General features: G+C 47.5%; 424 protein-coding genes, 7 tRNA genes and 4 pseudogenes (1 of these 435 only partly in view). 207 read left to right on the plus strand and 228 right to left on the minus strand.

Annotation, left to right across the window (positions count from 1 at the left end; genetic code table 11):
- Positions 1 to 187 (minus strand): annotated as a pseudogene (locus tag ACQ661_RS00005) (DMT family transporter); the annotation flags it as partial.
- Positions 188 to 331: 144 nt separating this feature from the next.
- Between ACQ661_RS00005 and thrS the strand changes: the two are divergent.
- The 7 genes from thrS to ACQ661_RS00040 all read left to right on the plus strand — a co-directional run bounded on the left by thrS (position 332) and on the right by ACQ661_RS00040 (position 7268).
- Positions 332 to 2248: a threonine--tRNA ligase gene (gene thrS, locus ACQ661_RS00010; protein ID WP_431667256.1), complete on the plus strand. Its 1917-nt coding sequence runs from the start codon at positions 332 to 334 to the stop codon at positions 2246 to 2248.
- A 19-nt stretch (positions 2249 to 2267) separates the two neighbouring features.
- On the plus strand, positions 2268 to 2810 hold the full coding sequence (gene infC / locus ACQ661_RS00015; protein ID WP_110074957.1) for a translation initiation factor IF-3: 543 nt from the start codon (positions 2268 to 2270) through the stop codon (positions 2808 to 2810).
- A gap of 90 nt (positions 2811 to 2900) precedes the next feature.
- Positions 2901 to 3098, plus strand: a complete 198-nt coding sequence (rpmI, locus tag ACQ661_RS00020) for a 50S ribosomal protein L35 (RefSeq protein WP_110074958.1) — start codon at positions 2901 to 2903, stop codon at positions 3096 to 3098.
- Between the two features lie 18 nt (positions 3099 to 3116).
- Positions 3117 to 3470 carry a 50S ribosomal protein L20 gene (gene rplT, locus ACQ661_RS00025; RefSeq protein ID WP_110074959.1) on the plus strand — a complete coding sequence of 118 codons (354 nt, stop codon included), beginning with the start codon at positions 3117 to 3119 and terminating at the stop codon, positions 3468 to 3470.
- 115 nt (positions 3471 to 3585) lie between these two features.
- Positions 3586 to 4566, plus strand: coding sequence for a phenylalanine--tRNA ligase subunit alpha (pheS, locus tag ACQ661_RS00030; protein WP_110074960.1), 981 nt, complete (start codon positions 3586 to 3588; stop codon positions 4564 to 4566).
- Between the two features lie 13 nt (positions 4567 to 4579).
- The gene (gene pheT, locus ACQ661_RS00035; protein WP_431667257.1) at positions 4580 to 6967 is read left to right on the plus strand and encodes a phenylalanine--tRNA ligase subunit beta; all 2388 of its coding nucleotides are present in this window, start codon (positions 4580 to 4582) and stop codon (positions 6965 to 6967) included.
- A 4-nt stretch (positions 6968 to 6971) separates the two neighbouring features.
- Positions 6972 to 7268 carry an integration host factor subunit alpha gene (locus tag ACQ661_RS00040; protein ID WP_431667258.1) on the plus strand — a complete coding sequence of 99 codons (297 nt, stop codon included), beginning with the start codon at positions 6972 to 6974 and terminating at the stop codon, positions 7266 to 7268.
- Positions 7269 to 7326: 58 nt separating this feature from the next.
- Here the strand turns inward: ACQ661_RS00040 and ACQ661_RS00045 are convergent, their stop codons facing one another.
- The 3 genes from ACQ661_RS00045 to ACQ661_RS00055 form a co-directional block, all read right to left on the minus strand.
- A complete protein-coding gene (locus ACQ661_RS00045) occupies positions 7327 to 8016 on the minus strand; it encodes a ChrR family anti-sigma-E factor (RefSeq protein WP_431667259.1) in 690 nt (229 codons plus the stop codon).
- Entirely contained in the window at positions 8009 to 8587 is a 579-nt protein-coding gene (locus ACQ661_RS00050; protein ID WP_238387588.1) for a sigma-70 family RNA polymerase sigma factor, read from the minus strand. The genes ACQ661_RS00045 and ACQ661_RS00050 overlap by 8 nt, the downstream gene beginning before the upstream one ends.
- 134 nt (positions 8588 to 8721) lie before the next feature.
- Positions 8722 to 9330 carry an LON peptidase substrate-binding domain-containing protein gene (locus ACQ661_RS00055; protein ID WP_431667260.1) on the minus strand — a complete coding sequence of 203 codons (609 nt, stop codon included), beginning with the start codon at positions 9328 to 9330 and terminating at the stop codon, positions 8722 to 8724.
- Positions 9331 to 9470: 140 nt separating this feature from the next.
- On the opposite strand from ACQ661_RS00055, the gene ACQ661_RS00060 reads away from it, so the two are divergent.
- Genes ACQ661_RS00060 through ACQ661_RS00105 form a run of 10 tightly spaced genes read left to right on the plus strand, consistent with a single transcriptional unit; the run spans position 9471 to position 18257 of the window.
- Positions 9471 to 10451, plus strand: a complete 981-nt coding sequence (locus tag ACQ661_RS00060; RefSeq protein ID WP_431667262.1) for a YbgA family protein — start codon at positions 9471 to 9473, stop codon at positions 10449 to 10451.
- Positions 10448 to 11893, plus strand: a complete 1446-nt coding sequence (locus tag ACQ661_RS00065; protein WP_153825507.1) for a cryptochrome/photolyase family protein — start codon at positions 10448 to 10450, stop codon at positions 11891 to 11893. Before ACQ661_RS00060 ends, ACQ661_RS00065 begins: the two co-directional genes overlap by 4 nt.
- A gap of 58 nt (positions 11894 to 11951) precedes the next feature.
- Positions 11952 to 12404: a nuclear transport factor 2 family protein gene (locus ACQ661_RS00070; RefSeq protein WP_431667263.1), complete on the plus strand. Its 453-nt coding sequence runs from the start codon at positions 11952 to 11954 to the stop codon at positions 12402 to 12404.
- Complete coding sequence (locus tag ACQ661_RS00075) at positions 12401 to 13117, plus strand: SDR family NAD(P)-dependent oxidoreductase (RefSeq protein WP_431667264.1); 717 nt, start codon at positions 12401 to 12403, stop codon at positions 13115 to 13117. The genes ACQ661_RS00070 and ACQ661_RS00075 overlap by 4 nt, the downstream gene beginning before the upstream one ends.
- Before the next feature lie 16 nt (positions 13118 to 13133).
- Positions 13134 to 14414 carry an NAD(P)/FAD-dependent oxidoreductase gene (locus ACQ661_RS00080; protein WP_431667265.1) on the plus strand — a complete coding sequence of 427 codons (1281 nt, stop codon included), beginning with the start codon at positions 13134 to 13136 and terminating at the stop codon, positions 14412 to 14414.
- Positions 14401 to 15264, plus strand: coding sequence for a DUF1365 domain-containing protein (locus ACQ661_RS00085; RefSeq protein WP_369744089.1), 864 nt, complete (start codon positions 14401 to 14403; stop codon positions 15262 to 15264). The genes ACQ661_RS00080 and ACQ661_RS00085 overlap by 14 nt, the downstream gene beginning before the upstream one ends.
- A gap of 35 nt (positions 15265 to 15299) precedes the next feature.
- Positions 15300 to 16538 carry a class I SAM-dependent methyltransferase gene (locus ACQ661_RS00090; protein ID WP_431667267.1) on the plus strand — a complete coding sequence of 413 codons (1239 nt, stop codon included), beginning with the start codon at positions 15300 to 15302 and terminating at the stop codon, positions 16536 to 16538.
- A gap of 6 nt (positions 16539 to 16544) precedes the next feature.
- Positions 16545 to 17108: a DUF2878 domain-containing protein gene (locus tag ACQ661_RS00095; protein ID WP_431667268.1), complete on the plus strand. Its 564-nt coding sequence runs from the start codon at positions 16545 to 16547 to the stop codon at positions 17106 to 17108.
- Positions 17074 to 17724, plus strand: coding sequence for a chalcone isomerase family protein (locus ACQ661_RS00100; RefSeq protein WP_431667269.1), 651 nt, complete (start codon positions 17074 to 17076; stop codon positions 17722 to 17724). The genes ACQ661_RS00095 and ACQ661_RS00100 overlap by 35 nt, the downstream gene beginning before the upstream one ends.
- On the plus strand, positions 17724 to 18257 hold the full coding sequence (locus tag ACQ661_RS00105) for a DUF3833 domain-containing protein (protein WP_431667270.1): 534 nt from the start codon (positions 17724 to 17726) through the stop codon (positions 18255 to 18257). The genes ACQ661_RS00100 and ACQ661_RS00105 overlap by 1 nt, the downstream gene beginning before the upstream one ends.
- A gap of 104 nt (positions 18258 to 18361) precedes the next feature.
- Here ACQ661_RS00105 and ACQ661_RS00110 read toward each other — a convergent pair whose 3' ends face one another.
- Positions 18362 to 18724: a hypothetical protein gene (locus tag ACQ661_RS00110; RefSeq protein WP_153825515.1), complete on the minus strand. Its 363-nt coding sequence runs from the start codon at positions 18722 to 18724 to the stop codon at positions 18362 to 18364.
- A gap of 136 nt (positions 18725 to 18860) precedes the next feature.
- On the opposite strand from ACQ661_RS00110, the gene ACQ661_RS00115 reads away from it, so the two are divergent.
- Genes ACQ661_RS00115 through ACQ661_RS00130 form a run of 4 tightly spaced genes read left to right on the plus strand, consistent with a single transcriptional unit; the run spans position 18861 to position 22305 of the window.
- Entirely contained in the window at positions 18861 to 19616 is a 756-nt protein-coding gene (locus ACQ661_RS00115; protein WP_431667272.1) for a Nif3-like dinuclear metal center hexameric protein, read from the plus strand.
- 14 nt (positions 19617 to 19630) lie between these two features.
- The gene (locus ACQ661_RS00120) at positions 19631 to 20437 is read left to right on the plus strand and encodes a methyltransferase domain-containing protein (RefSeq protein ID WP_431667273.1); all 807 of its coding nucleotides are present in this window, start codon (positions 19631 to 19633) and stop codon (positions 20435 to 20437) included.
- 15 nt (positions 20438 to 20452) lie between these two features.
- Positions 20453 to 21439 carry a diacylglycerol/lipid kinase family protein gene (locus ACQ661_RS00125; protein ID WP_431667274.1) on the plus strand — a complete coding sequence of 329 codons (987 nt, stop codon included), beginning with the start codon at positions 20453 to 20455 and terminating at the stop codon, positions 21437 to 21439.
- Positions 21436 to 22305, plus strand: a complete 870-nt coding sequence (locus ACQ661_RS00130) for an NAD(P)-dependent oxidoreductase (RefSeq protein ID WP_431667275.1) — start codon at positions 21436 to 21438, stop codon at positions 22303 to 22305. Before ACQ661_RS00125 ends, ACQ661_RS00130 begins: the two co-directional genes overlap by 4 nt.
- Before the next feature lie 75 nt (positions 22306 to 22380).
- Here the strand turns inward: ACQ661_RS00130 and ACQ661_RS00135 are convergent, their stop codons facing one another.
- Positions 22381 to 23736 carry a DUF1329 domain-containing protein gene (locus ACQ661_RS00135; protein WP_110074981.1) on the minus strand — a complete coding sequence of 452 codons (1356 nt, stop codon included), beginning with the start codon at positions 23734 to 23736 and terminating at the stop codon, positions 22381 to 22383.
- A gap of 212 nt (positions 23737 to 23948) precedes the next feature.
- Between ACQ661_RS00135 and ACQ661_RS00140 the strand changes: the two genes are divergently transcribed.
- Both ACQ661_RS00140 and ACQ661_RS00145 read left to right on the plus strand, forming a co-directional pair.
- Positions 23949 to 25103, plus strand: coding sequence for a sialidase family protein (locus tag ACQ661_RS00140; protein WP_313932362.1), 1155 nt, complete (start codon positions 23949 to 23951; stop codon positions 25101 to 25103).
- 14 nt (positions 25104 to 25117) lie between these two features.
- Positions 25118 to 27463, plus strand: coding sequence for an efflux RND transporter permease subunit (locus ACQ661_RS00145; RefSeq protein ID WP_431667276.1), 2346 nt, complete (start codon positions 25118 to 25120; stop codon positions 27461 to 27463).
- A 38-nt stretch (positions 27464 to 27501) separates the two neighbouring features.
- Here ACQ661_RS00145 and ACQ661_RS00150 read toward each other — a convergent pair whose 3' ends face one another.
- Both ACQ661_RS00150 and sbcB read right to left on the minus strand, forming a co-directional pair.
- Entirely contained in the window at positions 27502 to 29118 is a 1617-nt protein-coding gene (locus ACQ661_RS00150) for a GMC family oxidoreductase (RefSeq protein ID WP_431667277.1), read from the minus strand.
- A gap of 41 nt (positions 29119 to 29159) precedes the next feature.
- Entirely contained in the window at positions 29160 to 30593 is a 1434-nt protein-coding gene (sbcB, locus tag ACQ661_RS00155) for an exodeoxyribonuclease I (RefSeq protein WP_431667278.1), read from the minus strand.
- Between the two features lie 145 nt (positions 30594 to 30738).
- On the opposite strand from sbcB, the gene ACQ661_RS00160 reads away from it, so the two are divergent.
- A complete protein-coding gene (locus ACQ661_RS00160) occupies positions 30739 to 31830 on the plus strand; it encodes an isoaspartyl peptidase/L-asparaginase family protein (RefSeq protein ID WP_431667279.1) in 1092 nt (363 codons plus the stop codon).
- A 94-nt stretch (positions 31831 to 31924) separates the two neighbouring features.
- Entirely contained in the window at positions 31925 to 35662 is a 3738-nt protein-coding gene (gene hrpA, locus ACQ661_RS00165; protein WP_431667280.1) for an ATP-dependent RNA helicase HrpA, read from the plus strand.
- Positions 35663 to 35689: 27 nt separating this feature from the next.
- Here hrpA and ACQ661_RS00170 read toward each other — a convergent pair whose 3' ends face one another.
- From ACQ661_RS00170 to ubiG, 6 genes are all read right to left on the minus strand, one after another.
- Positions 35690 to 35953 carry a GrxA family glutaredoxin gene (locus ACQ661_RS00170; RefSeq protein ID WP_110074988.1) on the minus strand — a complete coding sequence of 88 codons (264 nt, stop codon included), beginning with the start codon at positions 35951 to 35953 and terminating at the stop codon, positions 35690 to 35692.
- Positions 35954 to 36051: 98 nt separating this feature from the next.
- Positions 36052 to 36312 carry a class I ribonucleotide reductase maintenance protein YfaE gene (yfaE, locus tag ACQ661_RS00175; RefSeq protein ID WP_110074989.1) on the minus strand — a complete coding sequence of 87 codons (261 nt, stop codon included), beginning with the start codon at positions 36310 to 36312 and terminating at the stop codon, positions 36052 to 36054.
- Positions 36313 to 36318: 6 nt separating this feature from the next.
- Positions 36319 to 37449, minus strand: coding sequence for a class Ia ribonucleoside-diphosphate reductase subunit beta (gene nrdB / locus ACQ661_RS00180; RefSeq protein WP_110074990.1), 1131 nt, complete (start codon positions 37447 to 37449; stop codon positions 36319 to 36321).
- Between the two features lie 83 nt (positions 37450 to 37532).
- Positions 37533 to 39872: a class 1a ribonucleoside-diphosphate reductase subunit alpha gene (nrdA, locus tag ACQ661_RS00185; protein ID WP_431667281.1), complete on the minus strand. Its 2340-nt coding sequence runs from the start codon at positions 39870 to 39872 to the stop codon at positions 37533 to 37535.
- Positions 39873 to 40361: 489 nt separating this feature from the next.
- Positions 40362 to 41018, minus strand: a complete 657-nt coding sequence (locus ACQ661_RS00190) for an HAD family hydrolase (RefSeq protein ID WP_431667282.1) — start codon at positions 41016 to 41018, stop codon at positions 40362 to 40364.
- Between the two features lie 2 nt (positions 41019 to 41020).
- Positions 41021 to 41737 (minus strand): bifunctional 2-polyprenyl-6-hydroxyphenol methylase/3-demethylubiquinol 3-O-methyltransferase UbiG, encoded by a 717-nt coding sequence (ubiG, locus tag ACQ661_RS00195; RefSeq protein WP_431667283.1) that lies wholly within the window; start codon positions 41735 to 41737, stop codon positions 41021 to 41023.
- 143 nt (positions 41738 to 41880) lie between these two features.
- Here ubiG and gyrA point away from each other — a divergent pair, with 143 nt between their 5' ends.
- The 11 genes from gyrA (at position 41881) to ACQ661_RS00250 (ending at position 53775) form a co-directional block, all read left to right on the plus strand.
- Positions 41881 to 44556, plus strand: coding sequence for a DNA gyrase subunit A (gene gyrA / locus ACQ661_RS00200; RefSeq protein WP_153825528.1), 2676 nt, complete (start codon positions 41881 to 41883; stop codon positions 44554 to 44556).
- A gap of 3 nt (positions 44557 to 44559) precedes the next feature.
- Positions 44560 to 45642, plus strand: a complete 1083-nt coding sequence (gene serC / locus ACQ661_RS00205) for a 3-phosphoserine/phosphohydroxythreonine transaminase (RefSeq protein ID WP_431667284.1) — start codon at positions 44560 to 44562, stop codon at positions 45640 to 45642.
- 129 nt (positions 45643 to 45771) lie between these two features.
- Positions 45772 to 46875: a histidinol-phosphate transaminase gene (gene hisC / locus ACQ661_RS00210; RefSeq protein ID WP_431667285.1), complete on the plus strand. Its 1104-nt coding sequence runs from the start codon at positions 45772 to 45774 to the stop codon at positions 46873 to 46875.
- A 24-nt stretch (positions 46876 to 46899) separates the two neighbouring features.
- Positions 46900 to 48291 (plus strand): 3-phosphoshikimate 1-carboxyvinyltransferase, encoded by a 1392-nt coding sequence (gene aroA / locus ACQ661_RS00215; protein ID WP_431667286.1) that lies wholly within the window; start codon positions 46900 to 46902, stop codon positions 48289 to 48291.
- Positions 48292 to 48350: 59 nt separating this feature from the next.
- Positions 48351 to 49043, plus strand: a complete 693-nt coding sequence (gene cmk / locus ACQ661_RS00220; RefSeq protein WP_110074998.1) for a (d)CMP kinase — start codon at positions 48351 to 48353, stop codon at positions 49041 to 49043.
- 120 nt (positions 49044 to 49163) lie between these two features.
- Positions 49164 to 50837 carry a 30S ribosomal protein S1 gene (gene rpsA, locus ACQ661_RS00225; protein WP_110074999.1) on the plus strand — a complete coding sequence of 558 codons (1674 nt, stop codon included), beginning with the start codon at positions 49164 to 49166 and terminating at the stop codon, positions 50835 to 50837.
- Positions 50838 to 50893: 56 nt separating this feature from the next.
- Positions 50894 to 51178: an integration host factor subunit beta gene (gene ihfB / locus ACQ661_RS00230; RefSeq protein ID WP_431667287.1), complete on the plus strand. Its 285-nt coding sequence runs from the start codon at positions 50894 to 50896 to the stop codon at positions 51176 to 51178.
- A 56-nt stretch (positions 51179 to 51234) separates the two neighbouring features.
- Positions 51235 to 51513, plus strand: a complete 279-nt coding sequence (locus tag ACQ661_RS00235) for a lipopolysaccharide assembly protein LapA domain-containing protein (RefSeq protein ID WP_110075001.1) — start codon at positions 51235 to 51237, stop codon at positions 51511 to 51513.
- Positions 51513 to 52670, plus strand: coding sequence for a lipopolysaccharide assembly protein LapB (gene lapB, locus ACQ661_RS00240; protein WP_431667288.1), 1158 nt, complete (start codon positions 51513 to 51515; stop codon positions 52668 to 52670). The genes ACQ661_RS00235 and lapB overlap by 1 nt, the downstream gene beginning before the upstream one ends.
- Entirely contained in the window at positions 52671 to 53366 is a 696-nt protein-coding gene (pyrF, locus tag ACQ661_RS00245) for an orotidine-5'-phosphate decarboxylase (protein ID WP_153825533.1), read from the plus strand.
- A gap of 91 nt (positions 53367 to 53457) precedes the next feature.
- A complete protein-coding gene (locus tag ACQ661_RS00250; RefSeq protein ID WP_110075004.1) occupies positions 53458 to 53775 on the plus strand; it encodes a ComEA family DNA-binding protein in 318 nt (105 codons plus the stop codon).
- Between the two features lie 69 nt (positions 53776 to 53844).
- Here ACQ661_RS00250 and ACQ661_RS00255 read toward each other — a convergent pair whose 3' ends face one another.
- A complete protein-coding gene (locus ACQ661_RS00255) occupies positions 53845 to 54513 on the minus strand; it encodes a rhomboid family intramembrane serine protease (RefSeq protein WP_431667289.1) in 669 nt (222 codons plus the stop codon).
- 160 nt (positions 54514 to 54673) lie between these two features.
- Here ACQ661_RS00255 and ggt point away from each other — a divergent pair, with 160 nt between their 5' ends.
- Positions 54674 to 56416 (plus strand): gamma-glutamyltransferase, encoded by a 1743-nt coding sequence (ggt, locus tag ACQ661_RS00260; protein ID WP_431667290.1) that lies wholly within the window; start codon positions 54674 to 54676, stop codon positions 56414 to 56416.
- A 63-nt stretch (positions 56417 to 56479) separates the two neighbouring features.
- Here ggt and ACQ661_RS00265 read toward each other — a convergent pair whose 3' ends face one another.
- Genes ACQ661_RS00265 through metG form a run of 3 tightly spaced genes read right to left on the minus strand, consistent with a single transcriptional unit; the run spans position 56480 to position 60120 of the window.
- A complete protein-coding gene (locus ACQ661_RS00265; RefSeq protein ID WP_431667291.1) occupies positions 56480 to 56845 on the minus strand; it encodes a histidine triad nucleotide-binding protein in 366 nt (121 codons plus the stop codon).
- 54 nt (positions 56846 to 56899) lie between these two features.
- Positions 56900 to 58090, minus strand: coding sequence for a class I SAM-dependent rRNA methyltransferase (locus ACQ661_RS00270; RefSeq protein ID WP_431667292.1), 1191 nt, complete (start codon positions 58088 to 58090; stop codon positions 56900 to 56902).
- Positions 58090 to 60120: a methionine--tRNA ligase gene (gene metG, locus ACQ661_RS00275; protein ID WP_313932344.1), complete on the minus strand. Its 2031-nt coding sequence runs from the start codon at positions 60118 to 60120 to the stop codon at positions 58090 to 58092. Before metG ends, ACQ661_RS00270 begins: the two co-directional genes overlap by 1 nt.
- A 116-nt stretch (positions 60121 to 60236) precedes the next feature.
- On the opposite strand from metG, the gene apbC reads away from it, so the two are divergent.
- Both apbC and dcd read left to right on the plus strand, forming a co-directional pair.
- Positions 60237 to 61307: an iron-sulfur cluster carrier protein ApbC gene (apbC, locus tag ACQ661_RS00280; RefSeq protein WP_431667293.1), complete on the plus strand. Its 1071-nt coding sequence runs from the start codon at positions 60237 to 60239 to the stop codon at positions 61305 to 61307.
- A 21-nt stretch (positions 61308 to 61328) separates the two neighbouring features.
- Complete coding sequence (gene dcd, locus ACQ661_RS00285; RefSeq protein ID WP_431667294.1) at positions 61329 to 61919, plus strand: dCTP deaminase; 591 nt, start codon at positions 61329 to 61331, stop codon at positions 61917 to 61919.
- 45 nt (positions 61920 to 61964) lie between these two features.
- Here dcd and ACQ661_RS00290 read toward each other — a convergent pair whose 3' ends face one another.
- Positions 61965 to 64640 carry a M14 family zinc carboxypeptidase gene (locus ACQ661_RS00290; RefSeq protein WP_431667295.1) on the minus strand — a complete coding sequence of 892 codons (2676 nt, stop codon included), beginning with the start codon at positions 64638 to 64640 and terminating at the stop codon, positions 61965 to 61967.
- Positions 64641 to 64680: 40 nt separating this feature from the next.
- Positions 64681 to 65601 carry a gluconeogenesis factor YvcK family protein gene (locus ACQ661_RS00295; protein WP_431667296.1) on the minus strand — a complete coding sequence of 307 codons (921 nt, stop codon included), beginning with the start codon at positions 65599 to 65601 and terminating at the stop codon, positions 64681 to 64683.
- Between the two features lie 311 nt (positions 65602 to 65912).
- Here ACQ661_RS00295 and ACQ661_RS00300 point away from each other — a divergent pair.
- The 5 genes and pseudogenes from ACQ661_RS00300 to ACQ661_RS00320 all read left to right on the plus strand — a co-directional run.
- A pseudogene (locus ACQ661_RS00300) lies at positions 65913 to 66764 on the plus strand (DUF4382 domain-containing protein); the annotation flags it as partial.
- 111 nt (positions 66765 to 66875) lie between these two features.
- Positions 66876 to 67376, plus strand: coding sequence for a DUF192 domain-containing protein (locus tag ACQ661_RS00305; RefSeq protein WP_431667297.1), 501 nt, complete (start codon positions 66876 to 66878; stop codon positions 67374 to 67376).
- 4 nt (positions 67377 to 67380) lie between these two features.
- Positions 67381 to 69051, plus strand: a complete 1671-nt coding sequence (locus ACQ661_RS00310) for a M28 family metallopeptidase (protein ID WP_431667298.1) — start codon at positions 67381 to 67383, stop codon at positions 69049 to 69051.
- Between the two features lie 93 nt (positions 69052 to 69144).
- Positions 69145 to 69693: a YgjV family protein gene (locus tag ACQ661_RS00315; RefSeq protein WP_431667299.1), complete on the plus strand. Its 549-nt coding sequence runs from the start codon at positions 69145 to 69147 to the stop codon at positions 69691 to 69693.
- A gap of 55 nt (positions 69694 to 69748) precedes the next feature.
- On the plus strand, positions 69749 to 70087 hold the full coding sequence (locus ACQ661_RS00320) for a hypothetical protein (protein ID WP_431667300.1): 339 nt from the start codon (positions 69749 to 69751) through the stop codon (positions 70085 to 70087).
- 27 nt (positions 70088 to 70114) lie between these two features.
- On the opposite strand, the gene ACQ661_RS00325 is transcribed toward ACQ661_RS00320, so the two are convergent.
- The 3 genes from ACQ661_RS00325 to ACQ661_RS00335 all read right to left on the minus strand — a co-directional run bounded on the left by ACQ661_RS00325 (position 70115) and on the right by ACQ661_RS00335 (position 74956).
- Positions 70115 to 70639, minus strand: coding sequence for a DUF2937 family protein (locus ACQ661_RS00325; protein ID WP_431667301.1), 525 nt, complete (start codon positions 70637 to 70639; stop codon positions 70115 to 70117).
- Positions 70640 to 70702: 63 nt separating this feature from the next.
- Positions 70703 to 73810 (minus strand): efflux RND transporter permease subunit, encoded by a 3108-nt coding sequence (locus ACQ661_RS00330; RefSeq protein WP_431667302.1) that lies wholly within the window; start codon positions 73808 to 73810, stop codon positions 70703 to 70705.
- A 3-nt stretch (positions 73811 to 73813) separates the two neighbouring features.
- On the minus strand, positions 73814 to 74956 hold the full coding sequence (locus tag ACQ661_RS00335) for an efflux RND transporter periplasmic adaptor subunit (protein ID WP_431667303.1): 1143 nt from the start codon (positions 74954 to 74956) through the stop codon (positions 73814 to 73816).
- Between the two features lie 189 nt (positions 74957 to 75145).
- On the opposite strand from ACQ661_RS00335, the gene ACQ661_RS00340 reads away from it, so the two are divergent.
- The gene (locus ACQ661_RS00340) at positions 75146 to 75586 is read left to right on the plus strand and encodes a hypothetical protein (protein WP_431667304.1); all 441 of its coding nucleotides are present in this window, start codon (positions 75146 to 75148) and stop codon (positions 75584 to 75586) included.
- 23 nt (positions 75587 to 75609) lie between these two features.
- Here ACQ661_RS00340 and ACQ661_RS00345 read toward each other — a convergent pair whose 3' ends face one another.
- Positions 75610 to 76629 carry a zinc-binding alcohol dehydrogenase family protein gene (locus ACQ661_RS00345; RefSeq protein ID WP_431667305.1) on the minus strand — a complete coding sequence of 340 codons (1020 nt, stop codon included), beginning with the start codon at positions 76627 to 76629 and terminating at the stop codon, positions 75610 to 75612.
- 244 nt (positions 76630 to 76873) lie between these two features.
- On the opposite strand from ACQ661_RS00345, the gene ACQ661_RS00350 reads away from it, so the two are divergent.
- Complete coding sequence (locus ACQ661_RS00350) at positions 76874 to 77491, plus strand: YqaA family protein (protein WP_431667306.1); 618 nt, start codon at positions 76874 to 76876, stop codon at positions 77489 to 77491.
- A 5-nt stretch (positions 77492 to 77496) separates the two neighbouring features.
- Here ACQ661_RS00350 and ACQ661_RS00355 read toward each other — a convergent pair whose 3' ends face one another.
- The 3 genes from ACQ661_RS00355 to ACQ661_RS00365 are packed head-to-tail and all read right to left on the minus strand — an operon-like array spanning position 77497 to position 80519.
- Positions 77497 to 78522, minus strand: coding sequence for an ArsA family ATPase (locus ACQ661_RS00355; RefSeq protein WP_431667307.1), 1026 nt, complete (start codon positions 78520 to 78522; stop codon positions 77497 to 77499).
- A 24-nt stretch (positions 78523 to 78546) separates the two neighbouring features.
- Positions 78547 to 78819: a cory-CC-star protein gene (locus ACQ661_RS00360; RefSeq protein WP_110075022.1), complete on the minus strand. Its 273-nt coding sequence runs from the start codon at positions 78817 to 78819 to the stop codon at positions 78547 to 78549.
- A 26-nt stretch (positions 78820 to 78845) separates the two neighbouring features.
- Positions 78846 to 80519 carry a carbon starvation CstA family protein gene (locus tag ACQ661_RS00365; protein WP_110075023.1) on the minus strand — a complete coding sequence of 558 codons (1674 nt, stop codon included), beginning with the start codon at positions 80517 to 80519 and terminating at the stop codon, positions 78846 to 78848.
- A gap of 117 nt (positions 80520 to 80636) precedes the next feature.
- On the opposite strand from ACQ661_RS00365, the gene ACQ661_RS00370 reads away from it, so the two are divergent.
- The 5 genes from ACQ661_RS00370 to ACQ661_RS00390 all read left to right on the plus strand — a co-directional run bounded on the left by ACQ661_RS00370 (position 80637) and on the right by ACQ661_RS00390 (position 87298).
- On the plus strand, positions 80637 to 82466 hold the full coding sequence (locus ACQ661_RS00370) for an ABC transporter ATP-binding protein (protein ID WP_431667308.1): 1830 nt from the start codon (positions 80637 to 80639) through the stop codon (positions 82464 to 82466).
- Positions 82467 to 82474: 8 nt separating this feature from the next.
- Complete coding sequence (locus ACQ661_RS00375) at positions 82475 to 83872, plus strand: DUF2868 domain-containing protein (protein WP_431667309.1); 1398 nt, start codon at positions 82475 to 82477, stop codon at positions 83870 to 83872.
- Positions 83857 to 85242: a GTPase/DUF3482 domain-containing protein gene (locus ACQ661_RS00380; protein WP_431667311.1), complete on the plus strand. Its 1386-nt coding sequence runs from the start codon at positions 83857 to 83859 to the stop codon at positions 85240 to 85242. The genes ACQ661_RS00375 and ACQ661_RS00380 overlap by 16 nt, the downstream gene beginning before the upstream one ends.
- Positions 85243 to 85433: 191 nt before the next feature.
- Positions 85434 to 86348, plus strand: coding sequence for a hypothetical protein (locus tag ACQ661_RS00385; protein ID WP_431667312.1), 915 nt, complete (start codon positions 85434 to 85436; stop codon positions 86346 to 86348).
- Positions 86349 to 86371: 23 nt separating this feature from the next.
- The gene (locus ACQ661_RS00390) at positions 86372 to 87298 is read left to right on the plus strand and encodes a diguanylate cyclase domain-containing protein (protein ID WP_431667313.1); all 927 of its coding nucleotides are present in this window, start codon (positions 86372 to 86374) and stop codon (positions 87296 to 87298) included.
- A 112-nt stretch (positions 87299 to 87410) separates the two neighbouring features.
- On the opposite strand, the gene ACQ661_RS00395 is transcribed toward ACQ661_RS00390, so the two are convergent.
- The 3 genes from ACQ661_RS00395 to ACQ661_RS00405 all read right to left on the minus strand — a co-directional run bounded on the left by ACQ661_RS00395 (position 87411) and on the right by ACQ661_RS00405 (position 89420).
- Positions 87411 to 87487: transfer RNA gene (locus tag ACQ661_RS00395), tRNA-Pro, on the minus strand.
- Between the two features lie 67 nt (positions 87488 to 87554).
- Complete coding sequence (locus ACQ661_RS00400) at positions 87555 to 89180, minus strand: DUF3413 domain-containing protein (RefSeq protein ID WP_431667314.1); 1626 nt, start codon at positions 89178 to 89180, stop codon at positions 87555 to 87557.
- 15 nt (positions 89181 to 89195) lie between these two features.
- Entirely contained in the window at positions 89196 to 89420 is a 225-nt protein-coding gene (locus ACQ661_RS00405) for a DUF1414 domain-containing protein (RefSeq protein WP_110075029.1), read from the minus strand.
- 71 nt (positions 89421 to 89491) lie between these two features.
- On the opposite strand from ACQ661_RS00405, the gene yejK reads away from it, so the two are divergent.
- The gene (gene yejK, locus ACQ661_RS00410; RefSeq protein ID WP_431667315.1) at positions 89492 to 90535 is read left to right on the plus strand and encodes a nucleoid-associated protein YejK; all 1044 of its coding nucleotides are present in this window, start codon (positions 89492 to 89494) and stop codon (positions 90533 to 90535) included.
- Positions 90536 to 90592: 57 nt separating this feature from the next.
- Here yejK and cspD read toward each other — a convergent pair whose 3' ends face one another.
- Positions 90593 to 90805, minus strand: a complete 213-nt coding sequence (cspD, locus tag ACQ661_RS00415; protein WP_110075031.1) for a cold shock domain-containing protein CspD — start codon at positions 90803 to 90805, stop codon at positions 90593 to 90595.
- Between the two features lie 243 nt (positions 90806 to 91048).
- Here cspD and clpS point away from each other — a divergent pair, with 243 nt between their 5' ends.
- Positions 91049 to 91363, plus strand: a complete 315-nt coding sequence (clpS, locus tag ACQ661_RS00420) for an ATP-dependent Clp protease adapter ClpS (protein ID WP_110075032.1) — start codon at positions 91049 to 91051, stop codon at positions 91361 to 91363.
- A 39-nt stretch (positions 91364 to 91402) separates the two neighbouring features.
- Entirely contained in the window at positions 91403 to 93682 is a 2280-nt protein-coding gene (gene clpA / locus ACQ661_RS00425) for an ATP-dependent Clp protease ATP-binding subunit ClpA (protein ID WP_431667316.1), read from the plus strand.
- A gap of 18 nt (positions 93683 to 93700) precedes the next feature.
- Here clpA and infA read toward each other — a convergent pair whose 3' ends face one another.
- From infA to ald, 4 genes are all read right to left on the minus strand, one after another.
- Entirely contained in the window at positions 93701 to 93919 is a 219-nt protein-coding gene (gene infA / locus ACQ661_RS00430; protein ID WP_008489926.1) for a translation initiation factor IF-1, read from the minus strand.
- A 162-nt stretch (positions 93920 to 94081) separates the two neighbouring features.
- Complete coding sequence (aat, locus tag ACQ661_RS00435) at positions 94082 to 94774, minus strand: leucyl/phenylalanyl-tRNA--protein transferase (protein WP_110075034.1); 693 nt, start codon at positions 94772 to 94774, stop codon at positions 94082 to 94084.
- Between the two features lie 28 nt (positions 94775 to 94802).
- Positions 94803 to 95762, minus strand: coding sequence for a thioredoxin-disulfide reductase (trxB, locus tag ACQ661_RS00440; RefSeq protein WP_110075035.1), 960 nt, complete (start codon positions 95760 to 95762; stop codon positions 94803 to 94805).
- Between the two features lie 140 nt (positions 95763 to 95902).
- Positions 95903 to 97030 (minus strand): alanine dehydrogenase, encoded by a 1128-nt coding sequence (gene ald, locus ACQ661_RS00445; RefSeq protein WP_110075036.1) that lies wholly within the window; start codon positions 97028 to 97030, stop codon positions 95903 to 95905.
- 142 nt (positions 97031 to 97172) lie between these two features.
- Between ald and lrp the strand changes: the two genes are divergently transcribed.
- The 6 genes from lrp (at position 97173) to serS (ending at position 104014) form a co-directional block, all read left to right on the plus strand.
- Positions 97173 to 97664: a leucine-responsive transcriptional regulator Lrp gene (gene lrp, locus ACQ661_RS00450; protein WP_431667317.1), complete on the plus strand. Its 492-nt coding sequence runs from the start codon at positions 97173 to 97175 to the stop codon at positions 97662 to 97664.
- A 127-nt stretch (positions 97665 to 97791) separates the two neighbouring features.
- A complete protein-coding gene (locus ACQ661_RS00455; protein WP_431667318.1) occupies positions 97792 to 100314 on the plus strand; it encodes a DNA translocase FtsK 4TM domain-containing protein in 2523 nt (840 codons plus the stop codon).
- Positions 100315 to 100372: 58 nt separating this feature from the next.
- Positions 100373 to 101014 (plus strand): outer membrane lipoprotein chaperone LolA, encoded by a 642-nt coding sequence (gene lolA, locus ACQ661_RS00460; protein WP_431667319.1) that lies wholly within the window; start codon positions 100373 to 100375, stop codon positions 101012 to 101014.
- Positions 101001 to 102341 (plus strand): replication-associated recombination protein A, encoded by a 1341-nt coding sequence (locus ACQ661_RS00465; protein WP_431667320.1) that lies wholly within the window; start codon positions 101001 to 101003, stop codon positions 102339 to 102341. Before lolA ends, ACQ661_RS00465 begins: the two co-directional genes overlap by 14 nt.
- Positions 102331 to 102720 (plus strand): fluoride efflux transporter CrcB, encoded by a 390-nt coding sequence (crcB, locus tag ACQ661_RS00470; RefSeq protein ID WP_110075041.1) that lies wholly within the window; start codon positions 102331 to 102333, stop codon positions 102718 to 102720. Before ACQ661_RS00465 ends, crcB begins: the two co-directional genes overlap by 11 nt.
- Position 102721: 1 nt before the next feature.
- Positions 102722 to 104014: a serine--tRNA ligase gene (gene serS, locus ACQ661_RS00475; RefSeq protein ID WP_110075042.1), complete on the plus strand. Its 1293-nt coding sequence runs from the start codon at positions 102722 to 102724 to the stop codon at positions 104012 to 104014.
- 76 nt (positions 104015 to 104090) lie between these two features.
- Here serS and ACQ661_RS00480 read toward each other — a convergent pair whose 3' ends face one another.
- The 5 genes from ACQ661_RS00480 to ACQ661_RS00500 are packed head-to-tail and all read right to left on the minus strand — an operon-like array spanning position 104091 to position 106200.
- A complete protein-coding gene (locus ACQ661_RS00480) occupies positions 104091 to 104420 on the minus strand; it encodes a TusE/DsrC/DsvC family sulfur relay protein (protein WP_110075043.1) in 330 nt (109 codons plus the stop codon).
- A complete protein-coding gene (locus ACQ661_RS00485) occupies positions 104408 to 104770 on the minus strand; it encodes a hypothetical protein (RefSeq protein WP_431667322.1) in 363 nt (120 codons plus the stop codon). Before ACQ661_RS00485 ends, ACQ661_RS00480 begins: the two co-directional genes overlap by 13 nt.
- The gene (locus ACQ661_RS00490) at positions 104754 to 105101 is read right to left on the minus strand and encodes a hypothetical protein (protein WP_431667323.1); all 348 of its coding nucleotides are present in this window, start codon (positions 105099 to 105101) and stop codon (positions 104754 to 104756) included. Before ACQ661_RS00490 ends, ACQ661_RS00485 begins: the two co-directional genes overlap by 17 nt.
- Positions 105102 to 105114: 13 nt before the next feature.
- Complete coding sequence (locus ACQ661_RS00495) at positions 105115 to 105465, minus strand: DsrE family protein (RefSeq protein ID WP_110075046.1); 351 nt, start codon at positions 105463 to 105465, stop codon at positions 105115 to 105117.
- 57 nt (positions 105466 to 105522) lie between these two features.
- Entirely contained in the window at positions 105523 to 106200 is a 678-nt protein-coding gene (locus ACQ661_RS00500) for a Bax inhibitor-1/YccA family protein (protein ID WP_110075047.1), read from the minus strand.
- Positions 106201 to 106407: 207 nt separating this feature from the next.
- Between ACQ661_RS00500 and ACQ661_RS00505 the strand changes: the two genes are divergently transcribed.
- From ACQ661_RS00505 to ACQ661_RS00555, 11 genes are all read left to right on the plus strand, one after another.
- Positions 106408 to 106499: transfer RNA gene (locus tag ACQ661_RS00505), tRNA-Ser, on the plus strand.
- A gap of 219 nt (positions 106500 to 106718) precedes the next feature.
- On the plus strand, positions 106719 to 107510 hold the full coding sequence (locus tag ACQ661_RS00510) for a thioesterase family protein (RefSeq protein WP_110075048.1): 792 nt from the start codon (positions 106719 to 106721) through the stop codon (positions 107508 to 107510).
- A gap of 209 nt (positions 107511 to 107719) precedes the next feature.
- Positions 107720 to 108364 carry a LuxR C-terminal-related transcriptional regulator gene (locus ACQ661_RS00515; protein WP_110075049.1) on the plus strand — a complete coding sequence of 215 codons (645 nt, stop codon included), beginning with the start codon at positions 107720 to 107722 and terminating at the stop codon, positions 108362 to 108364.
- A gap of 6 nt (positions 108365 to 108370) precedes the next feature.
- Positions 108371 to 110239 carry an excinuclease ABC subunit UvrC gene (uvrC, locus tag ACQ661_RS00520; protein WP_110075050.1) on the plus strand — a complete coding sequence of 623 codons (1869 nt, stop codon included), beginning with the start codon at positions 108371 to 108373 and terminating at the stop codon, positions 110237 to 110239.
- Positions 110240 to 110255: 16 nt separating this feature from the next.
- Positions 110256 to 110804, plus strand: a complete 549-nt coding sequence (gene pgsA / locus ACQ661_RS00525) for a CDP-diacylglycerol--glycerol-3-phosphate 3-phosphatidyltransferase (RefSeq protein WP_110075051.1) — start codon at positions 110256 to 110258, stop codon at positions 110802 to 110804.
- 80 nt (positions 110805 to 110884) lie between these two features.
- Positions 110885 to 110959, plus strand: a tRNA-Gly gene (locus tag ACQ661_RS00530).
- 9 nt (positions 110960 to 110968) lie between these two features.
- A tRNA-Cys gene (locus tag ACQ661_RS00535) sits at positions 110969 to 111042 on the plus strand.
- A 40-nt stretch (positions 111043 to 111082) separates the two neighbouring features.
- A tRNA-Leu gene (locus ACQ661_RS00540) sits at positions 111083 to 111169 on the plus strand.
- 85 nt (positions 111170 to 111254) lie between these two features.
- Positions 111255 to 111557 (plus strand): hypothetical protein, encoded by a 303-nt coding sequence (locus ACQ661_RS00545; protein WP_431667324.1) that lies wholly within the window; start codon positions 111255 to 111257, stop codon positions 111555 to 111557.
- Between the two features lie 64 nt (positions 111558 to 111621).
- Entirely contained in the window at positions 111622 to 112224 is a 603-nt protein-coding gene (locus ACQ661_RS00550; protein ID WP_153825621.1) for a hypothetical protein, read from the plus strand.
- Positions 112225 to 112373: 149 nt separating this feature from the next.
- Positions 112374 to 113840 (plus strand): FMN-binding glutamate synthase family protein, encoded by a 1467-nt coding sequence (locus ACQ661_RS00555; RefSeq protein WP_431667568.1) that lies wholly within the window; start codon positions 112374 to 112376, stop codon positions 113838 to 113840.
- Between the two features lie 2 nt (positions 113841 to 113842).
- Here the strand turns inward: ACQ661_RS00555 and ACQ661_RS00560 are convergent, their stop codons facing one another.
- On the minus strand, positions 113843 to 114736 hold the full coding sequence (locus tag ACQ661_RS00560; protein WP_431667325.1) for a LysR family transcriptional regulator: 894 nt from the start codon (positions 114734 to 114736) through the stop codon (positions 113843 to 113845).
- Positions 114737 to 114780: 44 nt separating this feature from the next.
- On the opposite strand from ACQ661_RS00560, the gene ACQ661_RS00565 reads away from it, so the two are divergent.
- From ACQ661_RS00565 to ACQ661_RS00575, 3 genes are all read left to right on the plus strand, one after another.
- Entirely contained in the window at positions 114781 to 115434 is a 654-nt protein-coding gene (locus ACQ661_RS00565) for a LysE family translocator (RefSeq protein ID WP_153825623.1), read from the plus strand.
- A 134-nt stretch (positions 115435 to 115568) separates the two neighbouring features.
- Positions 115569 to 116450 (plus strand): 6-carboxytetrahydropterin synthase, encoded by an 882-nt coding sequence (locus tag ACQ661_RS00570; protein WP_313932319.1) that lies wholly within the window; start codon positions 115569 to 115571, stop codon positions 116448 to 116450.
- Positions 116443 to 117372 (plus strand): M23 family metallopeptidase, encoded by a 930-nt coding sequence (locus tag ACQ661_RS00575; RefSeq protein WP_431667326.1) that lies wholly within the window; start codon positions 116443 to 116445, stop codon positions 117370 to 117372. Before ACQ661_RS00570 ends, ACQ661_RS00575 begins: the two co-directional genes overlap by 8 nt.
- 18 nt (positions 117373 to 117390) lie before the next feature.
- On the opposite strand, the gene ACQ661_RS00580 is transcribed toward ACQ661_RS00575, so the two are convergent.
- A complete protein-coding gene (locus ACQ661_RS00580; protein ID WP_431667327.1) occupies positions 117391 to 119151 on the minus strand; it encodes a M61 family metallopeptidase in 1761 nt (586 codons plus the stop codon).
- A 173-nt stretch (positions 119152 to 119324) separates the two neighbouring features.
- Between ACQ661_RS00580 and ACQ661_RS00585 the strand changes: the two genes are divergently transcribed.
- From ACQ661_RS00585 to ACQ661_RS00595, 3 genes are read left to right on the plus strand one after another with little or no spacing between them, the layout of a single operon-like run.
- A complete protein-coding gene (locus ACQ661_RS00585) occupies positions 119325 to 120401 on the plus strand; it encodes a sensor histidine kinase (RefSeq protein ID WP_110075058.1) in 1077 nt (358 codons plus the stop codon).
- Positions 120398 to 121225 (plus strand): LytR/AlgR family response regulator transcription factor, encoded by an 828-nt coding sequence (locus ACQ661_RS00590; protein WP_110075059.1) that lies wholly within the window; start codon positions 120398 to 120400, stop codon positions 121223 to 121225. The genes ACQ661_RS00585 and ACQ661_RS00590 overlap by 4 nt, the downstream gene beginning before the upstream one ends.
- A gap of 12 nt (positions 121226 to 121237) precedes the next feature.
- Positions 121238 to 122080 carry a DUF6279 family lipoprotein gene (locus ACQ661_RS00595; protein ID WP_431667328.1) on the plus strand — a complete coding sequence of 281 codons (843 nt, stop codon included), beginning with the start codon at positions 121238 to 121240 and terminating at the stop codon, positions 122078 to 122080.
- Positions 122081 to 122130: 50 nt separating this feature from the next.
- On the opposite strand, the gene pyk is transcribed toward ACQ661_RS00595, so the two are convergent.
- Complete coding sequence (gene pyk / locus ACQ661_RS00600; protein WP_110075061.1) at positions 122131 to 123567, minus strand: pyruvate kinase; 1437 nt, start codon at positions 123565 to 123567, stop codon at positions 122131 to 122133.
- Between the two features lie 146 nt (positions 123568 to 123713).
- Here pyk and ACQ661_RS00605 point away from each other — a divergent pair, with 146 nt between their 5' ends.
- The 15 genes from ACQ661_RS00605 (at position 123714) to ACQ661_RS00675 (ending at position 145406) form a co-directional block, all read left to right on the plus strand.
- The gene (locus ACQ661_RS00605; protein WP_313932314.1) at positions 123714 to 125159 is read left to right on the plus strand and encodes a glyceraldehyde-3-phosphate dehydrogenase; all 1446 of its coding nucleotides are present in this window, start codon (positions 123714 to 123716) and stop codon (positions 125157 to 125159) included.
- A gap of 107 nt (positions 125160 to 125266) precedes the next feature.
- Positions 125267 to 126397, plus strand: a complete 1131-nt coding sequence (locus ACQ661_RS00610; protein WP_431667329.1) for a M14 family metallopeptidase — start codon at positions 125267 to 125269, stop codon at positions 126395 to 126397.
- 56 nt (positions 126398 to 126453) lie between these two features.
- Positions 126454 to 128139 (plus strand): alanine/glycine:cation symporter family protein, encoded by a 1686-nt coding sequence (locus ACQ661_RS00615; protein ID WP_431667330.1) that lies wholly within the window; start codon positions 126454 to 126456, stop codon positions 128137 to 128139.
- A gap of 159 nt (positions 128140 to 128298) precedes the next feature.
- The gene (locus ACQ661_RS00620) at positions 128299 to 128589 is read left to right on the plus strand and encodes a hypothetical protein (protein ID WP_228759429.1); all 291 of its coding nucleotides are present in this window, start codon (positions 128299 to 128301) and stop codon (positions 128587 to 128589) included.
- Between the two features lie 2 nt (positions 128590 to 128591).
- A complete protein-coding gene (locus ACQ661_RS00625; RefSeq protein WP_110075066.1) occupies positions 128592 to 128873 on the plus strand; it encodes a YeaC family protein in 282 nt (93 codons plus the stop codon).
- Between the two features lie 15 nt (positions 128874 to 128888).
- Positions 128889 to 129374 carry a GAF domain-containing protein gene (locus tag ACQ661_RS00630; protein ID WP_110075067.1) on the plus strand — a complete coding sequence of 162 codons (486 nt, stop codon included), beginning with the start codon at positions 128889 to 128891 and terminating at the stop codon, positions 129372 to 129374.
- Between the two features lie 23 nt (positions 129375 to 129397).
- On the plus strand, positions 129398 to 129694 hold the full coding sequence (locus tag ACQ661_RS00635; RefSeq protein ID WP_110075068.1) for a hypothetical protein: 297 nt from the start codon (positions 129398 to 129400) through the stop codon (positions 129692 to 129694).
- Positions 129681 to 130391, plus strand: a complete 711-nt coding sequence (gene proQ, locus ACQ661_RS00640) for an RNA chaperone ProQ (RefSeq protein WP_431667331.1) — start codon at positions 129681 to 129683, stop codon at positions 130389 to 130391. Before ACQ661_RS00635 ends, proQ begins: the two co-directional genes overlap by 14 nt.
- Positions 130392 to 130396: 5 nt before the next feature.
- A complete protein-coding gene (prc, locus tag ACQ661_RS00645; protein ID WP_431667332.1) occupies positions 130397 to 132460 on the plus strand; it encodes a carboxy terminal-processing peptidase in 2064 nt (687 codons plus the stop codon).
- 220 nt (positions 132461 to 132680) lie between these two features.
- Complete coding sequence (gene nhaC / locus ACQ661_RS00650; protein WP_431667333.1) at positions 132681 to 134150, plus strand: Na+/H+ antiporter NhaC; 1470 nt, start codon at positions 132681 to 132683, stop codon at positions 134148 to 134150.
- Positions 134151 to 134167: 17 nt separating this feature from the next.
- Positions 134168 to 136810: an aminopeptidase N gene (pepN, locus tag ACQ661_RS00655; protein ID WP_431667334.1), complete on the plus strand. Its 2643-nt coding sequence runs from the start codon at positions 134168 to 134170 to the stop codon at positions 136808 to 136810.
- A gap of 219 nt (positions 136811 to 137029) precedes the next feature.
- Positions 137030 to 141871, plus strand: coding sequence for an NAD-glutamate dehydrogenase (locus tag ACQ661_RS00660; protein ID WP_313932307.1), 4842 nt, complete (start codon positions 137030 to 137032; stop codon positions 141869 to 141871).
- A gap of 4 nt (positions 141872 to 141875) precedes the next feature.
- Complete coding sequence (locus tag ACQ661_RS00665; RefSeq protein ID WP_431667335.1) at positions 141876 to 142883, plus strand: quinone-dependent dihydroorotate dehydrogenase; 1008 nt, start codon at positions 141876 to 141878, stop codon at positions 142881 to 142883.
- Between the two features lie 74 nt (positions 142884 to 142957).
- Positions 142958 to 143542 (plus strand): cell division protein ZapC domain-containing protein, encoded by a 585-nt coding sequence (locus ACQ661_RS00670; RefSeq protein WP_162014470.1) that lies wholly within the window; start codon positions 142958 to 142960, stop codon positions 143540 to 143542.
- A 46-nt stretch (positions 143543 to 143588) separates the two neighbouring features.
- Positions 143589 to 145406: a 5'-nucleotidase C-terminal domain-containing protein gene (locus ACQ661_RS00675; protein ID WP_431667336.1), complete on the plus strand. Its 1818-nt coding sequence runs from the start codon at positions 143589 to 143591 to the stop codon at positions 145404 to 145406.
- A 22-nt stretch (positions 145407 to 145428) separates the two neighbouring features.
- On the opposite strand, the gene ACQ661_RS00680 is transcribed toward ACQ661_RS00675, so the two are convergent.
- Positions 145429 to 145505: transfer RNA gene (locus ACQ661_RS00680), tRNA-Met, on the minus strand.
- Between the two features lie 177 nt (positions 145506 to 145682).
- On the opposite strand from ACQ661_RS00680, the gene rlmKL reads away from it, so the two are divergent.
- The 5 genes from rlmKL (at position 145683) to rmf (ending at position 152124) form a co-directional block, all read left to right on the plus strand.
- Positions 145683 to 147815, plus strand: a complete 2133-nt coding sequence (gene rlmKL / locus ACQ661_RS00685) for a bifunctional 23S rRNA (guanine(2069)-N(7))-methyltransferase RlmK/23S rRNA (guanine(2445)-N(2))-methyltransferase RlmL (RefSeq protein ID WP_431667337.1) — start codon at positions 145683 to 145685, stop codon at positions 147813 to 147815.
- Positions 147808 to 148062: a glutaredoxin family protein gene (locus ACQ661_RS00690; protein WP_110075078.1), complete on the plus strand. Its 255-nt coding sequence runs from the start codon at positions 147808 to 147810 to the stop codon at positions 148060 to 148062. The genes rlmKL and ACQ661_RS00690 overlap by 8 nt, the downstream gene beginning before the upstream one ends.
- Positions 148059 to 149999 (plus strand): ATP-binding cassette ATPase Uup, encoded by a 1941-nt coding sequence (gene uup, locus ACQ661_RS00695; protein WP_431667338.1) that lies wholly within the window; start codon positions 148059 to 148061, stop codon positions 149997 to 149999. Before ACQ661_RS00690 ends, uup begins: the two co-directional genes overlap by 4 nt.
- A gap of 7 nt (positions 150000 to 150006) precedes the next feature.
- Positions 150007 to 151755, plus strand: coding sequence for a DUF3466 family protein (locus ACQ661_RS00700; RefSeq protein ID WP_431667340.1), 1749 nt, complete (start codon positions 150007 to 150009; stop codon positions 151753 to 151755).
- A gap of 195 nt (positions 151756 to 151950) precedes the next feature.
- A complete protein-coding gene (gene rmf, locus ACQ661_RS00705) occupies positions 151951 to 152124 on the plus strand; it encodes a ribosome modulation factor (protein WP_153825644.1) in 174 nt (57 codons plus the stop codon).
- 92 nt (positions 152125 to 152216) lie between these two features.
- Here rmf and fabA read toward each other — a convergent pair whose 3' ends face one another.
- The 9 genes from fabA to ACQ661_RS00750 all read right to left on the minus strand — a co-directional run bounded on the left by fabA (position 152217) and on the right by ACQ661_RS00750 (position 162589).
- Entirely contained in the window at positions 152217 to 152729 is a 513-nt protein-coding gene (gene fabA / locus ACQ661_RS00710; protein ID WP_431667341.1) for a 3-hydroxyacyl-[acyl-carrier-protein] dehydratase FabA, read from the minus strand.
- A gap of 95 nt (positions 152730 to 152824) precedes the next feature.
- Positions 152825 to 154741, minus strand: coding sequence for an AAA family ATPase (locus tag ACQ661_RS00715; RefSeq protein ID WP_153825646.1), 1917 nt, complete (start codon positions 154739 to 154741; stop codon positions 152825 to 152827).
- A gap of 101 nt (positions 154742 to 154842) precedes the next feature.
- Positions 154843 to 155736, minus strand: coding sequence for a TraB/GumN family protein (locus ACQ661_RS00720; RefSeq protein ID WP_153825647.1), 894 nt, complete (start codon positions 155734 to 155736; stop codon positions 154843 to 154845).
- A gap of 33 nt (positions 155737 to 155769) precedes the next feature.
- On the minus strand, positions 155770 to 155922 hold the full coding sequence (locus ACQ661_RS00725) for a hypothetical protein (RefSeq protein ID WP_431667342.1): 153 nt from the start codon (positions 155920 to 155922) through the stop codon (positions 155770 to 155772).
- Between the two features lie 398 nt (positions 155923 to 156320).
- The gene (locus tag ACQ661_RS00730; protein WP_153825648.1) at positions 156321 to 159410 is read right to left on the minus strand and encodes an efflux RND transporter permease subunit; all 3090 of its coding nucleotides are present in this window, start codon (positions 159408 to 159410) and stop codon (positions 156321 to 156323) included.
- Positions 159407 to 160456 (minus strand): efflux RND transporter periplasmic adaptor subunit, encoded by a 1050-nt coding sequence (locus ACQ661_RS00735; protein ID WP_110075099.1) that lies wholly within the window; start codon positions 160454 to 160456, stop codon positions 159407 to 159409. Before ACQ661_RS00735 ends, ACQ661_RS00730 begins: the two co-directional genes overlap by 4 nt.
- Before the next feature lie 129 nt (positions 160457 to 160585).
- On the minus strand, positions 160586 to 161515 hold the full coding sequence (locus ACQ661_RS00740; protein WP_110075100.1) for an SPFH domain-containing protein: 930 nt from the start codon (positions 161513 to 161515) through the stop codon (positions 160586 to 160588).
- A gap of 85 nt (positions 161516 to 161600) precedes the next feature.
- A complete protein-coding gene (locus ACQ661_RS00745; RefSeq protein ID WP_153825649.1) occupies positions 161601 to 162080 on the minus strand; it encodes an NfeD family protein in 480 nt (159 codons plus the stop codon).
- Between the two features lie 119 nt (positions 162081 to 162199).
- Positions 162200 to 162589, minus strand: a complete 390-nt coding sequence (locus ACQ661_RS00750) for a hypothetical protein (protein ID WP_153825650.1) — start codon at positions 162587 to 162589, stop codon at positions 162200 to 162202.
- A gap of 222 nt (positions 162590 to 162811) precedes the next feature.
- Here ACQ661_RS00750 and ccoN point away from each other — a divergent pair, with 222 nt between their 5' ends.
- The 10 genes from ccoN (at position 162812) to ttcA (ending at position 171920) form a co-directional block, all read left to right on the plus strand.
- A complete protein-coding gene (ccoN, locus tag ACQ661_RS00755) occupies positions 162812 to 164272 on the plus strand; it encodes a cytochrome-c oxidase, cbb3-type subunit I (RefSeq protein WP_110075103.1) in 1461 nt (486 codons plus the stop codon).
- Positions 164273 to 164283: 11 nt separating this feature from the next.
- Positions 164284 to 164904 (plus strand): cytochrome-c oxidase, cbb3-type subunit II, encoded by a 621-nt coding sequence (ccoO, locus tag ACQ661_RS00760; protein WP_153825651.1) that lies wholly within the window; start codon positions 164284 to 164286, stop codon positions 164902 to 164904.
- 1 nt (position 164905) lies between these two features.
- Positions 164906 to 165094, plus strand: a complete 189-nt coding sequence (locus ACQ661_RS00765) for a cbb3-type cytochrome oxidase subunit 3 (protein ID WP_110075105.1) — start codon at positions 164906 to 164908, stop codon at positions 165092 to 165094.
- On the plus strand, positions 165087 to 166037 hold the full coding sequence (ccoP, locus tag ACQ661_RS00770) for a cytochrome-c oxidase, cbb3-type subunit III (RefSeq protein ID WP_431667343.1): 951 nt from the start codon (positions 165087 to 165089) through the stop codon (positions 166035 to 166037). The genes ACQ661_RS00765 and ccoP overlap by 8 nt, the downstream gene beginning before the upstream one ends.
- Before the next feature lie 61 nt (positions 166038 to 166098).
- Complete coding sequence (locus ACQ661_RS00775) at positions 166099 to 166596, plus strand: FixH family protein (protein WP_110075107.1); 498 nt, start codon at positions 166099 to 166101, stop codon at positions 166594 to 166596.
- A 4-nt stretch (positions 166597 to 166600) separates the two neighbouring features.
- Positions 166601 to 169021: a heavy metal translocating P-type ATPase gene (locus tag ACQ661_RS00780; protein WP_153825653.1), complete on the plus strand. Its 2421-nt coding sequence runs from the start codon at positions 166601 to 166603 to the stop codon at positions 169019 to 169021.
- A gap of 2 nt (positions 169022 to 169023) precedes the next feature.
- Positions 169024 to 169224, plus strand: a complete 201-nt coding sequence (gene ccoS, locus ACQ661_RS00785; protein ID WP_110075109.1) for a cbb3-type cytochrome oxidase assembly protein CcoS — start codon at positions 169024 to 169026, stop codon at positions 169222 to 169224.
- Positions 169214 to 169873 carry a sulfite exporter TauE/SafE family protein gene (locus ACQ661_RS00790; protein ID WP_228759430.1) on the plus strand — a complete coding sequence of 220 codons (660 nt, stop codon included), beginning with the start codon at positions 169214 to 169216 and terminating at the stop codon, positions 169871 to 169873. Before ccoS ends, ACQ661_RS00790 begins: the two co-directional genes overlap by 11 nt.
- Positions 169874 to 169973: 100 nt before the next feature.
- Positions 169974 to 170903: a universal stress protein UspE gene (gene uspE, locus ACQ661_RS00795; protein ID WP_153825654.1), complete on the plus strand. Its 930-nt coding sequence runs from the start codon at positions 169974 to 169976 to the stop codon at positions 170901 to 170903.
- Between the two features lie 42 nt (positions 170904 to 170945).
- A complete protein-coding gene (ttcA, locus tag ACQ661_RS00800; RefSeq protein WP_110075111.1) occupies positions 170946 to 171920 on the plus strand; it encodes a tRNA 2-thiocytidine(32) synthetase TtcA in 975 nt (324 codons plus the stop codon).
- Here ttcA and ACQ661_RS00805 read toward each other — a convergent pair.
- Together ACQ661_RS00805 and ACQ661_RS00810 are read right to left on the minus strand one after the other, a co-directional pair.
- A complete protein-coding gene (locus tag ACQ661_RS00805; RefSeq protein WP_110075112.1) occupies positions 171895 to 172770 on the minus strand; it encodes a glucosaminidase domain-containing protein in 876 nt (291 codons plus the stop codon). The genes ttcA and ACQ661_RS00805 overlap by 26 nt on opposite strands.
- 99 nt (positions 172771 to 172869) lie before the next feature.
- Entirely contained in the window at positions 172870 to 173691 is an 822-nt protein-coding gene (locus tag ACQ661_RS00810) for a hypothetical protein (RefSeq protein ID WP_110075113.1), read from the minus strand.
- Between the two features lie 168 nt (positions 173692 to 173859).
- On the opposite strand from ACQ661_RS00810, the gene ACQ661_RS00815 reads away from it, so the two are divergent.
- Genes ACQ661_RS00815 through ACQ661_RS00835 form a run of 5 tightly spaced genes read left to right on the plus strand, consistent with a single transcriptional unit; the run spans position 173860 to position 178904 of the window.
- A complete protein-coding gene (locus tag ACQ661_RS00815; protein WP_153825655.1) occupies positions 173860 to 174501 on the plus strand; it encodes a pseudouridine synthase in 642 nt (213 codons plus the stop codon).
- A gap of 47 nt (positions 174502 to 174548) precedes the next feature.
- The gene (gene mnmA, locus ACQ661_RS00820; RefSeq protein ID WP_313932291.1) at positions 174549 to 175700 is read left to right on the plus strand and encodes a tRNA 2-thiouridine(34) synthase MnmA; all 1152 of its coding nucleotides are present in this window, start codon (positions 174549 to 174551) and stop codon (positions 175698 to 175700) included.
- A complete protein-coding gene (hflD, locus tag ACQ661_RS00825; RefSeq protein WP_153825657.1) occupies positions 175697 to 176341 on the plus strand; it encodes a high frequency lysogenization protein HflD in 645 nt (214 codons plus the stop codon). Before mnmA ends, hflD begins: the two co-directional genes overlap by 4 nt.
- Entirely contained in the window at positions 176341 to 177714 is a 1374-nt protein-coding gene (gene purB / locus ACQ661_RS00830; RefSeq protein WP_431667569.1) for an adenylosuccinate lyase, read from the plus strand. The genes hflD and purB overlap by 1 nt, the downstream gene beginning before the upstream one ends.
- On the plus strand, positions 177711 to 178904 hold the full coding sequence (locus tag ACQ661_RS00835) for a cupin domain-containing protein (protein ID WP_431667345.1): 1194 nt from the start codon (positions 177711 to 177713) through the stop codon (positions 178902 to 178904). Before purB ends, ACQ661_RS00835 begins: the two co-directional genes overlap by 4 nt.
- Here the strand turns inward: ACQ661_RS00835 and ACQ661_RS00840 are convergent.
- The gene (locus tag ACQ661_RS00840) at positions 178901 to 179335 is read right to left on the minus strand and encodes a DUF4826 family protein (protein ID WP_110075117.1); all 435 of its coding nucleotides are present in this window, start codon (positions 179333 to 179335) and stop codon (positions 178901 to 178903) included. The two genes, ACQ661_RS00835 and ACQ661_RS00840, sit on opposite strands and share 4 nt — an antisense overlap.
- A 274-nt stretch (positions 179336 to 179609) precedes the next feature.
- Between ACQ661_RS00840 and ACQ661_RS00845 the strand changes: the two genes are divergently transcribed.
- Positions 179610 to 180662 carry a Glu/Leu/Phe/Val dehydrogenase dimerization domain-containing protein gene (locus tag ACQ661_RS00845; RefSeq protein WP_110075118.1) on the plus strand — a complete coding sequence of 351 codons (1053 nt, stop codon included), beginning with the start codon at positions 179610 to 179612 and terminating at the stop codon, positions 180660 to 180662.
- Here ACQ661_RS00845 and ydiJ read toward each other — a convergent pair whose 3' ends face one another.
- Together ydiJ and ppsA are read right to left on the minus strand one after the other, a co-directional pair.
- Positions 180663 to 183731 carry a D-2-hydroxyglutarate dehydrogenase YdiJ gene (gene ydiJ / locus ACQ661_RS00850; protein ID WP_431667346.1) on the minus strand — a complete coding sequence of 1023 codons (3069 nt, stop codon included), beginning with the start codon at positions 183729 to 183731 and terminating at the stop codon, positions 180663 to 180665. It lies immediately after the preceding gene.
- Between the two features lie 39 nt (positions 183732 to 183770).
- Positions 183771 to 186152: a phosphoenolpyruvate synthase gene (gene ppsA / locus ACQ661_RS00855; protein WP_431667347.1), complete on the minus strand. Its 2382-nt coding sequence runs from the start codon at positions 186150 to 186152 to the stop codon at positions 183771 to 183773.
- 134 nt (positions 186153 to 186286) lie between these two features.
- On the opposite strand from ppsA, the gene ppsR reads away from it, so the two are divergent.
- On the plus strand, positions 186287 to 187114 hold the full coding sequence (ppsR, locus tag ACQ661_RS00860; protein ID WP_153825660.1) for a posphoenolpyruvate synthetase regulatory kinase/phosphorylase PpsR: 828 nt from the start codon (positions 186287 to 186289) through the stop codon (positions 187112 to 187114).
- Between the two features lie 26 nt (positions 187115 to 187140).
- Here ppsR and ACQ661_RS00865 read toward each other — a convergent pair whose 3' ends face one another.
- From ACQ661_RS00865 to htpX, 3 genes are read right to left on the minus strand one after another with little or no spacing between them, the layout of a single operon-like run.
- The gene (locus ACQ661_RS00865; RefSeq protein ID WP_313932286.1) at positions 187141 to 187974 is read right to left on the minus strand and encodes a DUF1338 domain-containing protein; all 834 of its coding nucleotides are present in this window, start codon (positions 187972 to 187974) and stop codon (positions 187141 to 187143) included.
- Between the two features lie 32 nt (positions 187975 to 188006).
- On the minus strand, positions 188007 to 189365 hold the full coding sequence (locus ACQ661_RS00870) for a class II 3-deoxy-7-phosphoheptulonate synthase (protein ID WP_153825662.1): 1359 nt from the start codon (positions 189363 to 189365) through the stop codon (positions 188007 to 188009).
- 18 nt (positions 189366 to 189383) lie between these two features.
- Positions 189384 to 190259: a protease HtpX gene (htpX, locus tag ACQ661_RS00875; RefSeq protein ID WP_153825663.1), complete on the minus strand. Its 876-nt coding sequence runs from the start codon at positions 190257 to 190259 to the stop codon at positions 189384 to 189386.
- A gap of 164 nt (positions 190260 to 190423) precedes the next feature.
- Between htpX and pepE the strand changes: the two genes are divergently transcribed.
- Positions 190424 to 191143, plus strand: a complete 720-nt coding sequence (gene pepE / locus ACQ661_RS00880) for a dipeptidase PepE (RefSeq protein ID WP_153825664.1) — start codon at positions 190424 to 190426, stop codon at positions 191141 to 191143.
- Here the strand turns inward: pepE and bioD are convergent.
- Genes bioD through bioB form a run of 4 tightly spaced genes read right to left on the minus strand, consistent with a single transcriptional unit; the run spans position 191068 to position 194857 of the window.
- Entirely contained in the window at positions 191068 to 191817 is a 750-nt protein-coding gene (gene bioD / locus ACQ661_RS00885; protein WP_153825665.1) for a dethiobiotin synthase, read from the minus strand. The two genes, pepE and bioD, sit on opposite strands and share 76 nt — an antisense overlap.
- Positions 191818 to 191829: 12 nt before the next feature.
- Positions 191830 to 192684: a methyltransferase domain-containing protein gene (locus ACQ661_RS00890; protein ID WP_431667348.1), complete on the minus strand. Its 855-nt coding sequence runs from the start codon at positions 192682 to 192684 to the stop codon at positions 191830 to 191832.
- Entirely contained in the window at positions 192669 to 193796 is a 1128-nt protein-coding gene (locus ACQ661_RS00895; protein ID WP_431667350.1) for an aminotransferase class I/II-fold pyridoxal phosphate-dependent enzyme, read from the minus strand. Before ACQ661_RS00895 ends, ACQ661_RS00890 begins: the two co-directional genes overlap by 16 nt.
- 14 nt (positions 193797 to 193810) lie before the next feature.
- A complete protein-coding gene (bioB, locus tag ACQ661_RS00900) occupies positions 193811 to 194857 on the minus strand; it encodes a biotin synthase BioB (protein WP_431667351.1) in 1047 nt (348 codons plus the stop codon).
- 107 nt (positions 194858 to 194964) lie between these two features.
- Here bioB and bioA point away from each other — a divergent pair, with 107 nt between their 5' ends.
- Positions 194965 to 196263: an adenosylmethionine--8-amino-7-oxononanoate transaminase gene (gene bioA, locus ACQ661_RS00905; RefSeq protein ID WP_313932279.1), complete on the plus strand. Its 1299-nt coding sequence runs from the start codon at positions 194965 to 194967 to the stop codon at positions 196261 to 196263.
- A gap of 103 nt (positions 196264 to 196366) precedes the next feature.
- Complete coding sequence (gene asnS / locus ACQ661_RS00910) at positions 196367 to 197767, plus strand: asparagine--tRNA ligase (protein WP_313932278.1); 1401 nt, start codon at positions 196367 to 196369, stop codon at positions 197765 to 197767.
- Between the two features lie 86 nt (positions 197768 to 197853).
- Here asnS and ACQ661_RS00915 read toward each other — a convergent pair whose 3' ends face one another.
- Positions 197854 to 198405 carry a nitroreductase family protein gene (locus tag ACQ661_RS00915; protein ID WP_431667352.1) on the minus strand — a complete coding sequence of 184 codons (552 nt, stop codon included), beginning with the start codon at positions 198403 to 198405 and terminating at the stop codon, positions 197854 to 197856.
- Positions 198406 to 198569: 164 nt separating this feature from the next.
- On the opposite strand from ACQ661_RS00915, the gene sppA reads away from it, so the two are divergent.
- On the plus strand, positions 198570 to 200435 hold the full coding sequence (gene sppA / locus ACQ661_RS00920; RefSeq protein WP_431667353.1) for a signal peptide peptidase SppA: 1866 nt from the start codon (positions 198570 to 198572) through the stop codon (positions 200433 to 200435).
- On the plus strand, positions 200436 to 201446 hold the full coding sequence (gene ansA, locus ACQ661_RS00925; protein WP_431667354.1) for an asparaginase: 1011 nt from the start codon (positions 200436 to 200438) through the stop codon (positions 201444 to 201446).
- Between the two features lie 180 nt (positions 201447 to 201626).
- On the opposite strand, the gene ACQ661_RS00930 is transcribed toward ansA, so the two are convergent.
- The 16 genes from ACQ661_RS00930 to rluC form a co-directional block, all read right to left on the minus strand.
- Positions 201627 to 202406 (minus strand): TatD family hydrolase, encoded by a 780-nt coding sequence (locus ACQ661_RS00930; RefSeq protein WP_162014471.1) that lies wholly within the window; start codon positions 202404 to 202406, stop codon positions 201627 to 201629.
- 57 nt (positions 202407 to 202463) lie between these two features.
- Positions 202464 to 202823 (minus strand): PilZ domain-containing protein, encoded by a 360-nt coding sequence (locus ACQ661_RS00935; protein ID WP_162014472.1) that lies wholly within the window; start codon positions 202821 to 202823, stop codon positions 202464 to 202466.
- Positions 202814 to 203773, minus strand: a complete 960-nt coding sequence (locus ACQ661_RS00940; RefSeq protein WP_431667355.1) for a hypothetical protein — start codon at positions 203771 to 203773, stop codon at positions 202814 to 202816. The genes ACQ661_RS00935 and ACQ661_RS00940 overlap by 10 nt, the downstream gene beginning before the upstream one ends.
- Positions 203774 to 204406 carry a dTMP kinase gene (gene tmk / locus ACQ661_RS00945; RefSeq protein WP_313932275.1) on the minus strand — a complete coding sequence of 211 codons (633 nt, stop codon included), beginning with the start codon at positions 204404 to 204406 and terminating at the stop codon, positions 203774 to 203776. It abuts the gene before it with no gap.
- Positions 204407 to 204422: 16 nt separating this feature from the next.
- Positions 204423 to 205478 carry an endolytic transglycosylase MltG gene (mltG, locus tag ACQ661_RS00950; protein WP_313932274.1) on the minus strand — a complete coding sequence of 352 codons (1056 nt, stop codon included), beginning with the start codon at positions 205476 to 205478 and terminating at the stop codon, positions 204423 to 204425.
- Entirely contained in the window at positions 205445 to 206266 is an 822-nt protein-coding gene (gene pabC / locus ACQ661_RS00955; RefSeq protein WP_313932273.1) for an aminodeoxychorismate lyase, read from the minus strand. Before pabC ends, mltG begins: the two co-directional genes overlap by 34 nt.
- A 24-nt stretch (positions 206267 to 206290) precedes the next feature.
- Positions 206291 to 206530, minus strand: coding sequence for an acyl carrier protein (gene acpP, locus ACQ661_RS00960; protein ID WP_110075137.1), 240 nt, complete (start codon positions 206528 to 206530; stop codon positions 206291 to 206293).
- Between the two features lie 141 nt (positions 206531 to 206671).
- Entirely contained in the window at positions 206672 to 207418 is a 747-nt protein-coding gene (gene fabG / locus ACQ661_RS00965; RefSeq protein ID WP_110075138.1) for a 3-oxoacyl-ACP reductase FabG, read from the minus strand.
- Positions 207411 to 208349: an ACP S-malonyltransferase gene (gene fabD, locus ACQ661_RS00970; RefSeq protein ID WP_431667356.1), complete on the minus strand. Its 939-nt coding sequence runs from the start codon at positions 208347 to 208349 to the stop codon at positions 207411 to 207413. The genes fabG and fabD overlap by 8 nt, the downstream gene beginning before the upstream one ends.
- 29 nt (positions 208350 to 208378) lie before the next feature.
- On the minus strand, positions 208379 to 209338 hold the full coding sequence (locus ACQ661_RS00975; RefSeq protein ID WP_110075140.1) for a beta-ketoacyl-ACP synthase III: 960 nt from the start codon (positions 209336 to 209338) through the stop codon (positions 208379 to 208381).
- 7 nt (positions 209339 to 209345) lie between these two features.
- The gene (plsX, locus tag ACQ661_RS00980; RefSeq protein WP_431667357.1) at positions 209346 to 210371 is read right to left on the minus strand and encodes a phosphate acyltransferase PlsX; all 1026 of its coding nucleotides are present in this window, start codon (positions 210369 to 210371) and stop codon (positions 209346 to 209348) included.
- Positions 210372 to 210390: 19 nt separating this feature from the next.
- Positions 210391 to 210561: a 50S ribosomal protein L32 gene (rpmF, locus tag ACQ661_RS00985; RefSeq protein ID WP_026862145.1), complete on the minus strand. Its 171-nt coding sequence runs from the start codon at positions 210559 to 210561 to the stop codon at positions 210391 to 210393.
- An 18-nt stretch (positions 210562 to 210579) separates the two neighbouring features.
- Positions 210580 to 211104, minus strand: a complete 525-nt coding sequence (yceD, locus tag ACQ661_RS00990; protein WP_153825679.1) for a 23S rRNA accumulation protein YceD — start codon at positions 211102 to 211104, stop codon at positions 210580 to 210582.
- 53 nt (positions 211105 to 211157) lie between these two features.
- Positions 211158 to 211745, minus strand: a complete 588-nt coding sequence (locus ACQ661_RS00995; protein ID WP_153825680.1) for a Maf family protein — start codon at positions 211743 to 211745, stop codon at positions 211158 to 211160.
- Positions 211746 to 211792: 47 nt separating this feature from the next.
- Positions 211793 to 212434, minus strand: a complete 642-nt coding sequence (locus ACQ661_RS01000; protein ID WP_313932271.1) for an HAD-IA family hydrolase — start codon at positions 212432 to 212434, stop codon at positions 211793 to 211795.
- The gene (rluC, locus tag ACQ661_RS01005) at positions 212431 to 213420 is read right to left on the minus strand and encodes a 23S rRNA pseudouridine(955/2504/2580) synthase RluC (protein WP_153825682.1); all 990 of its coding nucleotides are present in this window, start codon (positions 213418 to 213420) and stop codon (positions 212431 to 212433) included. The genes ACQ661_RS01000 and rluC overlap by 4 nt, the downstream gene beginning before the upstream one ends.
- Before the next feature lie 575 nt (positions 213421 to 213995).
- Here rluC and rne point away from each other — a divergent pair.
- Positions 213996 to 217217: a ribonuclease E gene (gene rne / locus ACQ661_RS01010; RefSeq protein WP_431667358.1), complete on the plus strand. Its 3222-nt coding sequence runs from the start codon at positions 213996 to 213998 to the stop codon at positions 217215 to 217217.
- 143 nt (positions 217218 to 217360) lie between these two features.
- On the opposite strand, the gene ACQ661_RS01015 is transcribed toward rne, so the two are convergent.
- From ACQ661_RS01015 to pspA, 12 genes are all read right to left on the minus strand, one after another.
- Complete coding sequence (locus ACQ661_RS01015; RefSeq protein ID WP_431667359.1) at positions 217361 to 219838, minus strand: prolyl oligopeptidase family serine peptidase; 2478 nt, start codon at positions 219836 to 219838, stop codon at positions 217361 to 217363.
- A 124-nt stretch (positions 219839 to 219962) separates the two neighbouring features.
- Positions 219963 to 220604 carry a maleylacetoacetate isomerase gene (gene maiA, locus ACQ661_RS01020; protein WP_313932268.1) on the minus strand — a complete coding sequence of 214 codons (642 nt, stop codon included), beginning with the start codon at positions 220602 to 220604 and terminating at the stop codon, positions 219963 to 219965.
- Between the two features lie 14 nt (positions 220605 to 220618).
- Positions 220619 to 221644: a fumarylacetoacetate hydrolase family protein gene (locus ACQ661_RS01025; protein WP_153825686.1), complete on the minus strand. Its 1026-nt coding sequence runs from the start codon at positions 221642 to 221644 to the stop codon at positions 220619 to 220621.
- Positions 221645 to 221647: 3 nt separating this feature from the next.
- The gene (locus ACQ661_RS01030) at positions 221648 to 222796 is read right to left on the minus strand and encodes a homogentisate 1,2-dioxygenase (RefSeq protein WP_431667361.1); all 1149 of its coding nucleotides are present in this window, start codon (positions 222794 to 222796) and stop codon (positions 221648 to 221650) included.
- Positions 222789 to 223865, minus strand: a complete 1077-nt coding sequence (gene hppD / locus ACQ661_RS01035; RefSeq protein ID WP_110075151.1) for a 4-hydroxyphenylpyruvate dioxygenase — start codon at positions 223863 to 223865, stop codon at positions 222789 to 222791. The genes ACQ661_RS01030 and hppD overlap by 8 nt, the downstream gene beginning before the upstream one ends.
- A 249-nt stretch (positions 223866 to 224114) precedes the next feature.
- Positions 224115 to 225674, minus strand: a complete 1560-nt coding sequence (gene tyrR / locus ACQ661_RS01040; protein ID WP_431667571.1) for a transcriptional regulator TyrR — start codon at positions 225672 to 225674, stop codon at positions 224115 to 224117.
- Between the two features lie 217 nt (positions 225675 to 225891).
- On the minus strand, positions 225892 to 226233 hold the full coding sequence (locus tag ACQ661_RS01045) for a 4a-hydroxytetrahydrobiopterin dehydratase (RefSeq protein WP_369742288.1): 342 nt from the start codon (positions 226231 to 226233) through the stop codon (positions 225892 to 225894).
- Between the two features lie 45 nt (positions 226234 to 226278).
- Complete coding sequence (gene phhA, locus ACQ661_RS01050) at positions 226279 to 227082, minus strand: phenylalanine 4-monooxygenase (RefSeq protein WP_431667362.1); 804 nt, start codon at positions 227080 to 227082, stop codon at positions 226279 to 226281.
- Positions 227075 to 228292, minus strand: a complete 1218-nt coding sequence (gene megL, locus ACQ661_RS01055; RefSeq protein ID WP_431667363.1) for a methionine gamma-lyase — start codon at positions 228290 to 228292, stop codon at positions 227075 to 227077. The genes phhA and megL overlap by 8 nt, the downstream gene beginning before the upstream one ends.
- Positions 228293 to 228395: 103 nt before the next feature.
- Positions 228396 to 228782 (minus strand): envelope stress response membrane protein PspC, encoded by a 387-nt coding sequence (pspC, locus tag ACQ661_RS01060; RefSeq protein WP_313932265.1) that lies wholly within the window; start codon positions 228780 to 228782, stop codon positions 228396 to 228398.
- Entirely contained in the window at positions 228779 to 229015 is a 237-nt protein-coding gene (gene pspB / locus ACQ661_RS01065; RefSeq protein ID WP_110075156.1) for an envelope stress response membrane protein PspB, read from the minus strand. The genes pspC and pspB overlap by 4 nt, the downstream gene beginning before the upstream one ends.
- A gap of 96 nt (positions 229016 to 229111) precedes the next feature.
- Positions 229112 to 229783, minus strand: coding sequence for a phage shock protein PspA (pspA, locus tag ACQ661_RS01070; RefSeq protein WP_431667364.1), 672 nt, complete (start codon positions 229781 to 229783; stop codon positions 229112 to 229114).
- 242 nt (positions 229784 to 230025) lie between these two features.
- Here pspA and pspF point away from each other — a divergent pair, with 242 nt between their 5' ends.
- The 7 genes from pspF to putP are packed head-to-tail and all read left to right on the plus strand — an operon-like array spanning position 230026 to position 237991.
- Entirely contained in the window at positions 230026 to 231129 is a 1104-nt protein-coding gene (pspF, locus tag ACQ661_RS01075) for a phage shock protein operon transcriptional activator (RefSeq protein ID WP_431667365.1), read from the plus strand.
- Between the two features lie 7 nt (positions 231130 to 231136).
- Positions 231137 to 232771, plus strand: a complete 1635-nt coding sequence (locus ACQ661_RS01080) for an ABC transporter substrate-binding protein (RefSeq protein ID WP_431667366.1) — start codon at positions 231137 to 231139, stop codon at positions 232769 to 232771.
- Positions 232758 to 233789, plus strand: coding sequence for an ABC transporter permease subunit (locus ACQ661_RS01085; RefSeq protein ID WP_431667367.1), 1032 nt, complete (start codon positions 232758 to 232760; stop codon positions 233787 to 233789). Before ACQ661_RS01080 ends, ACQ661_RS01085 begins: the two co-directional genes overlap by 14 nt.
- Entirely contained in the window at positions 233776 to 234672 is an 897-nt protein-coding gene (locus ACQ661_RS01090; RefSeq protein ID WP_431667368.1) for an ABC transporter permease subunit, read from the plus strand. Before ACQ661_RS01085 ends, ACQ661_RS01090 begins: the two co-directional genes overlap by 14 nt.
- Positions 234669 to 235667, plus strand: coding sequence for an oligopeptide/dipeptide ABC transporter ATP-binding protein (locus ACQ661_RS01095; RefSeq protein WP_431667369.1), 999 nt, complete (start codon positions 234669 to 234671; stop codon positions 235665 to 235667). The genes ACQ661_RS01090 and ACQ661_RS01095 overlap by 4 nt, the downstream gene beginning before the upstream one ends.
- Positions 235660 to 236460, plus strand: coding sequence for an ATP-binding cassette domain-containing protein (locus tag ACQ661_RS01100; protein ID WP_110075162.1), 801 nt, complete (start codon positions 235660 to 235662; stop codon positions 236458 to 236460). Before ACQ661_RS01095 ends, ACQ661_RS01100 begins: the two co-directional genes overlap by 8 nt.
- A gap of 4 nt (positions 236461 to 236464) precedes the next feature.
- Positions 236465 to 237991, plus strand: coding sequence for a sodium/proline symporter PutP (gene putP / locus ACQ661_RS01105; RefSeq protein ID WP_313932258.1), 1527 nt, complete (start codon positions 236465 to 236467; stop codon positions 237989 to 237991).
- Positions 237992 to 238068: 77 nt separating this feature from the next.
- On the opposite strand, the gene ACQ661_RS01110 is transcribed toward putP, so the two are convergent.
- Genes ACQ661_RS01110 through ACQ661_RS01120 form a run of 3 tightly spaced genes read right to left on the minus strand, consistent with a single transcriptional unit; the run spans position 238069 to position 240713 of the window.
- Positions 238069 to 239085, minus strand: coding sequence for a patatin-like phospholipase family protein (locus ACQ661_RS01110; protein WP_313932257.1), 1017 nt, complete (start codon positions 239083 to 239085; stop codon positions 238069 to 238071).
- Between the two features lie 30 nt (positions 239086 to 239115).
- Positions 239116 to 240174 carry a recombinase RecA gene (gene recA, locus ACQ661_RS01115; RefSeq protein WP_110075165.1) on the minus strand — a complete coding sequence of 353 codons (1059 nt, stop codon included), beginning with the start codon at positions 240172 to 240174 and terminating at the stop codon, positions 239116 to 239118.
- Positions 240175 to 240230: 56 nt separating this feature from the next.
- Positions 240231 to 240713 carry a CinA family protein gene (locus ACQ661_RS01120; protein ID WP_431667370.1) on the minus strand — a complete coding sequence of 161 codons (483 nt, stop codon included), beginning with the start codon at positions 240711 to 240713 and terminating at the stop codon, positions 240231 to 240233.
- An 87-nt stretch (positions 240714 to 240800) separates the two neighbouring features.
- Between ACQ661_RS01120 and mutS the strand changes: the two genes are divergently transcribed.
- Positions 240801 to 243419 carry a DNA mismatch repair protein MutS gene (mutS, locus tag ACQ661_RS01125; protein WP_431667371.1) on the plus strand — a complete coding sequence of 873 codons (2619 nt, stop codon included), beginning with the start codon at positions 240801 to 240803 and terminating at the stop codon, positions 243417 to 243419.
- On the opposite strand, the gene rpoS is transcribed toward mutS, so the two are convergent.
- Genes rpoS through ftsB form a run of 9 tightly spaced genes read right to left on the minus strand, consistent with a single transcriptional unit; the run spans position 243402 to position 249707 of the window.
- The gene (gene rpoS / locus ACQ661_RS01130; protein ID WP_431667373.1) at positions 243402 to 244373 is read right to left on the minus strand and encodes an RNA polymerase sigma factor RpoS; all 972 of its coding nucleotides are present in this window, start codon (positions 244371 to 244373) and stop codon (positions 243402 to 243404) included. The two genes, mutS and rpoS, sit on opposite strands and share 18 nt — an antisense overlap.
- 2 nt (positions 244374 to 244375) lie before the next feature.
- Entirely contained in the window at positions 244376 to 245218 is an 843-nt protein-coding gene (locus tag ACQ661_RS01135; RefSeq protein WP_431667374.1) for a peptidoglycan DD-metalloendopeptidase family protein, read from the minus strand.
- Positions 245187 to 245765, minus strand: a complete 579-nt coding sequence (locus ACQ661_RS01140) for a YqaA family protein (RefSeq protein ID WP_153825699.1) — start codon at positions 245763 to 245765, stop codon at positions 245187 to 245189. Before ACQ661_RS01140 ends, ACQ661_RS01135 begins: the two co-directional genes overlap by 32 nt.
- Positions 245762 to 246397: a protein-L-isoaspartate(D-aspartate) O-methyltransferase gene (locus ACQ661_RS01145; RefSeq protein WP_369742298.1), complete on the minus strand. Its 636-nt coding sequence runs from the start codon at positions 246395 to 246397 to the stop codon at positions 245762 to 245764. Before ACQ661_RS01145 ends, ACQ661_RS01140 begins: the two co-directional genes overlap by 4 nt.
- The gene (gene surE, locus ACQ661_RS01150) at positions 246394 to 247149 is read right to left on the minus strand and encodes a 5'/3'-nucleotidase SurE (RefSeq protein ID WP_431667376.1); all 756 of its coding nucleotides are present in this window, start codon (positions 247147 to 247149) and stop codon (positions 246394 to 246396) included. The genes ACQ661_RS01145 and surE overlap by 4 nt, the downstream gene beginning before the upstream one ends.
- An 18-nt stretch (positions 247150 to 247167) precedes the next feature.
- Positions 247168 to 248220, minus strand: a complete 1053-nt coding sequence (gene truD / locus ACQ661_RS01155) for a tRNA pseudouridine(13) synthase TruD (RefSeq protein WP_431667377.1) — start codon at positions 248218 to 248220, stop codon at positions 247168 to 247170.
- A complete protein-coding gene (gene ispF, locus ACQ661_RS01160) occupies positions 248213 to 248710 on the minus strand; it encodes a 2-C-methyl-D-erythritol 2,4-cyclodiphosphate synthase (RefSeq protein ID WP_431667379.1) in 498 nt (165 codons plus the stop codon). Before ispF ends, truD begins: the two co-directional genes overlap by 8 nt.
- Positions 248711 to 248712: 2 nt before the next feature.
- A complete protein-coding gene (gene ispD, locus ACQ661_RS01165) occupies positions 248713 to 249426 on the minus strand; it encodes a 2-C-methyl-D-erythritol 4-phosphate cytidylyltransferase (protein WP_110075175.1) in 714 nt (237 codons plus the stop codon).
- Positions 249423 to 249707 carry a cell division protein FtsB gene (gene ftsB, locus ACQ661_RS01170; RefSeq protein ID WP_110075176.1) on the minus strand — a complete coding sequence of 95 codons (285 nt, stop codon included), beginning with the start codon at positions 249705 to 249707 and terminating at the stop codon, positions 249423 to 249425. Before ftsB ends, ispD begins: the two co-directional genes overlap by 4 nt.
- 103 nt (positions 249708 to 249810) lie before the next feature.
- Between ftsB and ACQ661_RS01175 the strand changes: the two genes are divergently transcribed.
- A complete protein-coding gene (locus ACQ661_RS01175; RefSeq protein ID WP_431667380.1) occupies positions 249811 to 250530 on the plus strand; it encodes a sulfite exporter TauE/SafE family protein in 720 nt (239 codons plus the stop codon).
- 6 nt (positions 250531 to 250536) lie between these two features.
- Here the strand turns inward: ACQ661_RS01175 and ACQ661_RS01180 are convergent, their stop codons facing one another.
- The 16 genes from ACQ661_RS01180 to rpoE all read right to left on the minus strand — a co-directional run bounded on the left by ACQ661_RS01180 (position 250537) and on the right by rpoE (position 267408).
- Positions 250537 to 251217: a hypothetical protein gene (locus ACQ661_RS01180; RefSeq protein WP_431667381.1), complete on the minus strand. Its 681-nt coding sequence runs from the start codon at positions 251215 to 251217 to the stop codon at positions 250537 to 250539.
- A gap of 60 nt (positions 251218 to 251277) precedes the next feature.
- Positions 251278 to 252570, minus strand: coding sequence for a phosphopyruvate hydratase (gene eno / locus ACQ661_RS01185; protein WP_431667382.1), 1293 nt, complete (start codon positions 252568 to 252570; stop codon positions 251278 to 251280).
- Positions 252571 to 252605: 35 nt separating this feature from the next.
- Positions 252606 to 254243, minus strand: coding sequence for a CTP synthase (locus ACQ661_RS01190; protein ID WP_110075180.1), 1638 nt, complete (start codon positions 254241 to 254243; stop codon positions 252606 to 252608).
- Positions 254244 to 254324: 81 nt separating this feature from the next.
- Positions 254325 to 255134 (minus strand): nucleoside triphosphate pyrophosphohydrolase, encoded by an 810-nt coding sequence (gene mazG, locus ACQ661_RS01195; RefSeq protein WP_110075181.1) that lies wholly within the window; start codon positions 255132 to 255134, stop codon positions 254325 to 254327.
- A gap of 15 nt (positions 255135 to 255149) precedes the next feature.
- A complete protein-coding gene (relA, locus tag ACQ661_RS01200) occupies positions 255150 to 257342 on the minus strand; it encodes a GTP diphosphokinase (protein ID WP_431667384.1) in 2193 nt (730 codons plus the stop codon).
- A gap of 4 nt (positions 257343 to 257346) precedes the next feature.
- A complete protein-coding gene (locus ACQ661_RS01205) occupies positions 257347 to 258699 on the minus strand; it encodes a 23S rRNA (uracil(1939)-C(5))-methyltransferase RlmD (RefSeq protein ID WP_431667385.1) in 1353 nt (450 codons plus the stop codon).
- A 3-nt stretch (positions 258700 to 258702) separates the two neighbouring features.
- Positions 258703 to 259467 (minus strand): pyridoxine 5'-phosphate synthase, encoded by a 765-nt coding sequence (pdxJ, locus tag ACQ661_RS01210; RefSeq protein WP_110075184.1) that lies wholly within the window; start codon positions 259465 to 259467, stop codon positions 258703 to 258705.
- Entirely contained in the window at positions 259464 to 260216 is a 753-nt protein-coding gene (recO, locus tag ACQ661_RS01215; protein WP_153825710.1) for a DNA repair protein RecO, read from the minus strand. Before recO ends, pdxJ begins: the two co-directional genes overlap by 4 nt.
- 3 nt (positions 260217 to 260219) lie before the next feature.
- On the minus strand, positions 260220 to 261128 hold the full coding sequence (gene era, locus ACQ661_RS01220) for a GTPase Era (protein ID WP_431667386.1): 909 nt from the start codon (positions 261126 to 261128) through the stop codon (positions 260220 to 260222).
- Positions 261128 to 261826 (minus strand): ribonuclease III, encoded by a 699-nt coding sequence (rnc, locus tag ACQ661_RS01225; protein WP_110075187.1) that lies wholly within the window; start codon positions 261824 to 261826, stop codon positions 261128 to 261130. The genes era and rnc overlap by 1 nt, the downstream gene beginning before the upstream one ends.
- A gap of 3 nt (positions 261827 to 261829) precedes the next feature.
- Positions 261830 to 262753 (minus strand): signal peptidase I, encoded by a 924-nt coding sequence (lepB, locus tag ACQ661_RS01230; protein ID WP_431667388.1) that lies wholly within the window; start codon positions 262751 to 262753, stop codon positions 261830 to 261832.
- A 35-nt stretch (positions 262754 to 262788) separates the two neighbouring features.
- Positions 262789 to 264600 carry a translation elongation factor 4 gene (lepA, locus tag ACQ661_RS01235; protein WP_369742310.1) on the minus strand — a complete coding sequence of 604 codons (1812 nt, stop codon included), beginning with the start codon at positions 264598 to 264600 and terminating at the stop codon, positions 262789 to 262791.
- Between the two features lie 88 nt (positions 264601 to 264688).
- Positions 264689 to 265123, minus strand: a complete 435-nt coding sequence (locus tag ACQ661_RS01240) for a SoxR reducing system RseC family protein (RefSeq protein WP_431667389.1) — start codon at positions 265121 to 265123, stop codon at positions 264689 to 264691.
- 14 nt (positions 265124 to 265137) lie between these two features.
- A complete protein-coding gene (locus ACQ661_RS01245; RefSeq protein WP_313932242.1) occupies positions 265138 to 266148 on the minus strand; it encodes a MucB/RseB C-terminal domain-containing protein in 1011 nt (336 codons plus the stop codon).
- The gene (locus ACQ661_RS01250) at positions 266141 to 266797 is read right to left on the minus strand and encodes an RseA family anti-sigma factor (RefSeq protein ID WP_110075191.1); all 657 of its coding nucleotides are present in this window, start codon (positions 266795 to 266797) and stop codon (positions 266141 to 266143) included. The genes ACQ661_RS01245 and ACQ661_RS01250 overlap by 8 nt, the downstream gene beginning before the upstream one ends.
- Before the next feature lie 32 nt (positions 266798 to 266829).
- The gene (gene rpoE / locus ACQ661_RS01255; protein ID WP_110075192.1) at positions 266830 to 267408 is read right to left on the minus strand and encodes an RNA polymerase sigma factor RpoE; all 579 of its coding nucleotides are present in this window, start codon (positions 267406 to 267408) and stop codon (positions 266830 to 266832) included.
- A gap of 173 nt (positions 267409 to 267581) precedes the next feature.
- Between rpoE and nadB the strand changes: the two genes are divergently transcribed.
- Positions 267582 to 269198 carry an L-aspartate oxidase gene (nadB, locus tag ACQ661_RS01260; protein ID WP_313932241.1) on the plus strand — a complete coding sequence of 539 codons (1617 nt, stop codon included), beginning with the start codon at positions 267582 to 267584 and terminating at the stop codon, positions 269196 to 269198.
- On the opposite strand, the gene ACQ661_RS01265 is transcribed toward nadB, so the two are convergent.
- Together ACQ661_RS01265 and ACQ661_RS01270 are read right to left on the minus strand one after the other, a co-directional pair.
- Positions 269142 to 269405, minus strand: a complete 264-nt coding sequence (locus ACQ661_RS01265; RefSeq protein WP_153825716.1) for a hypothetical protein — start codon at positions 269403 to 269405, stop codon at positions 269142 to 269144. The genes nadB and ACQ661_RS01265 overlap by 57 nt on opposite strands.
- A gap of 44 nt (positions 269406 to 269449) precedes the next feature.
- A complete protein-coding gene (locus tag ACQ661_RS01270) occupies positions 269450 to 269722 on the minus strand; it encodes a succinate dehydrogenase assembly factor 2 (protein ID WP_110075194.1) in 273 nt (90 codons plus the stop codon).
- An 89-nt stretch (positions 269723 to 269811) separates the two neighbouring features.
- On the opposite strand from ACQ661_RS01270, the gene ygfZ reads away from it, so the two are divergent.
- The 3 genes from ygfZ (at position 269812) to ACQ661_RS01285 (ending at position 271758) form a co-directional block, all read left to right on the plus strand.
- Entirely contained in the window at positions 269812 to 270756 is a 945-nt protein-coding gene (gene ygfZ / locus ACQ661_RS01275; protein ID WP_257119964.1) for a tRNA-modifying protein YgfZ, read from the plus strand.
- Positions 270753 to 271241, plus strand: coding sequence for an FKBP-type peptidyl-prolyl cis-trans isomerase (locus ACQ661_RS01280; RefSeq protein ID WP_110075195.1), 489 nt, complete (start codon positions 270753 to 270755; stop codon positions 271239 to 271241). Before ygfZ ends, ACQ661_RS01280 begins: the two co-directional genes overlap by 4 nt.
- A gap of 268 nt (positions 271242 to 271509) precedes the next feature.
- Positions 271510 to 271758 (plus strand): hypothetical protein, encoded by a 249-nt coding sequence (locus tag ACQ661_RS01285; RefSeq protein ID WP_313932240.1) that lies wholly within the window; start codon positions 271510 to 271512, stop codon positions 271756 to 271758.
- On the opposite strand, the gene ACQ661_RS01290 is transcribed toward ACQ661_RS01285, so the two are convergent.
- The 5 genes from ACQ661_RS01290 to ACQ661_RS01310 form a co-directional block, all read right to left on the minus strand.
- A complete protein-coding gene (locus tag ACQ661_RS01290; RefSeq protein WP_146204116.1) occupies positions 271738 to 272169 on the minus strand; it encodes a hypothetical protein in 432 nt (143 codons plus the stop codon). The two genes, ACQ661_RS01285 and ACQ661_RS01290, sit on opposite strands and share 21 nt — an antisense overlap.
- Positions 272170 to 272231: 62 nt before the next feature.
- Positions 272232 to 272714, minus strand: coding sequence for a hypothetical protein (locus ACQ661_RS01295; RefSeq protein ID WP_431667390.1), 483 nt, complete (start codon positions 272712 to 272714; stop codon positions 272232 to 272234).
- A complete protein-coding gene (locus tag ACQ661_RS01300) occupies positions 272653 to 273447 on the minus strand; it encodes an RHS repeat domain-containing protein (RefSeq protein WP_431667391.1) in 795 nt (264 codons plus the stop codon). The genes ACQ661_RS01295 and ACQ661_RS01300 overlap by 62 nt, the downstream gene beginning before the upstream one ends.
- 218 nt (positions 273448 to 273665) lie before the next feature.
- Positions 273666 to 273887: a hypothetical protein gene (locus ACQ661_RS01305; RefSeq protein ID WP_146204074.1), complete on the minus strand. Its 222-nt coding sequence runs from the start codon at positions 273885 to 273887 to the stop codon at positions 273666 to 273668.
- Positions 273793 to 274278: an RHS repeat-associated core domain-containing protein gene (locus tag ACQ661_RS01310; protein ID WP_431667392.1), complete on the minus strand. Its 486-nt coding sequence runs from the start codon at positions 274276 to 274278 to the stop codon at positions 273793 to 273795. The genes ACQ661_RS01305 and ACQ661_RS01310 overlap by 95 nt, the downstream gene beginning before the upstream one ends.
- Before the next feature lie 157 nt (positions 274279 to 274435).
- On the opposite strand from ACQ661_RS01310, the gene ACQ661_RS01315 reads away from it, so the two are divergent.
- Entirely contained in the window at positions 274436 to 275599 is a 1164-nt protein-coding gene (locus tag ACQ661_RS01315; RefSeq protein WP_431667393.1) for a trans-sulfuration enzyme family protein, read from the plus strand.
- A 65-nt stretch (positions 275600 to 275664) separates the two neighbouring features.
- On the opposite strand, the gene lysS is transcribed toward ACQ661_RS01315, so the two are convergent.
- The 5 genes from lysS to xerD all read right to left on the minus strand — a co-directional run bounded on the left by lysS (position 275665) and on the right by xerD (position 281742).
- Positions 275665 to 277179, minus strand: a complete 1515-nt coding sequence (gene lysS / locus ACQ661_RS01320; RefSeq protein ID WP_369742329.1) for a lysine--tRNA ligase — start codon at positions 277177 to 277179, stop codon at positions 275665 to 275667.
- A gap of 57 nt (positions 277180 to 277236) precedes the next feature.
- A protein-coding gene (gene prfB, locus ACQ661_RS01325) for a peptide chain release factor 2 (RefSeq protein WP_431667394.1) occupies positions 277237 to 278335 on the minus strand; the annotation gives its coding sequence in 2 pieces (ribosomal slippage) (positions 277237 to 278259 and positions 278261 to 278335; 1098 coding nt in all).
- 44 nt (positions 278336 to 278379) lie between these two features.
- Entirely contained in the window at positions 278380 to 280092 is a 1713-nt protein-coding gene (recJ, locus tag ACQ661_RS01330) for a single-stranded-DNA-specific exonuclease RecJ (protein WP_431667395.1), read from the minus strand.
- A 1-nt stretch (position 280093) separates the two neighbouring features.
- Positions 280094 to 280837, minus strand: a complete 744-nt coding sequence (locus tag ACQ661_RS01335) for a thioredoxin fold domain-containing protein (protein WP_431667396.1) — start codon at positions 280835 to 280837, stop codon at positions 280094 to 280096.
- A 5-nt stretch (positions 280838 to 280842) separates the two neighbouring features.
- Positions 280843 to 281742, minus strand: coding sequence for a site-specific tyrosine recombinase XerD (xerD, locus tag ACQ661_RS01340; RefSeq protein ID WP_110075220.1), 900 nt, complete (start codon positions 281740 to 281742; stop codon positions 280843 to 280845).
- A 93-nt stretch (positions 281743 to 281835) separates the two neighbouring features.
- On the opposite strand from xerD, the gene ACQ661_RS01345 reads away from it, so the two are divergent.
- Positions 281836 to 281920 (plus strand) — tRNA-Tyr (locus tag ACQ661_RS01345).
- Between the two features lie 33 nt (positions 281921 to 281953).
- Here ACQ661_RS01345 and ACQ661_RS01350 read toward each other — a convergent pair.
- From ACQ661_RS01350 to rpsB, 17 genes are all read right to left on the minus strand, one after another.
- Entirely contained in the window at positions 281954 to 282916 is a 963-nt protein-coding gene (locus tag ACQ661_RS01350) for an NAD(P)H-quinone oxidoreductase (protein WP_431667397.1), read from the minus strand.
- Positions 282917 to 282956: 40 nt separating this feature from the next.
- Positions 282957 to 283784: a pirin family protein gene (locus tag ACQ661_RS01355; protein ID WP_313932233.1), complete on the minus strand. Its 828-nt coding sequence runs from the start codon at positions 283782 to 283784 to the stop codon at positions 282957 to 282959.
- 2 nt (positions 283785 to 283786) lie between these two features.
- Positions 283787 to 284773, minus strand: coding sequence for a glutathione S-transferase family protein (locus ACQ661_RS01360; protein ID WP_153826126.1), 987 nt, complete (start codon positions 284771 to 284773; stop codon positions 283787 to 283789).
- Positions 284774 to 284863: 90 nt separating this feature from the next.
- Positions 284864 to 286051 carry a lipid-A-disaccharide synthase gene (gene lpxB, locus ACQ661_RS01365; protein WP_313932232.1) on the minus strand — a complete coding sequence of 396 codons (1188 nt, stop codon included), beginning with the start codon at positions 286049 to 286051 and terminating at the stop codon, positions 284864 to 284866.
- An 18-nt stretch (positions 286052 to 286069) separates the two neighbouring features.
- The gene (gene lpxA, locus ACQ661_RS01370) at positions 286070 to 286834 is read right to left on the minus strand and encodes an acyl-ACP--UDP-N-acetylglucosamine O-acyltransferase (protein WP_313932231.1); all 765 of its coding nucleotides are present in this window, start codon (positions 286832 to 286834) and stop codon (positions 286070 to 286072) included.
- Positions 286835 to 287287: a 3-hydroxyacyl-ACP dehydratase FabZ gene (fabZ, locus tag ACQ661_RS01375; protein ID WP_110075224.1), complete on the minus strand. Its 453-nt coding sequence runs from the start codon at positions 287285 to 287287 to the stop codon at positions 286835 to 286837. It lies immediately after the preceding gene.
- A gap of 12 nt (positions 287288 to 287299) precedes the next feature.
- Complete coding sequence (gene lpxD, locus ACQ661_RS01380; RefSeq protein ID WP_110075225.1) at positions 287300 to 288334, minus strand: UDP-3-O-(3-hydroxymyristoyl)glucosamine N-acyltransferase; 1035 nt, start codon at positions 288332 to 288334, stop codon at positions 287300 to 287302.
- A 4-nt stretch (positions 288335 to 288338) separates the two neighbouring features.
- A complete protein-coding gene (locus tag ACQ661_RS01385; protein ID WP_153826124.1) occupies positions 288339 to 288854 on the minus strand; it encodes an OmpH family outer membrane protein in 516 nt (171 codons plus the stop codon).
- 36 nt (positions 288855 to 288890) lie between these two features.
- A complete protein-coding gene (bamA, locus tag ACQ661_RS01390) occupies positions 288891 to 291440 on the minus strand; it encodes an outer membrane protein assembly factor BamA (protein ID WP_110075227.1) in 2550 nt (849 codons plus the stop codon).
- Between the two features lie 36 nt (positions 291441 to 291476).
- Positions 291477 to 292832 carry a sigma E protease regulator RseP gene (gene rseP, locus ACQ661_RS01395; RefSeq protein ID WP_313932230.1) on the minus strand — a complete coding sequence of 452 codons (1356 nt, stop codon included), beginning with the start codon at positions 292830 to 292832 and terminating at the stop codon, positions 291477 to 291479.
- Positions 292826 to 294025 (minus strand): 1-deoxy-D-xylulose-5-phosphate reductoisomerase, encoded by a 1200-nt coding sequence (ispC, locus tag ACQ661_RS01400; RefSeq protein WP_431667398.1) that lies wholly within the window; start codon positions 294023 to 294025, stop codon positions 292826 to 292828. Before ispC ends, rseP begins: the two co-directional genes overlap by 7 nt.
- Position 294026: 1 nt before the next feature.
- Positions 294027 to 294890 (minus strand): phosphatidate cytidylyltransferase, encoded by an 864-nt coding sequence (locus ACQ661_RS01405; protein ID WP_153826121.1) that lies wholly within the window; start codon positions 294888 to 294890, stop codon positions 294027 to 294029.
- Positions 294883 to 295665, minus strand: a complete 783-nt coding sequence (gene uppS / locus ACQ661_RS01410; RefSeq protein WP_202912495.1) for a polyprenyl diphosphate synthase — start codon at positions 295663 to 295665, stop codon at positions 294883 to 294885. The genes ACQ661_RS01405 and uppS overlap by 8 nt, the downstream gene beginning before the upstream one ends.
- Positions 295666 to 295746: 81 nt before the next feature.
- Complete coding sequence (gene frr, locus ACQ661_RS01415) at positions 295747 to 296268, minus strand: ribosome recycling factor (protein WP_153826139.1); 522 nt, start codon at positions 296266 to 296268, stop codon at positions 295747 to 295749.
- A gap of 71 nt (positions 296269 to 296339) precedes the next feature.
- Complete coding sequence (gene pyrH, locus ACQ661_RS01420) at positions 296340 to 297086, minus strand: UMP kinase (protein WP_153826120.1); 747 nt, start codon at positions 297084 to 297086, stop codon at positions 296340 to 296342.
- Between the two features lie 263 nt (positions 297087 to 297349).
- Positions 297350 to 298231, minus strand: a complete 882-nt coding sequence (tsf, locus tag ACQ661_RS01425; protein WP_110075234.1) for a translation elongation factor Ts — start codon at positions 298229 to 298231, stop codon at positions 297350 to 297352.
- Positions 298232 to 298261: 30 nt separating this feature from the next.
- Positions 298262 to 298990: a 30S ribosomal protein S2 gene (rpsB, locus tag ACQ661_RS01430; protein ID WP_110075235.1), complete on the minus strand. Its 729-nt coding sequence runs from the start codon at positions 298988 to 298990 to the stop codon at positions 298262 to 298264.
- Between the two features lie 266 nt (positions 298991 to 299256).
- Between rpsB and map the strand changes: the two genes are divergently transcribed.
- Genes map through dapD form a run of 3 tightly spaced genes read left to right on the plus strand, consistent with a single transcriptional unit; the run spans position 299257 to position 303587 of the window.
- Positions 299257 to 300045 (plus strand): type I methionyl aminopeptidase, encoded by a 789-nt coding sequence (gene map / locus ACQ661_RS01435; protein WP_431667399.1) that lies wholly within the window; start codon positions 299257 to 299259, stop codon positions 300043 to 300045.
- Between the two features lie 35 nt (positions 300046 to 300080).
- The gene (gene glnD, locus ACQ661_RS01440; protein WP_431667400.1) at positions 300081 to 302744 is read left to right on the plus strand and encodes a [protein-PII] uridylyltransferase; all 2664 of its coding nucleotides are present in this window, start codon (positions 300081 to 300083) and stop codon (positions 302742 to 302744) included.
- Positions 302745 to 302762: 18 nt separating this feature from the next.
- Positions 302763 to 303587 (plus strand): 2,3,4,5-tetrahydropyridine-2,6-dicarboxylate N-succinyltransferase, encoded by an 825-nt coding sequence (gene dapD / locus ACQ661_RS01445; protein ID WP_110075238.1) that lies wholly within the window; start codon positions 302763 to 302765, stop codon positions 303585 to 303587.
- Here the strand turns inward: dapD and truC are convergent.
- A complete protein-coding gene (gene truC / locus ACQ661_RS01450; RefSeq protein ID WP_431667402.1) occupies positions 303559 to 304296 on the minus strand; it encodes a tRNA pseudouridine(65) synthase TruC in 738 nt (245 codons plus the stop codon). The genes dapD and truC overlap by 29 nt on opposite strands.
- Entirely contained in the window at positions 304296 to 304640 is a 345-nt protein-coding gene (locus ACQ661_RS01455; protein ID WP_110075240.1) for a YqcC family protein, read from the minus strand. Before ACQ661_RS01455 ends, truC begins: the two co-directional genes overlap by 1 nt.
- 73 nt (positions 304641 to 304713) lie before the next feature.
- Between ACQ661_RS01455 and ACQ661_RS01460 the strand changes: the two genes are divergently transcribed.
- On the plus strand, positions 304714 to 305763 hold the full coding sequence (locus ACQ661_RS01460) for a DUF3549 family protein (RefSeq protein WP_431667403.1): 1050 nt from the start codon (positions 304714 to 304716) through the stop codon (positions 305761 to 305763).
- 25 nt (positions 305764 to 305788) lie between these two features.
- Positions 305789 to 306097, plus strand: coding sequence for a DUF3301 domain-containing protein (locus ACQ661_RS01465; protein ID WP_110075242.1), 309 nt, complete (start codon positions 305789 to 305791; stop codon positions 306095 to 306097).
- Here ACQ661_RS01465 and ACQ661_RS01470 read toward each other — a convergent pair.
- From ACQ661_RS01470 to syd, 3 genes are read right to left on the minus strand one after another with little or no spacing between them, the layout of a single operon-like run.
- Positions 306094 to 306474, minus strand: a complete 381-nt coding sequence (locus tag ACQ661_RS01470; protein ID WP_369742351.1) for an Mpo1-like protein — start codon at positions 306472 to 306474, stop codon at positions 306094 to 306096. The genes ACQ661_RS01465 and ACQ661_RS01470 overlap by 4 nt on opposite strands.
- Positions 306398 to 307090, minus strand: coding sequence for a GNAT family N-acetyltransferase (locus ACQ661_RS01475; protein ID WP_153826113.1), 693 nt, complete (start codon positions 307088 to 307090; stop codon positions 306398 to 306400). The genes ACQ661_RS01470 and ACQ661_RS01475 overlap by 77 nt, the downstream gene beginning before the upstream one ends.
- A gap of 52 nt (positions 307091 to 307142) precedes the next feature.
- A complete protein-coding gene (gene syd, locus ACQ661_RS01480) occupies positions 307143 to 307700 on the minus strand; it encodes a SecY-interacting protein (RefSeq protein ID WP_110075245.1) in 558 nt (185 codons plus the stop codon).
- 117 nt (positions 307701 to 307817) lie between these two features.
- On the opposite strand from syd, the gene queF reads away from it, so the two are divergent.
- The 4 genes from queF (at position 307818) to ACQ661_RS01500 (ending at position 311564) form a co-directional block, all read left to right on the plus strand.
- Entirely contained in the window at positions 307818 to 308651 is an 834-nt protein-coding gene (gene queF, locus ACQ661_RS01485; RefSeq protein ID WP_110075246.1) for an NADPH-dependent 7-cyano-7-deazaguanine reductase QueF, read from the plus strand.
- A gap of 31 nt (positions 308652 to 308682) precedes the next feature.
- On the plus strand, positions 308683 to 310038 hold the full coding sequence (ppnN, locus tag ACQ661_RS01490) for a nucleotide 5'-monophosphate nucleosidase PpnN (RefSeq protein WP_153826112.1): 1356 nt from the start codon (positions 308683 to 308685) through the stop codon (positions 310036 to 310038).
- Positions 310039 to 310088: 50 nt separating this feature from the next.
- Positions 310089 to 310451, plus strand: coding sequence for a DUF3192 domain-containing protein (locus tag ACQ661_RS01495; protein WP_110075248.1), 363 nt, complete (start codon positions 310089 to 310091; stop codon positions 310449 to 310451).
- A 108-nt stretch (positions 310452 to 310559) separates the two neighbouring features.
- The gene (locus ACQ661_RS01500; protein WP_431667404.1) at positions 310560 to 311564 is read left to right on the plus strand and encodes an isocitrate dehydrogenase; all 1005 of its coding nucleotides are present in this window, start codon (positions 310560 to 310562) and stop codon (positions 311562 to 311564) included.
- A 74-nt stretch (positions 311565 to 311638) separates the two neighbouring features.
- Here ACQ661_RS01500 and rlmM read toward each other — a convergent pair whose 3' ends face one another.
- From rlmM to ACQ661_RS01540, 8 genes are read right to left on the minus strand one after another with little or no spacing between them, the layout of a single operon-like run.
- Positions 311639 to 312730: a 23S rRNA (cytidine(2498)-2'-O)-methyltransferase RlmM gene (gene rlmM, locus ACQ661_RS01505; protein ID WP_110075250.1), complete on the minus strand. Its 1092-nt coding sequence runs from the start codon at positions 312728 to 312730 to the stop codon at positions 311639 to 311641.
- Between the two features lie 8 nt (positions 312731 to 312738).
- Positions 312739 to 313359 carry an alpha/beta fold hydrolase gene (locus ACQ661_RS01510; RefSeq protein WP_313932221.1) on the minus strand — a complete coding sequence of 207 codons (621 nt, stop codon included), beginning with the start codon at positions 313357 to 313359 and terminating at the stop codon, positions 312739 to 312741.
- Entirely contained in the window at positions 313352 to 314251 is a 900-nt protein-coding gene (locus ACQ661_RS01515; RefSeq protein WP_110075252.1) for a transcriptional regulator GcvA, read from the minus strand. The genes ACQ661_RS01510 and ACQ661_RS01515 overlap by 8 nt, the downstream gene beginning before the upstream one ends.
- Before the next feature lie 10 nt (positions 314252 to 314261).
- Entirely contained in the window at positions 314262 to 315026 is a 765-nt protein-coding gene (locus ACQ661_RS01520) for an SDR family oxidoreductase (protein ID WP_110075253.1), read from the minus strand.
- Positions 315027 to 315036: 10 nt separating this feature from the next.
- On the minus strand, positions 315037 to 315930 hold the full coding sequence (gene mmsB / locus ACQ661_RS01525) for a 3-hydroxyisobutyrate dehydrogenase (protein ID WP_431667406.1): 894 nt from the start codon (positions 315928 to 315930) through the stop codon (positions 315037 to 315039).
- Positions 315931 to 315961: 31 nt separating this feature from the next.
- Positions 315962 to 317083: an enoyl-CoA hydratase/isomerase family protein gene (locus ACQ661_RS01530; protein ID WP_110075255.1), complete on the minus strand. Its 1122-nt coding sequence runs from the start codon at positions 317081 to 317083 to the stop codon at positions 315962 to 315964.
- A 31-nt stretch (positions 317084 to 317114) separates the two neighbouring features.
- Positions 317115 to 318272 carry an acyl-CoA dehydrogenase family protein gene (locus ACQ661_RS01535; RefSeq protein ID WP_110075256.1) on the minus strand — a complete coding sequence of 386 codons (1158 nt, stop codon included), beginning with the start codon at positions 318270 to 318272 and terminating at the stop codon, positions 317115 to 317117.
- A 12-nt stretch (positions 318273 to 318284) separates the two neighbouring features.
- Positions 318285 to 319784: a CoA-acylating methylmalonate-semialdehyde dehydrogenase gene (locus ACQ661_RS01540; protein WP_153826106.1), complete on the minus strand. Its 1500-nt coding sequence runs from the start codon at positions 319782 to 319784 to the stop codon at positions 318285 to 318287.
- A 128-nt stretch (positions 319785 to 319912) separates the two neighbouring features.
- Here ACQ661_RS01540 and ACQ661_RS01545 point away from each other — a divergent pair, with 128 nt between their 5' ends.
- Positions 319913 to 320830 (plus strand): AraC family transcriptional regulator, encoded by a 918-nt coding sequence (locus tag ACQ661_RS01545; RefSeq protein WP_153826105.1) that lies wholly within the window; start codon positions 319913 to 319915, stop codon positions 320828 to 320830.
- A 2-nt stretch (positions 320831 to 320832) separates the two neighbouring features.
- Positions 320833 to 321693 carry an EamA family transporter gene (locus ACQ661_RS01550; protein WP_431667407.1) on the plus strand — a complete coding sequence of 287 codons (861 nt, stop codon included), beginning with the start codon at positions 320833 to 320835 and terminating at the stop codon, positions 321691 to 321693.
- 13 nt (positions 321694 to 321706) lie between these two features.
- Here ACQ661_RS01550 and ACQ661_RS01555 read toward each other — a convergent pair whose 3' ends face one another.
- The gene (locus ACQ661_RS01555) at positions 321707 to 322885 is read right to left on the minus strand and encodes a thiolase family protein (protein ID WP_153826103.1); all 1179 of its coding nucleotides are present in this window, start codon (positions 322883 to 322885) and stop codon (positions 321707 to 321709) included.
- Between the two features lie 131 nt (positions 322886 to 323016).
- Between ACQ661_RS01555 and ACQ661_RS01560 the strand changes: the two genes are divergently transcribed.
- The 13 genes from ACQ661_RS01560 (at position 323017) to ACQ661_RS01620 (ending at position 340915) form a co-directional block, all read left to right on the plus strand.
- Complete coding sequence (locus ACQ661_RS01560; protein WP_153826102.1) at positions 323017 to 323448, plus strand: MerR family transcriptional regulator; 432 nt, start codon at positions 323017 to 323019, stop codon at positions 323446 to 323448.
- Positions 323445 to 324614: an isovaleryl-CoA dehydrogenase gene (locus tag ACQ661_RS01565; protein ID WP_110075262.1), complete on the plus strand. Its 1170-nt coding sequence runs from the start codon at positions 323445 to 323447 to the stop codon at positions 324612 to 324614. The genes ACQ661_RS01560 and ACQ661_RS01565 overlap by 4 nt, the downstream gene beginning before the upstream one ends.
- A 20-nt stretch (positions 324615 to 324634) precedes the next feature.
- Positions 324635 to 326242 (plus strand): carboxyl transferase domain-containing protein, encoded by a 1608-nt coding sequence (locus ACQ661_RS01570; protein WP_110075263.1) that lies wholly within the window; start codon positions 324635 to 324637, stop codon positions 326240 to 326242.
- A gap of 9 nt (positions 326243 to 326251) precedes the next feature.
- Entirely contained in the window at positions 326252 to 327040 is a 789-nt protein-coding gene (locus ACQ661_RS01575) for an enoyl-CoA hydratase-related protein (RefSeq protein WP_153826101.1), read from the plus strand.
- Between the two features lie 9 nt (positions 327041 to 327049).
- Entirely contained in the window at positions 327050 to 329014 is a 1965-nt protein-coding gene (locus tag ACQ661_RS01580; protein ID WP_431667408.1) for an acetyl/propionyl/methylcrotonyl-CoA carboxylase subunit alpha, read from the plus strand.
- A gap of 33 nt (positions 329015 to 329047) precedes the next feature.
- Positions 329048 to 329956, plus strand: coding sequence for a hydroxymethylglutaryl-CoA lyase (locus ACQ661_RS01585; RefSeq protein WP_153826099.1), 909 nt, complete (start codon positions 329048 to 329050; stop codon positions 329954 to 329956).
- A complete protein-coding gene (locus tag ACQ661_RS01590; RefSeq protein ID WP_431667409.1) occupies positions 329956 to 331899 on the plus strand; it encodes an acetoacetate--CoA ligase in 1944 nt (647 codons plus the stop codon). Before ACQ661_RS01585 ends, ACQ661_RS01590 begins: the two co-directional genes overlap by 1 nt.
- 60 nt (positions 331900 to 331959) lie before the next feature.
- Positions 331960 to 334104, plus strand: a complete 2145-nt coding sequence (locus tag ACQ661_RS01595) for a putative bifunctional diguanylate cyclase/phosphodiesterase (RefSeq protein WP_431667410.1) — start codon at positions 331960 to 331962, stop codon at positions 334102 to 334104.
- Between the two features lie 28 nt (positions 334105 to 334132).
- Positions 334133 to 335776 carry an electron transfer flavoprotein-ubiquinone oxidoreductase gene (locus ACQ661_RS01600; protein WP_153826096.1) on the plus strand — a complete coding sequence of 548 codons (1644 nt, stop codon included), beginning with the start codon at positions 334133 to 334135 and terminating at the stop codon, positions 335774 to 335776.
- A 107-nt stretch (positions 335777 to 335883) separates the two neighbouring features.
- On the plus strand, positions 335884 to 336294 hold the full coding sequence (locus ACQ661_RS01605) for an H-NS family nucleoid-associated regulatory protein (RefSeq protein WP_153826095.1): 411 nt from the start codon (positions 335884 to 335886) through the stop codon (positions 336292 to 336294).
- A gap of 100 nt (positions 336295 to 336394) precedes the next feature.
- Positions 336395 to 337105 (plus strand): tRNA (N6-threonylcarbamoyladenosine(37)-N6)-methyltransferase TrmO, encoded by a 711-nt coding sequence (gene tsaA, locus ACQ661_RS01610; RefSeq protein ID WP_153826094.1) that lies wholly within the window; start codon positions 336395 to 336397, stop codon positions 337103 to 337105.
- An 87-nt stretch (positions 337106 to 337192) separates the two neighbouring features.
- Positions 337193 to 338896 (plus strand): proline--tRNA ligase, encoded by a 1704-nt coding sequence (locus ACQ661_RS01615; protein WP_431667411.1) that lies wholly within the window; start codon positions 337193 to 337195, stop codon positions 338894 to 338896.
- Between the two features lie 192 nt (positions 338897 to 339088).
- Positions 339089 to 340915 (plus strand): long-chain-acyl-CoA synthetase, encoded by a 1827-nt coding sequence (locus ACQ661_RS01620; RefSeq protein WP_431667412.1) that lies wholly within the window; start codon positions 339089 to 339091, stop codon positions 340913 to 340915.
- 28 nt (positions 340916 to 340943) lie between these two features.
- Here the strand turns inward: ACQ661_RS01620 and ACQ661_RS01625 are convergent, their stop codons facing one another.
- Both ACQ661_RS01625 and ACQ661_RS01630 read right to left on the minus strand, forming a co-directional pair.
- Positions 340944 to 341216: a TIGR03643 family protein gene (locus ACQ661_RS01625; protein WP_431667413.1), complete on the minus strand. Its 273-nt coding sequence runs from the start codon at positions 341214 to 341216 to the stop codon at positions 340944 to 340946.
- Positions 341217 to 341303: 87 nt separating this feature from the next.
- Positions 341304 to 342149, minus strand: a complete 846-nt coding sequence (locus ACQ661_RS01630; RefSeq protein WP_162014497.1) for a DMT family transporter — start codon at positions 342147 to 342149, stop codon at positions 341304 to 341306.
- Positions 342150 to 342257: 108 nt separating this feature from the next.
- Between ACQ661_RS01630 and ACQ661_RS01635 the strand changes: the two genes are divergently transcribed.
- The 5 genes from ACQ661_RS01635 (at position 342258) to ACQ661_RS01655 (ending at position 348739) form a co-directional block, all read left to right on the plus strand.
- The gene (locus tag ACQ661_RS01635) at positions 342258 to 343157 is read left to right on the plus strand and encodes a LysR substrate-binding domain-containing protein (RefSeq protein WP_431667414.1); all 900 of its coding nucleotides are present in this window, start codon (positions 342258 to 342260) and stop codon (positions 343155 to 343157) included.
- Positions 343158 to 343257: 100 nt separating this feature from the next.
- Entirely contained in the window at positions 343258 to 344313 is a 1056-nt protein-coding gene (locus ACQ661_RS01640) for a cytochrome P450 (protein WP_431667415.1), read from the plus strand.
- A 187-nt stretch (positions 344314 to 344500) separates the two neighbouring features.
- Complete coding sequence (gene katG / locus ACQ661_RS01645) at positions 344501 to 346687, plus strand: catalase/peroxidase HPI (protein ID WP_431667416.1); 2187 nt, start codon at positions 344501 to 344503, stop codon at positions 346685 to 346687.
- A gap of 72 nt (positions 346688 to 346759) precedes the next feature.
- Positions 346760 to 348253, plus strand: a complete 1494-nt coding sequence (locus tag ACQ661_RS01650) for a protein adenylyltransferase SelO (RefSeq protein WP_431667417.1) — start codon at positions 346760 to 346762, stop codon at positions 348251 to 348253.
- A gap of 78 nt (positions 348254 to 348331) precedes the next feature.
- On the plus strand, positions 348332 to 348739 hold the full coding sequence (locus tag ACQ661_RS01655; RefSeq protein ID WP_431667418.1) for a DUF4870 family protein: 408 nt from the start codon (positions 348332 to 348334) through the stop codon (positions 348737 to 348739).
- 103 nt (positions 348740 to 348842) lie between these two features.
- Here ACQ661_RS01655 and ACQ661_RS01660 read toward each other — a convergent pair whose 3' ends face one another.
- From ACQ661_RS01660 to ACQ661_RS01690, 7 genes are all read right to left on the minus strand, one after another.
- A complete protein-coding gene (locus tag ACQ661_RS01660) occupies positions 348843 to 349241 on the minus strand; it encodes a YchJ family protein (RefSeq protein WP_228759458.1) in 399 nt (132 codons plus the stop codon).
- On the minus strand, positions 349234 to 350103 hold the full coding sequence (rluF, locus tag ACQ661_RS01665) for a 23S rRNA pseudouridine(2604) synthase RluF (protein WP_431667419.1): 870 nt from the start codon (positions 350101 to 350103) through the stop codon (positions 349234 to 349236). Before rluF ends, ACQ661_RS01660 begins: the two co-directional genes overlap by 8 nt.
- 149 nt (positions 350104 to 350252) lie before the next feature.
- Positions 350253 to 351437, minus strand: coding sequence for a 2-methylaconitate cis-trans isomerase PrpF (prpF, locus tag ACQ661_RS01670; RefSeq protein ID WP_431667420.1), 1185 nt, complete (start codon positions 351435 to 351437; stop codon positions 350253 to 350255).
- 4 nt (positions 351438 to 351441) lie between these two features.
- On the minus strand, positions 351442 to 354036 hold the full coding sequence (acnD, locus tag ACQ661_RS01675) for a Fe/S-dependent 2-methylisocitrate dehydratase AcnD (RefSeq protein ID WP_431667421.1): 2595 nt from the start codon (positions 354034 to 354036) through the stop codon (positions 351442 to 351444).
- A gap of 84 nt (positions 354037 to 354120) precedes the next feature.
- On the minus strand, positions 354121 to 355245 hold the full coding sequence (gene prpC, locus ACQ661_RS01680) for a bifunctional 2-methylcitrate synthase/citrate synthase (RefSeq protein WP_110075282.1): 1125 nt from the start codon (positions 355243 to 355245) through the stop codon (positions 354121 to 354123).
- 100 nt (positions 355246 to 355345) lie between these two features.
- On the minus strand, positions 355346 to 356224 hold the full coding sequence (prpB, locus tag ACQ661_RS01685) for a methylisocitrate lyase (protein WP_153826082.1): 879 nt from the start codon (positions 356222 to 356224) through the stop codon (positions 355346 to 355348).
- A gap of 1 nt (position 356225) precedes the next feature.
- Positions 356226 to 356924: a GntR family transcriptional regulator gene (locus tag ACQ661_RS01690; RefSeq protein WP_153826081.1), complete on the minus strand. Its 699-nt coding sequence runs from the start codon at positions 356922 to 356924 to the stop codon at positions 356226 to 356228.
- A 163-nt stretch (positions 356925 to 357087) separates the two neighbouring features.
- On the opposite strand from ACQ661_RS01690, the gene ACQ661_RS01695 reads away from it, so the two are divergent.
- Positions 357088 to 359256 carry a putative bifunctional diguanylate cyclase/phosphodiesterase gene (locus ACQ661_RS01695; RefSeq protein ID WP_431667422.1) on the plus strand — a complete coding sequence of 723 codons (2169 nt, stop codon included), beginning with the start codon at positions 357088 to 357090 and terminating at the stop codon, positions 359254 to 359256.
- Here the strand turns inward: ACQ661_RS01695 and ACQ661_RS01700 are convergent.
- Complete coding sequence (locus ACQ661_RS01700; RefSeq protein ID WP_110075286.1) at positions 359253 to 360191, minus strand: mechanosensitive ion channel domain-containing protein; 939 nt, start codon at positions 360189 to 360191, stop codon at positions 359253 to 359255. The two genes, ACQ661_RS01695 and ACQ661_RS01700, sit on opposite strands and share 4 nt — an antisense overlap.
- 109 nt (positions 360192 to 360300) lie before the next feature.
- Between ACQ661_RS01700 and ACQ661_RS01705 the strand changes: the two genes are divergently transcribed.
- The 3 genes from ACQ661_RS01705 to ACQ661_RS01715 all read left to right on the plus strand — a co-directional run bounded on the left by ACQ661_RS01705 (position 360301) and on the right by ACQ661_RS01715 (position 364963).
- A complete protein-coding gene (locus tag ACQ661_RS01705) occupies positions 360301 to 360918 on the plus strand; it encodes a YceI family protein (RefSeq protein WP_431667423.1) in 618 nt (205 codons plus the stop codon).
- On the plus strand, positions 360918 to 361388 hold the full coding sequence (locus ACQ661_RS01710) for a GNAT family N-acetyltransferase (RefSeq protein WP_431667424.1): 471 nt from the start codon (positions 360918 to 360920) through the stop codon (positions 361386 to 361388). Before ACQ661_RS01705 ends, ACQ661_RS01710 begins: the two co-directional genes overlap by 1 nt.
- Before the next feature lie 101 nt (positions 361389 to 361489).
- Entirely contained in the window at positions 361490 to 364963 is a 3474-nt protein-coding gene (locus ACQ661_RS01715) for an EAL domain-containing protein (protein ID WP_431667426.1), read from the plus strand.
- Between the two features lie 88 nt (positions 364964 to 365051).
- Here ACQ661_RS01715 and ACQ661_RS01720 read toward each other — a convergent pair whose 3' ends face one another.
- On the minus strand, positions 365052 to 367082 hold the full coding sequence (locus ACQ661_RS01720; protein WP_431667427.1) for a BCCT family transporter: 2031 nt from the start codon (positions 367080 to 367082) through the stop codon (positions 365052 to 365054).
- A 136-nt stretch (positions 367083 to 367218) separates the two neighbouring features.
- Between ACQ661_RS01720 and ACQ661_RS01725 the strand changes: the two genes are divergently transcribed.
- Positions 367219 to 368604 carry an SLC13 family permease gene (locus ACQ661_RS01725; protein WP_313932196.1) on the plus strand — a complete coding sequence of 462 codons (1386 nt, stop codon included), beginning with the start codon at positions 367219 to 367221 and terminating at the stop codon, positions 368602 to 368604.
- 23 nt (positions 368605 to 368627) lie between these two features.
- On the opposite strand, the gene ACQ661_RS01730 is transcribed toward ACQ661_RS01725, so the two are convergent.
- The 5 genes from ACQ661_RS01730 to ACQ661_RS01750 are packed head-to-tail and all read right to left on the minus strand — an operon-like array spanning position 368628 to position 374003.
- Positions 368628 to 369989, minus strand: coding sequence for an MBL fold metallo-hydrolase (locus ACQ661_RS01730; protein ID WP_313932195.1), 1362 nt, complete (start codon positions 369987 to 369989; stop codon positions 368628 to 368630).
- Positions 369990 to 370035: 46 nt separating this feature from the next.
- Complete coding sequence (locus ACQ661_RS01735; RefSeq protein ID WP_431667428.1) at positions 370036 to 371529, minus strand: phospholipase D family protein; 1494 nt, start codon at positions 371527 to 371529, stop codon at positions 370036 to 370038.
- A complete protein-coding gene (locus ACQ661_RS01740) occupies positions 371526 to 371801 on the minus strand; it encodes a hypothetical protein (protein WP_153826071.1) in 276 nt (91 codons plus the stop codon). The genes ACQ661_RS01735 and ACQ661_RS01740 overlap by 4 nt, the downstream gene beginning before the upstream one ends.
- 22 nt (positions 371802 to 371823) lie before the next feature.
- On the minus strand, positions 371824 to 372924 hold the full coding sequence (gene hemH, locus ACQ661_RS01745) for a ferrochelatase (RefSeq protein ID WP_153826070.1): 1101 nt from the start codon (positions 372922 to 372924) through the stop codon (positions 371824 to 371826).
- Between the two features lie 11 nt (positions 372925 to 372935).
- Entirely contained in the window at positions 372936 to 374003 is a 1068-nt protein-coding gene (locus ACQ661_RS01750; RefSeq protein WP_153826069.1) for an alpha/beta hydrolase, read from the minus strand.
- Positions 374004 to 374159: 156 nt separating this feature from the next.
- On the opposite strand from ACQ661_RS01750, the gene xthA reads away from it, so the two are divergent.
- A complete protein-coding gene (gene xthA, locus ACQ661_RS01755) occupies positions 374160 to 374966 on the plus strand; it encodes an exodeoxyribonuclease III (protein WP_153826068.1) in 807 nt (268 codons plus the stop codon).
- 5 nt (positions 374967 to 374971) lie between these two features.
- On the opposite strand, the gene yfbV is transcribed toward xthA, so the two are convergent.
- Entirely contained in the window at positions 374972 to 375385 is a 414-nt protein-coding gene (gene yfbV / locus ACQ661_RS01760; RefSeq protein ID WP_153826067.1) for a terminus macrodomain insulation protein YfbV, read from the minus strand.
- 311 nt (positions 375386 to 375696) lie between these two features.
- Between yfbV and ACQ661_RS01765 the strand changes: the two genes are divergently transcribed.
- Genes ACQ661_RS01765 through ACQ661_RS01780 form a run of 4 tightly spaced genes read left to right on the plus strand, consistent with a single transcriptional unit; the run spans position 375697 to position 378024 of the window.
- On the plus strand, positions 375697 to 376062 hold the full coding sequence (locus ACQ661_RS01765) for an ArsC family reductase (protein ID WP_153826066.1): 366 nt from the start codon (positions 375697 to 375699) through the stop codon (positions 376060 to 376062).
- Positions 376059 to 377183, plus strand: coding sequence for a succinyl-diaminopimelate desuccinylase (gene dapE / locus ACQ661_RS01770; RefSeq protein ID WP_431667429.1), 1125 nt, complete (start codon positions 376059 to 376061; stop codon positions 377181 to 377183). Before ACQ661_RS01765 ends, dapE begins: the two co-directional genes overlap by 4 nt.
- The gene (locus ACQ661_RS01775) at positions 377177 to 377890 is read left to right on the plus strand and encodes a M15 family metallopeptidase (RefSeq protein WP_431667430.1); all 714 of its coding nucleotides are present in this window, start codon (positions 377177 to 377179) and stop codon (positions 377888 to 377890) included. The genes dapE and ACQ661_RS01775 overlap by 7 nt, the downstream gene beginning before the upstream one ends.
- Positions 377878 to 378024, plus strand: coding sequence for a DUF2897 family protein (locus ACQ661_RS01780; protein ID WP_110075301.1), 147 nt, complete (start codon positions 377878 to 377880; stop codon positions 378022 to 378024). Before ACQ661_RS01775 ends, ACQ661_RS01780 begins: the two co-directional genes overlap by 13 nt.
- Here ACQ661_RS01780 and purC read toward each other — a convergent pair whose 3' ends face one another.
- The 3 genes from purC to dapA are packed head-to-tail and all read right to left on the minus strand — an operon-like array spanning position 378025 to position 380731.
- The gene (gene purC / locus ACQ661_RS01785; protein WP_431667431.1) at positions 378025 to 378738 is read right to left on the minus strand and encodes a phosphoribosylaminoimidazolesuccinocarboxamide synthase; all 714 of its coding nucleotides are present in this window, start codon (positions 378736 to 378738) and stop codon (positions 378025 to 378027) included.
- A 38-nt stretch (positions 378739 to 378776) separates the two neighbouring features.
- Complete coding sequence (bamC, locus tag ACQ661_RS01790) at positions 378777 to 379844, minus strand: outer membrane protein assembly factor BamC (protein ID WP_431667432.1); 1068 nt, start codon at positions 379842 to 379844, stop codon at positions 378777 to 378779.
- Between the two features lie 2 nt (positions 379845 to 379846).
- Positions 379847 to 380731, minus strand: coding sequence for a 4-hydroxy-tetrahydrodipicolinate synthase (dapA, locus tag ACQ661_RS01795; protein ID WP_153826061.1), 885 nt, complete (start codon positions 380729 to 380731; stop codon positions 379847 to 379849).
- Between the two features lie 156 nt (positions 380732 to 380887).
- On the opposite strand from dapA, the gene bcp reads away from it, so the two are divergent.
- Positions 380888 to 381358 (plus strand): thioredoxin-dependent thiol peroxidase, encoded by a 471-nt coding sequence (gene bcp / locus ACQ661_RS01800; protein WP_369742386.1) that lies wholly within the window; start codon positions 380888 to 380890, stop codon positions 381356 to 381358.
- Here the strand turns inward: bcp and ACQ661_RS01805 are convergent.
- A complete protein-coding gene (locus tag ACQ661_RS01805) occupies positions 381355 to 382449 on the minus strand; it encodes an AI-2E family transporter (RefSeq protein WP_313932189.1) in 1095 nt (364 codons plus the stop codon). The two genes, bcp and ACQ661_RS01805, sit on opposite strands and share 4 nt — an antisense overlap.
- Before the next feature lie 160 nt (positions 382450 to 382609).
- Here ACQ661_RS01805 and ACQ661_RS01810 point away from each other — a divergent pair, with 160 nt between their 5' ends.
- Positions 382610 to 384124, plus strand: a complete 1515-nt coding sequence (locus ACQ661_RS01810) for a beta-barrel assembly-enhancing protease (RefSeq protein WP_431667433.1) — start codon at positions 382610 to 382612, stop codon at positions 384122 to 384124.
- On the opposite strand, the gene ACQ661_RS01815 is transcribed toward ACQ661_RS01810, so the two are convergent.
- Complete coding sequence (locus ACQ661_RS01815; RefSeq protein WP_431667434.1) at positions 384121 to 384597, minus strand: TlpA family protein disulfide reductase; 477 nt, start codon at positions 384595 to 384597, stop codon at positions 384121 to 384123. The two genes, ACQ661_RS01810 and ACQ661_RS01815, sit on opposite strands and share 4 nt — an antisense overlap.
- A 77-nt stretch (positions 384598 to 384674) precedes the next feature.
- Between ACQ661_RS01815 and arsC the strand changes: the two genes are divergently transcribed.
- Genes arsC through ACQ661_RS01830 form a run of 3 tightly spaced genes read left to right on the plus strand, consistent with a single transcriptional unit; the run spans position 384675 to position 386081 of the window.
- Positions 384675 to 385028: an arsenate reductase (glutaredoxin) gene (gene arsC, locus ACQ661_RS01820; protein ID WP_110075309.1), complete on the plus strand. Its 354-nt coding sequence runs from the start codon at positions 384675 to 384677 to the stop codon at positions 385026 to 385028.
- A gap of 11 nt (positions 385029 to 385039) precedes the next feature.
- Positions 385040 to 385621: a flavodoxin family protein gene (locus tag ACQ661_RS01825; protein ID WP_153826058.1), complete on the plus strand. Its 582-nt coding sequence runs from the start codon at positions 385040 to 385042 to the stop codon at positions 385619 to 385621.
- A 37-nt stretch (positions 385622 to 385658) separates the two neighbouring features.
- The gene (locus ACQ661_RS01830; protein ID WP_228759457.1) at positions 385659 to 386081 is read left to right on the plus strand and encodes a DUF2069 domain-containing protein; all 423 of its coding nucleotides are present in this window, start codon (positions 385659 to 385661) and stop codon (positions 386079 to 386081) included.
- Here ACQ661_RS01830 and hda read toward each other — a convergent pair.
- Positions 386078 to 386776 carry a DnaA regulatory inactivator Hda gene (gene hda, locus ACQ661_RS01835; protein WP_110075311.1) on the minus strand — a complete coding sequence of 233 codons (699 nt, stop codon included), beginning with the start codon at positions 386774 to 386776 and terminating at the stop codon, positions 386078 to 386080. The two genes, ACQ661_RS01830 and hda, sit on opposite strands and share 4 nt — an antisense overlap.
- Complete coding sequence (locus ACQ661_RS01840; protein WP_431667435.1) at positions 386773 to 388068, minus strand: DUF2066 domain-containing protein; 1296 nt, start codon at positions 388066 to 388068, stop codon at positions 386773 to 386775. Before ACQ661_RS01840 ends, hda begins: the two co-directional genes overlap by 4 nt.
- Before the next feature lie 131 nt (positions 388069 to 388199).
- Between ACQ661_RS01840 and ACQ661_RS01845 the strand changes: the two genes are divergently transcribed.
- Positions 388200 to 389465 (plus strand): MFS transporter, encoded by a 1266-nt coding sequence (locus tag ACQ661_RS01845; RefSeq protein WP_153826056.1) that lies wholly within the window; start codon positions 388200 to 388202, stop codon positions 389463 to 389465.
- On the opposite strand, the gene pgm is transcribed toward ACQ661_RS01845, so the two are convergent.
- Positions 389462 to 391102 (minus strand): phosphoglucomutase (alpha-D-glucose-1,6-bisphosphate-dependent), encoded by a 1641-nt coding sequence (gene pgm / locus ACQ661_RS01850; protein ID WP_431667437.1) that lies wholly within the window; start codon positions 391100 to 391102, stop codon positions 389462 to 389464. The genes ACQ661_RS01845 and pgm overlap by 4 nt on opposite strands.
- Positions 391102 to 391689 (minus strand): replication initiation negative regulator SeqA, encoded by a 588-nt coding sequence (gene seqA / locus ACQ661_RS01855; RefSeq protein ID WP_431667438.1) that lies wholly within the window; start codon positions 391687 to 391689, stop codon positions 391102 to 391104. The genes pgm and seqA overlap by 1 nt, the downstream gene beginning before the upstream one ends.
- 93 nt (positions 391690 to 391782) lie before the next feature.
- Between seqA and ACQ661_RS01860 the strand changes: the two genes are divergently transcribed.
- From ACQ661_RS01860 to ACQ661_RS01880, 5 genes are all read left to right on the plus strand, one after another.
- Complete coding sequence (locus ACQ661_RS01860) at positions 391783 to 392586, plus strand: alpha/beta fold hydrolase (protein WP_153826053.1); 804 nt, start codon at positions 391783 to 391785, stop codon at positions 392584 to 392586.
- Positions 392587 to 392646: 60 nt separating this feature from the next.
- On the plus strand, positions 392647 to 392862 hold the full coding sequence (locus ACQ661_RS01865; protein ID WP_110075317.1) for a DUF2788 domain-containing protein: 216 nt from the start codon (positions 392647 to 392649) through the stop codon (positions 392860 to 392862).
- Positions 392863 to 392891: 29 nt separating this feature from the next.
- Positions 392892 to 393416 carry a flavodoxin FldA gene (fldA, locus tag ACQ661_RS01870; protein WP_110075318.1) on the plus strand — a complete coding sequence of 175 codons (525 nt, stop codon included), beginning with the start codon at positions 392892 to 392894 and terminating at the stop codon, positions 393414 to 393416.
- Positions 393417 to 393433: 17 nt separating this feature from the next.
- Positions 393434 to 393877 carry a ferric iron uptake transcriptional regulator gene (gene fur, locus ACQ661_RS01875; RefSeq protein WP_110075319.1) on the plus strand — a complete coding sequence of 148 codons (444 nt, stop codon included), beginning with the start codon at positions 393434 to 393436 and terminating at the stop codon, positions 393875 to 393877.
- A gap of 72 nt (positions 393878 to 393949) precedes the next feature.
- Entirely contained in the window at positions 393950 to 395167 is a 1218-nt protein-coding gene (locus ACQ661_RS01880) for a DEAD/DEAH box helicase (RefSeq protein ID WP_431667439.1), read from the plus strand.
- Here ACQ661_RS01880 and ACQ661_RS01885 read toward each other — a convergent pair.
- The 8 genes from ACQ661_RS01885 to ACQ661_RS01920 form a co-directional block, all read right to left on the minus strand.
- Positions 395127 to 396839, minus strand: a complete 1713-nt coding sequence (locus ACQ661_RS01885; RefSeq protein WP_431667440.1) for a diguanylate cyclase domain-containing protein — start codon at positions 396837 to 396839, stop codon at positions 395127 to 395129. The genes ACQ661_RS01880 and ACQ661_RS01885 overlap by 41 nt on opposite strands.
- 90 nt (positions 396840 to 396929) lie before the next feature.
- On the minus strand, positions 396930 to 398594 hold the full coding sequence (gene glnS, locus ACQ661_RS01890; RefSeq protein ID WP_313932182.1) for a glutamine--tRNA ligase: 1665 nt from the start codon (positions 398592 to 398594) through the stop codon (positions 396930 to 396932).
- 75 nt (positions 398595 to 398669) lie between these two features.
- Positions 398670 to 399632, minus strand: coding sequence for a biotin-dependent carboxyltransferase family protein (locus ACQ661_RS01895; RefSeq protein ID WP_313932181.1), 963 nt, complete (start codon positions 399630 to 399632; stop codon positions 398670 to 398672).
- The gene (locus ACQ661_RS01900; RefSeq protein ID WP_431667442.1) at positions 399629 to 400372 is read right to left on the minus strand and encodes a 5-oxoprolinase subunit B family protein; all 744 of its coding nucleotides are present in this window, start codon (positions 400370 to 400372) and stop codon (positions 399629 to 399631) included. Before ACQ661_RS01900 ends, ACQ661_RS01895 begins: the two co-directional genes overlap by 4 nt.
- A complete protein-coding gene (locus ACQ661_RS01905) occupies positions 400369 to 401172 on the minus strand; it encodes a 5-oxoprolinase subunit PxpA (RefSeq protein ID WP_431667443.1) in 804 nt (267 codons plus the stop codon). Before ACQ661_RS01905 ends, ACQ661_RS01900 begins: the two co-directional genes overlap by 4 nt.
- Complete coding sequence (locus tag ACQ661_RS01910) at positions 401172 to 401579, minus strand: hypothetical protein (protein ID WP_153826045.1); 408 nt, start codon at positions 401577 to 401579, stop codon at positions 401172 to 401174. Before ACQ661_RS01910 ends, ACQ661_RS01905 begins: the two co-directional genes overlap by 1 nt.
- An 89-nt stretch (positions 401580 to 401668) precedes the next feature.
- Positions 401669 to 401953 (minus strand): hypothetical protein, encoded by a 285-nt coding sequence (locus ACQ661_RS01915; RefSeq protein WP_153826044.1) that lies wholly within the window; start codon positions 401951 to 401953, stop codon positions 401669 to 401671.
- Entirely contained in the window at positions 401943 to 402122 is a 180-nt protein-coding gene (locus ACQ661_RS01920) for a hypothetical protein (RefSeq protein ID WP_153826043.1), read from the minus strand. Before ACQ661_RS01920 ends, ACQ661_RS01915 begins: the two co-directional genes overlap by 11 nt.
- Positions 402123 to 402262: 140 nt before the next feature.
- Here ACQ661_RS01920 and ACQ661_RS01925 point away from each other — a divergent pair, with 140 nt between their 5' ends.
- Together ACQ661_RS01925 and ACQ661_RS01930 are read left to right on the plus strand one after the other, a co-directional pair.
- Positions 402263 to 403186: a pirin family protein gene (locus ACQ661_RS01925; RefSeq protein WP_162014493.1), complete on the plus strand. Its 924-nt coding sequence runs from the start codon at positions 402263 to 402265 to the stop codon at positions 403184 to 403186.
- A gap of 17 nt (positions 403187 to 403203) precedes the next feature.
- Entirely contained in the window at positions 403204 to 403689 is a 486-nt protein-coding gene (locus ACQ661_RS01930) for a hypothetical protein (RefSeq protein ID WP_431667444.1), read from the plus strand.
- Positions 403690 to 403701: 12 nt separating this feature from the next.
- Here ACQ661_RS01930 and ACQ661_RS01935 read toward each other — a convergent pair whose 3' ends face one another.
- From ACQ661_RS01935 to ACQ661_RS01950, 4 genes are all read right to left on the minus strand, one after another.
- The gene (locus tag ACQ661_RS01935; protein WP_110075332.1) at positions 403702 to 404454 is read right to left on the minus strand and encodes an SDR family oxidoreductase; all 753 of its coding nucleotides are present in this window, start codon (positions 404452 to 404454) and stop codon (positions 403702 to 403704) included.
- Positions 404455 to 404457: 3 nt separating this feature from the next.
- A complete protein-coding gene (locus tag ACQ661_RS01940; protein ID WP_431667445.1) occupies positions 404458 to 405546 on the minus strand; it encodes a phosphotransferase family protein in 1089 nt (362 codons plus the stop codon).
- Positions 405547 to 406773, minus strand: coding sequence for an acyl-CoA dehydrogenase family protein (locus tag ACQ661_RS01945; RefSeq protein ID WP_153826041.1), 1227 nt, complete (start codon positions 406771 to 406773; stop codon positions 405547 to 405549). It lies immediately after the preceding gene.
- A 99-nt stretch (positions 406774 to 406872) separates the two neighbouring features.
- Positions 406873 to 407808: a LysR family transcriptional regulator gene (locus tag ACQ661_RS01950; protein ID WP_153826040.1), complete on the minus strand. Its 936-nt coding sequence runs from the start codon at positions 407806 to 407808 to the stop codon at positions 406873 to 406875.
- Positions 407809 to 407950: 142 nt separating this feature from the next.
- Between ACQ661_RS01950 and ACQ661_RS01955 the strand changes: the two genes are divergently transcribed.
- Complete coding sequence (locus ACQ661_RS01955) at positions 407951 to 408514, plus strand: FMN-dependent NADH-azoreductase (protein ID WP_153826039.1); 564 nt, start codon at positions 407951 to 407953, stop codon at positions 408512 to 408514.
- An 87-nt stretch (positions 408515 to 408601) separates the two neighbouring features.
- Here ACQ661_RS01955 and ACQ661_RS01960 read toward each other — a convergent pair whose 3' ends face one another.
- The 9 genes from ACQ661_RS01960 to sdhC form a co-directional block, all read right to left on the minus strand.
- Complete coding sequence (locus ACQ661_RS01960; RefSeq protein ID WP_431667446.1) at positions 408602 to 409462, minus strand: DMT family transporter; 861 nt, start codon at positions 409460 to 409462, stop codon at positions 408602 to 408604.
- 177 nt (positions 409463 to 409639) lie between these two features.
- Positions 409640 to 410512, minus strand: a complete 873-nt coding sequence (sucD, locus tag ACQ661_RS01965; protein WP_110075336.1) for a succinate--CoA ligase subunit alpha — start codon at positions 410510 to 410512, stop codon at positions 409640 to 409642.
- Positions 410512 to 411678, minus strand: a complete 1167-nt coding sequence (gene sucC, locus ACQ661_RS01970) for an ADP-forming succinate--CoA ligase subunit beta (protein WP_110075446.1) — start codon at positions 411676 to 411678, stop codon at positions 410512 to 410514. Before sucC ends, sucD begins: the two co-directional genes overlap by 1 nt.
- Before the next feature lie 146 nt (positions 411679 to 411824).
- On the minus strand, positions 411825 to 413354 hold the full coding sequence (gene odhB, locus ACQ661_RS01975; protein ID WP_431667447.1) for a 2-oxoglutarate dehydrogenase complex dihydrolipoyllysine-residue succinyltransferase: 1530 nt from the start codon (positions 413352 to 413354) through the stop codon (positions 411825 to 411827).
- Between the two features lie 13 nt (positions 413355 to 413367).
- Entirely contained in the window at positions 413368 to 416175 is a 2808-nt protein-coding gene (gene sucA, locus ACQ661_RS01980) for a 2-oxoglutarate dehydrogenase E1 component (RefSeq protein WP_153826036.1), read from the minus strand.
- Positions 416176 to 416276: 101 nt separating this feature from the next.
- Positions 416277 to 416996, minus strand: coding sequence for a succinate dehydrogenase iron-sulfur subunit (locus ACQ661_RS01985; protein ID WP_431667448.1), 720 nt, complete (start codon positions 416994 to 416996; stop codon positions 416277 to 416279).
- Positions 416997 to 417010: 14 nt separating this feature from the next.
- Positions 417011 to 418777, minus strand: coding sequence for a succinate dehydrogenase flavoprotein subunit (sdhA, locus tag ACQ661_RS01990; RefSeq protein WP_162014491.1), 1767 nt, complete (start codon positions 418775 to 418777; stop codon positions 417011 to 417013).
- Positions 418778 to 419134, minus strand: a complete 357-nt coding sequence (gene sdhD, locus ACQ661_RS01995; RefSeq protein ID WP_110075341.1) for a succinate dehydrogenase, hydrophobic membrane anchor protein — start codon at positions 419132 to 419134, stop codon at positions 418778 to 418780.
- A complete protein-coding gene (gene sdhC / locus ACQ661_RS02000; RefSeq protein ID WP_162014490.1) occupies positions 419128 to 419502 on the minus strand; it encodes a succinate dehydrogenase, cytochrome b556 subunit in 375 nt (124 codons plus the stop codon). Before sdhC ends, sdhD begins: the two co-directional genes overlap by 7 nt.
- Positions 419503 to 420065: 563 nt before the next feature.
- Here sdhC and ACQ661_RS02005 point away from each other — a divergent pair.
- From ACQ661_RS02005 to ACQ661_RS02015, 3 genes and pseudogenes are all read left to right on the plus strand, one after another.
- Positions 420066 to 421346: a citrate synthase gene (locus ACQ661_RS02005; protein ID WP_110075343.1), complete on the plus strand. Its 1281-nt coding sequence runs from the start codon at positions 420066 to 420068 to the stop codon at positions 421344 to 421346.
- Between the two features lie 446 nt (positions 421347 to 421792).
- The gene (locus ACQ661_RS02010; protein WP_431667573.1) at positions 421793 to 422209 is read left to right on the plus strand and encodes an efflux RND transporter periplasmic adaptor subunit; all 417 of its coding nucleotides are present in this window, start codon (positions 421793 to 421795) and stop codon (positions 422207 to 422209) included.
- Positions 422200 to 422904 (plus strand): annotated as a pseudogene (locus ACQ661_RS02015) (efflux RND transporter permease subunit); the annotation flags it as partial. The gene ACQ661_RS02010 and the pseudogene ACQ661_RS02015, both read left to right, overlap by 10 nt.
- On the opposite strand, the gene kdsB reads toward ACQ661_RS02015, so the two are convergent.
- The 5 genes from kdsB to ACQ661_RS02040 form a co-directional block, all read right to left on the minus strand.
- Positions 422882 to 423634 (minus strand): 3-deoxy-manno-octulosonate cytidylyltransferase, encoded by a 753-nt coding sequence (kdsB, locus tag ACQ661_RS02020; protein WP_153826034.1) that lies wholly within the window; start codon positions 423632 to 423634, stop codon positions 422882 to 422884. The pseudogene ACQ661_RS02015 and the gene kdsB sit on opposite strands and share 23 nt — an antisense overlap.
- On the minus strand, positions 423631 to 423828 hold the full coding sequence (locus ACQ661_RS02025) for a Trm112 family protein (RefSeq protein WP_153826033.1): 198 nt from the start codon (positions 423826 to 423828) through the stop codon (positions 423631 to 423633). Before ACQ661_RS02025 ends, kdsB begins: the two co-directional genes overlap by 4 nt.
- Positions 423829 to 423853: 25 nt before the next feature.
- On the minus strand, positions 423854 to 424882 hold the full coding sequence (lpxK, locus tag ACQ661_RS02030; RefSeq protein ID WP_153826032.1) for a tetraacyldisaccharide 4'-kinase: 1029 nt from the start codon (positions 424880 to 424882) through the stop codon (positions 423854 to 423856).
- Positions 424882 to 426645: a lipid A export permease/ATP-binding protein MsbA gene (msbA, locus tag ACQ661_RS02035; protein WP_110075357.1), complete on the minus strand. Its 1764-nt coding sequence runs from the start codon at positions 426643 to 426645 to the stop codon at positions 424882 to 424884. Before msbA ends, lpxK begins: the two co-directional genes overlap by 1 nt.
- A 69-nt stretch (positions 426646 to 426714) precedes the next feature.
- Positions 426715 to 428997 carry a DNA internalization-related competence protein ComEC/Rec2 gene (locus ACQ661_RS02040; protein WP_431667449.1) on the minus strand — a complete coding sequence of 761 codons (2283 nt, stop codon included), beginning with the start codon at positions 428995 to 428997 and terminating at the stop codon, positions 426715 to 426717.
- Between the two features lie 47 nt (positions 428998 to 429044).
- Here ACQ661_RS02040 and ACQ661_RS02045 point away from each other — a divergent pair.
- A pseudogene (locus ACQ661_RS02045) lies at positions 429045 to 429542 on the plus strand (DUF2062 domain-containing protein); the annotation flags it as partial.
- Between the two features lie 142 nt (positions 429543 to 429684).
- Here ACQ661_RS02045 and ACQ661_RS02050 read toward each other — a convergent pair.
- The 3 genes from ACQ661_RS02050 to ACQ661_RS02060 are packed head-to-tail and all read right to left on the minus strand — an operon-like array spanning position 429685 to position 432903.
- Positions 429685 to 430914, minus strand: coding sequence for a lipoprotein-releasing ABC transporter permease subunit (locus tag ACQ661_RS02050; RefSeq protein ID WP_431667450.1), 1230 nt, complete (start codon positions 430912 to 430914; stop codon positions 429685 to 429687).
- The gene (lolD, locus tag ACQ661_RS02055) at positions 430914 to 431669 is read right to left on the minus strand and encodes a lipoprotein-releasing ABC transporter ATP-binding protein LolD (RefSeq protein WP_313932164.1); all 756 of its coding nucleotides are present in this window, start codon (positions 431667 to 431669) and stop codon (positions 430914 to 430916) included. The genes ACQ661_RS02050 and lolD overlap by 1 nt, the downstream gene beginning before the upstream one ends.
- Positions 431662 to 432903: a lipoprotein-releasing ABC transporter permease subunit gene (locus ACQ661_RS02060; protein WP_431667451.1), complete on the minus strand. Its 1242-nt coding sequence runs from the start codon at positions 432901 to 432903 to the stop codon at positions 431662 to 431664. The genes lolD and ACQ661_RS02060 overlap by 8 nt, the downstream gene beginning before the upstream one ends.
- A gap of 120 nt (positions 432904 to 433023) precedes the next feature.
- On the opposite strand from ACQ661_RS02060, the gene mfd reads away from it, so the two are divergent.
- The 8 genes from mfd to ACQ661_RS02100 all read left to right on the plus strand — a co-directional run bounded on the left by mfd (position 433024) and on the right by ACQ661_RS02100 (position 443307).
- Positions 433024 to 436497 (plus strand): transcription-repair coupling factor, encoded by a 3474-nt coding sequence (gene mfd / locus ACQ661_RS02065; RefSeq protein ID WP_431667452.1) that lies wholly within the window; start codon positions 433024 to 433026, stop codon positions 436495 to 436497.
- Positions 436494 to 437720: a CsiV family protein gene (locus ACQ661_RS02070; RefSeq protein WP_431667453.1), complete on the plus strand. Its 1227-nt coding sequence runs from the start codon at positions 436494 to 436496 to the stop codon at positions 437718 to 437720. The genes mfd and ACQ661_RS02070 overlap by 4 nt, the downstream gene beginning before the upstream one ends.
- A 16-nt stretch (positions 437721 to 437736) precedes the next feature.
- Positions 437737 to 438228 (plus strand): MarR family winged helix-turn-helix transcriptional regulator, encoded by a 492-nt coding sequence (locus tag ACQ661_RS02075; protein ID WP_110075364.1) that lies wholly within the window; start codon positions 437737 to 437739, stop codon positions 438226 to 438228.
- Positions 438200 to 440023, plus strand: a complete 1824-nt coding sequence (locus ACQ661_RS02080) for an ExeM/NucH family extracellular endonuclease (protein WP_431667454.1) — start codon at positions 438200 to 438202, stop codon at positions 440021 to 440023. The genes ACQ661_RS02075 and ACQ661_RS02080 overlap by 29 nt, the downstream gene beginning before the upstream one ends.
- Positions 440024 to 440032: 9 nt before the next feature.
- Positions 440033 to 440614 (plus strand): RNA polymerase sigma factor, encoded by a 582-nt coding sequence (locus tag ACQ661_RS02085; protein ID WP_153826024.1) that lies wholly within the window; start codon positions 440033 to 440035, stop codon positions 440612 to 440614.
- The gene (locus tag ACQ661_RS02090) at positions 440601 to 440969 is read left to right on the plus strand and encodes a hypothetical protein (RefSeq protein WP_110075367.1); all 369 of its coding nucleotides are present in this window, start codon (positions 440601 to 440603) and stop codon (positions 440967 to 440969) included. The genes ACQ661_RS02085 and ACQ661_RS02090 overlap by 14 nt, the downstream gene beginning before the upstream one ends.
- A gap of 1 nt (position 440970) precedes the next feature.
- Positions 440971 to 441828 carry a hypothetical protein gene (locus tag ACQ661_RS02095; protein ID WP_431667455.1) on the plus strand — a complete coding sequence of 286 codons (858 nt, stop codon included), beginning with the start codon at positions 440971 to 440973 and terminating at the stop codon, positions 441826 to 441828.
- A gap of 81 nt (positions 441829 to 441909) precedes the next feature.
- Positions 441910 to 443307, plus strand: a complete 1398-nt coding sequence (locus ACQ661_RS02100; protein WP_153826023.1) for an alkaline phosphatase — start codon at positions 441910 to 441912, stop codon at positions 443305 to 443307.
- Positions 443308 to 443316: 9 nt separating this feature from the next.
- Here the strand turns inward: ACQ661_RS02100 and asnB are convergent, their stop codons facing one another.
- From asnB to ACQ661_RS02125, 5 genes are read right to left on the minus strand one after another with little or no spacing between them, the layout of a single operon-like run.
- Positions 443317 to 445329: an asparagine synthase (glutamine-hydrolyzing) gene (gene asnB, locus ACQ661_RS02105; RefSeq protein ID WP_431667456.1), complete on the minus strand. Its 2013-nt coding sequence runs from the start codon at positions 445327 to 445329 to the stop codon at positions 443317 to 443319.
- A 15-nt stretch (positions 445330 to 445344) separates the two neighbouring features.
- Positions 445345 to 446409: an aspartate/ornithine carbamoyltransferase family protein gene (locus ACQ661_RS02110; protein WP_431667457.1), complete on the minus strand. Its 1065-nt coding sequence runs from the start codon at positions 446407 to 446409 to the stop codon at positions 445345 to 445347.
- A gap of 33 nt (positions 446410 to 446442) precedes the next feature.
- Positions 446443 to 446565 (minus strand): hypothetical protein, encoded by a 123-nt coding sequence (locus tag ACQ661_RS02115; RefSeq protein ID WP_257119960.1) that lies wholly within the window; start codon positions 446563 to 446565, stop codon positions 446443 to 446445.
- A 6-nt stretch (positions 446566 to 446571) separates the two neighbouring features.
- The gene (locus ACQ661_RS02120) at positions 446572 to 447996 is read right to left on the minus strand and encodes a sodium:solute symporter family transporter (RefSeq protein WP_431667459.1); all 1425 of its coding nucleotides are present in this window, start codon (positions 447994 to 447996) and stop codon (positions 446572 to 446574) included.
- Positions 447996 to 448520, minus strand: a complete 525-nt coding sequence (locus tag ACQ661_RS02125) for a hypothetical protein (protein ID WP_431667460.1) — start codon at positions 448518 to 448520, stop codon at positions 447996 to 447998. The genes ACQ661_RS02120 and ACQ661_RS02125 overlap by 1 nt, the downstream gene beginning before the upstream one ends.
- A 95-nt stretch (positions 448521 to 448615) precedes the next feature.
- On the opposite strand from ACQ661_RS02125, the gene ACQ661_RS02130 reads away from it, so the two are divergent.
- Positions 448616 to 449047: a 2-amino-4-hydroxy-6-hydroxymethyldihydropteridine diphosphokinase gene (locus ACQ661_RS02130; protein WP_110075374.1), complete on the plus strand. Its 432-nt coding sequence runs from the start codon at positions 448616 to 448618 to the stop codon at positions 449045 to 449047.
- Entirely contained in the window at positions 449037 to 449771 is a 735-nt protein-coding gene (locus ACQ661_RS02135) for an SDR family oxidoreductase (protein ID WP_313932151.1), read from the plus strand. The genes ACQ661_RS02130 and ACQ661_RS02135 overlap by 11 nt, the downstream gene beginning before the upstream one ends.
- A 40-nt stretch (positions 449772 to 449811) precedes the next feature.
- On the opposite strand, the gene acnA is transcribed toward ACQ661_RS02135, so the two are convergent.
- Complete coding sequence (gene acnA / locus ACQ661_RS02140; RefSeq protein ID WP_431667461.1) at positions 449812 to 452493, minus strand: aconitate hydratase AcnA; 2682 nt, start codon at positions 452491 to 452493, stop codon at positions 449812 to 449814.
- Positions 452494 to 452769: 276 nt separating this feature from the next.
- Here acnA and ACQ661_RS02145 point away from each other — a divergent pair, with 276 nt between their 5' ends.
- Together ACQ661_RS02145 and tesB are read left to right on the plus strand one after the other, a co-directional pair.
- Complete coding sequence (locus ACQ661_RS02145) at positions 452770 to 453657, plus strand: diguanylate cyclase domain-containing protein (protein WP_431667462.1); 888 nt, start codon at positions 452770 to 452772, stop codon at positions 453655 to 453657.
- Between the two features lie 125 nt (positions 453658 to 453782).
- Positions 453783 to 454649 (plus strand): acyl-CoA thioesterase II, encoded by an 867-nt coding sequence (gene tesB, locus ACQ661_RS02150; RefSeq protein WP_369742439.1) that lies wholly within the window; start codon positions 453783 to 453785, stop codon positions 454647 to 454649.
- Positions 454650 to 454735: 86 nt separating this feature from the next.
- Here the strand turns inward: tesB and ACQ661_RS02155 are convergent, their stop codons facing one another.
- Entirely contained in the window at positions 454736 to 455983 is a 1248-nt protein-coding gene (locus ACQ661_RS02155) for a NupC/NupG family nucleoside CNT transporter (RefSeq protein WP_153826015.1), read from the minus strand.
- 21 nt (positions 455984 to 456004) lie between these two features.
- Positions 456005 to 456637, minus strand: coding sequence for a uridine kinase (gene udk / locus ACQ661_RS02160; RefSeq protein WP_162014488.1), 633 nt, complete (start codon positions 456635 to 456637; stop codon positions 456005 to 456007).
- 208 nt (positions 456638 to 456845) lie between these two features.
- Between udk and ACQ661_RS02165 the strand changes: the two genes are divergently transcribed.
- The 3 genes from ACQ661_RS02165 to fghA all read left to right on the plus strand — a co-directional run.
- Positions 456846 to 459635 (plus strand): M16 family metallopeptidase, encoded by a 2790-nt coding sequence (locus ACQ661_RS02165; protein WP_313932148.1) that lies wholly within the window; start codon positions 456846 to 456848, stop codon positions 459633 to 459635.
- A 141-nt stretch (positions 459636 to 459776) separates the two neighbouring features.
- Positions 459777 to 460901, plus strand: a complete 1125-nt coding sequence (locus tag ACQ661_RS02170; RefSeq protein WP_110075382.1) for an S-(hydroxymethyl)glutathione dehydrogenase/class III alcohol dehydrogenase — start codon at positions 459777 to 459779, stop codon at positions 460899 to 460901.
- Positions 460891 to 461373: the 5' portion of an S-formylglutathione hydrolase gene (fghA, locus tag ACQ661_RS02175; protein WP_110075383.1), read on the plus strand. Its footprint extends 363 nt past the window's final position; only the first 483 of its 846 coding nucleotides appear in the window; its start codon is at positions 460891 to 460893; its stop codon lies beyond the right edge, outside the window. The genes ACQ661_RS02170 and fghA overlap by 11 nt, the downstream gene beginning before the upstream one ends.

Here is a 461373-nt window from a genome sequence, read left to right on the forward strand (position 1 = left end):
CTTCTAAGGTGAGTAGTTGCCCGGTGAACCAGCCGGCGATGAGTAGCAGCGGACAGGCTACAATGCCTTTGACCAAATTTAATTGGGTGGCCGACAAATAACTGCCAGCTTGACTATAAAGTAAGGTGGCAAGGGTCCAAAATAAGGCTGCGGTTAAAGCTGCTAGTGGGCCAATGAGGTTTTCCATGATTACTGTCTCTGGTAACGGCTAAGTTTTAGGTGCGATTGCGGTGCAGGCCTTTCCTTGAGGGGCATCATACGCTATAGTGCTGCTTTCTAAAATCACAAGTGACACTTGGTAGGTGCCACCACTGTAAAAAAGGATTCAGTCATGCCTGTAGTAACCCTTCCTGATGGTAGTCAACGCGCCTTTGATGGCCCCGTTTCCATTCTTGATGTTGCCCAAGATATTGGCCCTGGTTTAGCCAAAGCGACGGTAGCTGGACGAATTAACGGTGATTTGCACGACGCGTGTGACCTCATTACTGAAGACGCCCATGTACAGATCATCACGCCAAAAGACGATGATGGTGTGCATATTATTCGTCACTCTTGTGCACATTTGCTCGGCCATGCCTTAAAGCAGATGTTCCCTGATGTGAAGATGGCCATTGGTCCGGTCATTGAAAATGGCTTTTACTACGATGTGGATATGGAGCATACGCTCACTGCAGACGATTTGCAGGCGTTAGAAAAACGCATGCTAGAGTTGGCAAAAACTGAATATTCAGTGGTGAAGAAAAAGGTAAGCTGGCAACAAGCTCGCGAGACTTTTGTCAGCCGTCATGAACCTTATAAGGTTGAGATTTTAGATGATGATATCAGCCAAGATGATCAGCCTGGCTTGTATCACCATGAAGAATACATCGACATGTGCCGTGGTCCGCACGTGCCGAACATGCGTTTTTGCCAACACTTCAAGATCATGAAGGTAGCCGGTGCATACTGGCGTGGCAATTCAGATAACAAGATGCTACAGCGTATTTATGGTACGGCCTGGGCGGATAAAAAAGCGTTGAAAGCTTATCTGCAACGATTAGAAGAAGCAGAAAAGCGTGACCACCGTAAAATTGGTAAAACCCAAGATTTGTTTCACTGGCAAGAAGAAGCGCCAGGTATGGTGTTTTGGCACCACAATGGCTGGACCATTTTCTTAGAACTTGAACGTTTTATTCGCGAAAAATTACGCGAGTACAAATACCAAGAAGTAAAAGGCCCATTGATGATGGACCGAGTGCTGTGGGAACGTTCAGGGCACTGGGAAAAGTTTTCTGAGCTGATGTTTACTACGGCTTCAGAAAACCGTGAATATGCTATTAAACCCATGAACTGTCCGGGGCATGTGCAGATTTTTAATCAAGGTTTAAAATCTTACCGTGATTTGCCGTTGCGGATGGCTGAATTTGGCTCGTGCCATCGTAACGAACCGTCAGGTGCCTTGCATGGCCTGATGCGCGTTCGTGGCTTTACCCAAGACGATGCGCATATTTTCTGTACGGATGCACAGGTGCAGCAAGAAGTTAGTGGCTGCATTAAGATGGTTTACGAAACCTACAAAACTTTTGGTTTTGAAGATATCGTAGTGAAACTGTCAACCCGTCCAGAACATCGTCTAGGCGATGACGCAACTTGGGACCATGCTGAACAAGCCTTGGCCGATGCGTTAAAGAATCACGGCATTGAGTTTGAATACTTGCCGGGTGAGGGCGCTTTCTACGGTCCGAAAATTGAATTTACCCTGCACGACTGTTTAGGTCGGGCATGGCAATGTGGTACGGTACAGTTAGATTTCGCGTTACCGGGCCGCTTAGGTGCTACTTATGTGGGCGAAGATAATGAACGCCATACGCCCGTGATGATTCACCGTGCCATTTTGGGCTCGTTAGAGCGCTTTATGGGAATTATCATTGAAGAATATGCGGGTTACTTCCCATTATGGTTGGCACCAAATCAAGTTGTGGTGATGAATATCACCGATAATCAGGCTGATTATGCAAAAGAAATCGTAAAAGAGTTGAATAAACTCGGATTTAGGGCGACAGCCGACTTGAGAAATGAGAAAATAGGCTTTAAAATTCGCGAGCACACTTTAAAACGTGTTCCATATTTGTTGGTTGTTGGCGATAAAGAAGTCGAGAACCAAGCGGTTGCGGTACGTACTCGACGTGGTGAAGACCACGGTATTAAAGGGCTACAGCAGTTTATTGCTGAGCTCAACGAAGAAGTACGTAGTCGCAAGATTAGTTAATTGATTGGAGGAATGACCCATTAAAGGCGGAAAAAAAACTCAGAAAGCTGGTGATAAGAATCGGATTAACGAAGAAATTCGTGTCAAAGAAGTACGATTAATCGGTGTTGAAGGTGAACAAATCGGTGTTGTCGCTATTCAGGATGCAATTAATGCAGCTGAAGAAGCGGGCGTTGATCTGGTTGAAATCAGCCCTAACGCTGAGCCGCCAGTCTGTCGTTTGATGGATTACGGGAAGTTTGTCTACGAGAAAGCTAAGAACGCTAAAGAGCAAAAGAAAAACCAGAAGCAGATTCAGGTGAAGGAAGTTAAATTCCGTCCTGGAACTGATGAAGGCGATTATCAGGTAAAACTACGCAACCTGACTCGTTTTCTGGAGGGAGGTGACAAAACTAAAGTCACCGTTCGTTTCCGTGGCCGAGAAATGGCGCACCAAGAGTTGGGTATTGACCTACTAAACCGGATCAAAACCGATTTAGAAGAGATCTCAACTTGCGAGTCGTTCCCAAGACGGGCTGAAGGTCGTCAGATGATTATGGTTCTGGCACCTACTAAGAAGTAGCTGTGGTTTTCAAGTAGGGCGGCGGGCTTCAATTGAAGTTCACCAAACTCACCCTGTTACACTGTTAACTAACAATGCGGAGTAATTTTCATGCCGAAAATGAAATCCAAAAAAGGCGCCTCAAAGCGCTTTAAGAAAACCGCTTCAGGCGGCTTTAAATGCAAGCAATCACATTTGCGTCACATTCTGACTAAGAAAAGCTCAAAGCGGAAACGTCACTTACGTGCGAAAAGCATGGTGCACGAGTCTGATGTAGCGTTAGTCGCGCGCATGTTACCGTTCGCGTAAAAGGAAAGGAGATAGCAAATGGCACGAGTAAAACGTGGTGTGATCGCGCGAGCGCGTCACAAGAAAGTCCTGAAGCAGGCGAAAGGTTATTATGGTGCTCGTTCACGCGTTTATCGCGTAGCGAAGCAAGCCGTTATCAAAGCGGGTCAATACGCATACCGTGACCGCAAAGCTAAGAAACGTACGTTCCGTCAATTATGGATCGTTCGTATCAATGCTGCAGCGCGTCAAAGTGGTTTGTCGTACAGCCGTTTTATCAATGGCTTGAAAAAAGCATCGGTAGAAATCGATCGTAAAATCCTGGCCGACATCGCAGTTCATGACCAAGCTGGTTTTGCTGCGCTGGTAGAGAAAGCTAAAAGCGCTCTGTAAGCTAGTTGAAATACATAAAAAGGGGGCTTTCTAGCTCCCTTTTTTTATGCTTTTTCGTTATCATAGGCGCAATTAACTATTCACTTTTATGTTTTAGTCATAACCGAGGAAACTCATGGCGTTATCTGACATTGTAGCTGCAGCTGAAGCGGCGGTTGCGGCGGCCACTACCGCGCAACAATTGGACCAAGTACGAGTTGATTACTTGGGTAAGAAAGGGGCTCTTACCGAGCAGCTGAAAAGCCTCGGCAAACTAAGTGCTGAAGAGCGTCCAGCTGCCGGCCAAGCGATTAACGAAGCCAAGCAGCAAGTGCAAGCTGTGATTAACGCGCGTAACGATGAACTAAAACAAGCAGAATTAGCGGCTAAGTTAGCGGCTGAACGGATTGATGTTAGTTTACCGGGTCGGCGTGCTGAGCGTGGCGGCATGCATCCGGTCAGTCAGACCATTGCACGAATTGAAGCGTTTTTTGGTGATTTAGGTTTTCGTACGGTTGAAGGCCCGGAAGTGGAAGATGACTTTCATAACTTTGATGCGCTTAATATTCCTGCGAATCACCCAGCTCGAGCCGACCACGATACCTTTTATTTTACCCCAAAGACCATGTTGCGCACCCAAACTTCAGGGGTGCAGATCCGCACCATGGAACAGGAACAGCCACCGTTGCGGATTATTTCGCCAGGGCGCGTGTATCGTAATGACTACGATCAGACCCATACGCCGATGTTCCATCAGGTTGAAGGCTTGATGGTAGATACGGATGTGAGTTTTACCCAGCTTAAAGGCATTCTAGAAGACTTTTTGGTGAACTTCTTTGAAGAAGAGCTAGAAGTACGTTTCCGTCCTTCTTACTTCCCATTTACCGAGCCGTCCGCAGAAGTGGACGTGCGTCGTAAAAATGGTCAATGGTTAGAAGTACTAGGTTGCGGCATGGTGCATCCAAGTGTGTTGCAAGCGGTTGGCATTGATAGCGAAAAATACACCGGGTTTGCGTTTGGTATGGGCGTTGAGCGTTTAACTATGCTCCGCTACGGCGTGAACGATTTACGTGCGTTCTTCGAAAATGACGTACGCTTCTTAAAACAATTTAACTAAGCCGGGTACGCAGATGAAATTTAGTGAAAAGTGGTTACGTAGCTGGGTTAACCCGGCCTTAGATAGTGTGGCATTGTCAGAGCAATTAAGCATGGCAGGCCTAGAAGTCGATAGCATTGATGCGGTAGCGGAAGATTTTAGTGCCGTCGTGGTGGGCGAAGTTATTGCCTGTGGACCGCATCCCGATGCCGATAAATTACAAGTCACTAAGGTTGATATCGGTGCCGACGAGCCGGTTGACATTGTCTGTGGTGCGCCGAACTGTCGATTGGGTTTAAAAGTAGCGGTAGCGACTGTGGGTGCTGTGCTACCAGGTGATTTTAAAATCAAGAAAGCCAAATTACGCGGTCAGCCTTCGCACGGCATGTTATGTTCGAACGCTGAGCTTGGTTTAAGTGATGATCACGATGGCATTATTGAACTGCCAGCCGATGCGCCGGTAGGCATGGATTATCGCGATTATCTTGAACTTAATGATGTAACTTTAGATGTGGATTTAACCCCAAACCGCGCTGATTGCTTAGGCATTCGTGGTATTGCGCGCGAAGTGGGCGTGTTGAATCGATTAACAGTAACTGAACCAGCTATGGCTCCAGTTACGGTAACCCATGACCAAGAGCGCGCGGTAATCTTAGCAGCACCGGCAGCTTGTCCTCGTTATTTGGGTCGAATTGTACGTGATCTTAACGTGCAAGCCGAGTCACCATTGTGGTTGCGTGAACGTCTGCGCCGCAGTGGTGTACGTAGTATTGATCCTGTGGTGGACGTGACCAACTACGTGTTGTTAGAGCTGGGTCACCCTATGCACGCCTTTGATAACGCTAAGTTAGAAGGTGCCGTGCAGGTACGAATGGCAACCGCTGGCGAGCAACTGACCTTGCTAGATGGCAACCAAGTGACCTTAACTGATGACGTGTTGGTTATTGCTGATGAAGCAAAAGCACTGGCCATGGCAGGTATTTTTGGTGGTGCCGATAGCGGTGTGACCAGTACCACCACGGATGTCTTCTTAGAGAGTGCGTTTTTTGCACCAGCGGCGATCGCTGGTCGGGCACGTCGGTTTGGCTTACATACAGATGCATCGCATCGTTATGAGCGTGGGGTTGATCCTGAACTCCAACGCACGGCGATGGAGCGAGCCACTGCGTTGTTGATAGAGATTTGCGGTGGCGAAGCAGGTCCGATTGTTGAGGCAGTAAGCCCTGAACATCTGCCGCAAGCAGCACAGATTGTGTTACGTAAAGCTCGCTTAGCCAAAGTGTTGGGGATTAGCATTGCTGCAGCAGAAGTAACTGACATCTTAACCCGCTTAGGTTTTGCTGTTGAAGAAGATGCAGATGCTTGGCAGGTGACTGTACCAACCTTCCGCTTTGATATGGCCATTGAAGAAGATCTAATTGAAGAAGTAGCCCGCATCTATGGCTATCATCGCATTCAAGCTGCTGCTCCAGCAGCACAATTGCGCATGATTGCCCGCCAAGAAGGCAAGCTTAGTGCTGTTTCATTAAAGCGCACTTTGATTGACCGTGGCTATCAAGAAGCTATCACTTACAGCTTTGTTGATCCTAAACATCAAGCGATGCTATTTGATGACGTGGCTGCGTTGACGCTGCCGCACCCGATTTCGGTAGAGATGTCATCGATGCGTGTGAGTTTGTGGCCAGGCTTAGTAGGTGCCGTGGCGCACAACCAGAAACGCCAGCAACAATCGTTAGCTTTCTGTGAAACTGGGTTACGTTTTATTCCTGCAGAGGATGCTGAAAATGGCGTTCGCCAACAGCCGATGATTGCCGGTATTCGAGCTGGTAAAGCCCATCCAGAGCATTGGAGTGATGGTGAGCGTGCGGTTGATTTTTATGACCTTAAAGGTGATGTAGAGGCATTGTTAGCCATGACTGGCGCGGCGGGCGAGTTCCGCTTTGTGGCAGATCAGCATCCAGCCTTGCACCCAGGGCAAACCGCAGCTGTGTTCCGCGGTGCTGAGCGCATCGGTTACTTGGGCGCGATTCATCCGCAGTTTGAGAAAAAACTGGGCTTGAACGGTCGCACCTACGTATTTGAGCTAGAGCTAGACGGCTTGGTAAACCGTGCGGTACCAGAAGCTCAAGCAGTTTCTAAATACCCATCTATTCGTCGTGATTTGGCGATTGTGGTGAAACAGAGCATTGCCGCCGGTGAGATTTTGGCTGCAATTGAAAATATTGGCGTAAATCATTTAGTTGGCCTAAACTTGTTTGACGTGTACCAAGGTGCTGGTGTTGCCGAAGGTCATCGCAGTTTAGCTTTATCGATGACGTTACAGCACGCTGAGCGCACGCTCGAAGAACAAGAAATCAACGCTGCCGTGGCGGCAGTGGTTGATATGCTGACATCTGAATTTGGGGCAACCTTAAGGGAGTGATGCTATGGCGCTGACCAAGGCTGAATTAGCTGAACAATTAAATGAAAAGTTTGGCATGCACAAACGTGATGCAAAAGAATTGGTTGAATGTTTTTTTGAAGAAATTCGGCGTGCATTAGAAGCTGGTGAAGAAGTAAAACTATCTGGTTTTGGTAACTTTGAGTTGCGTACTAAAAACCAACGGCCGGGTAGAAACCCAAAAACGGGTGAAGATATTCCAATCTCAGCTCGCCGGGTAGTAACCTTCCGGCCTGGACAAAAATTAAAGCAGCGCGTTATTAACGCCAACCCGCAAGACTAAAAAAAAAGCCGTTGTGATGCTCACAACGGCTTTTTTAATGGCTTTAGTCCAGCTTGAACTATTTAAAGAACAAACTGCTAAAAGGATTTAACAAGCGACTTAGGCCCGTAGTGAAGTGCAACGGAGCGTCTAGTGCCGCTATGGTTAAACAATCTTCGTGAGTGGTGTGCGGGCTGTGTTTGTGCGCGCCATCCAGTAACACAAAGTCACCGTCTTTATAGTCACCTTGCTCGTCACTGAACACACCGTTTATCACTAAGGTTGCTTCGTTACCTTTATGAGTGTGCTCTGGTACGGTACTTTGCTCGCCCATATAGATAAAGTTGAGCGACTGCTCAGCTCCGATATCTACGGAGGCACGCCACAATTTACCTGGTAAGCGGCTCCAGTCACCAATGCGGTGGCTGTTGCGTGCTAAGGTCGCAGGCAACGTAAAACGCTTGCCTTCTAAGTACAATAGGTTGTCATGGGGCTGTGGTGGGCTGGGTTCAGCAACCGGCGCCGTTGACGCAAATATTGCAGCTAGCATGGCATCATGAGTCTTACTGTCTAGGCTGTTAGCTTGATAATCGGCAAAATTGTTTTCGCCAAATAGTTTGCGTGCCATCTGCTCTTCGATGTCTTGTACCTGTGCTTGGCATTGCTTACACATGTCCACATGGGTACCCACCATCATCAGCATGGCAGGGCTGAGTTCACCAGCAGCATAAAGCACAAGTTGCTGTTCTGAAGGGTGGAATTTAATCATGCTGTATTAACTCTTTCAATTTCTGTAGTGCCAAGCGAGTACGTGATTTAACGGTACCCAACGGAATATCCAAGGCGTCAGCAACTTCTTGTTGCGACTTGCCCTCTATGTAAATCAACTCAATCACGGTCTTTTGAGCAGGCGGTAATTGTTCACAATAAACCGCCAACTGCTGCATCAGTAAATCGTCATCTAATGCATAGTCGTCATCAAGAGATTCATTTTGCTCGGCCAGTACTGGCCACAAATCATCCGCACTTAAATCATTCTGGCGATATTTATTCTTCCGCAAGAAATCAAAGCGAATGTTTCTAGCAATAGTGAATATCCAAGTGGCTGCAGAGCCGCGGTCGGGCTTAAATAAATGAGCCTTATGCCAAACGTTGGTCATGGTTTCTTGAACCAAATCCATCGCGGTCTGTTCATTGCCGAATTGTCGCGTTGCATAAGCTTGTAAGCGCGGTGCAAAGTGTTTGAATAACTCACTAAAAGCAGCACGCGATTGCTCAGTAGCAATTTGGGCGAGAAGCTCGGCAGCGTGTTCGGGATTATCCGGCTGCGCAGGAGGCATAGTTTTCCGTTGTGTTATTTGCTCAGTTGCTATCTGCATAGTAGTGATACCCGCTTGGATATTCAAGGATTACCTAAGATTACGCTAAGGTTTTACACAAGGATCACTACCGCCTAAAAAATCTGCAAAAATAATTAGCTGTCGTACTCTTGGCTAGCATCCATCAGATCGCGTAAAAACTCTAAAGCTGCATCAGCCGTTGGAGCCTGTAACAATTCTTGCTTGGCAGTCGCGGCTATGGGTAATAACTCTAGCCAGCGTAGCGCTACCCAATCAGCTCGTTGCCACAATTCAGGGGCAGCTTCGATGGCGAGTTCTGGATAAGCTTGATAGACAGCGTTTAACTGGTCAGCAATATACTTATCGTTCGCGCTTAATGGCAACGCTGACCAAGCTCCAATCGGCTCAATTTCGCCTACTCGTAGGCCATCGTCTTGCACTTGAATGTCGACGATACGAAACAGCTCATTGCCGGCTACCGTGATCCCAAGTAAGCCATCAGGTAATTGCTCAAAATCAACAATGGTGACCTTGGTGCCAATGGGATGGATATGAGTATTGGAAGCTACGTCGCCATCCTCATTGAGCATGCATAAGCCAATCGGTGAACAACTGTTACCATTGCAGGCTTCTTTCACCATCCGCACGTAGCGAGGCTCAAAGATGCGCAAACGCATGGTTCCCCCAGGAAGCACGTGTCCAGAGAGAGGAAACAAGGGAATTGTGGGTTGCGCATGTGTCATGCTTAAATCCTTCATAGTTAAACTTATGCTTTAGTACGCTAGCCTCTGGTCTTTGGATTAGTACTTAGTGAACTTTTCCTCGCGACTAGCGTAATTTGTCAGTATGTTGTCAGCATGAGTTCAAGAACAAGGAGTAGCTTGTGACCATCAAAGTTGGGATAAGTGCCTGTTTATTAGGCGATCAGGTGCGTTATGACGGCGGCCATAAAAGGTCTTCTTTTTGTGCCGATGAGTTAATTCGTCATGTGGAGTTTGTCAAGTTGTGTCCCGAAGTCGGGATTGGTATGCCGGTGCCGCGTCCAACCATCCGCTTAGAGTGGCATGAACAAGCACCTACCGCTTCGGAACCTGCATCTTCGGTACGTGCAATTGTACCAAAGACAGGTGAAGACGTGACTGCACGCTTAATCGAATTTGCCGACCGGGCGCAGCCGCATTTGCGCCAATTAAGTGGCTACGTACTTTGTGCAAAATCGCCCAGTTGCGGGATGGAACGGGTTAAGTTGTACGATCCTGTTACTGGCTATTCAAAAAAAGCTGCTGAGGGCATTTTTGTACAGCGGTTAAGGCAGCTACATCCCGCTTTGCCGCTAGAAGAAGATGGCCGGTTAAACGATGCACCACTACGCGAGAACTTTATCATGCGGGTGTATGTATATCATGCCTGGCAGCAACTGTTGAGCGAAGCAACGCCGGCGGTGGCGGTGAAGAAAGCTGATTTATTAGCCTTTCATACCAGCCTAAAACTACTCCTTATGGCGCATAACCAGCAGCAATATCGTGAGCTTGGCCGCTGGGTTGCAGCGCAACAAGATTTAACCCCAGCAGATGCACAAGAGTACATTGAGCAGGTGATGCAGGCGTTAGGTAAACCAGCGACACGAGCCAACCATACTAACGTCTTGCAACATTTGCAGGGCTATTTTGGTCGTCATTTAAACGCTGAGCAAAAGCAAGAACTAAGTCAGCTGATTCTGGATTACCACGATGGTATCCAGCCGTTGTTGGCGCCATTAACCTTGCTACGACATTATTTACGGGAATATCCAGATAGCTACTTGGCCGGACAGCGTTACTTGAATCCTTACCCAGCTGATTTGAAATTGAGGTACGCGTTATGAGTTCAGAGGCACCAGCAACGGGAAGCGCACGGGCAGGGTTGTGGTTGCGCCACGACCTGCGGCTACGCAGTAATCCGGCACTGGCAGCAGCGGCTAAGCTGAATGGCGCTGAGCAGCCCATCCCGGCGTTGATTTTGCTTTGCCCACAGCAAATGCATGAGCACGATTGGGCTCCAATCAAGTGGGACTTGTATTATCGACATTTACACGAGTTTGTAAAAAGTGCGGCGGCGGCTGGGATAGCGCTATCCATTCAGGTGATTGAGAGTTGGCAAGTAGCGCCTAAAGCCGTGAAGCGATTTGCCGAACAACAGCAGCTCTCAGAGGTTCATGTCAATGTAGAGTATCCGTTGCACGAAGTGCGCCGAGATCGTGCAGTAAAGGCGCTGTTGGAGCAGCAAGGTGTGGCGTGGCATGGGCATCATGGCAACCTCGTCGTCCCCCCTGTGTTGACCACTCAAACCGGCACTATTTACCAGAAGTTCACTCCATTTGCGAAAGCGTGGCGGCAGCATTTGCGAGAGCAGCTTGGTCATAATGGGCTGCCATTCATGCAACCCGTGGAACGCCGCTGCAAGGTGGCAGCAGCCGTGGTACCCGAGGTTGATTACCCGCGACAGGATTCCAGCGCCTGGGTGGTGGGTGAAGATGCAGTGTATCAGCAATTACAAGGGTACATCGAGGAGCGGGTGACCGCTTATGCGGCGGAACGTGATTTGCCAGGTCTAGATACGACTTCGCGTTTATCACCCTACTGGGAACTAGGCATGCTATCGCCATGGCAAGCCGTGCAGCAGCTAGCGCAGTTAAGTCCGGACTTTCCTGATGCGTTAGATCAAGGTCCTGATGTGTGGCTAACGGAATTGATTTGGCGAGAGTTTTACCAACATCTGATGTTCCACGTGCCGCGCTTAAATTATGGCAAAGCCTTTTTAAAACATACCGATGCTATGCAATGGCGTGAGGATGCCGACAGCTTTCAACGCTGGTGTGAAGGCCGTACCGGCTTTCCTATCGTGGATGCTGGCATGCGGCAATTAGCTGCAGAAGGTTGGATGCACAACCGAGTACGGATGATAGTAGCTCACTTTTTAGTTAAAGATTTACTGCTGGATTGGCGCTTAGGTGAACAGTTTTTTATGCGTCACTTAATTGATGGCAGCTTTCCGGCCAACAACGGCGGCTGGCAGTGGAGTGCCTCGACGGGTACTGATGCAGCACCCTATTTCAGGGTGTTTAATCCTACTTTACAGAGCGAAAAAGTTGATCCCGACGGCAGTTATATTCGTAGATGGGTGAAAGAATTAGCCGATTGTCCGAAACAGCATATCCATGCTCCAGGAAAATGGCTGAAAGACCGTAAACGCAGTGATTATCCGCAACCTATCGTGGACCATAAAGTAGCTCGAGAGCGTTTTTTAGCTGCGTTTAAAGCATTATAAAACCGCTGAGTTTACTAGGTTAGAGGGTAGATGGTAGGCATAACACCGGAGAGCAGGCATGACTGATACAAGCGCAACCGATAACAGTGACATTGTGGCACGCCTAGAACAGGTCTATGCCGAGCTAAACCAAGAAAGTATTGCCGCGCTAGATGCACTCTATGCTGACCAGGTGAGTTTTGTCGATCCTATTCACCAAGTGCATGGGTTGAGCGACCTCAAAGCTTATTTTCAAAACACCATTAAAAATGTGCAGAGCTGCTACTTTAAGTTTACCGACCATGCGTTGCAGGGTGATAACTTGTTTGTAGCCTGGCAGATGTTGTTACGGCACCCTAAGTTGGCTAAAGGCGAGCAGGTGACATTGCCAGGTACCAGCCATTTTAAGTTAGCTGAGGGCAAGATTATTGCTCAAGTGGATTACTACGATGCTGGTGCTATGGTCTATGAACATATTCCGGTGCTTGGTTGGGCCATTCGCACCGTCAAAGATAAGGTGAAGTCAGCATGAAAATTTTGATTACTGGCGCGACTTCCGGCATCGGCAAGCAGCTCGCCCTCGATTATGCGGCAGCCGGCCACACAGTGATAGCTTGTGGCCGTAATACGGATGCGCTAGCTGAACTTGAACAAGTTCATCCCCAGCACATTACCGGGCAGCGTTTAGATGTAAGTGATGCGGCCAGCACCAAGCAAGCTTTAGCTGTGTATCAAGATATCGATGTAGTGATTTTGTCGGCAGGCGTATGTGAGTACTTGGACGTCGAGCAGTTTGAAGCGACCATGTTCGAGCGCGTGTTTGAAGTGAACGTGTTTGGCATGATGCGTTGTGTCGAGGCTTTATTGCCGAACCTGCAAGCTGGTTCGCAGTTAGTCTTTGTTGGCAGTACTGCACGGCTGCTGCCGTTTACCAAAGCTCAAGCTTACGGTGGCTCTAAAGCAGCTATCCAGTATATCGCGCGTAGCTTACAGGTGGATTTAGCGAAACGGGGTATCCATGTACAAACCGTATCTCCGGGCTTTGTAAAAACCCCGATGACCGACGCCAATACCTTTGAGATGCCGATGCAGGTAACGGTTGAATTCGCTTCACAGCGGATCCGTAAGGGTATTGCTAATAAAACCACCGACATTACCTTTCCGACGCTGTTTGGCTGGGTGCTTAAATTCTTATCGCGGTTGCCACAGAGTTGGCAAGTTGCACTATCTAAACGCTTAAGTTAACGGAGTACATGCGTTCATGAAGATCGCCATTATTGGTTCTGGGATTGCTGGCATGACGTCGGCCTATTTGTTGCAGCAACAGCACGAGATCACCCTGTTTGAAAAGAATAGTTATATCGGTGGCCATACCCGTACTGTTACCGTTGAGGTGCAAGGCAAGGAATACGCCATTGATACCGGTTTTATCGTATTTAACGATAGAACCTATCCGTTATTTCGTAAGCTGATGCGCGAGATCGGCGTATCTTGGCAAGATACCGAAATGAGTTTTAGTGTGCGCGACCCTGAGTCTGGTTTGGAATACAATGGGCACAATCTGAACACCTTGTTTGCACAGCGCAAAAACCTAGTATCCCCCAGTTTCTGGCGATTGATTCGCGGTATCTTAAAGTTCAACAAGGCTGCAAAAGAGGCTTACAACAGCGGAGCGGATCTTGATCAGTTGACCCTAGGTGAGTTTTTACGTCAGCGGCACATCCATCCGTCAGTGAGTGAGTTTTACTTGTTGCCCATGGTGGCAGCTATTTGGAGTGCCTCGTTACAAGAAGCAGAAGCCTTTCCGTTAGGCTTTTTCTTACGCTTCTTTAATAATCATGGGTTACTGAATGTTGCAGACCGGCCACAATGGGCGACCATAGATGGCGGCTCAAGTGCATACGTAGCGCCATTAACCGCTAGTTATCGCGAGCGTATTGAGTTAAACGCCAATATTGTTGCGGTACATCGTCAGCTGCCAGAACGCCAAGCTGCGGTCACATTAGAGTTTGCTGATGGCGAGTTACGCGATTTTGACGAAGTGGTGTTTGCCTGTCACAGCGATGAAGCTTTGGCTTTGTTAGCTCAACCGAGCGCGGCAGAGCAGCAGGTTTTAGGTGCTATCCCGTATCAAATGAACGAAGTAGTGTTACATACTGACGTGCGCTTACTACCACGCGAACAGCGGGCATGGGCCAGCTGGAATTATCTATTGCATAGCGACGATCAGGCACGGACACGGCCGAGTTCAGTCAGCTATAACATGAATATCTTACAGCGCATTCAGGCTCCAGAGGTGTTTTGCGTTACGCTAAATAACACGGCAGCGATTCATCCTGAAAAGATTCTAGGCACCTACCATTATGCGCACCCAGTTTATAGTGTAGAGTCGATGCAGGCCCGCGCCCAGCGTGAGCTGATTTGTGGCCAGCAACATACCCATTATTGCGGGGCTTATTGGTATAACGGTTTCCATGAAGACGGGGTACGTAGTGCCGTTGATGTGGCTAAACGGTTAGGAGTAGAATTTGTCGCTAGCTAGTGCTATCTATCGAGGGCGAGTGCACCACGCTCGCTACTTACCGCATCCCCACGCCTTTAGCTACAGTATCGCGCAGTGGTGGTTAGCATTGGACGAGTTAGAGCAAGTGGCGGCGCAAAGTCGGTGGTTTTCGTTAACCAACCGCTGGGCGCCATTACGCTTTAAACGCAGCGATTATTTACCTGATACCGACGGTGATTTAGCCGCAGCTGTGCGCCAAAAACTCAGTGAACAGTTGCAGCAGCCAATCAGCGGACGAGTATTTTTTCTTGGTGCGCTGCGAACCTGTGGGCTTTACTTCAACCCATTAAATTGTTACTTCGTGCAGAGCGATGGGGCGCAAGAGTTCAGTTATATGTTGGCTGAAGTAAGTAACACGCCCTGGAACGAACGCCATTACTATGCCGTAGATTTACAACAACCACTGCGGCATCCCAAAACTTTTTTTGTATCGCCTTTTAATCCACTTAACATGCATTATCGTTGGCAGCTCAAACCACCAGCTGGGTATGCAGCAGAGGCGGGTGACAAGGCTCTCATTCATTTAGATGTGCTTAAACAACAAGCAACGGCGGGCACAGACGCCGCCAGTTGGGTGCGTCATTTTAGTGCCACGATGAAATTATCACGGGTGGCATTGAACCGACGTAGCATTCGTAACGTATTATTGCGGTATCCAATAAACACGGTAGGTACGGTGGCGGCTATTTACTGGCAAGCATTGCGATTATGGTTAAAACGTAATCCAGTGTATATCAGTGAGCGTACTTGTTCAGAGACAACAAGTTCAGAGACAACAAGTTCAGCGGCAACCAGTACTGAGTCCAAACAGAATGAACTCAACAAATAATGGTCTAAATTAGGCCAATATAACAGGTAAGTTCCATGTATAAAGAAGATGCCTTAACAGTGATGCAGAACGATTTAACTACGCTCGATAAAACCTTTCGTACCATTGTCTTACGCCTACTGAATCATCTGCAGTTGGGTCACCTTAAGATGTTTGAGCAAGGTCAGCTGATTGCCGAGTTTGGTGATAAAGCCAGTGAGTTAAAGGCTGAGATAGATATACAGAAAGGGGATTTTTATCGCCGCTTTTTGTTTGGTGGTAGTATTGGCGCCGCTGAATTATTTATGGATGAAAGTTGGACGACACCCAACCTGACCCATGTCATTCAATTGTTTGCCCGGAACTTACCCGCGTTAGATGCAGCCGAAGCTAAGTTTAGCTGGTTGTTATTACCGCTCCAAAAGTTTCAGCACTGGCGCCGCAACAATAGCAAGCGCCAGGCCAAAGAGAATATTTCAGCGCACTACGATTTAGGTAACGACCTGTATCAAGCCTTTTTAGACCCAGCGCTACAGTATTCAAGTGCAGTATATCCGCATGCTGATGCAAGTCTTGCCGAAGCGCAACAACATAAGCTCAAACGCTTGTGTGACAGCTTAGAGCTATCTGCGGAAGATCACCTGCTCGAAATTGGTACGGGCTGGGGCGGTATGGCGGTATTTGCCGCCAAACATTACGGCTGTAAAGTAACTACAACGACCATCTCAGAAGAGCAATACAGCTATACCAAAGAGTTGATTGAACGAGAAGGGCTGACACAGCAGATCACTTTGCTGAAAAAAGACTACCGCGATTTAGAAGGTACCTACGATAAGTTGGTATCGGTGGAGATGATTGAAGCCGTAGGCTTAAAGTACATGCCGACCTTCTTTAAAACCTGCAGTCGGTTACTTAAGCCAAATGGCAAAATGGCGTTACAAGCCATTACCATTGCGGACCAGCGCATGAAAAGCTATGCCAACTCGGTGGATTTTATTCAAAAATATATCTTCCCAGGTGGTTTTTTGCCGTCGTTAACCATGATGGCTGAAATGTTTACTAAGCATACAGATATGGTAATGCGTGAAGTACATGACATTGGTTATGACTACGCCAAAACCTTAGCTGATTGGCGCGATAATTTTAATCAGGCGCACCCGCAACTGATCGACAAAGGCTACGATGAGCGCTTTGGCAGGATGTGGAATTACTACCTTTGCTATTGCGAAGGCGGCTTTTGGGAGCGGACCGTATCTGCGGTGCAGTTGGTTGCAACTAAGCCGCAGAGTCGTTAAGAAGTTATGGCTAATCCTAAGGCGTTGATAAAAACCTACCTGCCTAAGCTGGTAGGTTTGTTTTTATTTGATGCAGTGTGGTTCGCAGCAGTTGCGGGGCGTGGTGAATGGCTGGCGCTGACGTTGGTTTTAGTGGCTGCTCAGGTGGTGTTAGCACTGCGTACTGGGCCTTTCAGCTGGCGCTTGTACGTCGCTTTGTTGGTGCTGGGGTTAGCATTAGAAGCCAGTGTGGTTAGCATGGGCATTCTACGCTTTAGTGAAGGTTGGCTACCCATTTGGCTGGTACTCCTGTGGGTGGGCTTTGTCGGCATGCTGATGAACACCCTCAGTGGCTTAGCCGGGCGCCCTTGGTGGGCAGCATTGCTGGGCATTGCCGCGGGTCCGTTAACTTATGCGATAGGTGCCCGCTTGGGTGCTGCAGAAATTTTGGTTGAAGAATGGCTCTTGTGGTTGGTGTATGGTTTGTTGTGGGCTGCTTATATGGTGATCTTTGCGCTAGTGTCACAACGTATAAAGCAGACACAGGAGGGCAGTCATGATGTCATTAGCAACAGTTCGCAGTCGTCTTAATCTTAGTTTGCTTAACATGTTTTCGCCGCAGTCGGCAGCTCGGTCGTTATCTAGCAGCGTAGCCGCGGCGATGCTCTTGACAGTGGCCGTTGACATGCCTAGTGCAGCCGCTAACGAGGCCGCTGCAGCTAGTGCCGTGACGACAGCTGTCGCGGCGGCAGACAGTTGTACAGTACCGGCATTTCAGCAACTACAAGCCGTAGGCAAAACACGCTTAAAGGTGTGGTTTTGGGATGTGTATGATGCGCAACTAAGAACCGATACAGGTGCCTTTAGCGATGCCAACCAGCGAGCACTACAGCTTACCTACTTACGTGATATCGATGCGGACGATTTGGTTGATACCACGGCTGATGAATGGCAGCGTTTAGGTATTGAGCAAACCCCAGAGCACCAGCAATGGTTACAACAGTTGCGTGAGATGTGGCCTAACGTGAGCAAAGGTGATTGTATTACCTTGGTTGAGACCAATGCGGGCGATGCACAGTTTTATGCCAATCAGGAATTACTTGGTGAGATTGCATCGGCGCAGTTTACCGATGACTTTCTAGCTATCTGGCTTGATGCCAAATCACGCTTTAAAGATGAGCGTGATGAATTAATAGGAGCTAAATAATGAAACATGCATGGCAAGGTATGATCGCGCTGTTGCTGTTGGTGCTGCTGGTGGGCTGTTCGGCAAAGTTAGAGGACTACCAAGGTGAGCAACCGCAGCTAAAGTTAGAAACCTTTTTTAACGGCGATTTGGTGGCTCATGGCATTGTCCAAGATTACAGTGGCAAAGTTATTCAGCGCTTCACCGCTGATCTCAAGGGTACTTGGGATGGTAACGAAGGGGTGCTAGATGAGCAGTTTTACTATGCGGACGGTACCCGCCAAGAGCGTATTTGGTATTTAACCAAAACCGCAGATAATACCTACGAGGGCCGTGCCAGCGATGTTGAAGGCACTGCGATAGGCACTACGAGTGGTAACGCCTTACATTGGCGCTATACCCTAATTATTGAGCTTGATGGTGAACCCTTTGCTGTGGACCTTGATGATTGGATGTACTTGGTGGATGAAAATAACATGATTAATCGCACCCAAATGTACAAATTTGGCTTGCCGGTAGGTGAAATCACCCTGTATATAGGTAAGCGTTCATAGGTCTTGGTACGTAGCTATTTGCGCGTAGGTATTCGTACGTAGGTATTCGTACAAAAGTTAGACAGGCAATAACAAACGAGCCGCACATTGCGGCTCGTTATAACTTACTCATCGTAACCACGGGGTAGCCGCGACAAGGTTTGATCTTGTTCTAAGCGCTGCTTCCACAATTCTTTGGCACTCAAGCCACCACCACTTTTACTGACTTTAACAGCCTTTTTAGGCGCAACTGCCGGTTTCGCTGCTGCTTTTTTCGCTGAAGCTTTGGCTTTGGCGGGCGCTGCTGAGCTACCAGTTGCACCGCCAAGTTCGGCTGTTGCTTCAGCTAACTGGGCCAGACGCATATTTTTGCCGCCATCCACGCTATACCAGCCGCCTTTGGCTTCGATGTTAGGTTGTTTGCCGTGAGCTTTTAGGTAAGCTGCTGAATAATCAGCTAATACTTGGTCCTTATCAAGTTTGCTCATGTGTTGTTCCTATCGTTGTTGCATGAGAGTGATTCTTTTTTATACCGTCTTTTCTAGTTATTGTCTAATCAACAAGGCAAAAGATTGTAATTTATGGTAAAAAAGAGCCTATTTAGCGACGACATTGAGGCCTATTGTGCAACGATATCAACTACAACAGTATCTGGCCGAATTACTGCAGGTGGACACCATCAAGGATTATTGTCCCAATGGTCTGCAAGTAGAAGGGCGAGCGGAGATCAAGACCCTAGTGACTGGTGTAACAGCTAACCAAGCTCTGTTAGACCAAGCCCTTGCGCTCAATGCCGATGCCGTGTTGGTGCATCACGGATATTTCTGGAAAAACGAACCGGAAGTGATTACGGGCATGAAAAAACGTCGGCTACAAAGCTTGCTTCAAGCAGATGTTAATTTGTTTGCTTACCATCTGCCGCTCGATGTTCATGCCACGCTTGGTAACAATGCCCAATTAGCACAGGTGCTAGGTTGGCAGGATAGTTATCAGGTGGCTGGCATCAGTCCCGCTGGGGTGGTGATGGGCTGTGACCTAACCGCGCCCTTAAGCAGCGTCGCCTTAGCCGAACACCTCAGTGAGGCGCTACAGCGTCCAGTCACCGCGTGTATTGAGCGGGCTGCACCCATTCAACGAGTGGCTTGGTGTACCGGCGGCGGACAAGGCTTCATCGATGCTGTAGCTGCGGCTGGTTTTGATGCCTTCATTAGTGGTGAAATCAGCGAACAGACCACTCACAGTGCGCGCGAGCAAGGTCTTGCTTATATCGCAGCTGGACACCATGCGACCGAGCGCTATGGTGTGCAGGCTTTGGGTAAGCACTTGGCCGCGCAGTTTGGCCTGCGGCATCACTTTATTGATATTGACAACCCAGCGTAGGCCAAACTTTCTTCATGAACACCAACAACAAGCAGAACAACCAAGCATCGAAAGCCACAGGCGATCAATCCTTTGATGGCATCACGCATAAGTTTTCGCACAACATCTATGCCACCACTAAAGGTCGTTTGCGCTTGGCTGTATTAAAGCGTGATTTGCAGCCTTGGTTAACACGAGCAAAGCAGCGCCCCTTAAAAATTTTGGATATTGGTGGTGGGTTAGGGCAAGTTAGCCAATGGTTTGCGGAGTTAGGCTGCAACATCATGCACACGGACATATCCGCTGAGATAGTGGCGGCAGCGCAACAACAGCATGCGCAAGCGGGGTTAGCACAGCGCTATCAGTATTTAGTAGCGCCGTTGCAGCAACTACCTGAACAAGTAGCTGATGATTATGACCTGATTTTATGCCACGCGGTGTTAGAGTGGCTAGCAGATCCCGCTGCGGCGATTGCTTTGTTACCCCAGCTACTAGCACCGCAGGGCGGCATTTCCTTGATGTTCTACAACAAAGACGCCAAGGTGTTGGCTAACGTTATCTTTGGTAATTTTGACTACGTAGAAGCCGGCTTAACAGTTAAGAAAAAAGTGCGATTAAGCCCACAGCAGCCGTTAGATCCCGCTCACGTAGCCCAGTGGTTAGAACAAGCAGGGCTACAGATAGAATACAAAACTGGCGTGCGTTGTTTTCATGATTATCTTAAAAATGCCGCCGACAAAGAGCGCTTCGAGCAATTATTAGCACTTGAACTGCGCTACAACCAACAAGCTCCGTTTTGTGATATTGGCCGTTATTTACATTGGCAACTCAAGCGAGCATAGGGTTGGGTCACTAATATGCTGCAGGTGATTTATTTTCATAGCCTAAGTAGGCGTGCGCGGCGTTATGCTAAAGCTTATGCGAGTTATTTTGGCGAGGCTCAGTTAGTTGCTAGCAGTGGTGATAGAGACACCGACGTAGCAGCGCTTCGGGCAGCCATGGCGCCGGCATTCGAGACGCCAGTAACTAAGGCGCCAACAACCAAGGCGCCAACAACCAAGGCTGAATGCTTGGTGATTGGTGGCGATGGCAGCCTCAATATTGCAGTCAATGCGTTTGCCTACAGCGCTGTGAGTATTAGTTTGATAGCGGTTGGAACGGGTAATGATTTTGCGCGGCATTATTTGAACCATACAAAACACAGATGCACTGCGCTTAAGGACTGGCGTTGGCGGATGCGAGCGCCTTACCAACAGCGGCAACTAACGCTAGGTAAAGTCGCCACAGCCACGGCCAGTTATTATTTTATCAATCATGCTGGTTGTGGCCTCAGTGTTGATCTTATGCACTTACAACCGCCATGGATGAAACGCTGGCTAGGTTCATTAAGCTACACGGTCGCCTTATTGCGATACCTGTTCGGGCCGCTAAGCAAACGCACTCAATGGTACTCGCACGCCTCATCAGGGCAGGCACTAAATGGCCAACTGGTGGTATTAGGGCGCTTTATTGGCGGTGGCTTAGAGGTTTACCCACAAGCCAACCGTCAGCGCGGCGACTTGCGTCGTATCGAGATCCCCTTGTTGGGACGCTGGCAGCAGTTAGCTGCGTTAATACAAGTTAAATGGGGTGGTATTGATACCTCAGCAGTGATTGATTGTCGGCCGGTAACTGTGACTGAAGAGCAACCGTTCATACTAGCAGCGGCGGCAATAACTTTTGAAGTAGATGGTGATATTGTTGGTGAGGGGCCGGTGGCCGTAAGTGTCTGCCTGCAGGCAATTAAACTTAATTTACCAATAGATGAAGCCTTGTGTATGACTGAGTTGGAGAGACAAACATGACTGCATGTGCATTTATTGGCTTAGGTGTGATGGGATATCCCATGGCCGGCCATTTACAAACCGGGGGTTTTACCACCACTGTTTACAACCGTACTGCAAGCAAAGCACAGCAGTGGCAACAGCGTTACCAAGGTAATGCAGCTGCAACTCCGGCAGCTGCTGCGCAAGGCGCTGATTTAGTGATGCTGTGTGTGGGCAATGACGATGATGTACGCAGCGTGGTGTACGGTGAGCATGGGGTGTTGGCCAGCATGCAGCCGGGCAGCATTTTAATTGACCACACTACCGCGTCAGCAGAACTTGCGAAGGAACTCGCTACGGCTTGTGCCGAACGTGGTATTGGTTGGCTCGATGCGCCGGTATCTGGCGGTCAACAGGGTGCAGAGAACGGTGTTTTAACGGCTATGATTGGCGGTGATAAAGAGGCTTTAACTCAAGCCGACAAGGCCTTAGCTTGTTATGCGAAAACCCGTGAGTACATGGGGCCCGCAGGCCATGGGCAATTAGCCAAAATGGTGAACCAAATTTGTATTGCTGGAGTGGTGCAGGGTTTAGCTGAAGGACTACAACTGGCACGCAAGGTAGGGCTGGATGCAGACACCTTGATCAACGCTATTAGCCAAGGAGCTGCCGGTTCTTGGCAAATGAAGAATCGCTATCAAACCATGTGGAACCATCATTATGAGCATGGTTTTGCCGTGGATTGGATGCGCAAGGATTTAAAAATTGCGTTGCAGGAAGCAGAACGCCAAGGCTTGAGTATGCCGATGACAGCTTTGGTGGATCAGTTCTATGCTGAAGTTCAAAAAATGGGTGGTTCACGTTGGGATACGTCTAGTTTGTTAGCTCGTCTAGAACGAGATTAATCGCTAATAAAAAAGGCCTTATCAATTGATAAGGCCTTTTATTATCTGTTGCTTATAAGCTCAGCGGGTTAAGTCTTAACGAATACCCATCCGGCGTAAGCTACCGGTGCTGAAGTCTGAGCGGCTCATCTTAATACCAAAGTTCATGAACTCGCTTTCTTCGTTAGATAGGCCCAGTAGGATGTATCGACCTGAGTTAAGGTCATACAAAGCTTCTGCTGCCATCCACGGGGTGTCGTGGTAGTAGAATTGGGTGTTGTAAGCTTCTGCTACACGCCACAATTCGCCGCGACCATCGTAATGGTCGATGACTGAGGCTGTCCAGGTATCTTCATCGATAAACATATGGCGGGTTGCATAAATATGACGCTCGCCATCTTTCAAGGTGCCTTTCACTTCCCATACACGGTGTTTTTCGTACCGTACATAGTCTTGGTTCATGTGCCCAGGGCCGATGATATCGTCATACGACAAGCTCGTATCCATCAGCTTGTAGTTGTTGTATGGGATATACATCTCGCGCTTGCCCACAAGTTCCCAGTTGTATTTATCTGGTGCACCGTTGAACATATCTAAGCCATCAGAAGTACGTAAGCCATCTGATGCGGTACCTGGACCGTCATAGGCTACTGATGGAGCTTTACGAACACGACGTTGGCCTGCGTTATACAGCCATGCACGACGTGCTTCTTTCACCTGGTCAATCGTTTCGTGAACCAATAGCACGGTACCCGTCATACGTGCCGGTGCTAGAACTTCTTGTAAGAAGTAGAACAGCACGTTGTCGTCTGCTGACTCACGGCCGCTGGCTAAGTATTCTGGGAATACCAACGACTCACGCAATAACACAGGTACAAAACTACCGTTTTCTAGTACTGGGAACTGGTTCACTAAACGTTGGACTGAACCACCACGATACCGAGTAATGTGGTTCCAAACCGCTTCAACACCTGATGATGGAATTGGGAACGGAATGTGCTTGTCGAAGTTAGCTAAACCATTGCCACCACTGATAAGCTCAGCGTTGAGGGCATTTTTCTTGATCACGTCATACACGGCCTGCGGGTACGCAGCGGTACGGTGGGTAGGGTAGACATGGATCTTAAAGTCTGGGTATTTCTTGAACATGGCGACCTGGCCTGGCGACAACATGTTGGCATGCTGGTCGACGTTGGCAGGCGTGATCGTAAGAATAGGCTGTTCATCGGCAAATGGGTCGGCTGGACGGTCTGGCACTTCTCCGTCTGCTTTCACACTATAGCCACCAGTCCAAGCTGGGATAGAACCATCAGCATTGGCGGCCATTTCGGCACCTACCGGAGTTAAATCTTGACCTAAGCGGTTGGCTTCGTCAGGGCTAACTTTAGCCATGACACTTGCTGATACCACTGATAGCGCAAAAATACCGGCTTTTAGCATCATTTTATTCATTGTGCTTTTCCTTGTTGTTCTTAGTTCGCGTTAAAGCTACATCAAAACTAATGTAATATAAATGCCCAACTGCTACTAGCGTTACATTCATTCTCGATGTAAGGTATCAGCTGGTTTGACCTCTAGCGATTTCACATAGCATGTATCGCGAAACAAAAATTTGCAACAGTTTACATGACAATTCTAAGACCAAGAACAATCAAGAGGGTTCCATGATTAAAGCAACAGCGTCTGCTGGTGCAGCATTAACGCTGCTAGCAAGTGCAGTGGCAACGGCCTTAGCAGCGCCTATAGCTAGCGCTGAAGAAAGTTCTGCCTACGAAGTGATTACCGCACCTGCGGTGATGGCAAAAGAAGCGCAGCGGGCGGTATTAAGTGATATCGCTGAAGCAGGCGAGGCTGACATCGCCGTTGGCGATTATGGCATTATTTTGCGCCGCACCGAGCAGCAGTGGCAACAAATGCCCGTTCCTACCAGTGTTTTTCTAAGCTCAGTGAGTTTTGCCGATGCGCAACAGGGCTGGGCTGTCGGTCACCATGGGGTGATTGTTGGCAGCAGCGATGGCGGCCAAACTTGGCAGCGGCAATTGGATGGTTTTGCATTTATTCAGCTACAACAAGATTACTTCGCAACTCGTATTGAACAGTTAACAGATGAGATCGCAGCAGCTGAAGCAAAGGGTGCTGACGAGCTTATTGGCGATCTTGAATTCGCACTAGAAACTGCCGAGTTTAATTTAGAAAATGCGCAGTTTGCCGAAGAAGAAGGCCCCACCAAACCGTTTTTAGATGTATTAGCGCTAACCCCTGAGGTCGTCTTAGTAGCTGGTGCTTATGGCTCCTTGTTGCGCAGTACCGATGCTGGTCGTAGCTGGCAGGTGCTAGACGGAGCACTCGAAAATCCAGATGGTTATCATTTGAATAGTTTAACGGCAGATTCGGATTACACCTACTTAGCGGGTGAATCGGGATTACTCTTTCGAAGTGCTGATCAGGGCTCGACCTGGGAAACCCTAGATAGCCCTTATTACGGCTCGTTTTTTGGTTTGCATGTGGATGCAGAGCAGCGGCTATGGGCGTTTGGTCTACGTGGTAATATCTTTGTAAGCGAGGATCACGGCGAATCTTTTAGTCAGATTAGCTTGCAAGATCCGGTCAATATTAATGCTGCAATAGATGCCCCCGATGGTGGCGTTTATTTGGTGGGTAATGCTGGTGTGATAGCGTGGGCGAATGCCGCTGGCGAGGTGCTTGAAAGCACTCACAGTAGTGGTGCCGCACTAACCGACGTGGTGCTTAACGATGACGGTACTCTGACTATGGTGGGGCAGCGAGGCCTGCTCACTCAACCCGCTTTGCGTAACTAAGGATTGACGTTTTTATGTCTCAACAATCTTCAACATCAACTCCGCCGGGCAAAAGTGTTTTGTTAGAGCGGGTGTTGTTTTCGATGCGACCTTTATGGTTGGCTCTGTTTGCTATTTTGACGGTTTATTTGGGCTGGCATGCAAGTCAGGTTCGTCCTGAAGCTAGCTTAACCAAAATGATTCCTACTAATCACGAGTTCATTCAGAACTATTTTAAGCACCAAGAAGATTTGGCGAGCTTGGGTAACGTGATTCGGGTGGCGGTAGAAACCACCGAAGGGGATATTTTCACCCCAGAGTTTCAGGCAACCTTGCAGCAAATTACCGACGAGGTTTTCTATGTACCTGGTGTTGACCGTAGTGGTTTAAAAAGTATTTGGACGCCGAATGTGCGCTGGAGCGAAGTTACCGAAGAGGGCTTTGTCGGCGGACCTGTAATTCCAGACACATGGGATGCATCTGAGCGTTCTCTGGACCAATTGCGTACCAATATTCTGCGCTCTGGTGAAGTAGGTAACTTAGTTGCCAATAACTTCAAATCGGCACTGATTTACGTGCCTTTATATGAAGTGCATCCAGATACCGGCGAAAAACTTGATTACAAGGTGTTATCTGAAGCCTTAGAGCAGAATATTCGCGATAAATATCAAACGGATACCGTAAGAATTCACATTACCGGCTTTGCTAAAGTCATTGGTGACCTGATTGAAGGTGCGTATCAGGTAGGGCTGTTCTTTGTTATCGCCATTGTGATCACTCTCGTGATGCTGTACTGGTACAGCCGTTGTTGGCGTAGTGCGTTTGCGGTGCTGAGTTGTTCCATCATTGCGGTGGTATGGCAGTTAGGCATCATTGAACTGATTGGAAGTGGGATTAACCCTTACTCGATGTTGGTGCCGTTCTTAGTGTTTGCCATTGGCGTGAGCCATGGGGTGCAAATCATCAACGCCATCAGTAATAACCGAGTGGATGCCTTAGATAAGGTGGGCGCTACTCGTTTGGCATTCCGTGGTTTGTATATCGCTGGCTTAACTGCTTTGGTTTCAGATGCCATCGGTTTTACGACCTTGATGGTCATTGATATTGAGGTGATTCAAGAGTTAGCGATTGCCGCAAGTATTGGTGTGGCGGTAGTGGTGTTAACCAATTTAGGGATGTTGCCTATTTTGATGTCCTACACCGGAGTCTCTAAAGCCGGCGTTGAATACGCTGCTAAAGCGCGCCAAAAAGAACATCCGGTGCTCAATATTTTCAGCCGTTTTTCGCGCCCTAAGTGGGCCTATAGTGCCTTAGTTGTGGCTCTGATGGGGTTAGCCTGGGGTTTGTACTACGGCCAGCAAATGAAGATTGGTGATTTAGACGCAGGGGCACCAGAACTGCGCCCAGATAGTCGTTATAACTTAGATAACCAATTTATTGTTGATAACTACAGCTCGAGTACCGATGTGTTTGTGGTGATGGCAGAAACGGCGCCAAGCCAATGTATTGCCTACGATAACCTGGAGCTGTTAGACCGTTTTACGTGGCACATGCAAAATACCCCTGGGGTGCAAGACGTTAAGTCTGTCGCTTATGTGGCTAAAATGGGTTCGTATGGCCTCAACGAGGGTAATTTAAAGTGGTATAGCCTAACCCGTAATCAATATTCATTGAATGGTTACACGGGGCGTACGCCGCCGGGGTTGATTAACCCTGATTGTTCGATGGCACCGGTGATTATCTTCTTGAATGATCACAAAGCCGAAACCTTGCAAACCGTGGTCGCCTCGGTCAATAGTTTTAATCAAGAATATCAACAAGATGGTCTTGAACTATTGATGGCAGCAGGTAATTCAGGGATTGAAGCTGCGACAAACTCAGTGATTGAGTCAGCTCAGAACAAAATGATGTTGTGGGTGTATGGCGTGGTTATTTTCTTATGCTTACTAACGTTCCGGAGCTTACGTACAGTAACCTGTATCATTTTACCGTTGGCACTAACCACGGTGATGAGCCAAGGCTTGATGGCAGTTCTAGGCATTGGCGTGAAAGTTGCCACCTTGCCGGTGATTGCCTTAGGTGTGGGGATTGGGGTGGATTATGGTATTTATATCTACACCAAGATTCGTGAAGGTTTAGCGCAAGGCATGCATCTTGATGACAGCTACAAGTACGCGCTAGACAGCACTGGTAAAGCGGTTGGATTTACTGGGCTCACTTTGGCTATTGGCGTAGCTACTTGGATCTTCTCGCCGATTAAGTTTCAAGCGGATATGGGGATCCTGTTAACCTTTATGTTCATCTGGAACATGCTAGGTGCCTTGATCCTGATCCCAGCGTTAGCACGCTTCTTTGCTAACTTTACCCGCAAAGCCCACTAACTGTAGGCTTGCGTTACCGTTAGAACCAGCAGACGCCGCTACTTGTTAGCGGCGTCTTGCAATATAAAATCAGCACCTTGGTCAGCGATCACCATGGTGGGTGCATTGGTATTGCCACTCACTACGGTCGGCATGATGGAAGCGTCAATGACGCGTAAACCAGCAACGCCATTTACTCGCAACTGCGCATCAACCACAGCATCTTGGTCGTTGCCCATGCGGCACGTGCTGGTTGGATGGTAAATCAGCCCGACATTACTCATCAGCTTAGCTAACAACTCCGCATCATTAGCACAAGGCCCTGGCCATACTTCGCCGCCATTATGCTCAGCAAGGGGCGCTTGGTTCATAATCTCGCGTACCTGTCGCACCCCAGCCAACAACGCCTGTTGATCACTAGGATGCTGCAAAAAGTCATAGCTAAAAAGCGGTTTATCTGTGGCTTTGTTACTCCGCAAACGTAACTGGCCTCGGGCTTGTGGTCGTAACAGGCAAACATGGCAGGCATAGCCATGGGTGAAAGCCGGTTTAAGGTCATACCCGCTGTCGTTAAAGCGAGTCGAGACAAAGTGAAGTTGTAGATCAGGTGTCTCTATTTGTTCACTGCTGCGCAAGAATCCACCCACCTCGGCCGGAGGATGTGCGAGTGGGCCGGTTTTATCACGCCGATATTGCCACCAAGCTTTCGCCATCCTAGCTAATCCTATGGGATTAAGACTGATGCCGTCTTTGCGCTTGTTGCGGTAATGAATCATCACATCCACGTGCTCTTGCAGATTAGCGCCCACCTCAGCACGATCGGCAATGATACTGATGCCATGTTGTTGCAACTGGGCGGCTGGGCCAATACCAGATAACATCAACAATTGCGGGGAGTTGATTGCGCCACCGCTTATAATCACTTCGCGTTGCGCGAACCATTGCTCGCCACTGACTAATTCAATCCCTACGGCTTGGGGCTGGGCTTGGCTTTGGTCAAAGAGCACCCGTTGTACCAAGCTATCAGTTAACACCTTGAGGTTAGGGCGTTGCATTGCTGGCAGCAAGAAAGCACGGCGCACACTCCAGCGCTGCGCTTGGTGAATCGTAAATTGGAACGGGCCAATACCGTAGAGCTCGGCACCGTTAAAATCTGGGTTAAAGGGAATACCGGCAGCAACTCCTGCCTCAACAAAGCGTTGGGCAGCGAGAAAATAGGTGGGCACATCACTGACTTTAAGCGGCCCATCAGCGCCATGATAAGCGTCGGCACCGCGGCTATTGGCTTCAAGTTTCTTGAACCTTGCCAACATGGCGGGCCAATCCCAGTTACTGTTGGTTAAGCTGGCCCAATGTTGATAATCACTAGGGGCACCGCGGGTATAAATCATGGCATTAATTAAGCTGCTGCCACCTAAACCTTTGCCGCGCGGGGTAAACAAGCCTTTGCCTTGGCGAAGTGGGGCTTTATCACTGCTGCGGTAGCCCCAATTAAAGCCACGGTGGTGCATAAAGCGTACTACGCCACCGGGCATATCACTGAATTCGTGTTGGCCGTTGCCGCCAGCTTCGACCAGGAGCACTTGGTAGTTACCGCAGGCACTCAAACGGTCCGCCAGCACGCATCCAGCGGAACCCCCACCGACAATGATAAAATCGTACTTTGTTGTGCTCATGGTTGTTGTTCTGTATTCGTTATTGTTAGTGATTGTTCGTTTTATAAACTTTGAGCGTAGCGTAAAAGATCATTCAATAAACGCATGTTACGAGAGTTATCGCTATGCTGCTGCGCAGCTAACTCCAGCTCTTGCATAAATCGCTCGGCAGACAAGCCACCCGGAGGGGGGGAGAGCAGACGGCCTTGGCAAAATTCACGCCATTTTAGTAGTTCGGAATCAGTTAACGTACTTGGGTAATTACGGGCACGGTAGCGAAACAACATCTCAGGTAAGCGCGAATCGCTAAAGTTTAAGGTCAAACCTGGTAGTTGTTCAGGTGCGGTACTACGGATAATGTCCATGTTAGAGCGGTCTTGTTCACTAAAGAAAGGGCCGCTGTAGAGCATAAAATCAGGATCCGTAACCGCGTCATAGGTTTTGCTGGTCAGTAAGGCTTGGCACAAGCGGTCGCGTAATTCGCTTTGTGCTAGTAGCGTCTGCCGGTGGCGTTCAAGTTGCTCGAGATCTAAGTTCCAACGCTGCTGCGCGGTGCTGTCGAGCACATTGAGTTTAGCGATAAAGGGGCAGCGATTGAGTTGCAGGGTTCCCCCAGCGAAGGCTGATAAACCGTTCTCAGCTAGCTGTTTACGCGGGGTAAAGCGGCGTTCGACCAAATCATCTAGCGAACTCTCTAAAAACTCCAGCGGGTTGTGGCGCAAATCCCAGTAGAGCAGGGTGTTGGGCTGCTCCGGATGATAGCCTAGCGGCATGATCACACTCACGTAACCGTTCAGTGCGCCGTAAAAACCACTGATGTGCACGCGTGGTTCAAAATTCACCAAATCAATCAGTTGTTGCACGGCTTGTTTGCGGCGTAATCCATAAGCGTAGGCAAACAACCTTGGTTGTGCTTGTTTAACTTTACGAGCCATGCCGATGGTGGCATGAACGTCAGCCATAGCATCATGGGCGTTGGCGTGTTCAATACCATTGGCTTTAGATAAGTCTTCTAAGCGCATGCTGACCCGCCCATCGTCGTGGTAGGGCCATTCGATTCCTTCGGGGCGCAGGGCATAGCAAGCGCGCATCAAGTCGATTAGATCCCAGCGTGAATTTTGCTGCTGCCAAGTATGAGCGTAGGGATCATGAAAGTTACGGTAGAACAGGTGTCGGGTTACTTCATCGTCAAAGGCGATGTTGTTGTAGCCAATGATAGTGGTGTTCGGTACGCTCATTTGTGCTGCGATGGCTGCGGCAAAGCTCGCTTCGTTGGTACCTTGCGCAAGCGCAAACTGCGGCGTAATACCTGTCACTAGCACCGCCTGAGGATGAGGCAAAAAATCTGGCGTGGGCTGACTAAATAGGGTCAGTGGACGACCGCAGGGCTCTAATTCTAAATTGGTTCTTAAACCGGCAAATTGGGAGGGCCGATCGTAATGAGGGTTAGCCCCCCAAGTTTCGTAGTCATGAAAGTAAAAACTGGCGTCAGACATGGCGCATACTAATCCTTGCTAATGTATGCAGGTCAGACTACCTGATTGCTGACTTAGCCGCAATCAAGAGGTGACGGGCAACCCTAATTACCGCTAAGATAGCTAACTAATGATAATAAAATGATTCAACAGCACCGAGGCGATTATGGGTCTATTCAGTTCTTTTTCTTTTGCCACCAACAAGCACGTAGGCTTAAGTCTGCTCGCCACCGCTTGCTTTACTGCCGCCGCTTGCAGCAGTGCACCTGAGCCAAGTTCTAGTGTAGCTGCCAAGGCGACTGTGACCGAGGCCGCACCTTTTGCGATTGCCATTCATGGGGGCGCCGGCACCATTACCCGCGCAAGCATGACGCCAGCACGGGAACGCGCCTATCGCGAAAAACTAGCCGAAGCTATCGCCGCCGGACAGCAGATCTTAGCCGCCGGTGGCACCAGTATGGATGCGGTTATTGCGGCGGTACAAGTGTTGGAAGACTCACCGCTGTTTAATGCTGGCCGTGGTGCCGTTTATACCTGGGATGAACAGCATGAACTTGATGCCGCTATTATGGACGGTTCCAATCGTGCAGCGGGAGCGGTGACTGGGGTGACAACGATTAAAAGCCCTATTGCCTTGGCCCGTAAAGTGATGGAAGAATCGGTGCATGTGATGCTCAGCGGCGCTGGTGCTGAGGAGTTTGCTGATCTGCATCAACTAGAACGGGTGGATAACAGCTACTTCAATACCGAAGCTCGCTTCGATGCGCTGCAACGCATGAAACAGCAGCTTGGTAGCCAAGATAAAACCGCATGGCAGCAGCTAGACGCACGCTTCAAGTATGGCACCGTTGGGGCGGTAGCGTTGGATACTCATGGTAATTTAGCTGCCGCCACCTCAACCGGAGGAATGACGGGCAAGCGCTACGGTCGTATTGGTGATTCGCCAGTGATTGGCGCTGGTACTTGGGCGGATAATGGCAGTTGTGCGGTTTCGGCCACAGGTCATGGTGAATATTTTATTAAGTATCAGGTAGCAGCAGATATTTGCGCACGAGTGACCTATCAAGGCAAAGATATCGTAAGTGCTGGTGATACCGTAATTCATGAGGTGCTGATGCCCGTTGGTGGTACTGGCGGCGTGATCATTGTTGATGGCCAAGGCAAGGTGCATATGCCGTTTAATACCGAAGGCATGTACCGCGCTAGTCAACAAGGTGATGGTCCGGTTCATATTGCAATTTATGCAGACGAAAACTAACTCGCAATAAGGGCTGTTGGTGCGGGTTAACAAGCTTACAGAGGGCTGCTAAACTAGCAGCCCTTTTAAATCTAAGTGCTAATGCAGGATTTTTGTGCAAACCATTCAATTTCCAGCTGAACTCCCTGTGGTGCAGGCCAAGGCCGAGATTCAAACGGCCATTGCCAAACACCAAGTGGTGATTGTCGCGGGCGAGACCGGTTCAGGTAAAACCACACAGTTACCTAAAATGCTGCTAGAAATGGGCTACGGTAAAATGATTGCCCACACTCAGCCGCGGCGTTTAGCTGCCCGCAGTGTTGCCCAACGTATCGCACAAGAATTAGAAACTGAGTTGGGTAACCGGGTTGGTTATAAGGTACGTTTTCATGATCAAACGGCACCCACTACCGAAATAAAATTGCTCACGGATGGGATGTTGCTGGCTGAACTGCAGAATGATCGCATGTTGCGGCAATACGATGCCATCATCATCGATGAAGCCCATGAACGCAGTCTGAATATCGACTTTCTGTTAGGCGCCTTAGCGACCATTTTGCCTAAGCGACCAGAGTTAAAACTGGTGATTACCTCAGCTACCATTGAGACGGAACGCTTTGCCAAACATTTTAATCAGGCCCCGATCATTACCGTTACCGGGCGTACTTATCCGGTTGAGGTGCGTTATCGGCCGTTAAGCAATGCCGATGATGATAACCAAGACAGCGCTGATGTAGTGCAAGGCGTGTGTGATGGGGTATTAGAGCTAAGCCGTGAAGCCCCCGGTGATATTTTGATTTTTGCCAGTGGTGAGCGTGAAATACGTGATTTTGCTGAAGCTATTGGTGATTTGCAGTTACCTAATACTGAGCTTTTACCGCTGTTTGCACGGCTATCTGCTGCTGAGCAACAACGGATTTTTCAGCCGCATAGCCAACGTCGTATTGTGATCGCTACCAACGTCGCTGAAACCTCACTGACGGTGCCCGGCATTCGTTATGTGATAGACCCAGGTACGGCTCGTATCAGTCGTTACAGTTACCGCAGCAAAGTGCAACGCTTGCCGATTGAGAAAATTTCACAAGCTTCAGCGAATCAACGGATGGGGCGTTGTGGCCGGGTCGCACCGGGGATTTGTATCCGGCTCTATGATGAAGCTGATTTTTTAGCTCGGCCTGAATACACAGATCCGGAAATCTTACGCACCAATCTAGCTGCGGTTATTCTGCAAATGACGGCGGCAAAACTTGGCGATATTCGTCGTTTTCCATTCGTAGAAAGGCCCGATGAGCGGTTTATTAAAGATGGCCTGAATTTATTAGAAGAGCTGCATGCTTTAGAAAGCACGGGTGGGCGATCCGGCAAAAGCAACAAGCGGCGCGGGTATCAAGGCCCAAGATTAACCGAGATTGGGCGACAAATCGCCCAGTTGCCGATTGATCCGCGGTTGGGGCGGATGGTGATAGCTGCAAATGAATTTGGCTGTATGCAGGAAGTGTTAATTATTGCCGCCGCACTGAGTATTCAAGATCCGCGTGAGCGTCCACAACAGGGGGCGCAAAAAGCAGACCAACTGCATCAAAGGTTTCACCATAAAGACTCTGATTTTGTGAGCTTCTTGCTGTTGTGGCAATACCTTGAGGGTCTACAACAAGAGCTTTCTAGAGGCCAACTACGCAAGCGTCTGAAAGAAGAGTTTATTCATTTTCTGCGGGTACGTGAATGGCAAGATGTCTACACTCAGCTGCGCCAAAGTGTGCGAGGTATGGGCTTTCGGATTAATCAAGAACCCGCCAGCTATGAGGCCATCCACCAAGCGCTCTTAACCGGCATGCTGTCGCATCTAGGAAACAAGCAAGAAGGCCATGAATACATGGGTGCGCGGCAACGCAAGTTTTTTGTGTTCCCGGGCTCTGGCTTGTTTAAAAAGTCGCCTAAGTGGCTGATGGCCGCCGAGCTTGTAGAAACTAGCCGTTTGTTTGCCCGCATCAATGCTCGGATTGAACCCGAATGGGTTGAGCCACTGGCGAAACACCTGGTTAAATACAGCTATTTTGAACCCCATTTTTCGAAAAAACAGGGCTCGGTGTTAGCAGACGAGCAAGTGACGCTCTATGGCTTGATTATCGTGCCACGGCGTAAAGTGCAGTATGGCCCGGTAAAACCTATTGAAGCGCGCGAGATCTTTATTCGTGAGGCACTGGTGCAAGGGCAGCTTAAACGGCAACTGCCTTTCATTAAGCACAATCTTGCACTTATCGAGAGTGTTAAAGGGCTCGAAGACAAATCGCGTCGGCGCGATATCCTGGTGGATGATGAAGCTCTGTTTCAGGCCTATGATGAGCATATTCCCGCGGGTATTTACAACGAGCAGTTATTAGCCGGGTGGTGGCATAAAGCTGTTAAGCAGAATCCCCAACTTCTGTATTTTGTACGCGCTGATCTGATGGCCCAAGATGCGGAACATGTCACCCCTGATGATTATCCAGATGTTTGGCAGCAGGGCCAACTGACCTTACCCTTGCATTATCATTTTGCTCCAGGCAGTGAAGATGATGGGGTGACGGTGCAGATCCCGCTAGCACTGCTAAACCAAGTGACGCCGCAAGGGTTTGATTGGCAAATACCAGCTCTGCGGCATGATCTAGTGGTAGCCTTGATCAAGAGCCTGCCCAAACAACTCCGTCGAAACTTTGTGCCGGCACCTAACTACGCCCAAGCGTTTTTAGCTGATACCCCAGCGGCAACGATAGCGAAAGAGCCTTTGCTTACGGCCTTATCTGCCAAATTACGGCGTATGACGGGTGTCACTATCCCTGATGATGCTTGGTATCATGGTGGCGCAGATGCTATTCCACCACATTTACAGATGAACTTTGCGGTAGTGGATGAGCAGGGCAAGGTACTGCAACAAGGGCGAGATTTACACCAGTTGCAACAGCGGCTACAAGGTGACGTGAAAGAGGCCCTCGCTCAGGCAGTAGCCAGTAAGCAGGCACCGCAAGCGGCAACCAGTTGGCAGTTTGGTACGCTCCCCGACATGCTCGAGCAGCAACAACAAGGTTATGCGATTAAAGCCTTTCCGGCGTTAGTGGCTGAGGCCGAAGGAGTGCGTGAAGAACTCTTCGATAGCCTAGCGAAAGCCGAACATGCGCATTGGCAAGGATTGCGGCAGCTGTTGTTGCTGCAACTACCGTCACCTATTCGGCATTTGCAGCAAACGCTTTCTAATAAAGCGAAATTAGCGCTTTATTACAATCCATGGGGCAATGTTGAAGAACTTATCGCTGATTGTATTAGGGCGGCGCTGGATGAGTTTATTGAGGCAAATCCAGCCCGTGACCCAGCGGCTTTTCAAGCCTTGTATGATACTGCTAGAGCACATTTAAACGAGCGGGTGAGTGAGATAGCGAAACAATTGGAGCCTTGTCTGCTGCTTAGCCACAGCATTCGTAAACGGATGAAAGGCAAGGTTAGCTTAGAGCAAATTCAAGCCCACGGCGATATAGCTCAACAGTTGGATGCCTTGGTGGGCCCAGGTTTTGTCAGTAACGCTGGAGCGCAGCGTTTGGATGATATTCAACGCTATTTGAAAGCAATCGAGCGACGCTTAGATAAGCTGCCGGTGGATCCGAACAAAGATCGTTTACACACCTTGGTCCTCACGGACTTGTCGCAAGCCTATCAAAGCTTGTTGGCGAAACAAAACAAACAGCAGTTGATACCGTCAGATGTGCTTGAAATCAGATGGATGATAGAAGAGCTGCGGGTAAGTTTTTTTGCGCAGACGTTGGGTACCCAATACCCGATCTCAGAAAAGAGAATTCGCCAAGCGCTTGCTGCAGCAGCTTAAATGCTGCTGCAGTAGTGCTTAACTAAGTTAGGCGTATAAACCTAAATTGGCGCGGGCATAAGCTTCAAATTCAGTGCATCCACCGATGTGTTTTTCGTCCACAAAAATCTGCGGTACGGTTAAGACGGGTGCGCCGACGGTTTTCTCTAAATCTGCTTTTGAGATACCTTCAGCGTGCATGTCGACGTAGCGAAATTCAAAATCATCGCGGTCAGCGGTCAGTTTTTCAGCGATTTGTACTGCACGAACGCAGAATGGGCAGCCAGGGCGACCAAAAATAACAGTAAACATCTCAGACTCCTTAAAAAATGTGATATTGCCCGTATTTTCCTACAAATAGCGGCGGCTTGCCAATGAGTTTTGTGGATAGTGGCTATCGAACCCAGCGATTATTGATTAATTTCAAGATCCGAGGCTGCAACGCAGCAACAAGGCAAGCAATCGCCGGGTCGCACGAAAGCCAGTGGCTCGTTGATGTAGGTGATATCGCCTTGTACTAGTTGCACTCGACAGGCGCCGCAAAAACCATTGCGACAGTGATAGTGGGGCTCTAATCCAGCCGCTTCCATAGCTTCTAAGAGGGTACCCTGTGAGCTGTCAACGGTCAGCTGCTGCTGACCATTGACGATGACTTTATACGCGGTGCTCATGATGATTTAGAGTTCAAAGTCTCCAAGGTCAGAAGCACTTACGTTACTGTCAATTTGCCCAACCAAATAAGAAGTGATTTCAGCTTCTTGAGGGGCTACTTGAACGTTATCTGATACCAGATATTTATTCATCCAAGGTAGTGGGTTACTACGCTGTTTAAAGGGCGCATCAAAACCAATGGCTTCCATCCGCATGTTGGCGATGTACTCCACATACTGGCAGAGCATTTCTTCGTTTAGGCCAATCATAGAGCCATGTCTGAACAAATAGTGGGCCCATTGCTTTTCTTGTTCAACGGCCTTCATAAAGATGTTCAGTGCTTCGTCGCGTAACTCTTCGGCAATTTCTTTCATTTCCGGGTCATCTTGACCGTATTGCCATAGATTAAGAATTTGCTGAGTAGAGACCAAATGCAAGTTCTCATCACGGGCGATAAGACGGATGATTTTTGAGTTACCTTCCATCAGATCACGTTCAGCAAAGGCGAAGGTACAAGCGAAGCTCACATAAAAACGAACTGCCTCTAGCGCATTCACTGAGTTGATGCACAAGAATAGCTTTTTCTTGAGCTCACGCATGCTAACCAGATGCTTCTCACCGTCAACTTCCCATTCGCCTTCGCCATGGGTTTGCCAAAGCTGCGTATAGAAGATCAAATCGTCGTAATAGCGAGAAATATCGGTGGCGCGTTTCTGAATTTCTTCATTAATCACGATATCTTCAAAAACTTCACTCGGGTCAGTAAATAAATTCCGTAAAATATGCGTGTACGAACGTGAGTGAATGGTTTCAAAAAACGACCAAGTTTCAATCCAAGTTTCTAATTCAGGAATCGATACAATCGGCAGCAATGCAATGTTAGGGCTGCGTCCTTGTACTGAATCTAACAAGGTTTGATACTTTAAGTTAGAGATAAAAATATGCTTTTCGCTATCAGTTAACGCTTGAAAATCAACGCGGTCGCGGCTGACATCAACTTCTTCTGGGCGCCAAAAAAAGCTAATTTGTTTCTCAATCAGTTTTTCAAAAATGCTGTGTTTTTGTTGGTCATAGCGCGCAACGTTGACTGAATTACCAAAAAACATTGGCTCTAACAGAGGGTTAACTTGGTTCTGATTAAATGTTGAATAACTCATACCTTAGCACACCTTTTTTAGCATCATCAGCTGAGCAGCGGTACTGCTCAGCGAGTGCAACTTGTTGTTATTAAGCCGCAGAACTAGATCTTACAGGCACCACCGGCACAATCATCGTCTTCTTCAATAATGGCGACAGTTGCTTGTTGGTTCTCTTCTTCACGAGTTTTGGCTTCTACTTTGTCACGCAAATCTACTTGGTTATCTGAAGCACCGTCACGCGTGTTGTGATAATAAAGCGTTTTTACGCCTAACTTATAGGCATACAGCAAGTCTTGTAGCAGTTGCTTCATCGGCACTTTGCCTGCTTCAAACTTGGCTGGGTCGTAGTTGGTGTTAGCGGAAATGGTTTGGTCGACGAATTTCTGCATAATGCCAACTAATTCTAAGTAACCCTTGTTACTAGGGATGCTCCACAACAGCTCATACGCGTCTTTCAACGTTTCGTATTCAGGCACGACTTGTTTCGTAATACCGTCTTTTGATGCTTTAATACTGATATGTCCGCGCGGTGGTTCAATACCGTTGGTTGCATTAGAAATCTGCGACGAGGTTTCTGATGGCATTAAGGCAGACAGGGTAGAGTTACGCATACCGTATTGTTGTACATCACGACGTAGCTGGTCCCAATCAAGATGCAATGGCTCTTGGCAAACGCTATCCAGATCTTTCTTGTAAGTATCGATTGGCATCACACCTTTGGCATAGGTGGTTTCATTAAACTTAGGACAAGCACCAAGCTCTTTCGCTAAGTTCATGGATGCCTTCATCAAGTAGTATTGAATAGCCTCAAAAGTGCGATGAGTTAACGCGTTCGCTGAACCATCCGAATAACGAACACCGTTTTTAGCTAAATAATAAGCGTAGTTAATTACCCCAATGCCCAACGTACGACGGCCCATGGTTGCGTTGTGAGCAGCTGGTACAGGGTATTCTTGATAATCGAGTAAGCTATCAAGCGCACGCACGGCTAAATCAGCCATTTCATCAAGTTCATCTAATGATTTAATCGCACCTAAGTTAAAGGCCGACAGCGTACATAAAGCGATTTCACCTTCTTCATCATTCACGTGGCGCAAAGGCTTGGTTGGCAGCGCGATTTCTAAACACAGGTTACTTTGTCGAATAGGTGCAACCGCCGGGTCAAACGGACTGTGAGTGTTGCAATGGTCCACGTTTTGCAGGTAAATGCGACCTGTACTAGCACGTTCTTGCATGAATAAACTAAAGAGTTCAATGGCTTTGATACGCTTTTTGCGAATGCTATCGTCGGCTTCGTATTGCAGATAGAGGCGTTCAAATTCTTCTTGATTAGCAAAGAAAGCATCGTACAAACCAGGGACATCAGACGGGCTAAACAAAGTGATGTAGTCGTCTTTGATTAAGCGCTGATACATAACACGGTTGAATTGCACGCCATAATCTAAGTGGCGCACACGGTTCTCTTCAACGCCGCGGTTGTTTTTAAGAACCAGCAAGCTTTCTACTTCTAGGTGCCAAAGCGGATAGAACAGGGTAGCGGCACCGCCACGAACACCGCCCTGAGAACAGCTTTTAACTGCGGTCTGGAAGTACTTATAAAATGGAATACAGCCGGTGTGGAAAGCTTCGCCACCACGAATGGCACTACCAAGCGCACGGATACGGCCAGCGTTGATGCCAATCCCAGCGCGTTGAGAAACGTACTTAACAATCGCACTTGCAGTGGCGTTAATTGAATCTAAGCTGTCGCCTGTTTCAATCAATACGCACGAGCTAAACTGGCGCGTAGGTGTACGAACGCCTGACATGATAGGGGTTGGCAAGGAGATCTTAAACAATGACGTGGCATCGTAAAAACGCTGCACATAGCTCATCCGAGTTTCTTTCGGATAGTTAGCAAACAAACAGGCAGCAACTAAGACATACAAAAATTGCGCACTTTCATAGAGCTCACCGGTAACCCGGTTTTGCACCAAGTATTTGCCTTCTAATTGCTTCACCGCTGCGTAGGAAAAGTTCAAGTCGCGGGCGTGATCGATAAAATCGTTCATTTGCTCGAATTCTTCGCGCGTGTAGTCAGTCAACAAATGTTTATCGTAACGACCCGCAGCAACCATTTTAGTGACTTGATCATACAAATGGGGCGGCTCAAATTGGTTATAAGCTAATTTACGCAGATGGAAAACTGCTAAGCGCGCTGCTAAATACTGATAATCAGGTGCTTCTTCAGAGATAAGGTCAGCGGCAGCTTTGATGATGGTCTCGTGAATATCTTCAGTCTTAATACCGTCATAAAATTGGATATGCGATTTAATTTCAACTTGTGATACCGAAACGTTGTTCAAGCCTTCGGCTGCCCAACTAATCACACGGTGAATTTTGTCTAGGTTTAAAGGTTCGCGTTCACCGCTACGTTTAGTTACGAAAAGCTTTTGGTTCATGAGGCGCATCCATCGTTGTTATGGTTGTTTTGTCTAGCCACAAGATATAGTGCGTGTTGCGACCGCACGACGGTTTTTTACACAATATCTTGGGATGAATGAATGGGGTTATCCTAGCACTTATCGCACACTGATCAAGTGTGTTTACGTTACAAAAACCGGAAGGTTTGACTAACCGAAGTGTAGGCTTTCGCTAAAACCTGCGGTGCAATAGAGGTTTAGTAAAATCAAGCACCCTGAAAAAAAATATTGGAAATTTTTTTACCGTCATTAGCTGACGTTTTGTTGCTCAATGAAAACCGATTAGAAAGCGGAGGTTTGGTTAGATAAATCTACATATGGGCGTTTCAGTGGTGTGACTGTCTATATGTTGTGTTGGTTTTTTTGGTGAAAACTGCGAAGCAGCGCTGCTGGCACTTTTTGTTGGTGCCGAATCAAGGCCAAAATCCAGACCAGCGCAAGCCCCGTAGTTAGGCCAAGAGATCATAATTAAGTTAATAAATCGAGTAACTCTAAGGGGGTTTCGATGAAACTGTCGGCGCCCCAAGCGGTTGGCGTTTCGATGGCACTGATGTAGCCATAATTCGCCACAATAGTGCGCATGCCAGCAGCGCGACCGGCTTGAATATCCCGCTCGGCATCGCCCACGTACCAACAATCGTCCGCCACTACTTGTAGTACTTGGGTAGCGTGCAGTAGGGGTTGTGGTGATGGTTTCGCTACCGCTAAGGTATCGCCGCAGACAACCACCTCGATTGCAGCTAATTCAGGAAAGCTAGGCAGCAGTTGCACGGTTAAGGCCGTTGGTTTATTGGTGACAATCGCAACCGGTATCTGTTGCTGTTGTAGTTGTGCTAGCAGTTCGCTAACCCCAGCAAAAAGCTGGGTTTGTTCAGCAATAGCTTCGCTATAAAAACTTAAGAACTTGTGTCTGAGTTCGTCTTTGCGTTGTTCAAATTCAGCTTCACCGTAGGCAAAGCGTAAAAGCCCAGCGGAGCCATGAGAGGCAATCGGAGTGTAATCACTAGCACTCACTAAGGGGCGTTGCTCAGCCCTAAGGACGCGGTTTAAAGCTGCGCCTAAGTCAGGGGCGGTATCTAACAGGGTGCCATCTAAATCAAACAGGATTGCAGCTGGACGTGACATGCTTAGTCCTTCAACGGTTTGGTTAAACAGACGATGTAATTTACATCAACATTGTTCTGGTCTAAGTAAAAGCCGCGCCACGGCAGGTAATGGAGCCCAGTCATGCTTTGCGCAACCAATCCAGCAGCATCGGTCATGCGCAATAATTCAGCCGGTTGAATGAACTTTTGGTGCTGATGCGTGCCTTTCGGTACCCACTGCAGCACATATTCTGCCGCAACGATCCCAAGCAGCCAAGATTTTAGATTACGGTTCAAGGTTGAGAAAAATACCTTACCACCTGGCTTAACCAAGTCTGCTGCCGCTTGGACTATCGCCGCCGGGTTGGGCACGTGTTCGAGCATTTCTAAACAGGTGACCACGTCAAACTGCGCTGGCTCACTTGCGGCCAGTTGTTCGGCTGGGATAAATTGATAGTCAATTTGTAGCTGGCTTTCTAAGGCATGTAATCTGGCTACTTGCAACGATTGTTCAGCCAAATCAATGCCGGTCACCTGAGCACCAGCACGGGCTAGGCCTTCTGCCAACAAGCCGCCACCGCAACCAATATCGACAATACGGCTACCAAACACACCATCACAGGCAGCTTGGATAAAGTCTAAGCGCAACGGATTAATTTGATGCAGCGGTTTAAACTCTCCGGCGGGGTCCCACCAACGTGAGGCGATGGCACTGAATTTTTCAATTTCTGCAGGATCAACATTAGAACTTGTGGTCATAGGGCTTCTGCTACGGCTTAAAAGTAGGTACAGTGTACCCAACCTACAGGGATAAAAAAAGATGCGATAGTAAGCCCGTACGGGTACAATGGCGTTATCTTGTAAAACTATAAAAAGACAGATCGTTTAGGGATATAACTACTATGAGTGATCTCGCCAGAGAAGTCGTTCCGGTTAACATTGAAGATGAGTTGAAGAGTTCGTATTTAGATTACGCCATGAGTGTAATTGTCGGTCGAGCTTTACCGGACGTTCGTGACGGCCTCAAGCCAGTTCACCGTCGTGTACTGTTTGCGATGAATGAACTGCGTAATGACTACAACAAGCCTTACAAAAAATCAGCGCGTATTGTTGGTGACGTGATCGGTAAATATCACCCTCATGGTGATAGTGCTGTGTATGACACCATCGTGCGGATGGCTCAGCCATTCTCGTTGCGTTACATGTTGGTTGATGGTCAAGGTAACTTTGGTTCAGTAGACGGTGACTCGGCGGCAGCCATGCGTTACACCGAAATTCGGATGGCAAAAATTGCCAGCGAGTTGCTCTCTGACCTAGATAAAGAAACCGTTAACTTTGTGCCAAACTATGACGGCACAGAGCAAATTCCTGATGTTTTACCTACCCGAGTACCTAACTTATTAGTGAATGGTTCGTCGGGTATTGCGGTTGGTATGGCTACCAATATTCCGCCGCACAACCTCACAGAAGTGGTGAATGGCTGCTTGGCCATGATTGAAAACCCAGACATCACCATTGATGAATTGATGGATTACATTCCGGGCCCAGATTTTCCAACTGCAGCATCCATTTCAGGTCGCTCAGGCATTGTTGAAGCCTATCGTACCGGCCGTGGTCGTATTCATTTACGCGCCAAAGCTGAGATTGAAACGGAAGATAATGGCCGTGAAACCATCATTGTTTCTGAAATCCCGTATCAAGTTAACAAAGCTAAACTGATTGAGAAGATCGCTGAATTAGTTAAAGAAAAACGTCTGGAAGGGATTAGCGCTTTACGCGACGAATCTGACAAAGACGGGATGCGGATTGTCATCGAATTAAAACGCGGTGAAGTGGGTGAGGTGGTCTTAAACCACCTGTACGCCAATACGCAAATGCAAGTGGTGTTTGGTATTAACATGGTGGCGTTGGATAAAAACCAACCGCGCCTGTTTAACTTACGCGATATGCTGCATTGCTTTATTTTGCACCGGCGTGAAGTAGTTACCCGCCGCTCTGTGTATGAGCTGCGTAAAGCTCGTGAGCGCGCCCACATCTTAGAAGGCTTAGCCATTGCGCTAGCTAACATCGATGAGATCATTGAGCTGATTCGTCGGTCACAAACAGCGGCCGATGCGAAGGCTGGTTTAACCAGTCGCGCTTGGCGTTTAGGCGATGTTGCCGCGATGCTAGAACGGGCTGGGGTTGATGCAGCGCGGCCTGATCATCTGGATGAAAAATACGGTATTCGTGACGGTGAGTACCATTTAACTGACGAGCAAGCACAAGCTATCTTGGATTTACGTTTGCACAAGTTAACGGGTCTTGAGCATGAAAAAATCCTAGATGAATACAAAGGCTTGTTGCAGGTTATTGAAGAATTACTGTTGATTTTGAATAGCCCAGAGCGGCTCATGGAAGTGATTCGTGAAGAGCTAGAGAAAATCAAAGCTGATTATGGTGATGCGCGACGTACGGAAATTACGGCGGCAGCACACGATATCAGCATGGAAGACTTGATTAATGAAGAAGACGTGGTGGTGACTTTGTCGCACCATGGCTACGTGAAGTACCAGCCACTTACCGAATATGAAGCACAGCGCCGCGGCGGCAAAGGTAAAGCCGCAACTAAGATGAAAGATGAAGATTTCATTGAGCGCTTGTGGGTGGCGAATACGCACGACACCATTCTATGCTTCTCAACCCGCGGTAAAATCTATTGGATGAAAGTGTACCAATTACCGCTGGCCAACCGCACTTCGCGTGGCCGTCCTATCGTCAACTTGTTGCCGTTAGAAGCGGATGAAAGGATCACTGCGATTCTGCCAACGCGCGATTATCCGGAAGATAAATTCATCATCATGGCCACCCGTAACGGTACCGTGAAGAAGACCCCAATGGTGGAATATTCGCGGCAACGCAAAGGCGGTATTATTGCGCTTAACTTGGTTGAAGGCGATGAGTTGATTGGGGTTGATGTGACTACCGCTGGTGATGAGATCATGCTGTTCTCGAACGCTGGTAAAGTAGTTCGCTTTAGCGAAGATCAAGTTCGTTCGGTAAGCCGCACTGCTACAGGTGTGCGCGGTATTCGTCTAGAAGCTGGGCAGCATGTGGTTAGCTTGATTGTGCCGCGCACTGGCGACGAACTCGAAGTTGGAGACGACGGTGAAGCAGAAATGCCATCGGTGCTTACCGTGACGGAGAATGGCTACGGTAAGCGTACGCCAATCACCGAATACCCAGCTAAGAGCCGTGCTACCAAAGGTGTGGTTTCGATTAAGGTGAGTGAGCGTAACGGCCAAGTCGTCGGTGCGATGGAAGTGATTGATAGTAATCAAATCATGCTCATTAGTAACAAAGGCACCTTGGTACGGACTCGCGTCAGTGAAGTTTCAGTGGTTGGCCGTAACACCCAAGGCGTGCGCTTGATTCGTACCGGTGATGATGAAAAAGTAGTTGGGTTACAACGGGTTGATGATATCGACGAGGACGAAGAACTGGATCCATTGTTGAATGAACCTGTTGAAGGCGACATAGACGAGCCGCTAGATGACGAAGCGGATGACGAAACCGATGTTGTAGAAGGTGAGGAATAAGCCATGAGCGCCCCGTTTAATTTTTCTGCGGGGCCGGCAATGTTGCCGGCAGAAGTAATGCAACAAGCGCGCGATGAGTTTTTAAACTGGAATGATTTAGGCATTTCGGTGATGGAAATAAGTCACCGCGACCCAGCGTTTATCTGCTTGGCGGAACAGGCTGAGCAAGATTTACGCGATTTGATGGCTATTCCAGACCAGTATAAAGTGCTGTTTATGCATGGTGGTGGACGCGGTCAATTCAGTGCTGTCCCACAAAATATTGCGGCTACTGATGCGACCGTGGATTATCTAAACTGCGGGATTTGGTCTGACTTTGCGATTCGTGAAGCGCAAAAGTACGTACGCCATGTCAATGTTGTCGGCGCGGCTGTGCAAACCGATCAAGGTAAAGCAATAAGTCATCCAGACTCATGGCAGTTATCTGAACATGCAGCGTACTTTCATTATTGCCCGAATGAGACAGTGGACGGTATTGCGGTGCATGAGATACCGCAAGTGAATGCTCCCATTGTGGCTGATATGTCGTCGAATGTTCTCTCTGAGCCGCTGGACGTGAGTAAGTTTGGCGTTATCTATGCCGGTGCACAAAAGAATATAGGTCCTTCTGGTTTCGCGATTAGTATTGTGCGTGAAGATTTGTTAGGTCACGCGCAAACCAATACCTCCACCATTATGGATTATACCGTGCAGGCCAAAGAAGGCTCGATGTACAACACTCCTAACACCTTTGCATGGTATTTATCAGCCTTGGTGTTCCAATGGTTAAAACGCCAAGGTGGGGTGGCGGCGATAGGTGAATTGAACCGAGCTAAAGCGGCTAAGCTTTACCACTACATTGATCAATCAGACTTTTATTCAAATCCGGTGCATCCAGATTATCGTTCACGCATGAATATTCCGTTTTTGCTGGCTGATAACTCGCTTGATAGTGCCTTTTTAGAACAGGCTGCAGCGGCTGGTTTAGTTGGTCTAAAAGGGCATAGGTTTGTGGGTGGTATGCGCGCCAGTATTTATAATGCGATGCCAATGGCCGGCGTGGATGCGTTGGTGGAATTTATGGCTGAGTTTGAACGTAAGGTGTGATGTCGCGCAAGCAAGAGCGCTGTTAGCTATTGGATATTAGCTATTGGTGCGGGCAACCTTTACTGACAACGAACAACGAACAACGAATAACGAATAACGAAGAATCAATAACGAACAACCAGGAAACTCATGACAAACTTTGATGCAAAATCTCTCGCTAATGTTGGCGTACGTAACTTAAGCCCATACCAGGCAGGTAAACCCATTGAAGAGCTTGAGCGCGAACTAGGGCTAACAGATATCGTGAAACTCGCTTCGAACGAAAACCCACTGGGCTTAAGCAAGCAGGTTACCGCAGCTTTGCAAGATACCTTAGCCGGATTAGCTCGCTATCCTGACGCCAACGGTTTTTATCTAAAGAGCAAACTGGCCGAGAAACTGGGTGTAAATATTAATCAAATCACCTTGGGTAACGGCTCCAACGATGTCTTAGAACTGTTGGCGCGTACCTTTGTTAACGAACATCATGAAGTGCTGTTTTCGCAGCATGCGTTTGTGGTGTATCCATTGGTAACTCAAGCTATTGGTGCCAAGGGTATTGCGGTACCAGCGAAAAACTATGGTCACGATTTGGATGCTATGGCCGCAGCTATTACCGATAAAACACGAATGATTTTTATCGCTAATCCAAATAACCCAACCGGTACTTTCTTAACCACGGCTGATCTGGAAAGTTTCTTAGCTAAAGTTCCTGCGCAGGTGTTGGTGGTGTTAGACGAAGCTTACTACGAATACGTGCCTGCAGCTGAACGAGCGCCTTCGGTTGAATGGGTTCAGCGCTATCCTAATTTGATTGTAAGCCGTACTTTTTCTAAAGCTTATGGCTTAGCCGGCTTACGTGCGGGTTATGCGGTGACTCATGCGGATATCGCAGATTTAATGAATCGGGTGCGTCAGCCATTTAACATGAACAGCTTGAGCCTAAAGGCTGCTGAAGTTGTCTTAGATGATGCTGATTATTTAGCCCAATCTATTGCTGTCAACCAGGCGGGAATGGCACAACTGATTGAATTTTGTGAACAATTTAACTTTGTTTACATTCCATCCTACGGAAACTTTTTGACCATTGAAGTTGGAGCTGATGCGGCCGATATTTATCAGCAGTTACTGCATAAAGGCGTGATTGTGCGGCCGGTAGCTGGATACGAATTACCGAACCACTTACGCGTAAGTATTGGCCTTGAACACGAAAACCAAGTGTTTATTGATGCACTAAAAAGCATGCTACTGTAATAAGTTGGTGGGGTTATTGGTGCTATGAGCGGTAGGATAGCGTTACGTGGATTAAGCTCTTGTACGGGCGAGGTTACTTTGCCCGGTTCAAAAAGTATCGCGAATCGTGCCTTACTAATGGCGGCCTTGTGTAGTAACTCAGATTCGAATTCTGGTTCTCATTCTGGGGCTGCCCCGGCAGTAACTCAGGTAACGAATTTACTGCGCAGCGACGACACTGAACGCATGCTCGAAGCTTTGACTGCGTTAGGCGTGCGGATCGAGCTAAACGCCAACGACCCCAGCCAGGTTACCGTGCATGGTTGCGGTGGTGATTGGCCTTATTGGCAAGCTAACCCGACGGCAACCCTTGAGTTGTTCCTAGGTAATGCAGGTACTGCGGTACGGCCGTTGACCGCAGTCTTGGCTGCCACCTTACCCGCAACTGCCGCTGTGGTGGTAGCCGGCGATGCACGCATGCATGAACGTCCGCTCGCGGCGTTGACCGATACCTTGCAAGCCGGCCATGCTTCAATCAAGTTTCTACAACAGCCAGGCTATCCGCCGTTACGACTCGGTGCTGGTTTGTGTGGGGGCTCGCTGCAAGTAGACGGGAGTGCCTCAAGCCAATACATTTCGGCGCTACTGATGGCGCTGCCGTTGTTGGCGGATGACACCCTGTTAGAGCTGACCGGCGAGGTGGTATCTTGGCCCTACATTGAATTAACTCTGGCTATGTTACGACGTTTTGGTATCACCATTGCCCAAGTGAGTGCCCATGAGTTTTTCATTGCCGGCGGACAACGCTATCAAAGCCCTCAGCAGTATTGGGTAGAAGGGGATGCCAGTGCGGCCTCGTACTGGTTAGCGGCGGCGGCGATTAGCGGTGGTCCGTTAACGGTTAAAGGGGTGGGTGCAGATAGCATTCAAGGCGATATAGCCTTTGCCGATTACCTTGCGCAAATGGGCGCTGAGGTTGATATCCAGCCGCAACAAATCAGGGTGAGCCGCCAGTTATCCGAGCCGTTACAGGCTTTAGATGCTGATTTAAATGCCATCCCTGATGCCGCCATGACTTTTGCCACTTTGGCGTTGTTTGCCGAGGGCACCACAAACATCCGCAATATCGCCAATTGGCGAATTAAAGAAACCGATCGCCTGCACGCTATGGCGACCGAGCTTCGCAAAGTGGGGGCACAGGTGGTTGAGCATGCTGATGGCATTGAAATCACCGCGCCGGCCCAATTGCAGCATGCTGAGATTGCCACCTACGATGACCATCGGATGGCGATGTGCTTTTCGTTGTTAGGTTTCAGTGCCAGTGGCGTGACTATTCTTGACCCTGATTGCTGTCGCAAAACCTACCCGCGTTATTTCGAAGATTTTTGTGCGGTAACGCAAACGTCGAGTAAGGTTCATCGTAAGTTCACCGAATAAAGGTGCAATTTTCTGCCAATTCCGTATAATTGCGGCGCTTTTATTGGGTAGGGGATAGCATGACCAAACAGATTCCGGTAATCACCATCGATGGACCAAGCGGTGCCGGCAAAGGTACGGTAAGCCGTATTCTCGCTGATAAGTTAGGTTGGCATTTACTTGACAGTGGCGCCATCTATCGCGTTTTAGCTCTCGCTGCGTTGCATCATGGGTTCGCCGCCGATGATGAAGCAAGCTTAGTGGCTCTAGCAGGTGCGCTAGACGTTAAGTTTGACGTAGAAGAAGACCCAGACTTAACCCATATCATCTTAGAAGGTGAAGACGTTACCATGACCATTCGTAATGAAGAGGTCGGTAATATGGCTTCCAAAATTGCTGCGTTGCCACGGGTACGTGAAGCTTTATTGCGCCGTCAACGGGCGTTTAAAGAGCTGCCAGGCCTCGTTGCTGATGGTCGAGATATGGGAACTGTGGTGTTTACCGACGCTGCCGCAAAGGTGTTTTTAACAGCCAGCCCAGAAGAACGTGCACAACGGCGTTACCAACAATTGCTAGATAAAGGTTTTACTGCTAAAATCGACCAATTAATCACCGAAATTCGCGAGCGTGATGCACGCGACACCAATCGCTCGGTTGCACCTTTACGTGCCGCTGAAGGATCGTTGCAGATAGATTCAACGGATCTGAGCATTGACGAGGTGGTGGACAACATTCTTGAGTTTGCATACAGCAAGCTCTCGCATTCTGAGTAGGTCAGCATGTAGCTGGCTAACTTAGCGGTCTGTAGCAAGGATAAGCGAACAGATTATTTTTAATAACCCCGCCGAACAGGATGTCTGGTGGACGTACTTAACTGAAGTAAGCTAACTCATATGTCAGAAAATTTTGCACAGCTGTTTGAAGAAAGCCTCAAAGAGGTCGAAACTCGCCCAGGTTCTATCGTAAAAGGCACCATCGTAGCTATCAACCGTGACGTTGTTTTGGTAGACGCCGGTCTGAAATCTGAAAGTGCTATTCCGGTTGAGCAATTCCGCAACGCAGAAGGCGTTGTAGAAGTTCAAGTTGGCGATCAAATTGACGTAGCACTAGATGCGGTTGAAGATGGTTTCGGTGAAACTATCCTGTCACGCGAAAAAGCAAAACGTTATGAAGCTTGGTTACAGCTGGAAAAAGCTTATGAAGACCAAGAAACTGTTACCGGTTTCATCAGCGGTAAAGTTAAAGGTGGCTTCACTGTAGATTTAGGTGGCGTTCGTGCATTCTTACCAGGTTCATTGGTAGATGTTCGCCCAGTTCGTGAAACGACGCACCTAGAAAACAAAGATTTAGAGTTCAAAGTTATCAAGCTAGACCAGAAGCGCAACAACGTTGTTGTTTCTCGTCGTGCTGTTATTGAAACTGAGAACAGTGCAGAGCGTGATGAGCTGCTAGAGAACTTGCAAGAAGGTCAAGAAGTTAAAGGTATCGTTAAGAACCTGACTGACTACGGCGCGTTCGTTGATCTAGGCGGCGTTGACGGCTTGTTGCACATTACCGATATGGCTTGGAAGCGCGTTAAGCACCCAAGCGAAGTGGTTAACGTAGGCGACGAAATCAATGTGAAAGTATTGAAATTCGATCGTGAGCGTACTCGCGTATCATTAGGTCTGAAGCAATTAGGCGCAGATCCATGGGCGGATATCGCTGCTCGTTACCCAGAAGGTCATCGTTTGACTGGTCGTGTAACCAACTTAACTGATTACGGCTGCTTCGTTGAAATCGAAGAAGGCGTAGAAGGTTTGGTACACGTTTCTGAAATGGATTGGACCAACAAAAACGTTCACCCATCTAAAGTTGTTAACTTGGATGACGTGGTTGAAGTTATGGTTCTTGAAATTGACGAAGAACGTCGTCGTATTTCACTTGGCCTGAAACAGTGTAAAGCTAACCCTTGGGAAGAGTTCGCGAAGAACTTCAACAAAGGTGACAAAGTGTCAGGTAAGATCAAGTCAATCACTGACTTCGGTATCTTCATCGGTTTAGATGGCGGCATCGACGGTTTGGTTCACTTGTCTGACATCAGCTGGAACGCTACTGGCGAAGAAGCTGTACGCGAATTCAAGAAAGGTGAAGAAGTTACCGCTGTGGTGTTACAAGTTGACGCAGAGCGCGAGCGCATCTCTCTTGGTATCAAGCAATTAGAAGAAGATCCGTTCAACAATTATCTGGCAGCTAACAAAAAAGGTGCTATTGTTACTGGTAAGGTCATCGAAGTTGATGCCAAAGGTGCAAAAGTTGAACTGGCTGACAGCGTTGAAGGTTACGTTCGTGCCGCTGATATCTCACGTGATCGCGTTGAAGACGCTACCACTGAGTTGAAAGTTGGTGACGAAATCGAAGCTCGTTTCATGGGCGTTGATCGTAAGAACCGTACTTTGAGCTTGTCTATTCGTGCTAAAGACGAAGTTGAAGAGAAAGAAGCTATTGAGTCAGTGAACAAGCAGCAAGACGAAGCTGACTTCTCTAACGCAATGGCTGAAGCCTTCAAAGCGGCGAAAAACGACTAATAAGTCAGGTTTACTGAAAACCCGAGCGCATTGACGCACACATAGAGGAGCTTAAGATGACAAAATCGGAACTGATTAACCAGTTAACGGCGTTGTACCCAGAGCATTCTTCGTGTCAGATTGAAGATGCGGTGAAAGAAATTATCGAGCAGATGGCGCAGCAAATGGCGTCAGGCGGACGGATTGAGATTCGTGGCTTTGGTAGTTTCTCATTGCATTATCGAGCGCCGCGGGTTGGACGTAATCCTAAAACCGGTGAATCGGTTGAACTTGAGGGCAAATATGTCCCTCATTTTAAACCGGGTAAAGAACTGCGTGAGCGGGTCGACAACATCGGTTGATTTTTAACGTCGAGTTAAACAAAACGGCATGCTACTATAAAGCATGCCGTTTTTTTATGAAGACGAGACCTGTAACTATGATCCGATTCTTGTTTGTTAGCTTACCCTTATTGATTCTATTTTTAATTGCCATCGCTTTTGGTGCTATGAATAATACGCCAGTCACCGTTGATTTTCTGGCTGTACAACAACAAGTTTCGTTAGCCCTGGTTGCAGCACTATTTTTGGCTCTTGGCTTTATCATTGGTGTGATAGCCATGTTAGCTCGGCAATTTCTGTTAGGCCGAGAAATAAAGAAATTACGTAAACAGCTGGTGAAAACGAGCACCCCTTAATGCTTGAACTGTTATTCTTATTGTTACCTGTTGCTGCTGCCTATGGCTGGTTCATGGGGCGTAACAGTGTGCGTAATGAAGACCGCAAAGAACAAGAACAATTCTCCAAGCAATATGTCACCGGCTTAAATTTATTACTTTCTGATCAACCGGATAAAGCAGTCGATCTGTTTATTGAACTGCTTGATGTAGATTCAGACACCTTAGAAACCCACTGGGCGCTGGGTAAACTATTTCGCCGTCGTGGTGAAATAGATCGCGCGATTAAAATTCATCAGAACCTCACCTCCAGACCCTCGATAACCGAACAGCAACGGCGCATGGCCATGTTTGAGTTAGGTCTAGATTATCTGGCTGCGGGTATTTACGATCGGGCCGAAGACATGTTACTGGCCCTGCAAACCGACAAACAGTTTCATGAAGCCTGCCAACGCCATTTATTAGAACTTTATGAATCGACCCATGAGTGGGATAAAGCGATTCGTGTCGCCTTGAAAATCACTCGCTTTGACAGCTCTGCTGAGGTATTGGTAGGACAACTTTATTGCGAATTGGCAGAGCAACAAACGCAACCGGAAGCGGGCGAAAAGTATTATTTAAAAGCACGCCAGCACGATCCTGAATGTGTCCGTGCAGCGCTCGCGCTAGGGCGGATGTGGTATGCCCAGGGGCAGCTAGTCAAAGCGCGTAATATGTTGGTGGGCATCTTGCATGAAGATAGCGATTTCGTCAGCGAAGCCTTACCACTTATCAAGGCATGTTTTGATGATTTACACGATGAAACAGGCTTGGTGCAGTTTTTACATGAATGCGTGAAGGTGGCACATTCAACCTCAGCTGCCGTGTTATTGTCGGAGCTTATTGCCCGTGAGAATAGTATTGAGGCAGCCGAGCAATTTATTCAGTCTACCTTGATTCAAAATCCGACCATGCGCGGGTTTCATAAATTAATGGATTTTCATATTCGTGCGGCTGATGTTGGTAAAGCTCGCGATAGTCTGCGCATGCTGCAGAAGTTGGTGCAACAGCAGATGCAACAGCGGCCGAAGTATCGCTGTCGCCACTGTGGCTTTTCGGGCAGTACCCTTTATTGGCATTGCCCTAGCTGTCGGAGTTGGGGCGAAATAAAACCCATAATTGGTTTAGATGGAGAATAAATGAAACAGTCAGAAATCTTTGTAGCCTTAGATTATGCCACGCCTGCACAAGCTTGGCCGTTGATTAAGTTACTTTCACCTAGTGCGTGCGGTTTAAAGGTTGGCAAAGAACTCTTTACTGCGGCAGGCCCTGAATTTGTGAAAGAGTTGGTTGCACTGGGCTTTAAAGTATTTCTTGATCTGAAATTTCATGATATTCCAAACACCGTAGGTAAAGCGGTACGAGCTGCTGCCGACCTTGGGGTTTGGATGGTTAACGTGCATGCAAGCGGCGGTAGTCGGATGATGCAAGCGGCGCGGGAGGCTCTGGCAGACTTACCCCAGCCACCTTTCTTAATCGCGGTCACGGTGTTAACCAGTATGACAGCCGAAGATTTAGCCGAGCAAGGCATTAACGTAAGCCCGCAAGAGCAGGTGTTACGGTTAGCCAAATTAACCCAGCAAGCGGGCTTAGATGGGGTGGTTTGTTCGGCCCAAGAAGCCGAGCTGATTGCCGAACACTGTGGCCCGAACTTTATGCGAGTCACGCCAGGTATTCGTCCGGCTGGTAGTGCTGCAGATGATCAACGCCGTACTATGACGCCAGCAGCGGCTAATCAATTGGGGATTGAAGTGTTAGTCATCGGTCGACCTATTACTCAAGCGTCTGACCCCGCCGCAGCCTTAACTGCAATTAAGCAATCGCTCACGGCCTAATACGAGCTATTTAATGGCTTAAACGCCAGCCCCTTCGTACACTCTTCAGGTCTGCATGGTGCAGTCATCAAACTGACTTGGAGAGTGCCTTATGTTACGGAAAACCTTGATTTTCGCCTCGATGTTATCGCCGCTGGTGTTGTTACAGCCGGCTGTAGCCCAACCTTTATTATTTGCTCCTGCTGCAGTGGCGATGCAAGAAGCAGCAAGTACCCCTACGGTTAATATCAATACTGCCAGCGCCGAACAGTTAGCCATGGCACTCACCGGCGTCGGCTTAAAGCGAGCTGAAGCTATCATCAAGTTACGCGAGCAGTTAGGCACTTTTAGTGATGCTAACCAACTGATGCAGGTGAAGGGAATCGGCCCACGTATGCTTGAACTCAACAAAGATCGGATTGTCCTGTAAGGGTGTTAACGCAGCTGTTATACGACGGATCTGATTAAGTTATAGGGCCCACGGATTGGGCCCTTTATTTTATTTGTCCTGGTTTGATTCTGCCATGGTAGCCAAAGCTTTAAGGCTGCGGCAGTGCAGATGCCAAGCAAGTAAACCACCCACTAAACCACAGGCATGAAGAATACCTATCGCTTGCGGATCGCCGATACTCAACAGAATTTTACTTTGCAGCAAACCATAATACTCGAGTAGCACTTTAAGCCCTAACAGCCCAAGAACTATGGGGTTCAGCCAGTCAGACCACTGATATTCTTGTTGCCGCCAGTCTAGTAATACACCAAGTAGCAATAACCCGTGTAATATCGCTGAAAAGCCAACAAAACGGCTCGGGTAGCCAATCAACCAAACCAGAGCGGCAATGACAACAGCAATAATCAGAAGTGCATTGAACCAGCTACGTAGAGTAAAGTTGCCAGCAAAAAATAGGGTGAGCAGAAGCAGTCCAATCGCATTGTAGATGGCGTGCTGAGCATCAAGGTGCAGGATATGGGCGGTAAGCAGGCGCCAAGGCTCTTGCCACACCAAAGGTTGAGTAAAATCAAAGGTCTCAAGCAACGAGCCTTGTTGTTGCTGATAAAAATGCAGCCATACCATAATCACAGCAAGCAACAAGCTACTGATGGTAATTTGTCCTCGTTCAGATAAGACTAAGGCAGATAATGTTGTTTTGGGCGGTGATTTTGACACGTTGTCATCCTTACATGGCGGCCTATGAATGACGAGGATAAGCCGCAATGGCGTTGTTATCAATGGCACAAGATCTTATGATAGCAGCGATAGTATGAAAAGACTGAATGACTAGGTAAATCCGCATCTTGCGAGTAATAGCACGAATAAGGTGATAATTATGCAGAAGTATTGGGCGTTACTAGCGCTAGCATTAGTTGGTTGTGGTAGCCAAACTACCCCTACGGAACGGGTTGCAGCTGATCCTGAAGCAGCTACTGGCTTTATTGCGAAAAGCGGGCAAGCAGCCCAGCAATATATGGTGGCAGCAGCTACCCCGGCGGCGGCAGAGGCTGGGCGGAAGGTGTTAGCGGCAGGTGGAAGTGCAATTGATGCCGCAGTGGCGGTACAAGCCATGCTGACTTTAACTGAGCCACAGTCTTCAGGTATTGGTGGCGGTGGTTTTTTACTTTATTGGGATGCCAGCGAACAACAACTTTACACCGTTGATGCGCGTGAAACTGCACCCGCAGCTGCCACGCCTGAGTTGTTCCTCGACGCCCAAGGGCAGCCACCGGCTAGCTTTTTAGACGCTGTGGTAGGTGGGCGTTCGGTAGGGACCCCGGGTATTTTGCGTGGTTTAGAGCGAGCTCATCAGCAATGGGGCAAGTTACCATGGCAGCAGCTATTCACCGATACCATTACTACCGCCGAGCAGGGTTTTACTGTCTCGGCGCGGCTTCAAGGCTTACTTGATTTGGAATTTCATCCTGGCTTAAAAACTTTAAGCCCAGCCAAAGACTATTTTTATCCAAACGGTCAAGCCCTCAAGCAAGGGCAAGTATTAAAAAACCCTGAGCTAGCTGCCAGCTTAAGAATGATTGCCGAACAGGGTGCAGATGCTTTTTATCAAGGGCCGTTGGCGACACAAATAGCGCAAGCGGTGCAACAAGCAGAACGTAGCCCAGGCACCTTAAGTGTCGAAGATTTAGCAAGTTATCAAGCAGTTATTCGTGAACCTGTTTGTAGTAACTATCGTGTCTATGAGGTGTGTGGCATGGCACCGCCAAGTTCTGGTGGGATTACCGTGCTGCAAATATTAAGTATGTTAGAGAGTAAAAATTTAGCCGAGTTAGTGCCTAACAGTGAACAGGCTGTCCATTATTTTACCCAAGCATCGAAGTTAGCTTTCGCCGATCGTAATCGTTACATTGCTGATAGCGATTTTGTGGATGTTCCTGTCACCGCCATGCTTGATAAGGGCTATTTAACCGAGCGCGCGCAATTGATTGGCGAGCGTGATTTAGGTAAGGCCACGCCCGGTGAACTAACGACTCTGGTTTATGCAGATGATCAATCGCCGGAGCTCCCTAATACCTCCCACATCTCTATTGTTGATGCTGAAGGTAATGCGGTGTCTTTAACCACCAGTATTGAAACAGGATTTGGTTCAGGGGTGATGGTAGGAGGCTTCTTGCTAAATAACCAACTGACGGACTTTTCAATCGTACCTGAAGTGAACGGCAATCCGGTCGCTAACCGGGTTGAGCCGGGTAAGCGCCCGCGTAGCTCGATGTCACCGATGATGGTGTTTGATGAGCAAGGAGAGTTACTGCATGTGGTGGGTTCACCTGGCGGTGCTCGGATTATTAACTATGTTGCACAAACCTTGGTAGGCTTGCTTGATTGGAATTTAGATATGCAAGCAGCGATGGATTTGCCGCACGTGACTAACTTAAATGGTGAGACTGCACTAGAGCGGGGAACCACGATTGAAGCTCTAGCAGAGGGCCTCAAAGCCCGAGGCCATCAGGTACGGGTGCAAGACCTTAACAGCGGTTTGCATGGTATCAGCCGCTTAGAAGATGGTAGCTTGTACGGTTGTGCAGATCCTCGTCGTGAGGGTATTGCGACCGGTCAGTAGTTGCTCTTAAAAAGGAAGGCCGCTGGTGACTTTATGCTACCAACGGCCTTTTTTATGTTTCGCCTAAACTTGTTTCGGCCGGTTATTTGCAAACGGCGGCCAGCCCATGGTGATCCCCGCTAACAAGTGCAAGTGAATGTGGTACACCGATTGGCCACCATCTTCATTGCAGTTCATCACGACCCGATAGCCGTCTTTAGCAAAATCATACTGAGCGGCAATTTTTGCTGCCACCCAATACAAATGCCCAACAATTTCACGATCTTCTTCCGTAATATCATTGATGGTGGCTATGTGTTGTTTCGGGATAATCAACAGATGAACGGGCGCTTGCGGATTAATATCTTTGAACGCCAAACTCAGATCATCTTCGTAGACTATCTCAGCTGGAATTTCGCGGCTGATAATTTTGTCAAAAATAGTACTCATGCTTACCTCGTCTATGCTGCTATTGCGCTGCTTATGCTAGTAACTCTAGCTAAGTTAACCGCGCAGAACAAATCCTTTTAAATACAACGACTCTGGAAAGTTAGTGCGAACTGGGTGATCCGCGCCCTGAAATAACCGCTCAATGATGTGTAACGGACGCTTGGCATCTAGGGCTGCATCGGCGACTACTTTTTGAAACAAATCTACAGGCAATAGGCCAGAACATGAAAACGTGATCAGGGTACCACCGGGCTTGAGGATCATAGTTGCGAGGCGATTGATATCTTTATAACCCCGACAAGCACTATTGAGGTTCGCCTTATTATCGACAAACTTGGGTGGGTCGAGCACGATCACATCAAACCGCTCACCGCTTTGATGAAACTTGCGTAAGGCTTCAAACACATCAAGTTGCAGGTTTTGTAGCTGTTCGGGGGGCAATTGGTTGCGCTCATGATTGGCAGCCGCTTGCGCCAAGGCCGGAGCTGACACATCTAAGTTAACCACCTCGGTTGCACCAGCTGCTGCTGCGTATAAGCCAAAACCACCAGTATAACTAAAAGCGTTCAAGACACGTTTGCCGGGTGCATACTTTTGCATCGCTAACCGACTATCACGCTGATCTAGGTAATAACCGGTTTTGTGTCCAGCTTGAATATCCACGCCCAGTTGCAAGCCGTTCTCTTCAATCCATAAGGTGGTTGGAGGCGCCTCGCCGGATTGGCTGTAGAGTACTTGAGTGACTGTTGGTAAGCCTTCTTTTTGCCGCACATCCACATCGGAGCGCTCATAAATAGAGCACTCAGGAAACAATGCTCGCAAAGCGTTTACAATAGCATCACGCCAGAGTTCAGCTCCGGCACTGAGTAACTGGCAGACCAGCCAATTATCGTATTTATCGATGGTGATACCGGGCAGTTGGTCGGCCTCGGCGGCAACCAGCCGATAGGCATTACTGCGCAGATCGAGCCCATCGCGTAGCGCTTTTGCCGCAGCAATGCGTTGCAGAAAAAACTCGGCATCAATGCTGTCACCTTGATTAAAGCTCCACACCCGCGCTCTAATTTGCGATTTGGGAGACCAAGCGGCATAGCCGAGCCAGTCTCCATTGTGTGCATGGATAGAGACAGTAGCACCGCTTTCAGGTTGGCCTTTAACGCGTGCAATGGCTCCGCTAAATATCCACGGATGTAAGCGCTTTAGAGATTTTTCTTTGCCTTCGTAAAGGTGTACGGTAGCGACCATTATTTAACCCGCATCCCTGGTTTTGCACCAGCGTGTGGATTAAGAATAAACAGTTCTTCGCCACCAGGGCCGGCGGCTAGAACCATGCCTTCTGATAAGCCAAACCGCATTTTGCGTGGTGCCAAGTTAGCGACCATCACGGTATGTTGGCCAATCAGTTGCTCTGGGGCATAAGCCGATTTAATGCCGGCAAAAACTTGGCGTGTTTCACCGCCTAAATCTAGGGTTAACTTGAGTAGCTTATCAGCGCCTTCAACGTGCTCGGCGTTAGCAATAAGCGCGATCCGTAAATCAACTTTAGCAAAGTCGTCATAGTTAATTTCGGCGCTGATAGGATCACGTTCGAGTTCACCGTTGCTGGTGGCTGCTGCAACTGGGGTTGCGCTGGCTTTAGAATCTTCAATCATGGCTTCTACTTTTTCCATGTCAATACGTTGTAACAGGGCCTTGAACGGGCTAATGGTGTGATCTGTTAATAATTGTTGGTGACTATCCCAACTAAATTCATCGTTCAAGAACTCTTGCACGCGGGTCGCCAAGGCTGGCACCACAGGGGTTAAATAAATCATCAATAAGCGGAACAAGTTAATGCCGATAGAACAAATTTCATGCACTTGAGCCTGTTTGCTTGGGTCTTTGATAAGCTGCCAAGGCTCTTGCTCAGCAATGTAGAAGTTTGCTTTATCAGCCAGTGCCATAATGTCGCGCATCGCTTTCGAAAACTCGCGTTTTTCGTATGCTTGGGCGATGCCAGCGGCTGCCGCTTGGAACTCATCTAATAGGCTGGTATCACTAATGCTAGCTGCTAATTTGCCGTCAAATTTCTTACTAATAAAGCCAGCACAACGACTCGCAATGTTGACTACCTTGCCAACTAAATCTGCATTAACGCGCTGAGCGAAGTCGGTCAGATTCAAATCCAAATCGTCAATACGGTTGGTCAGTTTGGCAGCGAAATAGTAGCGCAGGTAATCCGGATCTAGATGGTCCAGATAGGTACGAGCCATCACAAAAGTACCTTTCGATTTTGACATCTTAGTACCGTTCACTGTGATAAAGCCGTGCGCCCACACGTTGGTTGGTTGCCGGAAACTTGCACCCTTGAGCATGGCTGGCCAAAACAGGCTATGAAAGTAGATGATGTCTTTACCGATAAAATGATAGAGCTCTGCCTGGCTATCGAGTTGCCAGTAATCGTCAAAATTAGCTTTGCCGGTGGTTTGGCAATAGTGCTTAAAACTACCCATATAGCCAATTGGAGCATCAAGCCAGACGTAGAAATACTTGCCAGGCGCATCTGGGATTTCAAAGCCGAAGTAGGGGGCATCACGGCTGATGTCCCACATTTGTAGGCCTGACTCAAACCATTCGTTTAATTTGTTTGCCATTTCGTCTTGCAACGAACCTGAACGAGTCCATTCTTTTAGCATCTGCTCAAAGGCTGGCAAATCAAAGAAGTAATGTTCTGATTGACGCAGCTCAGGGGTGGCACCAGAAACCGCGGATTTGGGGTTTTTAAGTTCAGTTGGTGCATAGGTCGCGCCGCACACATCGCAATTATCGCCGTACTGATCTTCTGCACCACATTTAGGGCAGGTGCCTTTGACGAAGCGATCGGGCAAAAACATCTCTTGCTGTGGATCGTACAACTGCTCAATGGTCTTGGTTTTAATATGCCCAGCATCACGTAAGCGGGTATAGATAAGTTCCGCTAGTTCACGATTCTCGTCACTATGGGTCGAGTGATAATGATCAAAGGCCACATGAAAGTCCGCAAAGTCAGCTTGGTGGGCTTGATTCATATCGGCAATCATTTGCTCTGGCGCAATACCTAATTGCTGCGCTTTAAGCATAATCGGCGTACCGTGCGCATCATCGGCACAGACATAGTGGCATTCGTGTCCACGTAACTTCTGAAAACGAACCCAAATGTCGGCTTGAATGTAGCCAAGCATATGCCCAATGTGAATCGGCCCATTAGCGTAAGGAAGGGCATTGGTAACCAGAATTTTGCGAGTTGCTGTCGGCATGGATATTTCCGTTAATTCCGTGATATTTAAAGGCCTAAAGTGTAACTTAATCACGGCTGGCAATCCAGCCGAACTAGCCGTATCATGACTGCCCACAACCAAGCTGGGAGGGATAGATGTTTAGTCGTTTCAAAAAATCCAAAGCCGCCGCCACAGACCCATCAACCACGTTGGATGCAACCACGCAGTTTAACGCTGCTTTAGCCAAGATGAGGTTGCCAGGTTGGCAAGGCGCTATCCCTGCGGCATGGGTGAGCGTAGCGGGTAATAAAGCCACTTTGACCTTACCCTTTGCCGCTGATGCCAGTGTGTTGGAGCCTTTTCAGCAAGATCCTCAGTTAGGTCAGTATCAATGGCAGTTGCTGTGCAAGGTCGCTAAGCTAAAAAATTCCCAACCTGAATTGCCGCTTGTCTATGGCAACGTGATTGTGGTGTCATCAGGCAAAGGTGGGGTGGGTAAATCTTCGGTGAGCGTGCAACTGGCGTTGGCCTTGGCAAGTTTCGGTGCCAAGGTGGGTATTCTCGATGCCGATGTTTATGGTCCTTCGTTACCTACCATGCTCGGTGGTGCTGATGAGAAGATGACCGTGAATGAGCAGCAGAAAATGATCCCCCATCAACGCCATGGTGTGTATGCTTCATCGTTGGGTTACCTTACCGATACCAAGGATGCTGCTATTTGGCGTGGCCCTATGGCCAGCGCTGCGTTGCAACAGCTCTTTCGGGATACCAAATGGCCAGCTCTCGATTACCTGATTGTTGACCTACCGCCGGGTACCGGCGATATTCAGCTAACCTTTGCGCAAAAGCTGCCCATCACTGGGGCGGTGGTAGTCACCACACCACAGACTGTGGCGCTAGCAGATGCTGAAAAAGGCATTACCATGTTCCAGAAAGTAGGGGTGCCGATTACTGGTTTAATCGAAAACATGAGTTATTTTGAGTGCAGTCAGTGTGGTCATCATGAAGCGATTTTTGGCACTGCCGGCGGGGTTAAGGTGGCTGCTGAACATGGCGTGCCCTTGCTAGGCCAGTGGCCACTAGCAGCGCGCTTACGTGAGAGCTTAGATAACGGCACCCCTTTGGTGGTAAGTGCTCCTGAGGATCCAATTAGTGTTATTATCAAACAAAGCGCAACGGCGTTGGCGGCCCAGCTTTATCAACAAGCCCAAGCTAACGCATCATAAGAACAAGCAGGAGAGCTCGCCATGCGTTTAACCGATGGTCAAATAGAAGCCTACTTAGCGGCTGGTAAAATCATCTTAGACCCAGCGCCATTGGCGGAGGATATCAGCGGCGTCACCGTAGATATTCATTTGGGAAATGAATTTAGAGTGTTGCAAGATCACGCTGCTCCTTTTATCGATATCAGCGGCCCACGCGATGAGATTGATAAAGCGATTCAATCGGTGATGAGCGATGCCATTGTACTGAATGAAGACCAAGCCTTTTTTATTCACCCGGGTGAGTTTGCCTTGGCGGTTACCCATGAATCGGTGACCTTACCCGCTGATATGGTGGGATGGTTAGATGGTCGCTCGTCGTTGGCGCGGTTGGGATTAATGGTGCATGTAACTGCTCACCGCATCGACCCCGGTTGGTCGGGGCAGGTGGTGCTTGAATTTTTTAATAGTGGTAAGTTGCCGTTAGCGCTGCGGCCCTTGATGAAAATCGGTGCGCTTAGCTTTGAACAACTTGATGAGCCATGTGTACGTCCTTATCGTTCGCGCAAAGACGCTAAATACAAGGATCAACGAGGTGCGGTCGCATCGCGTATTGGTGCGGATAAAAGCGCCTAGATGAGGTGGTCTAGGCGCTTCGTGTCGTTAAAATGAGCCCTAAGCTTATCGGAGTGGGCTAGCGTGGCTAGCCCCGGCAAAGATGGCATTCATTAACAGAATATTCAGACCATCAAGGTAGGCCCGATAGGTGGGCTCTTGGGCAAAGCTTATCACCATGCCGCGACCCTGCGGCTGCCACATCAGATAAGGTTTATAAGCCAACTGCTGTTGATTCTCAGCCCACAAATAACCGCTCGCTAACACCTCATTAGGGCCGGCATAATTCACAATGTTGCGGCCATGATCAATGGTAAGCGGGCGGAAGATTTGATTACCAACCGTTACCGCAAAAACCTCAGGTTTGACCCCTGCACTTAACCAATGTTCTTGGTCTACCTGCAAGCGGGTGATAACGCCAGCGGTCCAATATGGGTCGGCATGGTCGGCTTGAATATAGTGCATAAGTTCTTCACGTTGCTTAAACAGCAAGCCCTCAACGCGTTTTTCGTCGCCGTGGCTTGGGGCTTTAGTTTGCACAACACTTTCTAATGCACTAGATAAAAACTCGGCATCTACGGCCCACGCAGAACTGCTGCCAAGAGTAATTAAGACGCCACCTTTAGCAACCCAATCCTGAATATTTTGTTGTCCGCGCTGGCCTAATGCGGCTTGCAATGCACCGCTACTGGCTGCTGGCATGATCAACACTTGATACTGGCTTAAGTTGGCACCAGCTAATTGGGCAGCGCGTATGGCGGTAACTGGATAGTTAAACTGCTGCTCAATCACAAACCGCGTATGCCCGGCATTTAGGCTAGATACCGGCTCGTCCCACAACATCGCGATTTGGGGCGCATGCACCCGTTGCACGTTATTAGAACCAAAGTTAGGGCCATCAGTCACCCAACTAGAATTCACGCCATCAACCTGAGCCCCACTGGCAACCGCTAAGTCTTGGATAATTGCAGCCAAATTGGCATTGTCGGCATGGGTTAAAATGAGAGACCCGGCTGGATAGCGCTTGCCGTTACTATGGGTAAAAGGTAAATCCGTTTGTTTTACTGTGAGGCCTTCACGTAGCGCCGCAGTTAAAAAACGCCCTGCATTCATATCACCCCAAGGGACGATAAAGCCCACCTTGGCATCAGCCTGATTAACTTGACCTGGCTTAATCAGATCCGTCCCAGCAGCAACAGTGGCCACCCGCGGTAACTTGGCACAGGTTTGATAGCCAACATTAAACATCTGCGGCAGTGACCAAGCAGTGACGTCATAAATTTCATCGGCCAGGTTATTCTTACGGCGCCGCTCTTGTTCCGCAATAAAGTCGGCATCCATGGCAATGTCTTTATCGAGCAGCGTGCGCAACATGTAGTAGGCCGGCTGGGCGCTATCGACAATAAAGCTACCGGCAGCATATTGATTGCCACAGGCTTTGAAGTCTTGCTCTGCTTGTTCAACTTTAACGCCATGGCGGGTTAGCAAACCGGCAAGCCGGCGCGCAGCTGCAGCATCTTGTTGTGGATTAAATACCCAGTAACGCTGCTTGCTTTGACGCCCCAGTTGCACAGCTTGTTGACGATAGTCCCAATAACTTTGCAATAATTGCTGACGCTCTTTAGCGACCGTCTCAATGGTAGCGATAGAGGCAATAAAGTGGCGTTGTACGCCATCACCGTAGGTTAAGATCTCGCCGTCTTTAGTGCGAAATTTATGGCCGCGTGCCGATGCCATTTCGTAGGTCATGGAAATAGCGCCATGGTACAAAGGCCAACTGGCGCCGTAACCTGGATAAAAGGCATCAAACACTTCACGGGTGTAGTAATCGTAACCGTGCTGATCAAACCACTTGCCGTTATTTTCACCTATGGTCCACAGCGCTTTGCGTTGAGTTTCCGTGATCAAAGGGTTATAGGGCTCAGCTTCAGGGGTGAAGTAGTAGCTGGTGTCGCCGCCCATCTCATGTAAATCGACATACACTAGCGGCATATTTTTTAACAGGGCATCCACTTGACCGGCAATTTCAGGCTGGGTTAGAGCTAGCCAGTCGCGGTTTAAATCGAACAAATAGTGGTTACTACGACCACTTGGCCAAGGTTCGTTATGTTCTGCTGAAAGTCTATCGCTACTGTGTTCTAACCCTGCGGTCATGTAATAGCGACTGACAAAGCGTGCACGCCCGTCTGGGTTTTGAACAGGGTCAATAAACACATAAGCTTGGTCTAAGTAACCTTGCGTTGTGGCATCGGTTGCTGCCAGCAAATGCCAAGCTGTAAGCATGGCGGCTTCAGGTGATGAGATCTCGTTACCATGCACCCCATACGAGAGCCAGACGCTGGCTGGCATACTTTGAATTAACTGCTCGGCTTGCTTGTTGGAAGTACTATCGGCTGCGCTTAACGCCGCAATATTTGCTTGATAAGCACCTAACTTAGCCATATTGGCAGCACTCGAAATCACCACGTAATAGAGATTCCGGCCCTCCCAGCTGCGCCCATAAGAGTGCACTTGTACTTGCTCTGGGTAGGCTTTGGCTAAGGCATTAAAATAAGCTTCGATGGCCTCGGGTGAACTGATACGACTGCCGCCGGGGTAGCCTAACACAGCCTCGATAGTCGGGCTGTTGGCTTGATAATCGATTGCCAAGCCAAGCTGTTGTGCTGGTTCTGCGGCAAGCGCACTCCAACTGGTGCAACTTAACAGTGCCGCCAATTGCACCACAAGTTTGGTTAATTTCATCTGCCATTCCTCGATAAGGTAAGGATCACAGCGCTGCCGGTTAGGCGTTAAAAGCTTTTGTTAGCGCTGCTAATAAGGATTCAGGTTGATGCCGATGAGCTGCTTCTGAGGAGGGGCAGACGTGATCAAAACTAGGCAGGGTGAGGTTCGGGTCCGGTCGATTAGTAATGACCTTATCTACCACTTGCACACCTAATTGCTGCTCCATCCAAGCTAATTTTTCACTCAATGACAATTGCCCCGCAGGACTATTTTCCGGCACTAGATTATCAATAAAAATGACTTGCGCAGCACTGTTTGCGATAGCTTGAGCAAATTCTTCTACCAATAACGGTGGCATCACCGAGGTTAGAAAGCTGCCTGGGCCTAAAATGACCAGCTCGCTGCGTTCCACATGATGCAAGGCTTCAGGAGTTGCCGCCACCGGTTGCGATAAGCGCAGTTGTGCAGGCATCTGTTGTAAGCCATCCACTAGGAGTTCACCGAAACACTCCATTCCATCGTGGGTGGCTGCCACCAAATCAACGGGCGTTTCAGACATCGGCAGCAAACGGGTATTGATATTGAGTAGTCGACTCAACAGGGCAATCCCATCGAGTGGTCGCGCACTTAGCTGATCTAAGGTGTAGAGCAATAAGTTACCCAAGTTGTGGCCATGGAGGCTGTGTTCGGTGGTAAAGCGATAGTTAAGCACATCCGCCGCTAATGGATGCTTGGCCAGTTGTGATAAACAATTGCGAATATCGCCCCAAGCAATACAGTCATGATTACGTCTAAGCAGGCCACTAGCGCCACCATCATCGGTGGTGGCCACAATCCCTATTAAGCGTCGATTTAGAAACGCCAAAGTTGAGAGTACCCGTCCTAAACCATGGCCACCGCCAATAGCCGTCACTGAGCGCAACTGTTGCAGTTGTCTAGGAGCTGTTACTAGGGGACTAGGAGATGTCTTTAGTGTCATGTTAACAATATGTGGTTTGTTTATAGCGCTACTTTATGCTGTTCTGCGGTGCTTATCAACGGTTAGATGGTATTCATTCTATCTTTTGTTGATGAGTGTAAAGGCTAAGTAAAAGGGAAGGCTACAGCTTTTTTCTTTGTTCAATTTTGCTATATATATGACATCTTTCATATAACAAAGAGGTTGTTATGTATAACCGAGCTCCTATTAGCACCATGATTGCTTTAACGTTAGCCAGCAGCATGCTTGTTGCTTGTGGTTCAGATAGTGATTCTGAAGTGGTTGCGCAAACCGGTTAATTCTCCTTTGCTGTCAGTGATGCCCCCGTAGACGCCGCTGATGAGGTATGGGCTTGCTTTCATGCTATCGAATTGCTCGGCAATAGTGCTGGCAAGCAAGTTTTCACCATTGGCGAGGACAGTAACACCATTGCTAGTAACGATGTCTGTGTTGATAGCGACGGTGAGGTTATCGCTAATACTCGCGGCATTAACCTTATGAACTTTACCGGTTCAACAGCAGAAGATTTAATCAGTGGTGTGGAGGTGCCAGCTGGGGATTACAGTCAACTACGGTTAGTGATGGCGGATGGTTCTTATGTTCAAGTGGGGGACCAAAAGGTCCCATTAAGCGTGCCATCGAATGAATTGAAGTTTGATGCTATTACCGTGGGTGCTGGCGGTGAAACTGCTTACACTGCGGAGTTTGATTTACGCCAAGCCTTAGTTAATCCGGTCGGACAAGATCAGTATTTCTTGAAACCGCGCGGCGTTCGTTTGGTTAATAACCTAACCGTAGGACACATTGAAGGCAGCATGGCGGAAGCCCTTTTGATTGAAAATAGCTGCACTGTCGCCCCTGCTGATACTGGCACGGCGGTAGCAAGCGTCTACCTGTACCCAGGTGTTGATCATGTTGTTGCGGATCTTGCTGATGTTGGTGGTAGCGAAGCCGTTGAACCTTATGCCGTGAGCGCGGTCTATTTTGATGGTGCGGTAAATTATCAGTTTGAGCTTGGCTATGTGAGCGCTGGGGACTATACCCTTGGCTATACCTGCGATGTCGCAGATGATCCTGAAGTGGATGACGATATTAGCTTGTTAGGCCATCAAACAGTCACAGTTGCCGATAATGGTGAGGTGACGACGGTGGTTATTGAGTAAAGAATACACTCTCCCTTTGAGCCTCCTTACATGGAGGCTTTTTTTTACCTTTTTTTCTGAGTTAAATAAAGCGATACTAGGTTTTTAGCTACTAACACAGAGGCATAGCTCATGGTTCTTACCAGTCTTATTTCTACCGCGTGGTTAGTGTCCTTGTTGCATTTAGAGCCAGCCGGAACTGCGGCATTGGCGGGGCAGCCGGCATCTTCCTCGTTAAAAACCGAGCAATGGTGCATTGCTGGCCACGAGCATCCATTGCAGTTAGAAATTGCTGACACCTTTGATAGCCGAGCACGTGGCTTGATGTTTCGCGAGACTCTCGCTGAACACGCGGGGATGTTGTTTAAGTACCAACAGGAACGCCCCGGTAATGCAGGGTTTTGGATGTACAACACCTACTTACCGTTAGATATTGCTTATCTCGATAAAGACATGAAGATTGCCAGCATTCTATCGATGGATCCATGCCCAAGTATTGATTCGCGCCGCTGCCCCGTGTACGAGCCAAAAGTACGGTACATGGCAGCATTAGAATTAAACCAAGGCTATTTTGAGCGTTATGGTATTACCGTTGGCGCCCAATTACAGTCATGCAAACAACCAGGAGAATAAACCCATGAACAAGCTCTCAGCGTTGGCTGCGGCTAGTTTACTGATGGTTGCCTGTAGCCCAGCGCAAGCACCTCAAGAACAAACTAGCAAGCCGGCGGTAGAAGTTAACCCGTACAGTTTTAATGAAAATTATACAGAGTATTTGCAAACCCTTAGCGCCGATGAATTTGAAGGGCGCGCACCAGCTTCAGCAGGTGAAGAAAAAACAGTTGCCTACATCGAGGGTAAATTTAAAGAATGGGGTTTGCAGCCCTATGATAGCGAGAAGGGTAGCTATCAACAGCAAGTTCCGCTGGTACGTATGTTGCCAACGCAAGTATCTAATATGACGTTTAGCAATAACGATATTAGTGCGTTTGAATACCGCAAAGATATGATGGCTTGGTCCCCACGAGTACAAGAACAAGTAGACCTAAGCAATAGCGAGATGGTGTTTGCCGGCTATGGCATTGTTGCCCCTGAATTTGGTTGGAACGATTACGCAGGCTTAGATGTGGCCGGTAAAACCGTAGTGGTGTTAGTGAATGACCCTGGTTACGATAGCCAAGATGCGGAAGTCTTTAACGGTAAGGCGATGACCTATTACGGGCGTTGGACTTATAAGTTTGAAGAAGCAGCTCGACAAGGAGCCGCTGGGGTTATTGTGATTCATGACACTGGGCCTGCAGGTTATGGCTGGGGCGTGATTGCTGGTGGTTCGCCGATGCGATTTGATTTGGCCCGTGACAATAAAAACATGGACCGAACTCAAATTGAAGGTTGGATCACAAAAGACGCCGCCGATGTGTTATTTGCTCGCTTAGGTAGCAGTTATGATGATATGCGCAAAGCGGCACAACAACCCGACTTTAAAGCAGTTGCGCTGAATACAGCTATGAGCATTAGCGTATCAACCAAATTTGACTACCTTAATTCACCTAACTTGATTGGTTACATTGAAGGTAAATCAAAACCTGATGAGCACGTCATTTATATGGCTCATTGGGACCATATGGGGTTAGACCCGATCAATCCTGACGACGGTATCTTTAATGGTGCGCAGGATAACGCCAGTGGTACTGCTGGGGTGATGGCACTAGCCGAGTTCTACAGCAGCCAACCGCAACCAGAGCGTTCGGTGGTGTTTGTGTTGGTAACAGCCGAAGAGCGAGGTTTGTTGGGCTCTGATTGGTATGCGGATAACCCGATGTTACCTCTTAGTAAAGCTGTAGGTGGCATCAACATGGACGTTTTGAATGTCTATGGTCCGATGCGCGATATGGTTGTGGTTGGCTACGGTAATTCCGAGCTTGAGGGTTATTTGGCTAAGTATGTGGAACAACAAGGGCGTTACGTTGCGCCTGAGCCAAGCCCTGAAGCGGGATCCTTCTATCGCTCAGATCATTTTAACTTAGCTAAGCGTGGTGTACCTATGTTGTACGCTAAAGGTGGCAATGATCACATTGAGTTTGGCAAGGAATATGGTCAGCAAAAACGTGCAGAATATGTCCAAGTAGCTTATCATAAGCCAGCTGATGAGTTTGACCCGAATTGGGATTTACGCGGTGTACAACAAGATCTTTGGTTGTATTACTGGGTAGGTGAAGAACTTGCCAATAGTGCGCTATGGCCGAACTGGAATGCTGGCAACGAATTTAAAGCGATTCGTGACGCAAGTGCAGGCGAGCGCCAATAATTAAGTGACGTAAATGACATTAAAAAGCGGTGGTGGTGGCGCAGCTACCATGACCGCTTTTTTATTATTGCTTTGATCTGGTAAAGGTGAACCGTGGGTTTAAGTATAGAAGGAATAGCGGAAGTCTTTGGCGTTATTGCGTTGGTAGCTAATTTTATTGCCTACCGTCAAGGCACCGCAAATCGCTATCGTATTGTCTCGGCGATTGCTTTAGGCAGTTTGTCGATTCACTTTGCGATGCTTGGTGCTGTTGCTGGCGCGATTGTTACTGGGATTGCAGTATTACGTAATCTGATTGCATTACGGTGGCGCGGCAAGTTGGTGTTATGGGGATTTATTAGCATCAACCTAGGTTTCTTCTTTTGGGAATTAACCGGCGATACCCCATTATTACCTTTATTGATGGCCTATACCTCGTCTATTATTTTTACTGCTGGCGCTATCGTACTCAACTATCCTGTGCTGATTCGGCGTTGGTTTTTACTGGCCGAAATACTGGGATTAGCCTATGCCATTTTAGTTGGCAGTGTGTCTGGTACCGTATTTAATATTGTTAACTTAACCAGCATTATTCTTAAAATGTTACAAGATAAGCTCGCTGCTCGTGCAACCAATAAGGGCAATGACTTGTCTGAGAAATAATCATCCCCATATATTAAGTTAGGGTGATAGTTACAAGCTAAACAAGCGAGACCTTATGTTGATTTATATTCGCCGAATGCAAAGCAAAATAAAACCACAGCCAGGAGCAAACCCGCTGGCGGTTATTTTGGGCTGGTTGTTGTTTGGTGCCTTATTGTTACTTGGTTTATTTTTAGGGCTGGTGTTTTTGCTGGTTGGTTGGATTCTATTACTCCCAGTGATGTGGCGTAAACGCCGCCAACTCAAACAAATGTGGCAGTTTAGTAAAGCGACGCGGCAGGCACAGCAGCAAGCTCGTCGACAGGCGCAGAATGCTTATCAGCAACGCCAAAATCGTCAAGATGATAGCGTTATTGAAGGTGAATATGAGGTTAAGCGCGACTCCAAATCCTAGCAGGAGTCGCCTTGGTATTGATGCAATCTAGGGCGTCACTCGGCGCCCTTTGTTGGTATGACGAATACGTCGCCAACCCCATCTCAGTAAGCCCCAACACGTATCCCATAGCAGTAGCGTCAGTACTGCACTCACCAACGCGGTCACCACTGCGGTCGTCGTCATAGGTACGTTGTAGCTATACATGTGCCAGGTATCTTGGCGAATTTGGGAATTGGCTTGCGTCGCAATAAACCAAACTTGAACGGGTAGGGGCCGTTGCAATTGCTGCTGTTCGTAGCTGAGTAATTCGACCCGTTCAATCAGTGTACGGAGCGGCACAGCTTCAGCTTTAAAGATGTCATTATCGCTATTTTCATGCGCCGCTAGCAGTGCTTGCATATCACCGTTTAAATAAGTATCGGCGATAGCCTGATACTCGCGGTAATAAATCATTGCTTCGGTGTATTGGGCGTCAATGCGCTGCTGGTACTGGGTCACGTAGTTGGGAATTTGAACTCCAACTAAGGCCGCAGCTAATGCTAATAATAAAGAAAAGTATCGTCTCAGCATAAAAAAAAGGTTGAGTCACAAAAGTGACTCAACCTTAGCATGTTTTATGGGTTTAGCTAACTATTAATCCTCGGGCCGAGCCTTCGGCGGGAAAGTTTTACGTACGACGTAAAACAGCAGAGGAACGAAGAAGATAGCTAATATGGTACCACCGACCATACCACCAATCACCCCGGTACCAATGGCTTGACGGCTTACCGCGCCGGCACCAGTTGACAAGGCTAGTGGCAAGACGCCGAAGGTAAAGGCCAGCGAGGTCATTAAGATTGGGCGCAAGCGTAAGCGGACGGCTTCCAGCGTTGCAGCCAAGAGCTCTTTGCCTTGTGCTTGTAGGTCTTTAGCAAATTCCACGATAAGAATCGCGTTACGTGCCGATACCCCAACCGTGGTAAGCAGTCCCACTTGAAAATACACATCGTTCTCAAGGCCGCGCATGGTTGCTGCAATCACGGCACCAAGAATACCTAAGGGCACCACCAACATGACCGCAAATGGAATGGACCAGCTCTCGTAAAGTGCGGCTAGGCACAAAAATACGATGAGCAACGACAACGCGTAGAGCAGTGGTGCTTGGCTACCAGAGGTACGCTCTTCGAGTGAGATACCACTCCATTCATAACCAATACCAGGCGGCAAACGACTGATCAATTCTTCCATTTTCATCATGGCATCGCCTGACGAATAACCTGGTGCAGCTTCACCCTGGATGTTCATCGCTGGCACCCCGTTGTAGCGCTCTAAGCGCTGCGGACCAAAGTCCCAACGGGTGGTCGCAAAGGAGGCAAAAGAGACCATATCGCCTTGATTATTGCGCACATACCACTCATTCACGTCTTCTGGCGTCATCCGGGCTTCCGGTTTACCCTGTAGGTAAACTTTCTTAACCCGACCACGATCCACGAAATCGTTAACGTAGGTAGTACCGAAAGCATTCGATAAGGTCGCGTTGATTTCGCTGATATTTAAGCCCAGTGCTTTGGCTTTTTCATAATCAACGTCAATTCGCAGCTGTGCGGTATCTTCCAAGCCATTCGGACGCACCCCAGTTAAACTAGGTTCTTGTGCGGCCATCCCCAGCAATTGATTGCGTGCATTCAAGAGTTCTGCGTGGCCTAAACCAACACGGTCTTGAATGTAAAGGTTAAAACCACTGGCAGTACCTAACTCAGGAATTGAAGGTAGGTTAAAGGCAAACACCATAGCCTCACGAATTTGCGAGAAGAAGCCAAAAGCTTGACCAATAATGGCATCTATTTGCAGGTGTGGCTCAGTACGCTCACTCCAGTCCGTTAACCGAATAAACACTAACCCTGAGTTTTGTCCTTGACCACTGAAGCTAAAGCCAACCACCGAAAATACGGATTGGATACCCTCTGCTTGCTCGAGGTAATAATCTTCAATCTTAGCCATGGTTTGACGTGATTGCTCAAGGGTCGATCCAGCGGGTAACTGCATCTGAGTTAAGAATACACCGCGGTCTTCGTTTGGAATAAACGAACTCGGCATACGAGCAAATAAGAAGCCAAGTACCACAACTAAGCCCAAATAAACCAGTACAAAACGCACACTACGTTTGATGATATTTTGGACAGAATTGGTGTATTTGTTGGTGGCTTTATCGAGAGTACGGTTAAACCAACCTAGCAAACCTTTTGGCTGATGGTCGTGGTTTAATGGTTTCAGAATGGTCGCACACAAAGATGGCGTGAAGATGATGGCCACCAATACTGATAACGACATCGCTGAAATAATGGTGATAGAGAATTGACGATACACAGCACCGGTAGAGCCGCCGAAGAAGGCCATAGGCACGAATACTGCCGCCATAACCAAGCCAATAGCCACCAAGGCGCCCGTGATTTGTTGCATGGACTTAATCGTAGCTTTACGTGGCGATAGTTTTTCTTCGCTCATCAAACGTTCAACGTTCTCGACCACCACGATGGCATCATCCACCAACAAGCCAATGGCAAGCACCAAACCAAACATGGTTAGGGTATTAATCGAGAAACCAAGGGCAGACATGATCCCGAAGGTACCTAACAGTACCACCGGTATGGCTAACGATGGAATGATAGTGGCGCGCAAGTTCTGTAAGAACAAGAACATCAGCAAGAACACCAAGATGACCGCTTCAAATAAAATCTTCACCACTTCTTTGATGGAGATCTCAACAAACGGAGTGGTGTCATAAGGAATGACTAAACTGACGCCTTCAGGGAAGAATTGCTCAAGTTCAGCTAAGGTTGCTTTCACTGCATTAGCCGTATCCAAGGCATTTGCCCCGGTCGCCAAGTTAATCGCTAAACCAGAAGCTTGTTGGCGGTTATAACGTGCGGCAACACTGTAGTCTTGGCCACCAAGTTCGACTTTGGCGACATCACCCACGGTAACTTTCGAGCCGTCGTTGTTTACCCGTAGTAACACTTGTTCAAATTGCGCCACTGTTTCTAAGCGCGTTTGCGCAATAATAGAAGCGGTTAGACGTTGGCCTTCAACGGATGGAGTACCACCAACTTGGCCAGCAGCAACCTGATTGTTTTGCTCGCGCAACGCTTGCACCACATCGATGGTGTTCATGTTGTAGCGTACTAACAATTCAGGGTCGAGCCAAATACGCATGGAGTAGGGCGCACCAAACAAACGTACGCTACCAACGCCAGGAGTACGGCTAATCGGGTCCTGAATGTTACTCGCAATATAGTCGCCTAAATCGATTTGAGTAATTTCAGGGTTGTCAGAAATGAGCGCTGCTACTAACAAGAAAGAGTTGTTCGCTTTAGCTACCACCAGACCTTGGTCTTGTACTTCTTGTGGTAACAGCGGTAGCGCCAACTGCAATTTGTTTTGCACCTGAACCTGCGCGATGTCCGCATCGGTACCGGCTTCAAATGTGAGCGTAATGCTGGCGTTACCAGCGGAATCGCTGGTAGATGAAAAGTATTTGAGGTTATCAATACCATTCATGTTCTGCTCAATAACCTGGGTCACACTCTCTTCTAAGGTGGCTGCCGTAGCGCCAGGATAAGAGGCGTTAATTTGCACCGACGGCGGCGCAATTTCAGGATATTGCTCAACAGGAAGCTGCGTGACCGCTAGCCCGCCTGCCAACATGATGATAATAGCGATAACCCAAGCAAAAATTGGGCGATCGATAAAAAACTTAGCCATAGGTTATTTCACTTCTTCAGTTTTAACCGGCATCCCCGGCTGAATTTTTTGCAAGCCTTCGACGATGACTTGGTCACCAGCAGTTAAACCATCGGTCACAATCCAATCGCTACCAACGGTACCTTGCACGGTTAAGTAGCGTTGCTCAACTTCACCCGTTTGATTAACCACCATGGCGATGGCACGCCCGCGCGGATCACGAGTTACCCCGGTTTGCGGAGCTAAAATGGCTTGCTGCAATTCACCGCTAGCAATCTCAGTGCGTACGTACATACCTGGCATCAACACCTGCTCAGGGTTGGCCACTTTGGCGCGCAAGGTAATAGCACTGGTTTGAGGGTCGACGGTAACTTCATTGAACAACAATTCACCTTGTAACTCGGTGTTATCACCGACTTTAACAGTCACCGCCGCACGGTTATTGGTATCCGTCACTATTTGTCCCGAACGCATAGCTTGCTGTAACTGCAGATACTCTGAGCTACTTTGCGCAATATCTATGTAAATTGGATCTAATTGGTGAATAGTGGTTAATGCTTGGGCTTGGCCAACGCTTAATAATGCACCTTCAGTAAGCTGTGAACGTCCAATACGCCCACTAATAGGCGCTTTAACACGAGTATACTCAAGGTTGAGCTTGGCTTGAGTGATGCTTGCTTCAGCGACTTTAAGTTGAGCTTCAGCTTGTAAGTAAGCAGCTTCTGCTTCGTCATAATCTTGCTGGCTAATGGCTTTATCCGCGACCAACCCTTGTGAACGCTCAAAACGCGCTTTACTTGCTTTTAGTGTGGCCTGTGCTCGCTTTAATTCGGCCTCGGCACTAGCTAAAGTTGCTTCGTACATGGCTGCGTCGATTTGATACAGTTGCTGGCCGGCTTCGACCATCGCACCTTCTTGAAATAGCTGGCGTTGTAAAATACCGTTCACCTGCGGGCGCACTTCAGCGACCCGATAGGCACTAGCACGACCGGGCAGGGTGGTGGTGAGGTCGACATTTTGCGGAGCAATAGTTACTACTCCTACGGTCATTTGCTGTTGTTGTTGTGCGCCAGGCCCCTGTGCCTGTTCTGCATCACCGCAACCTGCTAGCGCTAACGATGCGCTAAGCATCGAAACTAACAAAGGTACACGTAAACGTTGCTGCATGAATTACCTCTATTCTTATGTATGGATTGGCCGCAGCCAATTGGAATAATCTAGGACGACAAAATTGCACTAATTATACATACATTCATGTATGTTTGTAAGTGCAAATTAGCGAAAATCACTTTGTTTATCTGCGTTAGAAACATGCTAAGGTATGTGCTAAGTACGCTTCAAACACCGAGAAAGATTATGTTTACTTCGTTCAAACGCCAGTTGTTACTAGGATTATTGGTTTTAGCGATTGCCATCATCGGAATAATTGTGCAACGCCAATGGCAGGCCACTGATTCAACAAAAAATCGTAACTATTTGTATCAACAATTACTGGAGCGTTCGGGACAGCTAAATCGTGACTTACCTAAATTACTCGACCGGCAAACTCGGTTTGAGCGGGCCGAAGTAGTTCATTACGGCATGCGCTTTATTTACTCGTTAGTAGGTATTGATAAGTACAGCCACGATGAGGCCAATATTGAGCAACAGCTTGAACCAGCAATGTTACGTCAGTATTGCCAGCATGACAGTTTAGCTTTTTATCGTGAGCATGCTGACTTTCTCGAAATTCGTTACCTCGATCAGAATGACCAGTCTTTGTTTACGCTGCGTTTCGTGCCTATCGACTGCAGCTGATAGGCACCAAGCCGCGCGGTTATCTAATCAGGCGCATTAAAGCCATCTAACACCAGTTTGCCAATCACTTGATGACTTTCAAGCAAGCTGTGAGCTAGACGAAGATTGGCTGCGGTTAAGGGGCCTAAATGCTCAGATAGGGTCGTTTTTAAAATACCGGCATCGGTTAATTCAGCGACTTGCTGCAAAATCTGGCCTTGTATATAGGCATCAGCGGTGTTGAACATGGAGCGGGTAAACATAAATTCCCAATGCAAACTGATGCTCTTTTGTTTTAACAGGCGAATGTCTAACAGCTCGCTCGGATCATCAATGAGCGCTAATTTTCCTTGCGGCACGATCAGCTCAGCTAAGCTAGTAAAATGCTGGTCGGTATGGGTTAGACTGGCCACATAATCAACTCCAGTTACACCATGTTGAGCCAATTGTGGGGCTAACGGCTGATGATGGTTGATAACGAGATCAGCTCCTAAATCACGCACCCATTGCTGGCTTTCTGGTCGGGATGCAGTTGCAATCACTGTGAGTTTGGTCAGTTGTTTTGCAAGTTGAATCAAGGCTGAACCAACGCCGCCAGCAGCCCCGGTGATCAGCAAACTACCGGTAGTATCTGCGGTTAAGGCTAAGCGCTCAAACAACAGCTCCCACGCTGTTAAAAAGGTTAACGGCATCGCCGCCGCTTGCGCAAAGTTAAGGCTGTGCGGTTTTCTGCTGACGAGGCGTGCATCAACCACATGATACTGAGCATTAGCACCAGCGCGGTCTACAGCGCCCGCATACCAAACTTCGTCACCTTCTTTAAAATCCATGACATTGTCACCAACGCCAATCACCACCCCGGCGACATCCCAGCCAAGAACTCCAAACTCGCCGGCTTGCGGCTGTTTGCGTTGGCGAATTTTGGTATCAACAGGGTTCACTGATAGGCCATACACTGCAACTAAGATGTCGTCGGCTTGTAGAGTTGGCTCAGCTATTTCTATGTCCAATAAAGCTTGGTTGTTATCAATGGGTAACGATTGTTGGTAACCGACTGCTTTCATGCTTGGTACCTCAATGCCGAAGTGATGTTTTGGTTTAGCTTAACGTAAAAACTCAGTAAGCCAGAGGTTAAACTAACTGAAACCTTGGTCATTAGGTTAAAATACCAAGATTAAACGAATTTATTAGCTACATTGTAGACTAATTTAGGTCACTCGTTGAGGGAAACAAAGCCCAGTATTATGTAACAACATGATGCTAAGATGAGCGGCCCGCTCAAGGCTCAATGCATTTTAAGGAATTAGCGTGTCCAAAGTGTCTAAACCAGCAGTCACTCCAAGCTCTAACAGCGGCAAAGCTGACGCTTGGTATCAGCGGGTTGCCGAATCATCGGCGGTGTTACCGCTGATGTTTGTGTTGTCGATGTTAGAATCAATCATTATTCCGATCCCGCTCGAGCTTATTCTCATTCCGTTGTTGATTCATCAGCGTGAGCGGCTGTGGGCCATCGCTACCGTGGTACTGGCAGGGTGTTTGGTTGGCGCAAGTATCGGTTATGGGGTTGGGTTATGGCTGTTTGATGATATCGGTGACGCTATTCTCACCTATTTTGGCTACAGCCAAGCGTTTGAACAATTTACCACACAGTTTCAACAGCACGGCTTTGTGACCCTGTTACTGACGGGGATCACGCCCATTCCATTTCAGGTAGGGATGTTAGCGGCGGGGAGTAGTAATTATCCTTTTTCTCTGTTTATGTTGGCAGCCGTGATAGCACGCGGGCTGCGCTATTATGGCCTAGCACTCTTGGTGTATTGGTTTGGACCGCTCGTTTTAGGATGGTGGCAACAACATTCGCGTAAAGCTGGATGGTTGTTGCTAACCTTGTTGGGGGGCGGTTATGCAGTATATTTATTGGTTTAGTAGCCTTAGCTGAGTTGTAGTTTGGCGCTGATCGCACGCAAGGCTTCCACGCCATGTAAATCAGTAGGGAAGAGCGGTAAATAGAGTTGCGGCAGGCTGCTAAATTGCGCCTGAATTTGTTCGCGATAAATGGCCTCTTGCTGGCGACGCTGGGCAAAAAACTCACTATCGATAGCGTCAGGAACATTGCGGTTGATCACTAACCCCGCAACGGGCAGATGTTCCGCCTGTAAGGTTTGCACGGCCCGCGTCGTTTCGAGGATCGGGAGTTTTTCTGGGGTCAATACAAACACAATGCCACATTGCTGCGCATCTGTGAGCTGATGGCGAATACGATGAAACAGGCTTTGCCGTTGTTGCAAAGTAGCCGTTATTTCAGCTGTTCGATCATCCATCTCTGCTGTTTCATGGGTGGTTGGGTCGCCCATTGGGTTAGCGATATCACGACCTGATTTAGCCGAGAGATGGGCTAGCACGCCCTCAAGCTGTTCACTCTTTTTGGTTTGCCGTAACAATCCTTGGGTCCAAGCGGCCATGGCTTCGGGTAAGGTTAACAGGCGCAACGTATGGCCGGTAGGAGCCGTATCAAAAATAACTAAATCATACTGGCTGGGCGCGCTATCAATGATTTTCGCAATGCGTTCTAATAACGCTGCTTCTTGCGCACCCGGCGATTGCTCGGTTAAGCGCATTTGGCGCTCAATTTCCCCATACATTTGCGGCCGCGCAAAACGCTTCATGGTACGCATCACCCGATTAATGTGGGCACGCACTTGTTTATCCGGATCAATTTCTAAGGCATCAATGTTTGGCAACAGTGGTTGATATTGCTCTTGTTCTTGTTCGCTACTGGGGTCACCAATAGTTAAATCAAAGGCATCGGCCAAGCTATGGGCGGGGTCTGTAGAGACCAATAATACTCGCTTGCCCAGTTGCGCCGCTTGTAAGGCTATGGCTGCCGAAACCGTGGTTTTACCTACACCACCTTTACCGCCGACAAATAAGATACGTTTAGATAAAATAGGTAACATAAAAGCTCAGCTAGGTTAGGGGTGTTAACAACAACGAAAGCCATCTAATGGGGAGTGTTCCATCCCCATGCGTAGATGCCATTCATGAAAACGTTCAAGCAATAAAGGTTGTAGTTCAAGGGTATAATAAGAAGCGGGATTAGGAACCCCCATCAGTTCTGAGAACACTAACAGCATGAAAAGATCGTCCTCGTCCCGCTTCGCACGAGCTATGGCTGCTCGGTAAGGAGCGTTATAGACCGCCGTGGCATACCTATTAGCTTTCCCTAACCAATCGACAATAGCTCGTATTTTCATAGTATGACCTTTTACTTCTCGCCTTATTAAGCTTTGTTACGTTGTTCGCGACGTAGCCTTGTAAGAGTACTAGCCGCTTCTAAAGAAATCCAAATAGCTGCAACTAACACCACTAAGTCTAAGCTTAACAAGAACCAATCTGATTTTTGGTAGAAGGTCATTAACTGAATAAGCAACGCGTAAATGGCCATGACTAGCAAAAACAGCAAAGGTATCAAGGTCACATACATGGGGCGACCTAGCTTAACCAGCATGGTGGTGATCACCAGTAGGGTTAATCCGGCAAGTAACTGGTTGGTAGTACCAAACAGTGGCCAAATTAGCAAGCCACCAGAACCATCAGCACCGCCGGCACCAAAGGCGAGCAACAAGCACGAACCTACGGCAAGTAAGGTAGCAGGCGCAGCTTTTTCCATCCATTTGATGTTATAAATATTGCCCCATTCTTGGAAGATATAGCGCTGTAAACGTAGCCCTGTATCCATGGTGGTACCGGCAAACAACACCGCCATGACCGTGAGCAAGGTTTGCGAGATTTCAGCATTTAAGCCGATACCATTCTCGAGGATATTTGCGCCACCGGATACAAAGGCAGCCACGCCTCCTTGACCGAAGCTATGATACACGGCCTGCCAATCGGCTAAGGTAGCAAAGCCAGCAGTTGCCGCAATGATGGTGGCAAGAGACAATGAACCTTCACCGATTGCACCAAAATAACCAACAAAACGAGCATCCGTTTCTTTGTCGAGCTGTTTTGAGGTGGTTCCTGATGCAACTAATCCATGGAACCCAGATATAGCGCCACAAGCGATGGTGACAAATAACAGTGGCACCAGCGATGGTGTCCCTTCCGGAGTATTGGTATTAAATGCTGGAGCAACGAGTTCAGGGCCGCTTATTAGCACGGCACCGTAAAGAAGAATTAAGCCGATGAATAATTGTAAGCCGTTAATGTAATCACGTGGTTGCAGTAACATCCATACCGGCAACAAACTAGCGATAGCAGCATAAAGGAAAAGCACAATAATCCACTGCGCATTATCAGAAACGCCAAATACCGTTTCTGGTAATTCAATCGGGTACGATGGTCCAGCCCATATCAGTGCATAGAGTGCAATCACCCCTAAAATAGAAACCGTGCCTAGGTTCATCCATTTACGGAAGATAAATTGGCCAATAATCAGGGCCACAAAGATAGCTCCCCATACGGGCACCACGGAACTAGGGAAGTTGATCAGTAGCCCTGAAATGGCGGTCGCAAACACCGCATTAACCATGAGCAGCACTAAAAAAATCACGATCATGAACAGGCTTTGTGAGCGTCGGCCTACCACATCACCAGTGAGCGCCCCAATGGAGCGGGCTTTGTTGCGGTTCGAGGCCCAAATAGCACCAGCATCATGAACGCCAGCAAAGAAGATAGTACCGAACACTACCCATAAAAAGGCCGGTACCCAACCCCAAATAACGGCGATAGCTGGCCCAATGATAGGCGCGGCACCCGCAACTGAGGTAAAATGGTGACCCCACAACACGTACTTGTTAGTGGGAACAAAATCTACGCCGTCTTCAAACTCGTGCGCTGGCGTGCGAAAATTAGGGTCTAGCTGGTAGATTTTTTCGGCTACGAACTTTGAATAAAATACGTAGCCCAAAAACATCGCACCTAAGCCCAGTAACATCAGCAGAATTGCATTCATGGCTTATCCTTTTTTAGTTTATTATTGGCAAATCAATAACTGCGTTATGGTAATGCATAGATAGTAAAGTCTGACATTGGACCAAAGTCTAGGCTAAACCTCAATTTAAGGATCGATATGTTTCGTTGGTTTGAAAGCCGGTTAAATCCATTTCCCGAAGATAAAGTAGAGCAACCACCGCAAACCCTGGTGAAATTCTGCCTGTATTATAGCCGTGGCGCTTGGCCTTATATCATTGCGGCTGGGCTGCTGATGATGTTGATTGCGCTAACTGAAGTTTGGCTGTTTAGTTTTATCGGTAATATTGTCGATTGGCTGGCTGAGCAGAATCGAGAAACCTTTGTGCAGGAGCAATTCTGGGGGCTCACCGGGATGGCTTTGGTGGTGATGTTGGGCTTGCCCATGCTGGTCATTTTGCACTCCTTAATTACCTATCAGTCGCTATTAGGTAATTATCCCATGCGTATTCGCTGGTTAGTGCACAAGTATTTGCTTAATCAGTCCCTCACTTTTTACCAAGACGAGTTTGCCGGACGCATTGCCACCAAAGTGATGCAAACAGCACTCGCAGTGCGCGAGTGCGTGATCAAACTGTTCGACGTACTGAATTATGTTACCGTGTATTTTATTGGTACCGTTGCCATTATTGCTAGTGCGGACTGGCGCTTGGCGGCACCGCTGGTGGTTTGGGTGGTGTTATACGGTTTGCTATTACGCTTTTTTGTGCCGCGCCTGGGCAAAGTAGCTGCTGCCCAAGCAGATGCGCGCTCAATCATGACGGGTCGCATTGTTGATAGTTATACCAACATCCAAACGGTGAAGTTATTTTCACATGCGGAGCGCGAATTAGAGTTTGCCAAAGACGGTATGGCGGGGTTTCTTGGCACAGTGCATCGACAAATGCGCTGGGTGACCAAGCTTTATACCTGTCTTTACCTGCTTAACTCAACGCTGTTATTTGCGGTCGGTTTTTTAGCCATTTCGCTTTGGGTAGACAATCAGATCAGTGTGGGTGCCATTGCAGTTGCTTTGAGTTTGGTACTGCGCTTATGGGGCATGAGCCAATGGATTATGTGGGAGATTTCCGCATTGTTTGAGAATATTGGGACAGTGCAGGATGGCATCAAGACCGTTTCGGTACCGCAAGATATTCTCGACATAGAGGGCGCGGTGCCGCTTCATGTTACCCAAGGAAGTATTGAATTTGATCAGGTAAGTTTTAATTATCATAGCGATAAACCGGTTTTACATGATTTGAGCTTACACATCGCTGCCGGTGAGAAAATTGGCTTGGTAGGACGTTCGGGTGCCGGTAAATCAACCTTAGTTAACTTGTTGCTGCGGTTTTATGAGGTAAATCAAGGGGCGATTCGGATTGATGGTCAGAATATTGCTGAGGTGACGCAAACTAGTTTACGTCAGCACATCGGCATGGTTACTCAAGATACCTCGTTATTGCACCGTTCGGTACGCGGTAATATTAGTTATGGTCGCCCCGATGCTACCGATGCGATGATTGAAGAAGCCATCCACAAAGCCGAAGCCGATACTTTTATTGATGAGTTAGAGGATGCCGAAGGGCGTCGTGGTTTGGCTGCTCATGTTGGCGAGCGTGGGGTTAAATTGTCAGGCGGACAACGGCAGCGGGTAGCTATTGCCCGCGTGATGCTTAAAGATGCGCCGATTTTAATTCTGGATGAAGCCACCTCGGCATTAGACTCAGAAGTTGAGGCGGCCATTCAAGAGAATTTATATCGCTTGATGGAAGGTAAAACTGTGATTGCTATTGCCCATCGGTTATCAACTATAGCCGCAATGGATCGCTTGGTAGTTATGGATCAAGGCCGAATTGTAGAGCAAGGAACTCATGAGCAACTCTTGCAGCTGGGCGGTATTTATGCCCAATTATGGGCGCGCCAATCAGGCGGCTTTATTCCCGAAGAATAATAGGCACTATGACAGCTATTTTTGCAAAATTTAAAGCGATTTGGATGTCCGAGTTGGTTCGTCGATACGAGCTCGAACACGGCTTTCAGCGCGATGCTGTGATTGAGCAGCAGGCTCGGCAACAGCGGCAGCTCAGTCAGCAAGTGTTGCTGCGTGGACAACTCTGGGCAGAGCGACTCGGGCTTACGCAGCACTTGCAACGGTGGCACCAACTGCGGCGGGTGATTGCGATCAGCTTGAGTTTGTTGGCAGTACTCATTGGCTTGGCGCAAGTGCAGGCAACGCTAGCCTTGCCAAGTCCAATCTCCTTGCTATTTGCCTTGGTGCTATTACTCGGAATGAATAGTGTCATGTTACTGCTGTGGCTGGTGCTGAGCCTACTGCAGGGGGTACGGCGACCAGCCAGCACACAGGCTAGCGGCACCAGTATTTTGCGGCTATCGATGTGGTTGATGCAGCGCCTAGGTCGGCGGCCGCAACATCAGCAGTATCAAACAGCCCTGTGGTCGGTTGCTCAGCGCAATAAAATGATTGCGCCGGGCACCGCTATGCTCAGCCATGGCTACTGGCTCTTGGTGATGTTGGCCACCTGGTTATTTTTGTTTGTGAGCTTAAGCACCAATGTTTATCAGTTTACTTGGGCTAGTACCATCTGGCCGGCGGCGACGGTTTCTAGCTGGGCTGAAGTGATAGGTTGGGGCCCCAGCTGGTGGGGAGTTAGCGCTCCTAGCTATGCAGATTTAGGCCCAGCTAGTGCTGATGCCACGAATCAACTGGCAGCCGGCCGCTGGCTACTTATGTGCGTGTTTAGCTACGGTATTGTGCCGCGGTTGTTGTTTCTGATTGCTGCTATGCTGCTGCTAGGCTGGCGGGCGTGGCGGGCCCAACTTGATTTACAAGCACCTGGTATGGCAACCGTAGTGCAGGGCTTAAAACCTCGCGCCCAAGCCGTGGTGATTGATGCAGATACCCAATCGCCAACGAATTCCCCAGTTACGGTAACCATGGCTAGTTCAGCACAACACCAGCGTATGGAGCCGCCGCAATTAACTGCTGATAGCTTAACCGTGAGCCTGGATTTTGAATTAGACCATGCGTGGTTAGCACAACAGCAAACTGCAGCATCGGTTGGTTTTTATGGTGTTGTTGCCAGCGGTCTAGAAAAACGCCGGTTATTAGCTCACCTACATGCGCACCCACCGCAGCAATTATGGGTGCGGGTTAATAGTGAACTAAGCCCAGACCGTACCACGCTTAAATTGTTACGAGAGATGATGGCATATGTTGCTCATCTAGAAGTACTACTGATCACAGCGAGTGAGCATGCTAGTGCCGAACAACAACAGCGCCTGCAGCATTGGCAGCAGCTGTTAGCTCAACAGGAGATACCATGGCGACTCGTTTAACGGCGTTACAATTGGCCGTAGTGGGGCATACCAATACGGGCAAAACCTCGTTATTGCGTACACTTTTGCATGACAGCCAATTTGGTGAAGTAGCTAGCCGCCCAAGTACCACTCGTGACGTGCTTACCATGGCGATTGGGAATGCTGAGCAGGTGTTGGTTGAGCTCTATGATACTCCGGGGCTAGAAGCTGGTAGTGACTTATTTGAGAGTTTAAGCCTAAGCGATGCCGAATTTAGACACGATGGCGCCAAACAAATACACCAGTTTCTAAATTCTACCTTAGCCGAAACAGAATTTGCGCAAGAAGCCAAAGTACTACGACAACTGCTTAAAAGTGACGCTGCGCTCTATGTGATTGATGTGCGTGATCCTGTGTTGCCAAAATACCAAGATGAATTAGCCGTATTGATGCGCTGCGGTAAACCGCTACTACCTGTGCTTAACTTTACCGCAACTACCGCAGGCTACAGCAACGCCTGGCAACAAGCATTAGCGCAGGTGAATTTACATAGTTTTATTGAGTTTGATGCGGTGAGCCCACCTGAGGGCGGTGAAGCCGAATTATTAACGCGCTTAAAGTTAGTGGTGAAAGGCTTTGATCAGCAGCTAAACCTACTTATTGAGCACCGTGAGCAGCAACGGCAGCAACGTCTGCACCAGGGGCTACAGCAGATCGCTGAATTACTGACTGATGTAGCTGCACTGCAACATCTGGTGAGTGCGGAGCTCGATAGTAGCGCTCTGCAGGAGGTTTTAGCTAAGGTACAGCGTCAAGTTACCGAACGCGAGCGTCGATGTGTGCAAGACTTACTAGCTTTGTATGAGTTCAACTTAGATGTCGTGGCTCTCGATAACTTAGATATTAGCACCGGTCACTGGCACGATGATCTGTTCGATACTGAGACCTTGGCTGAGTTTGGCATCAAAGCCGGCTTAGGTGTAGGCAGTGGGGCGGCCGTGGGGGCTGGTTTTGATCTCTTGGTCGGCGGTGCCAGTTTAGGCGCAGGAACCTTGTTAGGCGCCACGATCGGTGGTTTGTGGCAAGGCTGGCAACACTACGGCAAGCAACTGAAACATAAGCTACAAGGGCAACATCAACTGATTGTTGAAGATCCTATAATCTTACTATTAGCCGTGCGCCAACTGCAGTTGTTGCAGCAATTGAGCTTGCGCGGACACGGGGCGACAAACACCTTATTACTCAGCAGTGATAACAGCCAGCGTGAACAAGAGTTAAGTAAACTAAAATCTTTGTTTAAAGGAGCGCGAAAAAATCCGCAATGGTCAACTTTAGCGCAAGAACATTTTATCAATGAGCCAGAACGTGCTACATATATAGACAAGTTAGTTGCACAATTAACGAGATAATTTTATCAACTCAAGTGTTATGTGTTGGATAACCAACGTAGAGTGAACCAACCCAGTTGGTAACAGAGGCACAGGGGTTGGTTATTTATGGGGTAATTATTTCTAGCTTAGGGATATCATCATTGCCAGACCAAGGATTGCACGTAACAACAAAGGACCAAGGTAAATCCCCACCGCCTTACACGAATGCATTGTCTCTATTAAGCCGCCGAGTGATTATTGGCGTTTTAATAACGGGGATTATCGCTAGCACCAGTACCTTAATTCCGCTGTTTTTTTATTTGGATAAAACAGAAGATCGGCAGGATTTAGCTTATGCTTCTGCACAAGCTCTTGCTGTAGAGCAACAACTTACTCATTATGAACAGATAGCTCAACAGTTTGCGAGTCGCTCACAGATACGTCAGCGTTTGGCTTTGTATTTGGACCAGCAACTTGCGCTAGCTCAAGTACAACAAGAGACAGCCGCGCGGCTGGCACATGCTGTCGATTTTATTCCAACCCTAGTGGGGGTGATAAGAATTGCAGCTAATGGCACCGAGATTGCTCGAGTTGCAGGTGAATCAGGCACCACCAGCCTATTAAAGCAGGTGAATCAAAGCCAATTAAATCTACATAGAACGGACTACATCAACCTCTCTGGGCATATTTATATCAGTGTAGTAGCCCCTATTATAAGCCTTAATAATGAAATCATTGGTCATGATGTGTTGCTATTCGACCAAACTGAGATCATTGATATTTTAGAGTACTTGAATAAATTTGATGCAACCACTGAATTTAGTTTACTGCATTTAACCCGCAAAGTTGAGCTTCACTTTAGTTTGACTCCTATAGCCACTGCCGCATCAACTGAATTTAACGCGAATGTGCGCGAGCTGATTAATTCTGAAGCAGTTACAGTTGCCCATGCTTTAGTAGGCCAGCAACCTCAACTTCATAGCGGCGTATTCCATAATTTACAACATCGTCACTTTTATATTCCACTCAGCGAGTCTAATTGGGGCTTGTGGGTAACACAGCCAGAAACGTCATTGCGTGAAGAGCTCTTGGTTGAGCTGCTCTGGGTAAGTGGCATAATTTTCTTGATTGTGGCGATAGGGTAGGCGCCTATTTATTAAAATTATACATGCGACCCATTATCCAGCAGCAGCAACTACAGCAGCAGCAACTACAGGCACTCAATCGGCAGCTCCAGCTAGCTGGGATGGTGTTTGAAAAGACTCATGAAGCTATTGTCATTACGGATGTGGACTTACGTATTAAGAGAGCTAATCAAGCTTTTTTGAATTTGCTTAACCTGAGCAGCAAAGAGATAAAGCAGCATTCTTTGAGTGATTTTATTGATAGCAACAAAGTCTCTCTGCGGCTTACCGAAACCGTTCGTAAACATTTACAACAACAGGATGGCTGGCAAGGCGAACTCTGGTATCGCACTGCAAAAGGCGAACCCATTGCTGCTTTGCAAACGATCACAGCGGTGCGCAATCAAGAACGCACGGTCACACAGCTTATCCATATCTTTAATGATGTAACAGCAGACCTGTTAGCGGTGGAAAACATCAAACAACAGGCCCTAACAGACCCCTTAACTGGATTACCTAACCGAGCTGCTATCAACCATCAGATTACGGTGCTGTTACACAATGCACCGACACACCTAGCCGTGTTGTTTTTAGATTTGGATAAATTCAAGCCTATTAATGACACCTATGGTCACGATGTAGGGGACCAATTGTTACGTTGTATTGGACCAAGAATTAAGGCGCAACTGCGCCATCATGACGTGGTGGCGCGCATTGGTGGCGATGAGTTTGTGATTGTTCTTAATGCGCTCACTGAGCCTAAAGATGCCGAGGCTATTGCTCAGAAGCTGGTGCTCGCATTACAGCAGCCCTTTGTGCTCGAGCAGCATACGGTCACTGTTGGAGCATCGGTTGGGATAGCGCTTTATCCTGAGCATGGTGAAGACTACGAAACCTTGCTCAATAAAGCCGATAATGCCATGTATCGTGCAAAAGAAAGTGGCCGCAATAGGTATTGCGTGGCGGAATGACAAGCAGCTAGGGCCGTTTGCCCCTCCACGAGCCCCTCGTATACCAACATTTCACGGGCCTAAAAAAAAAGGGTTTAAGCGTTAGCCTAAACCCTTGTTTTATTTGATTTTTTGGTCGGCGTGATAGGATTTGAACCTACGACCCCTGACACCCCATGACAGTGCGCTACCAAGCTGCGCCACACGCCGACCGAGGGCGTTATATTACTGATAAATTCAACTTTAGCAAGCTCTGCACCGTTCAACTGCGGGTTATTTAATCAATTGCAGCCGTGTTATTATTACTGAAGCGTTTGAGCTTGCGAATACCGTCTACAAGAATAGGGGTTGCCGGAACCACCCCAGATAAAGGTTCATAAGTATCGTTGGCAAAGGTTCGAATATTAGCATCAGCTTCGATCACCGACGTCATCTGTTCTTGATAGATGACTAAATCAGTACCGTAGCTCGTCATCAATGGCAGTTTTCTCACTTTCTCGGTCATATTCACGCCCACCGAGTAACTTGCGGCTTCGTTCGCGCAGCGCATGTAGCTGTGCAACACCGAGGGCATAATATCCGATAGTAACACCAAGGGTTGAGCTTGCCATGACAGGTTTGAACTGATCAACAAAGGCACCTGCAGGTTGTTGATGGCATAAGTCTCAGTGCCACTAGATACTGCTGGCGTTAGCCCCACAATAATGAGCTGTAGTTGTTGGTTCTGTACCTCAGTGAGTGCGATCTTAACCTGGGCTACTAATTCCGCCCATTGATCTTGGCGATAATAGAGCAGCTCGAGGCTTGCGTTAGGGTTATTTGAGGTGATGTCCGCAAGTGCAAATTCGTCATCGGCACGAAGCTCAATGCCGTAGCTCTCTAAGACGGTTAAGTAGGCCGGTGGGGTGTTGGCTTGCTGCACCGCGCGTTGATACAAATCGGGTAAGCCATAAGTTAACTCAAACAGTGCCGCGCTGACATGGGTTTGTCCGAGTACCGGCGTGGTAACGCTACTAAACTCGCGTAAACTAGCAGCTTTTACTGGGCTACTGGAAAGCTCCATAAGCTTAGCTGCTTGGCTGCTCGTCAGCTTATCCACGGCAATTAACAAGGTGTCGTTAGGGTTGCTCTGGCGCGAACACATCAGCTCGTTAAGCGGGTATTGCAGACTGATATCAGCCCGAGTGCGGATCAGATTCTGGGTAATGGCTTGGCGCTCTTCCACCAACAAGCCGTGCTTACTCATTAAGGTTTTTGCGGTAGTTGGATAAGATAACGGAAACATATCATCTTGTTTAGTTATCGGAGTGTAAAACACCGCATCTGCCCACACGTGAATACTATGACTTGCTAAAAAACAGGCGACAAAGATGCTAGCAAAGGTTGGTCCCCAATGCTTTTGTTGTAATGAATCTAAGCGCTTCCAAGCGATATTAGACAGGCCTAGCTCAAAGACCAACAACACCACAAAAATAAGTAGCATGCCTAAGAGAATTAAAAAACTAGCGCCGGCAAAAGCTGATTCAGCATCGCTTGCCAATTGACTGAGTGAATAGGTATTTAAATGGTAGCCGTATTGGCGATAAAACAAAGCATCAGCAACTAAAGCGATCAAGCCAAAACTAGCAACTAACGTGGCGATGCCTCGAAGCACCCGTGATATCGGAATAAAAATACAGAACGGAAAAATCAGAATGATAAAAACAATAAAGGGTAAAAAGGCAAAATGGCCAAGCCAATTTACTATCAGGTAGATAACGCCAAGCGCAGATCCTGGCGCAGCAGATGCTTCTATATATAAAGTACCAATAGCTAATACTAAAAGAATATTAAAAAACGTAAACCAATGGCCCCAGCTTATTAAGCGAGCTATTTTGTCTCTGCGTTGTTTACGTTGCTTCATAGTAAGCTCTAGCGATTATTGTTTATTAGATGCGAGTGATTGTAACAGCACTTTACCAAATTGTTCAGCAATCTTATGCGTATCGTCGGGGTGATAACGAGCTTGAATGGTATTGCTAACGGCGTTCCCTAAGGTCATTAAAATAAGATCCGTAGGCGCTTGGTGTTGACTGAATACGGCTAACACGTCGTCGAGTAATTGCTGTTGTTGGTCGGCGTTGTATTTGGACACAATAGGCATAGTTTTTTGTCTCAATCTGATAGAATAGCGTCATCTTACCACAGGCACTGCAACAGAATACAAGGGTGACCATGTACGCAGAAGTAAAACATAGCATTATTCATCAGTTTTATACCAATGACGGCCAAATTGGACTGCGCGTAGCTCCAGCAACTTTACCGATTAACGATGAAGTTAGTCTCTTACTGACCGAGTTAACCGATGTATACCAAGCCAAGCCAAGCAAGGGGTACGCTAGATTTTTAAGCGCCAATGATGAGGATGCCGAGCCGCATCAGCTTAGTGAGTTTCCGCACTTACTTACGGGGTGGTTAGGTCAACAACTAGAATTTGTCGATTTTTCGCAGCAAGCCGCTAAAATTTTGCACCAGCAATTGCAGCATTACGGCATCTTAGAGGCTGGCTTTTTATTGATGGCGAGCTATACCGACCGCGGTGAAGATTATCTCGTGGTGGCTTTTTTGCCGTTTCAAGATGGCGTTACCATAGCCCCCGATTTATCGGTTGACCGTTCGTCGCAATTAGCTATCAGCAAAGTGCAATTAGCTGCCACTATTAATATCAGTGAGTGGCAGCAAGAACCGGATTCAGTCACTTACATTTCTTTTATTAAGGGACGAGTGGGGCGCAAAGTTTCAGACTTTTTCTTGGACTTTTTGGGCTGTGCCGAGGCTGCCAACCCAAAGAAACAATCGCAACACTTGGTTGAAAGTGTGCAAAAGTTCGTTCAAGAGTCGCAATTAGCTGCTGAGCAGGCAAGTCAAGTTCGTCAATCGGTGTACGACATCTGTTACAATCAATGGCAACAAGGCGAACCGGTGCGCGTTAAGGACTTGTCCGAACAGCTGCAGGCTCAAGTGCCATTGGAGCGCAGTTTTGCTGATTTTGCAGGTAGCCAAGAGCAAGCTTTGCCCGAGGAAGTTTTAACGGATCGATCCACCTTACGAAAACTGGTTAAATTTCAAGGGCAAGGTGGCGGTTTGAGTGTTGGTTTTGAACAAACTCTGTTGAATGAACGGGTTAAGTATGACCCCCACACAGATACCTTAACCATACATGGCACACCACCTAACTTACGCGATCAACTGCGGCGGTATTTTGGTATTGATAGTTAAAAAAACGCCGGCGAAAGCCGGCGTTTGTGAAGGTTTCATTATCTAACCACGGCAGGGCTATTTACCTTGAACGGGAATGATATTGGTTGCGTGTAAACCTTTAGGGCCCTGTTCTAGTTGGAATTCAACATCTTGGCCAGCTTTCAGAGTGCGGTATCCATCCATTTCAATGGTTGAATAATGCGCGAAGATATCACCTTCGCGATCTTCCGCCTCGATAAAGCCAAACCCTTTAGAGTTATTGAACCACTTCACTTTACCGGTTGCCATACTTCTACTTCCTTTATTCTGCATTTAAGATTTAGTTATTGTTAGAATGGCATCGTGAAAAAAGAAACCAGTATGCATAAGCGCAGGTCTTGAATTTCTTTTTTGTTAACGCCATGTTTTACAATAGGTGACTTTTGCGGATAGTCAAGGCGTTTTTTGTCTAATTAGTAACCGAACAGCTTATTTTTTTAAAGTTAAGCCATTTTTTGAATTTAATACTATATATAAGAGAAAGGGTTATCGATGAGTCATCCAAATCATCATCACCAGGGTGAAGTGCATACTGAAGACAAGCAGGCGTTAAAGCCACCACCCATGTATAAAGTGGTTTTACACAATGATGACTACACTCCGATGGATTTTGTGGTAGAAGTATTAATCAAGTTTTTTCGGATGGACCAGGAGCGAGCTACCGACACCATGCTGACCATTCATTACAAAGGTCGAGCCGTTTGCGGTATTTATTCAGCCGAGATAGCTGAAACGAAAGTTGCGCAGGTAAATCACTATTCGCGCGAACATCAACATCCGTTGTTATGTGGCATGGAACTAGCCTAAGCATAAGAATGTTGGGTTGTTTGGGTATAAGGAGTTGATATGTTGAACAAAGCTTTAGAAGTAACACTCAACGATGCATTTCGCTTAGCACGAGATTATCGGCATGAGTTAATGACCGTTGAACATTTACTCCTAGCATTATTGGATAATCCTGAAGCCAGCAAAGCGTTGCGCGCATGCGGTTTGGATTTCACCAAGTTTAGGCTTGAGTTATTAGGCTATGTAGAGCGCACTACGCCGAGTTTTGACGATGATAGCGCGGATACCGAGACCCAACCTACCTTAGGCTTTCAGCGGGTGTTGCAACGAGCTGTGTTTCATGTGCAATCGGCTGGTAATAGCGAAGTGACCGGTGCTAACGTTTTGGTCGCCATTTTTGGTGAGCAAGAATCTCATGGTGTGTACCTCCTGAACAAACACGACATTACGCGCCTCGATTTGGTGCATTATTTATCTCATGGACTGACTAAACTAGAGGATGAAGCTAACAACCAAAGCGATGAGCACGGCGCTAGCGAAGCCCTTGATAATCATACCGATGAAGAACAGAGCTTTCTCAGCCGCTTTTGCAGCAACTTAAACCAACGTGCCAAAGATGGTCGTATTGACCCTTTGATTGGCCGTGAGTATGAAGTGGAACGGTGTGTTCAAGTGCTATGTCGTCGGCGCAAGAATAACCCCTTGTTGGTGGGTGAAGCTGGCGTAGGCAAAACGGCTATTGCGGAAGGCTTGGCCTACCGCATTGTGCATCATGAAGTACCGGACGTGATGGCTGATGCCGTGATCTATTCCCTTGATATGGGCGGCTTGCTAGGGGGCACCAAGTATCGCGGTGATTTTGAAAAGCGCTTTAAACAATTACTCAAAGAGCTAGCCGGGCAAACTAATGCGATTCTTTTTATTGACGAAATTCATACCATTATTGGCGCCGGTGCTGCCAGTGGTGGGGTGCTAGATGCCTCAAACCTGCTCAAACCGTTGCTCTCAAACGGCGAGCTAAAATGCATAGGCTCTACGACTTATAGTGAATTTAAAAATATTTTTGAAAAAGATCGGGCATTAGTACGTCGGTTTCAGAAAATTGATGTCAGCGAACCATCGGTGGAAGATACCACCCGCATTCTAATGGGGCTGAAAGAACGTTACGAAGAGCACCATCAAATTCGTTATACCCAACCGGCCATCAAAGCGGCTGCTGAATTAGCCGCACGTTACATTAACGACCGCCAGTTGCCAGATAAAGCTATCGATGTGCTTGATGAAGCGGGTGCCAGCCAACGGCTGTTACCTCCGTCAAAACGCAAGAAAACCATAGGCGTTGGCGATATTGAGGCGATTGTGGCTAAGATTGCCCGTATTCCAGAGCAATCGGTGTCTCGTTCAGACCAACATATTCTGAAAAATCTCGATCGAAACCTGAAGCTGGTGGTGTTTGGGCAAGACCAAGCTATTGACCAATTAACCGCAGCTATTCGACTGTCACGATCGGGCTTGGGGCATGAACAAAAACCGATTGGTTCGTTTTTGTTTGCCGGGCCAACGGGTGTTGGTAAAACTGAAGTCACGCAGCAGCTAGCTAAGGCCATGGGCATTGAGTTCTTGCGTTTCGACATGTCTGAATACATGGAACGCCATGCCGTTAGCCGGTTAATTGGTGCACCGCCGGGCTATGTAGGGTTCGAGCAAGGTGGGCTGCTGACAGATGCGGTGATAAAACATCCGCATGCGGTGTTACTGTTAGATGAAATAGAGAAAGCTCATAGCGATATCTACAACATCTTATTGCAGGTGATGGATCACGGCACCCTTACTGATAATAACGGCCGTAAAGCGGACTTTAGGAACGTTATTGTGGTGATGACCACCAATGCTGGCGTGCAAGAAACCGTACGTCAAAGTATTGGTTTTCAGCAACAAGATCATGCTCCTGATGCCATGCAAGAAATCAACCGAACCTTTTCGCCGGAATTTCGTAATCGCCTCGATAGCATCGTTTGGTTTAACCATTTGAATACCGAAGTGATTGAACAAGTCGTCGACAAGTTTATTTGTGAGCTGCAAGTGCAGTTAGACAAAAAACAAGTGTCGCTGACTTTAGATCAAGCAGCGGTGAAATGGTTAGCAGCAAAAGGCTATGATAAAGCGATGGGCGCGCGGACGATGGCTCGTGTCATTCAGGAATATCTGAAAAAGCCATTAGCTAACGAAATCCTGTTCGGCCGTTTAAGCAATGGTGGGGCAGTGGCTGTTAGTACGAAAAATGGCGAGTTAGACCTCGCCATTAGTGAGCGCGAAACCACCCCGAGTTCTGCTAGTTAGCAGGGCTCGGTGGTGCTATTAACGAGCGCGGAAGACGATCCGACCTTTGGTTAGGTCATACGGGGTAAGCTGCACCGTGACAGTGTCACCCGTTAAAATGCGGATATAGTGCTTGCGCATTTTGCCAGAAATATGCGCAGTCACCACGTGACCATTTTCTAGCTCAACACGGAACATAGTGTTAGGTAGGGTATCTAGTACCGTACCTTGCATTTCAATACTGTCTTCTTTTGCCATTCAAATCCTCGATATTTTATCGTTTATATATGCGTTGCAGGGAATGATGAAGGTGGTTAAGAGGTTAACCGCTCGCGCTGATGACATCCCCGTGCGAAAAGTGGCCAGAATTTTAGCCGCTTTTGACAATAAATGCCACTGATAATGCCGTTTAGCCGTGATTTAAAGCTGAGCTTGCTGCCAAAATTGCTTGACGCTTGCCCGTTGCGGCTGTGCAAGTTCAGTTAAATAAGGCGCCCGGGCGAGTTCAAAGGCACCTAAGGAAGCTGTGTGTGGATTCATAATCTGTGCATCAATATAGCTGCCACCAGCTGCAAAAAATGCCTGCGCAAAACGCAGCAGCGCAAATTTACTCGCGTTCGTGACCCTTTGAAACATGCTTTCTGCACAAAAAAGATTGTTGACGGCAACGCCGTATAAGCCGCCGACCAACTGACCTTGTTGCCATACCTCAATGGCGTGGGCGTGGCCTAATTGGTGCAGTTGCTGATAAGCCGCGATCATTTCTGGATGAATCCAGACCCCACGTTCAGCTTGTGCGTGTACCTCAGCACAAGCTTGGATCACCCCGGCAAAATCCTGATTGATGGTGACCTGCAAGTTCGTAGAGCGGATAAATCGACGCATCGAGCGACTGACGTGGAGGGAGTTTGGACTAAACACACAGCGCGGATCCGGGCTCCACCACAACAAAGGGTCGTCCTCGCCAAACCACGGAAAGATACCTTGTTGGTAAGCTGCGATTAAACGAGCGGGGGCAAGATCACCACCAATGGCGAGCAAGCCGTTAGGATCAGCTAGAGCAAAACGTGGCGATGGAAACCAGATAGAATCGCTTGCAAGATGTGCAATCACGTTTTGCCCTAGTCGTCTTCAACTAAACTTAGGCTTTGGTTAAGCCATCTAAATAACGTTCTGCGTCTAGCGCCGCCATACAGCCCGTGCCTGCCGAGGTAATGGCTTGACGATAAATATGATCCATCACATCACCGGCCGCAAAGACGCCAGGTACGCTGGTAGCAGTGGCATTACCGTGGGTACCCGATTGCACGCTGATGTAACCGTCTTGCATGTCTAACTGATCGGCAAAAATACCTGTGTTTGGCTGATGGCCGATGGCAATAAAGCAGCCCATAGCCTCAATCTCACTCAAGGCACCGGTTTGAGTGTCTTTTACGCGCACTCCAGTAACGCCCATATCATCACCTAGGACTTCGTCGAGGGTCTTATGTAAATGCAAGGTCACGTTACCGTTGGCTGCTTTTTCCATTAACCGATCGACCAAGATTTTCTCAGCACGGAAGCTATCGCGACGATGGATAACATGAACTTCGCTAGCAATGTTAGCAAGATACAAAGCTTCTTCAACGGCAGTATTACCACCACCAACAACGACAACTTTCTGATTACGATAGAAGAAACCATCGCAGGTTGCGCAAGCAGAAACACCTTTACCCATAAAAGCTTGTTCTGATTCTAGGCCTAGGTATTTAGCTGACGCGCCAGTAGCTACAATCACCGCATCGGCAGTGTATTCGCCGCTATCACCGAATAACTTGAGCGGCTTCGTAGAAAAATCAACGCTATTAATGGTGTCAAAAATGATTTCTGTATTAAATTTTTCCGCGTGCTGCTGCATCCGCACCATCAAATCAGGACCTGTTAAACCTTCAGGATCACCTGGCCAATTCTCTACTTCGGTGGTGGTGGTTAATTGTCCACCTTGTTGTAAACCTGTCACTAGCACTGGGTTTAAATTGGCTCGTGCTGCATAAACCGCAGCGGTATAACCGGCTGGGCCAGAACCCAAAATGAGAAGACGACAATGTTTGGCTGTAGCCATGAAAAATGTACTCCGTTATGCGTTCAAATTATTTCTTAGGTATATGGCCTGATTGTAGAGTTTGCAACCCTAAGAAACAAGAGACCCGCAGGGTTTTCACGCTGCGGGTCTTGGCTTAATAGGTTGACAAAAGGTGAAATTTAACCAGCAACCGCCTGTTGTGGGTCTAGGTATTCCAGCCCTAATTGCGCACCTAAATCGTCGTGAATCGCTTTATAGGTGATTTTACCTTGATGCATATTCAAACCGTTCAGCAGGTGTGGATCATTCGCTAATGCTTGCAGACCTTTATTAGCTAATGCCAAACCAAATGGCAAGGTAGCATTGTTCAGGGCAATGGTGGACGTACGAGCAACGCCACCTGGCATGTTAGCCACACAATAGTGAATCACATCTTCAACCACATAGGTTGGATCTTGATGGGTCGTTGCTTTAGAGGTTTCAAAACAGCCTCCTTGGTCGATTGCTACGTCGACAACCACTGAACCTGGCTTCATGTTTTTCAGGTGTTCACGGGTTAATAACTTAGGCGCTGCGGCTCCAGGAATAAGTACCGCACCAATCACTAAATCAGCTTCACGCGAGTAGGTGTCTACCGCATCAACCGTTGAGTAGATTGTTTTCACGCGGCCAGCAAAAATGTCGTCTAACTGACGTAACCGCGGTAATGAGCGATCTAGAATAGTAACGTCAGCACCCATGCCAACAGCCATTTTAGCTGCTTGAGTACCAACCACACCGCCGCCTAAGATCAGGACTTTTGCAGGAGCTACGCCAGGCACGCCGCCAAGCAGGGTGCCGCTGCCGCCATTGGCTTTTTCAAGGTGGTGTGCACCTGCTTGAATACTCATGCGGCCAGCTACTTCACTCATCGGAGCAAGCAAAGGTAAGCCACCGTTGCGATCGGTTACAGTTTCGTAAGCGATAGCAGTTACGCCAGCTTTTGCTAACAACTCAGTTTGTACTGGGTCTGGCGCTAAGTGTAAGTAGGTATAAAGAATCTGCCCCTCACGCAATTGTTCACATTCATGTGGTTGCGGTTCTTTGACCTTGATAATCATTTCAGCCTTGGCAAAGATATCTTTTGGGTCAGCAACAATAGTGGCACCGGCTTGCTCGTAATCTTCGTTGGTAAAACCAATCGCTAAGCCGCCATTTTGCTCAACCATAACTTGATGGCCATGAGCAACATACTCGCGCACTGCAGCGGGGGTTAAGCCAATGCGGTATTCGTGGTTTTTAATCTCTTTTGGTACACCGATAAGCATGGAACAAGCCTCTTTGGTTGATTCTGTAAAACAATGGATAATGGCGGGCATTATAGTAGAAAGCAGGGGTGTGTTTCGTACTTTTTTTGACGCAGAAATTAGTGTATAAATAGCATTAATATGCGCTAAATAGAGAAAAACAATGTTTAGTCCGGAAGTTCCAATAGAAATCACGTTCGACCGTATCGATCGGCGGATTCTACGCATCTTGCAAGCTGAGGGGCGTATTAGTAACGTGCATTTAGCCCAGCGGGTGGGGCTTAGCCCAACGGCTTGCAGCGAGCGGGTGCGTAAACTTGAGCGAGAAGGCGTCATTGAAAGCTATCATGCTCGGATTAATCCCGCTAAATTAGGGGCTAACTTAATGGTATTTGTAGAAATTACCTTGAGTAGAACCTCATCTGATGCGTTTGCTGATTTCAGCGCTGAGGTGCAAAAAACACCGGAAATTCTAGAATGCCACTTGGTTGCCGGTGATTTTGATTTTCTGATTAAAGCACGAGTGCCAGATATGCCTTCTTATCGCAAGTTATTGGGCGAAACTATCTTAACCATGCCAGGGGTCAATGAGTCACGTACTTACGTGGTGATGGAAGAAGTTAAAGCTGATAATAAGGTCTTGATTAAAGGTTAACAAAAGAACCCTACTAAATAGCTGAATAACCCGCACAAGCACGCTACAATAGGGGATAAAATAATTATAACGCTAAGCGCAAGGATATCGATACCATGGCAAAACAGCAGCAACCGCGAGGTCTTAAATGAGCGGTGTACAACGCATGTTGGAAGTTGGCCTTATTTTATGTGGGGCCTTTGCGGTATTTTTGTTTCTGGCGTTAGCAAGCTTTCATCCGGCCGACCCTAGTTGGTCGCAAACGGGATTTGAAGGCACCATTCATAATCATGCCGGCGCCATTGGCGCATGGTTTGCCGACGCTTTGCTCTTTGCCTTGGGTTATGTTGCGTATTTAATCCCCTTTGCTCTGGCTGGTTTGGGCTATTTGATGTTTCGGCAACCCCACCGTTTACTAGAGCTAGACTATTTGGCGGTAGGATTGCGCCTGATTGGTTTAGTCCTGACGCTGATCGGTGCTTCAGCCTTAGCTTCCTTAAATTTTGCTAATATTTTTTCTTTTTCTGCCGGCGGGGTAGTGGGAAACGTTATTAGCCAATCGCTGTTACCCTATTTTAATTTGATCGGCACGACCTTATTACTGTTAACTTTTCTCTGTACCGGTTTGACCTTAGTTACCGGTGTTAGTTGGATTTGGTTAGCCGATAAGTTAGGTGAGTGGACCATTACTGCCGCATTATGGCTAGCCGCCCAAAGTCAGCGCGGCTGGGCTTGGGCGATGATGAAGTTACAAGGTCAAGCGCAACAGCGCAAGCAACAAGCGGCAGAGCGCCAAGCGGCGCAGCGCATCATTGATACAGAAGATAGCGATACCGAACATAGTGATACCGAAAATAGCAATGAGAGCGATGCTGCGCTTAATAAGAAAAGCGCTGGCACAGCTAACAAAGCAAACCGCCGAGCGATTGACTCTCCTGTTAGTGCGCGAGTAGAGCCAGAATTAGATGAAGCATTTGACTTGCCAAGTATTCAAGCCACCGATGATCTGAGCCGATTCCAACCACCGCGCGAGCCAGTACGGGTGAATTCTGACGCGACCTCTTTGAGTACTAGTAACGCTGTGCAACCAGAACCGGACACTGAGCTTTGGGCGAATACGGCAGTACCGTCAGCCGCGGATGATGATGCTAACGAAGAACCAAATCAGGGCCCGATAGATCCATTACCATCGATTGAGTTATTAGACCGTCCTAATCGCACGGGTAACCCGTTAACACCAGCTGAATTACAGCAAATCAGTGAAACCGTTGAGGCTGTATTGCAAGACTTCGGAGTGGAAGTGAAGGTTGCGAATGTTCAACCTGGCCCTGTGATCACCCGGTTTGAGCTTGATTTAGCGCCTGGTGTCAAAGTGTCTAAGATCTCAAACTTAGATAAGGATATTGCGCGCTCACTTTCGGCTATTTCGGTTCGCGTTGTCGAAGTTATTCCAGGCAAATCCTACGTCGGTTTAGAGCTTCCTAATAAATCTCGAGAAACGGTATTTTTCAGTGAAGTGATAGCCTGTGATGCTTTCCAACAAAGCCAATCTCCGCTAACCATGGTGCTAGGTAAAGGTATTTCTGGTGCGCCGGTTGTAGTTGATTTAGCTAAGATGCCGCATTTATTGGTCGCGGGTACCACCGGCTCGGGTAAATCCGTGGGTGTGAACGTAATGATTTTGAGCTTGCTGTATAAGAGCTCACCTGATGATGTCCGCTTAATCATGATCGACCCAAAAATGTTGGAGCTGTCGGTGTACGAGGGGATTCCTCACTTACTCACCGAAGTAGTCACCGACATGAAAGATGCGGCCAATGCGCTGCGTTGGTGTGTGGGAGAAATGGAGCGCCGCTACAAACTGATGTCAGCCTTGGGCGTGCGTAACTTAAAAGGTTACAATCAAAAGGTGTTAGAGGCCATTGAAGCGGGCGAACCCTTGCGCGATCCCATCTGGAAACCAGGTGACTCGATGGACGAATTACCACCTTACTTAGAGAAATTGCCAAGTATTGTGGTGGTGATTGATGAGTTTGCCGACATGATGATGATTGTTGGCAAAAAAGTAGAAGAGTTGATTGCTCGTATTGCACAAAAAGCGCGGGCAGCAGGAATTCATTTGATTCTTGCAACTCAGCGTCCGTCGGTAGACGTGATTACTGGGCTCATTAAAGCAAACATTCCTACGCGTATCGCCTTTCAGGTGCAGTCTAAAATCGATTCGCGCACCATTTTGGATCAGCCAGGTGCTGATCAGCTATTAGGGCAAGGGGATATGTTGTACTTACCGCCCGGCAGCGGAGTGCCAACGCGAGTTCACGGTGCCTTTGTGGATGACCATGAAGTACATGCGGTGGTCGCTGATTGGAAGAAACGCGGTAAACCTAATTACTTGGATGAAATTCTCAAGGGCGGCTTAGATGAAGACAACCTGTTGCCTGGCGAACAATTAGACATGGGTGATGAAGAAAGTGACCCTCTTTATGACGAAGCAGTCGCTTTTGTGACTGAAACACGTCGGGTATCCGTCTCTAGCGTGCAGCGCAAATTCAGAATTGGTTACAATCGGGCGGCACGAATTGTGGAACAAATGGAAGTAAGTGGGGTCGTTAGTAGTGCCGGCAACAATGGCCAGCGTGACGTTATTGCGCCGCGTGCTCCGCGCGATTAAGGCTTGTTAGCTAAACATTGCTATTGCTGGTCTCACTTAATAAGACAGAAGGTAAAAAATGACGTTTAAAACCCTAGTAGCTTACTCAGTTGGTATCTTTGCGTTAGCGCAGCAAGCGCTGCAGCCGGTTGCGGCCAACGATGCCGATCGTGATGCTCTGTTAGAGCGCCTAGCGCAAGTATCCACACTCGAAGCAGACTTTAGTCAGCAAGTTACCGATATGAACGGCGATTTGGTGCAGCAATTACATGGTCGCATGGCGCTCGCACGTCCTAATTATCTGTATTGGCAAACCGATGCTCCTGATGAAACCCTGATGGTCGCTGATGGCATCAATTTATGGTACTACAATCCCTTTGTTGAACAGGTTACTGTCTATCAACAAGCTGAAGCAGTGGAGCAAAGTCCGTTATTATTGTTGCTTGATGCTGATGCTACAGCTTGGGCAAATTATGACGTTAAAATGGCTGACAACAGTTTTGCGTTACAACCAAATGACCAAGCGCAGAGCCCGCAAAGTTTGCAGTTGGTGTTTGCCGGTGCGGATCTGAAGGCCCCACTGAGCCGAATCATTCTAGATGACGGGCAAGGCCAAATGAGTACCATTGAGCTAACCGACGTGAAGCTTAATGGTGCGGTCGCCAAGCAATTATTTACCTTTAAAGTGCCGGCTGGAGTAGATGTGGATGACCAACGCTAACCAGCGCTTGGCGTTCGACCCTGATTTTCGGCCATTAGCGGCACGGATGCGACCTCGGCGTTTGGCTGAGTACATCGGCCAAGAGCATTTGTTAGCGCCAGAAAAACCGCTCTATCAGGCGATCAGCAAGGGCCTGTTACACTCGATGATTTTGTGGGGGCCACCTGGTACCGGCAAAACCACCTTAGCTGAGCTGGTGGCAACCAGTGGCGCTGCCCAATTAGATAGAATCAGTGCCGTAACTGCTGGGGTGAAAGATATTCGCCAAGCCATAGAAACGGCCAAGCAGCGAGCTTTGCAACGGCAACAGCGCACGGTATTGTTTGTAGACGAAGTACATCGCTTTAATAAAAGCCAACAAGATGCCTTTTTACCTCACATAGAAGATGGCACCATCATTTTCGTGGGGGCCACCACTGAAAACCCGGCGTTCGAACTCAACAACGCGCTGCTGTCGCGGACCCGCATTTACCGGTTGCAGAGTCTGGATGAAGAGGCCATTAAAAAAGTCATCATGCAGGCCTTAACCGATCCTGAACGCGGTTTGGGTGAACGCCACTTACAGCTTAGCGACGATGCGTTACAGTATTTATTGCATGCTGCGGCTGGGGATGCACGGCGTGCCCTGAATTACTTAGAAATTAGTGCCGATGCGGCCACCGAGTCTGAACTTAGCTTAGCCTTAGTCAAGGAGGCTGTCGGTGGGCGGCAAGCAAGCTTTGATAAGCAGGGTGATGCTTATTATGAGTTGCTTTCAGCTTTGCATAAATCAGTTCGCGGCTCTTCTGCTGATGGCGCACTCTACTGGTATGCTAGGATTTTGCATGGCGGCGGCGACCCTTTGATCGTCGCCCGACGTGTCCTTGCGATTGCCTCTGAAGACATCGGTAACGCCGACCCGCGTGCGCTACAGTTGGCTTTAAATGCTTGGGATACCTTTACCCGAGTAGGCCCAGCCGAGGGCGAACGGGCGATTGCGCAAGCTTTGATTTATTGTGCCTTAGCGCCCAAGAGTAATGCTGTCTATCAAGCTTTTAACCAAGCCAAGCAACTGGCGGCAGATTATCCAGATTTAGCTGTACCTAAGCATTTAACCAATGCACCCACAGCGTTGCATAAAGCTGATGGCTACGGTGCCGATTATCGTTATGCCCATGACTATCCACAAGCGATTGTTCCGGGTGAACGTTATCTGCCCGCAGTTCTTGCCAATCAACAGCTTTATCGCCCTAACGACCGCGGCTTAGAGCAGCAACTAAAAGCTAAACTAGCGTGGTTGCGTGAACAAGATCAACGTAGCAATTGGCGACGCAGTGATGTTGACTAACTGGGTTTGGGTAGGCTTAGGCGGCGCCATCGGTGCTATGGCTCGGTATGGGGTAGGGTTACTGTTGCCACATATCCTTGGTAAAACGTTCCCTTTCGCAACACTTACCGTTAACATATTGGGGTCATTCTTGTTGGCAATGCTGCTGGTGTGGCAACAACAGCAAAGCATTCATCAGTCTTGGTGGCTCTTTCTAGGAGTCGGGTTGCTCGGTGCTTTTACTACTTTTTCAACTTTCTCGGTAGAAGTTGTGCAGCTTGCCCAACAAGGCGAACTACTTAAAGCTGCGATTCATGCAGCTGCTAATTTTATTTGTTGTCTGGCGGCAGTGCTGATAGCGCTGTGGCTAAAACCTTATTATTTAAATATCTGGGATTAACATGTTAGACGCTAAGTTTTTTCGTAGTGAATTAGAGCAAACCGCAGCTAAATTGCTAGCCACCCGAAATTTTACCATGGATGTTGCTGGCTTAGCGCAATTAGAACAACGCCGTAAAGATTTACAAGTGCGTACTGAATCACTACAGGCTGAGCGCAACGCTAGTGCCAAAGCCGTGGGTCAAGCCAAAGCCAAAGGTGAAGACATTGCGCCTTTGTTAGCTGCGGTAGATGCACTGGGTAAGGACTTAGATACGGCCAAGGCGGAGTTACAGCAAGTACAAGATGAACTGCACAGTATCATTGCTGGTATTCCTAATTTACCCGATGACTCGGTGCCGTTAGGCGCTAATGAAGACGATAACCAAGAAGTGGCGCGCTGGGGTACACCACGCCAGTTTAACTTTGTTCCGAAAGACCATGTGGATGTTGCAGTAGGTTTACAGCAGGGGATGAATTTTGAACTTGGAGCCAAACTAGCCGGTGCACGGTTTGTGGTGTTACAAGGTCAGGTTGCCCGCTTACACCGCGCCTTAACCCAGTTCATGCTTGATTTACATACCAATGAGCATGGTTACCAAGAAACTTATGTGCCCTATCTGGTGAACCATGAAACCTTGTTTGGGACCGGACAATTGCCTAAATTTGGTGAAGACTTGTTTCATGTGCAAGGAGCTACCGAGAATCAAGTACCTTTGTCTTTGATTCCGACCGCAGAAGTTCCCTTAACCAATATGTGGCGCGATGAGATTGCCGACGAAGCTCAACTGCCGCTGCAATACGTGGCTCATACTCCTTGTTTTCGTAGCGAAGCAGGGTCTCATGGGCGTGATACACGTGGCTTAATCCGTCAGCATCAGTTTGATAAAGTTGAATTAGTGTGGTTGGTTGCACCAGAGCATTCGATGACAGCTTTAGAGCAGCTCACCGCGCACGCTGAAACCGTTCTACAACGCTTAGAACTGCCGTATCGTAAAGTGCTTTTGTGCACGGGCGATATGGGCTTTGGTGCGGCTAAAACTTACGATCTAGAAGTTTGGCTACCAACCCAAGAAAAATATCGTGAGATCAGTTCTTGCTCTAATATGCAAGATTTTCAAGCTCGCAGAATGCAAGCTCGGTTCCGTCGCAAAGGTGCGAAAAAGCCTGAGTTGATGCATACCTTAAATGGTTCAGGGTTAGCGGTAGGACGTACGTTGGTGGCCTTGTTAGAAAACTACCAGCAAGCTGATGGCTCGGTAGCTATTCCAGCAGCCTTGCAGCCTTATTTAGGTGGCGCTACTGAATTGCGCTAAAGGTGACGAGTTAGCTAGCTTAATAACAACGCCAGCGAGAGCATGAATCGCTGGCGTTGTTGTTTATGGCGAAGGCTTAAATGCACTTGGCTGGTTTGGGTAAACCCGCAATTCGTGTGGCTTGTTTGGCCGGGCCTTTAGGAAACAACTTGTAAAGGTACATACTACTAGCTTTGTCTGCGCCTAGGCTCTTGCCTATGGCTTTAACCAACACTCGCATCGCAGGACTGGTATCGTACTGTTGGTAAAAATCACGGACGAAATGGACGACTTCCCAGTGGGCATCACTAAGCGCAATGCCTTCTAGCTCGGCAATATGCTCAGCTAAAGCCGGCGACCACTGGCTAAAATCAGCTAAATAGCCGTGTTGGTCGGTAGCATATTGCTGCCCCTCTAATTCGAACATGGTTGCTCCCATAAAATGACTGGCTGACATTCCAAGGTAAGTTCCACCCAGCGTTGGTCTCCAATCTGAATCACCGTGATAGGCAGCTCTAACTCCGCTAATTCAGGCTGCTGTTGGCGCAGTAGTTGAATTTCTGTATGCAGCGCTAATGGTCGTGCCGGGAGCTCATCAATGCGCTCAGGGTGATACCAGACCTCACGTAAGGCAAGTTCCGATAAGATAACTTGGCTTGCTGCAGTTAACCACTGCTGACACCAAGCTGCATCAGGCCAAGTGCGCAAAACCCATAAGGGATTGCTCGCAGCCTGAGTATCGATTGTCTCGGATAAGCCCTCAATAGCGTAGGACATGTTGAAACTCCTCTAAGCGAGCGCTCCATAGCTCGTCATCTATCACTTCTACCGTAGCTATCCAGTTGCTATTAGCGCCACCGGCAGCTAGGTATTCACTGGCTTGAATCCACACGTTAGGACAGTCAAACAGCTCCAATAATGCATATCTCTTATGCAGCGACTGGCCAGGACGTTGTTGATCTTGGTTACTCAACCATGCCTGCACCGCGGCGCCAGTTAAGATAAGCTGTGGATTAAGATCTAAACTAGCTAATGCCAACAGCATATCTTGACCATGCCAGATGGCAGGGTGGTTGATTGGACTCGTTTGAATAATAGCGAAACTCACAAGCAACCTCAGCTTAAAATTGAACGACTTTGTCGGCGGCGGCTACCGCCGTGGCAAATTCTGTTAAACCACCGTTACTGTATCCCTCAGCAAGTTGCTCGAGCTGATACTCGGTAGCGGCTACGGTATGGCAAAGCACCAAGGGAATGTGATGTTGTTGTGCAAATGCCTGCCATTGGGTCGCAATACTTTGCTCGGCGGTAGCTTGCCCATGCAATACCGCACTTTGGTAAAAGAATACTTGGCTAATACGATGGCCAGCAGTCACGGCAGCCTGAGCAAAGCGTAAAGCTAGTAAACTACGATAATGAGCTGGTTGAGCGGCATTCGGGGAAGTATGTAAGGCTAAAACAAATTGGGCCATAGCAAGAGCTTCAAGTTGAGAAGCAGGGGCGGGAGCCCCTGCTAGATAACAGATAACTTATTCGTCACCGCCGGCAAACGCCATTAATAACTGAATCAAGCTTAAGAAAATATTATAAATCGACACGAATAGGGTAACTGTAGCTAATACATAGTTACGCTCACCACCGTGAATGATGGCACTGGTTTGCATCAAAATAGCACCCGCTGAGAACAGAATAAACAGCGCTGACAAAGCTAAACTTAGCGCTGGCATGTTCAAGAAGATATTGGCGATCATCATCACCACCAAGGCCACAAAACCGGCAACCATCATGCCACCTAAGAAAGACATGTCTTTCTTCGTGGTTAATACATAAGCTGATAGGGCAAAAAAGATTAACGCGGTGCCACCCATGGCAGTCATGATAATCTCATTACCTTGCGGCCCAATGGCACTAATCATACCTAGTAACGGCCCAATGGTGTAACCCATGAAGCCGGTTAAGGCAAACACTAATACCAGCCCCATAGCACTGTTAGCCGTTTTGTGGATAGCAAAGAGCAAACCATAAAAACCGACAAGGGTAATAATAAAGTGCATCGGTGCTGCATTAGTAGCAATAGCTACGAACGCCATTAAAGCACTAAAGCCTAAGGTCATGCCCAACAACATATAGGTGTTGCGTAAAACCTTATTTGTTTGTAACACCGACTCTGATTGATGAGTGGTTGATAGGTGAGCTTGGTTACTCATGGATATCTCCGTGTTGTTGTTACTGCAAATTAAAACTGCAACCAGTGTACCTTATATATGGGGGCACTTAGCAATGATTTCAGCACTTTTATAGGCTTATTGTATAAAATGACAGCAAACGAACCAAATGATTCAAATTTTTGCTTTACAAGCGCGTTTTAGCTCTTTATCATTCGCTTCGTCTTGAGGCACACAGCCACAGACACCGGAGAGATGGCAGAGCTCGGTTTAATGCACCTGACTTGAAATCAGGCGTGGGTTTGCGCCCACCGGGGGTTCGAATCCCTCTCTCTCCGCCACATTCTAGAAAAAGCCCGCTACTTAAGCGGGCTTTTTTTTGCCCGTTTTTCGGCATGGCAGCTGCTAGCCATCTGGTCTTACCTGTGTATAATCTCAAGGCATTAGTTCAGTACTATTCATACGTATCCTAACGGCTTATAGCTCAATTTTTGCTGTGGTTAGGTGAATAGCGACTGGTTTCTGTTGAAGCAAAGAGTAATGGCACAAGGAAACTTACCATGCAGTTTAGTGAGATATTAGCGCAAATAAGCGCTGCCGCAGAGCAAACGATTGAGCTGCCAGAAGGCTGGGGGCAAGGACGCGCGTTATTTGGTGGGCTTACTGCCGCCATTGCATGGCAACATGCTCATCTTGGCGCCAGTTCTGAACAACACCTACGGGCACTAACTGTCTCTTTTGTAGCCCCAGTGCAACCAGGTACAGCAACATTAAAGCGGCGAATTTTACGAGAAGGCAAAAATGTGACGCAAATCGCCGTTGACATCGTGCAGGCTGGTGAGGTGGTGTTAGCTGCTTTAGCAAGTTATGGCCGATCACGGCCATCCCGCGTACGAGTGGTAGATTTGCCCAACGCCCATGTGCCGCCACGAGAGCAAGGCCCAGCTTTTCCGCCAATCGACATACTGCCAGAGTTTACTAGTCACTTTGATTACCGTGTGAGTTTGGGTGGCTTACCTTTTACCGGCAATGCTAGTCGCGAGTTTGGTGGCTGGATGCGTTTTCGTGCAGAACAACAACCGATGACGATAGGCCTGCTCTTAGGTATGGTTGATGCTTGGCCGCCAGCCGTATTGCCGCATTTAACCGCTCCAGCACCTGCCAGTTCTCTTACCTGGACGATTGAGTTCCCAGAGCCGTTAGATAACCAATTAAATAGTCATGATTGGTGGCAGTATGCTGCCTATATTGATTACGCCAATGAGGGCTATGGTCATACTCATGCACATATTTGGGATGCCGCTGGTAACCTAGTTGCCATTAGCCGTCAGACTGTGACGGTCTTTGGTTAAGGCTTAAACAGGCTGATTTAACTCAAAAAAACCTTATTTATGTCATTTGAAACAAGGTGTTTTTAAAAAGACTAAAAACGCCTTGTTAATTTCTTAATAGCTAATTAAATCAATAATTTTTGCTTGCAATTTATGCCGATATAGCGCAAATCTAAGCCACCTGAAATGGTTTCAGGACTCGTGGAAAACTAAACAAAGGAATGTGGCTCATGGCTGATTTCATTATAGCTGTATCGAGTGATTTAGTGCGTGCAGGAATGTACGCCACGTTAAGCTCGAATAAAAAATACCGAGTTGTTGCAAGCGTCAAGAATATGAATGAATTACGGGAAGAAGCAAAAAACAACCCGTATGCCACTGTTATTCTTAGTAGTCAGCTTGTAGGTGATGGGACAATTGAAAGTTGGCGTCGGTTACATAGACGATATAATGATTTGCAGCTGCTCTTATGGGCGCGATCATTTCAAGATGTGCTGGATTATCAGTGCAATCTTTCTCGAGTAGATGGTTATTTGTTAGATCATGCAAACTATGAAGAGTTTGATGCGGCTTGTTATTCTTTAAGTCGTGGGCAAATGTTTGTGGCCAGTGCAGTAGCGGAATACTTTGCTAAGAATCCGCGGCGGCAAGAGCAGGTGCGAATGATAAACTCCTTAAGTGAGCGTGAATTACAAGTGACACAGATGTTAGGCCGAGGTATTCGCGTCGTCGAAATAGCCAAGCATTTAAATATCAGTAGTAAAACAGTAAATACCTTTCGCTATCGTATCTTCCAAAAACTTGGTGTCGCCGGAGATGTAGAATTAACTCATCTTGCGATACAATCGGGACTTGTTGACCTAGAACCTACATAAAACAGCATGACCGAAAAGCAGTTATTTGATGCAAAAGCATTTATTCAACACCTGACTCATCAACCTGGCGTGTACCGCATGTATGATGACGAAGGTGTTGTTATTTATGTGGGCAAAGCCAAAGACTTGAAAAAACGCGTGAGTAGTTATTTTCGCGCTACGGTTGATAGACCTAAAACCCAAACCTTGGTTCGTCATATTGCGGCGATGGATGTCACAGTTACCAATACTGAGGCTGAAGCCCTAATTCTTGAAAATAATTTCATTAAAAAGTACCGCCCGCGCTATAACGTCTTATTACGAGACGATAAGTCTTATCCATACATTCTTGTCAGCCAACACCAGCATCCACGTTTAGCTTTTCATCGGGGCACGCGCCGCGAAAAAGGTGAGTATTTTGGCCCATTCCCCAATGGCGTAGCCGTGCGTGAAAGCTTACGCTTGTTACAAAAGCTGTTTCCGGTGCGGCAATGTGAGGATTCCTACTATCGCGCCCGCAGCCGTCCCTGTTTGCAGTATCAGCTTAAACGTTGCTTGGCTCCTTGCGTTAAAGGCTACTGCAGTGATGAGGAATACCAAGAGCAAGTAGACTTAGCGAAGTCGTTTTTACAGGGGAAGAACCAACAAGTGATCGATCAGTTGGTGGTGAAAATGGAACAAGCCAGTACGCAACTGGAGTTTGAACGAGCAGCGCGTTTTCGTGATCAAATTGGGGCCTTGCGCAAGGTACAAGAACGCAACGCCGTTACCGGTAATCAGCAGGAACTGGATGTGATTGGCTTTGCTCGCCGTGGTGGTATTGCTGCCATCCATCTGCTATTTATTCGTGAAGGAGCAGTGCAGGGCAGTCGTAGCTATTTTCCGAAACTACCTAGTGACACCAGTGATAACGAAGTGTTGTTAGCCTTTTTGCTGCAATTTTATCTGAATGACCAAGTAGGTCGACGCTTACCGCGAGAAATTATTCTACCGGCCGACAATGCCGCTTTGTTGCTTGACCCCGAACACGATTTGCAAGTACTTGAGCAAGCCTTAGCGCAACAAGTACGGATGACGCACAATGTGCGAGGTGAACGCAAACAATATCAAGTGTTAGCGCAAAAGAATGCGCTCAACGCGCTTGAATCTAAATTAAACCAAGCCTCAACCATGAGTATGCGTTTGCAGCAGTTAGAACAAGTACTGGATGTCGCTGAGCCGATTCAACGGATGGAATGCTTTGATATCAGCCATACTATGGGCCAAGAAACCGTGGCTAGCTGTGTCGTTTTTGATCGCCAAGGCCCGAAAAAGAGTGATTACCGCCGCTTCAACATCAAAGGCATCACCCCTGGTGATGATTATGCAGCGATGGCGCAAGCGCTACAGCGCCGTTTTGATGCAGCCCTGAAGAGTCCAGAGGGCTTGGCGGCGTTACCTGATATTTTGTTTATTGACGGTGGTAAAGGGCAGTTATCACAAGCAGAAGCTTATTTTGAACAATGGGCCGCACCCAAACATATAGATGCGCCGTTGTTAATTGGCGTCGCCAAAGGCGAATCACGCAAACCTGGCTTAGAAACCTTGATCCTCGCTGGTAGCCATCAAACCATACCTTTAGCTGGCGATGCTCCTGCTTTACATTTGGTGCAGCATATTCGCGATGAATCCCATCGTTTTGCCATTACCGGGCACCGGCAACGGCGAGCAAAAGTAAAACGCTCATCCAAGCTGGAGGATATTCCTGGTATTGGCGCCAAGAGAAGGCAGAAATTATTGCAAAATCTCGGTGGATTACAGGAAGTAAAACAGGCTAGTATTGATCAACTTAGCGCAGTGCCCGGAATTAGCCGAGAAATCGCTGAAACCATCTATCATGCATTTCGGGACGAATAGAGGATAACTTTTAAAGATGTGGAATATTCCTAATCTGCTTACCAGCTTTCGCATTGTTTTAATTCCGGTATTTTTAATTATTTACTATATTCCCGGGCCTGAATCTCATTTTTGGGCAGCGTTTGTCTTTGCTATTGCCGGGATTACCGATGCTTTAGATGGTTGGGTGGCACGCAAATTTAATCAATTTACTAAGTTTGGCGCCTTTTTAGATCCGGTTGCCGATAAAGTTATGGTGGCAGCTTCGTTAATTGTCGTGGTAGAGAACTACGCCGTTTGGTGGATCAGTATTCCGGCATTGGCGATTGTAAGCCGTGAATTGGTCGTTTCGGCGCTACGCGAATGGATGGCGCAAATAGGGCGGCAAGAACAAGTTAAAGTCTCTAATTTGGGAAAATTAAAAACAATTGCACAAATGGTGGCAATTGGAGGTTTAATTTGGGAAGCAAATAGTTTTATAATTGGCACCGCAACCTTGCTGTTATACATAGCCTTTGTGTTAACTCTGTGGTCAATGTGGGAATATTTGCGGGCTGCTTGGTCAGATTTAAGCCAAGTGGATTAAAAAAAAAGCAAACGAACCAAATGATTGAAAAAAAGCGTTGACGTTAACGAAATAGCCAGTAGAATGCGCAAGCACTGGATGCGGGAATAGCTCAGTGGTAGAGCACAACCTTGCCAAGGTTGGGGTCGCGAGTTCGAATCTCGTTTCCCGCTCCAAATTCGGTTGGCGGGTTGGCAGAATGGCTATGCAGCGGATTGCAAATCCGTGGATCTCGGTTCGACTCCGGGACCCGCCTCCATCTCGAAGACCTTAGGTAGTACCTCGGAATTACAATGTATGCCCGGGTGGTGAAATTGGTAGACACAAGGGATTTAAAATCCCTCGCTGGTAACAGCGTGCCGGTTCAAGTCCGGCCCCGGGCACCACTTCTTTTTTTGAAATATATCTTGTTTATTGATCCAATCGACCTTATCTTAAGTTAAGACGCAGTTTGTCCAACTTAGGAACCCCATGGTCGCCATTCGATTACTCAGTTTAGCCCTCATCGTGAGCTTGCTCTGGTTTGCGCCACATGCGCAAGTACAGACCGCTGACGGCTATCAACTTGAGTCTCAGGCCATTGCTAGCCATGTTAATTCGACCAGTGTTCATCAAGAGCTGCTGTCGTTAGACGAGCCCGACCCGGCGTTGCCGATCTTCATTCGACCAACCTTGGTCCCGACTGGGCCAGTTCAAATTACCCCAGTCATTGTTGCTACCTATCAAAAAACCTACCAAACCTATACAGCCAGAGCTCCGCCCGTTGTTGGTTGAATTTTTATTCGCACCATAAAAATATTTAATTCAATAAGTGCTGTTCTCAGCAACGAGGTTAGTTATGGCAGATTTTCATGCATTACGCTGGGCTACGGCCACCAGCGCGACATTTTTACCAGCCGCAGTTTACGCAGCGCCGGCGGTGCTAGATTGGCATCAGCCAGCAACGGCTGTGGTTGAGCAGTGGCAAGCGCCATCGGTGTTACGAATCAACGAGTCTTTGTTGTTACCCGAAGCTGAAGCTTTGTTGAGCAAGCAGGCATCTCGGTATGCAGTAGTGCTAGGTACCGATAACCAGGTGAGTGGTATTATCATGAGCAGCGATTTGCGTAGCAGGCAAACCCTAGCTATTGCAAACTTATTACAGTTGCCTTGGCACGAATTACAAGTAGGCTATGTGATGCAACCAGCTGACTTGTTGCCCGTGATTCAGCCGCAAGATTTAGCCAGCGCACGCATCGGCGATCTAGCTGCCACGATGCAAGCATCAGGACGCGATGTACTGTGGGTCGGTGATGCCGACGCCCAGACTTTTTCTGGAGTGATCACCTCACTGCACATCATGGCGGCGACGGGAGAATCGGTAAGGCTGTATCCACAAGTAAATACCTTTGCTGATGTTTTTCAAGCTCTGCACCACAAACGAGCGAAATATCCGGTCTAGTTGAGTAAAAAGCCCTCGCTAAATACGAGGGCTTTTTATATGGTTATAGCATCTTCTACGAACGCACTAGGTGAACTATGTTATTAACCCTGCAAACGGTGACGCCAGCCACGACTGAAACAACCTATAACGGCCTCGACACGCTATTAATGATAGCCCAGTGGTTGGTGGCCGGTTTTGTCTTGGTGCTCATATTAGGCGCGTTGTGGCTACTCGTTCTCTACGTGATTGATAAGACCCAAACTCGTCACACCATTCGCAGAAACTTCCCAGTTATTGGCAGGTTTCGCTACCTGTTTGAACACTTAGGTGAATTCTTTCGCCAGTACTTTTATGCCATGGATAGAGAAGAAATGCCGTTTAACCGGGCGCAACGTAGCTGGGTCTATCGAGCCGCTAAAAATGCCGATAGAACGCTCGCCTTTGGCTCTACCCGAGACTTAACCAAGCAGGGCACCATCATTTTTGCCAATAGTGCCTATCCGCGGCAGCAAGAAGAGAAAACACAGCCCATGGCGGTGACTATTGGCGCAGAATGCCCTCATCCTTACTCGCCAACCAGCTATTTTCATATTTCAGGGATGAGCTATGGGGCGCTATCACCGGTTGCTGTCACGGCGTTATCAAAAGGCGCCAAATTAGCGGGCTGCTGGATTAATACCGGTGAAGGAGGGCTGAGCCCCTATCACTTAGTTGGCGGAGCCGATGTGGTGTTCCAGATAGGTACTGCAAAATATGGCGTTCGCACTGAGCAAGGCGAATTGTGTGAGCAACGTCTCAAGCAAATTGCCGACCATGACTTAGTTAAAATGTTTGAAATTAAGCTCAGCCAAGGCGCTAAACCTGGTAAAGGTGGTATTTTGCCGGGGGTTAAGGTCAATCAAGAAATTGCAGACATCCGCGGTATTCCTGTTGGCCAGGATTCAATTAGTCCCAATCGTCATCCTGAAATTAGTAATAACGAAGAATTACTGGACTTTATCGCGCGCGTTCGTGACATCACCGGTAAGCCAACGGGGATTAAGTTTGTGATGGGCGACCCGACTTGGATCGATGAATTGATTGCCGCTATTCATGCGCGCGGAGCAGCCTCTGCACCTGACTTTATTACCCTTGATAGTGCTGATGGCGGCACCGGTTCGGCACCACAACCCTTGATGGACTATGTCGGTTTAAAACTCTCTGAAAGTTTGCCGATTTTAGTTGATAAGTTAATGGCAGCAGGGCTTAAAGATAGGATCAAAGTGGTCGCTTCTGGAAAAATGATCACGCCCGCTGATGTTGCTTGGGCGCTTGCCATTGGTGCGGATTTTATTGTCTCAGCTCGCGGCTTTATGTTTTCGCTGGGTTGTATTCAAGCGATGCAGTGCAATAAAAATACCTGTCCGACCGGCATCACCACTCACAATAAGAGCTTGCAGAAGGGCCTAGATCCAACCGATAAAAGCGTCCGAGTTGCGAATTACCACAAATACCTTGAATACGGCGTGAATATCATTGCGCACTCTTGTGGTGTTGCTGACCCTCGAGAACTCACTCGGCGCCATGCGCGTGTTGTTACCCACACCGGCGATAGTATTAGCTTGGCACAGCGTTACCCACCCACTCAAGGTTAGGGTTAACCTTTGTGTAATCGGCTTTGGAGCCACTTAGTAAAGGCAATCACAGCGACCGGCTGGCGTTGACGTTGTTTCACCGCCAGTTGGATAGCATCAGGTAATTGCACGCTTAGTTCCGGCGCTTGGCTAAACTCCTGCAACTGGGGATGTTGCAAATACAAGCTATCTAGTAGGGTTACTTGATCACTACCAGCCATTAAATCAACAGCGATGTTACTGTTTCCTACGGGGCGCAACTGCAGTTGTTTGGTTAAAGCGGGTTGTTGGCGTTTAAATAGCGCCCAATAAGGCGCATTTACATCAATATGCCATAACCGTGAGGCCCAAGCGGTGCTACTGTCGATGGCACTTACAGCGCGATAAGTAGGTTGATACAGGGCCTGTTGTTGAATGGTCTTATCTTTTAACGGCCCGTAATGAATGGCTAGATCTAATGACTCATGTTGTAACTCGGCAATAACATGAGCTCTACTGCCAGGTTCCGGAAACAAGGGGATGGTAGTAAAATGCAGTTGCACGTGGGGATAGAGGCTATAAAACTCAGCTAGTCGGGCTGATAACCACCACCGCAGAAAGCTCTCTGGCACGGCAAGTTTTAGGGTCGTATGCTCGGTATAGCTTAAGTTACGGGCGCGCTCAATGATGCGGTCAAGCTCATTAAATAGCTGGCTAACATCCGCTGCAATAGCTTGCCCGGCGGCAGTTAGCGCATGCACGCGATTATCACGTTGAAACAAACGCGTGCCAAGCTGCTCTTCCAGTGCCTGTATCTGTCGAGTTATATTGGATTGAGAAACATTAAGTTGCTGCGCTGCATGCTTGAATGATGGAGCCGTGGCTGCCACCGCAAATACACGTAACGCATTGAGAGAAGGCTGTTTTTGCGATTTCATAAGCATGCCAGAGTGATTATTTAATTAACTAAAAGTAAATCAGAATGAATCAAATAGCAATCTATTGGAATGAGTTTTTGCTTATTGCAGTGTTACATTTTCTGGCGGTAGCTAGCCCAGGGCCTGATTTTGCAGTCGTCACTCGCTACAGTATTAGTTTTGGTGGCCGTATTGGTCGTTGGGTCGCCGTCGGTATTGGTACCGGCATCTTGCTGCATATTGCCTATTCAGTGTTAGGTGTAGCGTTATTAATTCATCGATACCAATGGCTGTACGCAACCTTATTGTGGGTGGGTGCCATTTATTTAGGTTGGTTAGGATGGCAAGCATTACAAGCTAAACCTCGCGGCGCTATGCCAAGTACCGAAGAGTTTACCAGTAGGGCCAGCCAAGTCAGTGCAAGCAAAGCTTTTCGGGTAGGTTTTTTAACCAATGGCTTAAATGTAAAAGCCACGCTGTTTTTCTTAGCGTTATTCTCGACCGTGATCGACCCAGCCACACCAACTTGGGTAAAAATCGGGTACGGCGGTTATATGGCCATAGCTACTGGATTATGGTTTATGGCGTTAGCCACCGCGATTACCTGGGGACCTTTCTACCGCAAGCTTTGGCGATACAGCCATTGGCTCGATAGGCTCATGGGCTTAGCGCTAGTATTATTGAGCCTGAAGCTAATTTGGGATTGGTGGCAGCTTTAATTTGCACTATTTTTATAAGGCTTAACAGCCAGCTATGATATCATTGCGAGTAACCAAATTATTCCTTACTAAGCCTAGTATGAAGGCCTTCATGGGCTAACTAGAGCTCACTATTTTAAAGAGTTGATGTCTATATGCAGTTATTTGTAAACGATCTGACCGTGATTGATTTTTCTTACCTGTGCCCAGAGCGGGGAATGGTGGGAGAAAGTTGGATTGTTGATATTATTCTAGATGGCTCGCTTAACGAGCAGTCCATGGTGTTAGATTTTGGACGGGTAAAGAAACAGATTAAACGCATTATAGATGGTGCCGTTGATCATAAGTTAGCTGTGCCTGCTGAGCATCCGTTTACCCGAGTGCATCATCACGCTGATGGTAATAGTTATTGGGTTGATTTTTTGCGCCCGCAACAAGCTTCTATTCATTTGTTTTGTCCCGCTGATGCTTTTGCTTTTATTGACGCAGAAGCTGTTACCATGGCCACTGTTACTGATTATTTGCGCGCGGTGATTAAGCGTGAATTACCCGATAATGTGCAAGGTTTAGAATTATTACTGAGACCAGAACAGATCGAAGGGGCATTTTATCATTACACCCACGGGTTAAAAAAGCATGACGGCAATTGCCAACGGATTGCTCATGGCCACCGCTCGCGACTCTTTATTGCCCTTGATGGCAACCGTGATGAAGCGCTAGAACAGCAATGGGCAGCCAAATGGCAAGATATCTACTTAGGCTCGACTGAAGATGTGGTTGAGCTTGCGCAGTTACAGTTATCACCAAGCGCTACGGACGTGACTCCAGCTTCCCATATCGGCTACAGTTATACGGCTGATCAAGGGCTGTTTGAACTCGTCGTGCCGGTAGCGGAAAATTATCTGATCCCAACGGATTCGACGGTCGAGTGTATTGCCACTTATTTAGCCCAAGCGGTAAAACAGCAACATCCCGATTGTGCAGTTAAAGTGACTGGATTCGAAGGGGTTGGCAAAGGAGCAATTGGTTATGCCTAAGTTCGGTCGGCAGCCGCTGTTACTGGCGTTAGCGACGGTAGCTTCCATGTTCGCTTTGTTAGCAACGCAGCCGGTTGCTGCGAGCTCGACAAACCCAGCCACGCTCAACAACAGTCATGCGGTGCTGGCGATCAACGACAGTAATAAAGGACAAGCCAGCAGCAAGGGCATTCAACTACGCGGAGCCCTTCGCTCGGGTGGTCTCATCATAGGCAAAACTCAACCGACTAGTCAGGTCTGGTTAAATCAACAAGCGCTAAGTGTCAGTAACAGTGGCCATGTGGTGTTTGGTTTTGGTCGTGATACAAACGGCTCTCAAACCCTTACCGTACAACATGCTAACGGTGAGCAGCATGTCTTAGAATTACAGATAAGCGCGCGCGATTATGCTATCGATCGCGTTGATGGCGTTCCCCAACGCACAGTAACTCCTAACCCAGAGCAGCAACAGCGTACTCGTAAAGAAGCCGAGAAAGTCTGGTTGGCACGTACCGTAAACAGTACCCGTGAAGATTATTTGCAGCCGCTGATAATGCCAGCACAGGGGCGTATTAGTGGTGTTTACGGTAGTCAGCGAATTTTTAACGGAACGCCACGCAACCCACATTATGGGTTAGATATTGCCGCGCCCACTGGCACTCCGGTACAAGCACCGTGGCCAGGCAAGGTGGTCTTAGCTGAGCCAGATTTATTTTATTCTGGCGGTACCCTGATTATTGATCACGGATTTGGCATCACCAGTACTTACATTCATCTCAATCAATTGCATGTCAAAGTGGGTGATAACATCGAGCAGGGCCAGCATATTGCTGATATTGGTGCCACCGGCCGGGTTACTGGCCCTCACCTCGATTGGCGAATTAACTGGGGCCATGAGCGTTTAGATCCAGCCCTGGCCCTCGAGCATTTTCAAGCAGAGTGATAAGTTAACCCGCGTTTTTCAGCATAACCAACCCTGCAATAACTGCGGGTTGGTTACCTTGAGTACCTTGTTGTGTTGCAATGGCGCTTGCCAAGTTAATTCAGTACTGAATAACTCATCGCGCCGAAAAGCATGCACCGTTACTGTCTGTCCTGGTTGGTAGCGCTCGAACATCTCTTTTAGGGTGGCATCCGTGACCTGCAAATTATCTATCGCAATAACCCTGTCTAAGGCACTTAAACCTGCTTGCTGAGCAGCCTCGTGCTCATACACTGTTTGCAATTCTAAGCCGGCGCCAGTGGCTTTGTATTTGGCGCCTAAAGACACCGAGTGCGTTGGCGTAACGGCCTTACCGACCACACTATTGTCATCGGCACTGGCGGCTGTAAGCAGGCTCACGCCAAACTCCGCCAATAATTCGGCTAGAGGTAGTTCGCTGGTGCCATACACAGCAGCATCGATAAACCCCGCCAACTGAATGGCGTACTGCTGATTTACAAAATCAACAAAGGTTGTTTCTTCTGTACCTAGTGAGGTGGCCCCATAGGCTTGCCAAAAATCCTTCAGCACCAAGCCTAGGTTAAGTTGATGTTGGCTAGCTAAGCGGATCTTAAGATCCAGGCATAAGGCTATTAATGCCCCTTTAGCATAGTAGCTGACGATGCTATTGGGCGAGTTCTCATCTTGTTTGTAAAACTTAGTCCAAGCATAAAAACTGGACTCTGCAACCGACTGTTTGGTCACTCCGGCAGCACGATAAACACGTGCAATGGTGTCACCTAGTAGAGTGAGATAAGTCGCTTGATCGATTAAACCTGCTTGGTGCAAAACATAGTCGTCATAATACGAAGTGATCCCTTCGTAGAACCAAAGCTGCTTAGTGTATTGCTCTTGCTGCAATTGATAAGGCAGAAATTCGCGCGGCTTCAGGGTTTTTACGTTCCAGCTATGAAAGTATTCATGGCTGCATAAACTTAAAAAGGTGCGGTAATCGTTATCAATTACAGCTTTGTTGGCTTTGGCTAAGTCTTTACGGCTGCAGAGCAGGGCGGTGGAGTTACTGTGCTCGAGGCCGCCAAAACCTTTCCCGACCACCATGGTTAAAAAGAGGTACTGTTGGAACGGCGGTTGATGGCCAAACATGGCGATTTGATATTCACAGATCGCGGCTAAATCTGCGCAAATACGTTCACTATCGGCGAATTCACGCCCGGCCAAGACGAGTGCATGCTTCACGCCGCCGGCGATAAATTCATGAATATTAAGCGGCCCCATCAACACCGGATAGTCTATCAGTGCCTGATAATTTTCGGCGCGAAATTCACCCGCAGCAAAATGGCTACCAGACAGGCGTGGCATACCTGTTGCAAGACGCCAACCCTCAGGCACAGATACTGCCACCTGGCAGGGCTCTTCGGACAGTTCGACCACTTCTAGGCATAAACTTGAGTGATTGTAGAACCCAAAAAATTGGTCTAGGTAAGCACTGCGAACGGATAAATCAAAAGCATAGACCTGATATTCAACGGTTACCGTGCCAGCTTGTTGCGGAAAAATACGCCAGCTTTGTTTATCCACTAAGTCGATGGCAACGGCGTGACCGGCCTGATGCGCAGTCACTTTACTTAGATTGCGGGCAAAGTCGCGAATCATGTAGCTGCCAGGTATCCATGCCGGTAGACGCAAGGTTAGGGCGCCCGGGCCAGTGACAGGAATATCTAGCGCCACTCGAAATTGATGAGCGGCGGCATTATCTACACAAATTCGGTACTGCAACATACACACCTCATGAATTGCCAACAATAGCAGGGCCAACGCCTAGCCAACTATGAATGACGTTATAGTAACACGAGGGATAGGCGCTATATAGCTCTCGCAGTGCGATAAATAGCACCGCTTTATCTTGCTAAATAGGTATAATTAAGGCAATGACATACAGTGACAGGGGCGTTATGAACCAGACTTGGAAATCGCTACTTGAAGATCGTAATCGCTTTTTCTGGGTGCTACAAGCAGCCGGTTGGAGTGGTTATGCTTTAGTGCATTATATTGGCTCGTTAATGCATGAAATGCGCGACATATACGTCCTGATTTTATTATTAGGTGCTTACGCGGGGTTTCTGATTACGGTTCCGTTACGTTATTTGTACCGACGTATTTGGGATGCTACGCCCTGGCTATTGATCGTGGTGGTGCTAGCTGCTTCCTATGTTTCAGCGGCTTTGTGGGCCGTCATTGATAACGCGACTTACTGGGAAATCTATAAGTTTGGTTTTAGGCCTGATAGCCCTTGGTTTTACTTTAAAAATACCATCGCTAAATTTTACATTATGTTGAGTTGGAGCGGCCTGTATTTTGGCATCAAGTATTACCAAATGCTGCAAGAAGAAAAACAAAAGGCGTTATTAGCCACTTCAATGGCGCACCAAGCGCAGTTAAAGATGTTGCGCTACCAATTAAATCCGCATTTTTTGTTTAATACTTTAAACGCTATCTCCACGCTCATTTTGGTGAAAGAGAATGAGCTAGCTAACCGGATGATGTCAAAGCTAAGTTTGTTTCTTCGGTTTAGCTTAGATAACGAACCCATTAAGAAAATACCACTCGAGCGCGAAATTGAGGCTTTGATGCTGTATTTGGATATTGAGAAGGTGCGTTTTGATGAGCGTCTAAAAGTATCCTTAGACATTGATGACGAAGTTAAACAGGCGCTGGTGCCTAGTTTAATGTTACAACCTTTAATTGAGAATTCGATTAAATACGCCATTGCCAAAATGGAAGATGGCGGTGAAATTATCGTTAAGGCGCAAAGGTTTAGCGAAGATTTACTGATTAGCGTCGCAGATAACGGACCGGGAAGTAAAAAGCCCATTAAAGACATGATGAAACAAGGCGGGGTGGGATTAGTCAATACTCGTGAACGCTTACAGGCCTTGTATGGAAAGAATTACTCCTTTACATTAGCAGAGAATAAGCCGCAGGGCTTACGCGTAGAAATTCGTATTCCATTTGAGCAGGTTGAATCATGACGCAAAAAATCCGCACCTTAGTAGTTGATGACGAGTCGTTGGCCCGCCGCGGGCTAGTGGTGCGATTACAGGCCTTTGACCAGATTGAATTGTTAGCCGAGTGCCAAAGTGCGCGGCAAGCGCTGGCCATGATTGGCGAAGAACAACCTGATTTGGTGTTTTTAGATATTCAAATGCCGAGTATGAATGGCTTTGAGTTATTGCGTGAGGTTAAAGCTAGTGGTTTTAAGATGCCGTTAGTGGTGTTTGTCACAGCCTACGATCAATATGCGATTAAAGCTTTTGAAGTGCGAGCCATCGATTATCTGTTAAAGCCTGTTGACCACGAGCGCTTAGAACAAAGTATTAAACGGATTGAAAAAAATCTCGAGCAACGTGAACAAGAACAGCAACAGCAGCGTATTCTTAATTTGTTAGCTGATGCTACCGGCGAAGATTGCGAAGATATTCTTAAACGTCTAGCCAGTGGTGATGACGTTAACGTGGCTCGCTATCCTGAGCATATTGCGATCAAAGAAAGTGGTGAAATAACTCGCGTAGCCATCAACTCAATCGAGTGGGTAGATGCGGCGGGGGATTACATGTGTATTCACGCTAGCAATGAAACCCATATTCTACGACGCACCATGAAAGAGCTTGAAGAAGAATTAAATCCGCAACGGTTTCAACGGATTCATCGCTCGGCCATTGTTAATATGGAACACGTAGAAAAGCTCTGTAGTCGTCAAAATGGTGAGTACCACATCGTTTTACGAAACGGTAAAGAGCTTAAAGTAAGTCGTAGTTATAAGGATAGAATAAAAAAACTCATTCTTAACCCCTGAGGCTGAAAACCTATGTTGAAAAAGCTTACCCTACTAGCCATGCTGACGTTCCTGGTAGGCTGTTCAACTCAGTTAGGATACCGCTTCGCCGATACCATCATCGAGTGGCAATTGAGTAGCATTGTCGAACTACGGCCAGAATTGCAACGTGATGTGGATCAGGTGATTACTGATTTGCATCAATGGCACGCCCGTGAAGAAATGCCTCGTTATCACCAGGAGTTAGCAAAAATTCGTACCGCTATTGCCAACGATGAAGTGGATGCGGCCTTTTTAGACACCAGCTATGAGGCTGTGTGGCAAGCTTGGCAACGTATTTTAGAGCAATTAGAACCGCATGCTCAGTCACTCCTACCTCGCCTTAATGATACTGAACGAGCCCAACTACGAGAAAGTTTGGAGCAACGTCAGCAGCAGCAAATAGAGGAGTTTCAGGAGCGCCAACAAGAAGACCAACCGCAACGGCGCTTACAGCGGGCTGAGAAAAATGTAAAAACCTGGCTGGGCTCAGTCAATAGCGAGCAGCGACAGTTATTGCGTCAATGGCTAGCGCAACGGGTGGATAATCAACAACAATGGCTGCTTTATAGCATGCAGTGGCAAGCACAGTTTTTGCTGTTAGTGGACTACCCACAACAGCAAGACTTTGAGCAAAAGTTAAAGTTACTGATGTTTTCACCACAAGAGTTACGTAGTGATGAGTTGCAGCAAAGTATTGAGGCCAACAGGGTGTTAACTACGGATTTGGTGCTAGCTATTTACGCTAGCATGGATGCTAAGCAAAAACGTCATTTATTAAGAAAAATAGATGGCTATTTGGATGATATTGATGGCATTGTCCGCTATTACCAATAGCGCCGCTGAGGTTAGCAGCGACGCTATTTAATACCAAACCAAGCGTCGAGTTAGCGTACTTCGATAATTTTACAGGTATTGGTAGAACCAACGGATTCCATCACATCGCCGTGGGTTAAAATAACCAAATCACCACTGACTAAATGGCCACGCTTTTTCACCTGCTCAATCGCGTCATGCACTAACTCATGGGGTTCACTTTGCGTTGAGTCAAAGTTAATCGGGTAGACCCCACGATAAAGCGCACAACGGGCTCGACTGCTGGCATGCCGAGATAGTGAAAAGATCGGCAGAGCGGTATTAATACGTGACATCAATTTTGCCGTTGAGCCTGATTCTGTAAGCGCAATAATCGCCTTGACTCCAGTTAAGTGAGTAGCCGCATACATGGCGGTGATGGCGGTCGCTTCTTGGATGCTGGAAAAGGTTTCTTCTAAATCAGTATTGTCAATCACCACACTTGGATGAGTTTCAGCGCCCAAGCAAATTTCTGCCATCGCCTTGACCGTAGCGACTGGGTGCTTACCGGCGGCAGTTTCGGCAGATAGCATCACTGCATCGGTGCCGTCTAACACTGCGTTAGCGACATCCATCACCTCAGCTCGCGTTGGCATCGGGTTTTCTATCATCGATTCCATCATCTGCGTAGCTGTAATCACCACTTTATTGAGTTGGCGTGAACGCTCAATGATGCGCTTTTGTTTACCCACTAATTGAGCATCGCCAATTTCAACGCCTAAATCACCACGGGCCACCATCACGGCATCAGAAGCGCGAATAATGTCATCTAGTGCGGCATCGGAAGCCACGGCTTCAGCACGTTCAATTTTGGCACAAATCAAGCCATCACCACCGGCAGCGCGCAATAGCGTCCGCGCTTGATTGATATCGGCGCCGGTACGAGGGAAGGACACCGCAAGATAATCTACCCCTATGGCTGCCGCGGTTTTAATATCTTCTAAATCTTTATCAGTCAGTGCTGCTGCCGACAGGCCTCCACCCAAGCGGTTGATGCCTTTATTATTCGATAATTTGCCCCCCACCAAGACAGTGGTGGTGACCTGATTGCCAGAAACATCTTCAACTTGTAACCTAACACGACCATCGTCGAGCAGCAAAATATCGCCAACATCTACATCTGCAGGGAGTTGTTTATAATCGATGCCAACCCGCTGATGGGTGCCAGCGTTTTTGTCGAGTTCGGCATCCAGTACAAAAACATCGCCTTCATCTAGCGTAATCGCACCATCTGCAAATTTTGCGACACGAATTTTCGGGCCTTGTAGATCGCCTAAAATGGCCACATGAACGCCCAGGCTTTGCGCAATTTCTCGAACTTGCGCAGCACGTTGCTGATGATCAGCCGCGTTACCGTGAGAAAAGTTTAAACGCACCACATTAGCGCCAGCTTTAATCAGAGACTCTAAAACGTGAGGGGAATCGGTGGCAGGACCGAGCGTGGTAACGATCTTAGTACGACGTAACATGACAGTACTCCTTAGTGATAAGCTTAAGAATTATATCACGTTAAACCTTAGGTAACATAGATTCTGGCGCTTGGCGCAGGTTTTAAGTACAATAGCCAGCAATTTTTCACGCAACCGTCAAATTTACTCAACATAAAGGTAACCTCATGAGTGATCAGCAACAGGATCTGACTTTACAGAGCTGGCAGGAACGCCAAGAATACGCAGAAATGATGCAGCCTTTAATTGGTCGTCTATACCGTAATTACGGGGTGGAGATCTTAGTCTATGGCCGCTCGTTATTAAACGTTGACACCATTAACATCATCAAAGCGCATCGGTTAATTCGTCGCCACGAAGGGGTGAAAGTACGGTTGCGCGAAAGCTTTCCATTCATTGAAGCTTTAAGCAAAATGCAATTGGCGCCAGCGCGCGTTGATTTAGGTAAATTAGCTTACAACTATTTGCATAAAGATGCGGGTAAGGGCGACAGCATTGAAGCATACCTGCAACGCGAACTCGCAGACATCATCGACAAAGCTGATGAAATTGCAGCGCAAGATGTGGTGCTGTATGGTTTTGGCCGGATTGGTCGATTGCTAGCACGGTTATTAATTGAGCGTAACGGCAGCAATAATAAAATGCGTTTACGCGCTATTGTTGTGCGTGGCGGGCGTGACGGTGATTTAGAAAAACGTGCCAGTTTATTGCGTCGCGATTCTATTCACGGTCCATTTAATGGTTCTATTACTGTTGATCACGAAAACAGTGCCATCAAAGCCAACGGCACCAGCATTAAAGTGATTTACTCAGACGGTCCAGACCAAATTGATTACACCCAATACGGAATCGATAACGCCATCGTGATCGACAATACCGGCATTTGGAAAGATGAAGCTGGCCTAGGCTTGCACTTGAAATCAAAAGGTGTGAAAAAAGTCTTGTTAACAGCACCAGCCAAAGGCGGCATCAAGAATGTGGTTTATGGTGTGAACCATGACGACATTTTGCCAGAAGATCTAATTGTTAGCGCTGCTAGCTGTACGACAAACGCCATTACGCCGGTATTGAAAGTAGTTAATGATGAGTTTGGTATTCGCAATGGCCACGTTGAAACAGTGCACTCATATACCAACGACCAAAACCTTATTGATAACTATCATAAAGCTGACCGTCGTGGTCGTTCAGCGCCATTAAACATGGTGTTGACCGAAACCGGTGCGGCCAAAGCTGTTGCTAAAGCGCTGCCAGAATTAGCCGGTAAATTAACCGGGAATGCGATTCGAGTGCCAACGCCAAACGTATCTATGGCGATCATGAACTTAAACTTAAACAAGTCGACCAGCAAAGACGAAATGAATGCCTTCTTGCGTGACCAAGCATTGCATTCAGAGTTGCAAGCGCAAATCGATTTCACCGCTTCAACCGAGATTGTTTCGACCGATTTAGTTGGCTCGCGTTACGCAGGTGTGGTTGATTCACAAGCGACCATTGTTGACCAAGACCGTGCGGTTCTGTACGTCTGGTATGACAATGAGTTTGGCTACAGCTGTCAGGTTGTTCGTGTAGCTGAGCAAATGGCTGGTCAGCAACTGCTGAACTTACCTAAATAGCAATACATCCATGCAAAAGCGCCTTCCGATAGGCGCTTTTTATTTTGTCCGCAACCGATGAAACCCAGGTTGCGGCGACTCTATTCATTATAAAAAAGGGGAACGCGATGTTCATTACGGCCCAATTTGATAGCGGTAATATCGAGGTTATCGAAGCTAATTCAGTAGACAATATTCAGTTGGCGATTCGCAAAGATAACCAATCAGATTTTTATCAATGGTTCCATTTTAAGCTCTACGGTGAACCCGGTGTTGAGCATGTGATGACCATCACCAACGCCGGTACTTCAGCTTACCCTGATGGCTGGAAAGATTACGGTGCCGTCGCATCCTACGATCGAGAGAACTGGTTCCGGGTACCTACCGAATACAACGGCAAAGAACTGGTGATCCGCTTCGCGCCGGACCAAGAAAGTGTTTATTTTGCATACTTCGCACCATACTCCTATGAGCGTCATCAAGACCTAGTACAGTGGGCGCAACAAAGTATTGAATGCCAGCACGTGCTATTGGGCCAAACCCTTGATGGTCGTGATATGAATCTGCTGGTGATTGGCGAACCGGACGACCATAAAAAGGCTATCTGGATTACCGCACGTCAGCATCCTGGTGAGTCTATGGCCGAGTGGTTCGTAGAAGGCCTGCTAAGTCGCTTACTGGATGATGAAGATGGAACCGCGCGACGGTTATTAGAAGACAACGTCTTTTATGTTGTGCCTAACATGAACCCTGATGGTAGTGTGCGTGGTCATTTGCGTACCAATGCCGTCGGCGTAAACTTAAACCGTGAGTGGGCAGAGCCAAGCCTAGAGCGTAGCCCTGAGGTTTATTTGGTACTGCAAGCTATGGCAGCAAGTGGGGTAGACTTGTATTTGGATATTCATGGTGATGAAAATCTACCCTATAACTTTTTGGCCGGTTCAGAAGGCATCCCAAGCTATACTGAGCAGATGGATAAATTAGGTGAGCAATTTAAGCAAACCTTACTGAACATTACGCCAGAGTTTCAAAGTAAATTTGGCTATGAGGTGGATAAACCAGGTGAAGCTAACTTAACCGTAGCTAGTAATGCGGTGGCAGAGCGCTTTAACTGTTTAGCGTTTACCTTAGAAATGCCATTTAAAGATAATGCTGATTTACCTGATGCTGATTTCGGTTGGTCTGCCAATCGTAGCCAGCAGTTAGGTGCCGATGTATTAAGTGCGATTTATTCAATCGCAAAGAACTTGCGCGACTAAGTCGCGCAAGCTAGCTTAAAAGCGAACAACAACAATAATAACGCTAGGGGGACACCTTGGAAGCAATTAATAATTTCTTACTGCTACTAGATAGCTATCTAGGTTCGGCAGCCTACTTCCCATATATTCTGTTGGGTGTAGGTTTGTTTTTTACGCTCTACTTGGGCTTTCCACAAATCCGTTTTTTCGGGCATGCTTGGAAAGTGGTCACGGGAAAATTTGATAAAAAGGGTGCACAAGGTGATACCTCGCACTTTCAAGCTTTATCAACCGCATTATCGGGTACTGTGGGTACTGGTAATATCGGTGGTGTGGCCCTAGCTATCTTTTTGGGTGGTCCAGCAGCTTTGTTCTGGATGTGGATCACTGCCTTTTTGGGGATGACCACTAAATTTGTTGAAGTAACTTTATCGCACAAATACCGGGTACAAACGGAAGATGGCACCATGGCCGGTGGCCCCATGTATTTTATGGACCGTCGTTTGAACATGAAATGGTTGGCCGTGATTTTTGCGATAGCCACCATTATCAGCTCTTTCGGCACTGGTAACATGCCGCAAGTAAATAACATTGCACAAAGCATGCAAGCCTCGTTTGGTATTGAACCTATGTTAACGGGTGGTATTTTGGCCATCATGTTAGCCATGGTTATCATCGGAGGCATTAAACGTATCGCTGCAGTGACCTCAAAAATTGTGCCCATCATGGGCGTGCTTTATATCATAGGTTCACTAAGTGTTATTTTATTTAACTTAGACCAGATTGGGCCTTCGTTTGCAGCCATTTTCAGCGATGCCTTTACTGGCTCAGCAGCTACTGGCGGCTTCTTAGGTGCGACCTTTGCTTACGCCTTTAATCGCGGGGTAAACCGAGGCTTGTTCTCAAACGAGGCAGGTCAAGGTTCAGCTCCGATTGCCCACGCAGCAGCGCGCGCCGACGAACCTGTATCTGAGGGCATGGTGTCCATTTTAGAACCTTTTATCGACACCATAGTTATCTGTACCTTAACCGGTTTGGTGATCTTGTCGTCCGGGGTTTGGTCAGAGAAGCATACAAATGAGTTCTCTCGTACTGACCTTGAAATCGTGGCCGGCCACTATGACGATACCACTCAAGCGGATCGCCAAGCCTTATACCATTACTTAAATGGTACCTCTGAAAATACTATTGAGAAGTACACAGGTACGATTGAAGTCGCTAATGGTAAACCTGTGAGTAATGGCTTTACCATTTTGCATGCGCGCTCGGTTGCAGAAAACGTGCGCTTTATTGTAGCTGGTGAAGACCCGTACACGGGTGTCCTTAGAATCGATAATGGCGCCTTACGCAAACAAGATATCCAAATTTTTGGTGATTCATTGATTCACTCAGCAGCACTTACCGCCAAGGCCTTTGGGCGTGGCTTCTTAGGTGATGCAGGTGAATACATTGTGCCTATCAGTTTGCTGCTGTTTGCGTTTTCTACTGCCATTGCTTGGTCCTATTACGGTGATAGGGCGGTGGTCTACCTGGTTGGACAGCGTGGTGTCATGCCTTATCGGATTCTGTACGTGGCTGGCTTCTTTGTCGCCTCATTTGCCGATACCACCTTAGTGTGGACACTTTCATACGTCGCAATTGTGTTGATGACTCTACCTAACTTATTTGGTTTGGTGTTACTCAGACGCGAGATGAAAGATACGGTGAAGGCTTACTGGCAGGATTTTGAAGCCGAAAAAAATGGCAGTCAATCTGACAAGTAACCATTGATTGAGTAAAAACCCGCTGCGGCGGGTTTTTATTTGTCCGCAATCTCTGGGCAATGCTTGAATTTACTCTGAGATCCCTTATATTGCCTACTTAGATTGCTGAAAATTGAGGTACCCATGGCGTTAATAGAATGCCCGTCATGTAACAAACGCATGTCCGACAAAGCAGACACTTGTCCCCATTGTGATTTTCGGGTGGCAGGTGCAACTCCGGAGCAACGTAATCGCGAGCTAGAGCGCTTATTACAAGCTAAAAAAGATAAAATATTAGGCCAGTCTATGCTTGCGTTATTGATCGCAATTGCTGCCTTTACGTATTTTTTCATTCAGCAACCTCATCCCGAGAGTTGGCAGTCGAGCGCAGCATATGGTGCTATGATTGTTGGCTTAGTGTGGTTTGTGCTTAACCGCGTTCGATTATTGTTCTTAAAAAGGAAGCGTTAGTCATGCAGTTTGACGAACTTCTCGCCAGTATTACCCCGGAAACTTTTGAGCGTTTGTTGCAAGCCGTTGAATTAGGCCGTTGGCCCGATGGTGCTAAGCTTTCAGAAGAGCAACGTGCTAATTCTATTCAACTCGTGATGGCCTATCAGGCGCGCTACCGGCCATCGGATGAGCCATTTCGGATTGGCTCAGATGGGCAATTAGTCACACGCAGTAAGCGCGAGATGAAGGCTGATTTAACTGGAGCTGGCACCATTGCGAGCTTTTCACTCAATGATAACTAAGGCAATAACACTGTTATGAGTCAAACCCTTGTAGACTATCAGCTGTTAATTGAGCAAGCTAAAGCCATTACCGCTGATGAACCCGATCTGATTGCCAACTTGAGCAACCTGTCAGCCCTTATTAACGAGACCTTAGCCGATGTTAATTGGGTCGGCTTTTATCTAACGCGGGCGCCTGAGTTGTTGGTGTTGGGGCCATTTCAAGGTAAAGTAGCTTGCTTACGTATTGCCTTTGGCAAAGGCGTTTGCGGTACGGCCGCCGCAACACGGCAAACCCAACTAGTAGAAGATGTCCACCAATTCGCTGGACATATCGCCTGTGATACTGCTTCTAACTCAGAAGTAGTAGTACCTTTAATCGTAGCGGATCAGGTGGTAGGGGTGTTAGATATTGATAGCCCTAGTGTGGCTCGCTTCAGTCCAGCTGATGCGGCTGGATTAACCGAGTTAGGCCGATTCATTGAGAGTTTAGACTGGTCACAGTTGCAACCTAGCGCCTAGGTTACGGAAACATAAGGCTAACCATGTATAACGAATTTGATATTTATGCGTATTTAGTTAGTCAGCAAGATATGCAGTTTTTTGAAGGCGACGAAGAAACTGCAACGGATCAATTAAACGAAATGCTGCACTATATTGTCGACTTTAGTGAAGAAACCGACACTTTAGCGCAGCTTGAAGAAGTGGTACGCCGTGTACTTTTTGAATGGATAGAAAACCCAGCCTTGCTGGAGCTAGACAGTGAAGAGATGCAGGCTTATATAACGGAGCAACTGGCGGATGTACGCCAGCAGGATATTGACGAAGATGACCCATATTGAAGAAAACCAAACCGCAAGTAAGTTATCCAAAACTAAAGACGTGATCGCTTATTTAGCGGCAAAGTTTCCGGCCTGCTTTTACGCGGAAGGAGATGCAAAACCTCTAAAAATTGGAGTGTTTGATGACCTTGCCGCACGTTTAGATGATGATGAGACGGTCAGTAAAACGCGTTTGCGTATTGCCTTACGCCACTACACCAACAGCTGGCGTTACCTCCGTACCGTAAAAGCTGGCGTTGAACGGGTTGATCTAGATGGAAAGCCAGCGGGTATTGTAGAAGAGCAGCATCAACAACATGCCGAAGAGACGTTAGCGGCATCCAAAGCGGCAGCAGCAGAGCGTGCAGCGGCGAAACGTAAAGCAGAGGCAGACAAAAAGCCTCGTAGCCGAGCACCAAAAGCCGCACCAGCAAATGCTGCACGGCAAGCACGGGCTAAGCGTCCAGCTCGGAAGCCGGCTGCAGCAAGTGCCAGCAGCATCAACGCAAATAACACGGCTAAAGCAGCACAACCACAGTTAGCTGCAACGACAGTAGCTGCACTTAAAGTAGGTCAGGCTGTGCATGTAAAAGCCGGCGTTGCGCCTATCCCAGGTAGTATTACTGAACTAGACAAAAACGATGTGCATGTGCAACTTCAAAACGGCTTAACGGTCAAAGTTAACGTTGCCGCAGTATTTGTTGCCAAGCAGGAGTAGTAAGTATGAGTAAAAAAGGGTTCACACGAAAGGCGATCGCAGTATTTATTGGTTTATCGTTAAGCCAAGTAGCACTTGCTTTGCCACCGGCACATCAATTGGACGAACTGCCTGAGTTAGCACCAGCAGCTCAGCATGGCGTAGCTAGCCAACGTGTGAAAAACTTTTTTACGCGCTATCACTTCAAGCAAATGGAACTGGATAACGAACTCTCAGAACAGATTCTTGAGCGTTATTTAGAAATGCTTGATTACAATAAAATGTTTTTACTGGCTAGCGATATTGAACAGGCCCAAGAATATCGGTTGCTGTTTGATGACATGATTGATTCAGGCAAGCTTAGCCCCGCATTTTCGCTCTATCAGAAGTCTTTGCAGCGGCGCTTTGAACGCTACTCTTATGCGTTATCCTTGTTAGACGAAGAACAACCCTTTGATTTCACTGAAACGGGTGACAAGTATCATTTTCAGCGTGAAGATGCGGATTGGCCTGCAGCAGCAACTGAGTTGGATGAACTGTGGCGTCAGCGGGTTAAATACGATGCGCTCAACTTAACCATGGCGGGTAAAGAATGGCCTGAAGTTGTTGAAACGCTTGGTAAACGCTACAACAACGCCCTAAAACGCTTAACTCAAACCAACAGTGAAGATGTCTTCCAAACGGTAATGAATGCCTTTGCACGCAGTGTCGAGGCGCACACCAGCTATTTGTCACCGGTAAATTCAGAGCGGTTTGAGCAGAACATGAACCTTTCCCTAGAGGGAATAGGGGCCGTACTGCAAGCGGATTACGATTACACGGTGATCCGCAGTTTAGTTCCTGGTGGACCCGCTGATAAGAGCGGGCAAGTGGCCGTAGATGATAAGATCGTTGGCGTGGCTCAGGGTGATGATGACGATGCTGACTTTGTCGACGTGATTGGCTGGCGGCTTGACGATGTGGTGGAGCTGATTAAAGGGCCCAAAGGTACTACGGTTAAACTACAAGTACTTAAAGCGAACCAAAGCGCCAGTGCCACGCCCAAAGAAGTGATGATTGTACGCGATAAGGTAAAACTCGAAGACCGTGCTGCCAAGATTGAGATCAAGCAATCTACGGATGATAAGTACGATGGTCGGGCCACCGCGCTGATTACCATTCCAGGCTTTTACAATAACCTCACCACTGATGTAGTGGCGTTATTAGAGGAAGCTGCCGCAGCGAATGTGGAAAGCTTAATCATCGATTTACGTGGCAATGGGGGCGGTTCGTTAGCTGAAGCTATCAGTTTGACGGGACTATTCATTGACCAAGGTCCTGTGGTACAAGTTGCCGATGGTAGCGGTCGGAAAGAAGTCAACGGCGACCGCGATGGTAAAACTTTCTACAATGGTCCCATGGTAGTGATGGTTGATCGCTACAGTGCGTCTGCCTCGGAAATTTTTGCCGCCGCTCTGCAAGATTATAACCGAGCGGTGATTGTGGGTGAAAATACCTACGGTAAAGGCACAGTACAACAACATCGTGGGATTGCACGGCCGTTTGATTTTTATGACGAGCCTTTAGGTAGCGTTCAATACACCATGGCTAAGTTTTATCGAATTAATGGTGGCAGCACGCAATTACGAGGGGTACAACCTGATTTAGAGTATCCATCCATCATTGATGCTGAAGAGTTTGGTGAGAGTTCGCAAGAAAACGCGTTGCCGTGGGATCAAATTACCCCAGCTAAATATCAAACTACCCATAGCATTCGTGGTTATGATTTTAAAACGCTGCAGCAACAACTCGATGAACAGATTCAAGGAAACCCAGAGTTTAATTATATTTTTGCTGATATCGAACGCTATCAACAAGAGAAAGAAAAAACTTGGGTCAGCTTGGTACTGGCTGAAAGAAAAGCGGAAGAAGCGGCCGACAAAGCTCGAAACCTTGCCCGTGCTAATGAACGTTTACAGCGTTTAGGACAGGAGCCGGTAGAGAAAATTGACGAAATTCCGACCGATTTAGAGGCGCCAGATCCTTACTTAGAAGAGACAGTCGAATTGGCGTTTAGGTTAGTAGATCAAGCGAAGATGGCTGCTAACTAAACTAGCTAATCTGTTGATATACCATTAGAAAGCCGCTTTTTGCGGCTTTTTTAATGGACAATCACTGGGTTTGGAAATAGGTGAATGGTAGCTTGATTGTGCCTGATGACAGCACACAAGAATATGATCTTAGTCCGAGCTGGTTTATCATTAGCCTGACTAGAACATAAGCCTAGCTCACGCAATCGTGAGTAGACGATAAAAATAATAGAGAATATTTATGCAACACACCCCATCTAACGGAACCCGTTCGCCGAGTGTTCTGCAAGCTGCCACGCCGCTCGTGGTATTGATTATCATGCTAGCCAGTTCAGTGTATCTCTTTGGCGAAGATTCATCTTATGGACCAAACCAAATTGCACTTTGGATAGCTGCCGGCGTTGCAATTGCCATCGGCTTTTACAACCATTTTAGCTGGGAACAAATCGAAGATGGCATCAAAGAGGGGATTTCGGTAGCCCTTGGCGCGCTCTTGATTATTCTGGCCGTGGGTTCGCTTATTGGTACTTGGCTTTTAGCCGGCACCGTGCCTAGCATGATTTATTACGGCTTAGAGCTGCTTGATCCTAGTTGGTTTTATGCTGCTAGTGCGTTGATGTGTGGCATTATTTCGTTAGCAATCGGCAGCTCATGGACGACCGCAGCCACCATCGGGGTAGCCTTAATGGGGGTTGCGGCAGGTATGGGCCTATCACCAGCTATTACCGCTGGTGCTGTTGTTTCTGGTGCCTATTTCGGTGACAAAATGTCACCTTTGTCAGATACCACTAATCTAGCGCCAGCTGTGGCTGGCACTGAATTGTTTGCGCACATTCGTTACATGGCACTTACGGCGGGACCTGGCTTTGCCATTACCTTGATTATTTTCCTAATCTTGGGCTTCAACGCTGATACTTCAGTGAGCTTACTTCAGCTAGAAAAAATGCAGCTAGAACTACAAAATACCTTTAACATTGGTTGGTTAATGTTAGTGCCTTTGCTAGTTTTGTTATATCTAGCAGCCACCCGCAAGCCAGCGTTACCCACGGTATTTTTTGGTGCCTTATTAGGCGGCCTTTGGGCGGTTATTTTTCAACCAGAAATGATCAGTAAGCTCGCAGAAGGGGACGATTCTTATGTTGCGACCCTGAAAATTGTTTGGCTTGCACTTACTGATGGGGTAAAAATTGAAACCAGCTCAGCTGATCTGAACGATCTTCTTAGCGGTGGCGGCATGTCAAGCATGCTAAATACCGTATGGTTGATTTTAAGTGCCATGACCTTCGGTGCCATTATGGAGAAACTAGGCCTATTGCAACGCCTAGTTGCTGGTATTTTAGGGTATGTGAAGTCGGTAGGAAGCCTGATTGGAGCTACGCTATTTACTTGTTTTGGCGCCAATGTACTCACCGCAGACCAATACATGGCGATTGTCTTACCCGGGCGCATGTACCGCGAAGAATTTGAGCGGCGTGGGCTTGACCCACGAGTGTTGTCTCGTACTTTAGAAGACAGCGCTACTTTAACCTCTGCATTAATCCCGTGGAACACTTGTGGTGCCTTCATGATGGGTGCTCTAGGTGTCAGCCCATGGATTTACGCCCCGTTTGCGTTCTTTAACTGGATAACCCCATTGATTGCGCTATTCTACGGTTACACCGGTATTAAAATTTTGCGCCTAGAGCAAACGGCCAAGCCAACCACAGCCTAACGAGGTGTGTACTCCCTATGAGTGAGAAACAAGCTAAGTTCCGGAGCGATTATCGTGCTCCGGACTTTTCTATCAGTACTGTTGAACTAACCTTTTATCTCGACCCTCATCACACCCGCGTGCATAACCGCATGCAAGTTCATCCGCAGCGCCAACAGCAGCCACTATGCCTTGATGGCGAACAATTAAAGCTACTTGAAGTGAGTATTAACGGTGAACTTTTAGACGCCAACGATTATCAACTTGACGCCCAGCAACTGGTGCTAACAAAGGTTCCAGAACAAGCGTTTGAGCTAGAGGTGGTCACTGAAATTGACCCTGCTAATAATACCGCGCTTGAAGGTTTGTATCAGACCAATGGTAGTTTTTGTACTCAATGCGAAGCGGAAGGTTTTCGGCGTATTACTTATTATCTTGACCGGCCGGATGTGCTGGCGATTTTTACTACTACCATTTACGCCGATCAGCAACAGTATCCTTATCTCTTAAGTAACGGTAATCCTCAGGCATCAGGTACCACTGCCGCAGGCCAGCAGTGGGTTACCTGGCACGATCCCTTTCCTAAACCAGCTTATTTGTTTGCCTTGGTGGCTGGCAACTTTGAGTTACTGGAAGACCATTTTACCACTCGTTCTGGTAAACAAGTGCTGTTGCAGCTCTTTGTCGACCCCGGCAATTTAGCGCGGGCCCATTATGCGATGCAGGCGCTAAAAAACTCCATGGCCTGGGACGAACAACGTTTTGGGCTTGAGTACGATCTAGATATCTACATGATTGTCGCCGTGGACTTTTTCAATATGGGGGCCATGGAAAATAAAGGCCTTAACGTATTCAATTCACGTTATGTGTTAGCTGATGCTGCAACCGCGACTGACCAAGACTTTTTGAATGTTGAATCGGTTATCGGGCATGAGTATTTTCATAATTGGACCGGTAATAGAATTACCTGTCGGGACTGGTTTCAACTGAGCTTAAAAGAAGGTCTAACGGTTTTTCGTGACCAAGAGTTTAGTTCCGATTTAGGCTCGCGGGCGGTTAATCGGATCCAAGCTATCCGAGTGATGCGAAGTCATCAGTTCAATGAAGATGCTAGCCCTATGGCGCATCCGATTCGGCCTGACAAAGTTATTGAAATGAATAACTTTTACACAGTTACTGTGTACAACAAAGGGGCCGAGGTTATCCGGATGCTACACACTTTGCTTGGTGAAGCGGGATTTCAAGCCGGCATGCGTTGTTACATTGAGCGCCACGATGGCCAAGCCGTGACCTGTGATGACTTTATTGCGGCGATGGCTGCGGCTAATCAGTGCGATTTAACTCGGTTTAAAAACTGGTACAGTCAAGCCGGTACTCCAGTTGTTAGAGTAACAGAAAACTATACTCCAGCGAGCGCTCAGACGGCGGGGCAGCTTCGGCTTAGGTTCGCACAACACACACCAGCTACGCCGGGGCAAACCGCCAAACAACCAGTACATATCCCGGTATTGCTAAGTGCCTATTCAAGCCGCGGCGAACGTCTTGAATTAACTCATCCAGAACTGCAACTGCACGAATCGGGCAGTTATTTATTTGAGCTCACCGAGGCCACGGCAGAAGTGACGATAACCGGATTACACGAGCGCCCCATACTGGCTTTATTAGAGAACTTCAGTGCGCCGGTACGCTTAGAATACAACCAAAGCTTTGCTGATAAAGCGGTGCTGTTGGGGTCTGCAGAACAAGAAGTAACGCGCTGGGAAGCTGCCCAACAGATGTATCTAGACTTGCTCACCGCAGCAGTAGCTAAAGATGGGTTAGTCAGCTTGCCACCGGAAGTAAGTATGGCTTTACAAGAGCTTCTGGCAGCACCACTGGATCCTGCGCTAAAAGCTTTAGCCTTGACCCCGCCGGCCGCGGAAGAATTAGCCGAGCATTATCCGCAGGATATTCCGCTTGCCTTGATTGGGTTGGCTTGTGAGCAATTAAAACGAGCGATTGCGGCAGCCTTGGCAGAGCAATTAGCCACCTGGTGGCAACAACAGCAAGGTCAACCTTATGAATTAACCGCGCAGGCTATTGCGCAGCGCAGCCTCACGCATCTGGCTGCCTACTATTTAGCGTTGAACGATCCTGAAGCTTTCAATAGTGAGATTAGCCAAGCTTTTAGCCATGCCGACAACATGACGAGCCAGCAGGCGTTACTACAAATTGCAACCCACTTAGAATTAGCTTGTGCAAGTGACTTATTAGAGCAATTTGAGTTGCGCTGGCAACATGATCCTTTGGTCTTGGATAAATGGTTTGCGGTGCAAGCTAGTGCACCTGTGGCGGGCACTGTTGCACGGGTAGCTGAGTTGGTTGATCATCCGCGTTTTAATCGAAATAACCCGAATCGTGTCTATGCGTTGTTAGCTACTTTCAGTCGCAATCTGCTGGCTTTTCATCAAGCTGATGGAGCAGGGTACCAAGTGGTTGCGAGCATGGTCAGTTACTTGAACGGTAAAAACCCTCAAGTGGCAGCGCGGCTTATCACGCCATTCACTCAATGGCGACGGTTCGATAAGCAACGTCAAAAGCTGCTGCTTGGTCATCTGCAAGAGCTGCAACAATTGCCGAATTTAGCGCCTGATTTGGCCGAGAAAATTAGCAGTAGTTTGGCTCCTGATATGCAGGCCTAGCCGCAGCCTTTGTAATAATCATGCAAAGCTTTTGGATAAACATGTTCAGACCGCGAAATTCGTGGTCTGAACACTGTTTTTTGTGCTTTATAATGATTGAATAACCTAGCTAAATGTCCGACAATAATATGAATTATTTCGCTGTGTGATTTTACCGGCTGGCGGTGCCAGAGGGTAGAACCACATCGTTATATCTCATCACGTTAAAAGGACACTAGCATGAATGCGTTTGGCGAAGGCCAGATCCCCGTTATTTTGCAGAAGGTGGCCGATCTGATTGAACACAGAGCTACCGATCGAGCCGACTTAATCAAAGATTTTGCGTTGAGGTTATATAGAAATATCTCACCGGATGATCTGGCGCTGCGAAATGACAGCGACATGTACGGCGCGGTGATGGGATTGTGGCACAGCTTCAACGAATACACGCCCGGTAAAAAAGCCTTAATTAAAATCTATAACCCAGAAGTGGCGCGCCACGGCTGGGAATCTGCGCATACCATTATTGAAATCATTCAATCAGATATGCCGTTTATGGTTGATTCCATTCGCATGGCTTTAACGCGCTTGGGTATCACCTCGCATTTGCTACTGCATTTGCCAATTAGCCATAAACGAAATGAGCAAAACCAAATCAACGAACTGCTTAAGGCTGGTACTCGTAACGATGATAACGAAGTCGATACGGTATTTCTGATTGAAGTGGATCGTCAAGCCTCTGCCGACGCTATCAAAACCCTGAAGAAAGAATTAGCTGCAGTAATGGAAGAAGTGACGGTATCGGTAGGTGATTGGTTGCCAATGCGTAACAAACTGACCGAACTGGCCGCAGACTTAAGCAAGATTAATTACCCTGGTAGTCAACAAGAACTGCAAGAAGCACAGCGGTTTTTAAGTTGGTTAGCCAAAGATAACTTTACCTTAATGGGCTATCGTCGTTACGACTTAGTGCCGATTGAAGGTGACTACATCATTCGCCAACAAACTGAATCCAGCCTTGGCTTGATGCGCAAAAGCGCCACTAACAAAGAACGCTTGGTATCATCTTTACCAGAAGTAGCGCGTGACATGACTTTTGACGATAGTTTGTTATTGGTAACTAAGACCAATACCAAGTCTAAGGTTCACCGTCCAGCTTACAATGACTACATTGGCATTAAGCGCTTTGATGACAACGGCAAAGTGATTGGTGAAGATCGTTTTATTGGTCTGTACTCCAGCAGTTTCTATAACAACAGCGCGCGTGATGTTCCATTAGTTGGCGATAAGATTAAACGCGTGATGGAAGCCTCAGGTTTCGCACCTAACTCACACGCAGCCAAAGCGTTATTGAATATTCTTGAAACTTATCCGCGCGATGAGATTGTACAAGCAAATGAAGACGACCTGCTTGAAGTAGGGCTGGGCGTGTTGCAGATGCAAGAGCGCGATATGACGCGGTTGTTTGTCCGTCGAGATATTTTTGGTCGCTTTGCATCGTGCATGGTGTTTGTACCGAAAGAACGCTACAACACCTTATTACGTCAAAAGACCCAGCAGATTTTAGCAACCTCGTTGCACAGCACTGCGGAAGTTGACTTTACCACCTATTTTTCTGAGTCCTCCCTAGCTAGAACTCATTATACCGTGCGCATTGGCGAGCACGTACAGGACATTGATGTGAAAGAACTTGAGCAAAACTTAGTTGAAGCAGCGCGCACTTGGGAAGATAACTTCGAGCGCATTTTAAGTAGCACCTTCGGTGAAGGTCGCGCTAACGAGCTGAATAAAAAATATGCCAATGCGTTCCCGCGGGCCTATAAAGAGGACGTCTTGCCATCGGTTGCTATTGCCGATTTACAGCAGATTGAAGCCCTAGACGACGAACACAAACTAGGCATGCTGTTTTATCGTTCACGCGAAGAGAACGAAACCAGTAAAAAAATTCGCTTAAAACTGTTCCATAAAGACGAGCCGATTCATTTGTCTGATGTGTTACCGATGTTAGAAAACTTCGGCTTGCGGATCATTGGTGAGAGCCCGTACCAGATTAAAACGACCGACGGCAATCTATTCTGGGTGTTAGACTTCCAGATGTTGCACAACAACGTCAAGCTCGACCTTGAAGCCAGTCGTGATTTGTTCCAAGACGCCTTTGCGAAGGTTTGGGACGGTCACTATGAAGATGATGGTTTTAACCGTTTGGTACTAAGCGCCGGTCTAACAGGTCGCCAAGTGATTATTTTACGTATGTTTGCTAAATACATGCGTCAAATTGGTACGACCTTCAGCCAGAGCTACATTGAAAGTACCTTTGGGAAATACCCACTGATTGCCAAATTGATCATTAAGCTGTTCTATACTAAGTTTGAACCGAAAGAGAAGAGCCGCGCGAAGAAAATCGAAGCCTTAGAAACGCGTATTGCTTCTGAGCTAGAAAACGTAGCCAACCTCGATGACGACCGTATTATTCGTCGTTACGTTGAGCTGATTTTGGCTGCACTGCGAACCAACTTCTTCCAAGCTGATGCCTCTGGCAACGAAAAACCCTACATTTCGGTTAAGTTTATGCCTGAACTTATTCCTGAAATGCCATTGCCGCTACCTAAGTACGAAATTTTTGTGTATTCACCTCGCGTAGAAGGGGTGCATTTACGTGGTGGCAAAGTAGCTCGTGGTGGCTTGCGCTGGTCAGATCGCCGTGAAGATTTCCGTACAGAAGTTCTCGGCTTGGTGAAAGCGCAGCAAGTTAAGAACACTGTGATAGTTCCGGTTGGCGCCAAAGGTGGTTTCTTCTGTAAAAACTTACCAGAAGAGCGGGAAGCCTTTTTCGAAGAGGGTAAGGCTTGTTACCGCACCTTTATTCGTGCCTTGTTGGATATCACGGACAACATTGTTAACGGTGAAGTTGTACCACCACAAGACGTAGTTCGTCATGATGAAGACGACATTTATTTAGTGGTTGCGGCCGATAAAGGAACCGCGACTTTCTCTGACATTGCTAACAGTATTTCAGCGGAATACAACTTTTGGTTGGGTGACGCCTTTGCCTCTGGTGGCTCTGTAGGTTATGACCACAAGAAAATGGGGATCACAGCCCGTGGTGCATGGGAATCTGTGAAACGTCATTTCCGTGAACTTGGGGTTGATTGCCAAACCACTGATTTTACCGCAGTAGGTATCGGCGATATGGCTGGCGATGTGTTCGGTAACGGTATGTTGTTATCCAAACATACGCGCTTAGTTGCAGCCTTTAACCACATGCACATTTTTGTGGATCCAAATCCGGATGCGGCAAGCAGCTACGCCGAGCGTGAGCGCCTGTTCAAGTTACCGCGTTCAAGCTGGGCCGATTACGATAGTTCGTTAATTTCTTCTGGTGGTGGTATTTTCTTGCGCAGTGCGAAAGCCATTGAATTAACGCCAGAAATGAAAAAATTATTTAACACTCAGAAAAAGTCGTTGACGCCAACTGAGATGATTAAAACCATCTTAACTTTGCCCGTCGACTTACTTTGGAACGGTGGTATTGGTACTTACGTTAAGAGCAGTAAGGAAAGCGACAGCGACGTTGGTGATCGTGCTAACGATGCGGTGCGGGTGAACGGTGGCGAACTGCGCACTAAGATTGTCGGCGAGGGCGGTAACCTAGGTTTCACCCAATTAGGACGTATCGAATACGCTCGTAACGGCGGTCGTATCAATACTGATGCGATTGACAACGTAGGTGGCGTTGATTGTTCGGATAACGAAGTTAATATCAAGATCTTGTTGAATGGTTTGGTTGCCAACGGCGATTTGACCCGAAAACAACGCGATCAGTTGCTATACGACATGACCGACGAAGTGGCGCAAATCGTGATTAAAGATTGCTTCCGTCAATCGCAATCAATTTCCGTTACAGCGATTCGTGGTGCCGATCAGATTAAAGAATTGCAGCGCTTTATTCATCACCTAGAACGTGAAGGGCAACTTAACCGTGCACTTGAGTTTTTACCGGATGATGATGAATTGGCAGAACGTCAGGCGCTCAATAAGGGCTTAACCCGTCCTGAATTAGCCGTGATCACTGCCTATGGCAAGATGGTATTGAAAGATCAATTGGTCGATGACGCTATTATGGATGACCCTTTCCATGCGCGTTCACTGATTAATGCGTTTCCTAAGCCGTTGCAAGAAACCTATGCTGAGGCAATGCAAAATCACCCATTACGGGCGCAGATTATTGCTACGCGTTTAGCCAATAATATCGTTAACGATATGGGACCGAACTTTGTTTATCGCAAAGCAGACGCGACCGGGGCTACTGTTGCTGAAGTAGCAAACGCCTACGTGATTGCGCGTGAATGCTTTAATTTGCGTGGTCTAATGGAAGCCATTGAAGCAGGTAACAACCAAATTCCTGCCGATGTGCAGAACAGTATGTTATTCCAGATCCGTCGGGTTGTGCGTCGTGCTACACGTTGGTTCTTGCGCCATCCAAATCCTGAACTAGGTAACATTCAAGCGCACATTGATTTTTATCAAGACAGCTTTAATGACTTGCGAGAGAATGTGCTGGATTACGTTATTCCAGCCGAGCGTGATGCTATTCAGAAAGACATTGACAAGCTACAAGCGCAAGGCGTACCAGCAGATCTTGCTAAACAAGTTGCTATTCTGTCCACCTTGTTCTCGGCGCTAGATATTGCAGACGTGGCTAAACAGACAGGTCGCAGTGAAGCTAGCGTAGCGAAAGCCTACTTTAATTTGGGCTCGCAAGTGTCCTTGCATTGGTTCTTGGAGCAAATTAACAGTCAGCCGGTTGATAACCACTGGCAGGCTCTAGCTCGTGCCGCGTTCCGCGAAGAGTTGGATTGGCAACAGCGTTCATTAACCATGAGCGTCTTGAACGGTAGTGACGAAGCGCAAGATAGCCTTGATGTGTTAGCGGCTTGGTTAGATGCCAATAAAGTCTTTGTAGACCGTTGGTTAGTGATGCTATCAGATTTCCGTACCACCAAAACTCATGAGTTTGCTAAGTTCTCCGTTGCGTTACGAGAACTGATGTTACTCAATCAAAACTGTACGTCGGCAGCTTAAGCCTATGTACGGGATCTTGCGTAAGTGGCTGTTCAGCAAAGATGCTGAACAGTCACATGATTTGACCTTGAGGTTACTTAAACGCTACGCCAACACCCCGTTGGCGTGGTTTTGGCGACAGCAAGTTGAAGCTAAACCCGTCACTGTGATGGGCATTGAATTTCCTAATCCTGTAGGTTTAGCGGCAGGCCTTGATAAAAACGCCGAGTGCATTGATGCTTTTGCACAAATGGGATTTGGTTTTATCGAGGTCGGTACAGTTACTCCCAAACCACAGGAAGGCAATCCCAAGCCACGCCTGTTTCGAATCCCTGAACGTGAGGCCATTATCAACCGCATGGGTTTTAATAACCTTGGCGTTGATTACTTGGTTGAGCAAGTGCAAAAAGCTAAGTTCAAGGGGGTGCTGGGGATTAATATAGGCAAGAATAAAGCTACAGCAGAAGCTGATGCCGTGCACGATTATGTGCATTGTATGCGCAAAGTTTACGCTTTTGCGAGCTACATTACGGTCAATATATCCTCGCCAAACACGCCTGGCTTACGCGCCTTTCAGCATGGCGATGCGCTGCATCAACTGCTGGCCAGCTTGAAACAAACTCAAGCAGAACTCGCCACCGAACACGGCCGTTATGTGCCACTGGCAGTAAAAATTGCGCCGGATCTTGATAGCGACGGCATTGCAGCGATGGCGGCTGCCTTAATAGAACATCAGATAGATGCTGTTATAGCGACCAACACAACTCTCAGTAGGGACGCGGTAGTCGGCTGTAAGCATGCCGATGAGGCAGGGGGCTTGAGTGGCAAAGTGCTATTTGATGCGAGCACGGCCGTAGTTAAGCAACTAGCAGAACATCTTCAGGGTAAACTACCTATCATTGCCGTTGGTGGCATCGATAGCGCGGCCGCAGCTCAAGCAAAACTAGCCGCAGGAGCAAGCTTGGTGCAAGTGTACACCGGCTTCATTTACCATGGACCGCAGTTGATCCGCACTATCGTAAACGACTTGTAAACAATCTCAGATTTCTTTATGGTATAAAGCATAGTCAAAGTTCACTCGCAATAACGATAACGACAAGGTTGAACGTGCACGTAAATATCCAGTGGCAATGGTTCTGTGAGCCAGCAACAAAGCATCTCGGTATCCAGCTTGAGTCTGGCACAGCACACCTATGCCCTTATAAAGCCAGTAGACTGATTCCTTTGTACCCCTTGCAAGCGAGCCTAACAACCGATGAAGCTCAGTTGTTTCAAGAGTTTACTGAGTGTTTAGAAGAAGTTAGCCCACTTATTGAGACAAGCATTCAGCAACCTTGTAACTCAGACTGGGTACAGGCCGCAGGGCTGAATTTACTGATTATCCAGCGTTTTGGGCGGCCACAATTGCCTCAGAGTTGGTATTTTCAAGAAGCTTTAATCGCCGAACAAACCCAACAAGAACTAAAACTCGGGGCCCTAGTACAGCTTAATTCGGGGCTGCAACAAGGGCTCTGTGTGGTGTTGCAGCAAGATGGTGAATTTGCTGAATGCATGGTGTTGGGAGCAGAATTTGTGTTATCCGATGTGAAAACATTACGCCAGTTTGATGTGTTCAAGGTCATGATTAATCGTTTACAACGAGGCCCTCATGAAACTCATGCTGACGGTAGTCCTACTCTGCGGTTAGCCTAAAGGCGTCATCTTACTCCTGTTGTTAAGCTAGTTGAGTCTGTAACCTATGAAATTACCCGGTCATATTGCTGCAACTGTTACTTTGTTAGCCAGTGCAATCAGTCTGGTGTTAACCCCGAGCCATGCGTTAGCCACACCAACACTACCAGCTACCAGCAGTGCTGCTGCACCTAGCCTCCATTTACGTATTCTCAGTACCAGCGATGTTCATGGCCAATTTATCGGGAAAAATTACTTTACCGAACAACCAGTAGCAGCAGGTTATGCACACTTAGCCAAGGTCATCGAAGAAGCCCGGGCGGAAGCAGACTTGCATGTGTTAATTGATAACGGTGATCTCATCCAAGGTAGTCCTATGACGGACTGGATGGTAACCGCAGCAGCTAGCGAACAGCCGTTGCCACTCACTCAAGTGATGAATGCCCTGCAGTTTGATGTGGCCAACTTAGGCAATCATGAATTTAATTACGGTCTAGATTACCTTGCCCAAGCCTATGCTGGTGCAAATTTTCCGCTGCTTAGCGCCAATCTTAAACCCTTGACCGAAGCGGCCAAGAATAAATTAAAGATTGCGCCTTGGGTGATGTTAGAAAAGCAGCCTGCACAGGCATGGTTACCCGCTGTTAAAGTTGCAGTGATTGGGGTACTACCGCCGCAAATCATGCAGTGGGATGCCCATTATTTACAGCATCAAGTTACGGTAGAGGGGATGTATGAAGCAGCCCAGCGAAGTGTGCAAGAGGCCCAACAACAAGGAGCCGAGGTGATCATTATCGCAGCTCATACGGGGTTACCGAAAAATTCTCGCGAGACCCATAGCAGTGAGCAAGATGTTTGGTCGCTTGCGCAAATTGACGGCGTAGATGCAATCGCATTTGGCCATCAGCATGAGTTATTCCCCGGTACTGATGCTTACCAATTAAATCCTGACGTAAATAGCGAAGCCGGCACCATTCATGGTGTTGCAGCATCGCAGCCTGGTGCACAAGGCGAGTACCTTGGCGTGATAGATCTTTATTTACAGTGGCAGCAACAAGGTTGGCAAGTTAGTCGCAGTAAGAGTCATTTACGAGCTGCCGCGGCAACTCCAGACACAAATATTCAGGCGTTATTAGCAGAGGCTGATCAAGCTACTTTGGCTTATATGAAGCAACCCATTGGGCATACAGAGGTAGCATTATCACATCGATTATCACGGTTACAGCCCACGTCCGCCATGCAACTCTTGCATGATGCTCAGCAGTGGTATGTGGAGCGTTATCTAGATGGCTTGGCCGATGAGTCTTCCACTAGCACCGAACAATCATGGCAACGGTTGCCATTACTGAGTGCTGCGGCTCCTTTTTTTGCCGCAACCTCAGCAGAGGAGGCCGCGCAACAGCAGTTTACTTTTATCAATGCAGGCCCAGTTACCATCGGCGATGTGGGTAATTTATATCGATATCCCAATACTTTGGACGTCGTCAAAATATCGGTGGCACAACTACAGCAATGGTTAGAAATCAGCGCAGCCGCGCTTAAAGTAGGCAGTAACGAAGAGCCATACAGTTGGGTTGAAAGCCAAGTGCCTTCTTATAATTTTGATACGATTGCTGGCATCAAGTACCAGATTGATGTTAGTCAACCCATAGGTCAGCGCGTCACCATCCTCGATCAGATAGCAACGGAAGAAGTCTTGGTCGTAACCAATAATTATCGCGCTAATGGCGGTGGTGATTTTGCCGGATTAGATGGCAGTCAGATAGTGTTTAGCAGCCCAGATCAAATTCAGCATATTCTTATCGAGTATCTGAAACAGTTACCACAACCCTATTTAGCAGGGCAACAGCTGGATAAGAATTGGATTATTGTTGACCGGGAATAGTCGGAAAGATCAAGTAAGGATTTGGTTGCGGGGGCAGGATTTGAACCTACGACCTTCGGGTTATGAGCCCGACGAGCTACCAGACTGCTCCACCCCGCGTCCGATGAAGTGCATAGTATAGAGTTAGTTCTGCAAACGCAAGCCCCCATTGAATCGTTCGCTTAGTTATTAACCGATATTGATTTGATTGCTGCTTTTACGTCCATATCGAGCAATACAGCAGCCTCATCTTTCGGTATAATCTGTTTCTATCTTTCTTAATAAGTGATTATTTTCATGTCGGCAACTCTGCAACTTTTTGCAACCTGCGCCAAAGGTCTCGAGCCTTTATTGTTTGATGAACTGAACCAGTTGGGTATTACCCAAGTGCGCCAAACAGCTGGCGGCTGCTGGTTCGACTGCTCCTTAGAGCAGGCCTATCAAGTGTGCCTGTGGACTCGGTTAGCGAATCGAGTGTTATTAAAATTGGGTGAATGCTTCGTTAAGCAAGCCCAAGACATTCCATTGGCCGTTGCCCAAACTGAATGGGAACAGGTTTTTGCGCCTGAAGATACGTTCTTAATTGATTTCAGCGGTCGTCATCCAGATATCCGCCACACGCAATTTGGTGCGCAGCTAGTCAAAGACGGTATTGTGGATCGCTTTAGAGAACAATTAAACCAACGACCTTCAGTTAGCAAAGAGCCTGACGTTCGCATTAACGCTCATTTACAAAAAGATAAGCTTACCTGGTATTTAGATTTAGCGGGTGAGAGTCTGCATAAACGTGGCTATCGGCAACAGCAGGGTGCTGCACCGTTACGTGAAACCTTAGCGGCGGCGGTGGTGATTCGTGCGGGTGTTGATACCACAACTGAAGTAGTCATGGACCCATTCTGTGGTTCGGGCACCTTACTACTTGAAGCAGCAATGATTCGTTATCAGTTAGCACCTGGCTTACAGCGTAGCTATTGGGGCTTTCAAGCATGGATGGGACACCAACACAGCTTGTGGTTACAAGTGCGTGAGCAAGCAGAGCAGCGTTTTGCCGAAGCTATCGCCGAGCCTAGCGCTAGGTTTTACGGACGCGACAATGATCCACGCATGCTGGGGATTGCCCGACAAAATGCCGAACGGTTGGGATTAAGCCATGTATGTGACTGGCAAGTAGGGGATGCGGAGCATGCAGAACCGGCCGTAAATGCGGCAGAACAACACACCGCACCTTTGCTTATTTGTAATCCACCCTATGGTGAGCGGCTTGGCGAAGAAGTTGAAACGCTGCTGTTGTATCGTCGTTTTGGTCAGCAATTACGGCAACAGTTTTCCGGTTGGCAAGTGGCGGTTCTAGCCGGTGATGAAACTCTCTTAAAGCGTCTTAAGTTACGTAGTCAACGCAAATACAAGTTGTTTAACGGTGCCATTGAGACTTTATTGGCTACTTACGACTTAACCGTAGAGCAACCTGAATTTACCCAAACGCAATCAAACGACCTTGCCAACAGATTACGGAAAAACTACCAAAAATTAGAAAAATGGGCGGCAAAAGAAGGGGTTAACGCATGGCGTCTGTATGATGCCGACCTTCCAGAATACAATGCAGCCGTTGATGTCTACGATGATTGTATTGTGATTCAAGAATATGCAGCGCCGAAAGACATTCCGCCGGCGGTAGCTAAAGATAGATTATGGTTTTTAATCGATACCTTAGCCTCTGAGTTGCCTTTTAAAGCTGAAAACATGACCTTAAAGGTGCGGCAACGGCAGGCTGGTAAACAGCAATATCAAAAACAGACCCCGCGTGGCTTAGTTCGGATAGTGCATGAATACGGCGTGCAGTTTGAGGTGAATCTGAGTGACTATTTAGACACAGGGCTATTCTTAGATCATCGTTGGGCACGCCGAGAATTAGGTAAAATCAGTGCGGATAAGAGTGTTCTGAATTTGTTTGCCTACACCTGTTCAGCATCGGTGCATGCCGCAATGGGCGGTGCTAAAGAGGTGGTTTCAGTCGATTTATCTAAAACTTATTTGGCTTGGGGCGAACGCAATTTCCACCTCAACAAGCTCAACACGCGCGCCCATCAGTTTATTCAAGCTGATTGTATTACATGGCTTAGAGAACAACGGCCACAGCAGCGCTACGACGTGATTTTCCTCGATCCGCCCACGTTTTCAAACTCTAAGCGGATGGATGATGTTTTAGATGTTCAACGTGACCACGTGCAATTGTTGAAACTAGCAGCACGGTTGTTGAAAGACGACGGGGTGATTTTGTTTTCCAACAACAAACGCAAATTCAAGCTTGATAACGAGGCTTTAGCTGAAGCCTTTTTGGTTGCAGAAGACCTAACCAAGCGCTCTATTTCCGCTGATTTTGAGCGCCACAAAGGCATTCACCATTTGTTCAAGGTACGCCACAGTGGCTGACTATTATCTGCTTAGCAAACCTCATTGTCCTTTGTGTGACCAAGCTAAGCTGCTCGTTGAACAAGCCATGCAGCAAGCGGTTCAGTCACCAGCAACGGGCTGGCGTCTGCATGTGGTTGATATTACCCAACAACCCGAGCTACTAGCAGAGTACGCTTGGTTGATCCCTGTATTAGTGCGCGCTAGCGACGATGCCGAGTTACGTTGGCCGTTTGCAACAGCACTTGAGGATTTTTTAATAGCATGAATATTGTAAGAATTCAGAATGCGCAATTAGCCTTTGGCAACGATGCCATTTTAGACCATGTTGACCTAACCATTGAAGCAGGCGAGCGGGTCTGTTTAGTGGGCCGCAACGGTGCCGGTAAATCGACGCTACTCAAGGTTATCGACGGCGAAGTGCAGCTCGATGACGGGGCAGTGCAATTGGTCGGTGATACGGTTGTTGCTAGATTGCCGCAAGATCCACCAGCAAACTCAGAGCAGTCGGTATACGATTATGTTGCTGAAGGTTTAGCTGAGGTGGGCGATTTACTTAAAGATTATCACCATACCCTGCAAAAGCTCGAACAGGAGCATGATAGTGACCAAATCATGAATGATTTGGCGCGCTTACAGACCGCTTTAGAAGCGGCCGATGGCTGGCAGTTACAAACCCGCATAGAACAAGTGTTAACGCAGCTAGCACTACCTGCCGATAGCACCATGGCGGCGCTCTCGGGCGGTTGGCTACGACGGGTAGCATTAGCCCGTGCACTGGTGGTCAATCCTGATTTGTTGCTGTTAGATGAGCCTACTAACCACCTCGACGTAGAAATGGTGCGGTGGTTAGAAGAGCGGGTTAAAGACTTTCGTGGTGCGGTGCTATTTATCAGCCACGACCGGGCCTTTATTCGTCATCTAGCAACTCGTATTATTGATTTAGATCGGGGCCAATTAAATAGTTATCCCGGTAGTTACGATGCCTACTTAGAGCTCAAGCAACATCAGTTGGAAGTTGAAGAGACTCACAACGCTGAGTTTGATAAAAAACTGGCTCAAGAAGAGACCTGGATCCGTCAGGGCATTAAAGCACGGCGGACTCGCAATGAAGGCCGCGTCAGGGCGTTAAAAGAGCTCCGAAAACAACGTGCGCAACGCCGCGAACAGCAAGGTTTGGCCAAGTTAGCTGTGCAGGAAGCCAGTAAATCAGGCAAGCTGGTGTTTGATGGCAGTGATGTTAATTTAGCGTTCGGTGATAAAACCATCCTACGCCAGTTTGAGTTTACCTTACAACGCGGTGACAAGGTTGCCTTGGTAGGACCGAATGGTTGCGGCAAGAGTACGTTGATCAAAGTTTTGCTGGGACAACAAGCGGCAGATTCCGGGCAGATCAAGCTAGGGACTCACTTACAAGTCGCCTATTTTGATCAGCATCGTGCGCAACTAGATCCTAATCTAACCATTGCTGAAAACGTAGGTGATGGTAAGCAGGATGTTACCTACAATGGTAAAACTCGACATATTCTGAGCTACTTACAAGATTTCTTATTCTCACCTAAACAAGCCAGAACGCCGGTAAGAGCTTTATCTGGCGGAGAGCGTAACCGAGCTTTATTAGCCAAACTGTTTTTAACCCCAAGTAATTTCTTGATCTTGGATGAACCTACCAACGACCTTGATATCGACACCTTAGAGCTGTTAGAGCAAATTGTGGCAGATTATCAGGGGACGGTAATCTTGGTCAGCCACGATCGTGAATTTGTGGATAATACGGCGACAAGCGTGCTGTTATTTGAAGGTGAGGGTAAAGTAACCGAAATCGTGGGTGGCTTTACCGAAGTAAATCATTATTTAAGCCAAACTGCGGGAACTAATTCGGCTGCCAGCAAGTCACAGCCTGCAGCATCTGCAAGTAGTAGCACTGCGGCAAGTAAAGAATCTGCTAACAAGGGTTCAGCTGCGCCGCGTAAAAAGTTATCCTACAAGCTGCAACGCGAATTGGAACAATTACCGCAACGGATTGAAGCGTTAGAGCAGGAACAAGAGCACTTGCAACAACAAACCAGTCAGGCTGATTTTTTCACTCAGCCGCATTCAGTTACTGCGCCGGTATTAGAGCGATTAGGCGAATTAGAACAAGAACTTATGGCCGCGCTAGAGCGCTGGGACGAATTAGAAAATTTACAACAAGAGAGTCGTTGAATTCCTTATGAAACAGTTTAAAACCAAAGCACTTACGCTGGCAGTAGCCGGTTTATTAAGCAGTAGTTTTAGTGCCGCAGCTATGGCCGATAGCTACACCTTTACCGTACTCCCAGAAACGCACAGTCAAGTTCGGGCTAGTTTTCCGCGCAATATCAACGATAGTGGGTTGATCACCTTACATGGTCGCTTTTCTGCTAACACCGAGATTGATTTTGATCTTATGACCGATAACTTAAAAGGCTATATCGGTTTAGATGAAGATTTTGATCCTGCCACCGATAGCTTAACTGAGGCCCAATATTGGGGACTCGTTCAAGTGCTGGCTGATCGAGAGAATGCAAATAGTGCTGAGTTGCGTATTGCTACTGATTTTGCTGGAACTTATAACGGTCAAGATATCCTGTTTCATGGCTTACTCAACGGTACCGACGGGGCCGTATCAAGCCAAGAAAAATCAGCGGATCATGCCTTTTTAGGTTTGAATAACAATAACGTGAGAGTAGGTTGGGCATCTGCGCCTTACACTCGCTTTGATCACACGTATCAACCTGAACCAGCGGAAGAGGGTGGCGAGATGCCAGACCCCATCACGTTAAACTTTGCTGAGCGTGAGTACATCAGTCGTGGTTTGTGGTTTGATGGCACTAATTACAGCTTAATTGCGCCGCCAGAGCAGGAATACTTAGGTGGTGAAGCACAAATCTTTGCCATCAATGACACCAATTTAGCCGTAGGTAACGCTAGTGTGGCGTTATTCCCAGCTGCTCAAGAGCGAGTAGATGCTTGTCTTGAAGACTTTACCCCAGCGTCCAATCGCGCCGTTTATACCTGTATTTGGAATCTTTGGTACGGTTTTCAGCGCGAAGCAGCCTTAGGCGGCTCTTTTACTGCTAATGGCTCTCTTTACGATATGCATGCAGCCGTGTGGCAACTTGATGACCAAGGCCAGGTTATTTCAGAAACTCTGTATCCGCCATTGCGTGAGCGTTCAGAAGATGATGGAGCCTACTGGTCTGCTTATGCTTATGCAGTCAACAACAACGGCATTGCGGTAGGCCAAAGCTGGACTTACTACAACGACGTAGAACAACCGGGCAACCGGATTAAAATGCCAGTGGTTTACCAAAATGGCGAAACTAAAGCGATCACGACAGATGAGGAATACATTTGGGGCTCGGCGACTGCCATCAACGATGAAGATCAGGCAACGGGTTTTGTGATTCGTACCATCCAAGGGGTACGTCGCGCTATTGGCTTTATCTATGATGTAGAAGCTGAAACTTTCGCTGAGTTACCAGGCTTTTTCGAGGGTTCAAGCACCTATCCCAATGCCATCAACAATCAAGGCTTAGTGGTGGGCTCAGGTGAAATCGATTACACCCTGAACGCCGAACGCCGTCGAGTTGGTTTTGTTTATGACTTAAATAATCCAGATGCTGGTTTTATCAACCTCAATGATGCTATTGGTTGCAGTGCGGACTATTACATAGTGTCGGCAGACGATATCAACGAAGATAATCAAATCTTGGCCACCGCGTTAACGACCATCGAAGAAACCACAGAAGAGGGTGAGACCTACACTCGTAATGTCTATGCGACGCTGAAGCTGGATACAGCCGCAGGCGAGGTTACTGGTTGCTCTACTGAGGATGAGATAATTACACGTGAAGGCGCTGCCACATCTCCTTTTGGCTTGATTGCTATGTTCTTGATTGGTGGCCTTATTACTATTCGTCGCTTAATCAAGGTTTAACTGGCAATAATCTTCTAAGTAAAGCCTTCTGACAAACTGGCGTAATATCATCAACTTAACGGTAACGATGATATTACGCCATTTTTTTAGGTTGAACTCCCTGATTAAGTTGCTATCTATTAAAGGGAGAGCAGTCAAAAAAACGTCATGCTCTTGTCATAAATCAAAAACGACAATTGGACGAGGAAGGTAAATATGAAACGACAAAAACGCGATCGCCTCGAACGTGCTCACGCACAGGGGTTCAAAGCCGGAGTATCTGGTCGTTCTAAGGAACTGTGTCCTTATCAAAACCAGGATGTTCGATCTCAGTGGCTAGGCGGTTGGCGCGATGCGATGGAAGCTCGTGGCGTTGGTCTGTTCCGCTGATGCGTCCTCATCAGAAACAGCTACAATAAAGCCGAATGAAATAAGCCCGCATAAGAGCGGGCTTTCTTTTAGCAGGACGAGACACTAACCTTTTAAAAGGTGGAAGTGTCTGTAAATAAACCTACTTTCAAATCTTTTGCAGTATAGATAGTTTTGCCATCCACTTCGACGCGACCATCAGCAATACCCATGTACAATGAACGTTTCAACACACGCTTCATATCGATGTGATAGGTGACTTTTTTCGCCGTAGGTAGAATCTGACCGGTAAACTTCACTTCGCCAACGCCTAACGCGCGACCACGACCGGGGCCACCTAAACAGGCCAAGAAAAAGCCAGTAAGTTGCCACATGGCATCCAAACCTAAGCAACCAGGCATGACAGGATCACCAATAAAATGGCAATCAAAAAACCATAGATCTGGGTTGATATCTAACTCGGCATGAATGTAGCCTTTGTTGTAGGCACCGCCGGTTTCAGTAATTTCTAAAACCCGATCCATCATCAACATATTCGGGGCAGGGAGCTGACTATTGCCGGGACCAAACATTTCGCCACGAGCGCATGACAGAAGTTCTTCGCGGGTGAAGCTAGACTGTTTCATAAAGACCTTTATTACAGCTAAAGAATAAGTGTTCGCAAATACCCGCTCAGATTAGCGAACACTTGTACGCTTAACAAGTCCGATTTGTTCTTTATTTAAAACCAGCGTTGCCACCATGACGTGGGTTTTTCTATATGCTGTAGTTCGCTAAGTCGTTGTTCTATCTTAGCGTATAGTTGTTTCTGCGGCTCGTTGGTCAATAACTCTAAGGCTGCAGTAACGTGTTCAACGGCATAAATATGAAACTTTTCGGCAGCTACCGCAGCAATCACTTCATGATCAAGATTAAGCTGGCTTAAATTGGCTTGAGGAATGATGACGCCTTGCTTGCCGGTTAGTCCACGCGCTTGGCAAAGCGCAAAATAACCTTCTATCTTTTCGTTGACGGCGCCGATGGCTTGTACTCGACCAAATTGATCGACTGCACCGGTAATAGCTAAACCTTGCTCAATAGGAGCCTCAGCTAGTGCCGACAGCAGACAGCAAAGCTCAGCCAAAGAGGCACTATCGCCATCAACTTCGTGATACGACTGCTCAAATACAATGGTAGCCGACAGACTCATAGCATCATTGCGAGCGAATACATTGGCTATATAGGCACTTAAAATCATCACCCCTTTGGTATGAATACTACCACTGAGCTCTGATTTTCGGTCGATGTCAATAATATCGCCGTCACCGTAATGCACGGTTGCCGTAATCCGACTTGGCTCACCAAATTCAGACCCACCCGCAGTAACCACGGTTAATCCATTGATCTGGCCGATAACCTGACCACTGGTTTCAATGTAGACTTGACCTTCTAAGATAGCGCGGCGACTCAACTCAGCGATGTAGCCATCACGCTGCTTGCGTTGTTCAAGCACTTGTTCAAGGTGTGCTGCACTAATCTGTTGCTGCTGTTGTTGGGCGGCAATGCCATTGGCTTCACGCAAAAATTGCATTAAGGCGATAGTGTCTAGTGTTAACTCTGTTTGAAAATCAGTCAGACGAGTCGCAAATTTTAACAAGGGCGCAATAGCATCAGGCGCTAATGGACGTACCGCAGCCTCACGCTCAACATAAGCTAAATAGTCAAAATAAGGGGCTAGGGGAGCTTGAGCTAGCGAATAATGAGATGAAAAGTCCGCTAAATAAGGGAATAGGTTATCAAAATCACGGTCTACTTCGCGTAATTGGGCGTAAATATCACGATCCCCTAATAACAATACTTTCAGCTGCACAGGAATAGGTTCTGGCTGGTAATAAGCTGCAATGTGAGCTTCGCCTGGTGCTTGCCAATGCATCATACTGGTGCGCAGAACGTATTTTAATTTGCGCCACAAGCCGGGCTGCAAGAACAGCTCTTCGGCATCAATGGCCAGCACGCCACCATTAGCACGCAGCAAGGCGCCGGGCTCAATTAAATGCAGATCAGAAGAAATGGTTCCTTCAACGGATTGAAGCCGAATACTACCAAACAAACTCGCATCGGTAACTCTGTCGCAATAAGTAAAAGGCTCTGGCTGGGCCGGCTGTCGTACCAATATAGTAGCAAGTTCAGCACCGGGCAGATCGTCAAAAGTTTTGTCTGAAATGAGCTCTAAATAGTGCTTTACCCGCGCACTGGTAAAGGTTTCCAGCATATATTCAAGCAACGGTTGTCGAACATTCACGGCGGCTTGTAGAAATTCCCATAGCTTGATGACAAAGCTATCTGCTTGGCCGGCATTTACGTCGATACATAATGGCTGGTTAGCTGAATCCGGATTAGCCACATAGAGCCAATCGCGTTGACTATGAGCGCTTTGCCAGCCTTGTTGCGTAGGTAACTCGGCCAACACATCTAAGGCCCGTAAGCCAGCTGGCGTCACAATAAAACCATGGGCGTAACGACCGCAAATACTTAACGCTTGCTCAATCGCATGAAGCGCTCGCTGTTGCCCAATGAGAGGGTTAGGAGCTGAAGTGACCGGACGTTGTGCCGCCCATTCGGTGAGATTTGGTTGTAAAGCTTGCGCCGCAATCCGCATAATTTGCCGTTCTCCTTTTATAGACAGCTATGATAGCCGAAATAAGGGGTAACTGACCATGTTTGTTAGCGTTTGCGACGCATTTGTAGAGACTTTAAGTGTTAGTTAGTAGTAGGGCGTTCAACTTTGATTGCCTGCACTTGATAACCAGCCTCGCGCAACAAGGCAACCACACCCTGATCACCGCCTAAATGACCCGCACCTACCGCGATGAAACTTGGCTTAGTAGCCATCATTTGCGGTAGTTTTACCACCCAGTCACGGTTTCTGTCACTCAGTAATAGCGCTTCATATTCAGCAAATTCAGGCTGAGCCACGGTATAGGCATATAATTTGTCAGCGTCACCTTGGATATAAAGCTGGTTAAGTTTCTGCATCTCGGCTTGCGAGCTTGCAGGGTCTGAAATCATGTCCCACAACCAGTTAACTTGTTCAGCAACAGGTACTTGGTTAAATAGATCTAATTGAAACAAAGGTGTTTCTAGCTCAGCAATGGTATGCCCACCAAGTTGTGCTTGTTCAGCAAAATAACCGTCATAGGATGCCTGTTGCTGACAGTTCAACTGCATAGGTAAGAGCAAGCTGGTTAAAATAAACGGCCGTAAATGGCCAACCTGAGTTAAATCAGCGCCTAAATTATCAACAAAGTATTGATTCATCTGTTGATGCTGTTCAGCATTCAAAAACTTTCTTAAGTACTGTGCATCGGGCTGCGCAGAATGCTGTTGAAAGACCTGCGCCAAGGCTGGATCCGTTAAATCAATTTCTAGCACCAGTTGCTCAGTTTTAGCAAAAGCTTCAGTCACGCTTGGATCTATGTAGAAGTCATCCTGACAGAGCATATGCATGGTGCCATACAAATAAGATGGTTGAGTCAAATCCTTGCCACTAATTTGATAAAACAAATCAGCCTGAGCGCTAGGCGCAAACAACAAGCTAGAGCTACAAGTCACTGCCATAGCAACGCCAATCACATTCTTAAACCAAGCTTTCATGAATCGTCCTTAGATTGAGATATCGTTAAATTTTCAATAACGAATACTAGGTGAGAGAGCTAAAACCAACAAGCAGCAAGCTACCGAAAAACCGTAACCAAAGGTTTCTAACTCGGCCTTATTCAGCTTGTTGAACGCCGAATAAGGCGGTAATGCCAAAGGAAAGAAATCTACCGCCATCTTCATGATTATATGCTTGCGTATAATGTATATTATGTTAAATCATCTATTATTATTATCTTTAACGAGATGTGATGACTTACATTTCTAAAAGATTCTTAGCTAGTTCTGAATTTAAATCCGCTTTACTCCACATAGAGTTCATAGCTTTTCAGATTAGTTTGCAGGCCTGGCAAATGTAGCTAATTAAAACTCTCATCCTTAGCTTCATTAAACTTAATGATAGCAACTCACCTCTCTGTAACTTATCTCCCTGCAACTAAAATTCATCTAGCACCGGTAGCGTTATTTGGGTTTCTTGGTGGGCGCTTCTTAGTGTTCATCGATTTGTTTTCGCTATTCAAAAAAAAGCCCCGCATCAATGCGAGGCTTTTATAAACTTTCGATAGTGAGCCGTTAAGTGATTACAACTCCCCGGCTTTTTCCATTTCATCAGCCAGACGATCACTTTCATCAGCACGTGGTTTGGTGAAACGTGCAATAGCTAGGTACATAACCGGCGTTAAATATAAAGTGAATACCACAGCAAAAGCCAAGCCACCAAAGACGACCCAACCAATAGCATTACGGGCCTCAGCCCCTGCACCCATGGAAAGGATCAGTGGTAATGCGCCTAGCAAGGTAGATACCAAGGTCATCATAATCGGCCGCAAACGAATTGCCGCAGCATTTTCGACTGCCTCACGTACGGATTGTCCGTGGTCGCGCAGTTGGTCCGCAAACTCAACTAGCAAAATGGAGTTTTTCGCAATTAAGCCAATCAACATAACTAAACCGATTTGCGAGAAAATATTGATTGAGGTACCCGTCACAAACAACGCAAACAAGGCTGCAGCTATGCCAAAAGGTACTGTGGCCATTACAACTACGGCACTATTCACACTTTCAAACTGCGCTGCTAGTACTAGAAAGACGATAACAAAGGCCAAGATGTAAGTTAAGGCTACTTCCCGTTCGGTTTCTTCGTAAGCTTCCGCCTCACCTAACATCACTAAACCAATCCCACTCGGCAATTCTTCAGCTGCTAATTGTCTTAGTTTATCAACCACATCTTCGATCGGCATGGATTCTGGTAACTGCATGTCAATCTCGATAGCACGCCGTTGTGCGCGTCGGCCAAGGTCTGCGGCAACACCTTCTTCTGAAATGGTCGCAATACTTGAAAGAGGCACTAAACCTGACGCTGATGACCCCACATAAAGATTCATTAAATCGGAAGGATCATTAATCAGGCTGCGTTGTGCTTGCAGAATGATCCGCACGGACTGATCGCCCACGTTCAAATCGGCAACATTATCGCCATTAATCGCGGCGCGTAATGTCGTCGAGATGTCACTCAGCGGCACCCCGAGCTCTTCTGCGCGTTTGCGATCAATATTGACCCGTAACTGCGGCTGCGTAGGCTGATACGAAATTCGCGGAAAACCAACCTCTGGTAAATCTTTTTGAATGCGTGCGGTATATTTCTTCGCAGCTGCAAAAATGGTTTGGTAGTCCTCACCCGTTAACGCCACTTGTAAACCACCACCTTGGCCACGCAGGTTAAGGCTATTAGAACCGAAGGCGCGAGCTGGAGCCCCAGGAATATTGGTCAGCGGCCCGTTTATTTCATTAATGATATCTTGTTGCGAACGCTCGCGCTGCTCCCAATCCGTTAACCGTACGGTGATGAACACTAGGTTTGGATCCCACTGCCCTACGGTTGTATTGATACTATCGACATCGCCACCGTTGACGTATGGCAATAGAATTTCTTCCATTTGCCGCGCTTGGCGGTCCATAAAATCAATCCCAACACCATCAGGGCCACGGGCGAAGATACGAATGGTGCCACGGTCTTCTGATGGCATTAATTCACTATCTACATTGCTGTACGACCATACCGCTGAAATTGCAATCAAAGTACAAGCAATGAACACCCACCAAGCCTTATCTAATGCAAAATGAAGGGTTTTGGCATAGCCATCACGAAGCTTCCCGCCCCATTGCTGCAACTTATTCGCTTGTTTTTCTTCTTTAAGCGGTAACCGGGCGGTCAAAGCTGGTACTAATGATAGCGCCACAAACGATGAGATAATGACTGCGGCTGCTAACACCCCGCCAAATTCACGGAATAAGCGCCCCGCTGTCGAAGGTAAAAAAGCAATAGGAACGAACACCGCTACTAACACTGCAGTCGTAGCGATAACCGCAAAGAACACTTCACGAGTACCAACCACTGCGGCAGCGCGAGCGCCCAGCCCCATGGTGCGGCGTCGTTGAATATTCTCGGATACCACGATGGCATCATCGACAATCAAGCCCGTTGCCAACACCAACGCCAACAAGGTCAAAATATTGATGGAGAAACCTAGTGCCCAAATCACTGCGATAGAACCAATGAGGCCCACCGGAATAGCTAAAGAAGGCACAATGGTTGCTCGGCCTGAACCGATGAACACCCACAAGGTGGCAACCACTAGTAAGATAGTTAAAGCAAGAGAAACAAAGACTTCTTCTACTGAGCTGCGGATAAACTTGGCGTCATCTGAGGTGACTTCAATTTCGAGTTCAGGAAACTGAACCTTGAGTTTTTCGACGAGAGCCAACACTTCATCAGAGATCTCAATGGTGTTAGAGCGAGCCTGCCGAATAATACCAACCCCAAGCACAGGCTTACCATCAAGGCGCACCATGCTACCTGCATCCGCGGGGCCAAAATAAACCGTAGCAACATCACCAACTCGGGTATCGCCACGAACAACGATATCTTCAACATCTTTAACAGTAACTGAGCTAGCATCTGCTCGCACGATAAGTTGTTGATCCGTCGATTTTAAGCTACCCGCGGGTACATCAAACGGAGCTTGTCGTAAAACTTGCGAAACATCGGTAACGGCAAGGTTATAACTAGCTAAACGTAACGGATCTAAAATAACCCGTAACACCCGCGCCCGATCGCCGTTAAGGCGCACATCGGCAACACCAGGAACCCCTAAAAAAGCTGGAGCTATGTCAGTCTCGACGCGTTCCGTGAGGGTTTCAAGATCCAGCGTCGAGCTAGAAACGGAGAGGTTTACCACAGCTTGAGAATCATTATCAGCTTTGATAATGGCAACATTCTCAACTTCTTCCGGCAACATCCGCTGTACTCGACTCACAGATTCACGGGTTTCGTTGGCGGCATCATCAAGATCCACACCGGGTCTGAATTCAACCACAATGCGTGAGCTACCCTCTTCGCTCGACGCTCGTATCGACTTCACGCCGCTCACTCGAGCGACAGCGCCCTCAAGCTGACTGGTAACTTCAGTATCGACAGTTTCTGGTGCAGCACCTGGGAAACTTGCCGAAACGGTCAATAACGGTCGGTCTACATCAGGAAGTTCGCGAACTTCAACGCCATTAATAGCTGCATAGCCCGCAATGATGATAAGTAAATTAAGAACAATAACTAAAATCGGCCGGCGGATTGATAACGACGGGAGATCATTGAGTTGCGGGGTCCATTTCATGGCTGTGCCGCCTCTTTATTCAGTGGGTTTAAGGCTTGGCCTGGACGTAATGCCTGAACGCCCTCAACCACCAGTTCGTCACCTAACTGTAACGCTCCATCAACTAAGGCTCGGCCAGCGAGACGCTGCCGAATATCCACATCAACGCGAGTGGCCTTGCCATCTTTGTTCAGCCACACATAGGCGCCGTCGGCACTCCACATCAGCGCAGCTTCTGGTACCACAGCATAACTGTCGCCTTGCATTTCTAGCGCCACTCGAAAGCTCATACCCGGCCGGAACTGATCGTTACTGTTATCCATCACCGCCCGAACCCGCAAAGTTCGGTTGGTGGCATCGATCCGAGAATCAATCTCTACGATGTCAGCCGGATAAGCGGCTTCTCGGGCATTCCATGGGCGCACGAACAATTCTGCCTGGTTCATGAGCATTTCCATGGCTGCTTCAGGCGCGCGAAAATCAACAAACAGCCGATCACGCTGATCAATGGTGGTGATTAAGGTCTGTGGATTTATGCGATCGCCAACTTCAACGTCAGTGATACCAACAACGCCACTAAAAGGAGCAATCACGCGGCGGTCGTTAATTTCGTCGGCAATTTCTTTCAAGGTAATCTCAAGCAGGTCGCGGGCTGTGATAGCATCATCAAGTTCACTCTGCGGCACGGCTCCTTGCGCGCGGCTTTTTTGCAGCCGTTCTACGGTGCGTTCAGCATCCGCTAACTGAATCTGCGTTCGCTGTAAGGCGATTTGTTCACGGCTATCGTCTAGTTGAACCAACACAGCACCCTGTTCTACCCGATCGCCAGGCTTGAAATTGACCGCCTTAACTTCATCGGTAACCGCGGGATACAACGCCACTGAGCGCACTGCTTCAGCATAACCGACGGCGTCAACACGACGTTGAATGCGTTCAAAACCAATCGATTCCGTTAATACAACTGCAGCACGATCACCACCCCATTGCTGGGCTTGTACCTGAGCTGGTAGCCCCTGCAAGAGTAAAATGGTGCTTACTATTAAGCTGGTTTTGGTTAACAACCGCATTCCCTGTGTCCTTTACAAAATTGTGTCAGTTTACGAATAGTCTTATTTGAACAAATTTGATCAAAAAAGGCCGCTCATGTTCGATGAACGGCCTTTTCTTTACGCCCAAAGTTTTATAAGTGTAACTAATTATTTTTTCTTGATGATTTCAGTTAATCCAGCCACCGCACCACCAATATCTGCAAGCTGTGCCGGCAAGATTAAGGTGTTTGTTTCTTTCGCTAAATTACCGAACTCTTTCACATATTGTTCAGCAACCCGCAAGCTAACCGCATCCTGCCCACCTGGCTCTTGGATTGCTGCGGCAATTTTACGTAGACCTTCCGCAGTAGCAGTGGCAATCAGCTCGATTTCTTGCGCACGACCTTCGGCTTCGTTGATTTGCTTTTGTTTTTCCGCCTCAGACAAATTGATCACTTCTTGCTTGTGACCTTCTGAAACGTTGATCATCGCCTGGCGTTCACCCTCAGATTTCGCAATAGCGGCTCGACGTTCTCGTTCAGCCCGCATTTGTTGTTCTAATGCATCTTTAATACTCATCGGCAACTCAATATCAGAAATCTCATATCTTAAGACTTTGATACCCCATGGCGCGGCCGCTTCATCTAATGCTTGCACTACCACTTCGTTAATTTGCGCTCGCTCTTCAAAGGTTTTATCAAGATCCGTCTGGCCAATTACAGAACGCATGGTCGTTTGTGCTAGCTGAGACGCCGCATAACGGTAATCGTTAATGCCATAACTTGCCTTGTGCGCATCAACCACTTGGATATAAAGGACACCATTAATGCCTACTTGGATGTTATCGCGGGTAACACAGGCTTGGCGTTCTACGTCAATCACTTCTTCTTTTAACGTGTGCTGGTAGGCTACTTTGTCGATAAAAGGAATAAGGAAGTGGAAACCAGAATCTAAAGTTCGGTTGTATTTCCCTAAGCGCTCAATGACAAAATTAGAACGTTGCGGCACAATGCGCGCCGATTTCAGAATAATGATGATGGCGGCCAGCGCAAAACCAAGCGCTAGTACCGAATTGACGTTTATAATAGATTCGTTCATGTAGTTATCTCGCTCGTTAATTTTAATTCTAGTATCGATTTACCGCCGCAAACTTTCTTATCACTAGGCTTTTGTTTTTCGGTTTTTATTGTTCGCCATGAGTGTTAGCTGCTGCAGCTCGTTTTAGCTTTTCTTTTTGTACCGTCAACTGGATACCTTCATTGGCTACCACCCATGCGGTATCACCTGCTTCTAATTCATCTTCAGAAAAAGCATCCCACTGCACCCCATTAAGAGTTACCCGGCCAGCACCATGACGAAACCCTTTCACAACCGTAACCCGAGCACCGATATCGCGTTGAAAATTCGGTTTGGATTCGTCCTCATCTGCCGTATAACCGGAAAACCACTGTTTTATCCGGCCTCGCGCCAACCATAAAAGAGCCAAGCTCACGATTCCGAAAACTGCAAACTGCGTTGCGATTTGATCAATCAAACCCCAATGCAAAAGTAGCCCAGTAACTATCGCTCCAATCCCCAGAAACACTGCAATGACGCTGGTTAGCATGAGTTCTGATAGAATGAGAATAACTCCAATGATTATCCAAACTAAGGCTATGGACATAGGTCTAATCCTTTGATTATTGCGTTATCGCTAAGCCAATATAGCATGCAAAAGCTGGCTATGAATCGCTTAATTGTTTCAATTAGTGTCTTAAAAATAACTTGTGCTTGTGTCGCGCATTAATGCTGCTTGGTGCTGAATTCGAATACGTAAGGTGATAGCTGTTGTTCGCCATTTATTAGCGGTACCGTCACCCGCCATTGCATCAGAGGTTCAGCACAAGCGCCCAATAACAGCTCGGCCTGCCAGCGAGTCTGCGTTTGTTGCTGCCAAACTAATGGAATCGCTCCCATATACATATTCACTCCCGTAACTTTACTTAATTGCGGCTGTACCTGCTCTGGCAAGGTCAACTGGATAAGGATAGGCTGCTCTACCATAGGTTGATCTGGATCAATTTGATGGAAGATTTTTGTATCTGCGCTATGCTGAACCTGTGGCACTTTGTCGCTGCAGCCATACAAGAACACCATGCTGCAAACCACGAAAATAAAGACCTTAGTTTTCATGCGGGTATAATCTACCTTGGTTAAAGGGTATTTTTAACTGGTCAAATTTCCACCAAGCGCCCGAAAGGCTTGATTTTTTCTCGGTTTTGACCTGTATTTTTTTGGTTAATGACCGTAAAATGGCATCGCTACTCAAACTACTTACTCAGTAGCTTGCTAGCAACTAATTATTATCACGTTACTCTGTCTCCTTAAATCAGAGCATCAACGCGGAATCCAAAAATGAGCCATACGAATCCACAACAAATTGAATATAACCTAAAGGTCGTCCGGCAGTTTGCTGTGATGACTGTAATTTGGGGAATCATTGGCATGTCACTGGGCGTATTTATTGCCGCTCAGCTGATCTGGCCTGAACTAAATTTTGATACCCCTTGGCTAACGTATTCTCGTCTTCGTCCGTTGCATACTAATGCGGTTATTTTCGCATTCGGTACTTCGGCCCTGATGGGAACATCGTTCTACATTGTCCAGAAGACTTGTAAGACAGCTTTATTTTCGAACAAGCTAGCTTCCTTTGTATTTTGGTCATGGCAAACCGTTATTGTTTTGGCGGTTATTACGTTACCACTAGGCCTAACCTCTACTAAAGAGTACGCTGAATTAGAATGGCCAATCGACATTCTGATCGCCCTCTCTTGGGTAGCCTACATCATTGTGTTCTTTGGTACTTTGGTAAAACGCCGTACCTCGCACATTTATGTAGCTAACTGGTTCTACGGTGGCTTTATCGTAACTATCGCTGTGTTACATATTGTGAACAGCATGGCAGTACCAGTGTCACTAACCAAATCTTACAGCCTCTATTCAGGTGCTGTGGATGCGATGGTGCAATGGTGGTATGGCCACAACGCGGTAGGCTTTTTATTGACGGCTGGCTTCTTAGGTATGATGTACTACTTTGTTCCTAAACAAGCTGAGCGTCCGGTGTATTCGTACCGGTTGTCGGTGGTTCATTTCTGGGCCCTTATCTCTTTGTACATCTGGGCCGGCCCGCACCACTTACACTACACTGCGTTGCCAGATTGGGCACAGTCGTTAGGTATGGTGATGTCGGTGATTCTGTTCGTGCCTTCTTGGGGCGGTATGATCAACGGTATCATGACCTTGTCAGGTGCTTGGCATAAGCTGAAAACCGATCCAATCTTGCGCTTCCTGATCGTCTCTTTGTCATTCTACGGCATGTCGACCTTCGAAGGTCCGATGATGGCAATCAAATCAGTAAATGCCCTATCGCATTACACTGACTGGACGGTAGGCCACGTACACTCTGGTGCTTTAGGCTGGGTAGCGATGATCACTATCGGTTCATTGTATTACCTGATTCCACGCCTTTGGAGCCAAACCCAAATGCACAGCGTAAAATGGATTAACGTACACTTCTGGTTGCATACCATTGGTGTGGTTCTCTACATTGTTGCGCTATGGATTTCAGGGGTGATGCAAGGCTTGATGTGGCGTGCAGTAAACGCAGCTGATGGTACTCTTACCTACAGCTTCGTAGAGAGCGTAGAAGCCTCTTATCCGTTCTGGTTCATTCGCTTTGTCGGTGGCCTGTTCATTGTTGCTGGGATGATCTTGATGGCAGTTAACTGCTATCGCACCATCCGTGCCGGTTCTCCAACCGTCGAGACACTCGATGTTGAGCCAGCTCCAGCACACACTGCACCTCAGTCAGCGTAAGGAGTCGACTTATGAGCAAGAACGTAAAACACGAATTTGTTGAAAAGCGCGTTGGCTGGTTAGCCGTTCTCATGACTATTGCCATCTCTATCGGTGGCTTAGTGGAGATCACCCCGTTGCTGTTTCAAAAGCAAACTAACGAGCCAGTGTTAGGTCTTCAGCCCTACACCGCGTTAGAAATGGAAGGTCGTGACATTTATATTCGCGAAGGCTGTAACAACTGCCATAGCCAAATGATTCGTCCTTTCCGTGCCGAAACTGAACGTTACGGTCACTACTCACTTGCTGGTGAGCACGTTTGGGAGCATCCGCATTTGTGGGGTTCTAAGCGTACTGGTCCAGACTTAGCGCGAGTTGGTGGACGTTACAGTGATGAGTGGCACTATGTTCACTTGATGAATCCTCGCGATGTGGTGCCTGAGTCAAATATGCCTGCATTCCCGTGGTTAGCAGAAAACACCTTAGACGGTGAGTTAACTGCGAAGAAACTTGAAACATTCCGCTCGTTCGGCGTGCCTTATACCGACGAAGATATCGCCGGTGCCAAAGCTGCAGTTGAAGGTAAAACAGAAATGGAAGCCTTGATTGCATATTTGCAGGTACTAGGAACTGGCTTGACACAGGCTAAGTAAGATGGATTACATCACTTGGCGTAGTTTTTACACCGTTTTAGTTTTCGTACTGTTTATCGGTGTGGTTTGGTGGGCTTATAGCAAAGGTAGCAAGAAGCGCTTTGATGAGGCTGCCAATTCAATCTTTGACGAAGATGAATTAACCACAACCAATAAGAGTACTAAACAGGAGTCTAAGAATAATGAGTAGCTTCTGGAGTGCATGGATAATCGTGCTAACACTGGCCTTTTTGGTTTGTATTATCTGGCTGTTGCGTTGGAACATGTCAAATTATACCCACATCAAAGAAGGCGAACTGATGGACCACGAGTTCGACGGTATTGTGGAGATTAATAACCCACTACCGCGCTGGTGGATGATTCTGTTCTGGATTACTATCGTTTGGGGTTTCGTTTACCTAGCGTTGTTTCCAGGTTTGGGTAACTTTGCCGGCTTACTGGGTTGGACCAGCTCTAACCAAGAAGTATTGTCATTAGAAGAGTCTCGAGCAGCCACCAAGGCTAATCGCGAAGCAGGTCTAATCGTACAGTATGACCGTGAAGTGGATTACGCAGATGAAACCTACGGCCCAATTTTTGCGGCATTATCAGCTCGTCCAATTGAAGAGCTAGCGCAAGATGAGGAAGCAACCGAGATTGGCCAGCGCTTGTTTTTACAAAACTGCGCACAATGTCATGGTTCTAACGCGATGGGTGGCAAAGGCTTCCCTAACCTAACGGACAATGATTGGTTATATGGCGGTTCACCAGATGCCATCAAGCATTCTTTGATTGCTGGCCGCCGTGGTGCTATGCCTGCTTATGCAGGCCAGTTTAGCGATAAACAAATTACAGAATTAGCCAACTACGTATTAAGTTTAAGTGGTCGTAAAGTTGACCCAGAACTTGCTGCGGCAGGTAAAGCAAACTTTGTGATTTGTTCCGCATGTCATGGTCAAGATGGTAAAGGTAACTACGCCTTAGGCGCACCTAACCTGACTGACAACATTTGGTTGTACGGTGGTTCACAAGAAACTATCGAAGAAACCTTACGTCACGGTCGTAACGGTGTGATGCCTGCCTGGAAAGATATTCTAGGAGAGGATAAGATACACGTTATTAGCGCGTACGTTTACGGGCTGTCGCAGGACTAATCGAAAAACCCCGCTCCTGCGGGGTTTTTTATTTTAACCACCTTGTGGAGGTGTCTAACCTATGGAAAAACCTTGGTACAAGCAGTTCTGGCCCTGGTTTCTGATGTCACTGCCATTTTCAGTGATTATTGCAATGATTATCACCCTGACCATTGCCGCTCGATATGGCGACAATCCTATGGTGGTGGATGATTATTATAAGAAAGGACGAGGCATTAACGCTGAAGTAGAGCGTGTACAAGCTGCTCAAGCATTAGGTATTGAATTTGATTTTAATCAGGTGGATCAGCAATTCACCCTGCGCTACCGTGGCGATAAGCCGCAGCAATTAACCGCACTCACGGTTAATTTTTATCATAGTACGCAATCAGATAAAGACTTTTCGCAAGTGTTAACAGCCGACGCTCAAGGCGTATTTAAAGGTGATTTACCCGCAACTGAAGCCGGTAAATGGACCATCACCATCACGCCATTTGATGATAGCTGGCGTTTATCGCAATCATTAAATCTACCAGCCTATCGCACCATCGTGCTTGAACCCTTAACTTACGGCGTCTAACCGCATGAGCAAAGTGCTTCCCGAAGCCCCTCCGGGGCTTTGTTTTCACTGCTTGCAGCCACTTCCTGATGATGGTGGCTATCAAGTGGTTATCGCTGATCAACAACGTCCCGTATGTTGTTATGGCTGTCAGGCGGTCGCAGAGACCATTGCGCAGCAAAACCTACTGCACTTTTATCAATATCGTGATACCAGTAATCCCCTCGCTATTCCATTGGTGCCAGAAGAACTGCAGCAACTTAGCGCTTATGATGACGAGCAATTACAACAACAATTTACTCGCACTCATGACGATCAATCGCGCAGCATGACACTGTCTGTAGAAGGTATGACCTGCTCGGCTTGTGCTTGGCTTATTGAACAGCACTTAGCTCGAATCGCCGGCGTTGTGCAAGCACAAGTGAACGCAACCACTGAACGTGTGCATATTACTTGGGTGCCAGCACAGGTTAAATTAAGTACCTTGCTACAAGCAATTGCGCAATTAGGGTACCGCGCTCTACCCTTTCAATCCGCCACCCAAGAGCAAGATTTCAAACGTAAACGCCGCTATTTTATTAATCGGCTTGGAGTGGCTGGTTTAGCCACCATGCAAGTGATGATGATAGCAGTTGCCTTGTATTTCGGGGTGCTGTCGGAATTTGACGAAAACTTGAAGCAATTTATGTGGTGGATTAGTTTGTTATTCGCCACGCCTGTATTGCTCTACAGCGCCCAACCTTTCTATTTAAGCGCGCTGCGCAGTATTCAAGCCCAGCGGCCCAATATGGACGTTCCCGTTAGTATTGCTCTGCTTGGTGCTTATGGGGCCAGTGCTTATGCCACCATCACTCATCAAGGTGAGGTGTATTTTGAATCCGTAGCCATGTTCACCTTCTTCTTATTGGTTGGACGCTATTTAGAATTATTAGCCAAACAAAAAGCGCTCAGCGCTGCTGCCAATTTAATTAAATTACTGCCAGCAGTGGCGGACCGTGAAGGCGCTGATGGTGAGATTGAGACCGTTCCAGTCAGTCAGTTACACCCGGGCGATGTGATTCGCGTACTCTCGGGCCATACACTACCGGCTGATGGTACCCTGTTGGACGGCACCGCATTAGTGAACGAAAGTGTGCTTACGGGCGAAAGTCGACCGGTACAAAAGCACAGGGGTGAGACCATGCTGGCTGGCAGCATCAACCAGCAGCAGACGGCTAGATTACAAGTAACTGCGATCCAACAAGATACCGTGTTGGCTAGTATTATCGCCCTACAAGATTTAGCGCTGTCACGCAAACCTAAACTAGCCCAAGTAGCTGAACGCCTGGCCAATCAGTTTGTCGTACAGGTACTTATTATGGCGGCACTTACGTTTCTTATATGGACCTGGATTGATCCGGCTGAAGCCTTTTGGGTAACCCTAGCGGTGTTAGTTGCCACCTGCCCTTGCGCCCTAGCCTTGGCCGCACCAACCGCTGTAACTGGAGCCATTCATAAATTAAATAAATCCGGCGTGCTGTTACGCAACGCCGATGTATTGCAAGTACTGCAGCAAGTCAAAACTGTGTTTGTTGATAAAACCGGCACCTTAACTAGCGGTGAGTTTAAACTACAACAGAGCTATGTTGCTCCTTGTAGCCCCTATGCGAGTGATCAGCTGCATGCCATAACCCAGGCGTTAGAGCACTACAGTGAACATCCTTTAGCACAACCGTTACGCCAGTTAACCACTACGAAATGCCAAGTTAGCCAAGTAGAAACCATCACTGGTGCTGGCTTGCAAGGTATTTGGCAGAACCAATCGGTACGTTTGGGCAGCTTAGCTTTTATTCAGCAGTGGCACCCCGAGTATCAGCCTCATTTACCTCAGGCGCAGGTGTTCTTAGCCAGTGTGGCTGGGGTGTGGGCCGAGTATCAGGTTGGCGATCAGCTTCGCAGCGATGCACAAATAGGTGTTGCCCGTCTGCAACAAGCCGGCTTCAAGGTAGTGATGTTAACCGGTGATCGATTAGAGCTGGCACAACCCATAGCACAACAATTAGGAATCACAGAAGTACAAGCTAACTGTCTACCCGCAGATAAACTCGCCTATGTGAGTGAGGCGCAACAGCAGCATCCGGTCATGATGATTGGTGATGGCATCAATGATGGGCCAGTTTTAGCCCAAGCTGATATTTCAGTCACCTTTGGCCATGCCGCTGATTTAGCGCGAACGGCAGCTGATGTGGTACTGATGCGTAATCAATTTAGTGCGGTGTTAAGCTTTGTTGACATAGCGGCCAAGAGCCGGACCATCCTGCGACAAAATATCATCTGGGCGTTGGTTTATAATGTCGGTATATTGCCAGTTGCTATGTTTGGTCTGGTAACCCCCTACATCGCCGCCATTGGTATGTCGGTTAGCTCGCTTATTGTGTTGCTTAATTCATTAAGGCTGTATCGATAATTATGGATAGTTTATACGTACTTATTCCCATCGCGATTTTATTTGTCATCATTGCCGTCGGGATCTTCTTATGGGCTGTGCGCAGTGACCAATTCGAAGATCTCGAGCGCCAAGGCATGAATGTTTTGCTTGATGATGACGGCCCCAAAGCTGCGTCTGCTGCCAAGCCTCAACAGCCATCGGATAAGCCAGATGCAGATTGATGCTGTTGCAGCATTGCTGATGGGCTTAGCTGGTGCCGGGCATTGTTTAATGATGTGTGGCGGGCTTGCCGGAGCGCTCAGTGGCAACGCCTCCCTACCTAGACTGTTAGCCTACAATGCTGGGCGTATTAGCTCCTACACTATCGCTGGAGCTATCATCGGTGCGGCTGCCAGCCAAATCATGCAAAATATGCCCGACGGACTGGTCTACTTACGCTTGCTTGCTGCCTTCTTTTTATTGGTTTTGGGCCTTTATTTAGGCGGATGGTGGCTTGGCTTGCAACGCCTAGAAAAGCTAGGAATACCCTTGTGGCGTGCGTTACAACCGGTTGCCGTCAAATTTCGCCAAGCTCAATCCATGCCTGCACTCTATTTGGCCGGCATGCTTTGGGGCTGGTTACCTTGTGGGTTAGTTTACAGCGCCCTCAGTTGGGCAGCCTTAAGCGGATCTGCCAGCCAAGGTGCACTCTATATGGCGCTATTTGGCCTAGGCACCTTGCCTGCGATGGTTGCGTTTGGTTGGTTCAGTCAAGCGGTGCAGGCGTTTCTTAAATCACAAGGTTTCAAACAACTGATGGGGATCATTATGATCCTATACGCAGCTTGGACTGCCATCATTGCGCTACGGCAACTGGGAATATTGCATTAGCATGCGTTATGACATGGATGTTTAAGTTATTGTTAGCTAAACTCAAAGCAAGTTAAAAATACCGAGTTCCAACTCGCCATGACAGCTTGGAGATAGTGCTATGAGTTGCGTTGCTAATATTCTGGTGGTGTTAGATCCTGAACATCAACAACAAAAGGCCCTCAATCGAGCCCTACAGCTTGCTCGAATAAGTGGTGCCCGCATGACTATCATGCTATCCATTTATGATTTCTCCTATGAAATGACCACGATGCTTGCAGCTGATGAACGCAATGTGATGCGAGATAGTTTGATTGCGGATCGTAAAGCTTGGATAGCTGATTTGCTCGAAGACTATAATACTCGCGATATCGCGATCGAAATCAAAGTAGTCTGGCATAACCGTCCCTTTGAAGCCATTATCGAAACCGCCATCCAGGGGCAACATGATGTGATTGTAAAAGCAACCCATGTGCGGGACGGCTTCGCTACCTTATTTTTTACCCCTACGGATTGGCATTTGTTACGTAAAGCACCTTGCCACGTGCTGCTGGTAAAAGAACATGACTGGCCAGAGCAAGGCAAAGTACTGGCCGCTATCCACACCACCGGTGAACATCAACATCATCAGTCGCTGAATCAACGGGTAACTGAAGCAGCACAAAAGTTTGCCGGCTGTTTATCTAGTGAAGTTCACTTGGTCAATGCTTACCCTGGCGCGCCCATCACTATTGCCGCAGAAATTCCCGAATTTGACACCACCAACTACCGGCAAGCTATTGAAGAAAATCACCGTCTCGCATTAGCTGAGCACGCTCGTGCTTATGGTATTCCTGAAAGCGCGCAACATGTCTTAGAGGGCTTGCCCGAACAGGTTATTCCAGAACTTGCAGAGCAGCTAGATGCCGAACTGGTGGTACTTGGAACCATTGGCCGTACCGGTTTTAGAGCCGCTCTACTTGGTAATACTGCTGAACATGTTATTCAAACCATTAATTGTGATTTGTTGGCAGTAAAACCGGAAGGATTTGTGTCGCCAGTTGAGGTATAATCGCCGCCAATTTTTGTTAGGCCAATGCAACACAGGGTACTTATGAGCGCAGCAAGCAATACTGCCAAAGAGAAAAAGCAGCAGTATAACTTCAACAAATTGCAAAAACGTTTACGTCGCAAAGTGGGCGAAGCTATTAGCGACTTTAATATGATCGAAGATGGCGATCGCGTTATGGTGTGCTTATCGGGTGGTAAAGATAGCTACACCTTGCTCGATATTTTGCGCTTTTTGCAGCGTATTGCTCCTATCAAGTTTGACATCATTGCGGTGAATTTAGACCAAAAGCAACCGGGGTTCCCTGAGCATATTTTACCCGAGTATTTAGCTAACGAAGGCGTGGATTTTCGCATCATTGAAGAAGATACCTACAGTATCGTAAAAGAAAAAATCCCGGCCGGCAAAACCACCTGTTCGCTGTGTTCGCGTCTACGTCGTGGTATTTTGTATCGGGTAGCCTCAGAGTTAGGTGCTACCAAGATTGCACTGGGGCATCACCGTGATGATATGCTAGAAACCATGATGCTCAATATGTTTTATGGCGGCACCATGAAATCAATGCCACCTAAGTTAGTCAGCGACAATGGTCAGCACGTGGTGATTCGTCCATTAGCTTATGCCAGCGAAAAAGATATCAGCAAATATGCTGAGCAGATGGCCTTTCCGATTATTCCGTGCAATTTGTGTGGCAGCCAAGAAAACCTGCAGCGTAAAGTCATTAAAGAATTACTTAAGAGCTGGGATAAACAGTACCCAGGCCGAATTGAAAGTATGTTCAGTGCGTTACAGAACGTGGTGCCATCTCATTTAGCCGATGCTAAGCTGCATGACTTTAAAAATATTGTTGCCACCGGCGAAGCTAATCAAGATGGTGATACTGCCTTTGATCACAGTACTCCAACAACCTTTCTAAATTACCGTGGCGATAGCGATGATAGCGAAACCACTGACCGCGCTAGCGATGCTAACGATGCGGCCAGTAGTCTTGGTGTTATTCAGGTGCGGATGGTGAACTAACAGTATCCGTATTCTGAGGGGCAGCGTCGTCGTTTACGGCGGCGTTGCCACTAGCTAACACATCCATAATGATTGGCCGATTAACCCGAATCATGGCGTTCAACTCAGCGATATACTCTTCCCCGCGTTCTGAATAGCTCAGTAACCCTGGCGTTAAATCTAAAGCTCGTACATCGCGGCCTTGCGCACGTCGCTCAGCGCGTAGTGAGCGTAAATCAAAGTACGCTGGATGAGTGTTGATATTGCGCAAATAACTGCGCACCGAGGCATTCACTGAAGCAAACTTGCGAACTTCATGCCGGGCTTCATCGGCACGGGCATCGGGCACCAAGCCACAGCCCTTGGTAAAACACCATTGACCGAATAAATTCAAAGCATCCTGCGCAAATCGAGAAGCTCCCCAACCGGATTCATTTGCAGCTTGAACTAACACCAGTGTTTCAGGTACCAAATCGACACGGCGCAATAACAGCTCAAATAATTCGTTGGCCTGTTCAATATCGCCATCAATACCATAGTCATCAGCTATTTTTAACAACCAAGCTTGTTCTTTTGCGCTCCATTGGGATTTTTGTTGCAAAGCCAAGATACGCTCGCGGTCGAGTTCTATTTGGGCATTTTCTGCCTGTACCAAAGGTGCTAAAAAGGCAAAAAAAGCTTTTTTCTTGTCGCGTACATCTGCGTACCCACTAAAATCTGGTACTTGGGTGACTACAGGCACATTTAACAGCGCCTGCCCTGCTGTTGTCTTGCTTAGTTGTTCGCTTGATGTAACTTGATGTAATTGTGTTGGCAACCACACTGCGACAGCTATCACAACTGCAACTAAGATCCAAAATAACTTGCGCATGAAAACTCCATGTTTAGGTTTATCAGTCTGTTAAACAAAAGCCCCACCGGCGCTGCAGATGGGGCTGTCGTAAAACCAACATAAGTGGTTGATCAAGCATTATTGATGGTCATTCACTACCACTTCAGCTTGTCCTTCTGCTGCCGCACAACCAATCAGGGTGTGATACAACACGCCATTTAAGTTGTACAACATAGGTATCGTAAATAATAAGCCTAGGCCCAACGGTAACGCAGAAATAAACATAATAATCCACATCACCAAATACAGACCTAATACGCGCCACATTTGCTTATTGATCACCAGTAGCGATGCAATGATGGCTCGCCATGCGCTTAATCCGCGGTCTAATACCAAAGGTACGGCCAAGGTAAAGGCGATTTGAAAATAGATCAAAACTAATGCCATCAGCGTAAAGCCTAGCACCATACTCACGAATGAACCTAAAAAGACCAAAGTAGCAGCCGCTACTACCATGATCGCAGTGGTCACTATAACAATCAAAACCAATTGTGGAGTAGACGCGAAAACTTGCTTCAGTTGGCCAAAGTTCGTTTTTAAATCAGCACCGTTACGTAAGCCAATAAGCACTAGCATAGCAACAAAAGGAGCTAGAATGGCTTGGTTGATCAAGTTTGAAAGTACGATGTTGGTCCAGCTAATACTGGCCCAATTCACTTCGCCAGAATCGTCAACCACAACATCGCTAGTAGGTAACAGTGCTTCCACCAAGCTACCAACAACCATACTAATTAAAATAACCACCACCCCTGCTATCAATAACATCGGTAATGAGCGTAAAGTGATATCCCACGCACGTTGCAATAATTGACCTATCGCAAAGCTTTTTTCACCGCGTAGCGCCGCAGCAAAATCACCAGGGGGAACATCATAATTTGGATTTTTGGGGTAATCAGCCACGTTATTTTTCTCCTTGTAAGTGCTGAAATGATCCTGTTGTTCGAATCAAGCATGCATTATAGGTGAATAGAACTCACCATACCATAGCCGAACCACCTGCCTAATTGTTAGCAAATGTGCGATAATCCATATCGATAATCAGCCTTAAGTACTGTAATGGATATTCCTATGGCAACCGCAAAACCCGCTTCGGCAACCTTTCGTCGACGTTCACGCAAGCGCAGTCCCAACTCAGGCGCTGCGGCTCGACCGCGCACCGCCAACCCGAAACTAGTGCTTTTAAACAAGCCTTACGGGGTGCTTTCACAATTTTCCGGTAGCGCCGATGAACAAACCTTAAAGGGCTTAATCCCCCATAACGATGTCTATCCGGCTGGACGCTTAGACAAGGATAGTGAAGGCCTATTGTTACTAACTAATGACGGCGTGTTACAGCATAAGATAAGCCACCCTAGCCAGAAACTCCAGAAAACCTATTGGGTGCAGGTAGAAGGCGAACCAACGGCTGAAGCGTTACAACAACTGCGCCAAGGCGTAGAATTAAATGATGGGATAACCTTGCCGGCAGAAGTCATGGTCATGCCAGAGCCGCAAAACCTATGGCCGCGCAACCCACCTGTGCGCGAACGCCTGAGTGTACCTGATAGTTGGTTGTGCCTAAAAATCACCGAAGGCCGCAACCGCCAAGTACGCCGCATGACTGCAGCCGTGGGCTTGCCAACCTTACGTCTTATTCGCGCCGGTATTGGCCCCTTCTTGCTCCGTCAAATGCAGCCAGGTGAGTGGCGTGAAGAGCCTCCGGTGTGGTAAAATAGCACCATTAATTTTCTTGTATAACGTTAGGATCTAACACCACGATGTCAGCTAGCCTGCATGCCCCTACCAGCCCTGCAAACCCTGCAGCCGGTAACAAAGTTATCGTCGGAATGTCCGGCGGTGTGGATTCGTCTGTTTCTGCCTACTTGCTAATGCAGCAAGGCTATCAGGTAGAAGGCTTGTTTATGAAAAACTGGGAAGAAGACGATACCGACGAGTATTGTGCCGCCGCCAGTGATCTTGCCGATGCTGAAGCTGTATGTGCAACCTTAGGCATACCGTTACATACCGTTAATTTTGCCGCTGAATACTGGGATAATGTGTTTGAGTATTTTTTGGCGGAATATCGTGCCGGCCGCACCCCTAACCCGGACATCATGTGCAACAAAGAAATCAAATTCAAAGCCTTTTTAGAATTTGCTGCGGTTGCGTTGGGTGCTGATTACATTGCTACTGGGCACTATGTGCGGCGCCGGGAACATGAAGGTAAATTTCAGCTGTTACGCGGGCTCGATAGCAACAAAGACCAAAGTTACTTTTTGTACACTCTTGCCCACAGCCATGTTGCACAAACGCTGTTTCCGGTGGGGGAACTAGAAAAGCCGGAAGTACGCAAAATTGCGGAACAACAAGGCTTAGTAACCGCAGACAAAAAAGACTCTACCGGAATTTGTTTTATTGGCGAGCGCAAATTCAAAGATTTTTTGCAGCAGTATTTACCGGCTCAACCCGGCCCCATTGAATCTGTTGATGGGCACCATTTAGGGCAGCACGAAGGCTTGATGTATCACACCTTAGGGCAGCGTAAAGGCTTACACATAGGTGGGTTAGCAGATGCTGGCGACGAGCCTTGGTACGTGGTTGATAAAGATGTGCAGCGTAACATCTTGGTCGTAGCCCAAGGTAAACATCATCCGCGCTTGTATTCAACAGGCTTAGTTGCCGGGCAACTGCATTGGGTTGACCGCGAGCAGCGGCAACAGCCGTTCACCTGTGTGGTGAAGACCCGTTATCGCCAGCAAGATATTCCTTGTACTGTAACGCCTCTTCCTGATGGCCGGATGCAAGTGGTATTTGACCAACCGGTAGCAGCGGTTACCCCTGGCCAATCAGCCGTATTTTATGCTGATGAGGTTTGTTTAGGTGGTGGCATTATTGAAGCTCGTTTAGCTGACCACGAGGTGTTGCTGTGAATGCATGGCAACACCGAGTACTTGCACTTGCAGCCATTGCGCAAGCGATTGCGTTAGTGAAACAGATGGCACGGTTTGGTAGTTTTCGCCAGCCCCATTTCGCCAAAACCGTGCTAGATAGCGTCCTCAATCAAAACCCTACCGACTTCACTGACTTGTATCCGCAACCGGCTGATTTGCAGTTGGGACTTGAGTATCTGCTGCTGCAAATTGGGCCTAGTCGGAATAAAGATGTAGAACTTACCCGCTACATGGTCGGAGTGTTGGCGCTGGAGCGCAAGCTCAACAAAAATCCAGCAGCATTGAAGACCTTAGGCGAGCGCTTAGCCCATATTGGTCGCCAACGGCATCAGTTCCAGTTTTCTGACGATACGGTGATTACCAGTATGGCTGGTACTTACAGCGATGTTATCTCGCCTCTTGGGCCGCCATTAAAGATCAGTGGTAAGCAGGATGTACTGCAACAACCTAGCGCCCAACACATGATCCGAGCCCTGCTGTTAGCTGCTATTCGCAATACGGTACTATGGCGTCAATACGGTGGTAAACGTCGACAATTTATTTTCTCGCGGCAGCGTATGGTTCGCGTTGCCCAACAATTACTTCGCGATATTCGTGAGCATTCGGAGCCCCAAGCATGATGAATTTAACTGCATTAACTGCCCTATCACCCGTAGATGGTCGCTATGGCAGCAAAGCCGCTGCGTTACGTCCCATCTTTAGTGAATACGGTTTAATTCGCCAACGTGTGATTGTAGAAGTTCGTTGGTTGCAGCAGTTAGCCGCTATCCCAGCCATTGCCGAAGTCCCTGCGCTATCTGCTAGTGCCAACGAATTCCTAGAACAGTTGTTAGCAAACTTCAACGAACAGCATGCCGAACGTGTCAAAGAAATCGAACGTACTACCAATCATGATGTAAAAGCGGTCGAGTACTTCCTTAAAGAGCAAGTGGCGGACCACGCTGAACTAGCAGCGGTCAGTGAATTTATTCACTTTGCCTGCACCTCTGAGGACATCAATAACTTATCTCACGCGTTAATGCTTAAAGATGCGCTAACGACTGTGATGGTGCCGGCTATGACTGAACTAACTCAGGCCATTAAAGGGTTAGCACAGCAGCATAAAAGTGTTCCCATGATGGCGCGTACCCACGGTCAACCAGCCACCCCAACCACCTTGGGTAAAGAAATGGCCAATGTGTATGTGCGCTTACAACGTCAGCTGGTACAGCTTCAACAAGTGCCATTACTCGGCAAAATCAATGGTGCGGTAGGTAATTACAATGCTCATTTGGCGGCCTATCCGGATGTTGATTGGCATCAAGTTGCAGCACAGTTTTTGACCTCACTTGGCTTAACCTTTAACGCTTATACCACCCAAATTGAACCGCACGATTACATTGCTGAATTGTTTGATTGCGTAGCGCGCTTCAATACCATTGTGATTGATTTTGATCGTGATGTTTGGGGTTACATTGCTCTTAACCACTTTAAACAGCGCACTATTGCTGGTGAAGTGGGTTCATCGACCATGCCGCACAAAGTGAATCCCATTGATTTTGAAAACTCTGAGGGTAACTTGGGCTTAGCCAATGCCGTGTTCCAACACTTGGCTGCTAAACTTCCAATCAGCCGTTGGCAACGTGATCTTACCGACTCTACCGTGTTACGTAACCTTGGGGTTGGGTTTGCCTATGCACTTATTGCTTATCAAGCGAGTTTGAAAGGCATCAGCAAACTAGAAGTTAATACAGCGCAACTAGCTGCTGAATTAGATCAAAACTGGGAGCTTCTAGCCGAACCTATTCAAACCGTGATGCGTCGTTATGGTATTGAAAAGCCGTACGAAAAACTCAAAGAACTCACTCGCGGTAAGCGTGTAGATCAGGTCGCCATGGCCGCATTTATCGACTCTTTAGCCTTGCCTGAGCAGGTCAAAGCAGACCTTAAGCTTCTCAGCCCTGCCAATTACATTGGTCGTGCGATTGCTTTCGTTGACGAGTTAGACGCATGAGTGATGTCGCTGCACTCAAACTACATCTGAATAAAACTGAATTCTTACAGCAAGATTGGCAACAACGGCCGCGCTTATTTCGCGCGGCTTTTGCTGACTTTGAAGATTTGGTGGAAGCAGAAATTCTAGCCGGTTTAGCCTGCGAAGAAGCAGTTGATTCGCGCATCATTGAGAATCACCAAGGCAACTGGAATGTAGTTCATGGTCCTTTCGAGGCTTATGATGCGTTTGGTGAATCTGGTTGGACCTTACTGGTGCAATCCGTAAATGAATGGATTCCTGAAGTGCAACAGCTGATAGCTCCGTTTCGGTTTTTACCGGATTGGCGCATTGATGATGTGATGATTAGTTTCGCTACTGAAGGTGGCGGTGTTGGTCCACATCTAGACCAGTACGATGTTTTCATCATTCAAGGGCAAGGTCGTCGCCATTGGCGTGTTGGCGAGCGCGTTGTTGGCGCCGAAGAACATTGCCCTCATCCAGATTTAAAACAGCTCGCACAACCTTTTACAGCAGTCATTGATGCTGTATTAGAGCCGGGTGATATGCTTTATATCCCTGCGGGTTGCCCGCATGAAGGCATTGCTCTAGAACCTAGTCTAAATTACTCGGTTGGATTTCGGGCGCAGAATAGCGCTGAATTAACCACTGCAGTCTGTGATCACCTCTTAAATAGTTCAGCCAAATTAGCTCGTTACCGTGATCCCCACAGCGATGATTACGGAGCTCCCTATCAAGTGAGCCAAAGTCGCTTAGACCATTTACGTGAATTTGCCCTCAGCCAACTCACCCAGTTGGAATGGGATAGCGCATTGATGGCGGTATTATCCACCAGCAAGCGTCCGTTACCTCAACCAGAAGCTGCCCCGAGCGAAGAGGAATTACAGTTTTGCTTGGCTAACCAAGAACCCCTGCTGCTGTGTCGCACGCCAGGTGCTCGTATTCTGTTGGGTCCCGATGGGCATTGTTACAGCAACGGCGAGCAACTTGCCTTAACCGATGCCAACCGGCCTTTTGCTGAATATTTAGCGGGACAGTGGCAAGATTTAGAATTAACTGAGTTAACAACAACCAGTGACTTGGATTGGCAACACCCAGCAGCCTTACAGCTACTGAGTGAGCTTGTACAGATGGGCGTATTTTACTTAGTTGATGCGAGCGACGAAGATACCGACGAACAGCACGCTTAAGCGTGCTGTTGCCATAATTTTTCGTCTTCAAACACATCATACAACTGCTCAGCGCGGTTCACTAAGTAGTTAGCATAGTTAAGCTGTTGCCGGTCGCCTTGCGCTTGATGAGCTACGACTTCCGCTTTTACTTGCCATTGTAACGAAAAATGACGCGTTGCATCGCGCGCGTCTTTGGCATTTTTGCCAGCGGCTAAATCCGTGGGTACGTCACCATTAATCACCCAAACTTCTTTTTTGTCTTGGGTTTGGAATTTCCACACGGCCACAATAGGGGCAATGTAACGACTTTCTTTGGTTAGCACGCGCTCAGTAATGATGCCTTGTTCCGCAAGAAATTTATTGGCCGCTTGAAAGTGTTCACGTACCCAAGTGGTACGTTGCTCGTCGGTTAACTGGTCCGGAGATTGTGGGGTTGATGGTTCGGCCATACTGCTTGGTCCTTTTGTCTGTTTTTATCAATTTGTTGTTAGACGTTCACTAGGTGAACTAGCAACTCAGATTATCACTGATCGGAGTTGTGCTGGCTACCTACCCTAACAATACTACGCAGATTTGTTACAAACGCAATCATTTCAGCTGGGTAATATTTGGTTGCAAAAGTTTACGTTTACGTTAACGTTTTATTTCCGCAATTCACTGGTGAAATACCTAGCAAAGTGATATTGTTCGCGCAATTTTTGGGATGAACGAGGATTACCTAGAATGTCTCTATTCGAACACAAAGAGTTCGACCAACACGAACAAGTCGTGTTTTGTCATGATAAAGAAACCGGCTTAAAAGCGATTATTGCTATCCACGACACCACCTTAGGCCCAAGCTTAGGCGGTACCCGCTTGTGGAACTACGCCTCGTCAGCTGAAGCCTTAACCGACGTGCTGCGCTTATCGCGCGGTATGACTTATAAAAGTGCGATGGCCGGGTTGCCATTAGGCGGCGGTAAAGCAGTTATTATTGGTGATGCTAAAACCATTAAAACGCCTGAGTTAATGCGTGCCTATGGTCGTTTCGTTAATTCTTTAAGTGGCCGCTATATCACTGCTGAGGATGTTAATATCCGTACCAGCGATATTGCCTACGTTGCTGAAGAAACTAACTTTGTCGCAGGAACCGCAGAGAAAGCCGGTGATCCATCACCTCACACTGCACTAGGTACCTATTTAGGCCTAAAAGCGGCAGCTAAACATAAATTCGGTAGTGATAATCTACAAGGCTTAAAAATTGCTGTGCAAGGCTTGGGCGCGGTAGGCTACGATTTCGCTGAATATTGCCATAAAGAAGGCGCACAGCTGTTCGTTACCGATATTAATGAAGAAGCATGTGCCCGTGCAGCGCAAGAGCTGAATGCCACTGTTGTTGGTTTAGACGAAATTTATGGATTAGATGTTGATGTCTATTCACCTTGCGCCCTAGGTGCCACCGTAAATGACGATACTCTGAAACAAATCAAAGCCAAGGTTATTGCTGGCAGCGCCAACAACCAGTTAGCAACGCCAGCCCACGACCAGGTGGTGATGGATATGGGTATTCTGTATGCACCAGATTACGTTATTAACGCCGGTGGGGTGATTCACGTTTGTAGCGAAGCTGCTAACATGAGCCGCGCTGAAACCGACCAGCGTGTGCGTGACATCTACGATACGCTAGATAAGATCTTTGCCCGTTCAGCAGCTGAGAAGCGTCCAACTGGACAAATCGCAGATCAAATGGCACAAGAAATTATCGCTAACGCGAAAGCCGCTAAAACTGCAGGTTAATTACCTGCAGTTTGCTGCTAGCCACTGCAGCGGGTGTAATGCCCGCTTGCTGGGGCTGTGGCGTTCTACTTGACTACGACAAGAAAACCCCGTCGCCAAAGTTACCACCTCTCGCTCAACCTTGTTACGCCAACTCAAATCGTACAGCTTGGTACTAATAGCTTGATTATTGCTTTCATGGCCAAAGGTTCCGGCCATACCACAACACCCCGTGTTAGCCATCGCTAAAGGTATCTGCCATAGCGCAAAAATTTGTTGCCATTCACTAGCAGCCTTAGGCATGGCGGTTTGCTCGGTACAATGGGTGAGCAATTGCAAATCTAAGTTAGGCGTAGCCACTGCTACCCGCTCCACCCTACTGGGCAGCACATCAAGCAACCAAGTTTGACTCAATTGCACCTGATAGTTTAGCGGCTCAGTGAGCACGCTACGGTATTCGTCGTGTAAACAAAGTACGGTAGATGCATCTAAACCTACCATGGGTAACTGCAGTTGACTAACGTGATTAAGCTGTTTTGCTACACGGTTTGCAGTTTTAGCAAAATCTTTTAAATAGCCTTTTACATGCTGGGCCTTACCGTTACCGGCAAAGCGCAACAAGATCGGCTGAAAGCCAAGATGGCTGGCTAACGTACCAAATGCCTCCACCAGTTCTGCTTCATAAAAACTAGTAAAGGGGTCTTGCACCACGACCACAATATTGTCGCGCTGTGCGCTGGTCAAGGTGGCCACATGCGCCGTCAGTTGCTGCTCATCCATGCTCAACCATTGCTGTTGTTGCCAACGCTTATGGAGCGTAGGTACCGACAATTTAGGTGCGTCCACATAGCCAAACCAACGCTTAGTTACCCATCTGCTGAAACCATTGTGAGTCAGCCAATTTGCTAACCGCGGCGCTCGCGCTAAGCCACTGGCCAACGACTCAACTTGTTTCACTAGGAAATCTTTGGCAGGACGCCGATATTTATGGTGATACCACTCTAAAAATCGCGCCCGAAACGCTGGCACATCAACTTTTACCGGACACTGACTAGCACAAGCTTTACAGGCTAGACAGCTATCCATCGCAGCTTTTACTTCGTGATTAAAATCGTCCGCAAAGGCCCCTGTAACAGCTTTCATGGGATGCCATTTGGCAGCTGGTGGTTGGCTTGCATCAAACCCGTGTTCGGCGTTAAGTCGCAGCCATTCACGAATTAACGTGGCACGTCCCTTAGGTGAAAAACGTCTATCGCCGGTGGCTTTAAATGACGGACACATGGCTGAATCGGCATCGTAGTTAAAACATAAGCCGTTGCCATTACAGTTCAGCGCCGGCTGATAACTCTCCTGCACATGAATGGGGATTTGCCGATCATAAAAACCACGTTTCGTCGCATCCACGGACACTAAGCTCGCTGAGGTTCCCCACGGGGTACAAATTTTGCCTGGATTAAGACGATTATCAGGGTCGAATACAGCTTTGAGCTTCTGTAGTTCTTGATAGAGTTCATCCCCAAAGAACTTTGGCGCATACTCAGAGCGGTAGCCTTTACCGTGTTCGCCCCACATCAAGCCACCGTACTTGGCGGTTAGTGCGGCTACTTGATCACTGATTTTTCTTAGTAGCTGCTCGTCATCAGGATTGGTCATGTCGAGCGCTGGACGCACATGCAACACTCCCGCATCGACGTGGCCAAACATGCCGTAATGCAATTGCTCGCGATCGAGAATGGCACGAAACTCTAAAATAAAGTCAGCCAAATGCTCGGGCGGGACTGCCGTATCTTCGGCGAAAGCAACGGGTTTACGGCGACCTTTGGTAGCCCCTAACAAACCGACTGCTTTCTTGCGCATGGCATAAATATTTTGAATACTCTTGCCATCGGCACAAACCTGATAACCAATAATGCCCTGCTCTGGTTGGTTAGCGATTAAGTGCTCAAGCTGCTGGCAAAGAGACGCTACTTTGTCATCGATATCCGCTTTCGCAACCGCAGTAAATTCAACCATATTAATGCCGCGCATCGGCTTATCGGCGACATCTTCTAATTGGCTAGCAACTTGATGCCAAATAATATCATTGCGGGCTAAATCTAAAACGTTGCTATCAATGGTTTCCACTGAAGTCGCACGTGCCTGCACTAAGGCTGGGGCATGCCGCAGAGCCGATTGAAAATCATCATACTTAACATTAACCAACACCTTGTGCTGCGGAATCAAGGTTAAGTTCAGTTTAGCCTCAACGATGATCGCAAGCGTTCCTTCAGAGCCGGCTAAAAGCCTTGAAAGGTCAATGAGTTGGCGATCTTCATCATAGCAATGCTTGAGATCGTAGCCGGTTAAAAATCGATTTAAAGGCGGGAATTTTGCACATATAGCAGCTCGTTTATCAACGCAAGTAGCTAGAACTTGTCGATAAATGGCAGCTTCTAAGGTCTCTCCACGAGCTTTTTCTTGCGCTTGTTGCAGGCTTATTGGCGCTGTGTGTAGCACCTCGCCATTAAGTAAAACGGCACGCAATTCTAAGATGTGATCACTGGTTTTACCATACACTAATGAGCCTTGTCCGGAGGCATCGGTATTGATCATGCCGCCAATCGTGGCGCGATTACTGGTGGATAAGTCAGGACTGAAAAAAAACCCGTGGGGTCGCACTGCGTCGTTTAACGCATCTTTAACCACACCGCTTTGGCAGCGTACCCAGGCTCGTTCTGGGTCAATCTCTAACACCTGATTAAAGTAGCGGCTTAAATCGATAACAATGCCAGCCGTTAACGACTGCCCGTTGGTACCAGTACCGCCGCCTCGAGGCGCAAATTGAATACTTCTGAACGCAGCTTGCTGCGCCAGTTGAAAGGCTTGTTGCAGTGCTGCTTGCGTCCGTGGATACAGCACCGCTTGCGGCAATTGTTGATAGACGCTGTTATCAGTAGCCGCGATCAAGCGGCCACTGTAGGAACCATCTATATCGCCGTCAAACTGGGCGCGTTCTAGTTCTAATAAGTAGGCCTGATAAACACTTTGTATGCGTTGTTGACGCCGTTCATAGGCTGCATAACTAGGTAACTCGTTAACTACTTGAACCATAACGCGCACTGTTCCTTTATTGAGGCTATTGAAGCCTGCTTAACCGTGGTGTTCCGCTAAATACAACCAAGTTTCAACCACAGTATCAGGATTCAATGACACTGAATCTATCCCCTGCTCAACCAACCAAGCAGCAAAATCCGCATGATCCGAAGGGCCTTGGCCACAGATCCCCACGTATTTGCCTTTACGCTTAGCCGCTTGAATAGCCATAGCTAGCATGGCTTTTACCGCTTCATCGCGCTCATCAAAAAGATGAGCAATCACGCCAGAATCTCGGTCTAAGCCCAAAGTTAACTGAGTTAAATCATTAGAACCGATAGAGAAACCATCAAAAATATCCAAGAACTGATCCGCTAGTAAGGCATTTGATGGTAATTCACACATCATGATCACTCGTAAGCCACGCTCACCTTGCACCAGTCCTTGCTCGGCTAAGAGTTCAATGACTTTACGGCCTTCCTCTAAGGTACGCACAAACGGGATCATCACCTCAACGTTAGTAAGGCCCATTTCATCGCGCACTCGTTTGATCGCTTCACACTCCATCGCAAAGCATTCACGGAATTCCGTTGAGATATAACGTGATGCCCCGCGGAAACCAAGCATGGGGTTTTCTTCGTGCGGTTCATACTGGCGGCCGCCAACGAGATTAGCGTATTCATTAGATTTAAAATCAGACATGCGAACAATCACCCGCTCAGGTGAGAATGCCGCCGCCAAGGTCGCAATACCTTCAGTAAGCTTACCCACGTAGTACTCACGAGGGCTCTCGTAACCAGCCATATAGCCGCGAATTTGCTCTTGTAATTCAGGCGTTTGCTGATCAAAATTCAGCAAGGCTTTAGGATGCACACCAATCATTCGATTGATGATGAATTCTAACCGTGCCAAGCCAACGCCCGCATGCGGCAAGCTAGCAAAGTCAAAGGCGCGGTCTGGGTTACCCACGTTCATCATGATTTTTAATGGCAACGCTGGCATATCACCTACATCAGATGTAGTTACGGCAAAATCTAACGCGCCTGAATAAATGTAACCGGTATCACCTTCGGCACAGGACACAGTGACTTCGCTACCAGCGGCAATGCGATCGGTGGCATTACCACAACCCACCACTGCCGGAATACCTAGCTCGCGCGCAATAATAGCTGCGTGACAGGTACGGCCACCACGATTTGTTACAATCGCCGCCGCCCGCTTCATAATAGGTTCCCAATCTGGGTCAGTCATATCGGTTACTAAAACATCACCAGGTTGTACTTTATCCATTTCGGAAATATCGGTGAGTACGCGGGCTACACCAGCGCCAATTTTTTGACCAATGGCGCGACCTTCGGCCACAACGCTACTCTTAGTTTTCAGCGCATAGCGCTCTAGTGCTTGACCGGTTTTATTCGACTGCACCGTTTCTGGGCGTGCTTGAACGATATAGAGTTTGCCATCAATACCATCTTTGGCCCATTCGATATCCATTGGACGGCCGTAATGCTGCTCGATAATAACGGCTTGTCTTGCAAGGGCTTCAACTTCGGCATCGCTAATCGAAAATTGTTGGGCTTGCTGAGGTGCTACGTCAACGATACTCACTTGTTTACCGTGAGCGGTTGCATCTGAGTAAATCATCTGCACTTTTTTGCTGCCAAGGTTACGGCGCAGCACTGCTTTGCGGCCCGCTTTCAGCGTAGGCTTATGCACATAAAACTCATCTGGGTTGACTGCACCTTGCACAACCATTTCGCCTAAACCATAAGATGAGGTAATAAAGACCACTTGATCAAAACCTGATTCAGTATCAATCGAGAACATTACCCCAGAGGCAGCGATATCACTGCGCACCATACGTTGAATCCCGGCCGACAGAGCAACGCCGCGGTGGTCATAGCCTTGGTGTACGCGATAAGAAATAGCGCGGTCATTGAATAAGGATGCAAACACGTGTTTGATGGCTTCCATGATGGCATCAATACCACGTACGTTTAGAAAGGTTTCTTGTTGGCCGGCAAACGAGGCATCCGGCATATCTTCAGCCGTAGCTGAGCTACGCACCGCGAAACTAACTTCAGCGTTGCCACCACTCAGATCCTGATAGGCAGCTCGAATCGCTTGGTCTAACTCAGGCTGAAATGGCGTTTCAATCACCCATTGGCGAATTTGCTTGCCCGCCTCAGCTAAGGCTTTAACATCATCGGTATCGAGCGTATCTAAAATTGCGTGAATACGTTCGTTTACCCCACTTTGCTCGAGAAACTCGTTAAAAGCTTCTGCTGTGGTTGCAAATCCGTTTGGCACATCGACCCCGGCTCCGGCTAGGTGACTAATCATTTCACCTAAAGAAGCGTTTTTACCGCCAACACGGCCGACATCATTCATTCCTAGCTGATCATACCAAAGCACATAGTCTTGTACGTTGTTCTGCACGTTGAGTTCCTCGTGAGGTTTTAGGCGTGACACAGTTACATTTTTGTAACTGTCCGAATGGCTTTATATTTTACACACTGGGGGGCAACAAGTTAACATCTTATGTACTTTTATCTGCTAGGAATTTGCTCTTTATGCGCACAATCTTTTACATCTCAGACGGTACGGCGCTAACCGCTGAGGCTTTTGGTCGCGCTATGCTGTCGATGTTTCCTTTAAAAGTGGTTCATAAGACCCTTGCTTTTATTGATACAGAAGCGAAAGCTACGGCTGCGGTCAATAAAATTAATCAGGCTTACGCCGACTCTGGCGAACGTCCTGTCATCTTTCACACCTTTGTCAGTATCGACATTAAACGTATCATCATGTCGAGCCAAGGCAGCTGCTACGACTTCTTAGATTATTTTGTGGCGCCCCTCAGTAAAGAGCTTGGTATTCCAGCCCAACCCAAAACCCATCGCACCCATGGTATTCAAGAGGACACAGGCGTGCGCGAAAACTACGATTTTCGGATTGATGCGGTGAATTATAGTCTAGCTAACGATGATGGTAGTAACGTCGCGAATTACGACGAGGCTGATATCATTCTCCTGGGCGTTTCTCGTACCGGTAAAACCCCTACCAGCCTTTACTTAGCCCTGCATTATGGCATTAAAGCGGCGAACTACCCGTTAACCGAAGATGACAATATGGAAAACTTACAACTGCCTAAGGTGTTAAAACCCCATCGCCATAAAATTTTTGGTTTAACCCTAGACCCACAACGGTTACACGAAATACGCAGCAAGCGCCGTGAAGGAAGCACCTATGCGTCATTGCCGCAGTGTCGATTTGAATTGCAGGAAGTAGAAAAAATGTACCGCCGTGAAGCCATTCCATTTTTGGATTCAACGCGCTTTTCGGTAGAAGAGATCGCCGCTAAAATTTTGGCCGAGACCAATATAGAAAGACACCGGTTTTAACCCGGTGTCTTGCTATTTATGATGCTTTACATTTCTTGTTCGGCACGCACGTTGGTGCTTTCAAAGATTTTATCTGCAGAAGCAGCAACAAAGCCGGTATAAAGGCGGTTAGGAGCTATTTCGTAGCGTTTAGCAAACTCGTAAAAGCAACTAGGAATGGTTTTTTCCATATCGCTAAAGCGCACTAACGTATGGTCTGCTAGCGTTGACGACTGCTCTAAAAACACTTCTTTTGAGCCTTTGATTTCGCCGCCTGAAGTATTCAATTTAAATCCTGCTTCTTTCAAAGTTTGGTTAACTTGCTCGAGCGATTGATAATCAGGTAACTCATTCACGTTTACGGTGAAGTGATTGGCGCGATAACCAAAGGCCGCCATCCAAGCTGCATATTCACTCTCAGCTAAGAGCTGTTCGTAGTCAGCACTGCTGATTTGCCAATGGGCACCCGAATACAAGAAGTCTGGGCTGGCCACGGCTGCCGGATCAATTTGCGCAACCAGATTGCGCACAATGGTTTGCAGCGAGTCAGAGAATTCTTCCACTAATAACTCTGAAATGAAGATCTTAGGTAGCGCTGGATTGCTGTGCTCGTAATGCTTAGCAACCAACTTCTTGGCCTCAAAATGATAATCTTCACAAGCTTGATAGCCCATTGCCTCAAAGTGCTGAGCCAACGTTGCTAAGCGTACTGGCGCGATATTAAAGGTACGAAAGGCAACATGGTCATTAATAATTTCACGACCTTTGCCCAGTACTTCATGAACCTTTGCTGCAGATGGCGTTAACTTAATATAGTCTTGCCATAAGTTATTAAAAAATTCAGTAACTTGCTCTGTAGTTTCAACCTGTGCCTGTGACATATACTGCTTTAACCTCGAAAATGTCAAAAAATTTAACCGCGACCTTGGCGCGCTTCTTTCAATGAATCAGCGACTAAAAAGGCTAACTCTAACACTTGATCCGCATTTAACCGCGGGTCGCACTGGGTGCGATAGCGCTGTGTTAAGTCTTTTTCACTGATTTGATAAGCGCCGCCGGTACACTCGGTAACGTCTTCGCCCGTCATTTCTAAATGCACCCCGCCTGGGTAAGTGCCTTCCGCCTGATGCACGGCAAAAAACTGTCGCAACTCTTGGTGAATCGCATCAAAGTTACGAGTTTTTAAACCGTTATCAGCCTTCACCGTATTGCCATGCATAGGATCGCTCGACCACACCACATGACGGCCTTCGGCTTTCACTTTGCGCACCAGATGCGGCAATGCTTCGGCCAGATTATTCGCCCCCATCCGGGTGATCAAAGTCATCCGGCCGGCTTCATTCTCTGGATTAAGCACATCCAACAATCGGATCACATCATCAGGCTTGGTAGTTGGACCTATTTTAACACCGACTGGGTTATGAATGCCACGCATAAACTCTACGTGAGCGTGATCTAATTGACGCGTGCGCTCGCCAATCCAAACCATGTGAGCCGAGCAATCATAGGGCAACCCAGTAAGCGTGTCGGTACGGGTTAAGGCTTCTTCGTACGGCAATAACAAAGCCTCATGCGAAGTGAACAGCTGGGTTTCGTGAATGGTGGCATTAGTAGCCGAGGTGATCCCCAACACTTCCATAAACTTCAGCGCTGATTGAATTTGTTCCGCTACTTGTAAATATTGTTCTTTCAGTGGATTAGCTGCCACAAAGCTCATATTCCATTTATGCACCTTGTGCAAATCAGCAAGACCACCCTGCGCAAAAGCACGCAATAAATTCAAAGTTGCAGCTGAATGATGATAAGCCTGCAACATCCGTTGCGGATCAGCAATTCGTTGGTCCTCGTTAAAATCAACCCCATTAATAATATCACCGCGATAAATCGGCAGCTCTACGCCGTCTTGGATCTCGGTGTCGCTAGAGCGCGGTTTGGCATATTGGCCAGCCATACGAGCAACCTTGGTAACCGGGCATGAGCCAGCAAAGGTCATGACGATCGCCATCTGTAGAATCACCTTGAAGGTATCGCGGATTTTCGGCGCAGTGAAATCACTGAAACTCTCGGCACAATCGCCACCTTGCAGCAAAAAGCCCTGGCCCAAGCTCACTTGGGCCAACTGTTTGCGTAGGGCTCGAATTTCTTCGGCAAAGACCAACGGCGGAAAACTTTTTAATTGCTGTTCTACCTGCTGCAATTGTTGCGCCGAAGGATACTGCGGTTGCTGCTGAATTGGTTTATCCCGCCAGCTACGGGCACTCCAATGCGTCATTCTCTTTCCTATTAATGATTAACGGCCTTGTTGTAAGGCTTGAATACGTTTTGCTAACGGTGGATGGCTCATAAATAATTCACTAAAGCTGCGTTTGGTTTGAATACCGAACGCCATCATAGAACCATCCAGAGTTGACTCTGGGGCACCTTGTAGGCGGCGCAGCGCTGCCACCATGTTATGCGCACCGACGAGTTTGGCAGCGCCAGCGTCGGCCCGAAATTCGCGCTGACGTGAAAACCACATGACAATGATACTGGCCAAAATACCGAAGACCAATTCTAACACCATCACAATAGCAAAGTAGGCAATACCACCTAAACCTTGACCATTCTGAGAATTACTGCGAGTTGCATTATCAATCACGCCCGCAATTACCCGTGCAAAGAAAATAACAAAGGTGTTTACCACCCCTTGAATGAGGGTCAAAGTAACCATATCGCCATTGGCGATATGACTGATCTCATGAGCTAGTACGGCTTCCACTTCGGCTTGGGTCATATTGCGCATAAGCCCGGTACTTACCGCAACGAGCGAGCTTTTTTTACTGGCTCCGGTTGCGAATGCATTAGGCTCAGGCGAATCATAGATGGCCACCTCTGGCATCGGAATTCCGGCCTGTTGACTTTGCCGTTGTACGGTTCGTAATAACCATTGCTCTGTTTGATTGCGAGGCTGACTAATCACCTGTGCACCGACAGCGCGTTTCGCCATCCACTTTGACATAGCCAATGAGATAAAGGCGCCACCAAAGCCGAAGACCGCAGCAAAGATCAACAAACCGCTGTAACCCGAGGTATCAACACCTAAAGCTGGCATAAGAACATTCATGACCACCCCTAAAACCAACAAAATGGCAAGGTTAGTGGCTAAAAATAATGCAATCCGCAACATACTGAATTTACCTCTAATAAAATCCTACGGAACACCCGTACAAAATTGCCTTCGCGTTGCCTTGTTATAGGGTTAAAAGTATCTAAAAACAAGGTCTTTAACTGCTTTTTTCAGTCAATTCTGTTAGCTTATAGCGTATCTTTTAACGCTGTCGGAGTACTCACATGGCAAATCACTCAAAACTTTTATTAATGAGTAGCTCAAAAGCTGGCCAAACGGATTATCTAGAACACAGCAAAGCTTGGCTACGCGAACATTTTGCCAGCGCCAGTAAAGTGTTGTTTATACCCTATGCAGGGGTTGGCTTGGGTGATACCGCCTACACGGCCAAAGTAGCGGCAGCCTTGGCGGACTTACCCTTTACCCTAGAAGGCATTGAGAGCTTTAGTCATCCACAACAAGCCGTCTATGAAGCCAGTGCCATCATGATTGGCGGTGGTAACACCTTTCAGTTGCTCAATCGGCTCTATCAACATGACTTACTCAAGCTTATTGCTAATAAAGTAGCTGCCGGTATGCCTTATGCAGGTTGGAGTGCTGGCGCCAACATTGCCGGGCTTACTATTCGTACCACCAACGATATGCCGATCATCGAGCCGCCATCGTTTAAGGCCCTGCAGTTGGTACCTTTTCAATTAAACCCTCATTACAGTGACTATCAAGCCCCTGGCTTTCATGGTGAAACCCGTGATCAACGCTTGGCTGAATTTATGCTGGTTGATCCTGCAACACCGGTATTGGCGATCAAAGAAGGCACTGCCTTGAAAGTTACTGGCGACACCATGCAACTGTTAGGACCGCATCCTGGCTATGCCTTCTTAGCAGGCGACAAGCTTGAATTGGCGGCCAACAGCGACTGCAGTAATTGGCTCGTTGCTAAGTAATCAACCAAGTGCCCTTGGCGCCAAGTCGGACAATAGGGCAAAACGCCTAAACAAGGTGCTGATAGGCGCTGCTCTAAGCTGGCGATATTTGCGGCTTGTTCTACCATCGGCTGCGGTTGCGGTTGGTTGGCCACCCAGCCAACCAGATGAGCACCACTGGCGCTAATGGCCGCAGCTGTGAGTAGCGCGTGATTGATACAGCCCAGCTTTAACCCGACCACCAAAATCACTTGGGCACCAGACTGCACCGCTATATCGGCCATGCTCTGCTGCGCATTAAGAGGAACGAGCCAACCACCGGCTCCCTCAATCACTAGGATTTCAGCCGGCAACTGTTCTAATGTTCTGATATGCTGCAAAATATCAGCCAACACTAACTCTTGTTCCGCATGCTCGGCAGCGATATGGGGGGCGATAGGATCTGCAAAACAATAAGGGTTAACTTGGTCGTAGGTTTGCTGATGAGAGGTTGTTGCCAGCGCTTGCTGCAAAGCTTCGGCATCATCATTCATCCAACGCTCTTGGCCTTCATGCAGCCGCCAGGTAGCACCAGCGGCTACGGGTTTTAGTGCGAGACAACGCCGGCCCTGTGCTTGTAGTGCATGCAGCAAGGTCACGCTGACCACGGTTTTACCAGCGTCAGTGTCAGTTCCTGCGATAAATAATTTATCCATGGTTGGCTCTTATCAATCTGTCTGTTTGGTCATTTTTACTAGCGCCACTTGCCAGCGTAGAGGCAATCGGCCTTGCTCATTACGATACTTAGCCATGTTAACCTGCAGGGCCTGTAACTTAGACTTACTTAGCACGGACGGCAACTGCGCCTGGTGCTGCCACCTATTGACGTCGCCACGGTAGGTGGCCCCTATCCCCTGTAAGTCTTTCAACATAGCCAGCACCGAATCATTCATGATCGTCACTGGGAGTCGTTTAAACTCAAGCTGCCAACCGGGTAAAGCGGCTAATAATTGCTGCAATTCGGTTTCACTATAGAATTGCCGATGGCTCCATTGCCCACCTTGTAAGGCTTGTAGTTCTGCTCCCAGCGGCAGCATCGAGCCCTCTAGTAAGGTACTGAAGACTAAACAGCCTTGCGCACGCAGCAGACCATGAAATTGATTGATGGTGGCTACCAAATCGCCAACCCACTGCAACGATAAATTGGCAAAAATAGTATCCACACTGGCAGCAGGCAAGGGTAAAGATTCAGCGTCGGCGATCAGCCAATTAACTGCGGTGTGTTGATGCTCAACGCTGCGAACCTGGCGCTGTGCTTCTGCAATCATCTCTGGGGCAATATCTACGCCAAGATAACCGGTGCTCCGGGCCACCAAAGCCATGGTATTTACCGCCGGACCGCAGCCTAAATCAATCACTTGTCCTACCTTGGCTGGCAGCAACTGAAGTAACTCCTGCGCACAACGTTGTTGTAACTCGTTATGCTGTTGATACGACTTAGCCGCTCGACCAAAACGTTGCGCTACTTGCTGCTTACCCGCCGTTAGAGCCAGGCTCGGCAAGGGCGTTAATGCTGCAGACATTGGACTAGCTCCTGCATCAATTGCGTCAGCACCGCCGGTGTATGGCTGGCACTTAGGGTTAGTCTTAGCCGAGCTTGCCCTGGCGGCACCGTGGGCGGACGAATCGCCGCCACGACAAAACCTCGATTGCGTAAGTGTTGTTGCAGCTGCAATGCTTTGCTATCGGTCCCCACCGGCACCAGTTGAATGGCCGTATTGGTGGCTGCCATAAGGGGGATGCCGTACCCAGCTGCAAGCCGAGAGACAAGGGCGATGTTTTCTTGCAAGCGCTGGCGCAACGAACTGCCTTCTGCCGCTTGCACCAGCTTAATTGCGGCACTCACCGCTGCTGCTTGCGCCGCACTTATTGCCGTCGAGTAAATGTACTCTCGGGCATGATTATGAAGATAGTCAATCACAGCTGTGGGCGCTAACACTGCTGCACCACCTACCCCCAGCGCCTTACCAAAGGTCACCATCAGCAGCGGCAATTGGCGTTGATTCATCACCCCACCAATGCTGCGACCGTCGGCACCAACCACGCCGAGACCATGCGCATCGTCGACATAAAGATCAGCATGTTCCGCCACTTGCCGCAGTTGTGCTAAACAGGGACTGTCGCCGTCCATACTAAAGACACTCTCGGTAACGACTAAGTGCGCTTGATCTGTCGCCGTTAATTCAGGCAGCAAAGGCGCCAACTGATTATGAGCAAAACGCTGCCAGCGCACCCCACTTGCGCGCATGCCATCAATGAGGGAGGCATGCGCTAAGCGGTCGGCATGGATTTTGTGGTAGAGTTTGCCAAGCTGCAGCAAGGTACTAAAATTGGCCGCGAAGCCACTGCTAAACAGTAAGACATTATCGCGCTCCAACCAGTCAGCTAATTGTTGCTGCAAGTAAAGATGCGGCGATTGGGTGCCGCACACTAACGCCGAACCACCACTACCCGTACCATATTGCTGCAACGCTTGCTGGTAGGCAGCAATAACTTGGGGGTGTTCGCTCAAACCTAGATAATCATTACTAGCGAGCAACACCCCTTGAGGTCGCACTTGCGGTTGACGCCAACGTTGTTGCTGTTGGCGCTGCCATGCTCCGTGTTGCAGCGCATCAGTTACCTGCAGATGCATCTCGCCACCTGATCCTATTTAGCCGGATAATAGAGTGTAGGTTGGCGTTGCTCTTGAATCGCATCGGCTATCACGCTTTGGTGTACTTCATCCGCATAATCGGTATGTTGTAGCGGTTTGATGCCAAGCCGTTGAAACAAGGCCTGATCGCTATCAGTACCCGGATTGGCCGTAGTCAATAACCGCTCGCCATAAAAGATAGAGTTAGCACCAGCCATAAAACATAAAGCTTGCATGGTATCGGGCATCGACTCCCGGCCAGCTGATAAACGCACAAAGGAGGTGGGTAAAGCAATTCGAGCAACCGCAATGGTGCGCACAAATTCAAAAGGATCAAGATCTTCCAGCTCAGCAAAAGGCGTTCCTTTAACTTTCACCAACATATTGATAGGTACGCTTTCAGGATGCTGTGGTAACTGTGCCAATTGGCTAATAAGACTTGCGCGATCATGCCGACTCTCACCCATGCCAACAATGCCGCCGGCACAGACTTTCATGCCGGCATCACGAACATGTTGTAACGTGGCCAAGCGATCTTGATAGGTTCGTGTCGTTATAATTTCACCGTAGAATTCTGGTGAGGTATCTAAATTATGATTGTAATAGTCCAGTCCTGCTTGTTGTAGCGATTTAGCTTGCAGGGGCGTTAACATCCCCAGCGTCATGCAGGTTTCTAACCCAAGCTGTTTCACCCCTTGAATCATCTCAATTAAGTATGGCATGTCACGATCTTTGGGATTACGCCAAGCGGCTCCCATGCAAAAACGGCTGGCTCCAGCTGCTTTTGCTGCCTCTGCCTCTGCTAAAACCTTTTTCACTGCCAACAACCGTTCTTTGTCGACATCAGTGCGGTAATGGGCGCTTTGCGGACAGTATTTGCAATCTTCCGGACAGGCGCCTGTTTTGATCGATAACAGGGTACTAACCTGCACTGCATTAGCGTCAAAATGACGCCGATGAACTTGCTGTGCCTGAAACAGCAAATCATTAAAAGGCAATTCAAATAACTGCTCTAACTCGGTTGCACTCCAATCGTGCCTAACTACATCACTAGCTGCCATAACTCTCGCTCTAATATCCAATAGCTCATTCACTTATTGCATAGCCTACTTCGACATTTTAAACTGTCAACTTAATAATTACCGATAAAATAACAAGCGATGAATTAATGACCAAAATCAGTCAGGCAGATTTACTCTTTGATCAGCAACATATCTGGCATCCCTACACCTCATTTGCCAAGCCACTGCCTACCTATCCGGTGGCAGCAGCAACAGGCTGCGAGCTAATCCTCAGCGACGGTCGCCATTTGGTTGATGGCATGTCATCGTGGTGGGCAGCAATCCATGGCTACAATCATCCACAGCTCAATCAGGCCGTCAGTGAGCAATTGCAGCACATGAGCCATGTGATGTTTGGGGGTATTACCCACGCCCCAGCCATTGCTCTCTGTAAACACTTAGTGGAACTTACCCCAGCACCATTGCAACAGGTTTTTCTTGCTGATTCAGGCTCAGTTGCGGTGGAGGTTGCGATCAAAATGGCTGTGCAATACTGGGTGGCACGGCAACAACCGCAGAAAAATCGTTTAGCTACCATCCGCGGTGGTTATCATGGCGATACCTTTGCGGCGATGTCGGTGTGCGATCCCGTAAATGGTATGCATGGGCTCTTTCAAAATAGTGTACGTCAGCAATTATTTGCCCCCTGCCCTGAGATCACCCCAACGCAGCAGTGGCTAGACTCGGCAACCGACGCCATCGAGCACCTGTTACAACAACATCAGCAAGAACTAGCCGCGGTTATCCTCGAGCCGATAGTGCAAGGAGCTGGCGGTATGCGTTTTTATCATCCAAATTATTTGCGCAAAATCCGAGAACTCTGTGACCACTATCAGGTGTTGTTGATTGCCGATGAAATTGCTACCGGATTTGGCCGCACTGGCACCTTGTTTGCTTGTGAACATGCTGCAATCAGCCCCGATATTATGTGCTTAGGGAAGGCCTTAACCGGTGGTTACATGACGCTTGCGGCGGTATTAACCACTACTGACATTGCTACCACCATCAGCCATGGACCCGCGGGCGGTACCTTTATGCACGGCCCGACGTTTATGGCTAACCCACTCGCCTGTGCGGTCGCTTGTGCCAGCATTGAACTCCTATTGGCGTCGCCATGGCAGCAACAAGTAGCTCAAATAGAGCAATCGCTGCAGCAACAATTAGCGCATCTCGTACAATATGCCTGCGTTGCTGAGGTCAGAGTATTCGGAGCTATTGGTGTGGTTGAGATGCAAGCCCCCTTAGATGTTGCTGAAGCCCAGCGTATTGCCGTTGCTCATGGGGCTTGGATCCGACCCTTTGGTAAATTGCTGTACATCATGCCACCCTTCATTATTAGCCCCGAACAACTTGCTTGTTTAACCCTTGCCATGCAAGAAATCGTGAAACAGGTAGAAAGGCGTTGATTTTCGCTTGAGTCTGACGCAAAGCAAGGTAACATAACGGTCTATTTGTGATGTGTTAACTCACTGTCTTTTTATTTGTTCAACAAACGGAGTTTTTAGGCCCATGTCCTGCGCTACCATTGTCGATGTTTTATCGGGGAAAATTGCCGTTGGTGAAGAAGTTACTGTTCGTGGCTGGGTTCGTACCCGCCGCGATTCAAAAGCAGGAATTTCTTTTATCAATGTGCATGACGGTTCTTGTTTTGATCCAATTCAGGCTGTAGTTCCAAATCAACTCGATAATTACGACAATGACGTGTTAAAACTCACGACCGGTTGTAGCGTTGCGGTGACAGGTACGGTGGCTGAATCTGCCGGCAAAGGTCAATCTTTCGAGTTGCAAGCCACAGCCGTACAAGTATTTGGCTTTGTTGAAGATCCTGACACCTATCCGATGTCGCCCAAACCGCACTCGATGGAATATTTGCGTGAATTTGCTCACTTACGCCCACGTACTAATATCACCGGTGCCGTGATGCGTGTTCGTAACTGTTTAGCGCAAGCTATTCACCGCTTCTTTCATGAGCGCGGATACATGTGGGTTGCGACCCCAATCATCACCGCCTCAGATGCCGAAGGTGCCGGCGAGATGTTCCGGGTATCTACCTTGGATTTACTCAACTTACCGCGCACTGAACAAGGTGATGTTGATTTCAGTAAGGATTTTTTTGGTAAAGAAGCCTTCTTGACAGTATCAGGTCAGCTTAACGGTGAAACATACGCCTGTGCACTATCTAAAATCTACACCTTTGGCCCCACGTTCCGTGCTGAGAACTCAAACACCAGTCGTCACCTAGCGGAATTTTGGATGGTTGAGCCAGAGCTCGCCTTTGCCGATCTTAACGATATCGCAGACTTAGCTGAAGATATGCTGAAATACTGTATCAATGCGGTATTAAGCGAACGAGCCGATGACATGGCCTTCTTCCAGCAACGGGTGGATAAAGATGTCCTTAATCGCTTACAGCATGTGGTCAGCAATAAGTTCGTGCACATGGATTACACCACTGCGGTCGAAATCTTGCAAAATTGTGGCAAGAAGTTTGAGTACGCCGTTGAATGGGGCATGGATTTACAATCTGAGCACGAACGTTATTTAGCTGAAGAACATGTAGGTGCGCCTATTATTCTGAAGAACTATCCGAAGGACATCAAAGCATTCTACATGCGCCAAAATGATGACGGCAAAACCGTCGCAGCCATGGACGTGTTAGCGCCAGGTATTGGTGAAATTATAGGTGGTAGCGCCCGTGAAGAGCGCTTAGATCGCCTTGATACGCGCATGCAAGAGATGGGCTTGCCGATTGAGCACTACGGTTGGTACCGTGATTTACGCCGTTACGGCACAGTTCCTCATGCCGGCTTTGGCTTGGGCTTTGAGCGCTTGGTCACCTATGTTACTGGAATGGGTAACATCCGTGATGTGATCCCGTTCCCGCGGGCTCCGAAAAACGCTGATTTCTAAGACGCTATTGGGCTACCCGTTTAAGTAGCTGCTGCTGTCACAACGCCGAGTAACCCCTCGGCGTTGTTCGTTGTGAGCCTAAGTTATTACTCCACTATCTCAACTTTACTCTGCCAATCTTTATCAGGCTTGATGGGCGTAGCGACCGCTGGCGTACCAACGTATAAAAAGCCAACGATAGCATCGGCTGGCGCTAAGCCAAGTTGAGCTTTAACCACCCCATCTTCGGCTAACCATCCAGTACGCCAGATGGCCCCTAACCCTTGTGCGAACGCAGCTTGCTGCAGCAATAAGGTGGCGCAGGCAGCGCAGGCCAGTTGCTCATCGCGCGGTACTTTGTCGTGTTGCTGTGCCCGCATTGCTACCATAATCACTGCAGGTGCTCGCAAAGGCAGTTCTTGGGCTTGTGCCACTTGCGTTTCATTAAGCTCGCGAGCCTTTGCAGCACTGGCGAATATTGTGCCCAACTTAGCGCGCCCCTGCTCTTGATAAAGCGTAAAAGAATACGGCATCAAGGCCATGTGATCAGGTGCTCTGCAAGCGGCCTGAAACATCAATTGTAATTGTTCATGAGTTGGCCCAGGTGCAACTAACCGAGGCATAGATGAACGAGTCGTTAATAATTCAATGGCTTGCATGGTGTCCTCGGACTCCTAGATTCAACTAATAATGTGCTGCTGCAGCGCTAAATAATGCATAGCTTAACAAATGATCACGCTCTGTTACATTGTCTGACTAGTTTCTCTAAAAAATCTGCTGTAATCTTCGTAGTAAGTCTTAATTTAGAGTAGGAACATTTTATATGAGCGGGATTGCTTCAGTCTTTAAAAAGCTATTTGGATTGATCAACTTTTTCCGAAAGTTGATTGTCAATGCGGTATTTTTTCTTGTTTTAATTTTAGTTTTAGGGCTACTTGTCGCTGAGGAAGAACAAGTTAAGGTACCTGAAAATGGCATGTTGGTGCTGCAACTGAATGGTATCTTGGTTGAAGAAGAAACTTGGGTCGACCCCGTTGACCAGTTCTTTAATGAAGCCTTCGGTGGCGGGAGTCAACTTCCTGAAGTCTTACTCGTTGACGTGTTAGAAAGCATCGAACAGGCTAAAACTGATGATCGCATCAGTGGTATTCAGTTAAATCTGAGTAACTTCGCTGGTGGCGGCAGTAACAAAATGCAAGCATTGGGCCAAGCCTTACTTGATTTTCGCAGTGCTGGTAAACCTGTAGTAACTTATGCCGATAATTACACTCAAAACCAATATTATGTGGCAGCCCATGCGGATACCATTTATTTGAACCCACTCGGGTCGATGATGTTCGAAGGTTTTGGTGGCTACAATCTCTACTTCAAAGATTTCTTAGAGAAGTTCAACATTACTGCTCATGTCTTTAAAGTGGGTGCCTTTAAGTCGGCGGTAGAACCCTACACCCGCAACGATATGTCTGATGAAGCGCTAGCCGCGAACAAAGAGTTGTATGACGAGTTGTGGGACACCTACATGGATGACCTAAGCCAATTACGTTCAATCAGCCCATTGATGCTAAGTGGCAAAATGGATGATTTCCGTCAAGCTCTGACTCAGTATGACGATGATATGGCGCAACTAGCCCTGAATACTGGATTAGTTGACGCTCTCTACAGTCGTGAACAATTCCGTGCTGAAATGATTGGAATTACCGGCCTTGATGACGATGAAAAGAGCTGGCGTCAAATCAACCACGAACAATATTTAGCTGCTCTTAACGGTCAAGCGGAGCAGTTAGAGGACAGCAGCGAACATAAAGACAAGGCAGAAATTGCCATTGTTGTAGCTCGTGGTGTTATTTCTGATGGCCAAGCCAAACCTGGTAGTATTGGCGGAGATAGTACCGCTGCCCTACTGCGTAAAGCACGCCTAGACGAAGATACCAAAGCTGTGGTGTTGCGTATTGATAGCCCAGGCGGCAGTGGCTTTGCCTCAGAAGTGATTCGCCAAGAGGTGCTAGAACTGAAAAAAGCAGGCATCCCAGTGATTGCCTCAATGAGCTCGGTTGCTGCATCAGGTGGTTATTGGATTGCCGCTAGCGCCGATGAGATTTGGGCCACTCCTACCACCATTACTGGTTCGATTGGCGTTTTTGGTATGTTCTTTACCATCGAAAAAGCGCTAAACGAATTTGGCGTGTACAACGATGGTTACCACACCACAGATTTGCCGGTATTAGATATTACTCGTGGTATCGATGATAACGGCCGCTATCTAGTGCAAGTATCCATCGAAAAGTTCTACCGTGATTTTGTTGGTATGGTAGCCGAAAGTCGCAACATGAGTTACGATGCCGTGCACGAGGTGGCTCAGGGGCGGATTTGGACCGGGCGCAAAGCCAAAGAGTTGGGTTTAGTTGACCAATTAGGTGAACTTGATGATGCCATTAGCGCTGCGGCCACCCGAGCTGGTGTCAGTGACTACGACGTGGTGACCGTGAGCAATGATCTGAGTCCACGTGAGCAATTTATGCAAGAGTTGTTTGGTCAAGCTAGTTTGTTAGTTCCTAGCGAGCTACGCAGCACCGAACAGAATCCACTTAAAGCGCAGCTATACAGCTTATGGGAAGAAGTTGAAGCAACCTCTAAATTCAATGACCCGAACGGTGTGTATGCTTTGTGTGAGTTATGCAAACTAAACTAAATGACTAAAAAAAATATTTATGTTGCCTATACCGGCGGCACGATAGGTATGCAAAAGTCAGCCCAGGGATACGTCCCTGCGGCTGGCTTTTTAACAGAATGCGTACACAATATGCCGGAATTCTTTCGTGACGAAATGCCCAATTTCACCATTCACGAATACCAGCCGCTCATGGACTCGTCTGACATGTCGCCCGCTGATTGGCTTCATATTGCTGAGGACATTCAACGCAACTACCAAGCTTACGATGGCTTTGTGATCCTCCATGGCACCGATACCATGGCCTACACCGCATCAGCTCTCTCCTTCATGTTCGAAAATTTGGCTAAACCGGTGATTATTACCGGTTCGCAAATACCGCTCGCGGCGTTGCGCTCAGATGGTCAAACCAACTTATTAAATGCTTTGTACATAGCAGCTAATTATCCCATTCATGAAGTTGGTTTATTTTTTAACAACACCCTGTTCAGAGGTAATCGAGCAACCAAAGCCGATGCGAATGGCTTTAACGCATTTGCCTCACCCAACTTTTCGCCGTTATTAAAGGCCGGCATTCAAATCACCCTGCAAGAGGGCAAAATCCAAGCCTTAGGGAATGAGCCGTTGCGCTTAACCGCAGTAACGCCTCAGCCAGTTGGCGTGGTTACCCTTTACCCAGGCATATCGGCTGCGATCTTTGACAACATGCTTCAGCAGCCCGTGAAGGCTCTTATCATGCAAAGTTATGGGGTTGGCAATGCGCCACAAGATCCAGCGTTGCTGGCTAGTTTAGAGCGCGCAATTGCGGCTGGTACTGTGGTACTCAATTGTACCCAATGCTTTAAAGGTAAGGTGAACATGGGGGGGTACGCCACGGGCAATGCCTTAGCCCAAGTGGGAGTGGTCAGTGGCCATGATATGACCATTGAAGCAGCACTGACGAAGTTACATTATTTGTTATCGCAAAACTTAAGTCAGGCCCAGATCAATACCCTACTAGAAACTAATTTACGCGGTGAATTAACTGCTTAACTTGATTTGCAAGCAGTAGATTTCAGACAAAAAAATGCTCGGGACCAATCCAAGGTTGTCCCGAGCAAGGGGAATGGCTCAAGGGATTGAGCCGTGCGCTAAAACTAAAAGGAACTCATGATTTGAGTGTAGACAAATTTTCTACATTTGCTAACTTTTAGCTGGATTTTTACACAATCCTTAATTAGCGCCTTGAAATAACTTGAAAAAATTATTCTTAGTCACTGCCGCAACTTCAGCTAAACTGCAACCTTTGATGTCGGCAACACATTTTGCCACATCCGCAACTAGCGCAGGATGATTCTGTTTACCCCGGTGTGGTACCGGCGCTAACCAAGGGCTATCGGTTTCTATTAATAGATGTTGCAACGGAATAGCTTGAACCACTTCACGCAACTCAGTCGCACTACGAAACGATGCGATGCCTGAAATTGAAATGTAAAAGCCCAGTTCATCAATGGCTCGCTGCGCCATTTCTAACGATTCAGTAAAGCAATGCAGCACACCTCCACAACGCTCAGCACCGCCCTCTTTTAACATACTTAAAGTGTCCTCACGAGCATCGCGGGTGTGGATAATTAATGGCTTGTGAAGTTCGTTAGCTAACTCAATGTGATAAGCAAAGCTCTCTTGCTGTACCTTTTTACTGTCGGCATCGTAATAGTAATCCAAGCCGGTTTCACCAATAGCTACAACTCGTTCGTGTTTGGCTAAATCACGCAGTAGATGCTGCTGTAAGGGGTGTTTAGCGACATACAAGGGATGCACACCACAGCTTAGGTAGATATCTTCATAGTCGGCCACCAGCTCGGCCATTGCGGGAAACTCTTCGAGAGTAACGCCAATACATAGCATACGTTCAACTTGGGCGGCGCGAGCCGTGTCTATTAGTTGCGCGAAATCGCCACCAAAGTCGGCTAAATCAATTTTGTCTAAATGACAGTGTGAATCGATAAACACAAGGACTCCTATAACGGTGTGTTTATTATTTAATCAAATAGCCATCAGCTACAAGGGCTACATGGTAGCAGTGGCTAGTGCAGTATCACTGATGGCAGCTAACTTTGACTCAATCATGTTTTTTAACATGGCTTTATCGTCAACAAATTGCACCCCTACCCCTTGTTGTTCAGGGCGGCTAGGCTTAGAGGGCGCCAACCATATAACTTTGCTTTTAACTAGCACTGAGTTGTGCTCACCGAACAGGCGAACTTCGAGCAAAAACTCATCGCCTATACCGAGTGGCTCATCGGTATTAAGAAACATGCCTCCGCCTTTGATAAAAGGCATATAGTAACGGCGCAGTTGTGCCTCTGAATTCAACACAATGCGTTTTTTCACCAAAGGTGATTCTATCGGTCGCTGCTCTAAGTCCATAATAACCACTGTTGTTGTAATAATAACGGGCCATTCAAGCCTGGTTGCTGCTCTGTTTGCTGACGCAAAGTATAGCATAGGTGCAGCCACTGGTTTAGCTGACTAACCGAGTAGCCCTTTACGCCCAATAAGCTGGTTAGCTGTTGCTGCAGCTCTGGATAGTTCAAACGTTGTTCAGGTAATCTTTGGCTTACTCGAATAAGCTCTTGTAACAGCTTGGCACTGGCATCTAGATAGCCCAGCCAATTGCCCTTAGTAAGTAGCGGCCAACTGCCCTGACCCGCCAGCACTTGTAGCAGGAGTTCAAGCTCAGCTACGCTGTCATCGTTGCCTGCTTGGACTTTTGCCAATGCTGTATAGGGTGCCTGCGCATAACGCTGCATCAATTGCTGCTGCGCCTTGCTCAATGGCTGTTGTAATTGGTGTTCAAGCCACGCTTGTAAATCTGCCAGCGCCGGTGCAGAAAAGCGATGGAGTCGCATCCGGCTACGTAACGTCGGTAATAACTGACTGGTGCGTTCTGGGCTCAAAATCAAATAGGTGTTGGCAGTTGGCTCTTCTAAGGTTTTTAACAACGCATTCGCCGCCGCTACAGTCATCCTGTCGGCATGCTGAATCCAAGCAACCTTGTTGCCTTGCTGGGTTGCTGTACCTTGCAGCGCTTCGGTCAGCGCTCTGATAGCATCAACGCCGATGGTCGTTTTACCTTCGGCAACGTCTACCTGATGGTAATCGGGATGGGTATGAGCTTTATATAACAAACAACTTTTGCAGGTACCACAGGCCTTACCGCTTGGCTGCTGGCATAGTAGCAACGCGATAAAGGCATCGATAAACACGTCCGTGCCTAACGCTGGCTGCCACGGAATGCAATGAGCATGACTCAATTGTTGTTGGCGTTGAGCCTGCACCAGCTCCTGCCAAGGTAAACGTAGCCAAGGCGCACTCATCTAGCGTAACCCCAAACGAACAAGGTACTCATCAAGTACAGCAATGATTTGCTGTTGCACTTGCTCAATGGATTGATCCGCAGCAATCACCTTAATAGAAGGATCCGCTGCTGCAATCTCCAGATAGCGTTGCCGCGTTCGCTCAAAGAAACTGACATGCTCTTGCTCGATGCGATCTAAATCACCACGACTGCGTGCTCGCTGCAGTCCCACCTGAGGATCGATATCTAGGAGTAACGTTAGGTCTGGCACAAAGTCACCTAAGACGAGGTTTTTTAATGCTTGAAGCTTAGCATCACCTAGCTGGCGCCCACCCCCTTGGTAAGCTCGTGAGGACAAATCATGACGGTCAGCAACCACCCACTGTTGTTGCGCTAGCGCCGGTTTGATCACATTAGCCACCAACTGTGAACGACTGGCATACATCAGTAATAATTCGGTTTCTGCAGTGAGTTGTTCTTGCCACTGCTGCTTCACTAAATCTCGTATTGCCTCAGCTAGCGGGGTGCCACCGGGCTCGCGTACCGTTACAGGTTGCAGCTTGTGTTGCTGCAGATAAGCCATCACACAAGCTATTGCGGTACTCTTGCCGGCCCCTTCTAGGCCCTCAATTACAATAAATTTTCCGTTCATAGCTTTCCGTTATAGCTTAGGGTTGTTGGCGCTGATAGCGATTTACCGCGGCGTTGTGCTCGGCTAAGGTTTTGGAAAAAACATGCCCGCCAGAGCCGTCCGCAACAAAGTAAAAATAATCCGTTGAGGCGGGATGGGCCGCTGCTAACAAACTCGCCCGACTTGGCATAGCTATTGGCGTTGGTGGTAAACGTTTAATCCGATAGGTGTTATAAGCAGTCTGCTCGCGCAAATGAGCTCGGGTTAAATTACCATCAAAATCAGTGATGCCGTAGATTGTTGTTGGATCCGATTGCAGCCGCATGCCGGCACGCAAACGGTTTACGAACACCGAAGCAACAGTAGCTCGCTCGCCAGTGATCCCTGTTTCTTTTTCAATAATGGATGCCATGATAAGCAACTCATAAGCATTTGCATAGGGCAAATCAGCGTCTCGTTGCTGCCAAATTTGCGCTAATTGCTGCTGCATTTTATCGTACGCAGCCCGCAAAATATCAAGCGCAGAGGTATAGGCGCGATAATGGTAGGTTTCCGGAAAAAACAAGCCTTCCAACGTTGCCGGAGTCTCATCAAACAGTTGCTGATAATCGCGGCCTAGCTCACGTCCTAGCAAAGCTAACAATGCCTCACCGTCGTTCGCGGCCAATTGCTGCAACGGCTCACTGGCTAAATATGGACTTGCTTGCAACCGAGCCAACACTTGCTGCAACGTCATCCCCTCGATCAAACTCACTTGAAATTGATGTTGTTTACCGGCTTGCAACTCTTGCCATACTTGCTGCAAGGTATGTGTTGGCGTAATCGCATAAACCCCAGCTTGTAAATGATGCGGAGTAACCAAGATGCGACTTGCTAGATAACTTGGAGTGACTTCAAGCTGCGCACCTTGTTGTTGTAACTGATGCAACAGACTACGCGCATGGGTACCTGGCTTAACTTCCAGCAACACGTCATCTGCTAAACCTAAGGGTTGTTTAAGCAACCAAGCACCATAACCAAAGGCAGCAATACCCCCAGCAAGCACAAGCAGGCAAGCAATTAAGCTAGCAATAACGAGGCGTTTACATCCCACTGATTAAGTTCCTTTGGTAACTCTGGCATGGCTAGCATTCGGTCATCAATAGCGGCTATTGGCCGCGGCCCTAACACACAATTACACACAAACATTTGTTCTACTTGCGCTAATTCTGCGGGCCTTAGTTTAGTAAGCTTTACCTTGCCAATGATTTGTTTATCAATCAATTGTTTTCTTACCACACCGGCAATTCCAGCTTGCTCTAAGCGCGGTGTGCACCATTGCTTACCATCATACCAAAAGATATTACTACTGGTTGCTTCAATAATGTTCGCTTGTGTGTCTGTGACTAATAAATCATCAAAACCACGTTGTTCACATTCATCGCTAAGCAACACCTGCTCTAATCTGTTTAAGCTTTTTAAACCAGCTAACATAGGCTGCTGCGCTAACTTAAAATGCGCTAACGCCACTCGTAACGGGCGTGCTGACCAAGGTGGTAGATCTGAGCGCTGCACGTACCAGTGGCCCCTAGCTTGGTGATCTAAGCGATAACCGCGAGCACTTGCGCCACGAGTTATAATAATTTTGATGACACTCTGAGGATGTTGTTGGGCAATCTGCTGCAGTAAGTGCAGCACTTCATCGGCGCTGGGTAGTTGCATCCGTAACTGCTGACTGGCGTACTGAAGGCGTTGCCAATGAGACGACCAAGCCTGGATCGTACCGGCCTGAATAACTAACGTAGTGAAGTGTCCGTCGCCAAATTGTAGACCACGGTCTAGAGAAGTTTGAGTAAGGGGCTGGCCATTCATCCACATGCAAAAAAAAGGCGGAATTTTCATTCCGCCTCTGCGCTTGCTTAGAACTTAGTCGTTTGCGTGATTGTTCACGTAATCGATTGCTGCTTGCACAGTTTTCAGCTTTTCAGCTTCTTCGTCTGGAATTTCAGTACCAAACTCTTCTTCTAAAGCCATAACTAACTCAACGATATCTAGTGAGTCAGCACCTAGGTCATTTTCAAAAGAAGCTTCTGGTTTCACTTCTTCTTCTTTAACACCTAGTTGTTCAACAATAATTTTCTTTACGCGATCTTCGATATTACTCATTGTATGTCCCTTGAAATTTAGGTCACCCGTTCAAAATTGGGCTTAGTGTAGTGAATGCGTCGCCATTAATAAAGCAAAAATTGCGCTTTACCCGAGAGGTCGTACCCCTTAAGCACAACTTTACTTGAACTAACTGGCTTGTTACACCATCGCCATGCCACCGTTAACATGAATTGTTTCACCGGTGATGTAGGCTGCACCCGGTGATGCTAAGAACACCACGGCTGCAGCTATTTCTTCTGGTTTACCCAGTCTTGCTGCTGGTATATTGCTAAAAATAGCTTGTTTTTGATCTTCTGTCAGCGCTTTTGTCATATCAGTATCAATAAAACCTGGCGCCACGCAATTTACTGTAATTCCGCGAGCCGCAATTTCTTGCGCTAATGATTTAGTAAAGCCGACGACTCCAGCTTTGGCTGCACAGTAATTCACCTGGCCCGGATTACCCGTGGTACCCACCACCGAAGAAATATTGATAATACGACCATGGCGACGTTTCATCATACCGCGTAGCACCCCTTTACTGAGTCTAAACACAGACTTTAAGTTGGTGTCTAAAACGCTATCCCAGTCATCTTCTTTCATTCGCATCAGCAGATTATCTTTGGTAATGCCGGCGTTATTAACTAAGATATCAAGTTGACCATAGGTTTCATCAATGAAAGCTAAGATACTAGCCACGCTTTCATCTGCGGTGACATCTAATGCGACGCCAACCCCGTGCTCACCCAAATAACTAGAAATAGCTTCTGCACCGGCCGTAGTCGTTGCTGTACCTACCACAGTTACACCTTGCGCCACTAATTGCTCAGCAATCGCCTTACCAATACCGCGACTCGCGCCGGTGACTAACGCCACTTGTCCCGTTAATTTAAATAATTCACTCATGGTTGCTTCCTTTTATGACGCTTTGCATACTATCGATGGTATTGAGCGCGTCTGTCTGCAAATTTTTATCAATGCGTTTGATCAAGCCCGTTAAAACTTTACCTGGACCCACTTCGTACACTTCAGTCACGCCTTGCGCTGCTAAACTTTCGATAATCTCAGTCCAGCGTACGGGCGAATACAGCTGTCTAATTAAGGCATCACGAATAGCATCAGGTTCACGCGGAGCTACCACGTCAACGTTGTTGATGACCGGTACTTGCGGCTGATGCAGCGTCAGCGCTGCTAAATCCACTGCCAAACGCTCGGCGGCCGGCTGCATCAGTTGACAATGGGATGGCACACTGACGGGCAACGGTAACGCTCGCTTTGCTCCTGCTTCTTTACAGGCTGCCGAGGCACGCTCTACGGCCGCAGCATGGCCGGCAATAACCACCTGGCCTGGCGAGTTAAAGTTAACTGCGGCCACCACCTCGTCTCCGGCTGCTTCTTGGCAGGCAGCTATTACAGCGGCATCATCTAACCCGATGATCGCTGCCATGCCACCTACCCCAGCTGGCACTGCTTGCTGCATGTACTCGCCACGATGAGCCACCAATTGCACCGCATCAGTAAACTCTATCACCCCAGCACAAACCAGCGCTGAGTATTCACCTAAACTATGTCCGGCCATGAATTCTGGCACCGCCACACCTTGGGCTACCAGCACCCGATACAAAGCCACACTAGCAGCCAACAGCGCTGGTTGAGTGCGCTGCGTTTCATTCAGTTGCTCGGCCGGACCATGCTGGGTTAACTGCCACAAATCATAGCCAAGCACGTCACTGGCTTCAGCAAAGGTCTGCTCGACCTGCGGAAACTCAGCCGCAAGCTCTGCTAACATACCTACAGTTTGCGACCCCTGACCGGGAAAAACATAAGCACGCATCATGCTATCCTTTTATTTCATTCTGATGATAATCAATACACAACTAACGCTGAGCCCCAAGCAAAGCCGCCACCAAAAGCTTCTAGCAGTAGCCGTTGCCCACGTTGGATACGACCATCGCGAACTGCTACATCCAGCGCTATTGGCACCGATGCCGCCGACGTATTACCGGTGTAACTTAAGGTCGTTACCACTTGCTCCATGGGCATCTGTAGCTTCTTTGCGGTAGCTTTAATAATCCGCATATTGGCTTGATGAGGAACTAACCAGTCTAATTGGCTAGCCGTTAATTGATTCGCTGCTAGCGTCTCGCCAACCAGCTCACTTAATTTGTTTACCGCTACTTTAAAGACTTCATTGCCTTTCATGTACATCCAGGCTTCGCTTAACGCCTCTGGCTGATGACGGCGCGGATGGTTGGCACCAAGTAAGTCTGCAAATTCACCGGCACTATGTAAATGGGTCGACACAATCCCAGCGCTATCGCTAGCTTGCAACACGACGGCGCCGGCACCATCACCGAACAGCACAATAGTATTGCGATCATCAGGATCGCACAAGCGTGATAACACGTCAGCACCAATCACTAAAACGCGCTGATAAGTACCAGCACGAATGTACTGATCCGCCACACTTAAGGCGAAAATAAAGCCTGAACAGGCCGCAGCCACATCAAAAGCGGGTACGTTACGGTGCGTGAGTGCTGCTTGGATTTCACAGCCTACGCTAGGAAATGCTCGTTCACCAGAGGTGGTGGCCACCACGATAAGATCTAAATCATCGGCGCTCATTTGAGCTTGTTGAAGAGCCAATCGAGCGGCGGCTGCCCCCATAGTAACCACACTTTCTGCGGTAGTAGCTACGCGCCGTTCATGAATACCGGTACGCTCAACAATCCAATCATGGCTGGTGTCTACACGTTCTTCCAGCATTGCATTAGTAAGACGCTGAGCTGGTAAATAATGCCCAGTGCCTACAATCTTTGCATGCATGTAACATTTATTCCTGTGCTAACAGAACTTGCTCTACTCGGTCGCGAATTCGCCCAGGTAGATCCCGTTGTGCTTCTTCCACAGCTTGCTCAATGGCACTAAAAAATGCACGAGCATTGGCATCACCGTGGCTTTTAATCACAACGCCACGTAATCCTATCAGACTTGCACCATTATAGTGGTCGGGCTTCAGCCAATCCCATGATTTTTGCAGGCGCTGGTAAAAAATCCTCACAAACCAACGAGTTAACCAGTGAGCATTAATGTTTGATTTGATATTATCGAGCAATAAATCAGCTAAGCCTTCACAGCTTTTTAAAGCGATATTGCCGACAAAACCATCACAAACAATCACATCTGCTTTGCCAGAAAATAAATCATCGCCTTCAATGAAACCTATGTAGTCGATGTGTTCAGAAGCTTGTAACAAGGCAGCCGTGGCTTTTACCACGTCATTACCTTTGATTTCTTCTTCACCCATATTCAGTAAAGCTACCCGTGGGCGCTCGATTTTTAAGACCTGGTGCGCGGCTTCGGCACCCATCACCCCAAACTGAAACAAGGTGTCTGAATCACATACAGGATTGGCACCTAAATCAAGCATAAAAGCTAATTTACCCTGCTGTTGTGGAATCGCCGACATCAAGGCTGGCCTTAAAATGCCTGGCAAGGTCTTTAAGGTAAAGTAGGCTTTGGTCATCAAGGCGCCGGTATTTCCGGCACTCACACAGGCTGCCGCTGTTTCATTAGCAACTAATTCGAGTGCAACGCGCATGGATGAATCTGGTTTAGCACGCAGAGAGTAGCCCGGCTTGTCGGTCATAGTGACCGTTTGGCTGGCATGCTTGAGAGTAATCTGAGGATGTTGCAGCAGCTGTTGCTGTTGCAATAAAGGCGTCAGTTCTGCTTCATCGCCAACGACAATAAAGTGAACCTCAGGAAATGTTGTTAGCGCCTGTGCAAGCGCGCTAATAACAACTGAGGGGCCATGATCGCCCCCCATTGCATCAAGTGCTAGTGTCAGTGTGGCCATAGCCTCACTTCCGTCACTATTACTTGTTAATTACTTTACGGCCTTTGTAGAAACCATCAGCTGTTACATGGTGACGACGATGCGTTTCACCAGAGGTAGAATCAACCGACAGTGTAGGGCCGCTCAGTGCATCGTGAGAACGACGCATGTCGCGCTTCGAACGACTTTTCCGATTCTGTTGTACAGCCATTTACGCTATCTCCTAAGTTTATTTACGCTTTAATTCCTGCAATACCGCAAAAGGATTATCTTTTGCTGCTGGAGCATCATCAATCTTGCCCCATTGCATTGCTTTACTATCTACCCGACATTCGCGCTCATCGTGCTTAATGACCACGGGTAACGCCAACATCAATTCATCTTCGACCAAGGCATGCAGATTAATTTCGCCCAGCTCGTCAAGCTCAATCGGTTCGTACTCTTCCGGCATCTCGGTGGCCTTTTGCCGCTTCGTTATCGGAGCATAAACAAAATCACATGAAATTGGCCATTGCATTGCATCTGAACAACGTTCACAAGCAACACACACAGTAACTTCAGCATGACCCGTTAACCGTTTGATGCCTTGTGCATCCGTATCAAAACTTAATGATACATCAACATCAGACATCGGCTCTAATAACAGCTCTTGCAAACGCGCAAGACTCTTCCCCGGAACTAATCCGATATAAGAAACTTGTTTGCCGGCACTTTTAACCGGATCGACCGTAATCGGTACTCGAACCTTCTGCATAGGGCGCGAATGTTAAAGGATTCGCCTAGTGAACACAAGTGATTTTCGCATTTTTAAAATGTACTGGTCAATGGATTATAACCCCACTGCCGTAACATCTGCAGCAAGCGCAGTAATGGCAAACCAATCAAACTATTAGGGTCATCCCCTTCTAAGCGTTCAAACAAGCTAATACCTAAGCCTTCGCTTTTAAAGCTACCGGCACAGCGCAATGGCTGCTCCAGCGCAATATAGCCCTCAATTTCAGCTAAACTTAACTCGCGAAAGTGAACTACAAAAGGTTCTACGCAACTTTGCATAGCGCCGGTATGGCTATCATAAAGAGCTAGCCCAGTATAAAAAGTTACTGATTTACCCTGCGCGGCTTGAAGCTGTTTTATTGCATTAGCCACCGTGTGAGGTTTGCCAACAATCTCACCATTGACCACCGCGACCTGATCAGAACCAATCAACCAATGCTGAGGATACTGAGACGCCAACGCTTTGGCTTTTGCTTGGGCTAAGCGCTCTACTAACGCCGGTGCTGTTTCGCCGGCTAGCGGCGTTTCATCCACCTCTGGTGCGGCAACCGTAAAGGTAGGAATGATTTTTTCTAAGAGTGCTTTTCTAAAAGGTGAGGTGGAGGCTAAGACTAGGTTCATATCGGGTCTCACTTAAACTTGCTTGATGATCTTGCAGTCTGACTGCCTTACACGTGCGCTAACAACTCCGGCCACTGCGAAATGATGGCGAGCGGTTGATAAGGTTGTAACTGAGCGGCATCATGCACGCCAAAGCCCACCCCAATACGTGGCATATTAACAGCAGCAGCCATGCGCATATCGTGAATAGAATCCCCAATCATTACGGCTTCGTGAGGCTGACGTTTGGCGGCAGTTAAAATATCAACCAGCATGGTTGGGTCGGGTTTGGATTTAGCTTCGTCAGCACAGCGCGAAAAATCAAATAATTGCCGCGTAGCTGTTTCATCCCAAGCCCGTTCCAAGCCCTGACGAGCTTTACCGGTTGCTACCGCAAGTTGATAGCCTTGCTCCCGTAACTGCTGCAAAGTGGCTAATGCTCCCGCAAAAAGTGGCGACGGGGTTTGGCAATCGACCACGTACTGTTGCCGATAAACATCGGTAAAACGCACCATTTGCTCCGTAGTAAAACGGCCAAATAGCTTTTCGATGGCTGGCTGTAAACTAATACCAATAATATCTTTGACCGCGGCCACTGACGGCACCGGTAATTCGAGAATTCTGGCGCTGGCTTGCATCGAGGCGACGATACGAGCAACGGAGTCCATTACGGTACCGTCCCAGTCCACTATGATTAACGGATACTTCATACGAATTTGGTTCCACCTAGGGCACGCAAGGTTTGCGTCAACTGATGATCCAACGGCGCATTCACTGTGATCGTTTTAAGTGTTTGTGGATGCTGAAAACTAAGCTGATGGGCATGCAAAAATAATCGTTTCAACCCGCAGCCTTGCAGTTGCTGATCAAATTCACGATCACCGTACTTATCATCGTAGGCGATGGGGTGGCCTGCTTGCAGAGCATGCACCCGAATTTGGTGGGTACGGCCGGTGATAGGTGACGCCTCAACCAAGGTGCAACTCGCCTGCACTTGAGCTTTAACTTTCTGCCCAAAGCGCTCGATCACCCGAAATCGAGTTTCCGAAGGCTTACCTTCGGCGTCAACCCGAACTACTCGCTCACCAGACTTGAGGGTGTTTTTCTGCAAGGGGGCAGCAATAAACTTAACATGCTCTTGCCATTGCCCGCGCACCAGCGCTAAATATTGTTTATCCATGGTTTTGCTGCGCAATTGTTCATGCAAATGGCGCAGTGCCGAGCGGCGCTTAGCGATAAGTATGCAGCCGCTGGTATCACGATCTAACCGGTGTACGAGTTCTAGCTGTTTAGCTTGAGGACGCAAGGCCCGCAAACTTTCAATCAGGCCAAACTGCAACCCCGAGCCACCATGAACGGCTAATCCTGCTGGCTTATTAATCACCAACAAAATATCGTCCTCATACAAGATCTGTTCTTGCAATGCTTGCACGCGGTCTAAATGAACTGATGGTAACGGGTTTGCTTCAGCCACTCGAACAGGCGGAATCCTTACGATATCCCCAGCTTGAAGCTTATATTCTGGCTTGGCTCGTTTTTTATTTACCCGCACTTCTCCCTTGCGCAAAATTCGGTACACCAACGATTTGGGCACCCCTTTTAACTGCGCAATAAGATAATTATCAATTCGCTGACCGGCATAGTCGGCATCGATTGTTTGCAGGCGCACCTGCGAAGTTTGGTTTGTCTCTGTCATAGGATGCGGATTTTAGCACTAACCCTTGACAATGTTCATCTTGTATTTGCACCAATTTTTATGCGACAATCGGATACCGGAAAAATCCGCACCGGTTGATTGAGCGCGGTACGTGGTCATCATGCTGAATTCTGATGGCTCGTAAAACAGGCAAACATATTTTTACGCGTGATTTGAGCGGAGCTGCGTTAGTACTAACGAGTCCACCCCAGCTTACGATTTAGTCCAGATTGCATCCGATAAAGAAAATCGGTCAATTGGGTTTCGAGAAGTTGGCGGCACGGAAGATAGGTTAGTCCTCCTTTTTGATTTATAGCGAAAGGCTGAAACCAGCGCGCCCGCCCCTGAATCGAATCACTTTAGTAACACCAGTGCTGCAACGCAGTACGACTTATAACAAGCGCATTTCGGCTTGGTAACCAATTGCAAAACTCACGTTGGTGTTGATGTAACAACACAACGGGAGTAGCCAGAACTCAATATGTTATGAGTTTGGCAAACTACAATTCAAACCTGAAATGGCGATGGCTTAGGCCAGTCGTGCTGGGTTGTGGCCTTATAAAGAGTCACAACTAATGAAAAGAATGCTGATCAATGCAACACAGCAAGAAGAATTGCGTGTTGCCCTCGTTGATGGCCAACGCTTGTACGATTTAGATATCGAAAGCCCTGGTCACGAACAAAAGAAAGCTAATATTTATAAGGGTAAAATTACCCGAATTGAACCCAGTTTAGAAGCCGCCTTTGTAGATTATGGTGCCGAGCGCCACGGCTTCCTCCCCCTTAAAGAAATTGCCAAAACCTACTTTCCTAGTGGTTACTCTTTCTCTGGCCGCCCTAACATCAAAGATGTTATTAAAGAAGGCCAAGAAGTTATTGTGCAGATAGATAAAGAAGAGCGCGGGCAAAAAGGCGCAGCTCTAACGACCTTTATCTCATTAGCCGGTAGCTATCTGGTGTTAATGCCAAACAACCCACGTGCTGGTGGTATTTCGCGCCGTATTGAAGGTGAAGAACGGTCAGAATTAAAAGCCACATTGGATGCCCTAAACTTACCTGAATCCATGGGGTTAATTGTACGTACTGCGGGCGTTGGCAAGTCGCAAGAAGAACTTGAGTGGGACCTTAACGTGTTGCTACACCATTGGGATGCTATTGAAAAAGCAGCCAATGCGCGCCCTGCTCCGTTCCTTATTCACCAAGAAAGCAATGTTGTCTTCCGTGCGATTCGCGACTATCTGCGCCGTGATATCGGTGAAGTTCTGATTGATAATCAGAAAGTCTTCGATATGGTTCGTGATCATGTCACTTTAATCCGTCCTGATTTCGTCAGCCGCGTTAAAATGTATCAAGGTGACGTGCCGCTATTCAATCATTATCAGATTGAAAGCCAAATAGAATCAGCTTTCCAGCGCGAAGTGCGGTTGCCATCGGGCGGTTCAATCGTCATTGATCCAACTGAAGCACTTACCTCGATTGATATCAACTCTGCTCGCGCTACTAAAGGTGGCGATATTGAAGAAACGGCTTTTCAAACCAACTTAGAAGCGGCCGAAGAAATTGCACGACAACTGCGTTTACGCGATGTCGGTGGTTTAGTTGTCATTGATTTTATTGATATGACCCCTGCTCGTCATCAACGTGAAGTTGAAAATCGTTTGCGCGATAGCTTAAAGCAAGACCGCGCTCGCATCCAAGTGACTCGAATTTCACGCTTTGGTTTATTAGAAATGTCACGGCAACGTTTGCGCCCATCACTTGGTGAAGCGTCTAACCATGTTTGTCCGCGTTGTAGTGGTCATGGCACGATTCGTTCGGCCGAATCCTTGGCATTATCTATTCTTCGCTTAATTGAAGAAGAAGCCCTAAAAGACAATACCATTCAGATCCAAGCTCAGGTGCCTGTTACGGTAGCTACTTATTTATTGAATGAAAAACGCCAATCTATCGTAGATATCGAAAAGCGCCATACCGTTTCTGTGCTGGTTATTCCTAACCCTCATTTAGAAACGCCCCATTTTGATGTGAAGCGTTTACGTAACGATGAAGTGGATGAAGCTAATAGCTTCACCTTAATCGAGAAGCCAGACAACACCACCACCGAAGTGGTCTTGAATAAAGACAAGCCAAGCTTTGAAGAGCCTGCCTTAAAAGGCTTACAGGCACCGGCAGCACCAGCACCAACAGTTGCAGCTGCCAGCCCAGCCCAAGTAGCGGAAGCTGCGGGCCCAGGTTTGTTGTCACGATTAGGTAAATGGTTGGCTAATTTGTTTAGCAGCGACTCGGACGAAGCTGAGCAAAAGCAGCAGCAACAGCAACAGCGCCGTCCTAATAATAACCGTCGTAATAATCGTGGTAACAATAACCGTCGTCGCAATAACCGCTCACGTTCACGCGACACCGATGATGAGCGCAAAGATGCTGCGGCAAAAACCACGCAAAGCAAAGACAATAAGCCAGCTGATGCCGCTAAAGCAAATGATGGTAAAGCCAGTGATGGTCAAAAAGAGCGTAGTAATCGTCGCAGTCGTGGTGGTCGTAATCGCAATAAAAACAACGACCAGGCAAATACTGACGTCAACAAAACGGTTACCGCAGAAGCTGTTAATCATGACGAAGCGCCAACAGAAGCTAAGCCGGCAGCACCAAAACAACGCCGTCAACGCCGTAAGTTAGAGCGTTCTGTACGTATCAGTACTGGCGATGTTGATGGTGCAGCGACCACGACTCAAGCTGTTGCAGCGCAAAACGCTGAACTTGCAACAGCGAGCGTGACCAGTCCTAGCGGCGATAACCAAGCTCATGACGGTGGTACTAAGACTGCAGCCGACACAGCAAAAGCTGATGACGGCCATGTTGCAACCCCAACTGAAACAACGGATACGTCAGCGACCTCTACAACTGATGCTAGCGATAGCGAAGCGACTGAAACCGAACGCGCGCCGCGCAATCGCAGCCGTCGTTCACCGCGTCATCAACGCGCTGCGGGCCAACGTCGTAAAGCCGAACAAGCCCAGCAAGCTGATAACGGTACTGATTCTACCGCAGAAGCAGCGGTTGCAGCAGCTCCTGTTGAAGCAGAAGCGCAAGCAGCCCCAGCTCAAGTTGAAGCAGCGGCTCCGAGCGAAGAAAAGGCTCCTGTAGAAGCAGCTCCAGCTGAAGTAAAAGCTCCTGCGGAAGCAGCAGTTGCTGAGACAGAAACACCGGCTGCAACCGAAGAACAAGTTCCTGCTAAAGCAGAAGCACCAGCAGAAACTGTGGCTGAAACCGAAGCAGAAGCTCCTGTAGAATCGGCACCAGCTGAGACAGAAGCACAGGTTAAAACAGAAGAAGAAACTCCTGTTGAAGCAGAAGCACCTGCTGAAACAGAGGCACAGGTTAAAACAGAAGAAGAAGCTCCTGTTGAAGTAGAAGCAGCGGCTAAAGCTGAAGTAGAAGCTCAAGCTGCAACCGATGCAGAAGCTCCGGCTGAAACAGAAGTACCGGTCAAAGCTGAAGTAGAAGCTCCGGCTGAAGCAAAAACTGTTGAAGCATCAGCTCAAGTTGAAGCAGAAGCAGCGGCTAAAGCTGAAGTAGAAGCTCCGGCTGCACCAAAAGCACCTGTAGCTACCGCGGTGCGAGGCAAGATGACGAGCGCCGCTATGGCGAAGGCTGCTGCGGTAGCTCGTGATGGTGATTATCAGCCATTAAAGGCGTCAGATAACAGCCATCGTGTAGCTTTTACAAAAGATGCTCGAGTTGCGAGTTTTGCAGAAGCTAAAAGTGTGATTACTGCGCCAATGAGTAAAACACAGTAAGTCACAAGGCTGTAGCGAACACGCTCTTTAGGAGCCAGTTCGCTTAAACCTAAAAAAAGCCGCAATCATTATCGATTGCGGCTTTTTTATTGGCTTTCTTGATTTAGCTAGCGGGCTAACGCATTAGGTTAGCCCTGCTTCAATCATTTTAAGTTGTCTTCAAACAACTTAAAGATTCGGCGGTATTCATCTAACCAGCTTGAAGGCTGACGAAAACCATGAGGCTCGACCGGAAAAATAGCGGTTTCAAAGTTTTCTTTTTCATGCTCAATTAAACGCTGAACTACGCGCACACTATCCTGAAAGAAGACATTATCATCTACCATCGGTGAGTTGATTAATAACGCATCTTGAAGCCCTTCAGTAAAATAAAGCGGCGAGCTACGACGATACGCAATAGGATCATCATCCGGTAAATTCAAAATGTTCGAGGTATAACCTGTGTTGTAATGAGCCCAATCACTCACAGGTCGTAACGCTGAACCGGCTTTGAATAACCCTGGCTCTTTAAACAGTGCCATGAAAGTTAAGAAGCCACCGTAAGAGCCGCCGTAGGTACCCATGCGTTCAACATCAACATTAGTATTAGCACCAGCCCAATTCACAACATCTACCAAATCTTCAACTTCAGGAGTTCCCATCTGCCGATAGATAGCTGTGCGCCAATCACGTCCGTAACCTTTTGAACCACGGTAATCTAAATCCAATACCACGTACCCTTGTTGAGTTAAAAAGGTATGGAACATAAATTCGCGTTGATAACCTGACCAGCCCGCATGAGCATTTTGTAAATAACCAGCGCCGTGAATAAAAACTACGGCTGGATATTTTTCAGCGCGATTTGCATCATAATTTTTAGGATAATAAACCCGAGTATAAATAGGATGATCAACATGACTCGATGGTATCGGCACAATTTCTGGCGCAACCCAATCAAACGCCATAAAGCTCTCAGTGACCGTTGTCGTCAATCGCTTTGGCTGGGCCGCGTCGTCTAATGTTTGCACATAGAGCTCTTCTGGCTGCAGGGCCGATGAGTGTTTGATTAGTAACTTATCTTCTTGGGGGCTTAATTCATAATTATTGATACCACCTAAGCGAGTTAGCTGCTCAAGTTCTGCGGTTGCTGTATTCACCCGAAAAACTTCGTAGTTGCCTGGATGCGGTTGGTTGGCACTAAAATAAATATAATCACCCGTGTGACTCACCGTTGGGTCTTCCGTCACAAAGCTACCTTGAGTTAACTGCTTGATCTTACCAGTTAAAGGTTTGACGTATAAATGTGCATAACCATCTGCTTCAGACTGGAACCACAAGGTATCGCTATTGGGTAAGAAACCAAACTCATTATGGGTGTAGTTAATCCAAGCTTCATCATGCAAGCGTTCTTGATTCACTAGTTTTTTACCAGCAAAATCAATGCTAGCAATCCAGCGGTCCTTGTTATCCCAAGCTTCTAGCATTACTGCCGCATGCTGCCCATCATGGGTCCAACGAACGGCGCCAGCTTGCCACCCCCAATCTTGCATTAAAGTAATCGGCCGTGGTTGTTCTTTAGACGTATAGGTTTTTCCTTCAGCGGCATAGTTTTCTTTTCGCACTGCCGCCAACACATCCTCGTTCCAACCGGGCAACGAATTATAAGTTAACTGGGTTTTCTCACCGCTGGTTAAATCTAACACCAACAACTGATGCTCTACCGGCTTAGCATCGGCTACCCGTGCACGCACCGACTCTGCTGCCACACGTCCGTCTTCGGTCACATAGTTTGGCATAATATCGCCATCAGCCCGCCATTGCTGCGGATCGCTAATAGCTACGATCATTTTATCACCGGCTGGCGACAAGCTCGCTGCTACCAGTTGCTTACCTTTACCCAGATAAAAGGATTCGGGCGCCAACGAAGGATTTTTTTGTTGTAACTCTTGTTGCTGGGCAAAACGCTCAGCGCGCTGCTGACGTTCTACTTGGACGAACTCGATCAGTTGCTGTTGCTCGCGTGCAATAAAATCTTTTGGTGCTTGATTCGCTTGTGGTTTATCTTGACTAACTAAGCTCGCAATTTGCTCAGTTTTGCCGGTATTAACATCCACCACAAAAAAGTCATTACCTTGGCGATAAGCTAGCCGGCCGTCCGTTAGAAACTGTAATTGGCTTTGTCTCGCTTCATCACGAGTTAACTGGCTGGTTTCACCGTTAACTACCTGCTTAACAAAGATATTACCTTCAAACGTATAGGCAATCAGGGAACGATCCTGATTATAAACGCCACCGTTATAGGCATAGTTATGCAGACGCTCAAGAGGTACTTGATGAGCAGCTTTAGTTAGCGGCTGATGAAACCAATCGCGTAGCTGTGAGCCGGCACGTTTTTGCTGATACAGCACACCGCTGCCATCTAGCATCCAATAGGCACTTTCTGGTGACCGCGCCACCCAATCTTGGTCCGCCATAATCTGCTTTAAAGTAAGCTCTTGCCCTACTTGAGCTTGGCTATTAGGTGCTGTTGCTAACACCGCTGGAGTGACCTGCGTCGCAGCTGTAGAGGATGTAGGAGTGGTGGTTGCACAAGCAGCCGAAAGCAAGGCTGCGGCAATAGCAATTGCTACTTTTGTTTTCATTATTGTTTCCTTGTTAACCTAGCCATTGGGAATGAAACCTGAGTTATCAGCCCATTAAAGCAAAATGCCCAGCAAGATACGAGCTGGGCATAAATAAGATGCGATAAAACTGTTACAGTATCAGTTAAACTTCGGCGTCTGGCTGTTTACTTGGATGTGCCGCTGCAACAAACGGTAACTCAAGCAAACGCTGATAAATTCCCATCATGATGGGATAATCATCTAACGCTATGCCAAACCGCTGGGCGCTATACACCTGCGGTACCAAACACACATCAGCCATAGAGAACTGGTCGCCCACACAATAAACACCGGCTACCTCTTCTAGGTTCCGTTCAAACGCCTGAAAACTTTGTTTAAACCAGTGCTGTAACCAAGCTTGCTTAGCGTTATCTGAAACCTCTAATTGCTGGCTCAAATACTGCTGAACACGCAGATTAATGAGCGGCTGCAACTCACTTGCAATATCCAGCGCTAGTGCCCGAATAGCACCCCGCTGCTGCGCATTACCTGGCAACAATGAAGGCTGTGGATGAGTATCTTCAAGATATTCCATGATCGCCAACGACTGATGCAAAATCACCTTGCCATCGACTAAGGTAGGCACCAAGCCATTAGGATTAAGCTGGCGGTAAGCTTGTTTGTGTTGCTGACCACCCTCTTTAATTAAATGCACTGGAATATAATGATAGTCAATTTGCTTGTAGTTGAGCGCTATCCGCGCCCGGTAACTGGCGCTTGAGCGCCAGTAGCCGTAAAGTTCCATGCTTAACTCCGCTGTTATTCTGCAGCTGGGTCGTATTGCACTACAACTTGGTCGATACTACCAAAAATGCTGTGCCCATCTGCATCAATCATTTCAATTTTGATGGTGTCACCAAATTGCATAAACCCGGTACTAGGCTGGCCATCGCGAATGGTTTCTATCATGCGTACTTCAGCGATACAGCTGTAGCCCACACCACCTTCATCGATTGCGCTACCGTGATCAGTACCCTGCTTATTAGACACAGTTCCAGATCCGATAATAGCACCAGCTCCGAGATGACGAGTTTTCGCTGCATGGGCAACTAACTGAGCGAAATCAAAGGTCATGTCGACACCGGCATTCGGTTTACCAAATGGCTTGTTGTTATAGTAGCTCAACAATGGCAAATGCACCTTATTGTCACGCCAATTTGCGCCCAATTCATCGGGAGTTACGGCAACTGGCGAAAAAGCTGATGATGGCTTCGATTGAAAAAAGCCAAAACCTTTGCCCAGTTCATTCGGAATCAAGCCACGCAACGAGACATCATTCACTAGCATTAACAAGCGAATGTATTCGCCTGCTTCGGTTGCACTAACTCCCATAGGGACATCGTCGGTGATAACCGCAACTTCACCTTCAAAATCTATTCCCCAAGCAGTATCAGCCATGCTGATCTCGTCTTTAGGGCCCAAGAAGTCATCAGAGCCCCCTTGATACATTAAAGGATCAGTCCAAAAGCTTGGTGGCATTTCAGCATTTCTAGCCTTACGTACTAACTCCACATGATTCACATAAGCACTACCATCAGCCCATTGGTAAGCACGTGGCAATGGCGATTCACATAAGTGCTCATCAAAGGCTTGCGCATCACTCAGCTCACCAGCATTTAATGCTTGATAAACCTTCTCTAATTGCGGTGCAATACCATCCCAGTCGTCCAACACTTCTTGTAAGGTTGCAGCAAGCGCGGGTACTGCTACGGCTTTGCTCAAGTCGCGGCTAACCAACATCAATTGGCCATCGCGAGTTCCATTTCTATAAGTTGCAAATTTCATCGTCTAAGTTGCCTTTTGCTCGTCTTTAGCTTTCCAGCTATATACGTAATCTGGGTTTTCCACACTTGCGCACACCTCGCCCATCTGTAATGGGTTACGGGTATCTAGCATCACGGCTACTTCATCAGTAAATTTCTTACGATATTCTAAGCCGGCCTGAAACGCTTTTGGATGTGGACCGTGGGTAAACCCGGCGGGGTGAAAAGTCACCATGCCTTTATCAATGTTGTCGCGACTAAAGAAGTCTCCTTCATGATAAAAGAGCACTTCGTCGTAATCATCATTGTTATGATAAAACGGCACTTTTAATGCGCCTGGATCGGATTCAATCGGCCGAGGCACAAAAGTACAGACCACAAAACCATCGGCGACAAAAGTGGTATGTGCTGATGGCGGTAAGTGATAGCGATGGCTCATTAAAGGTCGAATATCACGCCAGTTAATTCTGACTGGAGCCAAATCACCATGCCAACCAATTGCATCTAATGGATTAAATGGATAGGTAATGACTGAGATTTGCTCGTGTCTTTTGACTTGCACTTGCCAGCTATCTTCGCTGTATTGCGCTTTAAATTGCGCATCAATATCCGGCGTATCCAAACAAGCAGGATCAAAAATAGCGTGATTACCCACCAAACCTTTCTCGGGCAATTGATAGGAACTGTTAGTCGCCTCAATCATCACAATTTGCATGGGTTCTAGGGGCTCTAACCGCCATGAGGTTGATCGTGGAATCGAGAAGTAATCACCTTTTTCTAAAGTGATATGGCCGTAATCACAAAATAATTCACCGCGCCCTTCATGGATAAACAAAAGTTCATCACCATCTGCGTTTCGCACTAAAAATGGCATCTTCTGCGAACAGTGCCAAATACGGAATTTGCATTGCGCATTATGTAACAATAAGGGCACCTGCCACGGCGATTCAGTGGCTACTTGGGTTAATTGATTAAAATCAAAGTTGCGTGGGCGCAGATCGCCGGTCCACTCACTCCAACCGGTTGGCGCATGGCGATGATGAAAGTGCGTAGCGGGTCCAAAGAACCCACTGCGCCCTACTTCGCGTTCATAGATCGCTTGCTCCGGAAAGTCTGCATGAGCTTGCTTAGAAGCCGTACCTACTTGTTTCGGAAAGCTGATCCATTTACGCATCGCTTAATACCCCGCGACGAATTTGATCTTCTTCGATAGATTCAAACAGAGCTTTGAAGTTACCTTCACCAAAGCCTTCGTTACCTTTACGTTGGATAATTTCAAAGAATACCGGGCCAATCACTGTTTGAGTGAAAATCTGCAGTAAGATACCGTCTTTCATTGGCGCGCCATCAATGAGGATTTGCAGCTCGTGCAACTCATCAACATTTTCTTCGTGACCTTCTACGCGCTCATCAATTTTCGCATAGTAAGTATCTGGCGTTGGCATAAAGTCCATACCAATGGCACGCAGATCACGTACTGTCTTGTAGATATTATCTGAGGTTAACGCAATATGCTGAATACCTTCGCCTTTGTACTCGCGCAAGTATTCTTCGATTTGTGATTTATCATCATGTGATTCGTTGATTGGAATCCGAATTTTACCGCACGGTGCTGTCATCGCACGGCTCAATAGACCCGTTAGCTTGCCTTCGATATCGAAATAACGGATTTCACGGAAGTTACCGATCCGCTCATAGAAACCAGCCCAAGTATCCATATTGCCGCGGAACACGTTGTGAGTTAGGTGGTCAACCTCATAAAGTCCAGCAGCGTGCTCTTGCATTTGCGCTTGCCAGTTATCATAGAAATCAAAATCTGTAGCATAGATGCTGTTTTCGCCATATTTATCAACAAAATATAAGACACTAGCACCAATGCCATAAACTGCTGGGAAGTCTTCTTCTCCGGCTGCTAGATTACGTTGGAATGGCTTCGCACCATTGGCTACCGCATGGGCAACTGCATGTTCTGCGTCTTTAACTCGCCATGCCATGCCGCACACACTCGGGCCGTGCGCTTTGGCAAACTCTTCCGCTTGACCGCCTGGCTCGGCGTTGATTAAAAAGTTGATGTCGTTTTGCTTAAACAACCATACTTGCTTGCGTTTGTGTTTAGCAACTTCAGTAAAACCCAACTTGCCAAACAGGTCTTTTAAAGCAGCAATGCCTTCAGCATCAGGGGCTGTGTACTCCACGAATTCGAAGCCGTCAGTTTGCAGTGGATTATAATGAATATCGCTCATGCTAGTTCCTTGATTGTTGTTCTAGAGTTTCGAAGATAAAGCATCACTAACTATGCCATAGCGTGCTTTTATTAGGTCTTTACTATGCGCAACAATAGCTACTTACGCTAGCAGCGAGGTGATATTAGCTGCGACGCAGCAACCCAATAGTTTTGTAAAGTTATTGATACAGATCAAAGAATAGATAGCTTTATCGGGCTTGCTGTCAGCATTCTGATACAAAACCCGATATCCCAAGTAAAGATTTGTTTACAACGGTTTCTTTTTACGGTTTTTTCCGATCCCGTATTCGCGTAATTTATTCGCTACCGCCGTATGTGAAAGACCTACTTTTTTGGCTAATTGACGAGTACTGGGATAGCTTGGATAAAGTCGGCGCAAAATCGTACTTTCAAATTTTTTCACCGCTTCATCTAAACTACCTTCTTCTAAATCTACCGTAACCGCATCAGCCAAGTTACTGGTACTCGGCAATTGCAAATCATCAGCATCAAGGCTGTCACCTTCGGCCATCGAGATCGAACGGAACAGCACATTCTCTAGTTGGCGCACATTACCTGGCCATGCATATTGTTGCAGTCGCTCCCGGGCCGCTCGGCTTACCATAATCAAACTCCGCCCCAAACGTTGACATGCTTGTACGGTAAAATGGTCAGCTAATAACGGAATATCTGTTTTGCGTTCTCGTAACGGGGGCACGTGCAACGACAAAACATTAAGGCGATAAAACAGGTCTTCGCGAAAACGACCGTTTTCTACTTGCTCTAGCAAGTCATCTTGGGCTGAACAAATTATCCGTACATCAACGGTCACTTCTTGTTCTTCACCAATTCGACGAAAGCGTCCATCTTGGATAAAGCGTAACAGTTTAGCCTGCAGCCCATTGGACATTTCACTTACTGCATCTAGCAGCACAGTACCGCCGTTGGCTTGCTCGAAAATACCCTTTTTAGCTTCGGTATAAGGCCCTAAGCTTCCCTTGCCGTGACCAAAGAGTTCGCTTTCAGCGACATTGTCAGGTAACGCGGCACAATTAATCGCCAAGAAGGGTTGCTCAGCACGTTTACTGGCCTGATGACAGGCACGAGCCAACAACTCTTTGCCCACTCCAGTTTCGCCTTGGATCAGCAAAGGTACGTTTAATTCAGCCATCCGAGACGCTTCTTTAATCAGTCGTTTCATACTGCTGTGTTCGCCTAACAGCTGACTAAATGCGTCCGCTGATACATTACGCTGCCATTGCTCGGCAAGTGGCTGTGGTTTACAGGTCATCACAGCGCCAGCAAAGTTTTGTTTGGCTTGCTCGTCGCTGATCCAGATGGGTAATAGATCGGCAAAATATTTTGCGCCACTGACACTAATTTGTTGCACCGTGGCTTGTTGCGGTTGCTTCTCTAGCCAACGCAGCAGGTTAAAGCCGCTGATCCAATGACTAATATTACTTCCTAACAGCGTCTTACCACTATCACCCAAAATCCGCTGCGCGGCGTCATTCGCAATATCAATATCGCCGCGGCTATCGAGTGACAAAATAGGATCAGGCAGCATATTCAGTAACAGCTTGAATTCATAATGCTCGCGCTCAGAGGGCATAAAGGCGACCGTTTTAACATCTTTCACATTAGCGATGCGCCTTATTTCAGGCATCAGATGCTGAAAATCTTTAAACTCTAATTCCGGAAAGTTTAGAAAGATCTTACCTTTCGGATCTACCTCAATCCCACGCAAGTCAATCTCATAATTGCGCAGAATTTCTAACACATCTTGTGCAATACCCAGGCGATCATCACACGTAATTTCTAGCCGCATCATTTACCCGCTGTTGTAGTAATGGTTGTTGCGATAATGTCACTGCAATTGATGCATGTACTCATGCGCAGTGGTTCTAGGATCAGCAACCCGATAGTGGCAAGCCGACCGTTAGAGCAAATGTAAAGCAAAGTATACACAAAAAAAGCTTGGTACCCTATAAGTACCAAGCTTTAAAATATGCGTACTGCCGCAACAATAAGACTACTGGACTAGTTTACTCGGCTAAAACCGTGTCGGTACGGGCAGCCATAATAAAGTCGTTTTTGTGTAAGCCTTGAATGGCATGAGTCCACCATATCACGGTTACTTTACCCCATTCGGTAATTAAGGTTGGGTGATGAAACTCTGCTTCGGCAATATCAGCAACCCGATTGGTAAAGGCTAACGCCAGTTTGAAGTTCTTAAACTTAAACTGCCGCTCTAATTGCATCACGCCATCTCGAACTACCGGTGTCCAATCAGGAATTGCACGCATTAATTCGGCTAACTCTGCATCGCTAACTTTTGGTGCATTGGCGTTACAGGCTTCACATTTTTGCTGGTGTAAATCAGACATAACTTCCTCAATTCACTGTATTAATAAAATAATTCTTAAAACAACTTAGGCCACTTCAGTTTTTGGCTTAGGCGGAAATTTAGGCTCAAACAAACCAAGCTCCATCGCTTCTTGCACCAATGCCATGATATCTAACTGCGCAATATCAAACAGTTGTTGGGTAGATTCCAAGGTGTAATAAATGGGTTGCATGATATCAATACGATACGGTGTCCGTAACGCATCTAGAGGTGTCAAAGGCTTACGCTCTGGTTGGTCACTGTACAACGCATATTCGGTTTCACCTGGTGACGATAAAATGCCACCACCATAAATACGCAAGCCATCAGCGGTATTAAGCAATCCAAACTCTACCGTAAACCAATAGAGCCTTGCTAAATAAACCCGCTCTTTGGGGCTAGCATGAAGGCCAAGTTTTCCGTACTGATGGGTAAAGTGAGCAAACGCTGGATTTGTTAACAGCGGACAATGGCCAAAAATCTCGTGAAAGATATCAGGCTCTTGTAAGTAGTCGAACTCTTCGCGGGTACGAATAAAAGTGGCTACCGGAAATTGTTTATTGGCTAATAACCGAAAAAACTCATCGAACGGAATCAATGCTGGTACTTGTGCTACCTGCCAGCCGGTTGTTGCCTCTAAAACTTGGTTTATTTCGTGCAATTGTGGGATCCGATCTTGCGGCAACTGCAATAAATCAAGACCATGCATGAATTCATCGCAAGCTTTGCCTGGAATGATCTCTAATTGGCGTTTAACCAAATCATGCCAAACCGCATTATCTTCATCGCTCCAAGCAATGATGCCGTGCTCATCAGGTTGGCGCGACACGTACTGACTGGTTTTACCCATGTTGGTGCTCCCCTGTAGTTAACTGTGTGAACGCCTGCTCTAGGTCAGACAAAATATCGCTAACAGCTTCTAATCCAACGGATATCCGCACTAAGGTATCGGTGATACCGGCGGCCGCTCTTGCCTCTGGTGTATAGGGCGAGTGGGTCATTGAGGCGGGATGCTGAATAAGAGTTTCGGCATCACCTAAACTCACCGCAATTGTAATCAGCTGTAAGCTATCTAAAAATTGTCGTGCCGTGTTGATATCACCGCATAATTCAAATGCGATCACCGCACCGGCACCATGCATTTGTGTTCCCATCAGTTGCTGAGCTGGATGATCTGCAAAACCAGGGTAATAAACCTCACGCACTTGCGTATGATCACGCAGATACTCAGCAACCTGCTGTGCATTTTCGCAGTGACGTTGCATCCGCACATCTAAGGTTTTTAAACCACGCAAAATTAACCAAGCATCGTGCGGACTCATGGTCGCGCCCATATCTTTTAAGGTGGTTAGTTTGATTAATTCAATATCCTCAGCACTACCACAAACGATGCCCGCCACGACATCGCCATGGCCATTCAAATACTTAGTGGCGCTATGTAAGACTAAATCAGCACCTTGTCGACGTGGTTGCTGCAGTAACGGAGTCATAAAAGTATTGTCGACCACTAACTTAGCGCCACCGGCATGAGCAATCGCTGCCACCGCTGCAATATCAATCACTTTCAGATGAGGGTTAACCGGCGACTCGAGAAAGACCAATTTGGTGTTCGTTTGCATGGCCGCAGCCGTCTGCTCTAAATCGGCCATGTCGACAAAGCTCACCTCGATACCGAAGCGGGTAAACAGATGCGAGAACAAGGCAAAACTGCAGCCGTAGATAGCATCGGATACCAGCACATGATCGCCCTGTTGCAAAAACGCCAGCATCGCCGCTGATACTGCCCCCATTCCCGTTGCTGTTGCCGCGGCAGCAGGATAGTCCTCTAGCGCTGCCACTCGCTGTTCTAGTTCAGTAATGGTTGGATTGCCTAAACGGCTGTAAATATAACCTGGCTCTTCACCAGCAAAGCGTGCTGACCCCTGCGCAGTATTGGCAAAGGCAAAAGTCGCTGTTTGATATAAAGGGCTGACCAGCGCACCGTGTTCATCCTTGGCTTTACCACCATGGATAGTGACCGTCGCTGGCTGCCAGTGCTTGTGTTTATTATTGGTGCACATAAAGCAGAACATCCTCTTGTTGTTGCCCACAAGAGTGCATGCGAGGCTGCCTTATGGCAATCCTGAACTTTGATGTGGATCAAACTCAGGCGTAACGAAAAACTTACAGCTGCTTTAATTCGCGGTCGATTTTGTAGGCATTTGAGGTGACATAGCCTTCTAGCCGCTGCAAGCTTTGCTCAAGTTCATTAAACTCTTTCGCAATTTCGTGAAAAGCTCGCTGCGGAGGTTGTCCTCCTTGCCAAACCTTAGTTTTTATTTCAACGGTATGGGCCGCTTTATCGTCCGCTTTTTTCTCGTCCATAATAAAGTAGGCCACAAAATAGACGATAACCGCTAACGTACCACTGAAAATCAGGAAAGAAGCTGCAACCAATCGCACCAACCAGACTTCAATATTGAAGTACTCGGCAATGCCTGCGCAAACGCCCGAGATTTTGGCGTCTTTTTTGCTGCGCGCTAAAGGTCCCTGTTTGCTTAGGTCACTCATACTCGGTTTCTCCACTGAGGTGCCTCGGCATCAAGAATAGCTTCAAGCGTTTTAATACGCTCTTGCATACGCTCGGCCTGATGGGCCAATTCTTGCAATTGCAGTAATTCCTGCTGCGATAGGCCTTCGTTCAATTTACGCTGGCTGCGATAGTGCATGATGATCCACAAAGGCGCCACTATCACCATAAAAATAATAATTGGCGCAGAAATTAAAGAAGCTAATAAATCCATTGTGTCTTATCTCGTTTTATTTGGTTAATAAGCTGAACCGTTAGATGCGTTATTGTCGCACCAGCCCGGCCCAGCTAAAGGCATCAACGGGCTCTCTTAGTCCGCTGATTTTTGTTCTTTTATTTTTGCTTTTAGGGCTTCTAGCTCATCAGTGATTTTGTCATCTGCTTCTAATTGAGCAAACTCATCACGAAGCGTTTTCTTACCTAAATCATAAGCTTCAACTTGCGATTCTAGGTCATCGATTTTACTTTCATAGCGCTCAAAGCGTAGCATTGCATCATCGATTTTACCGCTATCAATACGTTTTTTTACTTCCAAGCGACTGCTCGCCGCTCGTTGCCGCATGATAATGGTTTTCTGCCGAGCTTTGGCATCGGCTAGTTTTTCTTGCAGTTGGCCAACTTCTTCGCTCAGGCGTTGCAAGTGTTCTTCAACACGATTCACATCGCCTTGCAAACTTGCCGCCTCGGCACTGGCCTTTTGCTTCTCGGTTAGCGCTAATCGGGCCAAATCTTCACGATCTTTGCTTAACGCCAATTCAGCTTTGTTTTGCCACTCGTTGACTTCATTTTGAACACGCGCCAACTGTCGCTCGCTGTCTTTCTTTTCCGCAATTAAGCGGGCTGAAGTTGAACGCACCTCAACTAAGGTGTCTTCCATTTCTTGGATGATTAAACGTACCATTTTTTCCGGATCTTCAGCTTTATCCAGTAATGCGTTTAAGTTTGAATTTACGATATCTGTAAAACGTGAAAAGATACCCATTGTTAATTCCTCATTAATTGTCGAAAATACTCATCACTAGTTAAATCAGTGTGGGATTGTCAGTTTGTCTACTCAGTAAAAAGTAATGCAGATACCGTGCCAACTTTTTATGTTTCAAGTAACACATTGATTAGTAATGATAAAACATTCTGACATCAATTAAATTTGACCTGCAGCATTTATCAAATACACTAATAATTAGTGAGTTTCACCAATAACAACAATAATGAGTGGTGCCTGATATGAGCCGGTTTCGCGATGCCGATAATTTACTCGGCCAAGCCAATAGTTTTCTTGCTGTATTAGAACATGTATCGCAAGTTGCACCGTTGGATAAGCCCGTACTCATCATCGGTGAACGCGGTACCGGTAAAGAACTGATAGCAGCGCGACTGCATTACCTCTCCAAACGCTGGCAACAAAACTACATCAAGCTTAATTGTGCCGCGCTGAGTGAAAGTCTGCTCGAAAGTGAATTATTCGGACACGAAGTAGGCGCCTTTACGGGTGCACAAAAGCGCCACGAAGGCCGCTTTGAACGCGCCGATGGGGGTAGCCTATTCCTTGATGAGTTAGCCAACACCTCCACGTTAGTGCAAGAAAAGTTACTTCGGGTGATTGAATATGGAGAATTTGAACGGGTTGGCGGCAATAAAACAGTGCGTGTTGATGCTCGGCTCATCGCTGCCACTAATGAAGATTTGCCAACATTGGCTGCACAAGGTAAGTTTCGCGCCGACCTACTCGACCGCTTAGCTTTTGACGTGATTACCCTGCCACCGCTGCGTGAGCGACGTGAAGATATTTTGCAGCTAGCTGAGCATTTTGCCATTAAAATGGCGCGCGAGTTGGGTTATGAGTTGTTCAGTGGGTTTACTGAACAAGCTCGCAGAACGCTACTCGATTACCATTGGCCTGGTAATGTGCGTGAACTTAAGAATGTGGTGGAGCGCTCGGTATATCGGCTCGGCAGCGGCCAAGTTCCGGTGCAGCAGATCATTATTGATCCCTTTGCCAGTCCTTATCGACCGCAAGCTGCCGCCCATCGAACAAATCACGGGGCGTCGCCATCAGCAACGGATAAGCAACCACCAGCAAGCACTGACTATGTTACAGACACTACCGCCGAGCCGCCTAGCAGTAAAGACATGTCCGACTCTAACCTGCCCGACTTTAACTGCGGCAACATCGATTTTAAACAGGTTAGTGCTGACTTTGAGGTCAGTCTATTGCAGCATGCGCTGCAGCAATCGCAATTTAATCAAAAGAAAACCGCAGAATTGCTCGGTTTAACCTATCATCAATTACGTGGCTACTTAAAAAAGTACCAACTACTAGAAAGTTGAGGTTAGCGTGTTTCTTAAACCGGTATGTTTGCTTACCGCAGTTACTAGCGTTTTTATCTTAAGCGCATGTAGTGACAATAACCAACTACCGGCCCCGTTAAGTGAGGGCTTGGTGTATTGTTCTGAGGGTAATCCAGAGAGCTTTAATCCACAGTTAGGTACTTCCGGCACCACCGTTGATGCAACCTCGGCGCAACTCTACGATCGGCTGATTGATTATGACGCTGAGCAACAGCAATTTATTCCCGCGTTAGCAACCCAATGGCAAGCCTTCGACCAAGGTACCAGGTATCGTTTTAAGCTCAGACAGCAGGTAGCTTTTCATCAAACTGCATGGTTCCAGCCCAGTCGTCCGTTTAACGCTGATGATGTACTTTTTAGTTTCAACCGTTGGCTCAACGAACAACATCCCTATCATAACGTTGGCGGCGGCCGGTACCCCTTTTTTCGCTCCAGCGGTTTAATGCGCTTAATTAAACGAGTAGAACGCGTCGATGATCACACCGTTGATTTCTGGTTGAACCAAGCGGATAGTTCATTTTTAGCCAACTTAGCTACTGATTTTAATGTGATCTTAGCAGCGGAATACGGTGCTCAGCTGCTCGCTCAAGGAACACCAAGCGATATCGATAGGCTTCCTATCGGCACCGGTCCCTTTGTGTTTGATGAATTTCGTAAAGATTTTGTGATTCGCTATCGTAACCATCCCGACTATTGGCGCTCGCAGCCGCATATCACTCAGTTAGTGTATGTGATTACTCCCAACGCCAATAAGCGGATGTTGAAACTCCTGACCGGTGAATGCGACGTCATTCCTTATCCACTGATTGACGAATTAGCTCAGCTTGATACGCAAGCTGAAATTGAAGTAGCTAGCGCAGTGAACCCAAGTTTGTCGTTTTGGGCCTTTAATACCAAGCGCCCCCCTTTTGATAATCCTTTGGTGCGTCAAGCCTTAGCTCATGCGATTAATCGTCCTGCCATTATCCAGACCATCTACGGCGGTAAAGCCCGGCTCGCCAGTGGCATGCTACCAGAGACTTCTTGGGCCTATAGCGCTGAACCCCAAGCCTATCCCTACGATCCAGCTAAAGCCATTGAACTACTACAACAAGCGGGCTACCCCAACGGATTTAGCATGAATATTTGGGCGATGCCGGTACAACGTGCTTACAACCCTAATGCACAGCGTATGAGCGAACTAATGCAAGCAGATTTAGCTCGTATTGGTGTGCAGGCAGATATTATCAGTTACGAATGGAATACCTTTCGGCAACGGCTGGCTCGCGGAGAGCATGATAGCGTTTTGATTGGCTGGGTGGCTGACAATGCCGATCCGGATAACTTTTTCCGCCCCATCTTGAGTTGTGCGGCAACCCGCAGTGGTAATAATCGGACCCAATGGTGCGATCCAGAATTTGATCAACTCTTGGTCGAGGCTATCACTGAGACTGAACCGCAGCAACGTAAACAACTCTACCAACGAATTGAAAATTACGTGATGCAACAAGCCCCGCTGGTGCCCATTGCCAATTCATTGCGGTTTCAAGCCCATCGCGCTGATATTCAAGGAGTTGAGTTACCCCCGTATGGTGGCCTCAGTTTTCGCAAAGCACGGAGGCTAACCGATGCTCCGTTATAGTTTACGCCGGCTCATTCTTTTTATCATTACGCTGTGGCTGTTGAGCCTATTTGTGTTTGCACTGAATTATTGGTTTCCTGGTGATCCCCTTACCAATATGACCGGAATCCGTGATCAGAACAGCTATGCCTACCAGCAAGCGGTTGACGCACGTGGTTTTGATAGCGGTATTTTGCAGCAATATATGGGGTTTATTGACCATCTTTTGGCCGGGCAATGGGGCAACTCCCTAGCCAGTCAAACAGACGTTTTTGCTCAATTACAACCGCTGTTTGGCGCAACCCTTGAGCTTGGCTTATTAGCCATGGCGCTGGCATTATTACTAGGCTTGCCACTCGGCATATATGCGGCATTACAGCAACGAGGACCTCTCGATCGCGTGATTATGGGATTGAGTTTAAGTACTTATTCCATTCCCGTCTTTTGGTTAGCACAACTCTTTATTTTGTTGTTTGCTGTCAAGCTGGGCTGGAGTCCCATCTCAGGACAAATTAATCCACTTTATAATATTGAATTACAGAGCGGCTCGATTCTTTGGGATATCTGGCGCAGTGATATGCCCTACCGCCCAGCAGCATTTATTGATGCCCTAGCCCACTTGTGGTTGCCGGTCTTGGTATTGTCGTTAATGCCGATGACTATGCTCATTCGTATTATGCGCAATGCCATGCTCGATGTGCTGCAACAAAATTACATTAAAGCGGCACGAGCTCGTGGTTTAGCTGATAGCCGTATTTTATTCCGACACATTATTCCTAATGCCTTGCAACCGGTAGTACGCCAATTGGGCCTGCAATTTAGTGTGTTAATGACAAACATCATTATTACTGAAGTTATTTTTAATTGGCCGGGCCTCGGCAGTTGGTTAGTCAAAAGCATTTATGAGCGCGATTACCCGGTTATGCAGGCAGGTATTTTAGTGTTAGCAAGCTTAATTCTGCTGGTCAATGTGCTGGTTGAGCTATTGCATGCATGGCGGTATCCGCAGGTGAGGAAAGAACAACATGCCGAACACTAGTATTTATTATCAACACCGTGAGCCCAGCCCTCTGCGGCAATTATGGCTCCACATCACTGCTAATCCTTTTGCGATGGTAGCTTTTTATATTTTTGCCGGCATCATGGTGCTGATGGTGTTGTCGCCTCTGGTCAGTCCATTCAGTTCTGAAACTCAATTTTCAGATCATGTGCTGCAACCTCCTGCTTGGCACGCCGAGGGACAGATTCGATTTCTGTTTGGTACCGACGACTTGGGTCGAGATTTACTTTCCCGAGTGCTACATGGTTCTGTTTACAGCCTTGGTTATCCCCTGTTAGCTACCTTGTTGGCTGCGTTGATTGGCATCAGTATCGGTGCTTGGGCTGGCATGAGCCAAGGTGTGCAATCTTCTACCCTCAATCATTTATTAGATGTCCTGCTATCCATTCCATCGTTACTGTTAGCGCTAGTGATTATTGCCATTCTAGGCCCTGCTCTACATAACGTTATGATAGCTATCACCTTAGTGTTGATTCCGCAATTTATTCATAGCGTGCACAATGCCTTTTATGAAGAGCGCAACAAAGAGTACGTGGTTGCGTCAAAACTGAATGGCTGCACACGCTGGTACCTGCTTACTCGAGTGATTTTTCCGAATATTACCTCGGTGGTGGTGATGCAAATCACCTTTGCACTCTCTACCGCTATACTAGATATTGCGGCATTAGGCTTTTTGGGGCTTGGCGTGCAGGCACCGGCGCCAGAATGGGGTACCATGCTGGCACGTAGCTTAGATCAAGTTTATTTATCGCCTTGGACCATGGTATTGCCCGGCTTAGCCTTGTTTTTAACCGTGCTCTCTATCAATGTACTAGGAGATAGTGTGCGAGCCGCTATTCAAGAACGGATACGTAATTCATGAGCCAAACGTTACTTGATATTCGCAACTTAACCATTGAGTTACAGACCAGCTCCGGCTTGGTTAAAGTGCTGGATAAATTTAGCCTGCAAGTTGCTGAAGGCGAAATTCATACCCTTGTAGGCGAATCTGGTTCAGGTAAAAGTCTCTTGGCTAAAGCCATTATGGGGTTTATTAATCCGCGCTGGAAAATTACCGCCGACCGTCTTTGGTGGCGTCATTACGATCTGCTGGCGCTAAGCCCTAGCCTACGCCGGCTAGTAACCGGGCGGGATATGGCGATGATTTTCCAAAATCCCAGTAGCTATTTAGATCCCAACAGTAAGGTGGGTGACCAACTGCGTGAAACCATCCCCGCCAGCGAGCTAAAAGGTATCTATTTGCGCCGCAAAGCTTCCCGCACCGTGCGCGCAGAACGCTTACTGCATCGCGTTGGTATCAAGGATCACGCTGCGGTGATGAACAGCTATCCTTTTGAATTATCCGATGGCATCGCTCAAAAAGTGAGTATTGCCATGGCTATCGCCTACAATCCTAAACTACTTATTGCAGACGAGCCCACTACCGCGATGGAGCCAGGTACTCGCAATCAGATTTATCGCTTGCTAGCCAAATTGAGTTCACAAGGCATGTCGATTCTTATGATAACTCAAGATTTAACCTCGATTATTCCAGAAAGTAAGCGTATGAGTTTAGTTTACTGCGGGCAATTGATGGAGACGGGGCCAACAGAAAAATTGATGACTGAACCCTACCATCCTTATACTCGAGCTATGCTTGAGATGAGTCTTTACAACCAAACCTCCGCAGCAAAGACACGGTTACCAACGCTTTCAGGCGCCATCCCAACCTTACAACACATGCCGATCGGTTGTCGCCTAGGCCCGCGTTGTCCGTATGCTCGTAAAGCTTGTATTCATCAGCCGCGCTTAGAAAAAAGTAGACAACATCAATACGCCTGCCACTTTCCGTTAATTGAGGGCAATCGCGATGACTAAATTGCTTGAGGTACATGCTATTTGTAAGTATTACCAGCAAAAGCAAGGGTGGCTACCAGGTCGCAGGATTTGTGCTCTTGAGCCTATTAGTTTTAGCCTCAACAAAGGCGAGACGCTTGCTATTATGGGAGAAACAGGCTCTGGCAAATCGACGATCGCAAAACTGATTGCTGGTGCGGACGTGCCCTCTAATGGCGAAATTTGGCTGCACGGCAAACGTCTTGATCCCCATAACTACCGCCAGCGCTGCCGCGATATTCGAATGATTTTTCAAGATTCGATGCGATCGTTAAATCCGCAGTTAACCATAGGTAAGCAGCTTTCAGAAGCACTTAAATTCAACACTAATTGGAACCTCGCACAACAAACCGAACACGTGCTACAAACCTTAAGCAAAGTCGGCTTATTGCCCGATCATTATCATTTTTATCCGCACATGCTATCCACGGGGCAGCAACAGCGGGTGTGCATTGCCCGAGCAATAATTCTCGAACCACAGATCATTGTGGCTGATGAAGCCTTCGTAGCACTGGACCCATCGATTAGAGCTCAAATCATTAACCTTATCCTAGATCTTCAAGAAGACATGGGTATTTCGTTCATTTTCGTCTCTCATTCGCCGGAGATCGTGAAACATGTTGCAGACAAGATCTTAATAATGCATCGTGGTAAAATGATTGAGTTTGGAACGACAGAAGCGCTTATCCATAATCCGCAACATCAGCTAACGCGTATGCTGTTGCAGTCAGAACTATTAAACAAAGCGCTTAAACACACAACAACACAGGAGTAAGACTTTGGAAACAGGTACGCTAATATCTCTAGCGCTCTACTTCATCGTTATGTTGGGCATAGGTGTTTATGCCTATAAAAAATCGACGGCCGATGTTTCTGGCTACATGTTGGGGGGGCGCAGTTTAGGCCCAGGAGTAACAGCTTTATCCGCTGGTGCTTCAGACATGAGTGGCTGGATGCTGATGGGTTTGCCAGGCGCTATCTATGTGTCTGGGGTATCGCAACTATGGATTGCCGTAGGCTTACTTATTGGTGCCTACTTAAACTACATCGTCGTGGCACCGCGATTGCGCACTTACACTGAAGTTGCTAACGACTCCATCACTATTCCGGACTACTTTGCCAATCGCTTTGACGACCGTAAGCGCTTTTTACGGGTGTTTTCTTCGATTGTCATCATTGTTTTCTTTACCTTATATACCTCGGCTAGCTTAGTTGCCGGCGGTAAACTTTTTGCCAGTGCCGCATTTGGCTTGGACTACAGTTTAGGCTTATGGGTAACAGCCGGCGTGGTTTGTGCCTACACCCTGTTCGGTGGGTTTTTAGCGGTTTCCATGACCGACTTTGTACAAGGGTGCATCATGTTTGTCGCCTTGGTACTGGTGCCAATCGTGGCAATCTCCGATTTAGGTGGTATGACCGCAGTGACTCACACCGTCGAATCGATGAATCCTGACTACCTTGAACTGTTTAAAGATGCCGCAAAAGATCCGTTGGTGAATCAGCTCAGTTGGCTGGGTATCATCTCATTACTAGCATGGGGCTTGGGCTATTTTGGTCAACCCCACATCATCGTCCGTTTTATGGCGATCCGCTCAGTGAAGGATATTCCTACCGCACGCCGAATTGGTATCAGCTGGATGTTTGTTTCTATCATTGGTGCCATGGTTACCGGCTTTGTGGGTATTGCCTATGTTACTGAAACTAAAATGGTCCTTAATGACGCTGAGACTATATTTATTATCTTCTCGCAATTCTTGTTCCATCCCTTAATTTCGGGCTTCTTATTGGCTGCAATTCTTGCAGCAATCATGAGTACCATTTCATCGCAACTGCTAGTTACCTCAAGCTCGCTTACAGAAGACTTTTACAAAGCTTTCTTGCGCCGCGATGCCAGTGACAAAGAACTAGTAACCGTAGGTCGTATTTCGGTGTTATTAGTTTCATTGGTGGCTATTGCGCTAGCATGGGATCCTGAAAATACCATTCTAGGTCTCGTTGCTAACGCTTGGGCAGGATTTGGCGCGGCCTTTGGTCCAGTGATTATTATGAGCTTGTTCTGGCGCAGAATGAATCGTCATGGTGCCCTAGCCGGCATGCTGGTGGGTGCTGGTACTGTCTTATTCTGGATTTACGCACCGGTATTAGCTGACGGAGCAACGCTTAGTAGCCTTGTTTACGAAATTATCCCTGGCTTTATCCTAAGCTCGTTAGCGGTATGGATTGTTAGCTCAATGACAGCTGAGCCAAGTGCTGATTTACAGCAAACCTTCGCTAAAATGGAAGCCGTCATTACTGAACACAAATAATAGAACCTAAGGTTCCAAATCTAAAAAGCCAGCGTTAAAACGCTGGCTTTTTTATATCTGCTTAAAAACTTGAAATGCTAACCGCGTCGCTGGGCAAAAAGCTCCAACTCAGACATGATGTAATCTTTCATTCTGATCGTGGTTTCATAGCCAATATCTATCGCATCGTTACCACTTTCAAACTGCATTAAACCAATATGCCCTAATTTCGGCTGAATCAGGATATCGGGCGGATCACCAGCCAAACGTGCTTTAGTAATTCGCTCTTGCATGATATCGATAGAGCCTGCCATCACCCCAAACATACCAGGAGCTTTGTACGAAGGGCCAGTAAACTTCTCTTTAACCGCATCCCAATAGTGCTGACTAGTAGAGATAAAACTATTAAAAAACCCCTCTCCTTCGTCTTGTTCCGATTGCGGCTTAGGATGACTTGCCTCGGTCGTAGCCGGAGTATTATGCCCATGCACATCCGCTTGTGGCTCAACACCATCTTTAGGAGGCGCTACGTACTTGGATCTTGCTTCGATGGCGCTGGTGTTCAGCTGTGAGTTTAAATTCACTGCAATGACGAAGTCAGCACCTAGCGCACGGCACAAGGACACTGGTACAGGATTCACTAACCCACCATCAACTAACCAACGTCCATTAACCGCAGAAGGGGCCAACATACCTGGCATAGCGCAAGAAGCTCGGGATGCTGCATACACGTCACCTTTGCGTAACCAAATCTCTCTTCCAGTATACAAATCGGTAGCAACTGCGCCGTAAGTAATCGGCATGTCTTCAATATCTATTGCGCCAAAGCGTTCACGGGCATGGCTGAAAACTTTTTCACCATGAATAATGCCGCCGTTACTTAGCCCATAGTCTAGGAGATTAAAAACTTGCCAACGCCCCATGCCGCGCACCCATTCTTCTAGCTCAGTTAAGCGACCAGAAGCAAAACCGGCCCCCACAAGGGAGCCGATTGAAGTGCCTGCGACCATGTTTATTTCTACTCCCATGTCCTGCAGCGCTTTAATCACACCAATGTGCGACCAACCTCGTGCAGCACCTGAGCCAAGTGCTAACGCAACTTGTGCATAACTCATGACGCTATTCCTAATTTTATTGCTAAAACCTTAAATTAAATCATCATCTAGCATAACGTCAACAGCATCATCGGCTTTTGCTGGCTTTTCACCTTTAACTGGCTTGGCTAACAATTGTTCACGAATCTGTTGTTCAATATCTTCAGCAATCGCTTTGTTTTCTATCAAGAACTTCATGGCATTAGCTTTACCCTGACCAATCTTATCGCCCTTGTAGCTGTACCAAGCTCCTGCTTTATCAACAATCTTCTGTTTCACGCCAAGATCAATCAACTCGCCTTCTTTAGAAATACCGCTGCCGTACATGATCTGGAAGTTAGCTTCTTTGAATGGCGGTGCTACTTTATTCTTTACAACCTTCACGCGCGTTTCGTTACCAACAACTTCATCGCCCTCTTTCACCGAACCCGTACGACGAATATCTAATCGAACCGATGCATAGAATTTAAGTGCGTTACCGCCCGTGGTGGTTTCTGGATTACCAAACATAACCCCAATCTTCATTCGAATCTGGTTAATGAAAATACATAAACTATTCGATTTCTTGATGTTGGCTGTGAGTTTACGTAACGCCTGCGACATCAACCGAGCTTGCAAGCCCATATGACTGTCACCCATTTCACCTTCAATCTCAGCTTTTGGTGTTAGCGCTGCTACCGAGTCTACAATAACCACATCCACGGCACCTGAACGGACTAACATGTCACAAATTTCTAGGGCTTGTTCGCCCGTATCAGGTTGCGATACGAGTAATTCATCAACCTTCACGCCCAGCTTGCCAGCGTAAACGGGGTCAAGCGCATGTTCAGCATCAACAAACGCACAGGTTTTGCCTTGCTTTTGCGCTTCCGCAATTACTTGTAGAGTTAATGTCGTTTTACCACTTGATTCTGGTCCGTAAATCTCTACGACACGACCATACGGTAAACCACCAATACCCAAGGCAATATCTAGAGTTAATGAACCCGTTGAAACCGATTCAATATCCATCGCGTGGTTATCGCCAAGGCGCATAATAGAGCCTTTACCAAACTGGCGTTCAATTTGACCAAGGGCGGCGTCGAGTGCTTTTTGTTTATCGTTGCTCATGCTAGTGTCCGTTTGTTAATCGCTTTAAAATGATTGTACTGTAAATTTATACAGTATCAAGTTATTTTTTTAATACTTAATAATGCTTCGTTAATGGTAGCTAATCGCACCGCTTGCCGATCGCCAGGAAAGACCTGCTGCCAAGTAATGCATTCGCCCTGCCAGGCTAAGCCAAACCAAACCAAACCTACAGGTTTGTCGGCACTCCCACCACCGGGCCCGGCGACCCCTGTTACTGCTACCGCAACCTCTGCCCCACTGGCTGTCAAAGCACCGCGAGCCATTGCTGCTGCAGTTTCGGCAGACACCGCACCGTATTTTGCTAAGGTGTAGGAAGTTACCCCTAACTGGCTTTGTTTCATGGCATTGCTGTAAGTGATAAAGCCGCCTTCATACCATGCTGAGCTACCAGCAACAGTGCTAATAGCATACCCAATTCCGCCGGCCGTGCACGACTCAGCGGTGACACAACGCCAACCACGCTGCTCTAACCAAGCGCCCAATTCTACTGCTAAATTAACTGTGCTTTGTGGTACCATTTAGTTATCCTTGAGGGCCGCAAAGCGGCTACACATATTCAGTTTAAATGCCAGCTAACCACGACTTTAGAACGGATTATAACAAGCATGTCGGATGCCCAAAATATAACAAAAGATCTCGCCGCACACACGCCTATGATGCAGCAATATCTGCGCATTAAGGCAGAACATACCGATTGCTTATTATTCTATCGGATGGGGGATTTTTACGAATTATTCTACACCGATGCCAAACGTGCAGCTGAACTGCTCGACATTTCTCTTACCCAGCGCGGTGCCAGCAATGGCCAACCTATCCCGATGGCCGGGGTACCTTATCATGCCGCTGAAGGTTATCTTGCGCGGCTTATCGAACTAGGCGAGTCCGTCGCAATTTGCGAGCAAATCGGAGACCCTGCGACCAGCAAAGGTCCGGTCGAGCGTCAAGTGGTCAGAGTATTAACTCCAGGTACCATTACTGATGAGGCTCTGCTCAAGGATCATGCTGAGCAGTTACTGGTTGCCATCCATCCGGCTGAACCTATCGGAATTGCTTGTTTAGATATGGCGAGCGGTCGCTTTAGCATTTTGGAGGTCGCCGACCGTGAGCAGCTTCAAGCTGAATTAGAACGACTGCAACCAGCTGAAGTACTGTATCCAGACACCCATGAGTTTAGCCAACGAGAGCTGGCCTGCAGTTGCATTCGCCGCCGCCCCGATTGGGAATTTGAAACCACCAGTGCTATCGAACAACTCTTGCGTCAATTTCAAGTGGCTCACTTAGATGGTTTTGGGGTAAGCCACCTACCCGCTGCTATCGGGGCTGCCGGTGCAATCTTAAGTTATGTGCGCAGCACCCAACGCGCAGCGCTTCCTCACATTACTGCGATTGTGGCTGAGCGCCAAGCTGATGCGATTATGTTAGATGCCGCCACTCGTCGAAATTTAGAACTGGTGCGCTCGTTTAGTGGACAGAAAACATCGCTCTATCATGTTTTAGATAATACCAGTACTGCTATGGGCAGCCGATTGCTGCAACGGTGGCTGCAACGGCCGTTACGACAACATCAACTCTTGCAACAGCGCTATGACGCAGTGGCTAGCTTACAACATAGCGAATTAGCTGAACTGAAGCATGTCTTACGCCAGGTTGGTGACCTTGAACGGATCATCACTCGTATTGCCTTGCGTAGCGCACGCCCACGTGATCTCGCCCGATTGCGGCAAGCATTGCAAAGCTTGCCCGAATTAAAGCAATTACTGGATGCACCTGCGTTAGCCCACTGGCAACAAGCCGTAGCTGAACTACCGGAATTAAGGGCATTACTAGAACGCGCGATTGTAGCTACGCCACCTCTTTTGATACGAGATGGCGGCGTTATTGCGCCCCATTTTGATGACGAACTCGATGACTATCGCCAGTTAGCTGAAGGTGCTACCGATGTCTTGCAGCATATCGAAACGCGAGAGCGTCAGCGCACCGGCATTCATACGTTGAAGATTGGCTTTAACAAGGTTCATGGGTATTACCTCGAAGCTAGCCGCGCCGCCAGCAATCAGATCCCAGCAGAATACCAACGGCGGCAAACCCTTAAAAATGTCGAGCGGTACATCATTCCTGAACTAAAAACCTACGAAGACAAGGTGCTTAATAGTCAAAGTCGTGCTTTGGCTCGTGAAAAATGGCTCTATGAACAGTTATTAGAGCAGCTAGCTGAGCACTTGGTGACGTTACAAAAAACAGCGCAAAGTATCGCCGAAGTAGACGTATTGCGTGGCTTTGCTGAACATGCATTGACGCATAACTACCAACGTCCGCAATTATCAGAACAAACTCAAATTAGATTGCATCAAGCACGCCATCCAGTAATTGAGCGTATGCAAACAGAGCCTTTTATTGCGAATGACGTTGAACTCAATCCTGAGCGGCGTTTACTGCTCATTACCGGGCCCAACATGGGTGGTAAATCCACCTACATGCGTCAAACAGCTCTCTTAGCCATCATGGCTCATTGCGGTTGTTTTGTGCCAGCTAAAGAAGCTGTTTTTGGCCCTATCGATAGGATCTTCACCCGAATTGGAGCCTCTGACGATCTTGCTTCAGGTCGTTCAACCTTTATGGTCGAAATGACTGAAGCTGCCAATATTTTACACAATGCTACAGCACAAAGTTTAGTGTTGATGGATGAAATAGGCCGCGGTACTTCTACTTATGATGGTTTAGCCTTAGCCTGGGCCTGCGCTGAAGCTCTCGCTGATAACAACCGTTCGTTAACCTTGTTTGCTACCCATTATTTTGAATTAACTCAAACCATTGGACAGCAATCAGGGTGCATTAATGTGCATGTTGAGGCGACGGAACATGACGAGCATATTGTGTTTCAGCACAAAGTAAGTGAAGGTGCGGCGAGTCGCAGTTTTGGCGTGCAAGTTGCCCAGTTAGCAGGCCTGCCCACTAGTGTATTAAAGCAAGCTCGGTTGCATTTGCAACAACTAGAAGCTCGTCAGCAGCTGCAACAGAGTATGGTAAACGAATCTTTAAGTAACACCGAGCAAGCCGATTTATTTGCGCAGATGGAACGCGAGATCAAAGCAGTACAGGCAAGCTCGTCGACACCTAGTGAATTCGAGCAAGCACTACGTGACTTAGATGTGAATCAGTTAACTCCGCTTGCTGCCTTAACCTGGTTGGCGCAATGGCAACAACGGTTACTCTCGATGAAATAACGAATCTAAACTTAAGCCCTGCTGGCGCAACATATCACGCAAACGGCGCAAGGCTTCTACCTGAATTTGTCTTACCCGCTCGCGGGTAAGGCCAATTTCACGGCCAACATCTTCAAGGGTTGCCGGCTCGTGACCCAATAAGCCAAAGCGTCGAGCCAGAACCTCACGTTGTTTTTCGTTTAGGGTTTCTAACCAAGCTAAAATATGTTGTTTGGTATCATCATCCTGCAATGACCCTTCTGGGCCATGATCATCATCAGCCGTTAGCATTTCAACCAAAGACTTATCGTTATCGCTGCCCCCCATTGGGGTATCAACCGAAGCTATCCGCTCATTTAAGCGAAACATCCGGTTCACATCAGCCACATCAACATTCATTTTTTCGGCAATTTCTTCTGCCGTAGGTTCATGATCTAAACTTTGTGCTAACTCGCGCGAGGCGCGTAAATAGCTGTTCAGCTCTTTCACGACATGAATGGGTAGGCGAATGGTACGAGTTTGGTTCATGATGGCGCGTTCGATTGTTTGTCGAATCCACCACGTGGCGTAGGTAGAAAAACGAAAGCCTCGCTCTGGATCAAACTTTTCGACCGCGCGGATCAAACCTAAATTACCTTCTTCAACGAGGTCGAGTAAAGCTAGTCCGCGATTCGTATAGCGTCGTGCAATTTTGACGACTAAGCGCAGATTACTCTCGATCATACGACAGCGAGCCTTGGCATCACCCTTGCGTGCTAGCCGCGAAAAATACACTTCTTCTTCGGCTGTTAACAACGGCGAATAGCCGATCTCACTCAGATACATCTGAGTTGCGTCCATTTTTTTCAGATAATGAGACCGGTTTGCAATAATCTCTTCAAATTCCGTATCGTCGTTATCTTCCTGCTCAGATTGTTGCATTGCATCAAGCTCTTGCTCATCAATGTCATCAATCTCATCCTGGCTTCGACTCATTATTACCCCCGCGGCAAATAGTGCCGAGGATTAACTGACTTACCCCGAAAGCGAATTTCAAAATGCAACATCACTTGCGCGGCATCAGTGTCCCCCATCTCGGCAATCACTTCACCTTGTTTGACCCATTGTTGTTCTTGTACTAATAAGGTCTGATTGTGAGCATAGGCACTAATATAATCATCGTTATGTTTCACTATGATTAATTGCCCATACCCTTTCAGTGCATTGCCTGCGTACACCACTTTACCCGCTGCAGCAGCATAAATAGGAGCACCTCTATCACCACCAATGTCTAGCCCTTTGTTACCAGCCTCAGCGGTCGAAAAGTCACGAATCACTTTTCCTGTCGCGGGCCAACGCCATTGAACCTCCTTCGCAAAGGGCTCATTACTTGGGCTACTTATGACGGTGGCTGGAGGCTTGCTCGCAACCGGCGTTGCCGCAGTTTTAGCTGTTACAGGCTTGCTTTGTTTTTGTTCTAATTTAGTATCACGATACCCTGTCTGTGATGTCTTAGCAACGCTTTTGCTACTTTTTTCAACGGCTTTTAAACGTAGCCTTTGGCCAGGGAAAATGAGATAAGGTTCACTGATGTTATTAAGTTGAGCAAGCTCACGTACATCCACGTTAGCTCTAAAAGCGATAGAATAAAGCGTGTCACCACGCTCTACTTGATAGCTAGCAGCGGCCAAACTAGCCGCTTCAAAATCATGCACAGTGCGGCCATAATAAAGCTTCTTGACGGGCGCTGGTGGTGGCGGCTCAGCGCAGCCAAACAGCACCACCAAGGCACTTAAAGCAATGATCTGTTTAACGTGTCCATACATACGCAGCGATGGCAACTAACACCATTCCCCAACCGATTCGGTCTACATAAGTGCGCAGTTTTAGCGCCATTGTTGGTCCACCAGTACGAAGCAAAGCGGCAACCAAATAAAATCGCAAGCCACGACTAATCAACGACCCCAACACAAAAGGAATAAACATCACTTGTAGCATTCCCCCTGTTACCGTAAACAATTTATACGGCAAGGGCGAGAATCCAGCAATGAAAATAATCCAAAAGCCATATTCGGTAAACCAGGCAGTGACTCTCGCTAACTTATCTTGATAACCAGCCCATTCCACCAGTGGCATCACCAGCGGCTCAAACGCCCAATAACCCAACCAGTAGCCAGCAATCCCGCCTAAAACGGAGGCGATGGTGGTTAGTCCAGCAAAAAACCAAGCGCGCTTAGGTTGGGTCATCGCCATCGGTGCTAACATCACATCTGGCGGGATCGGAAACACCACTGATTCAGAAAAACTCAAAGCCGCTAAGATAGCTGGGGCTCGGCGATGCTGAGACCAACTTAATACCTTGTCGTACAGCCAGCCAAAAATCCTCATACTGGTTCTCCTGGTACTAAGGGAACAAATTTCACTTCGCCTAACTCCTTGTGCTCAAAAACATCGCCAAATCGACGCACCACAATTAGCCGTTGTTTATCCGTTCCAACCGGAATAATCATCACCCCACCATCGGATAATTGGGCCATTAACTGTTGCGGTAACTCACTCGCTGCCGCAGTAACAATAATGCCATCAAACGGCGCTTTACTGCGCCAGCCTAACCAGCCATCACCATGGCGCATACTCACGTTATGTAGCTCCAGTTGCTTGAGCCGTCGTTTCGCTTGGTATTGCAATTCAGCGATGCGTTCTACTGAACAAACCTGTGCCACCAATTGGGCCAAGATTGCGGTTTGGTAGCCACTCCCTGTGCCTATTTCTAACACCTTTTTACAATCATGCTGCATCAGTAGCTGGGTCATCGATGCAACCATCAGTGGCTGCGAAATCGTTTGTCCCTTGCCAATCGGTAGCGCCGTGTTTTCATATGCTTTGTGCGCCAACGATTGCGGCATAAACAGGTGACGAGGTGTCTTTTCAATCACCTCCAACACCGGTTTATTACGAATCCCTTCGCGTTCTAGCTGGGCCACCAAGCGGCGCGCCATCCCTTGAAAATTTTGAATCATGAGCTTGTTTTAGTTAACCAATCTGACAGTGTGGTTTGGTGGCTGCGCGCCGTCATATCTAAACTTAATGGGGTAATAGAGACGTAACCCTCACGCACGGCATGAAAATCAGTGCCTTCCGCGTCGTCTTGATGACCACCAATCGGGCCATACCAAAAGATATCACGGCCAAATGGATCTTTACTTTGCACCATAGTTTCAGCGCGATGACGACGCCCCAACCGCGTTACTTTTATGCCTTTTAATTGCTCATAAGGTATTGCTGGCACATTAATATTTAAAATGGTATCCAACCGTAGGGGTTCATCCGCCATTTGATTGACGATATCTGCCACCACTCGTGCTGCGGTGTCATAATAATCATCACTACGCGAGCCCATCGACACAGCAATGGCCGGCAATCCCATAAAACGTCCTTCCATTGCAGCAGCTACGGTTCCCGAATAGAGTACGTCATCACCCATATTAGGGCCATCATTAATCCCCGATACCACGAGGTCGACATCGTCGGCTAGCGGTGAATTCGTGCCCAAATGGACACAATCCGTTGGCGTGCCATTAAGCGAGTAGAAGCCATTAGCAAGCTGTTGCATACGCAGCGGATTATGCAACGTCAGAGAGTTACTAGCACCACTACAGTTGCGGTCTGGAGCTATCACCCGACATTGGGCAATGTCTTTTAAACGCTCATGCAAGGCGTGAATGCCAGGAGCATGGACGCCATCGTCATTACTGACTAATAATTTCATCATAACTAAGGTACCTACCAATTATTCCGTTGTAACTAATTCGCGTATTAGAGCAGTTGCAAAGCATCCTTTAGGTAAGGCAAAACTAATTTCTGCCACCGTATCACTTAACCAATTTAATTGTGCTTGCTGTGGGCGCAACAACAATGCTCGGCGGCCACCATCCAAACGTTGCTTCGCAAGGCCTTGAAGAAGTTCTGGATACTGTGCAAAGACTCCCTGTTCAAGCTCGGCTGCCTGCGCCTGGCTAATCTGTTGACGCTCGCCACTGCCCATTAGCGGACCACTGAGTTCAATATCACCGGACGCCAACCGCTCCAACAGTGCCGCATCAATCTGCTCGGCAATAAAAAATGACTGACTACCGCTGAGGAGCATAGGTTCGCCTTCTAACGGAGTCAGAAGGTTGTGTCGAATTCGCTCTGCCAGCACTTGATTAAACAAAAATGAGCGAGCTGCGGATAGATACAAACCTATTTGAGTTCTATTTAAGCGCCGGCGTAACCGCCCACTTAACCACTCAACTGCGTTACTGATGTTTTGCCCATCTTTGCCAAAGCGTTGCAGCCCATAGTAGTTAGGCACCCCTTGCGTACACACCTGTTGCCAACGTTGGTTAAAGGCATCAGTATCCGTGATAGCTTCTATACGAATCGTAAAACGATTACGTTTATGAGTACCGGTTTTAAGTTTGCGCGGCTGTAATACCGCCTGCAGCACACTAAATTCGGGATGCTCGAGCTCATGCCAGGGTAACAGTTGTTGGCCTGGCAATTGGATAGAAAACCATTGCTCGGTGATGGCTTGTCGATCTTTTAGACCTGAATAACTCACATCACGTTCTTTAACGCCGGCAAACTTAGCCAATTGGGCCGCTACATAAGGGGTATTTGCGCCACGTTTACGCACCCATAGCCACTGATGTTCACCTTGCTGTAACTGTGGATCTTGCTGCGGTAGTTCGAGCTCTTCAACCACCTGAAAATGCTCGGGTTCGGCTTTAATCACCCCACCGCTGTTAGGCACGCCGTGTAAATAAGGGCCTAGTAATGAATCATAGCTAGTCTCAGTCATTAATTTGGCCTTGTAGCAACACCACTGCATGGCAGCCAATGCCCTCTTTACGGCCAACAAAACCAAGCTTCTCGGTGGTGGTTGCCTTCACATTTACCGCGCCTACGGAGACTTCTAACAAAGCAGCAATGCGCTGACGCATTGCGCTGATATAATCAGCTAATTTAGGTGCTTGAGCAACCACGGTCACATCAAGGTTACCCACTCCATAGCCCTGCTGTTTAACCAGTTGCAGAACTTGGCTTAAAAGCCCCGCACTATCAGCGCCCGCATAAGCGGCATCAGTATCAGGAAAATGCTGACCAATATCGCCCAAAGCAGCCGCACCTAATAATGCATCAGCAATCGCATGAAGTAACACATCACCGTCAGAATGTGCGAGTAGACCCTGTTCGTATGGTACTTGAATACCACCCAATGTTAATGGTCCGCTGCCACCAAATTTATGCACATCATAACCGTGCCCAATGCGGATAGAACTTAATCTCATAGTTACCCCTGACGTTCTGTCGCAAAAAACTTTAAGTACATGTCGGCAAGCTGCTCATCACCCGGTTGCGTCACCTTAATATTGGTGCGCCTACCGGCCACTAACTGCGGCTTGCCACCCGATAATTCGATCGCTGAGGCTTCGTCAGTAAGCTCTGGGTGATCCACCCCTAAACTAACTAAGGCATTGAGTAAAGGTTGCAAAGCAAACACCTGTGGTGTCAGTGCATGCCACAAATGCTCTCGTTTTACTGAATGCCTCACCGCGTTTTGTGCATCACTTCGCTTCATCGTATCGGCTACGGGCAATGCCAACAGCGCGCCTTGAGGATGGGTTAACGCCACATCGATAACTTTGGATAATTCATCAGCTTGCAAACATGGTCGGGCCGCATCGTGCACCACCACATAGGCCACACCATCGAGACGTGCTTGTTCTACCCCCGCTAATACCGAGGCTGCTCGACTAGCTCCCCCCACGACGGGTATGACTGGAATGGGTAACTGCAACTGAAGTGCACTGAAAAATGTATCCTCTGCACTTAGAGCAAGATAGATCTTGGAGATCCGTGAGTCTTGCGTGAGTGCATGTAAACTATGCTCTAGCACCGTTTTGCCAGCTAATTGCAGATACTGTTTAGGGATCTTGCTTGCCATCCGCTGGCCACTACCGGCCGCTGGAACAATCGCAGCAATACTTGGAATGTGATCTATCATGGTTGTGTTTTTACTGGCACCAAACGGAAAAATGTTTCATCGCTTTTTATCAGTCCTAGTTCGTTGCGAGCGCGCTCTTCTAGCGCTACTTGGCCTTCACGTAAGTCTTCAATATCAGCTGCGACCAATTGATTGCGTTGCCGCAACTTATCATTGGCAGCGGCCTGTCGTTGCACATCTGCTTGCATATTCCAATAATCTGGCAGGCTGTTTTTGCCAAACCATAAACGATATTGCAGCGCAATTAAAATCACTAGAAACGTGAGTTTTAGCAATCGCATCCTCGCCTCCACCTGCAACGTGAATAACCCGTTAGAACTAGTAGGTTGTCAGATAATTTCTGGTAGTATATCGACCTTTACGGCTAACCCCAATGAAAAAGCTATGGAATATCTGATAATCCTAATGATTATGTTTGTTGCAGCCTGTTTGCAAGGCATTTCTGGCTTTGGCTCCGGCCTGATTGCCGTGCCCTTATTGGTGCTTTGGCTGCCACTTTCTACCCTCACGCCACTACTGTCGGTAGTTAACCTAGCCATGGCACTTTATTTAGGCTGGCTGCTACGACATGCTATTGCCTGGCGCCAGTGGCCTTGGCTGCTTGGCTGTGGCGTGCTTGGAAGCCTTGCTGGACAATACCTATTAGCCGCAATCAACTTACAGTTGTTACAACAGATCATGGCTGGTGGAGTTATTCTGGTCGCCCTGTTGTTTTGGTTTAACCTACGCTGGCAAAGTAACGGAGCCGCATGGCAACAAATATTAGCTGGTACCATCGGTGGTTTTAGTAATGGCGCTTTAACCTTAGGCGGACCACCCGTGGTGCTATTTCTTACAAGTTACGGTCTCGCCCGGGTATCGTTTCGTGCCACCCTAACCTTATTCTTTTTACTGCTTGCATTAACTAATGTGATTGGCTTTAGCTGGCAACAACGCTATCAATTAGAGCAATGGCCTATTTTACTCTGTTTGTTGGCTGGTGCTATTAGTGGTTCTTGGCTAGGGCACCGTATCAGTAGCCGCTTATCCGAATCTTTGTTTCGCAAATTAAGTTTAGTGATTGTGATGATTGCGGGTGTGGTTGCCTTTTGGGGCGCATTCTAACTGCTGTTACCGCCACTGAATGCGGGTGGCAAGCAGTACCTCACGTAAGCTCAAGGGGCGGGGATCTAACTTGCCTTTATGGCCCCATTGATGGCCCCCCATAGCTGCCCCTAAATGATACTTATCAGGCAAGACTAATACCGCCTGCATTGCCGTTGCTGCCGCTTCATGCGCTGGTAATGGATCCAGCCATTGCCCCTGCAAATCAAACCATCCCCAATGATTACAATGTACCCGCTGTTGAGCTAGATCAAGACGATCAAGCGAATCTAAGACAGCTTTCTGTAGATGTTGGGTTTGCACATGAATCACCACAGCATCGCCTAATTTGGCGTGCTTGTGTAACCAGTTGCTAAGTTTAGTCGTTTGCTTGGCCGCGGTCTGCAGCTTTGTTTTTTGTGGCGTCTGCCAGGAGGCGTTTTGGAGATCTAACACAAACGGCGCGCCGCACTGTAACATGCCACGCGCCGCTTGTTGAATGTAGTAAGGCAGACTTCGTAAACGTTTTTGTAACCCCTGAACCGTTAGCCCCAACTGCTGTGCAAGTTGTTGCAATTCACGTTCGTACAAGGCGTTACAAAGTTCAGCGAAAGCTGCCGCAGGCCATTTATCAGGCGTGGCTTCGGGGCTATTAACATAACCACCGTGCAACGCCTGGAAAATGTCAGCTTGTTGATTCTCGTTCATATTGCTCATCGGCAGAATTCACAAGCTTGCGACAGTTAAACGCTGACCACAACCCATGTGCTAGCTTGCGTTTACTTCGGCACGACCACGATACGCAGCCTGACCATCTAACTCAGCCTCGATACGCAACAACTGGTTGTACTTAGCCACTCGGTCTGAACGACAGAGCGAACCTGTTTTGATTTGCCCTGCCGCTGTACCCACCGCCAAATCAGCAATAGTAGCATCTTCAGTTTCACCTGAACGATGTGAAATAACTGCGGTGAAACCAGCTTCATGTGCCATTCGAATGGCCGCTAAGGTTTCAGTCAAACTACCAATTTGATTAAACTTAATCAAAATTGAGTTTGCGATCTGTTCATCAATACCACGCTTAAGAATACGGGTGTTAGTTACAAACAAATCATCACCTACCAACTGCACTTTACTGCCCAAACGTTCGGTCAAGACTTTCCAGCCAGCCCAATCGCTTTCATCCAAGCCATCTTCGATTGAAATAATCGGATAGCGTTGACACAGGCCATCAAGATACTCAGCAAAACCAGCAGCATCGAACGATTTACCCTCGCCACTTAGATGATACTGGCCATCGCGATAGAATTCTGATGCAGCACAATCAAGGGCTAAGGTGATATCACGCCCCATCTCGTAGCCAGCATTGGCAACAGCTTCAACAATCACCGCTAAAGCTTCTTCGTTAGACGCCAAGTTTGGGGCGAAACCACCCTCATCGCCCACGGCTGTGCTTAAGCCACGTTGCTGCAAGACTTTTTTCAACGCATGAAAGATCTCCGCTCCCATACGTAACCCTTCAGCAAAATTCTTCGCACCTACGGGCTGAATCATAAATTCTTGAATATCTACATTGTTATCAGCGTGTTCGCCGCCATTAAGAATATTCATCATCGGCAATGGCATGCTGTACTTGCCGGCAGTACCATTGAGTTCAGCAATATGAGCATACAAGGGTATTCCCTTGGCACTAGCAGCAGCCTTTGCAACAGCTAGCGATACGGCCAAAATAGCGTTCGCACCCAATTTTTCTTTGTTCTCAGTACCATCCAAATCTAACATGATTTGGTCAACTTGAGCTTGCTCCGTTGCATCAATGCCTTGTAACGCTGGCGCTATAAGCTCCACCACGTTTCGCACGGCAGTTTGCACACCTTTGCCTAAATATCTGTGAGCGTCACCATCACGTAACTCTAGTGCTTCACGAGAGCCAGTTGATGCACCACTAGGGGCAGCGGCGCGCCCCCAATGACCATTGTCTAGATAAACATCTGCTTCAATAGTTGGGTTGCCGCGTGAGTCCATGATTTCACGAGCTACAATACGACTAATTGCTGCCATGATCTTTAATACTCCTTTGCCATAACACGCGACGCTTAAGCGCGACGCTCTTTTTGATACTGTCCTGCGGCTTCAATAAAACCGCGGAATAATGGATGCCCATCACGTGGAGTAGAGTTGAATTCCGGATGGAATTGCGCTGCCACAAACCAGCGATGGGTAGGAATTTCAATAATTTCTACTAAGCGATTATCATGTGACCAACCTGATATTTTCAAGCCTGCCGCTTCTAATTGCTCGATATAATGACCGTTGACTTCATAGCGATGGCGATGCCGCTCTTGAATCACATCGGCACCGTATAATGTCCGCGCCTTAGTGCCCTGCACTAAATTACATGGTTGCGCACCCAAACGCATAGTACCGCCTAAATCAGAACTGTTATTGCGTAATTCTTTCTGACCTTTGGCATCCATCCACTCGGTGATCAATCCTACCACCGGATGTTTTGCATCGGCTTCAAATTCAGTGCTATTGGCGCCTGTTAAACCGGCAACGTTACGCGCGTATTCAATCAGCGCAATCTGCATCCCCAAACAAATGCCTAGATAAGGAATATTGTGCTCACGAGCGTATTGGGCCGCCATGATCTTACCTAGTATTCCGCGTTCACCAAAACCGCCTGGAACAATGATGGCATCTACATCAGCAAGTTTAGCAACACCTTTAGTTTCAATATCTTGCGCATCAATGTAGCGTAAGTTCACGGTTAAACGATTCTTTAAGCCGGCATGGGCTAAGGCTTCATTCACCGATTTATAAGCGTCAGGCAACTCAATGTACTTTCCAACAAAACCAATGGTCACTTCACCGCTAGGATTCGATTCTTGATAGAGCACCTGTTCCCACTCAGCTAAATCTGCTTCTGGGCAGTCTAATCGGAACCTGTGGGTCACGATTTCATCAAGGCCTTGCGACTTCAGAATAGCCGGAATTTTATAAATGCTATCGACATCTTTCAAGCCAATAACAGCGCGTTCTTCAACATTGGTAAATAGCGCAATTTTAGCCCGTTCCGTAGCAGGTAACGCACGGTCTGAACGACACACCAAAATGTCCGGCTGAATACCAATCGAGCGAAGTTCTTTTACCGAGTGTTGGGTTGGTTTAGTTTTTACTTCGCCAGCAGCACCTAAAAACGGTACCAAGGTGAGGTGCATAAATAACGTACGATCGCGACCCACTTCAGTGGCCAATTGGCGAATAGCTTCAAGAAAAGGTTGTGATTCAATATCACCTACGGTGCCGCCGATTTCAATGATAGCAATATCATAGTCGCTGCTTCCATCAACAATACGACGTTTGATTTCGTTGGTAATATGAGGAATGACCTGAATGGTAGCGCCAAGAAACTCACCGCGACGTTCGCGTCGAATGATATCTTCGTATACGCGCCCAGCAGTAAAGTTGTTTTTCTTGGTCATTCGGGTACGAATAAATCGTTCGTAATGTCCCAAATCCAGATCGGTTTCGGCACCGTCTTCGGTCACAAACACTTCGCCGTGCTGAATGGGACTCATGGTACCAGGATCCACGTTAATGTAGGGATCCAGTTTAAGAATCGTAACCTTTAGGCCACGTGCTTCGAGAATTGCCGCCAATGAAGCTGCAGCAATACCTTTGCCCAGCGAAGATACAACACCGCCGGTGACGAAAATATAATTAGTTGTCATGCGAAACCTAAGTCGTCAGGTTGATAGGGAAATGCTTCAAGACGGGAAAACAGTATACCCGAGTAGCCCATAGCCGACAAATTATTTCTTACTTTCAACGTGATTTAACTGTTGTTTAGCTTGTTGCCAATAGGTTTCTAACTCGTCTAAGCTCAACTCTTCAGGACGTCTTTGCTGTTGGGCTAATTGCGTTTCTATCCATTGAAAACGCTGTTTAAACTTATGATTGGTCAGGCGTAATGCGTGCTCAGGATTAACCTGAGCGTGGCGGGCCAAATTCACCACCGCAAACAACAAATCGCCAATCTCAGCAGCTATTTTTGCGTTATCGTTAGCTCTAATTTCGTCTTCAACTTCCGCTAATTCTTCCCTTATTTTAGCAATCACGGGAGCCATCTCAGACCAATCAAAACCCACAGTCGCAGCCCGTTTTTGCAGTTTTTGAGCCATTAAAATACTTGGTAAATTATCTGCAATACCATCAAACACACTATCGCTTTGCCCTTGCTCAGCACGCTCCTCACTTTTTATCTGCTCCCACTGTGCTTTTATCTCAGCATCACTGAGGGCTTGTTGCTCACCAAACACGTGTGGATGTCGCCGCATGAGCTTCTCTGCTGTAGCTCCAGCAATGGCGTCTAAATCAAATAGTTCCTGTTCCTTGCCAAGCTGTGCATAAAACACCACCTGGAACAATAAATCACCTAGTTCATCTTTTATCGCTGCTGGTTCGCCCGCGGTAATTGCGGCGGCAACTTCGTATGCTTCTTCCAAAGTATAAGGAATGAGGCTGGCCATGGATTGCTGCAAATCCCATGGGCACCCGCCAACCGGATCTCGCAACCGTTGCATAACGGTTACCAAGGCTTGCACACCTGTAAATGAATTCATGTTATTCCTTACCTATCAAGCTGGCACTCGCACCACTTCATGCACACCTTTGAGTTGGCTTAGACGACTGACTAAGCGCTGCAAACCTGCTTGGTCCGCTACCATCACGCCAACCCGAATACTGGCTAGAGCACTAGCTTCATCTCGTTTCGAATCAAGTTGCGCCACGCTAGCACGTTCATTGGCTAAGACGCTGGTAATGTCATGCAATAATCCTTGACGATCATTTGCGATAAGGCGCAAATCAACTCGATAGTTAGCTTGCTTTTGTTCACTCCAGCTTACCGCCAATGCACGCTCAGGATGTTGGTCTAAAAGATGCTGCAACTGCTCACAATCCTTGCGGTGTACTGAAACGCCCCGCCCCTGAGTTACAAAGCCTAAAATACTATCACCTGGCACCGGTTGACAGCATTTGGCAAATTGCACGAGGAGATTACCAATCCCTTCAACAGTGACATCGCTCTGTTTACCAGTGCGCTGCTTGGCAGGTTTGGCTGTGAGTCGCTCGATGCGCTCGGCCGCTGTATCTGTGGCTGGTTTAAGTTGGTTTACCACATGCTGCAAGCGCACATCACCCGCACCGATGCCGGCAATTAAGTCATCTAAGTGCGTCATATTAAAGCGCTCAAGAACCTGCTCGGCAGCACTCAGGGGAATGCCATGTTTTGCTAGCTCTGGCTCGAGTAGCTCTTTACCTGCTTTAATATTTTTATCACGATCAAGCTTTTTGAAATAAGTGGCTACTTTAGCCCGGGCACGCGAGGTTTGTAGATAACCACTGGTAGGATTGAGCCAATCGCGGCGCGGTTGCGCATTCTTTTGCGTAAGAATTTCTACCCGCTCGCCATTTTTTAACGCATAAGTAAAAGGTACAATATGGCCATCCACTTTGGCTCCAACACAGCGATGCCCAACTTGTGAATGGATGTAATAGGCAAAATCTAACGGCGTTGCGCCGTTAGGTAAATCTATCACTTCTCCTTTTGGAGTAAATACATACACCCTATCTTCAAATACTTGAGAGCGAATTTCTGCCACTAATTCATCGTTGCCCGCCATATCATCATGCCAAGCTAACAATTTGCGCAGCCACGCGATCTTTTCTTCTAGGCCTTGCCCTTTACTAACTGCCGCCCCCTCTTTGTACATCCAGTGGGCTGCAACCCCAAGTTCAGCATCATCATGCATGGTTTGGGTGCGAATTTGTATTTCTACATGTTTATCAGCAGGCCCAAGCACCACGGTGTGAATCGATTGATACCCGTTAGCCTTAGGAGTGGCAATATAATCATCAAATTCAGAGCCAATATGACGCCATAAACTATGAACTACGCCCAACGCGGCGTAGCAGTCTTTTAGCGACGCGGTAATGATCCTAACGGCACGGATGTCATACAACTCGGTAAAGTTAAGATGCTTTTTCTGCATTTTTCGCCAAATCGAGTAGATATGCTTAGGCCGCCCGTAAACGGTAGCTTCTACGCCTTCATCATGCAGTGCCTGCTGTAGATGTTGCACAAAATCATGAATATATGTTTCACGATCAATACGTCGTTCCAAGAGCTGTTTGGCAATAGCTTTGTAGGTGTTTGGATGCAAGTACCTGAATGCGAGATCTTCTAGTTCCCACTTGAGTTGACCAATGCCTAATCGATTAGCTAGTGGCGCATAAATTTCATGGCATTCCTTAGCGGCAAGAACTCGTGTTTCTTCGTCTAATCCTTTGACTTCTCTTAAAAAACAAATACGTTCAGCTAGTTTAATTAACACTGCTCGTACGTCTGCCACCATCGCCAGCAACATGCGACGTACATTATCTATTTGCGCATCGTTAGGTTTACCATGCTGAAAATGTTGCAAGGCGCTAATGCTCTGCATCTGCTGTACTGCTTGCATCAGCTGCAATAAGGACTCACCACCCCACGCCGTCACTTGCTCCGGTGTCAGTAGCTTAAGTTCGTAGGCAGGGCTGAGTAAGGCCGCTACTAGGGTCTCTTGGTCCAATCCTAAACCAGCTAGGATCTCCACCATTTCTTGACCTTTCAGTTCAATGTGCGCAGCTTTAGGTTGCTTCACTAACAGCTGTTGTAACTGTTGACTAAGCTCAGTTAACGCTTGCTTGCGCTGCTTAGAGTCAACGTGAGCTAACCAATCCCCGCCCGTTTGACTCGGTTTGTCAACATGGGTACTGCGCACAAAAACCACGGCTTTACTCCCTTTCGAATAGTGTCATAACCTCAATGTGATGGGTCTGCGGAAACATGTCAACCAGTTGTGCTTGTTTTAAGTGATAACCGCCTTGCACCAGCGTCGCGGCATCCCTCGCTAAGGTATCCGGAGCACAAGAAATATACAGAATTTGCGCTGGTTGCATCCGCACTAACTCTTGTACTGCTTGCGCGGCACCAGCTCTAGCTGGGTCCAGCAGCACCTTGTTGAATGGCCCTTGCAATAGCTTTGCTGCTGCACTTTGCGCCCAGGGCTGGGCTAAGTTGCTGCACGCCGCAGTCACAGCTACGCCATGCAGGTGGGCGTTGTGCTGTAATTGCCGGACCATACTAGGTACACCCTCTATTGCCGTTACCTGAGCCCCACTGCGAGCAAACGGAATAGTAAAATGGCCACTACCGGCAAATAACTCCAAAATAGTATCACCAGATTCTGGCTCAAGCCATTGCAGAGCTTGGGCGACCATAGCCTCAGCTAAATCACGGTGAGTTTGTAAAAAGTCTCCTGGGTTAAACTGCAGTTTAGCCTGCCAAGTTGCGTATTGAGGAAGCGGCCCAGTATCTAACCAATGAACCTGCTGCTCATCCTGCCATGCGATGCGCACTTGATGGTGTTCTGAAAATGCCACTAAACGTGCTCTATCGGCGGCTGCCAACGAACGAGTTAAACGCAACACCACTAGCGGCTCAGCTGTGGTTTCAAGGAGTTCTACATGCCCCAAAAACGGCACCAGTTTGAGCTCAGCTAAGCATGCACGCAACGGAGCCAACAAGTTATTTAACGCTAGCGCTAACGTAGCACACTCAGAAATCGGCACGATGGTTTTACTTTTTCTGGCCCGAAACCCCAACGTGAGCTGCCGTTTACTTTTATCATAATGAGCTGCTAAGCGAGCCCGTCGACGGTAGTTCCAAGGGCTGCCGCTAAGCGTCGGTTGCCACACTGACGTGCCTGCAGTGACATCAATTCCAGCAAACTTATGCAATAACTCAGTGACTACTTGCTGCTTATGCTGCTGTTGTGCTGCTACATTAAAATGCTGCAAGTCACAACCACCGCACTGCCGATAGAATTCACAGGCCGGTTGCTGCCGCTCAGGGCTAGATTGCTGTACCGCTAAAAGTTCCGCCTCGTACTTGCTACTCTCAACGTAGTCGATAACTTCGCCAGGTAAGGCCCCAGCCACAAATTTAACCCCTTGCGCACTACGCACGACACCGCGACCAAAATGATCCAGCCCAACCACATCTGCTGCTGCAATAGTTGCAGGTTTTGGCTTAGCTTTGCGTTTTCGCTGCTGCGGCCCTTGACCAGGCCGATAAAACTGCGCCATCCCTTAGTTCAGCTCTGCGATAGCTTGCATGCGAGCTTGCTGCAACAGCTGCTTCATGTCACGCACGGCTTGATCCAATCCTACCAGCACCGCTCGAGCTATGATGGCATGCCCAATATTCAACTCTACTAACGGTAAAATTGCCGCTATTGCAGCGCTATTATGATAATGCAAACCATGACCTGCGTTTACTTGTAAACCAAGACCATGCGCATAATCAGCTGCGTCTCTTAGTTGCTGAAGCGTTTGTTGTTGCCCTGCTTCAGTCGTTTGTTCAGCGTAATGCCCGGTATGCAGCTCTATCACTTGAGCACCACTGGCTTTGGCCGCATCAATTTGCTTTTTATCGGCATCAATAAACAAAGAAGCGATAGTGCCATGACTTGCTAAACTTGCTACTGCATCAGTTACTCGTGCAAGCTGGCCAGCTACATCTAAACCACCCTCAGTAGTAAGCTCAGCACGTTTTTCGGGCACTAAACAGCTATAAGCCGGCTTAACTTTTGCAGCAATGGCTAGCATTTCATCAGTTATCGCCATTTCTAGATTCATTCTGGTTTGCAGAGTATGGGCGAGCAACTCAACATCGCGATCATGGATATGACGACGATCTTCACGCAAGTGAATAGTTATACCATCGGCTCCAGCCTGTTCTGCTAACGCAGCTGCTGTTACCGGATCCGGATAGCTGACGCCACGAGCATTTCGTAGTGTAGCGACATGATCAATATTGACCCCTAACAAAATGGGAAATTGCTGCAAGCTCATGATGTGTATCCTTTGGGTGTTTCTGTGCTCAGCGGCGCCACCACTGGCTGGTTAGCCGTGCTTGACGCTACTTGCAACTGTATGAATAATTCGCGACTACGAAGCGGTGCGGGCCCTAAATAGGGTGCGAGCGCTTCTCGCATTAAACGTTTGAATACGTTAAGTAGCCTACTATCGTTTAATTCGAAAGCAGCTAATTTAAGTAAATCGCTACCGGCATAGGAGTGAGGTGTTGCGCTAACAGCACTGAAACCAGCTTCTGGCACAAATAAGTAATGGCTGTTCGCTACTACAGGCTGTTGCTGAGTATCATAAAACCAATCAAAACCGTGCCCTAAATGACACAGTAGTTGCCATTCAAAACGACGCAAGACAGGTTCTATTTGGGCCATCTGCGTTAATAGCTGCAGTGCTTGCTGATAGTCATCAAACACCCCATCTAACGGCTGATAGATTGATGTCAGACGTTGTAATAGCTCGTTAAGGTAAAAACCGCTGTAGAGGTTAACCCCCTGCAGCGCAAAGGCTGGTGCACTGGCTTCGGCATCAACAAGCGTTTGTAATTCGTGTTTACCGCGAGTTTCAACCAGCAACGGTGTAAAGGGCTGAAGGATACTTCGCCAGCGGCTTTTGGGCCGCTTAGCTCCCTTCGCAATAACCCGAAATCGCCCGTGCTGCAGAGTAAATAATTCAACCAGTAGGCTGCTATCCTGATAAGGCCAGCGATGCAGCACATATGCCGGTTGCATGGCTTAATCCTCACCATACCCTAAGCTGCGGAGTGCTCGTTCATCATCAGCCCAGCCGGATTTTACTTTAACCCAGAGCTGCAAATGGACTTTGCCACCAATCAATGGCTCGAGATCTTTTCGCGCTTCAGTACCAATGGTTTTTAACTTACTGCCACCAGCGCCAATAATCATCCGCTTTTGTCCCTCTCGTTCGACCAAAATCAACGCATGAATATGGGTGGTACCATTATCTGCAGTGCGAAATTGTTCAATCTCAACGGTCGTACTGTATGGCAATTCATCGCCGGTAAAACGCATGAGTTTTTCACGCACTATTTCAGCGGTCATAAAACGCAATGATCGATCGGTAACATAATCTTCAGGAAAGTGATGCACACCTGGTTTGGCATATTGATGAACTAAACTACGTAAAGCCTCAACTTGATCGCCAGTAGCGGCAGACAGAGGCACAATCTCGGCAAATGTATGTCGCGCTGCTAATTGTTCCAGCTGTGGCAATAAACTACTTTTATCCTTTATCTGATCGATCTTGTTCACAACCAAAATAACAGGACGTTGAGATTTCTTAAGTTTGTTAAGTACCATCTCATCATCGGTGGTCCAGCGATTTGCTTCCACCACAAATAAAACCACTTCAACACCACTCATAGAACTTGCAGCAGCGCGATTCATGAGTCGATTAATCGCCTTTTTCTCATCTTGATGCAATCCTGGCGTGTCAACATAGACTATTTGTCTATCACCTTCAGTTTCGATACCCAAAATTCGATGTCGAGTGGTTTGTGGCTTGTTCGAGGTTATACTAATTTTTTGTCCAAGAATACGATTCAGTAAGGTAGATTTGCCCACATTGGGACGCCCTACAATCGCGACAAAAGCTGACTCTGATTGATATTCAGTCACATCCATTACACAGGTTCCTGCTGGTGTTGTAGCAACTCTAACGTTGCTGCCGCGGCCTTCTGTTCAGCTTTGCGTCTACTGGTACCAGTACCAAGCACCACTTCTGCCAAACCGTCTACTTGGCAACTCACGGTAAACTGTTGATTGTGCGCCTGGCCTTGGGTCGCCACAACTTCGTAAAGCGGCAATGCACATTGCCGACCCTGTAAAAATTCTTGTAATCGCGTTTTGGGATCTTTATGGCTGACGCCAGGTTTTATCGCAGCTAAGTGAGGAGCAAACCAACGCAGCACAACTTGACGACAGGTCACTAAATCGCTTTCTAGGTACATAGCACCAAGCAAAGCCTCCACTGCATCAGCAAGAATAGATTCACGCCGATGGCCGCCGCTCTTCATTTCACCTGGCCCCAGCACCAGATATTTACCTAACTCAAATTGCTGGGCAAGCTTAGCTAATGAGCGACCACAAACTAAAGTGGCGCGCATTCGGCTTAAATCGCCTTCATCTATTTTCGGAAAGCGTTCAAACAGGGCCTCGGAAATAATAATTCCTAACACCGAGTCGCCTAAAAACTCTAGGCGTTCGTTGTGTTGCGCCGCCGCACTACGGTGAGTTAAGGCTTGCGCTAACTGATCACGATTATTAAAACGATAACCAAACGCTTGTTCTAACTTATGAATAGGTGGTTTTGGTAAACTCACTTATTACTCCACGGTTCCGAGTCTGTGCCAGCGAACGCCAGTAGGAACCCATTGCGGTAGCCAGCTATTCCGGCTACGGTCCATTTCAAAACTCATCCAAATAAAAGTAGCACGACCTACCAGATAATGCTCTGGTACAAAGCCCCAGTATCTACTATCTTCAGAATTATCACGGTTATCACCCATAAAGAAATAGTGTCCTTCGGGTACTATCCATTCATCAGGAGCCGTGCCTTCTTGCTGATAAAAATACGGAGTGCGTGGTGCAATAGTTGGATCAATAAGAATTTCGTGGGTCACATTACCCAACTGCTCTTGGTAGCGCACCAAAGGAGTAGACCGGCTAAAATAAACTTCATCCTGAGCCGTCACATCCCGTTCAATCACCTGCATTTGTGGACATTCACTGGATTGCTCAACACATGCAGGCTCTAAATATAACGTTTTATTACGATATATTATCCGGTCGCCAGGCGTACCAATGATTCGTTTAATGTAATCCAGTTGTGGGTTACCTGGGTATTTAAAGACCGCAATATCACCCCGTTGTGGGGTACCAGTTTTCATCAATTCGGTACGAAAAATAGGATCTCGTAAGCTGTAACTAAACTTTTGTACCAAGATAAAGTCACCGGCCAACATGGTTGGCATCATCGACGCTGAAGGTATTCTGAACGGCTCAAAAATAAATGAACGTAGAATAAGTATCACGAACAACACCGGAAACACCGACTGCGCAAACTCGGCTAAGCGCCCTTGAGGGGCAATCCGAGCTCGCGCCTCTTCATCCAACTGTTGTTGCAAACGTTGCTCTTCGGCTTGAATACGTTGCAAGCGTACTGGCTTTTTGTAACGTGCGTCATACCACCAGACCGCACCTGCCACCAAGGTGACAATTGTCAACAACACCGAATAAAAATTGGCCATTCGTGCTTTTTCCTTATCGTGACGCCAATGTCGTCTTATTTACCAACCTTGAGTACAGCTAAGAAGGCTTCTTGCGGAACTTCAACATTACCTAGTTGCTTCATCCGTTTTTTACCTTCTTTTTGCTTCTGCAGTAATTTTTTCTTACGACTAACATCCCCGCCATAACACTTAGCGATAACGTTTTTACGTAACTGTTTTACCGTCGAGCGCGCGATAACATGCGTCCCAATAACTGCCTGAATCGCAATATCAAACATCTGGCGCGGAATCAGTTCCCGCATCTTATCGACTAACTCACGGCCACGACCTTGCGCATTATCGCGATGAGTAATCATCGCTAAAGCGTCAACCTTGTCACCGTTAATTAACACATCCACTCGCACCATATCGGCTTCTTGAAAGCGCTTAAACTGATAATCGAGTGAGGCGTACCCACGGCTTGTTGATTTTAAGCGGTCAAAAAAGTCCATCACAACTTCAGCCATAGGTAACTCGTAGGTTACTGCAACTTGTTTGCCATGGTAGGCCATTTTCGTTTGCACGCCGCGCTTGTCGACACACAAAGTAATCACGTTGCCTAAATAGTCCTGAGGCACCAAGATATTTGCTTCTACAATGGGTTCATAAATGATGTCAATATCGTTAAGCGCTGGCAAATTCGCTGGGTTATCCACGTTAACTTCTTTGCCGTCTTTTTTTAGAACCTTGTAAACCACCGTCGGTGCAGTCGTAATAAGATCTATGTCATACTCTCGCTCTAACCGCTCCTGGATAATTTCCATGTGCAGCATGCCCAAGAAACCTATCCTAAAACCAAAGCCAAGCGCAGCCGAGTTCTCCGGTTCATAAAACAACGAAGCATCGTTGAGAGATAGTTTTGCTAGAGCATCTCGAAAGTTTTCGTAATCGTCTGACGAAATCGGGAACATCCCTGCGTATACCTGTGGCTTAACTTTCTTAAAGCCTGGGAGTGCTGCATCGGCTGGTTGCTTAGCAAGGGTTAAGGTATCGCCCACCGGCGCCCCAAGAATTTCCTTAATACCGGCAATCACAAAGCCTACTTCACCACAGCGTAGAATACCTGTTTCTGTAGGTTTCGGTGAGAAAAAGCCAACTTTATCGATCTGGTAGGATTGTCCGGTAGACATCACTTTCATCTTATCACCGGCCCGCAACGTCCCGTTCTTCACCCGAACGAGAGACACTACTCCTTGATAATTATCAAACCATGAATCAATGATCAGCGCTTGTAACGGAGCATCAGGATCTCCTTGTGGTGGCGGTATTTGACGAACAATTCGCTCAAGGACTTCTTCAATACCAATCCCAGTTTTTGCGGAGCATTGCACCGCATCAATCGCTTCGATACCCACAATATCTTCAATTTCTTCAGCTACCCGCAGTGGATCCGCTTGCGGTAAATCGATCTTGTTCAAAATCGGCACAACTTCAAGATCCATTTCAATTGCGGTATAGCAGTTTGCTAATGTTTGCGCCTCTACACCCTGCGCTGCGTCAACCACTAGCAAAGCACCCTCACAACCAGCCAAGCTACGCGACACCTCATAGGTGAAATCTACGTGTCCTGGTGTATCAATGAAGTTTAACTGATAGGTTTCACCATCTTGTGCCGTGTAATGTAACGTTACACTCTGTGCTTTAATAGTAATGCCACGCTCTCGTTCTAGGTCCATCGAGTCTAATACTTGAGCGGCCATTTCACGATCAGTTAGGCCTCCACAGTGCTGGATGAGACGGTCAGACAACGTTGATTTACCGTGGTCAATGTGCGCAATAATTGAAAAATTGCGAATATTTGCTTGCTTAAACGCCTTATCTGGCATTAATGCCCCCGCAAAAACAAAATAGGAATACGAATTAACCGCTGATCATACTGATAATACGGCGAGTAACAAAGGATTTTCGGAGAAATCAGCTGATTTGTTCTACTTTTAGCTGCTTGTTAATCTGAATATCGCGTTGTGATAGCCATTTTTTAAGACCGATAAAACTCAATCCAAACCCAGCAAATGCCGTCAAAATGATCCAGCCTTCAGGCCAACTGGTAAACTTAGTTAGCAGCATTGCTAGTAGAGTTAACACAACGATAGGTAGACCGTACATAAGTAATGAAAAGTGCGTTAAGGTTTGCTCTGGCAAGAGCAGTTCTAACTGTTCGCCAACACGAAAATCGCCCATCGGTTTAGCCACCCGAAACTGCGCACGGCGGTCCGCAAAGGCTTTAGATATCACTCCAGCACCGCAGGTGTTTTGTTGTGCACAACCACTGCAGCCGGTTTTGAGTTGGGTAGCTACTAACAGGCTCGACTCATCCACTGCAATAACTTCAGCTAGTTCACGAATCATGTTTTGTACCTACATTAATCAGGCTGACCCAAAGCCATATTCTCGCCAATTCGCTGCAGAGTTGCAACCGGCAACTTGCCCACTACCGTTATCGCATAACCATTCGTTTGCGTATTAAAGAGCGAGTCGACTCCCTCTAACGCCAATCCCGGTAAACGCTGACTATCGCCATCGGTAACATAAATCGATACCTCAGTTAAGCCATCACTAAACAGAAAGTAATCGGTAGCTAATCCGGTGTTTGAAAGACGACGATGATGTTGAGCTTGATGGCTAAAGCCACTCGGTAACCATTGTGGATAGAGGCCAAATTGTAAGGGCTCTTGTTGTTGGTGGTGATATAGTCTTGGGGGCCGCTGAACGCCCTCTAATGCTTGCAATGCAATCGGCGATGCGGCGGGAAGATCGATAGAAGTCAGTTGCAATTCTTCTAAGACTTCGCGTTGTGGCGTAAGCATTTGCAAACGCAGTAGCATACCGGTTTCACTGTCTACCCATAAATCGTAGTGATAACGATAGTTGTCTCTACTCACCAGACGAAGATATTGAGCCATACGGCCGACAATTCGGTGTCCTTCAACGGCAACAACTTGATAGTGATCATTGATGTGAGAAAAAGATTGATAAAAAGCTCGAGGCAACAGTCCCGGTGTGATATCTGTTTGCACAAAATAAGAGCGATCTGATGGCTGAAAATAATAAGAGGTTTGATTACCTAACCTTAAAATTCTGACGTCTGCCCCATTGAGGTGTTGCAGTAACTCAACTTCAAGACCGTCTTCTAAAACACCATGAGACCATTGTAAAGGCTGCATGCGTTGTCCCTGACTACGCACTAACGTAGCCTGAAAATTTAACTCGCGTAATGCAGACGCCATGCGATTAAACCAGTGCTGCCCTATATTCTCAGCTTGAGTTACTGCATCTTCGTTTAAGTTTAAGTTAGGTTGTTCCATTGCCGCGGCGGGCATAAACAAAAGTGTTGCTCCGCTAAGCAGAGCAACAGCAAAGGCATGTTTAATCATTCTGTGGCGCTTGTGGCTCAGGTTGTTGGGTCTCTGTAATCGCAGCTTTTTTCGTCTGTTCTTGTAACGAAATATTCAACTGTCGTTGATGATCTAGCATATAAGCCTCTAACAGCATGCGCTGCTCAGCAACTTCTGCCGCACTCGGCTGTTGATTGGGTACCACAGTATTAAAACTTACTGGGTTACGACCGCCAAAGGGGTTAGTTACTAAAGCCGGTGTCGTCGGCTCAAGTATCTCTGCTTCAAGTTGACCATTGATACCGGTTTGCTGTACCGATAATACCGCAACAATCGCAACACTTGCCGCAATCGCAACACTTGCTGCTGGCTTTAACCAGCGCATAGCTGCTTTGGCAGATGCACCACCTTGAGTTAGGTTCGGCTCTATTAATTTTTTCTCAACATTTACTGTAGTTTCTGCAGCGACTGCACTTGCCACCTTGGCACTAATATCTACTTGCCAACAGTCGCTTTGTTGGTGTCGAATGACTTGCCCAATAAAGGCATAACGTTGCCATGCTCGATGAGCTTCTGGATCACCTAACACCTCATCGAAATTAGCGCTGAACGGACTGACTTCATCATCAAGATCACTCGTGTGACCATCTAACAATGCTGAAGTAGTTTGTAAACGACGCTCTGACATAGTTATTCCTCAGTAATTTTGCGCACTTATATTTAACGCTCTAATAATGGCCGCAACTGCTGGTCTATTGCTTCACGAGCCCGAAAAATTCGAGACCGCACAGTACCAATGGGGCAATCCATTTCAATCGCTATTTCTTCGTAACCTAAACCTTCCATCTCACGAAGGAGAATCGCTTGGCGTAAGTCCTCTGGTAATCCATCGATGGTCCGCATCACCACATCACGAATCTCATCGGTCAGTAATAAACTTTCGGGCGATGCTCCGTCTTTGAGAGCACCAGCTCCTTCATAATATTCTGCTTCTTCTGCATCTACATCACTCGCAGGAGGTTTTCGCCCTTGCGATACCAAATAATTTTTGGCGGTGTTTACAGCAATTCGATAGAGCCAAGTATAAAAAGCACTATCACCTCTAAAGTTTGCCAAAGCTCGGTAAGCTTTCACAAAAGTTTCTTGAGCTACGTCTGGCACATCCGCAGGCTGCTTCACGTACCGCGCTATTAGGCTCATCACTTTGTGCTGATATTTTTTAACAAGTAAATCAAACGCTCGTTGATCACCTTGTTGAACTCGTTCTACCAGGGCTTTATCTGTATCTAAATCGCTCATCCGAGCTTGTTCTCCTCAACCCCTTGGTACGTCAGATGATAGGCCCCGTTTTTCTTATCTGTAGCTATGACCTATCACCGAGTAAAAAGTTCGCAAAAAAAATTCAAAAGAGTAAAATCGGGTTTATCTATTTGGCAACACAGCGTCTTGCACGCGGATATCCAACATATTTTATGGAACAACACGCTCATTATCAATGCGATGTGCTAGTTATTGGCAGCGGTGCTGCAGGTTTAACTTTAGCTTTACAGTTAGCTGCTCAAACTCGCGTTATCGTTTTATCTAAAGGCCCTCTCACTGAAGGTTCAACCTACTACGCGCAAGGAGGCATTGCTGCCGTCTTTGACGAGAATGATAGCATTGAAAGCCACATTGAGGATACGTTGATTGCGGGCGCCGGTTTATGTGAACCGGCAGCTGTAGAGTTTACCACTCGCCATGCGAAGCAAAGTTTACAGTGGCTGATTGAACTTGGAGTCGGATTCGACCGCGTTGCTGATGAGCAAGGCCAACCTCGTTTTCATTTAACCCAAGAAGGCGGTCATAGTCATCGCCGTATTTTGCATGCTGCTGATGCAACTGGTAGAGCAGTTCAAACCACCCTAGTAGATGAAGTTAAAAAACATCCCAATATTCAGGTCGTCGAGCGCGTCAATGCGATCGATTTAATTACCGATAAGCATATCGGTGGTAGCAGTGGTCGCTGTTATGGCGCCTATATCTGGAATCGAGTTACCGAACAGGTGGAAACCATAGCCGCAAAGTTTGTGGCATTGGCTACGGGCGGTGCCTCTAAAGTGTATCAATACACCAGTAATCCGGATATCGCTAGCGGTGATGGTATTGCTATGGCGTGGCGAGCTGGCTGCCGAGTCGCTAATATGGAATTCAATCAGTTTCATCCAACCTGCTTGTTTCACCCTAATGCGCAGACTTTCTTGCTGACAGAAGCCTTACGAGGCGAAGGCGCTGTACTAAAACGCCCTGATGGTAGTAGGTTCATGCCTGATTTTCATGAAGCCGCAGAACTAGCGCCGCGCGATGTGGTGGCGAGAGCCATCGATTATGAAATGAAGCGTCTCGGAGCAGATTGCATGTATCTAGATATATCGCACAAACCAGCTGCTTTTATACGCGAACACTTCCCGAATATTTATGAAAAGTGTCTAAGCCTCGGGATTGATATTACCCAGCAACCGATGCCAGTGGTACCAGCGGCACACTATACCTGTGGTGGCGTAAAGACTGATTTAAATGCGCGTACTGATATCCATAACTTATATGCTATCGGCGAAGTCGCCTACACAGGTCTTCATGGTGCTAACCGCATGGCTAGTAATTCGTTGTTAGAATGCTTGGTCTTCGCCCGTTCGGCAGCACAAGACATTTCCGCACGTGTTAATCAAATGGAATTATTAACACAACTTCCTGCTTGGGATGAAAGTAAAGTCAGTGATTCTGATGAAGAAGTGATTATTCAACACAACTGGCATGAATTGCGCCTATTTATGTGGGATTACGTTGGTATTGTTCGCACCAATAAGCGCTTAGAGCGTGCATTGCGGCGAATTGAGTTATTACAGCAAGAAATTCACGAATATTATAGCCACTGTAAAGTTAGTAATAACCTACTCGAATTGCGAAATTTGGTTACCGTGGCAGAACTCATCGTGCGCTGCGCCATGGCACGTCATGAAAGCCGGGGTTTGCATTACAACTTAGACTATCCTGAGTTACTTCCGAATGCCCAACCCACTGTACTCACGCCGCCGCAACAGCCATCTCGATAATCGTCGATAATCAGCCTCGCTGACCCAGCCTTGCCAGCACCACCACCATCGGTGCTGGTGCGGCTGGTCACTTTGGTGTAGCCGTACTAGCAAAAACCAAGGTGTGACCCAACTCAATGCTGCTGCCTGCCACTGACGTTGATCTAAATCATCCAGTTGCATCCAGTTACCGGTCTCTGTGTCGACTCCCCAAATCTGAGTCGACACAGCAAACCGACGCCAAGGCTGTAGGGCTAGCCGCAGCAGCGCCACTAAACTTTTACTCGGCTCAGAATAAACTCCACCATGCCGGCTAACTCTTTATCTTCACACTCTTGATGCCCCATAAACCAAGCAAAGAGATCCGGATCATCGCACGTTAGTAGACGCCGAAAGGCTTCTTGCTGAGCAGCGTCTAAGTCATCGTAAGCATCTTCTACAAATGGCATAAATAGCACATCAAGCTCTAGCATTCCTCGGCGACAAGCCCACCGTAATCGGTTTTTATTTTTTAAAGATTCGGCGTTTTGTTGAAGTTTTTGCATGATGATTCCTTCTGACCCATAAAAAGTACTTGTATAATCATAATTCGTCCCCACCTTTGACATTAATAGCGGAAAACGAGGTGATTAGCGTGTTAACAACAGAGTTTACCAAAGCTCCCCCAGAATACGTAACGGTTTCATTGCCAGAATACGGTGTAGTATCTCTAACTGGACCACAAACGGATACGTTTTTACAGGGACAGCTTACCTGTGACATGAACCAACTTGGAGACTCTAATTGGTTATACGCAGCTCATTGTGACAATAAAGGAAAAGCACTTAGTACTTTATTCGTGACGCGTTGGCACGAAAGTGTACTGCTTATTACGACGTTACCTGCACTTCAGGCCTCTTTAGCTCAATTGCAGAAATTTGGCGTGTTTAGCCAAACTACCATTGTCGATGAGTCTACTAACCTAAGCGTTTATGGTTTATTTGGTACTGCCGCACCAGCGCGGTTAGCGGAACAGCTCCAACATCCGTTATGTAGTAACTCGCTACAAGCAGCTACACCTACAGAAACTGCGGTGGCATTACAATTAGGTTCCCAGCCAGACCAGTTTCTGATTGTTAGTAAGCAAGATGACTTACCTACTAACTCTGAAAGCAAACTATGGCATACCCTGGAAATAGAGCGTGGCCGAGCTACCCTACTTTCAGGTACAATACAGGAATACGTACCCCAAATGCTTAATGTTCAAGCATTAAATGGCATTAGTTTTACGAAGGGGTGTTATATCGGCCAAGAGACCATAGCCCGGATGAAATATCTGGGTAAGCAGAAGCGTGCACTTTTTCGTCTTCGTGGCCAAGCTGAAATGGCAGCTCCAGGAGCAACCATAGAACAGCAGCTTGGCGACAATTGGCGGCGTGCCGGCACGGTAATTAATGCAGTGAGCCATGCCAAGCATCAACTCGACGTATTAGCAGTGTTGCCCAATGATATTGAAGCATCTACGCGATTACGACTGAAGGATGATGACGCGAGTCTTTTGGAAATTTACCCACTGCCTTATAACTTGGATGAATCATGACTCAATCAATTAGCCAGGACAAAGTTGTTGGTATTCACTACACCGTGAAAACCAAAGAAGGAAACGTACTAGACCAATCAAAAGAAGGTCAACCACTCCAGTTTATCTTTGGCCGTGGCATGTTAATTAAAGGACTAGAAGACGCTTTAGCCGGCAAAGTTTCTGGTGATAAGTTTGATGCAGAAATCGCCCCTGCTGACGCTTATGGCGAACGCCACGAAGGTCTTATTCAGACAGTTCCACGGAGCCTGTTTGGTGATAATGAAGTTGCCGTTGGTATGCAATTCCGTGCAAGTACTGACCACGGTGAGCAATCAGTAATGATTGTCGACGTAGCTGACGAAGAAGTTACTGTTGACGGTAACCATCCGCTAGCTGGCGTTGAACTAACCTTTAACGTTGAAGTAGTGGAAGTTCGTGATGCAGATCCGAGTGAACTTGACCATGGTCACGTTCATGCTGACGGTAATCACCAGCACGGCTAACTAACCACATCGACTTAATAATGATAAAAGGCACAACTCTATCTGAGCTGTGCTTTTTTATTTATGATGGGATCGTCCTGAAGCGCTTCCACTTTTAATGAGTGAAAGAAGCTTTCGGCACAGGCTTTGTCACAATAATTTACTTTTCGGAGCATCACACACTAACGTTGCGGTGTGTTCATGCCTTACTGCAAAACTGATGGCTTTTGCCACCAAGCATCGCATTGACACGAAACCTTGCACCGTCTCATCTGAATAGTGAATAGTTATGACTTATCTTGATGTGCTCGCCCTGTCTGAGGAAGTCGAGCGCGATAGCCAATCTGGGAAGTTAAGCAGTGAGTTGCTGGCTCAGGGGCAGACGCGATATGGCAACATGGCAGATTACCCAGATCACCTTGTTCGAACCACGCCCGACGGTAAAAAGTCACTTGGCCACTGTAAAGATGGCGAATTTGCTGAAGAGCTTTTGTCTGCTTTTCGACTCACAATATATTTACAGCTTTTTGTATGGTAAGAAGTCCGAATCGTCGCAGCTTATATCCTTAATATAATTATTTAATTTCTTCTTCTCCACTTCGCTTAAACGCTTAAAAGTACTGTTGGTTAAATTAAATAAAATATTATTTCCACCAGCCAATTCTTTCACTATCTCACCACTGTCATTAGTCTCGATTAAGTAGAATACATAATCCACAGAGAGAGATTTATCTTCGTTAGGTTGGAAGCCTTTTTCTAAAATATCTAAATACTCTTCGGGTATCGAATATCTATGTATAGAAAAATGCAAAGAATAAGTCTTACGCAAACGCTCTAAAGTTGTTGGAAAAGGGCTATGAGACCAAAACCCGTTATAAAACACTTCAACATTGTCAGCTTTGACCGTAGACGACGATAGTAAAAAAATCAGTAAGATTAGTCTAACCACAAATTTCTCCTCCCTCACCATTCGCTCTACAGTTTGGAGCGCTAACATCCTGAGTCTTATAATTAGAGCACCACACTTTGGAGTAAAATATCATCCTTACAGGCAGTTTCTAATTTTGTTCTCGTGCAGCTTCTAAAACTTTTAATAAACTCGATTATTAACCCTTTATCACCAGAAGACATTGAAATGTTAATGTCAACGGACGGGGCTCTCTTTCCCACTGGCTCAATCAAAATTCGATGACGTTGGTTATCAACTTTCAACGCTGAAACTAAATAACCATTGACTCTCTCTTTTGAAAGATAGGCTCCTTCATAATCAAAAGAAGCAGGGTGATACCCCGAATAAATATTAACCTCATCTTCACTACTAAGTTTTATTTCATAAATCCTAAAGTCCACTTGAGAAGTATATTTATACTCATCACCAGATTTCATTCCAAAGCAAGCTGTCCCGATGAAGACATTACAATAAGGATACAGCTTAGTGCTCGCACAAGCAGAGGCAGTCATCAAAATTAAAATTGACGCAAAAAGACCTTTCATAACTTAACCTCTCATCCTTTTTCCAGTTCACATCACTCTTTATAGCTTCTTTAATATTTCGACTATCTGCTGAACCAGATTTATTACCCATAATATTATTCTCGTACGTAGGGAGCGGTTTACTGTCTATATACTTGTCATCTATTCCCATTAGATGACCAGCTTCATGAGCGACTGTTCCATCGGTAATACTCAGGCCTAAGTCATTATCGTACTTATGGCCAGTGTATCCGATGTCGTCGTTTGGCGCTTCGTAAGTGTCACCAAAAGGTTGGTAATGCCGGCGACTCTCTACCCTTCCTGTGCTGTTGGTTCGTGCCACCGGGCTGCCCAACCTATCTGTATGGATAAAGGTGGTTGTTGCCTGGCGGTCTTCAGCGATAAGCCTATTGCCAAGGTAAATGTAGTTCGTTTGAACGCCGTTGTCTTCACTCAATAACAGCTGCCCCGACTGGCTGTAGAGATAGTAGCGGGTATCACCGTTGCCTGCCACCTTAACGCGGCGGTTGTGGCCGTCGTAGGTATAGCTCTTGCCAAGCGCTGCGGTCATCTGGTTGGCTAGGTTGTAACTCATCTCAACATGGCTGTTGTTGGTGATGTTGCCTCGTGTGTCGTAATCAAAGGAGCCGTAGCTCTTTGCCGCAGCACCTGAGCCGTTGACGCTGGTTAAGCGATTCAGTGCAGTGTTGTCCTTTTTGCTTAGATTATCGAAATGACACAGAATTCTGAACACTACCGGAATTAAAGTTCTTCTGCCGTTACCAACGAGATGTGAACTTTTACGATAAGAAACTGATGGCTTTTGCCACCAAGCATGGCATTGATACGAAACCTTGCACCGCCTCATCTGAGTATTGAACAGCTACTACTTGCCTTGATGTGAGCAAAAAAAACAAAGCCGCGCGAGGGCGAGGCTTTGGATTTAAAGGTTTATGCCTTCAATATATTAAGCTACATGCCATTTTTCTTTTTCAAGACTTTAATCAGAACATTTAGATTTAATATGTAAAATAAAATAACTATAAAAACAGAAGCTACTTTAAACCAAGAAAATGCATATTCAAGGCTCCAGCCATAGCTATAATAAAATAGTAAAGTAATCGCCCCAACCCCCAGAACACTTGCTATGGGAATATAAAAAACATATTGGAGAATTAGTTGCTTTTTTGTCATATGTACTAACACCCTCCATTATTCTGTCAACTGGGTCATTACTATAAAACCGCCCTATAACTGAATCATAGTATCGTGCCTGCATATAACTCAAGCCTAAGTCATTATCGTACTTATAGCCAGTGTATCCGATGTCGTCGCTTGGCGCTTCGTAAGTGTCACCAAAAGGTTGGTAATGCCGGCGACTCTCTACCCTTCCTGTGCTGTTGATTCGTGCCACAGGGCTGCCCAACCTATCTGTATGGATAAAGGTGGTTGTTGCCTGGCGGTCCTCAGCGATAAGCCTATTACCAAGGTAAATGTAGTTCGTTTGAACGCCGTTGTCTTCACTCAATAACAGCTGCCCCGACTGGCTGTAGAGATAGTAGCGGGTATCACCGTTGCCTGCCACCTTAACGCGGCGGTTGTGGCCGTCGTAGGTATAGCTCGTGCCACTGGGCTGCCCGGTGGCTTTAGATATAGCACCAAGTTAGTGATTCATATAGCCGAATTGAATAGAGTCAGATAAGCTATGGTTAGTTAGTAAATGACAACTCATAGGTAACCCAGTGACGATTAAAACGACCCGTTTTTCATATCCCTATAGCTCGGCTACCGCTGTTGCCCAGGCTCTCGGTACTATTGATAAAGAAAGCCAAGGAGTGGTACTTCCTATCCACGTAGCGACAACCTATATTCGTGGCGCTGATAACAGCTACCCTACTGGTAATGTTTATTCGCGTGCTGACAATCCGACCTATAAACCGGTTGAACAACTACTTTGCCAATTAGAGCAAGGCGAACAAGCGCTGCTGTTTAGCTCGGGTATGGCTGCTGCTACTTCAGTTTTTCTGGCCTTACAACCAGGTGACCATGTTATAGTCCCACACATTATGTACTGGGCTTTGCGTCATTGGTTACTGAACTTTGCTAAAGATTGGGCATTACAATTTAGCTTTGTAGATATGACCCAATTACACTTAGTCAAGCAAGCTATGCAACCGGGAAAAACCAAATTAGTATGGCTTGAAACACCGGGAAATCCACTTTGGACCATCTCCGATATTACTGAAATTGTGGCCTTGGCTCATCAGGCTGACGCTTGGGTTGCAGTAGATTCAACTTGTGCGACGCCTATTCTTAGTCAGCCCCTAGCACTAGGTGCTGACATTGTCATGCATTCAGCTACCAAATACTTAAATGGTCATTCAGATGTTATTGCTGGAGCACTGATTACAGCTGCTGATCATCCCTATTGGCAACGTATTCGGAGTATTCGAGCGCAACTAGGAGCTGTTCCTAGCCCGTATGATGCTGCACAACTGTTGCGCGGTATGCGTACGCTACATCTACGTGTAAAAGCCGCCTGTGAGAATGCCTTATTCTTAGCTGAACAATTACAACAACACCCACAAATCAAAGCCGTGCTTTATCCGGGATTACCGAATTTTGCGGGCTACGAAGTCGCCTGTAAACAAATGTCTGGGGGCTTTGGTGGGATGCTTTCTATACAGGTAGAGGGCGGTGAAGCCGCTGCTATTCACGTTGCTGCCAATACCAAGTTATGGAAGCGTGCAACATCCTTAGGCGGCGTAGAGAGTTTAATTGAGCATCGAGCCAGTGTTGAAGGGGTTGGTACTCCTTGCCCTATAGATTTATTAAGACTATCGGCCGGGATTGAAGACAAACATGAATTATTGGCCGATTTGTTACAGGCTCTGCCTAGCCGTTAGGTGAGTGGCGTTGTTAGCCCTTCGCGGGCTAACAACGTACAGCATATTCACTTAATTCTTAGCTTTTAGCCTTTGCGTGGGCGCATATGAGGGAATAATAATACATCGCGGATAGATGCTGAGTTGGTCAACAGCATAACGAGTCTATCAATACCTATACCCTCACCTGCTGTTGGCGGTAAACCATGCTCTAGTGCAGTTACGTAATCTTCATCATAGAACATTGCCTCATCATCACCAGCTTCTTTCTGTTGCACTTGCTCCCGGAAACGCTCAGCTTGGTCTTCAGCATCATTCAACTCGGAAAATCCATTGGCTAATTCGCGTCCACCAACAAAAAATTCGAACCGATCTGTAATGAATGGATCCGCATCATTACGACGTGCCAACGGCGATACCTCAGCTGGGTAGGCAGTGATAAATGTTGGCTGCAATAAACGGTGTTCAGCTACTTCTTCAAAAATCTCAATTTGAACTTTACCAAGGCCCCAGTTCGATTTGACTTTAATACCGAGGGATTCCGCCAGCTGCGTTGCTTGCTCTAAAGAATCAAGTTGTTGCTCAGAGGCTTCTGGTAAATAGGCCAAAATAGCTTCTTTAACTGTCATGCGTGCAAACGGCTTGCTGAAATCATACATCACGCCTTCGCTTTCAAATTGCGCGGAACCTAAGATGTCAGTTGCCATACCACGCAGCATGTCTTCCGTTAAGTTCATCAAATCTTGATAATCGGCGTAGGCCCAGTAAAACTCAAGCATGGTAAACTCTGGATTATGCCGCGTAGATAGCCCTTCATTACGGAAATTACGATTGATTTCAAAAACCTTTTCGAATCCACCAACAACCAACCGCTTCAAATAAAGCTCTGGTGCTATACGCAAATACAGTTGCATATCTAAGGCGTTATGATGAGTTACAAACGGACGTGCCGCCGCCCCGCCAGGAATGGTCTGCATCATCGGCGTTTCAACTTCCAAGAATTGGCGTTCACCTAAATAACGACGAATATAGTCCACTACTTTGGAGCGAATAATAAAAGTTTTACGCGACTCTTGATTAGTAATCAAATCAAGATAGCGCTGGCGATAGCGCATCTCTTGATCCGCTAAGCCATGAAACTTATCGGGTAGTGGGCGCAGTGCTTTAGTCAGTAGACGCACATCATCAACCTGCACACTTAATTCACCAGTTCCAGTAATAAATAAAGTGCCTGTGGCTCCAATAATGTCACCAAGATCCCACTTTTTGAATTGCTCGTTATAGAAACCTTCTGGCAAGTTATCCCGCGCTACATAAATTTGAATTTGGCCTGACATGTCTTGCAAAGTGGCAAAGCTCGCCTTGCCCATAATCCGCCGAGTCATCATCCGGCCAGCAATACTCACACGAACTCCTTGCGCAGCAAGTTGCTCTTTTTCAACGTGATCATAGTTCGCGTGTAAATCCGCCGCTAAACTGTCACGACGAAAATCATTAGGAAACGCTACACCTTGTTCACGCAGAGCAGCTAATTTCGCCTTTCGCTGAGCAATCTGTTCATTAACATCAACTTCAGGTGCTTGCTGCGTTTTATCGTTCATGGTTATTTTTCCTGTAACTAATCAATAGAATTCTAAAGCGTTAAAAGTGAATCGTTGTTATAAACCAGATTTTAAACTGGCTTCAATAAATGGATCTAAAGCTCCATCTAGTACTGCTTGAGTATTTCGGTTCTCAATGCCTGTACGCAAATCTTTGATACGAGCATCATCGAGCACATAAGAACGAATCTGACTGCCCCAACCTATATCTGATTTGGTATCTTCAAGGGCTTGCTTTTCAGCCAACTGCTTTTGCAGTTCCATCTCGTATAACTTTGCTCGCAACTGTTTCATTGCAGCATCACGGTTTTTATGTTGCGACCTATCGCTTTGACACTGCACCACAATACCTGATGGCTCATGGGTAATACGAATTGCCGAATCGGTTCGGTTAACGTGTTGTCCACCTGCGCCAGATGCTCGATAAGTATCGATACGCAAATCTGCTGGGTTAATCTCAATTTCTATTGAATCATCAATTTCTGGATACACAAACACTGATGCGAACGAGGTATGGCGACGATTACCAGAGTCAAATGGCGATTTACGAACTAACCGATGAACACCGGTTTCAGTTCGTAACCAACCGTAGGCATACTCTCCCTGAATACGCACCGTTGCTGATTTTATGCCAGCCACCTCTCCTTCCGAGAGCTCGGTGATTTCTGTTTTAAACTGATGCGACTCTGCCCAACGCAAATACATCCGCAACAGCATATTCGCCCAATCTTGGGCTTCTGTGCCGCCTGATCCTGCTTGAATATCCACATAGCAATCGGCGGTATCTTGTTCACCCGAAAACATGCGCCGAAACTCTAACGTCGCTAATTGTTGTTCTAATTGCTCAAGTTCAGCAACTGCTTCTTGATAGGTTTCTTCGTCATCAGCTTCAACCGCTAGGTCAACCAAGCCCTCTACGTCTTCTAACCCTTGTGCAAGCCGTTGTAGCGTTGTAACTACCTGTTCTAAGCTAGCACGCTCTTTGCCCAGAGCTTGCGCTCGCTCTTGATTGCTCCACACGTTTGGGTCTTCTAACTCGCGACTTACCTCCTCTAAACGCTCTACTTTATGAGCGTAGTCAAAGGTACCCCCGAAGCAACTCACTGCGTTTGCGCAGATCTTTTATGACAACATAAGTAGCATTTGTTTCAAACATGTGCAGCAATCCAAACTTATCAATATAAACAAAGGGCGCATATTCTACCGTAAAGCAGTAAAATGCTCTAGTTGCAGTTGTACCGAAGTTTGTCCACGAAAATGATTCAGCTGAATACGATAGGCAGCATGAATATGCTCAATCGCAGGATTTGGCCACAGGTTAGTATCAACTTGAAATGCTATCGCATCAATGGTCACTCGTTGCGGTGATTCCAGCACTAACTTTAGGTGTTTTTGTCCTACTAAGTACTGTTTAACCACTTTAAATTCACCATCGAATAAAGGCTCTGCGAAGCCTTGCCCCCAGGGCCCTAGTTGCTCTAGTTGCTGGACAAAAGGAAGCTGTAAGCAGCTTGCATCAAGCTCACCATCAGACCAGATAACTCTTTGTAATTGATGCGGTTGTAGCCACTCAGAAGCCACTTCAGTTACAGCCTTAGTGAACGCATCTAACTGCTGTTGCTGAATGCTCAAGCCAGCTGCCATTGCGTGCCCACCAAAACGTTCAATAAGGCCTGGATAACGGGTATGTACCCGTTCCAGTAAATCTCTTATATGCAGCCCTGCAATAGACCGAGCTGATCCTTTAAGTAAACCATCTTCAGCTTGTGCAAAGGCAATAACTGGACGATGACACTGCTCTTTGACGCGTCCCGCCACTATTCCAATGACTCCCTGATGCCAAGACGCTTGAAATAACACTAACAACGCTGGTAGCTCAGTATTATCGGTTGCCAATTCAGCTACATAGTGCTCGGCCTCTTCCCGCATTTCTGTTTCAATGCTTCGTCGCTCTCGATTCAGACTATCCAGCTGCTGGGCTAAAGATTGTGCGGCGGTGTCGGTAGCTGCCAGCAAGCACTCAATACCAGCTGCCATGTCATCCAGTCGTCCGGCAGCATTAATTCGAGGCCCGATTGCAAAACCTAAATCGCTCGCCTGTAACCGGGTTTGATCACGTCCAGCTACGCTCAGAAGAGCAGCAATACCAGGACGACAATGCCCTGCTTTTATTCGCTGCAAACCTTGCTGTACTAATATTCGATTAACTCCGTCTAGCTTAACCACATCAGCAACCGTCCCCACGGCGACCAAATCTAACCAGGCTGCTAAGTTTATCTCTGCAGGCTGTTGCCGCATACGTAATTCAGCACGAAGCGCTAACAACACATAGAATGCTACCCCGACCCCAGCGATATTTTTACTCGGGAAAGCACAGCCAGGCTGATTGGGATTCACAATCACCTGAGCAGCAGGCAAGCTGGCACCGGGTAAATGGTGATCCGTCACCAGCACCGGAATACCGTATCTATTAGCGGCAGTAATACCAGCATGGCAAGAGATTCCGCTATCAACCGTCACAATCAGTTCGGCCCCTTGCTGCCGAGCTTGCTCCACCACCGAGACCGATAAACCATAACCATCTGCGAATCTATTCGGGACTAGATAAAATACGTGCTGCGCCCCTAACGCCTGCAGTACAGAAACCATCAAGGCTGTTGACGTGGCACCATCGGCATCAAAGTCTCCACAGATACAGATTCGTTGTTGTTGCTCTAGTGCATCGGCCAAGCGTTTGGCTGCTGCTTCTGCCCCCTTCAACAATCGATAGTGAGGTAGTCTTTTTGCACTTAATTCTAGTTCGGCTAAGCTAGTGACGCCCCGCCGCGCCACTATCTGCGCCAGCAATGGTGGTAGCTGCGTGTGAAGGTCTCCGGTATCTATATTGGGATAACGTTGAATTTGTGCTTCCATCTTAACGTTCAAGCTCCGCCAATAATTGCTGTGGCGGCAGTAGCCCAGGAACTAACTGCCCAGACGGCAGGACAAAAGCGGGTGTACCGCGCACTCCAAATTTGTGGCCCAAAGCATAGTGAGCGGCTATGGGAGCTTCACAATTAGCCGCCGGTAGAGCTTGGTCTTGCTTAATAGCAGTTAATGCTTGACGCTGATCGTCTGCACACCACGCTTGTTCCAATAACTTTGCAGCAGAGCCAGTTAAACCTGTGCGCGGCCAAGCTAAATATCGCACACTAATACCTAGTGCTTGATAGTCTTCTAGTCGTTCATGTAACTGCCGGCAATAACCACAACTAGGATCGGTAAAAACGTACACCACATGCTTAACATCTGGTGCCGCATACTCTATGGTGGAATCAGCCCATGTGGCTACATCACGCTGCCGCATAGCATTGAGTGATAAATCACTCAAATTAACGGGCTCAGCAGCGGTAATATCATAGATACGACCACTGATTAACTGGCTCCCGTCAATATTGGTGTAAACCAATCCTTGATTGGTAATGACCTCGATTAGTCCACCCATGGGTGCTGCTTGATGAGACTCTACAACAAACCCCATTTGCTCCAGATAGGCCGTGTTAAATTCGGTTTCTTGACTATTCCCTAAATTAGCTTTAGAAGCGGGTTGGCAGGCGATTAAGGCCGCAGCAACAATAGGAACGGTTAGCTGTTTTAACGAAGAAAAAGATAATTGCATAAAGATTAAGCTCGTGGATGATGGGTAGCATGTAGTTGTTGCAATCTCTCGCGTGCTACATGAGTGTAAATTTGGGTGGTAGACAAGTCACTATGGCCCAGTAACATTTGCAACACGCGCAGATCTGCTCCGTGATTAAGTAAATGTGTTGCGAACGCATGGCGCAACGTATGTGGCGATAAATGCGACCGAATCTCTGCTTGTTGCGCATAATACTTAATTCGATACCAGAAAGCCTGCCGCGTTAACGGCCCTCCTCGGCGCGTAACAAAAACCCAATCATGGGGTTGCTTACACAGCACCGGACGCGCCTCAGCAAAATAGCGTTGTAACCATTCTAACGCAACTTCTCCAAGGGGCACTAAACGTTCTTTGTTACCTTTACCTATCACTCTTACTAGCTCTTGCTGCAGGCTTATTTGGTCGACATTTAACTGTACCAATTCAGTTACGCGTAAGCCAGTAGCATAAAGTATTTCTAGCATCGCCTTATCGCGCAGTTGAATCACATCACTAGTATCGGGAGCATTTAACAGATCTTCAACCTCAAGCTCTGAGAGGCTGTGGGGGATAGCCTGAGGTTGCTTTGGGCGTTGTAACTTTGCAGTTGGGTCAGTGCTACATAGCTGCTGCTGCACCGCCCACTGAAAAAATTTCTTCAAAGCGCTCAGAAGACGAGAAGTGCTACGTGGTGAAAAACCTTGCTGGCGTCGCCACAACAGAAAGTCTTCGAGATCGACAGCGCTCAACGTGAGTAAATCTTTGCGCTGCCGAGTGCGGACAAATTTATAGCAATTCACGATATCTGAGCGATAAGCTGCACGTGTGTGTTTACTAATGCCCTGCTGCAACCATAAACGGTCTAAAAATTGTTCTATTAGTTCTTCTGTTGCGGCTGGAATCATGAATACTAAGGCTCATTTGTAGACAGGTATAGAGATTTTACCCTATTAACGGTTTACACGCAGGCTCAATCTGCTATCATGCAGCGCTCGTGTGGAGGGGTTCCCGAGCGGTCAAAGGGATCAGACTGTAAATCTGACGGCTCAGCCTTCGCAGGTTCGAATCCTGCCCCCTCCACCACTTTCCTTTCTGGTTTCATCAAACAATTATTAACTACCAAACCAACACCAACTTACCCATAGTGTCATTATGCTTAAGTCGTTGGATGGCTTCGCCTACCTGTGCCACAGGAAGTATCGAATCAATATTGGCGGTTAGTTTTTCTGCTTCAAATAGCGGCCATACGTGGTCAAACAAGGCGGCCATAATTCTTGCTTTCACTTGATTGGGCTGATTTCTTATAGTGCTGCCAATAAGCCGCTGGCGTTTCATTAATAGCCTTGCGGCATCTAACTCTGCCAAACGTCCGCCCATAAGCCCTATCACCACTAATCGACCATCTTGACGCAGCACTCGTTGATTGGCTGGTAAATAATCACCAACCACCGGGTCTAAAATAATATCAGCGCCCCCCCAAGCTTTTACCGCCTCGGTAAAATCTCCAGCACCGCGCAACCAGCCTTGTGCCGCCCCCAGACCTTTACAATGGTCTAACTTTGCTTGACTGCTAACAGTAACAAACGTCGGGTTACCAAACTCACGGGCTAGTTGCAATCCTGCCTGCCCCACTGCGCTGGCACCGGCATGTAATAAAATATGCTCGCCTGGCTGCGCCGCTGCTAGCATGTATAAATTGTAGAAAGCGGTGGCAAAAACTTCACAGATACCAGCAGCCGCTGGTAATTGCATCCCAGCTGGCAGAGGTAGTACTTGATTAGCCGGCACCGCCACGTACTCGGCATAACCGCCGCCACTAAGTAATGCGCACACCGATTGACCGCGCTGAAAGTGCTGAACATCGGCTCCAACTTCAGCAATCCAGCCGCTAACCTCCAACCCCAACACCTCTGAAGCACCAGCTGGCGGTGGATAATGCCCTGCAAGCTGCATCACATCAGCACGGTTCATGCCACTGTAGGCAACCTTGATCACCACCTCGTTGGCGCCAGCTTGGGGCCGTTGCTGGTGAATCATCTCGGGTTCGCCCGCAGCGTTAGGTACAATCACTCGCATCATCTTGCTTTCTACTCCTTAGCAATAGCCGGGCAATACTAGCTTAACCAGTTAAACGTCCAGCTTGGTAATCTCGAATCGCTTGTTCAATTTCGGCCGGCGAATTCATCACGAAAGGCCCATATTGGCTGATAGGTTCACCAATGGGGTGGCCCGCTAAGAGAACAACACCCGCTAACTCAGAGCTCTGCAACTGTAGATTATCAGTGGCATTCAAGCGGACCAACTCACCGCGCTCTAGCTGCGAGCCATTCAGACTAACTTGCCCTTGGTAGACATACAAGAGTCGAGTCTGTTGCTGCTGCGAGGATAACTCTAATTCCGCTTTCGGCTGTAGGCGTACATCCAGCATCAAAAATTCTTGCTCCGGCTGTTGAATGGGCCCTACAGCATCTTCATATGAACCTGCAATCACGCGAATTTCATAGTTATCTCGCTCGATTAGGCCCAGCTTATGTTGCGGGTAATCAGCCCAATCAGCCGCCTCCATTTTACGTGCTGCGGGTAGATTAAGCCATAACTGAAAGCCCCACATCAGGCCGTCTTCTTGCTTTGGCATTTCGGCGTGAATGATCCCGCGTGCTGCCTTCATCCATTGGGCTCCGCCGGCTTCAACCACGCCTGTGTTGCCATTTGAATCCTTGTGCTCCATCCGCCCTGCTAACATGTAAGTGAGGGTAACAAAGCCACGATGCGGATGCGGCGGAAATCCCGCAATATAATCATTGGGATTATCAGAACGAAACTCATCCAACATTAAAAAAGGATCCTGATGCCGTAGTTGCGGCTGATTAATGACCCGCGTTAGTTTAACCCCAGCTCCGTCTTGAGCTGGGATACCGCGGTAGCGACCCGTAATAACGTGCGCCATAGTTAAGCTCCTAACACAGAACCACGTGAATGTGGTTGATTAAAGTCTAATTCCGGACCTTCAGGCACAATGCCGGTTGGGTTGATCATGGTATGACTGCTGTAGTAATGAGTTTTGATATGATCCATTAAGACCGTCTCGGCAATCCCTGGTACTTGATAAAGTTGCCGTACATAGTCCCACAGATTAGGATAATCAATAAGCCGCTGCCGGTTGGTTTTGAAGTGACTGTAATACACAGCATCAAATCTAATTAAGGTGGTAAACAAACGCCAATCGGCTTCCGTAATTTGGTCACCAGCTAGAAAAGGTTGTTGCGCTAAAATGCCCTCGACCGTATCAAGTTCATCAAAAAGCTCTCGGTAAGCACGCTGGTATGCGGGAGCCTTAGTCGCAAAACCACATTTATACACGCCATTGTTGATACGATCGTAGACCCGTTCATTGATGCTATCAATCGGCTCAGCTAACTCATCTGGATAAAAATCTACTTGATTTCCTGTGAGTTCATTAAACGCAGAGTTAAACATCCGAATAATATCCGCAGACTCATTACTGACTATCGTTTTACGTTGCTTATCCCACAATACCGGCACTGTGACTCTACCACTGTAGTTCGGGTTAGCTTGTAGATACAATTGATACAGGTAGTTATGTTGATATAAAGGATCTTGTAAAGATTCGGACGGATTATCGCCAAACCCTTGTGAGCTAAATTCCCAACCATTTTCAAGCATCAATGGATGCACCGCAGATACGCTAATATGATCTTCTAAGCCCTTTAACTTTCGAAAGATTAAGGTTCGATGTGCCCACGGACAAGCGTAGGATACGTATAAGTGGTAGCGACCTGACTCGGGTTTAAATTCAGCATCCTGATCGTTACTGATCCAATTTCTAAATAGCGCTGCACTGCGCTCGAAAGCGCCTTCATGGCTATCAGTGTCGTACCACTTATCTTGCCATCTTCCATCTACTAATAAGCCCATCTGCTTATCCTCCGCTTTAACAGTTAATAACGGAGTAAGTATAGCTGGCAACTAATCGAATAATAATCGGAATTTAATCAGCAAACCTTTCTATTTATTAGAAAGGTATTTGGGGGACTGTGCTATTAAATCTGCTACCACAGCAGCACTGATTTGATTTGCCCGCTGTTGTAACTGTTGATGCAACTGGGTAAATTCTTGCGCCAACATAGCTTGATTGGCAGGATCTAACTGCCGCTCTAGTGCTTGCGCTAAGTTATCTACGGTTGCTTGTTGTTGAGCAAACTCAGGGACCAAAGCTTGATCCGCCAAGAGATTTGGTAGGCTAAAATACTTAGCTTTAAATAAGCGTTTAATTAACTGATAACTTAACCAATTAAACCGATAGGCCACCACCATCGGACGCTTAATAAGCATGGCTTCAAGGGTGACTGTGCCTGAGGTGAGTAACAAGCCGTCAGCAGCCGCCATGGCGGTACGGGCTTGGCCATCAATCAGTTGGATGCGTAACTGTGGTGAATAACGAGCAATGAGCTGACTAAATTGTTCGGCTCGCGCAGAACTTATCATCGGAGCAATGAACAACCAATTCGGATGTTGCTCCTGCAACTGCTGCGCAGTTTGCAAAAACAGTGGCCCTAATCTGGCTATCTCACCTTTCCGACTACCTGGTAGCAACCCGATAATGCGAGTTTGCTCAGGCAAATCTAAATCGGCTCTTGCTTGCTGCTTATCCGAATGCAGCGCAATACTATCAGCAAGTGGATGACCAACAAAAGTAGCAGCTAACTGGTGCTGATCATAAAACTGCTTTTCAAACGGTAAAAGGCACAAAACATGGTCTACCGCCGCTTTAATTCCTTTAATTCGCCCTTGGCGCCACGCCCAAACACTTGGGCTAACATAATGTACAGTGGCGATGCCGTGGCGCTTTAACTGTTTAGCTATAGGGAGATTAAAATCAGGGGCGTCAATCCCAATAAACACGTCTGGGCGTCGTGCTAACATGGTCTGAACCAGCAGTTTGCGATGCTTTAGTAGGGTCCATAGACGCCCCAGAACTTCTGCGATTCCCATCACAGCTAAATCATCCATGGGTACTAAACTGGTGAGCCCTTGCGCTTGCATTAACGGACCACCTACCCCAATAAATTCAGCGTTAGGATACTTAACGCGCAACTCTGCAAGCATTCCGGCACCTAATAAATCGCCCGAATGCTCACCTGCTATCACTGCAATTAGAGGAGCTGACTGTGTCACTTCCATTTCACTCATCATCGAAACATGCTGATTAGGTTAGCGAATAATGCCACGGCGGCTTTGTTGCACAAATTCAATAAGTGGACCTAATTCTGCCGCATTCAATTCTTGCATCTGGGAAACCGCCTCGGTGACGGTGAGCCCCTGTCGATACAGTAGTTTAAAGGCACGTTTGATATTCAAAATTTGTTCACTGGTGAAACCACGCCGTTTTAATCCTTCGCTATTAATGGTACGAGGAACAGCATTGTGACCCTGCGCCATCACGTAGGGCGGAACATCCTGCACCACCACAGAATTTACTGCGGTAAAAGCATGGGCCCCAATATGGCAAAACTGATGAACTCCAGTAAAGCCACCTAAAATGGCCCAGTCACCCACATGAACATGGCCTGCTAACGAGGTGTTATTAGCTAAAATAACATGATCACCAACCATGCAATCATGAGCAACATGAACGTACGCCATTAAGAGATTGTCATCACCAATTTGGGTTAACCCTTGATCTTGCACCGTGCCGCGATGGATGGTCACACATTCGCGAATAATGTTGTTATCACCTATCACTAAGCGAGTTGGCTCGCCCGCATATTTTTTATCTTGGCAGTCTTCACCAACCGAAGAGAATTGAAAAATGCGATTGTTTTTACCAAGAGTGGTTGGCCCTTTAACTACCACATGGGGCCCAATCACAGTGCCATCACCTATCTCTACATCGGCACCAATAATACTGTAAGGGCCAATTTCTACATTGGTCCCAAGCTTTGCACTTTTATCAACAATCGCAGTCGAATGAATCACTTAAACTTCTCTTCTTGCACAAATAATATCGCAACTACAGGCTAACTCACCGTCAACTTCGGCGCGTCCTTTAAACACCCAAATACCGCGGCGTTCTTTCTCAAAGGTAACATGCAGATGCATAGTGTCACCAGGCAGAACCTGCTTTTTAAAACGAGCGTTATCCACCCCAGCAAATAAGTATAGATCTTTTGCGCCCGGCGTGCTTGCCGTTATCTTAAATCCAAGTAATCCAGCCGCTTGGGCTAAGGCTTCTAAAATAAGTACCCCAGGAAAAATTGGATTTTCAGGAAAGTGTCCAGTAAATATCGGCTCGTTAACACTCACGTTTTTTACCGCATGAATCCGAGTTTGATGGTCACAAGCTAATACTTTATCAACCAACAAAAAAGGATACCGATGCGGTAACAAGCTTAAAATTTCTTTAATATCAAAAGCGCCATCTGCTGACAAAACAAGGTCCTCTTACTCGCTAGCACTAGCTAGCTGATTTTCTAACTTCTTCACCCGCTGAAAGAGCTCGTCAAGTTGACGGTAACGAGCACCGTTCCGGCGCCACTCGCGATGAGGCGCAGCAGGGATACCCGAGGCGTAAACGCCGGGCTCAGAAATACCTTTAATCACCATCGAGAAGCCACTTATTTGCACGTCATCACAAATTTCAATGTGGCCATTGATGGCTGTTGCACCGCCAATTAAGCAACGCTTACCAATGCGGCAGCTCCCTGCCAACACAGTACAACCTGCAATGGCTGTGTCTTCATCAATAAATACATTGTGCGCTATTTGGCACTGATTATCGATAATACAGCCATCACTAATAATAGTGTCGTCTAGCGCACCGCGATCGATGGTAGTGCTAGCGCCAATATCTACCCGGTTACCGATAACTACACGTCCTAGTTGCGGGATCTTAACCCATTTACCCTGCTCATTGGCCCAGCCAAAACCGTCAGCACCTATGATGGTGCCTGCATGCACGAGACAATGCTCCCCAATCACACAGCCATGGTAAACCACCACGTGTTGCCATAATTGGGTTGCCCGACCAATTTCAACTCTTGGTCCAATATAGCAGCCCACGCCAATCACCACATCATCTGCGATAACCGCATGCTCAGCGATAACGGTGTTAGCACCAATAGCAACATTTGCTCCAATCTTTGCGGTTGGATGAATTTGTGCAGAGGCATGAATATGGTCAGCTGGTTTTGGTGTGGTATCTAAAAGTTGCGCTACTTTAGCAAAGCCAGCATAAGGATTACGGGTACGCAGGGCCGCCAAACCAGCTGGTAACTCCACATTAGGTGCCACAATCACGGCACTGGCTTGGGTAGTGTCTAGCTGCGAGCGATATTTTTCATTGGCTAAAAAGGCAATTTGCCCCGGCTTAGCCGAGGCAAGGGTTGCGACACCAGTGATGGTGATTTCACCATCACCGTGTACTTCAGCTTCAATCGCCTCAGCCAATTGCTGTAACAGCAATGTCTGATTCGTCATAGCCTTAGTTGCCACCAGTCATTTTTTTAATCACAGCATCAGTGAGGTCAGATGCTTCAGTAGCATAAGCTAACGCTGAACGCTGCAGAACAAGATCAAACTGTTGCGCAGTAGCTACGTCTTGAGTGTTGCGCATGATATCCATCAATAGTTGGTCGCGTAATTCGTTTTGACGACGACCCATATCTTCACGTACCGCTTTTACTTTAAGCTGATAGGTGGTTTCTAACATCTCCATTTCACGCTGCATGTTCAAGCGTTCTTGATTAGACATGATAGATGCATCACGTTGCGCTTTTTCTTGTAGCTCGCGCATTTGATTTTCAAGTTTAGAAACTTCGTCAATACGGCTCTTAAACTCAGTTTGAACTTGGGTTTCAAGTTCACGAGCTTGTGGCAGGTTCTGCAATACTTCTTGCACGTTAATCACGCCAACTTTCTGTTGTGCTTCTGCTGCATTAGCAAAAACTGCGGTAGCTAGTAACGCTGCTGCAACACCTGTTTTCATTAAAGTATTCACAATAAAACTCCTTGATATATTTTATAATTTTTCAAATTAGAAGGTGGTACCGATATTAAAGCTGAAGACCTGGGTTTTATCACCATCTTCTGACTTCAGTGGGCGCCCTAAAGAGAAGGTCAACGGCCCCATCGGTGAAATCCACTGCACAGAAATACCTGCAGATGCGCGGAACGAGTTAGGCTTACTAAAATCCTCTAATGGGTACGAGTTAGGATTAAGCTGCAATTTGGCATAATCGTCGTAATTAAACTCGGTATCCCATACGTTACCCACATCTACGTAGAAACTTGTACGAACTGTATTCTTATTCTCTTCAGAAATAAACGGTGTTGGTACAATTAATTCTAATCCACCCACGAACAATGCATTACCGCCCACCGAGTATTGGCTTACAGCCAAGGTATCCGTGTATTCGGGCAGCGGACTCGTTACTGGACCACCATCTACCGGCGGCAAGCCAGGAATGGATTGAGTATAACGATAGACTGCTTTCGGACCAATGGTGTTAGCTTCAAAACCGCGTAAATTATCGCGTCCACCAACGCGGAAGTTCTCATAGAATGGATACAGATATTCGTTACCGTTATCATCTTTACCATAACCGTTACCATAGCCTAACCGCATCCGGGTCATAAACACAAAACTATGAGTATCAGTTAATGGGAAATACTGGCGATAATCGTAGTTTACACGGAAGTAATTAACATCGCTCAAAGGCGCCGATATGCCAACTGACACCGAGTTAGATGACCCAGCTGTCGGGAACATACCACGGTTTAAAGTCACACGGTTCCAAGCTGCGGTAAGTTCGTAGATGTCAAAAGCCACCCCATCGTTTGGAGTACGTTTGTCAACATATGGTTTATAAAACCGCGTGATCTGCTCGTAACTTTCAACATCATTAATTTCTTCGCTACGATAGGTTGCACCAAAGCTTAAACTTTGGATTTCGCTAATGGGGAAGCCCACGTTAGCGCTAATACCGTATTGCTTCTTGTTGTAGCGAATGTAGTTATCTAACTTACCAGCATCAAACTCGCTCATGTACACGCTACCGGTTAAGCTCACGCCATCTTTAGTAAAGTAGCGGTCGGTATAAGCAACACTTGCAGTACGATTATATTTATTAGTGTTTACGTTGATCGCAGCGCGGTTACCCGAGCCCAAGAAGTTTTCTTGCGACGCACCAACACCGATTTGTAGACCTGAGTAGTCACCGTAACCAAAGCTAAAGTTAAATGAACCTGACGGCTGCTCTTTAACCACAAAATCAATATCTACACGCTCATCACTACCATCTACTTTGGTAGTATTGGTTTCTACGGTTTCAAAAAAGCCTAAACGCTCTAACCGAACCTTACTTTGCTCTACTTGGGCCTCATTAAGTGGAGCCCCTTCAAGTTGACGCATCTCTCGGCGTAAAACTTGATCCGCAGTTACATTGTTACCGATAAAGTTAATTCTATTCACGTAGACGCGTTTGCCAGGGTTGACGGAGAAAATCAAGTCAACTTCGTTGCTACCCTCTTGAATTTCAGGAATAGCGCGAACTTCAGGATACGCATAGCCGAAACGACCATAGAAACGAGCAATAGCCTCTTCTAGGGCGGTTATTTGTGCTGCATTATAAGTCGTACCTGATTTGATGGTGGTGAAAGCTTCAACCATCTCATCATGGCCTTTCAAGTCACCAATCACTCGTACTTCGTTAATGCTGTATACCTCACCTTCTTCAAGGTTCATGGTGATATACACGCCTTTACGATCTGGCGTTAACGTTACTTGAACGGACTTAACCTGAAAGCCCAAATAACCACGGTTTTTGTAGAAACTCTCTAGTGCTTCTAAATCGCCTGATAACTGTTGCTTTTGATAACGGTTTTCACCGATAAAATTCCACCAAGGCAAGCTGTCTTTCAACTCAAATTGATTGAGTATCTCTTCATCAGTAAAACTTTTATTACCCACTAAATTGATTTGTTTAATTTCGGCCGATTCGCCTTCATCAAAGTTCAACCGCACGCTTACTCGATTACGGGTAAGCTCTACCAGTTCTACATCAACCTTAGCGTTGTATTTACCTACACTATGAAAGAAATCTTCAAGGCCTGTTTCGATGCTTGCGATGACGGTACGATCTAGTTGCTCGCCCTCGACAATCCCGCTATCAGTAAGACTCTGAGTGAGCTGCTCATCCTTGATATCTTTGTTTCCCTCAAACTCTATCGAGCTGATGGTTGGGCGCTCCACCACCTCAAAAATAAGCGTGTTATTTTCGCGTTTCGCTTCAATGTAATCAAAGTGGGTGGATGAATAAAGAGAGCGGATACTGTTACGAACTGCGTTCGCATCAACAGTGTCACCTAAACGAATAGGAATATAAGTTAGCGCGGCACCTAGGGCCACTCGTTGTAATCCTCTTACACGGATATCTTCAACGACAAATGTTTCGGTATTTTTGTTGGCACTCTGCTCGGAAGCATTGGGTTCAGAACCTTGGGTTGCACTTTGTGCGTATGCAGTATGTGCAGGAAGAGCCGCCGCTGCTACCAGGGCGCTCAAGAACAGCTGTTTCAACGTCATTCTGTGCTACTTAATTGTTGTGTTGTACATGTCGTTTCATTGCGACAATCGCAGAATATCATTACTGATAGCAATTGCCATTAACGCGAATATAAGCGCGCCACCGATGCGGTAAAAAACTTCTTGCACGCGTTCAGAGACGGGCTTACCGCGTACTCCTTCTACTGCAAGAAAGACTAAGTGCCCACCGTCTAAAACGGGTAATGGCACTAAGTTTATCACCCCAAGGTTAACGCTAATAAGCGCAAGAAACCCTAAAAAGTAGACCAGACCATAACTGGCCGAAGTCCCTGCCCCCTCTGCGATCGCAACTGGACCGCTCAGGTTGCTTACTGACACTACTCCGGTAACCAATTTACCCAGCATTTTTACACTGAGTACAATGAGCTCCCAGGTTCGTTCGGTGCCTTTTATTAATCCATCTATGAAACCATACTGTTGCACAAACCGATATTCTTCGGGATAAGGTGCAACGGTCGGCTCTACTCCTAGAAAACCAATACTTTCTTGTTCTAGTTCGCGGCTGCCTATGGTAACCGGTAACGCGAGTAGTTGCCCATTGCGCTCAACGCTTAGGATTACTTGCTGCCCGGCCGAACTCATAATCAGCTGTCTGGTTTGAGACCAATCTACTACAGGAGTTCCATCAAACTCGACAATTTTATCACCAACGCGCAAATCAGCTTGTGCTGCAGGTGATTCTTCTGCCACATAACTCAGTACTAACGATACACGTTGCTGGTACGGCTGCAAACCTAAATCAACAAAGGTTGGCGTTTGTTGGTCAGATAATCGCCAATCCGCAATATCCAATACATAGTCTCGCTCGCGCAAGCGCTCATCTTGCAGTGTTAGAGTCACCTGTTGCTGCCCTAAAGCACTAGCGAAGGCTAAATTAACTTGTTGCCAATCTTCCGTACGGCGACCATCAACTGCAATAATTTCACTTGGCACCGGAATTGATGCTTGGCTTGCAATTGACTGCTCACGTACATCACCAATGATGGGCTTGACCGATTGCACACCCAGCAAAAACATCACCCACAACACCACGATAGCTAAGATAAAATTAGCTAATGGCCCTGCAGCTATAATGGCAGCTCGTTGTGGTACTGATTTAGCATTGAAACTTAAATGACGCTGGTGCTCTGGCACCTCATCAACGCGCCCATCAAGCATTCGTACATAGCCACCTAGTGGAATAGCACCGATTTGATAAACAGTACCGTCAGCAGCCTGCCGCTGCCATAGTGGCTTACCAAACCCCACCGAAAAGGTTAAGACTTTCACCCCACAACGTCGTGCAACCCAAAAATGTCCAAATTCATGGAAAGTAACTAAGATACCCAGCGTTACTACAAACGCTGCTAACGACCAAACCACTGTTAACATAACCGATAATGCTCCACCCAACGTTGGGCAACCTGTCGCGCTTGTTGATCTATGGCAATGACATCGTCAATTGAGCTAACCGGAGTCACTGCTATTTCGTTCAATACCCTATCACAAATCTCAGCAATAGCGGTAAAGCCAATTTGAGTACTTAAGAAGGCTTCAACTGCGATTTCGTTTGCTGCATTAAGCATGGTAGTGGCGGCTTGCCCTTGCCAGCAAGCCTCAATAGCCAAGGCTAAACAAGGATAACGAGCGGCTTCGGCAGTACTGAACGTTAATTGGCTTAATTGGGAGAAATCAAGTGCTGCAACACCGCTGCTGATACGTGCAGGATAACTTAAACCATAAGCAATTGGCGTACGCATATCCGGCTGTCCTAGTTGTGCTATCACTGAACCGTCGGTAAAACTTACCATAGAATGAATAACACTCTGAGGATGTACCACCACTTCTAATTGCTCGCGTTGACAATTAAACAACCAGCGCGCTTCAATATACTCTAGTCCTTTATTGAGCATGGTGGCGGAGTCTACAGAAATCTTCTGCCCCATACTCCAATTGGGATGGGCACAGGCTGCAGCAGGGGTTTGTTGGGCTAATTCGGCTAAGGGTAGCTCTCTAAAGGGGCCACCTGAGCCGGTAAGCAAGATTTTACTGACCCCGTGAGCGGCTAAATCAGCTTGACCTAAAGCTTGTTGTGCTGCTGTCGGCAAACACTGAAAGATTGCATTATGTTCGCTATCGATGGGCAGCAACTCTGCGCCAGAACGAGCTACAGCGTCCATAAACAGCTGCCCTGACATCACTAAGGCTTCTTTGTTAGCCAGCAAAATACGTTTGCCCGCGTTAACCGCTGCCAAGGTTGGCAATAGCCCGGCGGCACCTACAATAGCTGCCATCACCGTATCTACTTCACTAGCTGAAGCAACATCAAGCAAGGCTGCAGGGCCGATAAGTACTGCCGTGCTGCTACGTTGTTCTAACAGCTGCTGCCGTAGCGCTATACCAGCCTGCTCATCGACCATAACCGCGTAGGTTGGGTTAAAACGTGCACAAATACTCAGCATCTCCGCGACATTAGCATGTGCGGTCACCGCAAAGAGATTAAACCGTTGTGGATGCTCGCTGATAACAGCTAAGGTACTTTTACCAATCGAGCCTGTGGCACCTAAAATCGTAATAGATTGCATACTAGGCCAATAACAATAAGTAAGCTAAAGCAAAGACGGGTAACGCAGCTGTTAAACTATCAATGCGATCTAAAATACCACCGTGCCCTGGCAACAAACTACCGCTGTCTTTTACTCCTGCACAGCGCTTAAACATGCTTTCGTTTAAATCACCAAACACCGATGCAACGACAGTGACTAATCCAGCTAGATAGTAACCAGCGAATTGCTCGGCAGGTACCTTTAACCAATGGGCTACTACCATCATCACCACAAAAGCCAAGGTGATACCACCTAGAAGCCCTTCCATGGTTTTACCTGGGCTGACCGCTGGCATCAGTTTATTGCGCCCATAACGAACCCCAGCAAAATAGGCTCCAACATCGGCGGCCCATACCAGTAACAATACAAACAGTACAGCAAAGCCGCCAAACAACGGCTGCTCAGCATAATTCAAAGAGCGGATAGCCAGCATGCCAGCCCAAGCAGGCACCAGTGTTAACCAACCAAATACGCCCACGATGGAGCGCGTACGCGACCACACTCGCCGACTACGTGGATAATTTAATATCAACACTAAAGCCAACACCCACCAAGCACAGCCCAGCACGATCAGTATGTACAGTGGCTGCGCTAACTCGCCTTGCTGCCATACTTGATCAACCGGCACCCACCACATCAAGGCTGCCAGAATAACACTCACGCTGAGCGTATAAGCGATACGACCTAGGCGTTTGGTGACCCCCATCAATGGCGCCCATTCCCACGCCCCAGCTGTCATCAATATCAGCACCGCCACAGCAAAGCCTGTTAATGGCAGTGCAAACACCGCATAAAGGGCGACTGGTATAAGCACCAGCGCAGTCAGTAAACGTTGTTTAAGCAAGGTTGTCCCCGGTTGTCACATCAGTATCTAAAATAGCCCGTTGCAGTTGCTCGCTGGTCATACCAAAGCGACGCTCGCGACAACTAAAGTCAGCGATTGCTGCTGCAAATTCTTTATCATCAAAGTCGGGCCACAATACTTGGCTAAAATAAAATTCCGCATAAGCTAATTGCCATAGCAGAAAATTGCTAATTCGGTGTTCGCCACCTGTTCTTATTAATAAATCTGGCTCGGGTTGGTCTGCTAATTGTAACTGCTCAGCTAATAAATCAGTTGTGATTTGCTCAGCGTCCAATTCACCATCTCGCACCTTACTCGCCAATTGTCTTGCCGCCGCAGTAATATCCCAACGGCCGCCATAGTTGGCTGCAATATTTAAATTCAAAGCGGTATTATTTGCGGTCATGGCTTCTGCTGTCGCCATTTGTTTCTGTAACCGCTCACTAAACGCACTTTTGTCGCCAATAATACGTAGGCGTACATTATGTTTATGTAACTTCTTTACTTCACGTTTTAGTACCGTCATAAAGAGTTCCATTAACACTGAAACCTCTTGTTGCGGGCGATTCCAGTTTTCACTACTGAAGGCAAACAAAGTTAACGATTGAATACCTTTTTTACGTGCAAACTGCACCGCTTGCCGCACCGCTTCAGCCCCAGCTTTATGGCCAAAGGTGCGGTGTTTGCCGCGCAACTTCGCCCAACGCCCGTTACCATCCATGATGATTGCCACGTGCTTAGGCATTTGAATACTCGAAACGTCCGTGATTGTCATAAATAACGCCATACAAGAAAAAACGCCGTGTGAGTATACCTGACACGGCGCTTTCCACCAATGTGGAATAGAAACAACAGTTTAAACTTCCATCAGATCTTTTTCTTTTTCCGCTAAGGCTTCATCAATTTTAGCGATATAAGTATCTGTCAACTTTTGAATTTCTTCAGTAGCGCGACGTTCTTCGTCTTCGCTAATTTCTTTTTCTTTAAGTAGGTCTTTCAAATCGCTGTTAGCATCACGACGAATGTTACGAATGGCAACTCGCCCTTGCTCTGCTTCATTTCGAACCACTTTAACTAAATCGCGACGACGCTCCTCGGTTAACGGTGGTAATGGCACCCGAATCACAGTACCAGCAGAAGCTGGGTTTAGGCCTAAATCTGAGGTCATGATGGCTTTTTCAACCGCACCTGCTGATGACTTATCAAACACTGTCAAAGCTAACGTACGTGAATCTTCTACCGTGATGTTTGCCAATTGCTTCAACGGAGTATCTACCCCGTAGTAAGGTACCATCACACCATCTAAAATACTTGGATGAGCACGCCCTGTGCGCACTTTTGAAATTTGTGAACGTAGCGCATCTACGCTTTTTTCCATACGCTGTTTAGCGTCTTGCTTAATGTCATTAATCACGTTGTAGTTTCCTTATGTCTTGCTCGTACGCTTGATTATGCGGGGTTAAGCATGCTTTCACTAGCAATAAGTGTACCTTCTTCTTCGCCCATAATCACGGCTCTTAATGCACCTGGCTTATTCATATTAAAGACACGAATAGGAAGATTGTGGTCACGGGCTAGCGTAAATGCCGCTAAATCCATTACTTTAAGTTGTTTTTGTAGCACTTCATCGTAACTGATCTGGCGGTACAGTTGCGCATTGGGGTCTTTAACCGGGTCTGCCGAGTAGACACCATCCACTTTAGTTCCTTTAAGCACTAAATCTGCTTCGATCTCAATACCTCGTAAACAAGCGGCCGAGTCTGTAGTAAAGAATGGATTACCGGTACCCGCAGAGAAAATCACCACACGGCCAGACTTGAGCAAACTAATAGCATCGGCCCAGTTGTAGCTATCGCACACACCGTTAAGCTCTATTGCCGACATTAGGCGAGCATTAACAAAAGCACGATGCAACGCATCACGCATTGCTAAACCATTCATTACGGTTGCTAACATACCCATGTGGTCGCCCACAACTCGATTCATTCCGGCCTTTGCTAAACCTTCACCACGAAATAGGTTGCCACCACCAATGACCAAGCCAACTTGCACCCCAAGCTCTACTAATTCTTTAATTTCCTGAGCCATGCGATCAAGTACTTTGGCATCAATACCAAAAGACTCATCTCCCATTAAGGCTTCACCGCTCAATTTTAATAAAACGCGGCGATAGCTCGGTTTGCTACTTGGTGTCATAGGTTCGCTCCATGTTCAGGTCGTTATACTAACAGATACTTAAAGTTAGCTGCGAGATAGGCCTAGGTACTACTCATCAGCCATCTTAATGGTGTTTATTGTTGTGCTATTCCAGCCTTAGGTCCAGCGCTTTTTGTTACTTTAACTGGATATTCTGAATCTAGTTTATCAACCAAACTAGGTTACTCATAAAAAAACCGCATCATGCCAACCATGATGCGGTTTTCATTAACAACTTAACAGTTTAGCCACAGAACTTAGCATTACGCCTTGTTCGCTGCTGCTGCCATTTGTGCTTGTACTTCAGCTGCGAAATCTTCTGATTTCTTCTCAATGCCTTCACCTACTTCGTAACGTACGAAAGTAACTACGTCGGCACCTTTAGATTTCAGCAAATCAGCAACAGTAATCGCTGGATCTTTCACGAACGCCTGACCAGTTAAGCTGATCTCGCCAGTGAACTTACGCATACGGCCTTCAACCATTTTCTCAGCGATGTCTTGTGGCTTACCACTTTGCATAGCGATATCTAGTTGAATTGCACGCTCTTTCTCAACTACTTCTGCTGATACATCTTCAGGCTTCACAAACTGTGGAGCGCTGGCTGCAACATGCATAGCGATGTCTTTAGCTAACTCATTGTCGCCACCGGTAAGTGCAACTAGTACACCAATACGGCCGCCGTGAACATAGCTTTCTACCACGTCAGCACCAGAAATGGTCATCACGCGGCGAACGTTCATGTTCTCGCCAATTTTAGCAACTAAAGCTTCACGTACTTCTTCTACGGTGCCGCCTTCGATTGCTGTAGCCTTAAGCGCATCAACATCAGTTTCTTTATTAGCAAAAGCTGCGTTGATAACTTTATCACCGAAAGCTAAGAAGCTTTCGTCACGTGCAACGAAGTCAGTTTCGCAGTTAAGCTCAACCAAAGTACCGGTGTTGCCTTCAGTTTTGGTCAGGATTACACCTTCAGCGGCTACGCGACCTGCTTTTTTAGCAGCTTTCGCTTGACCACTTTTACGCATGTTTTCGATCGCCGCTTCGATATCGCCGCCGGTCTCTTCCAATGCTTTTTTGCAATCCATCATGCCAGCGCCAGTGCGCTCGCGCAGTTCTTTAACCAGAGCTGCTGTAATAGCCATGTACTTGTCCTCTAATCAGATGACTTAAAATTATTCAGTTTCAGCTTCAACGAAATCGTCTGCAGAACCTTCAACAACAACGCCACGAGCATCGTTGATAGCAGCTGCAGCAGCGTTCAAGTACAGTTGTACTGCACGAATCGCGTCGTCGTTACCTGGAATGACATAATCAACGCCATCAGGGTTTGAGTTGGTATCAACCACAGAGATAACTGGAATACCTAGGTTGTTAGCTTCTTTGATCGCGATGTGTTCGTGATCTGCATCGATAACAAACAATACGTCTGGCAAGCCAGCCATATCTTTAATACCGCCTAAGCTCTTCTCTAGTTTTTCCATTTCACGGGTGTTAACCAACGCTTCTTTTTTGGTCAACTTGTCGAAAGTACCGTCTTGGCTCATGGTTTCAAGCTCTTTTAAACGCTTGATTGATTGACGTACGGTTTTCCAGTTCGTCAACATACCACCTAACCAACGGTGATTTACGTAAAACTGTTTGCAGCTAATCGCGGCTTCTTGTACTGATTCAGAAGCAGCGCGCTTGGTACCAACAAACAACACTTTGCCTTTGTTGCTAGCAACGTGCTGTAAAAAGTTCAACGCGTCGTTGAACATAGGCACAGTTTTTTCTAAGTTGATGATATGAATCTTGTTACGAGCGCCAAAAATGAACGGCTTCATTTTTGGGTTCCAGAAGCGAGTTTGGTGACCGAAGTGTACACCAGCTTTCAGCATGTCACGCATAGACACGTTTGCCATGATTATTTTCCTTTGTAAGGGGTTATGCCTCCATACATCCCATAGTTCGACTCATCCGCAGCTAACGTCTTATCGCTGCATCGAGCACCCCGAGCTATGTGTCGATGTATGTGTGTGTTTAAGTTAATGGTTATGCAATTCGAAATTGCGGGCGCTTTATACCATAAGCAGCCCCATTTAGCAACAATTTAAGGGCTGTTTTAGGCTTCACCGAAGCGCTACAAACTGCTAGAATATCGTCCACATTTGCTAACTGAAACATGAGCATGAGCATTTCAATTAAAACCCCTGAAGAAATCGAAAAAATGCGCGCTGCAGGTCGTTTGGCAGCAGCCGTATTAGAAATGATTGAACCCCACATCAAGGCTGGGGTAACCACCGCAGAAATCGATCAAATTTGCCACGACTACATCATTGCGCATGGGGCAATTCCAGCTCCGCTAAACTATCATGGCTTTCCGAAATCGGTATGCACCTCACTTAATCATGTGGTGTGCCATGGCATTCCAAACGAGAAGCCTCTCAAAGACGGCGACATCATGAACTTAGATGTCACCGTCAAGTTAGATGGCTATCATGGTGATACCTCAAAGATGTTTGTGATAGGTAAACCAAGTATTTTGGCAGAACGCTTGATGCGAGTGACGCAAGAATGTCTCTATCAAGCCATTCACATGGTGAAACCTGGTCTGCGGACAGGTGATTTCGCTGCAGTCATTCAAAAACATGCCGAGCAGCATGGTTATTCTATTGTGCGTGAGTACTGCGGCCATGGTATTGGCGCCGTGTTTCATGAAGAACCACAAATCTTGCACTATGGTACCGCCGGTACGGGTGATGTTTTACAACCAGGCATGTGCTTTACCATTGAACCTATGGTGAATGCGGGTAAACGCCACACCAAGTTGATGCGTGACGGCTGGACAGTACTCACTAAAGATCGCAGTTTAAGTGCACAGTGGGAACACACCTTGCTGGTTACCGAGGATGGAGTTGAAGTACTGACCTTGCGCAGTGACGAAGACCTCCCCCGAGTAATCAAACATACCAACTAAGTAAGGTTGGCAATAACCTAACGCGAGATACAGCGATGACGCCTGCACCAGCACCTCAGTGGCCCGCCACTATTACTCTTGCCAGCGGGCGTGATTGTTTAGAACGCTACCAACATTGGTCAGCTGAAGCTTTCATTACTGCCGACATTGATTTTTTGCTGCAGCATCGCAGCCAATTTATGGATGCTATGCTACAGCAGCTTTGGCAGCAATTTGGTCTCGCCAGTGATCAGTTGTGCCTATTCGCGGTAGGCGGGTATGGTCGCGGAGTGTTGCACCCCTATTCTGATATCGACCTACTTATTCTGTACCAATCACCTTTGACGGATGCCCAACAGCAAGCCGTACGTGAACTCATTCAATTACTGTGGGATCTGCGCTTAGAAGTTGGCCACAGTGTGCGTAACACCGCCGAGTGCCTTACTCAAGCAGAAGCTGATGTTACCGTTGCAACCAGCCTGTTAGAACAACGCTTGATCGCTGGCGATGAGCCTATCGCACAGCAATTTAATCTACTTATTCAACAGCAATTCCCATGGACTAGTCGCGCTTTTTATCAAGCCAAACTCACTGAACAACAAAGTCGTCATCAGCACTATCATGGCACTTCTTATAATCTCGAGCCTAATGTTAAAAGTAGCCCAGGTGGGTTGCGTGATATTCAAACCATTGGTTGGATCGCTAAACGCCATTTTCAAACCCAATCCGATGAGAGCTTAGTACAGCATGGCTACATTACGGCGGCAGAACTTCTAGAGCTACGCGAGTACCACGACTTACTAGCCCGCATCCGTTTTGCCTTGCATCTAGAGGCAGGCAAAGCTGAAGATCGATTACTGTTCGACTATCAACCTGGGGTGGCAGCACGGCTAGGATATGGTGAGCCAGGCAAACGCAGCGTTGAAGCCATGATGAAAGACTACTTTAACGCTGTCGTCGGGGTTAATGAGCTCAACAATATGCTCTTGCAGTTTTTTGAGCAGGATATCTTAGCTAGTCATGCGCAATTACAGCGACAACCTTTACCCCGCTCTCGATGGGCTCAAGAGAAGGCTCAGCAGCAAGGCGTAACTAAGCCTGAACCCATGTTTGAGCAAATTGGACAAAGTATCGCTGCTATCGAGGATCACGTATTTAATACCCCTTGGCATTTACTTGAATTTTTATTAGTGATCGCCAACCATCCAAGTATTACTCATATTCAAGCTCATACGGTACGCTTGCTTCGGCATGCGCGAACGCAATTGCGCCAACCGCTAAGCAGCGACCCTCAATGTCGCCAGTTGTTCCTAGCACTATTACGCCATCCACATGGCGCTGGAACTGCCTTTCGACTGATGCATCAACATCAGTTGATGGCGCATTATTTGCCACCTTGGCAACAAATTGTCGGGCAAATGCAGTTTGATTTATTTCACGCCTATACTGTTGATGAACACACCTATCGCTTGGTGAGAAATATCCATCGCTATCGTGATGCAGAGTATCAACATGAATTTCCTTTATGTGCAGAACGAATGGCGGCTATGGATAAGCCAGAGCTATTATTTTTAGCGGCTATTTTTCATGATATTGCCAAAGGGCGTGGCGGTGATCACTCAGAATTAGGTGAGCGCGACGCTCTAAATTTCGCCCAACAACACGAGCTCCCGCCTGATGATGGAGCCCTAGTTGCATGGTTGGTTCGCCATCATTTGTTGATGTCTGTAACTGCGCAGAAACGTGATATCCATGATCCTGAGGTGGTGAAACAATTTGCTGAAGTGGTGCAAACCAGTACCCGTTTAGATTACTTGTATTGTCTTACAGTAGCCGATATTCGTGCCACCAATAGCACCTTGTGGAACAACTGGAAAGCAACCCTACTAGAGAATCTATATCACGCAACCAAACAATTTTTAGCGCAAAATAAACCTAATGCAGCCACCGAAATGCGTCACCGCATTCACCAGCATCAAGCCCATGCTATGGGGCTGCTACTTAGTGCAGGATTTCAAGCACAAGCAATCCAAGAGTTGTGGGGACGTTTTACCGCGGACTATTTTTTACGTCATCAACCAGAACAAATTGCCTGGCATTCACAGCACATCTTGTTGGTGCAGTCCGATGAACAGTTACCTCTCATTTTGTTAGGTGACGAGAACAATCAAGGCACCACCGAATTGTTCATTTATCATTTGGAACATGAACACCTTTTTGCCGCAGTTGCAGCCGTGCTTGATAGCCAAAATTTAAGCATCCACGACGCCCAAATCTTAGCTACTCGGGATGGTTATGTGATGGATACCTTTGTGGTGTTACAACATGATGGCCAACCATTAACCGATAGCCGCCATATCGAGTCATTGAAACAACAACTACACGATGTGCTGCGCAAACGCCAGCCAGTACCTAGCGGCCAACGTCGATTGCCCCGGCGCTTGCGCAATTTTAATGTGGTTACCAAAGTTGATTTTGTCAGTGAGCGCAATCCACGCCGTACAGCGTTTGAGTTAGTTGCGCTCGACCGCCCCGGCCTAGTTGCGCGCGTAGCAAAAGTTATGCAAACACTAGATTTAAATATCTTGGCCGCTAAAATCACCACCGTTGGCGAACAAGCTGAAGACCTTTTTATCGTTACCTCACGCCGCAACCAAGCGCTGACTCACGAACAAAAGCAACAGTTACGAGAACAGATTATTACTGCTTTAGATGATTAACTAAGAAAGGAATAAACCATGCAAGACTTACAACAACGCATTGAAGCTGCATTTGAGCAACGTGCTAACATCAGCCCGACCGACATGCCCGCCGGCCTAGCCGATGACCTAGCACAAGTGATTGACAGTATTGATAAGGGTGAATTACGAGTTGCAGAAAAAATCGATAACCAATGGGTTGTTCATCAATGGTTGAAAAAAGCCGTATTATTATCATTTCGCACCAACGACAATGGTCTCATGGAAGGCGGAGAAACACGGTTCTTTGATAAAGTACCAAGCAAATTTGCCAGTTACGATGAAGCTCGTTTTCGTGCTGAAGGCATGCGTGTAGTGCCTCCGGCACAAGTTCGTAAAGGCGCTTATATCGGCCGCAACGTAGTGTTAATGCCTTCTTACGTAAATATCGGTGCTTACGTTGATAGCGGAACCATGGTAGACACTTGGGCGACCGTAGGTTCATGTGCGCAAATTGGTAAAAATGTGCATTTGTCAGGTGGCGTAGGAATTGGTGGTGTGCTTGAACCATTGCAAGCTAATCCAACAATTATTGAAGATAACTGTTTTATTGGGGCTCGCTCAGAGATTGTCGAGGGCGTTATTGTAGAGACTGGAGCCGTTATCTCCATGGGTGTTTACATCAGCCAAAGCACCCGTATTTACGATCGTGAAACCGGTGAGATTCATTATGGTCGGGTTCCTGCTGGCGCGGTGGTAGTGCCTGGTACACTACCAAGTAAAGACGGCACTCATGGGTTGTATGCCGCCATCATCGTGAAAAAAGTCGATGCACAAACCCGCGCTAAGGTAAGTATTAACGAGCTATTGCGGGCGGCTGATTAAAAATCAGCTCAAACTCTTTCGGAACAGCCAACTCAATAACAACTGGCTGTTCCGTAATTGGGTGCGGAAACTGCAGTGAGGTGGCTGCAAGCATTAATCGTGACAGACCAAATTGCTCACGAAAAAATCTGTTATGCCGCCCATCACCGTGATTTGAATCTCCAATAATCGGATGTCGCAGATGGGACATATGCCGGCGCAACTGATGCTTTCTGCCCGTTTGTGGTAATAAATGCATCAACGAATAGCGAGTGGTCGAATGACGTTTGCTTACCGCAAATGGTAATTCTACCTGACGTAGGCAACGGTACGCCGTCACCGCCGCCTGTGCTGCTTTGTTCGGATCAGCTTGGGCATCCGCTATTTTATCCAGCTCTTCTTTGAGTGGATAATCAAGAATACCATCTCCTAAATAGCCACGCACTACTGCATGATACCCTTTTTGAACCTGACGCTGACTGAAGATCTCAGTCATCACGCGAGCACTAGCGGCTGATTTAGCGAATAATAAAATACCTGAGGTTGGCCGGTCCAAACGATGAACCGGATAAACTCGCTGGCCAATTTGATCACGAACCCGCTGCAACGCAAACTCTGTTGCCTCTTTCGCAATCCAACTGCGATGCACTAACAACCCACTAGGCTTATCAATAGCAATGAGCTCGTCATCCTCGAATAATACCGGTAACGGTAAAACGGCTTGGCTCATCAAACATCATCCGCAAGCGGGTCAGTACCACTTAAAAGCACATCAAACTCGCGCAACAGCGTGATTAAACTATCATGGTGATCTAACTCATCACGATAAACATGCGTCGCCATAGGGCTCACGGCAATGTTCTGCGGCAATGGATGTTCAGAGTCTAAAATAGCCCACATTCGCGGTAACATAATAAACTGCAGCCACTGATGAAAATCTAGCGTATCCATAGCAAAAGGCTCGGTACTCGCCAGATCTTGCGCAGGTGGATGATGATTTTGCCATAATCCTAAACAGTTTAACTCAGCTTCAACTCGTTCTAATAAGCGCGCAGCGCGTTGACGTTGGTCCATGACTACCTCCACGACCTGATTTATCGTTATAATGGCGACATCTTTCAGCAAAAACGATTAGGTTGCAAGTTTAATGACCATCAATTACCTATCTGACCTACTTGAGCAAAGCCAAAGTGATTTCGTGGTATACGATATGGGACGGCGGGTGGTGCCCATGGGCGCCGAACAATTCACAGCGATTTGTGCACAGCATCAGCCCTACCCATTTCCAACCCAACATCAGGCTTGGTTTGCTGTGGTGTTTTGGCCTAAATTAGCGACCAGCAAGGTTGAGCCTTACTTGTGGTTTTTACGAATGCCACTCGATGAACGAGGTTTGCTCAGCTTAACTGCACAACAAGACTTTATGACTCAAGTCATTACTTTGTTGGGGCAGCAAATTAGCGGAGCATTAACTGAGCAGCAGCAACAACAACTGCAGCAATCGGCCTATTTGTTTACTCCAGCTGAAGTAAAACGGGCAGCCTTACATGCGCAATTAAGTAAGCGCTGGCAGCGCCCTCCTTCAATTTATTATGAGCATGCCCAAAGCGAGTTATTAAGCCCTAGCAGCGAGGGTTGGCAGCAACTTGGCTTGCAAGGCATCCACGATGTCTGTCAGCGTCTAGAAAGCGACCAACATCTAACCACCAGCATTGCTGCGCAATGGCTAGATTATCCGGAACCCTTACAAAAGGCCCTCGCCGAAGCACTCGAGCATTGCCAAGCACCAGATTACTTGTATCAACAGTTGATACCAAAGCTAGCCGATGTTTCAAACTCGCAGCGATTGCAGACGTTACGGGCATTGGCTGGTGTTGCGCATAAAGAAGACGCTGCTCTCGATAAGGAGTTACCCTTAGTGGCAGCCCTGACTGAATTACTACCGCACGCTAGCGCAGATGAGTTGGTTATTCTTGCGACACGGCTATGGCCCCTACTCCAAGGTGAGCTGTTACTTGAGTTTATGCAACGTCTGGCGGTGAGCCAGCCTAGCGAGCTGTTCGCTGGTATCGTCAGCGATTTGTTGCGAGTACCTAGCACCAGAACGCAGCTATTGATGCTACTGCCGCAACCTGAGTTGCCAGCTCCTGTAGCTGCGGCCTGGCAGCAGTTTATTATCAAGCAATCTCGTTCATGAATATTCACATCAAGGAAAGCTTGTTATGCAGTTAAGTGATGCCATGCTACTGATTTTTATTGGGTTTATTATTTTTCTCTTTTGGCAAGGGAGACGCCAAGCTGAACAGGCCCGACGTTACGCCGCTGCCTATTGTAAAAATCATCAACTTCAACTGCTAGATATTGCGTGGCAGGCCGGACGACCAGCACGGTTTGAACGCCATTGGGGGTGGCGCAGTAGTTATCAGTTTGCGTTTAGCAGCGATGGCGAAAGCCGCTATGAAGGCGAACTGGTGATGTTGAACTTGCGCCTACTTGAGGTCAACACCCCAGCTTACCGTCTACCCGATTAGCTTGACTGGCGTTTTAGTCCTACTAATCGTTGCAAAAACTGACCGTACATAACCCAGTCACCCAATAATGAGTAAGCCGGATATTTGAAAGTAGCCGGCTTATTGTGTTCAAACACAAAATGCCCAAGCCAAGCAAAGCCGTAGCCTATTACTGGCACCAGTACTAATCCCCACCACTGCTGGGTAATTAAAACATAAGCCAACACCGCCAACACCAGGCTACTGCCAATATAATGCATAGCTCGACATTTGGGATTGGCATGCTCAGCTAAATAATAGGGATAAAATTCAGCAAACGATTTAAACTGCACGACTAACCTCTTGTTCAGTTTCTGTAATGACAGCTCGCGGCTGAAACAGCAAAGTACCAACCACATTGCCTATCGTTAGCTCGGTAATGTCTTGATAGCCATGCTGATAAAACAGAGCGAGATGCTGAGGCTGGGTCACGTATACGGCAATCCCGCGTGACTGCGGCTCGTCCGCTAACATCGATTGCGCCGCTCGCACGAGTAAATCCCCCCATCCTTGCTGTTGATAACGCGGACTAACAGCAATAAATGCCAGCATATGATAATCATCACCTTCAATATGTTGTTGAATGATGGTTTCTTTTTCTATCAGCTGTTTGGTACTGACATAGCCTGCTGTCAACAACATCTTTAACCGCCAATGCCAATAACGACCGGGACCAAAACTTTTCCCTGGCTGGGTTAAACAGGCCACGCCAATTAAAGATTCGCCATCAAAGACGCCTACCATCGGCTGCTTAGCTTCCCAAAAGGCAGTGAGCTCTTCGCGAATGGCTGCGCGCAAGCGTTTCTCATAATCCGGCTTATCGGCTTGAAATAACGACATTAACAAGCTGTCATTAAAATAGGCTTGATACAACAATGACGCTGCGAGTTTTAAATCTTCGGCGACCAAATAAGTTAATTGTCCATCACGTAATTGCGCTGGATTAACCTTGTCTGAGTCATAAGTTTGATTCATTGAAAAACCCCATGCGTTTTATGGATAAATTTCAACCACCAAATTACTTGATTCAGATCAATTGGTCTACAACTCGCGGCGATAATTGTTGAATAAATTCTTGCAAAGATGGCGCAAGCTGTTGATGTTGTGGTTGCCCAACAAACTCCAACCCGACCACACCGCTATCATTATCTACCGTAATTAATAAATCATCGGACTCTTCTGCTAAACCAATGAAAAGTGTAATGGGTTGCTTCAACCGACGTTTCATCAATACATGTCCGGCTAAATTCGCTTGCAACCGCTCGGCATCTTCTGGGCCATGATTCTGCAGCAGCTGTAACGGGTGTTCCGCAAAGGTGACGGCTAAATCGGCCGCATACCAATGGCTGTAAAAGGCTTCCACCGAGTCATGCAGCGGCTGTTCGAGCGCATTGGCTAGATCAGTAAAGAGTAGTGGCTGCGTTTGTTTTACCGGTACCCAATGCACCCAATCCTGCTGTAGCGGTTGCTGATAAATAGGTGCCTGCCAATCTGGGTTAGCTTCAACCACTAGCGGTTGTCCAGCCTGTGCATAGGCACTTTGATATTGCGCTAACAAGTTATCCAGCGCGGTAGTCATTAACATGGCAAATGATCCCTCTATCAGTTTTATCGGTAAATGATTTTGCTAGCATCTAGCAACCGCCAAGGCTACAATGGCCGACTGCGTTAAAAACAGTAGTGTAACAGGTAATTTAATTCGATGAATCAACCACTAGCTCATTTAAATCTCGGGCAACCCACTCAGTACCCAACCGCCTACGATGCCAGCTTATTGCAAGCGGTACCAAGGCAGCTAAACCGTACTCCAATCGGCTTACCAGAAGCCCAGCCGTTACCCTTTCATGGGGACGACATTTGGCATGGCTATGAACTGTCATGGCTAAATCAACAGGGGCTGCCACAGGTAGCTTTAGCCGAATTCAGGGTAGCTTGTAATAGTCCAAATTTAATTGAGTCAAAATCGTTCAAGCTCTATCTAAATAGCTTTAACGATAGTCGTTTTGCCAGTTGGCAACAGGTGGAAACTCAGCTTAGTCATGATTTATCGGCTTGCGCACAAGCGCCAGTCAAGGTAAAACTAATGACGGTGCAACAAGCACAGCAACAGGCATTTGCCGATTTACCCGGCCAATGTATTGATAACCAAGATATAACTATCGATACCTACAACTATGCCCCGGAATTATTGCAGCCGAACGCACAAACGCAGCAGGTGTCAGAAATCTTACACAGTCACCTGTTAAAATCGAACTGTTTGATTACCAATCAACCCGATTGGGGTTCGGTGTTAATCAGCTATCGCGGTCGTCAAATCGACCAAGCTGCGCTGCTCCGTTATCTGGTGTCATTTCGGCACCACAATGAATTTCATGAACAGTGTGTTGAGCGTATATTCATGGACATTAAACGGCAGCTACAACCCGAACAATTAACCGTGTATGCACGTTATACCCGGCGTGGTGGACTCGACATTAATCCGTTTCGATCCGACTTCGAAACCACACCAACATCAGTCCGCCTGAGCCGGCAGTAATGATAAGAACGAAAAAGGAAAAGGAAAAGGAATGAAATTTACCATATCACCCCGTGGCAGTATGAGCTTACTGTCACAGCTAGAAATCAACCGCTTACAACAAACCAGTGACGAACAATTATATAAACTTTTTCGTAATTGTTGTTTAGCTGTATTAAATGCGGGAAGTACGACTGATAGTAGCGAAGAGATTTTTGAAAAATATAAAGACTTTGATGTCAATGTGATCAAGTGTGAGCGTGGTGTACAACTTGAGTTAGTAAACCCACCCGCTGAAGCTTTTGTTGATGGCAAATTGATTATCGGTATGCAGGAGTTGGTAGAAGCTGTCTTACGAGATATTCTCTTCACTGGTGAACGCTACAACGCCCAAACTCTAGACTCTGCCGACACCCATACGCTAACGCACGTGGTCTTTGATATTTTGCGTAATGCGCAAATGGTGCAGCCCAACTTAGATCCAAATGTGATTGTTTGCTGGGGTGGCCACTCCATTAACGAAGTAGAATATAAATATACCAAAGAAGTAGGTTACGAGCTTGGCCTGCGTAGTTTGAATATTTGTACCGGCTGTGGCCCAGGTGCCATGAAGGGCCCGATGAAAGGCGCCACAATCGGCCATGCTAAGCAACGTATTGCTGATGGTCGTTATTTAGGTTTCACCGAGCCAGGCATTATTGCAGCTGAGCCACCTAACCCGATTGTCAACGAATTGGTGATTCTACCTGATATTGAAAAACGTTTAGAAGCCTTTGTACGTTGTGCTCATGGTATCGTTATTTTCCCAGGTGGAGCCGGCACTGCTGAAGAACTTCTCTATATTCTAGGTATTCTGATGCATCCGCAAAACGAGCGTCAGGTATTCCCGCTGGTGCTTACCGGTCCAGAGAGTAGCCGTGGCTACTTCGAAGCTATTGACGACTTTGTTGCGGCAACTTTGGGCGATGAAGCACGCAAGCTTTATCAGATTATCGTTGCTGACCCAGCCGCTGTAGCTAAAGCGATGACGCAAGGTGCGCAGGCGGTGAAACAGTATCGTCGCGAAACTGGCGATTCGTACTGCTTCAACTGGACGCTCCACATTGATGAAGCATTTCAACGTCCGTTCGTGCCTAATCACGATAATGTGCGTAACTTGAATCTTCATACGGATCAAGAACCGCAAGCCTTAGCTGCGGACTTACGTCGTGCATTCTCAGCCATTGTAGCTGGTAACGTCAAAGACGAAGGCATTCGGGCTATTCGTCAACATGGGGTGTTCGAAATTCACGGCGAAAAAGAAATGATGAAGAAACTCGACGTATTATTACAAGCATTTGTCGAGCAAAGCCGGATGAAGCTACCGGGTTCGGTGTATCATCCTTGCTATCGAGTTGTTACTGATTAAGTAATAACTGTTTCATATCTTAACACCAAGGGAGTCTGCTCGTGTCAAAAATGCTCAAAGTGGTTTTAATTGGCTTTGCCATTTATGTTGCGGCAGCTGCCTTGCTGTTAAATCTATATCAAGCTGACCCTGAAAATATGAGTTGGCAAGAACGTGAGACTTTTAATTTAAAACAAATTGGTCGCTTAGATTTAGGTGCAGATAAAGGAGATGTGATTAGGCTATTGGGTTCACCGGATATTAGCGAAGCAAAGGCCACTGCTGATGGTGAAGTCTTGGTACTCTTTTACCGAACTCATCACGTTAAATCAGATGGCATTACCACCCGTGACGAATGTACTCCGTTATTATTCAAGGACGATGCTTTAATCGCATGGGGAGCTGACGCTTATAGTGAGTATCAATCGTTTTAATGATCTACCCCACCGCAGTGTAATAGTACATCTGCTATAATGCCCGCCAATTTATTCAAGTGTATTAGTCTTAGAAGTTTCACCGAAAGTTTTTAGAAGGTACCCCCAATGAGCACCACCATTACTGTGATTCCTGGCGATGGAATCGGTCCCGACATTATTGATGCAACCCTGAAAATCCTCGACCAAGCTGGTTGTGACTTTACCTATGAATTTGCTGATGCCGGCTTAGCGGCCTTAGAGAAGACCGGCGAGTTATTACCACAGGCAACGCTTGATGCCATTGCTCGCAATAAGGCTACCTTGAAAGGCCCACTGACGACCCCCGTCGGTGAAGGCTTTACATCCATTAACGTAAGCTTGCGTAAGCAATTTAATCTGTATGCTAACGTTCGTCCGGTAATCTCATTTAAAGGTACGAAAGCTCGCTACGAGAATATCGACATCATAACGGTTCGTGAAAATACCGAAGGCATGTATTCAGGCCTTGGCCAGGTAGTAAGCGATGATGGTAGCGAAGCCCAAGCTATGAGTAAAATCACTCGTACTGGTGCCGAACGTATTGTTCGCTTTGCCTATGAGTTAGCACAACGCGAAGGCCGCGAAAAAGTCACTATCGTGCATAAAGCTAATATTTTGAAATCAACCTCTGGTTTGTTTTTAAAAGTTGCCCGCGAAGTAGCGGCGCAATATCCAAGCATTCAAACTGACGAGATGATTGTTGATGCAGTATGTATGAAGTTGGTCATGAACCCAGAGCAGTTTGACGTGATTGTAACAACCAATTTATTTGGCGACATCTTGTCTGATTTGTGTGCTGGTTTAGTGGGTGGCTTAGGGATGGCACCAGGTGCCAACATCGGCGAAAACTCGGCTATTTTTGAAGCCGTGCATGGTTCAGCACCAGACATTGCCGGCCAAAACCTAGCTAACCCTACTTCTGTTATTCTTGCGGCTATTCAAATGCTTGAATACCTAGGTATGCAAGATAAAGCGAAGCGCATTCTAGCGGCTGTTACAGACGTGATTGCAAGTGGTGACCGCACTACCCGTGATTTAGGCGGTAACGGTGGTACTACGGACTTTACTCAAGCGGTTATTGAGCGTCTGTAAGCATTCGCTTAGGATCAAAAAAGGCGAGGTCTTATCCTCGCCTTTTTTATTGCTAAAGCCTGTTTACTAAGCTGTTATAGCCAACGGATATGAACCGTCACTTCTTCGCGATCGTGATACAGTTGTTTGGCTTGTAGTTCAAATTTACCACTGCCCTGCTCAACCAAAGCTTGCTTTATCTGTGTCAGATATTCAGCAACAGCGGCGTAACGCTTTTTCATCGGGAGCTTCAAATTGAAGATGGTCTCTTTACAGTCACCATCAATCAACCAACTGGTCATCAACTCACCTACTCGCGCAGGTTTCTCGACCATATCACAAACAAGCCAAGTTACATTCTTCTTTTTCGGACGGTACTTAAAGCCATCTTCTTGAATATGTTTTACTTGTCCCGTTTCCAATAAGCTCGGTGCCATCGGCCCATTATCAACCGCTTGCACCATCATTCCGCGCCGCACTAATTGGTAGGTCCAGCCGCCGGGTGAAGCGCCTAGATCAACTGCATTCATTCCGGAGCTGATGCGCTCTTCACGCTCATGCTCTGGCACAAAAACTTGAAAAGCTTCGTCTAGTTTGAGGGTTGAACGACTCGGTGCATCGCTCGGTGAGCGTAATCGAGGAATTCCCATCAACCAAGGCGACTGATTAAAAGAGTATGAATATCCTATAAGTACTTGCTGATTGCTTAAAAAGAAAGCGTGCAAGGTAGGTCGGCGGTCACTTTCTTTAACCGTTAACCAGTCGATTTTGCGTAATCCTTGTCGCAACGGCACGGTAAATTTACGACAAAACTTAGATAGTTCTTTGCCGTCATTGGTATCTGGCGTTTCTACTCGGATGTCGCCCGCAGGTTTTACCCCTGGGAATTTTTCACTCAGTTCATCATCCAGCAAGGCCACCTGAATAGCGCCGACTCGATCTTGCAGAGGTAGTTCGTTTAACTGCACCAACACCACAAAAAACTGACGAGTGAACATCAATTCTTTTAGGTTTAATTTTTTAGCTAGATGATCTGCTTCTTCGGGTTGGCAAACATACAGCACATAACCTTGCTGAGGTTGTGTTTGGCAATAGCCATAGATACCGAGCATCGCTGTTTTATCTTGCAGCTCTGCAGCACAATCGTTCTCAAATCCGGGCCGACAATAAGCCACAATTCCTGTCATGAAAAACCTCAAATACTCTCTATAATTGCATCAATGGCTTGTTGCCACATGTGCTCACGCACCAGACCACTGCGTTTAGTTGCTTCAAAGCTATGATCACCACCATCAATCCAGCGCATCTGGACATTGTCGGGTAAAGAATAGCCGGCAACCTCGTCTGGCTTGCCAAAGCTATCACGCGTCCCCTGCACAATGAGATTGCTGGCACAATGATTAGCTAAATCTGTCACTCGTAACTGGTCCGGCTTACCCACCGGATGAAACGGAAAGCCAAGGGCAACAGCATGTTTCGCTGCAACCTGATCGGCGATTCGAAAGGCCACTCGTGCTCCCATCGATTTCCCCATCACTAACAATGGCTTAGCATCATCAAACTGTTCAATGACTGTCGTCATTGTATGCTCTAACACGGCCATAGGATTCGGGGGGCGACGCCGCCCTGACTCCATAAACTGCTGCCAGTAAGGAAAATTAAAGCGCACCACATCAAAGCCCTGCAACGCCAGCCCTAGAGCCATAAATTGCATAAAATCACTTTGTAATCCGGCGCCTGCGCCATGAGCAAAAACGATGCGGGTGTGTCCATGCGGGTTATCTCGCTGCACGGCCACTCGCTGCGCTTTATTCATAACTATCCTCTTCTTCTTCGACAACTTGCAATAACCAGTTACGGAAGGTGGCGATTTTACCTACTTCTGCCTGAGAGTCACGACAAACTAAGTAAAATGATTTCTGTCGGGGTAAGGCTTCCGGGAAAATTTGAATAAGATGGCCTGCATCTATCTCTGGCTTCACCAGAACATTGTTAGCCAAAGCAATGCCTTGCCCATGAACCGCAGCCTTTAACGCTAAATTAGAATGACTAAAGATCGGACCGTTGTCGCCTTTGTTCTTGTCAATACCCACTAATTTAAACCAGTCTTTCCACGCGTTACGAGTCTCGTCGTGCAAGAGCGTATGGTTTAGCAGATCGCGCGGCTCACGCAATGGCTTGGTGCCGGTAAGTAATAGCGGCGAACAAACCGGAATTAAATATTCATTATGAAGTTTATAAGCACGTAGGCCTGGCCATTTCCCAGCACCATAGTAAATCGCCACGTCCACGTCATCAGTCAGGCTGCCATCAACTTCATCCACGGCCCGAATACGAACATCAATATCAGGATAAGCCTCTCGAAAACGACTTAACCGAGGAACGAACCAGAGGATGGCAAAACTTGGCGGCAACGAGATCGTTAGCGAACCTCTTTGGCTAGCGAACTTCACCCGCTCTGTAGCTTGGACTAAATGATCAAAGAGTTCTTTTAGTTCTAAGTAATAAGTTTGGCCCTCGGGCGTTAGTAATAACGCCCGATTACGCCTAAGAAAAAGCTGCACCCCCAGAAACTCTTCAAGCGCTTTCACCTGATGACTCACCGCAGCTTGAGTAACAAACAATTCATCCGCAGCGCGGGTAAAACTCAAGTGCCGAGCTGCAGCTTCAAAAGCTTTTAGAGCATTTAATGGGGGTAATTTTCGCATTTTTTCTCGTTTATAATCTGACTCCGCCGTCTATTTCTATCACACGACCGCTAAAAAAGTCATTCTCTATAATATACCGCGCACTGTGAGCAATCTCGTCTGGCTGACCCCAGCGGCGCAAAGGTACCATACTCAGAGCGCGTTCAATAGCTTCTGGTTTCATTTGTGCCGTCATTGGCGTTTCAATAAAGCCAGGAGCAATAGCACCACAGCGAATGCCAAAGCGACCTAATTCACGAGCCCAAGTAACTGTCATCGCCACGACGCCAGCTTTAGTTGCGGCGTAGTTAGTCTGTCCAATATTGCCAGAGCGCGCCACACTTGAAATATTAATGATAACCCCACCGTTGCCGGCCTTTGCCATATGGGCAGCGGCTTCACGTCCACAGAGGAAGCTACCAGTAAGATTGACATCTAACACTGATTGAAACTGTTGCAGTGGCATTTTGTGGGTGATTTCGCCATCTTTGCACTTAACCAACATACCATCGCGTAAAATACCGGCATTGTTGATCAGTACATTCAGCTCGCCAAAGTCTGCGACAATCTGCTCGAAGACTTGTTCAACAGCTGCTTCGTCGGTAACGTTAACCACATAGCCTTGCGCTTGCATCGCACCTTTTGCGGTGCAAAGTTCACAAGCTTCAGCCAAGGTTTCAGCGTTCATATCAATTAACGCTAGTTTGGCACCAGCTGCCGCAAAATGCTCGGCCATAGCTCGCCCAAGCCCCTGGGCACCTCCAGTAATCACAATTGTACTTGCAGAAATATTCATGCTTTTCCCATTACTTTTTATTAGCTTTTACAAAATTAAAGATACTCGAGAAGTCTTCACGACCGTGGCCTAATTGAGACCAGCTACGATATAAATTATGGGTTAAGGCACCCATCGGCGTAGCAGCACCACTGGCTAGTGCAGCTTGTTGCGCCAAACCTAGGTCTTTGCTCATCAAGTCTACTAAGAAGCCACCCTGATAATCATGACTAGAAGGCACATTATCCATCACTCCGGGGCATGGATTATATACATCTAAAGTCCAGTTACTGCCGGAGCTCTTCGACATGATTTCGGAGAGAACCGCGGCATCCAAACCGTGTGCGATGCCCAATTGTAGCGCTTCTGAGGTACCTACCATTAAAACTGACAGCAGCATATTGTTACAGATCTTGGCAATCTGTCCGGCGCCTAGTTCACCAGCTCGAAAAATATTTTTACCCATCGGCTGTAAAACTGCCTGCGCACGTGTCACTGCTGCTTCACTACCACCACAAATGAAGGTCAGGGTGCCAGCTTTAGCACCGCCTACGCCACCAGATACGGGAGCATCAATAAATTCGATACCGTGCTGCTGAAGGGCGGTCCCTACTTCTACCGCAGTCGCAGAACTAATAGTACTACAATCAATAACTAACGTATTTTCCGATAACTGGTTAATTAAGCCTTGCTCGCCTAAATAGACGCCTTTTACATGAGCGTCTGCAGGCAGCATAGTAATCACAAACTCAGCCTGCTCTGCTGCTTGGCTTGCACTGCTAGCCGTTGCACAACCGGCTGCGGCCGCTGCAGTTAAAGCTGCTGCTGATAAATCAAAGACAGTAACCTGATGGCCACCCTTCACTAGATTGGCAGCCATCGGGCCACCCATATTGCCTAAACCAATAAATCCTACTGTTGCCATAACAACCTCGTTCTTATCATTTTTATCTTATTTAACCAAGATCTGCCAACGGATGCGGATGGCCTTGCCATGGCGCAGTAAACATCTCATCAACTGCTTCAGCAGGCACGTCTGCAACACTTGCATGGCGCCATTTGGGCTGTTTATCTTTATCGATTAATAGAGCTCGAATGCCTTCGGCAAAATCACCTTGTAAGGCACACCGCACCGACAAGGTTAACTCGAGACGGAAGCAATCAGCTAAGCTTAAATCAACCCCATGCTGTAACTGATTCCATACTAAATGGGCGGTCATCGGACAACCCGCTGCTAAATTTTGACGCGCCCGGGTTAACCACTTATCGTCGTTGTTATCAGCCAAAATAGCAGCCACAATGGCGGCTATATCATTCCCTTGGGTTAGCTTTTGCAGATGCAACTGATGCTTTTCAACCTGTCCGGCTGGGCGCAACGCCGCAGCAGCTTTGGCTAATTGAGAGAGCACGTCGGTAACTTTTTGCTGATTTAAAGCAGCGGTGTCACCCCACTTTATGCTCTGTAATTGCGTCAATACCTGCGGATAATGCTCACTAGCAATAAAATGATCCGCTAAATTTAAATAAAGAGCATCGGTCGCATTCATGTGTGCGCCTGTCAGCCCCAAAAACAAACCACAGCCAGCCGGCATCTGATTTAAAAAGTGTGTGGCACCCACATCTGGATAAAGACCGATGGTGACCTCTGGCATCGCCAACAACGACCGCTCGGTTACAATACGATGGCTAGCACCATTCATCAGCCCCATACCACCGCCCATGACAATACCGTGTCCCCATACTACAAGCGGCTTAGGGAAGGTATGCAAAGCATAATCTAAACGGTATTCTTGACTAAAGAAATCAGCAATTTCATCAACCAAAACTCCAGGACTCGCCTGCATCGCATGATACATTGCAACGATGTCGCCACCGGCACAAAAGGCTTTATCACCGGCCCCCTGTAAGACCACACAAGCGATGCTATCATCGTCAGCCCACTGCTGGAGTTGTGGCATTAACAACTGAATCATCGCTAAGCTAAGCGCATTTAATGATTTTTCTGAATTTAATGTCGCAACGCCAATAGACTTGCCGTTTTGTCCTGGTAACGTCTCGAATAAGACAACTGAATTCATGTCACTCTCCTCTAAGACAACAAAGCCACCCTTAAAGGATGGCTCGGTCTAGATCGGCTAATAATCGTCGAGCAATGATCACTCGCATAATTTCATTGGTACCTTCAAGAATCTGATGCACCCGTACATCCCTGACATGCCGCTCTAAAGGGTATTCTTTAATGTAGCCATAGCCACCATGAATTTGCAGGGCTTCGTTACAAACCTGGAAGCCAACATCCGTGGCAAAGCGCTTAGCCATCGCACAATAGGTCGTTTTATCAGCATCATTAGCATCAACTTTAAAGGCTGCCAAACGCACCATTTGTCGAGCTGCTACTAATTCAGTAGCCATATCCGCTAACTTAAACTGGAGCGCCTGAAAATGTCCAAGCTCTTTACCAAACTGAGTGCGTTCATGCATATAGGCTGTCGCCGTATTTAACGCCGCTTGGGCAGTACCCACTGAACATACCGCGATATTAATACGACCACCATCTAGCCCCATCATGGCAAACTTGAAGCCTTCACCCTCAGCGCCGAGCAAATTCGCCGCCGGGATCCGTACATCTTCAAAACTAACAAGACGCGTAGGCTGGGCATTCCATCCCATTTTGGCTTCTTTTTTACCGTAGCTTATACCTGCTGCATCGGCTGGTACTACAAAAGCCGAGATACCTTTGGGCCCAGCTTCGCCAGTACGCGCCATCACCACCAACACATCCGTACTACCAGCACCAGAAATGAACATTTTTGAACCGTTGAGAACGTATTCATCACCGTCCTTCTTGGCAGTTGTGCGTAAACTTGCGGCATCAGAGCCAGCACCTGGTTCTGTCAAACAATAAGAACCCAGCTTATGGCCCATTACTAGCTCCGGTACCCATTGCTCAATCACTTCAGGTTGTGCAAAAGAGCCGATCATCCATGTCACCATATTGTGAATGGTCATCATGGCCGTAGTTGCAGTACAGCCCATGCTTAGCTGTTCAAAAATTAACGCAGAGTCTAACCGACTCATGCCAAAACCACCGGCTGCTTCTGGGGTATACATGCCCATGAAACCCATCTCGCCGGCCTTACGAAAAACCTCAACAGGAAAGTGGGATTCTTCATCCCACTGAGCTGCATAAGGTGCTAACTCTTTTTCTGCAAAAGCTTTAGCCGTATCAACGAAAGCTTGTTGATCGTCGGTTAAATTAAAATTCATGGCGTTGTCCTGTTACTTCAAGTTGATCGTCATATTGGGGCCATTCACGTCGGCGATATCGCTCTCAAACCACCGCGCCGTAATGGTTTTAGTTTCGCTATAGAAGCGCACACCCTGTTTACCATAAGCGTGCAAATCACCGAAGAACGAGCCTTTCCAACCAGTAAACGAGAAGAAGGGTAATGGCACTGGAATTGGAATATTAATACCTACTTGCCCTACTTCAACATTGTGTTGATATTTACGCGCTGCGGCACCACTGGCGGTAAAGATTGACGTTCCATTACCGTATGGGTTAGCATTGACCATAGCTAAAGCTTCATCCAAGCTGTCTACTTCCGTTGCACATAAGACCGGACCAAAAATTTCGTTCTTATAGATTTCCATATCCGTGGTGACTTTGCCAAACATCGTTGGCCCTACCCAGTTACCATGTGGATAGCCAGCAACGTCACAGTTACGTCCATCAACCAACAATTCGGCGCCTTCATTCACCCCTTGGGTAATGAAATTTTCTACTCGCTGCTTCGCTTGTGGGCTAATTAACGGACCATAAGCGGCATCTGGATCATCCCAACCGCCGGGTTTCACTTTAGCTAACTCAGCCGCAATTTCAGGTATCCACTCACGCGCAGAACCTACAAATACAGCCACCGAGATAGCCATACAACGTTGTCCGGCTGCGCCCACTGAGGCTCCTACAAGGTTACTAATCACTTGTGATTTATTAGCATCAGGCATGATAACGCAGTGATTTTTGGCACCGGCAAAGGCCTGCACGCGCTTCATGTTTTCAGTACCACGGCGATAGATATACTGTCCTACAGCAACCGACCCTACAAATGAAATAGCTTTCACCGCCGGCTCATCAAGTAAGAAATCTACTTGCTCCTTACCACCATGGATAACTTGCAATACGCCTTTTGGAGCGCCAGCTTGCTCAAACAATTCAACGAGTCGGGTTGGGGTTAACGGATCTTGCTCAGATGGCTTCAAAATAAACGTGTTTCCACAAGCGATAGCTAACGGAAACATCCATAACGGAATCATTGCTGGGAAGTTAAACGGCGTGATACCTGCACACACCCCTAAAGGTTGGGTAAAGCTATAGGTATCAATACCGCGTGCGACATTTTCTACGGTCTCTCCCATCAGCAACGATGGAATATTAGCTGCATGCTCAACCACTTCGATGCCTCGCCACACATCGCCTTTAGCATCTTCAAAGGTTTTACCTGTTTCACTTGCTAAAATCTCTGCAATTTCATCATGATGTTCTTTCAGTAACGCCTGATAGCGCATCATCACCCGGGCCCGCTCAGACACGGCAACTTCTTTCCACGTTAGAAAAGCTTGTTGGGCACTAGCCACAGCTTGAGCCATCTCGGTTTGGGTTGCGCAAGGTGCTTGAGCAATCACTTCCTGCGTGGCTGGGTTAGTGACATCAATCCACTGGCTACTTTGTGATTGCACAAATTCACCATCAATATATAAAGGAACTTTCTTCGACATGGTTCATACCTCGTTGTTCGCAATCTGCGGAATGGGGTTAATGACTCCATTCTGGCGGTTTTTTTGTTGCTTTAACATCGACTATCTTGCCACAATAATGGACAAAATTGTCATTTATGGAGTTTATCATGAGCCAACCTTCAACCTGGCCACTCCCAGCGGGAAGTTCGCGGGTAGTGTTACCCTTGCAACTGACTCGTCAACTTGATCAACATCCACTGACGAAACATTTGTATCCCGTTGCTTATGGCCATTACGTTGACGCCTTGGGGCATCAAGTTGAACGCCAGCAGCATACCGATCACCTGCTGATATTTTGTCATCGCGGTCGCGGTTGGTTCCGTACTCATAATGCCACTGGTAGCTTAGAAGCCGGCCAATTACTGCTATTACCAGCGGGGCAAGCGCATGCTTATGCTGCAGACCATGAGCAACCATGGAGCATTTACTGGGCTCATTTTCGCGGTTCTGCGGCCGTCCAATGCTCTGATTTTCTATCGCTTTCAGCCCAATCACCGGTACTAACTTTGAGTCGCTGGCGCCAGCTTATTCCTGTCGTTACTGATTTGCTCAATTTACAAACACAACGCTATCAATTCTCTGCGGCTATCGTTGCCGCAAGCTTATTACAACGTATTATCGCCGAGTTACCGCGACTCACGTCTGCCATGCAGATACCCGCGGGCTTTGATCTACGCGCCCTTGAGCGATTCATGTACGATAACTCGCATCGGGATATCAGTTTGGATGAATTTGCCGAGTTTGCGGGCTTATCGCGCTATCATTTTAGTAAAAAGTTCAAACAAATTACTGGCAGCAGCCCGATGCGATTTTTCAACCAAATAAAAGTAAAATTAGCCTGCCAATTACTGGATACTACCACCTATTCTATTCGCCAAATTGGTCAACAGTTAGGATTTGATGATCCCTATTATTTTTCACGACTATTCAAAAAAACCATGGGGATTTCTCCCCAATACTATCGCGAGAGTAGTCACATGACTCATTCTCAAACCAACTTACTCAACCCACAACAAGGTCGTTAACTATGTGGATTCTTTGGGCTGTCACCCTATTATGGGCTGCAAGTTTCTCACTCATTGGTGAATTCCTTGCTGGCCAAGTTGATGGTTATATTGCGGTATTTATCCGCATGGTCTTAGCCTTTTTATTATTTATTCCACTATGGCGCCCCCGCCGCATTAATCTAGCTAAGCAATGTCAACTAGCGGCTATCGGGGCCTTGCAAATAGGCGTGATGTACCTCTTTCTGTATCATGCCTTTCTGTACTTAAGCGTGCCTGAAGTACTGCTGTTTACTATATTTACGCCGCTCTATATTACCTTACTGGATGAGCTTCTCTACCAACGACGTCGGTTACCGCTGCGTTGGTGGCTTGCTACCGCAATAGCAGTAGTTGGCGCTGCCATTATTCGTTTCGACGACTTAAGTGATTCTTTTTGGTATGGCTTTTTACTTATCCAAGCCGCTAACCTTTGCTTTGCCGCTGGCCAAGTTTTCTACAAGCGTTTAGAACTTGGCGATGAGCGTAATCAGTTGCACCTGTTTGCTCTATTTTTCTTCGGTGCAACCTTAGTTACCGGCCTTGCGATGCTTAGCTTTGCTAACTTTCAGCTAATACCGCAACAACCGCTACAATGGTTTATCCTAGCCTGGCTTGGTTTAGTTGCTTCAGGCCTCGGTTATTGGGCCTGGAACATCGCTGCCAAACGAGTGAATGTGGCGCAGCTTGCGACCATGAACAATATGCTGATACCCGCTGGGCTGCTGATTAATTATCTATTCTGGCAGCAAGCTGTGGTTTGGCCACGACTCATCATCGGAGCTGCGGTATTAGCACTCGCAGTCTGGTTGGCCTCGTCGCCAAGGCCAAACCCATCCAACTAATCCATGGTGGCGGTTAGAATACTTCAACCGCCACTGCGACAGCTTCTCCGCCACCAATACAGAGTGACGTTATCCCTTTTGACAACTGGCGCTGTTTCAAGGCATGGATCAAGGTAACCAGTAAGCGTGCGCCACTGGCACCAATCGGATGCCCAAGCGCACAGGCGCCGCCATTCACGTTAACCTTGGCAGGGTCTAACTGCATTTGCTGGATGGCTAACATGGTCACCATCGCAAAAGCTTCGTTAATCTCCCACAAGTCAACGTCTTCAACCTGCCAGTTAAGCTTAGCTAACAGGCTATTCATGGCTCCAATTGGCGCAACAGTAAATTCTGCAGGCGCTTGCGAATGAGTGGCATGCCCAACAATTCTGGCAAGTGGGGTTAAGCCCTGCTGCTTTGCATCACTTTCTGACATTAATACCAATGCTGCAGCACCGTCAGAGATAGAGCTCGAGTTAGCTGCAGTAATAGTTCCTTGTGCTGCAAAAGCTGGACGCAACCCCGGAATTTTTTCTGGCATCGCTTTACCAGGCTGCTCGTCAATACTAACGGTTACATCGCCTTTACGGGTTGAATAAGTTACGGGGGTAATTTCATCATCAAAACGACCGCTTTTGATGGCTTCTTGGGCTCGGGTTAATGACGAAATAGCGAACGCATCCATCGCCTCTCGGCCCAGACCATAGTCATCTGCAGTGGCCTGCGCATAACACCCCATCGCTTTACCTTCGTATGCATCTTCTAAGCCATCTAACATCATATGATCATAGACAGCATCGTGTCCCATACGCATGCCTGTGCGAGCCTTTTTCAATAGGTATGGCGCATTACTCATACTTTCCATGCCACCGGCTACAACAGTTTTCGCTGAGCCTGCGCGGATAATATCATGCCCTAACATGACTGCTTTCAAACCTGAACCACACACCTTATTGATGGTGGTTGCGCCAGCACTGCGAGGGAGTTCTGCAAAGAGCGTCGCTTGTCGCGCTGGAGCCTGTCCCAAACCGGCCGGGAGTACATTCCCCATAATAACTTCATCGATGGAGGCCGCGGTTAACCCACTTGCAGCTACGGCTGCTCGAATGGCTGTAGCGCCAAGTTGTGGGGCACTTACGTCAGCTAAACTACCTTGAAAACCACCCATTGGAGTACGTTTGGCGGCAACAATCACAACTGCATCAGACATATTTTCTCCTTATCAACCCTCCAACTCGTCAGTAACTTTATTGCTACCGGAAGTTTTCGTAGTTTCTTACCTTTACGTTAACGTTAACTTGTTTTAAGCTTACCGCTCTCACTGGACACAAGCAAGCACAAATGAAGCCATCACAAACCTATACCATTGGTGAATTAGCGCGCGAATTTGATATTACCACGCGCAGCATTCGCTTTTATGAAGATCAAGGTCTTATAGCACCGGAGCGACAAGGCCAAACACGCCTCTACGGCAATAAAGATCGCGTACGCCTAAAACTGATTTTGCGCGGTAAGCGACTCGGTTTTTCCTTAGCGGAAACTAAGCGCTTGTTTGATCTCTATGACATGGAAAATAGTAGTTCTCGTCAGTTGCATACGGTGTTAGAGCTGATTGACGATAAGAAAATGTCGCTCAAACAGCAACTCGAGGACATCAAAGTATTGCTTGTTGAATTAAGTAATTTAGAAGAACGCTGTCGTGATGAATTAGCTGAAATTAACGCACAGGCAGCCGCTAACCAGAACCCAAGTAGTAATCAGGAGACCTTATGATTAGTCAGTATACTGTATTTAATTTTGGCCTTGGCGAAACCGCCGATATGATTCGTGAGAGCGTTAATGCCTTTGCCCGCGATGAAATCGCTCCACGTGCTGCTGCCATCGACGAAAGTAATGAGTTCCCTGCTGACTTGTGGCGTAAGTTCGGTGATTTAGGCCTGCTTGGTATGACTGTTGCAGAAGAATACGGTGGTTCGGGTTTGGGTTATCTAGAGCACGTGATTGCCATGGAAGAAATCAGCCGGGCGTCCGCCTCGGTTGGCTTGAGTTACGGTGCTCACTCTAACTTATGCGTCAATCAGATTTACCGTAATGGCACCACCGAGCAAAAACAAAAATATTTGCCCAAACTTTGTAGTGGCGAACACGTCGGTGCTCTTGCTATGAGTGAACCTAATGCGGGTTCAGATGTTGTTAGTATGAAATTAAAAGCAGAGCGTCAGGGCGATGACTATATCCTTAACGGCAACAAAATGTGGATCACCAACGGTCCCGATGCTGATGTTCTAGTCGTTTATGCAAAAACCTCGCCTGAGAAAAACTCACGAGGCATCACCGCATTTATCATTGAAAAAGATTTCCCCGGATTTAGCACGGCGCAAAAGCTAGATAAATTAGGAATGCGTGGCTCAAACACCTGTGAACTTGTATTTACTGATTGCAAAGTACCAGCTAGTAATATTTTGGGCGAACTAGATGGCGGTGTCGAAGTTTTAATGAGTGGTCTCGATTACGAGCGCGCTGTTCTTGCCGCTGGTCCCTTGGGTATTATGCAGGCCTGCTTAGATGTTGTGGTACCTTATACCCACGATCGTAAACAATTTGGCAAAGCCATTGGTGAGTTTCAGCTAGTACAAGGCAAAGTAGCCGATATGTACACACGTACCAACGCTGCGCGAGCTTACGTCTATGCCGTCGCCCAAGCTTGCGATCGCGGTGAAACCACTCGTAAAGATGCTGCGGGCGCCATTTTATATTCAGCTGAGTTAGCCACCCAATTAGCACTGGATGCGATTCAGCTATTAGGTGGCAATGGCTACATTAATGAGTATCCAACTGGACGTTTGTTGAGAGATGCTAAGCTTTACGAAATTGGCGCTGGTACCTCAGAAATTCGCCGCATGCTGATCGGTCGTGAACTGTTCAGCGAATCAGCTTAACCTACTCAGGAGTTGCCGTTGTGACTGTATTAAGCAGCAGTGTAAATACCAAAGATGCCACGTTTATCGCTAATCAGCGGGCGATGCAAGACGTGGTTAACGACTTGTACGAGAAAGCTGAACAGATCAAACAAGGTGGCGGCGCAAAATATCAAGAGCGCCATCTGGCACGCGGAAAGCTCCTTCCGCGCCAGCGTATTGATAAACTCTTGGATAGCGGCTCACCCTTTCTAGAGATTGGCCAATTTGCTGCTTGGGATTGCTATGAAGATTATGTTCCTGCTGCTGGCGTGGTCGCTGGAATAGGACGCGTAGCTGGCGTGCAATGTATGATTGTAGCCAATGACGCCACGGTTAAAGGTGGTACTTATTATCCTTTGACCGTGAAAAAACACTTACGCGCCCAAGAAATTGCAGAGCGTTGTCGCCTCCCCTGTATCTATCTCGTCGATTCAGGTGGTGCTAATTTACCACGGCAAGATGAAGTATTTCCTGATCGTGACCACTTTGGCCGTATTTTCTTTAATCAAGCCAATATGTCAGCCAAAGGAATTCCTCAAGTAGCGGTTGTGATGGGGCTATGCACCGCCGGTGGTGCTTATGTGCCAGCAATGGCTGACGAAAGTATTATCGTGAAAGAACAAGGTACCATTTTCTTAGCTGGTCCGCCGTTGGTTAAAGCGGCGACAGGCGAAGAAGTAAGCGCCGAAGAGCTCGGTGGCGCTGATGTGCACACTCGTATCTCCGGGGTTGCCGACCATTTTGCACAAAACGATGAACATGCGTTAGCACTCGCTCGACGTTCCATTGCACGGCTCAATTACCAGCCGGCTGCGCCTCTGCCACAGCATGATTTTGTTGAGCCGCGTTACTCAGCTGATGAAATTTACGGTATTGTCGGCACCGATTTACGTAAGCCCTACGATGTTCGAGAAGTGATTGCGCGTATTGTCGATGGCTCTGATTTTGATGAGTTCAAACAAAACTACGGTGCTACCTTGGTTACTGGATTTGCCACTATTCACGGCTACCCCGTTGGGATCGTTGCTAATAACGGGATCCTGTTTTCTGAATCAGCGCAAAAAGGCGCGCATTTTATCGAGCTCTGTGCCCAGCGTAAAATCCCCTTAGTTTTCTTACAAAACATCACTGGGTTTATGGTCGGTAAAAAATACGAAGCCGAAGGCATAGCTAAGCATGGTGCGAAAATGGTGACAGCGGTTAGTTGCGCTCAAGTTCCTAAATTCACCATTTTAATTGGCGGGAGCTACGGTGCTGGTAATTATGGTATGTGTGGACGAGCATACGACCCCACCTTGATGTTTATGTGGCCAAATGCACGAATTTCGGTCATGGGTGGTGAACAAGCCGCTGGTGTGATGGCTCAGGTCACCAAAGATAACCTAGCTCGCTCTGGGCAAACGATGACGGCTGCACAAGAACAAGAATTAAAACAGCCAATTATCGAAACCTATGAAAAGCAAGGGCATCCTTATTACGCTTCCGCACGATTGTGGGATGACGGAATTATTGATCCTGCCCAAACTCGTACCGTTTTGGCACTAAGTTTGGCCGCAGCGAATAACGCCCCTATTGCCGACACCAAGTTCGGCGTGTTCCGCATGTAGGAGCTTGCTATGAATTATCAATCCATCATTTTAGAAGAAAAAAACCAGGTAGCATGGCTCACGTTGAACCGAGGCGCAGTTCACAATGCCTTTGATGACAACATGATAGCCGAGCTACTACACGCATTAGCTCAGGTACGTAGCAATAACAACGTGAGAATGCTGGTATTGCAAGCGCAAGGCAAAAACTTTTCTGCTGGAGCCGATCTTACCTGGATGCGCTCTATGGCAACTAAGAACTACGCAGAAAACATCAAAGATGCGAGTGAGTTAGCCCGTCTTATGCAAGAGTTAGATGAACTTCCGCAGCCAACGGTTGCGCTAGTTCAAGGTGCTGCTTTTGGTGGCGCTGTAGGTTTAGCCGCTTGCTGCGACATCTGTCTGGCCACTCCCACTGCAAGTTTTTGTTTGAGCGAAGTAAAAATCGGGCTCATTCCAGCGGTGATAAGCCCTTATGTGATGCGTGCTATCGGGACTCGTCAGGCACGCCGTTTTATGCTCACCGCAGAACGTTTTAGTGCTGACGTTGCGCAACAAATGGGCCTAGTACATAGCCTGGTTGATGATCTTGAGGAAGCAGTTACTCCTGTCATTGAACAACTACTAGGTAATGGTCCGCATGCCGTAGCTGCAGCTAAAAAACTAATACTGACATTAGATCAACAGCCACTGAACGAGAATACGCGCACCACAACTATTGAGGCCATCGCTGCTATTCGTGTTTCTGCTGAAGGTCAAGAAGGGCTTTCTGCTTTCTTAGAAAAGCGTTCTCCTGATTGGAAAACCACAAATAAATAAGGATCTGCAATGTTACGCAAATTGCTAATTGCTAACCGCGGTGAAATCGCTTGCCGTATTATCCGCACAGCGCGCAGTATGGGTATCCGAACCGTTGCCGTTTATTCTGATGCAGATCGTCATGCCCAACACGTACACATGGCTGATGAAAGCATTTATCTCGGTCCTGCGCCCAGTGCCGAAAGCTACTTAGTCATCGATAAAATCATTGCGGCGGCTAAGCTAAGCGGCGCTGATGCTATTCACCCAGGCTATGGTTTTCTCTCAGAAAATGAAGATTTTGCTGATGCGTGCGCCAGCAACCAACTCATTTTTGTCGGCCCCCCTACTAGTGCTATTGCAGCTATGGGCTCAAAAAGCGCCGCTAAAGCTATCATGAGTGAAGCTGGTGTTCCCTTGGTGCCAGGCTATCATGGTAGTGAACAAGGCCTTGAGCTATTACAAGAAGAAGCACAAAAAATCGGCTTCCCGGTACTATTAAAAGCCGCGTATGGTGGCGGTGGTAAAGGGATGCGCGTGGTTGACAGCGCCAATCAGTTTGCCGAAGCATTAAGCTCTGCGAAACGCGAAGCACAAGCTGCGTTTGGCAACGACAAGATGTTGATTGAAAAATTTATCGGTAATCCTCGACATGTGGAAATTCAGGTGTTCTGCGATGAGCATGGTAATGCCGTGTACCTAGCCGAACGTGATTGCTCAGTACAACGCCGTCATCAAAAAGTCATCGAAGAAGCCCCTGCCCCATCTATCAGCAGTAGTACCAGAATCGCAATGGGCGAAGCTGCCGTTCGAGCTGCGCAGGCAATCGATTATGTTGGTGCTGGTACGGTCGAGTTTTTACTAGATACCGATAATAAATTCTATTTCATGGAGATGAATACTCGGTTACAAGTAGAGCACCCGGTAACAGAAATGGTGACAGGCCAAGACCTTGTCGCTTGGCAGCTACTGGTAGCAGGCGGAGCTCCGCTCCCACTCTCGCAAGACCAAATCCAGATCACTGGCCACTCTTTTGAGGCCCGGATTTATGCCGAAGACCCCGACCATGAATTTTTGCCAAGCACCGGTACCTTGCATGTTTTAAAGCCACCAAGCACCAATGCATACGTACGTATCGATAGCGGTGTGGTCGAGGGTGATGAGGTAAGTTCTTACTATGACCCTATGATTGCTAAACTTGTGGTTTGGGGTGAAGATCGAGCCATCGCATTAGGACGCTTAATTCAAGCCCTAAACGATTATCAAATTGCTGGGGTTCGCACTAATATCGATTTTTTACGTAAAATTGCTGGCCATCAGAAGTTTGCTCAGGCTGATTTAACAACTCGCTTCATTGAGAAGTACCATACTGAATTATTTCCAAATAATGATGCTCTTATTAAGCCATATGCAATCATGGCTACTTTAGCGGAAATGGTAGATTTAAAAACAGCCTCAGCGCCAGCCAACCCATGGACATCGCAGCAGTCATTTAGGCTGAATCAACCTAGCCAGTTCGCATTAGCATTGCGCTATGCTGACGACCTGCTCCATATTGAGCTGACCGCAACAGCCACCGGCTGGCAAGCGACTGACGATAGCGATCATTGGTTGGTGGAAAAAATTGCGGATAAGTATTACTTCACTCAAAATGGACGCCGTTTCAGCGCTCATATCATGCGCTCAAACCAAGATATCCTAGTGATGACAGAACGTGCCTGCTTGCCATTTACTCGGCATTTGATTGCCGACACCCTGCAACAGGAGGTTGCTGCTGGCAATCTAACCGCACCCATGAACGGCACTGTGGTGCAAGTTATGGTTGCGCCGGGTGACTCTGTTGAAGCAGAACAAGCGCTCATTATCATGGAAGCGATGAAAATGGAGTATACCATTCGCGCACCTCAGGCTGGGGTAGTTGAACAAGTTTTCTATCAAGCGGGTGATTTAGTAAGCGATGGAGCTGAACTGTTGAGCTTAGCAGATTCAGAGTAATAGCTATTTATGATTCACGGTGCGGAGACAGAAATGACAATACCTACGCAAGTTAAAATAGTTGAAGTAGGCCCCAGAGATGGCTTGCAGAACGAAGTTGCTGTACCCCTTGAGGCAAAGGTCGCACTGGTGAATGCATTAGCAAAAAGTGGTTTAACTTACGTTGAAACAGGCGCCTTTGTTAGCCCTAAATGGGTTCCTCAGATGGCTGACAGCGCCGCTGTTTTTGCCAACATCGAGCGCTCGCCAACAACCACTTATGCAGCATTAACACCTAATTTACAGGGCTTTGAAGCAGCAATTGCAGCCGGAGTAGATGAAGTCGCAGTTTTCGCTGCGGCATCTGAAGCTTTTAGTCAAAAAAATATTAATTGCAGTATTGCAGAGAGCCTTGCGCGTTTTGCACCTGTTATTGCAGCTGCTCGGCAAGCTAACATCCGTGTTCGTGGCTATGTCAGTTGTGTTCTCGGATGTCCTTATCAAGGCCACGTTGAGATCTCGCAAGTAGCCGCCGTAGCCGAACAACTCTGGCAGCTTGGCTGTTACGAAATATCCCTTGGCGATACTATTGGCGTAGGGACACCATTGCACGCCCAACAGATGCTAGCAGCCGTTGCTGAACGAGTGCCGATGCAGCACTTAGCGTTGCATTTTCATAATACTTACGGGCAAGCACTGGCCAACATCGCTAGTTGTCTACCGATGGGAATAAGCACCTTTGATAGTGCCGTGGCAGGTTTAGGTGGCTGTCCTTATGCCAAAGGCGCTAGCGGTAACTTAGCTACCGAAGACTTAGTTTATATGCTTGAAGGTATGGGTATTAATACCGGTATCAATCTTAATCAATTAGTCGAAGCCGGCGCCGCTATTTGTCAGCATTTAAATCATGGTCCACGTTCACAGGTCGCACTCGCTGAATTAGCAAAACAGGAAACCAAGTAATGTCGAACTCAGTTATGTGGCAGCCTTCTGCCGAGCAAATTGAGCAGGCGCGTATGACTGATTTTATGCGCACCATCAATCGCCAACAACAACTCCAACTGGCTAGCTATCATGATTTACATGCTTGGTCAGTAGCTCATAGCCCCACCTTTTGGCGCAGCCTATGGGATTATTGTGACGTTATTGGTGAGCCAGGCGAAATAATAGTTAAAGACGCCGATAAACTCCCCGGCGCTTCTTGGTTTCCTCAAGCCACGCTTAATTTTGCAGAAAACCTCTTACGCTATCGTGACGACCGCATTGCACTCACTTTTCGCGGCGAAAATGGTAGTCGGCAGCAACTTAGCTACGCACAGTTATATCACAGGGTCGCTGCGCTAGCAGCAGCTATGCGTAAAGACGGTATCGTTGCCGGCGACCGCGTTGCTGGTATGATGCCTAACTGTATTGAAACAGTTATAGCGATGCTAGCAACCACCAGTATCGGAGCTGTGTGGTCATCATGCTCTCCTGATTTTGGTGTGCAAGGTGTCGTGGATAGATTTGGTCAGATCACGCCTAAACTGCTGATTACCATTGATGGCTACTTTTATAACGGCAAAACCATCGATATTCATGAAAAAGTGGCCGCTATAAGAGAACAATTGCCCAGTTTACAACGCACCCTTGTTGTCCCCTTTGCCGAACTAAACCAGACCTTAGCTCCTGGTTGTGACGCTTGGGATGATTACCTGATAGAAGATGCCAGCACCCTTCACTTTGAACCTATGCCGTTCAATGCACCGCTTTATATTATGTTCAGCTCAGGCACAACGGGGGTCCCTAAATGTATCGTGCATGGTGTTGGTGGAACACTTTTACAGCATCTAAAAGAGCATGCTCTCCATACTGATATCCGTCGCGATGACGTCTTCTTCTACTTCACCACGTGCGGCTGGATGATGTGGAACTGGTTGGTTTCTGGTCTTGCTCAAGGCGCTACCTTGGTGCTTTTTGATGGTTCTCCTTTTGCCCCTAGCCCTGCATATTTGTGGCAAGTGGCCGATGAGGAAGGCATCACCGTATTTGGGACTAGTGCGAAATATCTATCAGCTCTAGAAAAAGCCGGTTACCTGCCCAAACAACAGCATTCGTTAACTCAATTGCGAACCATTTTAACGACCGGCTCGGTGTTGGCGCCGGAGAACTTTGATTATGTTTATCGAGATATCAAAGCTGATCTTTGTTTGTCGTCCATTTCAGGTGGTACTGATATCGTTTCATGTTTTGCACTAGGCAACCCTATTCTTCCCGTCTATCGTGGTGAACTGCAATGTCGTGGCTTAGCTCTTGATGTGCAAGTATTTAACGAGCAAGGTAACCCAGTAACAGGCGAAAAAGGTGAATTAGTTTGTCTTAACAGCTTTCCCTGCATGCCCCTTGGTTTTTGGAATGACAACCAAGGAGAGCGCTATTTTAATGCGTATTTTGCACGATTTAATCAAGTCTGGGCACATGGCGATTATGCCGAAATAACCCAACACCAGGGGGTGATTATTTATGGTCGCTCCGATGCTGTGCTTAATCCTGGTGGCGTTCGCATAGGTACTGCTGAAATTTATCGACAAGTTGAAAAAGTCGAAGCCGTCTTAGAGAGTATTGCTGTGGGACAACGCTGGCAAGATGATGAGCGCGTGGTGCTGTTTGTGCGTCTACGTGATGGGTTACAGCTCAACGATGCCTTACAACAGCAAATACGACAGACTATTCGGACGCATGCTACGCCACGTCATGTTCCTGCGGTTATTGCTCAAGTAGCTGATATACCAAGAACTATCAGTGGTAAAATTGTTGAACTTGCGGTACGCCAAGTGATTCATAATGAACCGGTAAAAAATACCGACGCTCTCGCAAACCCAGACGCGTTGCAATACTTTGTAAATCGACCAGAACTACAGGAGTAAGCGTTAGTGCGCGGTTGGCGGTCCTACTTTATTGTAGCAATTATCACTCTCGGGGTTACCATGCTGGCATGGCTAACCTTAGAGAGTTATGATCATTCGCGCATTCACCAACGTATTCAAGACGATGCACAGAGTGTTGAAAGCAACCTCAGAGCTAGCCTCATCAGACTCATGTACACTGCGGAAATCACCGGTGAATTGCTTCAGCAACCGTCTATTTCAGTGGTTGATGATCCTGGCCAAGCCATTAATGATATTCTAGCCGACTTTTATAAATCGGTTGAAGCCGTTATCTTAGTAGATGATGAGCTGAAAATTATCCAAACATACGGCTCGGTGAATGCTCATTTAGCTCAGCAGACCGAGTTATTGGTTAGCCCTGAAGATCGACTTCATATTCAGCAAAGTCAATTACAGCCCCTATTCGTGGATGGAAAAAACCTCGCTAACGATGCTCACCATTTTGCCCTAATTGTCCCTTTTAAAGATGGTTCCACGACCTATTTCATGGTTCTACTGGTTGATTTACAAGAGTTATTTGGTGAGACCATCAGGCACCATATTCAAGAAGGTAACCAAGTTAGCGTCATTCGTAACAATCAACCGATTTTTTCTTTCGCTGCTAACGATGAGCTACGCAATCTATGGGGAAAAGAATTTACGATAAGAATCGCTGACTCGCGTTTCTTATTTACCCTATGGCCAAGCCATGAGCGTTTTGAGCAACTTCATATTGTTCGACCTATTTACTTGCCGTTAGCTGCTTTATTCCTGCTGGGGCTTGGTTTTTTAGCAGCTTATGCCATTAATAAGCGCGAATTAAATATCAAGCGGCTAAATAACCAGCTTGCTGAATTGCAGCTTCATCTGCAAACCAAAAATGAGCTTCAGGCGAGGCTAGAGTTCTTGTCTGAACACGATGCTTTAACTGAATTACCGAATCGCAATGCACTCATTCGTTATTTAATACAGCACTTAGCCGAGCAACAAGCAGAATTAGGCAATACGCTAGTATTGCAATTAAATCTCGATCATTTTAAAGACATCAATAATGCCCTAGGTCACAAAATCGGTGATGAATTACTTCGACGCGTAGCTCATCGATTAGAACGGTTATCACTGCCAGGAAGTTACTTGGCGCGGTTAGGTGGTGATGAGTTTTTGTTAGTTAAAGCCGATGTGAATAGTAATGACAAGGCACATGAAATTGCGACCCTAGTCAATCAACAAATAGAACCTCAGTTTTTTATCAATAACCATGAGATTTATAGTTCATTTTCAATAGGTATGGCCTTTGCCAATGATGCGAATTACGATGCTGAAACTCTATTACGCCATGCTGATATTGCCCTAAATAAGGCTAAGCAAATTGGTTATCGCGGCGTATGTATTTATACCCAAGATCAGCAGTCAGAATTAAGTCAGCGGTTATACGTACTTGAACAATTACATGAAGCTATTGAGTCACAAAAATTGGAAGTTCACTATCAACCCATCTTTGACCTTCGTAGTAATCAAATTGTGTCGCTAGAGGGACTCTTGCGTTGGCGCCAACATGATGGTGACCTGGCATTTCCCGAATATTTTCTGCCACTCGTCGAAGATACAGGTTTGATTGTACGATTAACGGAAACTATTCTCAGAAAAATATTTAATCAATTTAAATCATGGCGTGATGGCGATTATCATGACTTAAGAATTGGAATAAATCTCTCAGGCAAACAGTTAGCACTACCTGAATTACCAGAGCTATTAAAGGAAAACTTGAGACGAACTAATATACCAGCTCAGTTGGTTTATATTGAGATTAGAGAAGAGCTTTACTGTTCTCACGCACAATTCGATGATGGGATATTAGTAACGCTTAAAAAACTTGGATTTAGATTAACCGTTGATGGCCTTGGATTAAATTATGCTTCGATTGCTGCGATGGAAAAATGCGTTCCCCATCAACTAAAAATCGGGCAGCCCCTCATTGAGAAGCTGCCCTACGATGTAATACAAAGCTTGATTACTGACACTATGATTAAATTTAGCCGGCACAAAGCGATTGAAATTAGCGCCGTAGGTGTAGAGAATCAGCAGCAAGTAGATTTCTTATTACAGCGTGATTGTGTATCGGCGCAAGGATATTTCCTTTCTCGTCCAGTTCCAGCCGAACAAGTTCAAAGTATTTTAGATGCTCAGATACAACAGCGTGGTTGAGCACACTAGTCAATAAAAGGAGTAGCAAATGCAACGCGAAAGTATGGAGTTTGATGTTGTTATTGTTGGAGCAGGTCCAGCAGGATTGAGTTGTGCTATTCGCTTGGCTCAACAAGCCAAAGAAAAACAACAAGAATTAATGATATGCGTTGTTGAAAAAGGTTCTGAGGTCGGTGCTCACATTTTATCAGGCGCCGTTTTTGAACCACGCGCATTAAATGAGTTATTGCCAAATTGGCAAGAATTGGGAGCGCCGCTGAACACTCCAGTCACGCACGACCAAATCATGCTCTTTAAAAACGCAGAAAAGGCAACTGAACTGCCCTCTTTCATGGTGCCTAAGACATTCCACAACCATGGTAACTACATTACTAGTATAGGTAATCTTTGTCGCTGGTTAGCCGAACAAGCCGAAGCATTGGGCGTTGAAATATTCCCTGGATTTCCAGCGGCCAGCATCATCATTGAAGAGCAACGTGTAGCTGGTGTAATTACTGGTGATATGGGCATTAACAGTAACGGCGAACAAAAACCAGGATTTGAACCCGGCATGGAGCTTCGTGCTAAATATACTGTTTTTGCCGAGGGGAGCCGTGGCCATCTAGGTAAGCAGTTACAGCAAGAATTTAAACTAGCCGAAGATTGCTCACCACAACATTATGCGATTGGTTTTAAAGAAATATGGGATATCCCAGCCGAGCAACATCAACCAGGGTTAGTTGTGCATAGCACCGGCTGGCCGCTCACCGACGAAGCAACCGGTGGAGGCTACCTTTACCATGCTGAAGATGGCCAAGTTTATGTAGGCCTGATTGTCGATCTAAACTACAAGAACCCCTATTTAAGCCCCTTTAACGAGTTTCAGCGATTTAAAACGCATCCCAAGATTGCTGCCACACTGAAGCAAGGTAAACGTGTTTCGTACGGAGCGAGAGCAATTACTAAAGGCGGCTTTCATAGCTTGCCGCGCATGACGGTTCCCGGTGGCATTTTAATAGGGTGTAATGCTGGCACGCTTAATTTTGCCAAAATCAAAGGCAATCACACTGCAATGAAATCTGGCATGTTGGCTGCCGAAAGTATTTTTAATGCGTTACATAACGATACCGAAGACCACGAATTAAAAGATTTTGAATCTCGTTTTAAAGAATCTTGGTTATATGATGAACTTTACCGCTCACGTAATTTTGGTCCGGCCGTTCATAAGTTTGGTACTTACCTTGGTGGCGCATATAACACCATCGATCAGAACTGGTTTGGCGGTAAGCTCCCATTCAACATTAAAGACCAGCATGAAGATCACGCTCAGTTAAAACTGGCGCGCGAATGCCAAGTCATTGAGTACGAAAAGCCTGATAACAAATTGACCTTTGATAGATTATCATCCGTTTTTTTATCGAATACTAATCATGAAGAAGATCAGCCATGTCATTTAAAGCTTAAGGATTCGAGCATTCCATTGAATGTGAATATGCCCAAATTCGCAGAGCCAGCTCAGCGCTACTGCCCTGCTGGCGTTTATGAAGTGGTAGAAGAAAATGGCAAAGATGTATTTAAGATAAATGCCCAGAATTGTATTCACTGCAAAACATGTGATATTAAAGATCCGTCGCAAAATATTACTTGGGTGACACCTGAAGGTACAGGTGGACCTAATTATCCTAATATGTAACAGCTTAGTTTTCATGTCCGAGAAATCGGACATGAAAATAAGATTGTCGTCGTAATAAAACTCGTATGTAATATCGCCTCATAACTTAATAAAGAGAGTTTCGTTTAATGAGTGAATTTATTTCTATATTAACCCACGGACGACGGTTAAAAGCTGCAATAAAAGAGTTATCGGTTGAAGAGTTAAAAGAAGTTCAGTTAAAGCTTGGGAAAATAATCGACGATCGGATTCAAGAAGAAGCAGAACTTCGTCAACAAGAAGCCGAAAAACTCGAGAAAATAGCGGCATTGAAAGCTGCTGTCGCTGATGCTGGTTTATCTCCGGAAGATCTGATGGATACTTCCTTTGCCGGTACCTCTGCCCACATAAAACGACCACGTTCGCCCAAGCCAGCAAAGTATACTTACACTGATGAGCATGGTGCACGTAAAACCTGGACGGGCCAAGGCCGCATGCCAAAAGCTATCGTAAAGGCGCTAGCCGAAGGTGCCAGCTTAGAACAGTTTTTAATAAAATAGATAAACCCGAACTGGCACTTATAAGCATACCTAGTGATGCAAATAGAGTGCCAGTAACACAAGCCTCAGTAGTCCTACCTTAAGGGGCTAGCATAGCTTCATGAAACACCATCAAATAGAAATCATAGGTAAGGTACATTCGCCCTACCAACAAAAATTTGCTGTTCCTCGACAACCGGGACTGGTTCGCGCTGCTACCACTACCATTGAACTGACAGGCCCTTATAGCCAGCCTGATTGCTGCCGAGGGTTGCTCGATTTTTCTCATATTTGGGTCATCTTTGTTTTTCATCAGACCGTTGCAAGCGGTTGGAAACCGTTGGTGAGGCCACCGCGATTAGGCGGTAATCAACGTAAGGGCGTTTTCGCTACCAGAGCGACCTATCGCCCCAATGGCCTGGGGATGTCGGTGGTAAAACTGCTGAGCATTGATTACCACAGCGGTAGCACGTGGATTACCGTTGAAGGTGCGGATTGGGTAGATGAAACTCCGGTGGTCGATATTAAGCCTTATTTACCCTACGCTGATAGTGTTATCGATGCTCAAGGTGGCTTTGCCGATAATCGCCCTACTACCGAATTAGAGACTCATTTCAGTGAACAAGCCATACAAGACCTAGCCTTACTTGCTGACGATTATCCAAACCTAAAAGAATTGATCGGGCAAGTGTTAGAACAGGATCCACGTCCTGCTTATAACAAAGCAGCTCATCAAGAGAAAATCTATGGTATGGCGCTTTATGATTTAAATATTAAGTGGCGGGTCAAGCAACAGCAAAATATAGTCTTAAGCGTCACTAAAACCTTTTGACTTAGCCCCGCTGCTGGTAGAATTCTATCCATTACTTAACTACTATAAGCGCTTTAATTAGCTCCTAGTTGGAACTTTGAGGGACACATGCGTACTAGCCAATACTTACTTGGAACACTAAAAGAAACACCTGCTGATGCCGAAGTTATTAGCCATCAATTAATGCTTCGCGCCGGTATGATTCGCAAAGTAGCTGCTGGTCTTTATACTTGGACACCAACAGGTTTACGAGTTTTACGTAAAGTAGAGCGTGTAGTCAGAGAAGAAATGGAACGCGTTGGTGCGCTAGAAGTATTAATGCCTATGGTTCAACCCGCTGATTTATGGCAAGAATCTGGTCGCTGGGAAGATTATGGTCCTGAACTACTTAGATTGAAAGATCGTAGTCATCGTGATTTTGTGCTGGGCCCCACACACGAAGAAGTCATTGCTGAACTCGTTCGAAAAGAAATCAATAGTTATAAGCAATTGCCTATGAACTTATTCCAGATCCAGACTAAATTTCGAGATGAAATTAGACCTCGTTTTGGCGTCATGCGGGCGCGTGAATTTATCATGAAAGATGCTTATTCCTTCCACTTGGACCAAGCTAGTCTTCAAGAAACTTACGATGCAATGCATGCTGCTTACTGCCGTATCTTTGAGCGTTTAAACCTAGATTATCGCCCTGTTATCGCTGATACAGGATCCATTGGCGGTCACTCCTCTCACGAGTTTCACGTATTGGCTGATTCTGGTGAAGATGATATTGCATTCTCTGATAGTTCTGATTACGCCGCGAACGTTGAAATGGCCGAAGCTATAACACTTCTAGCCGAGCCACCAGCGGCAACCACAGCTATGGAGAAAGTCGCCACCCCAAACGTTAAAACTATTGCTAGCCTAGTTGATGAGTTTGGTATCGCCATAGAACAGACCGTAAAAACTCTTATTGTTCATGGCTGTACCGAGGGGTCGCTAGTTGCACTTATGATACGTGGCGATCATCAGTTAAATGAAATAAAAGCAGCAAAACTGCCACAGATCGCATCACCGCTCGTGTTCGCAAATGAAGAAGAAATTGTGGCCGCCATTGGCGCAGGCCCGGGCTCTCTTGGACCTGTTGGGCTTCCAATTCCCTTGATTATTGATCGCAGTGTTGCCGTTATGGCAGATTTTGCTGCAGGCGCTAACGATGATGGCTATCATTACTTCAATATCAATTGGAACCGTGATGTTCCGCTACCAGAAGTAGCAGATATCCGCAACGTGGTTACAGGCGATCCTAGCCCCTGTGGTAAAGGTAACCTTTTGATTAAACGCGGTATTGAGGTGGGTCATATCTTCCAATTAGGGAAGAAATACTCAGATGCAATGAAAGTTGGTGTCCTTACTGATAGCGGTAAACATGAAACGTTAATGATGGGATGCTACGGTATTGGAGTTTCTCGAATTGTCGCAGCAGCGATTGAGCAGAACCATGATCAATTCGGTATCAAATGGCCAACGGCACTAGCTCCTTTCCAAGTAGTAATCGTACCCATGAATATGCACAAATCGTCACGAGTACAAGATACTGCAGAAAAATTGTATAAAGACCTTCAAGCACATCATGTAGATGTACTTTTTGATGACCGAAAGGAAAGACCCGGCGTTATGTTTGCGGATATGGAGTTGATTGGAATTCCTCACCAATTAGTGATTGGCGAACGTAACCTTGATGAAGGTTTGATTGAATACAAAAGCCGAACAACTGGTGCAAAACAAACTATCGCGATTGATGATGTTGTTAGTTTTCTTATGTCGCAATAAGTTTTAAAACCGGCCCGCAAGCCACAAGAACCAGATAAAAGCAAAGCCCTGCAGCTGAATCAGCTGCAGGGCTTTCAATTTAAGTCAGATCACTAGGGCAACTATTAAGCAAAAATTACGCGGGCCAGCTATGGAAATAACATCAGTATTAGCGCTAATATAAAGTTAATCCTACTAATTAAACCTTTAACCATGGATAAAAATAATAACAACACGATTTCATGGAAAATGATGTTAGGGGCTTTGATTAAATTCATCCCTCGTTTACCTATTTTTTTCTGCACTCTTGTTAAATTAGCATGGGCTAAAAAACATCACCGTGGCTCTACGGGATGGTTTCTACAGCAAGCAGCTCGCCGATATCCCAAACGTATTTTTTTGAAGACTCATGAGGGCAACTTTACTTACGAAGAATTCAACAGCTGGGTTAATCAATTAGCCCACGCACTTGCTACCTATGGTATCAAGGACGGTGATTGTGTCGCGTTACTTTTTAATAATTCGGCTGCACAGCTAGCTTGGGCATTTGCAATCAATAAACTTGGAGCAATAGCTGGCATGCTTAATTCAAAACAACGACAAGAAGCTCTCGCGCATAGTATTAAGGTATTGCAGCCCAAGTTATTAATCAGCCAAAGTGCTTACGCCGAGGATGTAGCAATTCTTAACCTAGATCTTCAATGTGCACTTGATTCTAGAGTGGAATGGAACCAATTAAGCGCTGCCGCGCGAGCTTGTTTTTCCACTGATTTAACGCCCCTAATTAAGCCTGAACATCAACATAATCCAAGCCAAACCGAGACCATTACTTTAGCTCAGCATTGTTTTTATGTGCTTACTTCTGGCACTACCGGTTTACCTAAAGCTGCAGCCATGACCCATTTTCGCTGGTATAAAGCCGGTATCGGCTTCGGCCATATGGCGCTGAGATTGAAACAACAAGATACCCTCTACAACACCCTGCCGCTTTATCATAATACGGCTTTATCCATAGCATTAAGTGCCGTGGTCATGAGTGGTAGTTCGATGGCATTATCTGAACGATTCAGTGCCTCAGGGTTTTGGCAGGATATCAAAGATTTTCAAGCCTCCGTTTTTGTTTATGTGGGAGAAATGTGCCGGTACTTACTAAATCAGCCGACACAAGCCAGTGATAACCAGCATGGTATTCGTGCCATTATTGGTAACGGGATAAGAGCTGAAATCTGGGATGAGTTACAGCAACGTTTTGGTATTCGTCATATTTGCGAACTATACGGTGCTAGCGAAGGCAATGTAGGCTTTGTTAACGCCTTCAACTTAAAACGTACTGTCGGTTTTTCACCCATGACATATGCTGTTGTCGCATTTGATTTTGAACGCGAAATACCAGTACAAGATGATCTCGGCTATTTACAACCCGTAGCAAAAGGTGACGTTGGCCTTTTACTAACAAAGGTTTCATCGAAAGCTCCCTTTGATGGTTACACGAATAATCCCCAAGCTAATGCTGAAAAATTACTGGCAGATGTTTTTAAACCCGGCGATTGTTGGTTCAATACGGGTGACCTCGTTCGACATCAAGGGTTTCGCCATATTGCCTTTGTCGACAGAACGGGTGAAACCTTCAGATGGAAGTCAGAAAACGTTGCCACCACAGAAGTTGAGGCACAAGTAGCTCGTGTTACCGATATCATTGAAGCTGTAGCCTACGGTGTAAAAGTACCTCATGCCGAAGGTAAAGCAGGTATGGTTAGTCTTGTTCTAGCACAGGGTCGAGAGTTCAATCCTCAAGAGTTCTTTCAAACCATCCGCAAGCACTTACCCGAATATGCGTTACCTCGCTTTATTCGGCTTCGTCAACATCACGAGCTGACGACTACTTTCAAGATGATGAAAACTCAATTGAAGAAAGAAAGCTTTAGTTTAGCCAAGGTGACCGACCCATTGTATGTGTTAGTTGATTTAAAACATGGTTATCAGCCCCTTAGTACCCAGCTTTATGAGGCTATCCATCAAGGTTTAATCCAACTAAAATAGAACAACCCAACAGGTTTATAAACACTCATTAACGCTTATATTGAGTCGGACAGTAAGCTCGGCTTACAGCGGGGTCTCGTAAGTGCTCATGCTTAGTGACACGACCACTAACCCGTTGACGCCACAATTTAAAACTAGAAGGTTTGAGTTGCCGCCGCATGAGCGAGATAACAGCTTGCTCATCCATACCGTATAGAGTTTTGATTGCCTCAAACGGAGTTCGGTCTTCCCATGCCATCTCGATAATTCGTGATAATTCTGAAGGTTCAAGCTGATAATCCCAGTTATTCCCTTTACTCATACTTGTTTGCTCTTTTGTGATGCTTCCCACCACAATTACGCTCAAGCTTTATTTTTAGATTAGTTATCAAGTATCACTTACTGCCTACTAGCTCGACTTTCCCTGACGCCAAGTGAGTAGTGTTAGAGGAATAACAATTAATAGACTCCCTAGATAAAAACGTAAATCGGGTTGCTCGGCAAAAAACACGAATCCTAAAAGAACGGCACCTATCAATCCTGTGTATTCAGCACTGGTTATCTTATTACTATCGGCAGCTCGGTATGCATACACGCATGTTGCCGCATAAATCATCGCAAAGCAGCTCGACCCTATAGCTAACCAAAATAAGTACCAATCAAAAGTAGCCCCCTCAATAAGGGTCAACACCAAGGTGGTAGGAATACCAAGTATGTTAGTCAGATAAAGAGTATCAATGATACTATGTTCGACCGGCAGTTTCTTAATCAGTAGATTATTAATAGCTAAACTTGCAGCCACCACCAAAGCCGCCAAAACAAAGATATTTCCTTCACTAGGATTAACAATAACTAGTACGCCTAGCATACCTAAAGCCGCTGTACCTAATGACCAGAGAGTAACCTTTTCTTTGAAAAAAACACGTGCAAATACCACCGTAATCAGTGGTGCTGCATAAAAAATAGCATTCGCAGTAGCCAAGGGTAAGGTCGTTAGTGAAATAACCATAAATACCGCGCCAAATAAGAAGATATGAGCACGAGTGGCATGCCAGCGTAATTTTTGAGGTAGTAACGGTCGACGTAAATAAAGCATCACAGGTAGTAATAACAAGGCTGCACTTAATTGGCGCAGCAGCACAAACTGAAAGGGTGCTTCAAAGCCATCAAGTAACTTAATTAAGGAGTCAGATAAAATCGCAATATTGTTGCCAAAAATTAATAACAACACGGCTAGAATAAGCGAACGATCCACGACTAACTCCTCTTTAACTAACAGACTTTGGCTTGTTGTTAGATTGTACTATCGTGGTGATATTACTTATAATGATATTAATTAAAATAACTATGAGATTTTTGGATAATGAGTATCCCTTTACGCGCTATTCACTATTTTGTTGAAGCGGCTCGTGCTCAAAGCTTTTCTGTGGCGTCCCAGCGCTTACATGTCTCGCAGAGTGCTGTAAGCCACCAAATAAAAGGGCTTGAGGATTTCCTCGGGCATCCATTATTTGTCCGCAGAGGGCGAGATATCTTGCTTACGGCTTTAGGTGAGCAATATCTACAACAAGTGGCACCAGCCATTGATACTATCAGTCACGCCAGTATCGATATGAAGCAACAAAAATCTCGGCAGCTAAAACTAGCGTTGCATGGCTCGTTAGCGGTCAAGTGGCTGATTCCAGCATTAGATGACTTTCGCCTGCGTTATCCTAATATTGATCTATCACTGCAAATGCTCACTCAAGACGGACGTTTTGATACACAGTTTGCCGATTGTTTTATTACGACTCAACCACCTCGATCCGGCTTTACTCAATATCATTTATACGATGAGAGACTCAAACCCTATTGTGCCAAACCCCTTTGGAGCGAAGCACAGCAATTGCGAGAGCCTCATTTATTAACGCAATTCCCATTATTGTCGGCCGCATCTGTATTCAGTTCCAACCAGCCCGGCGAGGATTGGCGACGGTGGTTTGCTGCGGTTCAGCAACCCTTACCAGCTCATACTAAAATTCATCACTTTAGTCATGTTTTATTAGCGGTTGAAGCGGCTAAATATGGCCAAGGAATTGCCCTACTTAATGAATTTATGACCAGTACTGCTGAGCGTGCCGATAGCTTGTACGAATTACCTTTACATAGTATCCGCACCGACGATAGCTTTTACTTTGTTTATCCAAATCAAGCCGCTAAGCGGATTGGTCTTGAAGCTTTAGGCAAGTGGTTGGTTGCGCTTTGCAAAGAAAAAAGTTTGTGATCATGATCTAGGTCAATTGGTTTGACCAAATTCAAAGAGCTCGCTTGTAAACAAGTCTGTAGTGCGGATAATGAAGTCTCGATCATTAAGGAGGCTTAGTATGTCTTACTCCGCAACGTCGCAAGTAACTGTCACCTGTCACTCTGATGCTATGCAAGTCTTGTCTAAGCCTCAGCTTTTTAGCAATCAGGTATCGCAACATCTCTCAGTACCGAACGGCATGGATGATGAGCAGCATCAAACCTATCGGCAACTGATTGAGCCTTTTTTTTCAACGACTGCCATCGCTCAGTTTCAGCCCGCTTGTCGTGCTTTGATAGAGCGCCAAATAGCAGCCTTAGTTGACCACGCAGATGGTATGACTATCGATTTTATCACAGCTTTTGCTCGTCCCTTTGCGTTGGATATTCAATGGCTTTTTATGGGTTGGCCAGACGATTACAAACCGCTTATTGAGGCTTGGTTACAAGCCCAACAGCAGGCGCAACGCCAACAAGATAAATCGGCTATGGTAATGCTTGCGGCCGAATTTGAGCAACACATAGCCACGTTGGCCAAGCTAGCTCAACAACAGTCACAACCAACGGTGATGCGTCAACTCACCGAATTAAGGATTCACGGCCGAGCACTTAGTTTAGCCGAATTAACCAGCTTAATTCGAAACTGGACGGTAGGAGAATTAGCAACCATTACCGCCAGTGTCGGTCTTATAACCGGCTATTTGGCGCAACATCCGCAGCTCCAACAGCAGCTACGCAACAACGACTTACCGCTGCGCGAAAGTATTGATGAAATACTACGTATTCATGCGCCCTTGCCTAGTAATCGACGACGCACTCGTTGTCCTGTACAACTTGCTCAGCAAGAGCTTCCTTCAGCAACTCCGATAACCCTAGTATGGCCAGAAATACAGCGGGATGCTGCCGTTTTTCCACAGCCATTGACATTCAATCCGCAGCAAAATGCCGCACATAACTTACTTTATGGTGCTGGAGTTCATGTCTGCCCCGGTAAACCCTTAGCCCAACTGGAACTAGAAACATTTACACGTATTTTGCTAGAGCGGGTATCCTGTCTAGAATTAGCCGGCCAGCCAACATGGTCTAACTACCCTGCTACCGGCTTTAGCTCGTTACCGCTGAGACTAAGTGCTTAAGTTGTCATCAAAAAAGCCTATCTCAGTCATCGATAATTCTAGCTATCTAACTTGTGTGTGGGGCGCTATAGTCTATAGTCATAAAGTGCAGTGAATGGTGCTGATCCTTTGTATTATCGGATACTTAGATGCACCACAAGCTAATTTCGTCAGAGTTCTTTGCAGCTCAAAATGAAGAGGAACAGCTATGGATAATAAATCAGCTTCAAGTGGCAAATGCCCCGTGATGCATGGTGGCAATACCAGCTCGAGTAAAACAGTGATGGAGTGGTGGCCTAATGCTCTTAATCTCGACATCTTGCATCAGCATGATAGCAAGACTAACCCGATGGGAGCAGACTTTAATTATGCCGAAGAATTTAAAAAATTAGACTTAGCAGCTGTTAAAAATGATCTGAAAGCACTCATGACCGACAGCCAAGAGTGGTGGCCAGCTGACTGGGGTCATTATGGTGGTCTTATGATCCGCATGGCGTGGCACTCGGCTGGTACTTATCGTACCGCGGATGGTCGTGGTGGCGGTGGTACCGGCAATCAGCGCTTTGCTCCCTTAAACAGTTGGCCAGATAACGTCAACCTTGATAAAGCACGTCGCTTATTGTGGCCTATCAAGAAAAAATACGGCAACAAATTGTCGTGGGCGGATCTTATGATTCTGGCAGGAACCATGGCTTATGAGTCAATGGGGCTTAAATCTTATGGCTTTGCTGGCGGCCGCGCTGATATTTGGCATCCTGAAAAAGATATTTATTGGGGTTCTGAAAAAGAATGGTTAGCTGAAACGGCGCAACGTTACAGTGACGATCAGGACCGTGATAGCTTAGAAAACCCTCTAGCAGCAGTGCAAATGGGATTAATTTACGTGAACCCTGAAGGGGTTGATGGCAAGCCGGATCCATTACGCACAGCTCATGATGTCCGCCGCACATTTGCACGGATGGCGATGAACGATGAAGAAACCTGTGCTCTTACCGCTGGTGGGCATACTGTGGGCAAATGTCACGGCAATGGCGATGCTACTAAGTTAGGTGCTGAGCCTGAAGCGGCTGATGTAACCGAGCAAGGCTTAGGCTGGAAAAACCCAGCCGGTAAAGGTCACAGTGGAAATACCATTACCAGCGGCATTGAAGGGGCTTGGACCACCCATCCAACGCAGTGGGATAACGGCTACTTCTATCTCTTGCTGAACTATGACTGGGAATTAAAGAAAAGCCCAGCCGGTGCTTGGCAGTGGGAACCCATCAATATTAAAGAAGAAGATAAACCAGTTGCTGCCCATGACCCTAGCAAGCGTTATAACCCAATTATGACCGATGCCGACATGGCCATGAAAATGGACCCTGACTATCGTAAGATTTCAGAGCGGTTCTATAACGATCCTGAATACTTCTCTGAAGTGTTTGCCCGTGCTTGGTTTAAATTAACGCACCGAGATCTAGGACCAAAATCTCGCTACCTAGGCCCTGATGTACCGGCTGAAGACTTGATCTGGCAAGATCCTATTCCTGCGGTTGATTACAGCCTCAACGATACCGACATTGCCGAGCTTAAACAGCAACTTCTTAGTAGCGGCTTAAGTACAAATGAACTGGTAGCGACGGCTTGGGATAGCGCTCGTACTTTCCGCGGCTCGGATTATCGTGGCGGAGCTAATGGTGCGCGAATTCGTTTAGCACCGCAAAAAGATTGGGAGGGAAATGAGCCTGAACGTCTCCAGAAGGTACTAAAAGTACTCGAGAGTATTCAAGCCGGCTTCCATAAACCAATTAGTTTAGCGGATCTTATTGTCTTAGGTGGTACTGCTGCAGTTGAGCAAGCTGCACAAGCAGCAGGGGTCGATATTAAGGTACCTTTTGCCCCAGGTCGCGGCGATGCAACCGATGAGATGACTGATGCAGAGAGCTTCGAGCCACTAGAGCCTGTGCATGATGCTTATCGTAACTACGTGAAAAAAGATTACGTAGTAGCACCCGAAGAACTCATGTTAGACCGCACCCAACTCATGGGCCTAACAGCACCTGAGATGACGGTTTTAGTTGGTGGCATGAGAGTACTAGGCACCAATTTTGGTGGTACCAAACATGGTGTATTTACTGACCGTGAAGGTGTCTTAAGCAATGACTTTTTTGTTACCTTAACTGATATGTCCTATACATGGGAGCCCGCTGGTAAGAATCTTTACCACATTAAAGAGCGTGCGACCGGAGCTACCAAGTATTCCGCAACACGGGTTGATTTAGTCTTTGGTTCTAACTCAATCTTACGGAGTTATGCAGAGGTTTATGCGCAAGATGACGCACAAGAAAAATTTGTGCATGACTTTGTGAAAGCTTGGACCAAAGTCATGAATGCAGATCGCTTCGATTTAATCTAAATCGACAATGCGCTAAGCTAGAACCCGCGTTGGCAAAACCATCGCGGGTTTTTTAATAGATAGAGGCCTATCATGTCAGCGTCATTTACTACCGAACTCAGTTATTGTCAGCTAGCCAACGAATTTTCGACGAGTTGCTCACCCAGCCCTGTATCGGCGCCACAATGGCTAGCTTTTAATCAGCCATTAGCGGCCGAGCTTGGCTTACCCGAAGCTTTTTGGGGGACTGAAGCCGGCTTGCAACTCTTTGCTGGTAACCAAATGCCGGACTGGGCCCAGCCCCATGCGCTAGCCTACAGTGGTCATCAATTTGGTCATTTTAACCCGCATTTAGGTGATGGCCGCGCCATTTTACTGACGGAAATCGTGACCCCTGAGGGACAACGTTTTGATCTGCAGCTAAAAGGCAGTGGCCGCACCCCCTACTCTCGCCGCGGCGATGGCCGCTCTGCCATCGGCCCAGTGATACGAGAGTACTTAGTTAGCGAAGCCATGCATCATTTAGGCGTACCTACGACGCGGGCGTTGGCTGCAGTCGCGACAGGCGATTGGGTACAGCGTGAACAAGCCCAACCCGGCGCAATTTTGGCACGCGTAGCGCGCAGCCATTTACGTGTAGGTACCGCCCAATATGTCTTAAATTTAAATAGTGCGGCTAAGCTTAAAAGCTTTGCCGATTACCTTATTGAACGGCATTACCCAGAGATTATACTCCACCATGCGCCTGGTTTTGCTCGCTATGATGCGCTCCTTAGCGCAGTTATCGACAAGCAAGCACAATTAATTGCACGATGGATGAGTTTGGGTTTTATCCATGGCGTTATGAACACAGATAACATGAGCTTAGTTGGTGACACTATTGACTACGGCCCCTGTGCCTTTATGGAAGCCTACAACGAACACCAAGTGTTTAGCTTTATTGATAAACAAGGGCGCTACGCCTACGCCAATCAACCTGCAATGGCACAATGGAACCTAGCTCGGTTTGCCGAAACCTTGCTACCTATCATGACCGCTAACGATGCAACTGAACCAGAAGCAGCCATCGCTGCTACCATAGAAAGAGCTACCGAGCTGGTCATGGGCTTTAGTGACAAGTACCAACAGTATTATCAAGCTTACTTTAGCGCTAAAATCGGGCTTAGCCCAGACCATCCAGACGCCAGCAACTTAGTTCAACAGCTACTTGCGATAATGCAACAGCAGCACATTGATTTCACCCTCGCATTTCGTTACCTAGGAGATACGGAGCCAAATCGACGCAATCAACTGTTTAGTGATAGTGCGTCATGGTTAACTTGGCAACAGCAATGGCAGCACGCGACTGCGAGTATTCCGGCGCATCAATTACAGCGCCAACTTAATGAGGTTAATCCAGCTCTAATACCGCGCAACCATTTAATTGAAGCCTGTATTAGTGAGGTAGTTAAGACAGGTTCCCTTGCTCAATTTGTTCGATTACAGCAAGCCTTCGCACAGCCATACCAAGAACGAGCAGAATACGCAGATTTAATGCCGCCGGCTACTGCGAGCCAGCAGGTTACCACAACCTTTTGTGGTACCTGAAAAAAAGCTGGATTGTTCTAAACAGTTTGGTTATCCTTGCAAACGCAGTAACAACATTATAACAAGGAGTTTTAGCTTATGACTGAGCAATCAAACACGACAGGACAACCGAACCCAGAACCAGCAGTCACAATGAATTCAACAACAGTTCATACCACTAATACTGTAGATCAAGACCAGAATAAAACCCTGACACTGGTCATTTATATTCTGCAATTAGTGTCTTGCTTTGTTGGCTTCACCAGCATTGTGGGGATTATTATTAACTACATTAAACGAGCTGAAGTTCGTGGCACTTACTTAGAGTCACACTTTACTTGGCAAATTCGCACCTTTTGGTGGATGTTAGTGTGGTCGCTCATTGGTTTAGTCACTACCTTCTTTGGCATCGGCGTTATCGTGCTATTGGTCGCAGCCGTCTGGTTTATCTATCGCGCCGTACGTGGCTTACTAAACTTGAACGATAACAAACCTATGCCGGTATAAGTTACTTACTTACGTTTCTAACTTTTGACCAAATCTCCCAGCAGTTGCAATGCATGTGGTTGTTTTGCACTGCTGGTTTTATCACCGCCGCGGCGAAGCTATTTTAGTGTTCAACGGAAATAGCGTTTAAGTACCACCAGCGGCCCTGTTCTCTAATAAATTCAGACTCTTCTTCCATTTCTGCAATACCATCTTCAGCTGCAAAGTAAGCAATAAAGTGCACGTAGCCACGATTTCCTTGGCTACCACTAGCAATGATTTGTAACTGAAGCCAAACCGGATTATCACTGAGTTCTAACTGCTCTGGTCGAGTGGAGGGATGCCAAGTAGCAGCAATATATTCCACTAGGTTGCGAGCAAATGCACTGTAGCGAGACCGCATCAGTTGCTCTGCTGTGCGTGGCAACTTGGTGCCAGTATGAAAAGGCCCACAGCAATTGGCATATTTTCCGCCACCGCAGGGGCACTTCTTACCCATATTCTTGGCTGGAAGATTAATCATAGCGACCACCTCGTCGGTTCTTGCGTGAGGCCGCAGTAGCTTGACGCTCTGAGCGCGAACCCGCTGATGCTGAAGCGACTTTCTGCGGCTTCGGGCGCCGACTTTTATGTCCCGCTGGTGCTAATCCAGTAGAGCCTTCAATGGCCGCCATAATATCAGCCAACTCGGCAGCATTTAGATTGCGCCATTGACCCACTTGAAGAGCACCTAGACGCACGTTCATAATGCGAGTTCGCTCTAATTTGCGCACCTCGTAGCCGAAGTATTCACACATCCGACGAATCTGTCGATTCATACCCTCAACTAGCGTTAACCGAAACACAAACGACGACAGTTGCTGTACCTTACAACGCTTGGTCATGGTTCCTAAAATAGGTACACCGTTAGCCATTCCCTTGATAAAATCGGCGGTAATAGGCTTATGAACCGTCACCACGTACTCTTTTTCGTGGCGGTTACCCGCACGCAATATTTTGTTAACGAGATCGCCATTGCTGGTAAGAAATATCAGCCCCTGCGAGTCTTTATCTAACCGGCCAATGGGAAAGATCCGCTCTTTGTGGCCGACAAATTTTTGGATATTCTTAGGCTCAGCTGAATCGGTTGTGCTTACAATACCAACGGGCTTATTTAACGCAATGAAAACGAACTTATCTTTATTTTGAGCTGCTACTAGGCGGCCATTCACTCGCACTTCGTCGCTAGGCCCCACCTTGTCACCCACCACCGCAGGACGACCGTTAAGTGTCACTTGGCCTTGCTCAATAAAGCGATCTGCCTCGCGGCGTGAGCACATACCACTTTCGCTGATAAATTTATTGAGACGCACGGCATCACGTGGAGATGATTGGTTGACTTGCATAGGTTAAAAAGCACCTTAATAGACGAAGATATCCGCTAAAGTGTATCAGAATCCGTGCCTTTAGATGAACTAAAAGCGACTAGCCAACAACAATCCATTCGCGCTTGTTGGCTAGCCTAGTAACACCGCTAAGCCCCGGTGTTGTAGTTTTAGTCTTGTGGTACGCGCACCCAGCCTTCCATCAGCACCCGAGCGCTACGGCTCATAATGGCCTTGGTCACCGTCCATTCACCATCCACTTGAGTAGCTTCAGCTCCCACTCGTAAAGTGCCTGATGGATGGCCAAAGACAACTTGGCTACGGTCGCCGCCGCCAGCAGCTAAATTAACCAAGGTACCTGGCACAGCTGCTGCTGTTGCGATCGCAACTGCTGCTGTTCCCATCATGGCATGGTGCAATTTACCCATCGACATAGCCCGTACCAACAGATCAATGTCACCAGCATGAATTGCTTTACCACTGGCTGAAACATAATCTGCCGGAGCAGCCACAAAGGCAATCTTAGGAGTGTGCTGACGTGCCGCAGCAGCCTCAATAGAGTCGATTAACCCCATTTTAACGGCACCGTAGGCGCGCAGCTTTTCAAACATCAACAAGGCTTCAGCGTTCTCGTTGATGGCTCCTTGTAATTCAGTGCCGTTGTAACCAATATCTGCGGCATTGACAAAAATCGTCGGGATACCCGCATTAATAAAAGTTGCTTGCAACTTGCCAAGCCCTGGCACCTCAAACTCATCAACCAAATTGCCCGTGGGGAACATTGCTCCACCAGCACCGTCTTCATCAGCTGCAGGATCAATAAATTCAACCTGCACTTCTGCCGCTGGGAACGTAACTCCATCTAGTTCAAAATCACCGGTTTCTTGCACTTCACCGTCAGTAATAGGCACATGCGCAATGATGGTTTTTTGAATATTTGCCTGCCAAATACGAACGACACAGATGCCGTTCGACGGAATCCGTTCAGCATCAACCAGACCATTGCTAATTGCAAACGAACCTACGGCTGCCGTTAGGTTGCCACAGTTACCACTCCAATCTATAAATGGTTTGTCGATAGCAACTTGTCCGAATAGATAATCAACGTCATGGTCACTTCGGCTACTACGGGACAAAATGACCGTTTTACTGGTACTGGAAGTAGCTCCGCCCATGCCATCGGTGTGTTTGCCGTAAGGATCCGGACTACCAATAACACGCAGCAATAATTTATCACGTGCTGGCCCCGGCGTTTGCGCAGCTAGGGGCAAATCATCCAGTTTAAAAAAGACCCCTTTCGAAGTGCCGCCACGCATATACGTAGCGGCAATTTTTAATTGCGGAGCAAATGCCATAGGATTAAACCTCACCAGCTAAAAAGTCTTGAGCAAAACGTTGTAAAACACCGCCAGCTGCATAGATTGACACTTCTTCAGCAGTATCTAAGCGACACTTGGTAGGTACTTTTACCACTTCGCCGTTGGCCCGATGAATCACCAAAGTCATGGTCGCCCCCGGCTGCACCTCGCCCTCCACATCGAAGGTTTCAGTGCCATCAATAGCTAGAGTGTCACGTGTGGTACCTGCTTCAAATTCTAGCGGTAACACTCCCATACCAATTAAATTGGTACGGTGGATACGCTCAAAGCCCTCTGCCGCAATACACTCAACACCCGCCAGGCGAACACCTTTCGCAGCCCAATCTCGTGACGATCCTTGACCATAATCAGCGCCAGCAACAATAATCAATGGCTGCTTACGCTCCATGTAGGTTTCAATGGCTTCCCACATGCGCATCACTTTGCCATCGGGCTCTACTCGTGCTAGAGAGCCTTGAATCACTTCACCTTGATTGTTACGGACCATCTCATTAAAGAGTTTAGGGTTAGCAAATGTTGCCCGCTGTGCGGTTAAATGGTCACCACGGTGAGTTGCATAACTATTAAAATCTTCTTCGGGCAAACCCATCTTGGCTAAATATTCACCGGCTGCGCTGTCAGGTAAAATAGCATTGGATGGCGACAAGTGATCGGTCGTAATATTGTCACCTAACACAGCTAGCGGACGTAGGCCCTTTAAACTGTTCCCTGAAGCAAATGACCCCTCCCAATAAGGAGGACGGCGAATATAAGTGCTCTGTGGACGCCAGTTATAAAGCGGTTCAGTCTTCTCACCATAATCAACGTTCAAACTAAACATAGGGTCGTAAACCGTACGGAACTGTTCTGGTTTAACCGCTTGTTTAACAATGGCGTCAATTTCTTCGTCGCTTGGCCAAATATCCTTTAAGGTAACAGGGTTACCCTGCTGGTCGAGACCTAGAACGTCTTTCTCAATGTCGAAGCGGATGGTACCGGCAATAGCATAAGCCACAACTAACGGAGGTGATGCTAAGAATGCTTGCTTGGCGTATGGATGAATACGGCCATCAAAATTACGGTTACCAGAGAGAACCGCCGTTGAAAATAAATCTCGCTCGATAATTTCTTGCTGGATGTTTGGATCTAAAGCACCACTCATACCATTACAAGTTGTACAGGCAAAACCAACGACGCCAAACCCTAAGGTTTCGAGTTCTGGCAATAAGTTGGCATCTTCTAGGTACATTTTTACCGTTTTTGAGCCCGGTGCTAACGAGGTTTTCACCCAAGGCTTACGGGTTAAACCTAGTTTATTAGCATTACGTGCGATCAAGCCGGCCGCAATCATATTGCGTGGGTTGCTGGTATTGGTACAGCTGGTAATAGCCGCGATAATGACTGCGCCATCAGGCATCAAACCTGCTTCGGGCTGGTCAATATGCTTCGCAATACCACGTGCTGCCAAATCAGCTGTAGGTAGCAACGCATGCGGGTTAGACGGCCCAGCTAAATTGCGCTCAACAGCGGCTAAATCAAAGGTTAATACCCGCTCGTACTCAGCTGCCTTCATGCTATCCGCCCACAAGCCCGTGTGTTTGGCAAAGCGTTCAACTAGCTCAACTTGCTTGTCATCACGACCGGTAAGCTTCAAATAATCAATGGTTTGCTGGTCAATGTAGAACATGGCTGCAGTTGCACCATATTCTGGCGTCATATTTGAAATAGTCGCCCGATCACCTACTGACAAAGCATCAGCACCTTCGCCAAAGAACTCTAAGTAGGCTCCTACCACGCGCTCTTTCCGCAAAAACTGAGTGATAGCTAAGACCAAATCGGTACCAGTGATGCCTGGTTTAAGCTTGCCTGTTAGCTCTACCCCAATAATGTCGGGTAGACGCATGTAAGAGGCTCGTCCCAGCATCACGCTCTCGGCTTCTAGGCCACCTACCCCAACAGAAATGACGCCTAAGGCATCGACCATGGGGGTGTGGCTGTCGGTACCTACACAGGTGTCAGGAAAAGCCACGTTGTCACGCACTTGCACAACTGGCGACATTTTTTCTAGGTTGATCTGATGCATGATGCCGTTCCCTGGAGGGATAACATCAACGTTTTTAAAGGCTGTTTTAGTCCAGTTGATAAAATGAAACCGGTCGTCATTACGACGGTCTTCTATTTCTCGGTTCTTTTCAAAGGCATCTTTCTCAAAGCCAGCATGTTCTACTGCTAGCGAGTGGTCCACGATTAACTGGGTTGGTACCACCGGGTTAACCTTAGCTGGGTCGCCACCTTTAGCGGCAATTGCATCACGTAAACCAGCTAAATCAACGAGCGCTGTTTGGCCCAAAATATCGTGGCATACTACCCGCGCTGGATACCATGGAAAATCCAGATCGCGCTTGCGATAAATCAATTGTTCAAGGCTGGCCGTTAACTCCGCGGGGTTGCAGCGACGCACTAACTGCTCAGCTAAAATTTTAGACGTGTAAGGTAGGCGATCATATGCGCCTGGTTCGATAGCTTCTACCGCAGCACGGGTATCGTAATATTGTAACGTTGTGCCTGGGAGCTGTTGACGAAATTCTTGATTCATGGCGGTCCCCTTAGATGAATAGGACAAAAGTGCTCCGACACACTGAATGTTTGCCGGAGCAACTAAGCTGGTGCGTACGCCGGTTTAACGGTCGGCTAACGCTGGAACTGGGCGCGGTGCAGGACCAGTATAGTCGGCACTAGGACGAATAATACGGTTATTTGCACGTTGCTCTTTTACGTGTGCAGTCCAACCACTTACCCGCGACATCACGAAGATTGGGGTAAACAATTTAGTTGGGATGCCCATGTAATGATAGGCCGAAGCATGGAAGAAATCGGCATTTGGGAACAATTTCTTCTCGCGCCACATCACTTCTTCACAACGCACAGATACATCGTACAGACGGCTATCACCAAACTCTTGCGAGAGCTTTTCTGACCACTCTTTAATGATATCGTTGCGTGGGTCAAATTCGCGATAAATAGCGTGACCAAAGCCCATGATTTTCTCTTTACGCTCTAACATGCCCATCAGCTGTTGCTCAGCGTCATCAGCGTTTTGCATATTCTCAATCAACTCCATTGCGGCTTCGTTTGCGCCACCATGCAATGGACCGCGTAACGAACCAATCGCACCGGTAACACATGAGAAAATATCAGAAAGGGTTGAAGCACATACCCGAGCAGTAAAGGTTGAAGCATTAAATTCATGCTCCGCATACAGAATCAATGAGGTATTCATGACATCCGTGTGTAATTTTGACGGCGCTTTATCATGCAATAAATGAAGGAAATGCGCGCCAATGGAATCATCGTCAGTGGCAGTTTCAATACGTTTGCCATCATGACTAAAGCGATACCAGTACAACAAAATACTAGGGAATGCGGCTAACATCCGCTCAATTTTTGCATCTGCTTCGCTAAAATCTTGCTCAGGTTCGATGTTGCCTAGAAACGAACAGCCGGTGCGCATCACATCCATCGGATGAGCATCAGCAGGAATGCGCTCTAGCACATCTTTCAATGCTTGTGGCAGTCCACGTTGTTGTTTAAGACGCGCTTTAAACTCAGCTAATTGTGTCGCGTTCGGTAACTCGCCACGTGATAATAAGTATGCGACCTCTTCAAAACTCACTTTGTCGGCTAATTCTTTAATGTCATAGCCGTAATAGGTTAGGCCTGAGCCACTTTTACCTACCGTACAAAGTGCCGTTTCTCCTGCTACTTGACCGCGCAATCCGGCCCCTGTTAGTTTCTTATCAACCATGATTAACTCCTTATTATTGAAATCTTAAGGTGATAGCAGCTATTTGCTGACTGCCACCACCCCAATATCGATCTAGTTAAAACCCACTAGCGCTGTTGCTCTACTTTTTAAACAATGAATCTAATTTATCTTCAAAGGCGTGATAATTCAGAAAATCATACAGTTCAGCGCGGGTTTGCATGCTGTCTACTACGTCTTGCTGATGGCCTTTGGCTAAAATGCTTTCGTACACATTTAAGGCTGCTTTGTTCATGGCGCGGAAGGCACTAAGTGGGTATAGCACTAATTCAATACCAACCTCAGCTAGCTCATCTTTGCTAAACAACGGTGTTGCACCAAACTCGGTGATATTGGCTAAAACAGGTACGTTCAACGCATCGGTAAAGGCTTGATAATGTTCTAAAGTATGCACTGCTTCAGCAAAAATCGCATCAGCACCAGCTTCAACACAGGCTTGTGCACGTTCAATCGCTGCGGCGAGGCCTTCTTGCTGAAACGCATCGGTACGCGCCATGATGTAGAACTGATCATCAATGCGAGCATCTACTGCAGCTTTAACTCGGTCTACCATCTCTGCTTGTGACACGATCTCTTTGTTTGGGCGATGGCCACAACGTTTCTGCGCTACTTGGTCTTCAATATGAAAACCTGCCGCACCTGCGCGCGTCATTTCTTTCACCGTACGGGCAATATTAAAGGCTCCGCCCCAACCCGTATCAGCATCAACTAATAAGGGCACATCCGTTGCGCCAGTAATACGTCGAATATCTTCACACACGTCATTCAGTGACGTCATACCTAAATCAGGTAAACCAAATGAAGCATTGGCAACGCCGGCACCCGATAAATAAAGTGCTTGATGGCCAACCCGTGCTGCCATCATGGCGGTGTAAGCATTGATGGTGCCAACAATTTGCAACGGTTTGTTGGCGGCAATGGCTTGGCGAAACTTAGCGCCGGCACTGTGTACTTGAGTCATGTTATTTCCCCAATTGCTGTAGTTTAGATTCAATGTTGCCACGCGAGGCAGCGATGTGGCGGCGCATCAGCAGATCCGCCAGTTCACCATCGCGATTAGCGATGGCATTAATAATAGCTTTGTGTTCATCAAACGCACGCGACACGCGCGGACCATTCATCCCTAATTGAACTCGATACATTCGTACTAAAAAGTACAATTCATCGCATAACATATTGATGAGGTAAGGGTTTTTGCTACCCATAATAATGCGATAATGAAAATCAAGATCGCCCGCCTCTTGATAATAACTTTCACCTTCGCGTACTCGTTGGCTGGTGAGGTGTTGGTCTAGCAACTGGCGCAGCTGCTCAATTTCATGCTCATCCATGTTGGTGGCAGCCAAACGACAGGCTAAGCCCTCTAATTCTTCACGAATTTGGTATAAAGCTTGCAGCCCTGCGGTCGATAAGGTAACGACACGAGAGCCAGCATTAGGCGTTCGTTCAATCAAGTGGCAACGTTCTAGTCGCGCTAACGCCTCGCGCAAAGGCGCACGGCTGACATCAAAGCGCCGCGCCAATTCAGGTTCGCTGATTTTGCTGCCCGCAGCAATGTCACCTGCTACGATCGCCCGTTGAATTTCATGTAAGACGCGATCGGCCGAAGTGATCGGCGAACGCCAGATAGGACTATGTATAATGGCAGCTTCGGTTGTCATGACGTTACCCGATTGATTGTCGACAGTATCTTTGAATTGAGCTTATTCTACGCCCTTGGAAATGGAATTCCAAGGTTGAAATCAATTTTATTGTCGACAATTAAACTAAAGTCGCATGGGTTACGTTATTCATCAAAATGACTAACAAAGGATGTACAACAACATGCATGAAGCCCTAAGCCATTTTTTCGACCTCGGCCAATTCAATTACAGCGCCATACCCGGTTCTCATCATTTAGGCTTGGTGATGTTGTCCTACCTAGCTGCATTAGTTGGTAGCTACACGTCGTTGTTAACTCTCAGCCGAGCAAAAAGCTATCGCCATGCCTTTTATCGCAACTTATGGTTATGGATAAGTGCCGCAATAGCCGGCGTGGCAGTCTGGAGTATGCATTTTATTGGCATGCTGGCATTTCAAATTCCACTGGCCATTCATCATGATACTGGATTGACCATCCTCTCAGTGATACCTGCTATTTTAGCCAATGCTTACGCCCTGCACAGTCAACTACCGGCGCTCAATGATAATGCTCGCCAAACGGCCGCTACGGGCAGAACCATTAGCGCTGGCCTCGTGCTGGGGCTGGGGATTGGTGCGATGCATTATATTGGCATGGCAGCCATGCGTTTTAATGGCGCGTTAGTCTATGACATTACGTGGTTTCTCACCTCCTTAGTGGTAGCACTAAGCCTAGGTATCGTAGCCATGTTAACTTACCGCGGTCTGCTGCGTTTTGAACGTGATGGCCAATTACAACGTCTAGTGAGTCGCTTGTTTCCTGCTGCCATCATCGCCGCAGCCATCAGCGGCATGCATTACACTGCGATGTTAGCGGCCCGTTTTTATAGCAAAGAACTAGCCATGCATGGCCATCAACACGATAACTGGTTGGCCTACGTGGTTTGGTTTAGTCTGATTGCAGCCACGATTGCGGCTACCCTTGGTAGTAAAGTTGACCAACGCTTTTACGCTCATGCTAAATCTCAACGCGAAGCTAGAAAAATGATCCGTACGATGGCCACCCAAGATAGTTTAACTGGCCTAGCTAATCGCGCGCTGTTGCTCGAGCATTTACAGCTTCTAAATCAGCAGCTCAAGCCAAATGCTAGCGCTGGTGCAGCTCACGTTTTAGCAATCTATGATTTAGATAAATTTAAAGCTCTCAATAACAGTTTTGGAAGCAGCTATGGCGATGTACTTCTCCAACAAGTAGCGCAACGTATTCTTGATTGGAGCAACGGCCATTATTTTGTCGCGCGATTGGGCGCCAATGATTTTGCTGTGGTCCTTCCCTGCCGCCAACGCGATGCCAGTGTCGCAGAACAACAAGCTACCTTTGCTAAAATTCAGGCGCTGCGAGATCACCTTCAAGAAGAATACCAATTGGGCCATTATAGCCATCTGAGCACGGTGTCTGTTGGGGTAACCCGCATTGATGCATTCACGGCTCCAGAGACGACTCTGCAACAAGCAAGCTTAGCCCTTGCGCATGCAAAGCAACGACAAACAGGCATTGAATGTTACGACAACGAATTTTCATTAAAAGCGCAACAGCGCTTAGAGCTTGAGGCCGACTTACGTAACGCTATCGAGAAACAGCAATTAGCTTTGTTTTTACAACCGCAAGTGGATGCCGATGGCTCATGGGTAGGCGCAGAGGCACTTCTTCGGTGGCAGCATCCACAACGTGGATTTGTATCCCCTGCTGAATTTATCCCGCTAGCAGAAGAAACGGGGCTTATTATTCAGGTGGGCCATTGGGTGCTAGAACAAGCGTGCGCTATGCTAAAACAGTGGCAATACCACGCGCCCCTGAGCAACCTAGTGTTATCTATCAACGTCAGCGGTATGCAATTTCAGCAGCCCGACTTTGTTGAGCGAGTGCTGAATACGGTTAAACGTTACGGCGTTTGCCCAAGTAAACTTAAACTTGAAGTGACTGAAAGTTTATTACTACATGATGTCGAAGCTGTCGCCGAAAAAATGGCGCAGCTACGTGACCATGGCATTCACTTTGCGATTGATGATTTTGGTACCGGCTACTCATCATTATTGTATTTAGCAGAAATGCCGTTCGAGACACTCAAAATTGACGTTACTTTTGTCCGCGACATGCTAGTGATTCCATCCATGGCGTCAATTGTGGGAGCCATGATCCAGCTGGCTCACAGCTTAGCAATGAATATTGTTGCCGAAGGGGTGGAAACGCCGGCTCAGCGAGATCATTTGCTCGCCAAAGGCTGTGACCTACTGCAAGGCTACTTGTACGCGCCAGCGCTGCCGCAAGCTGAGTTCGAGCAACATTTCGCTACCAGTGCTGATACGGATTAAGTAAGCGGTGGCGTGATGATTTCCGCAGCAGTCTCGGTGCTGCTGCGTTCACTTCTGCTAACACCTAGCTCGGCAGTGCTGCTCTTGTTGGTAAAATCATGGTGCTCAAACACTTCGGTTAAAATAGCTTGTTCTAAATAGCTACGCATTCCAGCTTTAGCCGGAAACCGAACAATTAAGTGTATTTCACCAGCAACGGGAGCCGTGATGGTAACGCGCGGATCCACTGAGGGTACATCTATGCCTCGATGATCGCTCATGCGTTGCATATAGCGCCGGGCAAACTCAAGGATATCGGCACAATGCCGATTAGCCGATTCTAAAAACGCAGCTTGTGCTGCACGCCAGTTGTCTTCACGTTTAAAAGGAACGGTAAACACATGTAAGACAAAATCATGGGTGTAGCTTTCATTAATGATCGGCTCCGACACAAACAACGAATTAGGGATAGCTATCATGCGCCCGGTTCGTTGGTGACTGTGCTTGCCCGGCCCTACTTCTAATAGGGTGGTCGCCAGTAGGTTTTGATCAATCACATCGCCACGAAAATCTTTGATTTGAATTCTATCGCCGATACTAAACGAACTACTGCCGGACTTAACTAAACTGCCCGTTAAGCACATGATGAGTTCTTTGGTTGCCACCACAAACGCCACCGCAATAGCCACAATACCTAGGGCTAAGGTGCGTAATTCTTCCGCCCAGATCAGCATTAAGCCCAGCATCATCAACAGCAACAAACCATTGCGCGTTTGCACTAACCAACGGCGCCTTAATTCGGTAGTACTGACACTTTTGCGAATAAACTTAGCCAATATCGCCCGTACCAATAAAATCGCCGACACTAAAATCAGAGTCGCAATTAGGGGCTTGGTGATGTTACCGGTTAATTCAAATTCCGAGATAACTTGGCTTAAAGTGTCTGCAACTTGCATGGCGGTCTCGTTGATTTACTCGTACAATGTGCTGGTGAACAATCATAATACTTATTGCGTAATAATAACATGTTGATATGGCTATATCCTCTACAGAAACAAGGAGCTTATGATGTTGCAATTACCTTTTACCAAATTTAAACAGTTGGCACTGCAAACCATTGCCGCCAGCAGCCTATTGGGATTAAGTGCCACCGCTGCGGTACAAGCAAGTGAATGGCAATTAGATAGCGAATTATCACAGCTACATTTTGTTTCGGTCAAAAATGATGTGGTTGCAGAAGTGCATCGTTTTACTGACCTACAAGGCCAGTGGCTCGACAGCCAAGTAAGCATCGAAATCCCGGTGATTAGCTTAGATACACTGATACCGATTCGCAATGAACGCATGCTGAAGCACCTGTTTGACTCTGACAATTACACGGTTGTGACTGCCACAGCTACGGTAGAAGAAGCTCCGCTGTTGCGCTTACAAGTGGGCGAGAGCTTACCTCTGAGCTTACCCTTAAGTGTGTTTATTGCCGGCGAGACTGAGAAACTGAATGCCACCTTGCAGGTCACACGCTTGGCGGAAAATCGTTTTTTAGCAACCACCGTACAACCGCTGATGATTGATACTCAAGCGTTTAAATTAGCCGAGGGGATTAATCAGTTACGTGACATTGCCGGATTAAAACGGATTGATTACAGCGTACCTGTGACTTTCTCGGTGCAGTTTACGCGCTAATGGCTGCCCTAAATGTACGTATCGCAACTGCAGCCGATGTGCTGCAGTTAGCTGCGCTAGAATACGACCAGTACGGCGCCGAAGCTTATCCAGCCCCACTCTTCTATCAAGCGCTCGCGCAGTGGCCGCACTTGCAATGGCTCGCAGAGGGCACCGGGCTATCGACTAGGACTGAGCAGTTAGCGGGTTACATCATGGCCGCCCCCGACCAACAACCCGATTGCTGCTGGATCATGTCGGTGCTAGTTAACTCCGCCTGGCGTGGACAAGGCGTAGGCAAACAATTGTTACAAGCATGGCTTGAGCATCTGCCGGCGGGTTATCGTGAAGTAAAGCTCACCGTGGCCCCCAACAATGCCGCAGCCATTGGGCTGTATCAGCAGTTAGGATTTAGCGAACAAGCCTATTTAGCTGACTTTTTAGGCCCGGGCGAAGACCGCTTGTTGCTGAGTTGTTACCTACACCCATAAAATATCCTGAATCAACCCTGTGACAACGGTTGACCAAGTCCGCTTGGTTCTCATATAGTGCTGTTTACATAAGAATTACAAGAAAACGATAACAGCCAACTATGACATCATTCAGAGTCCATCCGGCGGTGATTTCCGCAGCATTATTCACTGGATTAGCCGCCACTGCGACCATCGGCGCTTGGGGGTTGTTGACCAACCTCATCAGCCCTCCCACGGGCTTATTTGATCGCATGCTTTCTAACACCTCCGCAGTTATTTGTGTGGCCATTGCTGCGGCGTTATTGGGGCTGTTAACTGCACGACGTTGGCTGCAAATATCCGCAGGTGCGGTGATTGTTGGCTTCGCCTTACATAGTCTATTGGTACACTCAAGCTTAAACCGCGTATTGTTTATGCCGTGGCTCGCCAACTACGAAGCTGTGTTATACACCCCCATGGTGGCCTTGTTCATGTTGCTTGGCACCATGCTTATGCTCAATCCTCGCGGCATAGTACAGCGGCTGTGGGTGCGCACCCTAGCGTTGGTGGTGATCATTGCCAGTAGTATTATTTTAGTCGCTCATTTTGATTCTCGCGGCTTTATGATTTTTGGCCCGCATCCCGATATTACCGGGGTTGCAGGTATTCTTTTATTACTCATTGGGATTGCCTTTTTACTTGCCAGTCATCGCCAAGCACCCCCTATTCGAATGCCTAATCGCACCGCCTCCACTCTAGGTGGTTTAGCCGTATTTATTACCTGCTCAACATGGTTTTATATGGGGCAAAGCCATTTGCAGTTAATTCAAACAGCTGCTGATAATGGCCTACAACGGGTTGCAAAAGCTCGGATTCAAATGGCCCATGTCAATGTTCAACTACTTGAGCGTATGGTTGAACGCTGGCGGGTAGCAGATGATCGGCTCGCGATTGATATGCAACAATCAGATGTGCAGGCCTACATGCGGGATATCCCTCATATCTTATCGATTTCGTTACTCGACGCCCAAGCACAACCGCTCTGGCGCTTTGACCGCGATGATAGTTTTGCCCTAGCAGCGGAAGTTCTGCGTGATGCAGAAGTGCAACAATGGTTGGCACAACAACCTCAACAAACTCAGTATCTCATCCCTCCCCTGCGTTTTGCCAAGCGTGATCTACCCGCCGTGGCACTGCTGTTGGTGCCGGTAAATCGAGTGAGTAGTCAGCCGGGCTACCTACTCACTACGCTTAATTTGAACAGAATGATGAACCCTGATACGCGGGTGTCAGATGATGAAATTAAAATCTATACGCAGCTGGGTAGTGGCTTTGTGCGTAGTTTTGACGAGGGCAAGCCATCTCATGGCAATGAAGTGGTGCTCGCTTCCACGTTACTTGAGATACCTCACGGGCCAAACTTAACCCTAACGGCTACTTTACATAGCTTTGCTGACCTCAATCGTGCTGCCGGTATGCGTAGCGTCATTGTGGCCTTGGGCCTATTGTTTAGCATGGCCTTTTTGCTGATGTTTCAACAAAACCGGCTGATGCGTGAACAGCAGTTGTCACTCGGCTTAAGCGAACAGCGCTACCGCTCGCTGTTTGATAACAACCCAGACCCAGCCTTTTCGTTAGATATTAATGGCTGCCTCAGTCAGGTGAACGATGCTTTCTGCAAGCTGTTGCAGTTGCCTCGCGAACGATTACTTGGCATGCATTACAGAAAGCTGATACCAAGCAGTCAGCATCCATCGGTTGCTGCTTTGTTTGAACAAGTGCTAGCTGGCCATAGTCAGCGCTACGAGGTCACCGCCATCGCTGCGCATGGGCAAGAGATAGACTTAGATCTGACCAACCTGCCCATCAAAATAAACGAACACATACTGGGTACCTTTGGGGTCGCCAAAGATATTACCCAAACCAAAAAAGATGCTGAACAACGGCTGCTGCTTAGTCGCGGCATTGATAGTGGCGTCAATGGTATTGTCATTGCAGATGCGAATGTGATTGGGTTCCCAGTGGTTTATGTGAACAAAGTGTTCCAACAGATAACAGGGTATTCCTATCACGAGATCGTGGGGAAGAGCTGTGCTTTGTTACAAGGCCCTGAGACCGATCCAGTTACGGTTACCGAAATCGCGCAAGCGCTGCGTGAAAAACGAGATTTTCGTACGCAAATACTTAATTATCGCAAAGATGGTAGTAGTTTCTGGAATGAATTATACCTGTCGCCAGTACGAGATGAACAAGGCAACGTCACTCACTTTTTGGGAGTACAGCATGATGTTACTGAACAGGTTGCAGATAAAGAGCAACTCGCCTATCAGGCCAGCCATGATGCACTCACTGGTTTAGCCAACCGCTTCAGTTTAGAGCAGCACCTACAAAGCTTAGTGCAGCGTCAACAACAAGGGCATGCGCCAGGTACTTTGGCCGTGTTATTCATCGATTTAGATGGCTTTAAGCCAGTGAACGACAGTCTTGGTCTCAAAGTTGGCGACACGATTCTGAAACAGGCGGCTGAGCGCCTGCAGCGACTTATTCAAGCTCCGCATTTTATCAGCCGCTTTAGCGGCGATGAGTTTGTTGCTGTAATCAGCGAAATTGAGGATACCAGCACGGTAACAAGCCTAGTTCAACAGCTGATGGATGTGATTGATGAACCCTACCATGTCGAGGGCCACAATATTTACATTTCAGCGAGTATTGGGGTGACCTATTACACTCGGAAGATAAAGCAGCCGTTAGAATTGATTCAGCAAGCTGATATAGCCATGAGCCAGGCTAAATTACAGGGCCGCAATCACTTCCAGATTTATCAAGCCGCCAACAATGATAACTATCAAGCGAATGTTATTTTACGGAGTGAATTTCAGCAAGCCATTGATGATGATGCGTTACAGCTTCATTACCAGCCTATTATTGATTTGCATAGCGGCCGCGTGGTTACCGTTGAGGCGTTGATGCGTTGGATAACTCCAGATGGCAGGTTCATTTCACCGGGCGAGTTTATTCCACTGGCTGAGTCTACCGGACAAATTATTCCAGCTGGGCGTTGGGCGCTGCGTAAAGCCTGCACCGATGTGCACGAGATGCAACAATTTGGCGCTATCCGAGTTGCGGTAAACTTATCTGCTTTACAATTTCACCGTGCTGACTTTTTCGACCAGGTACAGAACATTCTCGAGGAAACGGGCACCCCTGCCGATCTCCTCGAATTAGAACTGACTGAGAGTATTCTTATGGAGAACTCACATCATACCATCGAGGTTCTGCAGCGCCTTAAAGAGGTTGGTATTCGAGTTGCGATTGATGATTTTGGCACAGGCTTTTCTGGGCTGAGCTACTTGAAGAAGCTCCCGGTTAGCAAACTCAAAATTGACCGTATTTTTGTGCAAGACATAGACCAATCTGCAAGTGATCAGGCGATCACTGCTGGGGTCATCAATATGGCCACCCAGGTTGATATGGAAGTGATTGCTGAAGGTGTCGAAACCCTAGCGCAAATTACTATGCTCAAACAGCTAGGCTGCGGCTACATTCAGGGTTTCTACTATGCCAAGCCTATGCCGTTAGAAGAGCTTAAAGTTTATTTGGCTCAGCACGCATAAGCAAGATTGTTAAAGCACTTGTGATGGCCTAAAAAAAGCCCCACTCAGCTACACTGGGCGGGGCTTTTGCGTTAAGAAAGCACTATCATTACGATGATTTCAAGTCGTCATCATGCTGCTCTAAATCCCAAGGTAAGCTCCCTGGTGAGATATGCATAAACTGCAAGTAATTTTCAAATTGATTAATCACGTCGTTAATAATATCGCCCGGCTCATAACCGTATAAATCATAAGCTTGTCCACCTTGGCGCAGGAAGACTTCAGCTCGATAGTATTCACGATCCTTACCATTCGATTTATCTACCGCGAATTGGGGGCGTTGATAGGCACGCATCCGCACTTCGTAGGTAAAATCTACTTCATCGTCTTTTTGTACGCTAAAAATAGCCCGGATATTTTCGGTATCAAAGCTAGTCTCGGCCTGCCATTGCTGCCCTTTAAGTTCTTTTGCAACATCACCTAAACTTTCCATTACGGTGTGCTCAATAAACTCTCGCACTGCTTGTTGTTTAGGAAAATCAACGACTCCGGCTAAGCGCTTCTTCCAATAGGATGGCCCTGCATGAACCCCACGACGGTGGGTACGCATCGCGCTTTTCAAGCTAGCATGCTGATGTCCCTCTATCACCAACGCACGCCACATACCAAACGCTGCAATAAGAATCACCACCGCAAAGGGTAAAGCACTGGCAATAGCTGCGGTTTGTAGCGCTCCTAGCCCTCCAGCAAGCAATAACACCCCTGCCACAAGCCCCTCTGACGAGGCCCAGAACACCCGTTGCCATACCGGCGTGTCAGTTCGTCCACCGGAGGCCAACGAGTCGATCACTAACGAGCCCGAGTCTGACGAGGTAACAAAGAAAGTAACAATCAATACCACCGTGGCAAACGACAAAATATTTGTCCAAGGTAAGCGTTCATATAACTTGAATAACGCGATGGCTTCATCGTTTTGCACTTCAGTAATCAAGGTTGTGTAACCTTCGTTCATAATTAAATTCAATGCGGTGTCACCAAATACGCTGAACCAAAAGAACGTAAACATGGTAGGCACAAACATCACCCCGAACACAAACTGACGGATGGTTCGGCCACGACTAATACGCGCAATAAACAAACCAACGAATGGCGCCCAAGCAATGGTCCAGCCAAAAATAAATAAGGTCCAGTTACCAATCCAATCGCTCCGTGAATAAGCCTGCAAGTTAAACGTTCGCTCAACAATATTGTTCAGGTAGGCCCCGGTGTTTTGTAAATAGGTCTCCAAGATATGGACCGTTGGCCCAGCAAAAAATACAAATAACAATAAGAAGAGCACCAACACCATATTGACGTAGGAGAGTCGTTTAACCCCTTTGTCTAGACCCGCTACCACCGATAAAATAGCAAACACAGTAATCACCGCAATAGCGATAATCTGCACGGTTGAATTGATCGGAATATCGGGCCACAGATAGTGCAAACCAGCGTTAATTTGAATCACCGATAAACCCAAGGTGGTAGCAATACCAAACATGGTCCCTAGAATGGCAAAGGTATCGACGGCATGCCCAGCTGGACCATGGATTTTCTCGCCGATGAGTGGATACAAAGTAGAACGCATCGACAACGGCAGACCATGACGGAAAGAGAAATAAGCTAACACCAAACCAACCAAGCCGTATATAGCCCAAATATGAAAGCCCCAGTGAAAGTAAGCTATTTGCATGGCTTGCTTAGCAGAATCGACCGTCTCTGGTGCCCCCATCGGCGGGCTTGCATAATGCAGCACCGGCTCAGCCACCCCGAAAAAGAGTAAGGCTATGCCGTAACCAGCCGAAAACAGCATGGCAAACCAAGCCACAAAACTGTACTCAGGTTCTGCATGATCAGGCCCTAGTTTTATTCGGCCCCACTTGGAGACAGCCACCACAACAATAAAAACTAAGAAAATAGCGACCGCTAGCATGTAGAACCAGCCAAAATCAGCGGTTATCCAGGCCAACACATCACTGAACACCTCGCCAGCTAGCTCGGGATTACTTAGGGTGCCTATGACTAACAAGGCGATGACGGCAACAGCGGGTATAAAGACCGGTGCCAAAATAGCGGAGTTCCACTTCGCTTTGGTTGCGGACATAAATCCTTTCTCCTGTAAGTTGTTTCTTTTTACCCTATGCGTAAAGCGTTAAAATTTCAAATAAACTTAGTTTCTGCTAAATTAGTCATTCACGTAAAAACCCAACTAGATACCCCTTAACCAGCGAGCCTCTGCCATGCTAAATAGCTTAAAATCTTGGTTTAATCCACTATGGCTAGGACCGTTAGCGGCACTTGTGAGCTATCTCTTAGCCCAACACTGGGGGCAGATACCGGCGCCAGCGGCTTGGACCTTAGCCACCACCATTTGGGTGGCTTGGTGGTGGATTAGCGAGGCTCTCCCATTACCAGTAACCTCGTTGCTACCTTTTATTTTGTTACCTTTGGGCAGCGTCGCGAGCGTCAATGAGGTCTCAGCCGCCTTAGGTAATCCCATCATTCTGCTGTTTATGGGTGCTTTCATGCTCGCCAAAGCAGTTGAGGTTAGCGGTGTGCATAAACGCATTGCGCTTGGTTTAGTGAAGCGTCTTGGCGCTAGCAGCGGGCGGCGTATGGTATTTGCCTTTATGTTAGCTACTGCTATTTTATCGATGTGGATCTCTAACACGGCGGCCGTGCTAGCGCTCTTGCCAGTCGCTTTAGCATTGGCCGAGGCTGCGAATGATCATAAATTTCAGCGTGCGTTGCTACTAGGATTAGCTTATTCAGCTTCATTAGGTGGCGTCGCTACCCTAGTCGGCACCCCGCCCAACTTAATTTTTGCTTCGGTTTACGAGAGCTATACTGGCACCAGCTTTGGTTTTTTACGTTGGCTACAAATAGGGTTACCCTTGGTCATTGTCGGTATTCCTGTCATTGCTTGGTGGTTAACGCGCTCACTCAGAGGTAGCGTTACGCTCCACTTAGCCAACCTGCCAACCATGCAAAGTAACGAGCGCCGTGTGTTATGGATATTTGGCGCCGTCATTGTACTCTGGATAACTCGTACCGCTCCTTTCGGTGGCTGGACCGATTGGCTAGGGCTGGCTGGTGTTGGCGATGCTACGGTCGCTTTCGCTGGAGTACTAGCACTTTTTATTGTGACCGACAAGCAGGGCTCACCGTTGCTCACATGGCAGGATGCGGTGGCTATTCCATGGGGGATTTTGCTGCTATTTGCCGGTGGTATTGCGCTCGCCCAGGGGTTTGTTTCAAGCGGGCTGAGCGATATTATCGGACAAGCCTTAGTTGGGCTTGGAGGCTTGCCTCTGTGGCTCTTGATTCTGGCCTTAACTTTGGCGGTAAGCTTCTTAACTGAAGTGACATCCAATACCGCCACCGCTACTTTGTTGATGCCGGTCTTAGCTGCTACTGCAACCGCTTTAGAATTACCCCCAGAAGTGCTGATGATTCCTGCGGCGATTGCCTGTAGCTGTGCTTTCTGTTTGCCCGTTGCAACACCGCCAAACTCGATTGTGTTTGCATCCAATCAAGTCACCATCAAAAATATGGTCCGCGAAGGCCTGATGTTGAATATTATCTTGGCGGTGCTTACCACCGCCTTGGTACTGGTGCTGGTATAAACTGCGGGCCAAAGCCCGCAAGCTTAGCGCTTGAAGTGCTGCACACCCATATAATCAGCCACGTTGATATCAAATGGGGTTTCTTGTTTGAGGTAATCTGACATGGCCTCAAGACTATCAGGCTCACCGTGCACCAAGAAGATCTGCAACTGTGGCGGTAGCTTGGAGGCCTTCAGCCAATCGCCTATTTCACTGTAGTCGGCGTGTCCTGACAAACCGTTAAGCTGCCGAATACGGGCTTTCACGGGCAACCACTCACCGTGCAGTTTGATTCGCTCAACGCCCTGCACCATCTTGGCGCCACGTGTGCCACCAGCCTGATGGCCAGAAAACAAGACGGTTGCGCGATGATCCCCCAGCCAATGTTTAAAATGATGCAAGATGCGCCCACCAGTAGCCATCCCACTACCAGCAATAATGATATGAGGCCCAGTTTGCTGTGCTATTTGTTTCGAATCTTCTACATGCCTGGTGTATTCAACTCCTGCTGCAGCCGCATAGCATTGCTCGGCTGTTAAGCGGTGATACTGATGAAATTGTTGATACAGCTCAGATGCATTGATAGCCATTGGACTATCCAAGAAAATCGGCATCCGAGGGATCTTTTTTTGCTGCATCAGGGTGATCAGCATATGCTGCAACAACTGAGCCCGTCCTACCGCAAAACTTGGGATCAGTAACACCCCACCACTGCTGGCGGTTTCGTTTACGACGTCAGTTAACTGTTGCCAAGGGTCTTCCGGATCATGGCGCCGATCGCCATAGGTTGCTTCTAATAACAAAACATCTAATTCAGGCAGTGGCTCTGGCGGCATCATTAAGATATCGTTAGGCCGCCCAACATCTCCGCTAAAACCAATCCGCACGCCATCAGCCTCAGCAATGACACTAGCAGCTCCAAGAATATGTCCTGCTGGTCGTAAACTGAACTGAATATCGCCAATACTAAAAGGTTGATGAAACTCAACCGGCTCAAGCAGTGTTAAGGCTGCTTCTGCTGTGGCTTCATCGTACAAAGGTTCTGGATTTTGGTGTTTGCTTAACTTATGGCGTTTATAGAACTTTGCGTCTTCTTCTTGGATCTTGCCGCTATCAGGCCATAAGAGGCCACATAAGCCAGCAGTAGCAGCATGAGTAAACACGCGGCCACGGTAACCTTCACGATACAACAAGGGTAAAAAGCCGGAGTGATCGAGATGAGCATGAGTAAGCACGACCCCGTCAACATGATTAATCCCTAATGGTAGCGGCTGCCAATTGCGCCGCCGTAGCCATTTGTACCCCTGAAACATCCCACAATCAATCAGCACTCGAGTGGTGGCAGTTTCGAGCAAATACTTAGAGCCTGTTACCGTTTCGGCTGCACCTAAAAAGGTTAATCGCATACATACTCCTTGGCTTAAGAAAGGCGAATCGGCTGCTCCGTATTCGCTAAAGCAACCAGTCAATTGGCAGCAGCGCTAGGGTCTTCATGCCCATGCGACGCCACCAAGAGGTGCCTGGTTCGCTATGATATTGACTTATTTGACTACCCAGACGTTCTTGCCAAACGAGTTTCGCTCGCTGGGCATGGACATGTGGTTCTAACACTAGACTATAAGCGTAGTTGGGTACAGTTTCAACAAAGGCATCATCAATACGTTTCGCCAAAACTTCACTGTGAATCACAAACCCTAGCTCAGTGTTCAATTGCGCAGAGCGTGGGTCAAAGTTAAACGAACCTAAAAACACCCGTTGTTGATCGACGCTGAAGGTTTTTGCATGCAAGCTTGATGCTGAGCTACCTAACCGCTCTTTCCCCTTCAGCCGCTGCCGTCTTAGTTGACGTTCTTTTTTGCGGGCTAACGGTGAAATTCGCTGTAATTCAAATAATTCAATCCCTGCCCGCAGCAGCGGCTTACGCCACTTAGCATAACCAGAATGCACCACTGCCACATCGGTTGCTTCTAGCGCATTGGTTAGAATTGAAATATGAACACCACGAGCTGCCATCTCTGTGAGCAGTTTAACCCCAGTTGCAGTTGGGACAAAATATGGCGAAACCAAGCGTACCCGCTGCTGCGGTTGCCCGATCACTTCTTGTAACTGCTGACTCAACAACTGTCGCCCACGCGCCCGCCCCATGATTTTACTGGGCGCATCGGCCACAAGTTTGATATCACACCAGACAAACTCAAGCTGGTGTTGGATTAACTGCTGCACAAAATTAGAATCCCGTAACGCTTGCATGTAATGCTGGGCCTTCGGATCTTGGCTCACCTCGTGCGCGCGTTGTGCCAGCAGGCTCAGTTGCTGTGGCTTGGTTAAGGTGATGAGTTGATTGATAGGTACTGCTGCTGAGCATTGCCAATAACTTTCAAACTGGCTGACAGCATGATCCACGACTGGGCCAACCATGACGGCATCTAAATCAGCAAAGAGACGATCATCAGTGGCGCCAAAATATTCATCGCCAATATTACGCCCACCGCTTACCAACACCTGCTGATCGACAATAAGAGCTTTGTTATGCATGCGCCGGTTTAAACGCCGAAATTCAAGCAGATAGTTGAGCCACCGTGGGCGCCGCAATTTGAGTGGATTGAACAGCTTGATCTGAATATTTGGATGGCGCTGTAAGCCAAACAAAATGGCATCTAGCCCAGCGGTATTGTGGTCATCTAACAGTAGCCGCACTTGCACCCCGCGGTCGGCAGCAGCATGCAATTCTTCGAATAATAAGGTACCGGTACGATCATGTCGCCAAATGTAGTATTGCAGATCAAGGCTATGTTGAGCTTGGCGCGCCAGCCACACGCGGGTAGCAAAAGCATCTGGCGCTGCCACTAACGGCAACACCCCGCTTAAGCCAGGATGTTGCCGTTTCAGCGTTTGTAACGGGGTAGCATAAGCGGACGGCTGAGGTGCCGAGCTAGCTGCGTTCATGGTGCTTTCGGTGGCTTCGCGGTCAGGTCTGTATCAGCCTGATCACCCGTATTGGTGGTGGCTGCTTGGTCCTCATCATTAGGTGCCAAAGCACCGCGACACAACCGGCAATCACCACTATCCTCATCGGCTATCATGCTTTCAACGTAGCGCATTTTGTGCTTAGCTCGGCCACGATTGGCACTCACCTGATACACCCGATGCCGCTCATCCTCACTACTGTTATGGTCATCGTTCGTTGCAGCTGGTTGCTGGTGATTATCAACTGTCATGATGAACTCCTTAACCGGCTTGTTAACCGGCAGATTTACTCTTTTTTAATGCCGCTTGTACGGCTTCTGCGCGAGCTGCTCGAGCGCTCTCGTCGTGATGTAACTGCCATCCGACTAGATTGTCGCGAACCAACTGAGCTAGCGCTTCAATATGCTCAGGTTCAGCATTCAGAGCTGGAATGTAACCATAATTTTCGCCGCCAGCTTCGATAAAATACTCACGATTCTCTTCGCCAATTTCTTCAATGGTCTCAAGACAATCAGCCGAGAAGCCAGGGCAAACCACATGAATGTTCTTAACCCCCTGCCCCGGTAATGCTTTTAAGGTAGCATCAGTGTAGGGCTGCAACCACTCTTCACGACCAAATCGTGATTGAAAGGTCGTCACGTATTGGTCCTTGCTTAAACCAAGTTGCTCAGCGATTAATCGCGATGTTTTATGACACTCACAATGGTAAGGGTCACCTTGGTGCAAGTATTTTAAAGGAACGCCATGATAGCTCAGGACTAACTTATCAGGCTTACCATGGTGTTGCCAGTAACGCTCAATCGATTGAGCAACTGCTTTGATATAAGGCGCGTAATCGTGATAATGCGCAATAAACCTGAAATCTGGTAACCATCGCCGCTGGGTAAAATCTGCCGCTATTGCATCAAAGGTTGAGCCCGAAGTTGCCGCCGAATATTGCGGATACAAAGGCAACACCACCAGTTTTCTTGCGCCCTGCTCAAACAGCGACTGTAAACCTTGCTGAATGCTTGGGTTGCCATAACGCATGGCAAATTCCACCAACACATCGTCACCATAATCACGCGCTAACGCCTGTTGCAAAGCTCGCTGTTGATCTTGCGTATGGAACAGTAAAGGCGAACCACGCTCGGTCCAGACGGTTTTATAGGCGGCCGCCGAACGCTTAGGGCGAATCACCAAAATCACTAAATTAAGAATCAACCACCATAATAAGCGAGGTACCTCAACCACACGAGGATCCGACAAAAACTGGCGTAGATAACGTCGCAGTGATGGCGTATCGGGCGCATCAGGAGTACCAAGGTTGGTGATAAGCACACCGATTCGATCCCGTTGTTGATGGCTAAATTTGGGGCTACCTGTAAATTTCATTGGCTGTTCTCCTAAGACCACAAGGCCACTTTGTTGCGAATTTCACCACTTTCAATCCATTCCTGTAGCTGCGCTGCTAGTTGCTGTCCCTGCTGTACTGCTTGCTGCCAATAAGCAAAACGATCAGGAACCGACAACTTAGCAAAATCTGTACGATCTGGAATTTTGCCATAAGGTAATGACGCAATGAATTCGTCTGTTGGCGTGATTAAGATCACATTAGGCCATTGTTTACCATGCGTACGCCGCCAGCCTAAGTTCTTATCAAACCAACCTGGTACCACCTGTTGATGAAAATGCGGATACAGCACCAATCCTGGTACGGCAGACAAATCGACATCAAAATGATAATCCGTAATACCGCCATCGCGATAGGTACCTGCTGGAGCCCCAATAATATCTTTTACTCCAGCCAAGACCATGGGAATGGAGCCCGTTGCTAGCAAGGCTGGTTTAAAATTTTGCTCGCTTAACGGAACATGTACCGTCGGCATATCACGCCAAGCGCGACTAAACTCAGCACTTGCATGCGGATGATGAAAAACCACCCGCTCATAAAAGCGTCCCAACCACTTACGGCTAACGCTGTTGGCGGCGGCAGAGCCTAATAATCCCAGCAGTTGACGTTTGCCTTCGTGCGCCGTAAGTCCACGACAACGAGTCACGATCCAATGATGATGAAATCGATCCTGTTGTAAAATATCAGCCACTGCGGCATCAGGAATGTACTCATGCAATAACTTGCGTGCCTCTTCGGTGATTTCCGCAACATCAGGTTTAGCACTGTAAGTTTGGCTTCGGTACAAGCGACAAAACAAGTCACTTGCTGCAACAGGATCTTGCTGGCCTAAACTGGCGAAACGCCAAGCGCCAGCGGAAGTTCCTAAAGTATTCAACGGACGCTGCCGTGCGGCAAAGAAATCACCAAAGAAATAGCGATCTAAGCCTTGCAATATAAACCACTTAGGCCCACCAGAAGCACCAAGCAACAACTCAATATCTTGTTGTCGCAACCCCTGTTCTTTAATCTGCTGCCACGCCTGTCGTCCAGCTCGTACCCGAATTAAATCGCCTGCCATGATTCACTGCCCTGTAATACAACCTAATGATTTTTGATAATTTATGCTTCGAGTATACCTGAATTAATACCCCAAGGCAGCCCACTGTCGCACCGATTGCGGCAATCTGCTATGCTTGCCGATAACTTCTAGAATGAACCGAAATGAGAGTTTTTGATGAAATTAATTTCTTTTAATATCAACGGTCTTCGTGCCAGATTGCACCAGCTACAAGCTTTAATCGACAAACACCAACCCGATGTTATTGGGTTACAAGAAACCAAAGTTCATGATGAACAATTTCCGCTCGCAGACGTTGAGGCGATGGGCTATCACGTGGTCTTCTTTGGCCAGAAAAGCCACTATGGCGTTGCCTTACTCAGTAAAAAACCACTCACTAATGTCCAGTACGGCTTTGCTGGAGACGCTGAGGATGCACAACGGCGCATGATTATGGGCGACTATGAAAGCGACGATGGTCGTAGTGTACGCATTTTAAATGGTTATTTTCCGCAAGGCGAAAGCCGTGACCATCCGTTGAAGTTTCCGGCTAAAGAAAAATTCTATGCCGATTTAATGGCTTACTTAGCCACACAAGATCCTAGCCAACCTTTAGTTGTGATGGGGGATGTAAATATCTCTCATCAAGATTGTGATATCGGGATTGGTGCCGATAATGCTAAGCGCTGGTTACGCACCGGCAAGTGCAGTTTTTTACCGGAAGAACGCGAGTGGCTTAATGGCGTCCTAGATTGGGGCCTGGTAGATACCTTCCGCACTCGCTATCCAGATAGCATGGATCAATTTAGTTGGTTTGATTATCGCTCACGTGGCTTTGATGATAACCGCGGGTTACGCATTGATTTAATCTTAGCCACTGCGGTGTTAGCTGAGCAATGCATTGATAGTGGGATTGACTATGAATTACGCGGCATAGAAAAACCGTCCGATCATGCCCCTATTTGGTCTACCTTTCAGTTCTAAGATTGCTAATGCTGATCCGGTGGTAGCTCCTGCAGCGCCTTACGGATCAGCTTAGCCAAATCCATGTAGCGCGGCTCTGGCCGCGGCTGCACCTGCAATTTTTGCGTTAAATCTAAATACCAATGCTGTAACCGCGCATCCAACTTGCTGTTGGCGCGTTTACCCAGCCAGTACCAGCCTTGAAACGGCAAACTCAGCATAAATAATGAGGTGACGATGCCTTGCGGTTGCATCGCCTGCCCTTGTAACTGCCACTGCAACACAAAGTTCAGCACAGCTAGGGCTGGCATCCAGCGCGCAGCTAAGCGAACCGCTGGAACCACTCGTGATTCCGTCATGGCTGCTACTACTGAATGTTTAGGCCAGATGGCAGCATAAGCTTGGCCATCTTTAAAACTCTGCCAAAAGGATTGGCTCATAGTCAGGATACTCTTATTGATGCTAATGAGTTAACGCACCGCGTTCATCCAAGTCGCTGGTGAAAATACTTTAGATAAACCTTGACAGATCATTCTTCAGACAAACTGGTCACTATTCAACCATAAAACTTTTGCCATGATTTTCAATGGCTTACTTAGTTCAAAGCAGCTAACCCACAGAGTTATCCACATAATTTGTGGAGAATTCACAGCGCCTTTGCCAGAATGTCGTTATAGTAGATCAATGCTGCGATGAACACTACAATAGTAGAATAACTGGTAACACTAAACGATAACAAGAGACCTTATCCATGAGCCTTTCTGTCTATGGCATCACCAATTGTGACACCGTGCGAAAAGCACGCAAATGGTTAGAACAACACCAAATAACCTATCGCTTTCACGATGTGCGGGTCGAACCCGTCGCTAGCACCACTTTAAGTAGCTGGCTACAGCAACTGGGAGCGGATGCTTTAGTCAATAAGCGCAGTACCAGTTGGCGAGAATTAACCAGTGCCCAGCAACAAAGTGTGAAACAAGGCGACAATGACGCTATCGTTGCCTTGTTACAGCAGTATCCCACACTAATGAAACGGCCTTTGCTAGCACAAGAAGACCGCTACTTGACTGGTTTTAATAGTACTGCTTGGCAACAATTTTTAGAGCTTACCCCATGAGTACCATTGAATTAGCTTGTGAGCTTATTCAGCGCCCCTCGGTAACCCCCGCCGATGAAGGTTGTCAGGAGCTTATTGGGAGTTATCTGCAACCGTTAGGGTTCAAATTGGAGTCTATGGTGTTCGCTGATACCACCAACCTGTGGGCCCGCCGTGGTACCAAGGCTCCGTTATTCTGTTTTGCTGGGCATACCGATGTGGTCCCAGCTGGAGCAGAACATGCGTGGCGCTTCCCGCCTTTTGCTGCTACTCGCCACGAGGGCTATTTGTACGGCCGTGGGGCTGCTGACATGAAAGGCAGTTTAGCGGCGATGGTTAAAGCCACCCAACGTTTTGTGCAGAAACACCCGGATCATCAAGGTAGTATTGCGTTTCTACTTACCAGTGATGAGGAAGGCCCGTTTATCAATGGCACGCCCAAGGTCATCGAGACGTTAGAAGCGAGACAAGAGAAGATCGACTGGTGCCTAGTAGGAGAGCCCTCAAGTACAAACCACGTCGGCGATGTTGTAAAGAATGGCCGTCGCGGCAGCCTCACTGGTGATTTGGTGGTGTTTGGTATTCAAGGTCATGTGGCTTATCCCCATTTAGCCGAAAATCCGGTACACAAAGCCGCTGTTGCCATCGCCGAGTTATGTGCTGAACATTGGGATGATGGCAATCAGTACTTTCCACCTACTAGTTTTCAGATTTCCAATCTGCATGCTGGCACCGGCGCCGGCAATGTTATTCCTGGTGAATTTCATCTGCAGTTTAATTTCCGTTTCAGTACTGAAAGTACTGCCACAAGTTTAAAACAACGGGTTATCGCCATTCTAGATGCGCACGACCTTGATTACTCATTGCAATGGAAGCTAAACGGTGAGCCTTTTCTTACCGAATCAGGACGCTTACTAGAAGCAACCGAAATGGCGATCACGGAAATCACGGCGCGCACAACTGAGTTATCTACTGCTGGTGGTACCTCGGATGGCCGTTTTATTGCGCCAACGGGTGCCCAAGTGATTGAACTAGGCCCGGTGAACGCAACCATCCATAAAGTAAACGAATGTGTTAAAGAACAAGATCTGGAACTTCTCACAGATATTTATGAGCGTATTCTGGAGCACCTTCTATGCTAACGGCAGCGCAACTTACCGGTCGTACGACAAGTCACTTAGAGGCGTTACCTGATGCGCCGCAGGTGTTGTTACAAGCACCGGTGGCCGCAGCCTTTACCGCCATGCAAAAGGCTGCGGCAAGTGCCGGCATTGAAGTTGCTGTTGCTTCGAGTTTTCGTGACTTCGACCGACAGCTAAGCATTTGGAATAGAAAGTTTTATGGTGAGCTCCCCATTTACAATGACCGTGGCGAACAACTAGCTACCGAGCATTTAAGCCCTGGGGAAAAAGTCGAGGCGATTTTGCTTTATTCTGCCCTACCCGGCGCAAGTCGCCATCATTGGGGCACGGATATAGATGTGTACGACCCACGCCCCTTTGCTGCCCATGAGAGCAAGCTACAGCTGGTTGCTAACGAGTATCAAGAGGGCGGCCCCTGCTATTCCATGTGGCAATGGCTACAGAGCCATGCACAAGAGTTTGGCTTTTTCTTTCCCTACGCTCGTTATCAAGGTGGGGTGGCAGCTGAACCTTGGCACATCAGCCATGTTGAATGTGCTGCAGCCGCACAACAACAATTAAGCAATGAGCTATTGCGACAAGTCATAACTGAGGCTGATATTGCTGGTAAAAGCTATATCTTGGCGCAGTTAACTGAACTAAAACAGCGGTATGTCGATACCATCTGTAGCCCAGAGGTGACAGGAGCCAGCGCATGGTTTGGATAGCCTTACTTATCGTTTTTGGTATTGTCATTGGCAATATCATGCTGTTACGCCATACCGCACCTATGAAAATGCCGCCGAAAGTAGAACACTCGCAGCGGCATGATGACGATTGGGATAGTGATAAAGACGCTTAGTTACAGTGGCACACCTAAACGTGATGCCACTTCTTCGTAAGCTTCAACCACCCCACCTAAACCTTGGCGGAAGCGATCTTTATCTAGTTTTTTGCGGGTTTCTTTATCCCATAAACGACAACCATCAGGGCTAAATTCGTCGCCTAAGACAATATTACCAGCGCTATCAACACCAAATTCAAGTTTAAAATCTACCAACAACATGCCAGCCTCATCAAACAAGGCTTGCAATACTTGGTTCACTTTAAAGGTTAATTCCTTCATCTTGGCTAATTGTTCGGCGGTGGCCCAACCAAAACTGATCGCTAAAGATTCATTGATCATAGGATCATGCAACGCATCATTCTTCAGAAACTGCTCAAAAGTAGGCGGATTTAGCTGTTGCCCTTCGGTAACCCCAAGACGACGTACTAACGACCCGGCGGCATAGTTACGAATCACACACTCGACCGGAATCATGGTAAGTTTTTTGACTAGGGTTTCAGTATCACTCAATACCTGATCCAATTGAGTGGGGATGCCAGCGGCCTCAAGTTTGCTCATAATAAAGTTATTAAACTTATTATTGACCATACCTTTACGGTCTAGCTGCTCTACTTTTTCACCATCAAAAGCTGAGGTGTCATTGCGGAATTCAAGAATCAAGCGGTCTGGGTTATCCGTGGTAAACACAGTTTTCGCTTTTCCGCGATACAATTCAGTACGTTTTTCCATGAGCAACTAGGTCTCCAAGCAGGTGTAAGAAGCGCCTATTATAATTCACTTTGGCGTTTAATTTCAGCAGCTACAGGCGCAAAAATTCGATTTAACTCAGCCGCGCTAAAAGCTTCGCCGTTGGTGAAGAAAGTTAACGTGGTACGACGTCTATCACCGGTCACTTTTAACTCATAACTACCATTGGCAATATCTAACTTGCCTTCTTTGCTACTACGCCAAAAAGCTAGGCTTGAAGCACCTGACTTGTCTTTATCGTAATCCAAATAGTAGCGGCCCGTAGACTGATTCAAGTCATCAATTTCAAAGCCCAATTCTTCTACGACGCTGGCCATTAAGGTCCAACTGAAGTTAAAGCTAGCGCCCAATACCATCGCTGGCGAGCCTTCATCATCAAAGCCTGTATCAATCGCTAAAGTACCGTCTTCGGTTAAGCTGCCGACGCCTTGATATTGCATGATAGCAATTTCACTAACTACTTGGTTTAACAACCCTGCAGCGGCATCACGATCTTGTTTAGAGGCAAGTACCTCACCAATAGTTGGACCCTTATCTTGCCGCTCTGCAACTTCAACCAATAAGGACGCAGTGCGACCGTGTGGCGCAGTTTCCATGATTAAATTAAAGCGCCGTTGAACTTGCAAGGGCGTTTCGTTCTCACCTATTTGATACTGAGTGGTTAGCCAATCGGTACTAATCACTTGTTTATCTTGGGTGGCTGCTACTCCAATATTACGCGCTTGTAACCCTTGCAATGCCGAGTTCCACACGTAATCAGAAATATTAGTCATCCCCTCAAGCTCATCAAAGTAAATGCGTGGCAGTTGCTCGGTTTCTTCTACCCGGCTGCCATCAGCTAAGGGCCAAACCACTACTGGTGCATTAATATCGACTTCAGTACCAATAGGCTCACTCGCAGGTACCGGTGGGATCTCGTAACGGTTAGTGCTAACCGGCTTGTTTAAACCATCAGCGGCTTGTAATTCTGGGCGTTGCTGCACATTTGTGTATTCGAACGATCCTTGCGCTTGCCCGGCTGGGGTGTAACTGCATCCAGCAGCCATGGCTGCACTGCAGCAGGCCAAGGCGATTAATTTTAATTTCATTCTTACTCCGCTTTGATTAATCCAGCTTGTTTTAGTATGTGTTCGATATGTTGTTGCTGCGGAAGTTCCGGCTCAGTCATCGGTAATCGATAAACTGGGCGTAATTTATCCATCAAGGCTAGTGCCCACTTAACTGGTATCGGGTTTGCTTGTACAAACATAGCTTCGTGCAATGCAGCCAACTCGCTATCAATACGCTCAGCTTGCTCGCGCTCACCCGCTACCGCCGCACTAATCATCTGTTTCATTTGGGCTGGCACAACGTTCGCAGTCACACTGATAACCCCATGACCACCTCGCAACAAGAATTCACAGGCAGTAGGATCGTCACCACTCAATAAAATAAAATCTTTGCCGCAAAGTTCTTGCAGTTGTGCCACTCGTGTTAAATCACCAGTAGCTTCTTTGATACCGACAATATTCGGGATTTGAGCCAGTTCAGCCACTTGTTCGGGTAACAAATCGGCCGCGGTTCGCCCAGGCACGTTGTACAGTAACTGTGGCAAATCGCTGGCTTGAGTACAAGCCGTGTAATGAGCAATAAGCCCGCGCAACGAAGGCTTGTTGTAATAAGGATTCACATTTAAAAAGCCGGCCAAAGGCAGATGGCTCATGCGCTCAGTTAGATTGACCGCTTCCGCGGTAGAGTTCGAGCCGTTACCAGCAATAACTGCAATACGCCCTGCGGCGATTTCAGCAACTGCACTGACCACATCGACATGTTCGTCGTGACTCATAGTCGCGGCTTCACCCGTAGTACCCATGGCAACGATACCATCGGTACCAGCCTCACAATGCCAGTTAACTAAGGCTTCTAATTCTGTGTAATCAATATTGCCCTGTTGCGTAAATGGCGTCACCAGCGCAACAATACTGCCTGTTAGCATACTATCCCCTCAATCTCATTCTGATTTCCATGGTACTTTTACCACCCTCTAAACACAAGCGCTGGTTCATCTTTGCTGATTGCTCTTTGCGCTCCTGCGGCGCATCTTTTATGATGAGTATCGTATTCTCACTCATGTATGAACTAGGAGCGCAGTATGAAGCCATTAGCGGCAGGTGCAAAAGCCCCACAATTTACGTTACTTGATGCCCAACAAAACGAGGTTGCCTTAGCGCAGTTACTGCAGCAACAACGTGTCTTAGTCTATTTTTATCCAAAAGCCATGACCCCAGGTTGCACAGTGCAGGCGCAGCAACTACGCGACCACCAACAACAATTTGCCGCCCATAACATCACCGTCGTAGGTATTAGCACGGATGCGCCGACTCGTTTAGCAAAATTCAGCGAACGTGATCAGCTCAATTTCACCTTACTTAGTGATGAAGATCATCAAGTGGCCGAAGCCTTTGGCGTTTGGGGTGAAAAAAAGTTCATGGGTAAGGTTTATGATGGCCTTCACCGCATGAGCTTTTTGATTAACCAAGATGGGACTATCGCCCATGTCTTTGATAAATTTAAAACCAAAGATCATCACCAAGTGGTCCTCGACTACTTAGCTGATGCCTAACTGTTAGCCTCTTGGTCCGCTAACTTTGTTTCAGTAGCCACGGTTGGCGGCGATCGTAAGGCGGTAATCACCGCCTTCACCAAGCTAGCTAGCGGAATAGCGAAAAACACGCCCCAGAATCCCCAAAATCCGCCAAATACTAAAACTGCAGCAATGATGTAAACCGGATTAAGATTCACCACCTCAGAAAATAACAAAGGCACCAACACATTACCGTCGAGCGCCTGAATCACCAGATAAGCAATCATCACCCAAGCAAACATGGCACTCCAGCCAAACTGGAACAAGGCCACCAGCATCACAGGTAAGGTAACTACGGCAGCACCTATGTAAGGAATAAGCACTGAAAAACCAACCAACACACCGAGTAATAGGGCATAGCGCAGATCAAATAAAGTGAAACATAAATAACTCACCACACCCACTATCACCACCTCAACGGCTTTACCACGAATGTAATTCATGATCTGTAGGTTCATTTCATCACTTACTTGAGAAATAAGGCGGCGATTATTGGGCAAGATGGCGTTGATGTGATCCAAAAGCTGCCGTTTGTCCTTAAGCATAAAGAACACCAGTAATGGCACCACAATCAAATAAATGAGTAGTGCCATGGCGCCCACGAGACGGCTAAGGGATTGGCTGAGTAAATTCTCACCAAACGCGAGCAGTTTCTCGGTGGTGCTTTGCACATAATGATTGATATTAGCCTCGCTAATGTAGCCAGGAAACATCTCCGGTAGACGGTTAAGCAATACTTTGAGTTGGCTAAGCATTTGCGGCAGCTCGGCCACTAACGTCACCGTTTGTTGCCAAATCACTGGCACCATGAACAGCAACAAGATAATAAAGACACCTATAAAGCCGGTATACACCACGAGTACCGAGGTTAACCGGGGTAATCCGGTTTGTAGTAGCCGCTGCACCGGCCATTCAAGCAAATAGGCTAACACTAAGGCAACAATGATAGGGGCTAGGATATCCCCGAAAAAGATAATGACAGCAAAACTAGTCACTAATAATAGGAATAAGGTAACAGCATCAGGATCTGAGAACTTGCGGGTATACCAGTCTTTTAAGTATTGCAACATGTTCAAGTTTCCTTGCTAAAAAGCCTGTTAGCGTTTGCAGTTGCTTGTGAGATATCACATGATAGCTGGGTCGGGCTAAGAGTTACAGTAGCTGAACTGAAATTCACGGAACCTTTTCAGTCAACTAGACTCATAGCTACATCATTTAAGGTAAGAAATCATGCAGTTGAAGCGTCATTTAGCACTATCTAGCAAATCAAAGACATCTCCTAAAGCAGCGCTCAAGACGAGTGCCGGGGCTTTCAGTGCGATAGCTTTAAGCTTACTTTTAAGTTTATCGGCAACCACCTCGACCCCAGTTAGCGCCCAAGACCGGCTGCCAGAGATAGGTACCGCTGGCGCAGGGGTGATGTCGATTGAACGTGAGCTTATTTATGGCGATCTTTATATGCGACAAATACGTGCATCGGCGCCACTTATTCACGATCCGGTATTAGATGAATACCTGCATGATATGGGCAGCCGTATGGTTCGGGTTACCGACAATGTGCGTTTCCCCTATACTTTTTTCTGGGTAAATAATGACGCCATTAACGCGTTTGCCTTCTTTGGTGGGCATATTGGTGTGCATACCGGATTAATCGCTGCTGCCCGCACTGAATCTGAATTAGCGGCGGTAGTAGGTCACGAAATCGCCCACGTCTCGCAACGTCACATAGTGCGAAATATGGAGCGTATGCAGGCTAATTCCGCTACCACTATGTCAGCTTTTCTAGGGTCTTTATTATTGGCAGTGATTAACCCTACCCTAGGCATGGCGGCAATGACCACCACCACGGCAGGGGCGCAACAGGTACAAATCAACTACACTCGGCAATTTGAGCAAGAAGCCGACCGGGTCGGTATCGATATTCTTGCGCGAGCGGGCTTTGATCCAAACGGCGCGCCCGATTTCTTCGGCCGCTTAGCAGAGCAGTACCGCTACGCCACGCGCCTGCCGGAGTTTTTGCAAACCCACCCTTATACTGAATCACGGGTGGCTGACACGCGGCAGCGAGTAGCGCTAATGCCAAGAGTGGTTAAACGCGATGAACAGCAATTCTGGTTAGCAAAAATACGAGCCGAAACCAGACATTTACGGCAAAAATCTGAAGCTGAATTGCAACGAGCTATGAGTTCTAATGTTGCTGAGTATGCAACTGCAGCTCGCTACGGCTTGGCGATTTGGTATCTCGACGACAATCAGCACCAGCAAGCAGCCGCAACGCTGGCACCTTTGCTGCAAGCAGACCCACGCAATACGTTCTATCTTGATGTGCAAACGGATATTTTATTAGGGCAAGAACGCTATGACGAGGCTTTAAGATTGCTAGAGCAAGCCTATATGCGACAGCCTAATGAACGTACCATTACCTTAAACTTTGCCAACGCCGCGGTAAAAGCGCGCAAGTTTCAACTAGCTATCGATTTACTGCGTGATTTTTTACAACGCAATCCGCAAGATATCGTAAGTTTAGATTTACTCTCTACGGCCTATCGATTAAATGGCAATATTAGTGGCATGTACGAAGTGCAAGCAGACTTGGCAGCGCTGCATGGTGCTTTCGATCAATCGATTAATTATCTCCATAGCGCCCACAAGCAAAACGCACACGACCTCGACAAACGCCGCTTACAAGCTCGCATCGATAAACTCATGGAGCAGAAGCGGCAAGTTGACGAGCTCCGTAATTAATTCAAATCGGTGGCGTTTTTCAGCGATTGAATGGTTTGCTCACCTAATAACGGCCCTTTTACTTCACCCGCTGGGGTGACAATATAAGTAGCTGGTAACGCATTCGGGGTGGCGAACGGCAAATTCGGCAAGGGCTGATTTTGAATGAGAGGAAACTCAATACTGTATTGCTCTCGCAAGGCAGCAAGCTCGACGTTGTCTAAGCCATCAAAACTCACCCCGTAAAGGCTCACTTGGTCGCCGTACAAATGATGAAACTCATTAAGTTCAGGGAGTTCGCGCAAACAAGGCGCGCACCATTCTGCAAAATAGTTCACCACTACATAACGTCCTTGCAGCTGTTGCCATTGCTCTGGTCCATGTTGATCTGAATGGAAATCAGCCTCCGGCTCGTTGCTACAGGCCGTTAACGTGAGTGCAAGCAAGGCCACACCTGCCAGTTGTCCTGCGCCTTTCAATAATCGACAAACCATATGCTTTCCCTTAAGCTATTGCGTAATTTACTCTTATTCTTGTTATACGTAGATTTTAGCCAAAAGGATACTCAGACATGACTACTGTCACCATCTACCACAATCCTCGTTGTTCGAAGAGTCGACAAACCTTGCAGTTGCTAGAGCAACAAGGAGCATCGATTGAGATTGTTGAGTACCTTAAAACTCCGCTGACGGTAAGCCAGCTAGCTACGTTAGTCAAGCAACTCGGCATGGTTTCGGCGCGGGAATTGATCCGCTCCAAAGAAGCCATTTATCAAGAGCTGAATCTGGCCGCAGAAACCAACGAGCAAGCTCTACTTGAAGCTATGGTGGCTCATCCGAAGTTAATTGAGCGCCCCATCGTGGTACGCGCTGAGCAAGCTCGCTTGGGGCGTCCGCCTGAGGCTGTGCTTGAGCTACTGGCCTAAGGACGACAGCCATGGCAGATGCCAACCTAACTCAGATTATTATTTTGTATTACAGCCGTAACGGCAGTACTCAGTTACTCGCTGATGCGATTGCTGCTGGGGTTGAACAAACGGGTGCAGTTGCCCTGCTACGCACAGTCGCAGCACCAGGTGAGCCAGCCAGCGCACGTGATTTAGAGCTTAGCGCTGATGAGCTTAACCAATGTGACGGATTAATTTTAGGTAGCCCTATTCGCTTTGGTCACATGAGTGCACATTTACAGCAATTTTGGGAAACCACGGCCGGAGCTTGGTTAAAAGGTAGCTTACAAGACAAACCTGCGGCGGTGTTTACCTCTGGCAGTAGTATGCATAGTGGGCAAGAATCAACCTTGTTAGCGATGGCGGTACCTTTGTTACATCATGGCATGATGCTATGCGGTATTCCTTACACTGAGCCGGCTATTCAAACCACCCAAACCGGTGGCTCACCTTACGGTGCCAGCCATGTTAGCCATGCTGCAACGGCGTTGAGTAAGGACGAATATGCCTGTGCCATTGCGCTAGGCCGGCGCGTTGCCAGCCTCGCGATTACCTTAAAAGCGGCTGCTTAAGCCCATCTCTTGACGGTCAAACAACGGTGAGAATTCTATGACGAACGATGCTAACGCCAGTAAACCTATTGCCTCTGCTGAAACCATTCGTACGTTTCGGGTTATGGCTTTAACTGGCTATATCGGATTATTATTGTTTATGGTGCTGTGGCAACTGTTTTACACCCACACGAGCGAGCTCAGTTTGACCTTTCGGTTGCTGTTTTGGGTACTACCCTTGCTGTTTGCTACGCCCGGTATCATTCGCGGCAAACCATACACTCATGCGTGGGCCAACTTCATTTTGATGTGGTATTTTTTACATAGTTTAACGCTGTTGTGGGTAGCTACCGAGGCTAAATATCTAGCGGTAGCCGAGCTTGTCTTAACTTGTATTGCGTTTGTTGGCTGCACCGGCTACGCCCGCACTCAAGGCCGAGCTCAGGGCTTAGGGCTGAAGAAACTCAAAGACCAAACCTAAATACCCAAGACATGTTTGACAAACGGCGTGGTTAGGCGCCGTTTGGCGACAATCGATGCTCTATCTAGTTGCTTCAAGCAAGCCATCAACGTACGCATATCACGCCCCAAGCGCTGCACCATAAATTGCGCAGTATCTGCACTTAAATGCAAGCCTAAGGTTTTTGCTCGTAGTTGCAGCGCTTGCGCTTTGTCGCCATCACTTAAGCTTTTCAGTTGCAGTGCCACACCCCACTGTAACCGCGAATGCACATCGGCCAAGGCCACTTCTAATGCAGCAGGCCCGGCATGCGCCGTCACCAATAATCGCGACGCCTGTTGCGGCTGTTGTACTTGTTGGTCGCGACAGCGATTCAACAAGGCAAATAGCTCATAGCACCAATCAGGATCATGGCTTACGCTATCAATATCGTCGAGACAAATTAACTTGTAGCGCTCTAATCCCTGCAGAACCTGTGGTTGCACTTGCCCATAAAGCTCGCGTAACGACACGTACATCAAAGGTTCTTGCGTTTCTGCACAGATGGCATGTAATAAATGGCTTTTACCCACGCCATGAGCACCCCACAAGTACAGTAAGGTGTCGGTGTGTGTAAGCGCCAGCGCTAGCGCATCCTGATTGTCCCCCACCACAAAGGTCGCAAAAGTTTCATCATCAGGAAGCTGAATAGCAAGAGGTAATTGGGCTTGCGTCATTCGCTACCAACCCAACGATACACCGGCATCGGCGGTGTTTTTGGTGGTTGTTCTGGCGTCTGTGGTGCCAAGAAGCGTTCGCGATAATTGGGTTGCGCTGGCTCAGTCTCGTGCCCAGGCACCGAGACTGGTCGCATCTGCTTGGATAGATCGATAGCTTGCAGAATTTGGCCGGGATTGGTTTGCAGCAATAAATTAAATTGTGCGGTGTGCTCGCCATAAGCCTCAAGTTGCACATTTGCCACCGACGGCAAGGCTAACAAGAATTGCTCGGCGGCGATAGCCTGCGTTAACGAGGTGACATTTTGTACCTGCAGTTGCCATTGTTGAGTGCTACCGGCATGGCTACTGATCCGGTACCTTTGTGCCAATTGTGCCGTTACATCACTAATAAAAAGCTGAGCTAATTGCACTTGTTCGGAACTACTCACCTCGCCCCGCCAACGCAGCTCGCCTAATTGTAAGACCCAATCAAGTACCCATTGCGGGGCTGACTCGGCGGCACCTTCTATTGCGGCATCGCTGGGGGTTGGTTCGGCCTGGTATACACGAGCCGTAATAACACCGTCTGGGCTATAACGACTACTGGCAAAAGCTAAGGTATCCTCAAACCGCGCCCACACGTCAAGCACACTTAATGACATACTGTCATTTAGGTCTAATAAGGGCAGCTTAATGGGTAAACCGCGGGCATTGGCATGTGTTACCAACTGCTGCATGAACTCGCTAGCCTCGTGATTATCACCACTACCGAGTAACCGCCGCCGCAAGTTGAGGTCTTCATAGACAGTCCAAATTAACAACTCCGGGCGTAAATTACTCCAGACGCCAGAACCCGCTTCTTGTAACAAACGGTCTATTTGCGGTTGGTCAAATTGTACCCATAGCTGTAACTCCTGCACTGGAGCTGGACTTGTATCATCATTACTAAGGTTACTGGAGTTGCTTTTTGGCTGGGTTACTGCAGGCGCTTGCCGATAACCATACTGCACCACAAATTTACTCACATTTTGCAATGCCGATTGCACTAAGTCGTGGGATAACACCTGCTCGTCGCCAGAAACTTTTAATAAGGTATAGGTGAGTGCTTCACGCAACGCTTGGTTACGTTGTGCCACCGATTGGTCATTCACGGCGATTTGCGCCTGATACATGCGGGTCAACTCAAGTGCCGCCTGGACCGGCGCTGGCGTAGCTGCCACTAAGACCAGTGCTAGCGTCAATGCCAGCCATAGGGGTTTCATCACTGCAGCGATCATAGCAACCTCAGATAAGAACAATAGGTGCATCATAAACAGCCTACGAACCAGGAGCAAGTAACAAGCTGTGGATAACCTCTTGACGTTTCCGAATTTTTCACAACGTGGTAAACTTTCCATCATTGCCGCCCAAAAATACACCGCAACACACAAGGATTGCCGCCATGTTAAAACAACAACTGCGCGCTATTAGCTCTCTGCTGACCAGCATTACCCTGATTGGTATTTGTACCGGCATGACCAGCACCTTGTTGAGTTTGCGCGCTACCATTGAAGACTTCGGTACCCTCACCACCGGGGTGATCATGTCAGCGTATTTTATCGGCTTCTTATTTGGCACCACTCGGGCCCCGAAAGATATTCGGCGGGTTGGCTACATTCGCGCTTTCGGTGGCTTAGCAGCCTTAGCCGCTGCCTCAATTCTAATTCAAGCCATTTGGGTTAATCCGGTAGTCTGGTTCCTAATGCGCTTTTTGACCGGTTTTGCTATCTCTGCCATCTTTGTGATCGTGGAAAGCTGGCTTAACACCATGGCTGACAATAAAAACCGTGGCACCTTGTTGTCGGTCTATTTAGTACTTATTTACGGTGGTTTAGTGGCTGGGCAATTAATTCTCGGGGTTGCTGACCCGGCTGGGTTCCTTGCCTTTGCGATTGTTGCCCTGCTGATCAACTTAGCGTTGATTCCGATCTTAATCAGCGTGACTGTTGAACCAACCACCCACGAAGCCAAGAAAGTGCCCATTCGCTCATTGCTGAAGGTAGTGCCTTTGGGCATGGTAAGTGCCTTTATCATGCAGGCTTGTTATGCCATGTTCTATGGCATCGGCCCGATGTACGCCACCTATATCGGCTTAAGCGTAGGGCAAGTATCGTTATTTATGGCCGCCTTTATTTTAGGCGGCATGTTGGCACAGGCGCCAATAGGTTTATTATCAGATCGCATCGATAGACGCTTTATTATGGCTGCCTGTGCTGGTACTGCCGCCATCATGGCCTTTGTGTTATCACAATTGGGTTCAGAAACGGTGTGGTTAATCTATTTGTGTGTAGGTTTGTTTGGCGCTTGCGCCCTGCCACTCTATTCTCTCGGCATGGCTCACACCAACGACTTTTTAGATAAAGACCAAATGGTTGGTGCAACTGGGGCCATCATAAAAGTAGGTGGCATGGGTTCAATCATAGGCGCACCATCGGTGGCAGCATTGATGCAGTTTGGTGCGGTAGATTACTTCTTTTTATTGATTATGGTGCTCACCAGTATTGTCTGCGGCTACTCACTCTATCGTGTGACTCGCCGTGCCAAACCTGAAGACCAAAGTCACAGTGCTTACGCGATGTTAACCCCGACCCAAACCTCCGATGAATTGCTCACCAGCTTAGCTGATGAGCAAGAGTATCAAGACGACGAAGCTGCTGCGGGGCGTTAACCCTGCAGCCAGCTATGCACCAGTTGCTGAGCTTGGCTGGTCATTTCAGCAAGATGTTCAGCGCTGACAAAGCTCTCACAATAGATCTTATACACTGGCTCAGTACCTGATGGCCGAGCCGCAAACCACCCATTGGCAGTGGTGACTTTAACCCCGCCAATAAGAGCACCGTTGGCCGGTGCTTTGGTGGTAATATCTAGCACACTGTCACCTGCTAGCTCAGCAATCTTTAGCTTATAGGCACGAATATCACCAAAAGCGGCATTCAGCTCGCTCGATGAACTGACATCCACGCGTTGATAATAACTGGTACCATGCTTGGCACAGAGATCATCGTAATGTTGGCTAGGGTTACGCCCTGTTACCGCACAAATCTCAGCCGCCAATAGCGCTAAAATGATACCGTCTTTATCGGTAGTCCAAGCTTGCCCTTGCTTGTCTAGAAAAGTTGCACCGGCACTTTCTTCACCGGCAAACGCCGTGATGCCCTGATGCAATTCTTGCGCAAACCATTTAAACCCAACCGGCATCTCGCGCAGCTCACGTTGATGCGCAGCGACGACACGATCAATCATTGCACTAGATACCAAGGTTTTACCAATAGCCAGAGTTGACGACCATTGGCGCTGTGAACACAAATAATCAATCGCAACAGCTAAATAGTGGTTAGGATTCATCAAACCATGGGTGGGCGTTACTATACCGTGGCGATCATAATCAGGATCGTTACCTACGGCGATATCGTAGTTATCTTTGTATTTTAATAAGGACGCCATAGCATAAGGAGACGAACAGTCCATTCGAATTTTGCCGTCTTTATCAAGGCTCATAAACCGGAAACTAGCATCTACCGCGGCGTTATGAACCTCGATGTCTAAGCCGTATTGCTCTGCAATTAAGGCCCAATAACTTGCGCCAGCACCGCCCATCGCATCCACGCCAATCCGAACCTTTTGCTTGGCGATAGCTTCCATATCAATCACTTCAGGCAGACTATCTATGTACGCCTGGCGCCAATCCACTTGCTGCAGTAAGCGACTAGCTCGTACCTCAGCATAGGACACGGCTTCTACGCCCAAAAGCTCTGATGATAATAACGCATTCGCATATTTTTCAATGACTTTGGTAGCATCAGTATCGGCAGGGCCACCGTGTGGAGGATTGTATTTGAAGCCGCCATCGGTTGGTGGATTGTGCGAAGGTGTAATCACCACTCCGTCCGCTAGATCACGAGTACGACCGCGGTTATAACGCAAAATTGCATGACTGATGACCGGCGTTGGCGTGTAGCCATCATCGGCTTGAACCTGTACTTCAATGCCATTACCAATAAAAACTTCTAGGGCCGTCATAAATGCGGCTTCAGACAAAGCATGGGTATCCCGCCCCACCAATAATGGCCCAGTAATCCCCTGCTCTTCACGATAGCGCACCAAGGCTTGGCTGATAGCTAGAATGTGTGCCTCATTAAAGGAGCAGTCTAAGGCACAACCACGATGCCCTGAAGTACCGAATTTTACCTGTTGCGCTGGATCGCGAGGGTCCACATCATTGACAAAATATGCGCTAACTAACTGCGCAATATTGGTCAAATCTTCTGCTTGTGCGGGCTGTCCGGCCCGTGCATGTATCGCCATTATAAAAAGTCCCTGATTTTTTCTGCCTGTTGCTCGCTGTAACCTAACTCAAGTGCCACCTGCGTTAACATCGATTTCTTGCGGGTGGTGTTATTATTAGTCACCACGTAATAAGGTGCATCCGGAATCTGCTTGGGATTAGTGCTGGTGCCACTGGCCGCTAATTCAGCTTCAGATTTCGCAAAATATTGGCGGTCGCGACCGCTAATCTGCAGCACTTGGTCAAACTGCTTAGCGTGGCATTTATAAAGCATACTAAGAATATAGAGAAAGCGTGCGACAACGCTGCGTTGCCCGGCTAAATCGGCTCGGGTCATCACATCAAAAATCTGCCGACCGGCTGGCATAGATAACTTTTCCGTGCGCTCACTGGCGTTCACAATCGCTTGTTGTGTGGTTGGTGGCTGAGCAACTACCGGTGCAGCAGTGGGCTGTTCGCTACCAGCCTCGGTGGTACTGGTGGTAGCTACTACCGCAGGTAAATTTAGCAGCCGGCGTAAAATAGCCGAAGCACTCTCGCCAATATGCAGTGTATGACCGGCAATAAATCGGTATAATTCGTCATCAATTTCAATGCGTTTTGTCATTACCCGTTCGCTTCTTTTAAGTTGTGGGTGGTTTTACAAGGTTCACCAAAACGCTATTATACCCAAGCAACGCCAAGGGTACAGGAATTCAACATGAGTAACGCACAGATTCTTAATTTTGAACAGCTCGGCCCGTCACCAGATGCAGCTAAGCAGCAGGCCCCCGTGGTGCTATTGCATGGTTTGTTCGGCGATTTAGATAACTTAAAAAGTTTAGCAAAAGAATTAGCCGAGCATTATCCAGTGCTGTTAGTTGATGCTCCTAACCACGGTGATTCTCCTGAATTTGCTAAGATGGATTATGCCAGTATGGCAGCAGCCCTCGCTGCCACTTTAGACCATTTGCAATTACACCAAATACATGTGGTCGGGCATTCGATGGGCGGTAAGATTGCGATGGAGTTCGCTCTAACCTATCCCGATAGAACCCTTAGTGTCATAGCGGCGGACATCTCTCCTGTAGCTTATGACCCGCGCCATCGGCATATTCTGGAAGCTCTTATTAGCGTGGATTTAGACGCCGTGACTAACCGTCAAGATGCCGATCGCCAGCTGGCTAAAAGTATTGACAGCCGCGGCGTGCGGCAGTTTTTACTGAAAAATCTGCGGCACACTGACACAGGCTATCAGTGGCGGCTACCGTTAGCGCGCTTGGATACCTGTTACGATGCGATTTCTGGCGCCGTTCGCGACGGTCACTATGAAGGCCCGATTTTGTTTATCAAAGGTGGCGATTCCGATTATTTATTAGCGCAACACGAGGACGAAATTCGTTCTCGTTTCAGTAACATAGAGATGAAAATCATTGAGGGTACTGGGCATTGGCTGCATGCTGAAAAGCCACGTATTTTCAACCGTCTGGCGCTTGCATTTATCCAGCAACATTCTCGCACCTGAGCCGGTTGCATGCTATAATCAGCGCTTATTTTTCCGGCCTAATGAAATGGTGTTGCTGTTATGTTGTCAGAACATTACGAATTAATTGAAGCGCTTGCGACGAATTTTGCCATTGCTGTGCTGTTTTTGCTGATCGGCTTAGCTATTCAAGACGTTTTAAATAAAGGCAACGTACCCAAGTATGGCCGCTGGTTTGTTTGGTTGGTTTTGTTTTTAGGTTGTGCTGGCTTTATCGCAAAAGGCATTATTCAAGCCTTTTGGGAAGCAGGCATGTAATACACAGTTAAGTAGGTAGTAACGAATTTATGGCTAGTGTTGGTATTTTCTTTGGAAGTGACACCGGTAACACCGAAGCTGTTGCACAGATGATTCAAAAAGAATTAGGTAAGAACCTAATTGATGTATTTGATATTGCCAAATCCAGCAAAGAAGACATCGCCTCATACGACCTGTTAATGTTCGGTATTCCAACATGGTACTACGGCGAAGCCCAATGTGATTGGGACGATTTCTTCCCTGAATTAGAAGAAATTGATTTCAACAACAAACTGATTGCTATTTTTGGTTGTGGCGACCAAGAAGATTACGCTGAGTATTTTCTTGATGCCATGGGAACCGTGCGCGATATCGTTGAGGCACGTGGCGGAATTATCATTGGCCACTGGTCGACCGCAGGATATCAATTTGACGCCTCACGTGCTTTAGTTGATGATGACCACTTTGTTGGGTTAGGCATCGACGAAGATCGTCAGCCTGAACTCACTAAAGAGCGCGTGCAACAATGGTGTGCGCAAATCCGTACAGAGATGGGCTTAGACCAACTCGCCTAACTAAGCGATGTAGAGACATGAGCAGCAAAGACGAATTACAACTGAAAAAAGCCGGACTAAAAGTAACTTCACCACGGATTAAAGTGCTGGAGATACTCAAAAACCCGGCTAATCAGCACGTAAGTGCTGAAGACGTGTATAAGATCTTGTTGGAGAAAAACGAAGAGATAGGTTTAGCTACCGTGTATCGCGTTCTCAACCAATTTGATGATGCAGGTATTGTAAGTCGTCACCATTTTGAAGGCGGTCGCTCACTGTTTGAGCTAAGCAATAAAGACCACCACGACCATCTGGTCTGTTTAACCTGTGGTCATGTTTTTGAATTTGAAGATGAAATGATTGAACAGCGTCAACGTGATATTGCTACCGCACATAACGTTAAACTGACCAATCATAGCTTGTATTTGTATGGTGAATGTCAGTCACCAGATACCTGCGAAAACAATCAAAGTAGCGAATAATCCTACCTAGATACCGATGCTACCAGTGTGATACTGGTAGCCTCCTCACGCAAAAAGAGACCACAGCCGTTGATGAGTTTTTCTGATTTAGGCCTAGCGCCAGAAGTTTTAAGTGTTCTTAACGAACAAGGTTATACCAGCCCTACCCCCATTCAACAACAAGCCATACCTTCTGTGTTAGCAGGCAAAGATGTGATGGCAGCAGCACAAACAGGAACCGGCAAAACCGCTGGTTTTACTTTACCTATCTTAGAATTACTCAAAGATGGTGAGCGCGCACGCTCAAACCATGTGCGTGCTTTAATTCTGACCCCTACGCGTGAACTTGCTGCCCAAGTGGCAGAAAGCGTAGCTACTTACGGTCGAAATCTGAGTTTATCCTCTGCCGTGGTGTTTGGCGGCGTGGGTATCAACCCACAGATGATGAAACTTCGCAAAGGCGTCGATATCCTCATTGCTACCCCAGGTCGGTTATTAGATTTATTTCAACAAAATGCCGTCAAATTTAATCAGCTTGAGATTTTGGTGTTAGACGAAGCAGACCGTATGCTAGACATGGGCTTCATTCACGACATCAAGAAAATCTTAAGGATTTTACCGAAGAAACGCCAGAACCTGCTTTTTTCAGCGACGTTTTCAGACGAAATTAGAGCGCTAGCAAAAGGTTTGGTGAATGATCCTGTAGAAGTTTCTGTCGCCCCTCCAAACACTACGGCTGAGCGAGTCGAACAATCCATCTATGGTGTTGAACAAAACCAGAAGACGCAATTGTTGGCGCAACTCTTGCGTGAACGCAATACACCGCAAGTGTTGGTCTTCACTCGTACCAAGCACGGTGCTAATCGATTAGTGAAGCAGTTGGATGGGCATGGTTTTTTGGCCGCCGCCATTCATGGCAATAAAAGCCAAGGTGCCCGTACCAAAGCGCTGGATGACTTCAAAAATAATCGAGTACAGGTATTAGTTGCTACTGATATAGCTGCACGTGGTATTGATATCGATTTACTACCACTGGTAGTAAACTACGACTTACCTAACGTTGCTGAAGACTACGTGCATCGTATTGGCCGTACGGCACGTGCTGGTGCTAGTGGCCATGCCTTAAGCTTAGTGAGCCCGGAAGAAGTGAAACAACTCAAGGCAATTGAGCGGTTGATTGATCAAAAACTTGAACGTATCAGTGCGCCTGGCTACCAACCGGTTGATTTAAACAAAGGTCGGCCGGCTCCTAAAAAGCCAGCCCAACAACCTAGCCAACGTCGGCATCAGCCTCGTCGTCAGCCCAAATAACACAATTACGCCCTTTGTTTTTACCAAAATAAAGGGCGTGATCGGCTCGATACAACACACTATCCTTGTCGTCATCAACATGCACGTTGGTTAAACCAATGGTTGCCGATACTCGATAAGGCTGCTCTGTCCCTGTGCTAGGCACAAATTCTAATTCATTGACTAAGATGCGAATTGCATTAAGGCGACGCTTGGCATCTGCCGCATTAGTGCGGTGCAGTAACAATCCAAACTCCTCTCCGCCAGTACGAGCGAAGATATCACCGGGGCGTAATTGCTGTTGCATGAATTGAGCTAAGCGACGTAACACCGCATCACCTTCGGCGTGCCCGTAGTTATCGTTAATCTGTTTAAAATAATCAATATCAAAGATAGCTACAACGGCTTGGGTAGAAGGCGTAAAGCGCACTACCAACTGCTCAAGTTGCTGCATAAAATAGCGCCGATTATAAACCCCTGTTAATTCATCAGTAATGGACAAGCGTTCAAGCTCTTGCTCATAAATTTTTTGTTCCGTGATATCTCGCACTGTCCCGATCAGAATGTCTTCATGGATATACTGGTTATAGTCAGCTAACTCGTGCACCCAACGAACACTTCCATCCGGGCGAATAATCCGATGCACGACATCGTGCGTGCCGAATTTTTTTGCCTGTTGTTCACTCGCTAACACCAACGCTAAATCGTCTGGGTGAACAGCTTGCTGAAACAAACTAATACTAGGTTTTACGGTATCTTTATCGAGCCCGAAAATGTCGTAAATTTTATCTGACCAATAGAGCTCGCCGGTAGCAAAATTTGCTTTCCAGTAACCTAACTCGGCTATTTCTTGGGCTCGTTTTAAGGTGATTCGGCTTTCTTCCAGCTCTAACTCACGTTGTTTATCTAACGTGGTATCCACGATCTGACCAAACCAGTGATACACGCCTTCGGCATCCAGTTCTGGCATAGCGTTACCGGCCACCCAACGGGTTTGTTCTCCTCGTACAATACGATACTCGCAAAACCAAGGCTGTAGACTTTCGGCTGATTGCTGAATGCTACTGCGTACCCGTTCACGATCAGCCGGATGAATGGCATCAAACACGGCACTGCCATCGGTGCTAACAACGTCCGCATCAACACCATAAATAGCTTTGATACCCGCACTGGCGTAAGGAAAACACATACGCCCATCAGGATACATAGAGAACTGATAGATAACCCCAGGCACAGTACTAGCTATTCGCTCCAAGCGATGATGGGCCATCACTGTGTCTGTCATATCAATCCAGACTCCGGTGAGCCATTCAGCTTGCCCTTGCCGATCGTGACTAATCACCGATACTGTATCGCGAATGGTACGCGCTTGGCCATGTGCTGCTGTCACCCGAAAGATCACATCAGCATGCTCAAGATCGCCAGCCCACAATTGTTGCATCACAGCCATAGCCGAATGACGACACTCTGCATGCATCGCTTCCACTAACAACTCAAAAGGATAGCTTTGTTCTCGCTGCCATGACTGGCCTAACAACTCAGCTAGGGCCGAGTTGATGAACATTTTCATGCTGGGACGATGTAACTTCCAAGTCGCTACTTTTGAGCGCGTCATAATGGTCTCAAGCCATTGCAACTGCTCACGTACTTGGGCATCACTTAAATCGGGGTATGGGTTTTTCGGTAACGGCATTAACAAACAATCCCTGCTGTTTTACTAGCAGGGATTGTGGCATTAAAAGTTGCGGTAACGCAAATCTATTTAACTTTTTGCTAAATTAGCTTACTCGCCTTCATCGGACCAAGTATCACGTAAACCTACCGTTTGGTTGAAGACCAAATGCTCAGCATTGTGGTCTTTGCTATCGGCACAGAAGTAGCCAATACGTTCAAACTGATAAGCTTTTTCTACCTGAGCGTCAGCTAACGAGGCTTCCACAAAGCCATGTTTAACCACTAAAGATTGTGGATTAAGCGTGGCCGCAAAATCTTCTTCTGCTGCTGGGTTTGGCACTTGGAACAAGCGATCGTACAACCTAAACTCAGCTGGTTTAGCATGAGCCGCTGCAACCCAATGGATAACGCCTTTTACTTTACGTCCATCGGCAGGATCTTGGCCTAAAGTATCAGCATCGTAGCTACAGAAAATAGTGGTGATATTGCCATGCTCGTCTTTTTCAACGCGCTCGGCTTTAATCACATAGGCATTGCGTAACCGCACTTCTTTTCCAAGCACCAGACGCTTGTATTTTTTGTTGGCTTCTTCACGAAAATCATCGGCTTCAATCAATATTTCGCGCGCAAAAGGTACCGTGCGAGTGCCCATACTGTCATCATTCGGATGATTTGGCGCTTGCAGTTGTTCAACGTGATCCTGCGGATAGTTCTCAATCACCAAACGCACCGGATCTAATACCGCCATCGCACGAGGCGCATGCTGATTTAGCTCATCACGAATACAAGCCTCCAGCATGCTCATCTCTACTTGATTATCCATTTTGGTGACACCAATGCGGTGACAGAACTCACGGATAGAAGCCGGCGTATAGCCGCGGCGACGCATACCAGCAATAGTTGGCATACGAGGGTCATCCCAACCACTCACTCGTTGCTCTTCAACCAATTGATTTAGTTTACGTTTACTCATCACCGTGTATTGCAGGTTTAAGCGCGAAAACTCAATCTGCTGGGGGTGGCATTCAATGCTGATGTTATCCAAGACCCAATCGTACAAGCGACGGTTATCTTGGAACTCAAGGGTACAAAGTGAATGGGTGATCCCCTCAATAGCATCTGAAATACAATGAGTAAAATCGTACATAGGATACACACACCAAGTGTCACCCGTTTGGTGATGATGAGCAAACCGAACCCGATAAATCACCGGATCGCGCATGCACATAAAAGGTGAGCTCATATCGATTTTGGCACGCAGACAAACTTCGCCTTCTTGATACTTACCCGCTGTCATGTCCGCGAAAATTTGCAGGTTTTCTGCAACGCTAGTATCTCGATAAGGACTATTGCTACCCGGCTGCTTCAGGGTGCCACGCATTTCTCGCATTTGTTCTTGGCTCGAAAAATCACAATAAGCCAAGCCCTTTTCAATCAGCTCTACCGCATAACCGTGTAATTGCTCAAAATAATCAGATGAGTAACGTGGTTTACCATTCCAGTGGTATCCCAGCCATTGCACATCGGCTTGAATCGAGTGCACATAATCCACTTTTTCTTTCAACGGATTGGTGTCATCAAAGCGTAAGTTACAGGTGCCTTGATAGTCTTCAGCAATGCCAAAGTTCAACACGATGGATTTGGCATGACCGATATGTAAAAAACCATTTGGCTCTGGCGGAAACCTTGTATGTACCTGGTTATGCTTTCCTGAAGCTAGGTCTTGATCGATAATTTGACGAATGAAATTACTACGGGGCGCATCTGCTGCCATGGATTCGTTGTCTCCAGTAAATAGACCTGAAAAAATGACCGCTATGATCGCAGGTTCTTAGCATAGGTGCAAGGCCTAACGCTGCACCTGAAAGAATTGATAAACCTGCTGCAAGTGGCGCGCTGCCGCGGTTGCGCTAACCCAGCGAAATTGTATTTCCGTAGCCGCTGGCAATTGCGCCAGCGTGTTCTGAGCCCGCCACGTTAGGGTTGCTAGTTTGGGATAACCGCCCAGCGTTTGCCGGTCTTTGAGCATCACAATCGGTTGCCCGTTGGGGGGAATTTGGACAGCTCCGACCGGTAGTGGCTCAGAAATGATTTGTGCATGAGGCCACTGCAAAGGCTCGGCTGCGGCTAAACGCACCCCCATCCGGTCTTGGGCTGGCGTCACTTGGTACAGCTGATCCGTAAAGAGTTGCTGTTGCTCCGGTTCAAACTGCGCATACTGTCCGCTAGCTATCACCTCTAGAATAACAGGTTTGTCGCGAGCGCCTGTGGCTGCGGTTGGTAACTGCGGCGCCACGCTGCGCCCGGGGCGGCGCCCCAGCTGAGTGCGATAACCAGGCACTGTTGCGTAAGCGATCTGATCGCCACTTTGCACTGCTTGTCCCTGCTGCTGCAATCCTCCTAAGCCATCACGCACCACGGTAGCAACGCTGCCGTAGACGGGCGTGGCGAGTAAGCCGCCAGCAACAGCTAAGTAAGCGCGTAAGCCAACTCCGCCCGGTGCGACCGTCAGGACGTCACCAGCCGCTGCCAGTTGAACCTGCTGCGCCGGCACTGGTTGACCGTTCAGGCTCATAGGCAGCTCAGCCCCTGTCACAACCCACGCCGTAGCCGCGGTAAATTCTGCACGAAAGCCACCCAAGGTAATTTCTAACTGGGCCGCATTAAAGTGGTTATTTAACAACCTATTAGCCCACAGAAAAGCTTGCTCATCAAGAGGCCCGCCCACACTGATACCTTGGTGTAGATAGCCAAATCTGCCAAAATCTTGCAGAGTGGTTAGCGGCCCAGATTGCAGTATGCGTAAGCTCATTCGCGCGCGCTCGCTGAGTGAATGGCTGCTGCCGCTTGTTGATAGTGGCTTAAACTAATCGACCGGAAGCGAACTTGATCACCTGCTTGCAACTGGGGCCAGCTTACTGCTCGTCCAATCAATTGCCATCCACCTGGCGAGGTACGCGGATAAATCGCTGTTTGCTGATTGGCAATAGCTACGCTCCCGGCGGGGACCTGTTGTCGAGGCGTGGCTAAACGCGGCATCCGCAGTGGTTCGGGCACATCTCCTAAATAGGCAAATTGTGGCGCAAACCCCAATGCATACACATGGTAAGTGGGTTGGGTATGTAAGGCGATCACTTCGGCTACTGACAAATTCGCAGCGCTGGCAATAGCTTGCAAATCAGCGGCGAACTCGGGGTGGTAACACACGTCAATCTGGTGGATTGTATCAGGCTTACTAGCTGGCGTTGCAGCCTGCAACTGCAGCACCAGCGCGGGCTGTGCTAACAGCTGCTGGAGCTGATGTTGAGCGGCATCGGGCAAGATGTGGCGAATATCTAACTGCACCAGCAGACTATGATAGGCCGGTGCTAGCTCCAACAGCCAAGGCCACTGGCCGCTCTGCTGTCGCTGTTGCAGTACGTCTCGCAAAGCCAATACTTGCGCATTAATCTTGCGATCAATTCGGTTCGCAAAACGAACCAACAAGGCATCTGCGGCAGCTATTTCCACCTGTGCTAGGGGCTGCAGGGAGTCTGATAACCTTGCTGTCATTGCGGCTTGACTGCGGTCGTACCTGTGGTTGACCGCGTGATCTCGGTGAGGGCTTTACGAATAGCCGCTACCGTAGCTATGGACTCAGCATTATCGCCATGCACACACAAGGTGTCGGCCTGCAACTGAATGCTACTGCCATCACTGGCGTTAATGGGGTGTTGCTGGGCTAGCGCTTGGGCTTGGCTGAGAATCTCAGCGCTGGTCTGTAACACTGCATCGGCATGGCGCCGCGCACGTAACTGACCGTTGGCCTCATAACGCCGGTCGGCAAAAGCCTCAAACCATAACGGCACGCCGTAGCGGTGAGCAAGTTGTTGCTGCCAAGTAGCGGCGGTGTTTGCGGCCGAAACTAACGGAGCTAGGGTCATTAAGCGCAAGGGTTGCTGACGATGACGATTACGCTCCGCTAGCACTTGCACGACCGTCTCAAACAAATGCGGTTGACTTTGCTTATCGTTATACAAGGCGCCATGGGGTTTAACATAAGCTAAAGTCTCCCCTTGTTGTGCACAAATAGCCTCCATAGCCCCTATCTGATAGGTTAAAATGGCGGCTAATTCGCTTTGCTGAAAACTCATCGAACGGCGCCCAAACCCTTCTAAATCTGGATACGCCGGATGCGCGCCAATCAATACTTGGTGCTGTTTCGCCAAAGCTACGGTTTCAGCCATGATGGCCGGGCTACCCGCATGAAAGCCACAGGCGATATTGGCCATATCAATGTACGGCATCACTGCCGCATCATTGCCCATCTGCCAGGCGCCAAAACTCTCGCCCATATCGCAGTTCAATAGCATCACTCATCCTTGCCTGTGGCAGTTGATGACGATTCTCGTGCTCCGGCAAAGCGCGCATAGCTATAGGCAAATAAATAAACGCCCAAACCTATGGTGGCTATTTGTAGTGCCGGCAACATCAAGATCGCCGTTTGGTGAGCACCGAAAATAGCAGCCGCACCAGTTAATCCGATGGTCATCACACATACGGCAATAAAAGTAATAGGCTCTAAAAATTTATGCAATTGCTTCAGCCCAAGCAGCTGCAGCAAGGCTCCCAACACCAAGCCCCAAGCAAGTGGCACGCCCAGCTTGTACCAGCCTAACTGGTAATCAATAATAAGTGCGGCAAGGCGCTGGTCGCTGAGGTTATAAAACATCAGGCCAATTAAACCAGCCAAAATGACTAATCGGGTTGTTAACGCCATAATTCATCCTGTGAAATGAGCCCTGTTAGGGCTCTAAAGTAATAATCAAAAGGTCTTTGTTTTACTCAAGTTTAGCTTGGGCACGGCAGCTACATGGCCAAATAAACTAAGCCTGCCACAATCACTAAGATAATGGGAAACAACACAATCGGTGCTTGATACCAACGCAATACGGGCTGCTGATAAGGTTCATCAGTCACCTCACTGGTATCTCGTCGTTGCGCCCCTAGCCAAGCGCCACCGGCAGCAGCCACTAACAGGCCAACAATCCGATAACTTGAGGTGGCATCGCCTGCTGGTGCTAGCACCAGTAACAACAGCCCCACTATAATTACAGCCAATGCGGCAATTCGCTTCGCAATACTAGTTGTCATTGTTGTTTATATGTCCTTGCTTAGCGGCTTTGCGCCAACTGATAAAAAATCCGATTGCACCACCTGCTTGCATGACTAAACCAATAATAATGGTCACCAGGTTGTGCTCCCATACGCCGCTCAACATAGCGGCAAACCCGATGACTAGAATCAAGATTGCATAAATCATGATTATCTCCTTAGGTTAGGACCTCACCTTACTTAAATTTGGATGCCGAATAAAGCCTCTTGGGTGGATATTCGACTATTGTCGTGGCCAATGCCATACTGATGGCTATCGATATTAGCTACCCTTTGCGAGTAAAGCCCATGAGTAGAAGCGCCAACGATCAGCACTTACAAGAATGTGACTCTAATCCAGGCGGCGGTGTATTAAAGATCCTGCATAGCAAAACCAAGCCATTAACCGCTCAGTTGCAAGTGCAGCGGGTGGTGCCGCAAGCAGAGCTAAGAATGATTGGTCCTTGGTGTTTTTTAGACCATTTCGGTCCTCTAACAACGCCCGCCTATCAGGATTTCAATATCCCGCCTCATCCGCACATTGGGCTACAGACGATAACTTGGTTATATTCGGGCGAACTCATGCACTATGATAGCTTAGGTTATCAACAAGCCTTGCGCCCAGGTGAGTTAAATCTAATGACCTCAGGCCGCGGTATCAGTCATGCCGAAATAGCGCAAGATAATCCCACCCAGCCTTTGCATGGGCTGCAATTATGGTCCGCCTTACCCCCAGCTGATGAGCTAACTTACCCACGCTTTGATCACTATCGCGATTTGCCACAGTTTGCCCTAGGCGAATGCACGGCCACCCTAATTGTTGGCGACTATTACGACCGTTTACTGAAGCAGCGCTGGCAATCACCTGCGCTAAGTTTTCATCCAAGCCTGGCATTAAGCCTAACCACCCCTCGTACCACAGTGCTAAGCTTGTCACTTAACCCCTCGTTTGAACATGCTATCTATATCGTGAGTGGCAGCTTATATCTGGTGGACAGTGAACTAACCCAGCCCATTACTGCCCATCAATTACTGGATCTAGGCAGTGAACGTGACCATTTAGAAATAGAGCTTGCCGCAGATACTCGAGTGCTGGTATTAGGTGGTGAGCCATTTGGTCAACATCTGTTTATGCGCTGGAATTTTGTCAGCACCGAGCTTGCACGGGTTGAGCAAGCACAACAAGATTGGGATAATGGCCACCCAAGATTTGGCGATGTTAATACTGATTGAGCAAAAAAGGATAAACAATGCTGGCTAAATTACGTTCTGCTGCAAACCGACTGATGTTATGGGTTATTGCTGCAGTGATCACTTTAGCCGTGCTGTTTGTGTCGGTATTGTTATACAAATGGTGGGTCTTTGAGCCAGAGCCGCCAACCGCGGCCGCCTGCGAAGCCTTGCAGGTGTTACCACTCAAAGCCAACGACCAGTCTGCCGTAGCCGCTGAAATTCAAGTCTACCAGTGCCAACGCGGTAAACGTGAGCAATGGCAAGGCTTTGAAGTCTGGCTACGCCAACCACTCAGTAACGATTGGCAACGTATCGCGACTGCCGAGCAAGGCCAATGCCTGACTGTGAGCTTAGCTAAACATGGCCAACTCATCATTCATCACAGTCATAGCCGTGGTGACCTACAGTTGGCAAAAAGTTCTGTGATTTACCGTAATGAACAAGGTCAACCCTTCACCCTAGCGGTAAGCAGCGAGCGCACTGACGACTGCCCGCTGCCTTAGGGCTAACACGAGTTAACCTAACTTCATCACCCACTTTAACGGCAGACGCTTCATTAAAAAGCCAATCAACGCCCATGGCCAGCCGGGCACATAAGCTTGTACCGGCTCTCGCTCAATCGCCTTCACCAAAGCCTTACAGCCCGTTTCAGTATCCACCATAAAGGGCGTGTTCTTAACTTTTTCGTTAATTTCAGAGCGTATAAACCCAGGTAAAATAGCGCTTACTTTAACCTTTGATTTGGTTCTAATTAAATCAGCGCGAATCCCTTCGGTCAGTGCCAATAAGCCAGCTTTAGTAGCGGCATAAACGGTCATGGCGCGCGGCATACCTCGTAACGCACTAATAGAGCTAATGGTCACCAAATGGCCATGCTGTTGTTGATAGAAAATCTCTAAGGCCGCCTCACATTGGGCTAAGGCAGCTACAAAATTGGTTTGTGCGGTTTGCACATTGGCATAGAAATAGCCAGTTCCTAGCGATGCACCTTTGCCCATGCCTGCATTCACGATCACTCTATCGATGCTACCAAATTCCTGTTGAAACTCTTTAAACACCTGAAACACTGCATCATGATCGTTTACATCCAAGGCTTTTACGGACACTTTCACGCTCGGATACTGTTGCGCTATTTCGCTTTTAAGTTGCTCTAAACGTTCCGTACGGCGGGCACATAGGGCGAGGTCACGCCCCTGTTTAGCGTATTCGCGGGCCATGCCCTCACCTAATCCAGAGCTTGCGCCGGTTATCAATATTGTTTTACGCATGCATTATCCTTGTTTCATTCGTTTGCGGCAGCGCCAATGCAAATAATTCACCAAAAACCAGAAATTCTTGAAAGCTGGATTACGAGTCTGACCATGGTGATAGCGATAATAGATTTGTTGCGCTATCACACTTAACCGAAACAACCCAAACACCTCGTAAAAAGCGAAATCTGATGCATCAAACTGCATTTTGTCACAGTAGTAATCAACCACTTGCTGACGGGTAAACATCCCCGGCAAATGCGTTGGCTGACGCCTGGTAGAACGGGCAATAGCATCGTCATCGGCTTGAATCCAATAGGCTAAGCTGTTGCCAATATCCATTAATGGATTACCCAAAGTCGCCAGTTCCCAATCCAACACCCCAATGATGTTGGTGGGCTCTTGGCTATCTAGCACCAAATTATCAAAGCGGAAGTCATTATGGGTCATACAAATGGTTTCGGTGGTTGGCATGTGTTCAGCTAGCCACCGCATGATGCCTTTACCCGATGGCACATTCCAGGTTTTAGCGCGGCGATAGCGCTCACTCCAACCACTCACTTGGCGCTCTGTGTAGCCTTCACCTTTAGCAAGATCCGTCAAGCCGGCCGCATGAATGTCAACTTGATGTAATTCTATGAGGCAGTCTAACGCACGTTGGCATAAGGTGCGTGTTTGCGCGGTGGATAACTCTAAATTGCGCGGCATATTTTTGCGTGGAATAATGCCATGCAGCCGATCCATGATATAGAAATCGGCCCCAATAATGCTTTCATCTGCACAATAATGGCGCATTTTAGGCACATAGGGATAAACCGATTTCAGCGCTTGCTGAATACGAAACTCGCGGCCCATGTCATGAGCTGATTTAGCTTTAGTGCCAGCCGGTGGCCGCCGCAAAATTAAATCGGCATTGGCGCAAGCTAGACGGTAAGTCCAGTTTGAAGCCCCACCACTAAACTGGGTCACCTGCATCGGCCCAGTTAGGCCCTCTAAATGTTGCTGTAAATAAGCTAGTAGCTCAGCTTCAGGTAGCTCTTCACCGGGACGAACCTGACCGGCTTTATCTTCTAATGCTTGCTCTTGTTGCACATGTTGCTCTTGTTGCACTTAGCGCTCCCGATACTTAGCTAATTCAACTTTAGCAATGGTTGCTCGATGCACAGCATCTGGACCATCAGCAATGCGTAAGGCGCGCGCTACGGCAAACAAAGCAGTTAGCGGCACATCATGGCTCATGCCGGCGCCACCAAATAATTGAATGGTTTCATCTACCACCATCTGCAAGGCATTAGGTGCCGCGACCTTGATTGCAGATATTTCAGCAAGGGCTTTCATCGCCCCAACTTGATCTATTTTCCATGCTGCATAAAAGGTCAGCAGTCGCGCTTGATCAATAGCTATCCGCATATCGGCAACCCGTTCTAAGTTACCACCAAGCTGCAACAGCGGCTTGCCAAACGCAATACGTTCAGCCCCTCGCTGCATAAATAACTGAAGGGCCTTCTCGGCGGCCCCTAAGGCGCGCATGCAATGATGAATACGGCCTGGCCCCAACCGCCCCTGAGCTATCTTAAACCCGTCACCCAAGTTGCTAATTAAGTTTGCCTTAGGTACTCGAACTTGATCAAAAAGCACTTCGCCATGACCGTACGGTGCATCATACTCACCAAAAGCAGGGAGCATTCGTTCCACGGTGACGCCGGGGGTATCAAGCGGCACAATGACCATACTATGGCGCTGATGTTTAGCTGCTTCCGGGTTAGTGAGGCCCATCACTATGGCAAACTTCGCCTGTGGATGACCTAACCCAGTAGACCACCATTTACGCCCATGAATAACGATATCATCACCATCGGCAGTAATTTGCGTTTGCATGTTAGTTGCATCCGATGAGGCAACATCCGGTTCTGTCATACAAAAAACCGAACGAATCTCACCGGCAAGCAAGGGCGTTAGCCATTGTTGCTTTTGCGCGGCACTGCCAAAATGATACAACACCTCCATGTTACCGGTATCAGGTGCATTGCAGTTGAAAATTTCCGGTGCAATTAAACTATGCCCCATCACCTCGGCTAACGGCGCATACTCGAGGGTCGTTAATCCTGCCCCGAGTTCCGCGTCGGGCAAAAATAGATTCCATAGCCCAGCTGCTTTGGCACGTTGTTTAAGCTCATGAATCATCGGGGCGACTTGCCAATCACGCCATTGCCCATCTGGGTTCAAGCGGCGATTTTCTTTGTGGTAATTGGCTTCTATTGGTTCAATATGCTCGCGCATAAAGTCAATTAACCGCTGCCGATATTGCAGGGTCTTGGCACTCGGAGAAAAATCCATCGTCTGGGCCTTGTGTTGTTCTGAAATCGTTATTAGTCGTGCGTTTTCGATAAAACTTAAACGCTTGTTTAAATGATTGTAGTGAAGCGGCGCTAAAACTCAATCAATATTTGTTAACGAACGTTTCGCAATCACCGGCAGTCGGGCTGCCAAAAAATCTATAAAGACCCGCACCGCAGGCAGCAAGCCTCGGCGGTAAGGGTACACCATATGCATAATACCTAGTGGCAATGACCAATCGGGTAACACGCGTTCTAATTGCCCGGCAGCTACCGCCTGTTGGCACAAATAATTTGGCAGCGCCACCATTCCCAACCCAGCAATTGCAGCCTCTCTGAGAACAATCATATCGTCGGTGATTAACCGAGGTCGGAAACTCACTGCTAATTTATCGCCCGTATCTGAGGTTAAGTCATAGCGATATTGACCGCTGGTGTAGTGCAAACTTAAATGTGGAAAATGCACCAAATCTAACGGATGTTGTAACTCTTTAGCTATCGCAGCAACGTCGCCGCACGTAGGGCTTCGATAAAGGGTCAAGGGAGCATCGGCCAGCGGTCTTGCAATCAGCGATGAATCCTCAATACTTGAGCGCACCCGCAGCGCTACATCAATGCCCTCATCAATCAGGTTCACAGGCTTATTCGTCACCATCAGATTCACCCGTACTTCAGGATACAAGGCCATAAATTCGGGTAATAACGCCACCAACATGCTTTGGCTAATAGCATAGGGAGAACTCACATGAATATCCCCTCGCGGTGTATCCATCACCAGTTGCGTCACTTGTTGCGCCGCTTCGGCCGCTGCCACTAGCGTTTCACAATGCACCAGAAAAGCCTGGCCCACATCGGTTAGCTTAAGGCCGCGTGTACTTCGATGCAGCAGCCTTACCCCCTGCTGCTCTTCTAACTCGGTTAAGCGTCGACTGACAGTCGATTTTGGCATCTTCAGATCACGGGCTCCGGCACTGACGCTGCCCGCTGCGACCACTTTGGCAAAGATTAAATAATTAGTGAGATCAGGTAATGCCATAGGTTTCCTTTAACGACTCAACTGTTCCATATATGGAACGATGCTTTCCAATATACCTAGCTACCGACATAAATGGAACAGTGTAGAATAGCCATCATCAATTAATACCCAAGCATACAGCGCAAAATTTTAAGAGGTTGTTATGAATATTCTACACATAGATTCAGGCATTTTTATTGATCAGTCTGTCAGCCGTAAACTAAGCGCCGACATAGTTGCGCACCTGAGTGCGAAGCAATCGCCTACTCAGTTGGTGTACCGTGACTTAGTCACGCAGCCTGTGCCTCATTTAGACGCAAGCACATTATTAGACGGCGACAACGCTCTTACTCAGCAATTGATTGCTGAGGTACAAGCGGCCGACGTGTTAGTCATCGGCGCTCCTATGTACAACTTTACTATCCCAACTCAGCTGAAAGCTTGGTTAGATCGTATTTTAAAAGCTGGCGTGACCTTTAAGTATACCGAACAGGGTCCGGTTGGCTTACTTAACAATAAAACCGTTTACATAGCATCAGGTCGCGGTGGTATCTACAGCCAAGGTGAGGCAGCAGCCATGGATCATCAAGAAAGCTATTTAAAACAAGCGTTAGCTTTTGTTGGTATTACTGATGTTCACATCATTCGTGCTGAAGGCGTTAACCTAGGTGAAGAACCGCGAACAACTGCCTTGGCAGCAGCGGCAACCGCAGTAGCCTCACTCTAGTATCTATTTGTTGTGTGTTAAGCTCTTGAGCGACTCTAGCGAGTCGCTTTTTTTTGTCTATGGGTTGCTGTGTGTATCTCAGTACATCTAAGTACGTTTAAGCACCACCACTAAGATGCCACCTATAATTGCAACTGCTGCAATCAGCAAATGCATGGTAAGTACTTCATGAGCAAACAAAACCCCTCCTAGGGCAGCAATTAATGGTACTAACAATTGTCCAATAGCGGCGGTCGTCACAGTTATTTGGGGTAGCACCAAATACCAGATAGCGTAACCGACGCCTGAAGTAATAGCTCCAGAAACCATGGCCAGCATCACCCCATCGGTGGATACGATGAGCTCAGGGGCTTGCCACCAGAAAGCGATTAACACAAAAGGAATAGCGCGGACAAAATTAAAGGCAGTATTGGCGAGCGGAAAACCTCGTCCGCGTCCATGCACTGAATAGAATCCCCACGCCACACCGGCACTAGCCATCAACATAGCAGCTAAAAGTGACGATGGTAGCTGCATGCTAGGCACCAGCAAATACACAAAGCCGGCAAAGGCAATGACCACCCCCAACCATTCTCGGCGGCTTAGCCGCGTGCCTTGATAGAGGGTTATAGCTAACATACTTAACTGCACCGCGGTAAATAACACTAACGCACCAAATCCTGTTTGCAACTCCACGTAGGCATAAGAAAAAGCAATAGCATACCAACTTAGAGTAAGTGCGCCCCACCAGCTGCCCTTACTATAGGGTTGTTTTTGCGGCCGATGAAAGAAGCTACGTAACCACACCAACAGCACCAACATCACAGCCCCACTCACTATTCTGATCACAAGAAATGAAGCAGGATCTATGGCAGGCTCAAGTAATGCATAGCGATTAAGAATGGAATTTCCGGCAAACGCTACTAGTGCTATTGCAAAAAGAACAACTAATTTGAGACGGTTTACCATAGTCTGCTCCAGCAACTCTGCGGTTTGACGGTTGAGAAAAGATTGAGATGTAAGCTTGTCCCCCACCTTACCACGACCCTTATGGACCTTGTAGATAAAGCCATGATCTTGCACGCACAAAAAAGCCGCTCCATAGAGCGGCTTTTATTTAAGTTAGCAAGGATGCCGAAGCAGAGCTTACCAGCCCGTTTTTTCACGCAAAGCTTTACCGATATCGGCAAGACTACGCACGGTTTTAACACCAGCTGCTTCTAAGGCTGCGAATTTCTCGTCTGCAGTACCTTTACCACCAGAAATAATCGCACCAGCATGGCCCATGCGCTTACCTGGAGGAGCAGTCACACCAGCAATGTAAGATACTACTGGCTTGGTTACGTTATGCTTGATGTACTCTGCAGCTTCTTCTTCAGCAGTACCGCCGATCTCACCGATCATAACGATAGCTTCAGTTGCTGGATCTTTTTCGAACATCGCTAAGATATCGATAAAGTTTGAGCCTGGGATTGGGTCACCACCAATACCTACGCAAGTAGATTGGCCGAAACCTTCGTCAGTTGTTTGCTTAACAGCTTCATAGGTTAAGGTACCTGAACGAGATACGATACCTACTTTACCTGGCTTGTGAATGTGACCTGGCATAATACCGATCTTACATTCGCCTGGAGTGATCACGCCTGGGCAGTTTGGACCAATCATACGAACGCCTTTGTGCGTCAAATATTCTTTAACGTACAGCATATCGATGGTTGGAATACCTTCGGTGATACATACAATCAGCTCGATACCAGCATCTGCAGCTTCAACAATTGAATCTTTACAGAAAGGAGCTGGTACGTAGATAACTGAAGCAGTTGCGCCAGTTGCTTCTACAGCTTCGCGTACCGTGTTGAATACTGGTAAACCCAAGTGCGTTTGACCGCCTTTACCTGGAGTTACACCGCCAACCATTTGCGTACCATAGGCAATAGCTTGCTCAGAGTGGAATGTACCCTGACCGCCAGTAAAACCCTGGCAGATGACTTTGGTGTTTTTATCGATCAAGATAGACATTATTGACCTCCTGCCGCTGCAACCACTTTATCAGCTGCATCAGACAAACTTTCTGCTGCAATGATGTTGAGGCCACTTTCTGCTAATTTCTGCCGACCTAGTTCTGCGTTGTTACCTTCTAAACGCACTACTACAGGTACTTTCACGCCAACTTCTTCAACTGCGCCCATGATGCCTTCAGCAATCATGTCACAACGAACGATACCGCCGAAGATGTTAACTAAAACAGCCTTAACAGCGTTGTCAGACAAGATGATTTTAAATGCTTCAGTAACGCGCTCTTTGGTTGCGCCGCCACCAACATCCAAGAAGTTTGCTGGCTGACCGCCGGCAAGTTTAACGATGTCCATCGTACCCATCGCCAAACCAGCACCGTTCACCATACAGCCGATGTTGCCATCTAGAGCTACGTAGTTTAATTCCCACTTAGCTGCTTGGGCTTCACGCTCGTCTTCTTGTGAAGGATCGTGCATTTCACGGATTTTTGGTTGACGATACAGGGCGTTACTATCGATGTTGATTTTGCCGTCTAAGCAATGCAAGTTGCCTTGGTCGGTAATCACTAACGGGTTGATTTCTAACAATGCGAAATCGTACTGTTCAAACATCTTCGCTAAGCCCAAGAAGATTTTAGTGAATTGCTTCACTTGCTCTGGATTTAGGCCTAGTTTGAAACCAAGTTCACGACCTTGGTATGGCTGTGCGCCAACCGTTGGGTCGATGATTGCTTTAAGAATCTTCTCTGGAGTTTCTTCTGCAACTTTCTCGATTTCTACGCCACCTTCGGTTGATGCCATGAACACAATTTTACGTGTTGCACGGTCAACAACTGCACCTAAGTAAAGTTCTGAGGCGATGTCAGTTAAGCTTTCTACTAAAATTTTAGCGACCGGCTGACCGTTTGCGTCAGTCTGATAAGTCACCAAGTTTTTGCCTAACCAGTTACTCGCAAATGCGTGTACTTCGTCTAAGCTAGAAACCAATTTTACGCCGCCCGCTTTACCGCGGCCGCCTGCGTGTACTTGCGCCTTAACAACCCAACGCTCGCCACCAATTTTTTTAGCAGCTTCTACGGCTTCATCAGCAGTGTCTACTGCAAAGCCTTCAGATACTGGCAATCCGAACTCTCTAAAGAGTTGTTTAGCCTGATACTCATGCAAGTTCATGATGATCTTCCGATTCGTTTGAACAACAAAAGCAGCGTCATGCTGCTTACCCGAAAATTTCGCACACATTTTAACGTTTTGTGCGGAAAAATAATAGCCGCTTGTGTCATTGTCATGTAACTGACATCAAGCGGCTGTGTTATTTGTTAAATATCCAACAATAAACGTTGTGGATCTTCTAACAATTCTTTGATGGTTACTAAGAAGCCAACGGATTCTTTACCATCAATGATGCGGTGGTCGTAAGATAACGCCAAGTACATCATAGGTAGAATTTCTACCTTACCATCAACCGCCATCGGACGATCTTGGATTTTGTGCATACCCAAGATAGCGCTTTGCGGCGGGTTCAAGATTGGAGTTGAAAGCAATGAGCCGAATACGCCACCGTTCGTGATGGTGAAATTACCGCCTTGCATATCTTCCATGGTTAGTTTGCCATCACGACCTTTAAGTGCCAGATCACGAATGCCATTTTCAATATCAGCAATACTCATCTTATCAGTATCACGTAATACTGGAGTTACCAGACCACGTGGCGTAGAGACAGCGATGCTAATATCAAAATAATTGTGATAAACGATGTCATCACCATCAATCGATGCATTCACTTCAGGGAAACGCTTCAACGCTTCAGTAACAGCTTTGACATAGAAACCCATAAAGCCTAAACGGGTATCATGGCGCTTCTCAAATTCATCTTTGTACTTTGAACGTAAGTCCATGATTGGCTTCATGTTAACTTCGTTGAAAGTGGTTAACATGGCGGTTGCATTTTTTGCTTCTAGCAAACGCTTAGCGATGGTTTTACGCAAACGCGTCATAGGCACACGTTTTTGTTCACGCTCACCGGTTGCTACCGCAGCTGGGGCGCTTGCTGCTTTCGCTGGCTCAGCCTTTTTGCTGCCGTCTTTCAGATGCTTTTCAACATCTTCTTTAGTGACCCGACCGCCTTTACCAGTGCCTTTAACATCAGCTACTTGCAAGCCATTTTCAGCTAGCATACGACGTACTGCTGGGCCAGCCACTTCACTATCACCTTCGTCAGTCGCTTCTTCTTTAGCGTCGTCTGCTTTGCTTGAATCTGCAGCTGCGCTTGCGCCTGCTTCAACAATACCGATCACGTCATCAGCGCCTACAGTGGCACCTTCGTCAAACTTAATTTCAGCCAGAACCCCGTCAGCAGGAGCTACTACTTCTAGCACCACTTTGTCGGTCTCGATATCCACTAAGTTTTGGTCTCGAGTTACTGCATCACCAGCCTTAACGTGCCAAGTAGCGATGGTCGCATCAGCAACTGACTCTGGCAACTGAGGAACTTTAACTTCTAGCTTTTCACCAGAACCTGATGCTTGTTTAGCAGCTGGCTGGTCGGCCTTAGCTTCAGCTTTATCAGCTTTGCTGTCGTCTTTACTTTCTGCTTTAGCGGCGCTGCCATCAGCTTTTTCTAGCTTACCGATAACCTCGTCAGCACCTACAGTGGTGCCTTCTTCAGCAATGATGTCACCCATCACGCCGTCATCCGTTGCTACGACTTCTAACACCACTTTGTCGGTTTCGATGTCGACAAGGTTTTGGTCACGTGAAACTTTGTCACCTGGCTTAACATGCCAAGTAGCAACAGTTGCATCAGCAACTGATTCTGGTAATTGTGGAACTTTAATATCTATAGCCATGGTCAATTATCACCTATTTAATGGTTAGCGCGTCATCGACTAATTGTTGCTGCTGTTTATTGTGCTCAGACAAATAGCCTACCGCTGGTGCAGCAGATGCAGCACGACCGGCATACGTTAACTGAGCGCCCTTCGGAATTGCGGCCCAGAAATTGTGCTGGCTACTGTACCATGCACCTTGGTTCTGAGGCTCTTCCTGACACCAGACAAAATCTTTTACATGCTGATAATCTTTCATGATTTCAGCCATTTCTTCCGCTGGGAACGGATACAATTGCTCAACCCGAATAATTGCTACATCGGTTTGCTCGCGTTTACGACGCTCTTGTAACAAGTCGTAGTAAACCTTACCGGAACAGAGTACCACGCGTTTCACTTTTTTCGGATCTAAAGAATCGATTTCAGCAATCGCATTTTGGAACACGCCACTGGTCATATCCTCAAGATCAGATACCGCTAGCGGATGCCGTAACAGCGACTTCGGCGTCATCACGATCAATGGACGACGCACGGGACGTAACTGCTGTCGACGAATCATATGGAACACCTGAGCAGGTGTGGTAGGAACACACACCGACCAGTTATGATCTGCTGACAGTTGCAAGAAACGTTCTAACCGCGCCGAACTATGCTCTGGCCCTTGTCCTTCATAGCCATGAGGTAACAATAGAGTCAAACCACACAAGCGGCCCCACTTTTGTTCACCTGAGCTTAAGAACTGGTCGATAACTACTTGTGCGCCGTTAGCGAAATCACCAAACTGAGCTTCCCACATTACCAACGATTTGGGCTCTGCGGTAGCATAACCGTATTCAAACGCCACCACCGCTGCTTCTGATAATACCGAGTCATAAATTTCGATTTGGCCTTGGCCTTCACGAATATTATTTAGCGGCATAAAGGTGCTTGCGTCTTTTTGGTTATGCAATACGGCATGCCGATGGAAGAAGGTTCCGCGGCCTGAGTCTTGCCCAGTAAGACGGATATGCACCCCTTGGTCCACCAAGCTGGCATAAGCTAAGGTTTCAGCAAAACCCCAATCTGCTGGTTTTTCGCCGGCAGCCATTTTAGCGCGTTCTTCGTAAACTTTTTGAACTCGTGAATGCAGCTTGTGAGCTGTTGGCACAGTACTCATCGCCTCGCCAAGCTTAGTTAGCTGTTCGCGACTAATTTTTGCGTCGTAATCAACATCCCACTCGTTACCAATATATGGCTTCCAATCTGACGAGTGACTCTTCATGTCACGCCATTCGTCTACGACGATCTCACCTTTATCAAGTAAGTCACGGTAGTTATTGATCAAACTTTCTGCTTCATCCGCTGCCACAATTCCTGCATTGACCAAACGCTCAGCATAGATGGCACGAGGCACTGGGTGCTTCTTCACCTTGCTATACATTAGCGGTTGCGTTGCACTAGGTTCATCGGCCTCATTGTGGCCATGGCGGCGATAACAAACTAAATCGATCATCACATCGCGTTTGAACGTGTTGCGGAAATCGAGCGCTAGCTGAGACACAAAAATCACAGCTTCAGGGTCATCTGAATTAACGTGGAAGATTGGCGCCTGCACCATTTTCGCAATATCAGTACAATACTGAGTTGAACGAGTGTCTTCACGCTTAGAAGTGGTGAAACCTACTTGGTTGTTCACCACAATACGAATCGAACCACCCACCTGGTAGGCGCGGGTTTGAGACATATTGAAGGTTTCTTGCACGATACCTTGGCCAGCGATGGCAGAGTCACCATGGATGGTAATAGGTAGCACTTTGGCACCATCTTTATCGCCTAACCGATCCATCCGTGCCCGCACTGAGCCCATCACCACCGGGTTAACGATTTCTAAATGCGATGGGTTAAATGCTAAGGCTAAGTGCACATCACCGCCTTTAGTAGCAAAGTCTGACGAAAAGCCTGAATGGTATTTCACGTCACCAGAGCCTTTGCTGATGGCATGCTTGCCAGCAAATTCATCAAATAGATCTTGGGGCTTTTTACCTAAGACGTTCACCAGCACGTTTAAACGACCGCGGTGCGCCATACCGATAACAACTTCTTTGCCACCGTGCTCGCCACTGCGATGAATCAACTCTTTAAGCATAGGTACCAGAGCATCGCCACCCTCTAACGAGAAGCGTTTTGCGCCTGGGAATTTTGAGCCTAAGTATTTTTCCAGGCCATCAGCCGCAGTTAACTCTTGTAACAGTTTACGTTGCTGCTGTTGCTCAAATTTAGGACGGCCACGCACGCCTTCTAGACGTTGCTGAATCCAACGTTTTTCTTCGGTTGACACGATATGCATGTATTCAGCACCCACTGAGCCACAATAAATATCGTTCAACACTTGGTAGATTTCGCCCAGCTTCATGGTCTCTTGACCAACGGCTAGCGAACCTACATTAAATTCTTTGTCAAAATCGTCTTTGCTAAGCTCGTGGTGCTCTAACGACAAGTCCGCAACCGGCTCTTGTTTCCACAAATCAAGCGGGTCTAGGTTGGCGTGCTGATGGCCACGAAAACGATACGCATTAATCAGCTGCAAGACCTTCACTTGCTTCTGATCAGGAGCCCCTGCGGCAGCAGTGCCTGCTTGCTTCAATTTATTCTTGGCAAGGGTACGAAATTGGTCACGAATGGTACTGTGCTTAGTATCTTGAGCACTGCCTTCACGCGGCAGCTGATCAAAGAAAGTGCGCCACTCGTCACCCACCGACGTCGGGTCGTCGAGATATAACTCAAACAACTCTTCGACATACGCCATGTTACCACCGGCTAGGTGGGAGGATTCTAGCCAGGCTTGCATTACGCCATCTTGCATCGCTGTTCCTTCACACTCGTTTTACAAAAAAATAGCCACCCAAGCTGGATGGCTATTTCGATACAGCTCGGCCACAACTATAGCAAATCTATGCGAAATGGTTAAATCGCACGATTCAATAGCATGGATTTGATGTGTCCAATAGCCTTGGTTGGGTTCAACCCTTTCGGGCATACATTGACACAGTTCATAATGCCATGGCAGCGGAATACGCTGAAGGCATCATCTAACTCATCAAGACGCTGCTCGGTGGCAGTATCACGACTATCAATCAAGAACCGATAGGCATGTAACAAGCCAGCAGGACCGATAAACTTATCTGGATTCCACCAGAACGACGGACAAGAGGTTGAGCAACATGCACACAAGATGCACTCGTACAGACCGTCTAATTTCGCACGTTCTTCAATCGTTTGCAGACGCTCACGCGCTGGTGGAGTTTTGTCATCATTGATCAGATAAGGCTTAATCTTCTCATATTGAGCGTAGAACTGGCTCATATCTACAATCAAGTCACGAATCACTGGTAAGCCCGGTAATGGACGAATCACGATTTTCTTGTTGCCACCTTTAAGAGCTGACAATGGCGTGATACAAGCCAATCCGTTTTTACCATTCATGTTGAGGCCGTCAGAACCACATACACCTTCACGGCATGAACGACGGAACGCCAACGTTGGATCTTGCTCTTTCAGCAACAATAATAAATCCAACACCATCATGTCGCGATTAGCTTCCACTTCAATGGAGTAATCCTTCATGTACGGGGCGTTATCAACGTCCGGGTTGTAACGATACACTGAAATATTCAACGTCTTCATCGTTTCACCTAACCTTAGTAAGTCCGCGCTTTCGGCGGGAATGCTTCGCGCAGCTTAGGCTGCATGTTAACTTCGCGCTTCACAATAGATTCATCTTGTGGGCGATACACGGTATGTACCAACCAGTTGTCATCATCGCGATCTGGGAAGTCAGCACGGCTATGCGCACCACGGCTTTCCGTACGGAAGTTAGCTGCTACTGCGGTTGAATAGGCAGTTTCCATTAAGTTATCCAACTCTAAGCACTCAATGCGCTGGGTGTTGAATTCTTTACTGGTATCGTCAAGACGTGCATTTTTCAGCCGCTCACGAATCTGTTTCAACTCTTCTAAGCCTTCAGCCATCGCTTTCCCTTCACGGAATACCGAGAAGTTTAACTGCATGCAACGCTGCAAATCTTTCTTAATTTGAACCGGATCTTCGCCATCTTTGTTGTTTTCCCAACGACGAACACGTGCCAACGCAGCATCGATATCATCCTGACGAGCTTCTTTCGCATCGCCCAATGATGCCATTGCCTCGGCCAAATGTAAGCCTGTTGCACGACCAAATACCACCAAGTCTAACAACGAGTTACCACCAAGACGGTTAGCACCGTGCACCGATACGCACGCAATCTCACCACAGGCAAATAAGCCGTGAATTGGCGTAGGGTTGCCTTGGTCGTCGATCTGCAATGCTTGACCGTTAACATCGGTAGGAATACCGCCCATCATGTAATGACAGGTTGGGATAACTGGAATCGGCTCTTCGGCTGGATCAACGTGAGCAAAGGTTTTAGCCAAATCGCACACGCCTGGTAAGCGGCTTTCTAAAACATCACGACCTAAGTGGTCTAGTTTCAGTTTCAAGTGTGGCCCTAATGGACCATCGCAACCACGGCCTTCACGAATTTCCGTCATCATTGAACGAGCTACCACGTCACGCGATGCTAAATCTTTAGCATTCGGAGCATAACGCTCCATAAAGCGCTCGCCATCTTTGTTCAACAAGTAACCACCTTCGCCGCGGCAACCTTCAGTTACTAAGGTACCGGCACCGGCAATACCAGTTGGGTGGAACTGCCACATTTCCATATCTTGCACTGGTACGCCAGCGCGTAATGCCATACCTACACCGTCACCGGTATTGATGTGAGCATTGGTGGTTGATGCGTAAATACGACCCGCACCACCCGTTGCTAACACCACAGCTTTCGCTTTAACGTAGAAGATTTCGCCAGTTTCGATGTTCAGGGTGGTCACCCCAACAATGGCACCGTCTTCGTTTTTAACTAAATCTAGTGCATACCACTCAGAAAAAACGGTGGTTTTATTTTTGACGTTTTGCTGATAAAGCAAATGCAATAAGGCGTGACCGGTACGGTCGGCAGCAGCTGCAGTACGCGCTGCCTGCTCGCCACCAAAGGCTTTTGATTGACCACCGAATGGACGCTGATAAACTTTACCATTCTCGAAACGTGAGAAAGGCAAGCCCATGTTTTCTAGTTCCAAAATGGCTTCCGGACCTGTTTTACACATGTATTCGATCGCGTCTTGGTCACCAATATAGTCTGAGCCTTTCACGGTATCAAACATGTGCCATTCCCAGTTATCTTCGTGCGCATTTCCTAACGCTACGGTGATACCACCTTGCGCTGAAACTGTGTGCGAACGAGTTGGGAATACTTTAGACATCAAGGCACAGGTCATGCCCGCTTGAGAAATTTGTAAAGCAGCGCGCATACCTGCGCCGCCAGCGCCGATTACTACGGCATCAAATTCGAGTGTTTGTACGCTCACTTAGACACCCTCCACTGGCCACACTACCAATAAACCGGCTAACCAGTAAACGATAAGTGCAACACATACCACATATTGAAGAAAAGCTCGTAAGCCGGTGTTTTTAACGTAGTCAGTTAAAACTTGGAATATCCCAATCCAGCCGTGAATTAACACCGCGGTTAAGGCCAACATGGTAAAGATCTTCATACCTAGGTTAGCGAATAAGTTAGTCCAAGTTGCATACGTTAACGTGTCGGCTGACACCAGGAAGCTCACCATAAAGATGGTGTATAACGCCATGATGATGGCGGATGCACGAATTAAAATAAAATCGTGGCTGCCTGAACGGCCGAAGGTTGAAGCTGCTTTTACCATAACCACACCCCTACCAGTATTGAAACAAGGATTGCTAAAACGAATACGGCTTGTGCACTGATGCGGCCTGAATCAAGCTCTTCCCAGTGACCAAGGTCCATAACCATGTGACGTACACCTGCTAACAAGTGATACCCCAAGGCGGTTAAAATACCCCAAGCAATAAACTTAGCAACGAAGCCGGTAAGCAGGTCTTGCACGAGCGCAAAGCCTTCAGCTGATTGCAATGATGTAGCTAGCGCCCAGACCAAAAAGCCAACACCGCCTAGCATGATAACACCAGACACGCGATGGAGAATGGAACTGATTGCCGCAGCAGGAAATCTAATAGTACTTAGTTCTAAATTTACAGGTCTTTGTTTTTTCACGATTGTTGTGCCTTACAGAAAAGCATTGATAACATGCTCGGAACTTCAAACATCCTCATAATCGAGCATTGACTAGAGGACCCTGTGAGATCGCCGCCAAAGTATATAAGCCATAACACTTAATTACAATTATCAAACAGCGGCTTTCTGCTTAAAAACGCAAATTAATTCAGATTAGATCAAGACAATAAAATCCAGCACTAAATGACAATCCGACCTTAGTAGTATACCGCTCGCACAGGGATGAGCGTATAACAGCAGTTGGATTTTTTTGTCATCGTTTGGCTGATCCCAGTTGACGCTCTTGCCAACTGCAAGCAAACTAACAAACCCGGTGCATCGATCACCGCTAGCACCGAAAAAGTTAATGGGCGATAATCTAACTGTCACACAGTTGCGTAATCATACTCGGTTGTGTTGCCTAGCAAGACACTCAGTGTTGACCTAAATCAATACAAAGATGTGGTTCAAACAACTGTTTGAATTGACACGGAGGGTTAAGATCTAGTAAATTCTATCGCCCTTTTTAGTGATGAAGCAGACTTAAACAAGGAGATTTCCTTATGGCTGATCGTAAAGCCACCCTGCAGATTGACGGCCAATCCATTGAATTGCCAGTTTTATCTGGTACAGCCGGCTATGATGTAATTGACGTGCGTACTTTAGGCAAGCATGGTTTTTTCACCTTCGACCCGGGCTTCCTAGCAACAGGATCTTGTGAATCAAAGATCACCTACATTGATGGTGAGCAAGGCATTCTTCTGCATCGCGGATATCCTATTGATCAGCTAGCGACTCAAGCGGACTATCTCGAAGTGTGTTACATGTTGCTGCACGGTGAAGCACCAACGCGTGAAGAATATGATGCGTTTAAGCAAACCATCACCAAGCACACCATGGTTCACCAAGGTTTGCATAATTTCTTTAACGGCTTCCGTCGTGATGCGCACCCTATGGCTATGCTATGTGCCGTTACCGGAGCTTTATCTTCGTTTTATCATGCTGATCTCGATATTCACGACGAGCAAGCGCGCTTACGTAGTGGCTATCGCTTGGTCGCTAAAATGCCGACGATTGCTGCGATGGCCTATAAATTTAGCATCGGCCAACCGTTCGTGTACCCTCGTAACGACCTGAGCTATGCTGAAAACTTCTTGAATATGATGTTCTCAGTACCGGCTGAAGATTACAAAATCAGCCCGACCATCGCCAAAGCTATGGATCGCATTTTCACTTTGCATGCGGATCATGAGCAAAACGCTTCAACCTCAACCGTACGTTTAGCCGGCTCTTCAGGCGCTAACCCGTACGCTTGTATTGCCGCGGGTGTCGCATCTTTGTGGGGACCAGCTCATGGTGGTGCCAACGAAGCTTGCTTGCGTATGTTGAGTGAGATTGGTTCTGTTGAAAACATTCCTAAGTACGTTGAAAAAGCCAAAGATAAGAACGATCCGTTCCGTCTGATGGGCTTTGGTCACCGCGTTTACAAGAACTTTGACCCACGTGCTACCGTCATGCGTGAAAGTGCCCACGAAGTACTCAAAGAGTTAAACATCCAAGATCCATTGTTAGATGTCGCTATGGAACTTGAGCGTATTGCTCTTGAAGACCCGTACTTTGTTGAGAAGAAACTGTACCCGAACGTAGACTTCTACTCAGGTATCATCCTGAAAGCTATTGGTATTCCTACTAATATGTTTACGGTTATTTTTGCCTTATCGCGAACTGTCGGTTGGATTTCACACTGGCACGAAATGATGGGTGAAGCGAATCAGAAGATTGGACGTCCACGTCAATTATACACAGGTTCAGCACAACGCGATTTTAAACCACTGAAACGCTAACATCTCAGTGGGAATCGCCACTTTTTAGTGAAAAGCACTCTTCGGAGTGCTTTTTTTTGTTTTCTCTTCAATAAACCTTTTCTGTCTCGTCTTCATCTAAACCATCGAGGCACCTGTATAAAACCTTTAAAACAAAGGGTTAAGCCAATTTTTTAAACGCTAGTGATAAAATTGGCACGTTCTATGCATCTGTCTTCATATCTGGTCATTACACCAACACCTACTGACCGAAAACCAATATCTAATAATAACGAGTGATTAACGCATTCAATCGGGACAAGATGATGAACACCTACAGAAATACTAATCGATTTGCCGCAGTAGCCTTGCTCTCAATGCTAGCACTACCTATCAGTGCCTGTAGCGATGCCGGCGCTAATAACGAAAGCGCTGTAGACATACAACAAACTCAGGTGGCACGTATTCCAGTTGCCACTCAGACGGTTATGGCTGGTGAAATAACCTCAAGTTTTAAATCGACAGCAACTCTTGAAGCGCGCGATGAAGCTGATGTCACCAGTAAAGCCACGGGCATTATTGAAACGATTTTGGTTGAGGAAGGTGATTATGTTGAAGCTGGACAATTACTCGCTCACATGCGTGACGACGAATATCGAATACAGGTTGCCCAAGCTCGCGCCGAGCTAAACTCCACTAAGCAAGAATTAAAACGTGTAAAGGATATGGCTGAGCGCGACATGATCAGCGCCGATGCGTATGACAAATTGCGCTTTCAAGCCGAGATATTACAAGCGAAATACGACATGGCAGCATTAAATCTCGCAGAAACCGAGATTCGAGCACCTATCAGTGGCTACATTGCTTTTCGTTACGTTAAACCCGGCAACCTAGTACGTCATTAACGATTGATGCTAACCTAACCGACCTTACCACCAACGAAGCACGTGATGAAATCACCGCGGCTCTGAGTCAGTTGCAGTTACCGCAGGGTTATTTGTGGAGTTTAGATGGTAGCTTTGAACGGCAACGTGAAAACGAAAGCGTTATGCTGGTGAATACCCTACTTGCCGTGGCTCTGATCTACATTGTTATGGCTGCGTTGTTCGAGTCAATCCTGCTCCCGACAGCGGTCATAACCTCGCTCTTATTCTCTATTGTTGGGGTGTTTTGGGCGCTACTCATCACCGGACAGTCGATTTCCGTGATGGCCATGATCGGGATTTTGATCCTGATGGGAATTGTGGTGAATAATGGCATTGTCTTAGTCGACCGCATCAACCAATTACTGGCTAGCGGAGCAAGCCTGCAAGAAGCCATCATTGAGGGAAGTGTCAGCCGCTTGCGGCCCATATTAATGACGGTTTCAACCACGGTATTAGGTTTGTTGCCGTTAGCCTTCGGCACCACTCAAATTGGTGGCGATGGTCCTCCTTATGCACCTATGGCGATTGCCATAATAGGTGGTTTGGTCTTCTCGACTCTCACCAGTTTGTTCTTGGTACCTTACGCCTATGCCCGTTTGATAGGTATGCGAGCGCGCTGGCAGCGGTTGTGCCAGCACGCGCAGATAAAAGTTAGTCAGTTACTTCCTGATTAGCTCGTGCTAGGTCGGCTGGTGTATCAATACCAGCCGGCGGCGACGCAATGGCTTCCGCAACATGAATGCGTTCACCGTACCAAAGCACTCGTAATTGCTCTAACGACTCGATTTGCTCAAGCGGGCTTGGCTCCCACTCAACATAACGCCAAACAAAACCTGCCCGGTAGGCATAAATGCCAATATGGCGACGATAGTCGGCAAGCTCACCTAAGCGTGCGCGGCATAAACCATCGCGCTCGTAAGGAATTGGCGCCCGACTAAAGTACAAGGCATAGCCGTTCACATCAGTGACCACCTTTACTGCATGAGAGCTGGTGACTTCTTCTAAATTATGAATAGGCACGGCTAACGTCGCCATCTGTGCTTGCTTTTGATTGGCTAGATTGTCTGCTACTTGGCGGATTATCTCAGGCGGTATAAAAGGCTCATCACCTTGCACATTAACCACCACATGATCATCCGCAATCGCTAAATATTCGATCACTTCAGCAATGCGCTCAGTGCCCGAGTTGTGGGCACTTGAGGTTAACATAGCGCGCCCACCAAATGCCTCAACCGCATCCACGATACGCTGATCATCGGTGGCAACAATCACTTCCGCAGCACCGGCTGCTGCAGCGCGCTCATACACCCGCTGAATCATCGATTTATTACCAATCATCGCCAACGGCTTACCCGGTAACCTAGTGGAGGCATACCGCGCCGGAATAATCACTGTAAAGCTCATGAGGGAAGTTGCTCCAAATCAGTCGCTGTTAATTCACGTGCTGCGGTCGTCAACAGCATGGGAATATCGTTACGAATAGGAAATGCTAATTTATCACCACGGCAAATCAATTCTCGGCTTGGCGCATGCCAAACCAAGCGCCCCTTACATAAGGGGCAAGCCAAGATTGCTAATGTTTTATTATCTACAGCCATTCTCTACTCCTCAAAAACCTGCAAACTATCCATTCGCTTCCGTTGATAGGGCGACTTGCTGTTGGGCTGCTAGAGGCGCTAGCAGCTGTTGCAATTGCAGCCAAAAATCTTGTTCAAAGTGCGCTTGCACCGGCAAATAATACCAGTTCTCAGGGGCGAAAGAGCGGCATTTAGCGGCATCTTTTTCCGTCATTAAAACCGTATGGTCAGCTGGCATGGACGCAAAGTCGCTGGCTTGATAAGCATAATGGTCGGCAAAAGGATAGCAAGCTGCCGGCTCGATACGAAGCTGCTTTAAAGTGGCAAAAAAGCGTTGCGGATGACCAATACCAGCCACAGCCACATAAGGCGGGGGAGGTAATGGCATCGGCTGCTGACTTGCTACTTGATGCCACCTGCCAGCTTGCAAGCTAAACTGCCAGCCCCAACTGCGTTCACCCGTGCCATTCTGCACCACTAAATCTACCTGTTGTAAGCGGTGCTGCGGCTCCCGTAACGGCCCCATGGGTAAGCGCCAACCATTGCCAAGGCCGCGCTCAGCATCAATCACAGCCAGCTCAAGATCACGAGCTAAGGCGTAATGCTGCAAGCCATCATCGCTGACAATAAGATTAATCTGGGGATGCTGTTGAAGTAACAGCTTGATACTCTGCTCACGGTTGCTGCCAACGGCTACCGGTACCTGGCAGCGCTGCGCTAATAACCAAGGCTCATCACCACTATGACGCGCGTTAATGGCGGGGTCGATAGTGCTATCGAGCAATAAGGGAAACGGCCCCTGCCCGCCGTACCCGCGTGAAATGATAGCGGGCTGCCAGCCTTGGGCTTTTAGCCAGGCAATTAGCGCTTGGGTGACGGGCGTTTTACCCGTGCCACCGACACTAATATTACCTACCACAATGACTGGAACTGGCGCTCGATAAGCGCGCTTTAAGCCAATTTTATAACTCCACCGGCGCAGGTTACTCAGAAGCACAAATAAGGCCTGTAACGGCAGCAGCAAAACGAGCCACCAAGTTAAGCGGGGCCGGTACCAGGCCCGCTGCAACGCCATTACAACTCGCCTCCATTAAACTGCAGGCTGTGCAATTGATAATAAGCGCCTTGACGTTCAATAAGCTCGGCATGGCTGCCACGCTCTAGAACTTTGCCGTCTTCCATCACTAAAATCTCATCGGCATTTTCGATGGTTGATAGCCGATGTGCAATCACGATCGAGGTACGATTCTGCTGTAACCGGCTCAGTGCTTTTTGGATGTGTCGTTCTGATTCAGTATCCAACGCCGATGTCGCCTCATCTAAAATTAAAATCGGAGCATCACGCAACAAAGCGCGGGCTATAGCGATCCGTTGACGCTGACCACCAGATAACATCACCCCATTCTCACCAACCATGGTATCTAACCCAAGTGGCAAGTTATCCGTAAATTCGGTGATAAAGGCTTGTTCTGCTACTTCGCGGATACGTTCTGGGGTTACTTCACTACGCGCACCATAGGCAATGTTATTGGCGATGGTATCGTTAAACAAAGTCACATGCTGAGATACCAACGCAAACTGACGCCGCAAACATTTGAGTTTGTAGTCGTAAATATCCACGCCATCAAGCAAGATCCTACCCCCTTGCGGGGTATAGAAACGTGTCAGCAAGTTCGAGATGGTCGATTTACCACTGCCCGAACGCCCTACCAGGGCCAAGGTTTTACCCGCCGTCACTTCAAAGCTAACGTGATCCAAGGCCGGCGCATCGCTATCGCCATATGCAAACTGTACATCGTCAAAACGAATATTGCCTTGCGCTCGCTCTATCACCAACTTGCCGGTATCTTGCTCTGGACGCTCATCTAATACTTCAAAGATACTCTGCGCCGCAGCAATGCCTCGTTGAAAATCACTATTGACAGTGGTTAATTGTTTGAGCGGACGCAGTAGCATGATCATCGACGTTAACAAAGTAGTAAAGGCACCTGCCGAGAGCTCTGTGAGCATCTCTGGAAAGCTGGCCAACACCAACACCATCGACAAACTAAAAGAGGCGATCAGCTGAATCACCGAGGTGCTTAGAGATTGCGAGGTGACCAGCTTCATATTTTGATTACGAGTGACATTATTAATATCACTGAAGCGTTTAGATTCGCGTTTTTGGCCTTCGTACATCACCACCACTTTATGCCCATTTAGCATCTGTTCTGCCGTGGTGGTGACATTGCCCATCGCCGTTTGAATACGGCGCGATACTTGCCGAAAACGTTTAGAAACCACGGACACCACTTTAGCAATAAGCGGTCCCACCACCAAAAATACTAAACTAAGCTGCCAGCTATGATAGAACATCAAGCTCAACAAGCCGATCACAAAGGCACCTTCACGGATCAAGACAAGCACCGCACGGCTACTAGCCTCAGCGACTTGTTGTGAGGTGTAAGTAATTTTGGACAGCAGTTCGCCGGTTGAGTGGTTGTCGTGAAAGCTAACGGGTAACTTCACCATGTGGTCAAACAGCTGTTGCCGCATGGTTGTCACAACCCGAAAACCTACCCAATTCAAGAAGTAGGTCGAAATAAAGTTAAATAAGCCACGACCTATAAAAACCAAAGGTACAAAAATTGCACCGTAAAGCAAAATTTTAGGGTTATGTTCGGTTAAACCATCATCAATCAGGGTTTCTATCTGGGAGAAGAAAAAAGTATCAACTGCCGCGTAACCTAACATGCCAAAAATCGACAGTGCAAAGGCTGCACGATAAGGTTTTATGTACGCTAACAAGCGCTTAAAAGTGCGCTGTTTAACAGCGTCTGGGATAGTTTCTGTGCTCATGTAATATGCTGTTTAGCCATCATTTAGCCATAGATTAGCGCCATTCTAACCGTTTTACCTAGTAACTGGCTAGTTGTCTGCGTCAAACCATGGCCTGACAGCTGCGGCATAGGGCTGTTGTACATACCACTGCTGACTATCTGCATAGATGCTTATCTGCCCACCCATGGCCGTATCTAGCAACGGGATCTGTAACTGCTGCAACCGCTCTTTTACCGCTGGGCTAACCATCCCATAGGCGTTATTTCGGCCTCTACTGGCGATACTGATACTTGGTTTAACCGCCTGCAAAAAGTAGCTCTCACTGGAGCTATTGCTGCCATGATGGGCCAACACCAGTACCTCGGCTTCTACTGGTGCTAGCTGGGCTAGCAATTGGCGTTCGGCACGGGTGGAGATATCCCCAGGGAGTAACATCTGTAATGCGCCGTAGGATATTTTCAACACGCAGGACTGATCGTTGTGTTGATTATCCGACAGTTGGCGCGGGTGCAGTACTTGCCAATGCACACCGCGCCAATCACCCTGTTGGCCAGCCACACAAGCACTGCCTTCATTGCTGCCGAACCAACGCACCTGCGGATAACGAGCTTTGACCGTAGCGCTGCCGCCGCGATGATCACTGTCCGTGTGACTGATAAAAGCCAGTTCGGGGGTTAATCTACGCTGCTGTAAAAAAGGCAGTAGCACCCGCTCTGCCATATCACCACCACTAGGCCAGCGCGCGCCCACGTCCACCAAGAGCGCAAAACCTTGGCGTTCGATAACCACAGCGCTGCCTTGCTCTACATCCAATACATGCACCCACAAATGCTGTTGGTACTGCACCAACTGCTGTTGGATAGCTAACACCAATAGCAGTGCGGCTAGACTGGTTAAACGCCAATACCAAGCTAACGGTAAAAACCAACAGACTAACCCCACTAACAAGAGTTCCAGTGGTGCGGAATGTTCGGCTGCTAACCATTGCCATGGTTGCTGTGCTAGCCACAGGAGTACAGGTTCAACCAGCTCTATCGGCCACTGCGCAATTCGCAACAGCAACTCGCTCAGCCAACTAAGTTGTAGCAACATCGCCAACAGAGCCAGTAAAGCTAACGGTAACACCCACAAGGAGAACACAGGCACCAAAAGTAAGTTTGTTACTGGAGCTAATAGCGGCAAACCACCAAACCAGACCAAAGTAAGCGGCCAGAGTAACAAGGTTAACACCCACTCTAACCGCCAGAGCATTCTGATTGCCCGACCTTTACCTTGAGCTGGCAGCCAGCGCCACTGCATAAATAGAATACTCGCAACGGCCAGCACCGATAACCAAAAGCCTGGCTGCAATGGCGCTAATGGCTCCACCAAACATACCAGCGCAACCGCGCGCAACAGCACTCGCGAGGGCGGCGTGTAAAGGCCAGCTTGTTTGTGTAATAACACCACCAGCAACATCGCAAAGGCGCGCGTAGTAGCGGTAGCAAACCCCGCCAAATAGGCATAGCCTAACGCCACTAACAAGGCCAACCAAGCACTCGGTAGCACCAAGCTCAAGCGTTCACGCCTACTGCGCTGCTGCCCCAGCCGCCGCCCCAGTTGCTTGGCACTAAGCAGCACAAAACCGGCAACTAAACTTAGATGTAATCCTGAGATAGCAATCAAGTGCGCTAACCCGGTGCGCTGATAAGCCTGCCACTGCTCGGTAGGAATAAGTTGCCGCTCGCCTACCAACAATGCAGCTAAAATGCCCCCTTGGCTTAACTCTAACTGTGCGATTCGATTAAAGAGGCGTTGTCGTAAATTTGCTCTACCAGCTACATAGTGGCCTTGCTTGATGCTGCCAAGCGCCACAATACCTTGGCTCAGTAAATAACGATGGTAAAGAAAACCACCTTCATTGCGAACTCCTTGCGGGGCCCTCAGCTTGACTTGCAATTGCCAAGTTTCTCCAGCTTGAGGCAGACGCTCTGCAGTAGGTTCATACCAATTCAAACGCACTTTTACACTCGGTTGTAGCCATGCTGATGGTACTGCTTCACCATCAATCGCGGTCAGCGTTCCAGCCAAACGCCAATAATCCTCAGCATGTTGTGGGAGCTCTTCAATCACTAAGTTTATGGTTACATGTTGCCCCTGCCACTTTGGGGGTATTTGCCAGTTTTGACTGAAATAGGCATTGCCAGAGCCCCACCCAATACCGCACAATAGGCACCCTAACAAGATGCTATGCCGGCGCTGTGCAGGCCAATAGAATGTAGCCACTACGACTAAAGTTGAGGCTAATAGCCATTGCCAGAATGCTATCGGTTTGCCTAGAGTAAAGCTTAACGCAAACCCAAACAGCCCGGCGCACAACCACCTATCCATGGATGTTGTACCTTAGTTGGTGACCCAACAGGTCTGAACGAGAAAAAATGCCGAAGAAATTTATTCAACGCATCATGCCAAGCCATGAGTCTATTCGTAATAGTCGTAGCTTGAAGATATTTGGAAGTCTGCTGCATGATGCCAACCTCTGGCACTTAAACCGACGCTCCGCCGCCGGGGCTTTTGCAGTGGGCTTATTCTTTGCCTTTATCCCGGTGCCGTTTCAAATGCTGCTAGCTGCTGCTGCGGCCATTCCATTGCGAGTTAATTTACCACTTTCAGTAGCTTTGGTGTGGGTGTCGAATCCAATCACCATGCCCGTGTTGTTTTACTTTTGCTACTTGCTTGGGGCTTGGGTTTTGGATCAAGGCAATCAGCCGTTTGCGTTTGAATTATCCTGGAGCTGGCTGGCGCAAAGCATAGGAACTATTGGCCCGGCCTTTTTGTTGGGCTGCTTTATTGTGGCTGTGTTGGTCAGTATTATCGGTTATATCAGTATCAGTTTGCTCTGGCGACAGTCTGTGGTAAATGCTTGGCGCGCCAGAGCTGCACGCATGTTAGCGGCAGCCAAAGAGCGGGCAATTGAGCATTTACCGCACGCACAGCGTCCCCATGAGCGCACGCACAAACAAGACAAACGGAATCATTCCAACGATCCTGATTAACTTGTTTGCCTTAGCGCGAAGACTAAGTTGCGCTAATAGCTTTAACGATGTCTGTGCGCGATGCTTGCCAAGCCGGATAAAGCGTTGCTAAACCACTCATCAGCAAAGCAACCAAGGCCACGAGGACAATATCTAACCCTTGCAGTTGCACGGGAATACTAGTGACAAAATAAACGTCACTTGCCAGCAAGGTATCCCCCGTTAGCTGCTGAAACCACTGCAGCACGTAGGGCAACGAACTCGTCAGAACAATTCCTGCCAGCACGCCCAGACTAATCCCCAACACCCCATTTTGTAGGCCTTGCCAAATGAATACCTGCATGATGCGTACGCGGCGCAATCCCATGGTCCTTAAAATACCTATGTGGCGCTGTTTTTCTTGCACCGTCATCACCAGAGTTGAGACGATATTAAAGCAGGCCACCGCTAACACTAACACCAACACCAAATACATCACCAAGCGCACCAATTGAATATCGCGATACAAATGCCCTTGCGAGCGCATCCAGTGGTCAAGATACACATAATCATCAATCTGATAGCCTAACTGCGTGGCGATTTGCTGCACCGCAAAAATATCCGTCACCGCTAATTCAACCGCTTGCGCACCCTCACTGAAGCCCATCAGGGCTTGCGCAGTAGTTAAATCAACATAGGCGTATTGATGATCCACTTGGCCACCGAAGGTAAAAGTACCCACCACGGTTAAAGCTTGGCGTTTAGGCTGTTTGAAACTGCCCTGTTGAGCCACCATCAAGGCTAATTTATCTCCTGTTTGGACGTCTAAACGAGCTGCTAGTTGACTACCTAATACGACGCCACGAGGTTGTTGTTGTAATTGTTGCCAGGTTGCAGCTGGCATGTAATCCGCAATGGCATGGGGCTGTTCCGTAGCGATACCTTCTAGTTGCACGCCGACAAATTCGGTGCCTTGCTGGATCAATGCTTGGCTACGAATAACGGCTCGCGCACTTGCTACCTGAGGGTGAGCTAGCGCCAACTCAATAATCCCTTGAGGGTCTTTAAGCTGTCCCTTAACCGCACTAAATTCAACTTGCGGTACCAAGCTCAAAAAACGCTTCTGTAACACCTCTTCAAAGCCGTTCATCACGCTTAGACCAGTGATAAACACCATACAGCCAAGGGCTATCCCTAACGTCGAAGACGCCGAGATAAAACTAACGAAGCCACTGCGCTCACGCTTACCACGAAAACGTCGCGCCAATAACCAAGCTAACTGCCAAGCTCGCATCAGTTTGTCTCTCGCTGCGCTGCAGCATAAGCGCTGGCCGTGACCAATTTACCATGCTGCAAATGGAGAGTGCGTGGCAATTGTGCCGCCAAACTTTGATCATGTGTGACCAACACAAAAGCCGTTGCCAGCTCTTGATTAAGCTGTTGCAGCAAAGCAAAAACACTCGCTGCAGTAGCATCATCCAAATTACCTGTGGGCTCATCAGCGAGGACTAATTGGGGGCGATTCACCAGCGCCCGCGCGATGGCTACTCGTTGGCGCTCACCGCCCGATAGCTCGCTAGGACGATGGCGTGCACGGGCCTGCAGCCCTACTCGTTCGAGCAATTCTGCAGCCTGTTTGAGTGCCTCTGCGCGTTTCACCCCAGCAATAAACAGTGGCATCGCCACATTTTCTTGGGCATTAAACTCTGGCAACAAATGATGAAATTGGTAAATAAAGCCCAATTGCTGATTGCGCCAATCGGCTAGTTGCGCGCTCGACCACTGCTGAATGGCTTGGTTTTTATAGAGGATCTCGCCCGAACTCACTTGATCGAGGCCGCCCATACAATGCAATAAGGTAGATTTACCAGACCCTGAGCTACCCACAATGGCCAGCATATCACCGGCAGCTATCTTTAAGTCTACCTCTTGCAACACCTGTAATTGCCGGTCTCCATCTTGATAATGGCGACTTACTTGACGGCATTCCATTAACATCTGTACTTCCTCTCTAAGCGCCGCAGCTGCGGTATCTGCTTGGTTATTCATAGGTTAACGCCCGTGCTGGTTGAGTTTGGCTAGCGCGCCAAGCTGGATATAACGTTGCTAACAAGGTCAATAACAACGCAGCCAGCACTATCGTGACAATTTGCTCCGGTTGCATTAGCACAGGTAAGCCGGCTTGCCCGGTAAAACTCAAATCTACCTGTAATAAACTCAACACTTGGTTTAAATTACCAGCCAGCAATACCCCCGCTGTAAGCCCCAGCAGGCTGCCAATCACGCCATTGGTAAGGCCCTGCATGAGGAACATCTGATAGATACCACTTTTGCGCATGCCCATGGTTTGCAGAATAGCGATATCGGTCTGCTTATCTTGAATGAGCATCATCAGCGCTGACACTATGTTAAACGCAGCGACGGCGATAATCAGCCCAAGCATCAAGCCGACCATGCGTTTTTCCATGTTTACGGCATCAAACAGTTCACCGTATTGAGAGCGCCAGCTTCGCACATTAAAGTCAGGCCCCAACTGCTGCTGCAAGTATTCGGCAGCGCTAATCGCCTGAAACGGATCGGTGAAATAATAACGCACATTAGATACCTGTGAATCAGGTAAACGCAGTAGCCGTGCGGCATCGCTACCGTGCATCACCAGTAGCTGACCATCGGCTTCTGATTGCATGGCTACAATGCCAACAATGGTAAATTGCCGTTGCGCTGGCATTAAGCCTAGGGGTGTGTAAACCCCGCCGGCGGCTGCAATCACGCGGATACTATCACCGGGCCAGACATCCAATTGTTGCGCTAAGGCTTGACCAATCAGAACGCCATAACCGCCTGCTTGCAGGCGTTCTATCTCGCCAAACTGTAGGTGCTGTTGCAGCGGTTGCCATTGCACGGCGGCGCCAGCCACCTCAGGAAATAACCCTTGAATAAGTACCGGACGCAGCTGACCGCCACTTTGCACCACCCCGGCACTACTTACCTGGGGCACTTTCGCGCGCTCGCCCGGTAATGCTGGCAATTGCTGAATAAAAGTGTCGGTTGCGCTGATGCCGGCAGTATTAGCACTGCTCACTGTGAGTTGCGGCACCACACCTAAAATACGTTGTTTCAGTTGCTGTTCAAAACCATTCATGACCGAGCTCACCACGATGAGTGCCGCGACGCCCACGACAATTCCGGCAAACGCAAACCGATTAATAAAACGAGTGAACTTACTGCCGTGCTTGGCACGACTATATCGAAGCCCAAGGTATATTGCTGCTGACTGGCCCATGCATGTTCCTAAAAATTAACGCGCTGCAAGCATAAAGAAAACTCGCCACTGATCCAAGCGGCAAGTTCAGGTATACTTCATCACAACCTATATTGTTGGCTATCCGGACGTATTTTATTCATGACTCAGGTATCAATTTTCAGCCCTCCTACTCCAACTTCAGCAAGTATTGATCTTACCTGGCAAGAGTTACATGGCAGTAGCGTTGCTATGGCCCTAGGCCAAACCATTGAAAATCATCCCGGTCCAGTCTTAATAGTGACACCGGATGCGCCACAAGCGCACCGTCTCGAGCAAGAAATTGCCTACTTTACGCCAACTTGGCGAGAACACCTGTGGGTGTTTCCTGATTGGGAAACCCTACCTTACGATAGCTTTTCACCGCACCAAGATATTATTTCTGAGCGTCTCAAAGTGCTCGCGCAATTGCCAGATCTCAAACGCGGAGCTTTGATTGTATCACTCAATACCTTGCTGCACCGGGTGGCACCGAAAGATTTTGTCAGCGGTCAAGCATTGCAGTTGAACAAAGGGCAACAGCTAGATATTCACCAACTACGACAACGCCTAGAGCGGGCTGGATACCGCCACGTGGCGCAAGTCATGGAGCATGGTGAATTTTGCGTGCGCGGCTCGCTCCTTGATTTATTCCCGATGGGCTGCGATGAGCCCTACCGGCTTGATTTTTTTGACGACGAATTAGATTCTATTCGACTGTTTGATCCAGATACCCAACTGTCGGCAACCGAAATAGACGCAATCAATTTACTGCCGGCTCACGAGTTTCCTACTAACGAGACCGCAATTGAGGGGTTTCGGGCTCGCTACCGCGACTTGTTTAATGCCTCAAATGAGCGCGATTCAGTGTATTACCAGGTCTCTAATAAACATTTTCCGGGCGGTATCGAGTATTACCAGCCGCTGTTTTTTGAGCAGATGGCGACCTTATTTGATTATCTACCGGACAATGCCCTGCTGGTCACTTTTGGTGATATCCAAGGCAGTTTAGACAGCCTCTGGCATGACATTCAGCAACGTTATGAACAACGCCGCTATGATCCCTTGCGTCCACTGTTGGCACCGCATCAGGTGTTCATGACGGTCGATCAACTACATGCTGGCTTTAAGCAATTGCCGCGGGTGCGTGCCATGGTACCCAGCGATAAAGCTCAGCCGGGGCCGCAGCACTTTGCTACCGAAGCCCTTGCCGATATCGCAGTTAATCACCAGCTCAAAGACCCGCTGCAAAACTTACGCAACAAGCTCACCCAGCTACAGCAGCAACAGTACCGCGTGCTATTTTTAGTTGAATCTGCAGGTCGCCGTGAAAGCTTACGGGAATTATTGGCACCACTTAAGTTGGCGCTCGCCGAAGTAGATGATCTGCAACAATTTGTCGATGGCAGCGCGCAGACAGCTATTAGCATTGCTCCGGTCGTACACTCGTTTCTCCTCCCAGCCCAACAACTTGCCATTATTACTGAAACTGAGTTGCTAGGGCACCGCATTAGCCAGCGTCGCCGCAAAGAGTCACAAACTGGCATCAACGCCGAGAATATGGTGCGTAACTTAGCTGAGTTACGTATCGGCCAACCGGTGGTGCACATTGATCATGGTGTAGGTCGTTATCAGGGGCTGAAAACCCTCGAGGCTGGTGGTATCACAACCGAGTTTGTGACTATTGAGTATGCCCAACAAAGCATTTTATATGTTCCGGTAGCCTCACTCCATGTTCTGAGCCGTTACAGCGGCGGTGAAGAAGCGTCAGCTCCACTACACAAATTAGGCAACGATCAGTGGGAAAAAGCCAAACGCAAAGCGGCAGAAAAAATTCGTGATGTGGCCGCTGAGTTACTGGATGTTTATGCTAAACGCGAAGCCAAGCCAGGCTATGCTTTTCAGCTTAACCAAGACGATTATCGCCGGTTTGCGGCGAGCTTTCCATTTGAAGAAACGGACGATCAACAACAAGCCATCGCTGGCGTGCTCGATGACATGCAAAGTAACCGAGCTATGGATAGGCTGGTGTGTGGCGATGTAGGTTTCGGTAAAACAGAAGTAGCCATGCGCGCTGCTTTTGTTGCGGTAAACGATGGCAAACAAGTGGCAGTATTAGTGCCTACGACCCTATTGGCACAACAACATTTTGAGAACTTTAAAGATCGCTTTGCTGATTGGCCCATCCGCGTAGAAGTACTGTCACGTTTTAAAACCAGCAAACAAACCAAACAAATCCTAGCAGACCTCGCCGCTGGTAAGATTGATTTGGTGATTGGCACTCACAAATTACTGAGCGCCGATGTTGCCTTTCACGATCTTGGCTTGCTGATTGTCGATGAAGAACATCGCTTCGGCGTTCGCCAAAAAGAAGCGATTAAGCGTTTACGCGCTGATGTTGATATTCTGACCTTAACCGCAACGCCAATTCCAAGAACTTTAAATATGGCCATGCATGGGGTGCGAGATTTATCCATTATTGCGACCCCACCCGCCAAACGTTTGGCCGTTAAGACCTTCGTACGCGAGTATGATGAACCCACTATTCGTGAGGCTGTGTTACGCGAAATTTTGCGCGGAGGCCAAGTATATTTCCTCCACAACAATGTTGAAACCATTGAAAAAACTGCACGCGAATTGGCAGAATTAGTGCCCGAAGCACGCATCACTGTGGCGCATGGACAGATGCGTGAGCGTGAACTTGAACGTATCATGTCTGATTTTTATCATCAGCGTTTCAATGTCTTGGTTTGTACCACCATTGTTGAAACAGGCATTGATGTGCCTACGGCCAATACCATCATTATGGACCGCGCTGATCATTTGGGCTTGGCGCAGATGCACCAGTTACGTGGCCGCGTCGGGCGCTCCCATCATCAAGCTTATGCCTATTTGTTAACGCCGCATCCAAAACGCATGACCAAAGATGCCTTGAAACGCTTAGAGGCTATTTCGCAGCTGGAAGATCTTGGTGCTGGCTTTATGCTAGCTACTCACGACTTAGAAATTCGTGGCGCTGGTGAATTATTAGGTGACGAGCAAAGTGGCCAAATTGAAAGCATCGGCTTTACCTTATACATGGAGATGCTCGAGCAGGCCGTGCAAGCCATGCGTGATGGTAAAGAACCAGCACTTGAGCAATTGTTAAAAGCCCAAGCAGAGGTTGAGTTACGTGTTCCTGCGTTGCTGCCGGAAGATTATATTGGCGATGTGAATATTCGATTAAGCCTTTACAAGCGTATTGCTAGCGCCAACGGCCCACGCGAGTTAGATGAGATTCAAGTTGAGTTAATTGACCGCTTTGGTTTGCTGCCAGAACCCGTTAAAAACTTAGTACGAGTAACCGCTATTCGTCACCAAGCTGCGTTGCTGGGACTGCGCAGAATAGAAGGCAGTCAACAGGGAATTAGTTTAGAGTTTGGCCCAGATAATAAGGTACAACCAGCACAATTGATTGAGCTTATCCAAAGCCAACCGAATGTCTATAAACTAGACGGTCCTAATCGTTTACGCATTCTTATGAAAACTGAAGATACTCAAGCACGGTTGAAACTGGTAGAGTCTCTGTTGGAGCAATTATTACGAGGCACAGAATGAGGCTTTTAACTAGGCTAAGTAGCAGCCATTCACTTCGCCCCCAAGCAAAACTCTTAGGCTCAGTAGCAGCATGGCTGGTGCCGTTGGCGGTCATGATCACCAGTAGCATGTTGGCTCCCACTGCGGTTGCCCAAAGTAAACTGAGTGACCCCGAAAGCTGGCGCTGGTTTGAAGTCGAAGTTTTAGTTTTTAAACACCTCGATGCTGACACCAGTGAAAACTTCCCGTGGCTAGCACCACGCCAATTGCGCCCCACGCATGACTTGTTAAGTAGCTACTACGCACCTAATTTTTGGGCGCTCTTGTTCGATTTACCCGTTTGCCCTGAAGCTGGAACTGAAGCTGAAAGCTCTGCGATTCGCGCTCCAAGCCTCTGGTGTGCCCAGCAAGCTGAATTAGATTTAGAGCAGCGCCGGCCTTGGTATCAGCCCGAGCTGATGCTGCGCAGCCTAGCGCAGGCACCAACCAAGGTGATCAGCGGTTATAACGGCGATATCAATACGGCAACGCGCCCCTTTTTGCTCGATGCAAGCCAACATCAGTTAACTGAGATGCGTGAGCAACTAGAACGTCGGCGGGTGGGAACACCTTTACTCCATGTTACCTACCGTACCCCGGTCTTTACTCGTAATCAGAATTACAGCCTACGCCTGTTTGGTGGCAAAAATTACGGTCATGAGTATGCACCTTCGGGCTATCAACTACCACCGATAGTCAGTGCTACTGACCTACCATCGCAACCTGAAGCTGCGCTGACTGGCAGCGAAGCAACTGCGCCGGCGAGCGAGCAATTATTCACCGAACTTAACTGGTTACTAGAACAAGCCAACCAGCAACAATTACAATTAAATTACAGTGATACGGGCACGCCTAATCCGCCACCATTACGCCAGCCCCGGCCAGATAACCAACGCACTGAAGCTGTGTGGGAGCTTGATGGCTTGCTTCATATTTATTTGGTAGGCAACTATTTACATATCGACAGCCAGTTAGAGCTGCGCGAACCCCAAGCAGTGCGCTTCAATCAACGTCAATTGAGTGCGCAAGTTGAGCAGGCACTGCAACAGCTAACAGCAACTGAAAGTACTAGTGATTGGTTCTTACGAAGTTACCGCTTAGAACAGTTACGCCGAGTGATTAGTCACGAAACCCATTACTTTGATCATCCTAAATTAGGCTTAGTGGTACAAATTAGACGGACCGATCGCTCCGCTAGACGCTAGTCAGGGAGAGATATCTATGGAAAAATACGAAGAATTATTATTAGCTTTGCGCAAGGTGATTCGCGCGACTGATTTGTATTCAAAGCAGTTGAATAAAACAACCGGGCTGACCGCTCCACAACTGCTGATTTTACGTGAGATAGCAGCCTGCCCCGCCGGGATAACTGCCAGCTCAGTTGCACAGAATATTACCTTAAGCCCAGCCACCGTAAGTAACGTGATTGACCGTCTTGAACACCGGCAGTTGATTCACCGCGAACGCAGTACGTTAGATAAACGTCGCGTGGTATTAACATTAACAGCGGCAGGTCAGGCCCGTTTAGCTGATGCCCCGCGACCTTTGCAAGAAAACTTTATCGGTAAGTTTCAAGCGCTCGCTGATTGGGAACAATCTCAATTGGTGGCAGCGATGCAACGAATTGCCACCATGATGGATGCAGAAAAACTAGATGCAGCCGAGATACTTGAAGTAGGAAGCTATGAACAACAAAAATTCAATTCGCGCTAACATTCCAACCAAGAAGTTAATCCGTGCGGTTGCACTTGCGCCACTAGCCTTGATGCTGGCCAGTTGTGCCAATACTGAAACCAATCCTGCCTGCCTTGCTGACACCACCCCCATTGCGACCATTCAGGGGTCCAGCGACAGATCTACGCTGGTTGGTCAAATGGTTACCACGCGGGGCATTATTACCGCTGATTGGACTGCAACAGAGCAACTGGGCGGTTTTTTTATCCAAAGTACCAGTGCCGACCAAGATCAAGACCCAGCTACTGCTGAAGGACTTTTTATTGCCACTGAAGAGTTACCGGCAACGGCTGCAGCAGGTAGTTTCGTTTATGTGACCGGGGTGGTTGCTGAAGCGCAACAATTAACGCAACTGCAGCAAGTTAGCAACGTCAGCATCTGTAGTACGCCACAAACGTTACCTGAACCGATCGCTCTGCAGCTGCCTCAGGCTGAGGCGAATAGTTTTGAGCAATACGAGGGCATGTTAGTTGCCTTTGCCCAAGATTTAGTAGTTAACGGACACTATCAGTTAGCGCGCCATGGCCAATTTGAAGTTGCCCATGAACGCCTCTATACCCCAACCCAAGTGGTTGCTCCTGGAGCCGATGCCCAGCAACTTGCACAGCAAAACCAACTGGCGAAATTACTAATTGATGACAATCGGGCGCCAAACCCTGCTCAAGTGCCTTACCCTGCGCCTGAGTTAAGTGCGGATAACACCTTGCGCAGTGGCGATACCCTGCAGGGCGCCGTAGGTATTATGAGCCAATATCAGCGTCAGTACCGCTTGCAACCAACCACTCAGTTAACGTTTGAGGCTAGTAATCCGCGCCCAGCGGCACTGCCACAACCGGCCCAAAACACCATTCGAGTGGCGGCTTTTAACGTCCTCAATTATTTCAACGGCGAAGGCGACGCAAAAACTTTCCCTACTCAACGTGGTGCTAAAACGGCCGCACAATTTAAACGCCAACACGATAAAATCGTAGCCGCCTTGGCAGCGATGAATGCTGACATCATAGGTTTGATGGAAATTGAGAACGATGGCTACGCTGAGCACAGCGCTATTGTTGAGTTAACCCAGGCGCTAGCAGTTAAAACAGGTCAGCCTTGGCGTTTTATTCAGGCAGGTGACGAGCGTTTTGGTAGCGATACTATCACCAATGGCTTGCTTTACCGCAGCGACAAAGTAGAGCCTCAAGGAGCCGTTGTCAGCATCAATCAGGCTCCTTTTGATAGCCGTAGCCGGTTACCACTGATTCAACGTTTTGCACCACTTAATACGGTCGAAAATCTAGTAGTTGCCGTTAACCACTTTAAATCTAAGGGCAGTTGCCCGAAAGATAGTAGCCACCCGGATGCGAATCAAGACGATGGCCAAGCCTGTTGGAATGCCACGCGCACCCAATCGGCTGAACTCTTAGCTGATACGTTAGACCAGCACCCCGAGCTGAGCCGGCATAGCTTACGAGTGCTGCTTGGTGATTTTAACGCGTACGCCAAAGAAGACCCTATCACTACCCTGCTTGGCAAAGGTTACTACAATCGTTTGGATAGCTTTGATGCAGCGGCATACAGCTATGTGTATGACGCTCAAGCGGGCAGTCTCGATCATCTGCTCGTTTCAGCAGCTTTGAATCCGCGGGTCGTTAAGCAAGGTATCTGGTCGATTAACGCTGATGAGCCAACTGCACTACAGTACAGTTACGCTGATACCCAAGCCCATTGGTATGCGCCATCCGCGTATCGAGCTTCTGACCATGACCCTGTGTATGCTGATATTCAATTTTAAGTAACAACCATGAGCGCAACAGGGTTTGGTCAACCGGTTAGTGTCACGCTGGTGCAAGCTGCTCAGCGTGGCCAAAACACCGCCCAGCGGCAGTTATTTGAGCAATTTCAACGGCCCGTACTGCAAACCCTGTTTGGCTTGTGTCATGACCGTGAGCAAGCCAAAGATTGGGCGCAAGAAGTCTTTCTGCAAGCCTTTGCAAAGCTACCCCAACTACGTGAGCCACAAGCTTTTGGCGGCTGGTTGAAAAAGTCTGCAATAAATTATGCCCTCGCACAACTTAGAAAGCAGCATCTTGATCTAGACCTCGACAGCGACTATCAGCAACTGCTTGATACTAACGCAGACCCCAGCCAAACCACCGACTGGCACAGTTTTGGTGAGTTAGAAAACATTCTGCCAGTATTAACTGCTGCCGAACGCAGCTTAGTATGGTTATACTTAGTAGAAGACTATAATCATAATGAGTTAGCTGCCATGTTTGATACCAATGCTGCTACCGTGCGTAAAAGGTATCAACGCGCCCTAGAAAAATTGCGCCAAGCACAGCAATTCGATGCACCCACAGGAGGCCCCAATGACGTCTCGTGAAGAGCAACAGCTGAAGCAACAACTACGCCAATGGTCGGCCCAGCAAACCGCTGATTTGCACCTGACTTGGCCTAAGCCACGCCGGCGCCAACTTACCTTAGCTCGCTGGCCCTGGTTATTGTTGCCGACTGCGGCCACACTGGCCTGGTTTTGGTTAGCCGGACCCTACCATCAACAAATGATCCCAGCGACCGCTCCAGCAAGCTCACAACAACCGATGCTGCTGGCTGCCGACTATCAACTAGAAACCATGGATCGGCAAATTCAACAAGCGGTGTTGGCAGAGGCCGACAGCGCCACCATTGAGCAACTTTTAGCCGCTCGTAACAGCATGTTGACTAGGGACGCTTGGTAAGATGACTGCTTATTATCGCTTGGTTGTAGTTACCCTCACTTTGTTACTTGCAGTTTGCTTTATGGCTTTAGCTGGTACCGCGGCAGCGGCCCAGCAAAGCGAAGAACAGATCCGCCAGCAGGCACGTGATACCGCTATTGCCGCGAGTAAACTCTATGGTTCACAGCCAGCCGTATTATTGCAGGAACCGCCGCGTAGCTATATTGATTGGGGTGCGGTGTTGCGCACCAACGGTACCGTTTTGGTGGTGCGTAGCAACAGCATGGCCGCTCAATTAGGTTTGCAACAAGGCGATGTCGTACAGCAGGTCGATGATTTAGTGTTGACGGAAGTTGGTTTAGATGCGGTGTTAGGTTATCTAGAAAGTTTGGAGCATCAGCAGCAGGTCACCCTACAAGTGCTGCGCCAACAACAAAGCATCACCCTCTCGGGTCCAGCCCAAGCTACCTTGATCCCCGGCTGGCGGTTGATTGTTGATCATCAGTTTAATGAGCTCAACCTTACCACTAACCAAAGTAAGGTGTGTGGACGCATTAGCGTATTTCAACAACCACCAGCCGCACACGACTTGTATGCTGTGCTAATTACTCGTATTAATAACCGTAGCATTGATGCACAAACGGCAGTGGTGCAATTAAGTCCTGGTACCTATCAAATCGAGCTGATGGAATTGATTGCCAGCAAAGACTTTCGTCGTTATCGGCAACAACCGCGCACGCAGACCTTTAGTTTAGAGGTGGCTGCCAATACCACGTACCATCTTGGTGCGCAGTATCCGTTAGCTGTGATCGATGATAACAGCCACGATTGGCTACCCAAAGTGTGGAAGCGAACGCAGCGCCAATGCACCGCCCAGTAACTGAACCTTAGCTTGTCATTAAGCTGTCATAGCTAAGTTTTAAGCTTTACTATTAAACCTGCTTTATTTTTAGGAGTTGTTATGAAGTTTTCGGCCCCCGCGGTTAAATTTGGTCGCCTTGCCAGTAGTATTGCCGCCGCCCTGGTACTCAGCGCATGTGCTAACCAGCCAGCAACTGACGGCAATAGCGCAGCAGCTAATGTAACGGCTACAAGCTCCGGTGCACCTAATATTATTTTCATGATTGGTGACGGTATGGGGTTTGAATACATTTCAGCCTATCGCTATGCCATGAGTGAACTTGGTGCCGGCGAGCTAGCAGCAACTCCTTTTGATGATCTGTTAACCGGCGCCGCAACCACCTATCCTGATGACGATACTTGGGTAACCGACTCAGCTGCCAGCGCAACTGCCCTTGCTACAGGTGTGAAAAGCTACAATGGTGCGATTGGGATTGATGCGCAAAAAAATCCACAACAAACGCTGATGGAAAAAGCTCGTGAACATGGCTGGGGCACAGGTGCTGTCGCTACCGTTCAAGTCAACCATGCCACACCAGCTAGCTTTTTTACCCATCACCCTTCACGAAATCAATATAACGAGATTGCCGATAGCTATGCCAGCCAAGTCACTAACGGTGGCTGGAGCTTTGATGTGTTGTTAGGTGGCGGCTATCAGTATTTTCATCGGGATGATAAAAACTGGCTGCCGCAGTTGCAGCAGCAAGGTTTGAGTATCCTTACCGATGCCTCTGAACTGGATCAACAACAGCAACTGCCGGTATTAGGCTTGTTTGCTGACAAAGCCTTACCTTTCGCCATCGATGATAAGCCTGGCCGCCTTGCTCACATGACCAGTCAAGCCTTACGCTTACTCACCGAGCAAAGCCAGCAAACCAACAAGCCGTTTGCCTTGATGGTAGAAGGCAGCATGATTGACTGGTGTGGGCATGCCAACGATATCGCTTGTGCGGTGCATGAGATGGCCGATTTTGCCGCCGCAGTAGAGGTTGTTCGTGAGTACCTAGCGCAGCACCCGAATACCCTATTAGTGATTACTGCCGACCATTCAACCGGTGGTTTAACCCTAGGCCAAGGCGGTGAATACGCATGGCATTCAGAACAGGTTATGGGCATTACTGCTTCGTTAGAGCAAATGACCAAGCAATTATTGCAACTACCGCGTGAGCAATGGCGCGATTATCTAGCCCCGATCCTGAACTTACCGGTAACGGAACAACAATGGCAGCAGCTAGAGCAAGTGCAGATTGACGACTCATTGCGTGGCCGCGATCGGCAATATCCGCTAGGTAAGGTATTGGTGCAAATCATTAGCGAACACACTCGCACCGGCTGGACCACCACCGGTCACACCGCGGTTGATGTTCCGGTGATGGCAACCGGCCCTGGTGCCGATGCCTTCCGTGGCTATTTAGACAACACCGAGTTAGCTCAAGCATTGCTGCAGCTGGTACGCTAACCTAACTGCTTAAGCATGCCAGCCTAGCTCATCTGCCCGTTGCTGAGCTAGGGCTGGCACATCAGTTTTTATAAAGTGATGATGCATGATCTGCACCCCGAGCAGATGATTAATAAGGGCATCTAACTGTACTTTTTCATCGATAGGCACCTGCTCTGATTCGTGTCGCTGAAACACTTCTTGTACCTGTTGATAATCCAGTAACCCCGCTTCCGCAATAGCTTCAGCTGATAAATAGTGCTGCGCCAGCTTTAATACCGCCTGCCATTTAGCTGGATCTGTGTGCGCCGGCGGCGCCATAAAGGCAAATTTCTCGCGCTTATACAATACCTCGGGCAAGAGTCCCTTCATTGCTTCACGCAACACATACTTTTCTTTATTGCCTTTGATACGCAAGTGCGGCGGTACCTTGAATGCATACTCCGCCAAATGATGGTCTAAGAACGCTGGCCGTGCTTCCATCGAGTGAGCCATATCAACTCGGTCTCCGCCCCAAGTTAAAATCTGCCCTTCTAACATGGTCTTGATCCACACATATTGTGCTCTATCCAGTGGATGACGACCTTGTAACATGGTTTCATCTAAGGTCTCAGCAATAGCTTTACCAGCATCATAATCTTCTAAATGCTGCCTTCTAGCTGCCGCAATTAATGGCAAAGCTTGTTCACCACAACTTAACCAAGGCTGCACACAACTCGGAGTAAAGCCCATTTTAGCGTTGAAGGCTGGGCTAATGAATTCTTCACGCGCTAACATGGCGCCTTTAAAGAGTTGATTATTTTTCTCTAACAACTGCTGCCAGGCTTGCCGCTCCGACTCAGGGAGATGATCGAGCCCGTGCAAGAACATATCTTTACGAAACGCAGGATATCCGGCAAACAACTCATCAGAGCCCTCACCTGTTAACACCACCTTATAGCCCACCTGATTAACTTGCTGGCTCATAAGGTACTTAGCCACCCCAAGGGTGTTATAAATGGTTCGTTCGGTATGCCAGATGGTGGCGACAAAATGGTCATACAAATCATCGCTATTTAGCCGCATAATATGATGCTCGGCACCGGTGGCGGCGGCCATTTCTTCGGCAATAGGCGTTTCATCGTAAGCGTCGGCGTCAAACCCAATGGTAAAAGCCTTGATCGGATGCTGACTGGCGGCTGCTGATAAGCCTAAAATAGCACAGCTATCAATCCCGCCCGACAAATAGCATCCCACCGGCACATCTGCCGTTAAACGATGCTGAACCGCCTCGAGCAAGTGCTTGCGAACCCCATCAATGTATTCTTGTTCGTTCACCTCAGCGCCCGGATAATCACGCTCTAGCGGAAAATTCACATCCCAATAGCAGTGCGAAGAAATATCCAGTTGCCCATGGCGTCGTTTGATTTTTACCACATGCCCCGGAGGCACTTGATAGACCCCTTGAAAGGCCGTAGTGCCTGGCACCATCACTTGGATTAACTGGTGATACAGGCCTTCGTCGGAAAACTCTCGAGTGACTTCTGGGTGGGCAAACAGCACTTTTAACTCAGATCCAAACACCACGCCGGTCTCTGTCATGGTGTAATACAAGGGTTTGATGCCAAAGCGGTCGCGCACAAGATAGAGACAATCTTCGGTTTGATCGTACAAACTAAAAGCAAACTCGCCCCGCAAGTGCGTCAGCGTTTCAGCTAAACCATAGGCTTGGTAGAGATGCAGTACAATTTCTGAATCACTTTTACTCTGAAAACGAGCCCCTGCTGCAGTTAATTCCGCTCGAATTCTTTTAAAATCATAGAATTCACCATTATGGGCTAATAGCAAGTTACCGTCTGTAGAGACAAATGGCTGGCGCCCACGCTGTTCATTGAGGTCGATAATAGACAACCGCGCGTGGCTAAAACCGACGCCCGTGTCTTTCAAAATTTGGTAACCAAAACCATCTGGACCACGATGGTGCATGATGGCGGCCATATTGACCAAGGTTTGCGGCTGTGGTGCTTGGCCATGCTGATTAAAAATTCCGGCTATTCCACACATACAACTCTCCTTGCGTTAGACAACATCAATCACTCGCTCAGCACGCTCTACCATGCAGGTCAGCAACGCCATACGTAAAAATACCGCCCCTCGAGCTTGGCTAAAGTACCAATTGTGCGGGGTATGATCCAACTCTGTTGAAAGCTCTTCGCCGCGGGCTAACGGATGTAAAATAATCGCATCCGCTTTAAGTGGCGACTTAGCATGTAAATGAAAAGCATCACCGTAGGTATGAAAAGTATCGCCCTCCCACGAGATAGCATTGATGTAAACCACATCGAGGCTGGGTAAACAATCGTTGAGCTCGGTGCTCGTGGTCACCTTGATGCCGCGTTGCGTTAATTGCTCTCGTTGCCCCGGCGCAAAAAGCTCAGCGCTGCTGGCGGCATCATGAATAATCACCAACTCACTCACCGCATGAGCAAATACTGAGAGGCCTTTAAGCAAACTACGCACCGTGCGCATTTTATTAGGAACCCCAATCACACCGATCTTAATTTGGGCCCCCGAACGGGCATCCAACAGCTCGGGGCGCCACTTGAAGATGGCATACAAATCAGCCAGCGCTTGGGTGGGATGTTCATCTAAGCCATTGCCAGCGTTAATAATGGGGATGCGCAACGCATCCATCATTTCATACAAGGACGATTGCTGGTTATCTCTAAGCACCACACAATCCCCGTAGTTATTAAACATCTCGGCCACGTCTGCTAAAGCCTCACCTTTGGCAATACCCGTTGTAGAACGATCGGTAATCGACATGATATCGCCACCTAATCGGTGCCAAGCGCTTTCAAAGCTTAACCGCGTACGAGTACTAGGCTCATAAAAGGCACTAATCAGGATCTTATTTTGCAAAGGAGAGCTAAACCGCTTCGGATTACTTTCTATTTTAGCCGCTAGCCGAAACAGTTGCTTCATGGTGTTCTGATCGAGCTGATCGCCCGCTACTATATGTTGGTTGGCCAGTTGCAAGAGATAATCGCCATCTTCTTGAATCGCCCTCAGCAAGGCCTTGGGATGAGCGTCTCCGTACACATCCGGCCGCTTACGCTCAAACGAAATATCATTTGTATTCATAAATTTAGCTTCCTAACTTAAGATAATCTGGGGCTACCACAAGCCTTGCTGACGCCAATCGCGCACCCACAGCAACAAGAGTACTAGGGGCGCTACGGCGGCTAACACCAAGCAACTTAAAATGAGTCCTTGTAACCATTCTGCGCTTATCAACATGATGCTTTAGTCCTGTCGTTGTTGTAATAACTGCCAATCAAATCGGCTGCGGCTGCGTATCACGCCAATCATACAAATACTGCTAGATATCAAACAGGATAGTAACGCAGCTACATAGAAACCAATCAGCAGGTAACCTACTAAACCAGCACAGGTGCCAAGTAGCATGGCCGCAGTAGCGTAGCTGCCCGTTAATTTGGGTTGATATAGCCCTAGAATAATCGGCATGATGGTGCTGGCAACAAAAGCGCCAGCAAAATTAAGCAGTGCTCCCAACGTAGCTAGCTGAGGTAAGCAAAGCAGCCAAGTTAAAATACCCAAGGCCACAATACTGTAGCGATTAACCTTTAATAATTGCTGATCATTGGCTTGTGGCCGCAGTTGCTGTTGATAGACATCACGAGTAAGTAAATCTGCGCTAGCGGCAAGCAAGGAGTCTAAGCTCGAGGCCAGGGCTGAAAAGACCACCACAAATACCACCACGGCCCCTACTTTGCCCAATACTGCCGCTGCTACCATTGGGCCAACCATGTCTGCCGATGGCGGGAAAATGCCGAGCTGTGGCGCCGCTAAGGCAATAAAGCCGGTGACTATGGGGATCGGTAGCCACAACAAGCCACCCAATACGAACGCCTTAGCGCCAACCTGACTCTTGAATGATAGTGCCCGTGTCCACCACACGTTTGAGTGAAAAATCTCGCCCAAACCGAAAAAAATATTATTAAACAAAAACATGATTGCTGCGGGGAACAGCAGATCTAATAATTGCGGGTGCTGCTGCGTTAACTGTTCGTGCACGCTCGTAACGCTCACTTGGGTTAGCAATAGCCCTGCTACCACCACCACACCGATAATAATGATGACTGCTTGCACAAAATCTGTAGCTATCACCGCTTTAAAACCGCCAAACAGGGTGTAACCGACGCAGATCACCAAAATAGCTGTCATCCCCAGATGGTAATCAAGACCGCTGAGTGCCTGCAGGAGGATGCCACCGGCCATGCCCAAACTGACCAACCAGGCAAGGGCATAAACCGCAGAAATGACTAAGAATAGATACCAGGCCGGTTTGCCGTAGCGGCTGCGAACAAAATCACCAGCGGTATAACCACCGGGCATGAGTTGCTTTATCCGTTTTGCTAAGGGCGCAAACAGCAACAGGCCGAGCGCTGCAAAAGAATAGCCAACCATGCCCCACACCCCAAACTGATAGGTTAACTGCGGTGCTACCAGAGTAGTGTTACTGGTCACCCAAGTAGCCATGGCGGTAGCAGCAGCCAAGGCCAGCCCTACTTGTCGCCCAGCCAAGGCAAAATCTTCATGGCTACGGTTGCTGCGCCCCAACCAATAGCCGAAAGCTATCCAACCTAAACCAAATAGCACCACCAGCGTTAAGCCGAGTTGCGGAGTGAGGGCATAAGCACTGCTCATTAAGGCTCCTCGGTAGCGTTAGCGGAGCGATAGGCTCCCTTTACAATCACCACCACCACTATCACGAACAGCCCTAATCCCAAGCTGAATAAGCTCAGGGCTTGCCATAACGGGTAGTGATCTACTTGTACCTTCACCACGTTACTGTAGTTGTTATTGCTAGCTCGCAAGCGAAAATAGTAAGTGCCGTTGGCAAAGCCAGACAAGGTCAGTTGTTGGGTGTTAGCCGGCCAAGGGTAAAGTGCTAGCGGTTGCTGGTTGTTTAACTGGGTAGCGGTAGGTGCTGCGGACCACCGCTCTAACTGCCAGGTTGTGGCTGCAGGAGCGGTATTACTACGCAACACAAAATAACCTTCTTTGCTCATCTCTACACTGGTGAGCTCAAGGGCGTTAGGTTCAGCGAGCAGGCTAGCTTTGGAGTTAGCACTGGCGGGTCCCGCCTGCATCAGCGACAATAGTAGCGCTAGCAGCGTGATAGAGAAAAATAACTCAATAATAAAGCGCTTGGTTGTTGGTTGCGGCACTCGTCCTTCCCGTAGCTCTTTGTTACAGGCTAGCAAGTGCAGAAAATCATTGCAACTTGGGGTATGCTCACAGCAATCGTGACGTAAGGATTAGCATGAATCGAATCTATCTTTGTAGTATGGGGGCCAATTTAGCTCCTGAGCAGAATTTTAAATTAGCCAAGCAGCAGCTAACCACCCTAGGCGAGGCTTGGTATTCGGCAGCCTTGTATACCCAGCCGGTGGCGATTGAAACCGACCATGAATTCTTAAATGCGTTGCTGCTATTACGCACCAGTTATAACCCCGAACAACTTAAGCAGCAGTTTAATGCGATTGAAACCAGTTTAGGTCGAGACCGCACCGACCCAAACTGTAGCCATAAAGATCGGCCGATGGATTTAGATATATTAGGTGAACTGCAAGCACCAACCACAGCAACGCATCAGCAAGTATGGCAACAAGTGCCGGCTTATCTAGCCGATGTGGTGCCAGACTTACAACGCCAATGGCAGCAATTATATGAAGGAAAACGCCATGCCAGCTAACTCTCCTCCTCAAACACCCGTTGCTTTGATTACCGGGGCCGGCCGGCGCTTTGGTTTTACCTTAGCCAAAGCACTACTAGCCGAGGGCTACCAAGTGTTCGCCCACTATCATACCTCGCGCGACGGTATTGCCGAGCTCGAACAATTAGGAGCTGTTGGTTTGGCCGCCAACTTAGCAGACTTAAACCAAGTGTTAGCGTTAGCTGAGCAACTTAAGCAACACACCCAGCGACTTGATTTGCTCGTCAATAATGCGTCGTGCTTTTTCAACAACGCCACTGTGGATGACCAGCTAGATCATTTAACGGCTGTGTTAAATGTACACACGGCAGCGCCCTATTTGCTCATACGTGAACTGGCACCATTATTACGACAAAGCCAAAATCAGCAAGCTATGGTGCTGAATATCACCGACATCTATGTGGATAGCCCAGCCACCGACTACATCGCTTACTGTGCGGCGAAAGCGGGTTTAGCCAGCCTCACGCAGGCATTCGCCAAGCACTTAGCCCCGCACATACGAGTCAATGCTATTCAGCCTGGGCCTATTTTATTTTTACCCGAGCATGATTCAGAACATCGTCGTAAAGTATTAGCGCAAACGCCTTTGAAAGTTGAAGGAGGCCTTGAGCCCATGCTTGCGGCGGTACGTTTTTTACGCGATAACCCCTATGTTACTGGCGAATCCATAAAAGTAGACGGCGGTCGCGCGCTCAATATTTGAGCCGCTTACCACCGTCTTTCTTAACTGCAGGTGCTAGCTATTATGCCGCTAGCATCTGCCGTAGGACATAATGCAAAATACCGCCACTGCGATAGTATTGCAGCTCGTTACTGGTATCGATGCGACATTTCACCTTAAACTCAACCGTGCTGCCATCTTCTTTTGCTGCCTGCACAGTAAGCATTTGTCCGGCTTTTAGCTCATCGCTCAGGCCCAAGATGCTGATTTGCTCAGTACCATCCAATCCGTGAGCTTGCGCTCCTTCACCATCCACAAACTGTAGTGGTAACACGCCCATCCCCACCAAGTTAGAGCGATGAATACGCTCAAAGCTCTCAGCAATAACGGCTTTGACGCCCAGCAAGGTGGTACCTTTAGCTGCCCAGTCACGGCTAGAGCCGGTTCCATATTCCTTGCCAGCTAGCACCACCAAAGGTGTTTGTTCTTGTTGATAACGCATAGCGGCATCATAAATCGATAATTGCTCACCTGATGGAATATGACGGGTATATCCGCCTTCCACGCCATCTAGCATACGGTTTTTAATGCGGATATTTGCAAAAGTACCGCGCATCATCACCTCATGGTTACCGCGACGTGAACCGTACGAGTTAAAGTCTGCTGGTTTTACGCCATGCTCTTGTAGATACTTACCTGCCGGCGAGTCAGCTTTAATTGAACCCGCGGGTGAAATATGGTCCGTAGTAATTGAGTCACCAAACAAAGCGAGAACTCGCGCTTTGTTGATGTCCGTAATAGCCGCCAACGGCTGGTCAATCGCAGTAAAGTACGGCGGATTTTTCACGTAAGTTGAATCATCGCTCCATTGATAGGTTTCGCCCTCACCAATAGGAATGGCACGCCACTCTTCATCGCCTTTGAACACCTCACCGTATTCTCTGCGGAACATATCACCATCAACTAACTGCACCGCTTGTGCAATGTCATGATTGGTTGGCCAAATATCTTTCAGATAAACCGGGTTTCCGTCGTTATCTGTCCCTAAGGGCTCGCTGCTTAAATCGATGCGGGTAGTGCCTGCGAGCGCATAAGCAACCACCAAGGGCGGTGACGCCAACCAGTTTGCTTTTACATCTTGGTGGATCCGACCTTCAAAGTTTCTATTACCCGATAGCACCGAACTTACGGTTAAATTGCCAGCACGGATGGCATCAGTAATATTATCTGGTAACGGACCTGAGTTACCGATGCAAGTGGTACAACCGTAGCCTACCAAATTGAATCCAAGTTCATCTAGATATTGGGTTAATCCCGCTTTGGCAATGTAGTCAGTGACCACTTTAGAGCCTGGCGCTAACGATGATTTGACCCAAGGTTTGCGTTGCAGACCTTTCTCTCTGGCTTTTTTAGCCACCAAACCGGCCGCCATCATCACACTTGGGTTAGAGGTGTTCGTACAAGAGGTAATAGCAGCAATCACCACATCGCCATGGCTAAGTTCATAATCGGTACCTGCCACAGGTTGGGATTTTTCCGTTTCGCTCGCTTGCCCATTGCTTTCTAAGAACAAATCAAAAGCCGCACCTAATTGTGGTAAAGCAACTTTATCTTGTGGCCGTTTAGGCCCTGCTAAAGACGCTGCTACCGTGCTTAAATCAAGTTCCAAAGAGGCGGTAAAACTTGGTTCATCACCACTTTCACGCCACATGCCTTGCGCTTTAGCATAAGCTTCAACCAAAGCAATCGTATCGGCATCACGCCCTGACAATTCCAAGTAGCGCAAGGTTTCTTGATCGACCGGGAAAAAGCCACAAGTTGCACCATATTCAGGCGCCATGTTACCAATAGTGGCGCGGTCAGCCAGTGGCAAATGGTCCAAACCGGGGCCATAGAATTCAACAAACTTACCGACCACGCCATGTTTTCGTAGCATTTGCGTCACGGTAAGAACTAAATCGGTAGCGGTAACGCCTTCCGGTAAGCGTCCGGTTAATTTAAACCCAACCACCTCAGGTATCAGCATAGATACAGGCTGACCTAGCATAGCTGCTTCAGCTTCAATACCACCGACGCCCCAACCGAGTACCCCCAAACCATTAATCATGGTCGTGTGAGAGTCGGTTCCGACTAAGGTATCAGGCATCACATAGGTCTTATCGCCTTGTTGCTTGGTCCAAGCTACTTTAGCTAAATATTCTAAATTCACCTGATGGCAAATACCGGTGCCAGGCGGCACCACACGGAAGTTCTCAAACGCATGCTGGCCCCAACGTAAAAACTGATAGCGCTCAAAGTTGCGTTCCATTTCTATTTTTACGTTCTGTTTGAAGGCTTCTGCTGAGGCGTACTTATCTACCATCACCGAATGGTCAATAACCAAATCTACCGCCGATAATGGATTGATCTGATTCGGGTTCTGCCCCGCTTTAGCAACAGCATCACGCATTGCTGCCAAATCAACCACCGCTGGTACCCCAGTAAAATCTTGCATGAGCACCCGCGCTGGCCGGTACTGAATCTCACGATCTGAACTGCGTTCGTGCAACCACTTAGCAATGGCTTCAATATCAGTTTTAGTTACGGTCTCGCCATCTTCATTGCGTAGCAAGTTTTCTAATAAAACCTTCATGGAGTTAGGTAACTTGTCTATATCTGCGAGCTCGCTGAGTTGCGCGGCCGCCTTTGGTAGACTGTGATAATGATAGGTTTTACCGTTAACTTCTAAGGTACTTAAGGTGTTAAAACTGTCGTTACTCGACATGAGGCACTCCTTATCTGTAAAAACCGCTAAGCCCCGATTCAGTTGGCTTCGCTGGTTATTTTTGCAACATCCTAAAAGCCTAGCTTGAAATGATTGAATACGCTAGTCGACGTCAGTGCGCGATCACTTAAACTAAGCTACTGATATTCACTATGAAACCTTCTCATACAAAGATCAACCACCGCCCTGTTGCCTTCGACTAAAATATACCCTATAAACATGTAACTTGTGTGAACACTGGTGCACACTAACCCTGTTTGCCTCACAAAGGAACTTATGGCTACCGATATTAAAGCGTTTCAAGCACTCAGTGAATACATGGATTTGTTACTCGATGCCATTTGTGTGGTCAATCGAGCCGGTGAATTCGTCTACTTAAGCCAAGGTGCTGAACGCGTGTTTGGCCGAACGCCCCAACACATGTTGGGACAATCCATGTTTAACTTTATTCATCCGGATGACCATGAACGCACCCGCGCGGCGGCGCAGAAAATTATGGGTGGTGAAGCCCAAACTCATTTTGTTAATCGCTACCTGCGCGCCGATCAGAGTGTGGCATGGATTCAATGGTCAGCTCGGTATTTTGTCGATCGTGATCTGCGCGTTGCAGTGGCACGTGATATTACTGCGCAGCGACAGATGGAAGAGGAACGCGAACAACTGCTGCAACAGCTTGAGCTGTTAGCCTCTACCGATGCCCTTACCGGCATTGCCAATCGCCGTGCATTTTTTGAACAAGCCCGGCAGCGCCTGCGTACTAATGCGCAACTGGCAGTGATGTACCTCGATTTGAATCATTTTAAACAAATTAACGATAGATTTGGCCATGCTGGGGGCGATAAACTGATCCAGCAAGCTGCCCAACGCCTTCAGCAGAGTTTACGCAGTCACGATTTAATTGCGCGGATGGGCGGTGATGAATTTGTGGTATTAGCTGATCGTATTCAACATGCCAGTGCGGCTCAAGGTGTCGCTGAGCATCTTTATCAAGCCTTTGGTTCGCCGTTTGTCCTAGCGCAACAGCACGTTCTAGTAACTCCAAGTATTGGGATTGCGTTGTACGGCCAGCATGGCGAAACTCTTGAAGACCTCTTGCAGCATGCCGATAATGCCATGTATCAAGCTAAACAGCGCACGGACAAAAGCATTCAATTAGCTTATTAGCTACTTTTACCCTGTTGCCCTGCGGGCTATAATCACCTGCTTTAATTGATAGCCAGGCCGATGTTGTTGCGGTAGCTATCTCGTGATCAAGCGCTAATCAAGTTCGCTAAGGAAGAGAACCAACCATGAGCCAAGTATTAAGTGATTTGCTTAACCTCTTACGTTTAGAAACTATTGAACAAGGCATTTACCGGGGGCAAAGCCAAGATTTAGGATTTGGTGCTGTGTTTGGCGGTCAGGTGATTGGACAGGCATTGTCCGCAGCAAAAGAAACCTTACCTGAAGATCGGAAAATCCATTCCTTACACAGCTACTTTTTACGTCCAGGCGATGCGCATAAACCTATCGTGTATGATGTCGAAGCCATTCGTGACGGTAAGAGTTTTTCCACGCGGCGGGTACAAGCCATCCAGTTTGGCAAACCTATTTTTTATATGACAGCGTCATTTCAAATAGACGAACCGGGCTTTGAGCATCAAGATGCGATGCCGCAGGTGCCAGGTCCTGAGGGGTTAGTGTCTGATATTGATATTTATCGCGAACACGCTGACTTGATTCCAGCTAGTATTCGCAACAAATTTATTTGTGAAAAGCCGATAGAAATGCGCTTTGTCACCGCCAATAATCCATTTAAACCTCATGTCGACGAGCCGCGCCGCTATGTTTGGCTGAAAGCTAACGGCGACATGCCAAACGACCCACGGGTGCACAAATACTTATTGGCCTATGCTTCTGATTTCAATTTCTTACCTACAGCATTGCAGCCACACGGCCATAGCTTTGCTCAGCCCTACATACAGATGGCAACGATTGACCACTCCATGTGGTTTCACCAAGATTTTCGGATGGATGAATGGTTGTTGTACGCCATTGATAGCCCTCGTGCCTGTGGTGCTCGGGGGTTAGTAAGAGGTCAAATTTTCACGCGTGAGGGGTTGCTCGTGGCATCTACCATGCAAGAAGGTGTGATGCGTAAGCACCCACAAAAATAGGCTAAACCTGGGTTACGACCATAAAAAAAGACCGCTATTCGCGGTCTTTTTTGGTACTAGCTTATCGTCTCTAGCGCAGCAATTGCTTAAGCTGCGCCTAAGGTAAAGAAGAAACCAGCAATAGCCGCGCTCATCATGTTCGCTAGTGTAGCGGCCAACAGTGCTTTCATGCCTAAGCGTGCAATATCATGACGACGACTGGGCGCCATACCGCCCAAGCCACCTAATAAAATCGCAATCGAGCTAAAGTTAGCAAAGCCACAAAGCACAAAGGTGATGATCACTTGGCTATGCTCACTTAACTGATCTTGGTAATTCACAAAATCAAGATAAGCCACAAATTCATTAATGACTAACTTTTGCCCAATAAAACTACCAGCCAACTGGGCTTCATCCCAGCTTACTCCTAAAATATAAGCCACCGGTTGAAACACATAACCAAAAATCAATTGTAACGACAATTCTGGGTAGCCGAACCAGCCACCAACCCAACCAAACAGGCCATTGATTAAAGCAATTAATGCTACAAAGGCAATCAACATAGCGCCCACGTTGATAGCTAGCTGAACACCGCTAGAAGCACCTGCAGCAGCTGCATCAATCACGTTGACCGAACGCTGTTCAACCTCATCATCGGCACATTCAATGTCAGCGCCTTCAATGATGCTATCGAGATCTTCACGGGGTTTTTCGGTTTCTGGGATGATCATCTTCGCCATCAGCAAGCCCGCTGGCGCTGCCATGAAGCTCGCGGCAATCAAGTATTTCAACTCAACCCCAACCCCCGCATACCCAGCTAGCACCGAACCTGATACGGAGGCCATGCCGCCTACCATCACCGCAAATAATTCAGATTTGGTCATGCTAGCAATAAATGGGCGCACCATCATCGGCGCTTCGGTTTGTCCGACAAACACGTTTGCTGCCGCTGACATAGATTCGGGACGGCTGCTGCCGATGATCTTCTGCAAGCTACCGCCGAGAATTTTGATAATCCATTTCATGATGCCCACGTAATAGAGCACTGATATAAGTGAGGAGAAGAAAACAATCACGCTCAACACTCGAATGGCGAATACAAAGCCAAAATCAGCTGAGGCTAAACCGCCAAACATAAAGTCTATACCGGCATCGGTAAAGGCAATGATGTTAGCAACCCCAGATGCCACCGCATACAGCACGTCTTGACCGAAGGGCACGTAAAGCACAAAAGCACCTAAGGCTAATTGAATCGCAAAGGCTCCACCCACGGTGCGCCAGCGGATCTGTTTACGATTAGACGAGAATAAGTAGGCAATAAAAAGAATGATGGCGATGCCGAGAAAACTATTCATAAATATCAGGACCGTGGTTTTTTATTCAGCCAAAAGCTGGCGAATTTTAGATTTAATTAGGTCGATTGCGATTTCATTTTGACCGCCGCGAGTCACGACTAAATCAGCAAACTGCTTCGACGGTAAAATAAACTCGAAAAAGGCTGGTCGTACGGTTTCTTGGTACTGGTCAGCAACAGACTGGATAGTCCGGCCACGCTCTTCTACGTCACGAATCATGCGCCGCAGTAGGCATACATCAAGGGGGGTATCCATAAACACTGAAATATCGAACAACTTCCGTAAGTTCGGGTCATTTAGGAGTAAAATACCTTCTACCATAATGACTTTACCCGGATTAACTTTAATGGTGTCGGGCACCCGGGTGTGGGTTTTGTAACTATACTGCGGCATTTGAACCGCTTCACCATCACGCAATTGCTCTAAGTGCTTAACTAGCAACTCATGCTCAAACGCCGACGGATGATCATAGTTGGTTAGTTGGCGTTGCTCAAAGCTCAAATGGCTTTGGTCACGGTAATAGGCATCTTCAGCTAAGATAGCAATACCTTGACCGCCTAACTCTGCCACCAACTCTTGATAAACCGTTGATGCAAAGAGGCTTTTTCCTGAAGCAGAAGCGCCAGCGATGGCGATGATAGTTGTTTTTCCCACGCGTTTTTCTTTCTTTTTGCCCGACCACAGCCGGCAATTATCCTTGATTCGGCAGCTAATTGGAAGCGCTGTAACCTAGCAAGTTGTAACTGAATTAAGAGAATTTGACCAATCTTGTTACATTTTTCCCACCGCTTATGGATTACAACTGTGTGCTAAGTTGACTATGATAGGCTGGTCAATAGACTCAAACAGGGAACATTAACTTATGCGTTTTACCAAAACCCTCACTGCAGTTGCGGTAGCCACAGTATTGTTAGCTGGCTGTCAAACAACTGCTGAAACTCAGAATAACCGTCAGCAAGCTGTTGCAGCTGCGCAACAAAATCTGCCTGACTTAGATATCGCCTACGAATCATTTACCTTAGACAATGGTTTGCGGGTCGTTGTACACACCGACCGTAAAGCACCGATTGTTGCTGTTAACGTTTGGTATGCAGTTGGCTCAAAAGACGAAAAACAAGGCCAAACTGGTTTTGCACACTTATTTGAGCATTTAATGTTTAACGGTACCGAAAACTACGACGACGAGTATTTCGGTCCATTTGAACGCGCTGGTGCGACCGACATGAACGGTACCACCAACAACGATCGTACCAACTATTTCCAAAACGTGCCTACGCCTGCTTTAGATATGGCGTTATGGATGGAATCAGATCGCATGGGTCACCTGTTAGGTGCAGTAACCCAAGAGAAGCTTGATGAGCAACGCGGTGTGGTACAAAACGAAAAACGCCAAGGCGAAGCACAGCCGTATGGCAAAGCCTTTGGTTTCCTAGCTGAACAAACTTTCCCACAAGGTCACCCTTATTCGTGGTCAGTGATTGGCTCGATGGATGACTTGAATGCCGCCTCTCTAGATGATGTACACCAGTGGTTTAATGATTACTACGGTGCGGCTAACGCCGTGGTTGTGTTAGCTGGTGATATCGATGTAGCGACCGCAAAAGAAAAAATGGAAGAATTTTTCGGCCATATTCCAGCCGGTAAACCGCTACAGAAACTAGAAAGCTGGGTCGCTAAGCGTGAAGGTACCAAACGTGCCACCATGGAAGACAACGTGCCAGCTGCACGCCTGTACAAAGTTTGGAATACCGCTGAAATGGGCACTGATGACTCAGAATACCTGAGCCTGATGGTAGATATTTTAGCCGGCGGCAAAAACTCACGTTTGTATCAACGCCTTGTCTATGATGAGCAGATCGCGAGCATGGCGTCTGGTTTTAACTACGAGCGCTTGTTAGCCGGTCAAATCATGTTGATTGCCGATGCTAAGCCAGGTGTTGAATTAGCTAAAATCGAAGCTATCATCGATGAAGAACTCAATAAATTAATGACTGAAGGCCCAACCGCCGAAGAATTAGCGCGGGTTAAGTTTAGCCAAGTAGCTGGCTTTGTTCGCGGTGCTGAGCGTATTGGTGGCTTTGGCGGTAAATCAGATATCTTGGCAGCTGGTGAAGTCTATCACGGCAACCCTGGGTCGTTTGAAAAGTCCTTAGCAACCATTCAAGCCGCTTCTGCAGCCGATATCCAAGGCGCAATGCAGCGCTGGCTAACTGATGGCGCCTTTGTGTTAAACGTGGTACCACAACCTCGTTACACCCCAGGTGCACAGATTGCTGATCGTTCTAAATTACCAGAAGTTGGCGAATTGCCAGAGCTTGATTTGCCAGAACTCAACACCTTCACTTTGTCTAACGGCTTAGAAGTTGCACTGGCGGAACGTCACGACATCCCGACCGTACAAATGAGCCTGATTTTTGACAGTGGCTATGCCTCCGACTTTGGTAACAAAGTAGGTACTGCTAGCTTCGCCATGAGCATGATGCGTGAAGGCACCAGCAACCGTGATGCGTTAGAGTTTTCGCGTCAATTAGAAAGCCTAGGTACTAGCCTTTATGCAAGCGCTAGCTTAGATACGTCTCGCATCAGCATGGATGCATTAACTTCGAACTTAGCACCAAGCTTAGATATGTTCGCAGATATGCTACTTAACCCAACCTTCGCCCAAGATGAAATCGATCGTAAGCGCAGCAACTGGTTAGAAACCATCAAACGTGAGAAAGCGCAACCAAACAGCCAAGCTCTACGTATCATGCCAAGCTTGTTGTTCGGTGATAACCATGCCTACAGCCAACCGCTTACAGGTTCTGGTACTGAGCAATCAATCAACTCGCTCACGCGAGATGATTTAGTCGCTCACCACAGCACTTGGTTACGTCCTGACAATGCTCGTTTAGTGATTGTTGGTGCTACTACTGAAGCTGAAATCAAACCTTTGCTAGAGCAGTACTTAGCTGCATGGCAGGCTCCAGCTACGGCTAAGCCAACCAAGCAATTTAGCGACGTGGCGCCACAATCAGTGAATCGAGTGTTCTTGATTGACCAACCTGGCACACCACAATCAACCATCTTTGCTGGTCATGTAGCACCATCAGACAAAGTTGATAATGCCGAAGCCATTGACGTGATGAACACCATCATCGGTGGTAGCTTCACCAGCCGTTTGAACATGAACCTTCGTGAAGACAAAGGTTGGTCGTACGGTGCGCGTAGCTCATGGATTGGCAATAACGAGGCGGGTATGTTCCTAGCCATTGCTCCAGTACAGACCGATAAGACCAAAGAGTCTATTCAAGAAATCGTGAAAGAACTGAAGCAATACGAAGGTGACAAACCAGCAACGGCTGAAGAGTTAGCTAAAGTTAAAGCTAACAAAACGGCGAAATTGCCTGGAGCTTATGAAACCAAAGGCGCTTTATTAGGCTCTATCGTAAGCACTCTAGAAAAAGGCAAAGACATGCAGTGGTTGGAAAACTACGGTGAGCGTGTTAACAGCCTAGAGGTGAACAACATTCGCCAAGTAGCCAAAGACGTGATTCGTCCAGAAGGTTTAACTTGGGTCATCGTGGGTGACTTAAGCAAAATCGAAGCCGATGTACGTGCGCTTAACTTAGGCGAAGTAACTAAACTTGATGCTGACGGCAACCCTTTATAAGGCGTTAGCTGATTAAGTTCTGCGTTGTAAGTGTGTTTAGCCGCTCCTTGTGAGCGGCTTTTTTTTGAGCCTTTCTTTTTTGCTGCGTAGCCGTTACAATAGTGACACCAGTTACTTACTTTCTACCCAAAAGGATGATGTATGAACATGATAAAAACTCGCGCCGCGGTTGCATGGGCACCAGGCGAGCCATTAAAAATTGAAGAAGTAGATTTAATGCCGCCACAAAAAGGCGAAGTTTTAGTACGCATTGTTGCCACTGGGGTTTGTCATACGGATGCCTATACCCTGTCGGGAGCCGATCCTGAAGGCGTTTTCCCTGCTATTTTAGGCCATGAGGGTGGCGGTGTTGTTGAAGCCGTGGGTGAAGGCGTGACCTCAGTTGCTGTGGGTGACCACGTGATTCCACTTTACACCCCCGAGTGCGGTGAGTGTAAGTTCTGTAAATCAGGTAAAACCAATCTTTGCCAAGCCATTCGTACTACCCAAGGTAAAGGCTTAATGCCTGATGGCACCACTCGTTTTTCTAAAGATGGTCAACCCATTTATCACTATATGGGCACTTCAACGTTTTCTGAGTACACCGTTGTTCCAGAAATCGCGTTAGCCAAAGTAAACAAAGAGGCCCCACTCGAAGAGGTTTGTTTGTTAGGTTGCGGCGTCACCACAGGTATGGGTGCAGTAATGAATACAGCCAAAGTACAAGCTGGCGATACCGTTGCTGTGTTTGGTCTAGGTGGGATTGGTTTGTCAGTGATCATTGGCGCAGTGATGGCGAAAGCCAGCCGTATTATTGTCATTGATATTAACGAATCTAAGTTTGATATTGCGCGTAAGCTAGGTGCCACAGATTGTATTAATCCAAGCGACTACGACCGTCCAATTCAAGAAGTGATTGTCGAAATGACTGATGGCGGCGTGGATTTCTCGTTTGAATGTATTGGTAACGTCAAAGTCATGCGCTCAGCGCTAGAATGCTGCCATAAAGGCTGGGGCGAATCAGTGATTATTGGGGTGGCTGGTGCTGGTGAAGAAATTTCCACCCGCCCGTTCCAGTTAGTTACCGGTCGGGTCTGGCGTGGTAGCGCCTTTGGTGGCGTAAAAGGTCGTAGTCAATTACCTGATTACGTAGAAAGATACCTTAAAGGCGAGTTTGAGCTGAGTACTTTCATCACCCATACCATGGGCTTAGAAGATATCAACGAAGCTTTTGACTTGATGCATGAAGGTAAATCGATTCGGACGGTTATTCACTATGATAAATAAAGTCAACGAAGTTAAAAGCTTCGGTGGCCGTCAATTACGCTTTGAGCACCAATCTAAGGTGCTCAACTGCGCGATGCAGTTCAGTGTATTTTTACCACCGCAAGCAGAACACCAAGCCGTACCTGCACTCTATTGGCTATCTGGGCTCACTTGTACCGATGAGAACTTTAGCAGTAAAGCCGGTGCCCAACGCGTTGCAGCTGAACTTGGCATAGCTCTGATTATTCCAGATACCAGCCCACGTGGTGATGAGGTGCCCGATGATCCTGACGGTGCTTACGACTTCGGTAAAGGCGCAGGATTTTATGTGAACGCCACCCAAGCTCCTTGGCAGCAACACTATCAGATGTACGATTACATTGTGGATGAACTGCCAGCTTTGCTTGAGCAGCACCTACCGCTTACCAGCCAACGCAGTATTAGTGGCCACTCTATGGGCGGCCATGGCGCCTTGGTGATTGCTCTGCGCAAC

It is taken from the genome of Pseudidiomarina sp. WS423 (genome assembly GCF_050750165.1).
Taxonomy (GTDB): Bacteria; Pseudomonadota; Gammaproteobacteria; order Enterobacterales; family Alteromonadaceae; genus Pseudidiomarina; species Pseudidiomarina fusca.

Bases quoted from the DNA above. Each gene is read 5' to 3' on its own strand.
- thrS (WP_431667256.1), top strand. From the start codon at position 332: ATGCCTGTAGTAACCCTTCCTGATGGTAGTCAACGCGCCTTTGATGGC.
- rpmI (WP_110074958.1), top strand. From the start codon at position 2,901: ATGCCGAAAATGAAATCCAAAAAAGGCGCCTCAAAGCGCTTTAAGAAA.
- rplT (WP_110074959.1), top strand. From the start codon at position 3,117: ATGGCACGAGTAAAACGTGGTGTGATCGCGCGAGCGCGTCACAAGAAA.
- pheS (WP_110074960.1), top strand. From the start codon at position 3,586: ATGGCGTTATCTGACATTGTAGCTGCAGCTGAAGCGGCGGTTGCGGCG.
- pheT (WP_431667257.1), top strand. From the start codon at position 4,580: ATGAAATTTAGTGAAAAGTGGTTACGTAGCTGGGTTAACCCGGCCTTA.
- ACQ661_RS00040 (WP_431667258.1), top strand. From the start codon at position 6,972: ATGGCGCTGACCAAGGCTGAATTAGCTGAACAATTAAATGAAAAGTTT.
- ACQ661_RS00045 (WP_431667259.1), bottom strand. From the start codon at position 8,016: ATGATTAAATTCCACCCTTCAGAACAGCAACTTGTGCTTTATGCTGCT.
- ACQ661_RS00050 (WP_238387588.1), bottom strand. From the start codon at position 8,587: ATGCCTCCTGCGCAGCCGGATAATCCCGAACACGCTGCCGAGCTTCTC.
- ACQ661_RS00055 (WP_431667260.1), bottom strand. From the start codon at position 9,330: ATGACACATGCGCAACCCACAATTCCCTTGTTTCCTCTCTCTGGACAC.
- ACQ661_RS00065 (WP_153825507.1), top strand. From the start codon at position 10,448: ATGAGTTCAGAGGCACCAGCAACGGGAAGCGCACGGGCAGGGTTGTGG.
- ACQ661_RS00070 (WP_431667263.1), top strand. From the start codon at position 11,952: ATGACTGATACAAGCGCAACCGATAACAGTGACATTGTGGCACGCCTA.
- ACQ661_RS00075 (WP_431667264.1), top strand. From the start codon at position 12,401: ATGAAAATTTTGATTACTGGCGCGACTTCCGGCATCGGCAAGCAGCTC.
- ACQ661_RS00080 (WP_431667265.1), top strand. From the start codon at position 13,134: ATGAAGATCGCCATTATTGGTTCTGGGATTGCTGGCATGACGTCGGCC.
- ACQ661_RS00090 (WP_431667267.1), top strand. From the start codon at position 15,300: ATGTATAAAGAAGATGCCTTAACAGTGATGCAGAACGATTTAACTACG.
- ACQ661_RS00095 (WP_431667268.1), top strand. From the start codon at position 16,545: ATGGCTAATCCTAAGGCGTTGATAAAAACCTACCTGCCTAAGCTGGTA.
- ACQ661_RS00100 (WP_431667269.1), top strand. From the start codon at position 17,074: ATGATGTCATTAGCAACAGTTCGCAGTCGTCTTAATCTTAGTTTGCTT.
- ACQ661_RS00105 (WP_431667270.1), top strand. From the start codon at position 17,724: ATGAAACATGCATGGCAAGGTATGATCGCGCTGTTGCTGTTGGTGCTG.
- ACQ661_RS00110 (WP_153825515.1), bottom strand. From the start codon at position 18,724: ATGAGCAAACTTGATAAGGACCAAGTATTAGCTGATTATTCAGCAGCT.
- ACQ661_RS00120 (WP_431667273.1), top strand. From the start codon at position 19,631: ATGAACACCAACAACAAGCAGAACAACCAAGCATCGAAAGCCACAGGC.
- ACQ661_RS00125 (WP_431667274.1), top strand. From the start codon at position 20,453: ATGCTGCAGGTGATTTATTTTCATAGCCTAAGTAGGCGTGCGCGGCGT.
- ACQ661_RS00130 (WP_431667275.1), top strand. From the start codon at position 21,436: ATGACTGCATGTGCATTTATTGGCTTAGGTGTGATGGGATATCCCATG.
- ACQ661_RS00135 (WP_110074981.1), bottom strand. From the start codon at position 23,736: ATGAATAAAATGATGCTAAAAGCCGGTATTTTTGCGCTATCAGTGGTA.
- ACQ661_RS00140 (WP_313932362.1), top strand. From the start codon at position 23,949: ATGATTAAAGCAACAGCGTCTGCTGGTGCAGCATTAACGCTGCTAGCA.
- ACQ661_RS00145 (WP_431667276.1), top strand. From the start codon at position 25,118: ATGTCTCAACAATCTTCAACATCAACTCCGCCGGGCAAAAGTGTTTTG.
- ACQ661_RS00150 (WP_431667277.1), bottom strand. From the start codon at position 29,118: ATGAGCACAACAAAGTACGATTTTATCATTGTCGGTGGGGGTTCCGCT.
- sbcB (WP_431667278.1), bottom strand. From the start codon at position 30,593: ATGTCTGACGCCAGTTTTTACTTTCATGACTACGAAACTTGGGGGGCT.
- ACQ661_RS00160 (WP_431667279.1), top strand. From the start codon at position 30,739: ATGGGTCTATTCAGTTCTTTTTCTTTTGCCACCAACAAGCACGTAGGC.
- ACQ661_RS00170 (WP_110074988.1), bottom strand. From the start codon at position 35,953: ATGTTTACTGTTATTTTTGGTCGCCCTGGCTGCCCATTCTGCGTTCGT.
- yfaE (WP_110074989.1), bottom strand. From the start codon at position 36,312: ATGAGCACCGCGTATAAAGTCATCGTCAATGGTCAGCAGCAGCTGACC.
- nrdB (WP_110074990.1), bottom strand. From the start codon at position 37,449: ATGAGTTATTCAACATTTAATCAGAACCAAGTTAACCCTCTGTTAGAG.
- nrdA (WP_431667281.1), bottom strand. From the start codon at position 39,872: ATGAACCAAAAGCTTTTCGTAACTAAACGTAGCGGTGAACGCGAACCT.
- ACQ661_RS00190 (WP_431667282.1), bottom strand. From the start codon at position 41,018: ATGTCACGTCCAGCTGCAATCCTGTTTGATTTAGATGGCACCCTGTTA.
- ubiG (WP_431667283.1), bottom strand. From the start codon at position 41,737: ATGACCACAAGTTCTAATGTTGATCCTGCAGAAATTGAAAAATTCAGT.
- gyrA (WP_153825528.1), top strand. From the start codon at position 41,881: ATGAGTGATCTCGCCAGAGAAGTCGTTCCGGTTAACATTGAAGATGAG.
- serC (WP_431667284.1), top strand. From the start codon at position 44,560: ATGAGCGCCCCGTTTAATTTTTCTGCGGGGCCGGCAATGTTGCCGGCA.
- hisC (WP_431667285.1), top strand. From the start codon at position 45,772: ATGACAAACTTTGATGCAAAATCTCTCGCTAATGTTGGCGTACGTAAC.
- aroA (WP_431667286.1), top strand. From the start codon at position 46,900: ATGAGCGGTAGGATAGCGTTACGTGGATTAAGCTCTTGTACGGGCGAG.
- cmk (WP_110074998.1), top strand. From the start codon at position 48,351: ATGACCAAACAGATTCCGGTAATCACCATCGATGGACCAAGCGGTGCC.
- rpsA (WP_110074999.1), top strand. From the start codon at position 49,164: ATGTCAGAAAATTTTGCACAGCTGTTTGAAGAAAGCCTCAAAGAGGTC.
- ihfB (WP_431667287.1), top strand. From the start codon at position 50,894: ATGACAAAATCGGAACTGATTAACCAGTTAACGGCGTTGTACCCAGAG.
- ACQ661_RS00235 (WP_110075001.1), top strand. From the start codon at position 51,235: ATGAAGACGAGACCTGTAACTATGATCCGATTCTTGTTTGTTAGCTTA.
- lapB (WP_431667288.1), top strand. From the start codon at position 51,513: ATGCTTGAACTGTTATTCTTATTGTTACCTGTTGCTGCTGCCTATGGC.
- pyrF (WP_153825533.1), top strand. From the start codon at position 52,671: ATGAAACAGTCAGAAATCTTTGTAGCCTTAGATTATGCCACGCCTGCA.
- ACQ661_RS00250 (WP_110075004.1), top strand. From the start codon at position 53,458: ATGTTACGGAAAACCTTGATTTTCGCCTCGATGTTATCGCCGCTGGTG.
- ggt (WP_431667290.1), top strand. From the start codon at position 54,674: ATGCAGAAGTATTGGGCGTTACTAGCGCTAGCATTAGTTGGTTGTGGT.
- ACQ661_RS00265 (WP_431667291.1), bottom strand. From the start codon at position 56,845: ATGAGTACTATTTTTGACAAAATTATCAGCCGCGAAATTCCAGCTGAG.
- ACQ661_RS00270 (WP_431667292.1), bottom strand. From the start codon at position 58,090: ATGGTCGCTACCGTACACCTTTACGAAGGCAAAGAAAAATCTCTAAAG.
- metG (WP_313932344.1), bottom strand. From the start codon at position 60,120: ATGCCGACAGCAACTCGCAAAATTCTGGTTACCAATGCCCTTCCTTAC.
- apbC (WP_431667293.1), top strand. From the start codon at position 60,237: ATGTTTAGTCGTTTCAAAAAATCCAAAGCCGCCGCCACAGACCCATCA.
- dcd (WP_431667294.1), top strand. From the start codon at position 61,329: ATGCGTTTAACCGATGGTCAAATAGAAGCCTACTTAGCGGCTGGTAAA.
- ACQ661_RS00290 (WP_431667295.1), bottom strand. From the start codon at position 64,640: ATGAAATTAACCAAACTTGTGGTGCAATTGGCGGCACTGTTAAGTTGC.
- ACQ661_RS00295 (WP_431667296.1), bottom strand. From the start codon at position 65,601: ATGACACTAAAGACATCTCCTAGTCCCCTAGTAACAGCTCCTAGACAA.
- ACQ661_RS00305 (WP_431667297.1), top strand. From the start codon at position 66,876: ATGGTTCTTACCAGTCTTATTTCTACCGCGTGGTTAGTGTCCTTGTTG.
- ACQ661_RS00310 (WP_431667298.1), top strand. From the start codon at position 67,381: ATGAACAAGCTCTCAGCGTTGGCTGCGGCTAGTTTACTGATGGTTGCC.
- ACQ661_RS00320 (WP_431667300.1), top strand. From the start codon at position 69,749: ATGTTGATTTATATTCGCCGAATGCAAAGCAAAATAAAACCACAGCCA.
- ACQ661_RS00325 (WP_431667301.1), bottom strand. From the start codon at position 70,639: ATGCTGAGACGATACTTTTCTTTATTATTAGCATTAGCTGCGGCCTTA.
- ACQ661_RS00330 (WP_431667302.1), bottom strand. From the start codon at position 73,810: ATGGCTAAGTTTTTTATCGATCGCCCAATTTTTGCTTGGGTTATCGCT.
- ACQ661_RS00335 (WP_431667303.1), bottom strand. From the start codon at position 74,956: ATGCAGCAACGTTTACGTGTACCTTTGTTAGTTTCGATGCTTAGCGCA.
- ACQ661_RS00340 (WP_431667304.1), top strand. From the start codon at position 75,146: ATGTTTACTTCGTTCAAACGCCAGTTGTTACTAGGATTATTGGTTTTA.
- ACQ661_RS00345 (WP_431667305.1), bottom strand. From the start codon at position 76,629: ATGAAAGCAGTCGGTTACCAACAATCGTTACCCATTGATAACAACCAA.
- ACQ661_RS00355 (WP_431667307.1), bottom strand. From the start codon at position 78,522: ATGTTACCTATTTTATCTAAACGTATCTTATTTGTCGGCGGTAAAGGT.
- ACQ661_RS00360 (WP_110075022.1), bottom strand. From the start codon at position 78,819: ATGAAAATACGAGCTATTGTCGATTGGTTAGGGAAAGCTAATAGGTAT.
- ACQ661_RS00365 (WP_110075023.1), bottom strand. From the start codon at position 80,519: ATGAATGCAATTCTGCTGATGTTACTGGGCTTAGGTGCGATGTTTTTG.
- ACQ661_RS00370 (WP_431667308.1), top strand. From the start codon at position 80,637: ATGTTTCGTTGGTTTGAAAGCCGGTTAAATCCATTTCCCGAAGATAAA.
- ACQ661_RS00375 (WP_431667309.1), top strand. From the start codon at position 82,475: ATGACAGCTATTTTTGCAAAATTTAAAGCGATTTGGATGTCCGAGTTG.
- ACQ661_RS00380 (WP_431667311.1), top strand. From the start codon at position 83,857: ATGGCGACTCGTTTAACGGCGTTACAATTGGCCGTAGTGGGGCATACC.
- ACQ661_RS00390 (WP_431667313.1), top strand. From the start codon at position 86,372: ATGCGACCCATTATCCAGCAGCAGCAACTACAGCAGCAGCAACTACAG.
- ACQ661_RS00400 (WP_431667314.1), bottom strand. From the start codon at position 89,180: ATGAAGCAACGTAAACAACGCAGAGACAAAATAGCTCGCTTAATAAGC.
- ACQ661_RS00405 (WP_110075029.1), bottom strand. From the start codon at position 89,420: ATGCCTATTGTGTCCAAATACAACGCCGACCAACAACAGCAATTACTC.
- yejK (WP_431667315.1), top strand. From the start codon at position 89,492: ATGTACGCAGAAGTAAAACATAGCATTATTCATCAGTTTTATACCAAT.
- cspD (WP_110075031.1), bottom strand. From the start codon at position 90,805: ATGGCAACCGGTAAAGTGAAGTGGTTCAATAACTCTAAAGGGTTTGGC.
- clpS (WP_110075032.1), top strand. From the start codon at position 91,049: ATGAGTCATCCAAATCATCATCACCAGGGTGAAGTGCATACTGAAGAC.
- clpA (WP_431667316.1), top strand. From the start codon at position 91,403: ATGTTGAACAAAGCTTTAGAAGTAACACTCAACGATGCATTTCGCTTA.
- infA (WP_008489926.1), bottom strand. From the start codon at position 93,919: ATGGCAAAAGAAGACAGTATTGAAATGCAAGGTACGGTACTAGATACC.
- trxB (WP_110075035.1), bottom strand. From the start codon at position 95,762: ATGGCTACAGCCAAACATTGTCGTCTTCTCATTTTGGGTTCTGGCCCA.
- ald (WP_110075036.1), bottom strand. From the start codon at position 97,030: ATGCTTATCGGTGTACCAAAAGAGATTAAAAACCACGAATACCGCATT.
- lrp (WP_431667317.1), top strand. From the start codon at position 97,173: ATGTTTAGTCCGGAAGTTCCAATAGAAATCACGTTCGACCGTATCGAT.
- ACQ661_RS00455 (WP_431667318.1), top strand. From the start codon at position 97,792: ATGAGCGGTGTACAACGCATGTTGGAAGTTGGCCTTATTTTATGTGGG.
- lolA (WP_431667319.1), top strand. From the start codon at position 100,373: ATGACGTTTAAAACCCTAGTAGCTTACTCAGTTGGTATCTTTGCGTTA.
- ACQ661_RS00465 (WP_431667320.1), top strand. From the start codon at position 101,001: ATGACCAACGCTAACCAGCGCTTGGCGTTCGACCCTGATTTTCGGCCA.
- crcB (WP_110075041.1), top strand. From the start codon at position 102,331: ATGTTGACTAACTGGGTTTGGGTAGGCTTAGGCGGCGCCATCGGTGCT.
- serS (WP_110075042.1), top strand. From the start codon at position 102,722: ATGTTAGACGCTAAGTTTTTTCGTAGTGAATTAGAGCAAACCGCAGCT.
- ACQ661_RS00480 (WP_110075043.1), bottom strand. From the start codon at position 104,420: ATGTTCGAATTAGAGGGGCAGCAATATGCTACCGACCAACACGGCTAT.
- ACQ661_RS00485 (WP_431667322.1), bottom strand. From the start codon at position 104,770: ATGTCCTACGCTATTGAGGGCTTATCCGAGACAATCGATACTCAGGCT.
- ACQ661_RS00495 (WP_110075046.1), bottom strand. From the start codon at position 105,465: ATGGCCCAATTTGTTTTAGCCTTACATACTTCCCCGAATGCCGCTCAA.
- ACQ661_RS00500 (WP_110075047.1), bottom strand. From the start codon at position 106,200: ATGAGTAACCAAGCTCACCTATCAACCACTCATCAATCAGAGTCGGTG.
- ACQ661_RS00510 (WP_110075048.1), top strand. From the start codon at position 106,719: ATGCAGTTTAGTGAGATATTAGCGCAAATAAGCGCTGCCGCAGAGCAA.
- ACQ661_RS00515 (WP_110075049.1), top strand. From the start codon at position 107,720: ATGGCTGATTTCATTATAGCTGTATCGAGTGATTTAGTGCGTGCAGGA.
- uvrC (WP_110075050.1), top strand. From the start codon at position 108,371: ATGACCGAAAAGCAGTTATTTGATGCAAAAGCATTTATTCAACACCTG.
- pgsA (WP_110075051.1), top strand. From the start codon at position 110,256: ATGTGGAATATTCCTAATCTGCTTACCAGCTTTCGCATTGTTTTAATT.
- ACQ661_RS00545 (WP_431667324.1), top strand. From the start codon at position 111,255: ATGGTCGCCATTCGATTACTCAGTTTAGCCCTCATCGTGAGCTTGCTC.
- ACQ661_RS00550 (WP_153825621.1), top strand. From the start codon at position 111,622: ATGGCAGATTTTCATGCATTACGCTGGGCTACGGCCACCAGCGCGACA.
- ACQ661_RS00555 (WP_431667568.1), top strand. From the start codon at position 112,374: ATGATAGCCCAGTGGTTGGTGGCCGGTTTTGTCTTGGTGCTCATATTA.
- ACQ661_RS00560 (WP_431667325.1), bottom strand. From the start codon at position 114,736: ATGAAATCGCAAAAACAGCCTTCTCTCAATGCGTTACGTGTATTTGCG.
- ACQ661_RS00565 (WP_153825623.1), top strand. From the start codon at position 114,781: ATGAATCAAATAGCAATCTATTGGAATGAGTTTTTGCTTATTGCAGTG.
- ACQ661_RS00570 (WP_313932319.1), top strand. From the start codon at position 115,569: ATGCAGTTATTTGTAAACGATCTGACCGTGATTGATTTTTCTTACCTG.
- ACQ661_RS00575 (WP_431667326.1), top strand. From the start codon at position 116,443: ATGCCTAAGTTCGGTCGGCAGCCGCTGTTACTGGCGTTAGCGACGGTA.
- ACQ661_RS00580 (WP_431667327.1), bottom strand. From the start codon at position 119,151: ATGTTGCAGTACCGAATTTGTGTAGATAATGCCGCCGCTCATCAATTT.
- ACQ661_RS00585 (WP_110075058.1), top strand. From the start codon at position 119,325: ATGAACCAGACTTGGAAATCGCTACTTGAAGATCGTAATCGCTTTTTC.
- ACQ661_RS00590 (WP_110075059.1), top strand. From the start codon at position 120,398: ATGACGCAAAAAATCCGCACCTTAGTAGTTGATGACGAGTCGTTGGCC.
- ACQ661_RS00595 (WP_431667328.1), top strand. From the start codon at position 121,238: ATGTTGAAAAAGCTTACCCTACTAGCCATGCTGACGTTCCTGGTAGGC.
- pyk (WP_110075061.1), bottom strand. From the start codon at position 123,567: ATGTTACGTCGTACTAAGATCGTTACCACGCTCGGTCCTGCCACCGAT.
- ACQ661_RS00605 (WP_313932314.1), top strand. From the start codon at position 123,714: ATGAGTGATCAGCAACAGGATCTGACTTTACAGAGCTGGCAGGAACGC.
- ACQ661_RS00610 (WP_431667329.1), top strand. From the start codon at position 125,267: ATGTTCATTACGGCCCAATTTGATAGCGGTAATATCGAGGTTATCGAA.
- ACQ661_RS00620 (WP_228759429.1), top strand. From the start codon at position 128,299: ATGTCCGACAAAGCAGACACTTGTCCCCATTGTGATTTTCGGGTGGCA.
- ACQ661_RS00625 (WP_110075066.1), top strand. From the start codon at position 128,592: ATGCAGTTTGACGAACTTCTCGCCAGTATTACCCCGGAAACTTTTGAG.
- ACQ661_RS00630 (WP_110075067.1), top strand. From the start codon at position 128,889: ATGAGTCAAACCCTTGTAGACTATCAGCTGTTAATTGAGCAAGCTAAA.
- ACQ661_RS00635 (WP_110075068.1), top strand. From the start codon at position 129,398: ATGTATAACGAATTTGATATTTATGCGTATTTAGTTAGTCAGCAAGAT.
- proQ (WP_431667331.1), top strand. From the start codon at position 129,681: ATGACCCATATTGAAGAAAACCAAACCGCAAGTAAGTTATCCAAAACT.
- prc (WP_431667332.1), top strand. From the start codon at position 130,397: ATGAGTAAAAAAGGGTTCACACGAAAGGCGATCGCAGTATTTATTGGT.
- nhaC (WP_431667333.1), top strand. From the start codon at position 132,681: ATGCAACACACCCCATCTAACGGAACCCGTTCGCCGAGTGTTCTGCAA.
- pepN (WP_431667334.1), top strand. From the start codon at position 134,168: ATGAGTGAGAAACAAGCTAAGTTCCGGAGCGATTATCGTGCTCCGGAC.
- ACQ661_RS00660 (WP_313932307.1), top strand. From the start codon at position 137,030: ATGAATGCGTTTGGCGAAGGCCAGATCCCCGTTATTTTGCAGAAGGTG.
- ACQ661_RS00665 (WP_431667335.1), top strand. From the start codon at position 141,876: ATGTACGGGATCTTGCGTAAGTGGCTGTTCAGCAAAGATGCTGAACAG.
- ACQ661_RS00675 (WP_431667336.1), top strand. From the start codon at position 143,589: ATGAAATTACCCGGTCATATTGCTGCAACTGTTACTTTGTTAGCCAGT.
- rlmKL (WP_431667337.1), top strand. From the start codon at position 145,683: ATGTCGGCAACTCTGCAACTTTTTGCAACCTGCGCCAAAGGTCTCGAG.
- uup (WP_431667338.1), top strand. From the start codon at position 148,059: ATGAATATTGTAAGAATTCAGAATGCGCAATTAGCCTTTGGCAACGAT.
- ACQ661_RS00700 (WP_431667340.1), top strand. From the start codon at position 150,007: ATGAAACAGTTTAAAACCAAAGCACTTACGCTGGCAGTAGCCGGTTTA.
- rmf (WP_153825644.1), top strand. From the start codon at position 151,951: ATGAAACGACAAAAACGCGATCGCCTCGAACGTGCTCACGCACAGGGG.
- fabA (WP_431667341.1), bottom strand. From the start codon at position 152,729: ATGAAACAGTCTAGCTTCACCCGCGAAGAACTTCTGTCATGCGCTCGT.
- ACQ661_RS00715 (WP_153825646.1), bottom strand. From the start codon at position 154,741: ATGCGGATTGCGGCGCAAGCTTTACAACCAAATCTCACCGAATGGGCG.
- ACQ661_RS00720 (WP_153825647.1), bottom strand. From the start codon at position 155,736: ATGAAAGCTTGGTTTAAGAATGTGATTGGCGTTGCTATGGCAGTGACT.
- ACQ661_RS00725 (WP_431667342.1), bottom strand. From the start codon at position 155,922: ATGAAGATGGCGGTAGATTTCTTTCCTTTGGCATTACCGCCTTATTCG.
- ACQ661_RS00730 (WP_153825648.1), bottom strand. From the start codon at position 159,410: ATGAAATGGACCCCGCAACTCAATGATCTCCCGTCGTTATCAATCCGC.
- ACQ661_RS00735 (WP_110075099.1), bottom strand. From the start codon at position 160,456: ATGCGGTTGTTAACCAAAACCAGCTTAATAGTAAGCACCATTTTACTC.
- ACQ661_RS00740 (WP_110075100.1), bottom strand. From the start codon at position 161,515: ATGAACGAATCTATTATAAACGTCAATTCGGTACTAGCGCTTGGTTTT.
- ACQ661_RS00745 (WP_153825649.1), bottom strand. From the start codon at position 162,080: ATGTCCATAGCCTTAGTTTGGATAATCATTGGAGTTATTCTCATTCTA.
- ACQ661_RS00750 (WP_153825650.1), bottom strand. From the start codon at position 162,589: ATGAAAACTAAGGTCTTTATTTTCGTGGTTTGCAGCATGGTGTTCTTG.
- ccoN (WP_110075103.1), top strand. From the start codon at position 162,812: ATGAGCCATACGAATCCACAACAAATTGAATATAACCTAAAGGTCGTC.
- ccoO (WP_153825651.1), top strand. From the start codon at position 164,284: ATGAGCAAGAACGTAAAACACGAATTTGTTGAAAAGCGCGTTGGCTGG.
- ACQ661_RS00765 (WP_110075105.1), top strand. From the start codon at position 164,906: ATGGATTACATCACTTGGCGTAGTTTTTACACCGTTTTAGTTTTCGTA.
- ccoP (WP_431667343.1), top strand. From the start codon at position 165,087: ATGAGTAGCTTCTGGAGTGCATGGATAATCGTGCTAACACTGGCCTTT.
- ACQ661_RS00775 (WP_110075107.1), top strand. From the start codon at position 166,099: ATGGAAAAACCTTGGTACAAGCAGTTCTGGCCCTGGTTTCTGATGTCA.
- ACQ661_RS00780 (WP_153825653.1), top strand. From the start codon at position 166,601: ATGAGCAAAGTGCTTCCCGAAGCCCCTCCGGGGCTTTGTTTTCACTGC.
- ccoS (WP_110075109.1), top strand. From the start codon at position 169,024: ATGGATAGTTTATACGTACTTATTCCCATCGCGATTTTATTTGTCATC.
- ACQ661_RS00790 (WP_228759430.1), top strand. From the start codon at position 169,214: ATGCAGATTGATGCTGTTGCAGCATTGCTGATGGGCTTAGCTGGTGCC.
- uspE (WP_153825654.1), top strand. From the start codon at position 169,974: ATGAGTTGCGTTGCTAATATTCTGGTGGTGTTAGATCCTGAACATCAA.
- ttcA (WP_110075111.1), top strand. From the start codon at position 170,946: ATGAGCGCAGCAAGCAATACTGCCAAAGAGAAAAAGCAGCAGTATAAC.
- ACQ661_RS00805 (WP_110075112.1), bottom strand. From the start codon at position 172,770: ATGCGCAAGTTATTTTGGATCTTAGTTGCAGTTGTGATAGCTGTCGCA.
- ACQ661_RS00815 (WP_153825655.1), top strand. From the start codon at position 173,860: ATGGCAACCGCAAAACCCGCTTCGGCAACCTTTCGTCGACGTTCACGC.
- mnmA (WP_313932291.1), top strand. From the start codon at position 174,549: ATGTCAGCTAGCCTGCATGCCCCTACCAGCCCTGCAAACCCTGCAGCC.
- purB (WP_431667569.1), top strand. From the start codon at position 176,341: ATGAATTTAACTGCATTAACTGCCCTATCACCCGTAGATGGTCGCTAT.
- ACQ661_RS00835 (WP_431667345.1), top strand. From the start codon at position 177,711: ATGAGTGATGTCGCTGCACTCAAACTACATCTGAATAAAACTGAATTC.
- ACQ661_RS00840 (WP_110075117.1), bottom strand. From the start codon at position 179,335: ATGGCCGAACCATCAACCCCACAATCTCCGGACCAGTTAACCGACGAG.
- ACQ661_RS00845 (WP_110075118.1), top strand. From the start codon at position 179,610: ATGTCTCTATTCGAACACAAAGAGTTCGACCAACACGAACAAGTCGTG.
- ydiJ (WP_431667346.1), bottom strand. From the start codon at position 183,731: ATGGTTCAAGTAGTTAACGAGTTACCTAGTTATGCAGCCTATGAACGG.
- ppsR (WP_153825660.1), top strand. From the start codon at position 186,287: ATGCGCACAATCTTTTACATCTCAGACGGTACGGCGCTAACCGCTGAG.
- ACQ661_RS00865 (WP_313932286.1), bottom strand. From the start codon at position 187,974: ATGTCACAGGCACAGGTTGAAACTACAGAGCAAGTTACTGAATTTTTT.
- ACQ661_RS00870 (WP_153825662.1), bottom strand. From the start codon at position 189,365: ATGACGCATTGGAGTGCCCGTAGCTGGCGGGATAAACCAATTCAGCAG.
- htpX (WP_153825663.1), bottom strand. From the start codon at position 190,259: ATGTTGCGGATTGCATTATTTTTAGCCACTAACCTTGCCATTTTGTTG.
- pepE (WP_153825664.1), top strand. From the start codon at position 190,424: ATGGCAAATCACTCAAAACTTTTATTAATGAGTAGCTCAAAAGCTGGC.
- bioD (WP_153825665.1), bottom strand. From the start codon at position 191,817: ATGGATAAATTATTTATCGCAGGAACTGACACTGACGCTGGTAAAACC.
- ACQ661_RS00890 (WP_431667348.1), bottom strand. From the start codon at position 192,684: ATGTCTGCAGCATTAACGCCCTTGCCGAGCCTGGCTCTAACGGCGGGT.
- ACQ661_RS00895 (WP_431667350.1), bottom strand. From the start codon at position 193,796: ATGCATCTGCAGGTAACTGATGCGCTGCAACACGGAGCATGGCAGCGC.
- bioB (WP_431667351.1), bottom strand. From the start codon at position 194,857: ATGGCAGCTAGTGATGTAGTTAGGCACGATTGGAGTGCAACCGAGTTA.
- bioA (WP_313932279.1), top strand. From the start codon at position 194,965: ATGACCAAAATCAGTCAGGCAGATTTACTCTTTGATCAGCAACATATC.
- asnS (WP_313932278.1), top strand. From the start codon at position 196,367: ATGTCCTGCGCTACCATTGTCGATGTTTTATCGGGGAAAATTGCCGTT.
- ACQ661_RS00915 (WP_431667352.1), bottom strand. From the start codon at position 198,405: ATGCAAGCCATTGAATTATTAACGACTCGTTCATCTATGCCTCGGTTA.
- sppA (WP_431667353.1), top strand. From the start codon at position 198,570: ATGAGCGGGATTGCTTCAGTCTTTAAAAAGCTATTTGGATTGATCAAC.
- ansA (WP_431667354.1), top strand. From the start codon at position 200,436: ATGACTAAAAAAAATATTTATGTTGCCTATACCGGCGGCACGATAGGT.
- ACQ661_RS00935 (WP_162014472.1), bottom strand. From the start codon at position 202,823: ATGGACTTAGAGCAGCGACCGATAGAATCACCTTTGGTGAAAAAACGC.
- ACQ661_RS00940 (WP_431667355.1), bottom strand. From the start codon at position 203,773: ATGAGTGCGCCTTGGCTACGTTTACCTTGGCAGGAGCTGGTGCAGGCT.
- tmk (WP_313932275.1), bottom strand. From the start codon at position 204,406: ATGAACGGAAAATTTATTGTAATTGAGGGCCTAGAAGGGGCCGGCAAG.
- pabC (WP_313932273.1), bottom strand. From the start codon at position 206,266: ATGAAAATTCCGCCTTTTTTTTGCATGTGGATGAATGGCCAGCCCCTT.
- acpP (WP_110075137.1), bottom strand. From the start codon at position 206,530: ATGAGTAATATCGAAGATCGCGTAAAGAAAATTATTGTTGAACAACTA.
- fabG (WP_110075138.1), bottom strand. From the start codon at position 207,418: ATGAGTGAATTATTTAAATTAACGGGACAAGTGGCGTTAGTCACCGGC.
- fabD (WP_431667356.1), bottom strand. From the start codon at position 208,349: ATGATGCGTGCTTATGTTTTTCCCGGTCAGGGGTCGCAAACTGTAGGT.
- ACQ661_RS00975 (WP_110075140.1), bottom strand. From the start codon at position 209,338: ATGCATGCAAAGATTGTAGGCACTGGGCATTATTTACCAGCTCAGCGT.
- plsX (WP_431667357.1), bottom strand. From the start codon at position 210,371: ATGGCCACACTGACACTAGCACTTGATGCAATGGGGGGCGATCATGGC.
- rpmF (WP_026862145.1), bottom strand. From the start codon at position 210,561: ATGGCTGTACAACAGAATCGGAAAAGTCGTTCGAAGCGCGACATGCGT.
- yceD (WP_153825679.1), bottom strand. From the start codon at position 211,104: ATGCAGAAGGTTCGAGTACCGATTACGGTCGATCCGGTTAAAAGTGCC.
- ACQ661_RS00995 (WP_153825680.1), bottom strand. From the start codon at position 211,745: ATGAACCTAGTCTTAGCCTCCACCTCACCTTTTAGAAAAGCACTCTTA.
- ACQ661_RS01000 (WP_313932271.1), bottom strand. From the start codon at position 212,434: ATGAAGTATCCGTTAATCATAGTGGACTGGGACGGTACCGTAATGGAC.
- rluC (WP_153825682.1), bottom strand. From the start codon at position 213,420: ATGACAGAGACAAACCAAACTTCGCAGGTGCGCCTGCAAACAATCGAT.
- rne (WP_431667358.1), top strand. From the start codon at position 213,996: ATGAAAAGAATGCTGATCAATGCAACACAGCAAGAAGAATTGCGTGTT.
- ACQ661_RS01015 (WP_431667359.1), bottom strand. From the start codon at position 219,838: ATGAAAACAAAAGTAGCAATTGCTATTGCCGCAGCCTTGCTTTCGGCT.
- maiA (WP_313932268.1), bottom strand. From the start codon at position 220,604: ATGGAACTTTACGGCTACTGGCGCTCAAGCGCCAGTTACCGGGCGCGG.
- ACQ661_RS01025 (WP_153825686.1), bottom strand. From the start codon at position 221,644: ATGAAATTTGCAACTTATAGAAATGGAACTCGCGATGGCCAATTGATG.
- ACQ661_RS01030 (WP_431667361.1), bottom strand. From the start codon at position 222,796: ATGCGTAAATGGATCAGCTTTCCGAAACAAGTAGGTACGGCTTCTAAG.
- hppD (WP_110075151.1), bottom strand. From the start codon at position 223,865: ATGAGCGATATTCATTATAATCCACTGCAAACTGACGGCTTCGAATTC.
- tyrR (WP_431667571.1), bottom strand. From the start codon at position 225,674: ATGCGGCTAGAAATTACGTGTGATGATCGCCTGGGTATTGCACAAGAT.
- ACQ661_RS01045 (WP_369742288.1), bottom strand. From the start codon at position 226,233: ATGTCTGATTTACACCAGCAAAAATGTGAAGCCTGTAACGCCAATGCA.
- phhA (WP_431667362.1), bottom strand. From the start codon at position 227,082: ATGGGTAAAACCAGTCAGTACGTGTCGCGCCAACCTGATGAGCACGGC.
- megL (WP_431667363.1), bottom strand. From the start codon at position 228,292: ATGTGCACCAATAATAAACACAAGCACTGGCAGCCAGCGACGGTCACT.
- pspC (WP_313932265.1), bottom strand. From the start codon at position 228,782: ATGAGTGACCTAAGCAAACAGGGACCTTTAGCGCGCAGCAAAAAAGAC.
- pspB (WP_110075156.1), bottom strand. From the start codon at position 229,015: ATGGATTTATTAGCTTCTTTAATTTCTGCGCCAATTATTATTTTTATG.
- pspA (WP_431667364.1), bottom strand. From the start codon at position 229,783: ATGGGTATCTTTTCACGTTTTACAGATATCGTAAATTCAAACTTAAAC.
- pspF (WP_431667365.1), top strand. From the start codon at position 230,026: ATGAGCCGGTTTCGCGATGCCGATAATTTACTCGGCCAAGCCAATAGT.
- ACQ661_RS01085 (WP_431667367.1), top strand. From the start codon at position 232,758: ATGCTCCGTTATAGTTTACGCCGGCTCATTCTTTTTATCATTACGCTG.
- ACQ661_RS01090 (WP_431667368.1), top strand. From the start codon at position 233,776: ATGCCGAACACTAGTATTTATTATCAACACCGTGAGCCCAGCCCTCTG.
- ACQ661_RS01095 (WP_431667369.1), top strand. From the start codon at position 234,669: ATGAGCCAAACGTTACTTGATATTCGCAACTTAACCATTGAGTTACAG.
- ACQ661_RS01100 (WP_110075162.1), top strand. From the start codon at position 235,660: ATGACTAAATTGCTTGAGGTACATGCTATTTGTAAGTATTACCAGCAA.
- ACQ661_RS01110 (WP_313932257.1), bottom strand. From the start codon at position 239,085: ATGAGTTATGCACAAGTTGCGTTAGCACTTGGCTCAGGTGCTGCACGA.
- recA (WP_110075165.1), bottom strand. From the start codon at position 240,174: ATGAGCAACGATAAACAAAAAGCACTCGACGCCGCCCTTGGTCAAATT.
- ACQ661_RS01120 (WP_431667370.1), bottom strand. From the start codon at position 240,713: ATGGTACCACAAAGCACAGTTAATTTAGCAGTAGAATTGGGCGCTTGG.
- mutS (WP_431667371.1), top strand. From the start codon at position 240,801: ATGTCGGATGCCCAAAATATAACAAAAGATCTCGCCGCACACACGCCT.
- rpoS (WP_431667373.1), bottom strand. From the start codon at position 244,373: ATGAGTCGAAGCCAGGATGAGATTGATGACATTGATGAGCAAGAGCTT.
- ACQ661_RS01140 (WP_153825699.1), bottom strand. From the start codon at position 245,765: ATGAGGATTTTTGGCTGGCTGTACGACAAGGTATTAAGTTGGTCTCAG.
- ACQ661_RS01145 (WP_369742298.1), bottom strand. From the start codon at position 246,397: ATGATTCAAAATTTTCAAGGGATGGCGCGCCGCTTGGTGGCCCAGCTA.
- surE (WP_431667376.1), bottom strand. From the start codon at position 247,149: ATGATGAAATTATTAGTCAGTAATGACGATGGCGTCCATGCTCCTGGC.
- truD (WP_431667377.1), bottom strand. From the start codon at position 248,220: ATGACTGAGACTAGCTATGATTCATTACTAGGCCCTTATTTACACGGC.
- ispF (WP_431667379.1), bottom strand. From the start codon at position 248,710: ATGAGATTAAGTTCTATCCGCATTGGGCACGGTTATGATGTGCATAAA.
- ispD (WP_110075175.1), bottom strand. From the start codon at position 249,426: ATGATAGATCACATTCCAAGTATTGCTGCGATTGTTCCAGCGGCCGGT.
- ftsB (WP_110075176.1), bottom strand. From the start codon at position 249,707: ATGCGATTGCTAAAACTCACGTTTCTAGTGATTTTAATTGCGCTGCAA.
- ACQ661_RS01175 (WP_431667380.1), top strand. From the start codon at position 249,811: ATGGAATATCTGATAATCCTAATGATTATGTTTGTTGCAGCCTGTTTG.
- ACQ661_RS01180 (WP_431667381.1), bottom strand. From the start codon at position 251,217: ATGAACGAGAATCAACAAGCTGACATTTTCCAGGCGTTGCACGGTGGT.
- eno (WP_431667382.1), bottom strand. From the start codon at position 252,570: ATGGCAGCAATTAGTCGTATTGTAGCTCGTGAAATCATGGACTCACGC.
- ACQ661_RS01190 (WP_110075180.1), bottom strand. From the start codon at position 254,243: ATGACAACTAATTATATTTTCGTCACCGGCGGTGTTGTATCTTCGCTG.
- mazG (WP_110075181.1), bottom strand. From the start codon at position 255,134: ATGAATTCATTTACAGGTGTGCAAGCCTTGGTAACCGTTATGCAACGG.
- ACQ661_RS01205 (WP_431667385.1), bottom strand. From the start codon at position 258,699: ATGGCGCAGTTTTATCGGCCTGGTCAAGGGCCGCAGCAGCGAAAACGC.
- pdxJ (WP_110075184.1), bottom strand. From the start codon at position 259,467: ATGAGCTTGCAGCAATTTCCCATTTTGTTAGGGGTCAATATTGATCAT.
- recO (WP_153825710.1), bottom strand. From the start codon at position 260,216: ATGCAACCGGCATATGTGCTGCATCGCTGGCCTTATCAGGATAGCAGC.
- era (WP_431667386.1), bottom strand. From the start codon at position 261,128: ATGGATGTGACTGAATATCAATCAGAGTCAGCTTTTGTCGCGATTGTA.
- lepB (WP_431667388.1), bottom strand. From the start codon at position 262,753: ATGGCCAATTTTTATTCGGTGTTGTTGACAATTGTCACCTTGGTGGCA.
- lepA (WP_369742310.1), bottom strand. From the start codon at position 264,600: ATGCCAGATAAGGCGTTTAAGCAAGCAAATATTCGCAATTTTTCAATT.
- ACQ661_RS01240 (WP_431667389.1), bottom strand. From the start codon at position 265,123: ATGATTCGTGAACTAGCTGAAGTTATTGCAGTGGATGAGTCGAGCCTG.
- ACQ661_RS01245 (WP_313932242.1), bottom strand. From the start codon at position 266,148: ATGATTAAACATGCCTTTGCTGTTGCTCTGCTTAGCGGAGCAACACTT.
- ACQ661_RS01250 (WP_110075191.1), bottom strand. From the start codon at position 266,797: ATGTCAGAGCGTCGTTTACAAACTACTTCAGCATTGTTAGATGGTCAC.
- rpoE (WP_110075192.1), bottom strand. From the start codon at position 267,408: ATGAGCGATTTAGATACAGATAAAGCCCTGGTAGAACGAGTTCAACAA.
- nadB (WP_313932241.1), top strand. From the start codon at position 267,582: ATGGAACAACACGCTCATTATCAATGCGATGTGCTAGTTATTGGCAGC.
- ACQ661_RS01270 (WP_110075194.1), bottom strand. From the start codon at position 269,722: ATGCAAAAACTTCAACAAAACGCCGAATCTTTAAAAAATAAAAACCGA.
- ACQ661_RS01280 (WP_110075195.1), top strand. From the start codon at position 270,753: ATGACTCAATCAATTAGCCAGGACAAAGTTGTTGGTATTCACTACACC.
- ACQ661_RS01285 (WP_313932240.1), top strand. From the start codon at position 271,510: ATGACTTATCTTGATGTGCTCGCCCTGTCTGAGGAAGTCGAGCGCGAT.
- ACQ661_RS01295 (WP_431667390.1), bottom strand. From the start codon at position 272,714: ATGAAAGGTCTTTTTGCGTCAATTTTAATTTTGATGACTGCCTCTGCT.
- ACQ661_RS01305 (WP_146204074.1), bottom strand. From the start codon at position 273,887: ATGACAAAAAAGCAACTAATTCTCCAATATGTTTTTTATATTCCCATA.
- lysS (WP_369742329.1), bottom strand. From the start codon at position 277,179: ATGAACGATAAAACGCAGCAAGCACCTGAAGTTGATGTTAATGAACAG.
- recJ (WP_431667395.1), bottom strand. From the start codon at position 280,092: ATGGAAGCACAAATTCAACGTTATCCCAATATAGATACCGGAGACCTT.
- ACQ661_RS01335 (WP_431667396.1), bottom strand. From the start codon at position 280,837: ATGCAATTATCTTTTTCTTCGTTAAAACAGCTAACCGTTCCTATTGTT.
- xerD (WP_110075220.1), bottom strand. From the start codon at position 281,742: ATGATTCCAGCCGCAACAGAAGAACTAATAGAACAATTTTTAGACCGT.
- ACQ661_RS01350 (WP_431667397.1), bottom strand. From the start codon at position 282,916: ATGATGCGAGTGATTGTACCTAACGCTGCGGGCGAACCCGAGATGATT.
- ACQ661_RS01355 (WP_313932233.1), bottom strand. From the start codon at position 283,784: ATGGCGCACGTTATTACGGGTCGCTACCGCGGTATCCCAGCTCAAGAC.
- ACQ661_RS01360 (WP_153826126.1), bottom strand. From the start codon at position 284,773: ATGGGCTTATTAGTAGATGGAAGATGGCAAGATAAGTGGTACGACACT.
- lpxB (WP_313932232.1), bottom strand. From the start codon at position 286,051: ATGATGAGTGAAATGGAAGTGACACAGTCAGCTCCTCTAATTGCAGTG.
- lpxD (WP_110075225.1), bottom strand. From the start codon at position 288,334: ATGACGAATCAGACATTGCTGTTACAGCAATTGGCTGAGGCGATTGAA.
- bamA (WP_110075227.1), bottom strand. From the start codon at position 291,440: ATGACGTTGAAACAGCTGTTCTTGAGCGCCCTGGTAGCAGCGGCGGCT.
- rseP (WP_313932230.1), bottom strand. From the start codon at position 292,832: ATGTTAACAGTGGTTTGGTCGTTAGCAGCGTTTGTAGTAACGCTGGGT.
- ispC (WP_431667398.1), bottom strand. From the start codon at position 294,025: ATGCAATCTATTACGATTTTAGGTGCCACAGGCTCGATTGGTAAAAGT.
- uppS (WP_202912495.1), bottom strand. From the start codon at position 295,665: ATGACAATCACGGACGTTTCGAGTATTCAAATGCCTAAGCACGTGGCA.
- frr (WP_153826139.1), bottom strand. From the start codon at position 296,268: ATGGAAAAAAGCGTAGATGCGCTACGTTCACAAATTTCAAAAGTGCGC.
- pyrH (WP_153826120.1), bottom strand. From the start codon at position 297,086: ATGACACCAAGTAGCAAACCGAGCTATCGCCGCGTTTTATTAAAATTG.
- tsf (WP_110075234.1), bottom strand. From the start codon at position 298,231: ATGGCTATTACAGCAGCTCTGGTTAAAGAACTGCGCGAGCGCACTGGC.
- rpsB (WP_110075235.1), bottom strand. From the start codon at position 298,990: ATGGCAAACGTGTCTATGCGTGACATGCTGAAAGCTGGTGTACACTTC.
- map (WP_431667399.1), top strand. From the start codon at position 299,257: ATGAGCATTTCAATTAAAACCCCTGAAGAAATCGAAAAAATGCGCGCT.
- glnD (WP_431667400.1), top strand. From the start codon at position 300,081: ATGACGCCTGCACCAGCACCTCAGTGGCCCGCCACTATTACTCTTGCC.
- dapD (WP_110075238.1), top strand. From the start codon at position 302,763: ATGCAAGACTTACAACAACGCATTGAAGCTGCATTTGAGCAACGTGCT.
- truC (WP_431667402.1), bottom strand. From the start codon at position 304,296: ATGAGCCAAGCCGTTTTACCGTTACCGGTATTATTCGAGGATGACGAG.
- ACQ661_RS01455 (WP_110075240.1), bottom strand. From the start codon at position 304,640: ATGGACCAACGTCAACGCGCTGCGCGCTTATTAGAACGAGTTGAAGCT.
- ACQ661_RS01460 (WP_431667403.1), top strand. From the start codon at position 304,714: ATGACCATCAATTACCTATCTGACCTACTTGAGCAAAGCCAAAGTGAT.
- ACQ661_RS01465 (WP_110075242.1), top strand. From the start codon at position 305,789: ATGCAGTTAAGTGATGCCATGCTACTGATTTTTATTGGGTTTATTATT.
- ACQ661_RS01470 (WP_369742351.1), bottom strand. From the start codon at position 306,474: ATGTGGTTGGTACTTTGCTGTTTCAGCCGCGAGCTGTCATTACAGAAA.
- ACQ661_RS01475 (WP_153826113.1), bottom strand. From the start codon at position 307,090: ATGAATCAAACTTATGACTCAGACAAGGTTAATCCAGCGCAATTACGT.
- syd (WP_110075245.1), bottom strand. From the start codon at position 307,700: ATGTTAATGACTACCGCGCTGGATAACTTGTTAGCGCAATATCAAAGT.
- queF (WP_110075246.1), top strand. From the start codon at position 307,818: ATGAATCAACCACTAGCTCATTTAAATCTCGGGCAACCCACTCAGTAC.
- ppnN (WP_153826112.1), top strand. From the start codon at position 308,683: ATGAAATTTACCATATCACCCCGTGGCAGTATGAGCTTACTGTCACAG.
- ACQ661_RS01495 (WP_110075248.1), top strand. From the start codon at position 310,089: ATGCTCAAAGTGGTTTTAATTGGCTTTGCCATTTATGTTGCGGCAGCT.
- ACQ661_RS01500 (WP_431667404.1), top strand. From the start codon at position 310,560: ATGAGCACCACCATTACTGTGATTCCTGGCGATGGAATCGGTCCCGAC.
- rlmM (WP_110075250.1), bottom strand. From the start codon at position 312,730: ATGACAGGAATTGTGGCTTATTGTCGGCCCGGATTTGAGAACGATTGT.
- ACQ661_RS01510 (WP_313932221.1), bottom strand. From the start codon at position 313,359: ATGAATAAAGCGCAGCGAGTGGCCGTGCAGCGAGATAACCCGCATGGA.
- ACQ661_RS01515 (WP_110075252.1), bottom strand. From the start codon at position 314,251: ATGCGAAAATTACCCCCATTAAATGCTCTAAAAGCTTTTGAAGCTGCA.
- ACQ661_RS01520 (WP_110075253.1), bottom strand. From the start codon at position 315,026: ATGAATATTTCTGCAAGTACAATTGTGATTACTGGAGGTGCCCAGGGG.
- mmsB (WP_431667406.1), bottom strand. From the start codon at position 315,930: ATGGCAACAGTAGGATTTATTGGTTTAGGCAATATGGGTGGCCCGATG.
- ACQ661_RS01530 (WP_110075255.1), bottom strand. From the start codon at position 317,083: ATGAATTCAGTTGTCTTATTCGAGACGTTACCAGGACAAAACGGCAAG.
- ACQ661_RS01535 (WP_110075256.1), bottom strand. From the start codon at position 318,272: ATGAATTTTAATTTAACCGACGATCAACAAGCTTTCGTTGATACGGCT.
- ACQ661_RS01540 (WP_153826106.1), bottom strand. From the start codon at position 319,784: ATGTCGAAGAAAGTTCCTTTATATATTGATGGTGAATTTGTGCAATCA.
- ACQ661_RS01545 (WP_153826105.1), top strand. From the start codon at position 319,913: ATGAGCCAACCTTCAACCTGGCCACTCCCAGCGGGAAGTTCGCGGGTA.
- ACQ661_RS01550 (WP_431667407.1), top strand. From the start codon at position 320,833: ATGTGGATTCTTTGGGCTGTCACCCTATTATGGGCTGCAAGTTTCTCA.
- ACQ661_RS01555 (WP_153826103.1), bottom strand. From the start codon at position 322,885: ATGTCTGATGCAGTTGTGATTGTTGCCGCCAAACGTACTCCAATGGGT.
- ACQ661_RS01560 (WP_153826102.1), top strand. From the start codon at position 323,017: ATGAAGCCATCACAAACCTATACCATTGGTGAATTAGCGCGCGAATTT.
- ACQ661_RS01565 (WP_110075262.1), top strand. From the start codon at position 323,445: ATGATTAGTCAGTATACTGTATTTAATTTTGGCCTTGGCGAAACCGCC.
- ACQ661_RS01575 (WP_153826101.1), top strand. From the start codon at position 326,252: ATGAATTATCAATCCATCATTTTAGAAGAAAAAAACCAGGTAGCATGG.
- ACQ661_RS01580 (WP_431667408.1), top strand. From the start codon at position 327,050: ATGTTACGCAAATTGCTAATTGCTAACCGCGGTGAAATCGCTTGCCGT.
- ACQ661_RS01585 (WP_153826099.1), top strand. From the start codon at position 329,048: ATGACAATACCTACGCAAGTTAAAATAGTTGAAGTAGGCCCCAGAGAT.
- ACQ661_RS01590 (WP_431667409.1), top strand. From the start codon at position 329,956: ATGTCGAACTCAGTTATGTGGCAGCCTTCTGCCGAGCAAATTGAGCAG.
- ACQ661_RS01595 (WP_431667410.1), top strand. From the start codon at position 331,960: ATGCTGGCATGGCTAACCTTAGAGAGTTATGATCATTCGCGCATTCAC.
- ACQ661_RS01600 (WP_153826096.1), top strand. From the start codon at position 334,133: ATGCAACGCGAAAGTATGGAGTTTGATGTTGTTATTGTTGGAGCAGGT.
- ACQ661_RS01605 (WP_153826095.1), top strand. From the start codon at position 335,884: ATGAGTGAATTTATTTCTATATTAACCCACGGACGACGGTTAAAAGCT.
- tsaA (WP_153826094.1), top strand. From the start codon at position 336,395: ATGAAACACCATCAAATAGAAATCATAGGTAAGGTACATTCGCCCTAC.
- ACQ661_RS01615 (WP_431667411.1), top strand. From the start codon at position 337,193: ATGCGTACTAGCCAATACTTACTTGGAACACTAAAAGAAACACCTGCT.
- ACQ661_RS01620 (WP_431667412.1), top strand. From the start codon at position 339,089: ATGGATAAAAATAATAACAACACGATTTCATGGAAAATGATGTTAGGG.
- ACQ661_RS01625 (WP_431667413.1), bottom strand. From the start codon at position 341,216: ATGAGTAAAGGGAATAACTGGGATTATCAGCTTGAACCTTCAGAATTA.
- ACQ661_RS01635 (WP_431667414.1), top strand. From the start codon at position 342,258: ATGAGTATCCCTTTACGCGCTATTCACTATTTTGTTGAAGCGGCTCGT.
- ACQ661_RS01640 (WP_431667415.1), top strand. From the start codon at position 343,258: ATGTCTTACTCCGCAACGTCGCAAGTAACTGTCACCTGTCACTCTGAT.
- katG (WP_431667416.1), top strand. From the start codon at position 344,501: ATGGATAATAAATCAGCTTCAAGTGGCAAATGCCCCGTGATGCATGGT.
- ACQ661_RS01650 (WP_431667417.1), top strand. From the start codon at position 346,760: ATGTCAGCGTCATTTACTACCGAACTCAGTTATTGTCAGCTAGCCAAC.
- ACQ661_RS01655 (WP_431667418.1), top strand. From the start codon at position 348,332: ATGACTGAGCAATCAAACACGACAGGACAACCGAACCCAGAACCAGCA.
- ACQ661_RS01660 (WP_228759458.1), bottom strand. From the start codon at position 349,241: ATGATTAATCTTCCAGCCAAGAATATGGGTAAGAAGTGCCCCTGCGGT.
- rluF (WP_431667419.1), bottom strand. From the start codon at position 350,103: ATGCAAGTCAACCAATCATCTCCACGTGATGCCGTGCGTCTCAATAAA.
- prpF (WP_431667420.1), bottom strand. From the start codon at position 351,437: ATGGCATTTGCTCCGCAATTAAAAATTGCCGCTACGTATATGCGTGGC.
- acnD (WP_431667421.1), bottom strand. From the start codon at position 354,036: ATGAATCAAGAATTTCGTCAACAGCTCCCAGGCACAACGTTACAATAT.
- prpC (WP_110075282.1), bottom strand. From the start codon at position 355,245: ATGGTTGATAAGAAACTAACAGGGGCCGGATTGCGCGGTCAAGTAGCA.
- prpB (WP_153826082.1), bottom strand. From the start codon at position 356,224: ATGACTCAAGTACACAGTGCCGGCGCTAAGTTTCGCCAAGCCATTGCC.
- ACQ661_RS01690 (WP_153826081.1), bottom strand. From the start codon at position 356,924: ATGACAACCGAAGCTGCCATTATACATAGTCCTATCTGGCGTTCGCCG.
- ACQ661_RS01695 (WP_431667422.1), top strand. From the start codon at position 357,088: ATGCATGAAGCCCTAAGCCATTTTTTCGACCTCGGCCAATTCAATTAC.
- ACQ661_RS01700 (WP_110075286.1), bottom strand. From the start codon at position 360,191: ATGCAAGTTGCAGACACTTTAAGCCAAGTTATCTCGGAATTTGAATTA.
- ACQ661_RS01705 (WP_431667423.1), top strand. From the start codon at position 360,301: ATGATGTTGCAATTACCTTTTACCAAATTTAAACAGTTGGCACTGCAA.
- ACQ661_RS01710 (WP_431667424.1), top strand. From the start codon at position 360,918: ATGGCTGCCCTAAATGTACGTATCGCAACTGCAGCCGATGTGCTGCAG.
- ACQ661_RS01715 (WP_431667426.1), top strand. From the start codon at position 361,490: ATGACATCATTCAGAGTCCATCCGGCGGTGATTTCCGCAGCATTATTC.
- ACQ661_RS01720 (WP_431667427.1), bottom strand. From the start codon at position 367,082: ATGTCCGCAACCAAAGCGAAGTGGAACTCCGCTATTTTGGCACCGGTC.
- ACQ661_RS01725 (WP_313932196.1), top strand. From the start codon at position 367,219: ATGCTAAATAGCTTAAAATCTTGGTTTAATCCACTATGGCTAGGACCG.
- ACQ661_RS01730 (WP_313932195.1), bottom strand. From the start codon at position 369,989: ATGCGATTAACCTTTTTAGGTGCAGCCGAAACGGTAACAGGCTCTAAG.
- ACQ661_RS01735 (WP_431667428.1), bottom strand. From the start codon at position 371,529: ATGAACGCAGCTAGCTCGGCACCTCAGCCGTCCGCTTATGCTACCCCG.
- ACQ661_RS01740 (WP_153826071.1), bottom strand. From the start codon at position 371,801: ATGACAGTTGATAATCACCAGCAACCAGCTGCAACGAACGATGACCAT.
- hemH (WP_153826070.1), bottom strand. From the start codon at position 372,924: ATGAAATTTACAGGTAGCCCCAAATTTAGCCATCAACAACGGGATCGA.
- ACQ661_RS01750 (WP_153826069.1), bottom strand. From the start codon at position 374,003: ATGGCAGGCGATTTAATTCGGGTACGAGCTGGACGACAGGCGTGGCAG.
- xthA (WP_153826068.1), top strand. From the start codon at position 374,160: ATGAAATTAATTTCTTTTAATATCAACGGTCTTCGTGCCAGATTGCAC.
- yfbV (WP_153826067.1), bottom strand. From the start codon at position 375,385: ATGAGCCAATCCTTTTGGCAGAGTTTTAAAGATGGCCAAGCTTATGCT.
- ACQ661_RS01765 (WP_153826066.1), top strand. From the start codon at position 375,697: ATGAGCCTTTCTGTCTATGGCATCACCAATTGTGACACCGTGCGAAAA.
- dapE (WP_431667429.1), top strand. From the start codon at position 376,059: ATGAGTACCATTGAATTAGCTTGTGAGCTTATTCAGCGCCCCTCGGTA.
- ACQ661_RS01775 (WP_431667430.1), top strand. From the start codon at position 377,177: ATGCTAACGGCAGCGCAACTTACCGGTCGTACGACAAGTCACTTAGAG.
- ACQ661_RS01780 (WP_110075301.1), top strand. From the start codon at position 377,878: ATGGTTTGGATAGCCTTACTTATCGTTTTTGGTATTGTCATTGGCAAT.
- purC (WP_431667431.1), bottom strand. From the start codon at position 378,738: ATGGAAAAACGTACTGAATTGTATCGCGGAAAAGCGAAAACTGTGTTT.
- bamC (WP_431667432.1), bottom strand. From the start codon at position 379,844: ATGAAATTAAAATTAATCGCCTTGGCCTGCTGCAGTGCAGCCATGGCT.
- dapA (WP_153826061.1), bottom strand. From the start codon at position 380,731: ATGCTAACAGGCAGTATTGTTGCGCTGGTGACGCCATTTACGCAACAG.
- bcp (WP_369742386.1), top strand. From the start codon at position 380,888: ATGAAGCCATTAGCGGCAGGTGCAAAAGCCCCACAATTTACGTTACTT.
- ACQ661_RS01805 (WP_313932189.1), bottom strand. From the start codon at position 382,449: ATGTTGCAATACTTAAAAGACTGGTATACCCGCAAGTTCTCAGATCCT.
- ACQ661_RS01810 (WP_431667433.1), top strand. From the start codon at position 382,610: ATGCAGTTGAAGCGTCATTTAGCACTATCTAGCAAATCAAAGACATCT.
- ACQ661_RS01815 (WP_431667434.1), bottom strand. From the start codon at position 384,597: ATGGTTTGTCGATTATTGAAAGGCGCAGGACAACTGGCAGGTGTGGCC.
- arsC (WP_110075309.1), top strand. From the start codon at position 384,675: ATGACTACTGTCACCATCTACCACAATCCTCGTTGTTCGAAGAGTCGA.
- ACQ661_RS01825 (WP_153826058.1), top strand. From the start codon at position 385,040: ATGGCAGATGCCAACCTAACTCAGATTATTATTTTGTATTACAGCCGT.
- ACQ661_RS01830 (WP_228759457.1), top strand. From the start codon at position 385,659: ATGACGAACGATGCTAACGCCAGTAAACCTATTGCCTCTGCTGAAACC.
- hda (WP_110075311.1), bottom strand. From the start codon at position 386,776: ATGACGCAAGCCCAATTACCTCTTGCTATTCAGCTTCCTGATGATGAA.
- ACQ661_RS01840 (WP_431667435.1), bottom strand. From the start codon at position 388,068: ATGATGCACCTATTGTTCTTATCTGAGGTTGCTATGATCGCTGCAGTG.
- ACQ661_RS01845 (WP_153826056.1), top strand. From the start codon at position 388,200: ATGTTAAAACAACAACTGCGCGCTATTAGCTCTCTGCTGACCAGCATT.
- pgm (WP_431667437.1), bottom strand. From the start codon at position 391,102: ATGGCGATACATGCACGGGCCGGACAGCCCGCACAAGCAGAAGATTTG.
- seqA (WP_431667438.1), bottom strand. From the start codon at position 391,689: ATGACAAAACGCATTGAAATTGATGACGAATTATACCGATTTATTGCC.
- ACQ661_RS01860 (WP_153826053.1), top strand. From the start codon at position 391,783: ATGAGTAACGCACAGATTCTTAATTTTGAACAGCTCGGCCCGTCACCA.
- ACQ661_RS01865 (WP_110075317.1), top strand. From the start codon at position 392,647: ATGTTGTCAGAACATTACGAATTAATTGAAGCGCTTGCGACGAATTTT.
- fldA (WP_110075318.1), top strand. From the start codon at position 392,892: ATGGCTAGTGTTGGTATTTTCTTTGGAAGTGACACCGGTAACACCGAA.
- fur (WP_110075319.1), top strand. From the start codon at position 393,434: ATGAGCAGCAAAGACGAATTACAACTGAAAAAAGCCGGACTAAAAGTA.
- ACQ661_RS01880 (WP_431667439.1), top strand. From the start codon at position 393,950: ATGAGTTTTTCTGATTTAGGCCTAGCGCCAGAAGTTTTAAGTGTTCTT.
- ACQ661_RS01885 (WP_431667440.1), bottom strand. From the start codon at position 396,839: ATGCCGTTACCGAAAAACCCATACCCCGATTTAAGTGATGCCCAAGTA.
- glnS (WP_313932182.1), bottom strand. From the start codon at position 398,594: ATGGCAGCAGATGCGCCCCGTAGTAATTTCATTCGTCAAATTATCGAT.
- ACQ661_RS01895 (WP_313932181.1), bottom strand. From the start codon at position 399,632: ATGAGCTTACGCATACTGCAATCTGGGCCGCTAACCACTCTGCAAGAT.
- ACQ661_RS01900 (WP_431667442.1), bottom strand. From the start codon at position 400,372: ATGACAGCAAGGTTATCAGACTCCCTGCAGCCCCTAGCACAGGTGGAA.
- ACQ661_RS01905 (WP_431667443.1), bottom strand. From the start codon at position 401,172: ATGCTATTGAACTGCGATATGGGCGAGAGTTTTGGCGCCTGGCAGATG.
- ACQ661_RS01910 (WP_153826045.1), bottom strand. From the start codon at position 401,579: ATGGCGTTAACAACCCGATTAGTCATTTTGGCTGGTTTAATTGGCCTG.
- ACQ661_RS01915 (WP_153826044.1), bottom strand. From the start codon at position 401,953: ATGACAACTAGTATTGCGAAGCGAATTGCCGCATTGGCTGTAATTATA.
- ACQ661_RS01920 (WP_153826043.1), bottom strand. From the start codon at position 402,122: ATGATTTATGCAATCTTGATTCTAGTCATCGGGTTTGCCGCTATGTTG.
- ACQ661_RS01925 (WP_162014493.1), top strand. From the start codon at position 402,263: ATGAGTAGAAGCGCCAACGATCAGCACTTACAAGAATGTGACTCTAAT.
- ACQ661_RS01930 (WP_431667444.1), top strand. From the start codon at position 403,204: ATGCTGGCTAAATTACGTTCTGCTGCAAACCGACTGATGTTATGGGTT.
- ACQ661_RS01935 (WP_110075332.1), bottom strand. From the start codon at position 404,454: ATGCGTAAAACAATATTGATAACCGGCGCAAGCTCTGGATTAGGTGAG.
- ACQ661_RS01945 (WP_153826041.1), bottom strand. From the start codon at position 406,773: ATGGATTTTTCTCCGAGTGCCAAGACCCTGCAATATCGGCAGCGGTTA.
- ACQ661_RS01950 (WP_153826040.1), bottom strand. From the start codon at position 407,808: ATGGCATTACCTGATCTCACTAATTATTTAATCTTTGCCAAAGTGGTC.
- ACQ661_RS01955 (WP_153826039.1), top strand. From the start codon at position 407,951: ATGAATATTCTACACATAGATTCAGGCATTTTTATTGATCAGTCTGTC.
- ACQ661_RS01960 (WP_431667446.1), bottom strand. From the start codon at position 409,462: ATGGTAAACCGTCTCAAATTAGTTGTTCTTTTTGCAATAGCACTAGTA.
- sucD (WP_110075336.1), bottom strand. From the start codon at position 410,512: ATGTCTATCTTGATCGATAAAAACACCAAAGTCATCTGCCAGGGTTTT.
- sucC (WP_110075446.1), bottom strand. From the start codon at position 411,678: ATGAACTTGCATGAGTATCAGGCTAAACAACTCTTTAGAGAGTTCGGA.
- odhB (WP_431667447.1), bottom strand. From the start codon at position 413,354: ATGGCTATAGATATTAAAGTTCCACAATTACCAGAATCAGTTGCTGAT.
- sucA (WP_153826036.1), bottom strand. From the start codon at position 416,175: ATGCAAGATGGCGTAATGCAAGCCTGGCTAGAATCCTCCCACCTAGCC.
- ACQ661_RS01985 (WP_431667448.1), bottom strand. From the start codon at position 416,996: ATGAAGACGTTGAATATTTCAGTGTATCGTTACAACCCGGACGTTGAT.
- sdhD (WP_110075341.1), bottom strand. From the start codon at position 419,134: ATGGTAAAAGCAGCTTCAACCTTCGGCCGTTCAGGCAGCCACGATTTT.
- ACQ661_RS02005 (WP_110075343.1), top strand. From the start codon at position 420,066: ATGGCTGATCGTAAAGCCACCCTGCAGATTGACGGCCAATCCATTGAA.
- ACQ661_RS02010 (WP_431667573.1), top strand. From the start codon at position 421,793: ATGGCTGGTGAAATAACCTCAAGTTTTAAATCGACAGCAACTCTTGAA.
- kdsB (WP_153826034.1), bottom strand. From the start codon at position 423,634: ATGAGCTTTACAGTGATTATTCCGGCGCGGTATGCCTCCACTAGGTTA.
- ACQ661_RS02025 (WP_153826033.1), bottom strand. From the start codon at position 423,828: ATGGCTGTAGATAATAAAACATTAGCAATCTTGGCTTGCCCCTTATGT.
- lpxK (WP_153826032.1), bottom strand. From the start codon at position 424,882: ATGGCGTTGCAGCGGGCCTGGTACCGGCCCCGCTTAACTTGGTGGCTC.
- msbA (WP_110075357.1), bottom strand. From the start codon at position 426,645: ATGAGCACAGAAACTATCCCAGACGCTGTTAAACAGCGCACTTTTAAG.
- ACQ661_RS02040 (WP_431667449.1), bottom strand. From the start codon at position 428,997: ATGGATAGGTGGTTGTGCGCCGGGCTGTTTGGGTTTGCGTTAAGCTTT.
- ACQ661_RS02050 (WP_431667450.1), bottom strand. From the start codon at position 430,914: ATGCGAGCTTGGCAGTTAGCTTGGTTATTGGCGCGACGTTTTCGTGGT.
- lolD (WP_313932164.1), bottom strand. From the start codon at position 431,669: ATGAATAACCAAGCAGATACCGCAGCTGCGGCGCTTAGAGAGGAAGTA.
- ACQ661_RS02060 (WP_431667451.1), bottom strand. From the start codon at position 432,903: ATGGGCCAGTCAGCAGCAATATACCTTGGGCTTCGATATAGTCGTGCC.
- mfd (WP_431667452.1), top strand. From the start codon at position 433,024: ATGACTCAGGTATCAATTTTCAGCCCTCCTACTCCAACTTCAGCAAGT.
- ACQ661_RS02070 (WP_431667453.1), top strand. From the start codon at position 436,494: ATGAGGCTTTTAACTAGGCTAAGTAGCAGCCATTCACTTCGCCCCCAA.
- ACQ661_RS02075 (WP_110075364.1), top strand. From the start codon at position 437,737: ATGGAAAAATACGAAGAATTATTATTAGCTTTGCGCAAGGTGATTCGC.
- ACQ661_RS02080 (WP_431667454.1), top strand. From the start codon at position 438,200: ATGAACAACAAAAATTCAATTCGCGCTAACATTCCAACCAAGAAGTTA.
- ACQ661_RS02085 (WP_153826024.1), top strand. From the start codon at position 440,033: ATGAGCGCAACAGGGTTTGGTCAACCGGTTAGTGTCACGCTGGTGCAA.
- ACQ661_RS02090 (WP_110075367.1), top strand. From the start codon at position 440,601: ATGACGTCTCGTGAAGAGCAACAGCTGAAGCAACAACTACGCCAATGG.
- ACQ661_RS02095 (WP_431667455.1), top strand. From the start codon at position 440,971: ATGACTGCTTATTATCGCTTGGTTGTAGTTACCCTCACTTTGTTACTT.
- ACQ661_RS02100 (WP_153826023.1), top strand. From the start codon at position 441,910: ATGAAGTTTTCGGCCCCCGCGGTTAAATTTGGTCGCCTTGCCAGTAGT.
- asnB (WP_431667456.1), bottom strand. From the start codon at position 445,329: ATGTGTGGAATAGCCGGAATTTTTAATCAGCATGGCCAAGCACCACAG.
- ACQ661_RS02110 (WP_431667457.1), bottom strand. From the start codon at position 446,409: ATGAATACAAATGATATTTCGTTTGAGCGTAAGCGGCCGGATGTGTAC.
- ACQ661_RS02115 (WP_257119960.1), bottom strand. From the start codon at position 446,565: ATGTTGATAAGCGCAGAATGGTTACAAGGACTCATTTTAAGTTGCTTG.
- ACQ661_RS02120 (WP_431667459.1), bottom strand. From the start codon at position 447,996: ATGAGCAGTGCTTATGCCCTCACTCCGCAACTCGGCTTAACGCTGGTG.
- ACQ661_RS02130 (WP_110075374.1), top strand. From the start codon at position 448,616: ATGAATCGAATCTATCTTTGTAGTATGGGGGCCAATTTAGCTCCTGAG.
- ACQ661_RS02135 (WP_313932151.1), top strand. From the start codon at position 449,037: ATGCCAGCTAACTCTCCTCCTCAAACACCCGTTGCTTTGATTACCGGG.
- acnA (WP_431667461.1), bottom strand. From the start codon at position 452,493: ATGTCGAGTAACGACAGTTTTAACACCTTAAGTACCTTAGAAGTTAAC.
- ACQ661_RS02145 (WP_431667462.1), top strand. From the start codon at position 452,770: ATGGCTACCGATATTAAAGCGTTTCAAGCACTCAGTGAATACATGGAT.
- tesB (WP_369742439.1), top strand. From the start codon at position 453,783: ATGAGCCAAGTATTAAGTGATTTGCTTAACCTCTTACGTTTAGAAACT.
- ACQ661_RS02155 (WP_153826015.1), bottom strand. From the start codon at position 455,983: ATGAATAGTTTTCTCGGCATCGCCATCATTCTTTTTATTGCCTACTTA.
- ACQ661_RS02165 (WP_313932148.1), top strand. From the start codon at position 456,846: ATGCGTTTTACCAAAACCCTCACTGCAGTTGCGGTAGCCACAGTATTG.
- ACQ661_RS02170 (WP_110075382.1), top strand. From the start codon at position 459,777: ATGAACATGATAAAAACTCGCGCCGCGGTTGCATGGGCACCAGGCGAG.